This window comes from Enterococcus pallens ATCC BAA-351, assembly GCF_000407485.1.
Classification (GTDB): domain Bacteria; phylum Bacillota; class Bacilli; order Lactobacillales; family Enterococcaceae; genus Enterococcus_A; species Enterococcus_A pallens.
In genome coordinates this window covers 57672-519044 of record NZ_ASWD01000003.1, presented here as the reverse complement: position 1 = coordinate 519044, position 461373 = coordinate 57672, and the positions used below count along the sequence as shown (strand labels likewise).

Sequence of the window (461373 nt, the reverse complement as noted above, 5' to 3'; positions counted from 1 at the left end):
GGTTGGAATGTTTTTCTTGCCAACTGAAGAAAAACAAAAGCTTGGTTTGATGCAAGCTATTATTAACGATATTGAAACAGCTGGTTATCCAGTAATCTGGCATCGTGACGTACCCTTCCAGTTTGAAAACTGTGGACCTGGCGCTCAACGTGTAATGCCAAGTTTCGTACAGTTATTTGTCAAAAAGCCGATGGATGTTAAAGCAGGTCGTATGTTTGAAGACCATTTGTATCGATTACGACGAAAATTAGAAAAAACGTATCATTCTAATGAGATGTCTCTTTGTAGTCTTTCAGCAAAAACAATTGTCTACAAAGGAATGCTTCATGCATATCAAGTGGGGATTTTTTATGAAGATTTGCAAGATGCTGAATTTGAGGCAAGTATTGCCGTTGTCCATTCTCGTTTTTCTACAAATACTTTCCCTAGTTGGGATCGGGCACAACCCTTCCGCTTCTTGGCACATAATGGTGAAATTAACACCTTGCGTGGTGCTGAAAATTGGATGAAGAGCCATGGTGTAGAAGTCTACAATGAAGAAGATTCTGATTCAGCTAAATTAGAAAATTGTATGGAGTATTTGTATAGAAATGGCCGGGATATTCCACAAGCTTTAATGATGATGGTTCCTGAGGCATGGTCTAAAGAAGCTGGCTTAGGTGATGAACTGACAGCTTTTAGCGAGTACAATGCTAGCTTTATGGCACCTTGGGACGGACCAGCAGCCTTATGTTTTACTGATGGGGATATGGTAGGCGCAGCATTAGACCGAAATGGTTTACGTCCTTCTCGATATTCAATCACTAAAGATGGTCTAGTTCAAGTTGCTTCTGAGTCTGGAGTAGTGGACTTTGAATCTTCTAACATCATTGAAAAAGGGGTACTGGGACCTGCCAATATGATTTTAGTAGATACAACAAGTGGTCGTTTTTACCGGAATGAAGAGATTAAGGAAAAGTATGCAAAGAGTCATCCGTACCAAAAATGGTTGGATGAACATCGTATAGAAATTAGTCAATTAAACGTCGAAGACACGAGTGAAACTAAGATGTCTGAAGCAGAGTTGAAACAAATGTGGCGTTTAAATGGGTATACGGATGAAATTATTCGTGGTGCCATCTTGCCAATGGCGGAAAATGGAGAAGAACCTGTTATCTCAATGGGATTTGATGCACCTCTAGCTGTTTTAAGTGAAAAACCGCAGTCGCTATTTACGTATTTTAAACAGCAGTTTGCTCAAGTTACTAACCCGCCAATTGATGCAATTCGTGAACAATTAGTGATTGGTACAGAAATGTTTTTAGGTCGTGATGGAGACGTTCGTAAGGATGTCGCTGTCAATTGTCAAAAACTAAAAATTGAAAGCCCAGTATTAAATACTGAAGATTTTCAGAAAATCATTTCATTGGATGAAAAACATCAAAAAACAGTGATTATTTCGACTCTTTACAAATTGGGGGAAACAACAAGTCGCTTAGAAGATGCTTTAGAGCAAATGTTCAAGTTGGCAGAACAAGCAGTTGATGATGGAGCAACAATTATTGTTCTTAGTGATCGTAATCCAGAGACAGAGAAGCTGGCAATGCCAGTCCTTTTAGCCGTTTCTGGCTTGCATAATTATTTAGTACGTAAAGGGAAAGCCTCTTTAGCGAGTATTGTTGTAGATTCAGCAGAAGTTTGTGAGGTACATCATTTTGCGACATTAATTGGCTATGGAGCAAGTGGTATCCATCCTTATGGAGCGTATGCGACTTTACAAGACTTTTCTGTTGAGAATGGTCTTGAAAAGTATCGGAAAGCGGCTGAAAAAGGAATTGTTAAGGTGATGTCTCGCATGGGGATCTCAACAATTGCTGGTTATCATGGTGCTCAGCTATTTGAAGTTGTTGGTATCAGCCAAAAAGTTACCGATCAGTATTTTACTGGGACAGTTAGTCGTATTGGTGGTTTATCATTGGCCCAAATTGAAGAAGAATATTTGCATCGTTATCGGTTAGCTTATGGCTCTAGAGGAAATGATTTCTTAGCTTCAGGTGGAAGCTTCCAATTTAAAGCTGAAGGTGAACATCATCTTTATAATCCAAAAACAATTTATAATTTCCAACAGGCTGTGCGGTCTGGTGATTATGAATTATATAAACGTTACGCTACCGAAATGAACGAAGAAGCGGATAAGCAACCAACCACACTACGCTCTATGTGGGAATTTGCCAGTAAGCGTCCGCCAGTGAAAATTTCTGAAGTTGAACCTGCTGCAAGTATCGTGAAGCGATTCAAGGTAGGTGCTATGTCTTATGGTTCGCTAAGTGAGGAAGCACACCAATGTATTGCCGAAGCAATGAATGCTATCGGAGCAAAGTCTAACAGTGGTGAAGGCGGAGAAAATCGCAATCGATTTAAGCCGCGCCAAGATGGGAAGAACTACAATAGTAAAATTAAGCAGGTAGCATCAGGACGTTTTGGAGTGAATGCGGAATACTTGATGAGTGCAGAAGAACTACAAATTAAAATGGCTCAGGGTGCCAAACCAGGTGAGGGTGGACAACTTCCTGGAAATAAAGTATTTCCTTGGGTAGCTGAAATCCGCGGTTCCACACCAGGTGTGCGTTTAATTTCACCACCACCGCATCACGATATCTATTCAATTGAAGATTTAGCTCAATTGATTTTCGATTTAAAAACGATTAATCCTTATGCGAAAATCAATGTTAAACTAGTATCTAGTACAGGTGTGGGAACGATTGCGACCGGCGTAGTAAAAGCTGGTGCAGATGTTGTTGTTATATCCGGCTATGATGGCGGTACTGGTGCTTCTCCTAGAAATTCAGTTCGGGATGCTGGTTTGCCTTGGGAGATGGGGCTAGCAGAAGCACATCAAACCTTGGCAATGAATAACTTGCGTCAACGAATGATTTTAGAGACTGACGGTAAATTAATGACCGGCCGAGATGTGGCTATGGCAACACTTTTAGGCGCGGAAGAGTATAGTTTTGCTTCATTAGCTTTAGTAGCTATTGGCTGTGTGATGATGCGAGTCTGTAGCTTAAATACTTGTCCAGTAGGGGTAGCAACTCAGAATCCTGCATTGCGCAAGTTCTTTGTAGGTAAGCCTGAACACATTATAAATACTATGATGTTCATTGCAGAAGATTTAAGAGAAATTATGGCCGAGTTAGGCTTTAGAAGTATTGACGAGATGGTTGGGCATACTGAAGTATTACAGCCACGCTTTGTGGCAAAAGGAAAAGCAAAATCATTAGATTTTAGCCGGATTTTGTCAACAAGCGTTGGAATTGAACGAAAAGTAGAAGATCCATTTATTGATAAACGACAATGGAAAGAATTGGATCACTTTGCTGAAAATGCAATTGAAAATGGGGAAGTTGTTCGAATTGAACAGCCAATTAACAATGTTAATCGCTCAGTAGGGGCTCGTATGGGAGGCTGGATCGCAGAACGATTTGGCAATTATGAATTAACTCCGGGACAGTTGAAATATACCTATCGTGGAATTGCTGGTCAAAGTTTTGGTGCCTTTACTACCCAAGGAATGGAACTAAAACTAATCGGTGAAGCAAATGACTATGTCGCTAAAGGATTGAGTGGTGGACGACTGATTATTGTTCCGCCAGAAGATGCAGCTTATGATGTTGAGCATTCACCGATTGTCGGCAATGTAGCTTGTTTTGGAGCCAATCGAGGCGAAGCCTTTTTCCGTGGCCGGGCCGGGGAACGTTTCTGCGTTCGTAACAGTGGTGCGAATGTTGTGGTGGAAGGTGTCGGCGATCATGGTTGTGAATATATGACTGGTGGTATTGCTGTGATTCTTGGTTCTACAGGTCGCAACTTTGCAGCAGGTATGTCTGGTGGAGTGGCTTACGTATATGATCCAGAGAATAAATTAGCTGGAAATTGTAACATGGAAATGGTTGAGCTTTTCAAAGTTGATGAAACTGGTGATGATTCTGCATTGAAAGAATTACTTGAAAAACATTTGGTTTTCACAGATTCACAAAAGGCGGAAAAATTACTGGCAAACTGGGAAGAAGAAAAACAACATTTTGTCAAAGTTTACCCGAGCGAGTACCATGAAATGATTCGTGTGACTGAAGAGTTAGCTAAAACAGGTTTGTCTGGAGATGAATTAGTAGAGGAAGCCTTTAATAAAGTTATCGGTATTCAAACTGTACCTGTTGGAAAGGAGCGTGGCTAATTATGGCAGATCCATTTGGTTTCTTAAAATATACCCGCAAAGATAATCCATATCGTCCAGTAGAAGAACGAGTCCAAGATTGGAACGAATTGCAAGTACCATTAGACGTAGAAGAGCGTCAGGAACAAGCAGCACGCTGTATGAGCTGCGGAATTCCTTTCTGTCATACCGGGCTTTTTTATGGTGGTAAACGAGCAGTTTCAGGTTGTCCTAACGATAACTTAATCCCTGAGTGGAATGATTTGGTTTATCGTGGAGAATTTAAAAAGGCTTTTGATCGTTTAGCCAAGACAAATCCATTACCAGAAATGACGGGCCGTGTTTGCCCAGCACCTTGTGAGAAGGCTTGTACCGAAGGCTTGAACGGCTCAGGAGTAACCATTCATGATAATGAGCGTTTTATTATTGACAATGCTTTTGAAAATGATTGGGTGAAGGAGACAGGATTACCGGTTGAGCGTACGAATTTCAAAGTTGCGATTGTTGGATCAGGCCCTGCAGGTCTTTCTGCTGCTTGGCGTCTAAATCAGCTGGGGCACAATGTGACTGTTTATGAACGGAGTGATCGCGCTGGAGGACTTCTGATGTATGGAATTCCTAATATGAAATTAGACAAAGAGGTAGTCGATCGTCGTATTAAGGTAATGGAAGATGTTGGTATCCAGTTTGTTTTAAGCACAGAGATTGGAGTGGATATCACAGCTGAAGAATTACAGAGTCAATATGATCGTGTAATTATTACCAGTGGTGCCAGCGTTCCCCGTGATTTAAAAGTACCAGGTCGTGAGTTGCATGGTGTTCAATTTGCAGTAGATTATTTAACAGAATGTACTAAAAATGTTTTGAAATATGGAAAAGAAGCTACTAGTAAAAAACTAGCAGGTAAACACGTTGTAGTAATTGGAGGCGGAGATACAGGAAACGATTGTATTGGCTCGGCTATTCGACAAGGAGCAGCATCAGTTAAACAATTGGAGATCACTCCTCAACTACCGCAAACACGTACAGCTGTTAATCCATGGCCAGAATATCCAATGATTAATCGAACAGGATATGGACAAGAAGAGGGATTGGCTACAAATGAAGAAAAGCTAACTTATTACAGTACTTCAACAACTTCTTTCATTGGTGCAGAGCGTGGTCAAGTCATCGCAATTGAAACAACCCAGGTTGATGAACGTTTCCAGCCTGTAGCTGGAACAGAGCAAGTATTGAAAGCTGATTTAGTATTATTGGCTATGGGCTTCACAGGAGCAGAACAGCGTCTTTTAGATAGTTTTTCTGTTCATGAAGTTTATGATGATTATACAACGGATAACGAAAGAGTCTATGTCGCTGGAGATGCGAAACGAGGACCAAGCTTAGTAATTTGGGCAATTCGTGAAGGTCGAAAGGCTGCAGAAACGGTAGATCAAATGTTACGAGCATTAGTATATCAATAACAAAAAAGGTCTGTTGCACATCATGTTGTGCAGCAGACTTTTTTAATTGACTGGAGATATTGGCAGTGAAGCATCATCTGCTTCATCATACAGAGTAGTAGGCACACCCTTCTCGGTTTTTATAACTAAATGATAACCAAATTGATCTTGAATAGTTAGTTTGTTTTTAGTCAGTTCGATTAATTGATAGACAATCTCTTTGCCATCAATCATAATAGACAAATCGGGGTAAATAGTGAGTATATGGTTTTTGGCTTCTTTGGGATGAAAGAAAGACCATGAACCAACATAAAGCAGACTGGGATCTTCTGAAGCAGCCTCCTCTTTACGCAAGAATAATCCGAGAGCGCCAGCTATCACAGATGCGCCTAGAAAAACATGCCATTTTCTTTTCATCAAAAAGCTCCTTCCCTATAATCTTTCATTTTACTATATAATAAAGAATGTCCGATGACTATCGGGCTTAAGTACTATTTAATAATTTTAAAGGATTTTGATAAAGATGCAGTATACAAATATTAAGCTTGCCTATTTTTTAGAACGGCCGAATCGGTTTATCGCACACTGTCGATTAGTAACTACAGATGAAACAGTAATTGCTCATGTAAAAAATACCGGTAGATGCAAAGAGATTTTACTACCGGAAGCACTTGTTGCCTTAAATTATCAGCCCTCAGCCAAAAGAAAAACAGATTATGATTTAATAGCTGTCAAAAAGGGGGAGATGTGGATTAATATTGATTCACAGATACCTAATATTTTAGCGGCAAATGGTTTATTACAAGGAACAATTACTTTACCACATTTAAAAGGTAAAATATCCTTTCTAAAAAGAGAGTACATGTATGGTCATTCCAAATTTGATATTTATTTTGAGACTAATCAAGGAGAGAAAGGATTTGTAGAAGTAAAAGGGATGACTTTGGAAAATCATGGAATTGGCGCTTTTCCAGATGCTCCGACTATTAGAGGAAAGAAGCATGTATTAGGTTTGGCAGAAGCGGCTGTCTCAGGATATAAAAGTTATCTATTGTTTATTGTACAATTTCCTAAAATAAAAGCGGCTACGATACACCAAGTCATGCAGCCAGATTTTTTTCAAGCTGTTGCACAGGCTGAGCAAGACGGCGTGACTATTTTAGCGTATAATTGTGAAGTAGATGAATCGACGATTGACTTAGTAGGACAGGTTCCTTTTAATCTGACTCAATCGTTTATCGATCCGAATCTGTGAAAGGTGGAAATAAACATGATTAATTTAGGAATTATTGGAACAAATTGGATTACTCATCAATTTGTAGAGGCAGCTTTAGCTACTGGGAAATATCAATTAGCAGCGGTTTACTCTCGACGGTTGGAAACGGCACAAGAATTCGGTGAACGGTATGGAGATGTTGAATACGCAGTAGATCTTCCAACTTTTTTCGGGATTGCACATTTAGATACAGTATACATTGCTTCACCCAACAGCTTGCACTTCGAACAAGCTAAAGCAGCAATTTTAGCGGGTAAAAATGTCATTGTTGAAAAACCAGCCTTTTCAACGCCAAAAGAAATGGATGAAATTATTAAGTTAGCCAATGAAAAAAGAGTATTTTTCTTTGAAGCTGCTCGAAATATTCATGAGAAAGCATTTAAGACAGTAGCGGATTTTTTACCTTTGAAAGACCGTATTTTAGGAGCGGATTTCAGCTTTTCTAAATACTCTTCTCGTTACGATCTCGTGTTAGATGGGGAAGAGCCCAATATTTTTTCACCACATTTTTCTGGAGGAGCGTTAGTTGATTTAGGTGTATACCCAATTTATGCGGCTTTAGCCTGGTTTGGGATGCCCAAAGAGAGTCACTATTTCGGGAACCTGATTTCGACAGGAGTAGATGGTTTAGGTATTGGCGTTTTACGCTATGATAATTTTGACGTGTCTATTCGTACAGGGAAAATTAATGACAGTTATCAAAAAGCTGAAATTTATTTGGATAATGGTACCCTTGAAATGAATGCAATCAATTCAATCGATGACGCTGTTTTTCACGATCGAAATCACAAGCGTAAGGAAAAACTATCGGTACACCAATTAGAAAATCCAATGGTTGAGGAAGCAGAAGTATTTGCGCAAGTTTTATTAAATCCAGAAGATCGTGATTTAGGCTTCTTATACGAGGAATGGGTAGAGTTAGCTCGCAATGTAAACCAAGTATTATATGATATGAGAAAAAGTGCAGGTATCGTTTTTGATGCCGATGAAAAGTAGAGGAATTTATGAATAATCAACAATTAGTATCATTTTTGCAGCAAAACTGGGACGAAGCAGGATTTTCAACGCCTTCTTTAATTCAGACTGAAGTGTTTGAACCTATTTCTGAAGGAAAAAATCTGGTTGGGATTGCTCCAACTGGAAGTGGAAAAACCTTAGCGTATCTATTGCCCTTGCTGAATCAACTAAAGCCTAAAGAAGCGAATCAGCTTTTAATTCTAACCTCCTCTCAAGAGCTAGCAATGCAAGTGGTAGAGGTAACTCGGGTTTGGCTAAAAGGCTCTGAAATGCGTGTTCTGCCTCTAATTGGTGGAGCCAATATTAAACGACAACAAGACGGACTAAAGAAAAAACCTGAAGTAATAATTGGTACCCCTGGAAGAATCATGGAGCTGATAGCTAGTAAGAAACTGAAGAGCCATCAATTTAAATCAGTTGTATTTGATGAAGTGGACCAGCTAATCCAAGGACAAAATTTACAGCTTATTCAACGAATCGTGAAAAGCTTGCCTCAAACTGTTCAACGGTTATATTTTTCAGCAACAGCGGATAAAGTTTTATCAGAAATTCAACAAATTGATAATGATTTAACCGTTGTGGACGTTAGTGAAACGGATAAGAGTCAAGGAGACGTTGCACATTTTTATTTAGAAGTCAGTGAACGAAAAAAGGTAGACACCTTACGTCGACTATTAAATCTTCCTGCATTCTGGGGTTTATTGTTCTTTAATCAGCTAAATGACTTAGGTGCAGCTGAACAAAAACTGCTATTTCACAAACTTCCAGTAGCTAGCTTAGCTTCTGATCAGAATAAGCAACTGCGTAAACAAGCAATCGATAAACTGAAAAAACATCAACTAGCAGGCTTGCTTACAACAGATATAGCTAGCCGGGGATTAGATATTGAATCTATGCCTTTTGTTGTCAACGTAGATTTTCCGAAGACGGAAGAGAGCTACCTTCACAGAGCAGGGCGCGTTGGCCGAATGGGAAAAGAAGGAGTAGTTATTTCAGTTGTTACACCTCAAGAAGTAGTTGGAGCAAAGAAAACAGCTAAGAAATTGGGAATTATCTTGGAGCCAGTGTATCTTTATGGTGGTGTATTAACTACGGAAAAACCAGAAAAAACAATAGAAAGCAGTAAAAAGAAAAAAAGCAAAGTGAAAAGGCGCAAATAGTGCCTTTTTTCCTTGCGAAATGAACATTAAATCGCTAAAATATAGAAGTATGTCCTTGTAGCTCAGTAGGATAGAGCAATCGCCTCCTAAGCGATAGGTCGCTGGTTCGATTCCAGTCAAGGACGTTTAAAACCCCTTTGGAGCTTTCTCCAAAGGGGTTTTAATAGACTAAACTGTTATCGAGCCCAATCGCCATTTCTAAATACGGGAACGCGACTTCCGTCTTCTCGAATACCATCGATAGACATCTTATTTGAGCCCACCATAAAGTCTACGTGTGTTTGACTGCTGTTTAAGCCTGCTTCCGCCAGCTCTTCTTCAGACATTTCCGTTCCACCTTCTACGCTAAAAGGATAGGCTGCACCTAAGGCTAAGTGGTTTGAAGCATTTTCGTCAAACAGAGTATTGTAGAAGGTAATTCCAGATTGAGAAATTGGTGATGGATCAGGCACTAAAGCCACTTCACCTAAATGTTTGGCACCTTCATCGATGTCAAGCAGTGATGCCAACACATTTTGGCCTTCCTTAGCAGAAAAATCAATAACTTTTCCATCTTTGAAGGTAAATTTCATGTCTAATAAAGTAGTTCCTGCATAACTTAAAGGTTTTGTACTTGTGATATATCCGTCAACACGATTCCTATCAGGAGCAGTAAAAACTTCTTCTGTAGGCATATTTGCCATAAACTCGTTGCCGTCAGCTGCAAAACTGCCCGCCCCTTCCCAAATATGATTTTTTGGCAAGCCAATTATCAAATCTGTTCCTGGTGCCGTGTAATGGAGAGCAGAAAATTGTTCTTTATTTAGCCTTTCTGCTTGAGCACGCATGTTTTGATCATGTTCGCGCCAAGCTTTGATGGGATCATTGTTGTAAATACGTGTAGTTTTGAAAATTTCATCCCATAAAGCATCCAGTTGTTCTTCAGAAGTCTCTAGCTCTGGAAAAACTTTTTTAGCCCAAGCGGGACTTGCAGCGGCTACAACTGTCCAACGTAACTTATTTGATTGAGTCGCCTGCATAACTGATTTTAGTGCTTTTCCTCGAGCTTGTTGATAAGCAGCAACGCGATTCGTATCGACACCAAGCAATGCATCTGGATCGGAAGAGACAATACTAATTCGACTAACGCGTTTCTTTGCAAAGTCATCTGCTTCAGCTTTCTTATATTCTGGAACGGTTGAAATATATTCTTCTGCGGCATTCATTAAAAATTCACGCTGAATTAAATCGTCATTCCACTGAACAATCACTTGATTTGCTCCCAATTTATAAGCATGAGAAGTTACAAGCCGTGCTAAAGGTGCTTGGTCAACGCTAGCATAAACAACGACCGTATCACCTTTCTGTGTATTGATACCTACCTCGGTGATTAAGCGAGCATATTTCTCTAAGTTATCTAAAAAGTTTGGTAATACCATTTTTATCCCTCCGTTTCTTTAAACTTATGATAGCATTTCTTTTTCATACAAAAAAGGAATCTTCCTTATTGAAAGATTCCTTATAGATTATGAAGCAGCTTCAACTAACTTTTTAGCAAATGCTTCTAAGTTTTCAATGTCCTCTTCTTCAGCGGCCATTTCAACTTTTACATTTTCAGCACCTTTTGAAGCACCGGTCTTAGTAAACGCGCTATCAAAATCATCTACGGATTTACAATACTGCTCATAGAAGGTATCTCCTGAGCCGCAAACGCCGTAAACTTTACCAGATAAATCCAACTCTTGCAATTCTTCATAAAAATCGACAATTTCATCAGGTAAGTCGCCTTCACCATATGTGTAAGTGGCAACAACACAAATATCAGCAGCTTCAAAATCCTCTGCATCAACCTGAGTACATTCGTCAATTTCCACTTCAATATTTAAGTTCTCAAAAGCTTCAGAAACGATATCGGCTATTTCTTCCGTATTTCCTGTCATACTTGCGTAAACAATTTTTGCTAGTGTCAAAAACAATTCCTCCTTGAGACTGTATGTGGGCTGATTATACCAAAAGTTTGAGAAAAAAGGAATGTTTCTTTTGTTGATTTGTTAAGCATTTGTTCGCTTAATAGGGTTATGTTAAAATAGAACAGATGAAAAAGGAGACGAGAACATGATTACATTAAAATCACCGAGAGAAATTGAAATGATGAACGAATCAGGCGAATTGTTGGCTGATGTTCATCGTCATTTACGTACATTTATTAAACCAGGAATTTCTAGCTGGGATATTGAAGTTTTTGTTCGAAAGTTTATTGAGAGCCATGGAGGAAAGGCTGCTCAAATTGGTTTTGAAGGCTATAAATATGCGACCTGCTGCAGTATTAATGATGAAATATGCCATGGTTTTCCTCGGAAAAAACCTTTGAAAAACGGTGACTTAGTCAAGGTTGACATGTGTGTAGAATATAAGGGGGCAATGTCTGATTCTTGTTGGGCATATGTTGTCGGTGAAGCCTCTCCAGAAATTCAACGGTTGATGGAGGTTACTAAAAAAGCTTTATATATCGGAATTGACCAAGCTCAGGTTGGTAATCGTATTGGCGATATTGGTCATGCTATTCAAACATATGCTGAAGGCGAAGGATTTTCAGTTGTCCGTGATTTTGTTGGTCACGGCATTGGACCAACTATTCATGAAGAACCAGCAATTCCTCATTATGGTGAAGCGGGTAAGGGACTACGCTTAAGAGAGGGCATGGTTATTACAATTGAACCAATGATTAATACTGGCGATTGGCAAATGAAAATGGACCCGAATGGCTGGACAGCGTATACTCGCGATGGTGGTTGGAGCTGTCAGTATGAACATACATTGGCCATTACCAAAGAAGGACCTAAATTATTGACTTCTCAAGGCGAAGAAGGAACCTACTAGAAAAGGAAACATTATGCTAGAAAAAATAAAAAGCAATAAAAAATTGATGCGTTTGATAGACTCTGTCCAAACCCATGTAAAAGAAACTGAAATAGGCGACCGTTCTGTAGTAGTCGCCTATTATTTGTTGCTGTCTTTTTTTCCTTTGCTTATTGTTATCGGAAATTTACTTCCTTATCTAAGTGTTACGCCTGAAACTGTTTTGCCTTATGTTCGCGAAATTATTCCTAAAGAAATTTATGAATTTCTTAAGCCTGCAATTGAAAGTTTGCTCTCAAATAACTCTGGTGGATTATTATCGATTTCCGTCTTAGCAGCAATTTGGTCTTCAAGCAAGGGAGTAAACGCGCTACAAACAGCTCTGAATCGTGCCTATGGCGTGGAAGATCGAGGGAATTTCGTTATTAGCCGAATCGTTTCTGTAGGAATGGTTGGTGTTCTTTTAATGGCAGTTATCGCAATTGCCTTATTTTTTAGTGTAGGTCAGTTAATAATGGACAGTTTACAACCGTTGTTAGGCTTTTCTACTACTTATATTGATATTTTTACTAAGTTACGATGGCCAGTTACGTTGTTGGGATTATTAATCATTCTAAGTGCAATTTACTTGGTGATTCCCAATGCACGAATTCGCCTAAAGTACACACTTCCAGGAACAGTTTTTGCGACGTTAGGTTGGATGGTGTTAGCACAAGGGTTTGGATTATATGCTAGTACTTTTGCTAGAAGTATTTCTGGCTATCAAATTATCGGAAGTTTTATTGTTTTAATGTTATGGTTGAACTTTGCGGCGACAATTGTAATTTTTGGTGGAATAATTAATGTAACCTTGGAAGAATTTCACACTGGACGTGAAGTTCGTGAAGGCAGCAATCGAATTAACAAGCTTTTAAAATTTTTCAAAAGAAAGTCATCAAAAAGTGATAAATCTGACCAATAATTTGGATAAGCTTGGTTTAGATGGTTGTAAAGCGGAATAAATTCGATATAATATTTTTTGAGAAAAGGTAGGTAGCAAAATGATAGTCTCGTTTGGATTAATTATCAAATATTTCCTTACATTTCTGATGGCAGTTGTCTTAACACCTATTTTTAAAATCATTTCTGTTCAGACAGGAATGGTAGATAAGCCAAATGCGCGACGAATCAATCAAGTACCCATGCCAAGCGCAGGTGGATTACCCATTTTTATTACCTTTGCTTTTTCGACACTTTTCTTCTTTCGTCACGTTATTCCACATACATATCTATTACCTATTTTAATTGGCGGAACAGTGATTGTTATCACGGGTGTGTTAGATGATAAGTTTGAATTAAATCCCAAACAAAAGAGTTTAGGTATTTTAATTGCAGCGTTGGTTATTTATTTTGGTTCAGATATTCATTTTAGCTTTTTAACAATTCCAATAATCGGTCATGTGGATCTTGGCTGGCTCAGTTTGCCAGCAACTATATTTTGGATTTTTGGTATCACAAATGCGGTAAATTTGATTGATGGTCTAGATGGTTTGGCAGCTGGAGTTTCGATCATTGGTTTAACAACAATTGGCGTAATTGGATATTTTTTCTTACATGCTTCTACTACTTATATCTCTTTGACTATTTTTTGTTTGGTGGCCAGCATTATGGGCTTTTTTCCATATAATTTCAATCCAGCAAAGATATATTTAGGAGATACAGGAGCCTTGTTTTTAGGCTTTATGATAGCCGTCCTTTCTTTACAGGGTCTAAAGAATGTTACGTTTATTACTTTAGTTACGCCTTTAATTATCTTAGGGGTACCCGTGACTGATACGTTCTTTGCCATGGTACGTCGTAAAGCAAAAAAAATGCCAATCTCTGCTGCAGATAAACAGCATTTGCATCACCGATTAATGGATTTAGGTTTTGGTCATCGAGGAGCCGTGCTGACTATTTATGCCATTGCGACACTTTTTTCATTTACTGCTTTGCTGATTAATTACACTAGTCGTATTGGAACAATTGTATTAATTATAGCTATGGGCTTTGCTTTGACTTTTCTTTTAGAGCTTATAGGGTTAATTAGTGAAAAGTACAGCTTTATTACTAAAACTTTCCGCTTTTTTGGCAACAAAGAATACCGTTCGCAGGTCCTAAAGAAATATTTCAAGAAATGAGCCAGTTAATGATGAATACACAAACAGAGATTGTCACTATTAGTATCGTTACTCATAATAGTGACAAAATTTTTTTAAGCTTAGATACTTTAATTGACAAATTAGGCCAAAATCCGGCGGTTCGTATTATGATTTTTGATAATCATTCTGCCTCAGAGTATCAGCGAAGGTTAATGGATTATAAAAAATTTCCCTTTATTCAGGTGACGCTTAATGAAGAAAATAGAGGATTTGGTTTTGGGCATAATTTCAATTTGCTCTCCAATCCTTCTGAATATGCGGTGATTTTCAACCCAGACATAATTTTAGGAGAAGAGGTTCTTTCTGGCTTAGTTTCATTATTGAGTGAACATCCAGAAGTTGCCCTGTTAGCGCCTAAGATTTTGAACGAAGACGGTTCTACTCAATTTTTAATTCGTGAGAAATTAGATGTTTTTGATTACATGCTGCGTTTTATCCCATTCTCATTTGTTAAAAAAATATTCAATCAACGTTTGGCCGCTTTCGAATGTCGAGATCTTCCCGATAATAAAGACAGTTATGTTCGGATGATTTCAGGCAGCTTTATGGTCGTAGATGTCGCCAAATTCATCGCTGTAGAGGGATTTGATGAGCGCTATTTTATGTACTTTGAAGACAACGACCTTTGCCGAAAAATGGAGACTGCTGGATATAAAGTTCTATACACTCCTAGATTCCAAGTCACTCATTTGTATGAACGAGGAGCTGTGAAGAGTCGAAAACTATTTTTTATTTTTTTACAATCCATGAGAAAATACTTCAGTAAATGGGGTTGGCAATTTTTTTAAGGAGGATTACATGCACGAAGGACATGCGTTATCTGTTTCAGTTTGTATGGCAACCTACAACGGGAGAGCATTTATTGAAGAACAGCTAGATAGTATTTTGCCACAGTTAAGTGAATATGATGAGCTAGTTGTTTCCGATAATTCTTCGTCAGATGGTACATGGGAATTATTGCTAGCTTATCAGAAAAAAGATCCTAGAATACAACTTTTCAAAAATGAAAAACCAGGAGTCATCGGCAATTTCGAACAAGCTATCAAAATGGGTCAAAAGGATTTAATTTTCTTATGTGATCAAGATGATGTTTGGCAGATGAATAAAATAGAAGTGATGAGAAGCTATTTTCAAAAGAATCCAGAAAAAACAGTGGTTGTCTCAGACTTAATCATTGTTGATAATGACTTTCAAACCTTAGTTCCTTCTTATCAAGCAATGCGGCATACTAAATCAGGTTTCTGGCATAATTTATTCCGAAGCAGTTATATTGGAGCCGGAATGGCCTTTCGAAAAGAACTAAAATCCTTAGTTTTGCCGATTCCTGCAGAGGTCCCAATGCATGATATGTGGATCGGCTTGCTTGCTGACCATACAAAGGGTGTGGCCTTTATTCCAGATAAATTAGTCTATTACAGAAGACATGGATTAAATACCACTGAAATCAAAACAACGGCTTCGAAATGGCAGCAATTTCGTTGGCGCTGGAAAGCTTGGCATTTAGTAAGGAAAAGACTAAGAGAAAATAAAAAAAATACGTAAAGTACTTTCTCCTTTAGGAAGACATCATGTATAATGAACAACGTATGTATAGATAAAGTTAGGAGCGTAAACATGAAAGGAATTATTTTAGCAGGCGGAAGCGGCACGCGTCTGTATCCATTAACTAAAGCAACATCTAAACAATTAATGCCAGTTTATGATAAGCCAATGATTTATTATCCTATGTCCACACTTATGCTGGCAGGTATTAAAGAAATCTTAATCATTTCGACACCTCAAGATACTCCTCGTTTTGAGAATCTCTTTGGATCAGGTGAAGAATTAGGGATCCATATAGAATATGCTGTTCAGGAGAGTCCTGACGGTTTAGCACAAGCATTTATTATTGGTGAAGAATTTATTGGTGAAGATAGTGTTTGCTTAGTCTTGGGGGATAATATCTATTATGGTGATGGTTTATCTCGTATGTTGCAGCGTACAGCAGCGAAGGAAGAGGGAGCAACGGTATTCGGTTATCATGTAAACGACCCTGAACGTTTTGGTGTAGTGGAGTTTGATGATCATATGCAAGCTATTTCTATTGAAGAAAAACCAGAACAGCCAAAATCTAATTATGCTGTGACAGGACTTTATTTCTATGATAACGATGTAGTGGAGATTGCTAAAAATATCCAACCATCTGATCGTGGTGAATTAGAAATTACTGATGTAAATAAAGAATATTTGAAACGCAATAAACTTTCTGTAGAAGTAATGAGCCGTGGTTTTGCTTGGTTGGATACAGGCACACACGAATCTTTACTGGAAGCTTCAACTTTTATTTCAACTATTGAAAAGCGTCAAAACTTAAAAGTTGCTTGTTTGGAAGAGATTGCATTCCGTATGGGATATATCACGAAAGATCAATTGGTTAAGCTTGCACAGCCATTGAAAAAAAATCAGTATGGACAATACTTATTACGTTTAGCAAAAGAGGAAGCATAATGGGAAAATTAGTTGTTACAGAAACTAAATTAACAGATGTAAAAATTGTAGAACCAGCCGTTTTTGGTGACCATCGCGGATTTTTCACTGAAAGTTACTCAGAGAAAGATTTTAAAGAAGCTGGGATTGAAGCGAACTTTATTCAAGATAATCATTCATTGTCTGCGCAACCAGGAGTGTTGAGAGGACTACATTTCCAAAAAGGGGCTTCTGCACAAACAAAGTTGATTCGAGTAGTTACAGGTGCTGTATTAGATGTTATTGTAGATATTCGTAAGGGGAGCCCGACCTATGGAAAATGGGAAGGTTATATTCTGTCTGAATACAACCATCGTCAATTGTTAGTTCCTAAAGGATATGCTCATGGCTTTATGACACTGACACCAAATGTAAACTTCTTATATAAATGTGATAATTACTATGATGCTGAAGCTGATGGAGGGATTGCTTTCAATGATCCAGATTTGAATATTCAATGGCCTATGGCGATAGATAAAGCAATTACTTCAGAAAAAGATCAAAAGCACCCAACATTAAAAGAATTTGAAGCTGAAAATCCGTTCATTTACGGTGAAATCTAAGGAGACAATCAAATGAAAAAGATAATTGTGACTGGCGGAGCTGGTTTTATTGGTTCTAACTTTGTTCATTACGTTGTAAAACATCACCCTGAGGTTCACGTGACTGTTTTAGACAAGCTAACTTATGCAGGAAATAAGGAAAACCTGAATGGGTTACCAGAAGATCGAGTGAAACTAGTTGTAGGAGACATTGCAGACGCTGAATTAGTAAATAAATTAGTTCAAGAGACTGATGCTGTTGTTCATTATGCAGCTGAATCACATAATGATAATTCATTAAAGGATCCTTTTCCTTTCGTGCAAACCAACATCATTGGAACCTATACTTTGATTGAAGCTTGCCGCAAGTATAAGGTTCGTTATCACCATGTATCAACAGACGAAGTTTATGGTGATTTGCCATTACGGGAAGATTTACCTGGACATGGTGAAGGTGAAGGAGAAAAATTTACGGATCAAACTCCGTACAATCCTTCAAGCCCTTATTCATCAACAAAAGCAGGATCAGATTTGTTAGTCAAGGCATGGGTTCGCTCATTCAACTTACAAGCAACTATTTCTAATTGTTCTAATAACTATGGTCCTTATCAGCATATTGAAAAATTCATTCCTCGTCAGATTACAAACGTTTTAAGCGGCATTCGTCCTAAACTTTACGGAGACGGAAAGAACGTAAGAGATTGGATTCATACTAATGATCATTCTTCTGCTGTCTGGGCTATTTTGACTAAAGGCAAGATTGGTGAAACTTATCTGATCGGTGCCGACGGGGAAGAAGACAATAAATCTGTAATGGAACTGATTTTAGAGTTAATGGACCAACCTAAAGATGCTTACGATCATGTAAATGATCGTCCAGGACATGATTTGCGCTACGCAATCGATTCGACAAAATTACGACAAGGATTAGGCTGGACTCCAGAGTTCACTAATTTCCGCGACGGATTAGCTGATACGATTAACTGGTACAAAGACAATCGCGATTGGTGGGAGGCAGAAAAACAAGCTGTTGAAGCCAATTATGCAAAAAACGGTCAATAATTCTAAAGGCAGGGAGACCTGCCTTTTTTGGAGAAAAGGAGAGATACTCAATGATCTTGTTAACAGGCGGTAACGGACAGTTAGGAACTGAGTTAAGAAAGCTTTTAGATGAAAAAGGTTGGGAATATGTTTCCACAGATGCTGATGTTTTAGATATTACGGATGCTGAGAAAACCATGGCATATATAAATGATTTGAAACCGGAATTGATTTATCATTGTGCAGCTTATACAGCTGTTGATAAGGCTGAAGATGAAGGTAAAGAATTAGATGAGAAAATCAATGTAGGTGGTACAAGAAACGTTGCCAAAGCAGCTAAAGCTGCAGGTTCTAAATTAGTGTACATCAGCACTGATTATGTTTTTGATGGCACCAGAAAAAACGGCATGTATCAAGTAGATGATATTACGAATCCACAAAGTGAATATGGTCGAACTAAACTTTTAGGGGAACAAGCAGTACAAGAAATAATGGATGATTATTATATTATTCGTACTTCTTGGGTGTTTGGGATCTATGGTCATAATTTTGTTTATACGATGCAGCGTTTGGCTGAAACACACAAGCAGTTGACAGTAGTAAATGATCAATATGGTCGCCCAACATGGACACGTACATTGGCAGAGTTTATGACTTTTGTAATTGAAAATGAAGCGCCAGTTGGCATATACCATTTGTCCAATGAAAATAGTTGTTCATGGTTTGAATTTGCCAAAGAAATTCTAAAAGATACTGATGTAGAAGTATTGCCGGTTACTTCTGAAGAATATCCTCAGAAGGCAAAACGCCCACAATACTCAGTTATGGATTTAAGCAAAGCCAAAGATTTAGGTTTTATCATTCCAACTTGGGAAGAAGCTTTAGAACAATTTCTTAAGTTAGAAAAGTAATGAAGAAAAGAGGAAAAGGATTTGTTTGATATTGTGATTGTATTGTACCAATTAAAAGCAGCGGATTCTTTAACAATACAAACCTTACAGCAAATCCTTACCTTTAATAATTTACCTGAATTGCGACAAATTTTTGTTTTTGACAATAGTTCGATGGAAGATACACCAGTTTTTACAGATGAGCGGTTCACTTATCGATTTGCTGAAGGTAATCAAGGGTTGGCAAAAGCTTACAATTATGTATGGCCTAAAAGTCTTATGGCAGGCTGTCGTTGGCTAATTACTCTGGATCAAGATACTCAATTGACCAACGAGTATTTTATAGCGGTAATTAACGAAATAAAAAAAGCAAATGAACATGTCGCTGTTATTGCACCAATTATTTACGATAAGACACAACAAATTTCACCAGTAAGAAATGACACGTTGCGTCCTTTACATACCTCTCTGCCTATGGGAGGAGAAACATATCGCAATCAAGTGATGGTAATTAATTCCGCCGCTGTGGTTTCATTAAGATTTTTACAACAAATTGTTGGTTACAACGAAGTTTTTTCATTAGATTATTTAGATCACTGGCTTTGCTGGAAAGTTTATCAAGAAAAAGAGCAAATAAAAATCTTGCAAGAAGCTTTACACCATCAATTATCTGTTCTTGACTATAAGGGTAGTATGAATGTAGCCAGATATGAGCAAATACTAACAGCTGAAAGTCGATTCTATACAGAGTACGAGGATGGGATGGTTTCGGAATACAAGAGGCAACTATTATTACGAAGTGCTAAACAAATTTTTAAGGGGCTTTTCTCCTATGCTGGAAAAACCTTATTACAGTATAAAATGATTTTGGGGGAAAAAAATGGAGACCAGACTGCAACAAAGAAGTAGAGAAAGAGTGAGAGAAAAAAGAGAAGGAATTTTGACGAAAATAGTGAATTTTATTGTACGATTTCGCTATTTAATCGGATTAGTTTTTCTTATTCTCATTGTTGCTTTCAATTTAAACGGTAGTTCAATTGGTGAATGGGACAATACTGTTTCTCAAAGAGATGATGGTAAAAAAACAGATGTAATTTTTGGTCAAAGTCGGGCAATTCGCTCAGACGAATGGATGGTTCAAACGCCTTTTTATCTATCTCAAGCAGAGTCTGATTTTTCAGTGGTGAATCCAAACTACGGATTATCAGGTCAGAATATGATTATCGCTTATAATTCGCCAGTAAAAGATATTACTCAAATTGGAAAACCTTTCAACTGGGGGTTCTTTTTCTTAGATAAGGATCGTGCACTATCCTTTTATTGGGGTTTTAAGATAATTTTTATGATACTTTTAGGTTTCGAATTGTCAATGATTTTAACCAAAAAGAATAAATATCTTTCATTGTTAGGCTCACTGATGATAGCATTCTCACCAGCAGTTCAATGGTGGTTTATGCAGCATGTTGGAGATTTAATATTCTTTACTTTAGGTTTAATGGTAGCTTTTTATCATTATTTTGAAAATCATCATAAGAAGATTTTACGAAGTTTAATGATGCTTCTAATTGTAATTTTTGGAATTGGCTTCGTGTTAGTATTGTATCCAGCCCATCAAGTAATTTTGGCTTACTTAGTTTTGTTTTGGTTTATTGGACTGTTGATACATTATCGTAAAAAAATTAATTGGGACAGACTGGATTTGCTTCTAATCGCAGGAGCATTGTTGTTCATTGGTTATGTTTTATTCCACTTTTACCAAGAGTCAAAAGACGCACTTGATGCTACAATGAATACACTTTATCCTGGTCGGCGTGTATCAACTGGTGGAGGATTAAAGCTATGGCAAATGCTGCTATTTTTAACCAATTGGAAAACACCTTTTTCAAATGGTATTGATATTGCAAACGAAGCTGAGGTAGCGGGATTCTTTAATTTGTATGTATTGATAGTTCCTTTCATGCTTATTGTTTTATTTAAAAAAGAACTCAGGAAAGAAAACTATTTAGGCTTGAATCTTCTGAGCTTTTCCTTGGCTTTGTTAGCCTTTATGGTTTTTGGATTGTCAGAAAATTTAGCAAAAGCAACTTTATTATCATATGTGCCAACCACACGTGCCATATTCACCTTCAATTTCGTTGCTTTGTTGTTAACTATTTGGTTTATTGGTTTTATTTTTGATCAGAAACGTTTGCCTCGATGGCTTAGAGGAGTAATTGTACTTGTCTCAGGTATTTCTATTTACGCAGGATTAGTCAATTCACCTGTGATGAAATATTTCAACTTCTTTGACCTGATTGCAACTACTGCAGTTGTCGCTTTAATTATATGGTTCATCTTAGCTCGAAAGAAGAAGATAGCCAGCCTGTTAATGCTAATTTGTACGATAGCTTGTGGCTTCTTCGTAAATCCAGTCGTTCATGGAACCGGAGCAATTTATGAAAAGACCCTAGCAAAAGCAATTATGAAACAGAATCAAGAAGACCCAGGACAACTTTGGATAGCTGAAAATCGTTTATACAATTTTCTACCTGCACTAGGAGTAAAGACTTATAATACTGTTCGTTTTTATCCCGATATGAAGATGTGGAAAGACGTTGATCCGGAAAAGACAAATGAAAAAGTTTATAATCGATACGCTCATATTGATGCATATGTTACTGATAGAGACACTGTTTTTAAACTAACAAATCCGGATGCTTTTGTTGTAGAAATAAATTTTAATCCTCTTAAGGAACTCGGTGTAAAATATGTGGTTAGTAAAAGACCTTTGGAAGGATACAATGCTGGTAATTATGCCCATTTTAATCGGATTTATGGTCCTGAAAAGGGTAAATGGCAAATTTTTGAAGTGAGTTTTCCTGAAGATTCATCAGCTTCTAATACAGATACTCCATCAACTATTGCTGATTCAGGCTCCAGTTTACCTAATCCGACTGAAAATAATTTGCCGGTAAATCCATACAATTATTATCAATAAGAGAATTAAAAGGAGAGAAAAATGCGAGATAGAGATACAAATGTTTTAAATACGATTAGCCTTTTCATTCTTTTTGTAATGATTAGTGCCTGCTATTTTCTCTGGACACGCGGTATTGGCACTCAGCCAATGCTTGACTTGTACACTGGCATGGTCCGTTATGTAACATACGGTGCAATTGCTGTACTACTATTGAATATTTATCGATTAAGTATTGCTGACTGGGTTTGGGTGATATTAGCAGTTGTCAGTGTTCCATTTTATTCTCAGTTTTCTGATTTACGTGGAGCAGGTTTCTTTCAGAATGTGATACCTGCATTAATCATAATCGTAGTTATTGATTTTAAAATTGTCTATTTTACTAAGTGGATCCGGGCATTACTGGGAGGAATTATATTAGTTATCCTATTGATTACCATGTATCGCATTTTTACAGAGATGCCACCACCATCTGAGGGGAATTCTATTTGGGCACCAACGAACAAATTAAAAGAGATTTGGATTAATACGAACACAATTGGGGCGTCTGTCATGACAGCAAGTTTTCTATCTGTTTGTTTATTCAAATCTTTAAGAATGGGTTGGAGTGATTGGATTGTATATCCTATTTACTTGTTAGGACTGGTTGGTACTTGGGTAGTACAATCTAAAGCTTCATTTGCCGCAACAGTGTGTTTTGTCATTTTAGATGTGTTCCCCGAAAATGCTAAAGAAAAATTAAAATACTTTTACGGAGGTATTTATACAGTCTTTCTAACAACTATTTTTCCGATTTCTTATTTTGTTGCTTTTTCTGACGAGGTGAATATTTTTACTGGTAGAGAAGAAATATGGCGAGAATTTTATGAGAAATTATTTGAAACAAGTCAACAAGTTTTAGTTGGCATGTATCCTTTTACTTTTCATAGAGGTAATGAAGTATTAGGCTATCATAATAGCTATAACTCGATTCTAGGTCAGTATGGGATTATTGGTTTAATTTTGGTTAGCTTATTCATTTTATATATTGTATGGTCCGTTATTTTCAAAAGAGATTTTGAAGTCGTTCGTTATAGTTTTTTAATTGCTTTTTTTGGTATTTTACTTCAATCTACTATGGAGGATACACTTAACGCCGGTTTTTGGATTCCATTGACTTTTAGTTTGTTGGGTTTAGCTGGGCAACAATCATTTGAGGATGAAGAATATGAGTATGATTATTACTATGATTATCAAGAATTCTACGATACAAATAGTGAGCAAATCAGAAGTCGTAGTTCACGCCATAAATAATCTTAAGAATAAGCTTAGATATTCCTAATATCTAAGCTTATTCTTTTAGGTAAACTTGCTTTTAAACTTTGAATTCTGTAGAATAAGACCGTTAATCAACTTAGAAACTTGTACGAGTTGAATATTGAGACAATAAGAAAATTTAGTGTAATGAAGGGAAATACGATGATTAAAGATTTAATTAGCTTTTTTAAAGAGATCTATAGTAACCGAGTGCTTTTAAAACAATTTTCAGTTAATGATTTCAAAGCGAGATATGCTGGATCAGCATTTGGTATTTTTTGGGCCTTTGCCAATCCAATTGTAATGGTATTAACTTATTGGTTTGTATTCGGTGTGGGCTTCAAAGCGGCTATGACTGATGGCAAATACCCATTTATAGTTTTTCTATTAACTGGTTTAGTTCCTTGGCTTTACTTTTCTGAAGTACTGGGAGCTGCGACAAATGTTTTTCGTGAATATAGTTATCTAGTGAAAAAAGTTGTGTTTAACATTCGCATACTTCCTAGTGTGAAATTATTTTCGAATCTATATATGCATGCTTTTTTTATTGTAATTGCTTTTATAGTGGCAATTTTTAACCATGCGATGCCTAGTTTATATACTATCCAAATTTTTTACTATTTGTTTTGTATGATGATGTTCTTAACCGGGCTCACTTGGATTACTTCATCTATTCAGCCATTTTTCCCAGATATTAATCAATTTATTGGTGTAATTATGCAAGCATTGATGTGGGGAACACCGGTACTATGGAGTATTAACCAATTTCAGGCTCATCCAACGATTCAATTTATCTTGAAATTAAATCCTATGTTTTATGTTGTTCAAGGATATAGAGATGCTTTTTTCAGTGAACAATGGTTTTGGGAAAAACCGTTGTTATCCATTTATTTTTGGGTGATTACATTGATTTTACTAGTTATCGGCAGTGTGGTATTTAAGCGCCTGAAACCACATTTTTCTGACGTATTATAAGGAGACAAAACCTATGACAGAAACAGTTATCCAAATCAAGCATTTAACAAAGAAATATGATATGTATCAAAAACCGTCAGATCGGTTAAAAGAGGCTCTGAGTCCAACTAGAAAGACTTATCATGACGTTTTTTATGCGTTAAATGATGTCAACGTAGAAGTGAAAAAAGGGGAAATGATTGGGTTTATAGGAGAAAACGGTTCGGGAAAATCTACTATTTTAAAAATAATTACAGGAGTACTATCCCCTTCAGCTGGTGAAATTAATATTACGGGAAATATATCGGCGTTATTGGAGCTTGGTTCAGGGTTTAATCCGGAATATAGCGGTTATGAGAATATTTTTCTTAATGGTATGGTATTAGGTTTTTCGCGTGAAGAAATGGAGACGAAAGTAGATGATATCATTAATTTTGCTGATATCGGAGACCATTTGTATCAGCCTGTAAAAACTTATTCGAGTGGGATGTTTGTCAGATTGGCTTTTGCAGTAGCTATAAATGTAGATCCTGACATTTTAATTGTTGACGAAGCGCTGGCTGTTGGAGATTTGGAATTCCAGCTCAAATGCATGGAAAAATTCACCGAGTTTAGGAATGCTGGGAAAACTGTTCTATTTGTCTCTCATGACGTAAATGCGGTACGACGATTCTGTGATCGGGTATATTGGTTGAAAGATGGCGTGGTGCGCGCAGAAGGCGACACAATGGAAATTACAGAAGAGTACGAAAACTTTTTGAAGAAGAAATCGTTGAAAAGTATTGACCGTGAGGCTTCTTCATCCGAAGAGTTTTCCGCTTACGATATTGTAGAGGTTATGTCTGCTGAGTTATTAGATGAAAATTTGAATCCTCTGGAAATTATTGAGCAAGATAGTAAAGTGGTTGTAAAAGTAATCTATAATGTAAAAGATGATTCTATTAAACGTCCAGTTTTAGGTGTAGCTATTCGTACAGTAGACAATCAATATGTTTGTGGTTTGAATACATTGTTAGATAAAGAAAGTATTCCTTGGGAAAAAGGAGAGAATGTTTACTATCTGGAATATGAGAAAATGGCTTTGCTAGGTGGAGAATACTATTTTGACGTGGCTATTTTTGAAGAAAATGCAACGGTCCCATTGGTTTATAAAACACGATACCTAACCATGTTTATTACAGGGAAATACGTTGGTGAAGGTATTGTTGTCTTAGATCACACATGGAAGGAAAGTATATAACCATGAAATATGATTTTGATCTAACTCTTGATGAACAGACAAGTGTAGGAAAAATAATCAGTCAAATAAGTGAAAACAGTCGTGTTTTAGAATTTGGTCCAGGCAATGGTCGGATGACAGATTATTTGATCAATGAAAAAAAATGTGAAGTATCAATTATAGAATTTGATACGGTTCTCTATGACCATGTAATGGGTTTTGCTCAAAATGGTTTTTTAGGCAATATTGAGGAATATAAATGGGTAGACTATTTTGCAGGTCAAAAATTTGATTACATTATTTTTGCAGATGTCTTAGAACATCTGACGAATTCTGAAGAAGCATTACGTCAAGCACGGCACTTTTTAGCTAAAGATGGCGAAATCTTAATCACTTTTCCTAATATTGCTCATAATTCTGTTCTTATTGAGTTGTTTAACAACAAATTGGATTGGAAGCAATATGGCCTGTTAGACAGAACTCACAACAGCTTTTACACTCAAAGTGGTTTTTATGATCTGTTTGACCGATTAGATCTTCATGTTAGAAAAGAAGATTATACGTATGCTCAAGTGGGTCAAAATGAAATAGAAGCATCTTACGATCAGTTGCCAGCATCAGTTCGTTATTCATTTAGAAATCGTCCATTTGGTGAAGTGTATCAGTATTTTTTTGCATTGAGAAAAGAAGCTGTAGATGCTATAACGTGTGAAGCTCCTATTAATTCAAATTACAATAAACAAATTCAGTTGGCGTATTTAGTTGATAACTCTTTTGAAATGGAACCCTTTATATTAAACAATAACGATGGAGAAAACAAAGTGACTGTTCATAAGGCACCTTCTGCTACAGAAAGTCTTAGAATTGTTATTGGTAAACTTCCAGCAATAGTAAGGCTGTCAGTCGTTTGTGAAAATAAATTATTAACCATTCAAGAAACGAATGCTAATTGGTTTAAAGATGATGTCTTTATGTTTAATCTGATTGAAGAAGAACCATATATTATTATTTCTGGTAAAGATATTGCGAATAAAGAATACACTTTATCTATAGAAATTCTTGATGAAGAACAAGGATCAATAGTAGATCAAGAATTATTCAATGATCTATATGAAACAAAAAAAATGCAACGATTACTTAAGCGAAAACTTGTTTACTATAATGAATATAATTATCAATTGTCAAAAATTCCTTACAAAAAACCAGAGGAATATCAAGAAGATATTCGCATAAATATAGAAACTGTAGAAAATAATGAAACCGATAAACAAGTTGTCGTCAAAGGATGGGGATTTTCTTTAAGCGATCAAAAGCAGTTAGAATTTTTGCTGGCTGAAAAAACGAACAGTTATCAAATAACTCGCCTATTGAGACCAGATGTAAATGAGGCTTTTGATCTTTGTCCAAATGAAAAGTACGGTTTCATATTAACAGTTGAGAATCTCCAGTTAGAGGATACAATTAAATTATTATTAGTGTCAGCTACAGATAATGTTTATCCAGTGATTGTAAGTATGCCTAAAGAAAATACTACACCTTTTATTAAAAAGGTTCGTCGCATTTTAGGATCAGTAAAGCGTGAAGGCATCTCCAAAGCCTATAAAAATTATCAGCATCGGAAATCTATTAGTATAAATTATGATGCTTGGATTGAGAAAGAAGAAGTAGCTTTCAAAGAAAGTTTGTTACAGGAAACTCAACACCTGAATTTTGAACCTAAAATTTCACTAGTTGTTCCAGTCTATAATGTAGATGAAAAATGGTTGCGGGCATGTGTAGGGTCGTTAACTAATCAAGTTTATAAAAATTGGGAGCTTTGCTTAGCAGACGATGCCTCCCCTAAAGCACATATCAAACCATTGCTACAAGAATTAAGTGCTGCAGATGAAAGAGTTAAGGTTGTTTTTCGTGAACAAAACGGACATATTTCTGAAGCAACTAACTCAGCCATCGAAGTAGCAACTGGAGAATATATCGGATTTTTAGATAATGATGATATTTTGTCTGAAACGGCTCTTTTAGAGGTAGTTAAGGCAATTAATGAGGACTCCAACATTGACTTCATTTATACAGATGAAGACAAATTATCAATGAGCGGTAAACGTTTTGATCCATTCTTTAAATCTAATTGGAATGAAACCTTACTTCTTGGGCACAATTACATTACTCATTTTGTAGTGGTTAAACGATCAATCATTGAAAAGGTTGGTGGGTTACGCACAGAATTTAACGGAAGCCAAGACTATGATTTTGTTCTCAGAGCCACAGAAGCCGCACAGAAGATTCATCATATTCCTAGAATTTTGTATCATTGGAGAACGATTGAGACATCCGTAGCTATGGATCCTCAGAGTAAAGAATACGCTTATGTGGCTGGTCAGAAAGCAATTGAAGCGGCGCTAGAGCGGCGAGACTTGTTTGGTAAAGTATCTATGACAAAAAACTATGGGGCTTATAAAATTGATTTTACCTATAAAAAAGATGATAAAGTCTCTATCGTATACACCAAGCCTCTGAAAGAAAAGCAAGTACTTATGAATTTATTGGAAACGACAGATTGGCAGGACTACGAAATACTACTATTTAAAGGAAATGGCCTTGCTATAGAGGATGAGCATATCCGATATGTAGATGCAAAAAACTTAAATGAACTTGCGGAAGCTGCATTAGGCGAATATATAGTATTTATGTCACCAGATGAATACCCGTCTTCCAAAAATTGGTTGAATGAAGCTATGAATTTTGTTCGTTTACCTGAGGTAGGACTTGTTTCTGGAAAAGTTATTAGTACTCAAGATGCAATATTAAATTGTGGTGTACTCATTAAGCCAGATGATCATACAATTTACTATGAGCAGCAAGGATTATCTAATAAAACAATTGGAACATATTTCCGTCCGGCATTGCCTAGAGAAATCTATACGGCTACTGAAGATTGTTTAATCATTGCAAAAAGTGATTTTCAGGAACTTAATGGTTTCGATCTATCTTTAAGTGACCAAATCCGCGGTGTGGATTTAAGTATCCGAACATATCAGGACTTAAATAGAAAACATATTTTTGATCCTTATTTTGAAGTTATCTGTGAACAGACTAAACGCTTTTCATTACCTAGCGGTGTTTTTGCTGAATTAGAGTCAAAATATTCTATGGAATCTCTAAAGGATCCTTATCTTAATAGTAACCAATTTAGTATAGGAGGATAGATGATATGTCAGGAGAAAAAATTCTTGTTTGTATAGACAGCAGCGAATATCTTCCAAAACAAAAGAAAACAATTATTAAGGGTTGGACACTTGGAGAAAATAGTAAAACTGTTCCAAACATTCATATTGATTCAGATAATGTTATTGATTATTCTTTGAGTTTTCATAATCGTTCTGATGTTGCTGCAGTTCACAAAACAAGTGCGACTTTGCAAATGGGTTTTTTGTTGGAGATAATGATGGAGAATTCAAATCAACAGATTCCCATTACGTTTTCGATAAATGACAATAGCGTAATCGAAATGATTGATCCTAAGAAAAACTTAAATGGTGATACTGCCAAAATAAATCAGTTTGAATTGTTTTATAGAAAAGTCCGAAAAGGATTAGGTTACTTAAAACGTAATGGTTTAAAAAGTACTCTGCGAAGAGTGAAACTTGAACAGAGTAAGCAGAATGATGAGAGTTACCAGCAATGGATTGATGAAAATGAGCAATGGAGTTCATCCTTAATTGAAAAGGAAATCGCAGCATATGATTATAAGCCGCTTATTTCTATTCTAATGCCTGTTTACAATGTAGAAGAAAAATGGTTGGTTAAGTGTATTGAATCCGTTCAAAATCAATTTTATTCAAACTGGGAATTATGTATTGCAGATGATTGTTCAACCGATGCTGCTGTTCGTCCATTACTTGAAAAATTTCGAGAGTCAGATAAAAGAATTAAAGTAGTTTATCGCAAAGAAAATGGACATATTTCTCGGGCAACAAATTCAGCGCTAGAAATTGCTACAGGTGAGTTTGTTGCTTTGCTTGATAATGATGACGAGTTGGCGCCTATTGCGTTATACGAAGTAGTCAAATGTCTCAATATAAATCCAGATTTGGATTTGATCTATAGTGATGAAGATAAAATTGATATGTCAGGTAAACGATTCGATCCAGCTTTTAAACCTGACTGGTCTCCTGATTTATTACTAGGAACTAACTACATCTCTCATTTAGGTGTATATCGACGCTCCATCATGGATGAGATTGAAGGATTTCGTGTAGGATATGAAGGCTCCCAAGACTATGACTTAGTTCTTCGATTTACTGAAAAAACTACTTCAAAGAGAATTGCACATATTCCACGGATACTATATTATTGGCGTATATTACCAAGTTCTACAGCAGCCGATCAATCAACTAAAGGTTATGCTTTTGATGCAGGATTAAAAGCCGTCCAAGATGCAATAAACCGCAGAGGAATCAAAGCAAAGGTAACCCACGCTGCAGGTAATGGATTATACGATGTAAACTATTCAATTTTAAATGAAGAAATGGTCAGTGTGATTATACCCACTAGAAATGGCTATGATGATGTTAAAAGATGTGTAGATTCTATCGTTGCTAAAACAACATATCCGAACTATGAGATAATCATCGCCGATAATGGAAGCGATCAACCGCAAATGCAAGATCTTTATAGCAATTACAAAAGACAATTAAACGATCGTTTTATTGTAGAGTCAATAGACATTCCATTTAACTATTCTCGCATTAATAACTTGGCAGCGAAGAAAGCTAAAGGGAAATACTTACTTTTCTTGAATAATGATACAGAAGTTATCACACCAGAATGGATGACTAGAATGGTTTCCTTTGCACAGTTTGAACGAATTGGATGTGTGGGTGCAAAGCTTTATTATCCTAATAATACAATTCAGCATGCAGGAGTAATTTTGGGAATGGGTGGAGCTGCTGGACATGGTCATCATACTTTTCCAAGAGGTGATTTCGGCTATTTTGGTAAGCTTGAGATTAACGTGGATTACTTGGCTGTAACAGCTGCATGTATGATGATTAGAGCTAAAGATTTCTCAGAGTTGGGAGGTTTCAATGAAGAGCTCACAGTTGCTTTTAACGATGTAGACTTATGTTTACGCGAATATGAAAAAGGGCATAATAATGTTTGGCTGCATGGTGCTGAATTGTATCATTTTGAATCTCAATCAAGAGGCTATGAAAACACACCTGAAAAACTTGAACGCTTCGAAAAAGAAACTGCTTATATGGAGCAAACTTGGTCTAAATACATTGAGAATGATCCCTACTATAATCCCAATTTAACGAGGGTTGGCGGAGATTTTTCAGTGAGGATAAACAATGAAAAAGCAGTCGGATAGGCTGCTTTTTCAAATTTCGTTTCTTTCATTTTTATTACTTTTCTAGAGTTTTCTATTTTTTTAGCTACGACTGTGGTAAGATTGAAAATGGATTATTCTGGGAGATTAGGAGTGTAATTTATATATGAATAAAAGTGGCGAATGGGGTACAGCGCGTCGTATGTTCATAATCATGTTGGACGTTTTAATGTACAATTTATCTATCTATGCTAGCTTTTGGTTCAAGTTTGGCGGAGAAATACCGTTGAGAAATTTTCAAACGTTTGAAAGTTCTGCTGTGTTTATCTCCATTTTTTTTATTCTGTTAAACATGTTATTGGGAACGTACATATTTTATAATCGTATTAGCAGCGATATTATCTTCGTTACGGTTATCGGACAGATTTTAATGTCTCTGGGCATAATGATTATTACCTTTGCAGGAAGGTGGTTTGCTTTTCCAAGATCTGTCATTTTTTATTCCTTTTTAATAGGAGTACTTCTATTAAGTATTTATCGAATAACTGTCTATAAACTTTATATGAAATTGGGTTCAGATAAAAAGGTTGTTATTATAGGTTATGAAAAAGATGTAGCTCCAGCTGTGCAAAATTTTAGTACACATAAAAATAATAAACACAAAGTGAGTGCTGTAATTATCGGAAATTGCTATGAAAATCTAGTTAAGTTGATCGATGATACTGATATAGTTTACCTAGCTTCAAAATTGGAAGAAGCAGAAAAAATAAAAATCTATCAGTTAGTTACTCAAAAAGATAAGAAACTTTTTCTGAACACAACTTTCGAAAACTTGATCACTATCAATGCGAACATCATGAATTTTGAGGATGAGAGTATCATTGAATCTACTGGTTTTAATATTCAACCAGAGGATGCACTATTCAAGAGAATTTTTGATATTGTAGTTTCTTTAGTTTTACTGGTAGTTGCTTCACCGTTCATGTTGTTAACTGCAATTTTAGTCAAGATGACTTCGCCTGGACCAATTATCTATAAACAGATTCGAATTACTAAAGATCAAAAAGAATTTCCTATCTACAAGTTCCGTTCAATGTCTGTGACAGCGGAAGCAAAGTCTGGTCCAGTGTTAGCGAAAAGCAATGATGCTAGGGTCACTCCAGTAGGTAAGTTTATACGTGCTGTTCGTTTTGATGAGTTACCACAATTGGTCAATGTCTTAAAAGGGGATATGTCAATCATTGGACCACGTCCAGAACGACCTTACTTTGTAGATCAATTTAATGAAGAGAACCCTTATTATTATCTAAGACATAATGTCCGTGCGGGGATTACCGGGTATGCTCAGGTTTATGGGAAGTATGTTTCAGATTATAATAGTAAGTTGAAGTTTGATTTGCTTTATATCAAAAAGTATTCTTTGATGCTGGACATGAAAATTTTACTTCAAACGATTAAGATATTATTTGATAAGGTATCTTCGCAGGGAGTAGAAGAAGAAAATGCTGTTAATTTAAAATCTATAAACTTTCCCACCGAAAAGATATTAGGATAGCTGAGGTGTATCATGTCTGCTGTAGGATTTAGTATAATTATTCCAGTATATAATGCTGAATTAATCATTGACAAAACAATTGAATCTTTAAAAAAGCTAGATTATCAAAATTATGAGGTGATATTAGTTAATGATGGATCCACTGACAAAACAGAAGATATAATCAAGCAGTCTATTAATGGATATCATAAATTTCATTTAGTATCTACAACTAATAATGGCCCAGGTCCTGCTAGAAATATTGGTATAGCGAATGCTATTAATGAATATTTGCTATTCTTTGATGTAGATGATGTACCTAAAAAAACAATTTTAAAGGATTACAATGAGATCCATTCCAAACATACAGATATTGACTTGATCGTTAGTTCATTCACATATGTTACAAAAAAAAATAATGTAGTGGTTTCTAGTAAAGATTATATAGCGGATGAGCGCATTTATAGATCTAAGAACGAGTTTTTAGATGATCTGTATAGTTTGATGAATAAGCAGTTGATGTACGTTGTATGGAACAAATGCTACAAAAGTAAAATAGTCAAAGAGAACAGTATTTGTTTCAAAAATTATCGAAGTTGTGAAGATCGAATATTCAATCTAGAATATTTTAAAAAGTGTAACAAGAGTTTTATTAGTTCTAAAATAGAATATGTTTATGAGTTCGAAAGTGGCAAAGGGATAACAAATGATTATTCTATAAACAAATACCAAACTTTTAAAGAGTTTTATGAGTTAACAAATGAATTGACAAATGGAAGAAATAAATCAGGAACGGCCTCTCTATTTCTAAAAGGTGTCACCTCAGTAATTTTTTCAATTCTAAATAATAATGATCTGAGCAATGCTGAAAAAAAGGAAGAAATAAGTTCTTTGCTAAATGATTCTGCTACTGTTGAAGCAAAAAAAATAGCGATCACTGATACTAAATCAAAGTGGATGTTAAAGAAAATATATAATTTACCTACGTTTCTTTTTATTAAACTGATTAGTAGTGGGAACTTTATTGAACTAAAATTGCCTAGAATAATGTCTGCGTTAAAAAAAGTATATTGATTGGAAGTTGAATATGTTCAGTAAGGATATGACTTTGCAAAAGATACAAAAAGTGAGTTTAGAGAATGCTATATATTTCACTGAATTTTGTAAAAGAAATAATTTGCTATGCTATTTGTGTGGTGGTGGGGCTATCGGGGCTATAAGACACAAAGGATTTGTGCCTTGGGATGACGATCTTGATTTTTTTATGCCAAGAAAAGATTACGAAAAATTATTCAAATTATGGAAAGCGAATGAAAATGAGCAAAGGTATTTTTTATCAAAAACTAGCAAAGAGTACAATGATAAAAATTCCTTCATGACCCTAAGAGATAAAGAAACAACGTTTATTAAAACATATCAATCTAATTTAGATATAGTTCATGGAATACAAATAGACATATTTCCCTTGGATAATGCTCCTGAGAGTAAAATTCAAAGAAAATTCCAAAAAATGTGGGCACTAGTTTATGCACTATTTTGTAGTCAACAAATCCCTAAGAATCATGGAAAGCTTTTAGAAATAATAAGCAGTGTTCTTCTTAATATAGCTAAAGGTCCTAAAAGGAAATATTATATTTGGAGATATGCTGAAGGTAGAATGACAAAATATTCTCAGTCAAAGACTCAATACGTTACAGAACTTTGTGTGGGTCCCAAATATATGGGGAATATTTATCCCAAAATTGAGTTCTCAGAAGCAATATGGATGCCTTTTGAAGATACTAAATTACCTATTCCAATAGGGTATGATAAGTATCTTTCTAGAGTTTTTGGCGATTATATGACTATGCCTCCTGTAAACCAAAGAAAGTCACATCATGAAGCTGTATTTATTGATCCAGATAATTCATATCTTAAATATAAAGGAATCTATTATCTTAAAGAAGAGGGGGAAACAAAATGATTACGGGTTTAATTATTGCTGGTGGTGTGGGTAAAAGAATGGGACAGGACATTCCAAAACAGTTTATCACTGTCGAAGGAAAACCAATCATCATTTATACTTTGGAGTCATTTGAACATCATCCCTTAGTTGACCAGATATTAGTAGTTTGCAAATCTGGATGGGAAGAAACTTTATGGGGTTATATTCGAGAGTTTGATTTAAAAAAAATTCGTTGGATTATTGAAGGTGGATCAAAAGGGCAAGAATCTATAAATAATGGTGTTCAGTTCTTGAAGCAGCATGCTGATGAAGATGATACAATTATTATTCATGATGGAATCAGACCGCTAGTTGATGAAATAGTTCTATCTGATGTTATTGTCAAAAGTAAAAAATTTGGTAATGCTGTTACATCTCTTCCCTATAATGAGCAAATATTTGTAAAGGATACAGAAGAAACTACTAAACAATATATCGACAGAAACACGCTAAGACGAGTATCTACTCCTCAAGCATATCAATTTGGGAAACTTGCGTGGGCCTATGATAAAGCAGTAAGCGAAAATATAGGCATGTCAGATTCTTCTTACACAAATACTATGATGGTTGAACTTGGAGAAACGCTATATTTTGCTGCCGGGTCTGATAAAAATATAAAATTGACTACGACAGATGACTTAGAATTATTTAAAGCTTATTTGAAGATGAAAGATTAGGAGAGAGCTTTTGCTGATAAAAAATGATTTGTATCTTTCAGAATTGGATCTTATTAATAATGCTAGGAACGATTGGGAAAAGATTGATGGGCACTCTTTTCTCATTATAGGTGCTACTGGCATGATCGGATCGTATATGATTGATGTTCTAATGCAGCGTAACAGTACTATGCGTAGTAATATTCAAATTTATGCGATGAGTCGTAGCTTAGATAAAATGAAAAAAAGATTTGCTTCATATTTATCGACGCCGTTTTTCAATTTAGTCGAAGGAGACATCAAAGAACCTATCAATTTAAGTGAAAATGTAGATTATGTTTTACACGGGGCAAGCAATACTCATCCTAGAGCTTACTCTACAGATCCAATAGGAACTATCATGACAAATTTGAAGGGTACAGAAAATGTTTTGAATTACGCCGTGAAAAATAAGAACACTAGAGTTATGTTCCTATCGACAGTAGAAATATACGGCGAGAATCGTGGAGATGTTGAAAAGTTTGATGAAAATTATTGTGGTTACATTGATTGTAATACCTTAAGAGCTGGATACCCAGAGGGAAAAAGGGTAAGTGAAAGTTTATGTCAGGCATATATTGAAAAATATAATGTAGATGTTGTTATTCCTAGACTATGCCGTACTTTCGGACCAACAATGCTTTTAAATGATTCTAAAGCGTCTTCTCAGTTCATTATGAATGGTGTACGGAAAGAAAACATAGTTTTGAAAAGTAAAGGAGATCAATATTTCTCATATGCGTATGTTGGTGACGTGGTTTATGCACTACTTTTTCTTTTAAGCAGTGGAAAAACTGGAGAGGCATATAACATTGCTGTTAAAGAATTTGATTTACGATTAAATGAATTAGCAAAGATAATTGCTGATCAAAGTAAAACCCGAGTAGTTTTTGAACTTCCAGATGAAGAAGAACAAAAAGGGTACTCTAAAGCAAGTGTGGCAATACTCGAACCTAGCAAGATAAATAAAATTGGATGGAAAAGTTTATTTGGCTTAGAAGAAGCGATGAGTCATACAGTAGAAATTATGAAGGATGTAATGTCGTAATGTGCGAGATAAGTATAATAGTTCCAGTTTACAATGTCGAAAAATATTTACACAAGTGCGTAGATTCGATCTTAATACAAACTTTTACTGATTTTGAAGTAATTTTGGTAGATGATGGATCACTAGACAATTCTGGCCAAATCTGTGATGAATATGCTAAAAAAGACGATCGAGTTAAAGTTATTCATAAAAAAAACGGTGGTCTAAGTGATGCTAGAAATGCTGGAATTGATGTAGCTAAAGGTAAGTATCTAGGATTTGTTGACAGTGATGACTATATCGAAAGAGACATGTATGAGCTACTATATGAAAATATAGTAAAGGAAAAGGCTGATTTGTCGATTTGTGGTATCTATCATGTTTATGAAGGAAAAAATCCTGAAAAAAAGCAGGAAAAATATATGTTGCTTGATCGAAACGAAGCTATGTTGTTAATTTTTCATGGAAATCAGATATCTGATCACGCTGTAAATAAGCTTTATGCTAGATCAATTTTTGATACTTTGAGATATCCTATAGGAAAGTATCATGAAGATTCTTTTGCAATTGTTAGTATATTGGATAATTGTGAGAAAATAGTAGTTGATACAAAGCAAAAATATTATTATTATCATAGAAACGATAGCATAACAAGCCAAAAATTTTCCAAGAAACATTTAGAGTATATAATTGCTTGGGAAGAAAACGAAAAGAAAGTCAAAGGACGATCTCATGAATTAGACGAAGCTGCACATCAAAGAGTTTGTTTTGCGCATTTTTTAGTTTTGGATAAAATTTTGAGTAGCAATGTCGAAAATAAAGTTTCTGAAACCACAGAAATAGTGAGATATATTCGGAAAAATTATCTGTTCATCATGAACAACAAAATATTTACTAAATCGAGAAAAATAGCCTTGAATCTATTGATGATTCATTTGAAATTGTATAAGATTTTATCAATTGCAAAAAGTAACAAAGTAGATAGAAAATTTAGTTAGTTCTAGCGTGATTTAACCTTTAAAGTTTTATTTTGAAAGAAAATGGAGTTTTGCTCAATTATGAAGAAAAGCCGATTGGAATATTCTATTATAAATTCCTCAGTATCTATGTTAGTATATATTTTCCGACTAATAATACAATTCGTTAGCAGAAGTTTTTTTATCCACTTTTTAGGTGCTAAATATCTTGGATTGAATGGCCTTTTTACAAATATCTTAAGTTTTTTGTCGTTAGCGGAGTTAGGAATAGGAACCTCTATAATATATTCTTTGTACAAACCACTATCCCAAAGCGATCAACCTAAAATAAGTGCTTTAATGAATCTTTACAAAAAAGCTTATGAACGTATCGGTTTATTTGTAGGCCTTTTGGGCTTGATTTTAATCCCATTTTTGCACTTTTTAATTAACGATAATATTGAGATAAGTAAAGTATATACATACTATATACTTTTTTTATTAAATTCATCTATCAGTTATTTCTTTACCTATAAACGTTCTTTAATAATTGCAGATCAAAAAAACTACATAAATTCAATAAATGATTTGTTTTTTTTGCTTGTTATGAATGTATTGCAAGTGGTTTCACTATATTTTTATTCAAGTTTTACATTGTTTCTAATTATTCAAATTTTTGCAACTTTTATTTCTAATCTTAGTATTTCTCGTATAGTTGATAAAAGATATCCTTATCTAAAAAACACCCAGACTAGTAAGCTAGATTCTGAAACGCGGGAGGAAATTAAGAAAAATATTATCGGAAATGTATCCTCAAAAATTGGTGGAGTTATTGTTATGGGGACCGATAATATACTAATTTCAAGTTTTGTTAGTCTAACTGCAGTGGGAATTTATTCAAATTATTCTTTAATTACGGTGAGTATTCAAAATCTTTGCAAGCAGGTAACCAATTCTGTTACTGCGAGTATTGGAAATTTTGCAACTTCTGCTAATAAGGATAAAGCATATGGATTATTTAAGAAACATTTTTTTATTAATCATTCTCTAGTATATTTCACTACAATTGTTTTAGTATCGACCATTAATCCGTTTATAGATTTATGGGTTGGTAGTGATTACATTCTCAGCGGGTTTACAACCTCCCTAATCTGTTTAAATTATTCTATTCAAGTTTATAGAAATACTGGATTTGTTTTTATAGAATCTTTTGGGTTGTATTGGTTTCAAAGAAAAAAACCTATACTTGAGGCGGGGCTAAATTTATTTATTTCACTTCTCTTATTGATTGTATTTGACTTAGGGATAAATGGTGTATTAATTGGCACAATAGTGTCTTCGCTCGGTTTTGTAATCTGGTATGAAGCTTATGTTATATACAAGCATGTTTTTGAAAAAAATTTTCTTGATTTTGTAGTTCTATTCTTAAGGTATTTTTTCGAATTAATTTTTTCAGTTATTATTACTGTAACTGTTGGAAGGGGGATTGCACAAAATTTTTCTGGATTAATAGGACTATTTTTTAATGGGACTATAGGCTTCACAATTTCTTTGTTAATTTATTTTATATTGTATAGAAACAGAGAAGAGTTTCGCTTTATAATCTCAATTTATTCTAGAATAAAAAAAAGGATGTGATTTCTTTGAATATTGGAATAGTAAGTCCTTCTTTTAATTATGGAGGAGCGAATATGGTAGCTGCAACAATAGGAAAAGAGTTAGAAAAGGACTATAATGTGCTTTTTATACCATATCAAGATGATACTAATTACTTTGATGTTGCAGAAGAAAGTTTGATATCGATTCTCGAAAAAAAAGGGACAATTAGTAGCAATATAGTGAAAATTAAAAAGGGTATCGAGCTAGTGCTAAATAATAGAAACTTTACTCCTAAAAAGTATGTAAAAAAAGAGATTGCTAATCTCAAAAAGATCATTGCTGATAAAAATTTAGAAATTTTAATATTTAACTCGGCTATTACTACCGTATTATTTTGTGAGGAAGTAAAATTAGCGTTTCCTGAATTAAAGGTGATATCTTGGATGCATGAAGATACTGACTATAGTTTTAATGAAATAACTAAAAACTATCAAGTACCTTTCTTTAGAAGTTTAAAGGCTACTGATCAGATAATTTGTTTAACAGAGAAAGCAGCAGAAGTATATTCTAAAATAAATAAGAATACTACTATTATCCATAACCCTATGATTCTAAAGGAAAAAGGTGTATCAAACTTATCCACAAGAGTAATTTCATTTACTTCAAGATTAGATGTACATGTGAAGGGGTTAGACTATCTTTTAGACGTAGCTAAAGATCTACCTGATGGGTGGAAAGTCAGAATAGCTGGACAGGGTACCCAAAAAGAAGAAAAAGATTTTTTAGAATTGATTAGAAAAAATAATGTTAACAGTAAGATTGACTATGTGGGGCCATTAGCGGGAAAAAACTTGGCAAACCACTATATAGAAAGCTCTATTTTCCTTTCAACTTCCAGAACAGAAGCCTTACCATTAGTTATGATCGAAGCAATGTCTTTTGGATTGCCAATAGTTAGTTTTGATCATGGAGGGGCTCAAGAGCTATTAAAGAGTGACATGATTGGTGTATTAGTTCCAAGTTTTGATACTAAAGAAATGTCTCGACAAATAAATACATTAATTACAGACAAAAATCTAAGTATTAATTTTCAAAAAAGAGCTTTATTGAAGGCAAAAGAATTTGACCTAGATTCGATAATAATCAAATGGAGAGAAATATTAGATGGAAAGAAGTGTGGCAATTGATAAGTAACGAAAAGTTTATTAGGGTCAAAGAAATATATTTACAATGTTTACTAATGGGTCTTGTTTTAAGAGCAATTAATTTTGTAAGCCTGTTACCCTCTAAGTACGATGGAGCTGTTTTCACTGTATTAGCTGCAGCTGGCAGCATCATCTTGTTTATAGACTTAATAAAGAATTTATTAAATAGGAAATTTCCTTACGATAAAATGTTAGTCTTTTTCGTACTTGTAATCATTTTGTCTACTGTGATGAATAGGCGGTATGGAATGATTCCAAATCTAAAACTAGTTGTCTGGAGTGCAATTTATTACTTTTTAGCCTATCAGTTTGGCAAAGATTTTTATAAGAATGCTTCTTTTTTTAAGAAAATAAGCTTAACTTTGATTTGTTCATGGTTTTTACTAGTTATTTCGTCTTTAGTTATGTTTTTTTTGAATTTCGGATATGAAAAGTTTTATTCTCCTAGAGATCGCATAAGAATTGGTTTTTTAGAATCAAGACTTTTTGGTGTATTTGGAGACCCTAATTACGCAGCTACTGCTTCGGTAGTCATTATAATCCTCAGCGTATACTATTTTATTCAAAGTGATAATAAATTATCTAAATTATTTTTAAGTAGTAATATCTTTCTACAATACTTGTACATTGTACTTAGTGGTTCAAGAACTGCTGAGGTTATTGCTTATGTTTCAATAGCTATAACGATAAGTCTACTCATTTTTAACTTAAAGCGCTTCGAGAGCTGGTCATTTCTTTATAAGTTAGTTTTATCTGTGATTTCAATTGTATTAACAGTCTTTATAGTTCATGTTTTTATAGATTTAACTAAATTTTTTTTCACAGAACTTTTAGAATTGTTGAAATCTCGGATCAGCGATAACAATTTGGCAAGAAATTCACAAGCTAACTCCAGTCTAATTAGAAAAGATGTGGCTGAGAGTAATGATGTTTCGAATCTGAGATTTTCCATTTGGAGAAGTGCATTAGAAATTTTTAGTACTAGTTGGATTTATGGGGTCTCTCCTAAAAACTTAATTCCATATGCAAGAGAATATCTTCCTAACGGTTTCATAGCTCAAAATGGTTTTATAGCTCACAACTCCTATATCAATGTATTAGTGTCTACTGGTGTTTTAGGAGCAGTTTCTTTTTTTGGATTTTGCTTTAAAAATCTTTTTCAAATAGTTAAAAATATTAATTGGCTGAAATTAAAGATTGACGATTTTAATTTTCCATATTTTTTAGTTGTACTATCCTATGCAGTTTTTGGATTATTTAATAGTGAATTTGTTTTAGAACATACTTTAGGCAGTTTAGTATTTTGGTTATTCTTAGGAAGATTAATGGGGAGAGTGAAAAATGACTAATTCTAATTTTTTAATAACAGGTGGAGCAGGTTTTATTGGTTCAACGCTTACTAATCAAGCTTGTCAGTCTAATAATGTTGTAGTAGTTGATGACTTATCCATGGGAAAAAAAGAAAATATTAATTTTAATAAGAATATCACTTTTATTGAAGGAAGTGTTACAGATCAAGGGTTGATGGAGAAGATTTTATCTGAAAATAAATTTGACTACATCGTTCACTTAGCTGCTATAGCAAGTGTAGCGGATTCTGTAGAACGCCCGGTCGAAACTCATCAAGTGAATTTCGAGAGTGTATTAATGTTGCTCGAATTAATTCGCAAGCATCAAAAGAATCTAAAACGTTTAGTGTTTAGTTCATCTGCAGCAGTCTATGGTGATGAGCCAACTCTTCCTAAAAGAGAAGAATCTGTTATTCGTCCTTTAACTCCTTATGCGGTTGATAAATTTGCTGCAGAGCAATATGTATTAAATTACAATCACTTGTACGGTATTCCAACAAGTGCGGTTCGTTTTTTTAATGTTTACGGACCAAATCAAAATCCTGAATCTCCATATAGTGGTGTGATTTCTATTTTAGTAAATTGTTATAAAAAGCTATTAAGGGGTGAATCAGTAGAATTTTCTCTTTTTGGCGATGGATCTCAATCCAGAGATTTTGTGTATGTAGATGATGTAATTCAGGCATTATTGCTGATCGCAGAAAAAGAAGAAACTTTAGGAAAACAATACAATGTTGGTACGGGAAGATCGATTACTTTAAATGAATTAATTCAGGTTATTGATAAATCGTTAGGAGTGAAGTTACCCGTTGCTTATAAACCGGAAAGATCTGGAGATATCAAAGATTCTGTAGCCGATATTTCAAGACTCCTATCAATTGGTTTTGAACGTAATTATAGTATTCAATCTGGAATGAAAAATTATCTCAAATCTGAAAATTTGATTTAAGGCCTGTTTTGTTTCAGGCTTTTTTCTATTCTTATGGATAATTTTAAGATTTTCCTGTATCCTTAGTACAATGTGAAATGTTTTAAAGGAGAAAAGTAAATGACTGAAAAAATAGCAGTACTAATTCCTTGCTATAACGAAGCTCTAACCATAAAAAAAGTAATCAACGATTTCCAAAAAGAACTTCCCAATGCAGACATCTATGTCTATGACAATAACTCTACTGATGACACTTACCAGATTGCTTTAAACGAAGGTGTAATCGTCCGTAAAGAACCTCGTCAAGGGAAAGGCAACGTGATTCGCCAGATGTTTTTTGATATTGATGCAGATTACTATTTAATGGTGGATGGTGATGATACATATCCAGCTGAGTCTGCTCATGAGCTTTTAAAGGCGCTGAGAGAAGGTAGGGCAGATATGGTGATTGGTGACCGATTATCTAATGGCACCTACTTTGAGGAGAATAAGCGTGCTTTTCATGATGTGGGCAATAATCTAGTAAAAAATACTATCAACCAATTATATAAAGCAAATATCAAAGATGTTATGACTGGCTATCGTGGATTTAACAAATTGTTTGTTAAAAGTTTTCCTGTAATGAGTTCAGGTTTCCAAATTGAAACTGAGTTTACTATTCATGCATTAGACAAGCGTTTTAAACTTGTTGAGATTCCTATCGATTATCGTGATCGTCCTGAAGGCAGTGAATCAAAACTGAATACTGTTTCTGATGGGATTAAGGTATTGCTTACGATTGTTAAGATGTGTAAAGATTACAAGCCGATGTTATTCTTTTCGATTTTTACTGTATTTTTCTTTTTACTAGGCTTAATCACTGGTATTCCAGTGATTTCTGAGTTTATTAAAACAGGCTTCATCACCAAATTACCATCTTCAGTTCTAGCTACTGGTTTGATGACGCTCGCCCTTTTGTTGCTGATTACTGGTTTGATACTTGATACAGTGGTTACAAACGCTAAAAAGGATTACGAATTGAATCTTTACCATGTATACAATGAAATTTCTTACAAGAGAGATACTACAAAAGTGTAAAATTTATTACGAAACATCGAATACCATTTCACTCCTCCAAACTTTCATGTATAATATACAAAGTTATGACATGAAGTAAGGGGGAGTTGTTTTGTCTGACGTGCAGAACACACACTCAGAAGAAGGTTCTTTTAAAGAACAGATTATGCGTGCGTTAGAAGAAAATCGGCAAAAACGTGAGACTGAACAGGGCGAAGAGTCTATCCAAAAGATTGAACGACCGTATGCTCCTAAACAAGAACCGATTATTAAAGAAAAAAAGCAACCTTCTACAAAAAAGGAAGCTTCGACTAATTCTAAAAAGATAGAAGAGCAAGCAGCAGTTCCAGCTATTATCGAAGAGGTTGATGAACCGACTATTTTTGAAAAGCTAAGTGATAAAATCGAAGAGATTCGTCAAATAGATTATGACGAATACGAAGAAGAGTTAAGCGAGGAGAGCAATTTGAAGCGAGCAGAACGTAGAAAAGAAGATCGAGTCGTTCGAAAGATCGTCTATGTTTTGACTGTTGCGATATTGATTATTGCTGGAATTTTGGCTATTTCCGGATATAATTATGTCAGTGCAGGTTTAAAACCGTTAGATACTAATGATAAAAAATTGGTGCAAGTAGAAATCCCTAGTGGATCATCAAATCGACAGATTGGTGAAATTTTAGAAAAAGATGACGTTATTCGTGATGGGTTAGTTTTTAATTTCTATACTAAATTTAAAAACTTGACGAACTTTCAGGCTGGTTATTATCAGTTCTCGCCTAATATGACATTAGATCAAATCGGCAAGGAGCTGCAGCAAGGTGGAAGTGATGTGCCTTTAGATGATGCGTCTAAACTGACAATCCCTGAAGGTTATGATGTTGACCAGATTGGAACCCTAGTTGCTAAGAAAACCGACTTTAGTAAAGAAGACTTCTTGAAATTGATGAATGATGATGCATTCTTCAACCAATTAAAGGAACAATATCCAGATTTATTAACTGACGCAGGAAGTGCTGAAGGAGTTAAGTATCGTTTAGAAGGATATTTATTCCCTGCTACGTATAATGTTTTGAAAACTAATAATTTGCAAGAATTGGTTACTCAAATGGTTGATGCGACTAATCAAGTAATGGCACCTTACTACAGTCGGATTAAAGAAAAGGGAATGACTGTACAAGAAGTTATGACATTGGCTTCCTTGGTTGAGAAGGAAGGAGTAACAACAGAGGATCGTAAAAAAATTGCTCAAGTGTTCTTCAATCGTATTGATGAAGGCATGCCGTTGCAATCGGATATCTCAATCCTTTATGCATTGGGAGAGCATAAAGAAGTTGTTTCTTATAAGGACACAGAAATTGATTCTCCGTATAATTTATATGTAAATACAGGTTATGGTCCAGGGCCTTTTGATAGCCCAAGTCAAGACGCAATCTTGGCTGTACTGGAACCAACCGCCAATGATTATTACTATTTTGTAGCAGACATTTCAACCGGAAAAGTGTATTATGCTAAAACGTATGATGAGCACATGGAATTAGTTGAAAAATATGTTAATAAAGATTAGCTAGACTAATTTACAAATAAGCAATTACGTGGTAATCTTTTGTGGATCAACTCTACAAAGGATTACCTTTCGTAATTTATTTAGAATGAAGGAGCAATAGAATTATGGTAGAAAAAGTTTATCCTATGACTCATGAGGGAAAAGAAAAATTAGAGCAAGAATTGGAAGAATTGAAAACGGTAAAACGTGGTGAGATTATCGAGCGCATTAAAATTGCTCGCAGCTTTGGTGATTTGTCTGAAAACTCGGAGTACGAATCAGCTAAAGATGAGCAAGCATTTGTAGAAGGGCGTATCAGCACACTTGAAAATATGATTCGTTTTGCACAAATCATTGATAATGATAATGTGGCTTCTGATGAAATTTCTATTGGCAAAACTGTTACGTTCGTAGAACAACCTGATGGAGATGAAGAAGAGTATACAATTGTCGGTAAAGCAGAAGCTGATCCATTTTCAGGAAAAATTTCTAATGATTCACCAATCGCTCAAGCAGTAATTGGGAAGAAAGTTGGAGATGTTGTTTCCATCACTACTCCTGGCGGCGATATGAAAGTGAAAATTACAAAAGTAGTATAACTCGTTATTCATGTTTGAATGACTGAATAGTAAGCTTCGCGAACTAATTTCGTGAAGCTTTTCTTATGTCCTACTAAAGTCCGATAGTATTAGAAATGAAAAACAAGTAAAATGAGGTATAAACAATTCAGGGGGAAATATTGTGAGAAGTCCGTGGCGTTTTTTTATCATTATTGAAGCATTGCTTGCAGTTTTTCTACTGTGGCAGGTTTCATCAAATCCACCGGTATTGATTATGGTGGTATTTGGGATTTTAAATATCTACTGGGGATTGCGCAAAAATCGTCGACGGAAGTTTCAGCTTATTTTGGGTTCGTTGATTTTAGTAATATGCTTGGTGAATAGTCCTGCAACTTGGTTAATGCTGATTTTTGCGATTTTATTTCTTGGCTTAAAGGGAGTAGAAATTGCAGGAGTTTCTTTTCCAAGCTATTCCTTTAAAAATAAAAAGCAGATGATTATTGTCTCAACAGAAAACCCAACTGAACATCAAGGTGAAAAAAAGAAGCAGTCTTGGTTTGGCAATGAGCGGATTGGTAGTCAGGTCTTTGAATGGGATGACATCAATGTGGATCTTATTGCGGGGGATACGATAGTAGATTTAGGGAATACCTTGCTTCCTAAAGAGGATAGTGTAGTAATTATCCGGAAGGTTTTTGGTCGAACGCGTATACTGGTCCCTTATGGGGTAGGAATTTTATTTGAACACGCTACTTTTTATGGAAAAGTCCATTTTGAAGATGAAGAAATTACTTTGAAAAATGAATCGTTAAAACTGTATAGTGATGATTACGACGATAGCCCGAGAAGAATAAAACTAATCACCAATTCTTTATTAGGCGATGTTGAGGTGATTCGGGTATGATAAATAAGCTTTCACGAGGTCACTTGGCATTTTATTCAGGGCTGACAACTTTTTTGTTGTTAATTACGACGTTGTACATGTATATGTATGCGATTGGCAAGAAAAATTTGATTGGGCAGCTGATAACTGCTAGAATTTTTTATATTCCGATGATTATTCATCTGTTTATGATTGCTTTTACGCTTGGAATTGTTGTCTATTTTTTAATTACGTTTTTGCAAAAACAGCAGTTTAATAAGATTGAGGAGAAACTGCAATATTTATCTTCAGGGAATTATGATCATCCTATTTTAGATGCTGCAATGTCTCAGACGAAGGATTTATTATTAATCAATGATGATATTAAAAAGATTCAGCAGAAATTGGTTAGTATGTCGCGAGAGCTGCAGCAGTTAAGCAGTCAACCACAGTTAGTAGATGGTACGACTAAGGAAAAAATCTTAGAAGAAGAACGGCACCGCTTAGCTAGAGAACTGCATGATTCGGTGTCTCAGCAGTTGTTTGCGGCTATGATGATGATGTCTGCGTTAAATGAACAGTCCCAGCATTCTGAGGAACTAGAACCTTATAAAAAGCAATTAGCAATGGTAGCAGATATAATCAATGCCGCGCAGTCTGAAATGCGTGCCTTGTTGTTGCATTTGAGACCGGTTAGTTTGGAAGGTAAGAGTTTACGTCAAGGAATTGAGCAATTATTAAAGGAGTTACAGACGAAAATCCAAATTCGTTTGAAGTGGGATGTCCAGGATATTCAAGTATCCTCTTCAATTGAAGATCAATTATTTCGTGTAGTTCAGGAGTTGCTTTCTAATACGCTGCGACATGCTAAGGCGAATGAGTTGGAAGTATACTTAAAAATTATTGGACAGAATATCAGCTTACGTGTAATTGATGACGGAGTAGGATTTGAAACAGATGACGAGCATGCGGGAAGTTATGGTTTAAGAAATATTCGTGAGCGGATCGCGGGTGTTGGTGGTACAACAAAAATTATTAGTTTTAAAGGACAAGGAACAAGTATTGAGATTAAAGTTCCTTTAGTGAAGGAGGCAAAACATGATACGAGTGTTGTTGGTGGATGATCATGAAATGGTTCGCTTAGGTGTTTCTTCTTATTTATCTATTCAAAGCGATATTGAAGTAGTTGGTGAAGCTGAAAATGGCGAAGAAGGTTACGATAAGGCGCTAGAATTAAGACCAGATGTCATTTTAATGGATTTGGTGATGGAAGTAATGGATGGCATTGAATCGACCAAAAAGATCTTAAATGATTGGCCAGAGGCTAAGATTTTGATTGTAACAAGCTTTATTGACGATGAGAAGGTTTATCCAGCAATTGAAGCTGGGGCTTCTGGATACTTGCTTAAAACATCAACTGCCCACGAAATCGCGGATGCTATTAGAGCAACATACAAGGGTGAGCGGGTTTTAGAGCCAGAAGTAACTACTAAAATGATGGAGCAGCTGTCTAATCGGAATCGACACGTTCTTCATGAAGAATTGACCAATCGGGAGCAGGAAATCTTATTATTAATTGCCCAAGGTATGAGTAATCAAGAAATTGCTGACGAACTATTTATTACATTGAAAACAGTCAAAACGCATGTATCAAATATTTTGGCGAAATTAGAAGTAGAAGATCGTACGCAGGCAGCAATCTATGCCTTCAAACACGGGTTAATAAAATAGAGGAGTTCCTCTGTTTTATTAACCCTCTCTTTGTTATACTGGGAAAAGTGAAGAGATGACTCTTGAATTATAAAATACAGAAATTTGAAATTTAAGGAGATAGAACATGAAACAAAGTTTTGTAATTGTCGGTCTTGGTCGTTTTGGTGGCAGTATTTGCCGGACTTTAGTAGAATCAGGTCAAGAGGTATTGGCAATTGACAGCAATGAAGACCGCGTCAATGAGTACATGAACATTGCTACTCATGCAGTAGTTGCCAATGCTCAAGATGAAATGACGCTGCGTTCGTTAGGAATTCGCAATTTTGACCACGTGATAGTAGCAATCGGTGAGGATATTCAGGCGAGTATATTAGTTACTTTGATGTGTAAAGAGATGGGTGTACCTAATATATTGGCAAAAGCTCAAAATGAATACCATGCAAGAGTTTTAGAGAAAATCGGAGCAGATAGAGTAGTCCATCCTGAAAGAGATATGGGCTATCGGATTGCTCACAATTTAGTTTCTAAAAATATTTTGGATTATTTGGAGCTTTCTGCAGAGTATTCTTTAGCAGAAGTGGTAGTAACTAACAGGAAGTTTTATGGAAAAACTCTTCAAGAACTAGATTTTCGTCAAAAATTTGGTTTAAACGTAGTTGCTATTCGCCGGAATAATGATGAGCCGATTGTATCTCCACCTGCTGAAGAAATCGTACAGCAAAATGATCACTTGGTTGTAATCGGACTAAACGAAGACGTCGATTATCTTGACGAGAAAATGAATGGATAGGAGTCTGACATGATGAAATTAACAGTTACACCAGCTGCACAAAAATGGTTCAAAGAGGAAATTGTGGTAAGTGAGGGACAAGGAATCAAATTTTATGGGAAAGTCTATGGGAAAACGCAAGTACATGATGGATTTTCTGTTGGAATGTCGGTGGATACACCTGAAAAACCATTGATTACTGAAAAGGTAGATGGTATGCTATTCTTTGTGGAAGAAGCGGATGAATGGTTCTTCAAGAGATATAACTTAATCGTGGATTATGATAGTGATCTGGACGAACCGAAATATGAGTTTAGTGAAGTTTAGAGGTGAATAAAATGTTATCAATTATTGTTCCTTGCTTTAATGAAGAGGAAGCGATTCCTCTTTTTTTTGCGGAGATGGAAAAAATTCAGTCACTGACTGGGAAAAAGTTTGAATATATTTTTGTGGATGACGGCTCAAAGGATAATAGCTTAAAAGCTATAAAAAAATTGGCATCAATAAAAGACTCCAAAGTGAGATACATTTCATTTTCTCGTAACTTTGGAAAAGAAGCCGCATTATACGCTGGGTTGCAAGCAGCTAATGGTGATTTAGTAACTGTTATGGATGTTGACTTACAGGATCCTCCTGAATTGTTACCGCAAATGATTCAAATGATTGAATCCTCTGATATAGATTGTGTTGGGACCAGACGTGCTGATCGCAAGGGGGAGCCACCTATTAGAAGCTTCTTTGCAAAAAGATTCTATCATTTGATAAATAAGATTAGCGACACCTATATGGTTGATGGTGCTCGAGATTATCGATTAATGACCAGACAGATGGTTGATGCAGTTTTGGAGGTAACAGAATACAATCGGTTCTCTAAAGGGATATTTAGTTGGGTTGGTTTTAAAACCGAATATATATCATTCGATAATCGTGAACGTGCTGCCGGAGAGACATCCTGGTCATTTTGGAAATTGTTTAATTATTCTATTGATGGTATTATCAATTTCTCAGACGCGCCTTTGAATATTGCTTCATTTGTAGGAGCTTTGTCGTGTGTAGGGTCTGGAATTGCATTATTTTTCATTATTTTCCGAGCACTTATATTTGGTGATCCGACATCGGGATGGCCATCAATGGTATCGATTTTGCTTTTTATTGGTGGATTGCAGCTTTTATCATTGGGGATTATTGGGAAATATATTGGAAAGATTTTTTTGGAGACGAAGAAGAGACCAATTTATATTGTAAAAGAAACTGAACAAAGCGAATAATTTAATTAGCTATTGTTTTTATCTATATTGTAATGTCAGCTTTTTCGGAGAGTATTTTTTATAGTGCGAAAGAACGTTATAAGGCTTAAAATCTAGTTTTTTTAAATATTTAAAAGAATAATTTTTAAGTTTTTACTCTTACAACCAAATGAACAAACAGATGAGGTTGTATCATGTTTTTTTATAAAGGTATTGGTAAATACGATTTAAATATCTATAACCATTTTTTTGTAACACGTTTTAATGCTTTCAGATTAATAGTATAAATGATTATTAATCTATGAAATATTTTTTTAGTATGCTTTTTATTTTGGAGGATAAACTATTTGGAGAACAAAAGAAACAAAAAAATATTAGTGATTTTATTGTTGCTGGTGATAAGCAGTTGTTATTCCCTAGTCTTTTTTCGTAATTTTGAAACAATTTATTCAACGGGAGATTTATCATTTCATTTATCTAGAATAAAAGGACTATCCTCTATTTTTTCAAGCCCTATAAATTACACTACATTTAATAACTCAGGATATGGAGTCAATTTTTTTTACCCCTATGTTACTTTCTTTCCTGCTGTAATAATTTTTTGGATTACTCAAAATCTCATATTAAGTTATGTACTTTATGTTTGGCTTTTAAATGTAGTGACAATTTTTGTGTCTTTTTATTACAGTAAAAAAATTTTAAACAAAGTAAATACCGCTTTTCTCTTTAGCTGTATTTATACTTTTAGTGCATATAGGACGGTAGATATATATCATAGATCCGCAATTGCGGAAGCTATCGCTATTACTGCAATTCTTCCTGTTTTATATTATGCTTATCAAATCATTTTTTATAAAAAAAATCAACAAAAAGAGTTAGCAATCAGTATGAGCTTTCTAATATATTCACATGTTCTTTCAACTTTAATATGTTGTTCAATAATCTTTGTTTTTATAATTATACATATTGTAATTGATCAATTAAGTGTGAATGATTTATTTAATTTAGTCAAGAGAATGATAAAATCAATACTTATAACATTGGTGCTTACCATGTATTTATGGCTTCCGATGATTGAACAAATGGTTTATCAGAAAATTAATAGACCTAGTGAAACTAATTTGCACACTAGATCGTTAAGCATCTCTGATAGCTTCATTGGAGCACTAAATAATGACTTAACAACTTATACTATCGGGTTTGTTGGGATCATCGCCCTTGTTTTACCTCTAACTACACTAAAATATCTGAATAAAAAAGAAAGGATAATTTACTATAGCTCTATTCTAACTTGGTTAATTACAACATCATTTTTCCCATGGAGTTTACTTCAAAATACACCTATTAACTTAATTCAATTCCCATGGAGGTTGTTAGTAATACAAACTATTTTTGGATCATTAATCTTGGCAATTGTTTTTGCGAAAAAGTTTAATGATAAAAAGAATAGAGCTTCTTATTTTTTAGGAGCTATAATTCTATTGCTGATTTTATCAATAGCCACAAAATCAAATTATTCGCAAAAAATTCTTTCTTTTCCTGGTCATATTCTTGTAGATGAAGAAACGATAGAATCGTATACGACTGTTGGCATGGATTACTTTTTGTACGACTACGCGCCTAAAGATTCTTTACCGCTTAATGAACATATTAGCAAACATGAAGTAAAGATTGGTGAGACATGGGAAGAAGGACATTATAAGGCAAAAAGTTCTAGCATAATATTCGATGTTTTTAGCAATGATAATCAGAAGGTTACACTACCTATATATTCTTACTTAGGAACAGAAGCAACTGTAAATGGTAAATTAATTGATTCGTCTATAAATGCTAATGGATTGGTAACAGTCCCCGTAGTTTTTGGGGAAAATAGAATAGTAATTACAACAAAAAATACACTATTATCCGTCATAGCAGCTTTTTTTAGTATATCCGGCTATATTTTAGTTATTATAAAATATAAAAATAATAGATTGAGGACTGATATATTGTACAGTGGTAGAAAATGAAAATCTGTAGTTAAGCTCAAGCTTGTTTTTACGTTTTATTTAAATTAAGAAAAACATTTATAAAAAAAGGATGATCAATCATGTTAACTAAAAATGGAAGATTTATTGATTTTTTCATCATGCTCATATTGAGTGCAGTTTATATTCTGCCTTTATTTTTACCAGGGGATATACTTCATACTGTTGACCAGGATACTTATTTTCATTTATCAAGGATAATCGGGTTAGATAATGTTTGGGAGAGCCCAGTAAATTTTAATAACTTTGGACATCATGGAACAATGATTAATGTATTTTATCCTTGGTTGACCACTTATCCTGCTTATCTATTTTGGAAATTAACGGGTAGTTTGGTTTGGGGATATAATCTTTACTATCTAGTAGTCACTTTTTTAACTATGATCATTTCGTATTTGGTCATGAATAATATAAAGAATAAAGGGATTATTTCTTTACTGTTTGCCATCGTTTATACATTTTCTGCATATAGAGCCATTGATATATTTCAACGAGCTTCATTAGGTGAAGCAGTATCACTTACATTTTTGCCGATAGTTTTATTAGGTTGTTATGAAATATATATTAGGAATTTCACAAAATGGTATTGGCTTGCTTTAGGAATGTCATTAATTGTTTATACTCACCTTCTCTCAGTAGCAATGGTTACAATGATAATAGCCATTACTATAATAGTATCTTTTTATTTTTGGGATAATAAACTTGAAAGGATAATCAGTCTTTTAAAAGCTGTGCTACTCACTTTATTTTTAACTGCAGGCTTTTTAGTCCCTTTTATTCAACAATATTTGGCACAGGAGCTTAAAGTTCCTAGTGGAAGAGTGCTTGTAGGAATGCAACCAGCAGATATGTTAATACAAATGGTTAACAATAATTTAAGTGCATATACATCTGGTTTATTGATTTTAATATGTATCGTTAGTACCATCCCCCAGTTAAAAAGGCTATCATTAGTTGATCAATTTATCTTTTTCTTGGGTGTTACTATTCTCTTTTGCTCTACTGCTCTTTTTCCATGGAGTCTATTTACAAATACAGTGTTTGCCAAAATTCAATTTGTTTGGCGATTGAATGCATTTACCACTCTATTTGTTTCTTACGCTGCAAGTATTGGAATATATAAAGGCTTTTTGAAAAAAAATAAAAGAAAAATTGTTTTAGTTTTTTTATCAATCATTTTTATACATGGATCTGGGATAATTAATTTATATACTTTGAATAAGGAAAATATTTCTAGAATTTCTTCTCAAAATATTATTACAAAGGTAGGGAATTATGAACATACAGACTACGCAAATAGAGAATCTATAAAGCATCAAGAGTTCGTTGTGAAAAATAAGTATATGTTAGGTGGACGAGAGGTAGTGCCTAAAGTCTCCTATAATAGTAATACCTTTACAATCGAAGTCCAAAATGCGAGTAATGTTAGTAAAGATCTTATAACTCCCTTGTATAAATATCATGGTCAAAAAGTAAAAATTAATAAAAAAGAGGCAAGTAGTAAACTATCTGCTATGGGAACTACAGAATTAATAATTCCTCCCGGAGATAGCACAATAACTATTTCATATAAATATACTAATGTGGCTATTATCTCAACATTCATTTCGCTGTCAACGCTGTTTTTGCTGTCTATATTTGGTCTAATAAAACGGTGGAGGAATCATACCTGAAAAAAACAGAGTGAATCGAACATTAGCTGTGGCGCATATTGAGGAACTACTACATCAAAAAAAAGAGACAGCTAAACAGATTAAAGCTGAATAAGTCATTTTAGTTAAGAAGAAATGGTTAAATTATAAGTGTACAGTGATGATACGTTTTAAAACACCTAATCCATTCTATAGAATTAGATTGGACTAGGTGTACTTTGTTTATTGTCTTGTATTTTTAGTAATGGAGTTAGAAAATTTTGGATAAACAATATTTTTAAAGGTTCGTTATGAGATGTGTGACCTCCTATTATAGTAAAACAATAGCATCTCATTTGCCCAGATGAAGAAGCTAAGTGTTTATTTATTGAAAAGAACGATAAAAAAGGTTTTTAAGCACTGCGTTCAATACTACTCTAGCTAATATCCACGGTTTATACCAACTGGGTTTATAAAAAGTTCTCCATTTTCCACATAACTCTTCAAATTCTTCAAAAAGATAGTCATAAACTTCCGTTGAAAATCTACAGTCATTCCAGAGATGTGTGGAGTGATTAATAGATTCTCTAATTCCCATAGTTCACTATCTGCAGGTAGGGGTTCTTCTTCAAATACATCAAGCGCAGCAAAGGCAAGCTGTTTTTCTTGAAGTGCAGTTGTGAGTTCTTTCGTGTGTACACTGTCCCCACGACCTACATTTACGAACACAGCGTTCGGCTTCATTCGATTGAAAACATCACTATTGAAAATATGATAAGTAGCTTCTGTTCCGGGAAGAATTCCAACAACTACATCCATTCCCTCAGCAATTTTTGCCAGGTTTTTAATAGAATAAGTTTCGATAAATCCATTTACCGGGTGTCCAGTAGTATTTATGCCATAAACATTCACACCCAAGCCTCGAAGTGAAGCAGATAATTGTTTGCCGATATGTCCTGTACCGACGATCAATAGATTTTTACCAGAAAGCTGATCGTAATGAATTCCTTCTTGATCCCATTTTTTTTCTGCCTGATTTTTAATTGATTGACCAATTCCTCGATAATAAGTGAGTAAAGTACCGACTACATGCTCACTGATCGATAAAGCATGAATTCCACTTCCGTTAGATAGCAGGATATTCTTTTTTTCAAACTCAGATAAGGGCATATAGTCAACCCCGGCCGAAATGGCTTGAACCCATTTTAAATTGGAGTCATTCAATAGTGGCAGTTCCATTTCTCGTCTCCAGCCAACAGAAATTTCAACATTGTCTAGGTCTCCCTTAGATAGTTCTGTACTAACTTGGTAGTCAGGAGCCAGTTCTTGTATTTTGGCTATGAATTCTTCACGAAATGTGCGTTGTAAATAAATAATTGGTTTTTGCATCTTATTCACCTCGACATCTATTTTAACAAATTCTCAACAAAAAAACTGTTTACGGCATCGTAAACAGTTAAACGTTGGGTAATTTCATTTGTGGATAATTATTGCTGACCTGAAAGTAAATAAAAACGCTGATGCAAGTAATTAGTAGGCTTGAATCAAAGGTAGCATCAAACAACATAATGATCATTGATAAAATTGTAGGAATTGTCGCACAAAAGATAATGGTTTTGAATGTTTCAAAAAAAGTAACTTGGCGAAGTCTAAACTTGGCAAACAAGTGACCGGCTATTGCAGTAAATAGTAAGGTCACAATTAGATTAATGATTGTTGGATAAAGTGCAGCTAACAACATAACCACCGGTACCCAAACAGGTAATTGCAGATTTTCCAACTCTGATCGCAAGTTTTTACCAGTAAGTCCACTTAAGGGTTCCTTCTCATAAGAAAAGCGTAAGACATTATCCCCGAATAGAGAAGTGCTGACACCGCCCATATCAGGTAAAGCTAAAACCGCTTCGTTTTTTAATAATCCAACACTAAAATAGTTTCCGACTAGGTCATTTGCTACATCTTTTTCTGTACGTTTGCCTTCAGGGTCAAAGGTTAAAATGATTGAGTTTGTCTGATAGATAAAGCCACTATTTGAACCTTCTGCTTGAATTTCGCCGTTTTCTATTTGAAAATCAGGTACTTTTTGAGCAATTTTTGTGCTGTCACTTTTAATTTCCTTCAGCACTTGCATCCCTTCAAAAACTATCGGCAAGGATAAAAAGATACTTAGGACAATAAGATAAACAATTGCTTTCCAAAAAGGAATATTTTTTGCATCTTTTAGGGTGGAAAAGCGGAAGGTTGCTCCCTTGATTAATTGACTAAATGTCATATGATCGCTCCAATCTATCAATCATTGTAGCGAAGTACCAAGGGAATAACAAGACAATGAGAAAAAAAGATAAAAGAATTTATTGTGTGAATTGACTATCTTGAGGGACTACTGTAAGGTACAAAGTGGAATTATGAGAAGGGTGAAAAGTAAATGGAGTATTATCGTAAATTTGAGAATTATTTGAAAGAGAAAAAGTTATGGGAACTATTTATCTACTTGTTTTTTGGTGGATTAGCAACAGTGGTTAATATTGTGACCTTTGCCGCTGCTTATCAGTTTCTTCATTTAAGCTGGCCGATTTCCAACACGATCTCGTGGATTTGTTCAGTTCTATTTGCTTTTGTAACGAATAAGTTGTGGGTTTTTCAGTCTAAAACAGAGACATTTGGAGCGTTAGCCTGGGAGTTCAGCAAATTTTTGTTTGCTCGAATTATTTCATTTGGTATGGATATGGCATGCATGTATTTGTTTATAGACCTATTGAGTACGGGTAATTTAGTGGCAAAAATTATTACTCAAATTGTAGTAGTGGTAGCGAATTATGTATTTAGTAAAGTATTTATCTTCAAGAAAGTAGAAATTATTGAAGAAACCTCCCCAGAATCGAAAGAAAAGTAAGCATATACTTTGAAAAGCCCATGATAATCTGATAAGATTTTAATGTAACTATTTCTAAGGAGGAAATAAAAAATGGCTTATACTTTACCAGAACTACCTTACGCATACGACGCATTGGAACCCTACATTGATGAAGAAACAATGCATTTACACCACGAAAAGCATCACAACACGTATGTGACTAATTTGAATGCAGCAATTGAAAAATATCCTGAGTTAGGCGAACTATCAATTGAAGAATTGATGATTAATTTAAATGAAGTTCCAGATGATATCAAAACAGCAGTCCGTAACAATGGTGGTGGACATGCTAACCACAGCTTTTTCTGGAAAATCATGGCACCAAATGCTGGCGGAAAACCAACTGGAGCAATTAAGGATGCAATTGATGAAGCATTCGGCGACTTTGAAAAAATGAAAGAAGAATTTAAAACGGCTGCAACTGGACGTTTTGGTTCTGGTTGGGCTTGGGTAGTTGTCAATAATGGCAAACTTGAAATTACTTCTACACCAAATCAAGATACTCCTCTTTCTGAAGGAAAAACACCAGTTTTAGGTTTAGATGTTTGGGAACATGCTTATTACTTGAAGTATAAAAATGTTCGTCCTGACTACATTGCAGCTTTCTGGGATGTTATAAATTGGGATCAAGTAAACAAAAACTTTGAAGCAGCAAAATAATCTTTGAGCAATTAGGGCACTCAGTTTTCTGGGTGTCTTTTTTTGCTTACTTGTGAATAATCAAGGAGTTAAACTTAAATTTTTTTATAGAGAATTTTGCTCTTTTTTGAAAAACATTGAAAACTGATCGGGTATGTGAGAAAATGAACTGTAAAAATCGTAAATAGAGGTGTGCCATGAGTCGTTGGAAAAAAATCATCGTGGGGACATTAGTTTTGGTAAATTGCCTAGTTGGGGGCGCAACCATTTATGCGGTACAGGTGACCAAAGATGCCAGTCAAATGGTGGATAATATACGTCAAACCGTTAAACGTAACAGTTCGAGGGGGGATGCAAATAAACCCAATATTGATAATGCAGAACCCTTCTCCATTCTTTTACTAGGAGTAGATACTGGCGATTTAGGTCGGGATGAGCAAGGGCGCTCCGATAGTATGATGGTAGTAACTGTTAACCCTCAACAAAAGAAATCTACTATTGTTAGTTTAGGGCGAGATACATTAACAAAAATTGTTGGTTATGGCACCAATGATAAATTAAACCATGCCTACGCTTTTGGTGGCGAAGGAATGGCGATGGATACTATAGAAAATTTGTTGGATATTCCGATTGATCATTACGTAACGATCAATATGCGTGGCCTAAAAGATTTGATTGATGCGGTTGGTGGTATTGAAGTTGATAATCAATACGATTTTGAGCTTGATGGTATTGAAGTTGCAAAAGGTAAACAAACCTTGGATGGCGAAACTGGGTTGGCCTATGCCCGCATGCGTTATCAGGATCCAGAAGGCGATGTTGGTCGACAAAAACGTCAGCGAGAAGTTGTTACGAAGATCTTGAACAAAGCGATGTCAATCAATGGTGTCAGCAATTATCGGAAAATTTTAAAAGCAGTTGAGAAGAATATGAAGACCGATTTATCTTGGGATGACATGTTAGATATAGGGACCGATTATTTACCAGCTTTTAAAAAGATTGATCAAAAGCAATTGGACGGCGAAAGCCAGCTAATTGACGAAATTTATTATCAAATTCTGGGAACCAATGAACTGCTTAAAATTCAAAATACCTTGAAGAAACAGTTGAACCTGCCAACAGCTGATACACTGCCTAATTTATCGGATGCTGATTCATACAATTTATTCTATGATGATTCGGATGGTACTTCGACGAGCGACAGCCAAGCTTCAACAGGGTATGATGATACGAATACTTATGATCAACAGGGCACCTATGATCCAGGCACGGCCAATGACTATGGGAATGCCTATAATACAGAAGACACTACTGCTTATGATCCGAATCAGCAACAGTATGATAATGGTTATAATCAGCAACCACCCGCAGAGGACTATTTGCAGCCTGCGACAGGATATGGGTACTAAACCGAATATACTATGGACTAGACAGAAATTCTGCCTAGTCTTTTTCTTGTAATATAAAAAGGGTTCGCCTTAACAAAAAGACAAACCTAATTTGAAACTTATTTTTTCGTCAGCTTCACAACAACTTCGCAGCGAGCAGTTTGTGGGAACATATCGACTGATTGCAGGTAATCAACAGTGTAAATTTTTGCCAATGCTTTAAGATCTCTCGCTAAAGTAGAAACATTGCAGGAAACATAAATCAATTGTTGACTTGGCTGCTTCACAATAGCATCCAGTAATTTCTCATCTAACCCAGTTCTTGGGGGATCAACAATAATAGCGTCAGGTTTAAAGCCTTCTCTTAACCATTTAGGTAGTAAAACTTCAGCAGAGCCGACTTCATAATGAGTATTTGTTAGTCCCATTTTCGCAGCATTCTTTTGAGCATCTTCAATAGCTTGAGGAACAATGTCCATTCCTCTAACTTCTTTGGCTTGATCGGCTAACGATAATCCAATTGTCCCAACACCACAATAAGCATCTACAATTGTCTTATCTTGTTTTAAATCCAAAGCTTTCAGCGCTTCATGATATAAAACTTTGGTTTGTACCGGATTCAATTGGAAAAAAGCTCGAGCGGAAAGCTCAAAGGAGACTTGATTAATTTTTTCGTTAATGGCTTCTTTGCCCCATAAATGAATCGTTTCATCTCCCATAATCAGCGAAGTCTTTTTGTCCTGTATATTTTGCATGATTGAAACAACTTCGGGACAACGCTGATTCAGCTCGCGAACTAAGGCATTTACTTGCGGAATCTTTTTTGTTTTTGAAATAAGCACCAACTGGACTTCGCCTGTTTCAATCCCTACACGAACCATCAGGGTACGCAAAATGCCAGAATTTCTTCGTTCATCATAAATAGGAATCGAATATTTTGTCAGCAGCTGTACGGCTGTATTCATGACCTTCTGAGTCGCTGGTTGCTGAACGAGACAATCGGTAATCGGTACTAAATGGTGTGAATCGCTTTGATAAAGTCCAGCCTCTACTTGATTGATTTTATCATTTTTCCGCAATTGAAATTGTGCCTTGTTACGGTAACGCCAAGGGTCTTCCATTCCTAGAGTATTGCGAAGCTCATATTTTTGAAAGCCTTCTGGTTTATATTTTTCTAAAGCTTGCTTTAATAAATCTTTTTTGAAAATTAGTTGTTGTTTATAGGCTAAATGCTGCAGTTGGCAGCCACCGCACTCTTCATAAACAGGGCAGGGTGGAATGATTCGGTCAGGACTAGCTTCTTTGACACGAATCAGTGCTGCCTCGGCATAACGGGGAGTGGCTTTAGTGATCTTTGCAATGACCGTTTCTTTGGGCAGAGCCCCCTTAACAAAGACGATGAGCCGCTTGTAATAAGCAATGCCTTCACCGTTAATACCTAGTCGTTTAATTTTTAAAGTTAGAGATTGATTGGTTTTCAATTGAACAGCCATAATCTGCTCCTTTCTGGCTATATTTTAGCATAATTTTACCAAAGAAGCTGTTTTCTATGATAGAATTAATGTTCGCAAAGGAGGTCTATTCATGATGATTACCATCAGCAAAGTAAATAAGGGCCGGAATGCTTTTTATGAAGTAGAATTGTCTAACGGAGAAGTATTGCGAGTTTCTGAGGACACATTAATTGCTTATCGGTTATTAAAAGATCGAGAAATTACCGAAGCAGAAATTGCTGAGATTAAAAAAGCTAGTAATGAAGATGCGGGTTTTCAATTGGCTTTAAATTACCTGAGCTATCAGATGCGAACAGAAAAGGAAATTTACAGCTACCTGAAAGAAAAAGAAATCGAGCTGTCTGATCGAAAAAAAATTGTCGCACGTTTGAGAGAAATGAACTTATTGGATGATACAACGTTTGGTGAGAGTTTTGTACGAACTCAAATGCGTTTAGGAGACAAAGGGCCTCGCGTTATAAAGCAGAAACTTAAAGAAAAGGGCTTAAGCGATCAGGATATCGAAAAAAGCCTTGTCTTATATGAAGAAGAAAGTCAATACAAAATCGCTCTACAAACCGCTGAGAAGGCGATGCGGAAATTTCACAATAAAAGCGTACGAGAAACTCAGCAAAAGCTGCAGCAAACGTTGATGACGAAGGGATTCTCTTCAGACATTATCAAGCTAGTAATTGATACGCTGGATTTTCAAGAGGTACAAGAGCAAGAAGATAATGCGCTGGAAATACAAGGAGATAAGCTTTGGCAAAGAAATCAACGGTTTGATACAGCTAAAAGAAAGCAAAAGATAAAGCAAAGCTTGTATCAAAAGGGTTTTAGTCTTGATGCGATTGATGTATTTCTTGCCAAAAAAGAGGAAGAAGACGATGAATAAGAAGCTTTGGGAAGCCTGGTCACCAGAAAAAGTACAGCAATTTCAAATGGACTTTTTAGACTGGTATCAAAAGGAAAAGCGCAACTTACCTTGGCGCTATAATCAGGATCCATATCGTGTTTGGATTTCAGAAATTATGCTGCAACAAACAAGGGTAGACACCGTAATTGATTATTATTACCGATTTATGGAGGCTTTTCCAACAATTGCTGACCTAGCTAAAGCACCTGAAGATAAGCTGTTGAAAATCTGGGAAGGATTAGGCTATTACTCAAGAGCTAGAAACTTACAAGCTGCTGCTAAACAAATCTTAGATGAATTTGGTGGTCAATTTCCTGACACAATTGATGATATTCGTTCATTAAAGGGGATTGGACCTTATACAGCAGGAGCAATCGGCAGTATCTCCTTCAAACTGTCTGAACCGGCGATAGACGGTAATGTAATGCGTGTAGTCAGCCGTTTGTTTTGTATTGAAGCGGATATTGCGAAAGCCAATAGCCGGAAAGTTTTTGATGAAGCGATGCGAAAAATCATCAGTCACGAGGAACCAGGGGATTTCAATCAAGCCATGATGGATTTAGGGTCGTCTATTTGTACTCCGAAAGCACCAAAGTGTGAAGTATGTCCGATCCAAGCGTTTTGTTTGGCATTCAAGGAACAGCGTCAAACAGAATTTCCCGTTAAGAGTAAAAAGCTGAAGCCAAAAGATGTCTATTATGTTGCTGGAGTGATTGAAAATAATCAGCAAGAATTTTTGTTGCAGCAACGACCTGAGTCAGGATTATTAGCTAGCATGTGGCTGTTTCCATTAGAAGAAATTTCAATGGAAAAATTTACGGAATTGAAAAGCAGCTACACCGAAGAGCTAAATCTTTTTTCAAGTGAGTTAGTAGCAGAGGACAGCCCAATCATTTTTTCAAACGACCCAGTGGTTTGGCAGAAAAAAATCTTGGGTGAGGTTACCCATGTTTTTAGTCACTTACGCTGGCATATTTTGGTTTTTTATGGCAGAACGAATGATACGCTTACAGATCGCGGCACATGGGTGAAAAGAGCAGATTTTGACAGCTTTGTTTTCCCGAAACCGCAGCAAAAAATGCTTGAAGTGTGGGAAAAGAATTAAACATCTGACAATCATTGGTAGGCAAGCGCCCGATTTATTGCTATAATAATTTTGATGTCGGTGTGATAACACCCAAACAAATGCGAAAAAATGATTTTCGCTGAGGGAAGGGTAGCTATGGGAGTTCCAAAAGAAGGAGAGTTTATAACCATTAAAAGTTATAAACACGACGGCAGCTTGCATCGAACGTGGCGGGATACCATGGTATTAAAAACAAGCGAGTGCTCGATTATCGGACTAAATGACCACACTTTGGTTACTGAGTCAGATGGTCGCAGATGGGTTACTCGTGAACCAGCAATTGTTTATTTCCACACGAAATACTGGTTCAATGTAATAGCAATGATCAGAGAGAAAGGAGTTTCCTACTATTGTAATCTAGCATCACCTTATGTATTGGATGATGAAGCTTTGAAGTATATCGACTATGATTTAGATGTCAAAGTCTTTCCAGATGGAGAGAAACGGCTGTTAGACGTTGATGAATATGAAGCCCACAGCAAACAAATGCATTACTCAAAGGAAATTGATTTCATTTTGAAAGAAAATGTCAAGATTCTCGTTGATTGGATTAACAATGGCAAAGGTCCTTTTTCCCCAGGCTATATTGATATTTGGTATAACCGCTACAAGCAATTGTCGCGGAAATAAGAAAAAACTGCTGATTACGGTCAGCAGTTTTTTATAGGTCTTTTTTCATGTGAATATGATCGATATTTGCATCTTGAAAGACCTCACCATAAGCAAGATAGCCGTGAGATTCATAAAACGTTTGAGCACTCAATTGAGCATCTAATCGAATTTGATGGAATTCTTGCTGTTTAGCAAAAAGCTCAGCTTCTTGCAGAAGGGCATCGCCCATTTTTTGACCACGGAATTCTTTTAAAACAGCCATTCGTTGAAGCTTCAGCTCTTGCTTATTCAAAGGAAGTAAGCGAACAGTTGCTGCAGCTCTATGATCTTCTGTGTACAAGACAAAGTGAATGCTGTAAGCTTCGTCTTTGTCAATTTCTCGTTCTAAAGGAACACCTTGTTCTTGGACAAAAACTTTGTGACGGATTTTAACAGCGTCTAAGTAGATCTCGCTCATAGTGTCTTTAGTGATTAAGATTTTCATTTTTTTCACCTTCCTAGTTCAAAAAAACTGTTTCGTTTGACTCACTGTTGTATACTATATAACAAATCAGGTAAAAGAGGTATCTAAATGTTTGAAAAACTCAAAAATTCAAAATTGATGTTCTGGTCTTTAGAGCTGTTGATTTTGGCAACCTTGATCTGGGTTTCGTCGCGAATTGATTTTATCTTTCAGCCAATTGGCACATTCTTCACGACGCTATTTGCTCCAGTCTTGATTGCCGGTTTTTTGTATTATTTATTAAATCCTTTAGTTCGATTACTGACTCGGTTAGGGATGAAGCGGATTTTGGCAATAGCGCTCATTTTTCTTTTGTTAATTGTGATGATTGTCTTAATGGTCATAAGTATTATTCCGAATCTGGTTCAGCAGCTGGCATCATTAGCGGCAAGTATTCCAAGTTTTATTTTAGATATGCAATCATGGCTGAAGGAAATCAGTGATCAAGCGACTCATTTTCCACTATTTCAGCAGTTGGATGTTGATAAATACATCAACAACCTGGATGTATCAGCAGGAGCGATAATACAGCAATTTTTAGGTGGAGTAACTACTAGTTTAAGTTCGTTAATTGGGAAGATTGCGACAGTTGCTGTTTTGCTGGTGACCGTGCCATTTATTCTGTTTTATATGTTGAAAGATGGTGAGAAACTAGTTCCGAATATCGAACGAGTTTTCCCAACTAAGCAACGGGAAAATATTAAAGAATTATTAGGCCAAATGAATAAGACGTTGTCGGACTATATTAGCGGCCAGGCAATTGAGTGTTTATTTGTAGGCACATTTACTTTTTTAGGCTATTTGTTAATCGGTGTTGATTATGCTTTCTTATTTGGTGTTATTGCAGGCTTAACCAATTTGATTCCTTATCTGGGACCTTATTTAGGTTTAGCACCAGCTTTAATTTACAGCTTTTTCGATAGCCCGGTGAAAGCACTTTTGTGTATTGTGATAGTTGTAATTGTTCAGCAAATTGATGGAAACGTCATTTATCCTAATGTAATAGGCAAGTCACTTAATATCCATCCTTTAACGATTATCTTAATTTTATTGGTTGCTGGAAATCTAGCCGGTATTTTAGGGGTCTTTCTAGGCGTTCCGGTATATGCAATTTTAAGAACGTTGGTCGTTTTTATTGTAAAAATTGTCCGGGAAAGTAAAAAAGAGGAACGCGAACAAGAGATTTTAAGTTAAATAGCAACAAAGATTGCATAAAAACATCTGTTGTGATACGATTTTATTGTGGCCGAGTGCCACTTTTTTCAGTTTATGATAAGGAGCGAATGCAATTATGAATGCTGACCCCGATAGTCAGTCGTTAGTCTTCCAACTTTTACTATTAGTTGTGTTGACTTTGATCAACGGATTTCTTGCTGCGGCGGAAATTGCAGTTGTATCAGTTAATAAAAACCGTGTAGAACAAAAAGCTGAAGAGGGAAATCTTAAGTCTAAGAAGCTTTTGGAAATCATAAGGGACCCAAACAACTTTTTATCAACAATACAAGTTGGGATTACTTTAGTTAATATTTTGTCAGGGGCTTCCTTGGCAGATAGTTTGTCTGCTCGTTTAGCACCGGTTCTTGGTGGAACAGCAGTAGCTAAAACCCTCGCAAATGTATTAATCATGCTTTTGTTAACTTATGTTTCAATTGTATTTGGTGAATTATATCCTAAGCGAATTGCCATGACCCATACAGAGAGTGTGGCCCAAGTAACTTCAAGTGTGGTCCGAAAATTGGGCGTCATTGCTAAGCCTTTCGTGTGGCTGTTGACAGCGTCAACGAATCTGCTGGCTAAGATAACACCAATGAAGTTTGATGATGAAGATACGAAAATGACCCGCGATGAAATGCGGTACATGCTGGAAAACGAAGGTGTTCTTGATACTGAAGAGCTCGAAATGCTGCAGGGTGTTTTCTCTTTGGATACTAAGGTTGCCCGTGAAGTAATGGTTCCACGTACCGATTCATTTATGATTGATATTAATGATCCGGTAACGGAAATTGTCGATGAAATTTTAAGCGAAAGCTATTCACGTATCCCTGTATATGATGAAGACAAAGATAAGATCATTGGAATCGTCCATACGAAAAACTTGTTAAAAGCGGCCAGAGAATGCGGCTTTGAAAACATTGATCTTCACAAAATTATCCAGGAACCATTGTTTGTACCAGAAACAATCTTTATTGATGACCTGCTGTATGAATTGAAAAAAACGCAAAATCAAATGTCTATTTTGCTAGATGAATATGGTGGTATGGTAGGTTTGGTTACTTTAGAAGACTTGCTGGAAGAAATTGTCGGTGAGATTGATGATGAATCAGATGAAATTGAAAAGCTTTATGAGAAAATATCGGATACAGAATACTTGATTAACGGGAAAATGTTGATTGATGAATTCAATGAAGAATTCGATACTAGTCTTCATATGAGTGATGTAGACACAATGGCCGGCTACTTGATCACTGCCTTAGGAACAATTCCTGATGAAGGGGAAAAGCTTTCCTTTGATGTTGACAATCTAACCTTGATTTCCGAAGAAATGGAAGGATCACGAGTGTTAACTGTTCGGGTAATTTTCCATCCAGCTGAAGATGAAGGTGTAGAGCCAGAAGAAGAGCGCCGTTTATTTACTAAAGATTTTGAAGATGATGAACCAAGAAGATAATAAGCAAGGACTAGTCGTGAAGGCTAGTCCTTTTTCATACCTAAATTTTTTCTCCATAATCAACTGGCTTGTCATACTCTCCTGGTGCTTCATCATAAGTATGTCCATAGATAAAAACAGGCATACCAATATAACTAAATTTGTAGATTTTGGCAACTTTTTCTAAGGGAGTATTGATACAACCGTAGCTGCCCAGATCAGTCTTAAATGCCTCCTTATCGCCGAAAGCTTCTTTTTTGTGCTCAGTATCGTGAATGCCAATTTCAGTGATGGTTTGACCATAGCTTAAAAAAGGCATCCAATAATTGACGGGAACACGGTAGCTTCCGTCGCCAGTGATGAGTGCTCCACTCAGGTAAGTGTTTTGCTGCTTATCCATAATCGTATGAAAGCCTGGGACAGTGGCCGTTCCTTTTGTAAACTGACCAGTAATTATATCAGTAGTAACTACTTTTTTACCCTTATGAAAACAGTACATTTTTTGGTTATCTAAATCTACCTCAATATAATTCTTTTTGACATGCAAGGGTTGTTTTACTGGATCGCCTGTTAAAGGTAGCCTAATCTCGTTAATATCCTTATCAGGCAATTGCTTTATCACTTTGTTGACGGCTAGCTCCGTATCAATGTACCAGCCGTAATTTCCAACATTTCTGAACCGCAAATTTTCCCCATGAACATTAATAAAATCAACTGGTCGATTGACGGTAGCATATTTTCGATTTAACTGTTGAATCAATTGAGTGATTAGCAAAGGGTCTAACTCTCCAGATTCATTGACAGTAGCAAAGATCATTTGCTTAGACACAGGAATTTCTTTTTTAGCAATCATAAATGATTTATCCAGCGCCAATAGTTGATTTAATTCTTTCACCGTCGATTCCAAACTTTTGCTAGTTTGTTTAGGTTTAGTATAAAAGTCTTTTAAGCGGTAGCTATAATTTGAGTTCTTAGAGGCCAAATCTTGATAAATAGTAGTGCTTAATTGCTCACGATTTACAAGAGAGCCCTGAGTTTCTGGCTGAATTACAAATTTTTGCTTAGTATGGCTTACGATAGCTTCTTGATTCTCACGCTCAATACCAAAATCAGCAGCTTCTATTTTAGTAGATAGCTGTTCTTTTACTTTATTTGAAAGTGGTAAATGGATTGAGGAATGATGCAGATTATTCTCAAGAAAGTTCATCGAGATATCATAGGGCTGTTCTAGTATTAAAGGAATAGTAGTATCATTCTGTTTTAGCAAAATAGTAATCGTTTGATATTCTTTCGTCAATTTCTTATGAGCCTGCTGAACATTTAGACCACCTACTGAAATCGTAGTTACCTTTGCCCAAGGAAGAAAATGACTTCTAAAATAGATGAAAAGAAAGGTAAAGCTTAAAAGCATTAAAATAAAAAAATTTTTGACAAACCTTCTGGATAAGTGCATGAGGTCCTCCTTAATGACTACGATAAATAAGTACAGCATCAGCTGAACTCTAACGAAATATTTGTAATGTAATTGTAACATTAGAATTCTTTTTGTAAAGATGTTTTGCGAAACTTTTTTGAAAATATTTTCGACTAGTTTTTAAACGTCAGGTATGAAGATTCTTTGTAAAATTTGTTTTCAACTTTCCTATTCCATAGTATCCGTGCTATACTAATTGGGTTGAAATTTGTTAAAGGGAGTAAATGAATGAACAATCCAAAATTAAAAGAACAAGTCGACAGTCGTCGTACTTTTGCGATTATTTCCCATCCGGATGCTGGGAAAACAACAATCACCGAGCAGCTGTTGCTGTTTGGTGGTGCAATCCGTCAAGCAGGAACGGTAAAAGGTAAAAAGACCGGTAATTTTGCAAAATCTGACTGGATGGATATTGAAAAGCAACGCGGAATTTCAGTTACTAGTTCAGTTATGCAATTTGACTATGAAGGCAAACGCGTGAATATTTTAGATACCCCAGGGCACGAAGATTTTTCTGAAGATACTTATCGTACCTTGATGGCGGTGGATAGTGCTGTGATGGTAATTGACAGTGCCAAAGGGATCGAAGCTCAGACAAAGAAACTGTTCCAAGTAGTTAAACGACGTGGAATTCCTATTTTTACCTTCATTAATAAATTGGACCGTGATGGTCGAGAACCTCTAGACTTATTAGAGGAATTAGAAGAATTATTAAATATTGAATCCTATCCCATGAACTGGCCAATTGGTATGGGGAAAGGACTTGAAGGACTTTACGATATCCATAACAAAAGAATTGAACTGTACCGTCCAGAGCAATACGAAGGTGAACGTTTTATTGAACTAACCAATGGTGAAATTGCTGGTGATCATCCGTTGAAAGAACAATCAATTTATCAGGATGTTTTAGGTGAGGTTGAATTAGTTCAAGAGGCCGGTGACGCCTTTGATCCAGAGAAAATTGCTAAAGGGGAACAAACACCAGTCTTTTTCGGTTCAGCTTTAACTAACTTTGGTGTTCAAACATTCTTAGAAACTTTTGTAAACCTGGCACCTAAGCCATATGCACATAAAACAGAAGAGGGGACAGAAGTTTCTCCTTATGAAGATGAGTTTTCTGGTTTTGTTTTCAAGATCCAAGCGAATATGAATCCTAACCATCGAGATCGAATTGCCTTTGTTCGAATTTGCTCAGGTACCTTTGAGCGTGGAATGGATGTAACCTTAAATCGCACAGACAAAAAAATGAAGTTAAGTAATGTTACTCAGTTTATGGCAGATGCACGAGAAAATATTGAGGAAGCTGTGGCTGGTGATATTATTGGAGTTTATGATACTGGTAATTATCAAATCGGGGACACTCTTTATGAAGGAAAACTGAAGGTCGCCTATGAAGAATTGCCATCCTTTACGCCGGAACTATTCATGAAAGTTACTGCGAAGAATGTCATGAAACAAAAATCGTTTCATAAAGGTATTAATCAGTTAGTTCAAGAAGGTGCCATTCAATTATACAAAACCTATCTTACTGACGATTACATCATCGGAGCAGTAGGACAGCTGCAGTTTGAAGTTTTTCAATATCGGATGCAAAATGAATACAATGCAGAAGTAGTTATGACACCGATGGGACACAAGATCGCCCGTTGGATTAAACCAGAAGATTTAGATGAGCGGATGAGCTCTAGCCGGAATATTTTGGCTAAAGACCGTTTTGACCAACCATTATTCTTGTTTGAGAACCAGTTCGCAATGCGCTGGTTTGCGGATAAATATCCTAACGTGGAATTGAAGAGTTTGATGTAGAATTAAAAGAAATACATTTTTAAAGGAGATGCTCAATGCTAAAGCAACTTAGTAAGTACAACCATTTACTGATTTTATTCATCTTGAGCATTTTTTACATGATGCCGATGTTTTTGTATTCCGGAATCATTCATTTTAGTATGCAGGACACTTATTTTCATTTGTCTAGAATCACCGGAATGAGTAATGTATGGACTAGTCCAGTAAACTATGCCTCTTTCCACCATAATGGGTCGATGATCAACCAGTTTTATCCCTGGTTGACCATTTATCCAGCCTATTTATTTTTCAAAATAACTGGAAGTATGGTTTGGGGCTATAAAATTTACTGTTGGTTCATTACTTTAGCTACTTTATTAATTTCTTACTATTCAATGTTCAAAATGAAGAAAAGTACCAATATTGCTTTGATCTTTTCAGCTGTTTATACATTTTCAGCCTATCGTGCTACAGACATGTTCTACAGAGGTTCTCTAGGGGAAGCTGTCGCAATGACTTTCTTTCCGCTGGTTTTAGCAGGAGCGTATGAAATTTTTATTGGGAATGATAAAAATTGGCGAATATTAACCTTTGGGATGACTTTAATAGTTTATACTCATTTGTTGTCAGTCGCGATGCTCGCAGTGATGATTGCCTTATTCCTAATTATATCTTTCCCATTTTGGCAGGATAAAGTGAAACGTTTAAAATCTTTAGCAAAAGCTACTATTATGACTGTTTTGCTATCTTTGGCATTTATTATTCCTTTTTTAGAACAAATGACTCAATTGGATCTGTACACGCCCAAGGGAGTATCGTTAGAAGGCTTTGACTATCGACGCCTTTTAGGTAATTTAATTTTTAATCGTGTTAATGGTTTTTCAATTGGCTTATTTCTATTTCTAGCTATTTTCATGACAGTGGTTGGCTGGAAGAAATTAAAGAAACCAGACATTGTCATTTTCGTTGTGGGAGTCCTGATGTTTATCTCTACAACAAGGTTATTGCCTTGGGATAAACTTAGTTCAACACCTTTGCTAACTATTCAATTTGTTTGGCGACTGAACGCTATCATAACCTTATTGTTGGCCTATAGCTTTAGTGTTTCCTTTGATTCGAAAAAGGCGGTTGTAAGAATCAATCGGCAAATACTTCTGCTGCCGATTATTGCAATTTTGCATATTGTTTCTATTTTTAATCTTTATAATTCGGAAAAAGTGTACAATTTAGTAGCAAGAAATGATGATATGAGAACAGTGATTCAGGATAGGGATATTACAGCGATAGATAATTCGCTGCACAACATTGATTACGCCAATCAGCGTGTAGTGGAAAATATGGATGTGGTTGCCAATTACAAGTTTGTGTTAGATGGAAAAGAAATCAAACCAGAATTTAATTTAACAGATAATGAAATTACGATCGTTTTGAAGGATGTAAAGAAGTCCAGCGATTTTGTAACTCCCGTTTATAGATATATAGGGCAAAAAGTTACCATCAATGATAAAAAAGTGAACAGTAAACTTTCTGATTCAGGTACAACGGAATTGCAGGTTCCTAAGGGGAATTCTAAAATTACCATTTTTTATCAATATACTTGGTTAGCAAGGGTAGCTAGAATTGTTAGTGTAGTTGCTCTAATATTCACAGTAGTACCTAAGAATCTTATTTTAAAACTAAGAAAAAAGGCGAACCTTCGAAGCAGTGAATAAATCCACTACTTCGTCGGTTCTGCCTCTTTTTTTGTGATAGAAATTTCAACCAATCCTGGCGCCTCGATCGTCGTCAAATTTTCAAAATCATAACGATCGTCTTTTAGCTTTCGCCTAAAGTATTTATGTATAAAATCGATCTCTTTTTGTTGTATGTTTCGTTTATCATTTTTAATCACGATTTCAGCATGTTTATACGCGTCAGTGAAAATAACTGTTGTATTGCCAATGGTATAGACCTTGATCATGTTCGCATCTGTGTTCTCAAGCTGATTGAACACTAAACGCGAGTGGCTGTTAGTAACATTCACTAGTTTCATGGACAGGCTCCTTCCCTGAAAATTACATTCCTATGATAATTATATAAAAAAAATCCAAAAAAATGAAGAGTAAAGCTCAAAAAAGCTGAGATAGATTCCTATCTCAGCCATTTAGCTTACTCTTTGCCGTCTTCTTTGACTAAACGCTCCGGTTTAGAAGTAATAACAATGTTATCTTCCTTATCCAATTTTGCTTTCAGTTCATGAATAGTTGGATGGTCTAGATAAAATTCAGCAATTCCATCTTCAATAGTTTCTTGGATAGTTCGACGAAGTGGACGAGCTCCCATAGATGGATCGTAGCCTAGATCTACTAATTTTTCTTTTACATTAGCAGGAACATCAATATGAAGCTTTTGATCAGCAAGCATATTGTTGACATCGTCAATCATCAAGGAAACAATTTCCATTAGACCTTCTTTGGTTAATGGGCTGAACTCAATGATTCCATCGAAACGATTCAGAAATTCTGGAGCAAAGTAATCTTTTAATTGTCCCAAGACAGAACGAGTTGTTCCTTCTCGAGCTGCTCCAAAACCAACATTGGCTTCAACCTTGCCAGTTCCAGCGTTACTAGTCATGATAATCAAAGTATCCTTAAAGCTGACAGTACGTCCTTGAGCATCGGTTAAACGACCATCATCAAGGATTTGCAAGAACATGTGTAAAACATCTGGATGAGCCTTTTCAATTTCATCTAGCAAAATTAAGCTGTAAGGATTACGACGAACACGTTCAGTCAATTGACCAGCTTCTTCATATCCTACGTAGCCAGGAGGTGAACCGATTAATTTAGAGACACTGTGTTTTTCCATGTATTCAGACATATCGAAACGGATCATTGAATCTTGTGAACCAAACATTTCATAGGCTAATTGTTTAGCCAATTCGGTTTTACCAACACCGGTAGGTCCCACAAACAGGAAAGAACCAATTGGACGGTTTTTCTTGTTTAAACCTACACGATTACGACGAATAGCTTTAGCTACTTTCTCTACAGCTTCATCTTGACCAATAACATGTTTCTTTAAGTCATCTGCCAAATTTTTCAACTGAGTTTGTTCTTTTTCTTTCAGATCGCCAACAGGAATACCTGTGCGTTTTTCTACGATAGATTCCATGTCTTTTTCAGTGATCACTGGTGTTTCTTCATCACTTATTTGACGATCCTTCATCCGTTGCAGCTTGTTAATTTGATCTCGATAATAAGCTGCCTTTTCAAAATCTTCTTCTTGTGAAGCTAAACGTTTTTGTTCTTCTGCTTCAGCAAGTTTTTTGTCAATCACTTTTGGATCAACGATTTGAATTGTTAAGTTCTTTTTCGAACCTGATTCATCTAATAAGTCGATAGCCTTATCAGGTAAGAAACGATCTTGAATGTAACGGTTGGAAAGCTCTGCCGCTGCTTTGATCGCATCATCAGTATATTTTACATGATGATAATCTTCATAGCGTGGTTGCAAACCTTTCAAAATTTCAATCGTTTCTTCTACACTAGGTTCATCTACCCGTACTGGTTGCATACGACGTTCTAAAGCCGCATCTTTTTCAATAATACGGTATTCATTTAAGGTAGTAGCTCCTACCATTTGCATTTCACCACGGGCAAGAGCCGGTTTCAACAGGTTGCCTGCATCCATGTTGCCATCACCAGCAGATCCGGCACCAACGATTTCATGCACTTCATCAATAAATAGGATAATGTTTTCTGCTTGGCGAATTTCTTCAATTAGTTTTTGCATTCTTTCCTCAAATTGACCACGAATACCAGTTCCCTGAACTAAAGAAGCTACGTCTAGACGTATTACTTCTTTATCCATTAGTTTTTGAGGCACATCACCATTAACAATTTTTTGAGCCAATCCTTCAACGACTGCTGTTTTACCAACACCAGGCTCCCCAATTAATACAGGATTATTTTTCGTCCGGCGATTTAAAATTTCAATAACACGTTGTATCTCATCATCTCGTCCTACGACAGGATCGATATTTCCTTCGCGTGCTGATTGTGTAATATTAATTCCAAATTCATCAAGGAGTCCACCGCCGCCGTTTCCACGAGGGGGTTGTTGTCCATTAAAACCATTTCCGCCGCCGAATTGGGTAGGTGGAGTTTGGTCCATGGCACCTTGTTGCTGCATTTGTTGAGACATAGATCGGAATAAGTCATCGAGACTTCCGAATCCAAATGGATCGTTTGCTGCCATTTGCGGAGCACCTCCAGTTGCTTGATTTTTTAGTTTTTGGTAGCAACTTTGACAATAGTCTAATTGCTTTCGTTGACCATTGACATTTGCATACAAATGAATTGTTGCTTCATTCTTATGGCAATTTTGGCAAAGCATTCTATTCACCCTTTCACCTTTTCTTCCATTGTACATCTAGGAAGGGATTCTCGTAAAAAGATACGCTGGTCAAAAGTCTGACTTTCTTTGACCTTAATCAATATTATACTGACTTTTGTGAGGAAATCAAGAGGAAAGCTCAAAGTTTTTAGCACTCTTTGTCAGAGAGTGCTAATCCTAAATTTTTCTTATGAAAATTCCGTCTCAAGAAAGTAAGTGTTATGAAAAAAAGAATGAAAACAGAAAATTTCAGCGATTATTTCATGAAAAAACGCTATTTTAAGAAAGGGCATACATTTCGTTGAAAGAAATCGTATAAAATTGTTGTATCGATAACCAAAAAATGGTAATCTTTAGAAATGAAGGGCTTGAAGAAACAAGGTATGTTGCGAAAGCCCTAACATAAAACAAAATTTTCTTGTACAAAGGAGAACGGTCAATATGGAAAAAAAAGATTTTCACGTAGTAGCAGAAACAGGGATTCATGCACGTCCAGCAACATTATTAGTGCAAACTGCAAGCAAATTTAACTCTGATATCAATTTGGAGTATAAAGGAAAATCAGTTAACCTTAAATCAATCATGGGCGTTATGTCTCTAGGTGTTGGCCAAGGTTCTGACGTTACTATTTCTGCTGAAGGTGCTGACGAAAAAGAAGCAATGGAAGCAATCGTAGAAACTATGAAGAAAGAGGGACTATCTGAATAATGGTTGAAATGCTAAAAGGTATTGCCGCTAGTGACGGAGTTGCCGTTGCGAAAGCTTACTTGCTAGTTCAACCGGATTTGTCTTTCCAAAAGAAAAGTATTGAAGATACAGCTGCTGAAGAAAGTCGTCTTGATGACGCTTTAGCAGCTTCTTCTTCAGAACTTCAAAAAATTCGGGATAAAGCTGCAACAAGCTTAGGTGAAGAAGAAGCACAAGTGTTCGATGCTCATTTAATGGTTCTGTCAGATCCAGAAATGATTGGTCAAATCAAAACACATGTTCAAGATAATAAAGTAAATGCTGAATCAGCATTAAAAGAAGTTACTGATATGTATATTGGTATGTTTGAAGCGATGGACGATAATGCGTACATGCAAGAACGTGCTGCAGATATTCGTGACGTAACTAAACGGGTAATGGCCCATCTATTAGGAGTAAAATTACCAAACCCATCAATGATTGATGAAGAAGTGATTGTTGTTGCTCATGACTTGACACCAAGTGATACAGCTCAACTAGATAAGAACTTTGTTAAAGCCTTTGTTACTGATATTGGCGGACGTACTTCTCATTCTGCTATTATGGCACGTTCATTGGAAATTCCAGCAATTGTTGGAACCATGGAAATTACTTCAAAAGTAAAAGAAGGCGACATTTTAGCTGTAAACGGTATCGCGGGTGAGACAATCATCAACCCTACTGAAGAACAAGCAGCTGAATTTGTAAAAGCTGGTGAAGACTACGCAGCGCAAAAGGCTGAGTGGGAAAAACTAAAAGATGCTGAAACAGTAACTGCCGATGGCAAACACTTTGAATTAGCAGCTAACATTGGAACGCCAAAAGATTTAACAGGTGTACACAACAACGGTGCTGAAGCAATTGGTTTGTACCGTACAGAATTCCTATACATGGATTCTCCGGACTTTCCAACGGAAGAAGATCAATTTGAAGCATACAAAGCAGTTCTTGAAGGTATGGGTGAAAAACCTGTAGTTGTTCGTACAATGGATATCGGTGGGGATAAAGAACTTCCTTACTTGAAGCTTCCTCACGAAATGAACCCATTCTTAGGTTATCGTGCTTTGCGTATCAGCTTGTCTGAATTAGGGGAAGATATGTTCCGTACACAACTACGTGCGTTATTGCGTGCTTCTGCTTACGGCAACCTACGTATTATGTTTCCAATGGTAGCAACTCTTAAAGAGTTCCGTGCTGCCAAGAAAATGTATGAAGAAGAACGTGAAAAGCTTGTAAATGAAGGCGTTAAAGTATCTGATACAATTCAAGTTGGTATCATGATCGAAATTCCGGCAGCTGCAGTATTAGCTGACAAGTTTGCAAAAGAAGTGGACTTCTTCAGTGTTGGAACAAATGACTTAATCCAATACACAATGGCTGCTGACCGCATGAACGAGCGCGTTTCTTACCTGTACCAACCATACAATCCTTCAATCTTACGTTTGATTAAAAACGTTATTGATGCAGCGCATGCTGAAGGAAAATGGGCAGGTATGTGTGGAGAAATGGCTGGCGATCAAACTGCTGTGCCATTATTAATGGGTATGGGGTTAGATGAGTTCTCTATGAGCGCTACATCTATTCTTAAAACTCGCAGCTTAATGAAACGTCTAACAACTTCAGACATGGCTGAATTGGCTGATAAAGCATTAAACGACTGTGATACAATGGAAGAAGTTGTAGAATTAGTTGAGTCTTACGTAAAATAATCTATACTGAAAGTCACTGTCTTTTCAGACGGTGACTTTTTTTATTGTCTTAATTAGGACTTTCGATTGATAGAAATAGATTCGCCCTATGGTATAATGGATTTGCTGTTGAAGAGGAGTGAAGTGATTGAAAGTCTTATTATATTTTGAAGGACAATCAGTTATAGGCAAATCTGGGATCGGGCGAGCGTTAGCTCATCAAAAACGTGCGTTATCATCAGTAGGGATTCAATACACGTTAGATCCATCAAGTACTGATTACGATATACTACATGTGAACACTTATGGTCCCAAAAGTGCCCGATTAGTTGCTAAGGCAAAAAGAATGGGGAAAAAGGTGATTTACCATGCGCATTCTACTGAAGAGGATTTTCGCAATTCATTTGTTGGATCAAACAAATTAGCTCCTTTTGTCAAAAAATGGTTGGTGCATCTATATAGTCAGGCTGATATTTTGATTACGCCTACCCCTTATTCAAGAAAACTTTTGAAAAGCTATGGATTGACTCAACCAATTGCAGCAATTTCCAATGGGATAGATTTACAGCGGTATTATCCTAGCAAGGAAAAAGAGGAAGCCTTTCGTAAGTATTTTTCTTTGACTAAAAATCAAAAGGTTATCATTAGTGTGGGTCTCTTTTTTGAACGAAAGGGCCTGATTGATTTTGTTAAGATTGCTAGAGAAATGCCAGAGTATACATTTATTTGGTTTGGGGATGTTCCCATGTATTCCATCCCTCGGAACATTCGTCACATTGTTAAAACGGATCATCCTAAAAATGTGCTTTTTCCGGGGTATATTAAAGGGGAAGTTATTGAGGGAGCTTATTCAGCTGCTGATCTATTTTTCTTTCCTTCTTATGAAGAAACCGAGGGAATAGTAGTACTTGAAGCATTAGCTAGTCGGCAAAAGGTGTTGCTGCGTGACATTCCTGTTTATCAGGGATGGATGGTTGACCATTTTAATTGCTATATGGGAAATTCAAATCAAGAATTTATTGCTTTAATTGAACAAATTACTAAGCAGCAGTTGCCTGATGTGACAGAATCAGGTTTTAAAACGGCTCAAAGCAAAAGTATTACGGAAATTGGTCGAGAGCTGAAAGTAGTTTATCAAGCGGTATTAAACGAATCATACAATCAAACGATGTATCAACAAATCGTTGAATAGTTTGGAGGAATAATTGTGCGTATTGGTTTTTTTACAGATACCTACTTCCCGCAGGTTAGCGGAGTAGCGACATCAATCAAAACGCTGAAGGATGAGTTGGAGAACAAAGGACATGAAGTCTATATATTTACCACGACCGACCCGGATGCTGAAGATTTTGAAAAAGACATTGTTCGAATGCCAAGTGTCCCATTTGTCTCGTTCAAGGATCGCCGAATTGTAGTTCGCGGTATGTGGTTTGCTTATCAAATTGCTAAAGAGCTAGAATTGGAATTGATTCACACCCATACTGAATTCGGTGCTGGGTTGTTAGGAAAAATGGTTGGCAACCGGTTGAGAGTTCCAGTAATCCATACTTATCACACAATGTATGAAGATTATCTCCATTATATTGCCAATGGAAAAGTTGTGCGTCCAACCCATGTAAAACATTTTATTCGTATGTTTGTTAATCGCTCGACAGGTGTGGTTTGCCCGAGTCAACGCGTAGTAAACACGTTGAAGCGTTATGAAGTTGAAATCCCTATGCGAATTATTCCTACAGGGATCGAAATCGAGGGATTTATTCGTTCCGATATCACAAGCCAAATGCTGAAAGATTTGCGTCGTGAATTAGGAATTACTGATGACCAACTGATGATATTATCTTTAAGTCGAATTTCTTATGAAAAAAATATTCAAGTCATTGTTCAACAATTTCCTAAAGTGTTGGAAAGCTGCCCTGGTGCCCGTCTAGTAATTGTAGGCAAGGGCCCTCATAGAGAAAATTTAGAAGAATTAGTAGGGGAGTTAAAACTTCAAGAATACGTGCAATTCACTGGAGAAATCCCTCATGATCAAGTGCCTGTCTATTATCGGGCAGCCGACTATTTTGTTAGTGCCTCAACCTCAGAAACACAAGGTTTGACTTACGCCGAAGCAATTGCTTCAGGTACCCAATGCATAGTAGAGGGCAATGACTATTTGGAAGCTTTATTGGATGATGAACGCTTGGGAGTAACCTTTGAAAAGGACGAAGATTTTTCTGAAGCGTTAATTGATTACATTAATAGAGGACTTATTCTGGATGATAGTTTGAAGCAGAGAAAGTTAACTGAAATATCCGCTCAAAAATTTGGTGATGAAATAATTGATTTTTATCAGCAAATGATGGAGTATTATCAGAAAAATCATCAAAGAATACCGCTTAGTCAAAAACGTCCAGTCGAAAAGGTTCGTGTAAAAATAGCTTCTCTCAAAAATTCAGTAGATAAATAAGGCTTAAATCCATCTCTTCAGGTATACTAGAGATGGATTTATTTTTTAGGAGGGATTAAGCTTATGGAATTAGGTTTTATCGGTACAGGTGTTATGGGAAAGGCCATCGTTGGACATTTGCTGAATGCAGGGCACAATGTTCACGTATATAATCGAACCAAAAGCAAAACAGACGAATTAGTCGAAAATGGTGCTACTTGGCAAGATACTCCAGCAAAAGTAACTGAAGCGGCAGAAATAATTTTTACTATGGTGGGTTATCCTAGCGATGTAGAACAAATCTATTATAAAGAAAATGGAATATTCACGGTTCCAGTTAAAAACAAAATTTTTGTAGACTTAACAACCTCAACACCAACTTTAGCCAAAAAAATCCAGGAAACTGCAGTTGAAAAAGGCTCTGATGCATTGGATGCGCCTGTTTCGGGAGGAGACCTTGGCGCAAAGAATGCCACATTGACAATTATGGTTGGTGGTAATCCTTCTACTTATGAAAAAGTTGTTCCGCTATTTGAAATCATGGGGAAAGCGTATGCGCTTCATGGAGAAGCTGGCAGTGGTCAACATACTAAAATGGCGAACCAGATCATGATTGCTGGTACCATGACAGGAATGACTGAAATGTTTGTTTACGCTCAAAAAGCTGGTTTAGACGTACCTCAGGTGTTAGAAACACTTGGTGGAGGTGCTGCCGAAAATTGGTCTATGGTGAACTATGGACCAAGAATTTTGAAGGAAGATTATTCACCTGGATTTTTCGTAAAGCATTTTATTAAGGATCTAAAAATAGCACTCGATGAAGCAGAAAAATTGTCTTTGGAACTTCCAGGAACTAAGCTGGCTGTCGAATTGTATGAGCAATTGGCTGCAAATGGATATGAGAACGACGGCACCCAGGCTCTGATCAAATTATGGTGGACTGAAGGCAAACCTGCCTTTGACAAAAATTAAGAATTATTTTAGTAAAAACAATGCAAGATAGAGTCTGATTTGATACAATAATACAGAATGATTGGAAGGGAGGCACCTAGATGAAGCACTCGCAATTAGTTGCCATTATTAAACGTTTGGAAGCTATGACAGAATCTACAGATAATGAAGTTCAAGTTCGCCGTTTTGAAAAAGATGGAGTCGAAAAATGTACGGTAACTTACGATAGTACAACTGAAACATTCGAATTAACTGAAAGTGACAGTAAACAAACTTATCAATTTGATAATATTGATATTGTTGCAATGGAAATTTACGACTTGATTCAATAAAACGGGGAAACCCGTTTTTTTGATTATATAAAAAATTAAGCTTTGCAGAAGAACTTAGTTCAAGGATTCTGCAAAGCTTTTTGCTTTCACTAAATTGCATATTATTTGAACTTATTTTGCTTTTGGATAATGATAGATTATGTAATTAGAAGTGGAGGAATTAGAATGTTAGATAAGGAAGTTTACAATCAATTATTTAAGCCGTCTTTTTCCAAAAAGACAGAAGTCGTTTTTTGGGATGGAAGCGTAAAGGAATATGGTGAAACTTCAGGTGAGACAGCATTTAAAATTATTTTTCATGAAAAAATTCCAGTTAAAGATTTAATGAATAATGCTTCGTTAGCTCTAGGTGAAGCATACATGGAAAAACGAATTGAGGTTGAAGGGAATCTGCAAGAACTTATTTATGATGTTTACAATCAAGCAGAAGGTTTCTTCCATAATAAGAACTTCAAAAAATGGTTGCCGAAAGAAAAGCATACTAAGAAGCAATCACAAACCGATATTCACAGTCATTACGACTTAGGAAATGATTTTTATGAGCTTTGGCTAGATCCAACTCTAACCTATTCTTGTGCCTACTTTGCTACACCAGAGGATACTTTGGAGCAAGCACAAATCAATAAGGTCCATCATATTTTGGATAAATTGTTTATTCAGCCAGGAGAAACCTTACTGGATATTGGATGCGGTTGGGGAACGTTGATTCTAACTGCTGCCAAAGAATACGGAGTAAAATCAACGGGTATCACTTTGAGTGAGGAACAATATCACCACATTCAAGAAATCATTGAAAAGGAACATCTCGAGGACAACGTCTCTGTTCGTCTAATGGATTATCGAGATTTAAAGAATGAGACGTATGATCATATCACGAGTGTAGGAATGTTTGAACACGTTGGAGCAGAAAATTTAGCGGAGTATTTTAAGGTCGTAGAAAAAAATTTATCTGCGAAAGGAACTGCTTTAATTCATGGTATTAGTCGCCAACAAGGTGGCGCTAAGAACGCTTGGATTAATAAGTATATTTTTCCAGGAGGCTATATCCCAGGGGTTACGGAACTCGTTGAACATATGACAGAAAACAATTTACAATTACTTGATCTGGAAAGTCTGCGGAGAGATTATCAGCTTACTTTAGAGCACTGGACTAAAAACTTCCAGGAGGTTAAAGATCAAGTGCTGAAACAAAAGGATGAAACATTTTACCGAATGTGGGATTTGTATTTGCAAGCCTGTTCAGCGTCTTTTCAAGCAAGCAATATCGATGTTATTCAGTATTTACTGGTACATCCAAATAATAATGATATTCCGATGCATCGTAAATAAGTAAACTAAGAGTGATCTTTTTAGAGGATCACTCTTTTTGTTGTTCTTGTTAAGAAAATTTTATAAAATGGATAACAGATATTTTGCAAGTCGAAAAATAGTAGCTGTTTCAATAAAAGCTTTGATACCCAAAGTTTTTTGGTGCTAGTATAATTATTTTTTCACAGTATGGTGGGACTATTTTTCTGTAAAATACAGAAATCGGCTTGCATTGAAAATAAAAATAGGATATAGTTTGATCATCAAATGATTTGAATGTCAAACTAATTGGGTGAGGGAAATGGAACACAATTGGGAAGAAATGAATAGCTATTTAGTGACTATCTTTAATGACGTTCTGTCAATTGAAGAAAACGAGCTGAAAAAGTCTAGGTTTGGAGATTTAACAATCACTGAAATGCATACGATCGATGCGATTGGTATGTATAAAAAGAAAACCACGACGGAAGTAGCAAGAGAGCTCTTGGTTACAGTAGGAACCTTAACAACTTCTATTAATCGTTTAGTGAAAAAAGGCTATGTCGAACGTATTCGAAGTGAAGATGACCGAAGAGTGGTCAAACTTTCCTTGACTAAAAAGGGAAAATTGGTTTTTCGTGTCCATCAGCACTTTCATCGCGAAATGGTACGTCATGCGACAGAAGGTTTGAACACTGAGGAGCAGGAAGTTTTCTTGCGAGCATTGAAAAATCTATATGAATACTTAGAGGAAATCAAATGAGCATCAATCAATATGGAAAGATTACAGCAACCGCTCGTTATCTTCCCAAAAACATTGTCACAAACGATGAGTTAGCTCAATGGATGGATACATCAGATGAGTGGATTCAATCACGAACAGGAATCAAACAACGGCATATCGCTGAAGAAGAGAATACGTCGGATCTTTGCACCGAAGTAGCTAGGAAATTGTTGGCTAAGGCCCAAATTGATGCGGCTTCATTAGATTTTATTATCGTGGCAACAATGTCGCCAGATTATTCATCACCTTCTGTGGCTTGTCAGGTACAAGGGCGAATTGGTGCGAACCAAGCAATGGCTTTTGACTTAGCAGCAGCTTGTGCTGGTTTTGTCTATGCTTTGGCAACGGGAGAAAACTTCATTCGCACAGGACTGAAGCGAGGCTTAGTCATTGGTGGCGAAAAGACCTCCAAACTAATTAACTGGGAAGATCGCTCAACAGCTGTACTTTTCGGAGATGGTGCTGCAGGCGTCTTACTGGAGGCTGATAATAAACCTTCTATTACTCGTCAGATGCTGCGAGCAGACGGCGAACGTTCTAATTCATTGGTTGCTGGTTTTCGACCAACAAAAACCAAGTTTCATCAAGAAGACGATCAAGCAGGTCTAACGATGGATGGCCGTGGAATTTGGAATTTTGCATTAAACGATGTTGTTAAGGATCTTCAAGCCTTTGTTAAAGAAGAGCCGATCGATCTTTATCTTTTTCATCAGGCAAATCGTCGGATTATTGAAAAGATGGCTAAGAAGCTAAAGGAACCCATTGAAAAATTCCCAATGAATTTGGCTAACTATGGCAATACTTCAGCAGCAAGCATCCCAATTCTATTGGACGAGCTGATAGAAGCAGGTAGTATTCATCTAAATGGTACACAAAAAGTGGTATTAACAGGTTATGGTGGCGGACTTGCCTGGGGCAATCTTTTGCTGGAACTATAACTGTTTACAAATAATTTAAGAAGATTAAATGGAGGAAACAACTCATGACTTTTGAAAAAATCCAAGAAATTATCGTAGAAGAACTAGGTGTAGAGAAAGAAAAAGTTGAATTAACAACAAATATTCAAGAAGACTTGGAAGCAGATAGTTTAGACTTATTCCAAATCATCAACGAAATTGAAGACGAGTTTGACGTGAAAATCGAAACAGAAGATGGTATTACTACTGTTAAAGATTTAGTTGAATACGTAGAAAAACAACAAAACGCATAAAGGACTAAGGGCGAGGCGAAAGCCTGGCCTTTCCTTATATTAGGAGAAAATTTATGAAAACAGCATTTTTATTTAGCGGTCAAGGAGCTCAATATGTCGGTATGGGGAAAGAGCTTTATCAGCAGGAAGCGATTGTTCGTGAAACCTTTGAAGAAGCCAGCGACTTATTAGGCTATTCTATGAGCCAACTTTGTTTTGAAGAAAATCAGAATATTCATGAAACAGAATACACTCAACCAGCAATTCTAACTGTCAGTACTGCTTTTTTACGAGTAATTGAAAAAATGGGTATCTCAAAGGATGCAGTTGCTGGATTGAGCTTAGGCGAATATACAGCACTGGTTGCTGCAGGAGCCTTAGACTTTGGTGATGCAGTTCAATTAGTTCAAAAACGAGGTCAATACATGAGTACAGCTGCTCCCAGTGGCAGTGGGAAAATGGTGGCAGTATTGAACACTTCAGCAGAAGTAATTGAAGAATGTTGTCAACAGGCCTCTTCAGTGGGAATTGTTTCACCAGCCAACTACAATACACCGCAACAAATTGTTATTGGTGGAGAGATTGCGGCAGTTGAAAAAGCGGAAGAACTTTTGTCTGCAGCGGGGGTTAAACGCATGATTCCTTTAAATGTAAGTGGACCTTTCCATACCGCGTTATTAGAACCAGCTAGTCGCCAGTTAAATCTAGAACTGCAAAAGATCGTATTTCATGATTTGCAATGTCCGGTTATTTCAAATACAACTGCAAAGGAAATGCCAGCTTCGGAAATTGTCTCCTTATTAACAGCACAAGTGATGTCACCAGTGCGTTTTAGCGACAGTATTCTTAGATTAAAAGAAATGGGTATTGAACGAATGATCGAGATTGGGCCTGGTAAAACACTAACTGGTTTTATCAAAAAAATTGATCGTTCGATTCAAACAAGTCGAGTGGAAGATAGCCAAACTTTGCAGGATACAATCCAATTAATGGGAGGAACCGATGGAATTAGCAAATAAAAATATTTTTATTACTGGCAGCAGCCGCGGAATCGGTTGGGGACTTGCTCAGGCTTTTGCTCAGCAAGGTGCCAACATTGTTTTGAATGGACGTAAAGAAATTGCAGCCGATAAAGTAGCAGAGATTGAAGCTCTAGGTGTCAAATGTATTTGTATTTGCGGTGACATCAGCTCATTTGAAGATGCAGGCAGAATGATTGCTGAAGCAAATGAAACATTGGGTTCGATTGATATCTTGATAAATAATGCCGGAATCACTCAAGACAAATTGTTGTTGCGAATGAAGCCGGAAGAATTTGATGCTTGTTTGGATATTAACTTAAAAGGTACTTTCAATATGACGCAACAAGTATTAAAACAGATGATGAAGCAACGAAGTGGTGCTATCATCAATATGGCAAGTGTTATTGGTCAAATTGGTAACGTTGGTCAAAGCAATTATGCTGCCAGCAAAGCAGGTGTGATTGGTTTTACTAAATCAGTTGCTAGAGAAGTTGCACCCAGAGGTATTACTTGTAATGCGTTAGCCCCAGGTTTTATTGCCACAGAAATGACGGATCAGTTAAGCGATAAAATTAAATTGCAAATCGAAGGCCAGATTCCTTTAAAACGATATGGCAGTGTCGAAGATGTAGCAAAAGCAGCAGTATTTTTAGCAGAAAGTCCGTATTTAACAGGTCAAGTGATTAATGTCGATGGCGGCATGGTCATGTAAAGAAAGGATGAAAAAAATGAATCGTGTCGTAATTACCGGATATGGTGTTGTATCACCGATAGGAAATGACAAAGAAACATTTTTAACTAACTTAAAACAAGGAAAGCACGGCATTGGCCCTATCCAGCAATTTGATGCTTCTGAAACGGGCATTACTATGGCTGCGGAAGTTAAAGACTTTCCTTTAGAAAAATATTTCGTTAAAAAAGATACAAAACGTATGGAACGTTATTCTTTATATGCTATTTATGCAGCTTTGGAAGCACTAGAAATGAGTGGGATTAATACCGAAGAAGAAGATATGGAACGTGTAGGAGTTATGATCGGTTCAGGAATTGGTGGCTTAGGAACGATTCAGGATCAAGTTTTACGTATGGATGCCAAAGGTCCAGGACGAGTTTCGCCAATGTTTGTTCCTTTAGCTATCGTAAACATGGCTGCCGGAAACGTTGCTTTGCGTATTGGTGCAAAAGGAATTTGTACTAGTACGGTTACAGCTTGTGCAAGTGGTACTCATTCAATTGGCGAAGCTTTCCGCAATATCAAACATGGCTACTCTGATGTTATGATAGCGGGTGGAGCTGAATCTTGTATTAATAAGATTGGTATTTCTGGATTTGCTGCTTTGACAGCATTGAGTGATTCGACGGATGCTTCCCGTGCATCTATTCCTTTTGACAAAGATCGTAATGGCTTTGTAATGGGTGAAGGTGCGGGTGTATTAGTATTGGAATCATTAGAGCATGCTCAAAAACGCGGTGCAACTATCTTAGGTGAGATCGTTGGTTATGGCGCGACTTGCGATGCTTACCATATGACAGCTCCAGATCCTGAAGGTGAAGGCGCAGCTCGTGCAATTACACAAGCTGTCCAAGAAGCACAAATTGATCCTGCAGAGGTAAATTATGTAAATGCTCACGGAACAAGTACGCAAGCAAATGATAAAGCAGAAAGTAAGGCCATTGCTCATGCCTTGACTGACAATGCTTATGTAAGTAGTACTAAATCTTTAACTGGTCATTTGTTAGGGGGAGCTGGTGGTGTAGAAGCTGTAGCTACTTTGTTAGCGATCCAAGAACAATTTATTCCACCAACAGCCAATATTAATGAAGTTGATCCTGAAATTAAAGCAAATGTTGTCGTAAATGAAGCAAAAGAAACACCTGTGAATTATGCGGTAAGTAACTCACTAGGCTTCGGTGGACATAACGCGGTGATTTGCTTGAAGCGCTGGGAGGCCTAGTGAAAAATGGACATCAAAGAAGTCAAAGAGTTGATGGAGCAGTTTGACCGTTCATCTTTAACTGAGTTCAACCTTCATGAAGGCAGTTTTGAGTTGTACATGAACAAAAATAAAACCGGCCGACAAGCATTACCGGCTATTGAAGTTGAAAAAGTCGCTGTAGATCAGCCGAAAGAAACTGCAGCAGCTGATGTTAAGGTTAAAGCGCCGTCAAGTTCCGTGCAACAGGAAGGTGGAAACATTATCTCTTCACCAATTGTTGGTGTAGTGTATCTACAGCCGTCACCAGATCAACCTGCATTCAAAGAAACTGGCGATTCTGTGAAAAAAGGCGAGACTGTTTGTATCATCGAAGCCATGAAACTGTTAAATGAAGTTGTTAGTGATTTTGATGGAACAATTGCTGAAGTTTTAGTAGAGAATGAAGACGTTGTGGAATATGGACAACCTTTGTTTCGTATCAACTAATCTGATAGCAACGAGAGAATTTATAATATGATATAGGAGTGAAAACGTATGATGACCATTGAAGAAATCAAAGAAATCATTCCTCACCGTTACCCTATGCTGTTAATTGATCGCGTAGAGAGTGTGGAACCAGGAAAATCGATTGTAGCCAAGAAAAATGTTTCAATTAACGAACCCTTCTTTCAAGGACATTTCCCTCATGAACCAGTTATGCCAGGTGTATTAATCGTTGAAGCAATGGCTCAAGCTGGAGCAGTAGCTTTATTGTCGATGGATGAGTTTAAAGGAAAAACCGCTTATTTTGGCGGTATTGACAAAGCAAAATTCCGTAAAAAAGTGGTTCCAGGAGATACCTTGGAAATAGAAATAGAATTGACAAAAGTTCGTTCGTCTGCTGGCTGTGGTAAGGGAATTGCCCGGGTTGATGGTAAAAAGGTAGCCGAAGCAGAACTTACCTTTATGATTGGATAGATGTCTATGTTTTCAAAAATATTGATTGCCAATCGTGGTGAGATTGCAGTTCGAATTATTCGCGCTTGCCGCGAATTGGGAATCCAAACAGTTGCTGTTTATTCCGAAGCAGATAAGGAAGCCTTGCACACTGAAATGGCCGACGAAGCAATTTGTATCGGACCGGCTCGTTCAACAGATTCCTATTTAAATATGCAAGCAATTTTAAGTGCAGCAATTGTTACAAATGCTGAAGCGATTCATCCAGGCTTTGGCTTTTTATCTGAAAATAGTTTATTTGCTACCATGTGTCGAGAATGCAGCATTAAGTTTATTGGTCCTAGTGAAAAAACAATTGACGAAATGGGTAATAAAATTCATGCTCGTCAATTAATGAAGAACGCAGGGGTTCCAGTTATTCCTGGAAGTGATGGCGCAATTCATTCTTTAGAAGAGGCTGAAAAGATTGCTGATGAGGTAGGATATCCTGTAATGCTAAAAGCTGCTGCCGGCGGTGGAGGAAAAGGAATCCGTAAAGTCTTGAAAAAGGCTGAACTGGAAAAGAACTTTAATTCGGCTAAAGCTGAAGCCAAAGCAGCCTTTGGTGATGATTCAATGTATTTAGAGAAAATTATTTATCCAGCTCGTCATATAGAGGTTCAAATCTTAGGAGATCAAGCTGGAAATGTAATCCATCTAGGAGAACGCGATTGTTCTCTTCAAAGAAACAATCAAAAAGTTTTAGAAGAAGCCCCATCCATTGTAATTGATCAGGAACACAGGGATATGCTAGGTGCAATTGCCGTTAAAGCAGGAAAAGCAGTTAATTATGAGAGTGCTGGAACCATTGAATTTTTAAGAGACGAAGCTGGCAACTTCTATTTCATGGAAATGAATACTCGTATTCAAGTGGAACACCCGATTACTGAAATGGTTACAGGGATTGACATTGTTAAAAAACAGATTAAAATTGCATCAGGAGAACCAATTGGTTTGAAACAAGAGGATGTCACCTTTAAAGGCCATTCTATTGAATGCCGTATTAATGCTGAAAATCCTGCATTTAATTTTGCACCATCTCCAGGCAAGATTCGAACTCTGCTTTTACCAAGTGGAGGATTAGGGTTACGTGTGGATAGTGCCATGTACAGTGGAGTAACGATTCCACCTTATTATGATTCGATGATTGCTAAAATTATTGTTCACGGTGAAGACCGTTTGGACGCACTAATGAAAATGCAGCGTGCCTTAGGAGAATTTGTTTCCGAAGGCGTCATTACTAACGTAGAATTTCAAATGGATCTGATCAGCCATCCCAATGTACTTTTTGGCGATTATGATACCAGCTTTTTACAGACTACTTTCTTACCTGAATGGCAAGAAAGTGAGTAGGAGGAAGATAGATGGGACTTTTCAATAAAAAAAAGAACTATATTCGTATTAATCCCAATCGTGACCAGACTCCCACCAGTAAACCTTCTGTTCCAGACAACATGTGGGCCAAATGTCCTAGTTGCAAGCGAACTTTATATAAGAAGGAGATGGGGGAAGAAAAAGTTTGCCCCCATTGCGGATATAGCTTCCGGATTAGCGCTTGGGAAAGACTAGCGATTACCATTGATGAAAAGAGCTTGGAAGAGTGGGACAATCAGCTTCCAGCAAAGAATCCCATCAACTTTCCTGATTACGAAGACAAATTAGCGAAAACAAAAGAAAAAACCGGTTTGGATGAGGCTGTTCTGACCGGTAAAGCTTTGATCGAAGGTCGTCCTATTGCAATAGGAGTGATGGATACGAACTTTATTATGGGCAGTATGGGGACAATTGTTGGTGAGAAAATCACTCGCCTATTTGAACGGGCAACCAAAGAAAAACTACCAGTTATTTTGTTTACCGCATCAGGTGGTGCCCGAATGCAAGAAGGAATTTTTTCTTTGATGCAGATGGCTAAAATTTCTGCCGCTGTGAAACGTCATAGTAACGCAGGGCTTTTGTACATTACTGTATTAACGGATCCCACTACTGGCGGAGTAACTGCCAGCTTTGCAATGGAGGGAGATATTATTTTGGCGGAGCCGCAAAGCTTAGTTGGTTTTGCCGGACGTCGAGTGATTGAACAAACGATCCGTCAAAAATTGCCGGATGATTTTCAAAAGGCTGAATTTTTATTAAGCCATGGATTTATTGATCAAATTGTTCCTCGCACTACTTTGCGAACCCGATTGGCAGAATTGCTGGATTTTCATCAAGTTAAAGGATGGTGTCGTGAATGAGTCTGTCAGCAGGAGAAGTTGTAAAGCTAGCGCGTTCAGCTGAGCGTTTGACTAGCTTAGACTTTTTTGATCAATTATTTGAAGGATTTCAGGAATTGCATGGCGATCGTTTGTATGGTGATGATCCTGCTATTGTTGGCGGAGTTGCTTATTTAGATAACAAACCTGTCACGGTCATTGGCGTTCAAAAAGGTGCTAACTTAAAAGAAAACATGGAACGTAATTTTGGACAACCAAATCCTGAAGGTTATCGTAAAGCTTTGCGACTAATGAAGCAAGCTGAAAAATTTGGACGTCCAGTTATCTGTTTTGTTAATACTCCTGGGGCTTTTTGCGGGGTTGAAGCAGAAGAACGTGGAGAAGGCGAAGCTATCGCCCGAAATCTATTAGAGATGTCTGATTTGAAGGTGCCAATCCTTTCTATTATCACTGGAGAAGGTGGCAGTGGAGGCGCATTGGCTTTAGCGGTAGCTGACGAAGTTTGGATGATGGAACATAGTATTTATGCAATACTATCACCAGAGGGATTTGCTTCAATATTGTGGAAAGACGGCAAACGCTCAGAGGAAGCAGCTGAATTAATGAAAATTACGGCGGCTGAATTATTAGAATTAGCAGTTATAGACAAGATTATTCCTGAAACTTTCCGAGGTGAAAGCTTGTCGCAGAGTAAAATCTTGCGTATGTTTAAGAAGTCATTAATTGAAACCTTAGAAAAGTTATGCAAATATTCCACAGAAGAATTGATTGAGCTACGCTATCAACGCTTTCGGAAATTTTAACAGCAGAGAACCTGCTGTTTTTTTATGCTCTTTTATACGCGTTTATAAATAAATATGCATTAAAAGCTCGACTTTTTGAAAAAATATGCTATACTAATTTCAATTAAGAAATGAAATTAGGAGGAAACAAAATGAAAAAGGGATTTTTATGGGGTGTTATAGGGTTAAGTGCAATCTTTTTATCTGGCTGTGGAGGTTCCAATGAAACAGAAGATAAATACGATACTATTAAAGAAGCAGGGGTTATAAAAGTAGCTACTTCTCCAGATTATGCACCATTTGGCTTTCACACAACTATCGATGGTAAAGACCAAATTGTAGGCGCAGATATTGACTTAGTTGAAGCCATAGGAGAAAAAATGGGTGTAGAAGTTGAATGGTTAGATATGAGCTTTAATAACGTTTTAGCAGCTACGAAAGAGGGCAAAGCGGATATCGCTGTTTCCGCCATTTCAGTTACTGATGAACGAGAGGAAAGCTTTGATTTCACGACGGATTATTATACATCTCCACAAGTAATCGTTATTAACAAGAATAATCAAGAGGTACTAAATTCGATTGAAAGCTTATCTGACAAAAAGGTAGGGGCTCAAAAAGGAACGATTCAGGAAAACATTGTCAAAAATCAATTAGAAGGGGCTCAGCTTGTTTCAATTGAGAAACTACCAAATATTTTTATCGAGGTGAATAGTGGTTCATTAGATGCTTTGGTAGTTGAAAAAATGGTAGCTGAATCTTATGTCGAACAAAATCCTAATTTGATGATTGCAGAAATTCCTTTAGAAAGTATGAAGGAAGATTCATTTTCAATTGCTGTTCCAAAGGGCAATCCAAAATTGGTAGAGGAATTGGATAAGCTGATCAGTGAAATGAAAGAAAATGGCGAAGTTGAAGAAATGGTTAACAAAAACAGTGAACTAATGGATACAGCCAGCGAGTAAATCTTTATACAGAATAGCAGTATAAAAGGTGACTTACAAACAAAAAATGCACGATTTTTCTATAAATATGCACCTTTATTCTGGATTTTTCGAAATTTCATGCTATAATGAGGTCATTCGTCAAATAGAAAATTTAGGGGGAATAGGGATGAAAAAAATTACCGGCTTAGCAGTAGCAGTTTTAGCATTAGTAACATTAGCAGCATGTGGAGGAGGCAATAACAATACTAGCAGCTCCAGTGACTCTAATGATGCAGCAGAAAACCAGCTAGCAGCAATTAAAGAGGCAGGAGTCTTAAAGGTAGCAACCTCAGCTGACTTTGCACCATTTGAATTCCATACTATGGTTGACGGCAAGGATCAGATTGTGGGAGCAGATATTGATTTAGTTAATGAGATTGCTAAAGAACTTGGTGTAAAGCTTGAAGTTTCTGATATGAATTATAATACAGTTCTAGCTTCTTTGAAGGAAGGTAAATCCGACATCGCTATTGCAGGACTTTCAGCTACTGAGGAACGTAGAGAGCAATTTGACTTTTCTGATGATTACTATAATCCACCACAAGTAATGGTTATCAATAAAAAGAATGAAGGGACCTTAAATAGCATTAAGGCTTTTGATGGCAAACAAGTCGGCGGACAAAAAGGTTCGATTCAAGAAGATGTGATCAAAGAGCAATTACCAGATGCTCGCCTAGTTTCAATCGACAAAGTGCCTAATATGATTGTAGAAGTAAACGAGGGGTCATTGGACGGAGTTGTCTTAGAAGAAACAACTGCTGAATCTTATGTACAACAAAACCCTGATTTGATGATTGCCAAAGTCGAACTGAAAACAAATGATGATGAAGCTTACGCAATTGCTTTGAAAAAAGAAGGCAGCAGTGAATTGAAGGAAGAAATCAACAAAGTAATCAAAAAATTGAATGATGAAGGTAAGATCGAAGAATTCGTTAAGAAAAATAATGAACTTGCTAATTCATCAGCATCTGAAGAATAGAGGGCGTTAACGTGGACTTTTCGTTTTTAGATAAATACTTTCCTTATTTTGTTTCGGGAACTGGTGTAACAATTATCATTTCATTGGTCACCGTCTTATTAGGAACCCTAATCGGTCTAATAATGGCTTTAATGAAATTATCTAAGAACAAACCATTAAATTGGTTGGCTAATATTTATATTGAAGTTTTGCGTGGCACGCCAATGCTGCTTCAAATTATGATTGGCTTTCTCGTGCTGCAAGGTCTTTTTCCTTCTAAGGATTTAGAAGTAGGTGTACTTACTGTTGACCTTGGTCGTCTCTTTCCAGGTATGGTAGTATTGTCGCTAAATTCAGGAGCATATGTTGCTGAAATCATTCGTGGAGGAATTACTGCGATTAACTACGGTCAAAGTGAAGCAGCCTTCTCTTTAGGTCTTCGTCCGGCTCAAACAATGCGTTATGTTGTACTGCCGCAGGCTTTGCGTAATATTTTGCCTCCTTTAGGAAATGAATTTATCACTTTGATTAAAGATTCCTCTTTGTTAACTGCAATTGGAATCAATGAATTAATGGGCTCAGCTCAAATTGTAATTTCAAGTTCGTATATTCCATTGGAACCATACTTTGTTGCTGCTGCTCTTTATTTTGTGATGACGTTTGCCACCTCCCGATTGTTGAACCTATGGGAGAAAAAGCTTGGCAAAGGTTATCAACGATAGGAGGAGACAGCGATGAAGGAAGCTTTAATTCAAATTGAACATTTAAATAAGAAGTTTGGCGATAATGAGGTATTGAAGGATATTTCTGCTGAAATTCAGCCAGGCGAAGTGGTAGTAATCATTGGGCCATCAGGTTCAGGGAAAAGTACACTTTTACGTTGCATCAATCTATTAGAAGTGCCTACTTCAGGAATAATCAAGTTTGAAGGTACTGATATTACGGATAAGAAGAATGATATCTTCAAGACCAGAGAAAAAATGGGAATGGTATTTCAACAGTTTAATTTGTTTCCTAATATGACTGTGGTAGAAAATATTACTCTTTCACCAATTAAGGTAAAAAAGATGACGAAGGAAGCAGCTGAAGCTGTCGCTCATGAATTATTGATAAAAGTTGGGCTCTCTGATAAAGCGGATGCTTATCCACAATCGCTATCTGGGGGACAACAGCAACGAATTGCAATCGCTCGTGCATTAGCAATGCAGCCAGATGTGATGTTATTTGACGAGCCAACCTCAGCTCTTGATCCAGAAATGGTTGGTGATGTATTGGCAGTTATGCAGCAATTGGCCAAAGAAGGTATGACGATGGTCATTGTTACTCACGAAATGGGATTTGCTAAGGAAGTTGGCGATCGTATTTTATTTATGGATGGCGGCGTAATTGTTGAAGAAGGAACCCCAACTGAGGTTTTTGAAGAAACAAAAAATACTCGAACCATCGATTTCTTATCAAAAGTATTGTAAACGATTGGGTGATTTCACCCAATCGTTTTCTTTTGGCGACAAAAGTGGAGTTTTCAAGGGTTTTGCGTTATAATCAAGTTTTGTAGAAGTAGAATTTGGAAAAATTTAGGAGTGGCCATGTTAAATAAATATAAACCGACCTGGATGGTGGATGCCATCTATCAAATTACCCCTGAACAGTTGAAGCAGCAAGGGATTAAAGCCGTCTTAACCGACTTGGATAATACACTGATAGCTTGGGACAATCCAGATGGTACCAAGGAATTATTGGATTGGTTAAAAGTCATGGATGAAGCCGGAATTCCTGTTGTTGTTGTGTCGAACAATAAGGCGAGCCGGGTAGCTCGAGCAGTACAGCAATTTCGTTTAGATTTTGTTTCGCGGGCAATGAAGCCTTTTTCAGCTGGAATTAAGAGTGCACAGCGTAAGCTAGGCCTTTCTAGTAATGAAATTATTATGATTGGTGATCAGATCATGACGGATGTTCGTGGAGCTAATGCTGCGGGAATTAGAAGTGTCTTGGTGCGTCCAATTGTTGACACTGACAATTGGAATACTCAAATTAATCGCTTTTTTGAACGGAAAATTATGCGGTATTTGCTAAATAAACATCCTGAAATGAAATGGAAGAGTGGATTATAATGGAAGAAGAAATTTATTGTATTGGTTGTGGCGCAAAAATCCAAACGGACAAACCCAAAGAATTGGGGTATACACCACAATCTGCTTTGGAAAAAGGTTTGGAGAGTGGAGAAGTCTATTGTCAGCGTTGTTTCCGCTTGCGCCATTATAATGAAATTCAAGATGTTGCACTGACAGATGATGATTTTTTACGTCTGTTAAATGAATTAGGTAAAACAGATGCTTTGATTGTTAATGTAGTGGACATTTTTGACTTCAATGGTTCAATTATTCCAGGGTTACATCGGTTTATTGGCGACAATCCAGTGTTAATGGTAGGCAATAAAGTAGATATCTTACCAAAATCTCTGAAAAAAGGGCGCCTAACTCAGTGGATGAGAGAACGTGCTCATGAAGAAGGCTTGCGTCCAGTGGATGTGCTTTTGACTAGTGCTCGTAAACCAAATGAAATGCAGGAGTTACTTGCCAAAATAGAAGAGTATCGCGATGGACGTGATGTTTATGTTGTTGGCGTAACGAATGTTGGCAAATCTACCTTAATTAATCAAATTATTAAGCAAACTGCAGGTGTACAGGATTTAATTACGACTTCTCAATTTCCAGGGACAACTTTGGATAAGATTGAGATTCCTTTGGACGATGGTCATTACTTGATCGATACACCAGGAATTATCCACCGCCATCAAATGGCTCATTATTTAGGTGCAAAAGACTTAAAAATTATTGCGCCTCACAAAGAGATCAAACCGAAAGTGTATCAACTAAATGCGGGCCAGACTTTATTTCTGGGTGGGTTAGCACGATTTGATTTTATTCAGGGAGACCGTAGTTCCTTCATCGCTTATGTGTCCAATGATTTATCGATTCACCGGACTAAGCTTGAAAAGGCTGATGAATTTTACCAAAAACATGTTGGTGGTTTGTTGCAGCCGCCACGTCCTGATGAAGTGGACGAGTTTCCAGAATTGGTTCGTTTTGAATTTTCTATTAAAGAAAAAACCGATATTGTTTTTGCTGGTTTAGGCTGGGTAACGGTATCTAAACCGGCTGTGATCGCTGGTTGGGCACCAAAAGGCGTAGATGTATTAACACGCAAATCGCTAATCTAAAGGAGAATAATATGACATTACGAGGAAAACAAAAACGCTATTTACGCAGTCAAGCACACCATCTTCAACCGATTTTTCAAATTGGAAAAAATGGCGTTAACTCAGCCATGGTTACGCAGATCAATGAAGCCTTGGAAAAGCGTGAATTAATTAAAGTAAATTTGCTGCAAAACACGGATGAAGTAGCTGAAGAGGTAGCCCATGTACTTGAACAAGAAATTCACTGTGAGATTGTCCAAATCATTGGTCGTGTCTTAGTTTTATACAAGCCATCAACGAAAGAAAAATTTCAAAAAATTTCACGTGAAGTATCAGCAATCTGATTGGAGGAGCAAACGTTGTATCAGCAAAGTGTAGTAACGATTCCAAAAGTCGAAGCAATGGTAGATGTGACTGAACCAAGAAAACAGGTTGGACTATTAGGTGGGAACTTTAATCCGATTCATCTAGCACATTTGATGATTGGGGAACAAGTAGGACAAAAGTTGGGATTTGACCATGTAGAACTTTTACCCTCCTATCTGCCGCCTCATGTTGATGAGAAAAAGACCATTGATAGTCAGCATCGTTTAAATATGGTAGAGTTAGCCGTTGAGGATAATCCTCATCTAACTGTGAACACAGTCGAACTAGCCCGCAAAGGAAAAAGTTATACTTATGATACAATTAAACAATTGACGTCAGAACATCCTGATACGGAGTACTATTTTATCATCGGTGGCGATCAGGTGGAATATTTGCCTAATTGGTATAAGATTGACGATTTGGTTCAAATGGTGCAATTTGTTGGTGTTAAGCGCCCTGGTTATGATGTAGAAAGTCCATACCCCATTATCTGGGTGGATGTGCCGCAAATTCAGCTATCTTCCAGTTATATACGTCAGCAAGTTAGACAAGGTTGTTCGATTCGCTACTTAGTACCAGAAAAGGTTCGTGAGTACATCGAAGAAGAGGGGCTGTATCTAGATGAATTATAGCAGACATTATTCACAATTGGATCGTGAAGCCTTGATGCAGGCTGTTCAAATGAGGATGAGTGAAAGGCGTTTTAAACATGTCTTAGGTGTGGAGGAAACAGCGATTGCATTGGCGGATCGCTATGGGGCTTCAACTGAAAAAGCTAGCATTGCCGCATTAACGCATGATTATGCTAAAGAAAGATCTGATGAAGAATTTCAACTGGCCATTGAACAAGGCGATTATAGGAATAAAAAGGAATTACTGAAATTCGGTAATGCCATTTGGCACGGATTGGTAGGTGCCGATTTTGTGAAACGTGAATTAAATATTGATGATGAAGAAATATTGCAGGCAATTCGTTTACATACGACAGGTGCTGCTGATATGACTATGTTAGATAAAATTATCTATGTTGCGGATTATATCGAGCCAGGCCGTAATTTTCCCGGAGTAAATGATGCTCGAACAATTGCCTTACGGGATTTAGATGAAGCTGTTGCCTTTGAAACAAAACATACATTAAGTCATTTAATAGAAGAAGAACAATTGGTTTACCCAAAAACAATAGAAACTTATAATCGTTGGGTAGCTGGAGTACGTTAAGGAGGAGAATTACCATAGATAGTAAACAAATGTTGGAGATTGCTGTAAAAGCTGCTGATTCGAAACGGGCAGTTGATATTGTTGCTTTAGATGTTTCTGAGGTATCATTGCTAGCTGACTATTTTCTTATTTGTTCAGCGAATTCTGACCGTCAGATTAATGCGGTTGTTGAAGCAATAATGGAAAAAGAAGAAGAAAATCAGGTAGAAGTAAAACGTGTTGAAGGAAAAGATGGTGGGAAATGGGTGCTGATTGATCTGGGTGACTTGATCGTTCATGTTTTCAGTAACTCTGAACGTGAATTCTATAATTTAGAAAAGCTATGGTCTGATGCACCATTAGTAAATATTGAGGCTTGGTTAGATTAATGGCCTATGAAACGTTTGCATTGGTTTATGATGAGGTAATGGATGACAGCCTATATCAAAAATGGCTGGATTTTTCTTTACGTCATTTACCATCAGCTAGTTGCAATTTGCTAGAGCTAGCCTGTGGTACTGGAGCACTGGCGGTGGCATTTGCCAATGCTGGTTGTACAGTGACTGGGTTGGATCTATCAGAAGATATGTTAATGCTGGCTCAAGATCGGGCATTATCTGAAGGTGTAGAGATTCAGTTGATTGCTGGTGATATGTTAGATCTAACTGACATCGGCACATATCAAGCAGTCACTTGTTTTTCTGATTCATTATGCTACATGGAAAACCAAGAACAGGTATTAAAGGTTTTCCAAGGAGTCTATAGTTTATTGGAAGAAAATGGTGTTTTTATTTTCGATGTTCATTCACTTTATCAAATGGACACTGTTTTTCCTGGTTATAGTTTTCATGATCAAACGGAAGACTTTGCTTTCTTATGGGATAGTTATGTTGGAAAGGCTCCTCACAGTATTGAGCATTTCCTAACTTTCTTTGTGAAAGAAGGCGAATACTTCGAGCGAATCGATGAGCTGCATCAAGAGCGAACATACTCGCTGGAAACGTATCAGGAATTGCTGAAAAAGGCTGGATTTCAAAGTAAGGTTTATGCTGATTTTGAAGATGAAGCACCCAATGAAACAAGTAAGCGTTGGTTTTTTGTTTGTTATAAGTAAGATGAGACAGTTATTGTCTCATCTTTTTTTGAAAAGGAGGCAGTTTATGCGGAGTTGTGGAATTATCGTGGAGTATAATCCATTTCACAATGGACATCGTTATCATGCTGAGATGGCTAAAAAGCTTACTGGGGCTGAGGTAGTAATCGCAGTAATGAGTGGGAATTTTTTACAGCGTGGCGAACCTGCTTTTATGGATAAATGGATGCGAACAGAGGCTGCTTTAAGCAATGGAGTCGACTTAGTGGTGGAGCTGCCTTTTTCTTGGGCGGTTCAATCGGCAGATTATTTTGCTAAAGGTGGGATAAAATTGCTGCAGGCATTAAACTGTGATGCACTTTGTTTTGGAACAGATAGTCAAGAAACAATCGACTATCAACAATATGGTCAACTCTTTGTTGAAAAGCAAGCGGCTGTGGACCTTTTATTTCATCAATTGCCCATTGGGATGAGCTATCCAGAAAAAATGGCAGAGGTTGTACGTCAGCTATTTCCTGCGATTCAAGAATTTCCACCTAATCATATCCTAGGACTAAGTTATGCTAAGGAAAATGCTACATACGCTCATCCGATGGCTATCTATCCATTGCCTCGCAAAGATCAAGGCTACCATGATGTTGAAATGTTAAGTGAACAGTTTGCCAGTGCTACTGGTATTCGCCAGGCCTTTATTAAAGGTGAAGATATAACATCTTTTGTTCCAAAAGAAACAATGAAACATTTGAACCGGGCAATTTCATGGGAGAATTTTTGGCCGTTCCTTAACTATCAAGTAACAGTCAGTACAGCTGCTCAAATGACGAATATCTACCAGATGAATGAAGGAATTGAACATCGTCTGAAAAAGATTCAAGCAAATAGTTTTTCTGATTTTCTGCAACAAGTTAAGACGAAACGATACACAACGACTCGTCTACAAAGGCTATTGACTTATTTTTTATTGCAGGTTCGATCAGAAGAAATTAGGAATGAACAGGAGCAAAGCATGCTGCACATTTTGGGTTTCACCAAACAAGGGCAAGAATACTTAAGAGAGCATAAGAAAAATTTTACTTTGCCGTTAGCCGCTAAAATTGGTCAAGCAGAAAAACAAAACCTCTTTTTAACTTATCGAGCAGATCAGTTATATCAACTGATTCATCCAGTAGAACAAAATTTAGGACGTACTCCTATTCGATTGTAAAAAAAACTTTCAAAACCACACAGTTATGGGTATAATGAAAAAGTATGAAATCAACGAAAGTGAAGTGAAATTATGGGTCGTAAATGGGCAAACATCGTTGCGAAGAAAACTGCAAAAGATGCAAACAACAGCCGAGTTTATGCAAAATTTGGGATTGAGATTTATGCAGCAGCTAAATCAGGTGATCCAGATCCACACGCGAATCAAAAGCTACGTTTTGTTATTGAACGGGCAAAAACTTATAATGTACCAAAGCATATTATTGATCGAGCAATCGAAAAAGCGAAGGGTTCTGGAGATGAAAACTATCAAGAACTTCGTTATGAAGGCTTTGGACCAAACGGCTCAATGGTAATTGTTGATGCATTAACCAATAATGTAAACCGTACAGCCGCTGATGTGCGAGCTGCTTTTGGTAAAAACGGCGGAAACATGGGTGTATCCGGTGCAGTTTCTTATATGTTTGATAACACTGCTCTATTTGGTTTCTCCGATGAAGACGCAGATGAGATTCTTGAATATTTAATGGAACAGGATATTGACGTAAGAGATGTTGTGGAAGAAGAAGACCAAGTGATTGTTTACGGTGAACCAGAAGATTTTAACAGCATCCAAGAGGCACTAAAGGCAAAAGGAATTACTGAGTTTTCTGTGGCAGAAATGCAAATGATTCCACAAAATGAGGTTTCCTTAAGTGGCGATGATTTAGAAAAATTTGAAAAGATGATAGATGTACTGGAAGAGTTAGAAGATGTTCAGCAAGTCTTTCACAATGTAGAATTTGAAGATTAAAAAAGCGCGTTGTGCTCATGAGGCACAGCGCGTATTTTTTATATTTTCACGTTTACATCAGACTCAGAAAGATTTCCACCACAAGCAAAGCACCCGAAACTAATGCTCGCCAAAAGCGATTGTTGATTTCAAGTTCGCGGTAATGAATAGTAGAAGTTCCACAAATGTATAAGCTTATAACAATGACAAGCAATACTATTCCCGCAATCATCCAACCATTCATAAAAAATCCCTCCTTGCTACTATTATACTCTATTCCTTCCAAAAAAACTTTCAGACCAAAGTCCGATTTTAATTTGCCATAAAAGTATTTAACCAATGATAAAAAACACAGCCTAAGGAGACTGTGTTAGATATGCTCTATTTGATAAAGTTCTTCAGGGATATGTTCCAACAGAGGACTTTTTTGTTCTATTGTTAAAAGCTTCAATTCGTGCATGGCACGAGTGCATAGTGTATACAAAATTAATTTATCTTGTTCAGTGTAATAATTTTTAGGTGAGATATTCCAACCATAGACACGGTCAAATTCCAATCCTTTGGCCAAGTAGGTTGGAATGATAATGAGAGATTTGCGCATAAAATCCTCTTCATCAGTTAACAGCTGTACTTGTGCCTGCTGATCTGGAGATAATTGATTAAAAAGTTCCTTACAGTCTTCGACAGTTTTACCGATAATAGCTGTGCGCCAATATTTTGCTTTTTCTGCTGTTTCAGCTATCTCATTCATTAAATGCTTCAGCATTGCCTGCTGATCTACAGCATAATAAATTGTTGGTCGATCTCCTTTGCGGGCAGTTAACTGTACACGATTTTCCTGTGTTAGAAATTGATTAGCAAAATGAGTAATTTCCTCCGTCGACCGATAGCTGGTTGTTAACTGATGATGCGTAATTGTTTGTTCAGGAAAGATTGCTTCTAATGCTTCAACCATACTCTCATTGCCAAATACTTTTTGATTCAAATCCCCAGAAAACGTATACGTCGCTTTGGGATAAAGCTGTTTTAGTAAAGCTACTTGAGCTGGTGAAAAATCTTGCATTTCATCGATAAAAATAAAACGAGCTTTTTGTTTAACATGCAGTGGGTACATAGATTTCATTAATAAAAACATCAACGTACCATCTTCAAGACTAAGATCTCGACGCTGAAAATCTTTACGTAAGGTTTGCAGCATTTCTTGCCAGTCCTGTTTTGATAGCTGATAACGAGTAAGTAGAGCAGCAGGAACCGTTTGAAGAAAATGTAAATACTGCTTGCCATAATTAATGAAGGTAAAACGCATAATTTTCCGTTTAATCGGACGCATCTTTTTACGAACAACTTTTTGCCGGAATTGTCGCTGCATACGTCGTTCATTTTTTTCGGAATCTTCTAAATCAGGATTGTCGATATAGGCTTGCTGCAGTAGTTCATCGGCAGCATGCTTAACCCAGTCCTTTTTCATTTCATCTTTTTCTAATCCACCGAGTTTTTTCAACAGTTTTGTCTGCAAAAGCTGCATGCGTTGGTACATTGGTAAATTAGGATTTGCTTCTTGATACCAAGCTCTAATCTGTTCCTTTTTAATTAAAGGCTGGCCTTCTAGGGTTAAGTCTCTGAATAAAGGTCCAATAGATGTTATTTTATTGCAATAATCTGCTAAGGCTTCGACAATTAGCCAGCTGCTTTTTGCCCGCAGAACGCGATCATCTTGTCCTGATAAAAAGACTTCTTCATGACTATCTTCTGTATGAATTTGATAGAGAGGCAGCAGCTTTCCTAAAAAGCTTTTGAAGGTTTCAGTCGGAATACCACTTTCTCCTAATGAAGGCAACACAGTCGAGATATAGTCTGAAAAAATATGATTAGGTGAAAATAAAAGCACTTGCTCATTGTCTAACCATTTACGATTATGATATAAAAGATAGGCAACTCGTTGTAAAAGAGCAGAAGTTTTCCCGCTGCCGGCAATACCTTCTACTACTAATAATTTACTATGGGTATCACGAATAATTTGATTTTGCGCCTTTTGAATTGTTGAGACGATATTTTTCATGTGGTTAGACGACGCTTCATCTAGAATTTCTAGTAGGAAATCATCATTGATTGCTTCAGAAGTATCCACCATTGAAAGGATTTGTCCATCACGAATTTTAAATTGACGCTTCAAAAGTAATTCCACATCTACGGTAGTATCGTAGGTTTCATAATTAGTGGCTCCAAGCTCACCTTCATAGTAAAGGTTAGCGATAGGTGCTCGCCAGTCAATAATAACGGTTTCTTCTGTCGAATCGCGTAAAGAAGCAATTCCTAGATATAAAGTCTCAGCTTCTAAGTCTTCTTTAAAATCAATTCGGGCAAAGTAAGGATTTCCCTTCATTAGACGGAGAACTTTTTGTCTTTTCTCTTGAGCCGCCAAGGTTTGATAGCGAACCAATAATTCTTGTTCGTGCTGACGTGTATCTGCCATGGTTTCAGCTAAGGCTTCAAAAGAACCAGATTGGATTCTTTGTCCCGCACTTTCTTGTAGATTTTCTTGGAATTGCGTTCTATTTTTAGTTCTTTGTTTTTCTAATAATTGGTTCTCATGATCGATTAAAGCAACAGTCTGTTTCAAGTGTTGCTGCTCTTCTTGTCTAGGGTTCATTAATTGGTCCTCCTTGCTGATAACAGCATACTAGTATAGCACAAAATTTAATAAATGTAATCTTTGCTAGTCAGAATGAATTGAGAAAACCAGAGGTGATTGTCGGAAAAATCATTGCGGTAACGTAGAACAATAGTATAATGAAAAGGTAATAATCATTTAAGAGGAGGAAAAAACATGCCATTTGTTCATATTGAATTAGTTGAGGGAAGAAGTCAGGAACAATTAACTAAAATGATGGAAGAGGTAACTGAAGTCATTTCTAAAAACACAGGAGCTCCGAAAGAAAACATCCATGTTATTTTAAGCGAATTAAAAAAAGGAACCTATGCTGTAAATGGCAAGTGGAAATAAATAATTATGTTTATGGGTTGCTTTTTTAGAATCTTAGTGTTTTAATGTGAGTATAAATTGATTGTTGATGAAAGACACCTGAACTTGAATGCTGTTTATCAGAGAGGAAAAGCTAGGCTGAAACTTTTCTAAATGTAGCGCAAGGGATGACCACTTTCACAGACCTCTGTAAAAATGCAGAGGCGGAAAATGCGCCGTTATCGCATACGAGGAGCAGTTAGCTCAAAGATTAGGTGGAACCACGTTGATTCGTCCTAGTACCGATTATGGTACTAGGACTTTTTTTTATTTTCAATCAAACGAAGGAGGAATTTATCCATGGCAGTAAATATTTCATTTCCAGATGGATCAGTCAAAGAATTTCATGATGGTGTAACTGGACGAGAGATTGCAGAAAGTATTTCAAAATCATTAGCCAAAAAAGCATTGGCTGTAGTTGTAAATGGTGATTTGGAGGATTTGAGCCGTCCCATTGAGCAAGATGCAGAGTTAAAAATTGTTACCGATAAAGATGAGGAAGCATTGTTCTTAATGCGTCACTCGACAGCACATTTAATGGCTCAAGCAATGCGTCGTTTGTTTCCGAATATTCATTTCGGAGTAGGACCTGCAATTGATTCAGGCTTTTACTACGATACTGACAATGAAGATGGTCAAGTTTCTGAAGAGGATTTTCCAGCCATTGAAAAAGAAATGAAGAAAATTGTGAAGGAAAATCTGCCAATCGAACGTAAGGTAATGAGTCGGGCAGAAGCTTTAGAGTTCTTTAGTTATGACCCATACAAAGTGGAATTAATTCAAGATTTGCCAGAGGATGAAGTGATCACGGCTTATACGCAAGGGGAATTCACTGATTTATGTCGGGGACCACATGTTCCGTCAACTGGAAAAATCAAAGTCTTCAAATTGTTATCAGTAGCTGGTGCTTACTGGCGCGGCAATTCAGACAATAAAATGATGCAGCGGGTTTATGGAACAGCCTTCTTTAATCAAGCTGATTTAGATGAGTTCCTTCGTTTGCGCGAAGAAGCAAAAGAACGCGATCATCGTAAATTGGGCCGGGAACTAGACTTATTTATGATTTCGCCTGAAGTTGGCTCCGGACTACCATTTTGGTTGCCAAAAGGCGCAACTATTCGCCGCGAAATCGAACGCTACATTGTTGATAAAGAATTATCTATGGGTTATGAGCATGTATATACGCCAGTTTTAGCTAATACTAGCCTATACAAAACTTCAGGCCACTGGGATCATTATCAAGAAGATATGTTCCCAATTATGGATATGGGCGATGGCGATGATTTAGTTTTGCGTCCAATGAACTGCCCGCACCACATGATGGTCTACAAAGATCGGATTCACTCTTACCGTGAGTTGCCAATTCGTTTAGCAGAATTAGGAATGGATCACCGTTATGAAAAATCAGGGGCATTATCTGGCTTACAACGAGTTCGTGAAATGACAATGAATGACGCGCATATTTTTGTTCGTCCTGATCAAATTAAAGAAGAATTTCGTCGTACATTAGATCTAATTTTGGAAGTTTACAAGGATTTTGGATTTGAAGATTATCGCTTCCGTTTAAGCTACCGGGACCCAGATAACACTGAAAAATACTTTGATGATGATGAAATGTGGGAAACTTCTCAAGGCTTGCTGAAGGAAGTTATGGATGAATCTGGTTTTGATTATTTTGAGGCGGACGGCGAGGCGGCCTTTTATGGTCCTAAACTAGATGTTCAGGTTCAAACAGCTTTAGGTACAGAAGAAACATTGTCTACGATTCAATTTGACTTTTTGCTGCCTGAGCGTTTTGATTTAACTTATATTGGTGAAGATGGAAAAGAACATCGTCCAGTTGTTGTTCACCGTAGTGTTGTTTCTACAATGGAACGTTTCACTGCATACTTGATTGAACAATATAAAGGAGCCTTCCCAACTTGGCTGGCGCCAGAACAAGTTGTCGTAATCCCTGTTTCAGTTGAGCATCATGGCGATTACGCTTATGAAGTGAAGAACCGTCTTAAAGTAGAAGGTGTTCGAGTGGAAGTCGATGAACGCAATGAAAAAATGGGCTACAAAATTCGTCAGGCACAAACGCAAAAAATCCCATATATTTTAGTTGTAGGGGATAAAGAAGCTGAGAGTGCCAGTGTGAATGTTCGCCGTTACGGTAGTGAAGAGCAAGAAGTTCAAGAATTAAACATCTTTGTTGAAGCAATCAAGGATGAAATCCAAAACTTCAGCCGAAATCGCTAAACTCTTGCATGACAAAAACAATTCTCTTAAGCAGAGCCTAAGTCGGTTTTGCTTAAGAGAATTTTTTAGTTAATAGAGGGATAGCATATCTGGTTGTGGATAACTTCTTTCCATCAGCCTTGAGGACATCCAGTTTTTGACAGTTTTGTCTGCCTTAAAGTTTTCCACATTTTTTTGTAGAGAAAAATGTTTCACGTTTGGAAAATAGAAATTCGATTTTTTTAGCGTAATTTAAAGGTTTCTTGCAATATGATTGGGAGGACGAATTCTTCCTGTGAAACAGAACAGTCAACTACTAAAAAAAGATTAAACTAAGGAATAATTTAATGAATTCTTCTTTTTAAAAAAAATATTATCGGATACAATAGAAAAAGCAGACAAAACGAAAGGAATTTCTCATGAAACAATCCAATCCATTAAAAAGGTGGTTCGAAAAACTAAAGGCCGCAGATGAGGCTGGCAGAAACCACAATAAAAGCCATGTACCGTTTCGACTGAATTTCTTATTTTTTGTTATTTTTACTTTATTCGTTTTATTAGTGGGACGGTTGGGCTATTTACAAATTGTTAACGGAGATAAAATGGAGGAGCAGTTAAAGGCTTCTACTACTATTAAAGTCACTGGAAGCACTCCCCGCGGTTCAATTTATGATGCAAACGGGGTTGCTTTAGTAGATAATCAATCCAATAAGGCTATTACCTTCACACGCGGAAATACGATGGAAGGCAAAGACATTTATGAGCTAGCCAATAAACTAAATGCTTTAATTGATGTTCCAGCAGATGAAAATCTGACGGAGCGTGATAAAAAGGATTATTGGTTAGGAGATCCTGCACATCTAAAGGAAGCAGAGGATCGTTTATCTTTTAAAGAGAAAAATTTAGATTCTTCTAATGAATACCAAAAGCTTGTAGACAAGGTAACAGACAGTGATATCCAATTTGATGAAAATCAACTAAAAGCAGCAACTATATTTAAACGTATGAGTAGTGCCTCTGCTCTAAGTACGGTTTTTGTCAAAAATGAAGGTGTCACCGATGAAGAGCTAGCGGTTGTGGCCGAGCGAACAGCGGAATTGCCCGGAGTATCAACAGGCGTCGATTGGCAACGCAAATATAACAATGATTTAGATGACTCTTTGCGCAGTATTTTGGGAACTGTTTCTTCTGTGCCTGCTGAAGATTTAAAGGAATATTTGAAAAAAGGATATGCTCGAAATGACCGTGTAGGAACAAGCTATCTGGAAAGACAATATGAAGATGAGCTTCAAGGGAAAAAGAGCGAGTACGAGGTTTCTCTTAACCAAGAAGGAAATGTCACTAATCAGAAAGAAATTAGCGAAGGAGAAAAAGGCTCTAATTTGATGCTGACGATTGATACCAATTTCCAAAAAAGGGTGGAAGAAATTGTCAAAAGCCATTATCAAACCTTGATTGACAATGGTCAAGCGCAATATTCACCAGGTGTTTATGCAGTAGCTTTAGATCCTAATAATGGACAGGTAATGGCTATGACCGGGTTTTCTCATAAGCCTGGAAGCCGACAGGTGGAAGAATTTGCTTTAGGTACTATTTTAAATAACTTCGAACCTGGATCTGTTGTTAAGGGTGGAACAGTAACGGCCGGCTACGAAACTGGTGCTATTACTGGAAATGATACGCTGATTGATGAGCCAATAAAATTAGCAGGTACTGCTTTAAAAGGTTCAATTTACAATAAAGTATTAGGATACAAAATACCCTTAAACACTGTACAAGCACTGGAAATTTCTTCTAATGCTTACATGATGCAAATTGTTTTACGGATGTTAGGTGTTAATTACAGCTATGACATGAATCTGCCAGAAAGTGCCAGCTCTGAAGAAATGTATAACAAGTTGCGAAATGCTTTTGCGGAATATGGTATGGGAGTCAAGACCGGTATTGATTTGCCGGGTGAATCCTCTGGTTTAGTGAATACTAAATTTGGTGAATCCGGTGGACCTGGTGGCGGTAATTTGTTGGACCTTTCCTTTGGTCAGTATGATACTTACACTGCGATGCAATTGGCCCAATATGCGGCTACAGTAGCCAACGGTGGAACAAGAATCGCTCCTCATGTTGTTAAAGGAGTTTATGGCAATAATGGCAGCGGTGGTTTAGGTGATTTGCAAAAAGAGATTACTGGTCAAGAGTTAGGAAAAGTAAATATTACACCGGAACAGATGGGGATTATTAAACAAGGCTTTTACCAAGCTGTACACGGAAGCAATGGTTATACAACAGCCAAAGATTTACAGACAGCGGCTTTAGATACTTCAGCTAAAACTGGGACAGCGGAAACTTCAGTAACAATCAATGGACAGGTGATTCAAACAATCAATAGTAATTTGGTTGCTTATGCACCTTCAGATGCGCCGAAGATTGCAATTAGTGTCATGCTGCCAAACTTATCTGTGGATCATGATGATACTAATAAGGCTATTGCAAAAGATATTATTAATGCCTATGCAGAAATGTATGGCAATAATTAGAGAGAAGATCAATTGGTCTTTTCTCTTTTTTTATCCGTTCTGCTTTTCGCAGCATGCAAATGGATAGTAACTACATAAAAATTTCAAAAAATCAGAAAAGTAAACAGTATTGTAGAATGATATGCGCGAGAGAATGAGAGTCGTTTTTCGGTTTTAGAAAAATGCTTTCCTATTTTACGAATTAGTTGTCGTTAATTATTAAGAGAATGAATAAATTTGACTCTTTTTAAGACAGAATGATAGGTAAATAGCTAATTGACCGAGTATACTTTTAAAAGATACAAAAGCTGGGAGGAATTAGATATGTCAATTTACGACTTTGTGATTAAACAGACCAATGGAACTGAAAAAAAGATGACAGATTATCAGGATAAAGTTTTGCTGATTGTAAATACAGCAACGGGCTGCGGGTTTACTCCGCAATATGAAGGACTGCAAAAGCTTTATAACGACTATCAAGCAAAAGGATTTGAGGTACTAGATTTTCCTTGTAATCAGTTTGGAAATCAAGCACCTGGCAGTAATGAAGAGGTAGCAGCTTTTTGTCAAATGAATTATCAGACAACTTTTCAAACTTTTAGCAAAGTAAATGTTAATGGAGAAAATGAGTCTCCAGTTTATACTTACTTGAAAGCTGCGCAAGGTGGTTTACTTAACAAAGACATCAAATGGAATTTCACTAAATTTTTGGTGGATCGCCAAGGGAAAGTTGTAAAACGCTATGCACCGCAGACTAAACCGGAAGAAATTGCTGAGGATATAGAAGCATTATTGAGTTAACGTCAAGTAGAACTACTTAACAAAATTGATAAAAATACTAGTCAAACCCCTTAAAACATGGTATGATGTTCAAGTCTGAGAGTTATCTTGGAAAGATTGCTATGTATGGGAGGGAAAGACATGCGCGTAAACATTACTTTAGAATGTACTTCTTGCAAAGAACGTAACTACCTAACGAATAAAAACAAACGTAACAATCCTGATCGTTTGGAAAAGAAAAAATATTGCCCACGTGAACGCAAAGTTACTTTGCACCGTGAAGTAAAATAATAGTAACAAGGCCGAAATCATTCATTGCGAAGATTTCGGTTTTTTTTGATTAAGAAAAACCGGAATCTCAAAGGATTCCGGCAAGGGGTTAACTGATTTTCTTTCGTTCTCTTCTAGCCCACATCGGTAGGATCATTCCTAATAAAATCAATACAAATGGTGTCAAAATATTTGAAATCAATTGGAAGATCCAAGATGATGGATCCGCTGCATAATCTGCCTTAGGAATCATACCAAGGATACAAGCAAAGGCCGTAAAAGCAAAACACCACAATCCAACAATAAAGCCTAATTTGGGATTTTTAATGAATTTGTATTCCGATTGGAACTTTTTAATTTGCCGATTCAGCATCATGTAGGCAAAGAATACCCAAATATAACGCATTGGCATCACTACCGAATTCAGATTGGTCAGCCATTTTACTAATTCACTCATGTTTTTGATACCAAATACCGGCAAAATAATGATGATACTAACTAATACACCTGTTAACAGATAACCATTAATCAATGTTCCTTTACTGTTACGTTTACGCAGCCAGCTAGGAACAAATTCAGGATCAGCCTCAGAAAGTAAAATTTTCAATGGTGCGTCAATTGAGAAAGCCAAGGCAGATGCTTGAACCGCAGTTTGAGCAAATCCGTAAACGATCATGAAAAAGTCGCCCACACCAAAGTGATTCCCTAAGATTTGGAAAGCACTATACGCACCATTAGCCATTAAATCTTCTGGTATACGATTACTATTAAACAGCAGCCCCATAGCAACGGACCCTAAAACAGCGCTTAAGCCAATCATCACAGCCATAAAAATCATTGCTTTAGGGAAGTTCTTTGTCGGACGATCAATAGAGTTTACATAAGGAGATATTTTTTCTGCTCCCCCAACAGCAAAGACCAGCATGGATATGGTGGCAAAATAACTTAAATTAAAATCTGGAATATAAGTGCTTAGTTGATTCATTTGCGGCGTAGCTGCTGTAAACGAGGTATCCATAAAAGGAATTGCTACAGCCAGGATAATAAATAAGATTGACATAACTAACATTGCGGATCCAGCAACACTTCCGATTACTTTTAAGGTGGTTAAGCCTTTTGTAGATAAGAAAAGGAAGAATAGAAAAATGAGCAAAGATATAATCGCAACTGTTTGAACACTCATACTAGTTGCTACATCACCGTTTCGTTTAAAGACCCAACCCAACGCGATAAGAACAGATTGGGGTTTTTGTGCCAAATAAGTAATGTGTACGACCCAATAAGTCCAAGCAGCATAGTAAGCCAAGCGGTGACTATTTGTAGTCTCCTTAATCCATGAGCTGACACCACCAGCATTACTTTTAAAGGTAGAACCTAATTGACCAACAATTAGTGCATAAGGGATAAAATACAATGCCATAATTAGAATCCAAGAAGTAACTACCGAAATTCCTTGTTGCGCATAGTTATTTACGACATTACCAAACCCCCACACCATACTAAAGGCTATTATTGATACCGTAAACCAACGAATCTTTTTCTCGTCCATTATTTTTCTCCAATCTTTTTTTTGAGAGAGTCCATCTAAAATACATTTGCAATTAACAAGATCACTCTTTCACAATAAGTATAAAGCGTTTTCTCGTGATTGAATGAAAAGGTTAGGGAATTTTCATTTGTCATAAAAAACAATTCACTTTTTTGGTAAAAATCGTCGGTTTTATAGCATTTCTAAAATAATTTTTCTCTAATGTATCTCACGATAACCTAATGTAAGTAAGGACATCCGTTTTTGTAATCGCATTCCGAATAATCTGCTTTGCAATTGAAAAGAAAAGTTGAAAAATATTCATAGTTTTATAAGGAAAAACTAAACTTCACGTGTTAAAACAGTGGGTAACGTATTTTGTCTTTTTTCAAAAAGCAGTACCAACTAAAGATTTTGTAAATTTAAGACAAAAGCGATACTTTTCGGCAAAAAGAATTCGAAGGGGAGTGAGTGATTTGCGGAAAGTACCACCTATTTTAAAACCGATTGCTTTATTAACTATTTCCATTTTAATAGCTACAGCGACGGGGGTAGCGAATGGTGCAAGTTATCGTCAACCAAGTACTGGCAGTTCGAGTACAATTGAACCAAGTACTAGTGAAGTAACGACGACCTCTACGACCTCAGCTGAGAATCAAATGACGCCAGAGTCAAGTTCGGTTTATGAAAATAATCAATCAAGTGCTCCTAGTTCAACACAAAGGGATCAACAAACTATTCGTGAGAGCTCTGTTTCGGACTCTTCAAACGAAAACCAAACTGTTCCTTCTTCTGGTCAAGCTGAACAAACTGTGCCCTCACAAGAGCAGAATAATGTTCCAGCACAGCAGCAAAAACAACCAGCAAGTACACCTGAAACGAGGGAAGCACAATGACTTTTTTATTAGATATTATTAATGAATTGAATAAGTTTTTGGGTTATTTGGATATTAGTCCAAAGTATTTGAATCGTGGTTATACGATTTTAAGTATTTTTCCAACGGTCTATATTTTACGAATTGTTTATGGGTTGTGGCTAAATCAAAATTACGTTCAGTTTTTCTTGTACAGTGTTGTCTTTCTAGTCCTTGTTTACTTTTTGATTTTGAATGTTTTTTACTATTTTTTAGATAAAAATAGTAAACTGGATGTTACCCAATTGTTTGTTAAATATTTGCCAGATGATGCATTTAATATCCAAGGGGAAAGAAAACAGGCTAAGTCAATTCCTACTGAGGATGCGAAAGAAATTAGGGTCGATTATCTCGAAGATTATCAATTGAGATTAGCTAGCAACATCCAATCTTTAATTGATTCAAATGATTTAAGGGTCAGAGATATTGAGAAGGAAGAAGGCTTTTTGATCAGTGAGAATACCTTGTATCCTTATTACTATTTAAAACAAGAAAACGAGAAAACCTATTCTCTCCAAATCGGAACAAGTTATCGCGATTTAGAAAAAGTAGGAGAAATTCATCAAACAACAGAATTACATCCTCTAGGGCTGTTTATTGTTGGTGGGGATTTTATTAAGAATGGCATTCGTTACCATGAGCCCTATCGCTTAAAACTGTTAGCTCGACCTGAACCTCCTATGAATAGTGGAGCTAGAAGCCGCAGACACAAAAATAGCAAAAGCTCCTCGTAATTTTTAAATCAGCGAGGAGCGTTTGCTTCTATTTCAGAACTTCTTTAATATTTTCTACCATTTTCGTATAGGCAATTGGCCCATTGTACAACCAGCTTGTTTCAGGTCCAAATTCATACAGCTGCTTATGTTTAACAGCTGGAATATTTTGCCAAAGGGGATCTTCAAACATAGCTGCCCCTTGATCGCTGTTAACGAGAAATAGATAGTCAGCATCCAATTGAGACAAACTTTCTAAAGATACAGGGGACCAGTCAGAGGAGGCCTTTTCACTGACTTCTTTAGTCAGGGCAGGAACTTCAAATCCAAGATCATCGTAGAGCAGCCTTCCACTAGAACGATTTTCGGCTACCATAAATGCGGAGTTATTAGTAACCCAAAGTACAGCCGCCGATTTCCCCTCAATTTTGCCACCTAATTCTTTTTTTGTTTCAGCGATTAACGTTTCGTAATTTTCTTCCACTTTTTTGGCTTGTTCTTCTTTGTCAAAGACTTTACCAATCTCATTTAGTTGTTCTTTCCAAGTTACCCCATCTCCATTTTTTACTACATAGGTGGGAGCAATTTTTGCATATTCATCATATTTACCACCTTCAACAGTCGCATTGGAGCCAATCAGTAAAAGATCAGGTTCATATTTTAATACTTCTTCGTAAGGCAAATCATAGTTAATTGTTGGAATATCTTTTAAATCATCCTGCAGGTAATCTTGAATACTACCCTTTCCGACGGTCCATTGTGCAACTGGCTTTTCGTCCAATGCAACTAAATAGTCCTCTAAATAGGAAGCGATAACTCGCTTTGGTTTCTCTGGTATTTCAACTTTATGATCTTGCGCGTCAGTGAGCTGACGGGTGATAGAATCGCTGGAGCTGGATTCTGATGAATTAGATTGACCACAGGCGCTTAACCCTACCAAAGCAAACAGTACCGCTGCCGCTAAAACAAATTTTTTATTTTTTATCATGAAAGAACTCCTTTGTTTTTTTTAATTGAGAATGCTTCTCAATAGCCATTATTACTGAAAGTTTCGGCAGTGTCAACAACGAATTTATCTTAAGAATAGTTGACGTATAGAAAGATTAAAGCGATAATTGAGAATGGTTATCAAAGGAACGGAGAATACATATGACGAAATTAACGACAACGGATCTGTCTGTTGGTTATGATAAAAAAATAATTTTAAATGATGTGACGATTGACATTCCAGAAGGAAAAATCACTAGTTTAATTGGCCCAAATGGGAGCGGAAAATCGACATTGTTAAAGGCTATGGCACGGATTTTATTGCCTAAAAAAGGACAAGTGCTGATTGACGGGAATGATATACACCAAATGGATACAAAAGCAGTGGCCAAAAAAATTGCTTCCTTGTCTCAAACGAGTGATCAAATTAGTGGCTTAAGTGTTGAGGAGCTAATTGCGTATGGAAGGTTTCCTTATCAAAGTGGTTTTTCTGGATTAAAGAAAGAGGATCGTCAATGGATAGAGTGGGCACTGGAGGTTACGGATTTAATTAATCTTAAAGCTCGACCGTTGAATACTCTTTCTGGAGGACAGCAGCAACGGGTATGGATTGCAATGGCATTGGCACAAAATACGGACATTCTTATTTTAGATGAGCCGATTACCTTTCTAGACCCGGCACATCAACTGGAAATTTTAGAATTGTTGCAGGCTATCAATCAAAAAGGAAAAACGATTTTGATGACTATTCATGATTTAAACCATGCCTCGCGTTTTTCTGACCATATTTTGGGAATGAAGGCAGGACAACTACTTTTCCAAGGAACACCTTATCAAGTATTTACCACTGAAAACATGGCAGAATTATTTGAGATTGAAGCAATATTTTATTCTTCGGTCACCCAGCAAAAACCAATGATACTATCTTATGAGTTGCTAAAGCGGGGGAAGACGTATGAAGCGTAGTGCCTTTTTTATAGTAGCTACTGTATTGTTAATACTTTCAATGGTGGCCTCACTTAAATATGGTGCAGTACCAATTAGTTGGCAGGAAATCTGCAATTCCTTTACGTCATTTGATGTATCTGATCAAGGACAGCAATTAGTTCGTACGTTGCGCTTGCCACGTATGTTTGGATCAGTATTAGTAGGTGCGGGATTTGCAACGGCAGGGGCTTTAATGCAGGGAATTACTAATAATCCAATTGCGGATTCAGGTTTGTTAGGAATTAATGCTGGTGCAGGCTTGGGCTTGGCGCTAGTATTTGCGGTAACTGCGAGTCCATCTCCCTTGACAGCGATTATTGCTTCTTTTTTTGGAGCATTTGTAGCGTTGATCGTCATTTATATTGCTTCATCAAAACTTTCTATCGGCTTTAATCCGATCCGCATTGTTTTATTAGGAGCAGCCTTAAGTGCTTTTTTTTCAGCGATTAGTCAAAGTATCAGTTTGGTTTTTCAGTTGAATCAAGATATGACTTTTTGGTATGTAGGAGGCAGTGCCAATATTTCGTGGCAGCAGCTGCGTTGGGCTTTCCCTTTAATACTCTTTGGTTTAATAGGAACGATTTTCTTGGCTCCCCAAGTGACTTTATTGAGCATGGGAGATGAGACAGCAATTACTTTAGGTAAGAAGCCGGCAATTATTCGGAAGTGGAGCATGGGGTTTGTTTTGCTGTTGGCAGGTACTTCTGTTTCTTTGGTGGGATCAGTTAGTTTTATTGGTTTAATTGTTCCTCATGTAGTTCGTTACTTTATCGGACAGGATTATCGGCTGGTGTTGCCTGCTTCTGCCCTAATTGGTGCGTTATTCTTTGTGGTTGCCGATATTGCTTCCCGTTTGATTGCACCTCCATTAGAAACTCCGGTTGGTGTGTTAGTGACAATTATTGGGGTTCCCTTGCTGCTTTTGCAGATACGAAGGGGGAGTATCACTTGAGGAAAAGAATGAAATGGCTGGTATTAGCAATCTTACTCATAGCAGGCTGTATACTGAGCTTAACTTTAGGAACATTACCATTGTCTATAGGAGAACTTTTCAATGTTTTTTCAGGGCAAGCAACTGCTGCTCAAAAATTGATTGTCGTTGATTTTCGCTTGCCTCGTTTGCTCATTTCTATTCTGGCTGGGATGGGACTGGCTTTGTCCGGTTATCTTTTTCAAACAATTACTCATAATGATTTAGCTGACCCAGGAATTTTAGGAATCAATGCTGGAGCAGGGTTTACAGTTTTGGTCTATTTAGGTTTCTTTGCTAATAATCAAGCGAGCTGGATGCTGCCTCTTGTCGCTTGTTTTGGAAGCATCGGAGCAGCCTTCTTAGTGTATTATTGTGGAAGGCAGTCCGAAAAGATTGTTCCCAATCGTTTACTTTTGTCTGGTGTCGCGGTGAACGCAGGAATTTCGGCATTGACCTTGATTGGTACTATTCGAGCTTCGGAGGATAGTTATACATTTGTAACTAGCTGGTTAGCTGGAACAATTTGGGGAACCACCTGGCAGCATGTTTTCTTATTATTACCTTGGTTGATTATCCTTTTTCCAGTACTTTTATTGCGGGGGAGAACCTTAAGAGTGATGAGTTTGGGGGACGAGATTGCAATTGGATTAGGAGTACGTTTAAAAGTATCTCAACTATTTTTCTTATTGTGCGCGCTTTGTTTAGCCGCTGTGAGTGTGTCCGTGGCAGGAAGTATCAGCTTTATTGGACTAATTGCTCCGCATATTGCAAATAATCTTGTAGGAAGAAAGAGCATTGCTAGTTTAGTGATGACTGGTATTATCGGCAGTCTGTTATTGCTGTATAGTGATATTGTTGGTCGGTTAATTTTAAACAGTGGCGAGATAGCCGCTGGGATTATTGTGTCAGTTATTGGTGCACCATATTTTGTCTATCAACTTCTCAAAAGTAAGCATTAGGAGGGATTGTAATGGCGTGGACGACTGTGTGGAGTCATGCTCATCGAGGATTTGCTTCTTATGGAACAACCAGAGGAGACGTTTCTTTGCGTTTTCGTCGTTTTCCTCTATTAAAAAGAATTCGTTTCGTATTTTATAATGAATATGGAACCGAACCGCTAATGGTACGTGATGTAACCTTTCAAAATAAGTTAGTCGCTTCAGAATTTCGGATTCTACCAGGGGAGATTTACCGAACAGATAGTTTTTTACTAGATGAAAATAACTCAAATTGGATATTAGATTTTTCGGTGGAACAAGCTGTTAGCGGATTTGCCTTTGCGGATAGTGATTTTATAGGGCGGAATGATAAACGCAGTACGATGAATTTTTGTCCAGGGTTGTTTGCAATCGAAGCTGATCTGGTAGGAAGTCAATGTATTATTGCTTTAGGGGACTCTTTGACTGAGGGTGCAACTTGGATAGCTCCTTTGCAGCAAAAACTGCGACCTGAGGGTGTATTTCTAGTGAATCAGGGAATAAATGGTAGTCAGTTGCTGCAGGCTAGTAGTGACCGTAAAACTCAAGATCAACGGGAATATTTTTATGGATTTGACGGAGTAACTCGGCTGCAGCATTGCTTAGCTACCCATCAAGAAGTTAAAAAGGTCATTTTTTCATTGGGCGTTAATGATTTGTTAAGTGAAACAGTTAAACTAGCAGCAATGCAGCAGCAAATCGAACAAATAGCTGCTTTATGTAAAAAAAAGCAGGTTCAGCTTTTCGTTTGTGGAATTACTCCTTTTGCTGGCAATGCGAAAGCTTCGCAACAAAATTTGATGTTACGCAAGGAATTTAATCTTTGGCTGCAGCAAAGATTCCAGGATAGTTTTTGGGACTTTTCATCAATTGTCGGTGAGGATGATCAGCTGCTTTCGGTCTTTGACAGCGGCGATCATTTACATTTTAATGCAGCGGGAGGACTCGCCATTTCTAGAAGTATTGATTTAGAATTGTTAAAGGGGAACTAACCCCCTTTTTATTTGTGCTTTTTTTTGGTAGTATCGTTGGATAGGAGAAAGATAAATGAAAAAAAACAAAATGCGCCAATTGATGATTGAAAAATTAAATAAACTGGCTGTTGATGGAAGGCGTCAAGAACAGGTAGAATCAATTTACCGCAAGTTTTTTCAAAGCGATCTTTGGCTTTCGGCAACCAGCATTGGTGTTACTATTGCTACCGATTTTGAATTTCCTACGGCGCCCTTGATTCAGCGGGCACTTTTAGAGGGGAAAAAAGTAGCCGTTCCTAAGTCATTGCCTAAGCGGCAGCTGATTTTTTATTGGATAGACAAAACCACCACCTTTGAGCTGTCAAAATTTGGGGTGGAAGAACCAATTAGTGATGAGCAAGCGAATCCGGATGAATTGGACCTAGTTGTTGTTCCGGGATTGATTTTCAAAGAAAATGGCTATCGAATCGGTTTTGGTGGAGGATTTTATGATCGCTTTTTGGCAAATTATTCTGGGAGAACGGCAAGCTTTGTTTTTGTCGAACAACTGATGGAAAGCTGGGAGGAAGAACCTTTTGACCTGCCAGTCCAACAATTATTTATTGGAGAAATGGAGGAACAATGAGAAGAAGTCAACCTTATGTAACGTATACTTTTTTAGGAATTAACACAGTATTTTTTCTACTGGAATATTTAATTCCTTCTTTGCGAGTTAACGAACGACTAGGAATGTTTATTCCTTCAGTCATCTTAGGTCATGAATATTGGCGCTTTTTAACGCCGATGGTCATTCACTTTGGCTTAATGCATTTTGTACTTAATTCAGTAGTCTTGTACTATATGGGACAGCAGTGTGAAGCAATTTTTGGTCATTGGCGGTTCGGTTTAGTCTATATTTTAAGCGGATTGATGGGCAATATGGGCAGCTTTGCTTTTAATGACTTAGGTGTTTTATCTGGCGGAGCTAGTACAGCGATTTTTGGTTTATTTGGCGCTTTCTTGGTAGTAGGATACCACTACCAGGATAATCCGGCAGTGCAAGGATTGACCAGACAGTTCGGTCTGTTCATTTTACTAAATTTAGTCTTTGGTTTATTTGATTCCTCGATTGATCTTTGGGGACATTTAGGTGGTTTGCTAGGTGGTGCACTATCTGGCTTGATGTTGGGAGTTCCCCACGGTGAAGACCGTTTTTCCATTCGTGGACGCATCACTGGTGGACTATTCTTTGCCTTTTTTGTAGTTGTCGCAGTATTATTAGCTTTTCGTAAGATCGGATTGCCTATTATATAAATCGGGAAATTTTTTCCCGATTTTTTGTCGGAATTTCGAAAAAATGTACATAGGAATTTGAAGGACTGAAATAAATCAATTTTTCAGCTTACGAAAAAACGGATCAATTTTCTCTGTAAAAAAAGGACATTTACCTGTATAATGTTTGGGGATGTGGATTGAATGGAAAGTTTATATGATGTGCAGCAATTGCTTAAGCAATTTGGTATTTTTGTTTATGTAGGAAAGCGTATTTATGATATTGAACTGATGCAAATTGAACTGAAAAATTTGTATGAGGGACGGTTGATTGATCGTGATACTTATTTAAACGGATGGCGCATTTTAAAAAGAGAGCATCACATTGAAGAAAGTCGGGAAGGTGAGCAATGATGGATAAAAAATTATTGGGAATTGATTTAGGCGGAACAACCGTAAAATTTGCGATTCTAACTCAAAATGGAGAGATACAACAAAAGTGGAGTATTGATACCAATATTTTGGATGAGGGAACACATATTGTACCGGATATTGTTGAATCAATTAACCATCATTTGGCATTATATGAGATGAAGCCTGAGCAATTCATAGGTATTGGAATGGGAACGCCTGGAAGTGTCGATATTACAGAAGGAACAGTTATTGGAGCCTACAATTTAAATTGGAAAACCTTACAGCCAGTTAAGGAATTAATTGAAAAAGGAACAGGCATTCCGTTCTTCATTGATAACGATGCAAATGTTGCAGCATTAGGTGAACGCTGGAAGGGCGCCGGTGAAAATGATCCAGATGTTGTCTTCGTTACACTGGGGACGGGTGTTGGCGGCGGGATTGTCATGAATGGACAGTTGCTTCATGGCGTCGCTGGATGTGCGGGGGAAATTGGTCACATTACCGTTGATCCAGATGGCTTTGAATGTACCTGCGGAAAACGCGGGTGTTTAGAGACGGTAGCTAGTGCAACGGGAGTTGTTCGTGTAGCACGTCAGTTAGCAGAAGAATATGCTGGCGGATCTGAATTAAAAGCTCGTTTAGATAATGGTGAAGACATTACTAGTAAGGATGTATTTGAATTAGCAGCTAAAAATGATGATCTTGCATTGCGAGTTGTAGACAAGGTTACTTTCTACTTAGGTTTAGCCTGTGGGAATATCGGCAATACATTGAATCCTTCAGCGATCATTATCGGTGGCGGTGTTTCGGCTGCTGGAGAATTTTTACGCAGTCGAGTTGAGGCTTATTTTGAACAATTTACGTTCCCTCAAGTTAGAAATAGTACAAAAATTAAATTAGCTGAATTAGGTAATGAAGCTGGAGTGATTGGTGCTGCTTCGTTAGCACGTTAATTTTAAAACAAGAAGGGAAGTTTCGTATGTCATTTTGGTGGACATTAAATATTATTTTATTAGCGGTAATTCTTCTATTCGTAGGGTACGAAGTATTTGTTCGAATTATGGTGAAACGCTCAGCGAAAATGCTGACACAAGAGGAGTTTCAGGCAGGAATGCGCAAAGCGCAAGTTATCGATGTGAGAGAACGGGATGAATTTAATGCTAAGCATATTCTGGGCGCTCGTAGTTTTCCTTATTCTATGCTGAAAGAAACAAAGAGCTCTTTGCGAAAGGATCAACCAATTTATATCTACGATTACAATAAATCAGTAAGTGCGCGAGCAGCTAATTTGTTACGTAAAAGTGGATATACTGATCTGTACATTTTAAAAGGCGGAATTGAAGAATGGCAGGGCAAAGTCAAAAAGAAAAAAATCGACTAATTAATTAAAGCGTGTTGCTAAGAGCAGCATGCTTTTTTGATGTAATTGCTTAACAAAGAGATTGTTTTAAGTTGCACTTTCGGTATTTTTTCTTTACTCTTGAATTGAGGTGAAGGAAATGATCAAAATCAAGCGGGCATACGAAGCGGTCGCCGATGACGACGGTTATCGAGTACTAGTAGATCGTATTTGGCCGAGAGGCATCTCGAAAGAAAAAGCAGCAATCAATGAATGGTTAAAAGAAGTAGCTCCTAGCAATGAATTAAGAAAATGGTTTAATCATGAACCAGAAAAATATACTGAATTTTCTGAGCGATACTTAAGGGAGCTGACAGATGATAAACATCAGGCAGCTTTTAAGCATCTGAAACAAATAACTAGCGAAAATAGTTCGGTTACTTTGATTTATGGAGCAAAGGACAAGGAACACAATCAGGCAATAGTATTAAAAGAAAGGTTGGAGCGGGAAAATGGGTAAAATAGCAGTGGTTGGAGCGGGACCGTACGGATTGATTATGCTAGACCGACTGGTTCAAAATTATCGAGAAAAAGAAAATTTGGAGATTCTGTCATTTGATCCGGACGGGCCAGGTGGAAAAGTCTGGGATCCTCAACAAACGGATACCGTACTAATGAACAGTGTAACGGAGCATGTCACACTTTTTACAGATGATACATTAAATTCTGGAGGAGTAATTGCACCTGGACCGAATTTATATGAATGGAGCAAAAATGAAGCACCAAAATTTATTAAGCAGCAGGTAGAAAAGAACCAGAAAGATTTTCTATCTCAAGCAGCTTCGCTAGGCAGAAATGATTGTTCTCAGCGCCGGTTTTACGGATTGTATCAGCAATGGTTTTTTTCCAATTTACAAGCTCATTTACCTGAGAACATCACGTTAACTTTTTATCAAGAAGCGGTTAAGGATCTGATTATTGAGGATCAAATTACATTAGTTGCTAATGAAAAGCATGTGGTAGATCAAGTCATCTTGGCAACTGGTCATTCTGACAATGATCTATCTGATGAAGAACAACAGTTTTCAATTTTTGCTGAAGAGCAGGGTTTGACCTATCAACCACCGAAAAACCCTGCTAGGGTATCTTTAGAAAATATTCAACCTAATGAAGATGTGATTTTACGTGGCGTAGGGCTTAGCTTTTTTGATTATATCGGGTTACTGCCTAAACACTGGGGAGGAGCTTTTGTAGAAAAGGATCAAAAGGTATACTATCAGCCCTCGGGCAATGAGGGGAAAATGATTATTGGTTCAGGTAGAGGGTTGCCTTACCATGCTCGGCCAGCTAATCAAAAAAAAGCTGGGGAGGATGCCCAACCTCAGCTGTTAACTGACGAGCGACTTGAACAAATTCAGCCAGGTGAAGGCGCTGAATTTTTTGACCTGTTAAGAAAAGAAGCCGAACTTGTCTATTACGAAAAAAAATTAGCAAATACCTCTATTAATGTAGCAGAATTTTTAGAAGCCTATCGCAAGGAAGAGCGAGAGAAAGCCTTAGCGCATTTCAACATTCCTAAAGAATTGCAGCTGGATTGGGATAGCTTAGTGGATCCGGGAAAAGACGTTGCTCCCCAAGATTTCCCAGAGTTTGTTAGAGAATATATGGCAAAAGATATTAAAGAAGCTGAAAAAGGAAATATGACTGGCGCAATTGCTTCAGCGCTGGATACTTTAAAAGAGCTGCAATTGCCGGTGCACAAAATGATTGATCATGAGGCTTTTACCGCAAAGGAATATTGGGAAGAGCTTTGGAAGAAATACAATCCGGAGTATGGATTTTTGACGGTGGGGCCACCAGTTATTCGGATGAAACAATTGGCTGCTTTAGAAAAAGCAGGAATTGCGATTTTCTTAGCACCTGATATGACAGTTGAACGAACTGAAAGTCAGTTTGTCGCCTTTAGTAAACAAAATGAAGCAGTGAAATATAGTGCGAATCATTTAATAGAGGCACGAATTCCATCAACAAACTTTCGTCGAACCTTGAATCCCCTTATCCAAGCGCTAAAGAAACGAGGATACTTAGCACCTCATACAGTAAAAGTAGAAAACGAGGTTCATGAGAGTGGCGCCATACTTGTAAGCCGCAGCACTCATCAGGTCATCGATCAAAAAAATAAAATCTTAGAAAAGCTTTATTGTTACGGAGTGCCAGTAGAAGGTTTAGATTGGTTGAATGCTTCTACACCAAGACCCAAAACAAGTGATCGTATTTTTGAAATGGCAGATCAGATTGTTCTATCGATTTATCAATAATAGCGCAAAAAAAGAAAGCAGATTGCTTTCTTTTTTAACGAGCAATCCGCTTTCTACGGGCTTTTTTTCGATTTTCATCCACTTTTGATTCTTGTTCTTCTAGTGGCTCAATAACTTTTTTCTTAACACCTACTAAAAAGCCGGCAACGATTGCTGCTGTTGCTAAAGTTCCTGTGAAAAATCCTGATGTAAATTTACGCATAACATTAGCCTCCCTTTTATTACTACTTTTATTATGAAACAAAATGAGCAAAATGAAAAGCTAAAAGATTACTTGATCATAATTGTTTAACAAAGCTTGGCTTGTTGTTTGGGAATTAGGTATAATAGTAGTTAGTAAAGCATAAAAAGGGAGAGAAAAAAATGCAGCGTTTAAATTCTGATCAGGCACCAAAAGCTTTAGGACCATATTCTCAAGGAATGGTTACTGGCAATACAGTCTTTTTATCAGGACAGCTAGGGATCGACCCTGCGACAAACCAATTAAAAGATGGCGTTGAAGAACAAGCAAAACAATCGTTAGCAAATATTCAAAACGTCTTATCGACAATTGATCTATCATTAAAGAATGTTGTGAAGGTCACGGTCTTTTTAAAGGACTTAGATCATTTCGCCGCAGTTAACGAAATATATGCGAATCATTTTGAAGAACCTTACCCAGCTAGAAGCTGCGTTCAAGTGGCGAAGCTTCCGGCAGATGCATTAGTTGAAATCGAAGTTATTGCTGAAAAAGCTTAAAAAAAGCAGGTAAATCCTTTAGGGCTTAGGGTTTACCTGTTTTTACGTTTTCTTAGTTAAATGAGCAATTAACTAAGATTTTTTAGGGTCAATCAATGGTTAAATGATAGAAATAGTTGATTCATTAAATTTTACTATCAGTCAAAAGAGTCTAATTCATTGGCAAAATCTCTTGCGTTTGTTTAGTAAATATTTTATAATTTATTTAGTAAATATTTTGAAGGAGTGGAGATATGTCAATCTTAGTTTTAGGTGGGGCAGGATATATTGGGTCGCACACGGTTGATCGGTTAATTAATCAAAGATATTCAGTAGTAGTAGTAGATAATTTGTTGACGGGTCACCGTGATGCGGTTCATCCAGAAGCAGTTTTTTATGAAGGAGACTGTCGCGATCAAGCCTTTATGCGAGAAGTCTTTGAAAAAGAAACAATTGAAGGTGTAGTCCATTTTGCGGCCAGTTCATTGGTTGGTGAATCGGTAGAAAAACCGTTGAAGTATTTTAATAATAATGTTGTCGGGATGGAAATGCTGCTGGAGGTTATGGAAGAATTCAAAGTGAAAAACATTGTTTTTTCTTCTACTGCGGCAACCTATGGTGAACCAGAAGTTTCACCTATCAGTGAAGATACTCCGACAAATCCGAAAAATCCTTATGGCGAAAGTAAACTAATGATGGAAAAAATGATGCACTGGTGTGACAATGCTTATGGCATGCGCTATGTAGCATTGCGCTATTTTAACGTAGCTGGTGCTAAAAGTGACGCTTCGATTGGAGAAGATCATGATCCTGAAACCCATTTAGTTCCAATTATTTTGCAGGTTGCGCTTGGTCAAAGAGAACAGTTGACTATCTTTGGTGACGATTATAATACACCAGATGGCACATGTATCCGTGATTATGTTCAAGTAGAAGATTTAGCCATGGCTCATATTTTAGCGCTAGAGTATTTAAAGGCAGGAAATGATAGTAATGTTTTCAATTTGGGTTCCAATAACGGCTATTCGGTTAAAGAAATGCTGGATGCTGCTCGTGAAGTGACCCAAAAAGACATCCCAGCAAAAATTGGTCCTCGTCGTGCTGGAGACCCTAGTACTTTAGTAGCTTCAAGTGAGAAGGCTAAAAATGTTCTTGGCTGGCAACCGGAATATACAGATATTAAGGAGATCATTCAAACTGCCTGGAATTGGCATGTTAGTCATCCAAGTGGATATGAAGACTAGGGGGGAAGAACAATGGGGATCAGTCAGATAGTTAGAGACTTTGTCAGTCTAGCGATTCATTCAGGAGGCTGGATGGATATGGATCGCGTTTACTTGGAAAATCAAGTAATTGGTTTAATTGGTGAAGATGGTCTAGAGGCAGCTGAGGTTCATCCAGTTGAGATTACTGCAGCTGATTTAGTCCAGCTATTGGTAGAACAGGCAGTAAAAAACCAAGTGATTGGTGATCTTTCTGGTGAAAAAGATATGTTGGAAGCACAGCTTATGGATTTACTGACTCCACCGCCTTCAGTAGTAAATGCCTATTTCGCACAATATTATGCGAAAAAACCTGAGGAAGCTACCGACTACTTCTTCCAATTAAGTCAAACAAATAATTATATCAAGACAAAGGATATTGCAAAAAATATCGTCTTTCCAGCGGAAACTGAGTATGGAACATTAGAAATAACTATAAATCTTTCCAAACCAGAAAAGGATCCCAAACAAATTGCTGCCGAACGCGAAGCGGTTCAAGTAGACTATCCGAAATGTCTTTTATGCATGGAGAATGAAGGGTATAAAGGCAGATTGAACTATCCAGCAAGAACCAATCATCGAATTATTCGAATGAATTTAGATGGCGAAAGCTGGGGGCTGCAGTATTCACCCTATGCTTATTATAATGAACATTGTATTGTTTTATCTGAAGAGCATCGTCCAATGAAGATTACACGGGAAACCTTTGCTCGTTTGTTGAAGATTACAGAAGTATTGCCACACTATTTTGTTGGTTCTAATGCTGACCTACCGATTGTAGGAGGCTCTATATTATCTCATGACCATTATCAAGGCGGACGTCACACCTTTCCGATGGCAGTTGCCCCGGTAGAAAAAGAAATTGAACTGAAATTATTTCCTTCTGTTTCTGCAGGAATTGTAAAATGGCCGATGTCAGTGATTCGTTTACAAAGTACGCAATCGAAGGATTTAGTCGATGCTGCTGAATATATTTTTGAATCTTGGAAACAATATACGGATAAAAGTGTAGATGTTGTAGCATTTTCTGCAGATGGGACACCTCATCATACTATTACACCAATTGCTCGACGTAAGGGAGACTTTTTTGAGTTAGACTTAGTTTTGAGAGATAACAATGTCTCTGAAGCATTTCCTGATGGGATTTTCCATCCTCATCCTGATGTTCAGCATATTAAGAAAGAGAATATTGGTTTAATTGAAGTAATGGGACTGGCAGTTTTACCTCCACGCTTGAAAGAGGAAATGCAAGAGGTTGAAAAATATTTGCTGGATCAACCAAATGAGATGCAGGCATATCATAAAGAATGGGCGGATGCGATTAAGGCTGATTATGCAGTTACTGCTGCAAATGCAGAAGAAATTTTGCAGCAGTCGATTGGGAAAGTATTTGCGCGTGTTTTGGAAGATGCAGGGGTGTTTAAACGAGATAAGGCAGGACAAGCAGCTTTTGCTCGTTTTACTGCTGGATTATAATCAGGAGGAGATGTGATGGCAACCATTCGCGACATAGCGGAATTAGCCGGCGTTTCTCCAGCGACGGTTTCTCGAGTGCTTAATTATGATCCGCAAATATCTGTTGGTTTGGAGACTAAGCACAAAATTTTTCAAGCTGCCGAAGAATTGAATTATACGAAACACAAAAAAAATAGTAAGACTGAAACAACAATTTTACGTTTAGTGCAATGGTACGATGCTGAGGAAGAGCTGGCAGATTTATACTATTTAGCAATCCGTTTAGGTATTGAAAAACGAGCCGAAGAATTGAATATTCAAGTGAAGCGTGAATCATTAACAGAATTGACAGCATTGAAAACGGCAGGTACGATTGCTTTAGGAAAGTTTGATACGGAACAGATAAAGCAAATTCGTGAGGTAGATGAAAACCTATTGTTTGTTGATTTCGATGCTACCTCTGAAGGTTTTGATTCTTTGGTAGTCGATTTCAGTCAAAGTGTGGATTCAGTTATCGATCATTTTGTGGCAAAAGGTCATGAGAATATCGGAATTTTAGCTGGAATTGAGCATACGAAGCAAAACCATCAACCAATTCCTGATCCGCGTTTAGCAGCTTTTGAACAAAAAATGCGGCAGTTAAAGCTTTACAAAAAGGAATACGTATTGCAGGCTGAGTTTAGTGTTGAAGCTGGAAAAGCAGCTGTAACAACTTTTTTGCAACAAGAATCCAAGTTGCCTACAGCTCTGTTTGCCTCTAGTGATGCTTTGGCTATAGGTGCTATGCAGGCAATTCAAGCAGCCGGAATGAATATTCCAGAAGAGATTTCGATTATTGGCTTTAACGATATCAGTGTAGCGAAATATGTTTCACCGAAGCTGTCGACAGTGAAAGTAGAAACTGAGTGGATGGGTGAGTTAGCTGTATCCACCCTTTTGGAATTAGCCAAAGAATGTGCACCAGTACCAAGAAAAATTATGCTGGGAACGAAGCTGGTTCTGCGAGAGTCAACTCAATAGAAAAGGAAGCCTGAGAATTTTGCTAAGAAAAGCAATTCTTGGGTTTCTTTTTACTATTGAAAATACGAGAAGATATAAGATGTTTATTTTCTAAAAAGTATTCTGTTTATGTGAATAGAAAATTGTTCTTATTAGTACTATTTTCAAATAAAGAGATTATGCAAATTGATTTACTGAATTAAAAGGTTAAAACAAGCAATTTTAAACGAATTAGTTTCCGAAGAAGAAAAATGGTTAGAAAACAAGCGATTCTTTAAATAAATAAGGTACAGCTATATTGAAAAAAGTTTTTATGGTAAAATGTGGCTATCTGAAAGCGGGGAATCAATTAATATGAAAATCTTAGCATTCGATACGTCGAATCAAACTTTAGCTGTGGCAGTTTTAGAAAATCAGCAAACAATTGCAGAATTTCAGCTGAACCGCAAGATGAATCACAGCTTAACTTTGATGCCAGCCATTGAACACGTGATGAAAGTGAGTGGTTTGACACCAAAGGATTTGGATCGTATTGTCGTAGCTCAAGGACCAGGTTCTTATACAGGAATTCGGATTGCGGTGACAACTGCTAAAACATTAGCTAATACTTTAGACATAGAACTAGTTGGTGTTTCCAGCTTAAAATCATTGGCTGCTAATACAAACGATTCTCGTTTGATTGTTCCAATTATGGATGCTCGCAGGAATAATGTATATACTGGCGTTTACCAATGGGAAAACGGGCAACTAAATACGATTATCAGTGATCAACATATAGCATTAGAAAGTTTATTGAGTGAAATCAAGGAGACTGCAATTTTTGTTGGTGAAACTGAAAAGTTTGCAGAACAGATTCGAGCAGCACTTCCTACTGCTGAAATTAAAGTAGATGACCGAATAAATCTTCCCAACGGTGTTACGTTAGGACAACTGGGCAGCTATGCTGAACCGATAGCAGATGTTCAAGGTTTTGTCCCAGCGTATTTGAAGCGGGTAGAAGCGGAGGAGAAGTGGCTGCAAACGCATCAGCCAGGGGACGAGAATTATGTTGAAAAAATTTAGCGGCCTGATCCGCACGGTGGTGAAACGTAAGCAGCAGCCTTTTGTGGCTCGTACGGTCAACATAAAGGAGCAAGAGTATCTGCTGCGAAGTATTGCTGATTATGACATTAAAGAATTGATTGCATTGGAAAAGGACGTTTATTTAGGTGAAGTGCCTTGGACTAAGAGTGCTTTTTTGGCAGAAATACATTCGCCGATTCCTCATTTATATGTTTGTTTAACCTATCAGGAAGAACTAGTGTCTTTTATCGGGGCTCGTTTAGTTGGGAACGATGCCCATATTACCAATGTGGCTACCAAGCGAGTATTTCAAGGCAAGGGTTTAGGAACCTTTTTGATTGACGAAGTGGAACAGTTCGCTATAATAAAAGGCTGTATCACGATGTCTTTGGAAGTACGCATTAGTAATAAAGATGCTCAGCGTTTGTATCGTCGCTTAGGTTTTGAAGGACATAAGATCCGAAGAAATTACTATATCGAAAATAATGAAGACGCATTAGAAATGGTCAAGCATTTAAAGGAAGAAAAATGAGCAATAACCTTGATTTAAACCAATTATCACAGCAGTTGTGGCAAATTAATGCTGCTGCGTATGGTGGCAGTTCTCCTTGGACCGTCACGGAGTTTCTAACGGATCTGCAGCAAACGCATAGTCATTATTTGTTGGAGGGAAACTCTACACCTATTGCTTTTTTAGGATTTCATCAGGTACTAGATGAAATCGAAATTACCAATATCGCAACGTTGCCTGATTACAAACGGCAGGGACTAGCTGAAAAATTGTTTAATCAGCTTTTTGAGCATGCGGATATCGAAAAGATTCAACAGATATTTTTAGAGGTGCGGGCTTCCAATTTGGCTGCACGTTGTCTTTATGAAAAAATGCATTTCCAAGTAATCGGTGAAAGGAAAAATTATTATCATTCACCAGAAGAAAATGCACTTATTATGAAATGGAAGGCAGGGAACACCTACGGATAAGAATGAATATATATTAGCTATTGAAAGCAGCTGTGATGAAACAAGTGTGGCTGTGATCCAAAATGGTGAAATTGTACTATCAAATATTGTTGCTTCACAAATTAACAGCCATCGCCGCTTTGGCGGAGTGGTTCCAGAGGTGGCTAGCCGCCATCATGTTGAACAAATTACTCTTTGCTTAGATGAAGCACTTGAGGAGGCGGGAATTTCCCCGGATCGGTTGCAGGCTGTAGCAGTAACTTATGGCCCAGGCCTGGTTGGTGCACTTCTAATTGGCTTAAGTGCAGCAAAAGCTTTTGCATGGGCTCATGGGTTACCGCTAATTCCAGTAAACCATATGGCAGGACATATTTACGCTGCTCGGTTAGTTCAACCATTGGAATTTCCTTTGATGGCTTTATTGGTCAGTGGCGGGCATACTGAATTAGTCTATATGGTTGAAGACGGTTCGTACGAAATTATTGGTGAGACCCGGGATGATGCAGCAGGCGAAGCTTATGATAAAGTCGGTCGGGTCTTGGGACTTTCCTATCCTAGCGGCAAAGAACTGGATCAGTTGGCTCATCAAGGTGAAGATACTTATAAATTTCCCCGAGCGATGCTGAAAGAAGATAATTTTGATTTTAGCTTTAGTGGATTGAAAAGTGCGTTTATCAACCTGGTACATAATGCTGAACAGCGTGGCGAAGTTTTAGATATTGCTAATTTAGCAGCCAGCTTCCAAGCTAGTGTAGTGGAAGTGCTGGTAGCCAAAACCATCCGTGCTTGTCAAACCTATCCAGTCAAACAATTGGTGATTGCTGGCGGAGTAGCTGCTAATCAAGGCTTGCGTGAAGGGATGACTCAAGCTTTGGCTGAGGAATTACCAGGGATTGATTTGGTTATCCCAGCATTGAAATTATGTGGAGATAATGCAGCAATGATTGGAGCTGCAGCACATGTAGAATTGAAAAAACAGCACGTGGCCGAAATGGACTTAAATGCTGTTCCAAGTTTAGCTTTTCAACACATTTAATAAAAAAACTGGTACCTTTATCTAAAATGGATGAAGGTACCAGCTTTTTATTTAAGAAACAATTTTCCGGTAACGTGGCAGAGCTTTTACTGCACTAATCACTAAGCTAACTGCTAATAATTTGTCCAAATAATCCGTACCGATTTGAACCAAAAAAACACTCAAGGTTTGATTAACTCCTAGTCCATGAATCACTTGAACCAGTAAACTAGAGCCTGAAGAGGTAATTCCGCCAAAAAGAAGGACAGTAATCAAAGCAGCTATCAATGTTCCGGGCAGTGTAATTAACAAAGCCTTCAATGGCAATGACCAGCTGGTTCTTTTATTATGAAGCAAAATCCCAGACATCAAACCAATACATAGTTGAACAGGAGAAAAATACAGAGAAAACAAATCAGAAGTTATGCCAGTGAATAAGGCACTGCACAGACCGGTAATAATGCCAGCCACGGGTCCTAAGATGGTTGCGGCCAAAATAGTACCCACTGTATCTAGATAAATTGGTAAGCGTAGGAAAAGTGCTAAATTTCCTAATACGATATTTAAAGCGATTGCTAAAGCGATAATTGTTAAACGCGGAGCTTGCTTTTTCATTCGTCTCATCCTAACTTTAATAGGTTTAGATCAGAAGCAATTATTGCTTCTGGTGCATCTAAAAGGACGGTTAAAAACTGAGTGAAAAATTTTTTAGTATCAACAGTTTCTAAAACTTTAGAATTTGGTTTGTTTTTCCAAAAGTTGTAACGATCTACTAGAGTCTGACCCACACTGATGCCTTCAGTATCCACAGTTGTATAGCTTTCAAAGCCATCGCAAATTTCTGGAGAAATATAATAAGCGACTGCCAACGGATCGTTGATGACACAACCTAACAAGTGCTCATATTGCCAATGAAAATCAAAATAGAACTTAGTAATCTTTCGTAAATAGTCATAGGTATCTGGATTGATGCGGCGACAATATTCTAAGATTGTGGGATTAAAAACGATCTCCCGTGTTACATCTAATCCAACCATTTCAATTATTTTGCCTAGGCTTTCATAGACTAACTTGGCTGAATCGGGATCACACCAGTAATTATATTCTGCAACTGGTGAACAATTTCCGTGGCTTTTGTAAGTGCCGCCCATGGTAACAAAGCGCTGAATATTTTGACCTAGCTTAGGATTAAGCTGTATAGCGTAAGCAATGTTAGTTAAGGGTCCCAAAGCTAAAACACCGACTGTACGTTTTTTAGCAAAAAAATCGGCTAAGAATGTTTCAGCAGTTTTTTCTTGTGGTTGAACCGTGGATTGTCGGTTAATACCACTTTCGCCTAATCCATCCATGCCATGGGTATCTTGTGCAGACACGTAAGACCTTTTAAGGGGTGCCTCAGAGCCACGATAAACCGGAATATCTAAACGGTCACAACGCTCTAGTACTTTGAAAGCATTGTCTACGCCAATATCCACTGGAGCATTTCCGGCAACAACAGTGATAGCTAAGACATCTAATTCTGTTGACTTGATTGCATATTCTAAAGCTAGGGCGTCATCGATCCCTGGGTCGCAATCAATAATTACTTGTTGCATTTTTTCCTACCTCCTTTGTTGAGATTCTTAGTTTTTTATTCTGGGAAGTTTCCGAACCAGTCCGAGCAAAAGCCCGATTTTAAATGCACCCTCTTATAATAGAGGAAAATCAGAAGATTGAAAAGAGGCATTGCTATTTTTAGAATTATCCGGTATTATGTATAAAAATAAGTATATTTCACATATAACGTTTAAATATGCAAAAGGAGGAACAGGATGAATTCAGTATTTCAAGGGAAGAGCTTTTTAAAAGAAAAGGATTTTACAAAAGAGGAATTACTATACTTGATTGATTTTGCGGCGCATTTAAAGTCAATGAAAAAGCAAAACATAAGCCATCGTTATTTGGAAGGGAAAAATATCGCGTTACTATTTGAGAAGACTTCTACTAGAACACGAGCTGCTTTTACGACAGCAGCAATTGATCTAGGTGCACATCCTGAATATTTAGGCAAAAACGATATTCAATTAGGTAAAAAAGAATCGGTAGAAGATACAGCTAAGGTATTGGGTAGTATGTTTGATGGAATCGAATATCGTGGCTTTTCACAAGAAGCGGTAGAGGCATTGGCCGAATTTTCAGGTGTCCCAGTTTGGAATGGCCTGACTGATCAATGGCATCCCACCCAAATGCTGGCTGATTTCTTAACTGTGAAAGAACAATTTGGTAAATTAGAAGGTCTTACACTAGCCTATGTTGGTGATGGACGGAACAACGTGGCGAATTCCTTGTTGATTACTGGAGCAATCTTAGGTGTTAACACGCACATAGTAACTCCGGAAGAGCTTTTTCCTGAATCTAAATTAGTTGACCTAGCACAAAGTTATGCGACGGAGTCAGGGGCCAAAATTTTAATTACTGCTGATATTGATGCAGGTGTAAAAGGAGCAGATGTTCTTTATACTGATGTTTGGGTATCGATGGGGGAAGAAGCAGAATTTAAAAAACGTATCGAGCTGCTGCTGCCTTATCAAGTTAATCAAGCGATGGTAGACAAAACGGGTAAGGATGAAACGATCTTTTTACATTGTCTGCCCGCCTTCCATGATATAGAAACAGAAGTTGCTCAGGAAATTAAGGAAAATTATGGCCTTGCAGAAATGGAAGTGACTGATGAAGTTTTCCGAGCAGCTTATGCTCATCAATTTGAGCAGGCGGAAAATCGTATGCATACAATCAAAGCGGTAATGGCTGCAACTTTAGGAAATCTTTTCATCCCTGCAGTTTAGTCTTGACTTCTTGCTGCTATCTGGTACTATGAAAGCCAGATAAATGATTTCATCGATGAAAAAGAGAAGTCTATTAGGCAGTTTTTTAGCGAGTCTGGGCAGGTGTGAGCCAGGTAAACTACGATAGATGGCGCACTTTGGAGATGAAACGGCAGCTACCGTTATAGTAAAGCAGGTCGTAAAGACAAAAAGAGTGGTACCGCGGGAAAATCTCGTCTCTGATGAAGGAAGCTTCATCAGGGACTTTTTTTATGCTTAAGGAGGAAATAGGATGAACAACAAAGAGATCGTAGCACAGGCAGTTTACGAAGTAGTCAAAGAGGATTTAACACAAGAAGATGTGGCACGTTTATTAGAAAATCCTAAATCGGCAGATCATGGGGATGTAGCTTTTCCAGCTTTTTCTTTGGCTAAAATCTATCGCAAAGCACCACAGCAGATTGCTGCGGATTTGGCTGAAAAAATTAGTCCAGAACATTTTGAAAAGGTTGAGGTAGTCGGACCTTATTTAAATTTCTTTATGAAGAAAGAGGCCGTTTCAGGTGATGTACTAAAAGAAATTATTGAAGCGGGCAGTCAATTTGGATCTAGTACTATTGGCAATAATGGAAATGTAACTATTGACATGTCATCACCAAATATTGCAAAGCCTATTTCAATGGGCCATTTAAGATCAACGGTCATTGGAAATTCTATCAGTTTAATTTTAAGTAAGGTTGGTTATCAACCAATAAAAATTAACCATTTAGGCGATTGGGGTACTCAGTTTGGTAAATTGATTGTAGCTTATAAAAAATGGGGATCAGAAGAAAAGGTAAAGGCTGAACCAATCAGTGAATTGTTACGTTTGTATGTTCAATTCCACGAAGAAGCAGAAAATGATGCAACATTAGAAGACGAAGCGCGAGCTTGGTTCAAAAAATTAGAAGAAAATGACGAGGAAGCAGTCGAGTTGTGGAAATGGTTCCGCAGCGAGTCTTTAAAAGAATTTAACAAGATCTACGACATGTTGGAAGTTCGCTTCGATTCTTACAATGGTGAAGCCTTCTACAATGATAAAATGGATGAAGTGGTCACTATGCTGGAAGAAAAGCATTTACTAAAAGAAGATCAGGGTGCCGAAATTGTTGATCTGACTAACTACGACTTAAATCCAGCTTTGATTAAAAAATCAGATGGTGCAACCTTATATATTACGCGGGATTTAGCAGCAGCAATTTATCGTAAACGAACTTACAATTTTGTGAAATCATTATATGTTGTAGGAAATGAACAAAGCATTCACTTTAAACAGTTGAAGGCTGTCTTAAAGGAAATGGGCTTTGACTGGTCTGATGACATGAAGCATATTCCATTTGGATTGATTACACAAGGCGGTAAAAAGCTTTCTACTCGTAAAGGTAAAATCATTTTACTAGAGGAAGTATTGAATGAGGCAACGGAATCAGCGTTGGCACAAATTGTTGAGAAAAATCCAGATTTGCCAAACAAAGAGGAAGTCGCTCGCCAAGTAGGTGTAGGAGCCGTTATTTTCCATGATTTGAAAAATGACCGCTTAAACAATTTTGATTTTGAATTGGATGAAGTGGTTCGTTTTGAAGGAGAAACTGGGCCGTATGTTCAATACACTCATGCAAGAGCAATGACGATTTTGGACAAAGCTGAATTTACTCCAAGTACAACGGTGTCGTATAGCTTAAATGATGCAGATAGCTGGGAGATTATCAAACTATTACAAGCTTTCCCTGATATAGTATCTCAAGCAGCGGAGCAATATGAACCTTCTGTTATTGCTAAGCATTCATTGAGATTGGCGCAAGCATTCAATAAGTATTATGCTCATACTAAAATTTTAGTAGAGGATGAACAAAAAGAAGCTCGTTTAGCGTTGGTTTATGCAGTGACAACTATACTAAAAGAAGATTTGCGTTTGTTAGGTGTTCATGCGCCAAACAAGATGTAAAATTTACGACCATCTCATTCAATTAAGAGATGGTCTTTTTAAACGATGAGGGGGAACCAGCTTGAAATTAATTTTAGATTTAGATACGGGAATCGATGATGCTTTAGCATTAACTTATGCATTAGGACATCCAGAAGCAGAAGTAATTGGAGTAACTACAACCTTTGGAAATGTAACAATAGAACAAGCTACATCGAATACTTTAAATTTATTGTCATTGTTAAATAGCCAACATATACCAGTTTTTGAAGGAGCTGCTTTTCCTTGGGGAGCAACCGAATACCAAACAACAGATGATCTACATCGGGTGCATGGCTTCAATGGTGTTGGAAATGTTAAGCTTCCTGAAAGCAAGGAGACAAGAAACACAGAATCAGCGGTTGACTTCTTTTTGCGAGCTGCCAAAACTTATGGCAACGATTTGACGATTGTCACAGCTGGTCCTCTTACTAATCTAGCTGAAGCAATCAAAAAGGATACTGAGGCCATAAGCAAAGTTGGTCATATTGTTATGATGGCTGGGGCTCTAACTGTTCCGGGCAACTTGACTCCATTTGCTGAAGCGAATATTTTAAACGATCCCTTAGCAGCAAAATTTGTTTTCAACAGTGGTGTGCCCTTCACGATGGTGGGGCTGGATGTAACCCTTCAGACTATGATTACACAAAGAGATATCGAACAATGGTCAAATATTCCGACGAAAGCGGCGCAGGCTATTGCTGAAATGACCTCTTACTATTATACAAATGAATACAGTGAAAAAGAATTTGGTGGTGCCTTGCACGACCCTCTAGCAGTAGAAGTTGCTTTAAATCCTGCTATATTGACGCAGGTCTTGCCAATTAACTTGACTGTTGAAACAGCAGGCCCCTCTGTCGGCAGAACGATTGGAGAACTGACTGCTTTAAACAATCCGGTAAAAATGGCAACCGTTGGATTATCAGTGGACAGTCTTGCCTTTTTAGAACGGTTCTTAGCTGTTACCAGTCAGGTTTTATCAAATAATTAACAAAATATAAGTGGAAATAAATGCAGTCGAGAAACGCAAAAACTCGCGAAAAGATTGAACTTTTTGTGAGTAGGACAGTTTCTTGATTGCTTTTTTTCTATAATTTTTCAAAAAATAAATAAAATGAACTTCCCATTTCGTTAGTGCAAGTAGTAAATTAGGTGAGGACAACTTAGTGAAATTAATCATTTGTTGATAGTTGTTTTAATAGGGTTTTCGTCAATCTATTTCATTAAAAACGATACTTTTGGTCAGTTTTTTTTAATTAAAAGGAAGGTCATTGCACTTACCAAAGTGCAATAGGTTTGTATTGCACGACTTTCTATATGAACTTATAGTTACACATGTAAGGAGCTAAAGCAGGATGCAATTATCAAAAAGAGAAATTAAAGTTTTACTACGGCTGCTGGAAAATGAAGATAGTTTAACTACGAAGGAACTAGCCGAATATTTTCAAGTAAGCGTGCGCACAATTAAATATGATTTGGACAATATTCGTCTCTGGTTGAATGATCGAGAGATTATACTTCATGCTCAACGAAGTAAAGGCCTATGGTTTGAATTAACCAAAACTCAACGGCTAACTTTAAAAAACGAGTTATTGGAAGAGGAACGTTTTGAGATTTTTCCTGATCAGAAATTGCGGGTAGAACAAATCGCATTAATGCTGTTGTTTACCGAAGAGGCTACGACAACTAACCAATTAGCCGACTGGTTAGGTGTTTCAAAAAATACTGTCGTTACTGATTTAGAAAAGGTAGAGCTGTTTATTGCTTCCTATCAGCTAGAGCTGAAACGACAAAGCGGACAAGGGATTTGGTTAACTGGTTCGGAAGAGAATTGTCGTTCATTGATGGATTATCTTTTGCATCACAACCTTACAGAATACGATATCTATCAAATCATGAACAGATTAACTAACCATGATCAGCCTAAACAGCCAATTCACATTGGAAAAGGATTACCTTTTTACGAAGTGTACCAAGTAGTTGTCCAACAAACCGCGCAGTTGTTAGACCCAATAGTTACCAACGAGTTTGATTATGCTGAATTGTTAGCGATTACCTTTAGAGTGGCGATTTCCGTTTGCCGCCTACAGCTAAACCATTCAATCGGTACATTTACTATGATGAGCAATGCACAAGAATTGTTAAAAAAGCAGGATATACCCATGATGTTGATGCACGCAGTTTTCAGTGTTTATGACTTGCCGCTGTTCAAAGATGAGTATGAGTATATTTGCAGCGATCGTGCCAAAGAAAATGATCAAGAAGATATTTTGAAGCTGACAATTCAACTGGTTCACAGTATCTCAGAAGAATTGAAGGTATCCTTTAGCGATGATGCGCAATTAGTAACCAATTTATTTGCCCATTTATCTCTACGACTAGGCAAACGGCATCTTTATCCTAATGAGTATAATCCCTTTGTTGAAGATATTAAGTCTTTGCATCCACAGTTATTTACGGCTATTGAAAAGGCCTGTGCTCAGATGCCGGCCACAAAACAACTGATTAATGACTCTTTCATTGCTTATATTGCGCTGCACTTCTTAGTTTATTTTGAAAAGGAAAAATTTGAGCAAGGAGTTGCTCGAGTTGTGTATGTCTGTTCCACAGGATTAGGAGTAACTAATCTGATTCAGCAAAAGATGGAAGAGGAGATCCCTAATGTCGAGATTGTATGTTTTGCTTCGGTACTAAATGCAGCTAGCGTCATCAAAAAATACAAGCCAGATTTAGTTATCAGTATTTTTCCAATGGAGGATTTGAATTGCCCAACGATTAAGGTAAATGCAATTCCTTCAAAAGAGGATATTCAAAACATCAAACGGTTTACACGACAAACACTGGGAGAAAAACGAACACTTTCCAATCCGGTCTCACGGATTCCTGAGTTAAGTTCGGAAGAGTTATCCAGAGAAGTAATTTTAAAAGGGTACGTCATTTATGAGGGATTGAAAAAAATCTTTGGCAAACTGTTGAAGCGCGAAACTGAAGAGGCCTTCTTATTGCATGTCTTTTTAATGGTTCATCGAATCATGTTTAAACATCAATACCAACTGGAAGGCAATGTAAATCCTGATATTCTTTTATTGAATCAAACGCTATTCAAGCAAGCAGAACAATTATTTTCTGAAAATGATTTAGCTGTTAATGAGGCAGAATTAACTGCACTGTTTAATTATGTCGACAACAGATAGAAAGGAGGACCGAAATGCAATTAACTGAAGAAAGCCAAAAAATTCTGCAAAGTAATCCTTATAAAAAGGAGCTGCAGGAGGTTGTTGACTATACAGCACACTTGCTGGAAGACAAGCAAATTTATCCAACAGATCTTCAATGGACCATTTTGATTAATCATTTAAGTGAAATGGTTATTCGAGAAAAAGAAAAACGGGCAATTTTAGAAGTTGATCCAGCGATGTTTTCAGAAGTTTCAGAGGAAGCAATGCTGATTTCTCAGCTAGTAGTTAAAAAAGTTGGCGAATTACCAAAAGACGAAATCTATGTATTATCTATTCACTTTGAAAGTGCAAAACAAAACGAGGAGGAAGCAAAATGATTACAGTAGTGATTGCAGATCGATTAGGTAAAGGACAAAACGTGGCAAAAGGAGTAGAAGCAGCTGGAGGTAGAGCAGTTGTTGTTCCAGGTATGGGTGCGGATATGCGTTTAGGTGATGTAATGCAGCAGGAAAATGCTGATTTGGGTATTTCATTTTGTGGAAGCGGTGGAGCAGGGGCATTAACAGCGGCTACTAAGTATGGTTACACTGAACGTCACGGTATGCGTTCAATCGAAGAAGGCGTAACTGCTATTGAAGATGGCAACACTGTTTTAGGCTTTGGTTTTATGGACCAAGAAGAATTAGGCAAACGGTTAACAGAAGCCTACATTAAAAAATACGGAGAATAAAAAAGGAGCAAGTACAGTGAACACGACAGAGAAAAAGCAACAAATGATTACCGTTAACGGACGAGGAGAAACAAAAGCAGCAGCCTTTTCAGATGCCTTAAATCAAGTACAAAAGCAAGTGCTCAAAGGAACCTCAGACGTGATTTTGAGAATTGAGCCTAAGTCGGTCACTGTACTTGCTGCTGAAGAGCAACAATATACGGAGCGCTTCTTGTTTTTCTTCTTTCCCAGAGAACGAGTAAATTATAGTGTTAAATTGAACGTTGAAGTGGAGCTGTTGATGATTGACATGGCTTCGGTTCCCTTTGAAACGGTCAAACAAGCAGCGCCAGATGCAGTGAATGTACCATTTTTATCAAAAAAAGTGTAAGAGGGTGAGACGAAGTGGAATTTGTAATTATTTTATTGAAATCATTAGTTATCGGTGGTTTGTTAGGCTTTGCTGCTGGTGCAGGAGCAGCAAGAATGTTTCATGCGCCAAGTACTCAAGGATTAGGTGCCTTTCGAACGTTAGGGGAAATGAATGCCTGTGAAGGCGATCCGGCTTCACACTTTTCTTTTGGGCTAGGATTTTTCTTCAATGCCTGGGCATCAGCAGTAGGAGCAGGAGCCTTCACACAGGATGTTACTCATCGAGTTATTCCTAACTGGGCAACCGCCGCATTACTAGTTAAAAACAAAAATGTAGAAGAAACCATGCACAACCCTAAAAAGATGGGAATTTCTGGTGCAATTATCGGAATGCTGTTAGTTGCTTTCTTAAACACAACCGCGGCAGCAATTCCAGAAGCATTGCAGGTAACAGCTGTAGCAGTATTAGTACCGGCAGCAACTACTTTGATTAACATCGTAATGCCAGTGTTATTCTGGTTGGCTGCGATTGATGCAGGCAAACGTTCTGGATTTTGGGGAACATTATTTGGAGCTATTGCACAGATGATTATGGGGAATGCGGTACCAGGTGTTGTTTTGGGGATCTTAGTTGGTAAAGGTGTGGACGAACAAGGCTGGACTAGAATCACTAAGGTTATCTTAACAGCAGCAATTTTGCTCTTTGTATTCAGCGGCTTCTTCCGCGGTTTCGACTTGCAAATGCTGGAAAGCTTCCGTTTGGATGCGCCAAACTGGTTAAACAACTTACATGATGTCTTTACAGTAGAATAGGGGGCTTTTAAAAAATGGAATTTACAGGACTAACAGAAGAACAGAAAAAGAAAAGTTTTTGGTTTGGTGATTGGGCCTTTCCAATTTTAGTAGGGCTAATGTCTTCCGCTGTATTTACAGGGACGCATATGTATGTTGAGTATGGTGTGGGGGCATTTAATGAAGTGTCAATCGTTGCAATGCTAAAAGCCGGATTAGATGGTGGTTCTTATGGAGCGGCAGCCGCATTCGGTGCTAGTTTCCTATTTGCCAGAATTCTGGAAGGTTCACTAGTCGGAATCTTGGACTTGGGTGGTTCGATTTTAACGGGACTAGGTATTGGTATTCCAGCCATCTTCCTGTCGATGGGAATTGATGCACCGATTAAGAGCTTCCCGCTGGCACTTTTAACCGGTGCAGCACTGGGATTAATAGTAGGCGGAATCATTATTTTGATTCGTAAGTTTACGATTAATCAATCTAATTCAACCTTTGGGGCAGATATTATGATGGGGGCTGGTAATCAGTCTGGTCGTTTCTTGGGACCGCTAATCATTTTGAGTGCTGCTTCTGCTTCTATTCCAATTGGGATTGGTTCAACGATTGGCGCGATTATCTTCTACAAATGGAAAAAACCGATTGCTGGTGGCGCGATTCTAGGTGCGATGATTCTAGGTGCTTTATTCCCAGTAACCTTGGAACAATAGGAAAAGAGGAAAATCAATGTCGGAAGTAGTATTGAAAAATGGGCGTTTGATTACAGGAGAATCCTGCGAAGTTGTTTTTGCAGAGGGTAAAATAATCGAAGTAGCGGAAACTATTCAGGCCGATGGGCGAGAGGTAATTGATTTAAATGGAAATTACTTCTCGGCAGGCTGGATTGACAGTCATGTTCATTGTTATCAAGAAATGAATTTGTATTACGATTATCCAGACCAGATTGGCGTTGAAAAAGGAGTGACAACGGTCGTTGATGCTGGAACAACTGGAGCAGAAAACATCGCTCGTTTTTACGAACTAGCCAAAGAAGCCAAAACCAATGTTTATGCTTTGTTGAATATTTCTAAGTTTGGCATTGTGGAGCAAGATGAACTGGCTGACTTAACGAAGGTTCAAGCGGATTTAGTGAAGCAAGTAATCGCTGAGCTTCCAGATTTCATTATCGGTATCAAAGCCCGCATGAGTAAAACAGTTATCGGTGATAATGGAATAACGCCATTGAAACTGGCTAAAGAAATTCAAGCCGAGAATCAACAGCTTCCTTTAATGGTGCATATAGGGTCTGCACCGCCTGAATTAGATGAAATCTTGGATGTTATGAGCAAAGGTGATATTCTTACTCATTGTTTCAATGGCAAGCCTAACGGTATAATGGATGCAACAACTGGAAAAATTAAAGAATTTGTTTGGCAAGCTTACCGTGATGGCGTCTTGTTTGATATTGGTCATGGCACCGACAGCTTTAATTTCACTGTTGCTGAGACGGCTTTTAAAGCAAACATGCTGGCTAATACAATCAGTACTGATATTTATATTCGCAATCGTACGAACGGTCCTGTTTTTGACTTAGCAACTACTTTAGAAAAACTGCATACCGTGGGTTATTCATGGCCAATGATTATTGAGAAAATCACTAAAGCAGCAGCTGATCAGTATCATTTGTTGCAAAAAGGTCGGATTGAACCAGGAGCTGATGCGGATTTTACTATCTTTAAGCTGGTGGATGAAGAAAAAGAATTAGTGGATTCTAATGGTAATCTTCGTCAGGCGAAGCAGCAAATTATTCCAGTGCAGACAATTATTGGAGGCGTAAGCTATGACAATCAGCTATGATAAATTCAACCTGAAGCAAGTAATTAATGCTTCTGGTCGAATGACAATTCTTGGTGTATCAAAGGTTTCAGAATCGGTAATGGCAGCACAGCGTTTTGGAGGAGAACATTTTTTCGAAATGAGCGAGCTGGCCGTTCAAACCGGGAAATATTTAGCTAGTTTACTTAAGGTAGAGGACACTCAGATTGTTTCTTCCGCTTCAGCAGGAATTGCTCAGTCAGTAGCAGCAGTTATTGGAAAAGGGGATATGTACCATGTGTATCACCCCTACACTGATCGTGTGCTGAAACGAGAAATCATTTTACCAAAAGGGCACAATGTTGATTATGGAACACCAGTAGAAACAATGGTTGATTTAGGTGGCGGTCAGTTGGTTGAAGCTGGCTATGCCAATATGTGTACACCAGAACACATCGAAATGATGATTACCGAAAGAACAGCAGCAATTCTTTACATCAAGAGTCATCATACTGTTCAAAAAAGCATGCTGACAGTAAAAGAGGCAGCCGAGACGGCTCATCGTCATCAGCTCCCTTTGATCGTAGATGCAGCAGCTGAAGAGGATCTGTTTCAATACATCGAAGCAGGTGCTGATTTAGTCATTTACTCTGGCGCTAAGGCGATTGAAGGACCGAGTGCAGGGCTAGTTATTGGGAAAAGTCAGTATGTAGAATGGGTTCGGCTGCAAAGCAAAGGAATCGGCCGAGCAATGAAAATCGGTAAAGATAATATTCTAGGATTTACTCAGGCTGTAGAGGACTACCTAAGTAACGGCAGCGAATCCGGCAGCAGCATGAAAGAACGTTTAGCGCCATTCATTGAGGCGGTTAATCAGTTATCTGGGTTGCAGGCTGCGGTTGTTCAGGATGGCGCTGGACGTGATATCTATCGAGCTAGCTTGAAGGTCGAAGGTAAGAAGACAGCTAAACAGGTTATTAATGAGCTTAAAATGTCTGATCCGGCGATCTATACTCGAGAATATCAAGCCAATAATGGCATCATCGAATTTGATATTCGTTCAGTCAATCAGCTAGAAATGGATGCTATCGTTCAACGATTAAAAGAAATTATGGAAGAGGAATAAAACATGTCATTGATCCCAAACTATTTAGAAGAACGAATTTGCTTAAATGTTTTAGCAAATTCAGTAGAAAATGCAAAAGAGTGTTATGAAGCGGCTGAAGGACACGTGATCTTAGGAGTGCTTTCTAAGAATTATGCTACCGATGAAGCAGCGATCGAGGATATGAAAAAATATCAGGATGCAACAGATAACGCGTTGTCTGTTGGCTTAGGCGCTGGTGATCCTAACCAAAGTCAAATGGTTTCTCGTATCTCAGCGGTGTTGCAACCACAGCACGTCAACCAAGTGTTTACTGGAGTAGGAACTTCTCGGGCACTTTTGGGACAAAAAGATACGGTAATCAATGGATTGGTTTCACCAACTGGTAAGGTTGGTTATGTCAATATTGCAACAGGCCCTTTAAGTTCACAGGCGCCAAGTGGTGAGGTACCGATTGAGACCGCTATTCAGCTGTTAAAAGATATGGGAGGCAGTTCAATTAAGTACTTCCCAATGAAGGGCTTGGCTCACAAGGAAGAATATCAAGCGGTTGCTAAAGCCTGTGCGGAATATGATTTTTACTTAGAACCAACGGGTGGGATTGATTTAACCAACTTTGAAGAAATCGTGCAAATTGCTGTAGACGCAGGAGTAAAGAAAATTATCCCTCATGTGTACAGTTCTATTATTGATCCGGCTACTGGTGACACTAAACCAGAAGATGTTCAAACCTTATTAACGATGATGAAGAATACATTGAAATAGAAAATAGCCCGCACATTTTAACGGATGTGCGGGTTTTATTTATTAAACGGATACACTCCCTTTTCCCAATAACTCTTTATCATGGATAAAATAATCTAAAAGCTCCGTCAAGTTAAGAATGCAAAGGTCAGCGCCAGCTTGATAAAAACGATCCATTACCTTTTGTATTAACTGCTCTTTGTCTGACACTGACAAACTAGTATATTCTTCTAAGGATAAGCCCATTTCTGAACTGCCCTCTACAACGGCAATCGTGAACACACCTGCATTCTTTCCTTCCTGAATATCGGTGATAGTATCACCGACCTTTACAACTTCTGTTACAGACTGATTTTTAAAGTATTGCATGTTTTGATAGATCATGTAGGGATAAGGTCTCCCTAAATTGCCCACTGCATCAGGAGTGATCATAAAATCTGGCTGGTAGCCAGATTTTTTGGCAGCCTCGGTGACAACTTTCATCATTTCGCTTGTATAACCGGTGGTTGATCCAATATTAAATCCATTTGCTTGTAGTTGCTGAATAACCTCAGCTGTTTCTGGCTTCAATGTTGAATATTCAGCTAAATCCTCAAAAAGGAAAGCTTCAAATCGTTTATAAAGAGCTTCGGCATCAACAGCTTGGGGTAACTGTTGATAAGTATTCAGCCATTGTTCCTGAACAGAAGGGAGATCCAGTAAGATTTTAATATGTTCCCGTTTTAATTTACCCATGGGTTCACGAATTTCGTCAAGGGATAGGGTAATACCTTTTTCGGCAAAAGCCTTTTTAAAGGCAATTACTGGGGCCATACAACCGAAATCAACGGTTGTTCCAGCCCAATCAAAAATAATTGTTTTAACTGACATAAGCTACCTCCGAATATTTTTCAATGATCTCTGCTAAGCGATGAATATCTTCCGGATATATTTCGCCGATATTCCCAATGCGGAAGCAGTCGTGGTCGCTGATTTTTCCTGGATAAATCACAAACCCGTTATGCTTCAGATGATGATAAAAGTTATTGAAATTAAATGGTCGATTTTTAGGATAAAGAAATGAGGTAATAAACGGTCCCTGATGTTTCTGAATAAACGTCTCATAACCTAATTCACTCATTTTTTGTCGCAATAGATGATTATTGGTTAAATAGCGTAAATAACGCTGCTCGATCCCACCTTCCAATTCTAATTCCTTTAGAGCTTGCAAGAAAGCTAGTACGGTATGAGTAGGGGAGGTGAATCGCCATTTCCCGTCTTTTTCCATCACCTGATATTGATCATATAAGTCTAGTGAAAGCGTCCGAGCGTGACCTTTTCGTTTTTCCAGTTCATGTTTTTTACAAATGATAAAGGAAAAACCGGGAACACCTTGAATACATTTATTTGAGCTGGAAATTAGAAAATCAATGTCCAGCTCTGAAACATTCAAAGGAATCCCACCGAAGCTGGACATTGCATCGACAATAAACAAAAGATCGTTTACCTTGGCAATGGCAGCAATCTCATCTAACTCATTAAGAATCCCTGAGGTCGTTTCACTGTGAACCATTGCGATGGCTGAAATGCTTGGGTAGTCATTTAATAGTTTTTGGACAGCTTCCGCCTTAGGAACGTCATTTTCTGGTACTTGGTAAATGGTATGAGTAATATTGTGCCGCTGACACATGGTTGCCATACGCTGGCCGTAAGCACCATTTGTGCAAATAAGCAGATGATCCTCGGAAGTAATCATCGAGCTCAAGACCGCTTCTACACCAAATGATCCACTACCTTGCATCAAAACGGTAGTATATTCTTTTGCCGAAACTTCAGCTAGTTCTAGTAAACGCCGACGGATTTCTTGGGTGATTTCTTTATAGTCCTGATCCCAAGTGCACTGATCAGTCAGCATTGCCTTTTTCACTGTCATGGTGGTGGTCAAAGGACCTGGAGTTAATAGTTTATAATGCATGATAAGCCTCTCAATCTACTAATTTTTGGTGCTGCTCTAACAATTCAGCTGTTAAGTCTTCAGGAAATACTTTTTGGTTGTCTGCTACTTGAATACTATCAGCTTCTTCACCGTCATAGATAGGACTAGGATAAATAGCCAGTAAATCGCTTCGTCCTTTTTCCATAATTGTATTCAACATTTTTTCAGCTTCAGGATTGGTGTCGTCACCTTTGTTAATTATTGCTAATGATTCGGTTAAGGTATAGGTTCCTTCCTCAGGTTCCACATATTCGATCGGCAGTCCTTCGTTTTTGTCCTTTACCGCTTGGTGGCGCAAACCAAATCCAAGAGCAACTTCTCCTAAACGAACTTTCTTAATAGGCCCAGAACCAGAGCTTTCTAGATGGTCCCCAGCATTGGCATATATATCCTTTAAAATAGTTTTAGCTTCATCTTCGCCATAAGTATCAATGAGCGCTTGAAATAGCAGCCAAGCCGTTGAAGACTGTTTGATGTCAGAAATGGCCAAGACACCTTCATATTGAGGATCAGCCAAATCTTTTAAGCTTTTTGGAACAGGCAGATGTAGCTCTTTCATGATGTCAGTGTTGTAGAAAATTGTTCCCTCCTGTACAGTAAAAGGTGCTGCATAGGCGGGGATTTCGTTTAACGGATCAACCGTCAGTTTCAAATCCTTGAACATTTCTTCTTTCTTTTGGGCACTGGTTAAGTAAAAGGTACTCATCGTTACTAAATCTGCTTCAATATTGGACCCCTCTGCCAATAATTTGCCGCCCAGTTCAGAAGTTCCAAAGGATTGAAGCGTGTATTTGTCTTCAAAACCATTCTTGTCTAAAACATCTTTGATTACTTCGACAGGTTCTTCATCTGCATTGGTGTAGATGATGACTTTTTCGTTTGCAGCATTACCGTTGCTGCAGGCGCTTAATAATAGGGCTAAGGCGGTACAACCAAGGAAAGCAAGAATTCTTTTTCTGTTCATTTGTTAATCTCCTTTTGATAAGTTGAGTAAGCAGCTGCATGATCAAATTAATCAGCAGCAAAAATAAAGAAAGCATGAAAATATCGTTAAACCGGCCAAAGTGCTGTAATTCTTTCAGCTTGGCGGTAATAATCATTGTATTGGCGCTGGTTAAAAAGACCACCGCACTAATTGTTACCATGGCATTAAAGAAATAATAGGAAAACATATCGACAATTGTCAGTTTAGAATTAGGAATTAAAATTCGCCAAACGGTGGTAATCCATCGATCCCCCATCAATTTTGCGGTGTTTTCCCAGTTAAGGTTCATCTTTTGCAAAGCTTCTTTAGCCATTTGATAAGGAGTAGCAAAGTAGTGAACTACTGTTACAATTACTAAGATCATTAACGTGTTATGAAGGCTGCTGCTGGAAAAAATCAGCAGATAGGCTACCCCTAAAACCATTCCGGGAATTGAATTGGTGATAGTTGACACACTGTCAATGAGTTGATTAATCTTATAGATTTTCTTTTCTCTAGAAGTCATTAAGGCTGCGAAATAAGCGAAAATTGTACCAATAGCAGCAGTCAGCAAAGCCATTAGTAAAGAATTCTTCAAGGTAGTCAATAAACTATCATCCTGCAGAAAGGCTGCAAAGTTCTGTAAAGTTGGCTGCAGATCAAAAGGCCAATTAGTTAAAAACGGAATAACCAGCAGAATCAGAAAGACTCCTAAAATAAAGGTAGACGTCAGAATAAAGAGACTGCGAAAAGCCCAATCTCTAAATCGATTCTTCTTTAAGACCAAGGCTTGAGGTTTCTCATAACGAACAACTTTCTTCTGAAGATGATTCAAAATTAGAATACTTATAATAGAAGGAAAGAGCATCGTTAATGCAACCAATGAGCCATATTGAAAATCAGGAATGGTTCCCATAAAGCCGTCGTAGAGCAGTGTTGTGATAAAGGGTGTTTGGCCACCAACTGCACTAGGAATTCCAAAATCAGTAAAGGACATAAAAAAGCCTTGAAGAAAAGCGACAGCTAAAACGCGATAGAGGGGACTAAGTACGGTCCGATGCAAAGACTGCCACCAAGAATCCCCCATCAATCGTGAAACGATAAATAGTCGGTTGTCCAAATACGCCATAGAGTTATTTATTAAAAGAAAAATAGGCGGCAGCGTATAGATTATGAATCCTAATAAAATTCCAATTGAACCATAAATATTGAACCATTCATGCTGCAGCAATTTAGTCCAGAGACCTTGCTTGCCAAAAGCATAAATTAAAACGAAACCGTAAGTGATAGTTGGCAGCAGCATAGGAAACTGTAAAATGCTAGTATTAACCTTCAAAAAGCGTTTGCCGGCATTTGTAAAATTATTTCCGTAGGCAAGAAAGAAACCTAAAAGTGTAGAACAGCTGGCTGCAATCAAGGAAAATTTCAAACTGTTTAAAAAAGATAACTGCCACTTTTGATCAAAAAACTGCTTTAGACTTTCTACTAGGGTGCCATTCTCCACTGACAAAGCCGTCATGACTACTTTTCCTAACGGTAAAACTAAAAAGATGAGAAAGAAAACCAGAATAAAACCACTGGTTATTCTTTTTAATGACCAAACCTTTTTCATGTTTCCGCCCGCTTCAAAGCCTGTTGGAAAATTTGCTGAATGTTTTGTTGTTTAACCACTAATTGATTAATGATAAATTCCTGTACAAAATGACAGGAAGCTTGGGTCATAATCTCTACTGGTGAACTGCACTGGGCGATTTTTCCATTGTCAAGGACGACAATTTTGTCCGACATAGTTAAAGCTTCTTCCGGATCATGGGTTACGATGATAATTGTTAAAGCAAGCTTTCGAGCAATTTCCTGAATTTTCTCCTTAATGGATTCTTTGATCACACCATCGAGTGCACTTAATGGTTCGTCTAACAGCAATAGATCAGGCTTCATGACTAAGGTCCGCCCTAAAGCAACCCGCTGTTTTTGTCCTCCAGATAATTGCTGAATCGGTTTATCTAGATGCTTTTCCAAATTTAATAACTGGATTAATTCTTGAACCTCTTCATCTGAAGAACAATTTTTCTTATTCTTTAAGCCGTAAGTCAGATTTTGATAAGCAGTCAAATTTGGAAATAGGGCATAGTCTTGGAATACGATGTTAAACGGTCGTTTCTCCATGGGTGTATGGGTAATATCTTCTTCGCGAAAGAATAATTGCCCGCTGCTAGGCTCCTCTAAACCTAAAATGATATTTAGCAATGTTGTTTTGCCTGATCCCGACTGCCCTAAAATAGACACAATTTCTCCAGTATTGATTTCTAAGTTGATCTCTTCTAAAACTGCAGTTTGATGAAAGCTTTTAGAGATATTTTCCAGCCTCAACATAATAATCAGCTCCTTAATGTATTTTTTGTTACTCTTTCAATAGAATTTCAATGGAAGTTCTTTCCTTTGATTGAAGTATAGCGAAGCTTTGTAAAGGTATAATCAAGGTTGTGAAAAGATAAAATAAAGTTTGTTATGTTTGTGTAAACAATGTTAAGGGTCTTTTTAATAATAAAGGTGTCAAGACACAATGGCTATGGTATACTTATCGACAGTTACAAGTGTCAAGACATATAGTAGGAGAAAGAGGGACCTGTTGATGAAGTTTTTACGTTTAAGTTTATTACTTGGTATGGTTTTATTATTAGCTAGCTGTGGACAAAAAGAAGCGCAAACTATAGAAGAAAAAGATGCGCCAAAAATTGCACTAATTTTAGGTTTTGGTGGAGTAGACGACCGTTCCTTCAATCAAGCAGGATGGGAAGGATTAAAGGACTGGGGCAAGGAAAAGGGATTAAAAGAGAAAAAAGACTTCCTATATATAGAAACGAATGAGCCTCAGGACAATAGTACAAATGTGAATCAGGCGGTAGAGAATGGCTTCAACACGATTATCAGTTTGAGTTATCTACAAGCCGATGCAATAAAGGAAGCAGCTGAAGCTAATCCTAATTTAGATTTTGCTTTAGTGGATGGAGAAATTGAAAACCAGAAAAATGTCGTTTCTGCTACCTTCAAGGATCAAGAAAGTGCTTATTTAGCCGGGATTGCCGCGGCCTACACAACTGAAACCAATCGAGTGGGATTTATTGGTGGTATGGAAGGGCCGGTGATTCAACGTTTTGAAACAGGATTTGAAAAGGGCGTAAAAGATGGGGCTAAGGCTTTGCAAAAGGAAATAGCTGTTGACAGCCGATATGCGGCCTCTTATGATGCACCGGATCGTGGAAAGGCAATGGCTTCTTCAATGTACGAGGAAGGCTCGGATATTATTTATCAGGCCGCTGGCAGTACTGGAGCGGGCGTTTTTCAGGAGGCTAAAGCCCGCAATGAACGGGAGAATACTCAAAAGGTCTGGGTGATTGGCGTGGATCGTGATCAAAATGATGAAGGTGAGTACCAGACATCAGAAGGACAATCGGATAATTTTACCTTAACCTCTACCTTAAAAAATGTTGGTGCCGCAGTATCAGAAATAGCTGAGGCTAGATACAATCAGAAATTTCCTGGTGGAGATCATTTAGTTTTTGGTCTTAAGGAAGCTGGAGTGGATTTAACGAATGGACAATTAACCGACGAAGCTGCTAAAGCAGTTGCAAAAGCAAAAGAAAGGATTATTGCTGGGGAGCTTATTATTCCAGAAAATTAATAAAGAAAAGACGCCGTTTTTGGCGTCTTTTGTCTCAATTAATGGTTGTAGAATGAGGATCTTTCAAGAAAGCTGCAACTTGTTGCGCATCCTCATCTGTTCTTGAAATGATAATGATTGTGTCGAAGCTGGCCATCGTTGCTACAATTGATTGGAAGGATAAATCGTCCAAGACTGCTGCTAAAAGATTGGCGTTGTCAGGAAGGGTTTGAATCACTGTCATGAATTGGACACGTTCGACTTTTATAATCACTTCGTCAATCATTCTAACTAAACGTTTGGTGTCTTCATCATCCGAAGTTTGATTAGGCTCTTGGAACAGTTCGAAACGTGGATTGCCATCTTCATCAATGGTCTTTACAATTTTTAAATCACGGATGTCGCGAGAAATCGTGGCTTGGGTAGCAACAACCCCTTGCTCCTCCAAATAGGTCATCAGTTCGCTTTGATTGCGAATAGAATGAGTGGCTATGATTTGCTTGATTAATTCATGGCGATCTTTTTTACGCATAAAAATTCTCCTAATCGATTTTTATGCAACAATTATAACAGAAAAGCCTGGCATTGACAGATTAATTCGATAAATATTAATCAGATTCTTTTAGTTGCTAAATTAGCGGAAAATGATTGATTTCTATCTAGACCTACTGTATAATTACTAATTGTGTGTGGGCGACCACAGACAAATCCACATCTTAATTTTATTAGCAGCAGGGTGCTTCGTTGGAAGTCTGTCGCTGAGTTTGACGATTAAGAGAGGGAACAAAAAACCAAATTGGAGGAAACAAAACATGTCAGTATTGTCTATGAAACAATTACTAGAAGCCGGCGTACATTTTGGTCACCAAACTCGTCGCTGGAACCCAAAAATGAAGAAATACATCTTCACAGAAAGAAACGGAATCTACATCATTGATTTGCAAAAAACAGTGAAATTAGTAGATGCAGCTTACGACTACATGAAAAATGTTGCTGAAGACGGCGGCGTTGCATTGTTCGTAGGTACTAAAAAACAAGCACAAGAAGCAATTAAAGAAGAAGCAACTCGCGCTGGTCAATTTTACGTTAACCACCGTTGGTTAGGCGGAACTTTGACTAACTGGGATACTATTCAAAAACGTATTGCTCGTTTGAAAAACATCAACGCTATGGAAGCAGACGGTACTTTCGAAGTATTGCCTAAAAAAGAAGTTGTTGGTTTAAATAAAGAACGTGAACGTTTAGAAAAATTCTTAGGCGGTATCGCTGATATGCCTAGAATTCCAGATGTAATGTATATCGTTGACCCTCGTAAAGAGCGTATTGCTGTTCAAGAAGCACATAAATTGAACATTCCAATCGTAGCAATGGTTGATACAAACTGCGATCCAGATGAAATCGACGTAGTAATCCCTTCAAATGACGATGCTATTCGTGCCGTGAAATTAATCACTGCTAAAATGGCTGATGCATTTATCGAAGGCAACCAAGGTGAAGATCAAGTAGCTGAAGCAGACTTCGTTACAGAAGATGGCGGACAAGCAACTTCAATCGAAGAAATCGTTGATGTTGTAGAAGGCGACAACGCTTCTACTGAATCAGCAGAATAATTTCGTAGCTCAAGCTGCTTCAAAGAAAATAACAACCTTTGAAGCAGCTTTTTTAAAAAATTAGAGGAGGCCCATGAAGATGGCACAGGTAACAGCTAAGTTAGTAAAAGAACTACGCGACATGACTGGCGTAGGTATGATGGATGCTAAAAAAGCATTAGTAGAAGTAGAAGGCGACATTGAAAAAGCTGTCGATCTTTTGCGTGAAAAAGGTATGGCTAAAGCTGCTAAGAAAAATGACCGCATTGCTGCTGAAGGTTTAGCTTCAGTTGCTGTTCATGGTAATGCTGCAGCAATCGTTGAAGTAAACTCAGAAACTGACTTTGTTTCTAAAAATGAAATGTTCCAAAACTTAGTAAAAGAAATTGCTGAATTAGTGGCTGAACACAAACCAGCTGACATGGATGCAGCAATGGAATTAAAAACTTCAAAAGGCACAATTGCTGAAGAATTAATCGAAGCTACTCAAGTTATCGGTGAAAAAATCAGCTTCCGTCGTTTCAAAGTATTGGAAAAAGGCGACAATGCTGCTTTTGGCGGATACTTGCACATGGGCGGACGTATCGCTGTATTGACCGTTTTAGATGGAACTACTGACGAAGAAGTTGCTAAAGATGTAGCAATGCACGTTGCAGCAATCAACCCTCGTTATGTAAATGAATCTCAAATTCCTCAAGAAGAATTGGATCATGAAAAAGCTATCTTAACCGAACAAGCTTTAAACGAAGGCAAGCCTGAAAAAATCGTTGAAAAAATGGTTGTGGGCCGTCTAAATAAATTTAAAGCAGAAATTTCTTTAGTTGACCAACCATTCGTTAAAGATCCTGACATGACTGTCGAAAAATACGTTGCTTCAAAAGGCGCTTCTGTTGAAGGCTTCGTACGTTTTGAAGTTGGCGAAGGTATCGAAAAACGTGAAGATAACTTTGTTGAAGAAGTTATGAGCCAAGTGAAAAAATAATTCTGTTTTTTAACAGTCGGGAACGCATGTGAAATTGCGCTCCCTTTTTTTAAGCGAAATCAGATAAAAATGGCTTCAATCAAAGCAGAATATGCTAAAATGGCTATAAGTGACAGTGGGGGAATCGAAATGAAAGAACCGAAATACAAACGAGTAGTACTTAAACTTAGTGGTGAGGCATTAGCTGGCGAGGAAAAATTTGGCATTAATCCGCCAATTATTCAAGACATCGTTCAAGAAATCAAAGAGGTTCATGAGCTAGGAATCGAAATGGCCATTATTGTCGGCGGCGGCAACATTTGGCGGGGACAAATCGGTGCTCAAATGGGTATGGAACGTGCTCAGGCTGATTATATGGGTATGCTGGCAACAGTGATGAATGCACTAGCTTTACAAGATGCATTAGAAAACATCGATGTGCCAACACGTGTACAAACCTCAATTGAAATGCGTCAAATTGCTGAACCATATATTCGTCGTAAAGCAGAGCGTCATTTGGAAAAGGGACGGATTGTGATCTTTGCTGGCGGTACCGGCAACCCTTATTTCTCAACAGATACAACTGCTGCGTTACGTGCAGCTGAAATCAATGCGGATGTAATTTTAATGGCGAAAAACAATGTAGATGGTGTCTACTCTGCAGATCCAAAACTGGATCAAAATGCAATTAAATTTGACGAATTGACACACTTGGATGTCATTTCTAAAGGATTGCAAGTAATGGATTCAACCGCAAGTTCACTAAGTATGGACAATGATATTCCACTTGTTGTCTTCAATTTAAACGAACCAGGAAATATTAAACGAGTTGTTCAGGGCGAAAATATCGGAACAACTGTAAGGGGGAAATAACATGGCAGATGCAGTAATGAACGAAGCAAAACAAAAAATGAAAAAAGCAGAAGAATCTTTGCAACGTCAACTAGGACAAATTCGTGCTGGTCGTGCGAATGCTAGCTTGTTGGATCGTATCACTGTGAATTATTACGGTGCACCGACACCTGTAAATCAATTGGCATCAATTTCTGTGCCAGAAGCACGTGTCTTGATGATTACACCATTTGACAAAAGCACGATTGAAGACGTTGAAAAAGCTATTTTAGCTAGTGATATCGGCTTAAATCCTGCGAACGACGGCAACGTTATTCGTTTAGTGATCCCTCAATTGACCGAGGAACGCCGCAAGGAATTGGCTAAAGAAGTGAAAAAAGAAGCTGAAAATGCGAAGGTTGCGGTCCGTAACGTACGTCGTGATGCGATGGATGATTACAAAAAGCAACAGAAAAACGGTGATATCACAGAAGACGATTTGCGCAACATGGAAAAAGACATCCAAAAATTAACGGATGACAGTGTCAAAGAAATCGACAGAATCGTTAGTGAAAAAGAAAAAGAACTATTAGAAGTTTAATTAGAAGTTTAGGCAACTGTTCAGCACCCTGGACAGTTGCTTTTTTATTGGAATAAACTTCATTTGTTGCAGTAAAGCACACACGTTAGTGATAAATAATTTATCGATTCTCTTGATGCAAATGTTTGAAAAAAACTAAATACCTGCGGTTATACGTATGCAAGCCTTAGGTTTATTGCTATAATGGCAAATGAGTTGCCAGTCCGGCTGTTTGTGTAAGCTAAAACAGTGATCGGATGGTATTTGTCTTGAATAAAAATGAATTGAGGAGGAAAATTAATGGTATTACGTTTTTTTCCACAAAAAGAGAAGTATACACCAGAGGAAAGTGAACTGACATTTAATCCAGAAGGTGCGATTCCTAAACATGTGGCTATTATTATGGACGGAAATGGACGTTGGGCACAAAACAGACGTCTTCCTCGTGTGGCAGGGCACAAAGAGGGGATGGAAACAGTTAAGCGCATTACTAAGTATGCGAATAAATTAGGGATAAAAGTGCTGACCCTCTATGCTTTTTCGACGGAAAATTGGAAACGTCCTGAAGATGAAGTGAAATTTTTGATGCAATTACCAGTGGATTTTTTTGATACATTTGTTCCAGAATTGATTGCCGAAAATGTCCAAGTGAAGGTGATGGGGTATGAGGAATATCTTCCTGCTCATACACAGGATGCGGTTAAACGAGCGATTGATCAAACAGCTTCCAATGATGGTTTAGTGTTAAATTTTGCTTTAAACTACGGCAGTCGAGCTGAAATTGTCAGCGCAGTTCAAGCGATTGCGAAAGAAGTTGAACAGGATCAATTGAAACCTGAAGAGATTAATGAAGAAACGATTGCTAGTCATTTAATGACCGGATTTTTGCCTGAGGATCTGCGGGATCCTGAATTGGTGATTCGCACCAGCGGCGAGGAGCGCATCAGTAATTTTCTATTGTGGCAATTGGCGTATAGTGAGTTATTCTTCACCAAAGCCTTGTGGCCTGATTTCGACGGGGCTCATTTAGAGACTGCGATCGCTTCATTTCAAAACCGCAATCGTCGTTTTGGCGGGTTAAACAAGGAGGATACTAAATGAGACAACGAGTAATAACGGCTGTAGTAGCCTTAGCAATTTTTTTGCCAATTTTGTATGTGGGAGGAATTGCAATCGAACTGGCAGCAGCAGCTTTAGCTGGTGTAGGAGTATATGAACTATTCCGTATGAAGGGTTTAGCAATTTTAAGCTTTGAAGGGGTGCTTTCTATTTTAGGGGCGGTATTTTTAGTACTGCCGGCAGAGCGTTGGTTTCCCTTTTTAAATGATACATCTGGAAATTTCTTATTATTTTATTTAACAGTAATGATTATTTTAGGATTTTCAGTCGTATCTAAAAATACCTATACCATTGACGAAGCTGGTTTTCCGGTGATTGCCAGCTTGTATGCAGGAGTAGGATTCCAAAATTTAGTGATTGCTCGTTCAGAAGGCTTAGCAATGATTATCTTTGCGTTCTTTATTGTTTGGGCAACTGATATTGGAGCTTATATGGTTGGACGCAAATTTGGACAACGGAAGCTTTGGCCGGAGATTTCTCCTAACAAAACGATCGAGGGTGCTTTAGGCGGTATCGCCAGTGCTTTAGCTGTAGCAGTCATTTTTCTGATTTTGCAGCCGAACTTAACACAACATAATTTAGCAACTATGCTAGTGTTTACCATTGTCTTTTCCGTAGTTGGTCAATTTGGCGACCTAGTGGAATCGGCGATTAAACGACATTTTGATGTAAAGGATTCTGGCAATATTTTACCTGGACATGGCGGTATTTTGGATCGCTTTGACAGTATGCTTTTTGTCTTTCCTATGATGCATTTGTTAGGTGTTTTTTAAAAAGCTCGCTTTTGGAGCTTTTTTTTTATGATTTTATGATACACTAACTCTAATAAAAAGCTAAAGGCAGGTAAGCTTATGCGTACAGTAATTACATTTTTAATTGTTTTTGGAGTATTAGTTATCGTTCACGAATTTGGCCATTTTTTCTTTGCCAAACGTGCCGGTATTTTAGTTAGAGAATTTGCGATCGGAATGGGACCTAAAATTTATGCGCACATGGGCAAAGATGGTACCACTTATACCTTGCGCTTGTTGCCAATCGGCGGGTATGTGCGGATGGCTGGCTTGGAAGATGAAGAAACGGAATTGAGTCCTGGGATGCCGATGTCTTTAGAACTGGATGCGCAGGGTCAGGTTCAGCGAATCAATGTAAGCAAAAAGGTTCAGCTGCCTAATAGTATTCCTTTAGAGTTGATTGCGGCTGATTTAGTGGACGACTTAACCATTAAGGGCTATGAGAATGGTGATGAGAGCCAGGAAGTTGAGTATACTGTTAATCACAATGCAACAGTTATTGAAGAAAATGGCACCGAGGTTCGGATTGCACCAAGAGATGTGCAATTCCAGTCAGCAAAAGTTGGCGCACGTATTTTAACCAACTTTGCGGGTCCCATGAATAATTTCATTTTGACAGTTATTTTGTTTATTGCCTTGGCTTTCATGACTGGCGGTGTGCCAGTTTATAATACGAATCAGATAGGTCCGGTTGAAGCAGGCAGTCCGGCAGCTGAAGCTGGTTTAAAGGAAAATGACCGTATTGTTCAAATCAACGACAAGAAGGTTTCTTCTTGGGAGGATTTGACGACTGAAATTCAGAAGAATCCTGGTAAAGAAGTAACGGTAATTGCTAGTGAAAATGGGCAAGAGAAGACTCTTTCTTTAACGCCGGAAACTTCAAAAGTCAATGGTGAAAAAATCGGGAAAATCGGTATTAGTGCTTATATGAAGACTGGGTTTATGGACAAGATAATTGGCGGAGTGACTCAAAGCTGGAATGTAGTGACTCAAATCTTTAAAGCTTTGGGTTCATTATTCACTGGTTTCAGCCTTAATAAATTAGGTGGTCCAGTAATGATGTATCAGTTGTCTTCTCAGGCAGCTAGCCAAGGTGTTCGAACAGTGATTTCCTTAATGGCCTTTTTGTCAGTCAATTTGGGGATTGTCAATCTGTTGCCAATTCCAGCTTTTGACGGCGGAAAGATTTTGTTAAACATTATTGAAGCATTACGTGGGAAACCAATGGATCCAGAAAAAGAGGGCATGATTACAATGGCTGGTTTTGTCTTTATTATGGTACTAATGATTCTAGTTACTTGGAATGACATTTCTCGTTTCTTCTTTTAGATCATCGAGGAGCTCGCTGCGGCGGGTTCTTTTTTTGATTGGATTAGCACGTAGATTATTAAGTTTAAGCTTGTGGCTTGATGGGATAATTTTAATGCAAAGCACTAAAAAAACAGTTATACTAAATAGTACTTGAAAAAAGTGAAGGAGATGTTCTTTTGTCTCAAAATCGGGAATTATTCGAAAATTTATTGCGTCAAATTGAGCTGAGCGATGAGGACCAGCAGCATCCGCTAATTCAAGCAGGAGAAATTAGAGAAGTCGTGGTCCATGAAAAATCACGAGTGTGGGAATTTTTTATTCAAACACCGCAAATTTTGCCAGCGAAGCTATACTATGCCTTTCACCAGAAATTGGTATTGGCCTTTCAGTCAATTGCCCAAGTCAAATTACATATCGAAGCAGCCGACTCCCAATTCGATGAAGAATTGCTGCAGCATTACTGGCGTTTGGCATTGAGTGAACAGGATTGCGACACGCCGTTAGTGAAACAAGTTTTAAGTAAGCCGCTGCCGGTTGTACAAGACAAACGGATTGTGCTTTTGATTGATAATCAAACGGTTATTCCTTTCTTGAAGCAGCAGTATTTGCCATTAATTGAAGAAAATCTGGTTTCTTATGGTTTTCCTAAACTGCGGATTGATCCTGAGGTAGACGAGGTACAGCAGGAACGGGTCTTGAAGCTGTTTGAAGAACGCAAGCAGGAACAAGATGCGGCTTTCCAAGAGAAAGCAGCCGAGACAATGGCGCAGCATGAAGCCAAGAAGAAGGAAAAATCTGAAGCAGCCTTTGACGGGCCGATTCAAATGGGGCGCAACATTCCAGCGGATGAAGCGATCATGCCTATGGGGAATATCATCGAAGAAGAGCGACGAGTAACTATCGAAGGCTTTATTTTTGATAAAGAGGTTCGTGAATTGCGTTCAAAACGTAAAATCTTGATTTTAAAAATGACGGATTACACCTCTTCCTTTGTCGTGAAGAAATTTTCTAATGGCGAAAAAGATGAAAAGATTTTTGATGCAATTAGCGAAAAAAGCTGGATTCGGGTGCGGGGAAGTGTACAAGAAGATACCTTCATGCGGGATTTAGTTATGAACGCCCAAGATATTCAAGAAGTGAAGCACCCTGACCGTAAGGATTATGGAAAAGAAAAAAGAGTGGAACTGCATTTGCACTCCAACATGAGTACCATGGATGCTACTAATCATATTGGTGATCTTGTGGCACAGGCGGGCAAGTGGGGACATAAAGCAATTGCCATTACGGATCATGCTGGTGCTCAGGCCTTTCCCGATGCCCATGCGGCAGGGAAAAAGGCTGGTGTTAAGATTCTCTATGGAGTTGAAGCCAACGTTGTTGATGACGGCGTATCAATCGCCTACAATGACCAGCATATTGCTTTAACGGATGCTACTTATGTTGTATTTGACGTGGAAACCACTGGATTATCGGCTGTTTACGATACGATTATCGAATTGGCAGCTGTTAAAATGCACAAAGGAAACGTGATTGATACCTTTGAAGAATTTATTGATCCTGGGCATCCTTTGTCCGAAACAACAATTAATTTAACCGGGATTACTGATGAAATGGTTCGCGGATCTAAATCAGAAAAAGAAGTGCTGCAGCTGTTTGAGCAATTCAGTGAAGGCACAATTTTGGTGGCCCACAACGCGGCGTTCGATATCGGCTTTTTGAATACGAGCTATGTTCGTCACGGTATTTCAGAAACACCTAATCCGGTAATTGATACGTTGGAGTTGGCCCGTTACCTATATCCAGAATTCAAACGTTTTGGTTTAGGTGTGTTAACGAAAAAATTCGGCGTCAATTTGGAACAGCATCACCGAGCGGTTTACGATGCGGAGGCCACCGGTCATTTAGGTTGGATATTTGTCAAGGAAGCCATGGAAAAACACGGAATGCTTTACCACGATCAATTGAATGATCATGTTGGCGAAGGCGATTCTTATAAACGAGCACGTCCATTCCATGCGACTCTGCTGGCTAAAAATCAGGACGGGTTAAAAGATCTGTTTAAACTGATTTCTATGTCGAATGTTGATTATTATGAGCGAGTGCCGCGGATTCCCCGTTCTCAGTTGAAAAAACTGCGGGAAAATATTTTGGTGGGTTCGGCCTGTGCGCAGGGTGAAATTTTTGAAGCCATGATGCAAAAAGGGGTCGAGGAAGCGAAGAATCGAGCTGCTTTTTACGATTATATCGAAGTGATGCCAAAAGCTGTCTATGCCCCATTGCTGGAACAGGAATTGGTAAAAAATGAGTCTGATTTAGAGGATATTATTCGCAATCTAGTTCAAATTGGTAAGGAACTTGAAAAGCCGGTAGTTGCTACTGGGGATGTGCATTACTTAAATAAAGAGGATGCTATTTACCGCAAGATTTTGATTAGCTCTATGGGTGGGGCCAATCCATTGAATCGTCACAGCTTGCCGGATGTTCATTTCCGGACAACTGATGAAATGCTGCAAGCTTTTGCTTTTCTAGGTGAAGAGCTGGCACAGGAAATCGTAGTTACAAATACGAACTTGATAGCCGACACCTGCGAAGAAATTGTTCCCGTTAAGGATGAGCTTTACACGCCTAAGATTCCGGGTTCAGAAGAAGAAATTAAGCAATTGAGTTACAACCGGGCAAAAGAGCTTTACGGCGACCCATTGCCAGAGGTGATTGAAAAACGGTTGAAGAAGGAACTAGATTCGATCATCGGCAACGGCTTCTCGGTAATCTATCTGATCTCGCAAAAGCTGGTGCATAAGAGTAATCAGGATGGTTATTTAGTAGGGTCACGGGGATCAGTTGGTTCTAGTTTTGTGGCTACTATGACTGGGATTACTGAGGTTAATCCATTGCCGCCGCATTATTATTGTCCAGAGTGTCAATATTCGGAGTTTTTTGAAGATGGTTCGTATGGTTCAGGCTTTGATATGCCTGAGAAAGCCTGCCCTAAATGTGGTGCACGTTTGCATAAGGATGGTCATGATATCCCATTCGAAACTTTCCTAGGCTTCCACGGGGATAAAGTTCCCGATATCGATTTGAACTTCTCAGGGGATTACCAAGCAGAAGCTCATAACTATACTAAAGTATTGTTTGGTGAAGATTATGTATTTAGAGCGGGAACGATCGGTACAGTTGCTGATAAAACAGCATATGGCTTTGTGAAGGGCTACGAACGGGATCACAACCTGCATTTTCGCGGAGCGGAAATCGATCGGTTAGCTAAAGGAGCTACCGGGGTTAAACGAACGACTGGTCAGCACCCAGGCGGGATTATTGTTATTCCAGATTATATGGATGTTTATGACTTCACACCGATTCAATATCCAGCGGATGATCAAAATTCAGAATGGAAAACCACCCACTTTGACTTCCACTCGATTCATGATAATGTCTTGAAGCTGGATATACTTGGACACGATGATCCGACGGTGATTCGGATGCTGCAGGAGTTGTCAGGAATTGATCCTAAAACCATTCCAACCGATGATCCTGAAGTAATGAAGATTTTTGCTGGTCCGCAAGTTTTAGGAGTAGAGCCAGATCAGATTTATTCTAAAACCGGTACTTTAGGGATTCCAGAGTTTGGTACTCGTTTTGTGCGAGGCATGCTGGAGGAGACGCATCCTTCAACCTTTGCTGAGCTGCTGCAGATTTCAGGACTGTCCCACGGTACCGACGTTTGGCTAGGTAATGCCGAGGAATTAATTCGTCGCGGAGATGCAACATTAGCCAACGTTATCGGCTGTCGGGATGACATCATGGTTTATCTGATGCATGCTGGCTTAGATAGCGGAATGGCCTTCAAAATCATGGAAACCGTACGTAAAGGACAATGGAATAAAATCCCTGATGAGCTGCGGGAAACTTATTTGACAGCCATGCGGGAAAACAACGTGCCGGAATGGTACATTGATTCTTGTTCAAAAATTAAGTACATGTTTCCGAAAGCCCATGCCGCAGCTTATGTACTGATGGCGTTGCGGGTAGCGTACTTTAAAGTGTATTATCCAATTCTTTATTATTGTGCTTATTTTTCTGTTCGGGCGGACGACTTCGATTTGGTTGCCATGGCTAAAGGCAAAGATGCAGTAAAAGCTTCAATGAAGGCTATTACTGATAAAGGCATGGATGCAAGCACAAAAGAGAAAAATCAGCTGACCGTTTTGGAATTGTGTAATGAAATGCTGGAACGAGGCTTTAACTTTGGCATGATTGATTTGTACAAATCTGATGCTACTGACTTTGTTATTGATGGTGATACATTGATTGCACCATTTAGAGCAGTACCAGGTTTAGGAATGAACGTGGCTAAGCAAATTTGTGAAGCACGCAAGGATGGGATTTTCTTATCCAAGGAAGATCTAGCTAGTCGCGGGAAGGTTTCTAAAACCTTGATTGAGTACATGGATGCGCAAGGTGTACTAAAGGATTTACCAGATGAAAATCAACTTTCATTATTCGATATGTAAAGAAATCGATAAATACCATAGGAAAACTGAAAGCAATCTCTTCTTATGAAAATGGGTTGGTTGAATTTTCATTGCAACTGTGGTATTATTACAATGTAATCAGACACTGAAGGTGAGTGAGCGGAATTTTCGCTCACTCTTTTTAATGGATTGAAAGCAAGAAGGAGGCTGACAGCTTGAGCAGCGTAGTCGAAACCATCACTGATTTAGTGATGCCGATTTTAGAGGAACAACACTTTGAATTGGTAGAGGTTGAATTTGTTAAAGAAGGAAAAAATTGGTTTTTGAGAGTGTTCATTGACAAAGAAGGTGGCATTGACATTGAAGAATGTGCATTTGTCAGCGAAAAATTGAGTGAAAAACTGGATCAAGCAGATCCCGATCCAATCCCTCAAGCGTATTTTCTTGAAGTATCCTCTCCAGGAGCAGAACGTCCATTGAAAAAAGAGGAAGACTACCAGAATGCACTAGGACAGTACATTCATGTCTCTCTTTACCAAAACGTGGATGGCCAGAAGCAATATGATGGTTACTTGAAGGAATTAGACAAGGAACAACTAACATTGACAGTCAAAATCAAGACGCGCACCAAAGACATCACTTTTGACAGAAGCAATATTGCAAAAGCACGTCTTGCAATCGAGTTTTAGGAGGAAGAAAAATGAGTAAAGAAATGCTGAATGCATTGAATACTTTAGAAGCAGAGAAGGGCATTTCTAAAGAAATCGTCATTGATGCCTTAGAAGCAGCTTTGGTTTCTGCATACAAACGTCATTACGGACAGTCACAAAACGTGGAAGTTCAATTTGATGAGAAAAAAGGCGACATTCATGTATATGCAGTAAAAGAAGTCACTGAGGAAGTAATGGATTCACAATTGGAAGTTTCTTTAAAGGAAGCAATGACCATTAATCCAGCTTACGAAATCGGTGATATGATCCGCTTTGAAGTTACACCAAAGGATTTCGGCCGTATAGCTGCTCAAACTGCTAAGCAAGTAATCCTGCAGCGTGTCCGTGAGGCGGAACGCAACATTATTTACAATGAATACAGTGCCTATGAAAAAGACATTATGCAAGGGGTTGTTGAACGTCAAGACAACCGCTACATCTATGTAAACTTAGGAAAAATCGAAGCTGTTCTTTCTAAACAAGATCAAATGCCTAATGAATTCTATCAACCTCATGATCGCATTAAAGTGTATGTTTCTCGAGTAGAAAATACGTCAAAGGGCCCACAGGTTTTTGTAAGTCGCAGTCATCCAGACTTGCTGCGCCGACTATTTGAACAAGAGGTTCCAGAAGTATACGACGGAATTGTTGAAATTGTCAGCATTGCCAGAGAAGCCGGCGACCGTGCGAAAGTTGCGGTTCGTTCCAATGATCCTAACATTGATCCAGTAGGAACGTGTGTAGGTCCTAAAGGGCAACGGGTTCAAGCAATCGTTAATGAATTAAAGGGTGAAAACATGGATATTGTTGAGTGGAATGAAGATCCAGCAGTATTTATTGCTAACTCTTTAAATCCGGCTCAGGTTGAGGATGTAATTTTTGATACTGAAAATCCTAAGGTGTGTACCGTTGTGGTACCTGATTACCAATTGTCATTAGCAATCGGCAAACGAGGACAGAACGCACGTCTAGCAGCGAAGTTAACGAGTCACAAGATTGATATCAAATCAGAATCAGACATGGAAGAATTCTATGCGAATTATGACGATGGCGATTTTGATGAAAGTCCAGAAGCTCTTCAAAGCGTGTTCCCTGAAGGATTTGCAGAAAGATTGGAAAATCCAGAGGGGTATGCAGAAGAACACACTGAAGAACAGACAGAAGAACCAACTGAAATTACTCCTGATATGACAGAAGACGACATTGAAAATGTTGCTTTTGATCAGGAAGAAGAGTAGTCACGTAGGAGGTTTTTTATGAAAAAGAGAAAAGTTCCTTTACGTAAATCCGTCGTATCTGGCGAAATGAAACCGAAAAAAGAGTTGATTCGGATTGCAAAATCAAAAGAAGGCGAAGTTTCCATTGATCCTACTGGGAAGAAACCTGGCAGAGGCGCGTATGTTGCTATCGAGCCGGAGGAAGTGGAACAAGCTTGGAAGAAGAAAGTGTTGGATCGAGTTCTAGAAATTGAGCTTTCCGATGACTTTTACCAAGAGCTTTTAGATTATGTAACCCATCAAAAAGCCAGAAGAGAGCTCTTCGGCAATGAATAGACAAAAGGCCTTAAACTTATTGGGCCTGGCAATGCGTGCAGGCAAACTGATCACTGGGGAAGAACTGACCATTAACGAAATTCGCAGACAAAAAGCTGCGTTGGTTTTAGTTGCTTCTGACGCCAGTGAAAATACGAAAAAAAAAGTAACAGATAAAAGCAATTTTTATCAAACGACCTGTCTGATTGAATTCACAGAAAGTGAGTTAGCAGCCGCTATTGGCAAACCTCGTAAAGTAATTGGGGTGATGGACCAAGGCTTTGCTAAAAAGATGGTGTCGTTAATACAAGGTTAGGAAGGTGATTGCATGGGAAAAAAACGAGTATATGAATTTGCCAAAGAAATCAATCGATCAAGTAAGGATGTTGTAGACAAGGCTAACACATTAGGAATTAATGTTGTTAACCACATGGGAGCTCTCTCAAGTGATGACGAGTCAAAATTGAAGCAGGCTTTTACTGGAAATGCACAACAACCAAAACCAGCAAATACTCAAGCAAAACCGTCAGCTAACCAGCACGAAAAACCTAAATTTAAGAGCTCTAAAAATAACCCAAATTTCCAAAATAGAAAAGGAAATCAAGACAGCGTGAGAAATTCAAACAATAACCAACAAAATCGTCCGAATCGGGACAATCGTCAAGGACAAAATAATCAAAGCCAAGGCGGCCAACGCCCAGCTGGCAACCAAGGTCAACGACCAAACAACCAAGGCCAAGGCGGTCAACGTCCGGCTGGTAACCAAGGTCAACGACCAAACAACCAAGGTCAAGGTGGACAACGTCCAGCTGGCAACCAAGGTCAACGACCAAACAACCAAAGCCAAGGCGGTCAACGTCCAGCCGGCAACCAAGGTCAACGACCAAACAACCAAAGCCAAGGCGGTCAACGTCCAGCTAGCAACCAAGGCCAACGACCAAGTAATCAAGTTCAAGGTGGCCAACGTCCAGCCGGCAACCAAGGTCAACGACCAAACAACCAAGGCCAAGGTGGCCAACGTCCAGCTAGCAACCAAGGCCAACGACCAAGTAATCAAGTTCAAGGTGGACAACGTCCAGCTAGCCAAGGTCAATCAAACAACCAAAGCCAGGGCGCTCAACGTTCAAATACACAAGGCGGCGGTACTAACCAAAATCGTAACCGCAATAATAGTTACGGAAACAATAGCTATGGTAACCAAAACCGTAACAATTATGGCGGCAACCGCAACAAGAATAAATTTAATAAAAAGGGTAAAAAAGGCAAACAGCAGCAAAGCCAAAAACCTGCAGTGCCACCACGTAAATTCCGTGAATTGCCAGAAGTATTGGAATACACTGAAGGCATGAACGTAGCGGATATCGCTAAAAAAATCTATCGTGAGCCTGCTGAGATTATTAAAAAATTATTCTTGATGGGTGTAATGGTTAACCAAAACCAACCATTAGATAAGGAAACAATCGAATTATTAGCAACCGATTATGGTATTGAACCACAAGAAAAAGTTCAAGTGGATATTGCTGATATTGACCGCTTCTTTGAAACGGAAGAAGTAGACGAAGAAAATCTAGTGCCACGCCCACCAGTTGTTACGATCATGGGGCACGTCGATCATGGTAAAACAACCTTATTGGATACCTTGCGTCATTCACGGGTAACTAGTGGTGAAGCCGGCGGGATTACTCAGCATATTGGTGCTTACCAAATTGATATCAACGGCAAACCAATTACGTTCTTAGATACCCCTGGACACGCGGCCTTCACCAGCATGCGTGCTCGAGGAGCAAGTATCACAGATATCACTATTTTGGTTGTTGCAGCTGATGATGGGGTTATGCCTCAAACAGTTGAAGCTATCAACCACGCCAAGGCAGCGAAAGTGCCGATTATTGTAGCAGTGAACAAAATTGATAAGCCAGGGGCAAACCCTGAACGTGTCATGCAGGAATTAAGTGAATATGAATTAGTTTCAGAAGCATGGGGCGGCGATACCATCTTTGTTGAAATTTCCGCGAAGTTCAATCAAAATATTGAAGAATTGCTGGAAATGATTCTATTAGTAGCAGAAGTGGAAGATTTGAAGGCTGACCCTACTCAAAATGCAATCGGTACAGTTATCGAAGCGCGTTTGGATAAAGGAAAAGGTCCTGTAGCTACGCTGTTAGTTCAACAAGGTACTTTAAACGTTGGTGATCCAATTGTTGTAGGGGATACCTATGGTCGTGTTCGCGTGATGACCAATGATATTGGTCGTCGTGATAAAACTGCTGGACCAGCTACACCAGTCGAAATTACTGGATTGAATGATGTTCCTCAAGCCGGAGACCGCTTTGCTGTCTTTGCAGATGAGAAAACAGCACGAGCAGCCGGTGAAGAACGGGCAAAACGTGCCTTGCTGGAACACCGCAGTTCAAACGCGCGGGTAACCTTAGACAACTTATTTGAATCACTAAAAGAAGGCGAATTGAAGGACGTTAACGTAATCATCAAAGCTGACGTTCAAGGTTCCGCTGAAGCATTAGCAGCGTCATTGAAGAAAATCGATGTTGAAGGAGTACGAGTAAATATCGTCCATTCAGCAGTAGGTGCCATCAATGAAAGTGACGTAACACTAGCTGCGGCAAGTAATGCGATCATTATCGGCTTTAACGTAAGACCGACTCCGCAAGCGAAACAACAAGCGGATGGCGAAGAAGTTGATATTCGTTTACACCGAATTATTTATCAAGCAATTGATGAAATTGAAACAGCGATGAAGGGTATGCTTGATCCAGAGTATGAAGAAAAGATTACTGGTCAAATGACTGTTCGTGAAACATACAAGGTTTCTAAAGTCGGAACCATTGCCGGCTGCTATGTGAACGAAGGAAGCATTTCTCGCGATAGCGGTGTGCGGGTTATTCGGGATAGTATCGTCATTTTCGAAGGCAAGCTTGCCAGCCTGAAACGCTTCAAGGATGATGTTAAAGAAGTGAAGATGGGCTACGAATGTGGTGCCATGGTTGAAAACTTCAATGATCTTAAGGTGGATGATGTAATTGAAGCCTTCATTATGCAAGAAATTAAGAAAGCCTAACAAAGGAGGCAGTTTTTATGCCTAACTATCGAGATCGTCGAGTTGCTCAAGAGATTTTGAAGGAAGTTAATGATATCTTGCGCAAACGTGTCCGGGACCCACGTGTTCAAAACGTGAATATTACGGATGTACGTGTGACAGGAGATTTGCAGCAGGCGACTATTTTTTACAGTCTGTTGTCAGATAAGGCTTCTGATAAACAAAAAGCTCAGGATGGATTGGACAAGGCAAAGGGCTTGATTCGTCGAGAACTTGGTCAAGCACTATCTATTTACAAAACACCTGAATTATTGTTTGAGTTAGATGAGTCTGTTGAGTATGGCTCAAAAATTGATCAAATGATTCGCGATCTAAATAAAGAGTAAAGAAAAGATCTGAGTGAAAATCCTTCACTCAGATTTTTTTGCAAAATTTGCCAATTCCTGTTAAAGTGTAAAGGGTTTTAAGCAATAGAGCTCAAGGAGGCTGTGGAGATGAGTACAGAATTTGATGAACGTATGCGTCAGCTGCATGACAAATACCTCAATTGTTCTCCAGAAGAAAGAAAATTAATTAAACAACATATGAAGAAGAATAATGTGCTATTGTATCGTAAAACAGAACGAATGAAGCATGATTTGTTAAGGCTGGAAGCCAAGCGGGCCCAGCTGTCTTTGGATGAGGATTCAAAGGAATTGAGTGAACTGGAAAAACGGATTATTGACAAGAAAACAGAATTTCTTAAAATTTTAGCTAAAGTAAGAGAAAAGCAAGCTAGAGGTACTAAATGATCCTGATTGAGATCGTTATCTTTCTTGCTTTAACTATCACTTTGTCCAATGTGCTGGCCAAGGTGTTTCCGTCTATTCCGATGTTTATGATCCAAATTGTACTAGGGATTTTGCTGGGGCTGACTGAAATTGGCCGCTCTATCAATTTTGAGCCCGAGGTTTTTTTGGTAATGATTATTGCACCGCTGCTTTTTCGGGAAGGAGAAACAGCGGATATTCCGGCTATTTTAAAGCACAGCGGAACGATCTTGTTCCTAGCCTTTGGAGGCGTAATCTTGACTTTAACCGGCGTAGGCTTTGCCTTGCATTGGTTACTGCCGACAGTTCCGCTGGCAGCCTGTCTGGCTTTTGGTGCGGCATTAGGACCAACTGATGCGGTGGCAGTCAACTCGTTGGCAAAGCGTTTGAAAATGCCAGATTCGGTGATGCATATTTTAGAGGGTGAAGGTCTTTTAAATGATGCCTCGGGCGTTACGGCCTTTCAGTTCGCGGTAGCAGCCTTAATGACGGGGCAGTTTTCCGCAGCGGACGCTTCTTTGACATTGCTCTTATCTACTTTAGGAGGAGTGTTAGCAGGAATCGTTGTTGTCTACATTAAACGGCAATCGATTCAGCTGATTGAGCGAATTTCTGCTCGAGACATCACCGGGTATTTGCTAATTGAGTTAACCTTGCCCTTTTTAGCTTATTTGGCTGCAGAACTGTTTCATTCATCCGGGATCATTGCTGCGGTAGTTTGTGGAGTGCTGGAGTCCCGTCGATTTAGTAAAATAAGTCTATTCGATGCGGAACTATCCAATGTCACCGAGACAAGTTGGCAGACGATCAGCTTTACCTTGAATGCCTTAGTTTTTCTATTCTTGGGAATTGAGCTGTCGCAAGTTTTTTCCCCGATTTGGAATAGTGAAACCTACTCCAACGTGCATTTGTTCTTTATTGTTGGGGTGATTACCGCCCTGCTCTTTTTGATTCGTTTTCTATTTATTACCTTGTTCTATTCCTTTACGCGAGGATTTAGAAAAACCCATCATTATTTGCATGAGCGGCTGCTTTTGACGGTTGGTGGCGTTAAAGGAACTGTCAGTATCGCAACGATCTTTATCTTACCGGCTACGATTGGCGGTATTGATTTTCCGGAACGTTCCTTGCTATTATTTATTACTGCTTGTGTGACCTTTTTAAGCTTAGTTATGGGCATGATTTTACTGCCCATTTTATCTGATGGTGAAGTAACGCCGGTTTCTAATCCGCGTCAGTCGGGAATTTATCGAGAGGTAATTGCCTGTTTAGAGGAGGATATTGAGAATCCTGAACTGAGTGAGCAGGAGGTTTTTGCCATTCAGGCGGTGATTACTAATTATCAGGATCACATACAGGAGCTTTTTACTGAAACGATGTCAGAAAGCAGTCAGCAGGAATTTCAAGAAGTACAGGCTTTGATGCTTTCGATTGAGCGGGATGGCTTAGATGAGAGCTATCGGCGGCGGAAAATCAATACTGAGTCCTATCGTTTGTATTCGATGTTTATTTCGCGTTTTCAAAATTCGATTCCCCATCAGGTGCTTTCCTTCTTAGGCTTTTGGCTGATTGTGGTACAGCGAATTATTCGGGTGATTCTGCATCCAAAGCTGTTTTTGCAGCGTCGCAGAGCACGAGGCCAACGAAGTGTGATTGACCGACGAGATGTTTCGGCAGTTCGAGAAGTTTTTTTACAGAACAGTCAGGCGATTTTAAACAGCTTGGAAAATTTGCGAGATGTTTACGATGAGGAATTAATTGATTTCTTCGTAGAGGAACGCAAAAATTTAATGGATCAGGTCAATAAAAAGGGCCTTTTTGGTACAATTTTGATTCAGCAGGACCCTTTGTATACAAAGGAATTGCTGCGGGGCTATTATTTGGAACGAAAAATTATTGACGAGCATGAGGTTAGCGGGGATATTTCCACTTTTGAAGCCAATAGTTACCGTCATCGGGTTAATTTGTTGGAGTCTTATGCAATGCGTCAGCCGGCAGATCCGCCGTTTCGTTTTATTCTTCGTAAGAAAAAAGCCAAAAAATCTTAGTTTACCCTCGTTTATTTGTTAAAAATGAACGAGGATTTTTTTGTAGAATTTTTTCTTTATCTTTTCTGTATTTAGCTATGGTATAATGGCAACGTTGAAATTTAAGGAAAATGGAGCGATATAATGGACGGTATCTTGCCTTTGTGGAAAGAACGGGGAATGACAAGTCACGATTGTGTCTTTAAACTACGGAAAATTTTAAAAATGAAAAAAATCGGTCACGGTGGGACCCTTGATCCTGACGTGGACGGTGTTTTACCGATTTGTGTAGGGAAAGGGACTAAGGTAATTGAATATTTGCAGGACAGCGGTAAAATTTATGCTGGTGAGATTATGTTAGGCTATTCTACTACAACAGAAGATGCCAGCGGGGAAGTAATTGACCGAAAACCAGTGGAAATGCCTTTGTCAGCTGAAGAAATCGATGCTGCTATGAAGACTTTTGAAGGGACGATCACGCAAATTCCCCCCATGTATTCAGCTGTAAAAGTTAACGGCAAACGATTGTATGAGTATGCCCGAGCAGGTGAAGAAGTGGAAAGACCTCAGCGTCAGGCAGAAATTCATGCCTTCAAACGAGTGAGTGAGCCGATTTTTGATGAAGCTGCTGGAACGCAAACGTGGCGGTTTGAAGTTTCTTGCGGAAAAGGAACGTACGTTCGTACCCTGGCGGTTGATCTAGGTGATGCTTTAGGTTATCCAGCTCATATGTCTGATTTAACCCGCTTAGCCAGTGGCGGCTTCACAGCTGGTCAGGCAGCTACCTTGGCTCAGGTTCAGCAGTTGATGGAGGAAGAGCGAATGAGTGATATTTTACAGCCAATTGAGACAGCTGTAAGGGATTTTCCACGAATTGATTTATCAGATGAGTTATGGCAAAAGGTAAAAAACGGACAGCTTTTGCCGGCAAATGTACTAGGATTAGCAACAATTCCAGCGCAGTTGATTGCTCTCTTTTACCAAGGAAAATTAGTTAGTTTGTATGCCGAACACCCACAGCGTGCTGGCTGGCTGAAACCAAGTAAGGTGATTCGTAACGAATAGAATTCGTTGCTTTAGATTGAATTAAGAACGAAGGAGAAAATGATGGAAATAATTAAATTGCGCCATCCGTATCAGCCAGCGGAAATTCCGGCTGATGATGTGGTACTGGTTTTGGGTTTCTTCGACGGTGTGCATCGCGGACATCAGGAAGTGATCGAAACTGGGCGAAAAATTGCAAAAGAAAAAAATTTGAAGCTGGCAGTAATGACCTTTAATCAGCATCCAGCGGTAGTATTTCAAAAAGTCGACCGCAATCCGGTAAATTATTTGTCTAATTTAACCCAAAAGGAAGAATTAATGGCAAAATTACAGGTGGATATTTTGTATGAGGTAGCTTTTACTTCCGCTTTTGCGGCTCAGCCTCCGCAAGACTTTGTTGACCAATATATCGTGGGACTGCATGCCAAGGTAGCGGTATCTGGCTTTGATTATACCTATGGCAAGGGTGCAGAAGCAGATGTTGCTCACCTGCCTGAATATGCCAAGGGGCGTTTTGAAGTGGTTACTGTCCCTAAACAGGTGGATCATGATGAAAAAATCAGCTCTTCTCGGATTCGCAATTTATTGACTGAAGGGAATTTAGAGGAAGCCAACCGTTTATTAGGTTACGTTTATGAAACTAGCGGAACAGTTATTCATGGTGATGCACGCGGGCGTGAACTGGGCTACCCAACTGCCAATATTCAATCGGACGAGCAAATGGTTTTGCCGAAGGTTGGCGTGTATGTCAACGAAATTTTGGTAGGCGGTCATTGGTATCCAGCGATGGGGTCGATCGGCCATAATGACACCTTTGGCCCTCATCGTAAGAAGACAGTGGAGCTGAATATTTTGGATTTCAATCAAGACATTTATGGAGAAGAAGTCAGGGTACGCTGGCTGCATTTTATTCGAGGGCAAGTGAAGTTTAATTCCGCCGAAGAGCTGATTGCTCAGCTGGATCAGGATGAAGCGGCAACTAGAAACTATTTTGCATAGAAGATAAGATCATCAGGCCAAATTGGTCAGATGGTCTTATTTGTTTTTATTTTGCGCGGAGAAAATAGTAAAAAATATTCTTTATAGAAAGGCTTATAAGCTGCGGTTTTTGGTTAATATAAGAAAAAATATAAATTTTACCTATTGACAAATTAATTGAAATATTTTAGCCTAAAAACGTCGACAGAAAAAAATATTTGAAAAGAGGAGGGTCGCAAATATGACCTCAAATACACTGAATTATCATCAGCTGTTTCAATTACAGCGCACGACGCTAGAAAAACGCATAAGCAATTATTACGATGAAACGCGAGATTCCAAGACCACAATCAGCTATTTGATAGCGCTTCAGATTAGAGATGAACTAAGCAGTGCTGATTTCAGCTACATGTTGGGCGGATTGGTTCGCCACATTTTCTTGGAAACGAAATCAACTCGTGCATTACGTCGCTATTATTATCTGTTTAAAGAGTATTTTGCTTCTGATGAGTGGAAGCTCTTAACCTCTCGCTTGTTTGCCTTCACGATGTTTGTAGCAGAAAAGATCGAAAAGCTGGGAAGTCAACTAGCTAAGCTTCGGCCAAAAGCTTTTTCAGTACCTTGAAGACTATAGTAAAACCGTAACCAATTAATCATAGATATCTACCAAAAGAAAGGAATGAAAGAATGTTAAGTTTATCCGCAACCTTTGAAAACAGTGAAGGCGGTTTACACCGTTTTAGCATGAAAGATCCTGACCGAAATAAATCCGCAGAAGAAATTCGAGCTGGATTAGAAAAATTAGTAAGCTTGAATTTATTTGAAAAAGGCGAAGTAGGGCTATTTAAAAAACTAGTCAGTGCTAAATTCGTCGAAACCATCGAAACACCCATCTTTGACCTACGCAAAGAGGACCTTGCGACAGCTGCACCAGAAGTAGATAGGTCATCTGAATCTATCCAAGTGCAAACAGCGCCTGTCCAAGCGTCTCCAGTTGAACATGCTCTTTTACAGAATGCTTTCCAGCATCCTGCTCAAGTGAGTCAACTGGCACCAGTAAAACCAACAAACCCTTTGTTAGCAACACAAGAAGCACAACAATTAGAAATTATCGTGCCACAAGATTTCGATTCTTCAGCCTTATCTGAAGAGGAATTAATTGCTTTTCTGACGGCACAATTGCCAGCAGGAGCGACTTTAGAGAGCTTTCAAACCGCCGATATTGTGTTTACGATGGAGGGCTCAGAGGAGAACATATCAAAATCAGCATTGACAGAGACGATCAATGAAGAACCCAAGTCTACAGTGCCTGAAAACTCTATGGAGGGTGTATCTAAGCCTAAAGCGAAATTCAATTTGCTAGCTGGTCTTTCTTTAGACAAGCGCCGAAGTAAGAAGGCGCTGAAGCGATTGGCTAAGTACTGGAAAAAAGAATAGCTGATTGGAAAATTGAGAACTGAAGTTTAAGAGAATACGATCGGTCTCTTAGGCTGAAAAGCAGGAAGGTCTAACTCAATTTTTAGTTCGCCGCAAACTTTTTCTAGAGTTGGCAGCTTTTAAGAAAATAAAGTTGAAAGCGTTCTAACATTAGGCGGACAAGGAATGCTAACAAATGATGGTTTATTTGCTCTTTGACAATTTAATTAGAAAAAGGATCTTTACAGCTGATAATCGGTTTTTATAATAGCTCCGAAGTTGACAATTGTTTGAAAAACATTGACTTGGATCAGATGGAAATAGTTGGGAAGGTGCATAAAGACAATCGTTAAAGGGTTTTACATTTGTTGCTTTTCTTGTTGGAAAAAGTCCAGCCAGTCAAATTTTACATTGGTGATGATCAGTCTTGTGATGGAGAAAGCTGAAAATAATGGTTTTTACTGTAATCATTTTTTGATGGACTGCCTTGACTCTCCCCTTACGTCAGACTTTAGACTAAGGAGGAAAGGGAGGATGTTCATGAAACCATTAATTCTAAAAGAGGTCTCACATAATAATTTGAAGGATGTCAGCCTAGACATTAACAAAAATCAGCTGGTAGTTTTTACCGGTGTATCCGGTTCGGGAAAATCCAGTTTAGTCTTTGATACAATTGCTGCAGAGGCTCAGCGCCAAATGAATGCTAATTATCCGGCATTCGTTCGCAATCGCATGCCTAAATATCGCAAGCCTAAGGTCTCGCGAATTGAGAATTTGAATCCGGCAATTGTCATTGATCAAACACCTTTAGGGGGCAACCAGCGTTCAACCGTTGGGACTATCACGGAAATCTATTCGTTGCTGCGGCTGCTGTTTTCGCGAGTCGGCAAGCCGCAAGTTCCGTCTGCCGGACACTTTTCCTTCAATAATCCGCAGGGGATGTGCCTAACTTGTTCTGGTTTAGGATTTGTCAATCAGATCAATTTTGACAAATTAATTGATCCGACGAAGGCTTGGATTGAAGGAGCTGTGCTGGATACCAAGTATGCGATCAACAGCTGGTATTGGAAGCAATATAACAAAGCAGATTTTTTTGACAGTGTTGTTCCTTTGCAGGATTTGCCGGAAAAACAGTGGAACCAGCTGATGTATGGACATCCTGATGGGAAATCGGAGCCGTTAAATCCTAAATTAGAAGGGATTAAGCGGAATTACGAGCGGATTTTACTAAAACGGGATCTGTCGGCTTACGGGAAGCACTATGAAAAGAAACAACAGGATCTTTTGCAGCAGGGCTTGTGTCCTGATTGTCAGGGGAAGCGATTAAACCCGGTTTCGTTATCCGTTACGATTAACAATCGCTCAATTGCCGATTGCGTTCAGATGGACATGCATCAGCTGTCGAAGTATTTGAAAGGACTGAATTATCCAGCAGTTTCTGATGTGATTGACGAGCTGCGGCGACAGGTTCAGCGCTTGATTGATATCGGCTTGGATTACCTGCATTTGGATCGCCAGACACCAACGCTTTCTGGTGGCGAGGCGCAGCGAGTGAAGCTGGTGAAACATATGGGCAGTGCTTTGAATGGGATGTTTTATATTTTTGATGAGCCGAGTACTGGGATGCATGCTAGAGATGTTTCAAGGATTAATCAGCTGCTGCAGGATTTGCGGGATAAAGAAAATACGGTTTTTGTGGTGGAGCATGATCCAGACGTGATTGCGGTGGCTGATGAGATTATTGACATTGGTCCGCTGGCTGGAAAAAATGGAGGAGAAATAACCTTCAGAGGAAGCTACCAGGGCTTGTTGGACTCTGACAGCTTAACCGGAAAAGAGATTTTGCAGACTTTACCATTGAACACTCAGCCGCGACCTTGGCAGGAAAAATTGACGATTAAGCAGGCAAATCTGCACAATTTGAAAAATGTCACAGTGGCTATTCCCAAACATATTTTGACGGTGGTTACTGGAGTGGCCGGTTCGGGAAAGTCAACGTTAATCACCAAGGTGCTGCCTCAGCAGTTTCCCGAAGAACTGTCAATTATTGATCAGTCTCCGATTAATGCAACCCCAAGAGCAACTCCGGCAACCTTCATGGGAATCTACGATGAAATTCGTCGGCTATTTGCCAGAGAAAACCAAGTGGATATTGGAATGTTCAGTTTCAATTCTAAAGGGGCCTGTCCTAACTGTCAGGGCAAAGGAGAAACGACTGTAGAGCTGGTTTTTATGGATCCAGTGGTCAATGAATGCGAAATGTGCCAAGGAAAGCGATTTTCGGCTGAAGCAGCCAGCTATTCCTATCATGGAAAGACAATTTTAGATGTGCTGGAAATGACACCCAATGAAGCGCAAAGCTTTTTCCAAGAGTTAGGCAGCAAACGGATGCGGGAAAAATTGCAAGCGTTAGTTGATGTGGGGTTAATTTACTTGCCGATTGGTCGGGCATTAACTACCTTATCTGGTGGTGAACGACAGCGGCTGAAGCTAGCCAAGGCAATTAATCAGAAGGAATCAATTTTTGTATTGGATGAGCCTACAACAGGTCTGCATCTGTCGGATATCCGCAAGCTGAATGCATTGTTCCAACAGATTGTCGAAAAAGGAAACACACTGATTATTATTGAACACCACAGTGAGATTATAAAGCAGGCGGATTGGATCATTGATATTGGTCCAGACGGTGGTGTGAAGGGTGGTCAGGTGGTTTTTTGCGGAACACCCGAGAATTTATTAACTAGCGGCACAATTACTGGTGAATATTTGCAAAAAAGCATGAAGAACTAAGATAAACCTCCTGTAGTTTGCAGGAGGTTTTATAGTCTCTAAAAGTGATTGGTTATTATTAAGTTGATCATTAGAACCTGCTTAGCTGTCCTGAATGAGCGTTTGAAAAGAGATATCCTTATCTTCAGGAATACTTTTAATGAAAATGTTTGACCCTCTTTCAGAAATAGTCCGTAAGGTTTCGATTTCTTGCTTAGAAAGAGAAATGTTTCGGTAAAATTTTTTCCTGCTTTCGTGGGCGCCAACGCCTCCTAAATTTATTTCAGGAATTTCAACTCCTGAATTGATCAATTTCAAAACAGTCTCAGGATACTTGAATAAAAGCATAAAGCTGTCATTTGTTTTGTTGGAGTGAATGAACTCTATCGCTTCTGAAATTGTTTTGATAAAAATGTTAATCTTAGGAGGTATAGATAAGGTAATGACCTGCTTCAAAAAAGCGTTATTTGGAACTTCATCATCAATAATCAGTACATTTTTTGCCCGTGAGTATTGTATCCAACGTGTAACCACTTGGCCATGGATTAAACGATCATCAATTCTTGCTAAAACAATTTTCATAGATAGTCACCCTTTTCTTATATTCCGTACAAATCTTTAAATATTTCGCAGACAAAAGCATATTCGTTCGAAGGTATCATGATATCAAAAATATTGTTTAATCTTGATAACTGTATTTCGACCGAATGAAAAAGACTGCTGTTTGTATTGATAAACTCTCTTAGTTTAGGAAAATTCATCGTTTCGCGTTTTATTACCCGCTCCAGCAGGAAGGAACAATGAACGACGAAACGTACAGTAATTTCTTCGCTATTTTCGAGATTAAGCTGAGTTAATAAATCTCCAAGAATGTTAAAAAGTATGTTCGCCGTTTTATTTGGATCAAGAAAAACTAAAGAGTCAGCTAGTAAAGAATGTGCTAGCTTCTCGATCAACTCATTATCAGATGAGTGGCTCATAACCTGCAATTCTTTTTTGTTATCTTCGCGCTTAAAATCTGCTATTGAATAATTTTGTAGCTGGATCTTTTTGATTATTTCTAATAACAATGGTAATGAAACAGGGGAGAAGGTTTGACATTGTATATTTAGTTCGCTTTCAATCAACGAATGAATACTAGTCAATGGCTCGATATCACTAGCGATGATTACGCCATTTCCGTTATTGATTGATTTTATCATTGTTTTGAATTCCTTGATAAAGGTACCAAATTCTCGGTCATTTTCTGATACATAGTCAATCGCATGAAGTTCTATTGGAGGCAAGCTAAGGGTATTGATGTATTTTATATACGTCATTCCAATATTTTCACCGTGACATAAGATAACAATGGGAAGCTGCTCCTTTTTGGAAAGCTGACTTAAATACATAAAATAGCAAGAGACTAAATCAAATTCCTCATTGGTAAGAATAATGCCTAACTCCTTTTTTAAATGCTTCTTTATTTCAGTTGCCTTAGTAAAAAAGCGATTTGCCTCAATCGGAATTTTTACAAATTTTTTAGGCTTGTATACCTTCTTTTTTTCTTCAAAATAAGTCTCTAGATAGTAGGCAAAAGCGACTAAACCTTTCTTTTCTTTTTCACTAATTTTTTTGCTGTATTGCTGCGTAAGAATTTGCCAGAAGGGACCTTCTTTTATTTCTGCGATCTCTGATTCAGAAAGACCAAAAAATTGATTATAAATGGTCATGCATTCATCCATAATTATTTGAGAATTTCCTATTATGCTAGTCGTTCGTTGTTCTTCCACCATTCGTTTTTTGATAAGTTCGGTATTGTCCTGGGTTTGAGGCACAAAATACAGCGAATCCGTCTCCCAGCAATTCAAGTAGCTGTTTAATTCTGCAACGAGTGGATTTGTAATCGTGATTCGTTCTAAGACAGTATCTGAAAGCTCATCGAAAGTTATTTCGGCAATCATTTGATGATCAGATTTTGCAGCGAATCTAGCTCTGCTTACAGCAGAAAGAATTTCTTGTTCCAATTGCGCTAAATTATTTTGGTAATCAGAAGTAACGAGACAGCTCAAAATATCTTTATGAACCTTAATGGATTGATTGCTTATATTGGCAGCCTTCTCCAAAAAATGGAGACAAAATTGTATTTTTTCCGCCAGTGGTTTTTCGCACAAATTTGGCAATACTACAGATTGGGTCATCGGACTGGCTGTTTCTTCCTCCACGAGAAAGATAATCGATGTTTTGAGTATTCTTTCCTTAGAGGGCTGATTAAATTCATAAAAACACCCGCTCTCACCAATTTGCCTTAACAGCTGATAAATCGTTGGCGGTAGACGCTCTGCCTTATCAATAACTAATAGTCCGTGCTCAAGTTTAGTCAGCAATCCCTTCCTTTTTGAGTTTTCATGAATACAGCCTAGCAGTAAATCAGCATATTCTTCTTCAGATAAAATCAATTTTTCAACGTCGAGAAAAAATGGTTTCTCGTGTTTGGTAAAAACACCGGCTTTTGTTCCTTCGTCAAATAAATAATTCACTAACGTTCTTTTTCCCGTACTTGCTGCTCCATATATGGTGAACTGCTTGATCAGCGGCTTAGGTAAAAAATGACTAATTAGTTGCTTTGCCTGATGATACAGACTGCCATTAGGGGAAAAGAACCCATAATAGTTTTGTGATAAGCTTACTTCACTGTTTTTTTCTTCATTGGCATGCTCAGAAAGAAATTTTTTTAAATCAATTCCTGCTTCTAAGGTAGAAGGAACAAAGACCGTAGGAAAAAATTGTTCTACTACATGTTTAGAGAAGTAATAAGTTGGTTTGCCTTGGATTTTGGCGAGGGAACCATTATTCCACAAGCTGTTTAATATTCGCGAGACATTTGAGCGATCAATGGCTAAATCAACACTCAAACTCAAGGCATCCCGTCCGAATTCTTCATACCTATCCTTCAAAATTGCCTCTTTAGTAGAACGATCTACTTCAAGCAAAATTTCTTCTTCTCGACTTAATCTCAAAAAATCACCTCACAAAATTGTGCAAATATCTGTCCTCTAATGATTTTTATATTAACATGAAAGCGCTAAACGTGTATATATTTATTTTGTTTTTCCTTTCTTGATACACGGTTTTTACACAGTAGGATATATTGGTGTTTTTGATGTGGAGTATTTTACCGCTAAAACAAGATCCTATTACATTACACTGATTTCACAAGTGTATAAAAAGACACAAATTTTGTAGTAAAAAATATCCATGATATATTCTCACTATCAAATGGAAACGCTTTAGGAGGGTTCGCATGAAAGTTTTAGTTACTTCCAATAGTTTTGGGAGATTCAGTAATCAGGCAAAAGAATTATTGGAGGAAAATGGTTTTGAAGTCGTTTTAAATAAGTACAAAAGAATTATGAATCGGGAGGAATTTATTGGGGAAATTGCAGATGCAGATGCCGTAATTTTAGGAACGGAAATTTTAGATGAAGCAGTTTTAGAAAAAGCCCAAAAATTAAAATTGGTTTCACGTTATGGTGTCGGCATTGATAATATCGATACTTCATATTTAGAAAAAAACGACATTGGCTTAACTGTTACGAAAAATAGCAATAACGAAGCTGTAGCAGATTATACAGTCGCCTTAATGTTAGATGTCTGTCGTGGCATCAGTTACGCCGATCGCATGCTAAGAACGGAAGGGTGGAAAAAGAAGGAAGGCATTGATCTATGTAATAAAAAAGTTGGGATTATTGGACTCGGTGCAATTGGAAAAGAAGTGGCGAAACGAGTGAAGGGATTTAATTGTGAAATTCTTGCTTTTGATCTTTTCTATGATGAAGACTTTTGCACTCAATACGATATCAAAAAAGCTTCAATCGAAGAAATTTTGAAAGAAGCTGAAGTGATCACCCTGCACATTCCGGCCGATCCGTCTTCTCAGCCTTTAATCAACCAGGAGAGTATTAAACAGATGAAAAATAATGCTGTGTTAATCAATACAGCTCGTTTACAATTAGTTGATGATAAGGCCATCAAAGAAGCTTTAAATGCCGGAAAACTTTTCGGCTATGGAGTAGATGCTCAGTTGTCAGTTGAGGATATAGATGCCGATTATTATACGATGGATAACGTCACAGTGACCCCTCATAATGCGGCTGTAACAGTAGAAGCTAGTAACAAGATGTCTTATATTTCGGCAAAAAACGTTGTTAACTATTTGAAAAATCAAGGAGGATAATTATGAAAGAGATTGTATTTACTAGAATTGATGACCGACTAATCCATGGACAGGTTATGACAGCTTGGCTGCAGCTGTCTAAAGCTTCAGAGGTGGTAATCTCTGATGACAAAACAGCAAAGGATTCATTTATGACGATGATTATGAAGGGGTCGATGCCAGCTAAAATCGGCTTGAAAGTTTTATCTACTGACGAAGCTGCTGATTATTTGAATTCAGAAGGTGCTAACGGAAAAGTTTTTCTTTTAGTCAAGACACCGATGGAATTAGAAAAGCTTACTAATAAAGGCGTGAAGATTCCAAGTGTTTGTGTTGGCGGCATGGGAGCAAAGGCTGGTCGAGAAGTTCTTTATCGTAATATCTCAGCTAACGAGGAAGAAAGGCAATCGTTAAAAGCATTGGCCCAAAATGGAATGGATGTCTTTATTCAGGTGTTATCTGAAGATACACCGATGAAGTTGCAAGAAGTGCTTAAATAGGGGGAATAAACATGCAAATCAGTATCTTTCAGGCGATTCTATTAGGAATTCTTTATTACTTAACAGTTGCCTCGCCGCCATGGTTGGCTGGACTAGGTTCAGTTTCCCTGAGACAACCTATTGTCTCAGGGACGGTTGTGGGGATCATACTTGGAGATCCGGTTCAGGGATTGATCGTTGGAGCGACTATCAACACATTGTTTTTAGGTTTTATTGTGACTGGTGGAGCCATTGCCAGTGAGCCTGGAATCGCTGGGGTAGTTGGAACTGCTTTAACATTGATTACTGCTTCAGATCCTGGAGTGGCCTTGACCTTGGCAGTACCTTTTGGTCTTGTAGGAACCTTAATCTGGAATTTCAGAATGACTATTAATTCCTTTTTCGTTCATTGGTTGGATAAAGAGGCTGAAGAAGGAAATCTGAAAAAGATGTGGTTTATTCAGCTAGTTCCTGGCCAATTATTAACCCTCGCTCTATCAGCTATTCCGGTTTTTGTTATTGTTTATTTTGGAGGAGATGCTGTTAAATCAATTCTGGATATACTTGCTGGAACGCCATTGGAAATATTGACGACTATTGGTGGGATTTTACCAGCATTAGGAATTGCGTTAACGGTACGGATTATCAGTAATCGCAAGGGAATTATCCCCTTTTTCTTATTAGGATTTTTTACCATTAGTTATTCGGGAATCCCCATTATTTTACTAGCAATTTTAGCTGCAATATTAGCATATTTTTATACAGATCTTAAATTCCCAGAAAGTCAGGAGGGCTAAAGGATGGAAGAAGCATTGACTAAAAACGAAACGACTAAAACCTTAACGAAGGCGGATTTGAATAGAACCTATTGGACTTGGTGTTCAATGTGTCAGGCGATTTATAGTTTTGAACGGCTGCAAGCACCGGGCTTCTTATCTGCTATGTCCGGTCCTATCCAGAAATTTTATGGAGATAATGAGGAAGAGAAACGAGAAGCGATTAAGCGCCATATGGAATTTTTTAATTGTGAAGCCTGGCTGATTGGTCCGATTATTGTTGGGATTACTCTATCAATGGAAGAAGAACGGGCGAACGGCTTACCGATATCTAATGAAGATATCAGTGGAGTGAAAACGGGGTTGATGGGACCGTTAGCTGGAATTGGAGATACGTTAAGACAAGGAACATTGATTCCGATAATTGGTTCAATTGCGATTGCGATGGGTGTCACTGGTAACTTTTTAGGACCTGTCTTTTATATGGTAGCCACTTTGGGTATTAATCATGGAATTTCTTATGGTTTGTTCCGGGGGGCGTATAAAAAAGGGAAAGAAGGAATTAATGATATCTTTGCCAGTGGGAAATTAGAAAAATTAATGACCGCTGCAACGGCAGTAGGAGCTATCACCATTGGCGGTTTAGCTGCCAATACAGTCAAATTGACTACCGCGTTAAAATTCACTTTTGGCGAAAATGATCTGGTTATCCAAGAAATCTTGGACAAAATTGTTTTGAATATTTTGCCTTTGGGATTAATTTTCCTAACGTTACACTTGCTTAACAAAAAAGTCAGCTCAAGTAAGGTGTTAGTTATTTTAATTCTAATTGCTATTGTTGGTGTATTGATTGGATTGTTTTAGGAGGAAATAAGATGATAGGTGTTTTAGTAGCGACTCATGGAAATTTAGGGAAAGAGTTAATTGCCACATCCAACCTGATTTTTGGTGAAGTAGACCAGATTGAATCGGTTGGGTTAAATCACGGAGATAGTGTTGAGGGCTTGAAAGAGCGGATTATTGAGGCGGTTAAACGATTAGATCAAGGAGAAGGGATATTAATTCTCACTGATTTGTATGGGGGAAGCCCGACGAATATGGCAGCCATGGCAATGAATGAGCTTGGAGGGACTCATACGATCGAATGTATAGTAGGGACAAATCTACCTATTTTATTGGAAGTTTTAAGTATGAGAAAAACGATGGAATTGAATCACCTGGTGGATCATTGCATGGAGCTTGCTGAAAATAGTGTCATTAATCTAAGAGAAAAAATAAATTTTTAGAATGGAAGGCGAAAATATGTGTAAAGAAACGATTCAGTTTATCGAAGAGAACAAAATTGTAGCAATCTGCCGGGGTACCTACGGGAATGAATTGATTAATTTAGTTACGGCCTTAGAAAGAGGAGGCGTTCGTCTAGTAGAAGTTACCTTCGATCAAAATGATGAAGAGTGTCTAACAAAAACACCTGAAGCAATCAATGCATTGTCCCAAGCATTTGAAGGGAAGGTCAGTGTTGGAGCAGGCACAGTAGTTACTGTAGAGCAGGTTGAGGCTGCATACAAAGCAGGGGCCAAATATATTATCTCACCTAATACAAACGCAGAAGTAATCAAGCATACTAAAAAATTAGGACTAGTTTCTATTCCTGGTGCGTTAACACCAACTGAAATATTAGCGGCTCATGATGCCGGAGCAGATTTTGTTAAGGTATTCCCAGTCGGTTCATTAGGATTAGGCTACGTCAAGGACATCAGAGGTCCGATCAATCATGTTAAACTACTTGCTACGGCCGGGGTGACTCCTGATAATTTAGCTGATTATTTAAACGCAGGCTTCTCGGGTGCTGGAATCAGCAATTATCTAACCAATAAAAAGCATATTGCTGCGGGCGATTACGATGTATTGACTGAGCATGCGCGGGAATTAGTGCAAATTGTTTCTGCTGGTTAGTCAGTAAAAATTGGTGGGAATCTTATCAGGAATTGAATAGGAGTAAATAAAAATGAAGTTTTTCTTAGATACAGCAAACATTGAGGAAATTAAGCGCATCAATGCACTTGGATTGGTAGATGGTGTCACCACAAACCCAACGATTATTGCACGAGAAGGTAGGGATTTTGAGAAGGTCATTAAAGAAATTTGTGGGCTGGTGGAAGGACCTGTAAGTGCAGAAGTCACTGCTGCCGACGCAGAGGGAATGATCAAAGAGGCGAGAGAATTAAATCAGTGGGCAGAAAATATCGTGGTTAAAATTCCTATGACAGAAGCGGGCTTAAAGGCGGTAAATACCATTTCTAAAGAAGGAATTAAAACAAATGTGACATTAGTCTTTTCTGTTGCGCAGGGTTTGATGGCTGCTAAAGCAGGTGCGACCTATATTAGTCCCTTCTTAGGACGGTTAGAGGATATAGGAACGGACAGCTATGAATTGATTAAAAATTTACGAACTGTTCTGGACAACTATAAGTTTAAAACAGAAATTATTTCAGCAAGTATTCGCGGTTTAGGTCATGTGGAAAAAGTAGCAGAGCTAGGCGCAGATATTGCAACTATTCCTGGAACGATCTTCCCGAAATTATGGAGTCATCCGTTGACGGACAGTGGTATTGAACAATTCGAAAAGGATTGGGCAGCTTACCAGAAGTAGAAAAGAGTATCAGTATTTGTATAACTGTTAGGGCAATAAGCTCTTATCGATTCAACTTGATGTAGAATGGAGTTGATTAAAAATGAACAAAAGGAAACCTATTGTTATAATGAATTGGTCTATGAGACAAAACCTTGCTGCCGAAGCCAAAGAATATGCAGATGAAATTCGCGAGCGTGAATCAGACAACCAAGTAGTTGAAATTGTCCTGCTGCCTTCAATGGGAACAATTCAACAAGTTGCTGAAGTTCTTTCAGGAAGTCTGATTCACTTCGGCGCTCAAAATATGGCAGTGATTGATCAAGGTGAGCTTAGTGGTGAATTTTCGATCCAATCTTTGGTTGAAATGCAGGGGAAGTTTGTCGAATTGGGACACTGGGAGCGGAGAAAGCTATACAACGAAACGGACGAAACAATTAATAAAAAAGTAAAATTGGCTCTCCAATACGATGTTTCTCCCATTGTTTGTATCGGTGAAATGGAAGAAAACGAAGCAAATAATGTCCTCGATGAAATAAAAAATCCCAATTATGAAAAAGATTTGAAGAGTGAACTTTTTTTACGAGTGTTTAATTCTTTATACGGGATTGACCGTGATAAGCTAGATAAAATCGTTATTGCCTACACACCTGCGTGGGCCGTCGGGAAAACAAAGGCTGCAAGTGCTCCCCACATCAAGCGAGCCGTTTCAATCATAAGGGATTCTTTGAAGGAAATGTTTGGAGAAAAAGCGAAGGATATTCGAGTCGTTTATGGCGGTACCGTCAGTCCGGAAAATACGAAAATCATGTTAAATTTAGCTGATCTGGACGGCGTTCTTTTAGGACGCTTTGGAAGTAAGCCAGAAAGACTGCACGAAACAGTCGAAGTCGTCAGACAGGTTAGGTGCGAATAAGTTATTTGAATTTATAAAAAGGAGAAATGTTTCTCCTTTTTTTGTTTTGCTCCTGTTTTCCAGCAGCAAGGAAAAGGGAGTGATAGCTAAAAGGTTGAGAAAGGATAAGCGAGTGAGAAGATAGGGGAATAAAAAAAGAGAGTGTGTTAAAATCACTTAGAGCATGAGAAAGGCTTCTTTTATCAAATTACCTATCTTATGTTTCTATTATCTATCAATAGACACTTCTGAAGAGCTTCACTAACCATGGATTAACCGAAAAGAGGATGTTTAGGATTTGAATGATAGGATACAAGGTTTAAAATTGATATAGCTTTTTTGAGAGGGAAATTGAAAAATGACACATATACATAGAACCAACAATGACGATATTTCTGCCTACATTCACATTCCATTTTGTGAGCATATCTGTTATTACTGTGATTTTAATAAAGTATTTATTGAAGGACAACCAGTGGATGAGTACATTGAAGCGTTGCTAAAAGAGGCGCAGCTGCTGCAGGAACAATATCCAGCTGCTAATAGTAAAACTCTTTATGTAGGGGGCGGCACACCGACTTCCTTAAGTGCTTCCCAGCTGGACCGGCTGTTAAGTGGTTTGCGGGAAATCATGCCATTTACTGAAGGAGAATTTACAGTTGAGGCGAACCCTGGTGATTTGACGGCCGATAAATTGGATGTCATGAAAAACTACGGTGTTAATCGTTTGTCGATGGGGGTGCAAACCTTCGATAATCGGCTGTTAAAGAAAATTGGCCGCAAGCACACGGCTGAGGATGTGTATCAAACAATTGCTTTATTGGAAGAAAAAGCTTTTTCCAATGTTTCGATTGATTTGATCTATGCGTTGCCAGGACAAAGTCTAGAAAGCTTCCGAGATACAGTGAAACGCGCCTTGGAATTGGACTTGCCTCATTATTCGTTGTATTCACTGATTCTGGAAAATAAAACGATGTTTATGAATTGGGTACGGCGGGGCAAGCTTCAGCTGCCAGATCAGGAGCTGGAGGCCCAGATGTTTCTCGAAACGATTGAAGCCATGACGAAAGCTGGCCGTCAGCAATACGAAGTCAGCAATTTTGCAGCACCAGGTTTTGAAAGTCAGCACAACCTCGTTTACTGGAACAATGAAAATTATTATGGAATCGGAGCAGGTGCCAGTGGCTACTTAGGAAATTTACGCTACAAAAACCATGGACCGATTCAGCATTATTTAAAGCCCTTAAAAGAGCAGCAGCTGCCGGTGATTGAAGAAGAAATACTCACGCGCAAAGCGCAAATTGAAGAGGAAATGTTTTTAGGTCTGCGGAAGCTTTCAGGAGTAGAAAAACAAAAATTTTACCAAAAATTTAATTGTTCGCTAGGGGATATTTATCAAGAAAAAATCGATCAATTAGTTGCTGAAGAGTTAGTAGTAGAAACGCCAGAAGCCTTGGTATTAACGCAAAAAGGACTATTTCGCGGAAATGATGTTTTTGAACAATTTTTAATTGAAGAAATGAGTTAGCACTCTCGACATGAGAGTGCTAATTTTTGTGTATTATCACTTGACTTCTAGTGCCAGTGTGATATATTAGTAATCGAGTTAGCACTTATCAAGAAAGAGTGCTAACCAGAGGGTGAAGAAAATGTTAACAGAACGACAAAATTTAATTCTTAGTTTGATCATCCAGCATTTTACCACCAACGGACAACCGGTTGGTTCTAAAAAATTGATGGAAGAAGGCGTCAATGCCAGTTCAGCGACCATTCGCAACGACATGAAGGCATTGGAAGAATATGGTTTGTTGGAAAAAACGCATTCTTCTTCGGGTCGTATCCCATCGATGAAAGGCTACCGCTATTACGTGGACTACTTATTGACTCCAGCGAAGGTCACGAAGCAAGAGGTGGATCAAATCCGTGCTTCTTTAAAGAAGGATATTTACGAGATTGATGATATTATTCAGCAGTCGGCAGATATTCTTTCACAGGTGACCAGCTATACGGCCTTTTCATTAGGACCAGAAATGAAGGACCGCAAGTTGACGGGCTTTCGGATTGTTCCCTTAAACGATAAGCAGATTTTGGCCATTATTGTAACGGATCGCGGCAATGTGGAAAGCCAAGTGTTTCGCATTCCTGACAATGTTGCCAGCAGCGATTTGGAAAAAATGGTGGCGATTATCAATGATCGTTTAGTTGGGGAGCCGCTTTTGACGGTGTATCAGAAGCTGCGCACGGAAATTCCTATGATCCTGCATCGGTATTTTCAAACCACCGACGGCATCTCTCATTTGTTTGATGTCATTTTGAACGAAGCCTTTGAAGAAAAGGTCTTTGTCAGCGGCGGAATGAATATTTTAAATTACAATCATAACCCGGATGTTCATCAATTTAAGATGATGTATTCCTTTATGCAGGACCCTAGCGAGCTGACACAGCTGCTGCTGCCTTTTACCTCGCCGATTCATATCCAGATCGGCTCAGAGCTTGGCAATGAGCTTTTTGAAAACATGAGTTTGATCCAAGCAAGTTACGAGATCGAAGGACATGGAAAGGGTATAATCGGATTGTTGGGACCAGCAAGCATGCCTTATTCCCGGATGTTCAGTTTGATCGATGTATTTCGCAGGGAGTTGGGAGACAAGCTGGCGGATTATTACCGTTCACTTGATCTGGACCAATAAAGGAGATGCGGATCGTGAAAGAAATCGATAAAGAAGCAGTAGACATGTCTGGTGTATCAGAGGAAGAAGCCGAAGCAACCGCTAAGGCTTTTGAAAATAAAAAAACGAAATACAACGAATTTTCTGAAGACGCAGTCGATGATTCCGGAATGACAGAAGAACAAACTGAAGCATTTGCCGAAGCATTCGAAGAAAGCAAAGAAGAAAAGAAGTAAATTTGACTCCCTTTTGAATCATCTGAATCAAAATTGAGGGAAGAAAGGTGGGCCCCAACTTGAGTGAAAAAGAAAAAAATGAACAGCAAGAAACCGAAGTCGAAGCAGCTGCAGAAGAAACAACTGTAGAAGAAGCGACAGAAGAAGTGGTGGAAGCAACACAAGAAGAACTGTTACAAGCCAAAGTAGAGGAGCTTGAAGACCAATACTTGCGAGCAAGAGCCGAAATTGCCAATATTACCAACCGCAATCGCAATGAAAGAGAACAGCTGCAAAAATACCGTTCTCAAGATTTGGCGAAAAAATTATTTCCAGCGATGGATAATTTGGAACGGGCAATGGCAACTGAAGTGTCTAATGAACAAGGAGCCAGCCTGAAGAAGGGCGTAGAAATGGTTCTGGAAAGCATGCGTCATGCGTTAAAAGAAGAAGGCATTGAAGAAATTAAAGCCGCAGGTGAAACCTTTGATCCGAATCTTCATCAGGCGGTTCAAACGATTCCTGCCGGAGATGATGTTGCGGCAGATACAATTGTGGAAGTCCTGCAAAAGGGCTACAAATTACACGACCGTGTGTTGCGGCCAGCAATGGTTATCGTAGCACAATAATATAGATAAAAACGAAAAGGAGCGCATTCAACTATGAGTAAAATTATCGGTATTGACTTAGGTACAACTAACTCTGCAGTTGCAGTTTTAGAAGGCGGCGAAGCAAAAATTATCGCCAACCCAGAAGGAAATCGTACAACACCATCTGTTGTTTCTTTCAAAAACGGAGAAATCCAAGTAGGGGAAGTTGCTAAGCGTCAAGCAGTAACTAATCCAAACACTATTTCTTCAATCAAACGTCATATTGGCGAAGCAGGCTACAAAACTGAGGTTGAAGGAAAATCATACACACCTCAAGAAGTTTCTGCTATGATTCTGCAATACATCAAAGGGTTTGCAGAAGACTACTTAGGAGAAAAAGTTGAAAAAGCAGTTATCACAGTTCCTGCTTACTTTAACGATTCACAACGTCAAGCGACTAAAGACGCTGGTAAAATCGCTGGTTTGGAAGTTGAACGTATTGTCAACGAACCAACAGCAGCAGCTTTAGCTTACGGTTTAGATAAAACGGACAAAGACCAAAAAATCTTAGTATTTGACCTTGGTGGCGGTACTTTTGACGTATCTATCCTTGAATTAGGTGATGGCGTATTCGACGTACTATCAACTGCTGGAGACAACAAGCTAGGTGGGGATGACTTTGATAACAAGATCATCGATCATTTAGTTGCTGAATTCAAAAAAGAAAACGGCGTAGACCTTTCATTAGATAAAATGGCAATGCAACGTTTGAAAGACGCTGCTGAAAAAGCGAAAAAAGATTTGTCAGGCGTAAGCTCAACTCAAATCAGCTTACCATTTATCACAGCTGGCGATGCTGGTCCATTGCACTTGGAAACAACGCTATCTCGTGCGAAATTTGATGAAATTACAGCTGACTTAGTTGAACGTACCAAAATTCCAGTACGTCAAGCGTTGAAAGATGCTGGCTTGTCACAATCTGAAATTGACGAAGTTATCTTAGTGGGTGGTTCAACCCGTATTCCTGCAGTTGTTGAAGCCGTTCGTAAAGAAACTGGTAAAGAACCAAATAAATCTGTAAACCCAGACGAAGTAGTAGCAATGGGTGCTGCGATCCAAGGTGGCGTAATCACTGGTGATGTGAAGGACGTTGTTTTACTAGACGTAACGCCTCTATCATTAGGTATCGAAACAATGGGTAGTGTATTTACTAAATTGATCGACCGCAACACAACGATCCCAACAAGTAAATCACAAGTCTTCTCAACAGCAGCAGACAATCAACCAGCCGTTGATATTCACGTTCTTCAAGGAGAACGCCCAATGGCCAGCGACAACAAAACATTAGGACGTTTCCAATTAACGGATATTCCACCAGCACCACGTGGTATTCCTCAAATTGAAGTAACCTTTGATATCGACAAAAACGGTATCGTAAATGTTTCTGCTAAAGACTTAGGAACACAAAAAGAACAAAAAATTACAATTAAATCTTCTTCAGGCTTGTCTGACGAGGAAATCGAACGTATGGTGAAAGACGCTGAAGCAAATGCGGAAGCCGACAAAGCTCGTAAAGAAGAAGTTGACCTACGTAATGACATCGACGCTTTACTATTCTCTGTTGACAAAACATTGAAGGAATTAGAAGGCAAAGTAGATGCTGATGAAGTGAAGAAAGCTGAAGACGCACGCGAAGAGTTGAAGGCAGCAGTTGAAGCCAACGACTTGGAACAAATGAAAGAAAAACGCGATGCATTGAACGAAATCGTTCAAAACTTAACAGTAAAACTTTACGAACAAGCAGCACAACAACAAGCGCAAGAAAATCCAGAAGCAGCGCAAGGCGGCGCGGATGATGTCGTAGATGCTGATTTCGAAGAAGTAGACGGCGATGATAAGTAATTAGCCTGTTGATAAAAAGCCAAAGTCATCGCTTTGGCTTTTTATTTTCCTTTAAAAAATTGGCTTTTAGATCAAAAAATTCCGGGAAAATATTCGTATCAATTTTGAATTGTGATACAATACATAAGATGTTAAAAAGATGGAGGGAAGCCAATGGCTAACAAACGCGATTATTACGAAGTCCTGGGTGTCCAAAAAGGGGCTTCGGATGATGAAATAAAAAAAGCATACCGCAAGCTTTCCAAGCAGTATCACCCAGATATTAATAAAGAGGCTGATGCTGAAGATAAATTCAAGGAGATTTCTGAAGCCTATGAAGTATTGAGTGATCCTCAAAAACGGGCAGCTTATGATCAATACGGGCACGCTGGAACCGATCCGAACTTTGGTGGCGGTGCAGGCGGCTTTGGTGGCTTCGGCGGTGCAGGTGGCGGCTTTGGCAATGCTGGCTTTGGCTTTGAAGATATTTTTGAGTCATTTTTCGGCGGCGGTGGCCGACAAGGTGATCCCAATGCCCCACGTCAAGGTGCGGATCTTCAGTATTCAATCAACTTGGATTTTGAAGAAGCTATTTTTGGTGTGGAAAAAGAAATTAAATACAACCGAGAAGAAGTCTGTCATACTTGCCACGGAAACGGGGCAAAACCAGGGACTGAACCAGTTGTTTGTCACAAGTGCCATGGCTCAGGAACCATTAATGTCGAGCATCAAACACCACTTGGTCGGGTAATGAGCCGTCAAACCTGTGATGTTTGTCATGGTACCGGAAAAGAAATCAAAGACCCATGTCCAACTTGTCATGGCTCAGGTCATGAAAAACGTCCTCACACTGTGAAGGTTAATGTACCTGCTGGGGTGGAAGACGGACAACAAATGCGCTTAGCTGATCAAGGGGAAGCTGGAGTTAATAACGGGCCTTATGGTGACTTATACGTAGTCTTCAAGGTAGCTCAAAGTGATATCTTTGATCGAGAAGGTTCAGAGATTTACTATACCTTACCATTAAGCTTTGTTCAGGCAGCCTTGGGAGACGAAGTAGCTGTACCAACTGTTCACGGTGACGTGAAGTTGAAGATTCCAGCTGGCACTCAAACCGGCACTAAGTTCCGTTTGCGGGGCAAGGGAGCACCGAAATTACGGGGCAACTCTACCGGCGATCAACAGGTAACGGTACAAATTATCACACCGAAGAACCTAAACGATCAGCAGCGGGAAGCATTGCGCGCATTCGCTAAAGCGGGTGGTCAAACAGTGACTGAACAAAAAGATGAAGGTTTCTTTGGCAAGGTGAAAGATGCATTCGGCGGTAAAAAATAAACGAGTGATCTGAGCTTCAATCGGATCAATTGAAGGCTGCAAGCAACGTTCTTAAAGAGCGGGGGTTTGCAGCCTTTTTGTATCCTGATTAGGAAAAATGTTTTTGATTCGAACAAAAACAAACTTTTTGTTTTTTGAAGTGATCGGTTCAAACGCTTGAAATAATAGCAATCATGCGGATAAAAGGTGAAATGGAATTAACAGCAAGCAACATTTTTTGTTTTTTATTGTTTGTTTGTTCAAAAAAGCGTTTACTTTTTTGGGGATTCATGCTATGATTGTCTTGTAAAAAATATTTAGTGGATCGTTACTAACTTGATTAGGCGAGACTGCGAATAGTAGATCAAAATTCCTCAGGGAACGTATCTGCTGTTTGCAGTCTCTTTTTGTTTGAAAGGGGGATAGATATGTACCGAATAATCAAAATTCTAAATAATAACGTAGCCATTGTAAGAGATGCCTCCGATAAGCAAGCAGTAATTATGGGAGCAGGAATAACGTTTCAAAAGAAAAAAGGCGATTTGGTTAGTGAAAGTTCTGTAGAAAGAACCTTTACTTTAAGAAACGAAGAATCACAAAACAACTTTTCTACTTTATTAAAAGATATACCGTTAGATTTCATTACCACCTCATACGAGATCATTGAACGGGCGATCAGTCATTATCAGTACCCGGTCCAAGAGTATATTTATGTCACGTTAACTGATCACATCTACTTAAGCTATCAAAATTTAAATAAAGGGACGTATGAAAAGGCAGGCTTGCCAGATATGAAATCCGATTATCCTTTGGAATATCAAATTGGCCAAGATGCTTTGACCCTGATAAAAGAGAAGCTAGGTGTTGATTTTCCGCAGGATGAGATTGGTCGAGTGGCTTTGCATTTTATTAATGCGAAGGGGTCGTCTGTTAGTAAGCAATCCAATGATCGGGTTGAAAAGGAATTAATCTCGCTGGTTCAAGGGGAACTATCAGCCTCAGGTATTCGCCGAACGGATAAAAACAAGAACTATTATGATCGATTAATGATCCATTTAAACTATTTTTTAGAGCGAATGATGAGCGATTTAAATGAGACGGAACCTTTTTCGCTGAATTTCGAGGAGACGTTAAAAAACGATTATCCGCAGGCTTATCAAATCGGTAATCGGATTTATGAGCTGATCGAAAATCATTTAGGCAAGACGTTGAATCAAAATGAACGGATTTATTTTACTATTCACATCCAACGACTTTTATAAATGCAGAATAGCTATGAATGCTTAAGGAACAAGGATACTAATCCTGTTTACTATTGAGTTAAAACAAGAAAAGAAGGAGTAGAGACAATGACAGAATTAAGAAAGCTTCCAGAGGATTTTTTGATGGGAGGGGCAACAGCCGCCTATCAAGTAGAAGGGGCAATTGATAAAGACGGAAAAGGACCGGTGGCTTGGGATACGTTTTTAGTTGAAAAAGGACGTTATACCGCTGAACCAGCCAGTGATTTTTATCATCAGTATCCGGTGGATATTGAGTTATGCAAAAAATTTAAAATTGACAGTTTACGCATGTCGATTGCTTGGAGCCGGATTTTTCCTAACGGGTATGGGGAGATCAATCAAAAGGGTGTCGACTATTATCATCAGGTGTTCGCAGAATGTAAAAAGCAGGGAATCACGCCTTTTGTGACGATTCATCATTTCGATACACCGAAAGCATTGTTTGATGAGGGCGACTTTTTAAATCGTGAAAACATCGAGCACTTTGTGAACTATGCAAAGTTTTGCTTTGATGAATTCAAGGAAGTTTACTATTGGAGCACGTTTAATGAGATTTATCCAGCGGCAACCAATCAGTATTTAACCGGGGCTTTTCCACCAGAAATTCAATTTGATCTGCAAAAAACCATTACAGCACTGCACAACATGATGTATGCTCATGCGCGAGCAGTGAATATTTTTAAAGAGGGAGATTATGAAGGTGAGATTGGGGTGGTTCATTCCTTAGAACCCAAATATCCGGCTTCGGATAGTCCAGAAGATGTTCATGCTGCAGAGTTAGATGATGCGCTATCTGTAAAATTCTTGATGGATGCGACTTATTTAGGCTATTACTCGGAGCATACAATGACTTGTATCAACGAAATATTGGAAGCCAACGACACCAGTATTTCGATTGATGAAAACGATTTTATTGAAATGAAGAAGGCAGCTAACCGCAATGATTACCTGGGAATTAACAATTACGTGAGTCATTGGGTTAAAGCGTACAACGATGAGAGCCAAATGTTTTATAATACCACTGGCGAAAAAGGGACACAGGTCTATCGGATTAAAGGAATTGGTGAACGGATTCAGCGAACTGACTTGCCGCGGACGGACTGGGATTGGTTAATTTACCCCGAAGGTATTTACGATCTTTTGGTCCGCATCAAGCAAGATTATCCAAACTATCAGAAAATTTATATCACTGAAAACGGACTAGGGTATAAGGACAAGTTCGAAGATGGCATTATTCTCGATGACGATCGCATTGATTACTTGCGCGGTTATTTCAATTATATCGCCAAAGCGATTGAGGATGGGGTAAACGTAAAGGGCTACTTCATTTGGTCATTGATGGATGTTTTCTCTTGGGTGAATGGCTACAACAAGCGATACGGCTTGTTCTACGTCGACTTTGAAACACAAAAACGCTATCCAAAGGAATCCGCCTACTGGTATAAATTTGTTAGCGAAACGAAAACGATTATTTAGGAGAGGGTTTTGAGATGAATAAAAATGAGTTGCAAATGCTTGGTTTTGAAATTGTCGCCTATTCGGGAGATGCTCGCAGTTCACTGTTGAGCTTGCTGAAAGAAATCCGTGCTGGCAATTTTTCCAACGTAGAGAATAAAGTGCAAGAAGCAGATGAAAACCTTAAATTGGCTCACAATGCACAGACGCAGGTGCTTTCAAATGAGGCGAATGGGGAAGACTTAGAATTAGGGTTTATATTTATCCATGGACAAGATCATTTAATGACGACATTGCTACTAAGAGATTTAGTACAAGACTTTATCGAGCTATACCAAGAAAAATATCGTTAAAGCGATTTGCAGGAGGGGAAACAAATGAATGTGATCATTCAACAAATTGAGAAGCGACAGGCGTTTTTTCAAAAGATTTCCAAAAATATTTATCTAATGGCAATCAAAGATGGCTTTTTAGCAGCCATGCCCGTCATTTTATTCTCAAGTATATTTATCTTATGTGCAGCCATTCCGCCTATCTTTGGCTTAACATTGCCCAGCGGCATTGAAGAATGGCTTTGGAAAATCTATGATTTTACGATGGGAATTGTGGGAATGCTGGTAGCAGGAACGACGGCTCGTTGCTTAGCTGGCAGTATGAATCGTAAAATGCCTGAAGGAAAAGTAATCAATGAAACCTCGGTTATGCTGGCAGCGACCTGTGGGTTTCTATTGCTGGCAATCACTAAGGCAGATGGTGCTTTTGCAGCCGATTATATGGGAACAAAAGGGATTTTATCGGCATTCATCTCGGCATTTATCACAGTCAATATGTATAAATTTTGTGTCATTCGCGACATTACCATCAAAATGCCCAAGGAAGTTCCAGGAACAATAGCACAGAATTTTAGAGATGTTTTTCCTTTTTCATTTTCTGTGCTAGCCTGTGCCATTATTGATATTGCTGCTAGAACAGCGATCAATGCACCCTTTGGAGAAGTATTTTCAAAGTTGCTTTCCCCCTTGTTTGCGGGAGCAGAAAGTTATTTTGGCTTAGCCTTTATTTGGTTCTTAATTCCTTTGTTCTGGTTTGTCGGGGTACATGGACCATCTGTTGTCAAACCAGGATTATCAGCTGCTTTATATGGAAACACTGAAGCAAACCTGCGTATTTTTACAGAGGGTGGTCATCCAACACATGCCTTGACGGAAAATTTTGGTAATTTTATTGGTGAATTAGGTGGAACCGGGGCGACCTTTATTGTCCCAATCATTTTCATTCTATTTATGCGATCCAAACAATTGAAAACAGTCGGAAAAGCTTCTATTATTCCAGTGATGTTTGCGGTCAATGAACCCTTATTGTTTGCCGCGCCGATTATTTTGAATCCGTATTTCTTAATCCCGTTTTGTATCGCACCAGTAGCCAATGTATTGATTGGAAAATTCTTTATCAGTGTTTTAGGAATGAATGGATTTATGTATGTTCTGCCGTGGGCCACGCCAGGACCCATTGGCACAGTCATGAACACCGGGTTTCAACCTATCTCGATCGTCCTATCTATTGTCCTGTTACTGGTGGATTTTGCCATCTATTTCCCTTTCTGCAAAGCTTACGATAAGGTACTCGTTGCACAGGAAGCCGAACGTGTGGAGGAAATAGACGAGTTAGAGGAGGCTGTGCCAACGTTATCTACTGCGAACGCCACGGCCCTAGTTGACAGTGAAGAGTCGGTTGTTATTGAAGAAAGAGTGGAGAATTCTGGCGATATCGCTGAGAAAGATTTGAAAGTACTGGTTTTATGTGCAGGAGCAGGAACAAGTGCAATGTTGGCCAACGCTTTGGAGGAAGGTGCGAAAGAAACAGGCGCCCATGTCATTGCTAAAGCAGGAGCTTATGGCTCGCATTATGATATCATGCCGAGCTTTGATCTGGTGGTCTTAGCGCCTCAAGTCAATTCTTATTATGAGGATATTAAAAAAGATACAGATAAATTAGGAATAAAACTGATTGCGACAAAAGGTGCGGAATACATTAAATTGACGCGAAATCCCGCAGGAGCAATTAAATTTGTGATGGAGCAAATCGGTTAGAAAAGCGATTGATCAATTGAAAAGAGATTGTGACATTAGTAAAAACAGACCTGAATTTCACGAACGATATCTAGCATGAAACACTAAATATTGTAGATTTGCGACGAGGACCTACTGGACCGTAGTCGCAAATACAATATAGTTCGGAATTCCATCTGTTAAAAAGACTAATGTCACAGCCTCTTATTCTTGTTTTTTCTGAGCAACTAAAAGGGCTAGAAGCCCAAAAGTAACTGTCAGCAAAATTGTTTGTGATTGAAAAATAAAGCAAAGGTTAATTCTTGCAACTTCATTTTTTAAGTACCGATTAGCCCGAGCTTTTTACCTGTTTATCGAATTGTGTTCGTTTTTGGTTGCTGTTCCTTTTTTACATGCAGCTGCCGATACTGACGCAGAAAGAAAAAGGACATGCCAACGGTGATTAGTTCTGTCAACGGCAAGCTAATCCATACCCCCAACAAATTAAATCCGTAGGCCAGTACAATTACTAAGGGGATCAATAGAAAATACCCGCGAGCCAAGGCCAGCACGAAGGCTTGCTTTGCCTGACCAACAGCTGAAAAGAAAATACTAAAGACCACATTGAAGCTGGAGGCAAACAGCGATAGAAAGAAGATCGGAATGCCGAACGCCGCAATCTCGGTTAATAGTTGATTGCTGTCTCGATTGAAAACCTGAATAATCGGATACTTGAAAAAGAAAAGCACGATATATAAAAGGACGGCTAGGCTGAAGCTGATTTTCAAGCCGTAGCGCAAAATTTGTTGAATTGTTTTATCGTCCTTAATACTGGCTGCTCTGCTGACTAGCGGCTGAATCCCTTGAGCCACTCCAGTAAAAAGGGATAAACCGACAATCAATACGTTTGCCAAAACACCATAAGCTGCCACTGCAATATCTCCGCTTAGAGACAATAGCACCTGGTTAAAGACTAAAATACTGACGCCCGTACTCATCTCAGCCAAGAAAGATGACAAACCTAGCTGCGTACTTTTCCAAACTGTTCCAAGCTGAGGGATGGCCCAGCTGAGAGCAAGTTTCCTTTTGGGGAACTTCCGATGCGTACTTAGAATCAACAAGCTGACCACTGGGGATAAAACAGTCGCTAAAGCTGCGCCAGCCATTCCCATATGAAAAATGAATACAAACACATAGTCGAAAACAATATTGAATACACTAGAGCTGATCATAGCCTTCATGGCCAGCTGCGGATTTTGATCATTGCGAACGAAGGCTAAGCATAGGTTATTGAGAATGAAAAATGGTCCCATAACCATAATAAACCGCATATAAGTGGTTGTATAAGCAATCGTATCGTTGCTGGCACCCAACAAACCGGCAATCGGCTGGGCAAAAAAGATTCCAAGTACTGTAAAGAATAAGCCAATTACAGCTCCGGCTACCATCAGCTGAGAGAAATAATTGTTTTTTCCTTTATTCAAGGAAAATAAGGTGGCGCCGCCCATTCCTAAAAGCAGACCCAAACCGCTTAACAGATTAAACAAGGGCAAGGCAATATTTAAAGCAGCCAAGCCTAATACCCCGACCCCATTTGCGATAAAAAACGTATCCGCTAAAATGTACAAAGACAATCCTAACGTACTAAAAACACTCCGTGTAACATACCCTCTAAGTTCTTTCATCCTCATAACCTCCAAAAAAAAGAGTAGCTGCTATCCTCCATTGGCCTATGGGATAGTCAACTACTCCAAGCAAAACCCGGCGATTTTTGCTTAAGTGTCCGTTTAATTTCCTTCATTCTAGCAAGTCTTGCTTTAAAAGGCAACGTTTATTTTTAAAATTTATAATACATAATCCGTTCTCCGTTGGCAGAATCATGTTTTTTAGAGTCAATAAATCCCAGCTTTTCATAATAAGCAAAGATCTTTTCGTTTTCTTCATGAGCACTTAAATAGACCCGTTCGACGTCGTAAGTTTTTTGCATGTAATCCAGCAGCAAAGGGATAAACTGCCTACCATAGCCATGTCCTTGAAACTGCTGATCGATCATTACTCGATCCAGCCACATGCTTTTTTCCTGCAATGCACCAATCATTGCAAAGCCTACTAAAGAGTCTGCATCGTATAGAGCCAAAGGATGCCAGTGCAAAGAGTAATCGTAAGCAGCTTCCAATAACGACTGAGCATTGCTTTCAATAAAGTCCTGTTGAGTCGGCTGAACTTGCAGCTGAACCACTTGCCGCCAGTTTTTCTCGTTTACTGGTTGAATCACTAAATCCATCTTTCCACCTCGCTTACTCTCGTAGCATCAGTCGCTTAAGTCCCCGATAGCGAGCTTGAGCCTGTACTGGTGCATTGTCAGTGATCAGCAGAGCAATCATCACATAACCAATCCAGCTGTCCCGAGAGTAAAGCACATACTCAGGTATCCATTCAGTGGCGTATTTGTCCTTGTATTCCTTTAAGCCGCCGAAGGAATAAAAACGAGAGCCAAAGTTATAAACAAGGTAAGCAATTCGTTCCTGGATAAAGCTCTTACGGGAGGTGCCGACATTAGCTAAAGGCGCCATACCCAAATCGAAATACTGAACCCCTTGATCGCGCATGTATTCAAATAGGTTGATAAACAAGAAGTCCATTGTGCCTCCTGGTGCCTGGGAAGGACTATGGCGCATCAAGTCAATCGTGCCGATTTCTTGGGTATAGGTAGGCATGAAATTAGCAAAAGCCACAATCTGCTCCTCGGCATCTTTGACAACAGCAATCGGTGCTCGCTGCAGGTAATCCTCCGAAAAGAATCCCAGGGAGAAGCCTTTTTCCTTGCGGCCATTCAACCATTCATCAGAAATCTTTTTCAGCTGCTCCATGGTGATGGCATCAAAGGGCGGCTGCAATACTTCAAAATGATAGCCTTGTTTGATGTTTTTATTGAAGCTGGCCCGCTGCCCCTTCATTTTCTTGCCGCTTAAAGTAAATTCAGGTAAATGCACATGAGCCTTTTCACCGAACTTGATAAAATCATAGCCGAATTCATGCAGAGTCATCACCATTTCTTCACTGGTTTCGTAAAAGACCGGCAAATAATTGTATAGGTCAGCTTCTTGAATCAAGGCCTCGGTGGCTGCTTCGAAGTCTTCCTTTTTACCAGAAGGATCACCCATCACCAGCAGCTTATTGTTAAAGGTTGCCAGCTGGAAATAGACCGTATCTTCCTCACCGTCATTGTAAATAAACACTTCTTTATCCTTTAAGAAAACCAGTTGACTGTCAGGATTGCCGCCATAGGTAGTTAAAATTGCTTGTACACGCTCTTCATCCAAGGCTTCACCAATTTTCACGTGTTTGCCTTTCAGGAAGCGAACGAATAACAATACGATCATTGAAACAATCAAAATCGCAATAAAACCAGTCATCCAAATGCGTTCACTAGGGAATAAGAAAAATTCCGGCAAGTGATGCCGATGATGAATGGTTGGACTATTGTACACCCCAATAACGATATACAAAAGAGTTAAACTGCCACCGATAATCCCGTCAATTGTCAGCCATTCCGCTGAATAAACTAGCTGTTCGCGATAAAGCTCGCCTTTGGAGAAAATAACGAACAGCAGCAATAAAACTAAGAAAATAGCGCTGGAAATATGGAGCCCAGCCAGCATAGAATACAGTCCTGTCAAAATGATTAAAAGAATGGTGGGATAATAGGCCCGTTTAACGCGAGCTGAAACTGCTCGTCCAGCAATAATCAACAAAAAGCCTAATAAAATTGCCGGAAACACCACAATGACCCGCGAGCGAAGCGGATTCAACTGCTGCAGGAAGCGGAAGCGAATAAAGGCCTCTGGAATAGTTGCAGACAGAACCAGCATAATCCCTGTGAAATACAGGAAGAAGGTTTCTAGTTTATGTGAGAGCTCCTTCAAAAGATCCAGCGGAATATTATTGTACCGTCCATTTAAAGTAGTACCGACATTTTTGATAAACAATACGATCCCGATTAAGAAAGGAATAATGTAGTAAAACAGCCGATAAAGCAAAATCCAGGCTACCACAGTTTCTCGATTAATACCTAGGGCCGACAGACCAATAATCATCATTAAGTCAAAGCTGCCCAGCTCTCCTGGAATCATGGAGACAATCCCAATAACGGTAGCGGCTATGAATAACGGAATGACTTGCAGAATATTCATGTGAATCCCCATAAGCAAGCCGGTTGAGATAAAGGCAGTTAAAACCCCGGTCCATTCTAGGAAGGAGGTCCCCACTAATTGCAGCCGCTCCTTGTTTTTCAAGTCGCCCAAATATTCACCTTTACCAAAGACACTCAGACCAAAAACGATCGGAAAATACAAGCCGCCGCCAATTAACCAAATCCAGTACTGCTTAAGGTACGGATTGGTTTGATCAAAAATCACTAAGAAAAAGGAAATCAAGGCAAAAATAGACAGTCCAGACATGGTAAAAACCAAAATCTTAGATAAGGCCTGGACCACTTTTTTGCCAGAAGAATCCTTCCCGTAAAATTCTGAGCGCAGTCCGGCGCTGATAAATCCACCAAAGCCGGCGATATTATTTAAGGTATTAATCAACCAGCTAGTTTCCAATAAATAACTCAGCTTCGGTTTTTGATCCAATAATTTGTTCAGCACAATATCGTAGCCAAACATCGGGGTAATGGTTATTAAGGAAATCAAAGCCATTAGGACAATGTTTCCTTTATTGATATCACTAAATATGGTTCCTAATTGATCAAAAGAGATCGTTTTTCCAATGTTACCTAATTCAACGCCTACAATCACAATGACTGAAAGCAGGAAAATTGTTTTCAGCTTTTTGGCATGGGCTTGAAACCAGTTTATCATTGTTTTCACTTAATCACTCCGCTCTTCCAATAAAAATTCTAGCACCTCTTGATTGAAACGCTTAGGGTTCCTGCGGGCAAACATATGTCCCTGACCAGATACAATTGCAAAGCTGGCATTGGGAAGCGAGCGGGCGATGTACATGGAATGCTGCGTTTTCACCACATCATGCTTGCCAACAATTACTAAGGTGGGTGCGTCTATTTGTTCTAAATCTTGGGTGGACAGACCAATGTCACGAAACAGCAGTCGTAAAATCGGCAAAAAATCCCGCATGCCTTTATCTACGAAAGCCCCCAGCCAAACAATGGCGTATTGTACATAGCTTGCCAGATGCGGCAGGAGTCGAATCCCACTAGGTACTGTATTTCCAGCATTGAGAATCAAATGATCTACTCGTTTAGGAAACATTGCGGCAAATACCATTGCCAAGTTTGCACCATCGCTAAAGCCCAGCAGGTCCGCCTGAGCAATTTGCTCGTCCTCCATAATATGCAGCAAATCCTCAGCCATTAGCTGAAAACTAGTCTCCGCTTGGGTATTAGTGGATCGGCCGTGCCCGCGGCTGTCAACCACAAACACCTTGAAGTGCTTGCAAAAGCTGTTAATTTGTTTAGAGAAATACCTGCCGCTTCCGCCATTGCCGTGAAGCAGGAAGAGAGCAGGGCCATTTCCATAAATTTCATAATAAATTTGCGAGCCGTCTGTCATACTCGCTGTTTTCTTTTCACTCTTCAAAACATCACCTACTCCTATCAGTATACCGATTTTTGGTAAAGTTGAACAACAATTAGGATATCGCTGAAAATTAACGCTTTTTTACGAATGATTAAAGAAATATAAAATGCTTGTGATTCACTTTCAAAAGTCGATTTACATCTTGTACTATAAAGGAAATGAAGAAATAGTCTGGATGAAATCAAATGAAATTTTTTAGAAAATTTTTGAAATATACAATAAGCATACTCCTACTGGCAGTTATTTTGCTAGGTCTTTTTATTGGTTACCGAACGTATCAGTTTACTAAAAATGTTAACGAACACCGAGAAGAGGTGGAAACTGTTGCCCAGGAGCATGGGGTACAGGAATTCACTAATACTATTTTAGGCATCATGTATACCGAATCAAAGGGGATTGGCACTGATCTAATGCAAAGCTCCGAAAGTGCGTATGGCAGCCGGGGCCAAATCACCTCGCAACAAGAAAGTATCGAATATGGGGTGGAGCATTTTGCCGAAAGCTACCAGCTGGCTCAGCAGGCCGGCTGTGACTTATCAACGGCGATTCAAGCCTACAATTATGGATTCCAATATATTGAATACGTGAAAAATAACGGTGGCAAAAATACTGTTGAGCTGGCTGAAAAGTACTCCCGAGACGTCTTATCACCGGGACTTGGAAACAGTACTCAAAATCAATACCGCTATGTAAAATTGCAGTCCCTTTTATACAACGGCGGCTACCTTTACAGTGACGGCGGCAACATGTTTTACGCCGATATTGTCGCTATGAATGAAAAGCTGGTAGATTGGTTTCACATGATCCAAAAATGATCGGGAAAACTTGAAAAATACTGGAAATATGCTATACTGATATTTGTATAACTTTGCCTTAAAAATCGCTCTGATTAGGAAATAAATTGGGGCGATTTTTGTAGCTGTTATCGTATTTTTTGAAGAGCTCAGGTGATGTGAATTGGCACAAAGGATTCCACAGGAAGTAATTGATGAGGTTCGTGAGCGCACGAACATTGTTGAAGTCGTTGGACAGTATGTTCAGTTGAAGAAGTCAGGCAAGAATTATGTGGGACTTTGTCCGTTTCATGAAGAGAAAACACCATCCTTTTCTGTGGTAGAAGACAAACAAATTTTCCATTGCTTCGGCTGTGGCAAAGGCGGCAATGTCTTTACTTTTTTACAGGAGCTGGAGGGCCTTAGTTTTCCTGAATCAGTTAAGAAAGTTGCTGACATGGAACAGATCTCACTGGGAGTTGAAATTTCCACTGAACCAACAGGGGAAAGCTCGAATCGGCTGCAGCCGCTGATTTCACTCCATGAAAAAATTCGCGACCTGTATCATCACATTTTGGTAAATACGAAAGCAGGTGAAGAAGCCTTAGCCTATCTTCATAAGCGCGGATTGAGCGATCAGCTGATTGATGAATTTAAGATCGGCTTTGCGCCTAATCAGCGGGATTTTCTGGTCCAGATTTGTCGCAAGGATCGGGTACCAGAAGATGTTATGGCACGCAGCGGACTATTTATCCAGCGAGACGATGGAAGCTTTAGCGATCGTTTTTATCAGCGGGTCATGTTTCCACTAAACGACGCCCGTGGCAAAACGATTGGTTTTTCCGGACGTTTGCTGCAAACCAAAGATTTTCCTGGAGATGAGCAGCCTAAATACTTGAATTCGCCAGAAACCGAATTATTCAACAAACGGGAAGTATTATTTAACTTCGATAAAGCCCGTAACGAGATTCGTAAACAAGGCGAAGCTATTTTATTTGAAGGATTCATGGATGTGCTGGCCGCTTGGCAGGCAGATATCAAAATCGGTTTGGCCTCTATGGGAACCAGCTTGACTGAGCAGCAGATTATGGCAATTGAACGTATTACAAATCATGTAATTGTCGCCTATGACGGTGACCAGGCAGGATTGGCCGCTACGGATCGCGCCTTAGCGATTTTAGGAGCCCACAGCCGGTTGTCTCTCTCAGCGGTAACTATTCCTGAAAAAATGGACCCTGATGAATACCTGCGCAAGTACGGAGCAGAGGAGCTGCGGAATTTATTGCAGCATGGTCGTCAGACGCCTTTTGTTTTTCAGATGCATTACCGCAAGAAGGATATCAATTTAGACAATGAAAATGACCGATTAACTTATTTGAATGGGTTAGTTGACGAATTGGTAAAGGTTCAATCACCAGTGGAGCAGGATTTGTATCTTGGTCAGCTGGCGGATGACTTTAATTTGACCAGAGAAAGCTTAAAGCAGCAATTGCGCCAGGCCCGCCAGGCTTCACGAATGGAGCGTCGGCAGCAAGCGCCGCAAAGAACCGTAACTGCCGCACCCAAAACAGTACTTTCCCAGCAGGAAAAGGCTGAACGGATGCTGATTTATCGGGCGATGAATGAGACCAATGTTCGAGAACAGCTGGTGCAGCAGGAATTTCAATTTATCCATGATCGCTATCAAGAGTTGCTACTGTACTTAGATAGTTATATGATGGTTCATGGACAGTTCGTTTTGGCGGACTTTTTGAACTATCTAAAGGAAGACTCGATGAAGCAGTTAGTTATCGATATTTCCGTTTTGCAAATGTCAGAAGATAGCAATGAACGTGAAATCTATGACTTAATGCAGGTGATTGCCCAATCTAGCATCGCTGATGAAATTAAACAACGGCAAAAAGAGCAGCTGGAAGCTAGAAAAACGGGAAACCAGCAGCGGGAATTAGAATTAACGATTCAAATTATCGAATTGACGAAGCGCTTGAAACAAGCCTAAATGTGAAAGGGGCATTTATTTAATGGCAGACGTAAAAAACAACACAGAGTACCAAAAAGCTTTAGCAGCACTTCTTAAAGAGAAAAAACCTCTTGGACAAGTTGTATATGATGAATTAACCAATCGATTGGCTACACCTTTTTCCTTAAATGCAGAAGCAATGGACCAATTAATCCAAAAGGTTGAAGATGCCGGAATCAGTGTAGTGGACGAAAATGGTGAACCTTCTAAAGCCAGCTTAAAGCAAAATGAAAAAACAGCTAAAGCTGCAGAAGTGGAAGATTTATCTGCCCCTACTGGTGTAAAAATCAATGACCCTGTACGTATGTATTTAAAAGAAATCGGCCGTGTGCCATTGCTGACCGCTGAAGAAGAAGTTCAATTGGCTCTATTAATTGAGCAAGGAGATCAAGAAGCGAAGCAGCGTTTGGCTGAAGCCAACCTGCGTTTAGTAGTAAGTATTGCGAAACGCTATGTTGGTCGCGGCATGCAGTTCTTAGATTTAATCCAAGAAGGTAACATGGGCTTAATGAAGGCTGTTGAAAAGTTTGATTACCGTAAAGGATTCAAGTTCTCAACTTATGCGACTTGGTGGATTCGTCAGGCAATCACCCGGGCGATCGCCGACCAAGCTAGAACCATCCGTATTCCGGTTCACATGGTTGAAACAATTAATAAATTAATTCGGGTGCAACGTCAATTGCTGCAAGATTTAGGTCGGGAACCATCACCAGAAGAAATCGGTGCAGAAATGGATCTGCCAACTGAAAAGGTTCGTGAAATCCTGAAGATTGCTCAAGAGCCTGTGTCTTTAGAAACGCCAATCGGTGAAGAAGACGATTCTCATTTAGGTGATTTCATCGAAGACCAGGAAGCAACCAGCCCAGCAGAACATGCGGCTTCTGAAATGTTGAAGGAACAGCTTGAAGATGTTCTAGACACCTTGACTGACCGTGAAGAAAATGTCCTGCGTCTGCGTTTCGGTTTAGATGATGGACGTACTCGTACTTTGGAGGAAGTGGGTAAGGTATTTGGCGTAACACGGGAACGTATTCGTCAGATCGAAGCCAAAGCACTACGCAAGCTTCGCCACCCATCTCGTTCAAAACAATTAAAAGATTTCTTAGAATAAGCATTTTACCAGACCTTTGTCGTTTTGACAGAGGTCTTTTTTTTGTAACTTCTGCTTTTCGCAGTATGCAATTAGAGAATAACGACATTAAAAATTTAGCAAAACAAAGAACCAAGCAGTTTAGCAGAATGATACGCGCAAGAGAATAAGAGTCATTTTTCGTATTTTGAAAAATGCTTCCCACTATACGAAATAGCAGTCACTTCTGCTTTTCACAGTACGCAATTAGAGAATAACGATATTAAAAATTTAGCAAAACAAAGAACCAAGCAGTTTAGCAGAATGATATGCGCAAGAGAATAAGGACATTTTTCGTATTTTGAAAAATACTTCCCACTATACGAAATAGCAGTCAAGACCATGCTTTTGCAATTAGTGATCCGTTAATGACGTTATTTAGGTTATCCAGCACCTTGAAATTCCTTTGAAAACAACAAGTTAAGGAATTAACCAGCCTTTTTTTGTTTTTTTAGTTAAAATAGCCGGGAAGTTATTGGAACTAGGGGAAAGTTGTGGTAGATTAAGGCGTAAGATTGAGAAAAGGAGCCGATTTCAATTGCATAAATGTCCTAACTGCCGATTTGAACCTGTCGACGGATTAGAAACTTGTCCCAATTGTGGTTTTTCCTTAGTGTCAACAGATGACACTTTGTCCAAAGATAAAAACGATGAGATTGAATGGTCTGAGCTGTCTCAGATGTCAGTTGAATCTGTCCAGGAAATGTTTGCTGAAGATGAAGCAGGCGAGACGGAAGATAACGAGAAAACCCAAACCGAAGATAATGCGGACGATACAAATCCAATTTTGGCACAATATATTCGTGAACATCGCGGGGAATACATTCCTAGAAGAGATGTTCAACCAGTAAAAGAAGAAGCCTTAGAAGCAAAAGATTCAGAAGAAAAAGCTAAGGCTGAAGAACCAGAAGCAGTTGTTCCAGAAGGTGAACCAGCAACAGAGAAGACACCAATCCTTGACAAAGCGCTTCCGATTGAGCCAGAGCCTGTAGTGTCGCCTGCAGCAGAAGCTTCACAAACCTCTGAATCAGATGCGGAACCTCAAGCAGCCAATGGCGATAATGGAAACACCAGCTCAGGCGATAACCAGCCACCTAAAAAGAGTCGCAAGAAGTGGTACATCACTTTAGCGGCCGTGGTGGTACTGGGAATTGGCGGAGGCTACTATTATCACACAGAGAAAGAAGCCGAAGCACAACGAATTGCCGCTGTTAAAAAGGAAAACAAAGAGATTGATGCTCTAGAAGAAACTATCCAAGAGTTTTACACCGACGATAAGCATGTCTTTGTCAAAGCAGATAAGGTTGGTCAAAACACCAGCAAGCTGGCTGAAGAGATTGCCAAGCACAAGGATAGTTCACGTTACGATGATCTGAATACATCCTATCAACGTTTGTTAGATAAGATGAACAGCATCCAAAAAGTGAACCTGCTGTTTACTGCCCCAGCAATTAATGGCGATAAATTAGCTGACAACCTGCAGTTAAAAGCGGACCAGCCAGTGGATGTAACGATTAATACTAGTGACCAAAGCTTTAATGAGCTGCTGAATCAGGCGGTTACACAAGCCAAGGACCAATATGGAAAGATTGAAGCAGCCAAGAAGGCGCTCAGCCAAGTGATTCAAGACGGCAATGTTTTAGAGGGGATTACCAGAGACCAATATAATTCAGCCAACGATGCTATTAATGCAGTAGCGAACCAAGCATTGGTAGAAACGCAAAAGGCGGATTTGAAAAAGGTTGATGATGCCCTTACTGAAAAAGAGAAAAAAGCGGAAGAAGAACGTCTGGCAGCTGAAAAAGCCGCTCAAGAAAAAGCTGAGCAGGAAAAAGCCGCTCAAGAACGTCAAAATACCACAACGAATTCCGGCGGTGCAAATCAGCCAATCATGGGCACTGATGAAAGTCAGACTGCCGATTTAAGCAATGCTGCTTGGGGCTGGAATCCTGGCGTGAAGGAAAAGGTTATTCAAACCTGTCTGAGCCGTGGATATATTACCGAAGGCGGATATTATGTTGAGCCGGCCCGGATTGAGAATGGCGAAGGGTATTACAACCTATATGCTACTTCAAATCAGGCGCCGTTAACCAAAAATTTGAGTCCATCCGATTTACCAATGTATGTCGTTACAATCAACTGTAAAACTGGTTGGTTTAGAGGAAATGGCGGAAACTAGACGAGCAAGCCGGGGAAGAATTTCCCTGGCTTTATCTATGAACCTAATTGGGTTCTAAACTGGAGCCCATAAGAAAAAGGAGAACAAACATGAATGAATTAATTGGACGGGTCTTTACAGCTCTGATCATGGACGAAAACGAAGCAACCTATTTTGTTCAAAAAAATGGCGTAACCTTCCGTTTAGTCAGCGATCAGGAGCACAAAATTGGTGATGCAGTGGAAGGCTTCGGCTACATCAATCAGAAAAAGGAAGCCATTTTTACTACAAACCTGCCTAAAATCCGTATGGGCAATTATGCCTTTGGTGAAGTGACCAATGTACGTAGAGATTTAGGTGCCTTTGTTGATATTGGCTTGCCTGACAAGGACGTTGTCGTTTCTTTAGATGAGTTGCCATCGATGAAAGAGCTTTGGCCTAAAAAAGGCGACTATTTAATGATTACCCTACGAGTAGATGAAAAGGAACGCATGTGGGGAACCTTGGCTGATGAGACGATTTTCCATTCTCTGAGCCGTAAAGGAACCGCTGAAATGCAAAACGAGAACAAAAAAGGCATCGTTTACCGTTTGAAGGTGGCAGGTTCTTACTTGCTGACAGAAGACTTTTATATTGGCTTTATCCATCCTTCAGAGCGGTATCAAGAACCGCGTCTTGGCGAAGCTGTCGAAGCTCGTGTTATCGGCGTTCGTCCAGATGGAGCGTTAAACATGTCCTTAAAGCCGCGGGCCCACGAAGTAATTAATGATGATGCTGCCATGATTTTGACAATGCTGCAAAGAAAAGACGATCATCGTTTGTCAGTCTGGGACAAATCTGACCCAGAGGAAATCAAGCAAATGTTTGGTATCAGCAAGGGGCAGTTTAAGCGTGCAATTGGCCATCTATTAAAAGAAAAATTGATCATTCAAGAACCCGGCGAAATTCGTTTGAAAAACTAATTGAGAATCACTTGCGAAACTTGTAGCGATAAATTATAATGATTCTTATCAGAATAAGAAAAACTGATCTCCTAGTTTATAATAATTACAAATAAGTGAGGTATTCCTATGAATGCAGCGTTAGCGCTACAAAAAACAAAAAAACAATTGCATGATTCTGGTTTTAAGTTGACGCCACAGCGGGAAGCCACCTTGCTGGTACTGCTGGAGAATGAAAAGGATCATTTATCTGCTGAAGAAATTTACTTTTTAGTGAAACGTAAAAGTCCCGAAATTGGGTTAGCAACGGTCTATCGCACCTTGGAAATTCTGACCGATTTGCATATCGTAGACAAGGTCAGCTTTGATGATGGCTTAGCTCGCTACGATTTGCGCAAGGAAGGTGCTGAGCATTTCCATCACCACTTGTTGTGTTTAGAATGTGGAAATATTGAAGAAATTGAAGAAGACCTATTAGGTGACGTGGAACAAATCGTGGAAGCACGTTTTCGTTTTCAAGTGAAGGATCATCGCTTAACCTTCCATGGAATCTGCCAAGCCTGCCAAGAGAAAAATGAACAGAATGCGTAAAAAAATTGTCTGATAGATATTCAGCCTTGACAGGTCCCTTGAAAAGATAGTGAGACAAGACTATCCAATCAAGGGACTTTTTGGTATGATAAAGCGAAAGTGGTGAGGAAATGGACGAACAAATCAAAGAGTATTTACATTATTTGACGATTGAACGGGGCTTGTCATTAAATACTCGTGCCAGCTATGAACGAGATTTGAAGCAATACCTGCTATTCCTGGAAGAAAAGGGCGTTAAGAACTGGCAGGATGTCGATCGTTATACTGTCGTGGACTTTTTAGCACTGCTCTCAAACGAAGGCAAAGCATCCACCACGATCACCCGGATGATTTCTAGTTTGCGCCGATTCCATCAGTTTCTGCGTCAGGAGCGCTATACCGATCATGACCCGATGCAGCATATTGAAAGTCCTAAAAAGGCTCAAAAGCTGCCGCAAACATTATCCTTAGCTGAGGTGGAGCGCTTAATTGCCACACCGGATACCAGCACAACCCTAGGCATCCGCGACCGGGCTATTTTGGAAGTGATGTATGCTACTGGCTTGCGGGTTAGCGAACTGATTGGCTTGAAGCTTGGGGATATCCATTTGGAAATGGGACTTTTGCAGACGGTCGGTAAAGGAGACAAGGAACGAATTGTTCCGCTAGGGGACTATGCCATTCATTGGCTGGAGCGTTACCTAAATGAAGCTCGGCCCTTATTAACCAAGAAGAATCAAAACGAAACCCATTTATTTGTGAATAATCACGGAAAAGGGCTTTCCCGCCAAGGAATCTGGAAGAATTTGAAGCAAATTGTACTTAAAGCAGGAATTACCAAGGATGTGACGCCACATACGCTGCGCCACAGTTTTGCCACGCATCTGCTGGAAAATGGCGCCGATTTGCGAACGGTGCAAGAATTGCTGGGCCATGCCGACATCTCGACAACTCAAATTTATACGCACATTACCAAACGCCGTATGACCGAAGTATACAAAGAGTTTTTCCCACGAGCGTGATTGGAGGAAGAAAATGATTACTCATTATCGAAAAAACCAGCGAAAGATTGCAATGGGCTTATTGAGCTTTCATAAGCATCTAAAAGAAGAATACCCGAAGTTAAAGGAAATTGATCATTACGAAGAAAGCGAACGTTATCAGCTGTATTGTTACTACTATGATGAAGCAGCCAATAACGTCCAAGGCGTATTAGGCATTGAAACGCTGAACGATCGGGAGATCATTTTACATGATATTAGCCTTAACCCTTCCTATCGGGGAGAAGGTCTAGGCTTTGTAATGCTTGATCAATTGCAGGAGCGTTATCCTGATTATCACATTATTGGAACAACGGCCACTGCGGCCTACTTGGCTAAGTGGAAAAGAAGGACAGGAAACTAGATGGAACAAATTAATTTAAAGCTGGATGTTTTTGAAGGTCCACTGGATCTTTTGCTGCATTTAATTAAGCAGCTGGAGCTGGACATTTACGATATTCCGATTGCTGAAGTAACGGAGCAATATATGGATTTTATCCATGCCATGAAAACTCTGGAGCTAGAAGTAGCTGGGGAGTATTTGGTGATGGCTGCAACGTTGATGTCGATTAAGAGTCAGATGCTGCTGCCCAAGCCTGAGCTGGAGTATGATTACGAAGAAGAGGTTGGAGAAGACCCGCGTGATGCGTTGGTTCAGCAGCTGTTGGAATACCGTAAGTATAAATATGCGGCTACTGTACTTTCAGAGAAAGAAGCTGAGCGCAGTCTCTTTTACACCAAAGCACCGATGGATTTATCCGATTATGAAGAAGAGCTGCCGCCGTTGCCAGCCAATCAGTTAAACACGATTGATTTATTTTTGGCCTTGCACGATGTTTTGCAGCGAAAAAAGAATAATCAACCGATTGAAACCACTGTCAGCAGTGATTCAATCACAATTGAAGATAAGGTTAAACAAATTCGTGCCCGTATTGATGCTATGAGCACGCAAGAAAGTCTATCGCTGGATAGCCTTTTTTCACGTTATACGAAGGATGAAATGATTACTACCTTCATGGCTTTATTGGAGCTGATGAAAACAGGTATTGCTGTAGCCAGTCAATCCGACACCTATGGCCCAATAGTTATTACAAAAGGAGCAGCAAAATGAACCAACTAAGTCAAATTGAAGCCCTGCTGTTTGTAGTAGGAGAAGAGGGAATCGAACTGGAAGAAATGGCCTATACCCTGGAAAGGGCTACCGCTGAGATTTACCAATCCCTTACTACCTTGCGGGAAAAATACGAAAATGATGCTTCCTCAGCGTTTACTATTTTAGAGGTGGGTAATCGATTTGTTTTAACGACTAAGAAACATTTCGCCCCATTGTTAAAAGAATTTGCCCGCTCTCCTTTAGCGAATCGCTTAAGCCAGGCCGCCTTAGAAACCTTATCCATTATTGCCTATAAACAGCCGATAACCCGGGGAGAGATCGATGAGCTGCGGGGAGTTCAATCCAGTGGCGCCGTTCAAACACTGGCCGCTCGTCAGTTAATAGAGGAAAAGGGTCGAGTGGAAGGACCAGGACGAGCAATCCTTTATGGGACGACCGCGTATTTTATGGATTATTTTGGGTTGAAAGATTTAACCGAATTACCTGATGTTCAACAAATGGAAACCGATCTGACAGATGATGAAGAAACCTTGGATTTATTTTATGATCGTTTTAAAGAAAAGGATGAAAGCTAAATGGAAAGATTGCAAAAAGTTATTGCCCACGCTGGAATTGCCTCACGCCGCAAAGCAGAGAGCTTAATTACTGAAGGTCGTGTGAAGGTAAATGGTGAAGTGGTAACTGAATTAGGCACAAAGGTTTCCAAGAAAGAGCGGATTGAAGTAGACGGTGTTCCGATCTACCAAGAAGAGCCTGTATACTATTTATTCTATAAACCACGGGGCGTTATCTCTGCGGTATCCGATGACAAAAATCGGAAAGTTGTTACCGATTATTTCATGGGAATTCCTGAACGCATTTATCCAGTAGGACGCTTGGATTATGATACATCCGGTATCTTATTGTTAACCAATGATGGAGATTTCTCTCAGCGCTTGTCCCACCCCAAGCATCAGGTTGACAAAGTATATGTTGCTAAAGTTAAAGGCTTTGCTGATAATAAAACCTTGTATCCGTTAGCCAAAGGTGTCATGATTGAAGGGCGCAAAACAGCGCCTGCTCGCTTTGAGATTTTATCCACAGATCGTAAGGCCGGAACCAGTATTGTAGAATTAACCATCCACGAAGGACGTAATCATCAGGTGAAAAACATGCTGGCAGCAGTCGGTTTACCCGTACAAAAGCTGAAACGAGAGCGTTATGGCGACCTGACATTGAAGGGGCTTCGCCCAGGAGAATTTCGCCGATTGAATGCCAAGGAAATTAATGGCCTGCGCAATAGTTCACAATAAAAGCAAGTTACTTGTTTTTTGTTAGTAAACTTGCTATAGTATAGATACAAAATAAATAATAATTTTAGGTTCGTCTTCAGGGGCAGGGTGAAAATCCCGACCGGTGGTGATAGTCCACGAACTGCGCAAGCAGCCGACTCGGTGAAAATCCGAGACCGACAGTACAGTCTGGATAAAGAAGATAGGCTTATTTGGGTATGAATGTATTCAAGTAACTCTATGCTTTTTTCTGAAGCATAGAGTTTTTTTACGTACAGACAGCCTGGAAAAGCTTCGATGAAGATGATTCCAACAGGAGGAATTCTTAATGAAGAACGTAAGGTTACAAAAAATGACAGCCGTAGCAGTGGCCGCAGCCATGGGATTGATTTTGCAATTTATCGCTTTGCCGATTATCCCCATCTTTCCCTTTTTAAAACTGGACTTTAGTGATATTCCAGTCTTAATCAACATGTTTATTTTCGGTCCGCTGGCGGGTGTTGCAACAGCATTTGTTCGTTCATTGCTTCATCTAGTAACGACAGGCTTTTCGATTGATAATTTAATTGGTGATATAGCCAGCTTTTTGGCCTCTAGTATGTTTACTCTGCCGATTTTCTATTTGTTTAGACAACAAACGGCTCGCAAAAAAGCCATTGGCATTGGCTTAGGAATTTTCGCCATGACTATTTTTATGAGTATTGCCAACTATTTCGTAATCACACCGCTTTACTTGAAAGCATTCGGGTTAACTGCGGGTCAGATGCTAGGAATGAGCTTAGGAAAATATGTACTAGTGGGAATTGTTCCTTTCAACTTGATTAAAGGAATGATTGTCAGTGGTGCCTTCTTGATCCTGCATGCCAAGCTCTTACCATGGCTAAGCAAGAAAACGATAACGACTCACCATCACAGCTCAATCTAACTATGAAAAGGCCATCCAGTTGTTGGACGGCCTTTTTTGCTGCAATTAAATACAAATTGACTCATTAAATGGAGTAGACAAAAAATTGCCAAATTGATTCGTCAATTCTTTTTTCTTTTGCGTATGTTATAGTGGATTATGCAGAAGAATTGCATGGGCCGGACAGCGTTTGGCTGACTGAATGACCCCAGGCTGTTCTTCTTCAGGAACAAATTCCTGCAGTGCATGAGGCTCGCCGATAAAGGTCACGATGCCCTCATCTGTATAATCAAAAAAGTGCGGCGCCAACGCTTGGCACAGGCCACAGGCAATGCAGCGCTCAGGCACAATCTCGCATTTCATAACTTTCACCTTCTAGGAGTTTTTTTATGACAGACTTTATTTTAGCGTTATTTCATACAGGACACAAGCTGCGGATATCCACCTTGTATCATTTATTGATTGGCAAACGTACCAGCTCCGTTTTGCTCCACGGTTTTTTTTATCGTAACCTGCCCATGTTCGACAGCTTTTCGCAGCTGGAGGAAAAGCAGTTTAATCGCTGGATTAATCAGCTGATCCAGAAAAAGCTGATTGAAGAGGTGGATGGCTTTGGTCAATTGACTGAAGCAGGGCGAGCTCGGCTCCAAGATAAGCAGCGACCTCAGCTGAATGATCTAAATGGGCTGCGTTATGGGCGTGAGCGGCAGCGAATGTGGCAGCTGAGTTTATTAGCTGTTCAAGTAATCAGCCATTTGACTCACCACAAGAAAGATTACGTGCCTATCGATTCGCGGCCCTTTTTCCTATACCAGACCAAAAAATGGCTAAGCCAAGCCGAGGAAGGGCTTTTAACTGAATTTCCAAGGGAGCTGGAGCAAATGTTTACAGCTTTGGCTAAAGATCAGGCCAATTTCCTAGCGAATCAGTTTAGCGGATATGAGCAATATGGTCGGGTAGCGTTTCAGCTTTTACCAGCCGAATGGCAGGAGGCTCCCTGGGATCGTCTATATTACCAAAATGCCATTGATGCCTTCCTTCATCAGGCGTTGCAACAGCCCAATTTTCGTCGATTGCTGCGGCAATTGGATCAATTAAACTACAACCAAAGCATGCTGAAGACGAGGAAGCTGTATCTTTCAGGACTTTCCATTGAAGAAATTGGTCAGCGGCGGCGGTTAAAGCTAGGTACCTTGAATGATCATTTTATCGAGTGGGCCTTATTGGCGGAAGATTTCCCTTTTTCTGATTTCCAATTAATCACACCGGATTCAGAAAGTGAGATGCTGACGTGGCGGTACCAGGAATTTTCGGAAATGCCATATTTGAATTTCCGTTTGTCTCAGATTTTATTTTTGAAGGAGCAGAATTATGAACGCGAAACAGCTGCTGACTGAGCGCTTTGGTTATTCTTCGTTTCGACCAGGTCAAAAAGAAATTATTGATACCTTATTGAGTAAAGAGTCGGTTTTAGGTATGCTGCCAACCGGCACAGGAAAATCGCTTTGCTACCAGCTTCCTGGTTATTTATTGGAAGGAACTGTGATTGTGATTTCTCCGTTGATTTCATTAATGGAGGATCAGGTAACGCAGCTGCAGCAGCTGGGAGAAGGAAGGACAGTTGCTTTAAACAGCCTGCTTTCAATGTCAGAAAAGCAATTTGTCTTGAATCATCTTGCAACGTATAAATTCATCTTTATGAGTCCAGAAATGTTCTTAGCAAATCAGACTCAGCAGGCTTTAAGTCGATTAAAAATAGCTTTCATTGTGGTAGATGAGGCCCATTGTGTTTCCCAATGGGGGGTTGATTTTCGACCAGAATATTTGAAGCTGAGTGAAGGCATTCAGTTTTTGAAGCAGCCGCTGATTTTAGCGTTGACGGCAACTGCCACGCCAGAAGTGCGGCAAGATATTCAACGGTTGCTGTTTTCTCAGCCGGTTAAGGAAGTGGTTTATTCAGTAGATCGTCCCAACGTAAGTCTGTTTGTAGAAACTGGTGAAAAGCAAGAACGCTTGTTGGCGCTGCTGCCAGAGCTTTCAGGTGCAGGAATTATTTATTGTGCTACTCGCAAGCATGTAGAGGAGCTTTACGAACTGCTGAAGCATCAGGAAAGTATCGCTTACTATCATGGTGGCCTAACCGGTCAGGAACGGCGTATGCTGCAGCAGCAATTTATTGCTGGGGAGCTGAGACTATTAATTGCAACCAATGCTTTTGGAATGGGGGTAAATAAAAACGATATTCGTTTTGTGGTTCATTATGATTTGCCCTCTTCGCCAGAGGATTACTTGCAGGAAATCGGTCGGGCTGGTCGAGATGGTCAACCTAGCCAAGCAATTTTGCTGTATAATGAGGGAGACGAGTACATTCATCAGTTCCTTCATCAGCAGAGTGTCGACAGTCGGCGATTATTCGAGATAAAGAAGCAGCAGGAAGATTTAGTGTTGGATGATCCGTTGATTCAAAAATGGGAGGAGCTGTTTCCTCAGCAATCGCAAGAATTGATTGGACTTTTGGAACAACGCGAAAAAATTAGAAAGACACAGCTGCAGGAAATGCTGACCTATATTTACCTAAGCAGCTGCCGCCGAAAATATTTGGTCAATTATTTTGGTCAGGAGCTGGAAAGTCAGCCTAAAGACTGCTGTGACAACGATGGAGCTGTTTTGAAACGAGTTGAAAAAATCACAAACTCGCCAGCTTTCTCAGAGGAATGGCCAGATATATTACTAAAATTATTTAAAAAAACGATGAAAGATTGAATTTGTCAGCCACTTTTTTTCGAGCTATGGTATAATACTTGGCGACAGCAATTAGGAGGTAATACAAAGTGAGTAGAAGAGATCGCAACAGAGAAACAAATAACGAGCCTTGGGATCAGCATATTTATGAAACAGAAGAGGAAGAGTACGCATCACGTCAGTCTCGTCAACAGCAAAACAAAGGCGGGAATACTCGTTTCCTAACAATTCTAGTGATTTTGCTATTATTGTTGATTTCAATTCCAGCAGGTGCCTATTTCTGGATCACTCGTGACACGGGTAAACCAGCGGCCTCTCCTGAAAGTACGACTCAAGTGACTTCTTCTTCAACAGTAGAATCATCAGAGTCAAGCACTGAAGAATCTTCAAGCACGTCAGAAAGCTCTGAAGACCCAGCTGCCCGCCAGCAACAACAGCAGGCCGCTCAGCAAGAAGCACAACGTCAACAAGAGCAGCAGGCTGCTTTAGAAGCGCAGCAGCAACAACAAGCGCAGCAACAGCAACAGGCTCAACAACAACAAAATCAGCAGCAACAGCAACAGCAAGCACCTAGCGGATCAACCGCTACTGTTCAAGCAGGCGAAGGCTTGCAGCAAATTGCTAACCGGACAGGTGTACCAGTTGAAACACTTGCGGAATTAAACGGCATCACGATTACTGGTGATACCTTCTATCCAGCAATTAATCCTGGTCAACAACTGCGCATTCAATAAGAATGACTATTCAGCCGTGATCACTTGATTGCGGCTGATTTTTTGGAAAGGAAGAATCGTGTGGAAAAAATCGCGATTGCAATTGACGGTCCAGCCTCTTCAGGCAAGAGTACCGTAGCGAAGCTTTTAGCAAAAGAATTTCATTTTATTTATGTAGATACCGGAGCAATGTACCGGGCAGTTACTTACTTGGCTATTCAGCACAAGGTTCCTTTTGATCAGGAGGATTGCCTTGTTCAGCTGATCAAAAAATATCCAATATCCTTTGAACAAACTGGCAATGGTCAGCTGGTGTTTGTGAACAGTCAGGATGTCACCGAAGCAATTCGCCAAGCCGATGTCACATCAGCAGTTTCTGAGGTATCTGCTCATGGAAAGGTTCGTGAGCAGCTGGTTCGTATTCAGCAGGAATTGGCACAATCAGGCGGTGTAGTGATGGATGGTCGAGACATTGGGACGACTGTTTTACCAGATGCTGAAGTAAAGATTTTCTTAGTTGCCAGTGTTGAAGAACGGGCGCAGCGCCGTTACAAGGAAAATCTTTCCAAAGGTATGAAGGCTGACTTTGATTCGATAAAGGAAGCCATAGCGCAGCGAGATTATCTTGATTCTCATCGCACGGTTTCTCCATTGGTTCAGGCAGAGGATGCAGTAAAAATTGACACCACTGGTCTGACAATTGATCAGGTAGTTGCGAAGATTCAAGCAGTCATTTTGGCAAAAGGTTTTGAAATTACCTAAAAATTTCGGGAATAAAGCGATTTTTGTACTCTTTTTGCGAAAAAGAGAAGAAATCGCTTTATTTTTTATGTGTAATATTCTAAAATAGAGACTGTAGTCTATTTACGTATGAATTGTTGGTTAGGAGGACAAACGTCATGACAGAATTAGAACAGAATCAAATGGATAACGAGAATGTTTCCATGGAAGCAGCAATGGAAAGCGTCCAAGAAGTAAAAGTCGGTGATATCGTCAAAGGTGAGGTTCTTGCCTTAGAAGATAAACAAGTCATCGTCGGTATTGAAGGCGCAGGAGTTGAAGGGGTTGTTCCCGCTAAAGAACTTTCCACGCTACCTGTCGAGGATATTAGTGAAGAAGTGAAGGTCGGCGATGTCCTTGATTTAGTTGTCATTTCCTCTATTGGAAAAGACAAAGAAAACGGCAGCTATCTACTTTCTAAACGTCGTTTGGATGCGAAGAAGGTTTGGGAAGATATTGAGAAGGATTATGAAGCCGGCAAAATTATTGAAGCACCTGTTACCAGCAGTGTTAAAGGTGGTTTGGTAGTAGATGTTGGTGTACGCGGCTTTGTCCCTGCATCAATGATCGATGATCATTTTGTGGATGATTTTTCTGAATATGTCGACAAAACATTGGCTTTCAAAATCATTGAAATTGAACCTTCTGAAAATCGTTTGATCCTTTCACATAAAGCGGTTGTAGAAGCAGAAAAAGCTGAGAAGAAAAAAGAAGTGCTTGCTGGGTTACATGAAGGTGACGTAATTACTGGAAAAGTTGCACGCTTAACCGATTTTGGAGCATTTATTGATCTTGGTGGTATTGATGGTTTAGTGCACGTTTCCGAAATTTCTCACAGCCATGTTGGCAAACCTGCCGACGTATTATCCGTTGGTGAAGAAGTAGACGTACAAGTATTATCAGTTGATCCTGATAAAGAACGTATTTCACTGTCAATTAAAGCTAACTTGCCTGGACCTTGGAGCGGTATTGAAGAAAAAGCTGCTGCAGGTACAGTTTTAGAGGGTACTGTGAAACGCTTGACCAGCTTTGGTGCATTTGTGGAAATCTTCCCAGGTGTTGAAGGCTTGGTTCACATTTCTCAAATTTCTCACAAACACATTGCTACTCCTCATGAAGTGTTACATGAAGGAGACAAAGTGCAAGTGAAGGTTTTAGAGGTTCATCCAGAGGATCATCGAGTAGCTTTATCAATTAAAGCACTGGAAGAAAAACCCGAAGAAGAAAAAGCCGAAGCAGAAGATACTTCTTATGATATGCCGGAAGAAAGCACCGGATTTACCATGGGAGATATTTTAGGCGATGCCTTGAACGAAAGTTCAGATGAAGATTCTAACGAATAATCAAAACAGACGTACACTTGTGCGTCTTTTTGTTTGAAAAAAACCTAAATTCATCATTTTTTAAACTCCCTTCTCTTGCAAGAGGGGAGTTCTTTCGTTAAACTAAGGAGAATTGCCAGTTCTGCTTGACTGAATTAGTAGGCAGAATGGGTATACGCACAAGAGAAAAGTAAATTTGATAGAATTTATTCCATTTAGACAAGTGAGTATCGCAACTAAGCAACATGGCATTCAAGTGAAAATTTTTCACAATAAACTATAAATAAGGAGCACAATCATGTCAAACCCAACTATTGCTATTGTTGGTCGTCCTAATGTCGGTAAATCAACGATATTTAACCGAATCGCCGGAGAGCGGATTTCGATTGTTGAAGATACACCGGGAGTTACCCGTGATCGGATTTACGCGAAGGGTGAATGGTTAAGCCAAGAATTTTCCATCATTGATACTGGTGGGATCGATATTATTGATGAACCATTCATGGAACAGATCAAACAACAAGCACAAATTGCAATTGATGAAGCAGATGTCATCATCTTTATTACTAGCGGCCGCGAAGGCGTGACTGACGCTGATGAAGCCGTTGCAAAAATTCTTTACCGCAGCAAAAAACCGATTATTCTGGCTGTTAACAAGGTTGATAACCCAGAAATGCGTAGTGAAATTTATGAATTTTACTCTCTAGGATTAGGTGAACCCTTTCCAGTTTCAGGAAGCCACGGTTTAGGTTTAGGCGATGTCCTAGATGAGGCTGTTAAGCACTTCCCTGAGGATGCGGAGGAAGAGGACGATGAAAGCATTAAATTCAGCTTAATTGGCCGTCCAAACGTAGGAAAATCCTCGTTAATCAACGCGATATTAGGTGAAGACCGTGTCATCGTGTCTGATATCGAAGGAACCACCCGTGATGCGATCGATACTCATTTTGTTGGGGACTCAGGCCAGGAATTCACCATGATCGATACAGCCGGCATGCGTAAGCGGGGCAAAGTATACGAAAATACTGAGAAATACAGTGTGATGCGTGCCATGCGTGCGATCGATCGTTCAGACGTCGTGCTAGTCGTCTTAAATGGAGAAGAAGGCATTCGTGAGCAGGACAAGCGAATCGCCGGCTATGCCCATGAAGCAGGCCGCGGAATTATCATTGTAGTGAATAAATGGGATCTTGTTGAAAAAGACACCCATACGATGAAGAAATTCGAAGAAGACATTCGTGAAGAATTTGCTTATTTAGATTACGCGCCGATTATCTTTGTTTCAGCAGCTACTAAACAACGATTAAACAAGCTGCCAGAAATGATCGAAGATGTCAGCATGAATCAAAATCTGCGGGTCCCTTCAGCAGTCTTAAATGATGTCATTATGGATGCGGTAGCGATTAACCCAACTCCAACTGATAAGGGCAAACGTTTGAAGATTTTTTATGCAACACAGGTGGCGGTCAAACCACCAACCTTCGTGGTCTTTGTTAACGAAGAAGAGCTGATGCATTTCTCTTATGCCCGCTTTTTAGAAAACCAGGTTCGTAAGGCATTCGGCTTTGAAGGAACACCAATCAAAATCTTGCCGCGCCGCCGAAAATAGGACATTTTACCATACTTTTTTTAGCCTGACAATTATTTTTCTTTTTCGACTATAAAAGAATGAATTTTGTGTCATAAATTGCTAAAAACCTTGCTATCACAAGGTTCATGTGCTATCGTTATAAAAGAATATTGACCAAATCAATATTTCAACACTAGCGGCTGGACCACTCAGCTGTTAGATAAATGATGTACAAACATCAGACTCATTTCTCAGGAGGTGAATTCATTCATGGCAAACAAAGCGGAATTGATCGAAAAAGTTGCAACTGCTACTGATTTAACTAAAAAAGACGCAACCGCAGCTGTTGACGCAGTCTTTGCAACAATCCAAGACGCATTAGCAGAAGGCGAAAAAGTTCAATTGATCGGTTTTGGTAACTTTGAAGTTCGTGAACGTGCGGCTCGTAAAGGACGTAACCCACAAACTGGAGAAGAAATCGAAATCCCAGCAAGCAAAGTACCTGCATTCAAACCAGGTAAAGCATTAAAAGACGCTGTCAAATAATGACAGTTGAAAAACCGTTAGGGCTCTAGGGCTCTAACGGTTTTTGTTTGCAAAAAAATATGAATAAAGATATACGGCAGACAGTATCGGGAAATTCCCCTTGCTCAAACTATCCCTTCTTTTGAAGATAATACCAAACAAGGCACAACACTAGTGTTGAAACCACAAAGCCGATAAAATAGTAAATCAGCCATTCATCAGGCTCCCAATGATGGTAATTGAATATTTTAATAGTAAAAAAGAGCACCGGCATACAAAGCAACGTAACAATGATTTTGCTTTTCGTTAGTTGTACCGATTGGTTTGAAAAGGATAGAATCACTAAACAAAAGAAGAGAAACGGGACCCAAAAAAGTATTCTGCTTAACCATATCATGCTTAACTAATTCCTTTCAGTATGTAACAATAAAATTATACCAAACTCTGTAAAAGCGACCATGAGAACTTAAAAATAAAATGCAGATAATCCCATTAAATAAATTTATTCTGAAATTATTCAATATAATCATTATAAAGAGATCGTTTACATTTCTTTAATGAATAACCCGTGTTTCGACAGTGATTTAGCAAAATAAGCTGTTTAATTTGCTGATTATCGTAAAAAAGTTTTCTTATTGCTACTTTCTAGGAGTGTTTATATTATAATAATAGTAAGACCATGAAAAGGCGGTGAGAAGGCAGATGGACTATCTTTACCAGCAGGAAAATTTGGCAACGCAAGTAACCTATGGTGAAACTGTAGCTTCGATGATGCGGGAGAAGAACCTGAATAATTATCAATTAGTAATTTGCGGCAACCAGCGCTATTATGATCTATACGCTGATAAGCTGGCGCAGTTTATACCAGACTCCAGCAGCCATGACTGGTTTATAACTACCAATCAGCGCTATTGCAATGACATGAATCATTTTGAAGAGTTTGTCCTTTTTCTTAAACGATTTTCCCAACAGGAGAATTTTCTGTTCATTGGAATTGGCAATGAAGGAGTAATGGATCTTACTGCATTTTTGCATCATGTATCTAATATAGAAGCGGATTTGTGGCTTTTGCCAGTATCGATTCGAGCCTTCGCTCAAAGCTTAACCTTCCAGCATGAAATTGTTTTAGCAGAAACGATACAGCCAGTGATGGAAATTAATGAGGCGCCAGACAGTATCTTATTTGATCACACAATGGCAGATCAGCAGTCTGATGGAAAAATGGTGGATCTGCTTAGCTTAATTCGCTGTGGAATTGTCAGCGACCATGCCTTTTTGCAACGGCTGTACAGCGCTTATCCAAGTCGGCAGCTGTTAATGCAGCGTTCCTTTTCAGCTTTTATCGAAGCAATTTTACGCTACTATCAAGAGAATGGAAAAGAAATTAAACGCTTTGGCAAAGCCTTTGAATTGGCTTTTTTCCGAATTGAGAATGGTCATTTACTGTCTAACAGTATGAAAAATATGTTTGGCCTGTTAATGGAGCTTTGCTGGAATGTCTGTACAAGAGGTTTGCATTTCAATTTTAAAAATTTTGTGATATGGTTGGGGCAATTAGGCTACCCAGTCTCCTTGCCAGAGCCGATATCCTTAGGAGAATATGGCGAGCAGGTGATTGCTTTGGCAAAAGAGCATCCCCTGGTGGAATTGGAAGCTATTGGGGAAATTGGGAAGCAGCAGGTTCCGACACAACAGGAACTCGTTGATACCTTTGATCATTATCAAAAACTAATAGAAGAAATTAGAGGGAATTAAATGGCAAGTTATAGTGAGAAAATGTTAGCAGCTTTAGAAGCTGAGGATTTAGCTGAGGCAACGCTTCTTTTTGAACAAGCCTTGAAACAGGATGAACCAGAAATACTGGCTAGTTTAGCCGTAGAGCTGCAAGCTTTAGGCTTTTTAGAAGAAGCCAAGCGAATTTATAAAAAATTAAGTGCAGAATTTCCAGAAGAAGATAGTTTCTATTTATACTTAGCGGAAATGGCCATTGAGGACGACGAAATTGATCAGGCTTTTGAATATTTAGAAAAGATACAGCCAGAAAGTGACAACTACGTAGAAAGTTTGTTGATTACGGCTGATTTGTATCAGGTACTAGGTATCCCAGAGGTGAGTGAAGCGAAGCTGCTGCAGGCTAAAAATGCAGCGCCAGAAGAACCGTTAATTATTTTTGCTTTAGCGGAGCTGCATTTCTCTAATAACCAGCTGGGAGAAGCAGTGGATGAATATGGTCAGTTGCAAAATCAAGGCTATGATCAAATTGCTAATGTATCGATTAATGAACGTTTAGGCACTGCTTATAGCCTTTTAGGAGCTTTTGAGGAAGCATTACCATTTTTGGAACAAGCGTTAGAAGAGGATCGAACAGCCGATCGCTTATTCCAAATTGGCTTTACTTACTATCAGCTGCATGATTACCAACGAGCAATGATTTATTTGCAGGAAGTGATCGCTTTGGAACCGACTTATCAAAGTGCTTATTACTATTTAGCAGATTCCATGAAAGAAGAAGAGTTACTGGAGGAAGCTTTTGAAACTGCTGAGGAAGGAATTAAGGAAAATCCTTTCCAAGTGGAGCTGCTGCATTTAGCCTCTGAGGTAGCTTATCGTTTGAAGGATAGTAAAAAGGCTGAAGAGCTTTTACTGAAGGCCTTGGAGCTAGGCGAAAAAACGGATGAAACCTTATTAACCTTAAGTAATTTATACTTGAATGAGGATCAGCCTGAACAAGCAATTGAAATGGTTGAAAGAATGGATGAGCAGGACAATCCATATGCAGAATGGAATTTGGCACAGGCCTACAATGAAATTGAAGAATTTGCTCAGGCGAAACAGCATTACCAGCAAGCCTACGAACAGCTTTCTCATGAGCCGGAATTTTTAAAGGAATATGGCATTTTCTTGAGAGAGGAAGGCTTAATCGACCAAGCCAAACAAGTACTAACAATGTATTTAGAAATAGAGCCGGGAGATTTAGAAGTCGTGTCGCTTTTGGAGGATTTACTATAAAGGGGTGATTAGATGATTGATGTAACTGAAAAAAGAGAGTTCCTCGTTTGGTTAATCAACAACGTTTCTTTCCGTAGACGGGAAGTAATCTGGATCTTGAACTATTTGATTAATCATGAAACTATTTTAAAAAATGTTCATATTGTCGAAAATGCCAATTACACAAAACGTGGTTTAGTCATTCGAGATATTACACAAGAAGATGAACCAATGAGCTTGCATGTTCATGGTCAAGCCTTCACGAATAGCGACCAAGTTTTTCACGAAATCCGTCTTCATTGGGCCCAGCCTTTATATTTGGAATGTATTTTTCCCAATTCCTGGCAAAATGTCCAATATCTATCTGTACTGGAGGATAACCCAGAGGCTTCCTGGAATGATTCTGTTAGCGAAGAAATTATTCGCGAGGTAGAGGAGCACATTGCTCGGGAAGAAAAGGAAGCGAAGCTGAGGCTGTTAATCAGTCAAATTAATCAAGCTTTAGAAAATGGCGATAAAGAAGCCTTTCTTGAGCTTTCTGATGAAATTAATCGCCTGAAAATGTCAATTTGCGAAGATGAAGTAACTAAATAAAAAGAATGGCAGGGAGCTATCATGAGCCCTGCCATTCTTTTTACGGTTTTTTCAAGAAAAATTTTCGGCGCTGAGGTTTTAAGTAAGTGAAGCCTTCTCCAGCCACATCATGTACATTTATAATGGAGATAAAGGCGTGTTCATCGACTGAATGGATAATTTTTTTCACTTCGTTTAATTCTTGCTGAGAAACAATAATGTAGACGATTTTTTTCATTTCAGAAGAAAAACCGCCTTCTCCATGCAAGTAAGTAACTCCTCGTTCTAAATGATCCATTAGTAAAGCAGCGATGGCTTCGCTCTGATTGGAGATAATCATTACCCCCTTGGCTGCATAGCCTCCAGAAGACAAGACGTCCACTACTCGGCTGAACACGAAGGATACGATCAAGGTATACATCATCCGTTTCAGATCCAAATAACTCAAAGATAAAAGCAAAACGATGGCATCAAAAATAAGCAATGATTTTCCCATTGTAAAACCATTTTTCTGTTCCAATATGCGGGCGATTACATCGGCTCCACCAGTTGTACCACCGTAACGATAAACAAGTCCGCTGCCGAATCCAGCAAATAGACCTGCCAATAAGGAAACGATAAACAAATCGTGATCAAGATTAATAGCAAAGGGGACTCTTTGCCAAATCCACAAGAATACCGATAAGCTGACGGTTCCCAAAATAGTGTAATAAAATGAGCGTTTTCCTAGAATCCGACCACCAATTAAAATCAGGGGAATATTAATAAGCAATGTCGTATAAGCAGGATCAATTCCAAATAGTGCTCGGATAATCAAGGTGATCCCGGTGACGCCGCCTTCTGCCAAATGATTGGCAATGTTTAAATAAACCAATCCAAAAGCATAGATAGCTGTCCCAAAAACGATGAAAAAGACTTCTTTAGCGCGTGTTGCAGTTGTTGTTTTCATAAGCCCCTCCTTTAGCGATTTTCCTCATCCAACATATCATGAAAGACAAATACTTACAACAACTTGATAGGAAACAAAGCTTATTTTTGTTAAGATATAGTGGAGGTGGTTTGATGGAAGAAAAAACATTAGCAGCGATGCAAAAAGAAGTCGACACATACATTCAACAGTTCAAGACAGGTTATTTTTCACCCTTGGCTCAAATGGCCCGACTAACTGAGGAAGTTGGCGAGCTGGCCCGCGAGGTGAATCACTATTACGGAGAAAAGCCGAAAAAACCTGAGGAAGAACCAAAAACAGTGGCTGAAGAGCTAGGAGATGTTTTATTCGTTACCTTGATCATGGCCAACTCAATGGATATAGATTTAACTGAGGTTTTTAACCAAAATATGGAAAAATTTAATCAACGGGATCGCTTTCGCTTTGAGCGTAAGGACGGCAAAGGGGCAGAGGAATGAAATTAGACGCATTACCAATTGAATTTCAAGGTGCAATGCCGATCCTGCGGGAGCTTCAAGGAGCCGGCTATGAAGCTTATTATGTAGGCGGCAGCGTTCGGGATATTTTGCTGAATAAACCGATCCACGATGTAGATATTGCCACTAGTGCCTTCCCGGCTGAAATTAAACAGTTGTTTCGACGAACGATAGATGTAGGGATTCAGCACGGGACAGTTATGGTAGTTACTAAGGACGCGACTTATGAAGTGACAACCTTTCGAACCGAGTCTACGTATCAGGATTTTCGTCGACCAGATCATGTAGAATTTGTTCGTTCTCTGAAGGAAGATTTAAAACGCAGAGATTTTACCATTAATGCCTTAGCTGTTGGAATTGATGGTGAAGTGATTGATTTATTTGATGGCTTGAGTGATTTACGTTCTAGAAAGCTGCGAGCAGTCGGAAATCCTTACGAACGTTTCCATGAGGACGCTCTGCGGATGATGCGAGGTCTACGTTTTATTAGTCAATTAGGCTTTACTTTAGAACCTGAAACCTTCGAGGCGATTCGCGAATACCATTCGCTGCTGGCTAAAATTTCAGTTGAGCGAATCAATGTCGAATTTGTAAAATTATTGATGGGCTCCTCTCGTCAAGCGGGGGTTAAAACCTTTGTAGAATCTGAATGTTACATTTATTGCCCAGGCTTAAGCAATTACGGTGAGGCGCTGTTGAGGTTTGCAGATTTAATCGGTCCAGCCATTCCTACCGAAAAACAGGCCTGGACGTTGTTAATTTCCATGCTAGGGTTAAAGCAAGATCAGATCAAGTCGTTTATGAAGGAATGGAAATGTTCCAATCAGTTAATCAAGGATGTCAGTCAAATGGTTCCGGCTTTAGCCTTTCGCTTGAGTCATGAATGGGACAATTGGAACTTGTATCAGGTAGGACGTGAACTAGCTGTTTCTGTTGAATACCTGCTGATTTACTTTGGTAAAAAACCGAACCAAGCCAAAATCCGTTTAATGTATCAAAATCTGCCGATTCATAATTTGAAGGATTTGGCTATTAAAGGCAATGATTTGATTCAGCAATTTGATTATCCTAAGGGGCCTTGGATCAATCAAGTTTTACGTGGGATGGAACGAGAAGTCATTGAAAAAAATCTGCCAAATGAACAAGAGGCCTTACTAAATTTTGCTCAAAATTTTATGGAGGAGGAACCTCATGGATAAACAAATACTTTCTTACGATGTGGCGGAAAACACTACAGCTAAAAATGTTGGATCAGGTGATTTATCAGTCCTCTCAACCCCAGCCTTACTGGCAATGATGGAAAATTGTGCCAAAGAGCTGCTTAGCCAGCAATTATCAGAACAAGAAACCAGTGTCGGTTTTGCGGTGGAATTGAAGCATTTAGCTCCTTCGCCAGTAGGAGCTGTAATCGAGGTGCAAGCAGTGATAACTGAGCAAAACGGCAAGAAAGCAACCTTTGAAATTGAGGCCTATGATAATCAAAGAATGATTGGACAGGCGCATCACACCCGCGTAATCGTCGATAATGAACAATTCATGAGAAAAATGAAGGAAAATCACAATATGTGACCGTTTGCCAAGATATGTGATAGAATTAAATTATACTAATTATTGTTAGGAGAATGACTATGGCTAGAGAAATGACTGCACTAAAATTTTACTTCCGCAATGTAGAAACTTGGACGATTGAGCGTCGATATATCGGTGATTTGTGGATTAAGCAAATTACAACAAGTTTTGGTCGCATCAACGGCAGCGAGTTTGTTGAGATTCATCCTTGTGCTGGTTTCAAAATTGAAATTTATCAAGAAGGCGACCATGTTCAAACCTCTGATATTAACTTAGGCGGCTTGGAAATGGGCATGTTTGACCGTGCGAAGAAATTTGAAGATATTGAACGTATGGAAATCATTTACCGCAATGGCCATCCAGATTCAGTTTATTTCCCTTACAAGGATAAAGACAATGAAGGATTAGACAACATTTACCAATCAACTAAAGAATCAGAAAAAACTAAAAGCCTGTACATCGTAATTGACCCTGAAAAAACAGTCGATGACGTATACGGCGATCGCTTCTAAGAAATTTGCAGCTAAACGGAAAAATCCGTTTAGCTGCTTTTTTTGTCAGTTCTGCTTTTCGCAGTAAGCAATTAGATAATAGCCACATTAAAAAATTTAGCAAAACAAAGAACCAAGCAGTTTAGCAGAATGATATGCGCAAGAGAATAAGAGCCATTTTTCGTATTTTGAAAAATGCGTCCCACTAAACGAACTAGCAGTCAGTTCTGCTTTTCGCAGTAAGCAAATAGATAATAGCCACATTAAAAATTTAGCAAAACAAAGAACCAAGCAGTTTAGCAGAATGATATGCGCAAGAGAATAAGAGTCATTTTTCGTATTTAGAAAAACTTAAAAAAGAAAGGTACCTGAAGACTTGCAATATTGATCAGGTACCTGTATAATAAAAATATAAAGTAAGGTACCTTACTAAAAAAGGAGAGAGTATAATGGAAAATATTAGTGAACAATTAATGAAAATGCAGCATGAGTTACGTCGTTATCACCATAGACAAATGGCCAAGAATCAAACACTAGGTCCCCACCGAGGACAAGGTCGAGTATTGGCTTTATTGAAAATGACACCAGAAATATCCCAAAAAGATTTGACTTTCGTATTAGGTATGCGTCCACAATCTGTGGGTGAGCTTTTACAAAAAATGGAAGACAAAGAATGGATTACTCGTGAGACGTCTGAGGAAGATCGGAGAGTTATGATTGTTCGTTTAACAGAAACTGGTCAGGAAGCAGCCGACAAGCTGGATGAAAAACCAGCCTTAGACGAAGAACTATTTGCTCAATTCAGCGAAGAAGAAAAAGCAGAGTTTGCCCGCTTAATTAATAAATTGTTGGAAGAGCTGAATACTAAAATGGAAGAAGATCCGGAAACCTTTGGTGGTGGTCACGGATTCGAAGGTGAAGGACATCATCACCATGGACCTCATTGTGGACATGGCCCTGGAAAAGGTCCGGGACATCATCACTTTCATCCAGAACACTTCACTGATTTTTGGCAATAAAAAAATGAAAAGCTGTAAAGGGATCAGAAGCATTCCTTTGCAGCTCTTTTTTTGTTACAATAGCCAAAGAGAAAAATTGAGGATGATTCTAATGAAAGAATTACGTGTTACCGATTTATACAAGACCTTTGGAGATAAAACCTTATTTGATCGCATCTCATTTTTGATCCATGAAAAGGATCGGATTGGGCTGATCGGAGTCAATGGCACGGGTAAAAGCAGCCTATTAAACATTTTAGCTGGCTTAGACAGTGGAGATGGCGATGTTTCAGCAGTCGAGAAAAGCAGCGACTATCGCATTGGCTATTTAGCTCAGGAACAAGATTTTGATCCGGAAATGACTGTTTTAGATGCAGTTTTTCAAGGAGATAATTCGTTAATGCAGACTGTTCGAGCTTATGAAAAGGCATTAATGAATTTAAACGAGGATACAATGAATTCTACTTTGCAGGAGCGGTTTGCTAAGGCAGAGGAAGCCATGAATGAGCAGAATGCGTGGAACGCCGACAGTGAAGCAAAAGCCATTTTAAACAAATTAGGTATTGTGACACTGGATAAACAGATCAAAGAATTATCTGGTGGACAAATCAAACGTGTGGGCTTAGCCCAAGTGTTGATTGATGCCCCTGATCTCCTACTTTTAGATGAGCCAACAAACCACCTGGATTATGAAGCGATTCAATGGCTGGAAAATTATTTAAAGAATTATCAAGGCTCTTTATTGATGGTTACTCATGATCGCTACTTTTTAGATCGAGTAGCTAATCGGATTTTTGAACTTTCTTTTGGTAAGCTATATGAATATCAAGGGAACTATGAAGCTTATGTAATGGAAAAGGCGGAAAGAGATCGGGTTGCGCAAGAGCAGGAAGGTAAGCGAGTCCAGCTTTACAAACAGGAACTGGCCTGGATGCGAGCTGGTGCTAAGGCTCGAACCACTAAGCAGCAGGCGCGAATTCACCGCTTTGAAGATTTGAAAGAAAACCTGCATCAAGTAAAAACCGATGGTCAGGTGGAAATGAATATTGCTACGACTCGCTTAGGGAAAAAGGTACTGGAGCTTCAAGATGCCTCGTATCAAATTGAGGGGAAACAGCTGCTGAATCATTTCGATCTATTAATCCAAGCTCGAGAACGTTTGGGAATTACAGGGAAAAATGGGGCTGGAAAATCTACCTTGTTAAATATTTTGGCCGGTCGCATTGCAATAGACAGCGGGATTTTAGAAGTAGGCGAAACGGTTCGTTTAGCCTATTATACACAGCGCAATGAAGAAATGAATCCCGACCAGCGGATGATTGCCTATCTGCAGGAAGCTGCAGAAGAAGTGAAGCAACGAGATGGCAGCCAAATTGGTGTTGCAGAATTATTGGAACGATTCCTGTTTCCACGATTTATGCATGGCACAATCATCGGGAAATTGTCCGGTGGTGAAAAACGGCGATTGTACTTGCTGAAATTACTGATCCAGCAGCCGAATGTTTTATTGCTGGATGAACCAACCAATGATTTGGATATCGCTACATTAACCGTTTTAGAAGATTATTTATTGGACTTTCCGGGAGCTGTAATCACCGTCTCCCATGACCGTTACTTCTTAGATAAGGTAGCAGAAAAGCTGTTGATTTTTAAAGGCAATGCTCACATTGACAGTTATTTTGGTTCAATCATTGACTACTTGGCAAAACAAACTCAGCAGGATAAAGCAGAAAAAAGTACGAAAGCACCAGTAGTAGTTAAGGAAAAAACGCAGAAAAAGAAATTGTCTTATCATGAGAAAAAAGAATGGGAAACCATTGAAGATACAATTGCTGAGCTGGAGCAGCGAATTGATGAGTTAACGGAAGAGATGAATCATCAAGGAGATGATTTCACAAAGCTGCAGGAACTCCAGCAGGAAATAACAGATACTGAGCAAGAATTGGAAAACAAAATGACCCGTTGGGAATATTTAAGTGAACTTATGGAGGGGCAATAAAATGGAGCAAGCATATTTAGATCTTGGAAAAAAATTGTTAACAGAAGGTCATCAAAAAGGTGATCGGACTGGCACTGGCACAAAGAGTCTTTTCGGTTATCAAATGCGTTTTGATTTAAGTGAAGGGTTTCCTTTGCTAACTACGAAGCGAGTACCTTTTGGTTTAATTAAGAGTGAATTGCTCTGGTTTATCAAAGGAGATACCAACATTCGTTATCTTTTGCAGCACAATAATCATATTTGGGATGAGTGGGCCTTTGAACGTTATGTCCAATCTGAGGATTACCAAGGTCCCGATATGACTGATTTTGGTCATCGTGCTTTGCAGGATGAAGATTTTAACCAGCAATATCAAGCAGAAATGAAAGCTTTCTGTGAGAAAATCTTGGCAGACGAAGCCTTCGCTGAAAAATATGGAGATCTGGGAAATATTTATGGTTCTCAATGGCGGCACTGGCAAACGAAAGAGGGCGGCTTCATTGATCAATTGGGTGATGTGATTGAAATGATTAAAACCAATCCAGATTCACGTCGTCTAATTGTTTCAGCCTGGAACCCGGAAGATGTTCCATCAATGGCCTTGCCACCTTGCCACACCATGTTCCAGTTTTATGTAAATGATGGCAAGTTAAGCTGTCAGTTGTACCAACGCAGTGCGGATGTTTTCCTAGGTGTTCCTTTTAATATTGCTAGTTATGCCTTATTAACTCATTTAATTGCTCATGAGACGAATTTGGAAGTAGGCGAATTTGTTCATACTTTAGGGGATGCTCATTTATATTCTAATCATGAAGAGCAAATGAAGCAGCAGCTAAGCCGGACACCAAAGGCTTTTCCAACCTTGCGTTTGAATCAGGAAAAGCAATCGGTTTTTGATTTTGAGATGGAAGACATTCAAATTGAAGGCTATGACCCAGCGCCAACAATTAAAGCACCGATTGCAGTTTAGGAGGGAAATTATGCTAATCGCAATTTGGGCACAGGATAAGAATGGGTTAATCGGTAAAAACGACCGTTTGCCTTGGCATTTGCCGAATGACCTGCGCTTTTTTAAGGAAAAAACCGTAAACAATACGATTGTTATGGGGCGAAAAACCTTCGAAGGAATGGGCGGTCGTCCGCTGCCTAACCGGCAAACGATTGTTTTAACTCGCAATACCGATTATCAAAATGATCAGGTACTTGTAATGCATTCGTTGGAGGAAGTTTTAGATTACAGTCAGCAGACAGAAATGATTACTTATATCGCGGGTGGTTCATCCGTTTATCAGGAATTTTTGCCTTACTGCGATTGCTTGTATCGAACAAAGATTGATCATGTCTTTGAAGGAGATGCCTATTTTCCTTCAATTGATTGGTCTGATTGGCAATTGATCGATCAAGCTCAAGGAACTGTCGATGAGAAAAACCTGTATCCTCACGTATTTGAAACCTATAAGAATAACAAAAACCGAACCAATTAAGGGTTCGGTTTTTTTCAAGATTCTTTAAAATGTGTGCTTTATCATGATTTATTTTAAGCTCTCTGCTATACTGAGATTAATTTCAAAACGATCTGGAAAGAAGGATAGGAATGTCTAAAGTTAAAATTGTTACAGACTCCTCTTGTACATTTGAGAAAAAATATCAGGAAGAATTAGATATTACAGTCATCCCGTTGTCAGTGATGATTGACGATGTGGTATATCCCGATGACGATAAATTGACGGGAGAGAAATTTATGGATATGATGGCTGGGGCGAAAGCCTTACCCAAAACCAGCCAACCGCCAATTGGTTATTTTGCGGAATTATATGATGAATTGGGGAAAGATGGCAGCCAAATCGTTTCGATCCATATGACCCAAAGCTTAAGCGGTACAGTTGAAGCAGCCCGTCAAGCAACCTTTTTGACCAGCAGTGATGTTACTGTAATTGACAGCGGATTTATTGATCAATCCTTGTCCTTTCAAGTTATTCGAGCAGCTGAGCTGGCTCAAGCTGGAGCAAGTCTAGAAGAAGTCTTGGAAGCTGTTGAGAAGGTAAAGGAAACCAGCCGATTGTTCATTGGTATTTCTTCTTTGGACAATTTAGTAAAAGGCGGACGTGTAAGCCGAGCGACAGGTGTTTTGTCTAACGTATTAAATATTCGTGTTGTCATGGAGCTGGAAGACGGGGCGTTGGTTCCGGTAATTAAAGGCCGTGGCAAAAAAACCTTCAGCAAATGGCTGGACACCTTCAAAGAAGAGCTAAGTAAATTTGCTCACGTGAAGCGTATTGGTATTTCACATACAGGAAGAACTGAATTTATTGAAGAAGCGAAAAATACCCTGCAAGAAATGTTTCCTGATTTAGAAATTCCGGTATTACACACTAACCCAATTGTTGCTACTCATACTGGTAAAGATGCATTTGCGATTATGTACTATACCGAATAGTAAAGTGCCTCTAAGCTTAGAGGCCTTTTTTAAACTTGTAAGAAGATATTTGTTTTTCGTAATTTATAGCATTGTTGCATGAATGTAATGCTGTTTGGCTTCCTGAACTGGGTAAGTTTGAGAAGCTTTTCTTAATTTAAAAAGGAGGCGAACCATTGAAAAAATATGTCACACCGCTGATTCCAGTAGTGACCGCTCTATTAACCTTCGTCTGCTTATCCCTTTTACTACCTAAAGCGGGATCGATCATTAAAGCTGAAACAAGCAGCGAAAGTGATAACTACAAACAAACTGTTCATTTCGTTGCTTTGGGAGACTCATTGACTCAAGGTGTGGGAGATGAAACCAATCGTGGCGGATTTGTTCCCTTAGTTGCAGACGGCTTGAAAAATGAATATAAGCTTTCCACTGTTCAAACAGAAAACTTCGGCGTCTCTGGCGAACGAAGCGATCAAATTTTGAAACGGCTCAACAAAGATGAGGAGTTGCAGCGCAGTCTAGAAAGTGCTGACATGATTACGTTAACTGTTGGCGGAAATGACCTTTTGCAAGCTTTTCAAAAAAATATCACTGCTAAATCAGCCAAGAAATTTAATCAACCAATCAAAAAATACCAAAAAAATGTCGAGAAAATTTTAACTGAGACTCGAAAGTTGAATAAAGACGCGCCGATCTATATCCTAGGAATATACAATCCCTATTATTTAAATTTTCCTGATATTAAGGAGATGCAGACAGTAGTGGACAACTGGAATGATGCTACCAAGGAGCTGACTGAGGATACTAGAAACAGTTTCTTTGTCCCAGTGAATGACCTGCTTTACAAAGGATTGCCTGAAAAAAGCACTAAAGACAGTGAGACTGCAGACTCTTCTAAAGAATCAACAGAAACTTCTGCAGAGCAATCGACTGAGGGCACGACGGTTAAAAACAACGTATTATACGATGGAGACAATTTCCATCCCAACAATCTTGGTTATCAGCTAATGGCCAACGCGGTAAAAACAGAAATGATGAAGTCAAATGATTTATGGCTGTTGAAGGAGCGGAAGTAAATGAAGAAAAAAATAAATGGTTGGAAAATTGCTTTTTTAGTCTTAGTCGGTATTTTAATCGGCAGCGGCATCTTTTTGACAACCCGGGTCTTTTCTACCCGTGAAACCAACTTGCCCCCCAGCAGCGAAACAACTGTACCAGAAGGGTCACCTGTATTGACTATGAATATGGATAAAAAGAAGCTGAACACAGTGATGGATTACTTTTTAACCGATTATCAGAAGGATTCAGATATTAAATATGAATTTTATTTAGAAAATCAGGCTTTGCTGAATGGACAGTTCAATTTCTTAGGGGCTAAAATAAATTTCTATCTTTATTTTGATCCTTATGTGATGGATAATGGCAATGTTCAATTGAAGGCCAGAGATCTTTCGATTGGGACATTGAACTTACCAATCAGTGAAGTGATGTCAATGATTACTCGCAGTTACAAATTCCCTGACTGGGTTGAAGTTTCGGCGAAGGATCAAACGATTGAATTGAAGCTGGATCAATTCAAGCTGCAAAATGGCATGTTTATCAAAGCAGATCATATTGATCTAGTAGGCGATGATATTCAGTTCAGCTTGTATTTACCAAAAGAAAAGTAAAAATGACAAACGTAGCGTATGCCTAAAAAATGATGGAGTGACTCATGAGAAGAAGTTTTTATCATTATATTTTGACTGAACGAGGAAATAACCTTAAAGATCCAACCCAGGCCTTTGCGGCAGCTGTCAGCAAAGACATTATGTTTCCTAAGCAATCTGAGGACTACCATGAGATTGCAGATTATTTGGAATTAAACACCAATTATATTCCATCAATGGATTTGTTTGACCGTTTGTGGGAATATTATCTCGAAAATAATCAATAAAAATGACAGGAAAGGTCTGAGAGGGCTTTTCCTTTTTTTTTACTCGTGCTATGATGAAAATAAGTGAAAGGGTGTTGCGTTTTGCAGAAAAAAACAGTCACATTATCCTTCTATTTAATTTCCATCTTTTGTACAATTGTCCTTACTGCGGCGTTTGTTTTTTTTCTGGAAAAAACGCAGTTTACTCATCAAGAATCGGTTATTAAGGTAACTCGCAGTGAGCTGGATGAGGTTCAGGATCTTTATGATTTAATCAGTACGAACTATGTGGGGGAAATAGATAAAGATGAGTTGATCAAGGGAGCACTATCAGGCATGACTGACTCCTTAAATGATCCTTATTCGCAATTCCTGTCGGCTAAAGAAACAAAAGAGTTGGACGAGGCTGTATCAGGCAGCTTTGAAGGGATCGGAGCCAATTTAGAGCTGAAGGAACAGCTGCCAACGGTTGATCAAGCTCCTATTAAGGATTCACCAGCAGAAAAGGCAGGACTTAAATCAGGCGATGTCATCTTGGAGATTGACGGTGTATCAACACAAGGTCAGTCATTAGATGAGGTAGCCAGTTCTATTCGTGGGGAAAAAGGGACTGAGGTTCATTTAATGATTCAACGAGAAAACGAAAAGTTTAGTGTCAGTATAAAAAGAGATATTATTCCCAATGAAACGGTACAAGGGAAACTAGATCAAGAGCATCCAACCATTGGCGCAGTTCAATTGACCAATTTTCGTGAGACTACGGCATTGGAATTCAGAAACACGATAGAAAAGCTGCGAGATGAGGGGGCGACCTCATTTGTTGTAGATATTAGACAAAATTCTGGTAGTCTTTTGGACGAAGCGGAGAGAGTAGCCAGCTATTTTCTTGAAGACGACGATACCATTGTGCAATTCGCGGATGAAAAGAAAACAGTTGCTGTAGAAAAGGCTAGCAAGAAGATTGATGATGGTTTTAAGCTCAAAGAGCCGGTAGTTTTCTTAGTTGACCAAGAAACAGCCGCTGGGGGTGAATTACTGGCAGCTGCTGTCAAAAGTAAGGATATTCCACTTATCGGTACTCGTACTTTTGGTAAAGGAACCGTGCAAAATGTACAGCCTATCGGTGAAGAGAGCTATGTACAGCTAACTATTTTAAAGTGGCTGACACCAGAGGGAGAATGGATTGATGAGAAGGGGATTGAACCTACGATTGAAGTGGGGCAACCAGGCTATGCCAACCTGCCGCCATTATCCCGTCAATCTAATTGGCGTATAGGTGATCAGGGAGAGGTTGTAACTAATTTGAATGCAATGCTGAAAGCGTTGGGTTTTGATACCGAGGGAGATCAATTTAATGAAAAAACGCGTCAGGCAGTGATTCAGATTCAAACAGAAAATAATCTGCCTGCCACTGGTGCAGTAGATGTTCAAACCTCTGAAGTCATTCAAGAAAAGCTGTTTGAATTAGTCAAGGCCAATGATGCGACTTACAAACGCGCAATAGAAGTCCTATCTTAACAGCAGAGGGTTCTCTCTGTTGTTTTTTATTGGTAATGTCTGGGGGTAATCCCCTATAATAGAGCAAAGGGAGGAAGAGCAAAATGAAAAAATGGCAAGACCAGCTCTGGCTAATGATAAAATATTTTTTAATTGCGCTCTTTCTTGGCGTGATCATCCGCGGTTTTCTGCTGATTCCCGTACCAGTAACGGGAAACTCCATGAATCAAACGTTGAAGCAAGGAGACATGATTGTGATGGAGAAATTTACTAAGGTCCAGCGCTTTGATGTAATTGTTTTTCGCAAGGAAGACGGGACTACCTATATCAAACGGGTAATTGGTCTTCCAGGTGATGCTGTCCGCTATGAACAAGATCAGCTGTTCATAAATGACAAACAAGTTCCAGAAACTTTTTTAACGAATAATCAAACCCACGATCATGAGAATACGCCCTATACAACAAATTTCAATTTGCACGATTTAATTGGTTTAGACCAACTTCCACAGAATGAATATTTTGTTTTGGGAGATAATCGACGGATTTCAAAAGACAGTCGGTCATTTGGAACAGTAGACAGTCGAGAAATTATGGGAAAAGCTCGTTTTGTTTATTATCCACTAGCTGATATGCAATTTATTCATTAGATATTTTATTGGAAAAACAATAATGGTTTTTAAGTAGAGAAAACAGTTAAAGGGAAATGAACTTTTCTTAATTTTTTCCGCGTCTAAAAAATCAAATCTTTTCAGCAGCCCACTTTTTTTTTAGTTTTTTTGCTTCGCTTTCAGTGCTGTTTTCAAGCGATATAGGTAGTTATATATTGTTATTCAAAAGACCTTTTCAAGAAAGGTCTTTTTTTATTTATTAAAATAGCTTATCTTTGCAAAAATTTAATGTCTGAATTAATGGACAAAAAAACATTTTTTTAGTAAAAATATTGAATAGATATTTTATTAACAAATATCGTTAGCAGCTAGATTCAATTGTTAGTTTCATCTCTATGATTATGTGGTAACGGGTGGCAAAATCATTAGGTGAAACAAGAGTCCTGATACAGTAAGCAGATTAATATAGAAAGTAGTGAATAATATGCAACAAATCCTATTGTTAACAAAAAATGTTTTATCCGAAGAGAAACTTCAAAAAAACTTGCAAGTATTGAATTATGAGGTTTTTAGCACCTCAAGCTTTTTAGAAATGAATAAATACAGTCAAATCAATGAACAATTTTTGGAGTACTTCCAATTTGTCATTTTAAGCAAAACGATTTCTAACGATGAAATTTACGAAATCTTGCCAACTTTAAAACGTCACAGCTTGACCATTATCCGAGTATTTGAAGCAGAACCAACTGAAAAGGGCAAAGCTTTTCTTGAAGATACTGGAATCAAGCATTGGATAATGGAATCAAGCCCATCTGAATTTTTGAGAGAAAAAATGCAGCAAGCATTACTTTCTGATGCTTATCCTGTAAGTCAAGAGAACGCCTCTGGAACGGATAATGTTTCGCCATTCCAACGTCAAAAGATTGAGATCAAATTGGCGAATGTAATCAAACATCTGTCTAAGCAAGAAACCGAATTTTTCCGAATTATCTTTACCACTCCGTCTCAACCGGTCACTAGGGAAGAGTTATGCGAACGTCTTTGGGGAGATAAAACGACCAACTCTCACTTGAGTACCCTATCAAGCTTATCTAAGCGGATCGAACTTAAATTTAATAAAAATGGTTTTCCTGGTTCGATTATTAAGACTCAATGGGGCGATGGCTACACATTATCCAATGAGTTTGCTGATCAAGTAATGGCAATTCGCCGCTCTCCAGAAATTGTTACTCATCTGTTTAATGCAGCGTAAGAACAACTATCTTTATGTAAAAAGAAGGCTCTCAGCTCGAGGCCTTCTTTTTTTAGGCATGAACTAGAAAAACAAGATTAAGAAAAAAATACATATTTGTCGTAAGTTTAACCTTAAAAACTTTATCTGGTATGGTAGAATATCTGAGGAAGAATTTACTGATTGCTTAATCCATAGTTTAAAGGAGGAAATAGATTCAATGACAATTCAATGGTTTCCTGGTCATATGGCAAAGGCTAGAAGAGAAGTATCTGAGAAGATGAAATTTGTCGATATTGTTTTTGAATTGGTGGATGCTCGACTGCCGCGGTCTTCTCGCAATCCGATGCTGGATCAGATCGTGCAGCAGAAGCCGCGATTGATTTTGTTAAATAAGGCGGATCTGGCGGATCCTAACCAAACAGCTCGCTGGATGGACTGGTTCAAAGAACAAGGCTATGAGGCGTTGTCCCTAAATGCTAAAAACGATAAAAGTGTTAAGCAAATTGTACCAGCTGCGAAAAAGGTTTTGGCTGATAAATTAGCGCGAGATAAAGAACGAGGAATTAAACCGAGGGCTATTCGTGCCATGGTTTTGGGAATTCCTAACGTCGGAAAGTCCACCTTGCTGAATCATTTAGCAGGCAAGAAAATCGCTAGTACTGGTAATAAGCCTGGAGTTACTAAAGGACAGCAATGGCTGCGTTTTGGTTCTCAATTAGAGCTTTTAGACACTCCAGGGATTTTATGGCCGAAATTTGAAGACCCAGAAGTGGGCAAACGCTTGGCGTTAACAGGAGCAATTAAGGATGACCTGCTTCATTTAGATGACTTAGCGATCGACGAGTTGGGCTTTTTGCGCCGCTTTTATCCTGAACAATTGAAGGAACGTTACAAGCTGACGGATGAAGAAATGTTCCAAGAACTTCCGGAGTTGTTGATGCTGATCGCTCACAAACGCGGCTTTAAAGATGATTACGAGCGGGCGAGTGAAATGCTGATTATTGAACTGCGTCAAGGAAGATTGGGACGTTATACTTTAGATCGTTTCGAGGAGTACACAGAATAATGGATAAAATGTCAATTCAGGCAGTTAAAGAGCTGCTAAAAGAAATTACTGATGAACAAGATCCGCGCTTTAGCAAACTCGCAGCAGATGAACGCAAGGGTGTTAAATTAGCATTGCAGCAATGGCAAAAACGTCAAGAAAAAGCAGCGGCTTTGATTGCCCGTTATCAGGAAATGTCGATTTTTGAGAACGAAAAGCAAGTATTAGGCTTTCAAGCAATCGCTGGTATTGACGAAGTGGGCCGGGGGCCTCTAGCTGGTCCAGTAGTGGCAGCAGCAGTTATCTTAAATGATGATCATCAAATTATTGGTTTAAATGATTCTAAGCAGCTTTCTGCTAGTAAACGCGAAGAACTAGTAACGGAAATTAAAAAGCATGCTCGAGCTATCGGAATTGGTGAAGCGAGTGCAGAAGAGATTGATCAATTGAATATCTATCAAGCTACTAAGGTTGCTATGCAGCGCGCATTGGATCAGCTGCCGATTCAACCAGATTGTTTATTGATTGATGCGATGGTCTTAGACAATGGTCTGCCTCAAGAAAAGATTATTAAGGGAGATGCTCGATCAGTGTCGATTGCGGCGGCCAGCATTATTGCTAAAGTCTATCGTGATCAGCTTATGTCAGAGTATGGACGCAAATACCCAGCTTATGGTTTTGAGCAAAACGCTGGCTATGGTACTAAGCAGCATTTGACTGCCATCGATGAATTTGGGGTTTTGCCGATCCATCGAAAAACTTTTGCCCCAATTCGTAAAAAATAAAATTAAAATCTCTCTTTTTTGCTTATCTTATAGTAAGCAGTTAGAAAAGAGGGATTTTTTTGGAGAAAACAATATTTTTGTTGCATTTAAGCGTTACAAGAGGTATCGGTCCAGTTACTAAGCAAAAAATTTATCAGTATGCGAAGAAACTGGATTACTGGCAGTTGTCGCCTGTTGAATTGTATCCTTTTACAAGAGGCAAAGGAGTAGGAGATTGGGAGTCATGGAGTAACGAACGTCTGATTGAGTTGAAGGAAAAACATCAGCTCATCACTATAGAAGATCAGGAGTATCCTGAACAGTTGCGTTTGTTGCCTGTACCGCCTTTAGTATTGTTTTATAAGGGAAATTTGCAATTGTTGAAAAGAGAGTGTCTATCGGTTGTTGGTGCTAGGACGGCTTCTGATTATGGCTATGGTGTGCTGCGTCGATTCATGCCGGAGCTGGTGAAGCGGCAGTTTGTGATTGTTAGCGGTCTGGCAAAAGGAATCGACTCTTTTTCCCATCAATTTGCCATTTCAAATCAAGGAAAAACGATTGGAGTGATTGGCACCGGATTAGATATCTGCTATCCTAAAGAAAGTGGTAATTTACAAATAGAGATGGCTAGAAATCATTTAGTGCTGAGCGAATACCCCGACGGAACCCGTCCTGCAAAATTTCACTTCCCCATGCGGAATCGAATTATTGCTGGTTTAGGGCAAGGTGTGCTGGTAATCGAAGCCAAACAAAAGAGCGGCTCGCTAATTACCGCTCAACAGGCTTTGGACTATGGGAAAGAGGTATTTGCGGTACCAGGAAATGTTTTGGACGGACGTTCTGCCGGATGTCATCAGTTGATTCAAGACGGTGCAGTGTGTGTAGAAAAAGTCCAAGATATTCTTGATTCTTTACAATTATTGAAAAAAATATATTAGTCGCTACTTGACAAATAAAAATCGAATCGCTATTATAGGCTACGATTTGTCAGTAAATTTCCTGTATATAATAGTAGAAAAAATTAGGGAGGCAAAAACGTTTGGCCTATAAATATTTAGTGATTGTGGAATCACCAGCAAAAGCAAAAACAATTGAAAAGTACCTTGGAAGAAATTACAAAGTAGTAGCAAGTGTCGGACACGTACGTGATCTGCCAAAAAGTAAGATGGGAATTGATATTGAGAACAATTATGAACCGCATTACATTTCAATTCGCGGAAAAGGCGACGTTATCAAAAGCTTGAAGCAGGCTGCCAAAAAAGCCCAAAAAGTCTATCTCGCAAGTGACCCGGATAGAGAAGGGGAAGCAATCGCCTGGCATTTAGCTTACTTATTAGGCTTAGATTTGAAGGATAAAAATCGCGTGGTTTTCAACGAAATCACCAAGGATGCAGTAAAGGCAGCCTTTAAGGAACCACGTTCGATTGATGTTTCATTAGTCGATGCGCAACAAGCACGCCGAGCATTAGATCGTTTAGTAGGGTATTCGATTTCTCCAATTCTTTGGCGCAAGGTTAAAAAAGGACTAAGTGCTGGTCGTGTACAATCCATTGCTTTGAAAATTATTATCGATCGTGAAAAAGAAATCCGTGAATTTATTCCCGAAGAATACTGGAGTATCGACGGAAACTTCAAAAAAGAAAAGAAAAAATTCAAAGCCAATTTCTGGGGTGTAGACGGCAAGAAGAAAAAACTGCCAAACGCAGAATCGGTTAAAGAAATCACCCAGCGAATTGATGGCAAAGACTATCAAGTTACTAAAGTAGAGAAGAAAGAACGCAGACGTAATCCAGCGCAATCCTTTACTACCAGTAACATGCAACAGGAAGCAGCTCGTAAGCTGAATTTCCGGACGCGTAAAACAATGATGGTTGCACAACAACTGTATGAAGGAATTTCTTTAGGTAAGCAAGGAACTGTCGGATTAATTACTTATATGCGTACGGATTCAACTCGTATTTCTGATACAGCCAAGGCTGAGGCAGCTGAATTCATCGAAAACAAATATGGCAAAGAATACTCGCAGCATACTGCTCGCAAGACGAAAAATCCGCAAGGCGCACAGGATGCCCATGAAGCGATTCGTCCAACCAGTGTGAACCGTACACCAGATGAAATGAAGCAATATTTAGATAAAGACCAGTTGAAATTGTATACCTTGATTTGGTCACGTTTTGTTGCCAGCCAAATGACGGCAGCTGTTTTAGATACTATGAAAGTGACCTTGGAACAAAATGGGGTAATTTTTATTGCGAATGGTTCTAAGATTAAATTCAAAGGATTTATGCAGGTTTATGTTGAGGGACGCGATGATGGCAAGGAAGACAAAGAAAACATTTTGCCAGAGCTTGTCGAAGGAGACGTTGTTCAGTCGGTTAATATCGAACCTAAACAACATTTCACTCAACCACCAGCACGATTCAGTGAAGCAACTTTAATTAAAACTCTGGAAGAAAATGGCGTAGGTCGTCCTTCAACTTATGCACCAACTTTAGATACCATCCAACGTCGTTATTATGTGAAGTTGACTCAACGCCGTTTTGAGCCGACTGAATTAGGGGAAATTGTTAATTCACTGATTGTGGATTTCTTCCCACAAATTGTGGATGTGAATTTCACGGCTGAAATGGAAAACGGTTTGGATAAAATCGAAGAGGGGAAAGAGGAATGGGTTAATGTTGTTGACCGTTTCTACAAACCTTTCGCTGTTGAGTTGGAAAAAGCAGAAGAAGGTATTGAGAAAATTCAAATCAAGGATGAACCAGCTGGCTTTGATTGTGATGTTTGCGGACACCCAATGGTAATTAAGCTTGGTCGTTATGGTAAATTCTATGCCTGCAGCAATTTTCCAGACTGTCGCAATACAAAACCAATCATTAAAGAGATTGGTGTAGAATGTCCAGTTTGCCATAAAGGACAGGTAGTCGAAAGAAAATCGAAGAAAAATCGATTGTTCTATGGCTGTTCTCGTTACCCAGATTGTGATTTCACTTCTTGGGACAAGCCAGTCGGCCGTAGTTGTCCGAAATGTGATAATTACTTGGTTGAGAAAAAAGTCAAAGGCGGCAAACAAGTAGTCTGTATCAATGGGGATTACGAAGAAGCCGTTCAAAAATAGCGTAAGCGAGGAATAAAATGGTAAAAACGGTCAATGTTATCGGTGCAGGTCTTGCCGGGAGCGAAGCTGCTTGGCAGCTGGCTCAGGCAGGAGTACCGGTTGATTTATACGAAATGCGTCCAGTTCAGTCAACACCAGCCCATCAAACGGATAAATTTGCTGAGCTAGTTTGCAGTAATTCTTTGCGGGGCAATAGTTTAACGAATGCAGTTGGCGTATTGAAGGAAGAGATGCGTCGGTTGAATTCAGTTATTATTCACTCGGCAGATGAAACAGCTGTTCCAGCAGGTGGGGCGTTGGCAGTGGATCGTGAAGGCTTTTCGGCATTGATTACTGAAAAGGTGAAGGGACATCCTTTAGTAACAGTGCATAATGAAGAGATTACTAAATTGCCGGAAGGAATTACGATCGTAGCGACAGGTCCCTTAACCTCCGAAGCGCTAGCAGAAGAGATTGCCTCTTTCAACGGCTCACATGGATTCTATTTCTATGATGCAGCTGCACCGATTATCGATGGAACAACCATTGATCGGGAAAAGGTCTACTTAAAGTCGCGTTACGACAAAGGTGAAGCTGCATATCTGAATTGTGCAATGAATGAGGAAGAATTCATGGCTTTTTACGAAGCTTTGATTTCGGCAGAAGTAGCAGAATTAAAAACCTTTGAAAAAGAAAAATTCTTTGAAGGCTGTATGCCAATTGAAGTAATGGCTAAACGTGGGATTAAAACAATGCTTTTCGGTCCTATGAAGCCGGTAGGTCTAGAGGACCCTAAGACTGGCAAACGCCCTTACGCGGTTATTCAGCTGCGTCAGGATAACGCTGCTGCTTCCATGTACAATATGGTTGGCTTTCAGACTCATTTAAAATGGGGTGAGCAAAAGCGGGTGTTTCGCCTGATTCCTGGTCTGGAAAATGCGGAGTTCTTGCGATATGGTGTGATGCACCGCAATAGCTTCATGAATTCTCCTGAGCTGTTGCGTCCAACGTATCAAAGCCGCAACCGTGAAGATCTATTTTTTGCCGGTCAAATGACTGGCGTAGAAGGCTACGTGGAAAGTGCCGGAAGTGGACTAGTTGCCGGAATGAATGCAGCACTTTTGGCTAAAGGAGAACCTTTGTTGGAGTTTCCGCAAGAGACAGCTTTAGGTGCAATGGCTTATTACATTACCCACGCGGAAGGAAAGCATTTCCAGCCGATGAATGCTAATTTTGGCTTATTCCCAAGCTTGCCAGAGCGAATTAGAGACAAAAAGCTGCGCTATGAAACTCTAGCCCAGCGAGCGCTAGATGCACTGAGTCAAATGGAACTGTAATACGATACCTGTCGCAGAATACTGCGGCGGGTTTTTCTTTTAGGATTCTAAGGAATTGTAAACAAATTCGTGAAAAATCAATAAATTCTGACAATTTAATTGTATTTAAAAACCGGTTGTGCTAAATTTGGATTATGTTTGTGAGGTGAGCTTATGACAAACGAGGAATGGATTCAAGATTTTATGCGTTATTTGATAACTGAACGTGGTTATTCTGTTAAAACAAAAGAGGCCTATTTGAGGGATTTAACAGACTTTTGGGAGTTCTTGGAGGACTCCGGCAGTCCTGAATTGCTGGCGATTGATCATTTAGATGTACGCATTTACTTGGCTTTTTTGAATGACCGAGAGTATAGTCGGAATACGATTAGCCGTAAAATTGCTAGTTTGCGTTCCTTTTATCAGTATTTGCTTAAACAAGAACAAATTCAAGAAAATCCTTTTTCCTATGTCCACCTGAAGAAAAAGAAAAATCGACTGCCTCGCTTTTTTTACGAGAAGGAGATGGAGCTTCTTTTCCAAAGTGTGGAGGGTGAGCAGCCTCTGGATCAACGGAATCACGCGTTATTAGAAGTGTTATACGGTGCAGGGCTGCGGGTCAGTGAATGTGCCAATTTGACGTTCTCTGTAATTGATTTTGATAACAGTGTCATGTTGATTCATGGCAAGGGAAACAAGGATCGCTATGTTCCGCTAGGTTCTTATGCAGCGGATGCTTTGCAGGAATATCGCAGTGCTGGACGTAAGCAGATCATGGAAAAATATCAGAAAAGCCATGACTATGTGTTTATTAATCATCGGGGAGAACAAATTACCCCGACTGGGATTGAATATGTGTTGAATCAGCTGATTAAAAAGAGCAGTCTGTCTTCAAGCATTCATCCTCATATGCTGCGGCATACATTTGCTACACATTTGTTAAACAATGGGGCAGACCTAAGAACGGTTCAAGAGCTTCTAGGCCATGCCAATTTATCTACTACGCAAATTTATACCCACGTAACCAAAGAGAGTTTACAAAAAAGTTATCGCTCGTTTCATCCACGGGCTTAAATTTAGGAGGAATACCAATGGCTGAATCTCAATTTCATTCTACAACGATTTGTGCTGTAGAAAAGGACGGAAAATTAGCGATGGCCGGCGATGGTCAAGTAACAATGGGTCAACAGGTTGTCATGAAGGGCAGTGCTCGCAAGGTGCGTCGTATTTATAATGACCAAGTTGTTGTAGGCTTTGCCGGAAGTGTGGCGGATGCTTTTACTCTGGAAGAGAAATTCGAAGGTAAACTAAACGAATATAACGGCAATCTGCAACGGGCTGCAGTAGAGTTGGCCCAGGAATGGCGCACTCAACAGGCCATGAAGAATCTGGAAGCCTTGCTGATTGTCATGAACAAAGACGAAATGCTGCTAGTCTCCGGTAACGGTGAGGTAATCGCGCCGGATGACGGCATTTTAGCAATCGGTTCAGGCGGCAATTACGCTTTAGCCGCTGCTAGGGCTTTAAAGCAGCACAACCCAGAAATGTCTGCGAAAGAGATTGCTGAAAGTGCACTGAATATTGCCGCAGATATTTGTGTCTTTACCAACCATAATATTATCGTTGAAGAGATGTAAAGGAGAATGTTGAATGTCTGAAATTAATAAAACACCTAGAGAGATCGTCAGCGAACTGGATCAATACATTATTGGCCAAAACGACGCGAAACGTTCTGTTGCGGTGGCTTTACGCAATCGCTATCGTCGAATGCAATTAGAAGAAACTATGCAGCAGGAAGTAACCCCCAAAAATATTTTAATGATTGGACCAACTGGTGTCGGTAAAACTGAAATTGCCCGCCGTTTGGCTCGGATTGTTAAAGCCCCTTTTGTCAAAGTAGAGGCAACTAAATTTACTGAAGTGGGTTATGTTGGCCGCGATGTAGAATCGATGGTCAGAGACTTGGTAGAAAATGCGATTACGATTGTTGAGAAAGAGCAATATTCCCAAGTCTACAGTAAAGCCTTAAAACGGGCAAACAAACGCTTGGTGAAGGTTTTAGTACCAGGTATTAAACGAGAACAGAAGAAATCAAGCAATCCTTATGAACAAATGATGAATATGTTTAACCAAACACAACAGGCTGAGCCTCAGGAAGAATTGACAGAAGAAATTAAAGTCAATCGTAAGAGCATTTTAGAACAGCTGGAAAAAGGTATGCTGGACAGTCGTGAAGTCACAATTGAAATCGACGAACCGAAAAAATCAGTACCGATGATGAACAATGGTTTGGAGCAGATGGGGATTGACCTGAATGATACCTTGGGAGCTTTGACTCCTACTAAAAAGATTCAGCGAACAGTAACCGTTAAGGAAGCTCAGGAGCTGCTGGTTAAGGAAGAACAGGCGAAGTTAGTCAATGATGCAGATATTCATACGGCTGCGATTAAGCTGGCAGAGAGTTCAGGGATCATTTTCATTGATGAAATTGATAAAATTACTTCAAAATCGCAACAAAATTCTGGTGAAGTATCGCGGGAAGGCGTGCAACGTGACATTTTGCCAATCGTTGAAGGATCTCAGGTTAATACTAAGTATGGAGCTATTCAAACAGACCACGTCTTATTTATTGCCAGTGGAGCCTTTAGCTTTTCCAAGCCAAGCGATCTAATTCCAGAGCTGCAAGGACGCTTCCCAATTCGGGTAGAATTAGATGACCTGACTGCTGAAGACTTTGTTCGGATCTTAACTGAACCAAACAATGCCTTGATTCAGCAATATATTGATTTAATCGGCACAGAAAACGTAAAGGTGATCTTTACTCAAGAAGCCATTGAAAAATTGGCGAAGATAGCCTTTGATGTAAATCGTGAAACGGACAATATCGGTGCTAGACGTTTGCACACGATTTTAGAAAAACTGCTGGAAGATTTACTCTTCGAAGCACCAGATATGCAAATGGGTGAAATTACGATAACCGAAGCTTATGTAGATGAAAAGCTAGCTTCGATTGCGCAAAACAAAGATTTGAGCCGCTATATTCTATAATTTGGAGGGGAAATGATGGAAACCTTATTAGAAAAAACACGCCAGATTAACAAGCTGATGCAACAAAAGAATGCCTTTGAACCGGCTGCAGAGTTGCCTTACAACAACATGGCCCGCATCCTTGGCGATGTGTTGGATTCTCTGTCATACATCATTGATTCGAAAGGAAAGCTTTTAGGATACAATGAAAAAATTGATATCAATAATGATCGCGTCAAGTCATTTCTTGTTGATCGGCAATTTCCTGATAGCTATGTAGGTGAATTAAAGCAGATGATTAAGACTGAAGCTAATATTCCCAGCGGCAGTTCAGGCACTGCCTTTCCTACAGAACGCTCCCAGTATTATCCTAATGGGGTAACCACCATCGTTCCGATCTTTGGCTCGGGTGAACGCTTAGGTACTATCGTTCTTGCACGAACTGAAGAATCCTTCACTGAAGATGATTTAGTGTTAGCGGAATATGGGGCCACTGTTATTGGTATGGAAATTTTATATCAGCAGTTTCTGCATGTGGAAGAGAACGTTCGCAGTCAAACCGCTGTTCAAATGGCAATTAGTACACTTTCTTATAGTGAATTGAAGGCTGTGAAAGCTATCTTTGAAGCACTGGAAGGTGATGAAGGACGTTTAACTGCTTCTAATATTGCTGATAAAATTGGCATTACTCGTTCTGTTATTGTAAATGCTTTGCGTAAATTGGAATCAGCAGGTATTATAGAATCACGCTCGCTTGGAATGAAGGGAACGTACTTGAAGGTATTAAATCCTTTGTTCAAAAAAGAATTGGTTAAACATCAATAGGGAGGCGGAAGCTTATGACAGTTAGGATTCAAAATGACTATTTGCAGGCAGCAATCAGTGAAAAAGGGGCTGAATTAACCAGTCTAAAGGCCAACGGTATTGAGTACATGTGGCAGGCTGATCCAGCCTACTGGGGACGTCATGCACCAATTCTTTTCCCGTTTGTTGGTCGATTAAAAGATGATCAGTATAGTTATAAAGGGAAGACTTATCCAATGTCACAGCATGGTTTTGCCCGGGATGAAATGTTTGAGGTAACAGAGCAAACCGATGAGAAGGTTGTCTTAACCTTGAAGAGCAATGAAAAGACCAAAGAGATTTATCCATTCGATTTTCTTTTATCAGTGAGCTATGAAGTTTGGGGAGAGGGCTTGCGGATTCGTTTTAAAGTGAATAATGCGGGAGATGACGAGATGCTGTTTGCCTTAGGCGGACACCCAGCCTTTAATGTGCCTTTAGAGGAGAATTTAAGCTTTGAAGACTATTTCTTCTCCTTCTCACCGCAAAAATCAAGAGTGAAGATTCCGCTGGACGGACCATTTGCCAATTTGGATCAAAAAACTATTGGTCAAACCAATACAAATATTCGCATTAGTCACGATTTGTTCCAAAATGATGCCTTGATTTTTGAAACGAAAGGGCTGAATACCTTCACTATTAGCGCGGAAGATTCGCCTCATAGTGTGACACTATCCTATAATCACATTCCATATGTCGGCTTTTGGTCACCGTACCCTAAAGAAGCGCCCTTTGTTTGTATCGAACCTTGGTGGGGCTTTGCTGATCCGGTAGACGGCAACGGTAAGCTGGAGGATAAACCAGGAATGAATCATCTCGCGCCTGGTGAGCAGTTTAAGACCCAGTTTTCAATTAATGTAAGATAGAACGAAAAAAGACGTTGGGTCAACCAGCGTCTTTTTTGAGTGCTTTAATTAGATTAATCAAACTTAACTTGCCAAGCAGGATCAGCATTTGCTTTGAAACACAGAGCAATCTGTTCCTTGGTAGTTTTCTCTTCAGCCAGCTCTGGCAGTTCCTCTAAAGCAAACCAGTCGCTTTGCAGTGTTTCAATATTTTGTTCAAAGTGTCCGCTTAATTTCTTACACAATATAAACACTTTACAGACACCGTAAGCGTAGCGAGGAGGATTGTGACGATTTCGGTCCTGCAGAGCAATCACTCTGAGAGCCTCAGCGTCAAAGCCGGTTTCTTCCTTTACCTCTTTTAGTGTATTGTCTCTCAAAGACTGATCGATATCTACCCAACCGCCTGGCAGTGACCATTTACCATTGTTTTCTTGAACCAGCAAAATTTTGTCTTCTTCGATAATGGCAGCCCGGGTATCCAGTTTGGGAGTAGGATAGCCAGTTTCGTCAGCAAACAGCTTGCGAATCTCCAATTCAGGCAGGGGGGATTGAACAGCCAGCATTTCGACAGCTAACGAACGAATACGTTCAAATCGTTCGGCATCGAAGGGGTCCTTGGTATAGGTAAGGCCAGCTTGAGCTAAAGCCTGCAGTTCTACGGCCCAGTTAGTTAATTGATTGTTAATGTCCATCAGATGGCTCCTTTTTGTTTAGGCCAAAGGAGACCCGGTTTTCCGTTCCGTTTTTAATGCGCTGAATGTTTTCACGGTGACGGTAAATAATGTATGTAGTTAAAATCAAGCAAACGAGGGTTAATAACCAGTTGTGTTCTGGTAAAATGGCTGGCCAAATAATTGGTAAAAGAATAGTCGACAAAGTAACGAAAATAGCTGATAAGATGCTGGTTGCACTAACCATACTGGTAATGTATAAAACGATTAGAAAAAAGACCAAAGAATAAAAGAAGAACAAAGGACTGTAACCCAGCAGCATTCCAGCACTGGTAGCAACTGCTTTTCCTCCTTTAAAACCAGCAAATATCGGTAATGTGTGGCCGATTACCGCCACTAAACCAAACCATAAGGGATTAATATCTAAGTGAAAGATCATTGGCAAGCAAGTAGCCAAGGTTCCTTTTAAAAGATCAATGGCAAACACAACAAAGCCAGCTGGTTTTCCTAAAATGCGAAAGGTATTGGTGGTGCCGGTGCCGCCGCTGCCATAATCGCGAATATCTTTTTTAAAGAAAATTTTTCCGATCCATACACCTGATGGAATCGATCCTAAAAAATAAGCTAGCAGCAAAAGCATAGCTGTTTTCATTGTTTTTCCCCATTTCATTGTTGTTAGGGTTATTTTAACAGATTTGAAATAGGTGAACAATCATCAAAGCAATGATATACTAAATACTAAGAAAGGTGGTCGTTTTATGCAATTTGAAAACCCTAGTCAAGAGAAAATTTTTGAGTATTTAGATACAGCTAAAGTGATTGCAGTGGTAGGCTACAGTGAAAACCCAGATAAAACCAGCCATCAGATCGCACAGCTGTTAAAAGATGAAGGCTATACTGTTTATGGCGTGAACCCTAAGCTGGGTGGTCAGACAGTTGCGGGAATCGAAGTTTTTGGCGCTTTATCAGAGGTTCCGGAGGCCATCGATATTGTGGATATTTTCCGTCGCAGTGAATTTTTACCGCAGGTGGCAGAAGAATTTTTAAAAACTGATGCAAAAGTTTTTTGGGCGCAGCTTGGTTTAAGCAGTCAAGCAGCAGCTGAAATGCTGCAACAGCAAGGCCGCATGGACATTGTAATGGATCGTTGTATTAAGATTGAATTGGCAAAAAGAGCCTGACAACTAGTTGATTTTCTGCTAAAAAATTGATAAAATGCCTTCTCGGGTCATCAGAAGGCTTTTTTTTTGGGCTTTTTTAGCGTATCATAGCAATGATGTATTTTTAGAATAAGGAGCTGTTAGCTTGGCTAAGAAAAGTAACAATGAATACAATGACGCTTCGATTCAGGTCTTAGAAGGATTAGAAGCAGTAAGAAAAAGACCTGGTATGTATATTGGATCCACCGACGGGCGCGGTCTACACCATTTGGTTTATGAAATCGTTGACAACGCAGTCGATGAAGCGCTGTCTGGCTTCGGTAATGAAATAGGGGTGACACTATACCCTGACAATAGTGTGAAAGTAAGCGACAAAGGCCGGGGAATGCCGGTGGGGATGCATGCTTCCGGAATTCCTACGGTAGAGGTTATCTTCACGATTCTGCATGCCGGCGGGAAATTTGGCCAAGGCGGCTATAAAACATCAGGCGGTCTGCATGGTGTGGGTGCCAGTGTAGTAAATGCCTTGTCAAAATGGCTGACGGTTACCATCGTGCGTGATGGAATCGAATATGTACAAAAGTTTAAAGATGGGGGCAAACCGCAAGGCAGCCTGAAAAAAATCGGCAAAACTCGGGAACCAAATGGAACGAGTGTCCATTTTCTGCCTGATGATAGTATTTTTTCTACGGTTCGCTTCTCTTATGACACACTTTCAGAACGGTTACGGGAATCTGCCTTCTTGCTAAGAGGGGTAAAGATCAGCATTACTGATTTACGGGAAGAAGAACCCAAAGAAGAAGTGTTTCATTTTGAAGAAGGAATTAAAGAATTCGTTGATTATTTAAACGAAGACAAGGACACCTTGACGCCAGTAACTTATTTCTCTGGTGCCAAGGACGGCATTGAAGTGGAGTTTGCCTATCAATACAATGATGGCTATTCCGAAAATGTCTTGTCCTTTGTAAATAACGTGCGTACTAAAGATGGCGGAACTCATGAGGCTGGAATGAAAACCTCAATGACCAAAGCTTTTAATGAGTATGCTCGTAAAGCAGGATTATTAAAGGAAAAGGATAAAAACCTAGAAGGCTCAGACTTCCGTGAAGGATTATCCGCGGTTCTATCCATCCGGGTGCCTGAAAATCTGCTGCAATTTGAAGGACAAACCAAGGAAAAACTGGGAACTCCAGCAGCCCGCGGTGTGGTTGACAATGTTATCGGGGAGCAAATGGGCTTCTATTTGCAGGAGAACAGTGAAACCAGTCAAATGCTGGTTCGTAAAGCGATCAAGGCGCGAGAAGCTCGAGAAGCCGCTCGTAAGGCCCGGGAAGAAAGCCGAAATGGCAAAAAACGGAAAAAAGGCGAGTCCCTTTTATCTGGTAAACTAACCCCAGCGCAATCTCGAAATGCACAGCGCAATGAGCTATTCCTTGTCGAAGGAGATTCTGCCGGCGGTTCTGCCAAGCAAGGCCGTGATCGGAAGTTTCAAGCGATCCTGCCGTTGCGAGGCAAGGTTATCAATACTGAAAAGGCTAAGCTGCAGGATATCCTGAAAAACGAAGAGATCAATACTATGATCTATACTATTGGTGCCGGCGTTGGTCCGGAATTCTCAATTGAAGATTGTAATTATGACAAAGTCATCATCATGACCGATGCGGATACTGATGGTGCTCATATCCAAGTCTTGCTGCTGACCTTCTTCTACCGTTACATGAAGCCTTTGATAGAGGCTGGCAAGGTTTATATTGCCTTACCGCCTTTGTATAAGGTATCCAAGGGTTCCGGAAAGAAACAGGTGATTGAGTATGCCTGGACCGATGATGAGCTTGAAGATGTAATAAAGAAGGTTGGTAAAGGTTATATGCTGCAGCGTTACAAAGGGCTTGGTGAAATGAACGCTGAGCAGCTGTGGGAAACGACAATGGACCCTGAACATCGGACGCTGGTTCGAGTAAGAATCGATGATGCCGCTCAGGCTGAACGTCGCGTTACAACCTTGATGGGGGATAAAGTAGAGCCTCGTCGTAAATGGATTGAAAGCCATGTCCAATTTACTTTAGAAGAAGACGGCAGCTTGCTGGAAAACAAAGATGAGATTCAACCATCTGTTTCCAATGAATTGCTGGATGAAGAAAATTTTGAAAACATAGAATTGTTTAGTGAGTAGGTGGTGGTCAACAGATGGAAAATAAACAATCAATTCAAGAACTAACGTTAGAGGAAGTCATGGGTGACCGCTTTGGTCGTTATTCAAAATATATTATCCAAGAACGGGCGTTACCAGACGTCCGTGATGGACTAAAACCAGTACAACGTCGTATTCTGTATGCGATGAATAAAGATGGCAATACCTACGACAAGGGCTTCCGCAAGTCTGCAAAGTCTGTCGGAAACATCATGGGGAATTATCATCCCCATGGTGACAGCTCGATCTACGAAGCTATGGTTCGGATGAGTCAGGACTGGAAGCTGCGAGAAGTGCTGATTGAGATGCACGGAAACAACGGATCAATGGATGGTGATCCACCAGCGGCGATGCGTTACACAGAAGCACGACTTTCTCAGTTGAGTGGAGAAATGCTAAAGGATATTGAAAAGGATACGGTTGATTTAGTTTGGAACTTCGATGATACCGAAAAAGAACCGACTGTTTTACCAGCTGCATATCCGAATCTGTTAATTAATGGGTCTACCGGGATCTCTGCAGGATATGCAACTGAAATTCCTACTCATAATTTAAGTGAAGTAATTGATGGAACCATCTATTTGATTGATCATCCCAATGCTAGCTTAGAGAAAATCATGGAATTTATTCCAGGACCAGATTTTCCAACCGGAGGGATTTTGCAAGGGAAGGATGAAATCAAAAAAGCCTACGAAACTGGAAAAGGCAAAGTAATCCTGCGTTCAAAAACTTCGATTGAGCCGTTAAAAGGCGGTAAGCAGCAAATTGTGATCCACGAGGTTCCTTACGAAGTGAACAAGGCGATCCTGGTCAAGAAAATGGATGAAATCCGTTTGAACAAAAAAATCGACGGTATTGCTGAAGTTCGTGATGAAACTGACCGAACTGGTTTGCAAATCGTAGTTGAGTTGAAAAAGGATGCAAATGCAGAAGGTATTCTAAATTATTTGTTTAAAAATACAGACCTGCAAATCAATTACAACTTCAACATGGTGGCTATTGATAATATGACGCCTCAACAGGTGGGTTTAAAGCATATTTTAGCCAGCTACATTCAACACCGCCAGTCAGTAATTACAAAGCGCAGTCAATACGAGCTGAAGAAAGCTCAAAAACGTCAGCACATTGTCGAAGGTTTGATGAAAGCATTGTCGATTTTAGACGAAGTTATCGCGGCCATTCGTGAAAGTAAAGACAAGCGGGATGCAAAAAACAATTTAGTTAAAAAATTCGATTTTACTGAAGAACAAGCAGAAGCAATTGTGAACCTGCAATTGTATCGTTTAACCAACACCGATATTACGCAGCTGAAAAAAGAAGCTGAGGAACTGGCTGCTGAAGTGAAGGAATTGCAGTTGATTTTGTCCAGCGAGCGTGAATTGAACAAAGTGATGAAGCAAGAGCTGCGCCAAATCAAGAAGCAATACGGTAACGATCGTTTAACCAAGATTGAAGATCAAATTACTGAAATCAAGATTGAGACTGAAGTATTGATTGCGCAAGAGGATGTCGTAGTAACAGTTACGCAAGAGGGTTACATGAAACGCAGCAGTTTGCGTTCTTACAACGCTTCCCGACCAGAAGAGCTGGGGATGAAGGATGGCGACCGGGTCCTATTTGCTCAAAAAATGAATACTTTGGATCATGTGCTAATTTTAACTAATCGCGGTAATATGATCTATCGGCCAGTTCATGAAGTAGCTGATTTGAAATGGAAGGATGTTGGTGAACACATTTCACAAACAATTTCCAGTCTGAAAGTAGATGAAGAAATTATGGCGGTCTTCCCATATAAAGAGATTGACGCCAATCAGTTATTTGTCCTGATGACCAAAGAAGGTATGATTAAGCAAACTCGTATGACCGAATTTTCGCCATGGCGTACGTATAGGAGTCGTCCAACTGCAGCGATCAAGCTGAAGAGCGATACTGATCGAGTAGTCGCTGTACGTCTAATCAAAAATGTTAAGAATCTTGATGTATTTGTGGGAACCTATCGCGGCTTTGGTTTGCGCTATCCTTTAGACGAAGTACCTGTGGTAGGAGCGAAAGCAGCAGGGGTTAAGGCCGTGAATCTGAAAGACGGCGATTATGTTGTTGGTGGAGCACTTGTATTGTCTGAAGGAGATTCACCAATTACTTTAATCAGTCAGCGTGGCGCAGCAAAACGCATGCTGGCACAAGAGCTGCCACAGCTAGGCAGAGCAAAACGTGGTTTGATGATCTTTAGAGAATTGAAGAAGAATGCTCACCGACTAGTATATTTGACAGATACAATAGATGGCGAGATCGAATTGCTGAGCCAAAAGGGAACAACACAAACCTTAGAAATTGCTAAAATACCTGTCAGCGACCGCTTGGCTAACGGTTCATTTGCCATTGATGAGAAGAAGGACGGCGAAGTATTTGCGGTCTATGAAACGAAACAGTGGGATGAACAACCAGGCTAACTGTATTATATAATTCGGATGAAAACGGTATTCTGTATTAGTACAGACGCCGTTTTTTTGCTCACATAAAGACTGATATAGCCTTTTTTATAAGAATTATTAATAAAGATTATAGGCGTCAAATCGTTGCTATATAAGGGTTGTTACCGATAACAGCGGAAGAAAAGCGAACTTGTTAAAGTTTTTACATGAAACTATTGCAATAGCTTTAAAATGTGTTATACTGTGTCTGTAAAGCTGTAGCAATCAAAAACAAATGGTCATAATTTCTAAGGAGGTCTCTCTTAAATGGGAACTGCAACAAAAGAGCTTGAAAAGTTGAATGTAACAGAAAAAGAAGCATGGAATGGCTTTAAAGGTACAACTTGGAAGACAGAAGTAAACACACGTGATTTTATCCAAGCCAACTACACACCGTACGAAGGAAATGCTGATTTCTTGGCAGAAGCAACAGATGCAACCAACAAATTGTGGGGCAAATTGCAAGAACTGCAAAAACAAGAACGTGAAAACGGCGGCGTATTGGACATGGAAACTGACGTTGTTTCCTCAGTAAATGCATACGGTGCAGGTTATATTGATGAAGACTTGAAAGATGAAGAAAAAGTTGTTGGTATCCAAACTGACAAACCATTAAAACGCGCTTTCATGCCTTATGGTGGTATTCGTATGGCAGAAGAAGCTTTGGAAAGCTATGGATATACTCCAAATCCTAAATTCACTGAAATCTTTAACGAATATCACAAAACACATAACCAAGGTGTTTTCGATGTTTACACTCCAGAAATTCGGGCAGCCCGTCGTAATAAAATTATTACTGGACTTCCAGATACTTATGGTCGTGGACGTATCGTTGGTGACTACCGTCGTGTAGCATTATACGGAATCGACTACTTGATGCAAGAAAAATTAAAAGACCATGCAAATGTTGGAAATGGCCAATTCACTGACGAAGATATTCGTTTACGTGAAGAAGTTAGCGATCAATACAAAGCGTTAAAACGCATGAAAGAAATGGCAGCAGCATACGGCTACGATATTTCTCGTCCAGCTGAAAATGCTAAAGAAGCTGTTCAATGGTTATACTTCGGTTACCTAGCTGCTATCAAAGAACAAAATGGTGCGGCAATGTCTATCGGACGAGTATCAACTTTCTTAGATATCTACATCCAACGCGACATCAATAACGGTACTTTGACTGAAGTTGAAGCACAAGAATTGATCGACCATTTAGTTATGAAATTACGTATGGTTAAATTCGCTCGTATTCCTTCATACAATGAATTGTTCTCAGGAGACCCTGTTTGGGCAACTCTTTCAATCGCTGGTATGGGTATGGACGGACGTACTTTGGTTACTAAGAATGACTTCCGTTTCTTGCGCACCTTGCAAAACATGGGTCCTTCTCCAGAACCAAACTTGACTGTATTGTACTCTTCTCGTTTGCCAGAAGGCTTTAAAGAATATGCAGCGAAGATTTCAATTGAAACTTCTTCTATCCAATACGAAAACGACGATGTTATGCGTCCAGTATGGTTAGACGATTATGCAATTTGCTGCTGTGTATCGGCAACTGAAACAGGGAAAGAAATGCAATTCTTTGGTGCTCGTGCCAACCTTGCAAAAGCATTAACTTATGCAATCAACGGTGGGGTAGATGAAAAATCTAAAACCCAAGTGGGACCTAAATACCGTCCAATCACTTCTGACGATGCATTAAACTTCGATGAAGTAATGGAAAAATATGATGACATGCTTGAATGGTTAGCTGGTATGTACGTAAATACATTGAACTGCATCCACTTCATGCATGACAAATATTACTACGAAGCAGCTGAACTTGCTTTAATGGATACAAACTTGAAACGTACTTTTGCAACTGGTATCGCTGGATTCTCTCACGTAGTGGATTCATTATCAGCAATCAAATACGCTAAAGTTTACCCTGTTCGTGATGAAGACGGCTTAGTAATTGATTACAAGACTGAAGGCGAATTTCCTAAATACGGAAATGACGATAACCGTGCCGATGATATCGCTGTTTGGTTATTGAAAACTTTCTTGGAAAAATTAGAACATTACAAAACATACCGTGATTCTGAACCAACAACTTCTATCCTGACAATCACTTCTAACGTGGTTTACGGAAAAGCAACTGGTAGCTTGCCAGACGGACGTCCTGCTGGTGCGCCATTATCACCAGGTGCTAACCCATCTTATGGTGCAGAACAAAACGGTTTGTTAGCTTCATTAAACTCATTGACTAAATTACCTTACGAATACGCATTAGATGGTATTTCAAATACACAAAGTATCAACCCAGATGCTTTAGGTCATGATGAAGAAGAACAAATTGAAAACTTAACAAACGTATTAAACGGCTACTTTGACCAAGGTGCACATCACTTAAACGTGAACGTATTTGGTAAAGAAAAATTAGTTGATGCTATGGAACACCCAGAAAAAGAAGAGTATGCAAACTTCACTATCCGGGTTTCTGGTTACGCAGTTAAATTTATCGACTTAACTCGTGAGCAACAATTGGATGTTATCAGCCGTACATTCCACGAAAAAATGTAAGAACGTAAATACAAAGTAACGCAAGTAAGGGCGGATGGACGGAGGTCTATTCGCCTTTACCCATGTTTATAAGGAGGAAATGTTTATGTCGACAACGACTGAACAACCCATTATAGGAAATGTCCACTCAATTGAAAGCTTTGGCTCCGTTGATGGACCTGGCGTTCGATTTATCGTCTTTATGCAAGGCTGCCGCATGCGCTGTCAGTTTTGTCATAATCCCGATACTTGGCAGATTAATGATCCTAAGGCGAAGAAACGTACCGCTGATGATTTGTTAGAAGAAGCCTTGCATTATAAGAGTTATTGGGGCAAAAAAGGCGGGATTACCGTCAGTGGCGGCGAACCATTGCTGCAAATTGATTTTCTGATTGATTTATTTAAAAAAGCCAAAGCTCAAGGAATCCACACAACGCTAGATTCTTGCGGCAAACCATTTACTTTTGAAGAACCATTTTTCTCTAAATTTGAAGAATTGATGCAATATACTGACCTGATTTTATTTGACATTAAGCAAATTGATGATCAAAAGCACAAGGAATTGACTGGACACGGCAATGCCAATATCTTGGAAATGGCGAAGTATTTATCCGACATTAATAAACCTGTTTGGATTCGCCACGTATTAGTACCATTTAGAAGCGACTACGACGAATTTTTAATTCGATTAGATACATTTATTAAAACCTTGAAAAACGTGGACAAAGTAGAAATACTGCCTTACCACACGATGGGGAAATACAAATGGGAAGAAATGGGCTTGAAATATCCATTAGATGGGATTGAGCCGCCGACGGATGATCGGGTGGCTAATGCCAAAAAGCTTCTCCATACTGAAGATTATAAAGGGTATCTGAAACGATAAACTTTCGAGAAAAGAGCGACTGTTGGTTGCTCTTTTCGTTTTTTTTGATATCATTAAGAAGAACTTATTTAAAGGAGCGAATTGATTATGACAAAAGTTTTAGTTTTTGGTCACCAGAATCCTGATACAGATGCGATTGGAGCAGCGATTGCCTTTGCCAACCTGCAAAAAGAATTAGGTGTAGATGCTGAAGCAGTAGCTTTGGGCGAACCTAATGAAGAAACACAATACGCGTTGGATCATTTTGGCTTAACCGCCCCTCGTGTAGTAGAAAGTGTTGAAACAGAAGCAGCAGATGTGATGCTAGTGGATCACAATGAATTCCAACAGTCAATTTCAGACATTGAAGCGGCTAATATTTTAGCTGTAGTGGATCATCACCGGATTGCAAATTTCCAAACAGCGGATCCATTGTACTATCGCGCTGAACCAGTTGGTTGTACTTCAACCATCGTATTGAAATTATACAAAGAAAAAAATGTAGCAGTTCCTAAAGAAATTGCCGGCATCATGCTGTCAGCGATTGTTTCTGACACCTTATTATTCAAATCGCCTACTTGTACCGAAGAAGACGTAGCAGCAGCTAGAGAGCTTGCTGAAGCAGCTGATGTTGATTTGGACAGCTATGGCTTAGCTATGTTGAAGGCAGGAACGAACTTAGCCGATAAATCTGAAGCGGAGTTGTTGGATTTAGATGCGAAAAGCTTCCCAATGGCTGACAAAACAGTTCGTGTTGCTCAAGTTAACACAGTAGATTTAGATGAAGTATTTGCACGTCAAGAAGCATTGAAAGCAGCAATGGTTGCTGAAAATGCTGAGAAGGGCTATGACTTGTTCTTATTATTAGTGACCAACATCTTGAATTCAGACTCTGAACTATTAGTAGCTGGCGAACCTCGCGAGAAAGTGATTGAAGCCTTCAATGTTCAATTAGTGGATGATCGTGCGTTCTTGCCAGGAGTTGTATCACGTAAGAAACAGGTTGTTCCTCAATTAACAGCCGCTTTTGAAGGGTAAGAGTAAAAAAGAGGATGGATGAATCCTCTTTTTTTGTATATTTTTTTAATTGGGACTATACTTTGAAATGGAGTTATTATGGATATTTTGACAACCAATCAACAATTGAAAAAGAGTCTTTCTGATCCAGTGACAAACAGGTTGATCAGGTATTTTCATCAGCTGGAGCAGCCGGTGATTTTAAGAGAAGTCCGAACCGCTTTTTCAGAAGATCAGCAGCTGGATAAGCGTTTGGACCTGTTGATTCAGACTGGAGTAGTAGAGCGCAAGGATCGACGGTATCGTTTGCTGCTGCCGATTTGCCAAGCGTTTCCCGATAATGTGTTGTACCATCAGTTAAAAGAGCTGATTGGGCCAAATCAGCTAGTCAGCTTTGCGGAGCAGTTTTATCCCAATGAGCTAACTGGACCAGTGGCGGTGACTTTTGATTTAGCTAGTCGAACAATTCTAGAAAATGATTCGTTCGCCTTGGTTACGTTGAACGCTGGAGGGATTACTGCCTTGACATTGCCTAATTATTTCCATTATCAGCAGAGGAAGCGGCCTGCTTCATTTGTACCTTTGGAAAAGCTGTTGGGAGATGTTCACTCAGGGTTCTTTTTCAATCAGGTGGAGCTGTTTTTGTCTGCGCTGTTAAATGGAAAACAACCGAAAAGAAAGTCAATCTTTTTAGAAAGTCTGCTCATGACCAAGGTTGCTGTCGCTGAACCAAACTGGCAGCTGGAAGTACCAGTTGTTAATGGGATGGACCAGTTAAAAGAGGTTGCAAATTTATGGGAACAGTTCGGTGAAACGGAACGATATTTTGCCTTTCATCACTTGTTGCTGGATTTGCTGGGTTCAGAAAGCTCTTATACCTACATTATTCAAAAGAAGGCGTAACAAATGAAAAAACTAGCTAAACTCTTTGCTTTGCTTATTGCATTTTTATCAGTCATTGGGCTGGTCTATTATGCTCAAATTCGCTATTTTAGTTCGGGATCATTGACTAAGCAAAAAGGTGTACGCTATTCTAATACTCCAACTGTGTTTATTCACGGCTATCAAGGAAGCTCTCTTTCCTTTGGTCCTTTGTTAAAGCAGCTGGAGTCAGAAAATATCGCTAAACGTGAGATGACAATCGTCGTTAAGCCTGATGGCAAGCTGTCGGTAGAAGGTAAGCTAACGCATACACATGCCAATCCGACGATTATGGTATTGTTTAGTGAGGATGTGACCGATGAAATTCAGCAAAGTCAGTGGATTGAAAAAGTCATGGCGTATTTGTATCAGCAGCATGTAACAACCGTAAATTTAGTCGCACATTCTATGGGCGGCGTCTCCGCTTTAAGATATTTACTGGAATATGCTGGCAGCAAAGTGCCGAGAGTAGCAAAGCTAGTAACGATTGCAGCTCCCTTTAATGATTTGGAGATTGCTGAGGATACGGAGGAGATTTTTGCCTATGAACTAACGGAGGGCGGACCGGTTGGCCGAACGCCGATTTATGACTACTTTGATCGCGCCATGAATCAATTACCAAATAACTTAGATATTTTAAATGTTGCGGGTGATTTGCAGGATGGCTCGGAAAGTGACGGATCGGTTTCGACCCATAGTGCGTTTTCTTTACGCTTTTTATTACAAAAGCATACTAAAAATTATCAAGAAGTGTTGATTAAAGGTAGAAATGGGGGTCACTCAGCAATTACCCGCAGTAGGCAGCTTCGTAACGATTTGACGACTTTTTTATGGAAATAAAGCAATAAGTAAAACCGGTGAGGGCACGACCTCATCGGTTTTTTGTTTGGACTATTAAGGTGTATTTTGCCGTTTACGCAGTTTTTTCGTCCAGAAGCCGCCAGAAATGTACTTAGGTTCGTAGGAGATGATGAACGCGCGGCTTTCAATCTCTTTAATTAAGCGATAGAGGGTTTGTTCGGTCTTTCTTGGGGATAAGATTTCCAGTACCATTCGTTCGCCTTCTAGGCCTTCAGCATAGGACTGGGTAACACCGTAACCATTTTCCCGCAAAATACGAGGCAAGCTCTTCTCTTTTTCAGTATTTGTCGGCAAAATGACTGTCACCATCATATAGCCTAAAGCTAGTTTGTCTTCAATTTTAATTCCAACACTGATTCCGATGGCATATCCTAAGGCATAAGCAAATAGATTAATCGGATTATCCAGGCGATCCAATACCATGGAAAGTCCTAAGATATAGATGGTAATTTCGATCATACTCAGCAAGGGTGCAAGGATCCGATAGCCTTTCATAGTCAACATAAAGCGAATCGTATTCAAAGCGACATAGGCGAAGTTAATTCCAAACGTCATCAGCAGCAGTAATGGATCAAACATTATTTTTACCCCCTCTCTTCCCTAGAGTATCGGTTCTAGAATCAAAAGGCAAACAGAACCGTTTATTTGAAAAAAATTATCACAAATAAATAACGTATGTAATTATTACTTATGTTATTTATCCGATTAAACAAATGATTTTATAAAAAATGAAACTTTTGTCATAAAATAACCGATATGATCTGGTGTTTCAATTCTAGGTATATTATAATGAAATTAGAAAGGGATTAATACTTATTTTATTCCGTTATATCAAGGGTTCTGAATGTATTACTCAAGAAAGTATGTTATTATAAAATAGAAGGAGCGAATGTTAAATGAGGAACCGTTCATTTTTTTAAAGGTAAAATTTTATTCTTTTTGACAAAAAATAGTTAAGGTGATGAGTATGAAAGAAAAGATCAACGAACTATCAGCAGAAATTAGTCAAGCAAAAAATAACTTTTTGTCCGGTGAAAATTATTATGCTCAGCATTTGTTAGGCGCACACAGAATTTCTGACGGTACGTACTGTTTTCGCGTTTGGGCACCCAATGCAAAAGCTGTTTTTTTAGTGGGGGATTTCAACGATTGGCAGAACACATTGCCGATGGAGTTGGATTCAGAATCAGGTATTTGGGAAATTATCACGGATCAACCTAGAGAAGGAGATCTTTACAAGTTTAACGTTCGACAGGCCAATGGGCGAGAAATCATGAAAATTGATCCCTTTGCTATTCGTTTTGAAAAACGGCCGGGAGATGCAGCTGTGCTGTATACAATTCCTGCTAAAAAATGGCGCGACGGATTATGGCGTGGACGAAGCAAACGGACCAATGCGTTAAAAAGACCTATGAACATCTATGAAGTGCACGCCAGTTCTTGGAAGCATCATGAGGATGGAACACCCTACAGCTTTGGCGATTTAGCTAAAGAGCTGGTTCCGTATCTGTCAGAAATGGGCTATACCCATGTAGAGTTTTTACCTTTAATGGAACATCCTCTAGGACGCTCATGGGGGTATCAGCTGATCGGCTATTATGCACTAAGCTCATATTACGGCACACCCGAGGAATTTCAGAATTTTGTCGAAGCTTGTCACTTAAATAATATTGGTGTTTTAGTCGATTGGGTTCCGGGACATTTTTGTATTAATGATGATACGCTGCCTTACTATGATGGGACGGCACAATTTGAATACAGCGATCCCGATCGTGCCAAGAATGTTCGTTGGGGCTCGATCAATTTCGATCTAGGTAAGCCGCAGGTTCAAAGCTTCTTAATTTCAAGTGCTTTATTCTGGATAGAGTTTTACCACATCGATGGTATAAGAGTCGATGCCGTTTCCAGTATGCTGTATCGCGATTATGATGATGGTCCTTGGACACCGAATCACGAAGGGGGCAATCGGAACTTTGAAGGCTGCAATTTCTTACAGAAGCTGAACTCGGTAATTAAGCTGGCACACCCAAATGTTTTAATGATTGCAGAAGAAAGCTCCTCTGAAACTCAGATAACAGGACTGACTGAAACAGGGGCTTTAGGCTTCGATTACAAGTGGAATATGGGCTGGATGAACGACGTACTGCGTTTTTATGAGATGGATCCGATTTTCCGGAAAGATCATTTTAACCTGGTTACTTTTTCTTTCATGTATATGATGCAGGAGAATTACATTTTACCGTTGTCGCATGATGAAGTGGTTCATGGCAAGAAGAGCTTAATGCATAAAATGTGGGGTGATCGCTACAAACAATTTGCACAGCTTCGTAATTTATACACCTATTTTATGACTCATCCTGGGAAAAAATTATTGTTTATGGGAAGCGAATGGGGACAGTTTCTTGAATGGAAATTTGACGAAGGGCTAGAGTGGGTAGATCTAAAGGATTCGCTAAACAGCCACATGCAGCAATTCACCGCTGCGCTCAATGACTTTTACAAAAATCAGCCAGCCTTGTGGGAGCTGGAAAACACCTACGACACGATTGAAATCATTGATGCCGATAATACATCAGAATCGGTACTTTCTTATTTACGTCAAGGCAAACGCAAAAAGGATTTTTTGATTGTTGTATTGAATATGACCCCTGTGGAACGTAGAGATTTCCATATTGGTGTTCCTTATCCAGGAACTTACAAGGAAATATGGAATACCGAAATGGAAGAATTCGGCGGTACATGGACGAAACACAATGAAGATTGTGAAAGTGAACCGATCGCATTCAAAAATTATGAGCAGTTAATCAAAACCACGATTCCTGCTTTTGGCGCAGTCATTTTCAAGCCTGAGTCAATTGTTTTAAAGCGGAAAAACAAATAATAATTTGAGAGGAGGTTGATGAAGGACTACCTTCATCATCCAAAAATGAAAACAGAAATTTTAGCTATGATCTTAGCTGGAGGAAAAGGGTCACGTTTAGGTAAGCTAACACAAAATATTGCCAAACCAGCAGTACCTTTCGGCGGAAGATATCGAATCATTGATTTTACCTTGAGTAATTGCATCAATTCTGGCATCAACAATGTAGGAGTTGTCACTCAATATCAGCCGCTTGCCTTAAACAGTCACATCGGAAACGGTTCTAGCTGGGGCTTTGACAGCTTAAATGCCGGCGTTACCATATTACAACCTTATTCCAGCAACGATGGCAGCAAGTGGTTTGAAGGAACCGCCCATGCCATATACCAAAATATGGATTATATTGATCAGATGGATCCTCAATATGTATTAATCCTGTCAGGGGACCACATATACAAGATGGATTATGAAGCGATGCTGGAAAGTCATAAAGAAAACAATGCCGCACTCACAGTGGCAGTTATTGGTGTGCCTATCGAAGAAGCATCACGCTTTGGAATTATGAATACCGATGAAAATGACCGCATTATCGAATTTGAGGAAAAGCCAGAAGAGCCTAAGAGTGATTTAGCCTCCATGGGAATCTATATATTCAACTGGAGCCGTTTACGCAGCATGCTGTTAAACAGTTATCAAAAGGATGACCATATGCTGGACTTTGGTAAACATGTAATTCCGGCTTATTTGGAAGCTGGCGATAATGTCTTTGCCTATCGTTTTGAAGGGTACTGGAAGGATGTTGGAACGATTGATTCGTTATGGGAAACCAGCATGGAATTTATTGATCCAGAGCATAGCTTAAACATCCGGGACAAAGCGTGGCGGATTTCGGCTAAAAATACCATTTCTCCACCGCACTTCTTTACCGATACTGCGAATGTTAAGGATTCATTGGTAGTTGACGGCTGTTACGTTGCTGGCGAGGTAGATCACAGTATTTTATCCAGTGATGTTCAGATTAAAGAAGATGCTACGGTAAAAGACAGCGTAATTATGCCGGGTGCAACGATTGGCAGAAACGCAAAAATTAACAGAGCCATTGTAGGTGAACATGCGATCATAGGCGATAATGCTGTTGTAAATGGCGAAGAGGAGATCGCTGTTGTAGGTTATTCAGAAGTGATTGGAGTGTCGATTGATGAGAGCTAATAAAATGTGTGCCATTCTAGGAAATGCGCATGAATGTCGAGAGTTAATGCCTTTAACGGAGAAGCGTCCGCTGGCAACATTGCCTTTTGATTGCAAGTACCGCTTGATTGACTTTACTTTATCAAATGTAGTCAACGCGAACGTAAAATCTGTGTATATGATATTTAATCAAGGCCTAACACGTTCAGTGTTTGACCATATTGGTGGAGGACGTGAGTGGCATTTGGATAGTGTGGACAGCCGTTACTTTATCCACTTCTATCAAGACTTTTTACAAAAACGTGCAGAGGGTCTGCCTTATTATGAAGCTGCAATCGATTATTTGAAAAAATCGAAAAGTAAATATGCTGTTTTTATCGGTAACAAAATGCTTTGCAACATTGATCTTCGAGCAGTTTTAAAGATTCATCAGCAGCATGACAGCGAAATAACTGTAGTTTATAAAAAAATGCCGATCAATCAATCGCGTATCAAGATATTATTTTAGATATTGATGAGCACGGTGTTGTGGAAGGCCATCATGCGTATTTTGATGATCAGACAGAATCGGAAATCAAAAATCTGTGTATGAATATCTTCATTGTCAGCACCGAATGGCTGATTAACGCCTTGGAGGATGGTCAAAAGAAAGGAACGCCGGTTGCGATCCAGGACTTCTTGACCCTATCGATGGAAAAGCATAAAACGACAGCTTATGAGTATACTGGCTTTTTGAGCAATATTTTTAATGTGAAGGCTTATTATGATGCGAATATGGCGATGCTGGATTCTAAGAAATTTACATCATTGCTGTATTCAAACCAAAAAATCTATACGAAGCTGAAAAATGAAGTGGCAACGTATTATGCACCGACCTCCGATGTGCACAATAGTCAGTTTGCGACAGGCTGTATTGTGAAAGGGAAAGTCAGAAATTCGCTGTTCTCTCGCAGTTCAATCGTAGAAGAAGGTGCTGGAGTTAGTGACTCTATCATTATGGCAAGTGCCGTTATCAACAAAGGGGCACAAATTTCTTATGCAATATTAGATAAGCATGTAGAAGTTGATCCTGGTGTGAAAATCATCGGAACTCCTGAACAGCCGCTTGTGATTAAAAAGAATACCCATGTTACAAGCGACATTTATGGAGGAACGGTGTAATGAAGATATTATTTGCTGCAGCAGAATGTGCCCCCTTTTTCAAAACTGGGGGATTGGGCGATGTAGCAGGTGCTTTGCCGAAAGCATTAAAGGAAAAAGGGGCAGATATTCGTGTCGTACTGCCCTATTTTTCCAAAATGGGCGAGCAATACAAGACTAAGACAGAGGATTTGTTTAATTTTGAAGTTGAGGTCGGCTGGCGCAAGCAGTATTGCGGCGTTAAATATTTGAAACATCAAGGAATCGAGTACTACTTCATCGACAATATGTACTATTTTAATCGCCCTAATTTATATGGCGATTATGACGATGGCGAACGATTTGCCTTCTTCCAAATGGCAGTGATTGAAATGATGGAAAAGATTGATTTTATTCCAGATGTGGTTCACGTCAACGATTACCATACCGCAATGATTCCTTTCCTGCTAAAGGAAAAATATCGTTGGATTCAAGCCTATCAGCAGATTCGTTCAGTGCTTACGATTCATAATATTGAATTTCAAGGACAGTACGATGCTTCTATTATGGCAGATTTGTTTGGTATGGGCGCGGAGCGATATGAAGATGGAACGATTCGCTATAATGACTGTGTTAATTTCATGAAGGCGGGTATTTTGTATGCTGATCGTGTGACAACGGTAAGTCCTTCCTATGCCGAGGAAATCAAAACACCTGAATTTGGTTCGGGCTTAGATGTGATTTTACGTATGGAAAGTGGTAAATTAAGCGGCATTGTCAATGGGATTGATTACGAGATGTTTGATCCCATGACTGATCCGGCGATTTTCACTCACTATGACAGTCAAAAGCTAGATAAGAAATTAGAGAATAAAACGAAGCTTCAAGAATTGCTAGGCTTGCCAATCCGTAAAGATGTTCCGATGATTGGGATTGTCAGCCGCCTGACTTATCAAAAAGGCTTCCATTTGCTGCTGCAGGAAATGGAAAATCTGATGCAATTTGATGTGCAATTGGTACTGATTGGGACTGGTGATCCTGATTTTGAGAATGGGTTCCGCTATTTTGGCGAAAAATTCCCAGAAAAAACCAGTATCCAAATTGCTTTTGATGTACAATTAGCTCAGAAGGTCTATGCCGGTGTCGATATGTTCTTAATGCCGTCTGCCTTTGAACCTTGCGGACTTTCGCAGATGATTTCAATGCGCTATGGAACTTTACCAGTAGTTCACGAAATCGGGGGGCTAAAGGATACAGTTGAGCCATATAATCCATTGACACAGGAGGGAACAGGCTTTGGTTTTGTTGATTACCAGTCCTATTTCTTAATGCATGCCTTAAAGCAGGCGATTGAGCTTTATCAACAAGAGCCGAAGATTTGGCAAAAATTGATGCGCAGCGCAATGGCAAAGGATTTCAGCTGGGATGTATCCAGTCAGCGCTACCTTGAGCTATATCAGCAAATTAGTTAAGCGGTCAGAATCCCCGGCTGGATGAGTCGTGGATTCTGATTTTTTAAATTAGGTGAACAATCGGCGTATCAGAACAGGGGAGTGGACTGATACAGCAGGTGATTTTTCGAATGTTTCTTAGTCATAAAGGAGAAAAGTAAGTGGATAAAAAGGAATTCAAACAGCAGTTTAAAAAGAGGTTGGCTGAAAAGTTTGCGATGGAAGTAAAGGATGCTTCAGCTACCGAATTGTACCAAACTTTAGGGTCGATTATGACCGCTCATTACTCACAGGATTGGCGACAAACCTGGCAGGATTACCGAGATCAGCAGCAAAAACAGGCCTACTATTTTTCAATTGAATTTTTACCAGGGAAAATGCTGAAAAGCAATTTATTAAATATGGGCTGGCTGGAAATGATTGAGGAAGCGTTGCAGGAAATGGGAATTTCCTTGGATGAGCTGGCAGAGGTGGAACCCGATATGGCGTTAGGAAATGGCGGGTTAGGTCGTTTGGCCTCTTGCTTCATGGACTCGATTGCTTCTTGCGGATTACCCGGCAACGGCAATGGAATTCGTTATGAATATGGTTTGTTTAAGCAGCGTTTTGTTGATGGCTATCAAGTAGAATTACCAGATGAATGGCTGCAAAAAGGCAATATTTGGGAAATTCGAAAAGAAAGCAAGGCTGTTGATGTGCATTTTGGCGGCAATGTTTATTTACAAGAGGATGCCAATGGGCTATTGAAGCCCGTCTATGAAAATGGCTATACTGTGCGTGCTGTTCCTTATGATACGGGTATGGTGGGCTATCAAAACAATATTGTTAACACAATGCGTTTATGGAGTGTTGAAATTCCTGCTGAAGAAGAAGATCGTTACCGTAGTATTGAAGATCGCCGCATGATTGAGGACTTAACCTCGGTTCTGTATCCGGATGATTCCAATGAGGCCGGCAGAAAATTGCGCTTGTCACAGGAATATTTCTTCGTTTCGGCTGGAGTTCAAAGCATTTTACGCTATTATAAGCAATTAGGTTTTTCATATGATCAAATTAATCAGTACATTGCGATTCACATTAACGATACACATCCAGCTATGTGTGTCGCAGAATTTATGCGCTTGTTAGTGGATGAAGAAGGCTTGCCGTGGGAGAAGGCTTGGAATTTAACGGTTAAGGTAATGAGCTATACTAACCATACAATTATGGCCGAAGCCTTGGAAAAATGGTCGATTCCGATGATGAAAGAGGTTTGTCCGCGAATTTACCAAATCATTGAGGAAATTGATCGTCGATTTGTTAATGAAATGACTGGTGTACAGCCAGCAGACTTGGTTGAACGTACTCGCATTATTCAGCATGGCCAAATTCACATGGCTCATTTAGCTATTATCGGTTCTCATTCAACTAATGGGGTAGCTAAGTTGCATTCTGATTTGCTGAAAAGTGTCGTCCTGCATGATTTTTACGTGCTGTATCCGACACGCTTCAATAATAAAACTAACGGGATTGCTCAAAGACGCTGGTCACAATTAGCAAACCGCAGCATGACGAAGGTATTAAATGATACAATTGGGAATTCTTGGAACAGCGATCCTAAAGATATTCGTTTGTTGCTGAATTATGTGGAAGACGATCAGGTGTTGGATGCTTTAGCTGATGCCAAGCATGAAAATAAAGTGAAATTGGCTGAATACATTAAACGAGTAAAAGGCATTGAGGTTTCTCCAGAAGCGATTTTTGATGTTCAAATCAAGCGTCTGCATGCCTACAAACGTCAATTGCTGAACCTGCTGCACATTGTAAAGCTGTATTTTGATTTGAAGGAAAATCCTAATTTGCCGATCCATCCAAGAGTCTTTATCTTTGGAGCTAAAGCGGCACCAAGCTATCACTATGCCAAATCAGTTATTAAGGCGATCAATGAAGCAGCTAATTTAATTAACAATGACAAATCGATTAACGACAAGCTGAAAATAGTCTTTTTGGAGAATTACAATGTGACCTTAGCTGAACGAATTATTCCGGCTGCCGATGTGAGTGAACAAATCTCCCTAGCTTCAAAGGAAGCATCTGGTACTTCCAATATGAAGCTGATGCTGAACGGAGCCGTAACAGTGGCAACCTTAGACGGAGCCAATATTGAAATTCGCGATGCTGTTGGAGATGAAAACATTGCTATTTTTGGACTGACTGAAACGGAAGTTTATCGCTATTATCAAGAGCACAATTACAATTCGGCGGAGCTTTATCACAATGACCCGGTAATCCATAAGGTTTTAAATGCGTTCGTGGATGGAACCATTCCGAATATTGCCGTGGAAGGTCAAGAAATTCTCGACTCTTTGATTAAATACAATGATGAATTCTTTGTTCTACGTGATTTCGCTGCGTATTGTGATGCCCAAGAATCGATTAATGAAGCTTATCAAGATCGTCGCCGCTGGAAGCAAATTAGTTTGCTGAATATTGCTAATGCTGGGCGTTTCTCTTCGGATGAAACAGTGAAGCGTTATGCGGAAGATATTTGGCAAATTGAACCCGTTTTTGCTCATAACAGCGAAAGAGGAGCGAATCAACATGGCGCATATCTACTATAATTCATGGCTGGAACGCTATAAGTTTCCCTTTGGTGCAGTAAAGGAAGGAAAGCGAGTGGATTTTTGGATCTCGGTTCCTTCCGAGTTGGAAACCACTGTCTTTTTTGTGGTTCGTAAAGAGGGAAGCACTGTTGGCAAAATCAGTTTCCCTATGAACCAGGTAGAAGAAGACCGCTACCATTATCAATACAAGGTTGACCAGGGTAGCGGATTGTATTTCTACTATTTTAAAATTGTTCATTTTTGTCCAGACGGCAGTAAGCGAACCCTTTTTTATGGCTTTGATGGACAAGGAGGCGAGGGTAAGATTGCTCATCAGGAATCTGAGGTGGGCTCTTACCAGCTGACGTGCTTTGAGAAGGCGGAGATTGCTCCTAGCTGGTATCGTGAAGCCGTCTTTTATCAAATTTTTCCGGATCGTTTTGCGAATGGGAATCCTCATGGTGAAATTTCTTCGCCCAAGAAAAATTCCTTTATTTATGCCACGGAAGAAGACGAACCAATGTACATTCGCAATAAGGAACAAGAAGTAGTTCGTTGGGATTTCTTTGGTGGAAACTTAAAGGGGATTACTCAAAAAATTCCTTATCTTCAGGACTTAGGGATTACTGCCCTTTATTTGAATCCGATTTTTGAAGCCTGCAGCAACCATCGCTATGATACTAATGATTATTTTGCGATTGATCCGGTTTTAGGAAGTGAAGAGGATTTTGTAGAAATGCTGACGGCGTTGCATGAGGCGGGGATTTCAGTGATTTTAGATGGTGTCTTTTCTCATGTCGGTCGCAACAGCCGTTACTTTAATCAGGCAGGGCTGTATGGAGAGGATGTGGGCGCTGCCCGCAATCCGGAAAGTCCTTATTATCCTTGGTTTAAATTTAAAAAATATCCCAGTGATTACGAAGCCTGGTGGGGAGTCGCTGATCTTCCCGAGGTGAATAAGGATGATAAAAGCTTCCAGGAATTTATTTATGGCGATGTGGAAAGTGTCTTAGCTAAGTGGACCACTCTGGGCATCGATGGCTGGCGCCTAGATGTGGCAGACGAACTGACGGACGAATTTATTGGCGGTATCCGTAAGCATTTACTAGGTTATCAGGATAAAATCCTCATCGGTGAAGTCTGGGAGGATGCCTCCAATAAAATTGCTTATGATCAAAGGCGGAAGTATGTGTTTGGTGACCATTTGCAGAGTGTCATGAATTATCCGCTGCGCCAGCAAATCATGGATATTCTGAATCAGACCCGTTCCTTTGAAAAAATTTGCCAAGAAATGATTCGTTATCAGGAAAATTATCCAGAAGATTTCTATTACAATCAGCTGAATAATATTGGCACCCACGACACGGAGCGGATATTAACGATGCTGGAAGGCTCTGTTGATAAATTGGCTCATGCTTGGGGACTATTGTTTATGATGCCGGGAATTCCATGTGTTTACTATGGTGATGAAGCTGGGTTAACTGGTGGCAAGGATCCAGAGAATCGTAAGTTCTTTCCTTGGAATAAGATTAATCAAAGCATCTATACTTCCTGCCAGACCTGGACCTATCGTCGTAAAAAGCATGGTTCCATGAAATATGGCGAATTTTTTCCGGTGTATTCGCTGGAGAATGATGTCTTCGGTATTATTAGATATGATGCAGAAGAATATACGATTTATTTGCTGAATGTGTCTGATCAACCCCATAAGATTCGCATTGAAGAATTGGCTAGTCCTCGTCAGTATCGTGGTGATTATGCTATTTTAGAGGAGTTAATCGAAGGTATTGAACTGGTGCCGCAGCAGGAATATTTTACAACTAAATCTTTGATAGATTAAAAAATTCGGTAAAGTCTTTTGTCAATTGCTAAGCTTTTTTTCGCCGTTTGTGCTAAACTAATAAGAAATCAGAAAACGAGGATGGTTTTTATGGAAAATCGACCATTTGGTGGAAGACGCGCACGTTTTCCTGCTTATGACGATGAAACAGGTGTAAAATTAAATCAGGGCAACCAACGGGTATTGTTTGATGGACATGATGATTTTATCACGGACTATAAATTGGATGCAAAAGAGGTATTGGAACGGGCGAATCGCCACAATTCACGTACCCGCAGAGTACAAGTGGATGAAAAGCCGCGGGAGGAACTAGAACGACATCGGATTAATCTGCCAACGTATGAAACGCGGGCTCGCGAACAAAAGCGCGCACCTCGTTCATTATTTGCAGACTCTAAACCTGTTACCGATAGCAACAAGAAGGTCAGTTTTCGCGAGGAGACACGAAATGCCACGCCCTTCAAACCCAAACACGTACCCAAATCGCTGATTCCTGATGAACCAGAGGATGCGATCCCATTACAGGAACTCTATACCAGTATCCGTAATTCAAAGCAGTCCTACTTGTTGTTTGACACAGGTGAAAAGGCGCCGCAGCAGCCGTCTATTCAAACAAAAGACGCAAAGCAAAGACACTCGTCTCGTTTAGACCGCTCGCTACAGGGAATTATGACAGACGATACCCGAATTTTAGAAAACAGCAAATATTTCCATGAATAAGGAGGATACCTTGTATCTTCCTATTCTTTTGAGGTGAAGACGTTGAATAATCCATTTGAAGAAAAAATTGAACAATTACGTAATGGCGACATCGAAAAAATTGAAGTGACTAAAGAAGACTTTTTCATGTTTCGTGAGGCATGGATTAAGCAAGAGGACAAAAAATATTTTCGTGGGATTGCTGGCTTAAATGGCAGTATCACCTATGTCTACGACACAACGACCGTTTAGATATTGACATTTTTTACGATTATCGCTATGATGAATCAAGGTTTCGCGGAAGTGATGGAATGGCAGACATGCAAGATTGAGGGTCTTGTGAGCGCAAGGCTCGTGTGGGTTCAAATCCCATCTTCCGCATAATTAGAAAAGATCAACAAACATTGGTGTAACAGTGTTTGTTGATCTTTTTTTGTTATTCATACTATGAAAATCACTAGAAGTTTGTATTTATGTATTACTTAAAAATTTATTTAAGGTTTTTTTCGTTGATTCCATTTTTTCTTTTGGAAGTTCATGGATAACTGCTTTAGCAGCTAGCTAATTATATTCACTATTTCAATACAGTTTTTATAAGTAATTTTTCCTTTTTTCTATATTCGTTCATGGGTCAGTAGAATCTTTTGTATCACATTTTAAAGATGCAGCAAATATAAGAGGAGATGGGAACAAGATTACTATAGACTATATTTTCATTTAGCTTACTCCAATAATTGCTCAACATGCAAAATTATCATGCGATTTATCAAATGTTTTTACACGTAACCATCATTTTTTTGTAGTAAATTGGGAAAAATTTAATAGACGTTCCTTTGACTAAAACACTATTATACATTCAAATATGAATATAAATTTTTATGAACAAGTTTAAATTGATCTGTTTGAGAGATACTATCTTATTCCCCTTGATTTTTAGTAAGTGTCCATATGACGCTCATTTCTGCTAAATAAACTCAGTAGCCGCACCACAAGTATAGGAATTTTAGTAATAAAAATTCCATTTTGTACAATTAAGTCTAAGTTTGGTCTTTTTAGATCAACAATCTGGAATATACTTAATACACGGACATATGTTCCCCATGGACGCATGGGAAATTTAGAAAAGGGGTGATTTTATTGGGAAGTATAGATGCTTTAGTCAACTGGTTTAAGTTGAATGAGGGAAGAGTGACTTATGCTATGGTTCGACCATGGGGAGGTGGTAATCCTCCGCAATATGATTGTTCGGCTGCAGTAATTACTGCCTTACGTGCTGGAGGATTTATTGATAATTCAGGAGGTAATTATGGCAATACATCAACACTACAGCTTAATACTATGCCAAAAATTGCTAGACAAATTAGTCGTGGAGAGTGTAGACGAGGAGACATCTTCCTAGCAAATCCAACAGACCCTAATGGAGCATACTCACATACGGGGATTTTTTTGGATAATAACACTATAATACATTGTAATTATGGAGCGGGAACTATTAGTACAACCCCAGCCAACGGATATATGGGAAGTCAACCCCATTATTATTGGAGACTTAATAATGGAACTAGTGGCGGCGATGGATTTTATACTCTGGGTCCTATTGTAAATTCAGGACACAGTATTTCACAGGACAATATTCAAAAAGTCATTAATTATTCTCAACAATATAATTTGAAACCAAGTTTTTTGATTGCCCAGCTATTTATTGAAAGTCATTGGGGGAACTCGAATGTAGGAAGAAATGATAAAAACTGGTCTGGTATCTCTGAACCTTTTAAAGCGCCAGCTGATTTAGGAATCAACATGACAAGAGGGAGTGCAAGACTTGAAGGTGGGTATTATGTTCGATTTGCCACGTTAAATGATTTCTTTAGTGCCTATACATTTGTATTATCTAAACGAAATGGCTTATATAATGTCGAAGGAACTACTTCAATTGAGGATTATTGTCGAGGTTTATTCAAAGTTCATGGTGCGAAGGCAGATTTTGCAAGCATAGGATATCAGTCTTATCGCACTTTGCTTGTGTCAACCTATAACACTATAAATAGTCAAAACCCAGGAAAATTAGAAGCTATAGATTCAGCAAATTTTGATAATGGAAGCTATTCAACAGAAGGAGAGATTGAAATGAAATGTTTATACCAAGTTGATGGAAAAGATGCAGTTTTCTATTTTGATGGTAAAGAAGTACGAGCGTTAACTCATGGTGATGAAATGAAAGTCCTACAAGATATTTATTATGCTAATAACGGAAAAGCTTTACCGTTCTTCAACTGGACAAGTTCTTGTCCATGGCATTGGAGATTAAAGGGTATCTTGGAACGCAAAAAAGAGTATTAATAATCAAGCCCAGCCAATCTGGCTGGGTATTTTTACAGTACTTTTTTATTTCTGATTCACGGTAAATGTATTGTGACTTTTTAAATTTGGAGGAGGTTAATCTTTCCCAAGTGACAAAACTGTTAGCTGGAAATACAACTTGGGACTGACCTGCTCTGCTCTTCCTTTCGGTATGCTTAATTCTAGAAAAGAAAGGAAGATGTTCATTGAGTATCATTAGAAAAATTGTTTTACTAGTTTTGGCAGGAGGGATCGTTTTATTCGGCAGTACCTTTTTTACCAGAAATTCCTCCAGTGAAATTGCTGGAATCATGGATCAGCTGAATCCATTGGTGCAGGAAGGAACGCTGTATGTTAAAACGGAGAAACCCCAAAGTGTTAACGAGTATGGGACAGCAGCTTATCAACAGACTGCCTCAGATGAAAACGGCAAGACACGACCAGTCGCTTTCAATGGCTTGAGCGAATTGAAAGTAGATCGTTATTTGAAATTAACCAATAAGGGTGCCCATATCGAAAACTATGAAGAGGTCACTAGAGATCAGGTTCCTGAAAAAGCTCTTCAACAAATTGATAAATAGGTATTGGTGGACTTGTAAACTAAATTGTTTAAAAGCCTTGAGCACTTATTTAAAGTTATGAGCATTCCAAAGAAACCTTGATGCATAAGTTTTCTTTGATTAATAGACAGCGTCAGCTATATCCCTTTTGATGTGCATTTTCATCCAGAATGTGTGTCAAAGGGGATTTTTTGGCTTAATATAATTACTAAGTCATCTCAAAATCTTTTGTTAAGCAACTCAAAAAAGCTTAAGTATTATTTACTAGGATAGTCAATAACGGAACTCGCGAAAGACCTCTTACAGAGTTCAGCTACTTCCGCCTATTCCGCTTGCGATTCTTTTTCTTGCCGGAACCCTTTCGCAGGGCCTTTTCTATCTTCAAGTTCTTCTCATTTTTTTTCTTTTTACCGGAGGCAGTTAAGTTTTTCCAGCTGGGCATGTGATCAGTTGGTGTCTTGCCGGTCTTCTTCTTCGACTGGGACGTTTGCTTCGACTGATTGATAGGCGGCTGGACGGACGTAGTTGGTTGATCATCTATTGTCTTTTCTTCATCACGATCATTTGGCACAGACTTTTCAGCTGATTGTTTATTAGTCGAAGCTTTTTCTGGTTGGTTTTGAACTGCTTCTTTTGGTTTGTGGAAAGGGTCCTTCTCGTCGCGGGTGTCAAAATCACGAAAGCGTTCATCGATGGCAAAATACATCCAAACAACTTCCGTAAACTGGCGCAGACCGTCCTTTTGGAAAATAGTTAACTCGCCAAAGATATTTAACAGATCAATGCGCTCCTTAGTGGTTAAGCAAGTAACAACATTGCCTAGACTCCAGTTGTGCAGTTTATTGTTTCCATCTAAAAATGATGCCTTCAAGTTTAGTTTTCTTTCTCCCGTTTGCACACCAGAAGTAAGTGCAGGACGCAAAGGAGCAATATGTGAACGAGCTTCCTCGGTAAGTTGGCTGTATTCTTTTTCGTCTTTATATAAATGGCTGATAACGGTGCTCCACTCTTCTCGTGTAAAATAATCATCAAAGTAAATGCAGAGATGACGCACAGAAGCTGGAACTTCTCCATCCAAAAACAGCTTGCGAATCAAGTTCTTAGACAAATAAGAAAAATCACCCACGTAAAAAGCATTGCGAACCATAACCGCTACCGCTGCTTGAATTAGCTGTGCTACATTTTCTGAATGATGTGTGGCTTCTTTTTTTGAAGCTTGATAGGCTTGCTCAAATTTTAGTTCAAGATTCTCCCGTTTTCGAGTACTAAAGATTGTTCTTTTTTGAAGTTCAATTCCTGCCATGTTCCTAACCCCTTTTCATTTTTAGTATATGGATTCGTTTTTTTAACAATATTTTTGGTATATTCATTGTTCCGTTCCATTTTCGTAATACGCTTTCATTTATAGAATAAATAATTGTTGCACAAAAATCAAGAGGGTAATTTTCTTTTTCTTCAAAAAATTAGAAGAAACTAAAGGGAATCCTTTGTATATAACAAGATTTGAAGAGGTGGCTACTATTTCTTTTTTTTCTGACAAATAAAGTTACACAAAAAAGAAACTTTTCTTTGCGTATCGACAAAAAAATTTACTTCTCGTTCCAAAAGGGGGAAGATTCATCTTAAAAATCATTGTGTTGAGAGAGTAATTTTCCATTAGGAGCTGGATTTTCTAACTGTTTAATTGTCTAGCAATTGGTTGCTCTAGCTACTTCATTAGGCTACAATAGGATAGAAAATGTGAATATGCATATTTTGGAGGAAATCGGACATGGAATCCATTGGACAGGTCTTAAAAGACTTCCGTAAAGAACATGGAATGACACAAAAAGATTTATCACGGGACATTTGTTCACAAAGTGTGTTAAGTCGAATCGAGAACAATGAGGAAATTCCCAATATTCTGGTGATGCAACAGCTTTGCCAACGTTTAGGAATTACAATTGATCAGCTGATGGTGGATTTTTTACCAAAGGAGCTGCTGCTGCGGAAGTATTTTCAAAAGATGTATTTTCTGATGCGTCATCAGCGTTTTGCTGAAATTCAGGCAATTGTGAATTACTTGGAGGATAAGCGGCGGATTGTTTTAGATAAAGATCTGCAGCAGTTTTATTATTTCAAGGCGGTTTGTGCCTTTTATTTAGACAGCAATCCCAAACATGCGCTAGAAAATACTAAAAAAGGCTTGGACATCTTAGTCTCGAAGAAATACCAAGGGTACTTTGACAGTAAGATTTTATTAATGGCTTTTGCTGCTAAGATGAATAATCAACTGGACAAAGATGAGGAAGCACGCAGGCTTTACACTAAGAGTATTGAACTGTTTGAGACTACGATGTGTGATTACACTGAAAAGATTGAATTAAGTGAGTTATTCTTGGATTATGCGTTGTTTTTATTAGAGTATAATGAGTTTCAGCAGGCTGAAAGAATCATCGACTTGGGGCTGCGTTGGAACCAGCAGCAGTCCAGCTGTTATAAATTGAATGAGCTGTTCACCTTAAAAATGACGGTTTTAAAAATGATTGGTGAAGACAAGAAGGCTCAGCAGTATCGTGAGTGGTTAAATGCCACGACCAAATTACGAGATTTCTTTTAAATGGTCTACACCATTCTTGACAGATTGACTGATCAGGAGTACCTTTAAAGTATCAAGTAAGAAGGAGCGCTTAAGGATGAAAACATTTATTTATGCGGACAAATTCTTTTTGAAATCCGGCGTAAAAGAAGCAGGTTATTTAGAAATCACAGATGGAATTTTTGGTGATTATACGAAAGAATTGCCTGATTCAGAAGCAAACGTAATTGACCAAACTGGCAAATGGATTGCACCAGGACTTGTAGATACTCATATACACGGCTTTAAAAATCATGACGTAATGGACAATGATGCAGAAGGCTTGAAGGTAATGTCTGAAGGACTTCTTTCCTGTGGCGTAACTAGTTTCTTACCGACAACATTAACTTCTACTAAGGAACGTTTAAAGGATGTTGCAGAAACTATCGGAAAAACGTATCAGGAAGTACCCGGGGCAAAAATTCAAGGAATCTATTTTGAAGGACCTTTCTTTACTGAAGAACATAAAGGGGCGCAAAACCCAAGTTATTTTGGTGATCCAGATGTAGATACCTTTAACGAATGGCAAGAAGCATCTGGCGGTTTAATTAAAAAAATTGCCTTGGCACCTGAACGTAAAGGTGTAGAGGAGTTTGTCAAAACCGTGACAGATGAAGGTGTTGTGGTCGCTTTAGGACATTCAAATGCTACTTTGGAAGAAGCACAATCGGCAGTTGAAGCAGGCGCAAGTGTTTTCGTTCATGCTTATAACGGAATGCGCGGATTAAATCATCGTGAACCTGGAATGGTTGGTGCATTGCTGTCATTGCAGCATGTTTTCTCTGAGTTGATTTGTGATGGACACCATGTCCATCCCCAAGCAGCTGAAATTTTAATGGAAAAAGCTGGACATGATCATGTGGCATTAATCACTGACTGCATGATGGCAGGTGGTATGCCAGACGGTAATTATAATCTAGGGGAATTTCCAGTTGTTGTAAAAGAAGGCACAGCTCGTTTGGAATCCGGTAATTTGGCTGGAAGTATCTTGAAGCTGAAGGAAGCCATCAAAAATGTCGTTGACTGGAACATTGCGACACCTGAAGAAGCAATCATGATGGCAACTTATGTACCAGCTGTCAGCTGTAAGATTGACGACCGCTGCGGCATGATCGCAAAAGGCAGAGCTGCTGATTTCATCGTGTTGCAACCAAACATGGAATTAGAAGCAACTTATTTAGACGGTGTAGAACGCTACCATAGTTAAAAACAAATGCTCGATCTGAAAGGGTCGAGTTTTTTTATGACCTTGTAGAGCCTATTCGGGTTCGCGAGGTCTTTTTTGTTTCCTTATGGTAGACTAATAAGGAGGAGGCGACAGGACATGGGGTATATTGAAGTAATTAATGAAACCAAACGTTATAAGATGGGAGAAACGGTGATTCATGCCAATGACAAAATTACCTTCACTATCGAAAAGGGTGAGATTGCGGTGATTTTAGGGCCTAGTGGTGCTGGAAAATCAACCGTTTTGAATATTTTAGGGGGCATGGACAGCTGCGATGAAGGCCAAGTAATTGTGGATGGTACGGATATAGCGGCGTTTAACAATAAAGAATTAACTACGTATCGCCGCAATGACGTGGGCTTTGTTTTTCAGTTTTATAATTTGGTGCCGAATTTAACGGCTAAGGAAAACGTTGAGCTGGCCTCACAAATTGTTTCTGATGCTTTAGATCCAGCTGAAGTACTGCGTTCTGTAGGGCTAGAAGGTCGGATGGATAATTTCCCAGCACAGCTTTCTGGTGGCGAGCAGCAGCGGGTGACAATTGCTAGAGCCTTGGCAAAACGACCGAAGCTGTTATTGTGTGATGAACCAACTGGGGCGTTGGACTTTGAAACAGGCAAACAAATACTGAAGATTTTACAAGATACCGCTCGAAATTATGGTACAACGGTGGTAATTATTACGCACAATTCAGCAATTGCTCCGATGGCTAACCGTATTATTCGAATTAATGACGCCAAGGTCCGCAGCCAGGAGCTGAATGATAAACCTCTTTCGATCGATGAGATTCAGTGGTAAGGAGACGATAAGATGAATAAAGTTTTATGGCGGACCAGCCTGCGGGAAATTCTTGGTTCCAAAACGCGTTTTTTATCGATTTTAGGAATTGTTTTTCTAGGGGTAGCTTTTTTTGTTGGCTTAAGCGCTACCGGACCGGATATGGTTCAAACCGCCGATGATTATTATCAGAAGCAGCAATTGGCAGATGCTCAAATTTTCACACCATTAGGGATGAGTGAGGCGTCTCTTGAAGATGTGAGGGACATGGATCAGGTGGCTTATGCCGAGGGACGTTATTTTCAAGATATTTTTCTGGCGGACAAGGACCAGACAATCCGACTTTACAGCTATGATCAGGATCAGAAACTGAATCGTGTAAAAGTGGTCAAAGGACGGTTGCCAAAAAATGATCAGGAAATTGCTTTGGACGAAATTGCAGAGACCAATCATTCTTATCAAACAGGGGATAACTTTGTAATTGACGGTCACGAGGATTCTTTTGTTAACAAAGAATTGACTGTAGTCGGTTTTGTGGAGAGTCCCCAGTATATTGAAAATTTTTCGCGGGGCAATACGACTGTCGGCAAAGGAATGATTGATTTCTTTGCGATTATGTCGCCGAAAAACTTTAAGCAGTCGGTTTTTTCAGAGGTGCTGGTGCAGTATAAAAACCTAAAAGGTGTTACTGCTTATTCGGATACCTACAAGGATCGCTGGGAAAGCAATCAGGAAAAAACTGAAGATAGCTTAAAAGATGATGGTGCAAAACGGCTGCAGGAACTAAAGGAAAGCAACCAAAAGCAGATCGATGAAGCTAAAGCTCAGCTGGAGGCAGGGAAAACTGAAGCTGCGCAACAGACCCAGCAGCTAAGTGAAGCTCAAAAGCGTTTAGAAACCGGTAAAAAGGAATATGCTGCTAGTCAGCAGGAATTTGAGGCTAAAAGTCAAGAGGCGCAGGCCCAAATCGATGAGCGGGAAAATCTTTTAGCGCCGCAGCAGCAAGCGTTAACTGATCAAAAAGAAGAGCTCGGCAAGCTGAAAAATCTAGCAGAACGGAAAAAGCAAGCTACTGAACAAACGGATGCGTTAAAAGCACAACGAGATCAGGCTGCATCAGAAATGAATCAGCTGACGACTGCCAAAAGTCAGCTGGAGCAAATTCGTGATCGGGCAGCCCAAGGAACTATGGAACAGCTGCAGAGTATCGCTCAACAGTTGGACGCTCAAAAATTCGGCGACGTCCTTCAGGCAGTTCAGCAGCAAAATGCGCAGCAGGCTCAAACAACTGCTAACCAGCATTTAACAGACATCAACACTGAAATTCAGCAGCTGCAGCCCAAGGTAACCCAACTGGAAGCCCAATGGACAGAAAATCAACAAATTTTGGCTGCCGAACTTCCTACCCCTGAGGAACTGAGGGAACATCAAGCACAAATTGATGAGCTGGAACAGTGGCTGGCCACTGGTACCCAACAGCTAGAAGCAGCTAAAACAGAACTGGCAGCTAGTCAGAAACAGGGACAAGAACAGCTAGAACAGGCTAAGCAGCAGCTGGATCAGGCACAGAAAACCTATGATGAAGGTCAAAAGGCTTTGGAGACTGCCAATTCAGACACTTTAGCGAAGGCGCAAAAGGAAATCGCAGAAAAAGAAGCAGCGTTAGCTCAGCTTGACCAGTTGGAGTACACAGTGCAAGGACGCAATGATAATCCTGGCTATAAGGAATACCAAGACAATGCGGATCGAATTTCTTCTTTAGCGACGGTATTCCCGCTGATTTTCTTCCTAATCGCGGCCCTGGTTACTTTAACCACGATGACTCGAATGGTGGAGGAGAAGCGAGGCGAGCTGGGAACCTTCAAGGCCTTAGGATATTGGAATCGAGAAATTTCCTTGAAATTTATTTTGTATGCAGCTCTAGCTGGTGGCATCGGTGGATTAGCAGGTTTGTCAGTAGGTTTTTATTTGCTGCCGACGATTATTTTTAATGCCTACGGTCAGCTTTACAATTTAAACCAGGTGGTTACGCCTTGGTATCTTAGTTATGCAGTTGCTGCTATGCTGGTAGCTTTACTTTGTTCAGTTGGCACGGCATTGTTTGTTCTGCGCTATGATTTGAAGGCAACCCCGGCAACGCTAATGCAGCCGCGGGCACCGAAAAAGGGTAAACGAATTTGGCTGGAACGAGTAACTCCGCTGTGGTCGCGTTTAACTTTTATCCAAAAGGTCACGATGCGGAATTTATTCCGCTACAAGCAGCGGATGCTGATGACGATTTTAGGTATTGCTGGCTGTATGTCAATGCTGATTACTGGCTTTGGCTTGCGGGATTCCATTGGAGATATTGTACCGATTCAGTTTGACAATATTTTGCAGTATCAAGGAACGGTGGTCTTTAGTGATCCGTTGTCTCAGCGAGAAAAAACTGATTATCAGCAGGAGCTGGATAAGCTTTCAAGTTTTAAGGATCATCTAGGTATGTCTACTGAGATGTTTACTGCTGAAACTGGCGAAGTGAACCAGCAGGAAATTTCTCTGCATGTGCCAGAAGACAGCAAAAAGCTGGATTCCTTCATTTCCTTTAATGATCGCACCAGTCAGAAAACCTATCAGCTGACAGATCAGGGCGTCATCATTAATGAAAAACTGGCCGAGCTGTTTGAGCTGAAGCCAGGTGATAACTTAACGATTAAGGCTACAGATGGGGAAAAGTATAAGGTGAAAATTGCTCATATCGCAGAAAATTACGTGGGACATTTTATTTATATGACACCAAAGTATTACGATCAACTCTTTAACCGAGTACCAGATTACAATACCGATCTTCTGCTGTTTGACAAACAGCCAAGCAGCAGTCAGGAAAACACGATTGGCCAGCAGCTAATGGGACGTGACAAGGTAATCAGTGTGGCCTTCCTGTCAGAATCACGAAATGCCTTGAAGGATACAGTGGAAAGTCTGAACGTCATTATGTGGGTGCTGATCGTATCGGCAGGCTTATTGGCCTTTATCGTGCTGTATAACCTGACCAATATCAATATCTCTGAGCGAATCCGCGAACTGTCGACGATTAAAGTATTAGGTTTTTACAACAAAGAGGTTGTAGCTTATGTTTATCGGGAAAATGTTTTGCTGACGTTAATAGGAATCTTTGCCGGGATGTTCTTAGGAAAAATCGAACATCGCTACATTCTAAAAACCGTCGAGCTGGATGTCACGATGTTCTCACCAGATATACAGCCGGTGAGTTATCTTTATTCAGCATTGATTACGTTATTCTTTGCTTTAATTGTTGGAATTTTGATGTACTTCAAGTTGAAAAAAATCAATATGATTGAAGCCTTGAAGGCAAACGAATAGTATTTGAAAAACAAAAAAGGATCAGTCTTTTGACTGGTCCTCAATTTGTTTGCGAACCTTTTCCAGCATCTCGGAAAGTCCGGCTTCTTTTTTCTTTAATTCTGCAAGATCCTCTTTAATCTGCTGCTCCTTTTCGACCTTTGGCGGGGTTACGACGCCATTTAAAGAAATGGCAATAACTGTACCGATGAAGGTGTCTAATACCCGGTTTAAAGCATAAATTGTTGACTCGCCTTGAGGGATACTAAGGGAAATCAGCAGCATGGTAGCAATCGCCGAAACAATCCCAGAATTGTTTCCAATCCCATCTGAGATCACGATCACCAAAATCACTAAAAGCGGCAAAACTGTTAATTCCACATAAAAATCATTTTCAAAGAAAGCTTGTATGTAAAAATAAATCAGTGCCAGCAAACCGCCAATGGAATTGCCTAAAATCCGTGATCGGCCAAAAGAAAAGCTAGTGTTCAGATCCTGCCGCAAGGAAAAAACGGCCGCCAAAGCTGCAATCAGCGGACTGCCGCGATCCAACACATGAAAAAGAAGGATACAGATCATTACAGCCAGTGCTGTTTTGAATGTCCGCATCCCTAAACGGAAACGGCCAAAATGCATGAGGGGTTCCTCCTTTTATCTTCTTACTATTAGTTTAACGGAATCTCAGTCAAAAAACTATCAAAAAAAGACGTGAAAAAATCACGTCTTAAGAATTCCAGGCTTGTGTCATCTGATCCAGCAGATCAATCACGTCTTTGGTAAAGTATAACGATTGGTTTGGCAACTCATGGTTGATTACCTTGACCATGTTTTCAATTTCGTAATTCATTGCTTCAAAGGAAGAGCCGACTTCGATGAACTCTTTGGTGCCATCATTGAAGAAGAGTTCGGCTTTATCAGCTCGCGGATAATCATCCACTGTAATATAGCCATTTTCAAAAGCGACGATGCCTTTTTTCGGCATTTTTGCCTGGAAGGTCAAGCTGACAGAAGCCAGTTCATTTTTTTCGTTTTGTAAAATCGTCACGGATTGCTCATCAACACCCGTCGAGAAGGGAATCATAGTTGAAGCCACCACTTTTGGCTGAGCAGACATGAACCAGCGGGCAAAGGAAACCGCATAAGTACCAATATCTAGCAAAGCGCCGCCAGCTAATTCTGGGTTAAAGAAACGGTTAGTAGGATCTGGGTCCTTGTAGCTGCCAAAAGGTGCTTGGATCATTTTTAGTTTACCAAGCTTACCAGTGTCAATTAGAGAACGGAGCTCATGGAACAACGGCATGTTGAAAATGGTCATCGCTTCGGCTAGAATCAGTCCTTTTTGCTCAGCTAGAGCCATTGCCTCCTCAAGCTCTTGACGGTTCATGGTAATCGCTTTTTCACACAACACATGTTTTCCGGCATTTAAGGCTTGCAAAATGTGTTGAAGGTGTTGACGATTAGGTACAGCAACGTAGATAATAGAAATAGCTGGATCTGCCAGCATTTCTTCATAGCTGCCAAAGGCTTTTGGTAAATGGTAGGCTTGGGCGAATTTTTCCGCCTTCTCAAGGGTACGAGAAGCACAGGCAGTCAATCGGCTGGTGGTTTGATCAAAGCTTTTCGCAAATTCATGAGCAATTTGTCCTAACCCGACAATGCCCCATTCAAGTTGTTCCATAAAAAATCTCCTTTTCATATGCTTAATAAAAGTATAAGTACAATGTTATAATAGACTTGTTCAGACCGAATAACAAGCAAACCGCGTTCTTTTATCGCAGCTGAAGGGATGCAATAATTCTTAAATTATTTCAATCATTCGGGTAAAGCACTGTCTTTTTCAGCCGCGATCAGTAAAATAATATAGGAGGGATTTTCTGTGAATCCAATTTATTTAGACTTAGTATTGAACACCATTTTAGAGCAATTTCAATCGGAAGAGGACTTTTACCACAATTATCTAGGAATTGAAGAAGCTCAGTGGCAGCAATGGAAGCAGGGAAACAACAATCTTCCGCCAGAAATTAACCAAAAAATCAAAAATCTGTTTAGTGACTACGAATGGATGTTGAATCAAAAAGTCATCCGTCAAACCTTTTTATTCCCAGAAAAGCGCCCAACCGCGGTTGCGGAGTATCGGGAAATGAAGACGATCGTAGCTCAAAAATGGATTGCCTGCGGCTTGGGCCAAGTTGAGCTAATTCCTTATAAGAATAAAAACGACGAAGAGAAGCAGGACTACATTGATTTAAGAGTAACGATTGATTATGATAGCTGGGGCTACAATGATATCTTAAGCTTCCGTTTGCCAGCTCGGGTTCAAAACCAAATTGAAAGCTCTCAAACGCAAACTGCTTTGTTGGATTGGGTAAATGAGAACTTAACTGAAACCTATACTTCTTTAGAGGATTAATGAAAGGATTTTTCACTTGAAAAAAACAGTTGGACTGCTTTCCATGATTGCCATGTTTGGAATGACTGGCTATTCATTGTTTTACAGCGGCAAAGAGACGGACACAAATGCTGGGAAAGTTACTCCAGCATCCACATATACCTTTGAACAATCATCAGAGAAAAAAGCAACGCCTAGTGATTTGCCTAAAGCCGATCCGGATTCATGGGATTTAGTACTAGTAGGTCCTAAAAATAAAATTGATCAAGAAATTGATGAGAGTCAACTAACTACGCTATCTGACAATAGTCATCAGGTGGACAGTCGAATTGCTTCTGATTATGAAGCTTTTTCGGCCGCCGCTACTGAAGCGGGCTTTCCACTGGTCGTAATATCTGCGTATCGTTCGGTAGCAGCTCAGCAGGAGGTTTTCAGCACCAATGTAAACAGCTTAATGAGCAGTGAAGGTTTGTCTGAGGCGGATGCGATTGCTAAGACCAAGGAAACGATCACTGAGCCTGGTTATAGTGAACACCATACTGGCTTAGCTGTCGATATTGTCGATCAAGAGTGGTACAACAATTACTCAAGTCAAGTGCTGGATGCTTCTTACGGAAGTCAGGCAGGAGCCAAGTGGATTGCCGAAAATGCACCTAAGTATGGTTTTATTATTCGTTACCCAGACGGGAAGGAAGACATCACCGGAATCACTTACGAGCCTTGGCACATTCGTTATGTTGGCAAGGAAAATGCTGAATATATAACGAAGAATAACTTAACTTTAGAGGAATACTTGAAGTTGTTGTCGTCAAATTAAGGAGGCACTATGCCGACGAAAAAATATAAGAAACGAAAGCGCAAGCTGTCTATGCCCTTCATTTTTGCTGGGCTGCTGTTAATCGGCCTTGCTTTCGTTTTTTCTTTACATACGTTATCAGAACATGCTGTCGAACAGTCAGCCAATAATGAACAAATGACTCATGAGGAATTTATCCAGCGTTTAGCCCCCCATGCTAAGCAATTGCAGCAGGGCTATGGGATTTTGCCAAGTATTATTTTAGGGCAAGCGATATTAGAGTCGAATTGGGGGCAATCCTCATTAGCCAGTCAATACAATAATTTATTTGGGATAAAGGCCTATGGCAATCAGCCAAAGATCACGCTGGAAACACAGGAGTATGTCAATGAGGCTTGGGTAACTATTCAAGGAGATTTTCGAGTGTATGATTCTTGGGAGGCTTCCATGGATGACCACACCTTGCTTTTTGTGAATGGAACCACCTGGAATCCCGGTCTTTATGAGAAAGTTTTAACGGCGGCTAACTACCAGGAAGCTGCTCAAGCCTTGCAGGATGCGGGCTACGCCACCGATCCCACCTATGCGCAAAAAATTATAAGTGTGATAGAAACATATAATTTGTCGCAGTACGATCAACCATAGTAAACTGGTCGTACCAGGTGTTGAGAGAGGAGGAATTTTAGATGGAGAAACACAGTGTACCTGAGATTATGACTGAACTGCGAAGTGATATTGTTCGTGTACCAAAGGTGATTCAACAGGCCACTGGCTTGATGGTTTTTGGTAAGAGAATACGATCAATTATTTTCACTACGGATATTGCGATTATCCGCAATACGGATGCAGATGCGGTCATTGCTGTTTATCCTTTTACCCCGCATCCAGCCATTACTAAAAGTATTATTGAAGCAGCTGACATTCCGGTTTTTTCCGGTGTTGGTGGCGGTCTGACTCATGGTCAACGCTCAGCTTTTATGAGTATTTTTGCCGAAGCGCAAGGCAGCCTAGGTGTGGTAGTAAATGCCCCCACGCCTGTAGATACCATTCGAGCAGTCAATGATGTGATAGATATTCCAGTAGTCAGTACGGTAACGTCAATCCATTCTCAAATTGATGAAAAGCTTGAAGCAGGTGTCCGGATTATTAATATTAGTGCAGCCAAAGATACGGTTGACACGGTGAAATACTTTAGAGAACGTTATCCGGATTTGCCGATTATGGCAACTGGTGGTCCGGATGAAGAAACCATCGCCAAAACCATTAAAGCAGGTGCTAATGCAATTACCTATACGCCCCCTTCAAACGGTGCTTTATTCAGCAAGAAAATGGAGAAATACCGGAAGCAAGAAATGGAAAACGAATAAAAACCTTAGAGAAATGAAAGCCGACAAAATGGCTTGGGTTTCTCTAAGGTTTTTTTAGGCATTACAAAGGAATTCTTTCGTTTGAACCAGTCCTTTAATTGCTGGTAACAGCTCCTCAAAGGAAGTGATTTCAAGATCATGAATTGGCAAGGTTTCTTTAGCTAATTTACGCTGGCGATGATTGAACCATAGAGCCTTCCAACCGGCGCTTTTTGACCCAGCGACGTCATTGTCAAAATTATCGCCTACATACAGGGTTCGTTCTGGTATCAGCCCAAATTGCTTCTCTGCTAGTTTAAATATCTCTTTATCGGGTTTTTCGTAACCAGTCGCTTGAGAAATAATGACATGATCAGGATGGACCCAGTTTAATAAATCCAGCTGCATAATTTTCTTGTGTTGATGATCAGTCGGACCGTTAGTAATAATACCTAAAGAAATCTGTTGCTTCTGCAGGAAGTCGAGGGTTCTGCGTATTTCTTGGTGCATGACGATAGCATCCAATTCTTCCTCATAGACCTGTTGAAAAGCCAGCGCTTCTTGATCAGAAATAGCAGGATAGTCTAATTCCTCCAATGAACGGCAAATGCGGTAGTTGCGCATGTAGGTCAGTGTCCAGTCGCCGGTGATCACCTTGTTAAAATTCTCATCACTATGCACTCGAAAGCGGATATATAAGGAATGCATGTCGGAACATTGGACATGGGGGAAAACTTTTTGGACGGCATTGCGGAAGGGCTGTTGCTGGTCATAAAGGGTATCATCGACATCAAAAATAATTGCATCAAACAAAATAGAAACACGCCTTTCAGTTTGTTGGAATTTTCACGAATATTTACATGGCTATTCTAGCTTAAAAAACAACGAATGAAAAGGAAAAAAACCTTGATAAATAAAGGTTTTATCTACTATATTTTGTAATCCTTGATTTACCAATTTTCAGTTTTTTTAACTTAAAAAAAGTTTTCTTTTCAAATTCTAATCTTGTATAATGAGAAGCAACAAAGGAGGAATCGTATGCGTAGAAAAGAAAGACAGGTCACAGACCTTGAAAACATCAAAGCGTTAGTTGAAACTTGTCAGGTGGTACGAATTGCCTTTAATGGTTCAGAGTATCCCTATATTGTTCCTGTCAACTATGGGTATAAATGGGAAGAAGAGCAGCTAATTCTTTATGTACACGGTGCAACACAAGGAGAGAAAATCAGCCGTCTGCAGGCAGATGAAAAAGTCGCAATTGAAATGGATGACAAGCATGCACTGATTGAGGGCGGAAACAAAGCTGAACGTTTTTCGTATGCGTATGAGAGCATTATCGGTTTTGGTAAGGCTGAACTATTAAGCGATATAGAAGAAAAACGCTTGGCTCTTCATGCATTGATGGATCACGCAGCCAAAGGGGTTCCTTTCGATGAAATTCCAGAGCGGATGATTGAACGAACAGGCATTATCAAAATTACTGTCTCAGACTATACTATGAAGCAGCATAAACCGAAAACCAAGATGTAGATGTCAAGCCTAGTGAGAGCCACCAGCACTAGGTTTTTTCATGCAAAAAGCTCCTCACCAGATAAAAGGCTGATGAGGAGCACAACAATCTATTTTATTTTTCTTAAACGATATTCTTCAAAATGACTGGCATCGCCCCGGGCTTGCACCGCAGCGAATATGCCCATAATTAAAGCGCCGATTGTATTAGTTAATAAATCTCCCATAGTATCCATCAAAGCAGCCCGGCCAACCAGCAGCTCGCCGCTAGAGGTCGCGTACCGTTGCAGATTCATATCAGCCACCGTATCGCAGAGAAATTCCCAGAATTCCCAAAACACGCCGCACAGACCAGCAAACGCAAAGCCGAAAAGCAGAAACAGCCATACGGAGGTTTTGCTAATAGGCGCATCCTTCATGAAAAAGCCAATTAAGCCATAACCAACTGCCGTTAAAACCATCGGACTCACCGCGTGCAAGATCTTATCCCAAAAAGCAATTCGAGAAATCATATGCAAGGAAGTACCTAGGAAAACGGAAATAACTAAGAAAAACCAGTAAAAATAGACAATCTTTTCAGGCATTGCCAGCTTAAAAAACTTTTGAATCAGCTCTGGCAGAAAAATTAAGGCAATTCCCGCTAAACATTCTACTACAAAAATAATTCCTTGCTGAGTGGAGTATTTGCTGATGATTAATTCATAAATATTATAGGCTAAACAAATTAAGCCGAAGACAACCAAGCCCATTTGCATTTTACGGTAGGTCATCTAATCCCTTCCTTCTAGCAGCGTTTGTTGAATCGCTTCAAGCAAAGCAGCTTCAGTTGCAACTACCTGTCCGTTTAATTTTACCAAACCAACTGTGTACAGATTCAAATAATGAAACTGATTTTCAGCAGGAGTTAATAAGGCAGCTAACTTTTTCTGATTCTCAGCTCCTTGCTGCCGAGTATCGGAATATAATGCAATGATGGGAATTCCCTTGGCATACGCCACACCGATTTCAGAAGCTACACCGGCATCAATCGTAATGCCATCTAAAACAGCGACCATCAAATCACTTTTCAGTACTTCCTCAGTATCGGCTAAAGCAATCATTTTGCTGTCCGCATAAGCCGACTTGTCATTAATTGCTTCATTTTCTTGGGGTAAATAAACCGTGATCTCTGGTGACAGGTCACGAATTTGTTGAACCAAATGTTCATTGTAGCGTAAATCACTTTGAGCAAACATCGGTCCGGCAAAATAAATATGTTTAGAAATAGTCACTAAAATACGCCTCCATATCGGGTAATGTTTCTTCTAATAATTGAATCGTTTCTTTGTCAGCCTCCAGGCGTTCGATCCGTGCCAAATAAGAAGCGCGACGGTAATTCATTAATAAACAAGTTAAGGTCTGAATCGACAGCTTGATCTGACGACCAACCGGCTGATTGGTTACCTGCACCTGTCCCGTCTCATCCCAGCTCACAGCGAAAACGCCGTTGTTCCAGTCAGCCACTGGATCACTCACCTCAAAGTAGAAAGGCTCAACTTGCTTATAAAACGGATATTCCTGTAAAAATTCTTTCACATCCACAATGCGAGCCATAAAGTAAGGTGCGATCGTTTCTTTGATTTCACTGTCATCCAACAGGAAGGAGAGCGGTTCATTTTTATAAATATCGCCCTTCACCCAATAAATCATTGAGAAGTGGGCACTGATAAAGTTCCATAAGCCATTGCGCGCCGCTTGGTTTAGGTAGAACATTTCTTTGATATGGAAAACCTCATCGTAAATCCAATAAAACAGCACACCCATCGGCTGCCCCTCTTGATCATAATAAATAGCAGCAATGCGCTCCTCTTCATTCTCAAAGCGCCAATATTCTTCCCAGTTCAACTCTTTGCGAATCATCGCTCCATGATTTTTCAAGGCAAAAGCATCATAAACTTGATAAACATCAGGATCATCGACATCGCGACGTTCCACGATTCCCGGGACATCAACCTGCTTAGGCAGCTGCGTGTCCTTCACCTTGAAGCTCAGCTTATCAGACATGATTTCCCAGCCTTTACGACGATAATAAGGAATGTTGTAAGGATAAAGATACGAAATCCACTGCTTGTCCTTACGCATTTCCACTAAGGCCATCTGAATCAAGTCCTTCATCAAGCCGTGATTTGCATATTCCGGATAAGTTCCGACACCGGTGACTCCGCCCATTTGGAATATTTTCCCATGAATATTCACTTCGCAAGGGTAAATCGCAATTTGTGAAATCAGGTTGTCATGATGAAACCAGCCAAAAACCTTGGATTGCTCCAGCACTGGTTTTTTTGCCCGAACCATTTCCCGCTTGTTCTCATAGCCGCTGCTTTCGATGTCTTCTTCAGTTACCTGAAAAACATAGCTAAGCAGCTCATCATACTGATCCAGATGCTCCTCGCCGACACGCCGCAGCTCCAACTCATTTTTTAACTCATGGTCCATTCTTTCATCTCCAAGTTTAGTTTATAGAACAAGTATAGCAAATGCCCTCCGATTTTTCTCTTTCCAACGTTGAGAAATGGTAAAAAGCCTTTTTTTATCGTACAATCGTTGGTATAATGAGTGGTGCTGATTAAAAGAAATGAGGAATTTTCGTGAATATAAATGAAATGAAAAAAAGACAGGAAAAAATTCGAAACTTTTCGATTATTGCCCATATTGACCACGGCAAATCAACCCTAGCTGACCGTATTTTAGAACAAACCAATACTGTCAGCTCTCGGGAAATGCAAGACCAGCTGCTGGATTCCATGGATTTGGAACGGGAGCGGGGCATTACCATCAAATTGAATGCCATTGAATTACATTACGATGCCAAAGATGGTGAAACTTATACCTTTCACTTAATTGACACTCCAGGACACGTCGATTTTACTTACGAAGTTTCCCGTAGTTTGGCTGCCTGTGAGGGGGCTGTTTTAGTAGTTGACGCTGCCCAAGGAATTGAAGCCCAAACGTTAGCCAATGTTTATTTAGCGTTGGACAATGACTTGGAAATTTTACCAGTCATCAATAAAATCGATTTACCCGCTGCTGACCCAGAACGGGTTCGCAAGGAAATCGAGGATGTGATTGGCATTGATGCTGAGGATGCCGTATTAGCTAGTGCCAAAACCGGTATCGGGATTGAAGAAATTTTAGAGCAAATTGTGGAAATGGTTCCCGCACCAACCGGCGATCTTGAAGCGCCATTAAAGGCGTTGATCTTTGACTCCGTTTACGACAGCTACCGTGGCGTAGTGCTGAACGTCCGCATTATGGACGGTGTTGTTCGACCTGGCGACAAAATTCAATTAATGAACAACGGCAAAACCTTTGATGTAACGGAGGTGGGTGTCTTCTCTCCAAAGGCCATTCAAAGAGATTATCTGATGGTTGGTGATGTTGGTTATATCACTGCCAGCATCAAATCAGTCCAGGATACTCAAGTGGGGGATACAGTTACTTTAGCTAATAATCCAACCCCAGAAGCTTTGCCTGGGTATCGTAAAATGAATCCAATGGTTTATTGCGGCCTATATCCAATCGATACTTCTCGCTATAACGACCTGCGGGAAGCTTTGGAAAAGCTGCAGCTAAATGACGCAGCATTGCAGTTTGAACCAGAAACCTCTCAAGCATTAGGCTTTGGTTTCCGTTGCGGCTTCTTAGGCCTGCTGCACATGGACGTAGTGCAAGAACGTTTGGAACGTGAATTTAACTTAGAATTAATTACCACCGCACCATCGGTAATTTATCATGTGAATCTAACGGACGGGACCAAAATTGTGGTAGATAACCCAGCTGATTTTCCAGATCCATCGAAGATTCAAACCGTTGAAGAACCGTATGTCAAAGCTAATATCATGGTACCAAACGATTATGTGGGAGCCGTTATGGAGCTTTCCCAGCGTAAACGCGGCGAGTTCATCACGATGGATTACCTAGATGACTATCGGGTGAATGTCGTTTACTATATTCCATTATCAGAAATCGTGTTTGATTTCTTTGATAAATTAAAATCCAGCACGAAAGGCTATGCCTCACTGGACTACGAAATTGCCGACTATCGAGAAAGCAAACTAGTTAAGATGGACATCCTGCTAAATGGCGAAAAAGTCGATGCCTTGAGCTTCATTGTGCATAAACAATTCGCTCAAGAACGCGGCCGTGCGATCGTAGAGAAATTGAAAACCTTGATTCCGCGTCAACAATTTGAAGTACCAATCCAAGCAACAGTCGGTACTAAGATTCAAGCCCGTACCGACATCAAAGCCCTACGTAAAAACGTATTGGCAAAATGCTACGGCGGAGACGTATCCCGTAAACGTAAATTGCTGGAAAAACAAAAAGTTGGTAAGAAACGAATGAAACAAATAGGCTCTGTGGAAGTACCTCAAGAAGCGTTCATGGCCGTTTTGAAAATGGACGACCAAGATAATGCGAAATAGCTTTTTATAACCTGGAAAACCTATTAAATCAACCTTTTTGAGTGGTGGAAAATCCGTGATTTACCCGTTTAAAAAAGTTTAAACTGTCATACGGTTGTCACGGCAACAATAAAATTAACAAAAATGGAATATTTTCCTTGAAGGTTTTTAACCGTCAGCGTATGATAAAAGCATCTCATAGGGGGTGCTTTTTTCATGTCTGAAATTATAAGTGGTGATTTCCTTAAATCTCTAAGGAAAGAGAAAAAATTATCTCAAAAAGAGTTGGCTGAGTTAGCTGGAATTTCGCAGAGTGCTTTAGTCAAGTACGAAAAAGGGATAAGAAAGATTCCCAAAGACGTAGACGATACACTAAGTAAGATTCTGAATGTAGAAACGCTACTAAAAGATGAGGTAGATAAACTTAAGACTCTTATCGACCAACTAATTGAATACAGAGACATGAATAAGCTACTTAATAAAGAGTTGGCTACTAAAATAGGGACTAGTGAAGTATCACTCAGTTATGTATTAAACAGAAATAGAAAACCGTCAAAAGAAATGGAACAAAAAATTTCTCTGTTTCTTTCTAACGACGGAAAAGAAATTTTGATGGATATTAAGCAAGATGATGGATCTTTTAAATTACCTGTCGTTGATAAAATGGCAATGGGAAAACGAATCCAAGAGATTCGGAAGGCTAGAGGTGAGACATTAGAAAAATTTGGGAAGAAATTCACTCGACCTGCTGGAAAGAATGTTGTGACTAGGTGGGAAAAAGGGATAAACATTCCTGATATTGAAAGACTAATGAATGTTGCTTACTTGGGTAAAGTAACTGTTCCTTATATTTTGTACGGAGAGACTTTCAATAAGATGCTAAGAAAAGGAAATAAGGTTAGCAAGTTTGAAAAATTAGATCCGTTCCGAATGGGATTAAGATTTCGAAAAATTCGAAGGGATTATCGTTTGGAAAGAGAAGACTTTGGAAAATTTTTTTCACCGCCTATCACGAAATGGTCGATGGACCGATATGAGAATGGAAAAGATATTCCGAACACAGATCGCACTATTCAATATGCTTATATCGGGAAAGTCTCTTTGGAGTTTTTGATATATGGCATCTGATGATTATTGAAAAGAATAGTTTTTAAACACTTGAGGCATTCAAACGTGGATGTCTCTTTTTTATTATCCAAAAATGAAAGGAGATTTATTTTATGAAAAATCCAAGATTTAAGAATTGGCATTTGCTCGCAACACTAGGTCTTTTATGTCAAACAATTGGCGGATCTATTGGTCCTACGATTGCCTTTGCCGATGAGATTACTCATCCACAAACAGTGACTGTACACTGCGATTTGTCACATTTATATGCGGTCGAAGGCACGTTCAGTGATGGTCGAACATTATCTGAGGTAACGGTTCCTCACTATGCTATCTATAATGGGGAGAAACAAGATATTTTCTGTATTGAACCAGGAGTTCCAATTTATAATGAATTCACTCCAGGGTATGAGAAAAATCCATTGCCTGATATGTCGGAGAAAGCGAAATTGGTTTCCGTTTTATGGAAGAAAGCTGGCACAGATATTGATACACAAATGGTTGCTCAAAAGATGATCTGGCAAGAAGTTAATGGCTACACGCTTCACTCAATTAAACGCTCAGATGGTAGTGCAGTAAACATTGCGGCTATTGAGGCAAAAATTAATCAAGCTATTGCCGATTATCAGAAGAAACCAAGTTTTCATAATTCCCCAGCCAAAACAGTTTTAGGACAATCGACAACCTTAACGGATACGAATAATTTGAACTTGTCAGAGTTCGATGAAGTTGTGGAAAATACTGCAAATATTGATTATCGTGTCAACGGCAATCAATTGGTCATCACCCCAAATGCCAATTCTAAAGAAAATGGTGTGCTGACGCTTAAGAAATCTACTGGAACGGGGACACCGGTAGCTTACAAAATGGCTGGCCAACAAACCTTGATGGCCGGGGCAATTGATAAACCGAATACCTACACGATCAAAATTGATGTAGAAACGGAAGGTTCTTTAAAGATTAAAAAAGTTGATAAAGAATCTGGTGAAGTTGTACCAGGAACGGTTTTCCATTTAGACTTTGGGAAAACTTTACCCGCAAAAGACGTGACTACCGATAAAGAAGGCATTACGACCTTAGATGGGATTCCTCATGGTACAAAGGTAACCATTACCGAAAAATCGGTGCCGGCGCCTTATACGATTGATACTACACCTATGACTGCTACGATTAAAGCAGGTGAAACCATTTCTGTAACTTCAAAAAATACGCGAGAAAAAGGTCAAATCATTCTGGATAAAACCGGAGTTGAAACAGGAAATGATCTTTGGAACGACAATTATTCTTTAGCTGGCAATACGTTTGCCATTCGCAAAGATAGCCCAACCGGTGAAATCGTTCAAGAAATGACTACGGATGAAAAAGGTCATGCGGAAACACCAAAAGAGATTGCTGACGCGTTGGAATTGGGAACCTATTATGTGACCGAAACCAAAGCATCTAATGGTTTCGTGAATACTTTCAAACCCGTAAAAGTTGAATTGAAGTATGCCAATCAAACCGTGGCTCTTGTTACCAGTAACGTAAAAGGGCACAACCAAGAAATCACTGGGGAAACCACTTTGACAAAAGAAGACAAAGATACCGGTAATGAGACTCAAGGGAAAGCTGAGTTTAAAGGAGCTGAATATACTCTCTTTACTGCAAAAGATGGTCAAGCTGTTAAATGGAGTGAGGCTTTTAAACCAGAACTAGTGAAAGGAACGAAAGCTTCTGACGAAACGTTAACTTTGACTTTAGATGAAAAGAATCAAGCTGCCGTTAAACACCTGGCGATTAACGAGTATTACTGGCAAGAAACCAAAGCACCTGAAGGATATTCTTTGGATGAAACGAAGTATCCTGTTTTCATCAAAAAGGTGGATGATAGCGAAAAAAATGCTGTGATTACCCGAGATGTTACGGCAAAAGAACAAGTGATTCGCTTTGGCTTTGATTTTTTTAAATTTGCTGGATCAGCTGCGGGCACTGCCGAAACTGGCTTCAATGATCTGACCTTTAAAGTGTCGCCATTAGAAGGAACCAATGAAATCACAGGTGCTGAAGATGAAGCGACCACAGCTTATAACGAGCAACTAGGGTTTGATGGCTATGGCAAGTTTGAAAATCTTCCTTATGGGGATTATTTACTTGAAGAAGTAGAAGCCCCAGAAGGATTTCAAAAGATTACACCATTAGAAATCCGTTCTACCTTTAAGAAAAACAAAGACGACTACATGAAGAGTGAGTATGTCTTTACCATTACCGAACAAGGTCAAAAACAACCAATTAAAACAGTGACCGTTCCTTACGAGAAACTGACGAGCAATGAATTTTCTGTTAATTTGAACCGTTTGATGCTCTATGATTTGCCTGAGGAAGAAGATAGTTTGTCTTCCCTTGCGACTTGGAAAGACGGAGACAAAGAATTGACTACTCTTGATTCTACTGAGCTAGTTGATAAATTGAGCTACAATCTTCATGAAATTAAAGAAGACTGGTATGTGGTAGCTCAAGCCATTGATGTGGAAGCCACAAAAGTTGCCCAAGAAAAAGATGAAAAAGCCAAATCAGTGGTAATTGCCGAAACAACCGCCACCTTGGCGAACAAAGAAAAAACAGGAACTTGGGAATTTTTGCATAAATTAACGGCCGAACAAGTTTTGGATAAAACCATTGTTTTGTTCAACTATGTGTATGAAAACAAGAACGCCTTTGAAGCGGGCGATGAGCCAGTTGCGAAGGATGCTAGTTTGAATAACCAAGCCCAAACTGTTAATTGTACGGTGGAACGTCATGTTTCCATACAAACAAAAGCCCACCTAGAAGACGGTTCGCAAACTTTCACTCATGGTGACGTGGTGGATATGTTTGATGATGTGTCGATTACCCATGATGTACTGGATGGCTCAAAAGAATCTTTTGAAACAATTCTTTATGCATTACTTCCAGATGGTACAACCAAAGAGATTTGGAAATCTGGCAAAATTTATTACGAAGTGAATGATAAAGAATTTACCAAAACCGTGCTTGCAGAAAAAGTAGATACCGGAAAGTATCCAGAAGGAACCAAGTTTACTTTTGCGGAAATCAATTATGACAAAGATGGAAACATCAATGGGAAACACAATGAAGATTTGAAAGAAAAATCCCAAACCTTAACTCCCAAAAAAGTTCCGACCACACCAAGTACGCCAGAAAAACAAGAAACACCAACTGTTCCAAGTGGATCTCAAGAATCTAGTCCTACAGTGAAGGCATTCCCACAAACTGGGGAGAAAAGTTCCAATGTATTACTGTTCATTGGATTTACCTTAATTTTTGCGACGGCTGGGTATTATTTCTGGAATCGCCGAAACTAAGGTGATGTGATGAAACAACTAAATAGGAAAAACCAACGTGCGCGACCGCCTCCTAAAAAAGTGGTTGCGTTATTTTTGTATCCAAAACTAACAATGAAAAGAGGAAAAGAAGATGGAATTGAAATTTGTTGTGCCAGATATGGCCGAAACCTTTGGAAAGATAAGCTATGCCGGCGAAGGCGAAGTTTTAACGGAAGGATATGGTCGGAATACTACGGTGGTTGGCCGCAGTTATCATTTGTATTCCAGTAAACAACGAGCTGATGATATTGAAGTGGTAGTAGCTGCGGAAGCCGGCGAAAAGGATTTTGACCAAGACCAACCGTTAAAAGCTGTGAATCCCCACTTGGTTGCCAAAGGCTATGAGATTGAGAATCGTGGGTTTACTGATTACGTGTTGTATGTCGATGATTTAGTGAAAGCATAGGAGGAAATGAAGATGAGATTAACAGAAGGTATTGTCGTAGATTCAGGATTAACGTTTGGGAAGTTGCGGTTTTCCGCATTACGTCGAGAAGTGCGCAAGCAAAATGAGGACGGAACGGTTAGTAACGAGGTAAAAGAACGGACCTATAATTTGAAATCCTCTGCGCAAGGTCGAATGATCCAAGTTAGTATCCCAGCAAATGTACCCTTACGCGAGTTTGCTTATGATGCAGAGGTAGAGTTGGTCAATCCAATCGTGGATACGGTTGCCAATTATGTTTTCCGAGAAGGAACTACTGTCAATTGGTTCATTAAGGCAGATGATTTAGTCTTAAAACGACAACCGAATCAAGGAAATCCTACGAACCAAAATGAAGGAAAGAAATAGGTGAAGAATATGGAAATTAATGTGGAACATATTTTAGATTGTCTCGATCAATATGGCAAAGGCGAATTGACCGAAAAGCAACTCACGAAAGCATTAACCTATGATGAAAAAATGTTTTTGATTATGCATCAAGGATTACTGGAAGCAGGTAACGATGCCGAAGAAGACTTTGATGTACTGAATTGGTTAGGGGAAGAAGAGTCCTTCTTTATGGTTGTTGAAGTAAATGAAAACTTATGTCGACAGGCAGAATCTGTCTTGGAAGAAATCGGTGTAGAGATGCCGGATGCCATTGAAAGTTTTTTAACACAATTGGTTGAAACGAAACAACTTCCCGTGTCAGTAAATGACTAGCATAACTTTTTGAAATTGCCCAATAAAATCCTATTGGGCAATTTTTGATTGGAGGTGGAAACCATCAAAATGTACAAAGGGCATCGCATACGTGGAGGAGATCAGCACTTGATTTATCACTTTATTCTTGGCTGGATCATTGCTTTGTTCATTGGTTGGATGAGCGTCTTTTATTTTCATGAGCTTAGACAAGTTGAGATTTCTAAGCTATCACTTTCCACTAGTAAAATCGTTTGGTCTATAAAAGATTTAGTATGTCTGCTTGGGAGTTTTGTTTTGTCAGGAAGTATGATGTTGCTTTATATTCATTTTTTCCCTGATCATTGGCGAAGTTTATGGCATCGACAAAAGCTAGCCCGGATGATTCTAGAAAACCATTGGTATGAAGTGAAACAAACTCAAAGTGAAGGTTTTTTCAAAGATTTGAATAGTAGTCGGACCAAAGAGAGTATCAGTTACTTCCCCAAAATCTATTATCGAATGAAGGATGGGTTACTTTCTATTCGCGTACAAATTTCACTTGGAAAATATCAAGATCAGCTTTTAAAGTTGGAAAAGAAGTTAGAAAGCGGACTGTATTGTGAGTTAGTAGAAAAAGAGCTTAAAGACTCCTATGTGGAATACACCTTGTTATACGATATGATTGCCAATCGAATTGGGATAGCCGAAGTAGTGGCAGAAAATGGAGCGTTGCGATTGATGAAAAATCAAGTATGGGCTTATGATTCTTTACCTCATATGTTAATTGCTGGTGGGACAGGTGGTGGGAAGACTTATTTCTTACTCACCATTATCCAAGCTTTATTGAAGTCAGATGCCGAGCTTTTTGTTCTTGATCCAAAAAATGCGGACCTTGCCGATTTAGGTACGGTAATGCCCCATGTTTATTCCCAAAAAGAAGAGATTTCTGCATGTGTGGAAGATTTTTATGAACGTATGATGGCTCGTAGCAAGGCAATGAAAGAAATGCCTAACTACAAAACAGGAGAGAATTATGCCTATCTTGGACTTACGCCCAACTTTTTAATCTTTGATGAATACGTAGCGTATATGGAGATGTTAACAACGAAAGAAAGTGCGGTGATTTTGAATAAGCTCAAACAAATTGTCATGTTAGGTCGTCAGTCTGGTTTCTTTCTGATTTTGGCTTGTCAAAGACCGGATGCGAAATATTTAGGAGATGGGATTCGCGATCAATTCAACTTTCGCGTGGCTTTGGGTCGCATGAGTGAGCTCGGGTATTCCATGATGTTTGGCGAGGTTGAAAAAAACTTCTTTATGAAACGCATCAAAGGTCGAGGATATGTGGATACAGGGGGCAGTGTGATTAGTGAGTTTTATACGCCACTTGTACCAAAAGGGTATGATTTTTTAGGCTCAATTAATAAATTAAGAAAGTTGAATGATTGAGTGATCTTCAAATACTGACTTTATACTTTAAGTAACGTATAATACTTTTATGTAGTAGAAAAAAAGGGGGCGAATAATGTGGAAAGTAATGATTCTTATTTAGAGTACGCAAAAGCAAATAAGGATAGTTTTATTTCTTATATTATCAAAGGAAAATCCCCCGAAGTTGGACGAGACGCAGTTTTTATGGCAGGGAGTCCTGGCGCTGGAAAGTCAGAGGTTGCCATTGGATTGGCTGAGAATTATGATAATCACGTAATTATTGATGCGGATTACTTTCGTACTCTGTTTCCTGATTATAATGGAAAAAACTCTAGTCTCTTTCAAAAAGCATCTTCTTGGTTGGTGGAGCAGGCATTTAGATATGTCTTAGATCATGGCTATTCTTTTATCCTGGATGCAACTTTTGCTATATTAAGTGCTGAAAAAAATATTTCGCGGGCATTGAAAAATCATTTTCGAGTGACGATTTTCTATGTTTATCAAGACCCAAAAATCGCTTGGAATTTTACACAAGAACGTGAACTGGCAGAGGGACGCCATGTGCCGAAAAAGGTATTCATTAACGCCTTTTTCAAATCAAGAGAAAATATTGCGAAAGTAAAGAGTAAACATCCAGATGTGCTGCTTCATATTATTATAAAAGATTATATGAATAACATTTCTGAAGTTCATTATGCTGCGGATAATCTAGAATTATTTTTGCCATTAGGATATAGTAGGGAAGATTTGGAGGTTCAATTACATGACTGAGAAAGAACAAGTAACGAAAATTGTAAAGAAATACAATAAGAGTATTGCGGATTTATCGGAAAATGCTACTGCAAAAGAGTTCAAAACAGTGATTAAATATGTTGCCGATCAGGCCAATGAAAAACAGCGGAAATTAGTTGGGTTAGATAAAAAATAGTAAATGAAGTAATAATGTAGAAGCCAAGAGCAAAAATGTTCTTGGCTTTTTTCTTTGCAATGAATGAGGTGATGTATGACATTTTTAGATTTATTCGCCGGAATTGGTGGCTTTCGCTTAGGTATGGAACAAGCGGGCCACCAGTGTATCGGTTTTTGTGAAATTGATGAATTTGCTCGGCGGAGTTATAACGCAATCCATGATACAAGGAAGGAGGTGGAAATGCATGACATCACAAGTGTATCAGACGAGTTTGTTCAATCCCTCGAACCAGTGGACATCCTTTGCGGCGGATTTCCGTGCCAAGCTTTTTCAATTGCGGGAAAGCGGCAAGGATTTTCCGATACTCGAGGTACTTTATTCTTTGAAATCGCTCGGTTCGCCACTCTTCTCCAACCTAAGTTTTTATTCCTTGAGAACGTCCGGGGACTGCTCAATCACGAAGGAGGGGCTACGTTCGAGACGATCCTCCGAACGCTGGATGGATTGGGGTATGATGTGGAATGGCAAGTGCTTAACTCAAAGGCCTACGTTCCCCAAAGCCGCGAGCGGGTCTTCCTTATCGGACATTCTCGAGACGCATGTACCGAACAAGTATTTCCTATCATTGGAGCGTCTCCAACATCTGATCAAAACATCCGAAACCTGTTAAATATCAATCCTTCCAATCGAGGAATGGGTGGACAAGTCTATGGCTCAGATGGTGTGGCGCCAACCTTAACAGGCGATGAAGGAATAAAAATCGCACTACCGGTAAAGGATGGGATTTCTGTAGCGGGTATGTTACCGGGAAATTTTGAACAAGGCAATCGGGTTTATGAGGTAACTGGAACAGCTCCCACCTTGTCAACGAAACAAGGTGGAACGAAGATCATGATTCGGAAAAATAAAACAGAATATCAAGAGGTGAAGCCAGGGGACAGTGTGAACCTGGCTTTTCCTAACTCCACAAGTCGCCGAGGCCGTCTGGGAAAACAAAGTGTGCATACTTTACTAACAGGAGACCAACAAGCGGTTGTCACAGATCAGTATCAGATTCGGAAGCTAACACCTAGGGAGTGCTGGCGACTTCAAGGCTTTCCCGATTGGGCTTTTGACCGAGCCTCTCAAGTCAATTCAGATAGTCAGTTGTATAAACAGGCCGGAAACTCTGTAACAATTCCGGTCATTTTTGATATTGCTAGAAGGTTAAGGGAGGTGAAAGCACATGATTTATGATGAGTTGATTGGAGAAATCTACTGGGTGATTGGCAAGATTCAGTCAGATCCGGAACTGGAAGAAGAACTGTACCGGCTCAATTTTGATATTCGAAAAAATGGGGTGAAAGTCCCTGGTGATTCATATGTAATGGATGAGGAAACCGATGCTCGAATTGAGTTGAATCAGGTTATCAGTGAATTCGAACGGATTGCGGACCTTGCCAAAGAACCGGATATCCGTCAGTACTTGTTTGAGATAAAAGCAGAGTTGGAAATTGAGGGCATTACCGTGGAGTAACAACCAAATAAACCACTGATAGGCGCTGACCGCGGGGGATTTGCGAAGCAGAAATCCTCCGTGGTGCTGTGCCTGTTCATGGGCGGCGTCAGCCGGCCATGATGTCTCACCCCCCGTATCTAACAGGGGGGTACAAAAACACAAAAAATAAGCAAGCAACAATGAAGAATGCTTGTCATAGCAAGGATAATTAGGATCTTTAGAAAATGTGAACTCGAATTGGCTAGTTCACATTTTGAAATTTGGTGGTGGATCATCAATGAGAAGAAGCTTTACAAAAGAATTATTGAAGGAAAAAAGGAAGGAGTACAAGGTCACTCAAAACAAGTTGGCAATTGCTTGTGATTTATCGCGAGAGTATCTCAATAAAATTGAGTCAGGGAAGAAGGTACCTGCTAAAAGTGTCATGCGAAAGATTTTTCAACAGCTAGAAACGTTCAACCCTGATTTACCTTTAACTTTGCTATTTGATTATGTACGCATTCGATTTCCAACTACAAACGCACGAAAAATTATACAAGAGGTTTTGCATCTAAATTTTGATTATATGCTTCATGAGGATTATGCCTTTTATTCTTACCAAGAACAATATGTTATGGGAGATATTGTAGTGATGGTATCTCAGGAAGAAGACAAAGGTATTCTCATTGAAATGAAAGGACGTGGTTGTCGGCAATTCGAAACATTTTTACTTGCGCAAAAAAGAAGTTGGTATGATTTTTTTGAGACAAGTTTAAAGTTAGGCGGCGTGATGAAACGATTGGATTTGGCAATCAATGACCGTGCAGGATTACTGAATATTCCCTATTTAACCAAAAAATGCCAAAACGAAGAATGTATTTCCTTGTTCCGAACCTTTAAAAGTTATCGGTCGGGGGAGCTGTTGAAAGCTGATGAAAAGGATGGCATGGGGAATACCTTATATATAGGCAGTCTCAAAAGTGAGGTTTATTTTTGTCTCTATGAAAAAGACTATGAGCAATATATCAAACTAGGGATACCTCTCGACCAGACAGAAACGAAGAATCGGTTTGAAATTCGGTTGAAAAATGAACGTGCTTATCACGCAATTATGGATTTGATGAAAGGGAGAAGTATTGAGAGCACTACGTTTTCAATCATTACTCGCTACATGCGAATTGCAGACAAGGTACAAGGAAAAAGAAGAACCAACTGGCCTCTTAATGAAAAGTGGGGCCGATTTGTCGGTCGAAATCGTAAAGAAATTCAATTGACCTCAGAGCCAAAGCCGTACACGATAGAACGAACTTACAACTGGTTAGGAAGGCAAGTCGCCCCTACTTTAAAAATGACGATTGAATTGGATCGTATTAGAGGAACCTCTTTTATTAGTGACATGGTATTAAACGCCGAATTATCTGAACGGCACAAAAAGATTTTAGAACAACAAAGTATGGCAATTGAAAACTTGATTGTATGAAAAGAGGAATTTTGATGGAAATTGGAAAGATATGTTATTGGTTTTTGGTGGTAGTGGCGGGTCAAGCAATGGAAAAGAAAGGAAAGTGATGAAATGAATTTCGGACAAAATTTGTATCAATGGTTTTTGACCAACGCCCAATCTTTAGTCTTACTGGCGATTGTAGTCATTGGTTTATTTTTAGGATTTAAGCGAGAGTTTTCTAAACTGATTGGCTTTTTGGTGGTTGCCTTGATTGCGGTAGGTCTAGTCTTTAATGCTTCTGGTGTGAAAGATGTCTTACTGAATTTGTTTAATCGAATCGTCGGTGCATAAGGGGGAATCATGATGGAACAGATGCGTATTTATATCGCGAATCTTGGAAAATACAATGAAGGTGAGTTGGTGGGGGCGTGGTTTACCCCACCTATCGATTTTGATGAAGTGAAAGAACGGATTGGATTAAATGACGAATATGAAGAATATGCGATTCATGATTATGAACTGCCTTTTGAGATTGATGAATATACGCCAATTGAGGAAATTAATCGGTTGTGTGGCTTAGCGGAGGAACTTGAAGGAACACCAGTTGGTGAAGTTGCTTCAGAGATTCAACACGCTTTCTTTAATTCTTTTGAAGAAATGGTAGAGCATGTGGATGATATTGTCTATTATCCGGACTGTGATGATATGAGTGATGTAGCGTATTTCTTGATTGTTGAAAATGGTGATTTTGGCGAAGTACCAGAACACTTGAAGACGTATATTGATTTTGATGCGTGTGGTCGAGACTTGGAGATTGGGGGAAATTATTTGGTAACGAGTCGAGGTGTTTTTGAGTATCCATATTAACAAAATTATTGAAGGGTAGTTGATTTCTAAACTATCCTTCTTTTTAAAGGAATGATTTGATGAAGAAAATAAAAAGTTATACTAGTATCTGGGCAGTTGAAAAAGTCATATACGCGGTTAATGACTTTCAGCTGCCTTTTCCTGTGACCTTTAACCAGATGGCTTGGTTTGTTTTGTCCTTGCTGTTTGTCATCGTATTTGCCCATGTGCCTCCGCTGTCTATGATAGAGGGGGCTTTTTTAAAATACTTGGGCATACCGGCGGCGGTTATGTGGTTTATGTCGCAAAAGACCTTTGACGGCAAGAAGCCATTGGGATTTTTACGGTCCTTTATCAGTTATCACTTGCGGTTTAAGGTTACTTTTGCAGGAAAGAAAGTCAAAGAAAAGAAGAAACGATGGGATGAACCTGTCACTTTGGTAAGGAGTGTAAACTATGTACCCGATTAAGTATATCGAGAATAATCTTGTCTTTAACCAAGAAGGCGAGTGTTTTGCCTACTATGAATTAGTGCCTTATAACTATTCCTTCTTATCACCTGAACAGAAATATCAAGTACACGATAGCTTTCGTCAATTGATTGCCCAGAACAGAGAAGGCAAGATCCATGCCTTACAAATTGCCACAGAAAGTAGTATTCGGGCCACGCAAGAACGATCGAAGAAAGAGATTACCGGGCGACTCAAAGAAGTTGCATTACAACGAATTGATTTACAGACAGATGCATTAGTATCTATGATTGGCGATAGTCAGATTGATTATCGCTTTTTTATTGGCTTTAAACTGATTGCCACAGATGAGGAGGTCAATCTAAAGAGTCTCAAGAAATCTTTCCTTTCTGGGCTTCAAGAATTTGTCTATGGGGTGAATCATCATTTGATGGGGGATTTTGTTTCCTTATCTAATGAAGAAATTCGTCGATATACCAAGCTTGAAAAACTAATGGAAAGTAAATTGGCTCGAAGATTTAAAGTCAGACGAGTCACACCGAGCGATCTGACTTACTTGATTGAACATATCTATGGTGAAAAAGGGACACCGTTTGAAGAATATGAATTTCAGCTACCAAAGAAAAAGCTAAAATCAGAAACGCTGGTGAAACGTTATGACCTGCTACGTCCCAGTCGTTGTTTGGTTGAAGAAAAGCCTCGTTACTTACGGATGGAACATGAAAATCATGAATCGTATTTAACTTACTTAACAATCAATACGATTGTAGGAGAGATGGAGTTTCCTTCTTCGGAACTTTTCTATTACCAGCAACAACAATTCACTTTTCCCATTGATACTTCCATGAATGTGGAAATTGTGACGAACAAAAAGGCCTTAGCTACCGTTCGCAATAAGAAAAAGGAACTAAAAGATTTAGATAACCATGCTTATCAATCTGACAATGAAACGAATGCCAATGTCTTAGATGCTTTGGATTCCGTAGACGAATTGGAAACTACCTTGGATCAGTCAAAAGAATCCATGTACAAATTGAGTTATGTGGTTCGGGTGAGTGCGGAATCAGTGGATGAACTAAAACGCCGCTGTGATGAAGTGTTCGATTTCTATGATGATACCAATGTGAAACTAGTCCGATCCTATGGCGATATGATGGGATTACATGAAGAATTCTTACCATCTAATAAGCGATATATGAGTGACTATATCCAGTATGTTACTTCTGATTTTCTCGCCGGACTTGGTTTTGGGGCTACTCAGATGCTAGGCGAGTTAGAAGGAATTTACTTTGGTTACAACGTGGATACGGGGCGTAATGTTTACCTGAAACCGGCATTGGCCTCACAAGGGGTAAAAGGTTCAGTAACCAATGCACTAGCCGCCGCTTTCCTTGGTTCTCTTGGTGGTGGGAAATCTTTTAGTAACAATCTCTTAGTCTACTATGCCGTCCTTTTTGGTGGTCAAGCCGTGATTGTCGATCCAAAAGGGGAGCGTGGTGGCTGGAAAGAAACCTTGCCAGAAATTACGGAGGAGATTAATATTCTCAACTTGACTAGTAAGCCAGAAAATCAAGGCCTACTTGATCCCTATGTGATTATGAAGAAAAAGAAGGACTCGGAAAGTCTAGCAATTGATATTCTGACTTTCTTAACAGGAATTTCCAGTCGAGATGGGGAGAAGTTTCCGGTTTTACGCAAGGCCATTCGAACGGTTACCCAGAGCAATCAGCGAGGGTTATTACAAGTCATCACTGAATTGCGTAAAGACGAATCACCAGTCGCAGAAAATATCGCGGATCATATTGAGTCCTTTACTGATTATGATTTTGCCCATTTACTTTTCTCAGATGGTTCGATTACCCAATCGATTAGCTTAGACAAACAGCTGAATATCATCCAAGTGGCGGATCTGGTTTTACCCGATGCGGAAACGACTTTTGAAGAATACACCACCATGGAATTGCTTAGTGTCTCCATGCTAATTGTTATATCCACTTTTGCTTTGGACTTTATTCATAGTAATCGAGAAATCTTCAAAATTGTGGACCTGGATGAAGCATGGTCGTTTCTTCAAGTGGCTCAAGGAAAAACGTTATCGAATAAATTAGTGCGTGCTGGTCGGGCCATGAATGCCGGAGTTTACTTTGTCACGCAAAACAGTGATGATTTACTGGATGAGCGCTTGAAGAACAATATTGGGCTAAAGTTTGCTTTTCGCAGTACCGATATTCATGAAATCAAGAAGACCTTGGAATTCTTTGGATTGGATCAAGAGGATGAAAGCAACCAAAAACGCCTGCGAGATTTGGAAAACGGTCAATGCTTGATGCAAGACTTGTACGGTCGAGTAGGCGTAGTCCAAGTTCATCCAGTCTTTGAAGAACTCTTCCATGCTTTTGATACTCGTCCACCGGTTCAAGAGAGAATGGAGTGAAGGGATGAAGAAGAAACTTTTTCGAATTGTGGGAATTGTTTTAGTTTGCCTATTTTCTCTTATCATTCTTTTGAGCTTAGTCGGGACGGTGGCAGAAGCAACGGGATTAGTCGATGATACGGTGGAAGCGGGAAATCTCTACTCCCAATATTCCTTGAACAACTATCAACTTGATTTTTTTGTAGATAGTTCTTGGGATTGGCTGCCTTGGAATTGGGGTGATGGCTTAGGCAAGAGCGTGATGTATGGCCTTTATGCCATTACCAATTTTATTTGGACCGTTAGTTTGTATTTATCGAATGCCACTGGTTATGTGGTTCAAGAAGCCTATAAGTTAGATTTCATTTCAGATACGGCAGAAAGTATTGGGAAGAATATCCAGACGCTAGCTGGTATTACTGAAAATGGATTACAGACCTCGGGATTCTACTTTGGATTTCTGTTATTGATGATTTTGGCATTAGGAGTTTATGTGGCGTATACCGGCTTACTCAAGAGAGAAACTACAAAGGCAGTTCGAGGAGTAGTAAATTTTGTAGTAATCTTTCTACTTTCGGGCTCCTTTATTGCCTATGCGCCTACCTATATTACGAAAATCAATGACTTTAGCTCAGATGTTAGCGAGACGGCTCTTAGCCTCGGAACGGAGATTGTGGTACCCAATTCAGAAAGCCAAGGAAAAGATAGCGTGGATTTGATTCGTGATAGTTTGTTTTCCATCCAAGTCCAACAACCTTGGCTCTTGTTGCAATTTGATGATTCCAATATAGAGGAAATTGGCGAAGATCGGGTCAACAAGATTCTATCCGTGAGTCCGGATGAAAACAAGGGCAAGGATCGGGAAGAAGCGGTCAAAGCGGAGATTGAAGACAATGACAATGCGAATCTAAGTATAACCAAGACCATGAGCCGCTTAGGGACCGTGATTTTTTTGGTGCTGTTCAATATTGGGATTTCCTTCTTTGTCTTTCTTCTGACAGGAATTATGTTGTTTTCACAAATTCTCTTCATTATCTTTGCGATGTTTCTACCTATTAGCTTTTTATTGTCGATGTTGCCAACTTATGAAAGTTTGGGGAAAAAGGCGATTATTCGCTTATTCAATACGATTATGATGCGAGCGGGAGTGACCTTGGTTATCACCACGGCATTCAGTATTTCTACCATGTTTTTCAATATTTCAGCGACCTATCCCTTCTTTATGGTAGCATTTCTGCAAATTGTGACTTTTGCCGGGATTTATTTCAAATTGGGGGTCATTATGAGTATGTTCAACCTCCAAAGCAATGATAGCCAGTCAATGGGCAGACGTGTCATGCGGAAACCGCAAATGTTGATGAATCGTAAACTACGGCAACTTAATCGAAATGTTGGGCGAACATTGGCTTTTGGTGGTGGTGCAGCAGTTGGTGGGAAACTAGCAAAAGATCAATCAAAAACCAGATCGAAGTCTTCTGGTTGTTCTCCACGAAAGAATCCATCATTATCTAACAATAAAGAGGTAATATCTGACCCGAATAAGGAAAATCCAATCTCAAAAAATAAGAAACAATCTCGAATGAATTTGGCCGGAAGAAAAATCGGCAAGGGACTAGATACCCAATCAATGGTAAAAGCCAAAGCACAACAAGTAAAGGATCAAGTAAGGAATACACCAACTAATTTGAAATACAATCTGCATAAAGAAATCGAAAAGACGAAAAAAGCACCAGAAGAATTCAAGCGTGGACTTGTCCAAGAAAAAGCGAATCGAGCGGAGTTGCGAGAAAAACAACGACAACGTAGAGATGAAAAAATGGCTGAAAAGCGGAAAGTATTGGGAAATTCAGCAAATCGTCATAGAAAAGGTAGGAGCAATGTTCCGATAAAAGAGGAATCCAAATCTCAGAAAAGTAAGATACCAAAGAATGTACCAGCCAATCGAATTGTAAAAATGAATTCGAATCCTGAAATCAAAAGAAGACTCTCAAATCAAAAATTGAGTACGAAAGAAAATAATCAACCAGTAAGAAAAGTGACTCCTATCCAACAGGCGAAGAAGCGATCTATTCTTGCAAAAGCAGGCAATCGAAAAGTACAAAAAAGAGTGAGTCATCCTCCAAAACTAAGGCCGGGTGAGACTAAATGACCATAAGAAATTTGAGTACAATCTCGTTGGCAATCCTGACGATTTCTTTTATGGGCATCTTGATGTGTGTCGGCTTATTATTTGGTGAGGATAGTGAAGGAAGCAACAGTTCTGGTACCTCTCCCGGTGGCAGTAGTGTCTCAGAAGAAGTATTAAAACATCGGTCACTGGTAGAAAAGTATGCCAAAGAATCAGATATAGCAGACTATGTCCCGATTCTTTTGGCAATTATCCAAGTTGAATCTGGTGGCACAATGGAAGATGTCATGCAAAGTTCTGAGTCAGCTGGCTTGCCACCGAATTCATTAAGTACCGAGGCATCCATCAAACAAGGATGTCTCTATTTTTCGTCTTTGGTTAAGCGCTCCAAAGAATTGGGCTGTGACCAAGATAGTATCATTCAGGCTTATAACTACGGTGGCGGCTATTTGGATCATGTCGCCAAAAATGGGAAGAAGCACACTTTTACTTTAGCCGAATCTTTTTCAAAGGAAAAATCAGGCGGCCAAAAAGTGGATTATCCCAATCCAATTGCCATTAAGGAAAATGGTGGCTGGCGCTATAATTATGGGAATATGTTTTATTGTTTGTTGGTGAAACAATATCTCACCACCAGTAAATTTGATGATGAAACAGTACAAAAGATCTTTGATGAAGCGTTTAAATATGAAGGCACTGCCTATGCATTCGGTGGATCGAGTCCCACAACTGGTTTTGATTGTAGTGGCTTGACCCAGTGGTGTTACGCCAAAGTTGGTCTGAAACTTCCACGGGTGGCGCAGGATCAGTATGATGCCATGACTCATATTGACCTAAAAGATGCCAAGCCAGGCGATTTGATTTTCTTTCACTCAACTTATGATGCAGGAACTTATGTCACCCATGTCGGTATTTATGCAGGAGAGAACCGAATGTTTCATGCGGGGGATCCGGTGGGATGGACGAATCTTACAGATAACTATTGGCAGCAGCATCTTATCGGAGCTAGCAGATACAAATGAGAGAAAAGAGGAATGAACATGAAGATAAAAATTGAACGAAATAAAAAAGAGAAGACTGCTAAAAAGAAGAAGGAAAGAATAGTTTCAGTGGGTAAGCATCGGAAAATGGTGCTTGCCCTTTGGCTTTTACTGTTTTGTAGCCTCGCTTTTGGTATCTATAAAAACTTCACGGCGATTGATCAGCACACGACCCACGAGAAAGTAGTCGTGAAAGAAAAAATTGTGAACACTTCTGGTGTTGAGAACTTCACAATGGATTTTGCCAAAGAGTATTTTTCATGGAAAAATGATAAAGAAATCATTGAAAAGAGAATGATAAATCTTGATCAATATCTGACTGAGGAAGGGTTGAATTTAAGTCAAGATATGGTTCGAGTGGATATTCCCACTAGTTCCGAAGTTCAATCAGTAAAAATACTAGATGTTGAGAAGCACTCAGAAGAATTTATAGTCTCCATTTTAATCAATCAAAAGGTTACAGAAGGAAAAAAAGCGCAACAAATTTCTTCTGCGTATCGAGTGGCAATCCATGAGGATAAAAAAGGCAACCATATTGTGACAAGCTTGCCGACTATGATTGCAAAACCAGGTAAAGCCAATTACCAAGCAAAACAAGTTGAAACTGATTCAGATATTAATGCCAAAACCGCGGAAGAAATCACTGAGTTTTTAGGAACATTTTTCAAACTCTATCCAACAGCATCCAAAAAGGAATTAGAATATTATGTTGAAGATGGGACAATGCAACTAATCAATACGAACTTAAAATTTGTGGAATTAGTGAATCCAATTTATACACAAAATGAAAAAAATGTACAAGTGAAAGTTGATGTAGAGTATCTTGATGATTTATCAAAAACAACAAATTGCTTTCAGTATGAATTGGGATTACAAAAAGATGGGAACTGGAGAATTATTGACTCTGAGTAAGACATTCGAGTCGAGTTTCTATGTGTTGCTGAGAAAGACATCTCTATCTATCAAACAGAGTCACGAATAATCAATTGTGTTTTAAGTGTTAGCATTTCTATTGGTGGGTTCCCTTCAATGCTCGAGATAAGAGTCTTAGTAGCTAAGGCCCCCATTTCCTCAATTGGTTGCCGGATTGTAGTAATTTCTGGGTAAGTTAGACTAGCGATTGGTTGATCATCAAAACCCAAAACAGCTAGCCGATGAAAGTAACTTTGAAATGGCAAAAGAGCGAGTCAAGAGTAATAAAGGCGCACCAGGAATAGACAATATGACGGTGTATGAAATTGAAGCTTACTTTGCTAAATATGGACAAGTAATTCTGGAAGAAGTACGAAAAGGAACCTATCGTCCAAAACCAGTAAAACGAGTTCACATCCCAAAGTCTGGTGGTGGACAAAGACCGTTAGGTATCCCCACTGTCGTAGACCGAGTGGTTCAACAAGCGATTGCCCAACAACTAACCATTCTTCTTCAAATTGTAAAGATTTATCTGTTAATCCAAGTAATTTTCTAGTATGATTATCCATTGAGAGACTCCTTTGGTAGGGTATTGTTTTAGTCGACTAATTTTACCAAATGTGAGTCTCTTTTTGATTTGAATACGAGAAAAAAGTGTTGGCAGAAAATCGGCTTCGATTTTCCACCAACACGAAATATTATAGAACCGAAATTAACAGCCAAAAGACTGATTTACCGAAGCGCCGTGTACGGAACCGTACGCACGGTGCTGTGAGAGGTCGGTGAGGGAGCTAATCCCTCACCTCCTACTCGATTTCAGCCCTGCATGGGTAGGTAGTAAATTGGTGATGAGAGGCTACTAAAAATTCATCAATTCTACAACAATAAAATATGTAACATATAGCTGACAGTTTTGAATCGGCTTGCAAGTAATTAGCACCATGCAGTATTGCGGTCGAGGCTGGCTTTGGTATTTTAGCCGCTGTTTCTTGCTGTTACTGATTCCTTGTATTGGCAGTTTCTTCTTTAATGCTTGGATTGGCGGGGTATTGGCGCCAGGGATTGTGCTGATTCTGATTGGTTGCTGGCTAGACAGTCATTATCAAGGCTACCAGATTCAGAGCAGACATCGCCTGTGCATCCAGGGCTATCTGATGCTGACCCGGCAGTTGACCTATGTGGAGAAAAACAAGCTCCAGGCGTTTTCCGTCAACAGCAGTCTTTGGATGGCGAAAAAAGGTATCGGCAGTGTGGAGCTGGCGATTAAAAAAGCAGCGGTAGCGGTATGATGCACCTGCGTTACTTGGAGACAGCGGTGATTCGAGAGTTGCAGGAGTTCTTCCGGGGGAGGAGCGAGCAATAGAAGGGAGAAGACTCGGCTTGGTGTCGGGTCTTTTTTAGTGTTGTCATAATAGTGGATCGATATTATGCGAAATTAGGTAGCAAAAACGCTTGATTTCTTTTACTATAGAGGAGAACGATAATGTAAGAGACATAGTTAACTACCTTCTTTAAACGACAGGAGTGAAACACCGTGGAAATTCGAAAAGAATATCTCTTTGATAATATGAAAATCGCCTATGATCAGCTGTTGTACCGTATCGGTAGTTATCATTATAATTGGCATCCAGAGATTGAGCTGCTTTGGTTGATTACGGGGAAGATTGAGGTCAATGTGGATGGGCAAAGCTTTTCCTTAGACGAAAATGACTTGCTAGTGATTAACTCGAACTGTGGTCATGCGACATTCGCGACGGTGCCGAACAGCATCGCCATGAGACTACATATTTCTCCAGAATTTTTTTCTTCCCAAGGGATCGATATTTCGGAAGGACGATTTGAATTAAACTCCAGTGATGAACCCCGCAATCCGCTCTTTCAACTGTTGCGCAAAGACTTGTCCCAACTACAATTACTTAATAATGAAAAAAGGACTAGTAAGTTGAAAAACAATGCCTTGCTATTTAAGATTGCCGAGATTTTATTTGAATTTTTTACGTCAGACACTAAGCAGGGTGGTTACTCCGTGGGCCAGAAGCGGATATTCTTGGATCATGCCATTCAGTACATCGAAGAAAACTGTAGTGGGGAGCTGACCTTGGAACAATTGGCGAAGGAATGCAACTATTCCACGACCTATCTCTCTAAGATTTTTAAAATCGAGTTAGGCATCAATTTTTATGAATACCTGACCCGTTGTCGGCTGCAAAAAGGAATCCGAGAGTTGGCCATGACGACTAAAAAGGTGGCGACCATCTCCTTCGAAAATGGCTTTAGTGATGTGAAGTCATTTAACAAGGCCTTTCGAAAGCATTTCGGTACCACTCCCTCAGAATACCGGAAACAGATTGACTCTGATCTTCGAGAAATCGATCGCAACTTTAAGGCAAACTTGGACGAGGAGCAGGCAGCTATTAAAGAAAAATTGATTCGCTATCAACAATACGATGATTCTTTTCAAAATCCTTGCGTGAACTGTAGTAGTAAAGAATACGAAGAAAAATACTATGACTTGATGACCAATCTTCGTCGAATAGTGAAGTGAGTGCATCTTTTTAATGGGCGAATCACAAAAATGTGGTTAGCCCGTTTTTTGTTTCGTATAAAATGAAAACGAATACAAAGTTGTTAATAGCACTTGTTTTTCCCCCTATTTTTCTTATGCTGCTTTGCTTACTTAAGGTTCTTTTTTATGGAAGTCTGATTGTGTTTTTATCAGAGAAGTAAAGAAGAATTGGATAGTTTAGAAAGCTATTTCAAGCCATAATATAGAAAATGTTAGGAGGCAGAAACAATGAAATACACTTATGAAGAAAAAGTACTTTCTCCTGAAGCACAGAAGATGAGAGACATTCTTGTGGAATACATCACCGTCGTAGGGAGAAGACTTCCGGATGATGTGACCAAGAAGCTAGACGAACTGTCAAAAATCGAGGTAGATCCATTGCAACAGCTTGTCTATGACACAATGCGCGAAAACCAAATGTTGGCGGAAAAACTGAACCGACCTAGCTGCCAAGATACTGGGGCACTTCAGTTTTTCATCAAATGTGGTTCCAATTTTCCACTTTTAGGTGAATTAAAGGACATCTTAAAAGAAGCTGTGTATCTAGCGACGAAAAAAGCCCCTTTGCGTCACAATGCGGTGGAAACCTTTGACGAATACAATACCGGACTAAACATCGGTACTGGCTTGCCAAGTATCTTTACGGATATTGATGGCGACGGGGACGAGATGGAAATGTACGTCTACATGGCTGGGGGCGGTTGTAGCTTGCCTGGGGCCGCAAAAGTCTTGATGCCAGGGGAAGGATACGAAGGCGTCGTACGCTTTGTGATGGATCAGATGACTAGTTACGGAATCAACGCTTGCCCGCCACTGCTTGTGGGAATAGGGATTGGGACTTCCGTGGAAGCGGCGGCCATGAACTCAAAATTGGCTTTAATGCGGGAAGTTGACAGCGTGAGCGAAAACCCAAATGCCGCAAAGATGGAACGGTTATTGGAAGATGGCATCAACAACATTGGCTTGGGGCCTCAGGGCTTTGGTGGAAAGAAATCCGTTATGGGAGTGAACATCAATAACACTGCCCGCCATCCATCGGTAATCGGAGTAGCCGTGAACGTTGGCTGCTGGTCTCACCGACGAGGAAAGATTAACTTCGACAAAGACTTAAATTACACCTTACCATTGCAAAAAGACTATCAGCTCTTTAATTAACGTAATTTTTAGAAATGAGGAGAGTAAGCATGAAAGAATATCATTTGAAAACACCGGTATCTGCTGAGGACATCAAGGATATCCGGATTGGCGATATTGTTTATTTAGAAGGAACTTTAGTTACTTGCCGAGATGTGGCACACCGGCGGGTTGTAGAAGAGGGACTACCATTACCAGTGGATGTAAAGGACAAGGCCATTCTTCATGCAGGTCCCATCGTTAAGGACCACGGCAACAATGAGTATGAAATGATTTCGGTAGGACCAACCACCAGCATGCGGATGGAAAAATTTGAAGAAGCTTTCATCGAGGAAACCGGCGTTCGTTTGATTGTCGGTAAAGGTGGCATGGGACCAGGGACAGAAGCTGGCTGTAAGAAATACAAAGCCTTGCATTTGGTTTATCCAGCAGGCAATGCGGTGTATGCAGCAGAAAAAGTGGAACGAATCGTGGACGCTCAGTGGAAAGACTTGGGAATGCCGGAAACGCTTTGGGTCAATGAAGTGAAAAACTACGGTCCGCTGATTGTCTCCATCGATACAGAAGGCAGCAATCTTTTTGAACAAAACAAAGTTGAGTTCAATAGACGCAAAGAAGCTGAGATTGAACGCATCTGTAAGGAAGTGCGCTTCATCAAGTAACCATTAACAGAAATAAGAGGTGATTCGTTTGTTGTTAGTATTAGCATTGTTAATGATTGTAACCTTTATATTCTTGCTATCGAAAAATAAACTGTCGATTGTCGGCGCCTTGACCCTAGTGCCCCTGTTTTTCGGGGTGCTAGTGGTACTGCTGACGAACTCGACGTTTGCCGACCTGTTTCAATGGATTACCGATGCTCTGTTTTACAAAGTCGATCCAGAAACCGCCAAAGTCAGTATGGGGGTCATCTCTCCGGGGCTGTTGATATTATTTGCGGTAATGTACTTCGATTTGATGCTGAACGTGGGCTTGTTTGACCCCTTATGCGAGTTCTTCATTAAGAAGGCGAAAGGAGATCCGTTGAAAGTCACTATGGCCACTGTATTGACGGCCACCGTGGTGACGATGAATGGTGATACCACAACGACCATTATTATCTGTGTGGCTGCATTTGTAGAACTGTATCGGTCGATGCGGATGAAGCTTAGCTATTTGGCAATCTTGATTGTGACGCCTATTGGGATTTTCAATCAACTTCCTTGGGGTGGACCGACCATTGCGGCCAGTACAGCTATGGAAGTGCCGATTAATGAACTGTTCAGCGCTTTATTACCAGGTTTATTAGCTGCCGAAATCTTTGCAATTTTCTTGGCTTATCGTTTAGGGAAAAAGGAACGCAAGCGGTTAGGTTGGTGCAATGGAGCGGATGCGGACATTGATCACGTGATGATGGAAAAAATGCTGGATTGTATTCGGGCGAAAGATCCCGAGTTGAAACGGCCGAAACTATTTTGGTTCAATTTGCTTTTGACCCTCGGAATTTTGTATTTATTGATTCAAGGTTTCGCCCATGGTGCTGTGCTATTCATGATTGGTAGCGCTATTGTCTTGACGGTGAACTATCGGAAAGTCAGCATTATTAATGAACGCATAGATGCAATCGCTTCCGATGCGTTAGCGCCTGCATTGGCAACCTTTGCTGCTGGGGTTTTCTCCGGAGTCTTATCCGGCAGTGGCATGGCGACCGCATTGGCTTCCGGAATGACGATGATTATTCCAGATGGGCTAGGAGCACACATGGCACCAATCTATGCTGTTATTTCGGCACCGGCGATTACGTTCTTACCTCAGGATGCTTTCTACTTTGGGATTGCCAAAGTAGTGGGAGAAGTGATGGAGCAGTATGGCATTACACCACTCCAAGCTGCTGTGGCTTCTATGGTAGGTCAATCATTCCGGTTGATTTCACCGGTCATTCCGGCTTTGTTCATGCTGACGGATTCCACTGAAATGAACTTTGTTGATTTCCAGAAGAAATACGTGAAGTACTGCTGGCCAATTCTGATTATTTACTTAGTTGTGTATGCCTTAACCGGTGCTTTACCAATTTAGTTGTTGAGTTGGAAGTTATATTCGTTATGCCACGGGTATATCGTTTATGGCTTCCTTTCTTATTCAAAGGGAGAGAAAGAATGAACTTTTTACAGCGTTTTAAGAAAAAGCGCCTTGACGAGCAGGCCGTGGAGGAATCAATGCAACCAGCGGCTCCTTACGTTGCGTTACCGAAATATGTCGAATGCGAGCCAGATCAATTGTTGCTTTTAAGTCTTGTGGCCGGGGCGATAGGAGCTGGGGACAATCCTACTAGTCGCTTTGCCTTGAAGAAGGCTTGGCAAAGAAATCCCGAACTTCAGCGTGTTGCGGTACTTGCCACGGCAATCGCTGCCCAAGATGCCCCCACCAGCAGATTTATCGTTAAAAAAATCGAGAAGGAGAATCAAGATGTTACGAAAATTTAAGATTGCCATCGATGGCACAGAGTACTTAGTGGAGATGGAAGAAATCGGCGGTACTCCCGCCCAAGCCGCATCATTAGCTGCACCAGCTCAGTCAGTTCAGCCACCAGTTCAAGCGGCACCTGTACCAGTAGAAGCAAGTGCTCCAGTTACCAGTCAAGCTGTTGGGGAGATGAAAGCGGCCAGTGAGGTAATCACCGCGCCAATGCCAGGGACTGTTCTGAAAATTTTAGTCAATGTAGGGGATGAAATTGTGGCTAATCAGCCATTGTTGATTCTTGAAGCGATGAAGATGGAAAATGAAATTGTTGCGAATAAAGCAGGTGTCGTGGAAGCAATCGCAGTCGCACAAGGTGAGATGGTGAATCCAGGTGATTCATTAATCGGCATAGCTTAAAAAGGAGAGGTATACAGTGGAAACGTTAGTTCAAGGCCTACAAGGCATGGGCCAAGAGCCCGGACGAATTGTCATGATGATTATCGGTGGAATTTTGATGTATTTGGGCATCAAAAAAGAATACGAACCTACCTTGCTCGTACCCATGGGACTGGGGACTATTTTAGTGAATTTCCCAAATTCTGGGGTGTTAAGCGCTGGGGGAGAAGCAGGGCCGTTTCAAGTCCTATTTGATATAGGAATTAGTACCGAGTTATTCCCATTGCTTCTATTTATTGGGATTGGAGCGATGATTGATTTTGGCCCGTTGCTGCAAAATCCCTTTTTATTACTGTTTGGTGCGGCAGCTCAGTTTGGCATTTTCTTCACGATTATCATGGCCGTCCTATTAGGATTTGATTTAAATGATGCGGCTTCTATCGGAATTATCGGGGCAGCGGATGGGCCAACTTCCATCTTTGTGGCAAATACGCTGAATTCGAAATATATGGGGGCAATCATGGTAGCGGCGTATTCGTATATGGCACTAGTACCAATCATTCAACCTGTAGCTATCAAAGCCGTGACCACGAAAAAAGAGCGTAAGATTCGCATGCGCTATCAAGCTGGGGAAGTTTCCCAAACTGCGAAAATCCTTTTTCCAATCGTGATTTCGATTGTGGCGGGATTGATTGCGCCGGTTTCCTTACCCTTAGTTGGTTTCTTGATGTTTGGGAATCTATTACGAGAATGTGGTGTTTTGGATCGGCTATCAATCACTGCACAAAATGAATTGGTGAATATTATTAGTATTTTACTCGGTTTGTCGATTTCCGTAAAAATGCAGTACGAAGAATTTCTTCAAGTGGATACCTTAATGGTCATCGGGCTAGGACTCGTGGCTTTCGTGATGGATTCGGTAGGCGGTGTGCTCTTTGCCAAATTGCTTAACTTATTCCGCAAAGAAAAGATCAATCCGATGATTGGGGCGGCGGGTATTTCCGCATTCCCTATGTCCAGTCGAGTGATTCAAAAGATGGCAACGGAAGAAGATCCGCAAAATTTCATTTTAATGCATGCGGCAGGAGCCAATGTCTCTGGTCAGATTGCTTCGGTAATTGCCGGTGGTTTGCTGTTAGCACTGCTCGCTTAGGAGGAGAATAAAATGTCAGAAGCTTTACTAAAATCGCTTGAATTGCTTGTATTCGGATGGGGTGGCGTGTTTATCGTCATTTTCATTATTTACTTGGCTTCCATCTTATTAAGTAAAATGTTTCCAGTAAAGAAATAGGGGATGAAATCATTGGAAAAACGTATTCGCTTCACAGAAACTGTATTACGAGATGGGCAACAAAGCCAAATCGCCACGAGAATGACTACCGCTGAGATGACCCCAGTTCTCCAAACCTTAGACGAAGCAGGGTATCATGCTTTGGAAGTTTGGGGTGGCGCGACCTTTGATTCCTGCCTGCGTTTTCTAAATGAAGACCCGTGGGAACGTCTGCGCACCATCCGACAAGAAGTCAAAAACACCAAATTGCAAATGTTGCTCCGGGGACAAAATTTATTAGGCTATAAGAATTATCCCGATGATATCGTTCGAGCGTTTATCACGAAATCGATTGAAAACGGCATTGATATCATTCGCGTTTTTGATGCTTTGAACGATTTGCGTAATTTGGAAACAGCAATCGCTGCTACCAAGGAAGCAGGGGGCCATTGCCAAGTTGCGATTTCTTATACCACTAGTGATTTTCATACCATCGATTATTATCGTGGATTGTCCAAGAAAATCGCCAAAATAGGGGCGGACTCCCTGTGTATCAAAGACATGGCAGGAGTACTCACGCCACAGAAAGGGTACGAGTTGGTATCACAGATTAAAGATTCCACGGAATTGCTAGTCGATGTTCATACTCATGCGACCAGTGGAATTGCGGAAATGACCTATTTGAAAGTCGCTGAAGCGGGGGCAGATATTATCGATACAGCTATTTCTTCCTTTGCGGGAGGAACCAGTCAACCAGCCACGGAATCCTTAGCCTTGGCCTTTGAGGAGCTGGGCTATGATACAAGACTCGATTTAGGAAAAATCAATGAAGCTGCCGAATACTTTAATCCGCTTCGAGATCGTTTTCGGGCAGAGGGCCTACTGAATGCAAAGGTCAAAGATACCGAACCCAAAACACTGATTTATCAAGTTCCTGGGGGGATGTTGTCTAACTTATTGAGTCAGTTAAAAGAGTTAGGTCTGGAACAACGCTATGAGGAAGTATTGGCGGAGGTACCAAAAGTACGGGCTGATTTGGGCTTTCCCCCACTGGTCACACCTCTTTCGCAAATGGTAGGGACCCAGGCGGTGATGAATGTGCTTACTGGAGAGCGCTACAAAAATGTGCCTCTAGAAATCAAAGACTATGTGAGAGGCCTATATGGCAAATCACCGGTTGCGATTGCTTCAGAAATTCGTCAGCAAATCATTGGAGATGAGGCGGTTGTTACTCAACGGCCGGCGGATTTACTACAACCTGGATTAGAGCATTCGGAGACTGAAATATCTCAATATGCCAAGTCTGAAGAAGATATTTTAAGTTATGCTCTTTTTCCAGAACAAGCACGTGATTTTCTGGGACGTCGGGAAAATCCATTCTATGATGTTCCGCTTCAGAAAGTTTCGGTTACGTTGGACATTAACTGATTTTGAAAAATTTGAAATGACCTAACTGAATTGTTATTATGAAAGGTCCCTACTTTTGATAGATGTTCTAAGGGTGGGGACTTTTTTTGGTTTATTATGGATGGGTGTTATTAAATTTTGAATTACTAGACTACGAGAATAGAATATGAAACATTTTTGAAAGATGAGAAATTCTATCTTATCTTATTGGAAAAGTTTTAGAGATATAAGAACGCTTTGGATTGGATTTAGGAGGAATCACGATATGGCAAGTGTTGGTACATTTTCACATGAAGAAATCACGATAGAGAATAAGGCATTTTCTAGTTTTAAAACAATTATAGAAAGTGCTTTTTATGGCAATAATGTCGAGGTTATTAGCGATTTAGCTAGCGCTTATGATTTGGCAAGGAAGGCGCCCGGTGCTGTTGTTACGGACATGCCTGTAAGTCATGCAACTGATCTAGGCTTACCAGAGGATGCTAAAGTAATTGTTTTTAATGATGGAAAAGTCACTGGACGAACTGCATCGGCTCGTCGTGTCATTGGACAACCAGGAATCGACAAGACTTTATATGAAGGCGTATTGCGAGATGCTTTGGCCCAAGGAACTCATAAGAAGTTCTATGCAGGAGAAGTCGTGGTAGGGTTGGATAAGGATTTCATGGTAAAAGCACATCTTATATTACCAGAAAACTACGAGACGAATTTCTACTCCTATCTTTTGAATTTCCAAATTATGAATCAGGAATGGCGAGCGCTGTACCAAGACTCTAAGAATTATCCTGAGACGGATATTTATTTGTATGCAGATCCGGATTGGACACATCCAGCTTTTCCTCATGGTTTAGCACTATTTGATTCAGAACACAATGTAGCAGCTATATTAGGTTTAAAATATTTTGGAGAATTAAAAAAAGCCACTCTGACTTTGGCATGGTCTATCGCTCATCGAAATGGGTATGTAGCGTGTCACGGTGGGATGAAGGAATATCAATTCTCAGATAAAAAATTTACCATGGCGGCTTTTGGGCTCTCTGGTTCTGGAAAATCCACAATTACTTTGGCCGAGCATAATGATAAATACCAAATAAAGGTACTTCACGATGATGCATTTGTCATTAATCAATTAGATGGCTCTACCACAGCATTAGAGCCGTCCTATTTTGATAAGACACAAGATTATTCTTTGACGGATCCAGCGATCAATTTCTTTATGACTTGTCAAAATGTTGGCGTGACGTTAGATAATGATGGGAAGAAAGTCATTGTCACTCAAGATATACGAAATGGAAATGGGCGAACGGTGAAATCACGATATGTGACGCCAAATCGAGTAGACCATCTATGTTCATCTCTTGATGCGATTTTCTGGATTATGAAAGATGATACGTTGCCTCCAGTAGTGAAGATTGATGATTCGGTTTTGGCGGCAGTCTTTGGTTTAACTTTGGCTACAAAACGTTCTACAGCTGAAAATATTGTTGATAATAAAGATCGAGATAACTTGGTGATTGAACCTTTCGCTAATCCATTTCGAGTTTACCCACTAGGAGAAGATTTTGAAGATTTCAAAACGCTTTTTAATAAAAATCAGACAGCTTGTTATATCTTAAATACCGGATTTTATCAAGGTAAAAAAGTCACTCCACAAGATACTCTTTCTTCAATTGAAAAAATTGTGGAAAAACAAGCAAAGTTTGTCTCTTTCGGTCCAATTTCAGGAATGAATTATCTACCATTAGAAGGTTTTGAAGTAAATTTTGATGATGCGAAATATATGAAAGCTTTAAGAGAGCGGATGGAAAGCCGATTAACCTTTATTTTGAATCAAAATTCGGAAAGGGAAGGGTATAACGCATTACCAGAAGAAGCAATTACTACTATGAGAAGAGTGATTACAGAGTTATCTTGATTGTAGATGCTCCTTTAAATTATTTAAAATGGTTGCATTGTAATAATCTCAAAGGGGTAATCTGAAAGACTACCCTTTGAGATTATAGTATTTATTCTGAATAAATTGGAGAATAAAAATAATAAGGATTATTATCTGCATCCTTTGGAAACGGAGTTACGTTAGAGTATGTTCGCTACACGTTGCATTAACCAAGAAATGGAGGCCTGAGATGATTCAACGGTTGGCTCTATGGAACCATCTATTGTATGCATTAAAAATTGGTATTGGTAGTGGCGTATCAATCTATATAGCGGAAAGTTTGCAATTGGAATATGCTTCATCAGCGGGCATCATCACGTTGCTAACTATTGCTTCCACAAGATCCGAGACTCTGCGTATAGGATTGCATCGTATAATCACATTTATTGGAACCGTGGTATTATGCGGGCTAATGAACTCAGTGATTAGTGCGGAGTGGGTTGCTTATGGCATCGTTATGGTCGTTCTGACTTTTGCCTTGAGTTTACGTGATTTGCTCAAAACACTCTCGGGAAATGCAGTCGTGGTGAGTCATTTGTTGCGAGCGCCAGATCAAATAATTACAATCGAAAATCTAGTTAATGAGTTTTCATTATTGTTGATTGGGCTAGTGATTGCCATTGTCGTCAATAATTTTCAAAATTGTGAAAGTCAGAAGAAATACTTAGAAAAGGCAGTGGAGTCTACGGATCGAGAAATGCAGAAAATTTTTTATAAACTTTCTGCTTATTTGAAAGATCCCACACTTAACAATCAAGTTTGGGAAGACATCATTCAGCTGGAAAAAGACATCTTAGGATATACGGCGATTGCTTTTCAATACCAACAAAACCGTCTTCCACGAAAAGATCATTATTATGTGAATTATTTTGAAATGCGTCTGCAACAGAGCGGTGTGCTCCATAATCTCCATTATGAGATGAAAAATATACGAGTATTTCAAAGTGATTCACAAATTGTAGCTGAGTTTCTTGATTCGATGATTGACGATTTGTCTAAAATGAATTCTCCTCTAATCCAGCTGCGTAAAGTAGCTGATTTGATTCTATACATTCAACAAAACAACTTATCTACGACTCGTGAGGAGTTTATTAGTAAAGTACGTCTTTACCATATAGTGATGAACATCGAAGAATTTTTGAAGTTTAAAGAACGTTTTGTGGCAACTTTAGACAAGTAAATCTGAAATAAGCGTTTTTGATAACTCAGATTTCACCTTTCACTTGAGTAATTAGATTGTAAGTAACTCATAAGCTTCATGGCATGTTGATATTTTGAATAATAAAAAATAATTCTGATAATAAATTAATCCGTTTGTGAGGCGTATAGACAGTTCTTGTCTGTATGCCTTTTTATTTTAAAAAAATTTGTCTTTTTTCGAAAAATGCTCACTCCCAGATTGTAGTAATAATGGAAAGGGATAGATATGAAAACGAGTTGAATGATTTTTTTGAGGAGGAAAATGTTATGGGCGACTCTAAAGAAACCCACATTCAACACATGTTTGACAGTTTTTGTAAGAAAGTAGTCCGCAATGAAGCATTCAATATTCAAAAGAAAGATGCGAGATTTCGCCAGCGTCAAATTTCAATGGAGACGTTGGAACAAAAAAATCTAGGTACAGAATTCTATTATTCTGACACGAGGCTGAATGGTAATGGGAAGTTTCCTGTCTTAGGAATCGAAATTTTAATAGGCAATGAAGTATTGGCAAATGCAATTGAACAATTGGCTAGTGTTAGACAAGAGATCATCCTGATGTCGTTTTTCATCGGTCTCAATGATCGTGAAATTAGTGAAATAGTCGGAAAAAGTCTTGGAAGTGTTTGGTATCAACGTCAGGAAGCCTTAGAAGATCTGAACAGGATATTAGGTGAAAGTTATGAAGAAAACTAAACGATATATACCGTCCATACCAGTAGAAACGATCAAAGCTGCAAGCTCCGGCGATTCAATCGCAATGACCATTGTCCTGTCAAAATATCAAAACTATATTTCAAGAGTAGCCATGAAGTCCGTTTATGAAGAAGAAAAAGGCATGGTTATGTATATGGATGAATATATGCGTAGACAACTGGAAACGAAATTGATTGAAAAGATACTTGAATTTGATACAACTCGCTAACGTATTTTTTCCCTTTCCTTTTCATTCTATGAAAGTTTTTTATCAGTTTCGAATAGAAGACTTTCATAGGCTGAAAAAGCCGAATGCTCTTTGAAAAGTGAATAGTATATCTATCAGTACGTGTAGCTTACGAGTTTCTATTTAGTTTCGCCATGACAAGATATTCCTTTGAGCGATAGTTTCTGAAATGAACTCGTGATTACGATAATGATACTTCCGTAACCAAATTGGCCCGCCATTACTGGGGGGAGGTGAGATTCCTATGTGCTTTGGCAGAGCAGCTGATAGATGAAAAAAGTCCATCAAAAGTTGATAGCTATTTCTAGAAAAACATTGCTGAGGATAAGACAATTTTGAAGGAAGGCGGTATAATGAAGACAGCTACTAGAAAAGATATAATTGATTTGGGGTTTTCTCAGTACTATGCTGACAAAATTTTCAAGGAATGCAAGAGACTTCTCGTCAATAAAGGATATTCATTTTACCGAAACTCAAAGATAAAACGAATTCCTATTTCAATTGTAGAAGAGGTCTTGCATATTTCTTGGGAGGAATAGTGCAATGAGAAGAGTTTCAAATGTGTACAAAGACGAAAAACGAGGGACGTGGTATTTTTCGTTGTCTCTAGGGTACGATCGGTTTGGTAAGAGAATTCAGCCCACCAGACGGGGATTTAAAACCCAGACAGAGGCAAAACAAGCCATGGAAGAGTTGAAAAAGAATTATTCTGATTCTCAAAATATCTATTTACAAGGAATTACGTTTCGAGACTTTTATAAGAAGTACTTCTTTCCTTGGTATAAACTAGGTACAGTTGAGAAAACCTATGTAAAAACCGACAAGACGTTAAAACGTGCTCTGGCCTATTTCGGAAACATGCAGATGGAAAAGATCAGACCAATTCATATTCAAGAGTTTCAACAGTACCTCGTTGAAAAGTGTTCTGTTACGAACAAAGAGGGTACCACACGTCCGTTATCAAACAATTATATTAAACAGATTTTTAACAAGTTACGGATCATTTTTAAGCGTGCAGTGGTTTTAGAAGTGATTGAAGAAAACCCAGTCGATACGATTGGTAAGATTCGAACAGAACGTTCAGTAGTAGAGTTTTGGACTGTTGAAGAGTTTAAAAAGGTGTACGCTTGCCCATATCTCTGTGATTTTCAGGAGACTTTCTACAAAAGAATGATGCGTTTTTTGTTTGTTACAGGTCTCAGAAGTGAGGAGCTTTTTGCTCTGCAATGGCCGGATATTGACTTAAAAAAAAGTACTTGTAGTGTGAATAAATCTCTTTACATTCGGACAAGAACGGATTATGAGTTTTCTGATACGAAGAATGCTTCAAGTATCCGAACTATCACACTAGACCAACAAACTGTCGAAGATTTGAAAGAATGGCAAGAAACCCAAAAACTAATCGGCGAGGATTTAGGTTTTGTTTTCACCTTTGATGGATTGCCACCGTCACCAAAAACATTTTTGGGACGTATTAAAAAATTGGCCGAGGTTGCTGGTGTGAAATCAATTCATTTACATGGATTACGACATTCCCATGTTGCTTTTTTGATTGAGCATAATAAGAACATCTATGCTGTTTCAAAACGGCTGGGGCATTCGTCCATCAAGACAACTTTAGACAAATATGGGCACCTATATCCTGAAACAAACCAATCTCTAGCAGATGAATTTACCAAATTTGACGTGTAATTTTTTTACGATTTACTGCTGTCAAATTGCTGTCACGGGCTGTTTCTGAGATGCAAGGTGTTGATATACCGGGCTTTAGAGGCCACTTGTCGGAATCGAAAATGGATGAAGACGAGCCGAAGAAATAGAGTTTTATCGAATGGAAAGCCTATTAAATCAAGGTTTTTGCTTTGTTACTGAAAGACGTTTTTGTGTTTAAAACTAGTTTTTGCTGTCAGAAAAGCTGTCGGAAACTCAAAAAAGGACAAAAATGTCGCATTTTCTTGGAAATTTTACCGGCATAATATACGAAAAAGCATCTTCAATTTTTTGGAGGTGCTTTTTTGTGTTCAGATATATGTCAGTAAAGAAGTCCTCGATTATTTGGTATAAAAACTTTATTAGGCTTACAAATCGTAAAAAAGTATTTCTAAAAGTGATTTAAGGGAGATAGGCTTTCCTTTTTCTCCCTCAAAAATAATTTATTTGAAGTAAGAATCAATTTTAGACCTTCTAAATCCATTAATTAACTGCTAACAAGTAAAACTAGAATCTTCCTCTTGCCTTGTAGTTAACTCCATACTGTATGGTAACAATGAAAGGAGGTTTATATGAAAATACTTATTTTAGGTGCAGCCGGTCAAATTGCTCAATTAGTACGGAGTACGCTTCAAAAGGATTCAAGATACGAATTAGTTTTATATGCACGAGATATTGAAAGGCGATTGAAAAAGGTCAACGATAAAGAAACATTAGTATCTGGTGACTTTTTGGATGAAAAGAAACTCGCTGCTGCTATGTCAGGAGTTGATCTTATTTACTTAAATGATATGGGAAATCCTGAAGCAGTACAGCTTATTCTTGATCAGATGAAAGACAACCATGTTACTCGTTTCATTGGCACATCTATCTTAGGAATCTACGATGAAGTAGCTGGAGAATTCGGTGAGTGGAATCATCGAATGATTGGCTTAAGTGCTAGAACACAAGCACAAAAAGAATCTGCTCATAGTGTTGAAAATTCATCAGGAGTCTACACCCTTTTACGTTTAACGTGGCTTTACAATGATCCGATGAAAGTTCACTATCAACTGACGAAAAAGGGGAACCCTTTGTAGGAGCACAAGTGAGCAGACAAGCAGTTGCCAAATTGATAACAGATATTATTGAAAGCGATAGTGTCCTTTATCAAAACGAAAGTTTGGGTGTTAGTGAGCCAGGATCAGAGAAATTGAACAAACCTAGATTTTATTAATGGAAGAAAAAGGAGCATATACAAATGACAAAAAAAGTAATCGTAATCACAGGTGCATCAAGTGGGATTGGTGAAGCGAGTGCAAAGCTGCTAGCCAAGAATGGTGCGAAAGTAGTCTTGAGTGCTAGACGAGAAGAACGCCTTGCAAAAATCGTTGAAGAAATCACGGCAAACGGTGGTGAAGCAGTCTATCAAGTAACAGATGTAACGAAAAATGAAGAAGTAGAAGCATTAGTTAAATTTGCAGTAGACACCTTTGGAAGAATTGATGTATTGCTCAATAGTGCAGGGATTATGCCTCATTCTATGTTAAGTGATAAACGGATAAACGATTGGGATAACATGATTGATATCAATATCAAAGGGACACTTTATGGAATTGGTGCGGCCATTCCTTATATGAATGAACAGAAAAGTGGACACATTATTAACATTTCTTCTGTGGCCGGTCACTATGCTCATGCAGGAGGAGCAGTTTACTCTGCAACCAAATGGGCCGTTCGTGCAATCAGTGAATCTTTGAGAGAAGAAATGGCTCAAAATCAATCGAACGTTCGGGTAACCATTGTCTCACCAGGAGCTATTAATACAGAACTACTTGATTCCGTGACTGATGAGAAATTAAGAGCAAATTATGAAAAATTCTATGAGAACTTCGGGATTTCAGTTGAGCGAGTGGCAACAACAATCCAACAAGCCATCGATGTTCCAGAGGATGCTTCGTGGAATGAAGTGATTATCCGTCCGACTAAACAAGTGCAATAATGATTGAAAAATAGATAAAAACTTAGGAGGAAATAACAGTTGAAGAAGATTATCCCAATGGTCAGTTTTCTCTTTCTTTTAGCCAGGTGCGAACAGGATCAAACAAAAAAGATTGACAATGAAGAAGGCTCATTCACCCTCCAGCCAACGGAACAATATGGAAGAGGAGCGAAATCAGATGGACAAGATACAAATTCTGAGGAAGAACCTACACGAATCATTACCAATGACAGCCAAGAACTAATTGTTTACTTTTCTCGTAGTGGAAATACCGAAAATCTGGCCCATTTGGTTCATAGAGAAACCAATGCGGATAGTTTAGAATTGTCAATAAAAGACCCATATCCCGCTGATTATGAAGAGACGGTCGAACGTGCAGATCAAGAGCGCGAAACGGGGCAGTTTCCTGAACTTGATACGGACATTCCTGATTTGTCCCAATATAAAAGAATCTATTTGGGCTATCCAATTTGGTCCATGACACTAGTCAATCCTATGATCCGCTTTTTACAAGACCACGGTAATGAGATAGACGGAAAAGAAATCGTGGCATTTTCTACAAGTGCAGGGTATGGTGAAGGGCAATCGGTAGAAAGAATTCAAGAGCTCCTGCCAAATGCGAAAATCATTAGTCGCTTTTCTATTGAAGATTCAAAGGTAGTGGATAGTGAAGAGGAAATTTTAGACTGGTTGAGAGGCATTTAGACCAACAAAAAATGAAGAATATTATTTAGGAGGAACGTATGAAAAAAATCGCATCTATTTTTATGGGACTGTTTTTAGTAATGACGCTATCAGCATGTCAGGAACAAACGACTGAAACGCGTTCAAGTGGTTCAACGAATACAAATAGTTCAAACCAGTCCGGTTCAGCCGCTGAAGGAACACAGGAGTTAGGAAAAACCTTGGTGGTCTATTTTTCAGTACCAGAAACACAAGATCCGAATAACATGACGCAAGAAGAGGAAAATAGTGTCGTAGTGATTGACGGAAAGGTGTTAGGGAATACGGAGTATGTTGCGACAGTTATTCAACAAGAAACCAATGCAGACCTATTCCGTATTGAACCTAAAACTCCTTATCCAACGGATCACGAAGACTTGGTTGACCTTGCAAAAGAAGAGCTGGATGATAATGCTCGACCAGCGCTTGCAGAGCAGGTGTCTAATATTGAAGAGTACGACACTATTTTTCTAGGTTATCCCAATTGGTGGGGCGATCTACCGATGATCTTGTATACTTTTTTGGAAACCACGGATTTGTCTGGTAAGCAAGTCATTCCTTTCAACACTCATGGAGGTAGTGGTTTCTCAAGTACGATCCAAACGATAAAAGAACAGTCACCTGATGCAAATGTTGAAGAAAATGGATTAACGATTAGTCGAGATGATGTCCAGGACAGTGAAAATCAAATCAAAGACTGGGTAGCATCTTTTCAATAATTAAATTCTCTTGCTATGAAGTGGACTTCAAGGTGTACAATGATGTTGAGGTGAACGGGATGAAGAAAACACTATACTTGATGCGTCATGGAGAAACACTTTTTAATCAGCTACACAAAATACAAGGCTGGTGTGATGCACCGCTGACAGAAACTGGGATCAAACAAGCACAGATTGCTAAAAAATATTTTACAGATAACGGGATTGAATTCGATGAAGCTTATAGTTCAACCTCAGAACGCGCTTCTGATACTCTAGAACAAGTTACAAACTTATCTTATCAAAGAAGAAAAGGCTTGAAGGAGTGGAATTTTGGTCGTTTTGAAGGGGAGCCGGAGTTTCTTAATCCACCATTGCCTTACGGAGATTTTTTTGTTCCTTATGGTGGCGAATCAGAGCATTCATTCAGAGAAAGAATCGCTGATTCGCTAGCAGAAATCATGAAAAACTCAGAAGGTAAAACGATTTTAGCCGTCTCACACGGAGCAAGTTGTCGTCAATTTATGCGCTATTGGGAGCGTACTAGCATTGTCAGTCAAAAAGAGCGGTTACGAAATTGTTGTATTCTCAAATTTGATTACTTTGAAGACGAGACTTTCCAGCTTGTGGAAATAATCAATCACGATTTTTCAAAAATATAATTGTAAAAGGAAGGATCAATAATGAATATTGCTGCTGTAAGCAAAAAATTTGGAATTTCATCTGATACCTTACGTTATTATGAACGAGTAGGGATTATCCCACCGGTCACAAGAAACGAGAAAGGGTACCGCGACTTTTCAGAGTATGATTTGAATTGGGTTTATTTTTCAAAAGTGATGCGTAATGCAGGCGTTTCTATTGAAACCTTAATTGAATACGGTATCCTGTTTCGACAAGGAAGAGAACAAACGATGGATGCACGGAAAGATCTTCTAATTGAGCAACGTGACCTGTTGATTCAACGAATTGAAGAGATGCAAGAAACATTGGACTATTTAAACTATAAAATAGAAAAAAATCCAGATCATCTGAAAGAATTTGAAAAGAAACTGGAAAAGAAGAACAGTTAATCATGTTCAACTCGTAAACATTAATTATATTATCAGCGGCTAGGCAGTTTTTTGTCTAGTCGTTTTTTATTGTCCAAAACAAATCAGCTATTTTTAATACAATCCCAGAATTCAGCCCATTTATTGAATTGTTTAGGAAAGTTCAGGAATAATCTTGAAACGAGATGTGATAGGCAAAACTGAATTTGCATGATAAATTACATATACAAGGAAGCGCTTCCTGGGGAGGAGAAAAGCATGCATGAAATAAGTAAACGTCAGCATCAATTATTACGACTGCTGCTGGAGCAAAAAGATTTTTTACCGGTAAATCATTACTCCAAGATTTTATCTATCTCCGATCGAACGTTATACAAAGATATCGATGAATTGAATGTACAGCTGAAGGAAAAAGAAGTTCAGATTTTAAAAAAACCAAGAAAAGGCATCTGTATCAGTCATTCAGTAGTATCCAATGATGAAATACTGAAAAGCTTCGGGGAAGTATCCAAGCCAATTGACTTTAACCAGTTTCCGCTGGAACGTCAGATGAAAATTGCTGAATATTTGCTGCTGCAAAGTAAACGAGTGTCTTATCAACAGTTATCCGAGGAATTTTTAGTCAGCAAAAGTTCGATCTCCAATGATTTAGATCAAATCCAGACAGTTATTGAAGGAAGTTCTGCTGCTATTCATTCCGACAGCAATGGAACAACACTGGTTGGCAAGGAATCTGAAATACAAAAGGCGATTAAACAATATGCGTATTTTATCATGGACAAGTCAGACCTGACTAATAGCTTTAGAATTCAATTTCCAAGATTGCTGTTTCGCTTTTTACCAGAGGATATAGTCAAAAAAACCTCCAAGCTATTGCAAAAAAATGATCATTTTAATGTGGATAGATTATCAGATACGCATTTTCAATCCTTAGTACTATCCATCAGTATTTTCATTTATCGGCTGCATCGAGGGTTTCATATTGAAAGGCAAGACAATTTCCTATTTGAAAATATTGAGTCGTTAAAGACTTTCTTTTTAGCAAATGAATTGGTGGAACAGCTTGATTTTGACGAAAGCATCACACTTACTTCCAATGATTTTGAATTTTTAAATCGTCAATTGGTGGCTCACGGATTTGAACCTAGACTGAATGATCTGGCGATTCAAGATGAATACGACGCGCTAGTAAAGAAAATGATTCAGGAAATGAGTGATTCAACTCAAATTGATTTAACCAAAGACGATAAGCTTTATACAAATGTCCTGTACCATTTAGTATCAATGATTTATCGCCATAAACTGAATGTTCCAGTTACTAATCCGCTATTAGCGGAAATAAAGCGTGAATATTCGGTTTTATACAGCACAACTTGGTTAATACTAACAGGGATTGAAAAAGAGTTGGATATTCGCTTAACTGAGGATGAGGTGGCTTTCATGATGATTCATTTTCAAGGAGCGATTGATCGAGCCAGCTCTAATAAGAAAATATTGATTGTATGTCCGACTGGTATCGGAACCTCCGAGTTAATTGCCAATCGCTTGAAGAAAGTATTTTCTCACCAAGATATTGTTGAGGTCGTTTCATTACGCACCTTATATAAACGGGATCTGAGTAAGATCGACCTGATTATTTCTTCCGTTCAATTGGAAAAAATGAAGGTCCCAGTAACCTATGTTTCACCTTTAATGAGTAAACAGGATTTGATTAAGGTTTCAGAGAAATATTTGAATTTATTTTACGAAGAAGAAGAGCAACTGGATCAGCCTTTTGAGTACCTCGGCAAAATATTAGATGAAGAGGTCATTTTCTTAAATGAAACGATCACCTCAAAGGAACAATGTATACGAAAGATTACCAAGGCACTCTTACAAGCGGATTTAGTTACCGAGTCCTTTGAACAAGCGATTTGGGACCGTGAAAAACTAGGAGCAACCGATCTTCCTACTGGGGTAGCTATTCCTCACCCAGCTCCATCAACTGTCAAAGAAAGCAAGTTAGTAATTATGACAGTAGCTAAACCCATTCGCTGGAACCTTCGGATGATTAATACAGTGTTGATGATCTGTGTGGCGGAAAAAGATCTAAAAGATATTAAAGGAATTCTTTCAGAAATATATCGAATTGTTGAATCTAAGAGAAATGTGGACAAAACTATTTTAGGCAAAACAAAACAAGAATTAATGAGCATACTAGGAGGAGAAGCAATTGATTGATGAAGATTTGATTGTTTTAGATTCAACGTTAAACAATAAAAAATCGATTATTGATTATTTATCAGATCAGGCAAAGAAGCTTGGCTATTTAAGTAATCGCGACAGGTACATCGAAGCAGTGAATAAAAGAGAAGAAGAGTTTTCCACGGCAATTGGCTATGACGTAAGTATTCCTCATGGAAAATCAAAGGAAGTTCTTAACCCATTTATTTGCTTTCTTAGAACCCGTCAGCCAATTCAATGGGACAATACTGGAAAACCAGTGGAGTTAGTTTTTATGCTGGGTATTCCTGAAGACCAGCAGAGCACGTTCCATCTAAAGGTCCTAGCTGAAATCAGCAAAAAGCTTTTGGATGAAGGGTTTAGAAACAATTTGTTAACTGGAAATAAAACGTTGATTACAAATTTACTACGACAAGTAGAAGACAAAATAGAAATTATTTAGGAGGAAATTATTATGAAAATCGTTGGAGTATCCGCATGTCCTACAGGAGTTGCTCACACTTATATGGCACAGGAAGCATTGGAAAAAGAAGGAAAAAGAAGAGGACACGATATCAAAATTGAAACACAAGGTAGTATCGGAATCGAAAATGAAGTGACGGAAGATGAAGCGGAAGAGGCAGATGTGGTCATCTTAGCAGTATCAGTTTTTATTGAAAATGAAGAGCGTTTTGAAGATAAATTAGTCCTGAATGCAGACGTGAACGATGCTATTTCCTATCCTGGAAAAGTCTTGGACGCTGCCGAAGCATTATTGAACAGCTAGGAGCTAAAGGAGGATAAAAATGAACGTGAAGGCGACCTTAAAAGAAGTACAAAAATCATTTCTAAGTGGTGTTTCATTTATGATGCCAGCAGTAGTTGCTGGAGGAATTATGTTGGCGATCTCCCTTGCTACCGGCGAGAAAAGTGATACTGGAGTAGTTGTAACCAATGAATTAATGCAAAATATCAATTTATTAGGTAAATCGGCTTTTGCCATGATGATCCCGATTCTAGGCGGTTATATTGCGTATTCGATTGCCGGTAAACCCGGCTTAGCGCCAGGAATGATTTTAGGTTTTCTGGCAAATAATCCGGTAACTATTAATCAAGTAGAAGTAAAGTCAGGCTTTCTAGGAGCAATGTTGTTAGGGGTAGCCGCAGGTTATTTAGTGAAATGGATGAAAAAGTGGAAGGTTAGCCGCACCATAAAAACCATTTTACCAATCCTGATTATTCCAACCATTTCCGTTTTCGTTCTAGGACTAATCTATATTTATGTTGTAGCAACTCCACTGGCATTCTTAATGAACGGATTAACCAGCATCATGAGCAGCTTAAATGGAAGCAGTGCGATTTTATTAGCTGTATTTATCGGATTGTTTGGCGAAGTTGATATGGGTGGACCAATTACTAAGTCTGTTTCAATGTTCACTTTAGCATTGATGAATGAAGGAATCTACGAGCCAAATGGCATGTTTCGAATTGCGGTAGCGATTCCTCCAATTGGGATCTTCTTGGCTACACTATTCTTTAAAAAGAAATTCAGTGAAGGCGATCGCGATGCAGCAGTAGCTGCTGGAATTATGGGATGTATTGGTATTACAGAAGGAGCCATTCCATTTGTTGTCAGTGATATGAAAAGAATCTTGCCTTCGTCAATGATTGGTACAGCAGTAGGCTGTGTGATTGGTGCAATTGGAAATGTGAAATGTTATGTTCCTCACGGAGGATTTGTGGTTCTTCCGGTAGTAGAAAACAAACTCTGGTTTATTGCTGCAATTATAGTCGGTTCTTTAGTTACGGCAATAATTCTTGGCTTTTTAAAACCAGTGATAGAGGAAGCGCCAGTAAAAGTAAAAAAGGCGAAAATGACAGAGCTAACAAAGGAGAAGGTTTAATGAAGGAAGATATTTGTGAGTTTATTGAGAAGAATAAGGTAATAGCTATCTGTCGGGGAACTTATGGTGAAGACCTAATTAATTTGGTTTCCGCCCTAAAAGAAGGCGGCGTAAAACTAGTTGAAGTCACCTTTGATCAAGGTGATGCAGAATGCCTGACTAAAACCGCAGAGGCTATTAGCTTGTTGGTTAAGGAATTTGGCGAAGAGGTCAGAATTGGAGCTGGTACGGTACTTTCAATCCAACAAGTTCAAGCGGCTTATCAGGCAGGAGCAGAATACATTATTTCTCCTAATACGAATCCTGAGGTTATTAAGCAAACCAAAGAGTTAAACCTGATTTCGATTCCAGGAGCCTTTTCACCAAGTGAAATTATTTCGGCACATGAGGCGGGAGCTGACTTTGTTAAACTATTCCCTGTCCGAGCGTTGGGAATGGGGTATGTGAAGGATATTCTTGGACCTATTAACCATATTAAATTGATCGCTACAGCTGGTGTTACACCGGAAAACTTGCCAGATTATCTTGAGCTAGGATTCAGCGGAGCTGGCATTAGCGGATATTTGACAGATAAACATTTGATTAAAACAGGTGATTTCAACACGATCAAAGAACATGCGAGGGAAATGATGGCGATTGTCAATCAAGCCGACTAGTTTTGTATTGAAGTTGAAAAAGCAATCGCAGTAATGTTGGAGATGATACTATGACAAAGCAAAAAAGACCACTAGTCATCATGAATTGGTCCATGCGACAGAATCATATCAAAGCAGCTAAAGAGTTTGCCAAACAAATTAGCGAACAGCAAAACACTGAGACAGACATCGATATCGTTATTTTGCCTTCAATGGGCACGATTTATCCAGTACATGAGGTTTTAAAAAAGACAGCGATTCATCTCGGTTCTCAGAATATTGCCCCCATCGAAAAGGGCGAATTGAGTGGAGAGTTTTCCATTGAATCCTTGCTTGATATGGATGGAACTTTTGTAGAATTAGGGCACTGGGAACGAAGAAAGCTCTACAATGAAACGGATGATGTAATTAATCAGAAAATCCAATTGGCACTAAAAAAAGGAATTCACCCAATTTTGTGTGTTGGAGAGTTTGAGAAAAAAGATGCAGATAATGTAATTGATGAGCCAAAATATCCAAACTATGAACGAGAGTTAGAGCGCGAATTATTTTTGAGAATCTTCAATGGTTTATATAGTGTCGATGAAAGAGATCTGGATAAAGTAGTTATTGCTTATACACCCGCCTGGGCAGTCGGCAAAAGCAAAGCAGCAGGCACTCCTCATATTAAACTAGCTACGACGCTTATACGGAAAGCAATTGCGAAAATATATGGTGAGGATGCCAATTCAAAAATTAGGATCGTATATGGTGGATCTGTCAGTCCAGAAAATAGTGCCACTATGATAAAAGAAGCAAATTTAGATGGAGTCTTACTTGGTCGGTTTGGCAGCGACTCCAATCGACTGCAGCAGATTATTGAAACAGTAAAGCACTTGAAAGCATAATTGTCGAATATCAATGAACTCATTCTTAAAGTCTTATCTACTATCTTGTGATAAGACTTTAAGGATGAGTATTTTTTAGCTGTAAATGACAACTAAAAAGCACTGCATTATTTCTCGAGTTTTTCTCATATGTGAAAAAAGACGAAATTCATAGGTAATTCTGTTATGTATGATGATAGTAAAGAGCAGCTATTTTTAGTGGGGGATTTTCTCGTGGTTAAAGAATTGATGGATACACATTATCAGAAACGGTATCTACTATTGGAGTATCTATTCCATAATCGAAATACCCTAATAAATATTAAAGAGTTCGTGAAAATTTTAAATGTATCTTATCCCACAGTAAAAAAAATAATTGTTGAAGCTCGGCAGGATATTAAGGAAATGGCTATTGAGAAGCAAGTGCAGCTTTCCCAAATCACTAATCAAAATTACCTTTACATAAGTACGTCAGAAGATTTTACCATTGACCTTATTCGGCTATATTATTTAGAGAATTCCCTGCGCTTTAAACTATTCTCATTATTACTGTCATCAAGAAAATGGACCCTTGGGGAAATTACTAAGAAATTAGATATAGCATATTCTCCGCTGAAAAAGGAATTACTATTCCTGAAAACATACATAGCAGATTTTGCCAATAATATTTTTTTAAGAAGCAATCGGAAAATTTTCTTGGAGGGAGACGAGCTAACGATAAGAATGCTGTATACAGGAATCTTTCAGCAAGTTTATGGAGGATATAAATGGCCGTTTGGATTTATTCATTTACCTGAGATTTACGAGCTTTTAGATATTTTGTCACCTGTATTGTATAAGAAGTTTACGACTCGCTTTACTCTGATTAACTATGGGATCGCAATTACGCTGTATCGCTCACAAAAAAATACTATAGCAGAAAATAAGTATTTTTGGGAGCCTTCTTCTGATAGCGAACAGTTAATATTTAATCAATTTATTCATCAGTTGAGGCAAAAAGTACCAACTATTCCTGCCAATGAATTGACAATTGAAGCGCGTTTTTTGATTAGTTGTTTGTTAAGTAATAGCTTAGGTTATCAAGACGAAGAAATTCCGCAGTTTTTTAAAAGATCTAATGTACTAAAGGAAATAGATTTTCTCGGCCAAATAGAAGAAAAAGTACAAAATGTTGAGCACTATGCCCTGTCCTCATTTTCAGATCAGGAGCGAAACACTATTTTTTGTCGGTTAATTGCTGTTTTTTACCAAATCCTTATTTTTGCTGATTTTTTAAAACAAAAAGCACTAGACCTCTATGTTTATCATCCCTTCGAATTTTACGAAAATCATGAACGTGAACGCTCATTTTATAGCATTATCATGGAGAAATACAGCAAAAAGCAGAATGGTTTTGAAGTTGGCTTCGTCGAATATGTTTGCGCAGCCTATTATAAAATTCTATTTTTTGAATTAGATAAACGGTTCTTTCATCCAAAAATCAAAGTGTTGATTTTCAGTCATAAAGCTCCAGAGTTTTTGCTTAGTACAAGACTGCATGACATTTTTAGTCATTTTTATATTGAAATTGTTCAAGAGCTCAATGAAGAGGTAGATTTAATAATTTCAGACATGGCGATTTCGAAACGAAATCTTCTCAATTTGCCAAGACGGGTACCAATTGTAGTGATTCAATCTCAAGAATCAACACAAGGCTGTGAGCTTCTGTTAAAACAATTAACTAGAATTGCCGATGAAAAATATCGAACTAGTAAAGGGGTAGACAAGCAGGTGGGATGACTTCGGTCAATTCGATAAAACAATAGAATCGATTATGAAGAATACTTAAAATAGACTCAACGTACTGGTGAATATAGTATGTTGAGTCTATTTTATAATTATAGATAGATTCCCACTGATTTTTTGAAAAGTATAGTTCACTGGAAGGAAATTCCAATTTAGTTATCTAGTTTAACAAAATCGATTGCTTTTTTCTATTTAATTAGTGAAAAAAAGCGAGCAAACGCGAAGTTTGTTCGATCCAATAGTTAGTCACAGTTTATTTGTTTCGCTTGTTCAGCCATGCGGTTGAAAGATCCATCGCCGCTCTGGCAGCATTGCTTTGATCCATTGAATTGACCATAACAAAATCATGAATCATACCTTGAAAACGGACTTGTGACACATCAACACCAGCATCCCGCAAGTGACGAGCGTATTCTTCGCCTTCATCTCTTAAAACATCGGCTTCACCGTTGAGAATCATAGCAGCCGGCAATCCAGTTAGCTCTTCTTTTGTAGCTTGTAACGGAGAGATGGTTTTTATCGTGGTGTCTTGGCCCTCTGGCAAATAATTGTCCCAGAACCATTTCATCCCATCTTTTGCTAGAAAATAATCGGTAGCAAACTGATTATAGGAATCTGTATCAAAGCTGTGATTCGTTACAGGATAGTAGAGCAATTGCTGATTAATCTTGGGACCTTGACGATCTTTTGCCAACATAGTAATAACGGTAGCCATATTTCCGCCAACGCTATCACCGGCGACCGTAATTCTACCAATGTCATAATTATCCTCGACTTCTTCGACTAGTTTTAAAAGAGTTGCATAGCTTTGTTCAATGGCTACGGGATATTTTGCTTCGGGTGAGCGATCATATTCGGGAACAAACACAATAGAATTTGTTCTGACAGACAGCTCTCTAACTAATTTATCGTGGGTATGAGCGCTGCCTAGTACCCAGCCGGCTCCATGAATATATAAAATCACTGGCAATTTTTCTGTAGTATCCTTAGGTTTGATAATGCGGACATTGATTGAACCTTGTTCACCCAGGTCCCAAGTTTCATCTCGGCTATCGACATCAAATTTTTCGACAGGAGAATCTTGAACTTTTTCTAATAATGCACGTGCTTCCTCTACAGGGAGTTGATAAATGTAGGGTTCACTTTCATTGGCAATGCTAAACTCCAATGCAGATTGTTCTAAAGAAATTCGTTCTGACATATCCATTCCTTCTTTCCTGTTAGTTTGCTAATCATAGGCTCATCCTAGACTCAAGACAACTAATTAGCTTGTTGAAGCGTTAACAAAATCGAAAAAAGGTCAAAATTACGAGAATTAGATAGGATAAATGGTGATTTAAAGACATATTTGTTCTACTAATTTTTAAGTGGAGAGTGAACGGTTACAATCTTTGAATGAATCAACAGCTTAATCAGCCCAGAAAAAAGTTAAATAAAGTGATGTAGACTTAGCCTTAGTCTCTATGAAAAAAAGATTCTACAATTTTGGTCATTTGGCAGACGGTGTATTAGTTTTACCAGGTACCATGAAAGAGGACAATTTCTCTCAGCCGATGGGTTCGGCTTTTGAACAATTGGCTTTCTTGACCTTTGATGGAATTGTATTAAATTTAATGGATGAATTAGGTGAGACCTCTGAGCAAATGTTCAGGCGCCATGCTGATTTTGAATAAACTGATAAACGCAAGACGAATCCATGAAAATGGGTTGGTCTTGCGTTTGTTGGTGAACAAGTTATTAGCATTTAGTTGTTGTTTCTAATTAGGTGCACGATATCCAGCCCGCTCAGCCTCTTCAACGGTTTTAAACCAAGCAACGGGATTAGTAGTTCGATCATAATATTGGCTTCCGGGAATATGATAAATCCCATTTTTTGAACCTTTTATTAAGCCATTTCCATTAGCGTCCACATATTCCTGACCACCAGATGAGTTCGCAGCTGCTTGCTGTTGTTGAGCTTGAGCTGACTGCTGTGCTTCTTGTTTCGCTTTCTCTTGGGATTCTTGTTGCTGCGCAGCAATTTCCTTGTCCGTTTGACTAGTGCCATCCGCATAATTCAAGGTTACACCATCTTGAACATTAAAAATGTAAACATTAAAACTAATTGCATCACTGTCAATTGACTGAGCCATTAAATGAACACCTCGAGCTAGAAGCTCATCCCCTCTGAAAACGGGTGTTACCGAATAACGGACATAATTCTTTTTACTTTTCTCAAGATAAGCTTTGATGTCCATCTCATGACGCAGCATTTCAGGATTATTCAGCTGAGTAGTACCAGTAATCAAATTTTTCCAGTTATCATTCTCACCAGAAAGTGTATAGCCAATCAGATGAGAGCGGTTGTATAGATAACTTTTTCCCAGTTTTTTATTATGCCAGCCAGTCGGCTTAACCTTGGAAATGTCTCCTCGTTTTTTAGTAGGCATCAAGCTTTTATTCAGCATAGCCTCTGCATAAGTTGCACGATTCAGCTTATCTAAGCTTCCATAATCTTCCCATGCTTTGTTAGCCAAGGACAAATCCGCTTTGGAAAAAGTTGGAATGTTGTTGTTTACCTCAATAGTCTGAGTCCCAGTGTAATCAAGCGCAGCAAGATTGTTGTTTTCTTGCTTAATTCTTTCATGAATCGCCTCAAGTGCCTTTTTCTGTTCGTCTTTTTGCTTTGAACTCGTCCTTTTTTCAACTTTTTTTGACTGTGAACTTTTATCAGCAGCGTGAACTGATTCAGTTGGAGGTACCAATGCTGCTCCTGTTGTAATCACAACACTTGCTATGGCCAATAAAGTAATCTTGTCTTTTTTGGATGACTTCGTAAAAATAGCTGTTATAAAACCAAGAAAGCCTACTAAGATCAAAATAACATTCATAGTAATAACTCCTTTTAGATAAGCTTGGTGAAAATAGTATACTAATTCCAATCCTCGAAGATTATAACTTTAAATAACTAAAGATTCAAATGTTTAGTTGGTATAAAATAAATCAGTCATCCATCGCAAAACATTTGCTAGAATACGATAAAAATCAGCGAAAAGGGATCATAATCTGTTTGTATGGTAAAAAGGCATGCTAACTGGTAATTTCTAAAAAACGTATACCAAGTTCTTTATTCTTATCTTATTATGCCTTTTCTAACTCTTTAATGCTAGATATAATAGAATTGAAGAAAGTAAAGGAGTATATTTTAGTCACTAATAGATAGATTTTAAGGAGGGGGCAACATGATGGAACAAAAACCTGTGACAGAAGTGTTAGTAGATCGCGAAGAACGCCAGACATTAGTAGAATTTGCCACGACGCTTGAGACAATTGCGAGAAAATTGAAGGAAGAAGGAGCCTTTATCTTAACAGAAGGAGAACGGGAGATTTTAGTGAATCCATCCGATACTTTGAAGGTTGAATATTCTTACGAGAAAAAAGGCGATAAGCATTCCTTTGAAATTGAATTCGATTGGCGCACAGGAGATCAAGCTCCTGGAAAATTAGGTATTAAATAGTAATTTTAGATGAAAAGCTATGGGTTGGTCTTAGCCAAAGCATGGCTTTTTATTATGGAAAAATACTCCTTTTGCCCTATGAAAAAGTCAAATAAATCTTGCATAATAGAATCATGGAGAAAGACAGTCTAACAAGGAGGCAGTATAATGACGATACGCAAAGAAATACTTGAAGCAATCAAAGAAGGAACCATTACTCCTGAAGAGGGATTGAATTTGCTTGAAGAAATTGAACAAGCAGAAGCAATAGATAAAGAAAAAAAACAAGATTCAGTAGAGATAGCAGCAGAACCTAAAGCAGCATCCATTCAAGAACCAGAAGAAATCACTGAATCTGAAAAAGAAACGGTGGAACAAACTTCTGCCGAACCTTTACAAGAAGCAATAGTGGGATTTGAACCGGAGAACGAATCCGAAACTGACTATGAGCAGCAGGATACGAAAGTAGAACAGGAAACTGTTCAAGAGCCAAAACAAGAAAGCATTCAAGAAGCTAAGACTGTACAGGAACCCGAGACGCCTAGAGATCATGTTGCCAGCCTGATTGATGAATGGGAAACCACTGATCAACAATGGCATACTGCTCCCGTAGAAGAGACCAAGAGTACATCTGGCAATCAAACTGGAAACAAAGAGAATGCTTCTTTAACAAAGCTTAATCAGCTTGATCAACAAATTCAACCATTGACTGAAACACTGAAGGCCAAGCAAGAAGTCTTTAGAAATCTTAAGCTCGAAGCTGAATTGGAAATAATTTCGGAAGAAAATCTTATTTTGTATCAGCAAACAAAAAAAGAAATGTCAGACTTGGAAACAAAAATCAAACAGCTGAAGCGAGAAAAAGAAACGGTAGAAAAAGACTTTTATTCCATCCCGGTCTGGCAAACTGAAACGCCTAATTATGACGAATCGCCGGAAGAATTTTATGAAGATGAATTTGAGAAGACAACCGTTAGATCAGATAATTTTAACAGTCGGATTAACCAACTAGTTAATCGCACCTTGAAGACCGTTGCTGATACAGTGGATGGAAGATGGAATGAGCTTAAACTTCCTGCTGTCGGTAATTCTGGCAACACGCGTTTTGATCATCGGTTCAATTTTAAAGACGAAATCATTTCAGACTTAGATATCAAATTAGCCAATGGTTCGATTATTTTTAAAACTTGGCCAAGGTCCTACATGATGGTGGATGCGGAAATTAAGCTTCATGGAAAAATGTATGAGGCGGATCCAATGGAGTCTTTCATGGAAAGAAGTCAAATTACCGTTAATGATGAACGACTGCTGTTCCATATTCACAACAAACGAGTGAGTGCTGAATTGACCTTTCACCTACCGGAACAAACGTATAACCATATCAAGATTCGGATGCTGAACGGCAACTTAACCGTCAAAAATATTGAGGCTGACGATCTTTTTGTTAAGTCTACTCGTGGTGAACTAACTTTTAAAAATATTGGAGCTGCTGTGCTGGAAATTCAAGGAACAGATAATGAAATTAAGATTGATAAAGGTGCAATTGTGGATGCCATCATTGAAACAGTAAATGGCTCGATTGTTTCAACAGCGGATGTAGCCAACTTTGATGCTTCATTAGTAAATGGCGATATTAAATTATCCGTTGGTAATAGCGAGTTGAAAAAAATTCGGGCCAATTCAGTTAACGGTACTATTAAAGTTTCCCTGCCAACCTCTCTTGGTTTAGAAGGGGTAGCTAAAACTAGTTTAGGAGAAATCAATTATCGATTATCTGATTTCCAAACGGTTAGAGAAAGAAAAGACGCGAAGCAACGCCTGTTCCATTTCCGACGACCATTAGAAAATCCGGTACAGATTGATATTTCTTCCAAGACCGGCAACATTTTTCTAAAAGATTTTGATCGATAGAAGAACGGTTGATCAAAAAGACAAACGAGATATTTCTGAAAAAGCTGGTTCAATGATGAGCCAGCTTTTTCACGCTGTACAATCATAACAACTTAACAAATTTACCATTAAATTAAGGTTAATGTGGCGAAGCTTTAAAATCTTTCCCATTGCTTCATTTTCCTATTCCTAGTACAATGACTATGCTTTTGAAAATGTAATTGCGCTGTTATGAAAGGAAGAATAGATAGTGACAAATAGTTTTTGGAATGAATTGCCAAAACCATTTTTTATTTTGGCACCGATGGAAGATGTAACAGACGTTGTCTTTCGGCATGTCGTACAAAAAGCCGGAGCACCAGATGTCTTTTTTACTGAGTTTACAAATTCAGATAGTTTTTGTCATCCAGATGGAATTGAAAGTGTTCGTGGCCGTTTAACCTTTACAGAAGATGAGCAGCCGATGGTCGCACATATCTGGGGAGATAATCCTAAATTTTTTAGAGAAATGAGTATTCGCTTAGCAGAAATGGGTTTTAAGGGGATTGATCTAAACATGGGGTGTCCTGTACCTAATGTAGCAGAACGTGGGAAAGGCAGTGGGTTAATCTTACGTCCCGAGGTTGCAGCTGAGCTAATTGAAGCGGCTAAAGCAGGGGGAATACCTGTAAGTGTGAAGACTAGAATCGGATTTACTCAGCGTGAAGAACTGGAGGGATGGATTAGTCACCTGTTAAGGCAGGATATTGCGAATCTCTCAGTTCACATGCGAACTAGAAAAGAAATGAGTAAAGTGGAGGCGCATTGGGAGGATATTCCTAAAGTTGTTGAGTTGCGGGATAAGATAGCTCCACAAACCTTAATCACGATTAATGGAGATATTTTAGATCGTCCGATGGGCTTGGAATTAGCGGGAAAATATGGTGTAGATGGCATTATGATCGGTCGAGGTATCTTCAAAAATCCCTATGCCTTCGAAAAAGAGCCAAGAACTCACACACCAAAAGAATTAATAGACTTATTGCAGCTGCAGCTTGATTTGCAAGACAAATTTTCAGAACAAGTTCCTCGTTCGATTGTTGGTTTGCACCGCTTTTTCAAAATCTATGTCAAAGGCTTCCCGGGAGCAAACGACCTGCGGGTGAAACTGATGAATACGAAATCTACAGATGAGGTAAGAGCAATCTTAGCTGAGTTTCTTCAAATGAATTCGACAGTTCTGGTTTAATGGATATTAGGTTGGAATTTTATTAAGAGAAAAATCGCTAGCTACAATTTTCAGTAATGGATAAGCTAGCGATTTTTTATAAGCAATTTTAATCGTCCACTTCTGTCTCTAATACGTTTCCTGATTGAGCGTCAATTAACACACTTATTTCCTGATGCTCATTACGAACAGAAATTTCCCAATAAGTAGTCGACAATTCTTTTTCTAATGACCACTCTTCTATAATACCATCCGCCTCTTTAAGTGTGATAGAATTGATCTCAGATAAGGATAACAGGTTGTCGAGATCTAATTTTTCTTGCTTTCTTTCCACGCCATTCTTTTCATCGTGATCAAGGGCTTCTTCACGATCTAATCGGAACTCGCCAGTGGTCACATTTACGTCAACCTCGTACTCGGTGTTGTTATCTACACCGGTAATTTCATAGTAGTAATTGCCAAATTTATTGTTAATATCGATACCTGTAATGTCAGTGTCGGGATATTGTTTCTGATAGCTATTGATTGCCTCTGATAAGGAAATAGCAAATTCTTCAGAAGTGTTAGTATTTTTGATATCACTGCTATTTGCTGTATCTGTCGATTGACTGTTGACCGTAGACATACTGCTTTCAGAAGTAGAATGTGACTCCAAGTTGGTTCTGTTTGGTTTACACCCAGCCAGTAAAACACCTAAAGTACTCATAGCTGCTAAAGTAAGCATCATTTTTCTCATAATAAACATTCCTTATCTATATTGAACCCTTCTTACTTTTTTAGTAGTGATTGTAAAGAAGAGGATCAAGCTTTTTTGTAAAAAAGTTCTCCATAAAAGCTGGCAAACGGCCAAAAAGCGAACCCCTTGATTTTAAGGAGTTCGCTACATGTTAATAATATCGTCCATTCAATAGCATGGACATAATAGCTGCAAAGAAAATAAAATAAAGAACGATGACAATAATAGCGATAATAAATGCTACTAAACCTGCACGATTCCAGGTTTTTTGTACTGCTAAAAAGGTTTCGATATCTTCATAATCCCCTTTTTGCCAAGCCCATTCGTTGCCCTTAAAGCCGCAAACAAAAATCCATACGATATTAAACAACGGAATCAAACATAACAATGGCAAGTAACTTCTATTTCCGAAGCCCCAAGTAATGTTGAACATAAAGGCGCCCCAATTCCACCCTTTAATCTCATCTGGGATAATTCTCAACGATTGCTCATCCAAGAAAAACAACTCCTTCTCATTTATTGTTGGTCACAAACCAACAATAAAATTTTATCAGAGACTAAGTGTAAAGTAAAAGCAATTATCAAAAAAAAATCATCGGATGAACAATTTTTTTACAAGAATAGCGAGGCTAGGGTAACTAGATAAAAGATTAAGATAGCAGCTGAAACCAAACAGGACAGGCCAATAAATAGACCACCAGGGCGTTTCTTTTCGCGGCGGCTTCTGCGACGAGCCATATCAACCGCTTCAGCGGCAGGTAAAGGAACATATTTTGTACGCAGCAATAGGACAGCGATAAGGTCAATAAAGAACATCAGCTGAATGACCCCACTTATGATTAGGATAACCTGATTACTAGTAGTTATTCGAAAGATGAAAAGAATGACAGTTAGAAGATCAATAAGTAACGTTAGTAAAATAGCCATGTGTAGACTCCTTCATTGTGCGTTGTAAAAACAATATTCAACATTATATCATGTCGCAACCAAAAGATTAACCGTTCAAAAGAAAATTTGAGAACTAGTTAATCTTTTCGATGAAGCAGCGCGTATATGCTCCAATAAATCATACAGCTGATAATTGAAACAGCCAACAAAATACGTACCATTCTAGCACCTGCGGCTGGCTGGTAATAATGATAATTGATCAATAAGTAAATACAGATAAAAGTCGGGATTAGTGAAAAATACAAATGAATAAAAGTTTTATCTCTTTTAAAGAGATAGAAATAGATCAGTGACATGAAAATAAAAATTGTATAAATGATAGCTGCTGCTATAAGTCCCAAATCCATTATTAATCCTCCTTAATGTTCTAATTATATCAAAAAAAGGTAAAACGAGTTAATTAACACCTAAACCACATTTTAATTGAATCCTAATGAAATGAACCTTGTTTAAAATGATTAAGAATTAAATGGTCAAAACGAATTAAGAATTTAGTAAGAATTGATTTACTAAAGCATCATTTTTTGTTACATTAAATTTAGATTTTACTTTAAGGAGGAAACAATGAAATACAGATATCTTTTGTCAAGTGTAGCGGTGTTGAGTATGCTTACATCCATGGGAAGTCCAGGAACAGTATTAGCTGAGGAGATTGCATCAAGTATTACAAGTGAGTCAAACCAAGAAACCAGCTCGTTAAAAGAGCAAAATAATATATCGGAAAATACAGCTGAGAGTACGGAAAATTCAATCTCGACAACAACAGAATCAACCGATGCTATCATCGGAAATTCAGCGGATACTGCTGAGGAAGCAGAAGAAATTGTAATCGAAGAACCAGAAGATACATCTGGTCAATTAACTCATACGCATCCATTTCCTTTTGAGCAATTTTCTATGCGTGCAGCTCGAGCTCGTTCTACAAACACCCAACAAGTATTTATTAACCAAGTAGCGCCTTATGCTAAAACAATTGCTCAAGCGAATGATTTATATGCCTCTGTGATGATTGCACAAGCGATCGTAGAAAGTGGCTGGGGACAAAGTACCTTATCTATGGCCCCTAATTATAATCTATTTGGAATTAAAGGCAGCTACAATGGGCAATCAGTTACTATGAAAACGCAAGAATACATAGATGGAAAATGGGTTACAGTAAATGCTAAATTCCGTAAGTATCCATCCTTCAGCGAGTCTTTAACCGATAACGCCTACGTTCTAAAAAACACCTCCTTCCAGTCAGGGGTGTATTACTATTCAGGTGCTTGGAAGAGCAACACGAAATCCTATAAGGATGCAACTGCGTGGCTAACCGGTAGATATGCTACTGCACCAACCTATGGGGCAACTTTAAACAGTGTCATTGAAACATATAATTTGACTCAATATGACACTCCAAATAATAATAACGGGGGAAATAACAGTAACAATAATGGTGGTAATGCTGTAAAACCAATAGTTGAAAAGGTCGCTATGCATAGACTCTATAACCCTAACAGCTCTGAACATTTCTATACTGCAAATGCTGGTGAAAAGAATAATTTAGTCGCTGTGGGCTGGAAATACGAAGGGATTGCTTGGCAGGCACCAAAAACAGGGGAGCCAGTTTACCGAATGTATAACCCCAATGCCGGTGATCACCATTACACTCTTAATTTAGCGGAAAAGAATATGCTTGTGACTAAAGGCTGGAAATATGAAGGAATTAGCTGGTATTCTGGTGGGGAAGTAAAATTATTACGCTTGTACAATCCAAATGCTAAAGCAGGAGCCCATCATTACACAACCAACAATTACGAGAAAGAACAACTGGTTAAGGTTGGTTGGAAATACGAAGGCCATGCCTGGAACGGTCATTAAAGTAGAAAAAACCAAAGCCGAAAATGAACGGCTTTGGTTTTTTTAGGCTTTAGCCATTTTTTCAATAATGAAGAAACTATGCAGCTCCTCCAGTTGATGTTCATATTTGGTTGCAATTTCGGCTAAAACTAGCTGATTGCTTTCAACAACAGAATAACCTTTAGCGTAAAGCGAATCATGTGGAACAGCTACTTCGAAAAACTGCTCTTTTGAAAGATCAAAAGGGTGGGTGAAATAGACTCCGCTTATTTTTTTCATTGTCATCACGCTCCTGAATTTTAATAGTGATATTTGTTATAGGATACAACAAAAAGGTCTGAGAATCTAATGTTTTATTCGATAACAAATGTTATATAAAAGAGGAGTAAATGAGGAATGAATTTTCATTCCAAGAAAATTCATCCCTCATTAAGCTAATATTCGAAAAAAAAATTCTTTATTGTGAGTAAACAACTCAAACAAATTGTAAGTATCAGAACATTTGCTGTAAAGAAAATCCATTAAAAAAATAAGCGCAATAAGGCAACAGAAAGAACCCCTGTGATAACAATCTTCATTAAATCGTTTGTGCGAATGCCAACAATTAGTGCGGGAATACATGCAAAAATTTCAGGGAATTTTAACCCGGGCAGCTGACCTGATCTAAATACCAATAAACTCTGAAATAATAGAGCTGTCAATATTGTAAGCGGTATATAGCTTAAAAACTTTTCAAACAATGGCGGCAACACCATAGTGCGGGTCAGGACAAAAGGTAAAATTCGTGGAATCCAAGTAACGATACCGCAACCTAGAATAACTAACAAGAAATATTGATTACTCATCCTTTAATGTCACTCCAATCGCACAACCTAATAAGGTGGAAATAATAACAGCTAATTCAGCGGATACAATACTCATGAGCAAGTAAAGCGAAACAGCAGTAATAATCAAAATGATAATCGTTTTGTTCTTTTGGAACTTTAAAGGCAATTGAACCTGGAATAAAAATAACCCCAAAAACATCGCAGTCAATGCAAAATCTAGTCCTAAAATAGTAGGATCTGGAATGAAATTACCCAACAAAGCCCCAATTACTGTGGAAATAATCCAAGTCAAATAAGCTGTGATATTTAAACCGTGTGTCCAACGGCTGGACACCGCAGATCGTTGAGCGAGGGTAGCCATTAAAACACCGTAGGATTCATCAGTAAGCAAAGTACCGATCCCTATACCGTTCAACAATGAATCCTTTTTAAAATGGTTAGCAACTGAAAGGCTCATTAAAAAATGTCGTAAGTTAACTAAAAATACTGTGAAAATAATTGAAGGAATGGGTGCACTAATGGCTAACAATCCGCAAATAATAAATTGTGCACTACCAGCATAAACGATTAGCGACATAAGAAACACTTGCCAAACGGTTAAACCAATAGCTTTACCTACGATGCCCATAGCTATGCCAATTCCTAAATACCCCATAATAGTGGGAACACATGCCTTTACTCCTTCGTTAAAGGTTTGAACTCCCTGCAGCTCATCTTCCATAACCCCTCACCTGCTCTCATACATTTCTAATAATAGTAATAAAAAACGCTCAACTTTACAAGCTTTTTCCGAAGTACTCCAAAAGAAAAGAGGAAAAGAATCAGAAAAACTTTTTGTTTCTTGAATGGTTGTTTTATAATGGAGGAGAGGGGGATTTGACTATGAAAGAAGAATATAAAAATATTTTAGTAGCTGTTGATGGTTCTGAACAGGCAAAGAAAGCATTCGAAGAAGCGATAGAAGTGACTAAACGAAATGATGGAGCATTAACTATTTTATCTATAGTCGATTACAAATATTCTGTTGGTGATCCAGCCTTTATCAATGACGCGTTAAAGTTTCATTTGAATAATGCGGAAATTGAAATTGACACATTAATCAGCGGGACTGAGGAGCTGCCTGAAAACTATGAGACAGTCATTTTGTCCGGCAGTCCGAAGCGTAGAATAGTCGAGTACGCCAAAAAGCATGAAATAGATCTTATTATGATTGGGGCAACTGGAGTTGGTGCAATTGAGAAAGCAATTATCGGTTCAACAACTTCTTATGTAGTTAATCATGCTAGTTGTAATGTAATGGTAGTGAAATAGTATCAAAAAATACAAAAAGAAGATTGACCACGTCAATCTTCTTTTATAATTATCTCTAGCTTACTGCCATCATTAAGATGAGAAGTGAAAAAAACAGCCAGCTCCTCTAATGAACGATCAAAGCTCAGAACTGGTCCTCGACGCCCATTTCGGAAAAAATTCATTTTAATCGGTTGATTCTCTTCAACTAAAAGGACAACCTTTTCGATGCTTGAAAAGGGGATACCCCGATTATCCAAACTGTTTAATATAATATTGCTTTCAGTTAGTCCTTTTTTATCCAGCATAAAACTAAGTACAACCAGGACAGTCAAACTGGTTTGCAGCTTCCCATCGAGATTGGTGAAATTAGCAAAACCTGATACACCAATTATCAAAGCAATGACTGGATAAAACCAATAACGATTTTTGTTCACGTGAGTCGGGATGATCACCGACCGTCGAACCAATAACAAATAAATAAACAATACTAGGGTAAACAGGCCCAGTAATATAGTGAACACACTCAATAAAATCAGCCTTCTACTTAGCGGTAAAGCTAGAATATTTTGCCACTACCATGTTAGATTTATCTTCTCGCAGTTCATCATCGATTTGTTCGCAAGCATTTACTCGAATAACTGCACAGTTCGCCATTTTAGAAACGACCTCTCCTTCGACTGCTTTTTCAAATCCGATGGGATGACAACGATATACTTTTCCTAATTCAATCTCTTCTTCTTTCATACACAAGCCCTCCAGTATCGACAAAATTTTTGGGTCTAGCCTTTTGGATCAATGTTAAAGGCAATTATACCCAACTATGTAAAAGTTTACAATCATCTAATACTAGAATATTCGTAAAATTTGTTAATATTCGTTAAAATAATAGGTAAGGAGGAATTTATATGAGTACTTTCTTGGATTCAATGAAGCGGTACAGCTATTTCAGAGGGATTGTCTATTTGCTGCTAGGCATTGCTATCTTGCTTTCACCGCAAACAGTTTTTAATGGAATAGTGTACATTATCTTTTTCTATGTGGCTGTTTTAGGTATTTTGCAGCTGATTAGCGGATTTCGGAATCGCCAGCAAGTGGGCGGATATGGACCAAGTTTCTTAGGCGGAATCATCATGCTGATAGTTGCTTTTATTATCTTGTTCTTTGCTCGAGGAATTGTCAGCATTTTACCAATGTTTTTAGGATTTATCGTTCTAATATTTGGTTTCGGCAAGTTTATGCAAAATTGGGAGGCCCGTAAACGAGGTTTTTCTGTTAATGGCGGCCTGGTTTACAGTGGGTTAATGGTTTTAGCAGGCATATTGCTTCTCTTTAATCCTTTCAATAGTTTAATGCTATTGTTTCGTATCTTCGGTTTTCTACTGATTACTATGAGTATTGCTGAAATACGAGATGCTAGAAGACTGAGCAAATAAAGAAGTTGAACTTTAAAATTGGGAGCTAGAAAAAATGAATACTTCAATGGAGCTTTATCGTTTTAGCAAAAAGTACCAAATTAACTACAATGCAAATGAGAAAAAAGGGACCGAACTATTTGAACGCTTTTTGAGTGTATACCCTAAAGTAAATTTCAATTTTGCTTTCATTGGTTTTCACCAGTATCAAAGTTTTAAGAATCATGAAGGAATGACTGCTTATGGCATATCCGGCAATATGCTTTATGCAGTCAGTCGCAAAGACAGCTATGAATACAACCTTTATCGCTGCAAATCAATGACTGGTCAAAAGAAAATGAACGGAATTTATCTTACTTTGGAGTTTGAGAAAGAGACCGTTGTAATCAATTTGGGCTTTGCTAATGGGGATGTAGTGTTAGCGTCATTAAAGCAAAGTAGTGGCAAAAGTTAAAATACTTGAAGAATAAAAGGATCGGCGTTATAATTCTTTTGTTCTGAATGGGATATAGCCAAATTGGTAAGGCACTTGACTCTGAATCAAGCAATTACAGGTTCGAACCCTGTTATCCCAATAGAAAACGTACTGAGTGGTAGGCAAGAAAACTTGTAGTATGCAAAAATATACTATCGATTTTTTTTGTATAAATTAATGCTATATCAATTTAATAATAGCATATAAATGTTATATTATGAATCGAAAAAAGCACTGAAAACCTTTAGTTGAAAACAGGTTTTCAGTGCTTTTTCAAGTTTCTTAATGAATCACGCGGAAACGTATATCGTCAGCTAGATATTCTTTTTCGCCAGGATTGCCTTCTTTTGAACCAAAGACCAGTTGAGAACGTAATTCCCAGTTAGCTGGAATGTCCCATTCTCTAGCAACGGCTTCATCGATAACTGGATTGTAATGCTGCAAGTTTGCGCCTAATCCTACTTCTTCTAATGCGGTCCAAGTATTGGCAGTTGCAATCCCATTTGATTGTTCTGCCCAAACAGGGAAGTTTTCAGCATACAATTCAAATTCTTCTTGTAAATGCTTAACAGTGTCAGTTTCTTTGAAGAAAAGCACGGTACCATAGCCATTTTTAAAGCCGGCTAATTTATTTTGTGTATTCGGGAAAGCTTCTGGAGGTGTTAATGGCTTCAAAGCCTCTTCAACAATTTCCCAAAGTCTTTCATGCGCACTGCCAAATAAAATTACTGCTCTTGGGGATTGTGCATTGAAAGCAGTTGGACTTTGTTTCACAGCTTCTTTCACAACATCAGAAATTTCTTCTTCTGATAAATTTACGTTTCGTCCTAAAGCATAAAACGAACGACGGTTTTTCAACGATTCTAAAAATGTAGTCATCAATAATTCCACCTTTTCTATAGTTATCACAGTAAGAACTATACCATCTTACAAAAAGTAAGTGAAATGATTTGCTCACAGAATAAAAAGTAATTTTTCTTAAAAGCAGAGCGAAAAGATCGCAAATCTAAAAGACTATGGTAAACTTATTTTATGAAATAGTTGGAGGAACGCTATGAAAGCAAAAGAACTAATAAAAACCATTCTCTATTTTGTCATTTTGGCAGCAATCTTATTTGCCCTTCGTCAATTTGTATTTACTCCGGTTGTAGTAAAAGGAGATTCAATGGATCCGACATTGATTGACGGCGAACGAGTAATTGCTTTGAAAAATACGGATGTGAAGCGATTTGATATTATCACGTTTCCAGCACCTGATGACCCAGGGAAAAACTACATTAAACGAGTAATCGGTCTACCAGGAGATACAGTTGAATATCGTGATGACCAATTGTACATTAATGGTGATAAAGTTGATGAGCCTTATCTTGATCAATACAAGAGTGAATTGACTGACAGTCAGCCCTTAACTGCTGATTTTACCTTAAAACAGCTTTTTGGTACGGAAAAAGTACCTGAGGGTGAATTGTTTGTATTAGGAGATAATCGCCGAATATCTAAAGACAGTCGAATCATTGGAATGATCAATGAAGAAGACGTTATGGCTGATGTGAAATTTGTTTTTTGGCCAATTAATCGAATCGGAACTATAGACTAGCTGGCCAGCTAGTCTTTTTTTTATCTTTTTTGTTATAATAAGCGAAAGGCCATTCATTTACGAAATGAGGGAGAAAGATGTCTTTACAATTCTTATTAGGTACAGGACAAAATAATGCACAGAAAAAAATGGTGATTACCGCACAACAGTGGTTAGACAAAGATCCAGAAAACCGTGTTTTTTTCATTGTGCCTAACTACAATAAATTTGAGCAAGAAATCCAATTATTGGAAACAATGAAAGATCAGAAAGAGTATAGCTCTATTCGAGCGCAAGTGTTTAGTTTTGAACGCCTTGCTTGGTACTTTTTACAGAAGCAGGGAAAGATTCCGGGAAATGTTCTGTCAGATTCAGGCAACGCCATGATTTTGCGAAAGGTATTACAGGAACAGCGTGAAAAGCTGGTTATCTTTCGGGGAGAAGCCAACAAAACGGGCTTTATCCAGCAGTTGGTTCAATTTTATCGAGAAATGCAAATCGGGAATGTTTCAGTTGAAGATCTGAATCAACTAACTGGAAATCAAGATGAACAGCTGAAATTAGCAGATCTACGTTTAATCTATCAAGAGTATGAGACTGCTTTATTCAAACATCAGGTGAAAAATGAAGACCCCTTATTGCTGCTGTACAATTTACTGCAGGACCAGACAATCAAAAATAGTTTGTTCATTTTGACTGGTTTTAGCCGTTTTAATGCTCGTGAGCAGAATATTTTATCTACTTTAATGAAATGTGGTCATTTGCTGGTGTCTTTAGAGCTGGATCGTGGGTATCCCAATGAAGAGCCGCATCCATTGAACTTATTTGCTGATTCAGGTAAGACCTATTATCAGTTGAAGCAGTTAGCTGACCAGCAGCAGCTTCCAGTTCATCACGATCAAAAGGCAGAGGCTCAGAATACGCCACTAAATCAATTGAGTCTGTTTTGGCAAGGAAAAAAAGTGCCAAAACTTGAGGAGAATCAAACAATCAAAATTTGGCAGCAGTTAAGTGCCGCAGACGAGGTTCGTCATATTGGTAATGAAATCCGACGATTAGTCTCCGAAGAGAATTATCGCTATAAAGATATCCAAGTTTTAATTCGCAATTTTGATTGTTACAGCAGTGTTTTGCCATCCTTGTTTAACCAGTTGGCTATCCCTTTTTATTTAGATGAAACTCAAAAAATGATCAGCCATCCATTGGTGGAATTTTTACAGGCGCTCTTTTTAGTGGATTCCTATAATTATCGTATTAACGATGTTTTCCGTCTGTTGCGGACAGAGCTGTTTGTACCCTTCGATTGGCAGGAGGACCGTAGGACTAAGCTAATTGAACTGCGGGAGAAAATTGATCAGACTGAGAATGTTTGTTTAGCTTATAACTTTCGGGGTAGTTTTTGGACCAAAGACGAAGATTGGGTTTTCGTTGATTATGATTTTGAGGAAGAAAGCTTTAATGATGCTACTGATTTGCAAATAATTACGAATGAAGTACGGCAAATGGTACAAAAACAGTTGCCACCATTTTTCACTACGATTAAGAAAGCCGAAAATGGTCTAACCGCTGCTAAATGCTTTTATCAATTGTTGGAGGAAGTAGGGATCAAGCAACAGCTTTTATTCTGGCGAGATCAAGAGGTAGAGAAGGGAAATCTGGAAAAGGCTCGGAACCATGAACAAACTTGGCAAGCCTTGATGGATTTGTTGGATGAATATGTTTTGATCTACGGTGAAAGTGCCTTTAATTGGGCAGATTTTCAAGAAATATTTTTAGAAGGGTTAACCAATTTAACCTATGGAAAAATTCCAACGGCTATTGATCAAGTCAAGGTGAATAATCTGGAATTGGCTCGTGTTAATCAAGCAAAAGTAACCTTTGCAATCGGATTGAATGACCAAGAGTTTCCAGCACGCTTCGATGATCGAGGTCTTTTATCACCTGAAGAGCGGGAAGGAATCAATGCTGAACTGGCGGAAGGAAAATTCTTGCCAGAAAACAACAGCTCAAATGTCAATCGTGAACCCTTCTTAGCTTACCGTGTCTTTTTGTCAGGTAGTGAAAAGTTGTATCTCACAGTCGCAACTACGATTGATGGTGAAAAGCAGCTAGCGATCTCTCCTTTTTTACGAAGAATCAGTGAAGGCTTAGGAATTCCGGTCAGAATATTTAGTGGATTGAACTTAACTACTTTGCCAACAGAATATGTAGGTACGTTAAGAACCTTGTTGTCAGATTTGATTCATTTAAATCGGCTTTCCTTAGATCAGGCTGAACCGATGCGTTCTGGTTGGCGTCAACTGATGCATTTTATTGAAACAACTGAATTAGCAGATTTGACCAAACGTGTTTTTTCTAGTTTGGAAGCATTAAATATCCCGCAGTTTTTACAGCCGCAAACAGCCGAAAAGTTGTATGGAAAAAATCTTTACGTATCTGTTTCACGAATTGAAAATTTCTATAATTGTCAGTATAAATATTTTGCTCAATTTGGTTTAGGCCTCAAGGAAAGAACGATTTATGGATTGACTCCTGCAGCAGCGGGAGACTTTTATCATGAAGCCTTGGATCGTTTTTTCCGGATGATTCACCAACAGGGACTGGCTTTGGTAGACTTAACTGAGGCTCAGCGGACGGTTTTGGCGGACCAAGTACTGAAGGAAATATTTGGAGAAGTGAAGTTTGCAATCTTGTCCAGCTCGGCTCGAATGAATTACATTCGCTATCAATTAGCTCAAACGATCCAAAAAGTAAGCTGGGGATTGGTTCAGCAAAGTTTGAAGACCAACCTTCGACCACAGCGCACAGAAGTTCTATTTGGTTCTTTAGCTGGTGAAAAGGGGATACCTGGTATCCAGCTGCCGCTGAAAAACGGTGGCGAGTTGGCTGTTCGTGGGAAAATTGATCGTTTAGATCAGATTCAAGGTGATCACGCTAACTGGTTAAGTGTAGTAGATTACAAATCCAGTGACCGCAGCTTCAATGTCGTGGATGCTTATTACGGGATTGCAATGCAACTAATTACCTATTTAGATGTAGCGGTGAACGACTTTAATTTAACTAGCGATAAATTGATTAAGCCAGCTGGTGCTTATTATCTGCACGTACACAACCCAGTGCTGACTGATCCGAAAAAACTGGAGCAGGAAACTTTAAAGGCCTATAAATATGATGGACTGTTTGCCAAAGATGCTGAGCTGTTTGCAGAGATGGATCATAGTTTAGAGGAAAAGGAAAATTCCTTATTGTTCCCATTGCGTAAAGATGCTAAAGGACAAATTTTACCAGCAGGTCCTTCAAAGGATAAATTTTATGATCAGCCGGAAATCGATTTGTTACGGGAGTACAATCGCAAGAAAATTCAAGAGGCAGGCAATGAAATCTTATCAGGCGAGATCAAATTAAATCCGTCGTTTAAAGACAGTAAGCGAATCGCCTGTCAGTATTGTCCTTTCCGCAGTGTCTGCAAATTTGACGTAATGCTAAAAGAAAATAATTATCACCGCTTGGAAAAAATGCCTCGCGAAGAAGTCTTGAAACGAATGGAGGAAGAATTACATGATGAATAAACCAACAATCCCTCCGAAAGCACCGAATGAAATGTATACTGATGCTCAATGGCAGGCAATTTATGATCAAGGAGACAATCTTTTAGTCTCGGCTTCCGCAGGTTCAGGAAAAACCGCTGTATTGGTTCGGCGTGTTATTGAAAAAATTAAGCGGGAACGTTTATCCGTTGATCAGCTGCTGGTAGTTACCTTTACCGAAGCAGCTGCCAGTGAAATGAAAGAAAGAGTTCAAAGTGCTTTGCAGGAAGCGATCAATGAAGAAACCGATCAGGAGCTGAAGAATCATTTTACTCGACAATTGACGCTATTGCCAATGGCGAATATTTCGACCTTACACTCTTTTTGTTCCAAGGTCATTCAGCGGTTCTTCTATTTAATCGACTTGGATCCCAGCTACCGAATGCTGACAGATGCTACTGAGACTATTTTGTTGAAGGAAGATGTTTGGGATGAACTTCGAGAGGAATGTTACGAACAAAATGAGGAAATTTTCTATCGTTTAACTGAAAACTTTTCTAATGATCGTAGCGATCAGGGACTTGAGGATCTTATCCTGGCTATGTATGAGTTCGCTAGAGCTAATCCCGCACCTTTTGAATGGCTGGATTCATTACTGGAAAACTACAGTGTTTCTGACTTAATTGACAGCACACTTTATCAAGAAAGTCTGCGACCTCAGCTACTTCAAGCATTGGAAGATGCTAGTGAGCTTTATCAGGAAATGATGGAGCTAAGCGAAGCAAGTAAAGATTTGGAAAAAATATTTGCTCTGGCAGAGGCAGAAAAGCAAAATACCCTAATCTTACTTCAAACGGTTATGGAGGATCGTCTGGCTGATGCCTATCAATTAATGGAAGGCTTTAGTTTTCCAAGCTTTCCTACACCTCGTAAAAAAGAGGTGAAGGAACTGTACGGCGAAACCATTGAACGTCTGAAGGATAAACGTCAAACTGCTAAAGATTTATTGACACAAATGAAAACCAGCTTTTTTGCAGCAACCCCCGAGGAGCATGTGGAACGATTACAAGCCGCACGACCACTAATCGAAGAGCTGGTTAGAGTTGAGAAACAATTTATTGAACGCTACTCTGCTAAAAAAAGAGAAAAAGGTCTGCTTGATTTTAATGATTTAGAGCATTTTACCTTGCAGATTCTACGAACTAAGGTAGATGATTCTTTTCCAGCGCAAAGCTATTATCGTTCTCGCTTTAGCGAAGTTCTAGTGGATGAGTATCAAGATATTAATCAGCTTCAGGAAACGATTTTAAAAGCTTTAGCTTCGGAAGGTGAAGCAGACGGGAATTTATTTATGGTAGGGGATGTAAAACAGTCAATTTATGGCTTTCGTTTGGCTGATCCGACCTTATTTATTCAAAAATATCATGATTTTGCCGAAGAAAACGGTGGTCGAAGAATCATTTTAGCCGAGAATTTCCGCTCTCGTAAAGAAGTATTAGACTTCACTAACCTAGTTTTCAAGCAGTTGATGGATCAAGAGGTAGGACAAATTGCTTATGACCAGGAGGCAGAGCTGATTAATGGTTTCACCGCTTTTCCAGTTTCTGATAATTTTAAAACTGAGCTGCTGGTTTATGAAAAGGACGAAGAAACACCGGAATGGATCGAGGACAAAGCTACCGGTGAGACAGTTATGGTCGCTGCTAAAATCCGTCAGTTAATTCATGAAGGCTTTGAAATTTATGATAAAAAGCAAAAGGCTATGCGGCCTGTAGACTACCAAGATATTGTTTTACTCACGCCGACAAAAAGCAACAATTTAACTATCTTAGAAGTGTTTAAGCAGCTGGATATTCCTTTGTCCATTAATGATACTCAAAATTATTTTCAGTCAACAGAATTACGGATAATGATTTCACTGCTGCAGATTATTGACAATCCTTACCAAGATATTCCGCTGGCTGCTGTATTACGTTCGCCGATGGTGGGCTTGTCAGAAGAAGAGCTAGCACAAGTCCGTCTCCTTTTGCCAAAAAAAGAGTTTTACCGGGCGATGAAACAATATATGACAACTAAAGACGACGCTACCAGTGAAAAACTGAAGAATTTCTATCAGATGTTTATTGATTGGCGAGAATTTTCACGTCAAGAAGCGTTATCGGATTTAGTAACAAAAATCTATGACGAAACTGCTTACCTTGATTATGTTTTGGGGATGCCTGCTGGACAACAGCGTCATGCAAATCTTTTAGCTCTGGTCGAACGTGCAAAGGATTATGAGCGCAGCAGTTTTAGAGGACTGTATCAATTCATTCGCTTCATTGAAAAGATGCAGGAAAAGGATAAAGATTTGGCTGAACCGCAAAGTGAAGAAATCACCAATGCCGTACGGGTAATGACGATTCACGCCAGCAAAGGTCTTGAATTCCCGGTAGTATTTTTGTTGGATATGAGCAAGTCTTTCAATTTATCCGATACACGACGTAATTATGTCTTTGACGAGAAATTAGGATTAGGTGTTAAATATCTGACACCAGAAACCAGGGTGCGTTTCTCTACTTTGGCCTTCGACGCCGTTCAACAGGTGAATTTACGAAAACTGCTTTCAGAAGAAATGCGGAAGCTGTATGTTGCCTTGACTCGGGCGGAACAAAAACTATTCTTGGTGGGTTCCTATGGTAATCAAGAAGAAGCACTCAAGAAATGGTCTGTTACTGCTAATAATACCGAGTTGGTTTTACCGGTTTCATCGCGGACCAAAGGAACTTTTTTTGATTGGGTGGGCCAAACGTTGATCCGACATCCTGAAATGACAGAATATCAATTAGAAGGCAGTATTGCAGACCTGCCACAAGTAGCACAACAGCCCGTTGGATTTTCGGTTTCTTTTGTCCAACCAAATTCACTGGAAAAACAACTTGCTAAATTTATGCCAGAGAAAAAACAACGTGAGGTCGAAAAAGAGACTGACATAGACATTTCACAAATAAAGAATCGATTACTCTATCGATATTCTTATCAAGAAGCAACAAAAACAACTAGTTATCAATCGGTGTCAGAGTTAAAACGCATGTATGACGACCCAGATAATCGGGAGGCTCTCTCTCTTAATTTTAACGATGAGGGGACGCAACAATCGGTTTACCGCTTTACTGACGAAGGCTTAAGCCAACCGAAGTTCTTGGAAACTAGAAGCCAGCTTTCTGCTGCCGAAGTTGGAACAGCCACCCATTTAATTATGCAATTGATTTCACTGGATAAACAACCAACTGAGGAAAGTATTCAGAATTTAATTGATGAACTAGTTGCCGAGAGCACGTTAACTCCTGAATTGGCGGAAGCCATTTCTATTCAATCGCTGATGGGATTCTTTGCCAGTGATTTGGGGCAAGAAGTGTTAGCAAATTCCACTCAAGTATTTCGGGAAGAACCTTTTGCCATGCTGCTGCCAGCAAATGAGGTCTTTCAAGAATACCAAGCTCAAGACGATTTACTGATCCATGGGATTATTGATGGCTACATTGAATATACCGATTATTTAGTTTTATATGATTTTAAAACCGATTATTATACTCTAGAAAGAGAACAAGAATTAATAGACCGCTATCGTGGACAGCTGTTTCTTTATAAAGAGGCGCTGGAAAAAGCGAAAAATAAGCCGATTTCCTCATTAAATATTGTTTTTCTGCGGGGAGAAAAGGTGATAGACTTATTAGAAAATCACTAAATGCAAGCAAACTATACTTATCATTTGTAAGTAATGTGCTATACTTCCAATAACGAGGTGAGAAGAATGGAACAAATACAACAAACTAAATTTTCTCTATGTCCCAAATTTGAAAAAGGTTTTACGATTTTAGGGAAAAAATGGAACGGCTTGATTATCGATGTACTATTGGAAGAAGGCCCACAACGTTTTGTTGATTTGGCCGCCAAAATCCCTCATGTAAGCGACCGTGTTTTAGCAGAACGATTAAGGGAGCTGGAACAAGAAGGATTAGTCACACGCATTTCAGGTAATGAAGGCCAAAAGCGATTGGATTATTGTTTAACTGATAAAGGCAAAGCGTTGGACACTGTGATGAAAGAACTCCATGTTTGGGGAGAAAAATGGATTTCTGAGCAAGAATGTAGTTGATAAAATTGTCGTTTTCTTGTAGTATAAAATAGTCAATTAAATAGCAAAAAAGCGTTGATGGAAAAGAGTAATCTTTTAAGACCTTTACAGGGAATATCTGCCATAGACTGTAAGCAGATCAGGGGATAGAAGGTGAAGTTCACTTCCGGAGCTTGTCGTAACTGACCGGCTGCGGCCGTTAAAACTTGTAAGTGCGCCAAAAATTGGCGAATTAGGATGGTAACGCGAGACCTCGTTCCTTTATGGAACAGGGTCTCTTTTTTTGTGGAAAGGAAGTAGAAAGATGAGCTTACAAAATCAATTAGAAGAATTGAAAACCCAGACTTTGGCAAAAATTTCCGCTGCCGATGATCTGCAGATAGTTGAGCAGATTCGAGTGGAAACATTAGGTAAAAAGGGTCCAATTACTGAAGCTTTGCGGGGAATGCGCGATCTATCACCAGAAGAAAGACCAAAAGTAGGCGCTTTTGCCAACGAAATCCGCGATTTGCTGACAGAAGCAATCGAAGTTCGTAAGGCTGAGTTAACAGAAATTGCCTTAGAAAAAGCTTTGGAAGAAGAAACGATTGATGTAACTTTACCGGGCAAACAAATGACTCAAGGAACACGTCATGTAATCACTCAGGTAATGGAAGAAATTGAAGATGTATTTGTTGGTATGGGGTATCAAGTAGTAGAAGGATACGAAGTTGAGAGTGATCATTACAACTTTGAACGGATGAATTTGCCGAAAAACCATCCGGCACGAGATATGCAAGATACTTTTTATATTTCAGAGGATATTCTGATTCGGACACATACTTCTCCTGTACAAGCTCGTACGATGGAAAAGCATGACTTTTCTAAAGGTGCTTTGCGTATGATTTCTCCAGGAAAAGTATTCCGTCGTGATACGGATGATGCTACTCATAGTCACCAGTTCCATCAAATTGAAGGCTTGGTGGTTGATAAAGGAATTACGATGGCTGATTTAAAAGGCACCCTAGAAGTCTTCATTAAAGAAATTTTCGGCGCTGACCGCAGCATTCGCTTGCGTCCAAGTTATTTTCCGTTTACTGAGCCTTCTGTTGAAGTCGATGTCAGCTGCTTCAAATGCGGCGGAAAAGGCTGTAATGTCTGCAAATACACTGGCTGGATTGAAATTTTAGGTGCTGGTATGGTGCATCCTGACGTGTTGTCAATGTCTGGCATTGACCCTGAAGTATATTCCGGTTTTGCTTTTGGTATTGGACCTGACCGTGTATCAATGCTGCGTTATGGAGTTAACGATATTCGAAACTTCTATTTAAATGATGTTCGATTTTTAGAACAATTCAAGGGGGAATAACAGATCATGCTTGTTTCATATAAATGGCTGAATGAATATGTCGATTTAAAAGGAATCACACCAAAAGAATTATCTGACCGCCTTTCCTTAACTGGGATTGAAGTCGAAGGTGTTGAAGTACCAGAGACAGGACTGAAAAAAATCGTAGTGGGCGATGTGAAGGAATGTATTCCGCATCCAGACTCTGATCATCTATCAATTTGCCAGGTGGATGTTGGTGAAGAAGAATTATCACAAATCGTTTGTGGTGCACCGAATGTGAAAGCGGGTATTAAAGTGATCGTAGCCTTACCGGGTTCACGAATTGCTGGCAATGTTAAAATTAAAAAAGGGAAAATGCGTGGTCAAGTTTCTAATGGAATGATTTGTTCCTTGCAGGAGTTAGGCTACAGTGACTCTGTCATTCCTAAAGAATTTGCGGATGGAATTTACTACTTGCCGCAAGAGGCTGTGCCTGGTGAACTCGTCTTTTCTTATCTAGATATGGATGACGCTATTTTAGATTTATCAATTACTCCTAACCGTGCAGATGCGTTAAGTATGCGCGGAGTAGCTTACGAAACGGCTGCAATTTACGGTAAAAAAGTAGCCTTTCCTGAAATTGAGCTGAAGGAAATGGCTGAAAAAGCTGCTGATCGGATTAAAGTTGAAGTAGCTGATAAAAACGATGCGCCTCATTATGAAATCCGTATCATTGAAAATGTTAAGATTGGACCAAGCCCGCAATGGCTACAAAATCGTTTGATGAACGAAGGGATTCGTCCTATTAGCAATGTTGTAGATGTAACAAACTATATTTTACTGTTGTTTGGTCAACCATTGCATGCGTTCGATTACGATAAGCTAGGCAGTCAAGCAATTTTGGTTCGCCGTGCGAAAGAGCAAGAAGCTCTGACGACTTTAGATGGAGTAGAACGCAGCTTGAATCCGGAAAACATCGTAATTACCAATGGAGAAATTCCGGTCGCTTTAGCGGGTGTAATGGGAGGATTAGACTCTGAAATTACGGATACTACTACCACTGTTGCCTTAGAATCTGCAATGTTTGATAATGTTTCGATTCGTCGCACTTCTCAAGCGTACAACTTACGCAGTGAATCTTCTGCTCGTTTTGAAAAAGGAATTAACCAAGCAACAATCAGTTTAGCTGGAGATGTTGCTGCGGCAATGATTGCTGAATTAGCTGGCGGGTCTGTATTGGAGGGCGGCGTTTTAGGTAGCAAAGTTGAGCCGGAAAATGTAGCTGTTACTACTAACCTTGAAGATGTGAATCGTTTCTTAGGCACCTCATTAACAGTAGCTGAGATTAATACTATATTTGATGCTTTAGACTTTGCTTACGAAGAAAAAGGTGGCCATTATACTGTAAGTGTTCCACCACGTCGTTGGGACATTACAATTGAGGCAGATTTGATGGAAGAAATTGCTCGAATTTATGGTTATAATAATATCCCGTCTACACTTCCAAGTGGACAAACTGTTGCTGGCAGATTGACTGATGCTCAAAAAAATACCCGCAAAGTTCGCTCGTTGTTGGAAGGAAGTGGATTGCATGAAGCAATCAGCTATGCTTTGACGACAGAAGAAAAAGCCGGTAGATTCACTCTTCGAGACAGTAAGTTCACCCGTTTAGATTGGCCGATGAGTGAAGAACGTTCAGTATTGCGATTAAATCTAATCAGTGGATTATTGGAAGACCTGTCTTATAATAGCGCACGTAAAAATAACGATGTATCCTTGTATGAAATTGGTCGAGTATTTTACCAAGATAATGATCCGAAAAAGGATTTACCTTTAGAGGAAAAACATGTAGCAATTGCTTTAACAGGTAATTTGGGAGATAAAACTTGGGCTGAAAAAGCTGAACCAGTTGATTTTTACACTGCTAAAGGTATTGTCGAAGAGATGATTGATGGTTTAGGCTTAAAAGAGAAAATCAGCTATCAAGCTAACTCAGCAATGTCTGATATGCATCCTGGACAAACAGCAACTATCTATTTAGAAGATAAATTAATTGGCTTTGTAGGGCAGGTTCACCCTAAAATAACTAAGTCCTATGAATTAAAAACAGCCTTTGTAGCTGAACTGAACCTAGATGCGTTACTAACGGCAGAAAAAGAGCCTTTAGTTTATTCACCAGTTTCTAAATATCCAGCAGTTAGTCGAGATATTGCAATTCTTGTTGAAGAAACTCTTTCAAATGCGTCAATTATCGAAGTTATTCGTAAATCTGCGAGTCGTTTCTTATCCGATATTCAGGTTTTTGACGTATACCAAGGAGATTCAATTGAAAAAGGGATGAAGTCAATGGCGTACAGTCTAACCTTTGTAAACCCTGAAACGACTTTGACTGATGAAGAAATCAATCAATGGATGAGTAAAGTAACTAAAGCCTTAGAAAATGATTTATCAGCAGTCATTCGCTAGACATAAAAAATCGATCCGGAATTATTCCGAATCGATTTTTTCTTTGTTTTATGAGAAGTAGGCGATTCCCATCGCTTTTTTCACTTCAGCCATAGTTTGTGCGGCAACAGCTTGCGCTTTTTCACTGCCTTCTTTTAGCATCTGCATCACTTGTCCAGGATCTTGAGCAAATTCTTCTCGACGAGTACGAATAGGAAGTAATTCTTCTTCTAATACGTCGATTAAGTAACGTTTAATTTTCACATCGCCAAGTCCGCCACGGCGGTAATGAGCCTTTAGTTCTTCAATTTTTTCTTTGTCCTTGCCAAATACATCTAGATAAGTAAATACCATATTTCCTTCTACTTGACCGGGATCTTCCACGTGGATGTGGTTCGGATCAGTATACATACTCATGACCTTCTTAGCAACGGTTTCAGCTGAATCTGCTAAATAAATACCATTCCCAAGAGATTTGCTCATTTTGCCGTTCCCGTCAATGCCAGGCAGACGTCCCATTCCCTTATCAGGAAAAACCCCTTTAGGTTCAACTAAAACTTCACCGTAAGTATTGTTAAAGCTGTGAACAATTTCTTGTGTCTGTTCTAACATCGGCTTTTGGTCTTCGCCAACAGGTACGAGATTGGCTTTAAAAGCAGTTATATCTGAAGCCTGAGATACTGGATAAATAAAGAATCCGGTTGGTACGCTGTCACCAAAGCCTTTTTGTTCGATTTCAGATTTTACTGTGGGGTTGCGACGCACACGGCCGACACTTACTAAGTTCAAAAAGTACATGGTCAACTCTGATAATTCTGGAATTTGGGATTGGATAAACATGGTCGTACGCGCAGGATCCAAGCCAACTGCTAAATAGTCTAAGGCTACTTGTAAAATATTAGAAGAAACCTTTTCAGGATTTTTAGCGTTATCTGTTAAAGCCTGCATATCTGCAACCATAATGAATAATTCGTTTTCTGGGTCACTTTGCATTATTACGCGATTTTTCAGCGATCCTACGTAATGTCCTAAATGTAATTGACCTGTCGGACGATCGCCAGTCAGGATAGTGTTTGTCATTTGTTCCACCTTTTCATCGTATATTTAGTCTTCAACCTACCTTAAAATAGTACCTTTTTTTCACCATTTAAACAACTGCTAATTCTTTAAAGCTTTAATTAGGTAGAAATTCTAGTGTCAGGAAACTTAACATGGATTAGTAATGTTTTGGAATTGTTTTTCACTAACATCAGATTTTTTTCTTTACAAACGAAAAAAACTTAGCATATAATTAGAGTTAGGTCTGAAAAATTAGAATTAAATTAGGAAGAGTAGGGGTGTTCATACATGGCAATGGTCGAATTTAAAGAGGTTGAGAAGTATTATGGGAAGTTTCATGCCTTGAAAAATATCAATTTGGCTTTTGATAAAGGTGAGGTAGTTGTGGTGATTGGCCCTTCAGGATCCGGAAAAAGCACGATGCTTCGCTGTATCAATGGATTGGAACAGATTTCATCCGGACACTTATTAGTAAATGGAAAAGATTTACATAGCAAGGATGTCAAGCTGAAGGATATCCGGAAGAATATCGGAATGGTGTTCCAACATTTTAATCTATACCCAAATAAAACGGCGTTAGAAAATATTACTTTGGCACCTATTAAGGTTTTAAAGCAGCCAGAAGCTGAAGCCAATAAAACAGCTGAAAAATTATTGAATCGTGTAGATATGCTAGATAAGAAGGACTCTTATCCGTCTATGCTTTCTGGTGGACAGCAGCAGCGGATTGCAATCGCCCGCGGCTTGGCAATGAATCCTGATCTGCTGCTATTTGACGAGCCTACTTCTGCATTAGACCCGGAAATGATCGGGGATGTGCTGAATGTTATGAAGAAAATCGCCAAAGACGGCATGTCTATGATTGTCGTTACGCATGAAATGGGCTTCGCTCGGGAAGTAGCTGATCGAATCATTTTTATGGCAGAGGGCGAAGTGCTGGAAGATACTCGGGATGTTAAGGGATTCTTTGAAAAACCAAAAGAAATTCGAGCACAACAATTTGTAAGTAAAGTAATTAACCACTAGGAGGATGACTATGTCAAAAGTGAAAAAGCTTGTCTCCTTCTTTCTCTTAGGATTGGTAGTCATCGGATTATCAGCTTGTAAAGGGGACAGTGTGGCAAACGAAAATATAGCAAAACGAATCAAGGAAGATCCCGTAATAACCTGGGGAGTGAAATATGATACTCGTTTGTTTGGAATGATGAACGTAGAAACTCGAAAGGTCGAAGGTTTTGATATTGATATCGCTCGAGCGATTACCAAGGAGATTCTTGGCGAGGAAGGCAAAGCTGAATTTGTCGAAGTAACCTCTAAGACTCGTATTCCGTTGTTGAAAAATGGGAATATTGATGGCATTATTGCGACTATGACCATTACCGAAGAACGCTTAGGTCAGGTGGATTTTTCTGATATTTATTTTGATGCTGGGCAATCTTTGTTAGTTAAAAAAGGTAGTCATATTCAAAGTATCAACGATTTGACTGACCAAGATACGGTATTAGTAGTAAAAGGTTCTACCTCTGCAGTAAATATTCGTGAACATGCACCACAGGCTAATATTTTAGAGTTGGAAAACTATGCAGAAGCATTTACTGCTTTACAATCTGGTCAAGGCGATGCTATGACAACAGATAATGCGATTCTATTGGGGATGGCCTCAGAGAACAATAACTACGGATTAGTTGGCGGAACCTTCACGAAGGAGCCTTATGGAATTGCAATCAATAAAGGGCAAGAGGATTTTCTTAATGAAGTAGATGGTGCTTTAAGAGATATGCACGATAACGGCACTTACGATAAGATTTATGATAAGTGGTTCCCAAATGATCCAGAAGGAAAAGCAGCAAAGGGGGCTAAATTCAATGGCTAATTTATTTAGCAGTTATTCCGGCGAATTTTTCGAAGGATTTAAATTCACTTTGTATGCCAGTATCTTGGCATTGATTTTTAGTTTAATCATAGGTACCTTAATGGCAATTTTTCAATTATCACATAATAGTGTGATACGTAGTTTAGCCAAGGCTTATGTGGCTTTCTTTAGAAATATTCCATTGTTGATTATTGTTATGTTCTTCTACGTAGTGGCACCGATGTATTTTTACAGCTTTGACGGGTTTCAAGCAGGAACGATCGGGTTGACAATTTATACCTCAGCTTTTATTGCTGAAACGGTTCGTTCCGGAATTCAAACTGTACCAAAGGGACAAATGGAAGCAGGTTTATCTTCAGGGTTCTCTTACGCGGAAACCATGCGTTATATTGTGTTACCGCAGGCGTTTAAGATTGTAGTTCCACCATTAGGGAATCAATTTATCAACCTGATTAAAAATTCGTCTATTCTAGCGATGGTTGCTGGGCTAGATTTGATGTATCAGGGAGATTTAATTGCTAGTACCACCTTCAATACCTTTGATACGTATATTATTGTCGGATTATTCTATTTAGTATTAACCTTGCCGTTGTCTTATCTAATGAATTATTTGGATAAGCATTGGGCGAGCGTCTAGAAAGGGAGGAAAGTAATGGACTTTAGTGGTGCATTTTCTTGGATCAACATCCGATTCCTTTTAGACGGACTTTGGGTAACGATTCAAGTATCAATTGTTTCAATTATTTTCAGTATGATTTTAGGAGGAATTGCTGGAACAGTACGTTATAGCGGCATTCCATTCGTGTCAAAAATTGTTGGAGTAATAGTAGATATCATTCGCAATCTACCTTTGCTGCTGATTATTTTCTTTACCTATTTTGCCTTACCGCAAATTGGGATTAAATTGAATATCTTCTGGGCAGCTGTAGCAGCGTTAACAATTTTTGAATCAGCAATGTTGTCTGAAATATTCCGGGCAGGCTTAAACGCTGTCCCAAATGGGCAAACAGAAGCTGGTTTGTCATCGGGTTTGACATATATTCAGACGTTGATGATTATCATTATTCCGCAAGCGTTCAAATCAATGCTGCCGGCTATTTTAAGCCAATTAATTTCTTTGATCAAAGATACATCTTTAGCGGTAATTATTTCCTTGCCTGAGCTGATGCATAATGCACGAATTGTTTATGGACAAAATACTAATTATGTCATTCCAATGTTTGTTGCGATGACAGCGATGTATTTCGTGGTTTGTTATGCATTGTCCTTGGCTTCACGCTATTTGGAAAACAGCAAGTACAATTATTAATCGCAATCCAGAGAAAGCTTCGTTGCTTCTCTGGATTTTTTAGTGCAAAAGAAACGTGCCAATACCTAGGTATTGGCACGTTTAACCATTATTTATTTTCATCTATTTGCGCTTCAGTTTCTTCTTGGGTCTTTTCCATGGCAGGATCCTCATACACAGCACCAGCAACTGTTTTACCCAAACGCTCAGTAAAATTGAATTCTTTATTCGAAGTTTTCTTTTTGCTCTCTTGCTTCAACAATTTTTCGTTTTTCTTTGTAGCAGGATCTTCATTGATATCTCCAGCAGAAGCTTTACCAAGGTTTTCCGCTATTTCTTCTTTTTTCATTTGAATCACCTCTAGCTTTATTTTAGCATTGAGAGAACATTCTAACAAAGAAAGCGTCTTCGGCAGCATTCAATTGAAAAATCTAGGACTTGAAAAAAATGTCCAAAAAGTACAAAATAAGGTGAAACTTGTAAAAGGATAGGATGAGAAATATTGTCTAATGAATTACCCATCGGTTTTATTGATTCTGGTGTAGGCGGTTTGACTGTTGTAAAAGAAGCCATGCGGCAATTGCCTAATGAGCACATCCTTTATCTAGGGGATACAGCACGCTGTCCGTACGGGCCTCGTCCTGCTGAACAAGTGCTTGAGTTTACATGGCAAATGACTCAATTTTTGATTAAACAAGGAATAAAAATGCTAGTTATTGCTTGTAATACTGCAACGGCAGTGGCCTTAGAAGAGATTAGAGATAAAGTAGATATCCCAGTCATTGGTGTGATTCAGCCGGGCTCACGTTCTGCGCTGAAAGTAAGTCAAACAGGTTTAGTTGGTGTAATTGGTACTGAAGGGACAGTCAAAAGCGCAATGTATGAACGGGAATTGAAAGAAAAATCCCCAGAAGTCAAGGTGCATAGTCTGCCTTGTCCTAAATTTGTTGCTTTAGTAGAAAGTAATCAGTTCGCCAGTCCTGTTGCTAAAAAGGTTGTGGCTGAAACGCTAGCGCCGTTTTTATTTGATAAGCCAGATACATTAATTTTAGGCTGCACCCATTTTCCACTATTACGTCCAATCATTCAAAATGTTATGGGCGGTGATGTGACCTTGATTGATTCTGGTGCAGAAACAGTTAATGATTTAAGCACACTATTAGATTATTTTAGTTTGAACAATTATGATCGTAAAGAAGCAAAAACCTGTAAATTTTATACCACGGGTTCTCCTAAGATGTTTCGCGACATTGCCGGCGAATGGTTGGGACTTAAAACATTAGAGGTTGAACATATACATTTGGGAGGAAAATAAATGCGCCATGATGGTAGGAATCAGCAACAATTAAGAAACATAGCAATTGAAACAAATGTTTTTAAACATCCAGAAGGATCAGTAGTTATTTCTTTTGGTGATACTAAGGTGATTTGTTCGGCAACAGTAGAAGATTCTGTGCCGCCTTTTTTGAGAGGGGAAGGAACTGGCTGGGTAACTGCTGAGTATAGCATGCTGCCACGAGCAACGAATACCCGTAATCGCCGTGAGAGTGCTAAAGGCAAGCTTTCAGGCAGAACGATGGAGATTCAGCGATTAATCGGTCGTGCTTTGCGAGCAGTGATTGACTTAGCTAAATTGGGTGAACGCAGCATCGTCATTGATTGCGATGTTATTCAGGCAGACGGTGGAACACGTACGGCAAGTATTACAGGAGGTTTCGTTGCTTTGCGTTTGGCAATTAATAAATTGCTGGCTTCTGGTGAATTAACGGAAGACCCAATCAAAGAGCATCTAGCTGCAATTAGTGTAGGTATTCTACCGACAGGAGAGGTAGTGACTGATTTGGACTATGTTGAGGATTCTTCCGCTGCAGTCGACATGAACATTGTAATGACTGAATCTGGCCGCTTTGTTGAAATTCAAGGCACTGGTGAAGAGGCAACGTTTGACGATAATGAATTAAATGCATTGATCTTACATGGAAAAGCTGGTATTGAAGAATTAATCAGCTATCAAAAAGAAGCATTGCATACCAATAACTCGACAGAAGTGCCGGATAAAACAATTGTTATCGCTACTGGTAACCAAGGAAAAGCTAAGGAATTCTCAGCATTGTTTGCACGTGCCGGCTATCAAATTAAAACGTTAGCTGACTTTCCTGATTTACCAGATGTGGAAGAAACGGGCAAAACCTTTGAAGAAAATGCGCGTTTAAAGGCTGAAACGATTGCCCAGATCCTTCAGCAGCCTGTTTTAGCCGATGATTCTGGTCTAGCTGTTGATGCCTTAAATGGTATGCCAGGGGTCTATTCCGCCCGTTTTGCTGGCGATCATAAGAGTGATGCTGCTAATAATGCTAAGCTGCTTCACGAGCTGACAGAAGTACCAGACGAGAAACGTTCTGCTCACTTCCACTGTACATTAGTTTTTGCGGCTCCTCGTAAGGAAAGCTTAGTAGTAGAAGCAGATTGGCCAGGAAGAATTGCACGTATCCCACAAGGAGATAATGGTTTCGGCTACGATCCGTTGTTTTTTGTTCCAGAGTTTAATAAAACAGCAGCTGAAATGACAGCAGCTGAAAAAAATGAAGTAAGTCATCGAGCGAAAGCTGTGAAAAAGTTAGAAAAAGTATGGCAAAAATGGTTGGAGGAATAAGCAAATGAAGTATTTGGTAGTTAGTGACAATCATGGTGATCGTCAAATTTTAGTTGATCTGCTGGATCGATACGAAGGAAAAGTAGACGCTATGTTCCACTGTGGAGATTCGGAACTTAATGCTAATGATATTCTATGGGATTCCTTTATAGTGGTAGCTGGAAACTGTGACTATGATCCAGGTTATCGTCAAGAACAGGTTGTCACTATCGGACAAGACCGTATTTTTATCACCCATGGACATCGTTCAAATGTTCGTTTTGGTTTAACCATGCTTTCATTGCAAGCACAAGAGGAAAGTGCAACGATTGCACTGTTTGGCCATATTCATCAGGCGGTAGCTGAAATGGATAAAGGAATTCTTTTCGTTAATCCGGGAAGTATTTCTCAACCACGGGGCCCCATTCAAGTTCCTAGCTACGCGATTATTGACAGTACAGAATCAGCTTATAGTGTTCAATACTACAATCGAGCTCATCAACCAGTAGAAGAATTAACGGCAGAATTTGCGAAATAGTTTCTAATTTTTACTTAACATTGAGCAAAAAAGCCCTTACTTTTTAGATGTTTCAGTAAAATAAAAGGTGGAAAGTAGAAACGGAGGCTGTTGTATGATTAGTCGTGCAATCGAAGAATTAATGTCTGAAAAGAAAGACGCAATGATGATTCCGGCTGAAAACGTTGCGAATGTCATGGTTGGTAATCCATTGGAGCATGCATTATTGGTACTTTCAAAAGTGGGGTATTCAAAAATACCAGTATTGGATAAAGGTGATCGTTTCATTGGTTTGCTAAGCCTAAATGATGTTGTCAACAAAATGATGGATTTAAACGGGATAGATACAAAAAACTTGAGTAAGTACACTGTAGCAGATGTAATGGATACTGAAATTGATGTAGTAAAAGAAAATTGTGATTTAGAAGATATCATGCACTTGTTAGTGGATGCTGCCTTCATTCCTGTATTAGACGACGATGGAATTTTTAAAGGAATCGTAACACGGCGTGAAATTTTAAAAGCTGTTAACCATACCTTCCATGAACTGGACAAGAAACACCATGTTTCTGGAAAATTCGTGTTGCAGCCAACAGTACCAAAATAGACCAAAGCAAGAAGCAGCCAATCCAAGGCTGCTTCTTTTTTTACCAGTTCAACTTTCCATAGGAGGTATCGTTAGAGAGAGTATGCCGGTATCCCAATATGAACACCGTCACGTAATGCTTAGTTGAATGGTAAGCGCAAGAAAATAAGTCTCATTTTTCACGGGTTTAGAAAAATGAAATCCTTATTAGTGAGATAGCTGCCAGTTCAACTTTTCGCAGGAGGTATCGTTAGAGAGAGTATGCCGGTATCCCAATATGATCACCATTACGTAATGTTTAGTCGAATGGTAAGCGCAAGAAAATAAGCCTCATTTTTCATAGGTTTAGAAAAATGAAATCCTTACTAGTGAGATAGCCGCCAGTTCAACTTTTCGCAGGATTGGTATTAAGATAGAAAATTAGGAGCTTATTATAAACATCATTATGTAATGCTTAGTTGAATGGTAAGCGCAAGAAAATAAGCCTCATTTTTCATGGGTTTAGAAAAATGAAATCCTTAATAATGAGATAGCTGCCAGTTCAACTTTTTGCAGGATTGGTAGTAAGATAGAAGATTAGGAGCTTATTATAAACACCATTACGTAATGTTTAGTCGAATGGTATGCGCAAGAAAATAAGCCTCATTTTTCATAGGTTTAGAAAAATGAAATCCTTACTAGTGAGATAGCTGCCAGTTCAACTTTCTACAGAATTTGCAGCCGGTAAAGGTTCAGAAGACACAAGATACACAATCTTTGACATTTCCTTAATAAATTAGTATCTTAGTTAAGTTGTTAAAAGTAACTATTACGATTTAAATCATAGAGAAGCTAACGGAAGGGAAGTACAGAAGTGGCAAAGAAATCAAAGATTGTGAAGGCTGAAAAGCAACGTGCAATGATTGAAAAATATGCAGAACAACGTCAGGCTTTAAAAGCAGCTGGCGATTACCAAGGCTTAGCTAAGTTACCTAAAGAATCCAATCCTAATCGTTTAAAGGAGCGGGACATGATTGATGGTCGACCTAGAGGTTACATGCGCAAATTCGGCATGTCTCGAATCCATTTTCGTGAATTAGCTCATAAGGGACAAATACCTGGGGTTAAGAAAGCTAGCTGGTAAATTTAAGCAATAATTAATCAATAAAAAAAGGAGACTCAAAATCGTCATTTTTTGGGTCTCCTTCTTTTATCATACTTTAATTGGGTTGTTAGGAATGGTAAAGCCGTGTTCAGTAAGTTCCTTGACATAATTAGCTAAGAATTCTTCTTTTAAGGCTAGCTGCTTGCCATTAGTTACATACATGACGGTCCGAATGGCAAAATTACCATTACCTAGATCTACCATCCCAAAAAGATTAGGACCATCGAAAATATCCTTCTTGTAGTTTTCTCCTAAGCGGTCATTTACTGTTTGGATTAATTGGCTGATTTTCTCATAGCCTTCATTAGGCTGGATCCGTACATCGATTAAGACTTGCATATGAGCCCTAGACAAATTACTGATGGTGGTAATGTTACGATTTGGTATAAAATGAACCGTCCCATCAGCTGACTTTAGCTGAACCATGCGAATACCCACAGAGGTCACAGTACCTTCAACCTGCAAATTAACCAATTTGATATAATCTCCAACATCAATTTGCTGTTCTAAAATGATAAAGAAACCGGTAATAATATCGTTCATGAATCCTTGTGCTCCAAGACCGATAGCGATCCCAGCAATTCCAGCACCGGCTAGCAGCGAGCCAACAGGGATACCGATTGTATCTAATACAGAGTACAGAAAAAAGAAAAATAAAGTGTAAGAAAAGATATTCGCAGATAAAGTATGAATCGTTTCAATCCTCGTGGTACTACCAGCTATTTTGCGCTTTTGTCGTTCAAATGACTGAGTGATTAAAAAATTTCCGGCTTTTTTGATAATACCAAAGAGAATCAAAATAATAATTAGAGTGATTCCTTTTTGAATGAAGGTTGAGAAGACAGCATCCCAATCAATCGATTGCCAGTAGCGCTGCCAGGCTGATAGTTTTTCAGTGGCCTGATCGACGACATCAAGACTCGTAGAATCAGTTGTTTGTATTGTTAAAAAAAGCATAAAGAACTTCCTTTCTCCCGATGCTTTTCATTCTAACAAGTTTTAAAAAATATGTCGATAGCCATAGTTAGGGTGAATATACAGAAAATTCCAAAAAATATGAAAATATTCATGACAAGCTTCCAACAAAGTGGTAGACTAACTTTTATATAAGAAGGAGATGATAGGATGGTTAATATAAAATGGGAAGAGCTAGGGTTTGACTATATGAAAACTCCTTATCGCTATATCTCACATTGGAAAAATGGTGAATGGGATGAAGGCCATTTAACTGAAGATAATAAAATTACCATTAGTGAAGGGTCAACATGTCTGCATTATGGGCAAGAATGTTTTGAAGGACTAAAAGCCTATCGCCGCAAAGATGGTAAGATTAATCTTTTTCGTCCAGATGAAAATAGTAAACGTCTAAATCGCAGTGCCGAAAGAATGTGTATGCCAGAGGTTCCAGAAGAAAAGTTCATAGACGCTGTAAAGCAGGTTGTTTTAGCGAATGAAGAATACGTACCGCCTTATGGAACTGGAGCAACTTTGTATATTCGTCCTTATCTGATCGGAGTGGGAGACAATATCGGAGTTGTTGAAGCACCTGAATATCTATTCTCAGTCTTTTGCATGCCAGTAGGTCCATACTTTAAAGGTGGAATGGCACCAACTAACTTTATCGTGTCTGAATATGACCGTGCAGCCCCTCAGGGAACGGGTGCAGCCAAAGTTGGGGGCAACTATGCTGCGAGTCTCTTACCAGGCTACCAGGCCCATAAACGGAATTATTCTGACTGTATCTATTTAGATCCGGCAACTCACACGAAGATCGAAGAAGTTGGGTCGGCTAATTTCTTTGGGATTACCAAAGACAATAAATTCATTACGCCAATTTCTCCATCAATCTTGCCAAGTATTACGAAATACTCATTGCTTCATTTAGCAAAGGAACGCTTTGGTATGGAAACAATTGAAGGTGACGTGTATTTAAACGAATTAGACCAGTTTGCTGAAGCTGGCGCCTGCGGTACAGCAGCTGTCATTTCACCGATTGGCGGTATTCAAAACGGAGACGATTTCCATGTCTTTTATAGCGAGACAGAAGTTGGACCGGTGACTAAGAAGCTTTACGAAGAATTAGTCGGTATTCAATTTGGTGATGTTGAGGCTCCTGAAGGCTGGATTTACGAAGTGAATTAAATAAAACAATCCCAACAATCAAGCCTCGATAAAAAATCGATGAGATTGCTGGGAATTTTTTTATTGTTAGCTTAAGTGAACACCTTTATCTACATAAATGATGTCTCCAACGATTCCGCTGGCTAACGGGCTGATTAGGAAGGCACAAGATTGGCCAACTTCATCAATTGTAACACTGACTTTATCTGGTGTGCGTTCTTCTGAAAGAGAAAGCAGTGATTGGTAATCTTTAACACCAGTAACAGCTAATGTCTTAATTGCACCAGCTGAGATAGCATTAACCCGAACCCCTTTAGGAGCTAGCTCAGTAGCCAAATAACGAACTTCCGCTTCTAATGCAGCTTTAGCAATACCCATCATGTTGTAGTTAGGAATTGAACGCTCTGATCCCATGTAGGTCATGGTTACAATACTGCTGTTAGGATTCATGATTGGCAAAGCGTATTTAGTCAAAGCAAGTAAAGAATAAGCACTTACGTCTTGAGCTAAACTGAAGCCATCTCTAGAAATTTCTGAAACATTGCCGGATAATTCTTCTTTATTCGCATAAGCAATGGAATGGACGAAGCCATCAATGTTACCGACTAATTCTTTGATTGTATTCATAGCTTTTTCGATATTTTCATCTTTGGAAACGTCTAGTTCAACCATTGGTGCTTCTTCACCAACTAATTTCACTAACCCTTTTTTCATGCGTTCATTTTGATAAGTATAAATGACTTCTGCTCCTTGATCGGCAATAGCTTTCGCACAGCCCCAAGCGATACTTCTTTTATTAGCGACACCTGTCACCAGTATTTTCTTTCCAGTTAAAAATGACATGCGGTTGACACACTCCTACTTTAATTATCGTATGAACACATTATGTTGGAAAATTGTTTGATTGTCAAACTATTTTTTTATTAATCTAGTAGTGCTTGAAAAAAAAGAGATTCTGTGATAGTTTGATAATCAAACAAATAAGATGCCGAGGTGCAACTATGGAAAAATTAATGAACGTTGAAGAAATCATGGAAATCATTCCTAATCGTTTTCCAATTTACTATTTAGATGCTGTCGTAGAATTTGAAGATCAAAAGCACATTACTGCTGTGAAAAACTTGACTATGAACGAAGATTTTTTTCAAGGATACTTTCCTAACGATCCAATGATGCCAGGAACATTAATCGTTGAAGCCTTAGCTCAGGCTGGTTCATTGCTTATTTTGAAATCAGAAGCCTTCCAAGGGAAAACAGCTTACATTGGAGGAATTAACAAGGCAGTTTTTCATGAGAAAGTGAGACCAGGGGATGTTCTTTATTTGAATTTTGATATTGAAAAAATGAAGGGGCCAGTTGGTACAGCAAAAGCGTGGGCAACCGTAGAAGGAACCACTGTAACTGATTGTGAATTTACCTTTATCGTAGGTGACAAGGAACAAAAATAGTAAAAAAATAAGCCGAGGTCAGATGCATGTATCGACTTCGGCTTATTAAAAACTTAAGAATTATTCTTTTGGTTCTTGTAAAATTTTGATTTCGTTAATCTTCACTGGATCAACTGGAGTAGAATCTTCGCCTTGACTGTTGGCCTTAGTTTCAGCTCCCGCAATTTTATCAACGATGTCCATACCTTCAGTTACTTGGCCAAATACAGCATGTTTGCCGTCCAAGCTTGGGGTACCACCATTTTTGTAAGCTTCAATTATTTTTTCTGGAGTATACTGAATCGCCAAGCCATCGCTTTGATCGTCTTTATTTTGCACGATAAAGAATTGACTGCCATTAGTGTTTTCCCCAGCATTAGCCATGGAAAGAGCCCCACGAATATTGTACAAGCTTGGTGAAATTTCATCTTCAAATGGATCGCCCCAAATACTTTCACCACCGGTACCATCGCCTTTAGGATCGCCCCCTTGAATCATGAAATCATTTACCACACGATGGAAGGTCGTTCCGTTGTAATAGCCATCTTTGGCATGAGTAACAAAATTCTCCACGGTTTTTGGTGCTTCTTTTGGAAACAGTTTAATTTTGATGTTGCCTACTGTTGTATCCATTTCTACTAGGTACTCATCGTCAGTTACTTCATTAGAAAGCTGTGGAAGATCCACTTTGCTTAGATCGACACTTGATTCCTGTGTAGAGCTGGCTGTACTTTCTGAAGAACTATTGTTGGCATTACCGCCAGAGTTGCAAGCAGCAAAAACTCCAATCGATAAGATTAATGAGCTGCTTAGTAATATCTTTCTTAGTTGCATAAAAATCTCCCTTCAAATTCCTTCCTTTCTATCATAACAAAAAAAACTGTTGCTTCCTATGGAAAATAATCGAATTTTCCCATAAAGCTAATAAAAAAAGAGGAGATCGAAATCTCCTCTTACAAATAGTTGCTTATAGGTTAGCGAATTTTTCTAATAAACGAATCATTTGGCAAGTAAAACCGTATTCGTTATCGTACCAAGCAACAGTTTTAACTAATTGGTAGTCTCCAGCAGAAGTAACTTCTGTTTGAGTAGGGTCAAAGATTGAACCTTGAGTAGTACCAATCACATCGCTAGAAACGATTTCGCGGTCGTCGTAGCCGAAAGATGGGTTATCAACGGTATGTTTCTTAATAGCTTCGTTGACTTCATCAGCAGTAACTTTTGTTTTTAATACTGAAACCAATTCAGTTAATGAACCGTCAACAACAGGAACACGTTGTGCATGTCCTTGCAATTTGCCGTTCAATTCTGGGATAACTAAGCCGATTGCTTTAGCAGCACCAGTTGAATGTGGAATAGTGTTATCAGCAGCTGAACGAGCAGCACGCAAGTTTCCACCTTTTACAGGTCCGTCTAGCAACATTTGTGTTGAAGTATACGCATGAACAGTTGTCATGGTACCAACTTCAATACCAAATTCTTCATTTAAGAAGTAAGCCATAGGTGCTAAACAGTTAGTTGTACATGAGCCAGCTGAAATGATTTTGTCATCTGGAGTCAATGTGTCATCATTTACATTGTAAACAATAGTTTTCATTTGACCAGCTGGAGCTGAAATAACTACACGTTTTACGCCAGCGTCCAAGTGAGCTTGTGCTTTTTCTTGAGAAGTGTAAAAACCGGTACATTCTAAAACAATATCAACGCCGTTTTCTTTTGCCCAAGGGATCTTGCTTGCATCAGGTTCTGCGTATACGCGAGTTTCTTCACCGTCAACAACGATTGAATTTTCTGTTGCAGAAACAGTTCCTGGATATGTGCCATGAGTTGAGTCAAATTGTAATAATTGAGCCAACATTGTTGGGCTTGTTAAGTCGTTAATTGCTACAACTTCAATATCATCTGATACTTCTTTGATACGACGGAAGGCTAAGCGACCAATACGTCCAAAACCATTAATACCTACTTTTACTGTCATAACCAAAAGTTCCTCCTTTGTGTTAGAGAAATGAAGTACGAAACGCACTTATTCCTTACACGAACTATTTTGCAACGGATGTTTTTTTTTGTCAAAAGATTACACTCCGATTCGGCAATCGGTTCACTAGAAGTTGGCATCTGCTTAATAGGAAGCATAAAAATTTATTAGATTCACTGTGAGGAATGGACAATGGAGGAAAATACCGCTAAAATAAGGAGACTTTGTTTGTGTGGAGATTCAGTAGTCAGAAAATAAAAAGATACAAGGAGGACGAAAAATGTCTATGTTTTTAGATCAGGTAACAATTGACGTCAAAGCTGGCAAAGGCGGCGATGGCATGGTTGCTTTTCGTCGTGAAAAATATGTGCCGGATGGTGGACCTGCTGGTGGCGATGGCGGCCGTGGCGGCGATGTTATTCTAGTTGTAGAAGAAGGCTTGCGCACATTAATGGACTTCCGCTTCAATCGTCATTTTAGAGCAACTCCTGGTGAAAACGGGATGAGTAAGGGAATGCATGGTCGGGGAGCTGAGGATACCTATGTTAAAGTGCCGCCAGGAACAACTGTACGGGATGCTGAGACAGGCGTATTAATTGGTGATTTAATTGAAAATGGTCAAGAACTGCGAGTAGCCAAGGGCGGTCGTGGAGGACGCGGAAATATCCGTTTCGCTTCGCCGAGAAATCCTGCCCCCGAAATTGCTGAAAATGGTGAACCAGGTCAAGAACGTAAGATTGAGCTTGAGTTAAAAGTGTTAGCTGATGTTGGCCTAGTTGGATTCCCTTCAGTAGGTAAATCAACCATTTTATCGGTGATTTCTTCTGCTAGACCCAAAATCGGTGCGTATCATTTTACAACGTTAGTACCTAATTTAGGAATGGTGACGACTAATGATGGCCGCAGCTTTGTAGCTGCCGATTTGCCTGGATTAATCGAGGGAGCTTCTCAAGGTGTTGGTTTGGGAACACAATTCCTGCGACACATTGAACGTACGCGAGTTATCCTGCACGTCATTGATATGAGCGGTATGGAAGGTCGTGATCCTTATGAGGATTATGTGGCGATTAATAAGGAACTGGGTTCTCATAACTTACGCTTGTTAGAACGTCCGCAAATTATTGTAGCTAACAAAATGGATATGCCAGAATCAGAAGAAAATCTGGTGAAGTTCAAGGAACAATTAGCGAAGGACAAGGAAGATGAGTTTGCAGATGACCTGCCAATCTTTGCGATTTCAGCCATTACTAAGCAAGGGATGGATAATTTATTAAGTGCAACCGCTGATTTATTGGAAACTACCCCAGAATTTCCGTTGTACGAGGAAGAAATCGAAGAAGAAACTGTTCAGTATGGTTTCCAAAGTGAAGATCCTGGCTTTACAATTACTCGTGACCCGGATACTACTTGGGTATTGTCGGGCGAGAAGCTAGAAAAACTATTCAAGATGACGAACTTCGATCACGATGAAACGGTAATGCGTTTTGCCCGTCAATTACGTGCGATGGGTGTTGATGAAGCTTTACGTGCCCGTGGTGCTAAAGATGGCGACATTGTGCGGATTGATAAATACGAATTTGAATTCGTTGAATAAATAGGAATAAATAAGGAGCAGATTTTTCTGCTTCTTTTTTATTTAGTTAACATAAAACGTTTATTGTGTTTTTCAAAAGCGTGACTAGTTCACAAAATCCCTGTTTACTGATAAACTTGAATTAATCATAAAGGAGCTGATTTTTTTGGAAAAACGAGTGATAATCATGAATTTTGAGATTCCATCTCAAGCTTACGAAGCCTTTTCGAAGGTGAAAAAATTACAAGCAACACAAGCATTCAAGGGTGAACAAATGGCAGTAGTCCATCATTCTAACGATGGTGCGCATCAATTTCAAATTGAGGATTTTTTAGATTTTACTGGCAATAACAAGAGTGCTACCGGTGGTTTGATCGGTATGCTGGTAGGAATTCTAGGCGGACCAATTGGCGTTTTGCTAGGCTGGTTTACTGGCGGAATGATCGGTGCTTCGAGAGATGTTAAAGAAATCCGCGATGCTCAAGGCGTTTTTTCTTTTCTAATTGATAAAATTAAAGAGGATGACACTGGACTGCTTTTAATTGCAGAAGAAGACGATAATCGCGCATTGAATCAATTAGTAATGAATGAATTAGGCGGAGAAATTACTCGCTTGAGCTATGAAGAAGTCGAAGAAGATGTGAAGAAAGCACAAGAAATGGCTAAAAATAAAGACAATCAGCCAGATAATCACGTAAATGATGAACAATAAACCGATTTCTGTTTGCAGAAAGCCTGACTTTCTTCTAGAATGAAAGTAATTTGATAGAAAGTTAGGATGATTATGGAATTAGAATTTTTAGGAACCGGAGCAGGTGTTCCGGCTAAACATCGAAATGTTAGCAGTATTGCTTTAAAATTATTAGCAGAACGAAATGCCATTTGGCTATTTGACTGTGGCGAAGGTACGCAAATGCAAATCTTGCGTACCACTATTCGTCCGCGTAAAATTGAAAAGATTTTTATAACCCATTTACATGGGGATCATATCTTTGGTCTGCCGGGCTTATTAAGCAGCCGTTCCTTCCAAGGTGGAGATGAAGAGCTGGAACTGTATGGACCTCCCGGATTAAAAGCTTTTGTAAAAACAGCTCTAGAGGTTTCCAAAACGCGACTTTCTTACCCAATTAAATACATTGAGGCAAAGGAAGGAATCGTATTCAAGGACAAACAATTTTCTGTGGAATGTCGATTACTGGACCACGGGATAGACAGCTATGGCTATCGCGTGGTGGAGGCTGATCACGAAGGAACATTGCAGGTTGAGAAGCTGGAAGAGCTAGGAGTTCCTGCTGGACCGGTCTACGGACAAATTAAGCAGGGAAAAACTGTTACACTTAAAGACGGCCGAGTAATTGACGGCAAGGAATTCATTGGTAAGAAAAAACCTGGTCGAATTGTTACTATATTTGGAGATACTCGGTATACGCCAGTTTCTGTAGAATTGGCTAAAAATAGTGATGTGATGGTTCATGAAAGCACTTTTAGAAAAGACGAGGAAAAGATGGCTCGCTCTTATTATCATTCCACTACTAAGCAAGCCGCTAAAATCGCTAAGCAGGCCCATGCAAAGCAATTGATGCTGACACACATTTCGGCCCGCTATTTAGCCAAGGAGGCTCAAGAGCTGGAAAAAGAAGCACAAGATGTGTTTAGAGACACGACAATCGCGAAAGATTTCGATATTGTCGAAATACCGTTGAAGGAGTGAAGAAGATGGATTTAACTGATAAAGTCGTTGTAGTTACCGGCGGCTCGGCTGGTTTAGGCGAACAGATTTGTTATGAAGCTGCTAAACGTGGAGCAATCGTCGTTACCTGCGCTCGCCGGATTCAATTAATCGGACAAGTAAAGGAACGCTGCAAAGAGTTAAGCGGAAAAGAAGCCTATGCTTTCCAACTTGATATTTCAGATCCAGACAGTGTGGACAGTGTTTTAGAAAAAATCGAAGAAGAAGTTGGCAATGTAGATGTCTTAGTCAACAACGCCGGCTTTGGATTGTTCAAAGATTATTTTGAAATTGATTTTGAAACAACACGTAAAATGTTTGAAGTAAACGTCTTAGGAATGATTTATTTTACTCAAAGAATTGCCATGAGTATGGTCGAACGTAATCAAGGCCATATTTTCAATGTAGCATCAATGGCTGGAAAAATGGCTACTGCGAAATCTACCATTTATTCTGCTACTAAATTTGCGGTACTAGGATTTTCGAACGCACTTCGTTTAGAATTAAAACCAGCAAATGTATATGTAACTACAATTAATCCAGGTCCGATAGAAACCAATTTTTTCGATTTGGCTGATCCAAGCGGCAATTATTTAGCTAATCTAGGCAGTGTCGTTTTAGATCCGCAAAAGCTGGCAAAAGCGATCGTTAAACGGATGGGTGAACCAACCAGAGAAATCAACCGGCCACGAGTAATGGAGGCAGCAGCTCGATTGTACACGTTATTCCCTCATGTTGGAGATTTCTTAGCTGGCAGTATATTTAATAAGAAATAAGGGTGATCAGTTTGAAGACACAATGGAAGGTTATTTTAGGATTCTTGCTCGTCCTGATCATCGTAATATTTGCGGTGCTGAATAATCAAGAAGTACCTGTGAATTTTGGCTTTAGTAAACTATACGGTCCATTGATTTTAGTTATTATCGGATCTGCAATTATAGGGGCGTTGGTCGTTTTTCTCACCTCAAGTACAACGATGTTCCAGCAAAAACGGCAGGTGAAGCAACTTCAAAGTCAAATTGAAGAATTCGAAACGAATAATCAAGAGAAGCTGGCAGAAGACAAAGCACGCTATCAGCGGGAAAAAGAAAATGAAATTGCCGCATTGAAGGCGGAATATGAACGTCTGCTGAGTGAAAAAGACAATCGGATTCAACAGTTGACAGGTGAAGAAGCACCAAAGAATGATACGAACAATCCGCCACTAGATTACTATGATTAAATGAAAGAGAATGATTCTCTAAAAAATGAGGATCATTCTCTTTCATTTCTTTTTTTGTCTGGAAAATTTTGCTATACTGATACGGTTGGGAAGTGATCTTTTGAAAAAATCAAACTTTAAGTGGCAACTTAAAGAAAATACTTCTGTCTCACGTGAATTCTCAGAGGAAATCATGGGGATGGGACATAGCCAGACCTTCGCGAATCTTTTATGGCAGCGAGGCATTCAAACGAAAGAGCAATTTGAACGCATGATTTATGCCAGTGTCGATAATTTGCATGATCCTTTTCTGATGCATGACATGGATAAGGCGGTTGAACGGATTCAAGCGGCTATCATGGAAGGCGAAGCGATTCTAGTTTACGGTGATTATGATGCAGATGGTATCACCAGTACTTCAATCATGAAAGAAACTCTTGAGATGCTGGGGGCAGACGTGCATTATGTGCTGCCAAACCGTTTTATTCATGGGTATGGTCCGAACAAAGAGCTGTTTGAAGAAAAAATCAATGAAGGTATTCAATTAATCGTAACGGTCGATAACGGAGTTGCGGGGAATGAAGCAATTGCCTATGCAAATTCACAACAGGTAGATGTCATTGTGACGGATCACCATGAAATGCCGCCGGTGCTACCAGAAGCCTATTGTATTGTTCATCCGAGACATCCAGATGGAGAATACCCTTTTGGCGAACTGGCTGGAGCGGGCGTTGCCTTTAAACTGGCAACTGCCTTATTAGAAGAGCCACCTTTGGAGCTGTTGGATTTAGCTTGTATTGGGACTGTTGCAGATTTAGTATCAATGACAGGCGAAAACCGGACAATCGTTCAGCTAGGGCTGGAAATTATGAAGCAAAATCAGCGGATGGGTTTAAACCACCTGTTGAAGGTCAGTGGAGTGGATGTTCAAAAACTGGATGAAGTAAGTATTGGCTTTGGAATCGGGCCACGCTTAAATGCAATAGGACGCTTAGGTGATCCCAATCCAGCAGTAGAATTAATGACTACCTTTGATGATGCTTATGCCCGTGAATTAGCACAAAAACTAGATGAAATTAACAATGAGCGTAAAGCAATTGTACAAACGATTACTCAGGAAGCAGCCGATATGCTTTTAGAGGATGCACCTGTACATGTTTTAGCCAAAGAAGGCTGGAATCCCGGAGTATTAGGGATTGTAGCAGGGAATGTCTTAAAACAAACTGGCAAACCAGCAATTGTTTTATCCATTAATGAAGATGGATCTGCCAAGGGATCGGGCCGCAGCAATGAGTCCCTGGACTTATATGGCATGTTAACCACAATGCGAGAGAATTTCACACATTTTGGCGGTCATGAGGCGGCAATTGGTGTGACTTTGCCTAGTGAGAATTTACCCAAATTGCAGCAGCAAATCGCTGTTTATATCGCAGAGAACCAAATCGATGTGCAAGAGGGAGCTAGCCTGACAATTGATGAGGAGCTCTCCTTTAATGAAGTGAATCTAGCTTTTGTTGAAGAGCTAAAGCAGCTGGCGCCATTTGGAACTGATAATCCAGCCCCGCATTTCCTATTGGAGGAAGTAAAGGTTGGGCAATTGAAAACAATTGGAGCCGAACAGCAGCATGTAAAATTCATGTTGTCGAATGGTGATAAGCAGTTGGATGTGATCGGCTTCGGTTTTGGTTCTAAATCAGAAGAATTACAGCAAGAAAATACTCGTTTTGTTGGTGATTTAGAGATTAATGAATGGAATGGCCAAAAAAAGATTCAACTGAAGCTGCTTGATTTTGCAACTGAGGGCCTTCAAGTAATTGATCGCCGAGCAAAGCACAGCTGGAATCAACCTTTAGAATCAGCGAATACACTATATTTGGCTTTTCAAGAAAAGAGTCGGGAAATTCTATCCAATACGCTGCAGCATCAGGTTCAGGTCTATCAGGAAGCGCATCTTTCTGATTATGCCAACTATCGACAGCTTGTCATTGTAGACTGTCCAACTGATCAGGAAATAATTAAATCTTTAGTGAACTATGGCGATTTTGAACGAGTATATTTGTTCTTGTATAGCGCTGACGAAGCTTATCTTAACGGTATGCCTAATCGTGAGCAGTTTAAACAATTGTATCAGTTTTGCATCAAGCAAAAGCGAGTAGACATTCGCTACAAACTGAAAAACATTTCGAATTATTTAAGAATTTCAGAAAAATTATTAGTCTTTATGATTCGCGTGTTTTCTGAATTGAAATTTGTTACAATAGATGACGGTGTTTTAGAAATCGTTCCAAATCCTCAAAATCAAGTCATTGAGGAAAGCAGCAGCTATAAGGAACGCTTGAAACAAATTGAAAGTGAAGAGTTTTTATTAATGAGCGACATTCAAACCATAAGAAATTGGCTGAAAAGCTAGGAGGAAATGCAGAATGGATTTAAAAGATTATATTGCCAGTATTCCAGATTACCCGCAAAAAGGAATTGTTTTTCGTGACATCTCACCGTTAATGGCAGACGGAGATGCTTACCGTGAAGCAACCAGACAAATTGTTGAATATGCCAACAAAAAACAAATCGACATGGTGGTAGGACCTGAAGCACGAGGATTTATCGTGGGTTGTCCAGTAGCTTTCGAATTGGGAGTAGGCTTTGCGCCAGTTCGTAAGCCTAACAAATTGCCAAGAGCAACCATTGATGTTGAGTACGAAAAAGAATACGGGACAGATGTATTATCGATCCATAAAGATGCAATTCAGCCTGGTCAGCGCGTGTTGGTAACGGATGACCTATTAGCAACCGGCGGAACAGTTAAAGCAACCATTGAACTAGTTGAAAAACTTGGAGGTATTGTAGTAGGCTGTGCATTCTTGATTGAATTAGAGGAATTACACGGCAGAGATAAGATTCAAAACTATGATATCTTAACTTTGATGGATTACTAAGAGAAAAGCAAAAGGCTCGAAAATCGAATGATTTCCGAGCCTTTTTTTATGCGGATTTGTGATAGTGGTGATCGTAATAATCGTAAGAGTCTATATAATAAACCTCTTCAGGTTCGACAGCTTCGTAGTAGTCATCTTCCCAATAAGTTTCTTCCTGTTCGTATTGTTGGGCGTATTTCTTTTCATCCCACAGCATGAACCAAACGATGAACAATCCAGAGAAGACGACAATCGTAGCCAAGGAACCAAGTTTGCCGATCAATAATCCAACTAACAAAAAACCAATGATTAAGCCAAATCTTCTTACTGCTTTCATAAATAATTCACCCCTAATAAAATATGCGAACAAATGTTTGTATATGTATTATACGAATGTTTGTTCGATTTGTAAAGAAAAAAATTAACCGGATATTATCCGATTAATAAATGTGGTTTCGATACAAACCGACAACCTTGCCAAGAATGGAAACATTATCTAAAATAATTGGCTCCATCTGGTCATTTTCAGGCTGCAAACGAATATGGTCTACTTCACGATAGAATCTCTTACAGGTTGCTTCATTCTCATCAGTCATGGCGATAACAATTTCACCGTTAGTTGCCGTAGCCTGTTTTCTTACAATGACATGGTCTCCATCATAGATTCCTGCGTTTATCATACTTTCACCACGAATTGTCAGCATGAACAAGCTGCCTTCCTCACTGGACAGGTCTGGCGGTACCGGGAAAAAGTCAGAAGCTTCCTCGACTGCTAAGATCGGCTCACCAGCGGTAACAACTCCCAACATGGGAATTACTTGCGGTTGTGCACCAATTTTTTCTAAGCCAGTAATTGTTAATTCGATCGCACGAGGCTTAGTCGGATCTCGAAGAATTAAGCCTTTTTTCTCTAGACGAGCTAAATGTCCATGAACCGTGGAAGTAGATGAAAGATTCACCGCTTCACCGATTTCACGAACAGTTGGGGGATACCCTTTATTTTCAACGCGTTCATGAATAAAACGCAGAACTTCTAATTGTTTAGTCTCAGTTCGTTTTGCCATTGCGCTCACCTTCTTTTCTTTTTTTTTAGTTTAGCATATTTATTTTGATAAATCAAACAAGCGTTCGCTTTTCTGTCGCTTTTTTTTCTAGGGTATTTTAAGGTATAATAGGAAACGGAAGCGAGGTGCATAAAATGATTTCGGATGAAAAAATTGCTCGTATCAATGAATTGGCAAAAAAGAAAAAAGCTGAAGGTTTAACAGATGCTGAACAAAAAGAACAAAAACATTTACGAGAAGAATACTTGTCAACTTTCCGCAGCGGCATGCGCCACCATATTGAAGGAATGAAAATCGTTGATCCAGATGGAAAAGACGTTACCCCTGAAAAGTTAAAGAAAATCCAACAGCAAAAAGGGTTGCATAATCGAAAATAATTCGAATAATTGTCATTTCTGATTGAAAAGGATTACTAAATCGGTTACAATGAATGTGGAATAAAAGTATTTATCACCAAAAAGGAGGACGAATTATTTTGTTTGATAAAATTGATCAGTTAGGTGTTAACACGATCCGTACATTAAGTATTGAAGCAATTCAAAAAGCGAACTCTGGGCATCCAGGTTTGCCAATGGGGGCTGCTCCAATGGCGTATGCTCTTTGGACTAAGCATTTGAACGTGAATCCAGCTACGTCGTTGAATTGGCCTAACCGCGACCGCTTCATCTTATCTGCAGGTCATGGATCAGCAATGCTTTACAGCTTGCTGCACTTAGCAGGTTACCAAGTAACTATTGATGACTTGAAGAATTTCCGTCAATGGGAAAGTAAAACACCAGGACATCCAGAATTTGGACATACCGATGGGGTTGAAGCAACTACTGGACCATTAGGACAAGGAATCTCAATGGCTGTAGGTATGGCAATGGCTGAAGCTCATTTAGCTGCTACTTACAATCGTGACAACTTCAACGTGATGGATCATTACACTTACACAATCGTCGGTGATGGAGACTTGATGGAAGGTGTTTCTCAAGAAGCTAGCTCAATGGCTGGTCATATGAAGCTTGGCAAATTAGTCGTTTTATATGATTCAAATGACATCTCATTGGATGGACCAACTAACAAAGCCTTTACTGAAAACGTTGGTGCCCGTTATGAAGCTTATGGCTGGCAGCACATTCTTGTAAAAGACGGCAATGATTTAGAAGCAATCAGCAAAGCGATCGAAGAAGCAAAAGCAGAAACTGAAAAGCCAACCTTGATTGAAATCAAGACTGTAATTGGTTTTGGTGCACCAAAACAAGGTACTTCTGCTGTCCATGGCGCACCAATTGGTGATGATGGCATTACAGCGGCTAAAGCAATTTACGGCTGGGAATATCCTGATTTCACTGTGCCGGAAGAAGTTGCTGAACGTTTCAAAGCTGAGATGATGGACAAAGGTGCCAAAACAGAAGCACAATGGAATGAAATGTTTGAAGACTATGCAAAAGCTTATCCAGAATTAGCACAACAATTCAAAGACGCTTTTGCTGGCAAATTACCAGAAAACTGGGAAGAAAGCCTACCAGTTTATGAAGAAGGTTCAAGCCAAGCAAGCCGTGTATCAAGTAAAGAAGTTATTCAAGCAGTTGCAAAAGCTGTACCGACTGTTTGGGGCGGCTCAGCTGACTTGTCTGGCTCTAACAATACAACTATTGCCGACGAAGAAGAATTCCAGCCAGGCTCTTATCAAGGCCGCAATATTTGGTTTGGTGTTCGTGAGTTCGCAATGGCTGCTGCCATGAACGGTATTCAATTGCATGGTGGTACTCGCGTTTACGGTGGTACATTCTTTGTATTTACTGATTACCTTCGCCCAGCAATTCGGATGTCAGCTATCCAAAACTTGCCTGTGACTTACGTATTAACTCACGATTCAGTCGCTGTTGGAGAAGATGGACCTACTCACGAACCAATTGAACAATTAGCTAGCGTTCGCTGCATGCCAAATGTTCAAGTAATTCGTCCAGCAGACGGAAATGAAACTTCTGCAGCGTGGAAAGTAGCGTTAGAATCTACTGATAAACCAACCTTGCTTGTATTAAGCCGTCAAAATCTGCCAGTCTTACCAGGCAGCAAAGACATTGCGGCTGAAGGCGTAGCTAAGGGCGGATATGTTATTTCTAAAGCAGCTACTGATACACCAGATGGTATTTTGATTGCAACTGGTTCAGAAGTGAACTTAGCTGTTGAAGCACAAAAAGTCTTGAAAGAACAAGGAAAAGATGTTTCAGTGGTATCATTGCCAAGCTTCGATCTATTTGAAGCGCAAGATGAAGCATACAAAGAAACTGTCCTGCCAAAAGCTGTGACTAAGCGACTAGCAGTTGAGGCTGCTTCATCATTCGGTTGGGAACGTTACATTGGCGATGCTGGAAAAATGATCAGCATTGATCACTTTGGCGCATCAGCTCCTGGCGGATTTGTGTTAGAGCAATTTGGCTTCACAGTTGATAATGTAGTAGCTACTTACAACGAATTGTAAAAAATAATAAAATGACAAAGTGCAGAGATTTATTTCTGCACTTTGTTTTTGTGTTACGCATGTTACACCAGCTTAACAAATGAATGAAGAAGCTATGTTTAAATTGTTTAAGAAAATATTATAGCGTATACTTTTAATGTGAATGAATCTGAGGAACTGAAGCAATGGATATTTGGAGGTAAAAAATGAGCCAGTTTAAGACTCGTAGTGAACGTCATACATATGAGAAGCAACAACGTCAAAAGAAAATGAAAAAAATCATGCCTGTTTTGGGAACGGCTTTGGCTGTCACACCAGCAGTTATGGGGATGAATACTGTGAAGGCAGCAGCTGCTGAAACAGGACAAACACAAAATCAGGCAGCTTTCATTGAGCAGCTTGGTGCCTCAGCTATGCAAGTATCCGCATCAAACGATCTATATGCATCTATCATGGTAGCTCAAGCATTAGTTGAAACCGGATTTGGCTCTTCAACCTTGTCTGCCGCTCCATATTATAATCTTTTCGGTGTAAAGGAATACAATGGTGGACCAAGCGTATACATGAATACGCAAGAGTATTTGAACGGGCAATGGGTAACCATGTCGGAACCTTTCGCTGTTTACAGCAGCTATGAAGAATCATTTTTAGATCATGCGAATATTATGCGTAATTCTTATTACGCTGGAGCATGGAAGAGTCATACGTCAAGCTATCAAGATGCTGCGGTTTATCTAACCGGACGTTATGCAACTGATCCAAGCTACGCAGGAAAATTAATTTCCTTGATTCAAATGTATAATCTAACGCGCTTTGACACACCGGGGGCTGGAACCGCTGTTCAAACAGCAGCAGTAACTGAGCAACAGACAACTCAAGCGACAGCGCAGCCTGAAGCTCAAGCACAGGTGTCCACGCAAGCCAGCGGACAAACATATACTGTTCAAAACGGCGACTCTTTATGGGCAATTGCTCAGCATTTCGGAATCAGTGTCGATCAATTATTAGCCAATAATGGGTTAAGTATGGATTCCATGTTAATGCCAGGTCAACAATTAGCCGTATAAAATGATGATTGAATCCAAATATCCTAGCAGCTGTGAAGTTCAGCTGTTAGGATATTTTTTTGATTAGAAAAGAGAGAGTTTTCTAAAAATAGACAGGTTAATTTTTTAAATAGTGCTTGACAGGTTATTCAATCCATAGTACATTATAGATGAAATCGATATCACAAAAATATTTAGTGTCTTGGTAATCTAGATATGGAAAGAAAATTCGATAGAATAGAGCGAGAGTAGTCTTGCAATAAATTTTTAAAACAAACTGGTAACGATATCACAACGACGATGGAATAAATTAAGAAAAGAATCAATGCATGAAATCCGTTAATAACAACGGAGCTTGCTAATACTACTTATGGTATCGATATCATCAAGGTGGAGGAAAACAATGGAGACAGAAAAGAATTGGTGGCAGAAGGAAATTATTTATCAGATTTACCCTAAAAGCTTTAAGGATTCTAATCAGGATGGAATTGGTGATCTAAAAGGAATTATTGAAAAGCTGCCTTACTTAAAGAAGCTGGGTGTAACAACACTGTGGATTTGTCCTATTTTTTCTTCGCCGATGGTGGATAACGGATATGATATTGCAGATTTTGAAGGAATTAACCCTCAGTTTGGCACAATGGAGGATGTAGACCTGCTGCTAGCTGAAGCAAAGAAGCTTAATTTGAAAATCATGCTGGATTTGGTAATTAATCATACATCGGATGAACATGTTTGGTTTCAGAAAGCCTTGGCTGATAAAAACAGTCCGTATCGCGACTACTATATTTTTAAAGAGGGCAAAGAACCACCGAATAATTGGCGTTCAATCTTTGGCGGTTCGGTTTGGGAAAAGGTACCAAATGAAGATTGCTATTACCTGCATGTTTTTGACAAACGTCAGCCGGATTTAAATTGGGAAAACGCTGAAATGCGGCAGGAATTGTATGCTATGATTAATCGTTGGTTAGAAAAAGGAATTGCAGGTTTTCGAATTGATTCTATTACCTTCATCAAAAAGGATCAGGATTATGCTAGTTTGCCGGCTGATGGTGTGGACGGTCTGGTTTCCTGTAAAGAAAAAACGCGTAATCGCCCAGGAATTGACACATTCCTACACGAGTTGAGACGTGAAACCTTTGATAAGTATAATTGTGTAACTGTTGGAGAAGCGCCGGGAGTCAGCTACGAGGAGTTTCCTACCTATGTTGGAGACAACGGGTATTTTTCAATGATTTTTGATTTTCATTATGCGGACATTGATGTGGAGTCTGGCTCTGATTGGTTTAAGCGAACCAACTGGACAGCAGCAGAATTTAAAGCTTTATTGAAGCAGTCTCAGGATGCACTGCAGAAGGCTGGTTGGGGGGCTAACTTCATTGAAAATCATGATCAACCAAGAGCTCTATCAAAATTTGTTGCAGAAGACTTCCAGAATGCCCAGTCAGCTTTAGGGTTAGGAGCAATGTATTTCTTCCTTAGAGGAACGCCATTCATCTATCAGGGCCAGGAGCTGGGAATGGTCAATGCAGAAAGAACGGATATTTCGCAATTTGATGATATCTCAAGCATTGATAATTATGAACGGAGTATGAAGGAAGGTTTTTCGGCACAGGAAGCTCTGCGCTTTGTCAATCAGAGAAGTCGAGATAATTCTAGAACACCGATGCCTTGGGATGGCAGTCAATATGGCGGCTTTTCTCAGCAGAAACCATGGTTGGCAATGACTGAGGAGTATCCCAAAATAAATGCTGAGGATAACGCAGTGTTCAAAGGCTATCAAAAAATGATTTCTCTGCGTCAGCAATCAGAGATTTCTGATGTTTTGCAAAAGGGTGATATTGCTTTTATTGAAGATGTACCAGAATCTGTAATTGCATATCAACGTACAGCCGCTTCAGGAAGCTTAGTTTCGTATACGAATTTTAGTTCTGAAAAAGTTGCCTTCGTTCTAGAGGAGCCGATTAAAGAGGTCCACTTTGATTCACATAATCAAGATTTTTCTGGAATGAGTATTGAGTTATTGCCTTACCAAAGTATTTTGATCAGCAAATAAAAAGGAGTGTTCACAGATGGCAGTAGATTACAAAAAAATTGGGGATGAAATCGTTGAGATCGTGGGAAAGGACAATATTCTCTCAATGACTCATTGTGCAACACGTTTAAGGTTGGAAGTAAAAGACCGAGCAGCGATTGACGATAAAAAAACCGAAAATGTTGATCAGGTGAAAGGGGTATTCTTTAATGCTGGTCAATATCAGATCATTTTGGGAACTGGAACAGTCAATAAGGTATATGATGCGCTTATTCAGGACGATGATGAACTGAAAAACAAGGAAACAAGTTTAGAGTCGATCAAGCGAGAGGGGAATCCTATCAAACGTGGAATTCGTACCTTGGCTGATATTTTCATTCCAATTATTCCAGGTATTGTAGCAACCGGACTATTTTTAGGACTTAAAGGTGTAATCTTAAATGACAATGTCTTGGGGTTGTTTGGGACCTCAGCCGCTCAAATTCCTGAATACATGCTAACTTTAATGAATGTATTGACAGATACAGTCTTTGCCTTTTTACCCGCTTTAATTTGCTGGTCCGCTTTCAAAAAATTCGGCGGAACACCGATTATCGGCTTTGTAATTGGACTAATGCTGGTGTCGCCAATGCTGCCGAATGCTTATTCAGTAGCTGATATCAATAGTGGAGTTGAACCGCTAATTGCATTTGGTTTTATTCCGATTGTTGGCTATCAGGGAAGTGTTTTGACAGCCTTAGTTGTAGGGATTGTTGGAGCTAACTTAGAAAAACGTTTGCGGAGGATCATGCCGGACTCGCTAGATCTGATGTTTACACCCTTTGTCGTCATTTTAGGGATGCTTTTGATGGGATTATTGGTCTTAGGGCCATTGCTGCACTATGTAGAAGCAGGATTGGTTGTTGTGGTAAAAGCCTTGATTTATATTCCTATGGGGTTAGGCGGCTTAGTGATCGGTTTTATCTATCCGTTAGCGGTTATGACAGGGATGCATCATTTGTTTATTATGATTGAAACAAGTTTGTTGGCTCAAACAGGATTTAATCCGTTAATTACTTTATGTGCGATGTACGGTTTTGCTAATGCAGCGGTTTGTTTTGCTATCAGTATTAAGGCGAAAAACAAGAAGGTTAAAGTAATCGGTACTAGTGCCGGGATTACTCAGCTGTTAGGAGTCAGTGAACCAGCATTATTCGGGATTACGATTCGTTATGGAACCAAGCCGTTAATAGTTATGTTAGCTTGTTCTGCACTAGGTGGAGCGATTTTATCAGTCTTGGGTGTTCAAGCAAATTCTTATGGCTTAGCAGTTATTCTGTCGCCGTTAATGTATATTTACGAGCCATCTCAGATTATTACTTATGTCATTGTAGGAATACTAATTTTTGCTTTAGCATTTGTCATCACGTATTTATTTGCTGTACCAGAAGAGGTGATGATACCTGAAGAAGCTTAGGTAAGTGATGAATAATGAAATAGATAAGCTAAGAACATTGACGAATAAGGTATTTCATTTGGTAGAGATTTTTACTATCTAAGTATTGATTAAACTGAAAGCTGGGAAATGGACCTTGCCAGTCTGAGACGCATCTTTAATTCGTAAAATGAAGAATAAGGAATGTTGATCTTCTAATCAATTGGAGATCAATTTTTCTTTGTAACTTGTTAGCACTTTTATAAGAACTCGTGACATATTTCTAGCATATATTCGCATTTTCGTTTACTATACTTACATAAGGTAAGGGAGGACGTAACGATGACAAAAGTTTATGATTCCATTTTAGCAACAATTGGTCAGACACCCATTGTAAAATTAAAGCGCTTAGCTTCTGATGACATGGCACAGGTATATGTAAAAGTAGAGTCTTTTAATCCTGGAGGCAGTGTAAAGGATCGGATTGCGTTAAGTATGATTGAACGCGCTGAAAAAGAAGGAAAACTAACTGAAGGAGCAACAATCATCGAACCCACCTCTGGTAATACAGGAATCGGCTTGTCGATGGTTGGAGCAGCAAAGGGCTACAAAGTTATTTTGGTAATGCCGGAAACAATGAGTATCGAAAGAAGAAAGCTAATGCAGGCCTATGGCGCAGAACTAATTTTAACACCAGGTCCGGACGGCATGAAAGGTGCAATTGCAAAAGCTGATGAATTAGCAAAAGAGAATGGCTGGTTTGTTCCTTCACAATTCGAAAATCCAGCAAATCCTGACATTCATGAAAAAACCACAGCCAAGGAAATCTTAGATACCTTTGGCAGCAATGGCTTAGATGCCTTCGTAGCAGGTGTTGGAACAGGGGGAACCATTACAGGTGTAGGTAGAGAGCTAAAACGCATGTATCAGCAAATTAAGGTCGTTGCAGTTGAACCTAAGGAATCACCTGTACTAGAAGGTGGACAACCAGGACCTCACAAAATTCAAGGAATTGGTGCCGGGTTTATTCCAGATAATTTGGATACTTCAGTCTATGATGATGTATCAGCAGTCAGCGGAGCTGATGCAATGGAAACAGCTCGTGAAATTGCTAAGAAAGAAGGAATTTTGGTTGGGATTTCTTCAGGTGCTGCCTTAAAAGCAGGATTAGATTTGGCAAAAACGATGTCACCAGACAAAAAGGTATTAGTTTTACTGCCTGATAATGGAGAACGTTACCTGTCAACTGAATTGTTTAATTTTGATGACTAGTTTTTGAGTATTTGTGAAGATTTAATATTCTCTCTAGCTTTTATAATTGAATAGTAGTATTATTTAAGAAAGATTACAAGGGGGAGTGAGATATTATGGCTGAACAAACTGTAAAACATGCAATTGAAGAGCTGAAAGAATCAAACGTGCGAATCACACCACAGCGTTATGCGATCTTAGAGTTTTTAATTGAGCATCGCAGTCACCCTACGGCAGACGAAATCTTCCGAGCATTGGAAAGTCGTTTCCCAAATATGAGTGTGGCAACAATCTATAATAATTTGAGAAAATTTGTTGAAATCGGTATCGTGCAAGAAATGAGTTATGGAGACGCGGCAAGTCGTTTTGATTTTGGTGTTCAAAAGCACTATCATGCGATTTGTACAGATTGCGGCAAGATCGAAGACTTTTTCTATCCAGGTTTAGAAGACGTTGAAATGGCTTCTAGTGAACTAACTGGTTACGAAATCGGAGAACACCGATTAGAAGTATATGGATTATGTCCAAATTGCCAAACGAAAGGATAAATCGTCTCGACGATTTATCTTTTTTTTGTTAGTAAAGCTGATTTTAATGTAGAGCAAGAAGGCTGGATAACTGGAATTTTTTTGATTTTAGTAAGGATACTTTTTTGTTAAATATAATTAGTTAAATTCAATAAATATTAAAGACATCGTTTGTAGTTGAACGATGTCTTTTTGCGTTGAACAAAAATTCTGCTTAGTTTTAGAAAATTTCCTATAGTAGGTGAGAAATCCTTTGAGTTTTTAAAATAACTATACATACTGACTTATTCTGAAATTGATTTTTTCTTCTGCATGTATTCAGAACTTTTTTAATCAGTGGATAAAAAATCAATATTTTTAAATATCGTTATATTATTCAATTTTTTTCTATCTGGTTAAAGAAATGAATTTAGTTATCAAAATGCCTCGGATTGATACTTAATTTGCAATATTCAGCCTTTTTATGCAAAAAAAGTGGATAATTAAAATACATTTGTGATAATATAGAAGTATGGAATAATTCCTTTTTTCAGTGGTTTTAAAAGTGTAATTCGTTTTTTTTATAGTAAATTAATTATCGATTGTTTCATATGTTCGAAAATTGTATCGTATATAGAACTGCAATTTATCTTTTTCAAAATAACTAAAAAGCGAGGTGGTAAGCAGAGAGGAGATCAGTTGTGTTGCCCGTGACCTGTAGTTTTAAAGACAATCGGAGCGTTTAATAGAAGGTTTGTTGGTTTATCTTTTTTGATGATTTTGAACTGGTGATGTTGATATACAGTAAAGGAGAATAGAAAATGAAAAATGCCAAATTATCATATTGGGGGATGCTCGTTTTACTGATTTTATCTTGTTTTTCAACACTAACTATTTTTTTAGGTGATACAGCTGCTGCACAGTCGGATATTACTCATAAGGTCACTATCTCAGGATTTGAAATGCAATCCGGTGATGGTCAACCAGTTACGGAGGATAATCCTATTAAGCTGGGAGATATTATTCGAATAAAATATATATGGGGGGTCTCAAGGGAGAATATGGCAGGGATTAAAGCAGGGGACAGCTTTAGTGTCGCGCTGCCTGATCCCGAATATTTTGGCGGTTATAGTGATGCTGGACCTTACGCCTTGGAGAATCCTTCCGGAGGACCTTCTTTGGGAACTTATGAGCTTAAGGGCACCAATTTTATAGTAACCATCAATGAGGAAGGGGCTAAACAAACTGAGCTAGTCAATGGTTGGTTAAGTGCTCACGTGAAAGCATTAAAAGAAGGTAACGGAATTGATGGTGGTGGAAACGGCTCTGAAGCTGTTCCAAAGCTGGAGATTATTGATCCTGGCGGCGGCGGTGGGACTACTGAGGATGATGAAGAGTTTAAAGAGTACGATTTACCCTTTTATAAGACTGGGAATCAGATCAATAACACAAATAGCATCAACTGGGCTTTTCGTGTCAATTACGCTGGAATAAAGAATATGATCGATACTTATTCAGCAGGTGGACCTGGCGCCAAAATGAGTGCTCGTGAAAATGTTTTGTTAATAGATAGATTAGCACCGGGAACGAAATTTCAACCAGATTCTCTTTTTGTAACAGCTCCTATTTTCATTGTTAACAGTAATGGAAAGATGGGAACACGCGTTGTAAAAGGGACGAACAATCTGCAGATACAAGATAGCTTCCTGCGGATCGAACCTTTATCTGGAGAAGAGTTTGAAAGCTTTAAGGAGCGCGTCAGAAATGCTCCCTCACAAACAGGGAACAAAGCTTACGGGGTTTACTTGGACAAGGAAGGCAGAGAGACTGTACTAATTGCCTTTAACAGTCTTCCTAGTAATTATTCTTACAACGATATACATGAGGGAGAAATAGCTAGAGCTATTCAACAGGATGATTCTCTTTCTAAAGATCAGCGGAATAAAATGCTGGATATTTATTGTGATCCATTAAATAGCCCCAGTGATACTGGTGTGGTTGCCTACGATATATCCTTTAATGTAGATGTTCAGTTGCAGGAGGGGTATGGTGAAGGGAAATATCTAAATCAGGCGGAGTTGATTTGGAACGACAATGAATCCGAAACCTGGGAAACGGAGACCGACTTCTTCGATATAGGCGGACTAGTCCAGGGTGAAATGATTCAAGCAGATAAGCTGGTAGAGGGAAACGGGCAAATCGTACCACCAAGAACCTTCGAATTTGAAATTGTTGATGAGCTTGCTCCACAGCTACCAGTAGCTTATGGAATAACCAGCCAGCCAATAGTTGAAAAAGGGAAAACAGAAGAAGTAAAATTTTATCGCACGAAAGATACGGATGGAAAGTATCAGAATGAAATCATTGGCAATGATGCTGTAAATGGCTGGAAATCCGTGTTCATCAGTGGTCACAGTTATTATCTTCAGGAAGTATCCGGTTCAGGCTACAGCGTATCTTTTACCGGGGGCTTGGGAGAAGAAAAAAATCGCTTTGATTACAATGAAAAAATAAACAAGGTGACACATTTTATGATCACTAATACACCTTCAATCGGGCTTGACGCTTGGAAGAAGGTAACCGGAACCGCTGAACTGACTGAATCGCAGGACTTTACCTTTGAATTGCGGGACCAACAAAATCAAGCTGTGGCATATGGACGAACAGTAATCGACCAAAAGGAAAAAGAATTTCCAATTGAGTTTTATTCCTCACCTGATTTCGAGGCTGCTGCCAAAGTGAAAAATTGGCAAGCATTGCTAAAGAATGGCGAAAAATATACGCTGATAGAAATGAAGACAAATGATTATCAACCTGAGTACTTTCATTCGAACGAAGAAGGTGATTTAGTAAAGGGAGATACGATAACTGTCGACTTTGAATCAGAGAGGTCAATCAACTTTTTAGTTGAAAATCAGAAAGAGCAAGCTAAGTCGGTTGAAGTTGGTCTAAAAGTACAAAAGCATTTAGAGGGCCGCCAACTGACTGCAAAGGAATTTGAGTTTGAGTTATACGATGAAGCAGGGAATCTTCTGGAGACGCAAACAAATGATGAAATAGGAGAAATCAACTTTTTGAACCGAGAGTTTCAGGAGGTTGGGAGTTACCGCTATACGATTGTTGAAAAATCAGGATCAGAGCCAGGGATGACATATGATTCTAAGAAAGTAACTGCTGTTATTGATATAGGTGAAAAAGATGGACAGCTGGTAAGCTCAGTTTCCTATGAAGATGATGATCAAAAGGAGAATACGCCAGAACAGTTTACCAATCGTTATCAAGAGGATTCAGCACCATCGGGAGGCTTCTTACTCGAAAAAATAGATATTGATTCAAAGGAGCCTCTAGCAAATGCAGTTTTCCATTTGTATGACTCAAATAATCAGCGGGTTAAAGAAGACGAAGTTATTCAGACTGGACCAGATGGAACGGTAGAAGTAACGAACCTGCCGTACGGTGAATACCTCATCTATGAAATTGAGGCTCCAGAAGGCTATCAAATTGAAAAGGAGCCAGAAAAGGTCATAATTAATGAGGAAAATGCTGCACAGAACAATATGGTTATTAATCGTGATCCTAAAATTAGGCAGGGAATTACTTTGACTAAGATAGATAGTGTTACTAATGAGAAGCTTAAAGGGGCAGAATTTATTCTGCGGGATTGCAATGGGAAAGTGGTAGATGTTGATAGTGATTTGGTGACCGATGAGAATGGCATCATTCATATCCAGTATTTACCAGCAGGAACCTATTCATTGACTGAAATAAAGGCACCGGATAACTATCTTTTGGATAAAACTCCTCAAATATTCACGGTCACTGAAGAAAACAACCTTATTGATCTGACGAAAAAGAACAAGAAGATTCCTAAACAGATTCAAACCGATCAAAAGAACACTGCTGCTAAAGCAACATCTCAAGGTGTTTCAACTGCCGTACCTGCATCGAATGCAAAAAATAAGTCGTATCCAGCATCAGGATCTAAATCAGATTGGATTTGCAGCATCATAGGTTTTTGTTTAGTTGGTGGAATCTGGTTATGGACTAGAAAAAAATTAAAGAACCATTTAACTCCATAAATGAAGAGATAGGGCTTGTGATGCTTTTGATCACGGGCCCTTAAAAGTGCAATTTTACCCTTTTTTAACGACTATCACGTGTTAAAAAGTGGATTTAAGAATAAAACGAGTAATTGCTACAATAGAGAAAGCTTTTTCTTCATTGTTTAGATAGCTTTCAAAGGCTTCCAATACTTTAGAGAACATAAGTCTAGTTAAGATGATAACTGCTCGATTCGATTTTCCAATCTAAAAGCTTTTTGTGAATAGGTGAGGCAAAGATTTCGTTAAGAACTGTTTTTGAAGTAAAGCTTCTAAATCCCTTGATTTGATGCGTTTTTCAACCGATTGTCAAATAAAACGGTTGAATATTTTCGATAAATCGACAAAAAAAGCAAATTTGTGAGCAAAATAGATAGGGATTTTCGACGACTCTGCTATACTTATTGTGCAAATAATTGCAAACTAATACTGGTTACAAAGAAAGAGGGATAATAGATGAAAGTCGTAGTTGTCGGATGTACCCATGCTGGTACTGCAGCAGTAAAAAATATTTTAGCAGTTCATCCAGAAGCAGAGGTTACCGTTTTTGAACGTAACGATAATATTTCGTTCCTATCATGTGGAATCGCTTTGTATGTAGGTGGCGTTGTGAAGGATCCTGCGGGACTGTTTTACTCAAACCCTGAAGAATTAGCTTCTCTAGGTGCAAAGGTGAACATGGAGCATGATGTAACGAATGTCGATACAGAAGGCAAAAAAGTTACAGCAAAAGATTTGAAAACCGGCGAAGAAAAAGTCGTCGATTATGATAAATTAGTAATGACTACGGGTTCTTGGCCAATTATTCCGCCAATTCCAGGCATTGATTCAAAAAATGTTCTACTATGCAAAAACTACAACCAAGCCAACAAGATTATTGAAGAAGCAAAAAGTGCACAAAAGGTTGTCGTAGTTGGTGGCGGCTATATCGGAATCGAATTAGTTGAAGCTTTCGCGGAATCTGGCAAAGATGTTACTTTAATTGATGGCTTACCACGTATTTTAAACAAATACTTGGATCAACCATTCACAGATCTGTTGGAAAAAGAATTAGAAGATCACGGTGTTAAATTGGCTTTAGGTGAAAACGTTAGTGAATTTGTGGCAGACGAAAATGGTGCTGTGAAACAAGTAGTAACACCAAGTGCCCAATTCGATGCTGATATGGTTATCCTGTGTGTTGGATTCAGACCAAACACTGATTTATTGAAGGGTAAAGTGGATATGCTGCCAAGTGGAGCAATTAAAGTGAATGACTACATGCAATCAAGCAATCCAGACATTTTTGCAGCGGGTGATTCAACAGTTGTACACTATAACCCTACTCATCAAGACAGTTATATTCCTTTGGCAACCAATGCAGTTCGTCAAGGTATGCTGGTTGGACAAAACTTAACTGAACAAAAAATGAAATATCGTGGTACTCAAGGAACTTCTGGTTTGTACTTGTTCGGCTGGAACATCGGCTCAACTGGTTTAACTAGTGAAGGTGCTAAAATGCAAGGTATTGATGTAAATGTTACTTTAATTGAGGACAACTATCGTCCGGAATTCATGCCAACCACTGAAAAGATTCTAATGGAATTAGTTTCAGAAAAAGGCACAAACCGCATTGTTGGTGCTCAATTTATTTCTAAGTATGATATTACTCAATCGGCTAACACTATGTCAGTTGTTATTCAAAATGAAATGACTGTCGAAGATCTAGCTTTACAAGACTTCTTCTTCCAGCCTCATTTTGACCGTCCTTGGAATTACTTGAATATCTTGGCTCAAGCAGCTTTGGAAAAAATTAACCAATAAGCCTGCTGAATACGTGAAGCCTAGACCTAGGGGATTCTCTAGGTCTTTTTGTTGTTGTCAGACGAGAAAGAGGAGCGGTGATCTTCTATAAAGCTGTCTTGGATATCTGGATTATTTAGTGTACACTAGGAAAGAACGGAGGCAATAAAATGATTTCACTGGAAGAATATTTAGCAAGTGGACAGACGACAGTGTCCAATCTTTTTTTGACTAATTATGCTCGTTTAGGGCTTTCTACATTTGAATGTATGCTTTGGCTGCAGCTTTCAGCAGCTAGCCAAAAGGGAGATGATTTTCCTGATTTGGTGAAGGTGGCAGATTCGATGGGAATCGGCACGGAAAAGGCTTATGATCTGCTAGGGGATTTGATTAACAAGGGCTTTGTCGCATTAGAGACTGTTCCGGATGAAAATGGTCGTCAAAAGGACCGCTACAACTTGCTGCCTGCCTACGATCGTTTAGCTATTTTAAAAGAGCAGGAACGTTTCCAAGAGGAGCAGCTAACAGAAGAACAGGAAGTTAAGAAGATGTATCAATCCTTTGAACAAGAATTTGGCCGGCCACTCTCGGCCATCGAATATCAACGGATTGGCCAGTGGCTAGAAGAAGATCATTATGCACCTGATTTAATCGCTCTGGCTTTACGAGAGGCCGTTTTGAATCAAGCCTATAATCTAACTTATATTGATCGGGTACTTTTAAGCTGGGAGCGCAAGAATATCCGGACAAAGCAGCAGGTAGAAGAAGAGCAAAAGCGCCGCAAGCAAATCCTGCTGCAAAAAGAAGAAGTGAAGGGTGCTGAAGAATTGCCGAAGGTTTCATTGTACAATTGGTTGAAGGAGAATGATTCAGATGCTAAGTAAGGAAAAAACAATGGAGGCAATCTCCCGAATGTATGACATGTTTCCCGAAGCCCATGGGGAATTAGTTTCAGATAACCCGTTTCAATTGTTGATTGCAGTGATATTGAGTGCACAAGCGACCGATGTGTCTGTCAATAAAGCAACTCCCGCACTTTTTGCAGCTTACCCCACACCGGAGGCTTTAAGCCAAGCACCGATTGAAGCAATCATTGAGAAGATTAAAACAATTGGTTTATATCGCAATAAGGCTAAAAATATTAAGGCTTGTGCAGAAATGCTGTTAGTAGAATATGGCGGCGAAGTACCGAAAACGCGTGAGGAGCTGATTAAGCTGCCGGGGGTTGGCCGCAAAACCGCCAATGTTGTTCTAGGAGATGCTTTTGGAATCCCAGCAATCGCAGTAGATACCCATGTAGAACGCGTCAGCAAACGCCTAAGAATCTGCAAACTGAAGGCTAGTGTTACAGAAGTAGAAGATACACTAATGCGCAAGGTACCTAAAGAGCTTTGGGTTAAAACACACCATACTATGATCTTCTTTGGTCGTTATCATTGTCTTGCCCGAGCCCCTAAATGTACGATTTGCCCGTTGTTGGACATGTGTCAAGAAGGTAAGGAACGGCTAAAGCTTGCAAAATAGAAAAAACGCTCAAAAAGCAAAGACCTCAGAAACTTTTTAACGAGTTTCTGAGGTCTTTGCTAATTTATTGAGTAGCTGGAGGCGTTTGGTTTCCGCCTTGATTATTGTTTCCGCCGGTGCCGCCGCCACCATCACCGCCCGTACCCGGATCTGGTTGTTGTGGCGTGCTGCTTTCTGGCGTTTGACTCGGTTCAGTTGCCGGATTAGACGATGGTGTCGTTTCAGACGGAGTCACTGGCTCTTGTGAAGAAGAAGGTGCTGTTTCTTCTGTTGAAGAGCTTGATGGTGTCGTCGTACTTGGTACCGTATAACCCGGTGAATTATTGTAATAAGAAGAACTTGGAACTTGATAAGTAGCAGCATTTGAGCCTTTTACATAAAGCTCATTGCCAACTCTTACAAGATCATTAGGGAAATCCCAGTCAACATTTGGGACACTAGCTGACACATACTGCATTAATTCGCGATAAACATCCGAAGCAATCATATCAGACTGCGCAGTAATCGGCTGCTGTCGGTCATTGTAGCCAGTCCAAACGGAGATAGCGTAGTTAGTGGTATATCCAGTAAACATCACATCTGGTGAAATCGTGCCGTAATGTGGAATCTTAGCTAATTCATCCGTTGTATAATTAGATGTACCTGTTTTGCCCGCTTGAATTAATGAGGGAATTCTTGCATTTGTTCCCGTACCTTGTGTGATAACATCCTTCAATATATCAGTTATCATATAAGCGGTATAAGGTTCCATTGCTTTTTCGCCATCACTCTTAAATTCTTCTTCCGTACCATCCTGATAAACAATTTTATTGACATATTGTGGTTCAAAATACGTACCGCCATTGCCAAATGCAGCATAAGCTGCTGCCATTTTTTCAGTAGAAATTCCGTATTTGGTACCGTCCTGCGTTTCCGTGTTGCTGGAGATCGCATTAGACATCATAACATCTTTGTATTCAATGCCCAGTTTCTTCATGAATTCAGCTGATCGCTCTGTACCAACTTCATCAAGCAGCTTAACGGCTGGTACATTTCTTGACTCGTACAAAGCCTTACGAAGAGTAATCGTGCCATAATAACTGTTGTCCCAGTTCATAACAGGTGTTTTCGTACCAGGATAGTTATAAGGCGCATCATCAATATAGGTGCCGGTTGATTTTTGCAAATACTCAAAGGCTGGACCATAATCGGTAATCGGTTTGACTGTCGAACCGAAGTCGCGGCTAGTATTTACTGCCAAATTATTTCCTAATGTAACATCATCGGCGATCTTACGCCCGCCAATTTGCGCAGTAACTTGCCCAGTTTTAACATCTACAAGTGTTGCGGCTACTTGGAATTGATCATCAGGATACTGAATGTAATTATCAGTATTCACAATATCATATAGCTCTTTTTGTGTATCTAAATCTAAGTTAGTATAAATCTGCATGCCATCTGTATAAACATCGCGTCCAGTTTTACGTTGAACTTCATTAATTACTTCTTTTACATAATTGTCAGTAACCTTTAATTCTTCATTGTTAGGCTCTAACGTTTGCAAGCCAGCTTGAACATCTGAATTAACCGCTTCGTCGTACTCTTTTTGAGTTATTTTGTTGTTGTCCAGCATTGTGTAAAGTACAGTGTCCCGCCGTTTTTTAGCTGCTTCGGGATGCTGATAAGGGTCGTAGCTGTTTGGTGCTTGCGGCATTCCAGCCAGCAGAGCGATTTCAGCAATTGATAACTCATTCAGCGGTTTGCCATAGTAGGTTTTTGCAGCAGTTTCCATGCCATAAATCCCGTTAGACATGTAGACCTTATTAATATAGTAGGTCAAAATATCTTGTTTCGATTTATCTTTTTCTAATTTCAAAGCCAGCCAAGCTTCCTGCGCTTTACGACGCAAGGTTTGATCGGAGGACTTAGTTGAGAAGAAAGACAGCTTGATCAGCTGCTGAGTTAAGGTACTTCCTCCTTGAACACTGTCGCTGCTAACATTGTGCAGTGCTGAACCGATAATACGAATAGGGTCAATCCCGTTGTGATCGAAAAAGCGGCGATCTTCCACTGAAACAATTGCGTCATCGAGCTCCTGCGGAATTTCATCAGCTGAGGCAGTTTCTCTTTTTTCTGCACCTAGATCCAAGAACATGGTTCCGTCATTCGCGTAGAAATTAGAGGATGCCGAAGCTTCTAATTTTTTTTCATCTAAACTTGGGGCATCTCTGACATAAAAGAAAAAGAGTCCAACTCCTGCTATCATCATCAAGCACAACAGCCCTACGATTACAGTTAAAATCTTTATAGCCAGGCTTACTTTTTTTCCATTACGTTTAGTTCCCTTTTGCTTTGTAGCCTTTTTCGGTCGTTTCTCTGAACGAGAGGTCTTTGCCATAGTGAGTTACTCCTTTTTACAAATAAATTCATCAACAGCATCTAAATAAGGAATCCGTGGTGCTATTTTAGGAGAAATTTCGATTCCTTCTGTTTCGACTTGAGATAAAGTCATTGATTTCTTTCCGGATGCTTGCTGCTCCCAGAGAGTGATTAATACTTCACTGGGCAGAAAGAAACAGCGTTGGATGCTGGAAAACCATAATAAAATAAAACAAATACCGCCTTGCTTTAAACACTTCCGCATATGATCAATCTGGTGTTCATGGAAGTTCTTAAAAGGGAAGGACGTTTTGTTTTTGGTCTCTTTGGCTTCAAAGTCCAAATAATAGCCCTTATATACACCATTATAATCAGTTGTGGAAGGTTGTCTAAAATAAGCTTCCTTGATGACTGCTGCACTTCTTCGCGGATAGTCCACTTTAACGATTTGAAGCGGTGTTGGTTTTTTATGGATAACTGCGATATCATGGGTAAGGTAATAATCATTACTATGATTGATGGCTTCCTCAAAACGCATCCCACGATTGGCGAAATTTGTTCGTTTCGCTAGTTTCGAGTTGTCTTTTGGCGCACTATTCGATGAAAATAATTGACCGTTAGGGTAACGGAAGGCCATGCTTATCACGCTCCTGTCTGACATTATAACAAAAAATTCACTTTTTATCTGAAAGAGAGAAAAAAATATGGCAGAAATTATCAAAAGATTATACATTAGCGGCTATCAAAGCTTTGAAATGGGGGTTTTTAATCAAAAAGACCCACGAGTTACTATAATCAAAAAAGTTCTAAAACGCGAGCTTAAGAATTATTTAGAAAATGGTTTGGAATGGGTTATGACAGGTGGCAACCTGGGTTGTGAGATTTGGGCAGGGCAGGTAGCCTGGGAACTTAAAGAAGAATATCCTGAATTGAAGCTGGCAATCATTTTTCCTTTTGAAGAATTCGGTGGTAAATGGAACGAAGCTAACCAGCTTTTGCTGACAGAGCTGCAAGGAAAGGCGGATTTTGTAGATTCAGTCAGTCACCATCCTTATCAGAATCCGGTTCAATTTCGCAATTATACCCAATTCATGCTGCAGCATACCGATGCAGCCTTACTAGTTTACGATCCAGAATTTCCTGGAAAAACAAAATTTTTACTTTCATCCATTGAGAAGTTTCAGGAACAAAATGACTATTTACTGCAAACAATTTCAATGGACGATCTAGAAAATTCGTATGATTTGGATGATAGTGTTTGATTTCCGCAGCCTTATCCGCTATGATAGTTAAGTAAAGCTATAATTAGTCAAAGACGTTAATGAGGTGGAAAAATGGCGAACGTAATTTATACTCCTAATGATATCCTGGAACAAGAATTTAAAACGAAGATGCGTGGATACGATCCAATCGAAGTAGATGAATTCCTGGACAATATCATTAAAGACTACGAAGCATACAATAAGGATTTATTGGCATTAAGAGAAGAAAACGATCGTTTGAAAGCAAAAGTGGATCAATTATCTAAAGCTCAGCCGTCAGCAACTCGCGTAAAAGAAGCGGCTCCTAAGAGCTCAGCAGTGACAAACTTTGATATCTTGAAACGTTTGTCAAATCTTGAACGTGAAGTATTCGGCAAGAAGCTTGATCAACAAGCTTCAGCGACTCAAACTGCGGTAGATGACATTAAAAACAACTACACACAAGCAGAAGACGACAACGAAAAGACACGTCAGTTTTAATTGACTTTTGCAATTTTCGGGTAATCGCGGCTGCTTTGGCAGCTGAGGAAAGTCCATGCTCGCACAAGACTGAGATTGTCTGTAGTGTTCGTGCTTAGCGAAACCATAAGCTAAGGTACTCTTTACGGAGTAACGGCAGAAAAAAGGGCTAAGGAGCAATCTATGCCTGAGTATTCTTGAAAGTGCCACAGTGACGAAGCATTTTAGGAAACTAGAATGGTGGAACGCGGTAAACCCCTCGAGCGAGCAACCCAAACAACGGTAGGGGCACTTCTTCTAAGGAAATGAACGATGAAGGAGCCGACTTAGTCGGAGATAGATGGTTACCACGCAAGTCAACTTCCCTGAGCTGATTTGCGTACAGAACATGGCTTACAGAAAATTGCAGGATTTCAGGGTACCTTCCAACTATGTTGAGAAGGTTTTTTTGCCAGTCCAACTTTTCGCAGGATCAAATTGCGGGATAGCTATCTAAATGTTGATCCTTATCTATCGGATAAAGTTTAGTTGGATGGTATGCGAACGACGATCAGCTTCATTTTTCGGTTTTTGAAAAATGAATTCCTTACTTAGAGATAGCTGCCAGTCCAACTTTTCGCAGGATCAAATTGCGGGATAGCTATCTAAATGTTGATCCTTATCTATCGGATAAAATTTAGTTGGATGGTATGCGTAGCGATGATCAGTTTCATTTTTCGGTTTTTGAAAAATGAATTCCTTACTTAGAGATAGCTGCCAGTCCAACTTTTCGCAGGATCAAATTGCGGGATAGCTATCTAAATGTTGATCCTTATCTATCGGATAAAGTTTAGTTGGATGGTATGCGAACGACAATCAACTTCATTTTTCAGTTTTTGGAAAAAGATTCCTTATTTGGGATCCGCTGCCGTAAAATAGGATAGGATGTTGTTAACAAAAGAAGTATGGAGATGTTAGGCTTCACAAACTAGCTTTGTCGGCAATTGGCTGACCAGTTTGCGAAGCCTTTCTTACATATAGACAGAGACAAGGAGCAGAACATGAAAAAATATCAATTAATCGCAACAGCGGCTGCCGGTATTGAAGCACTGGTAGGAAAAGAATTACGGGATTTAGGGATCGAGTGCCAGGTGGAAAATGGCCGGGCTCGTTTCGAAGGCGATTTAGAGACTATCGCGACAGCGAACTTATGGCTGCGTACGGCGGATCGCATCAAAATTGTTGTTGGCGAATTTGATGCCTTCACCTTTGATGAGCTGTTTGAAAAGGTAAAAGCATTGCCTTGGGAAGATTTTTTACCAATGGATGCACAATTTCCAGTAGCCGGCCGTTCAATCAAGTCAAAGCTTTACAGTGTGCCGGATTGCCAAGCTATCACTAAAAAAGCAATTGTTGAACGTTTGCGTGAAGTTTACCATCGTCCAGCTCGAGTTCCATTGCCAGAAACGGGTGCCTTTTTCCAATTAGAAGTAGCTTTGTTGAAGGATCATGTGGTATTGACCATTGATACAACTGGCCCAAGTTTGTTCAAACGCGGCTATCGCTTAGAAAAAGGTGGTGCTCCATTAAAGGAAAACATGGCAGCAGCTTTAATTCTATTAACCAATTGGCGAAAAGACCGTCCATTTTACGATCCGGTTTGCGGTTCTGGAACTTTGTGTATTGAAGCAGCATTAATTGGACATAATATTGCTCCTGGTTTTAATCGTGAATTTGTCTGTGAAACGTGGGATTGGTTTGATCCAGCCGTTTTTGAAAAAGTGCGGACAGCGGCGGATGAAGCGGCGGATTACGATATTGAGCTGGATATTGCTGGTTCTGATATCAATGGACATATGATTGATATTGCGCAACGAAATGCTGAAGAAATCGGCTTAGGAGATTCAATCACCTTCAAGCAGCGGGCAATTAAGGATTTTAAAACAGATAAAGAATATGGTGTAATCGTAGCGAACCCTCCTTACGGCGAACGTTTAGGGGATGAAGAAAAAGTACATGAATTGTACCATGAAATGGGACAAGTCTTTGCACCGTTAAAAACTTGGAGCAAATACATTTTAACCAGTGATTTAGCCTTTGAAGAGTATTATGGATCAAAAGCAACGAAAAAACGCAAGCTATACAACGGAGCAATTCGGACGGACCTATTCCAATATTGGGGGCAGCGGCCACCGAGAAAAGAGAACAAATGAGCGAAAACCTAGAAGCAATTCGCCAATATAGCTACGAAAAACTTAATACTGATACTAGCGGGCACGATTTTTTCCATAGTGAACGGGTAGCTAAAATTGCTCAAGCATTGCGAGAAAAAGAGAAAGCAGGAGATCTGGCTGTCATTTGGGCAGCCAGCTACCTGCATGATGTGATTGATGACAAAGTGGTTAGCGATCCAGAGCAAGAGCGTCAAAATATTGTGGACTTCCTTGCTTCTTTAGAATGGTCAACTGAAAGGATCAATCATGTACTAGCTATTATTGATAACTTGTCATATTCCCGTGAATTGGAAATGGGGAAGGCAACCTTAACTTTAGAAGGCCAGATTGTTCAGGATGCGGATCGAATTGATGCTTTAGGAGCGATTGGTATTATGCGGACGGCTTACTACGGTGGACACAGCGAAAGCCCGTTATATCTGCCAGATGTAGCACCCAAAAACTTCAAAACCAAAGCCGAATATCGGGAAAAAAGTACCGTAATCAATCATTTTTATGAAAAACTTCTTTTATTGGAAAAAACCATGAATACATCTGCTGGGCAGGCTGAAGCCAAACAACGGACGATCTTCACGAAAAACTTTTTGTCAGAATTTTATGCTGAGTGGGATGGAAAGTTATTGACTTCCGATGAAAATGAAGAGAAAATGATAAAATAAAAAATTAATAAACTAATTGATGTCTTTATGAGCGACTTTTTCGTATAATAAGGTGCAAGGAAAGGGGATCGAAGGATGTTAAATCGACAGATGATACAGCCGGAGAAGATGTTAGCCCTTCTTTCGAATCCTGGGGAAGGTTTATTTGCAATTCGTGGGAGAATGGAAACAAAGACTTACCAAGTCCTGCTTTATAAATATGGAGAAGAGTTCTTGCTTTTAAAAAATCCTTATTTGCTTCACATCTTGATGGATAATCCCTATAAGTATTCATGGAGTGATCAGGACTTGTTGAATAATATTGAAGACACGCTGGAGAGTAACTATTATTATCCAGCTTCGAAAGAATGGGTAGATCTTGATCTGAAGATACTTAAACAGATCGAGCAGGTAGAAATCGAATGGTTTCAGATGGAAGAATAACAGGCAGCCCCTGTTATTCTTTTTTTCTGAATTGTTGAAATAAAAGGATGAAATTAAGAATAGTCAAAACAATTCCCAGCAGCAAAGGGATCATCAGTAGATTCTGACTATAGCCAAAAGACTGTTTGAAGTCTTTTGCAGAGTTAACTAAAAGAACTGTTTGGCTATAACGATAAACCTGATAACTAAAAGTCGTTAAGAAAACTGAAATCAACGCCAATACAAACCGGCGGTAATCTGAGTATTTTGTCTTTTTGATGAACCAGAAACCAAGATATAAAACAATAAGTCCAATCGGAACACCAAAAGCAAAGGTAGCATTTAGCATAAAACAAGCCTCCTTATTCAAAAAGTAAGGTACAGATAGCAAAAACTGATGCGCTATCTTTATCTACTAGTTTTCACAATTTAAGGAAATTAGTCAAGTAAATACTTAGTCTTTGTGAAAAAGAAAAAAATTCAGTAAAGTAATGACAGGAGGTTAAGCTATGTCTAGTTATGTGTTTCCCATTAAAACGGCACTGATCTTTTTTCCATTTTTGGCCTTTTTTATTACCGTTCCATTTTTAATTTACTACTATCGGAAATATGGCACTTTAGGTAAGAAACGCAGCCTAATACTATATTCATTTGTCTTTTATTTACTGTGTGCTTACTTTTTAATCATTCTGCCATTACCAAGCATTCAAGAGGTTGCAGCCATGACAAGCCCTAAGTATAATCTGCATTTATTTCAATCATGGGAAAATTTCATGAATCAAACAGTTTTGCGCATCAATGATCCCAGCACCTATTTGCCAGCTATGCGGCAAGGAGTGTTTCTGGAACCTGTATTTAATATTTTGCTCTTATTTCCTTTTGGTGTGTATTGTCGGTATTATTTCCGCTTTTCATGGAAGAAGACGATTATAGCCAGCTTTTGTTTGTCGCTCTTTTTTGAGTTAACGCAGTTAAGCGGCCTATATTTCATTTATCCTAGGCCTTATCGATTGTTTGATGTGAATGACCTGCTGCATAATACTTTAGGCGGTGCTTTCGGTTATCTTTGCGCCCCATTGTTCACGTTCTTTCTGCCAACTCGGAATGAATTGGACGAAGAATCATTGGAGAAAGGGCACAAGGTCTCATTATTGCGCCGTGGGATAGCCGCAATCATTGATTGGATAGTCATTGATTTAGTTACAGGTGTTTTACAAATTCTTTTAGCCTTGTTTCCTGATACTAGCTTTTTAGCAGACACAGCCAAGTTAAGCAATACTTTGGGTTGGTTTGTTTTAAAGGTGGTTTGCTATTTCATGATCTTAATGTATTTCTGGCAAGGGCAAACCGTTGGGAAGAAGGTTGTACGGATTAAAGTGGAAGAAGACGATCATTCCAGAGTTCGTTTTATTTCTTTAGTGAAACGCTACAGCTTTTTTTATGTGTTAATGTTTATCATAAGTCAAATTTTCCAATTTAGTATTACGCATTTAACCACCACGGATCATGTACTATTTATCGCGTATTCTATTTTAGCTTTGATAAGTTTTGGAATTTTGCTTTTATTTGTCTTCAACTTATTGTATGCTCTCATAAGAAGAAGTCCGCGCCTCTTCCATGAGAAGGCGAGCCGCACGTACACGAGAAGTACGCTAGAAAAGAAAGAGGTAGAAAATGGCAACATTTAAAAATTTCCAATTCCAGCCGTTTATTATGGAAGCAATCCAGGATAAAGGCTTCACAGAACCAACCCCTGTGCAAGAAAAACTCATTCCTTTGATTAAAAAAGGCAAGAACATTGTTGGGCAATCTCAAACAGGTTCAGGAAAGACCCATACGTTCCTATTGCCGTTGATGGACAAATTAGATGGGAACCAAGATGAAGTGCAGATAGTAATTACTGCACCTAGTCGTGAACTAGCTACACAGATTTATCAGGCGGCTATTCAGATCGCTAAGTTTTCACCGACTGAAATTCGAGTCACTAATTTTGTCGGAGGAACGGACAAACAACGTCAATTAGACAAATTAAAAGGACATCAGCCTCATGTCGTAATTGGTACGCCTGGTCGTATTCTGGACATGATGAATGAACAAGCCTTAAAAGTTCATACGGCAAAATACTTTGTCGTGGATGAAGCAGACATGACTTTGGACATGGGCTTCTTAAACGAAGTGGATCAAATTGCTGGGCGTTTGCCAAAACAGGTTCAAATGCTGGTTTTCTCAGCGACGATTCCAGAAAAATTGCGTCCATTCCTATTGAAATATATGGAAAATCCAATTATCGAAGAGATCAAGGCTCAAGCAGTTATCTCCGATACTATTGACAATTGGTTGATTTCAACTAAAGGAAAAGACCGCAATCAATTGATCTACAAGCTGTTGACATTGGGTCATCCTTACTTGGCCATCGTTTTTGCCAATACGAAGCAGCATGTGGATGAAATTACTGAATACTTGAAGTCTCAAGGCTTAAAGGTCGCAAAGATTCACGGCGATATCACGCCGCGAGAACGCAAACGAGTAATGCGCCAGGTTCAAAACCTGGATTATCAATATGTAGTGGCGACTGACCTTGCTGCTCGTGGGATTGATATTGAGGGCGTGTCTCACGTTATTAACGCCGAAGTTCCTCATGAACTGGATTTCTTTATCCACCGTGTCGGCCGAACGGGTCGAAACGGCTTGCCTGGAACAGCAATTACCTTATACAATCCTAGCGATGAGGATGCCATCAATCAAATTGAAAAGCTGGGCATTACTTTCCAGCCAAAAGAAATTAAAAACAATGAGATTGTGGATACCTATGATCGCAACCGTCGTCAAAAACGGGAGAAGAACAAAGACGAACTAGATCCAACTCTGATTGGATTGGTGAAGAAGAAAAAGAAAAAAATCAAACCGGGCTACAAACGCAAAATCGATCGAGCAATTTCTGAATCCAATAAACAAAAACGCCGCCAAAATCGTCGTCAAGCAGAGCGTTCGATTCGTAAAAACAAAAAAGATTCCAATAAGTAAGCACAACAAGCAGTGGGCAAGAGGGTCCATTGCTTGTTTTTTCATCAAAGGTACAAAACTCTCTCGCTTATTTTCCAAATAATTCCTTCATTTTCCTCACACATTCTTGAGATAATGGTATAATTTGGGGGATAGATAAACTGAAGGAGGCAACGTGAGCTATGAATCTCGTTGATCAACTGGACTGGTCCTACTGGAAACGACTAAGTGATAAGGAAAAAAGAACCTTATTTAGTCAGGTATTAATGTACTTTGTGAATCCTTTATTGAGAATCACTGATATAGAACTAAAAGAATACGAATTATACGGCATTAAATGCCAAACCTTTGAGCTTTTGATTGATGAGGAAGAATTTGTTTTCATTCCTGGAAACAAGGATGCAATTTTAGGCTGGAATTTAGGAACTAAAGGCTTGTCTCTCTTGGAGACCGCACCTAATTCACCACATGTGGACATTCCTGAAGAGCTGCAGAACAGCTACGATTTATTGGATGTTCATTCCTTGGCAGATTATATTAACGATCGAACCACCAGCCTGCGGAAGGTGAAGATTCCACCTATGTTTGTCCAACGATTCGCATTGCCGGCAGGAACGAATTTTCTAGGTGTTTATGATGCGATCACTGGCAGCTTTACTGGTCAGGCTGATCAGTTTTCGGCTTTTGAAGAAGAAATCCGCGAGGTCCTATGTCCCAATTTAACCCCATCAGAAAGTATCCGCTGGAGCTTTCCTAAAAGTGTTTTAAGAGAAAACAGCTGGTATATCGAGATAGTACCTAACAGCGATCTTTATCATGTTTACACCCATGAGACCCATACATATACTACCTTACGTAAAAAAGTTCGCAAACGGAATTTTGATTTGTTAACGGAAGATCAGTGGGAGTATGCAAATGGGGCCGGCAGCCGGCGCTTATTCCGCTGGGGCAATGATTTAAATACCCTTGATCCGTATCGCGGCAAAAAGATTCGCCAAATGATGACAGGACTGAACATGTTCGGTCTGTCCTTTGATACCTCCATGGAACGATATGAAATTACAGAAGATCCAGGTGTATTGAAGCTGACCACCAGTTCATTAAGTACAGGCTTGCCAATCGTTGATAAGCTGCCTTTGTCGACTTATTATGCACCTGATCGGACACTTTTACATGAAGAAGTCTTGAAGCCAAATGAATACTTGTATCGCAAGGCAATTATTGTGAAGATCTAGTTTGACATTTGGGCTGCTTTTTCTTATACTTACTGACAGGATAAGGTTTGTTAACGAACATCCACAGAAAGTGCGGCATAGCTGAGAGCCGCGTGATGAACCTAGCAAATTGCTCCCTGGCATACTTTTGGTTGAAAAACCAACGCTACTCGGCGTTAACGAGCTGAAGAGGTAATGATCTATCATTGCAACCAAGGTGGTACCGCGAGTTTTCGTCCTTGGATGCAGTGGTAGTTTTTTTTATTTTTAAGAAAAGAGGAGAAACGATGAAACAATTAACTAGTGCGCAGGTTCGTCAGATGTACCTAGACTTTTTCAAATCTAAAGGACATATGATCGAACCAAGTGCTTCTTTAGTACCAGTCAATGATCCATCCTTGTTATGGATTAACTCTGGTGTTGCTACAATGAAAAAATATTTTGATGGCTCTGTGACACCTGAAAATCCACGGATTGCCAATGCTCAAAAATCTATCCGAACCAATGATATCGAAAATGTCGGGAAAACAGCGCGTCATCATACAATGTTTGAAATGCTGGGAAACTTCTCAATTGGTGATTATTTCAAAAAAGAAGCCATTGAGTGGGCTTGGGAATTCTTAACCTCACCAGAATGGATCGGCTTTGATCCTGACAAATTATACGTGACTGTTTACCCAGAGGATGCTGAAGCAAAACGCATCTGGCTGGAAGAAATTGGCTTGCCAACAGATCACGTAGTAGAAGTAGCAGACAACTTCTGGGATCTAGGGGTTGGACCAAGTGGACCAGACTCAGAAATTTTCTATGATCGCGGCGAATCCTTTAATGATCTAGCTGAAGATGATCCAGAAAACTATCCTGGTGGCGAAAATGAGCGCTATCTGGAAATTTGGAACTTAGTATTCTCTGAATTTAACCACAAACCAGATAATACCTATGAACCACTGCCTCATCAAAACATTGATACCGGTATGGGCTTAGAACGTATGGTTTCGATTATTCAAGATGCACCAACCAATTTTGAAACAGATCTATTCCTACCGATTATTGCTAAAGTAGAAGAATTAAGCGGCAAGAAATACGGATCAGACAAACTAATGGATGTCTCCTTCAAAGTTATCGCCGACCATATTCGTTCATTGGCCTTTGCAATTGGTGATGGTGCGCTGCCGTCTAATGAAGGTCGCGGCTATGTACTTCGTCGTCTATTACGTCGTGCTGTTATGCATGGTAAAAAACTAGGAGTTAATGAAGCTTTCCTATACAAATTAGTACCAATCGTAGGTGAAGTAATGGTTAGCTACTATCCAGAAGTGCTTCAGCAAAAAGACTTCATTCAAAAAGTGGTTCGCAACGAGGAAGAACGATTCCACGAAACCATCAACGAAGGCTTAACAATGCTAAATGATGTGTTGGCAGACCTGAAAGCGAAAAACGAAACGACCTTAGACGGCAAAGTAATCTTCAAGCTGTACGATACCTTTGGCTTCCCAGTGGAATTAACCGAAGAAGTAGCTGAGGATGAAGGCTTGAAAGTCGACCACGAAGGCTTTGAAGTAGAAATGCAAGCCCAAAAAGAACGGGCACGTGCCGCTCGCTCAACAGAAACATCGATGGGCGTTCAAACAGCCTTATTAGGGGATATTAAGGTTCAAAGTGAATTCGTCGGCTATGACCATTTAGAAGTAGAAAGCCAATTGTTGACCATTTTACAAGACGATGCAGTCGTTGATGCAGTCAGCGGTGGCGCAGCGCAGCTGATTTTCGCCCAAACACCATTCTATGCTGAAATGGGTGGACAGGTTGCCGATCACGGAATCGTGGCGGACAAAGACGGTAATGTAGTGGCTAAGGTGGTTGATGTTCAAAAAGCACCAAATGGCCAGCCATTGCATAAAGTGGAACTGCTGCAGGCTGTTAAAAAAGGTGAAAGCTACTTCCTTCAGGTTAATGCAGCAATGCGCAACAAGATTTTGAAAAACCATACAGCCACTCACTTGCTGCATAAAGCGTTAAAAGAAGTGTTGGGCGAACATGCCAACCAAGCAGGTTCATTGGTTGCTCCAAAACATTTACGTTTTGACTTCAGCCACTTCGGACAAGTAACTGCGGCTGAGTTAAAAGAAATGGAAAAAATCGTCAACCGTAAAATTTGGGAAGCAATTCCAGTTGTAACGATTGAGACAGATATCGATACAGCGAAAAACATGGGCGCAATGGCTCTGTTTGGTGAAAAATACGGACATGATGTTCGTGTAGTAAATATCGGCGACTGGTCAATCGAATTATGTGGGGGAACCCATGTCAGCAACACCGAAGACATCGGCTTGTTCAAAATCGTTTCCGAATCAGGAATCGGTGCTGGCGTTCGCCGGATCGAAGCCTTAACTGGTCAAGAAGCCTATGAAGCCTTCCGTGAAGAAGAAGATCTGCTGGTGCAGGTTGCGCAAACAGTGAAGTCTCCACAAATGAAGGATGTTGTCAGCAAAACAGAACAGCTGCAGCAGCAATTACGTGAATTACAAAAAGAAAATGAACAATTAAGCACCAAATTAGCTAACCAGCAAGCTGGAGATGTCTTCAAAAATGTGAAGGAAATCAATGGTACAACTATGATTACCGCGCAGGTTAATGTGAAAGACATGAATCAACTCCGTCAGTTGGCTGACCAATGGAAACAAAAGAACTACTCAGACATTCTAGTTTTAGGAACTGCTCAAGGTGAAAAAGCAAACTTATTAGTAGCTATGACCCCAGCAGCTGTCGAAAAAGGCCTAAAAGCTGGCGATCTGATTAAAGCAATTGCACCGAAAGTTGGTGGCGGTGGTGGCGGTCGTCCAGACATGGCGCAAGCTGGCGGGAAAAATCCAGCTGGATTACCGGATGCCCTGAAAGCTGCAGAAGAGTGGTTGGCTTAATAAGTATTTTAGATAATTAGTTTTTAAGAATATCGATTTTTCAGAAGTCTGTTCTTTGGATGGACTTTTGAGGAATCGGTATTTTTTTGAATTTGAATTTAAATAGTCTGTAAGCAGAGCGGACAAAGAAAATAATATATAGTCCAGCTCAGGACAAAAAGGTAAAGACCGAAAATCTTAAAAACTAGGCTAAGTGTGGGATTTACTATTTTATGTTATAATCAAAGTTAATAAACACAGAAGGTTGGTGAGAAAAATGGATTACGAAAAAACTTTCAAAATTGAATCACTAAATGAATTTTCTCGCAATGTTTATAATCGTGTTTTGAGATACGTGGTTAATCATCAAATTGATAGACAAAATAAAAATGATTTATATGCTGAGTTGTTGGATCAACTAAAAGGAATGTTGCAAATGAATCTTTTTGAAATGTCTATGAGTGATTTAGCTAAAGTTGAGTCTTATTGGAATGCAATGGATGTTTATACTAAATCTATAACAGATCAGAAGGCAGTTGAACAGTATGTCTAATTTTAATTTAGGTTATAGTGAACAACAGTACTCTTCGGTCTTAGAGGATACCCTAGAAGCTTTGACACTCTCAAAAGATCCATCAGAGAGTCCAAAAGCTTTTTTACTTGGTGGACAACCTGGAGCTGGGAAGACAGCATTAAGATATGCGGTCATTAAGGAAATTGGTACAAATGTAATTGTAGTCGATAATGATTCATTCAAACAGGCTCATCCAAATTTTGATGGAATTGTGGAACAGTATGGTAAAGACTATGTAAAATATGTGACACCATTTTCTAATCGTCTCACAGAAGATATCGTGTCCTATTTGAGTAACGAGAGTTATCATTTGATAATAGAAGGAACTCTAAGAACAATAGAGGTGCCGACGATGACTGCTAGCTTGCTGAAAGAAAAAGGATATGAAATAAGCCTTTACGTAGTTGCTGTCTCAAAAGATTTGTCATATTTAGGGACACTTGCAAGATATGAGTATCAGTTTTCTAAAAATGCTATAACAGCTAGGGAAACAAAAAAAGAACATCATGATTTAGTTGTTAAAAATTTATCAGGGAATATTTCGGAATTGTATAAGAAAAATATTTTTAAAATAATTAAAATTTTTGATAGGGAACTGAATTTATTGTACAATTCTGAACGGACACCTTTAGAAAATCCAAAAGAGGTTTTAGAGCCAATATTAAATGGAGAAGCAGAGAAAAAAGACCTTCTTGATCAAATTCAAAGAATTATACAGTTGATGGAAATAAATAGGCATCAAAAAGCGAAAAGTTATAAACAGTTAGTGTCTAGATATCAATCCTTAAAGAAACTATTCTGAAGCATAAATAGTTTCTTTTTGTTTGTAATGTATTTCCATTTTATTACATGTTTTATATTAGATAGATAAAAAAGAAATCAATAATTATTTTGAACTTAGTGTAAAACAGAAAGGCGCTCAAATTCTTGTGTAGTTCCAAACAATAATATCAAGCTAGCTAAACGGTAGATAGAAAACATAAATTCAAAATCCCCCACAACCCTTGAGATAACAGGAATCCTACAGCGCTTTTCTTGTTATCTTTTTCTTTTATAGGTATAATCCTAAAGAGAAGAGCAAAATTCTGTGAAATTTAGCAGAATTACGAAGGAAGAATGGGGATTTATTTATGAGATTGATTGAAGAAATAATTTTAGGAATCATCGTTGTCAATACGATCATTGCAATTATAACAGTATTTCGTAAACAGCGAAGCATCACAACCATCTTAGCATGGCTGCTGACGCTAATTTTTTTACCGGTCTTAGGATTTATCCTGTATGCTTTTAGTGGTCGGGGAATCGATGGAGAAACGGTGTACCGCTTCGAACAGGAAGACCATCGCCGGATTAAAGAGATTGCGGATATTATTGCGATAGACAATCAAGATGTTCGTCACAATGAGCCCAGTAATCTGTATCCTACAGCCGAGGCACTGTCCCACTATTTTGATCGGCGGGATGAATCACCGATTGCGATTAGAAATGAAATTGAGTTCTTCTTAGATGGCAATGAGAAGTTTGAACGGTTGTTTGAAGATTTACGCAATGCTAAAAACAATATTCACGTAGAATATTACGCCTTCTTTAACGATCGAATCGGAAATCGTTTTTTGCGAATCCTTGAGGACAAAGCCGAACAAGGTGTAGAGGTTCGCCTGATTTATGATCCATGGGGCTCACCAAAAGCCAATAAGAAATTTTTTGCTACGTTAAGAGAAAAAGGCGGGAAAGTAACCCCCTTTATTACATCCAAGAATATTATAGCCAAAACCCGTTTGAATTATCACTTGCACCGCAAACTGGTCATCATCGATGGTCAAATCGGCTGGACTGGCGGCTTTAACGTGGGAGACCAATACTTAGGAGAGTCAGAACGCTTTGGAAACTGGCGAGATACTCATGGTCGAGTCTTAGGAACAGCCAGCTTTACTATGCAGGAAATTTTCTTAAGAGACTGGAATGCATCGGTTTCTAAGAAAGAAGATCGGATGGCCTATTTGCCGGAATATTTCGTGCTGCCGGAAAAAGAAATTAAGAAGGGGGTACCAATGCAGATTGTTGCCGATGGCCCTGAATCAGAGGAATTGATTATTCGAGACGGTTTTGTACGAATGATTTTAGCCGCTGAGGAAAGTGTCTGGATTCAATCACCGTATTTAGTACCAGATGAAACAATGCTGTCGGCACTGTTGATTGCAGCACGTTCAGGAATTGATGTCCGGATTATGGTACCAAATATGCCGGACCATCCCTTTATCTTCCGTGCTACCCAGTATTATGCTAATTTCCTACATGAGCGCGGCATCAAAATTTATCACTACAATAACGGCTTTATACACGCTAAGACAGTCGTAGTTGACCATGAATTAGCGAGCTTTGGATCCACCAATCAGGATATCCGCAGCTATGAATTGAACTTCGAGGTCAGTGCCTTCATTTATGATCCAGCGATTGCCCAAAAATTCCGGGACATTTTTGAAAAAGACATGGAAGATTCCATTCTGCTGACAGATAAAATGATTGCCGACCAGTCCTTCTGGTTGAACTTTAAGCAAAAATTCTCTCGTCTATTGTCACCTATTCTATAGCTTTAAGCTTTTTTGCAGACCTTGGCGAGCGAGATGGTCAGCCCCTTTATTTTTACTTTCCGGGATCCACTGCAGGACCAGCAAAGTAAATTGAGGGGCTAATTCGTTAAACTCCATTAAATATGGCAAAAAACGGTTGTTTTTTGTCTGGCCCTGGTCTAATATTTTTATAGCAGTCTTGCTATCTGAATACAAAAGAACATTTTGATCAGCTAGCTGCTGGTCAAGTAAATACCGCAAGGCGTAAAGAATTGCAGCAAGCTCAGCCGTGTGGTTATCTTCTTCTTTAAGGGGAATAGCCAGTTGCTTTTGCTGAGTATCATCTACGATCAAAATGCCGCCTCCGCTTTTTTTCTGTTGGGCATTCGTAGCGGCGTCTGTATATACTTTTATCATATCAATCATCCTTTTATTAGTTAGGAGTAATGCATGAAGAGCAAGCGCTATTTCTGGCAGCCAGAGCTGTCACTTGCCATCATTTATTGGTCAATTACCTTCATTATCCTGTTTTATGGGTTAATTGTGACGTTAGAAAACACGCGGCCTTTTCTGAAGGGCAACCTGATCATTGGGGTGTTTTTCATTTTTGCAATCATTGGGTTGCATCGTTACTTAACCATCAATGAAAAAGGACTTACTATTCACTATTCACTGTTTTGGCGCAAAAAGTTTTTGCCAACGTCCCATATTGAAGAGATTTGTAACCGAAAAGATGGCATTATTATTCAACAAAAAGGCCTGGGTGAGTATCGCTTGTCCATGTCAAAAAAACAGCGACAGCGTTTCTTTGAAAACCTGGCTGCCCATTTCCCTGAAATCAATGTAAAAGAAGAAAACGTAAAGATCAGCCATGACTAATCTTTACGTTTATTTTTTTAACTCTAATTTCCTGGATTTTCGATATTCTTTTTCACATGCGCTGCTTGTTCACCGCGAGCGCCTTCAACAATCACAAATTGTACTACTTCTCCTGACCTCAATGACTTGAAGCCATCCTCTTCGATAGCTGTAAAATGGACAAAAACTTCCTGATCTTCATCATAAGTGATAAAGCCATAACCTTTTGCTTCATCGAACCATTTAACAATCCCCGTTTGCATACAGCCACACTCCTTATCAGTAGTGATTCTATTATAATCGAAAGGGTGAAAAAAAGCGAATGTACAAGCAATTTTTCCTAATAAAAGTGAAGTCGTTACGAGTAAACAAAGGGGAATCTAGGAGAATCCGAACGCTTTTGCCTTCAGAAGAAATTTACTAATGGTATTTAGTGTTTTTCTCAAATAAATTCGTTATAATGTGGATGAACGAATAAAAAAGAGACCAGAATGATTATCGTTCGGGAAAGGAAGACATATGAAAACAGATATCGAAATTTCTCAAGCAACGGAATTAGCTCCGATAACGCAAATTGCGGAAAAATTAAACCTTACAGCGGAGGATCTTGAACTATATGGCAAATACAAAGCCAAAATTGATTTCTCAGCTTTGGATCGTATTCATCAGCAACCAGAGGGCAAACTGATTTTAGTTACCTCAATCAACCCAACTCCCGCAGGAGAAGGAAAATCTACCGTAACGATTGGCTTAGGCGATGCTTTAAACAAGATCGGCAAAAATACCGTGATTGCGCTTCGTGAGCCTTCTTTAGGACCTGTAATGGGTATCAAGGGTGGAGCGACTGGTGGCGGCTATGCACAAGTGTTGCCGATGGAAGATATCAACCTTCACTTTACCGGCGATATGCACGCCATTACAACTGCCAACAACGCCTTATCTGCCCTATTAGACAATCATCTTCATCAAGGAAATGAACTAGGAATCGATCCTCGCCGAGTGATTTGGAAACGGGTAGTCGATTTAAATGACCGCGAGCTGCGTCACATTACTGTAGGACTTGGCGGACCAATTAACGGCGTTCCTCGTGAAGATGGCTTTGATATTACGGTTGCCAGCGAGATTATGGCCGTTTTATGTTTATCGACAGATATTCAAGACTTGAAAAAACGCTTGAGCAATATCGTAGTAGCTTATACCTACGACCGTGAACCGATTACTGTTGGCGATTTGAAGGTGGAAGGTGCCCTTGCTTTGATTTTGAAGGATGCAATTAAGCCTAACCTAGTTCAAACGATCTACCAAACACCGGCCTTCGTACATGGCGGACCGTTTGCTAACATCGCTCACGGTTGTAACAGTATTCTTGCCACTAACACAGCGTTGCATTGCGGAGATTATACAGTTACTGAAGCTGGCTTTGGTGCCGATCTAGGAGGAGAAAAATTCCTAGATATTAAAGTACCAAGTTTAGGTAAAACACCAGATTTAGTTGTAATTGTGGCAACTATTCGTGCCTTGAAGATGCATGGCGGCGTAGCAAAATCTGATTTAAGTGCCGAAAACCTAGAAGCATTAAAAACGGGCTTTAGCAATTTAGCCAAACACATTGCGAACATGAAGAAATACGGTCTGCCGGTAGTCGTAGCAATCAATGAATTTATCAGCGATACCGACAAAGAAATTACTTTACTAAAAGAATTATGTGAAGCAGAGGATGTCAAGGTTGAACTAGCCAGCGTTTGGGAAAAAGGTCCTGAGGGTGGCGTTGACTTAGCCAATACAGTCGTACAAACGATTGAAGAAAGCGAAGCAAAATTCACCTCTATCTTCAGCCGTGAACACGACGACATAGAAGAAAAAGTAGAAACCATCGTCAAGGAAATCTATGGCGGTTCAGAAGTAAATTACAGCAAGAAAGCGAAACAGCAGCTGGCAACCTTCAAAAAATACGGCTGGGACCGACTGCCAGTCTGTATGGCGAAAACACAGTATTCACTGTCAGATGATCCAGCTAAGCTAGGAGCTCCAAGCGACTTCACGGTAACCATTCGTGAATTTGTCCCTAAAATCGGTGCCGGCTTCATCGTTGCCTTGACGGGTGACGTAATGACGATGCCAGGTCTGCCTAAGAAACCAGCAGCCTTGAATATGGATGTTGATGCAGAGGGTAATGCGATTGGATTGTTCTAAGTGATAGAATAAATTAAACTAGAACCAACAAAAGATGATGTATAGCTGTCCTAGTATTAGGCTTGGCTATACACCATCTTTTTTAGTAGTTTTTCTTTTCCACCAAGGTATTCACTTTGTCTAATATAGTTGTATATTTTTCATAGTCACTTAACAGAATACCCATATACAGCATATCTACTAGAGAAAGCAGGGACATTCTAGAAACCATCGTTTCACTGTAGAAGGTCGTTTCATGATCGCCAGTTAATAAATCGATATCTGAATACTTAGAGATATGCGAGGCTTTGTAGTTTGTTAAGGCAATCGTTGTTGCACCAGCTTCCTTGGCAATTTTTAAACTGTTCACCGCATCAATTGTGCTGCCGGAATGAGAAATTGCGATTGCAACATCTTCTTTTCCTAAAGAGACAAGGCTTAACTGTTCTAAATGGTTGTCCGCGAAATAACGAGCATTCAACCCAATACGAATCAAGCGGCTGACAAAGTCTAAAGCAATACTGCCAGAGGTTCCTACCCCAAAAACCTCAATTCGCTTGGCTTTAGAAATACGATGAACAGCTTTTTCGTACGCTTTATAGTCAAAAATTTTCATGGTATCTTCTAAGCCCTTCATAGAGGAGCTGACAATTTTTTGAGGGATACTTTCCAGCTTATCCTCTGGTGAAATATTCAGATCAACAAACTTGTCAGATTGAGGGAGAGAACTTTCTTTTCCCCAGTCTCGTAAAACGCGAGATTTGAAATCACTAAAGCCTTTGTACCCCAAAGCTTTAGTAAAGCGGACTACCGAAGGATCACTGACCCCAGTCGCTTTGGCCAGTTCAGCTAAAGCCATTTCAGATACTTTATATCCTGTTTCTAAAACATAATCTGCTATTTTCTTTTCAGACTTACTGAGAGAATGATAGTTTAATTTAATCGTTTCTGAGTATAATTGATTGTCATTCATAGATTTAACCAAGCCTTTTTAGTAGTTTTACTACATAGTAATGTATTTTTTTAGATACGTCAAATCCTATAAAAAAGTGCCGGTACAATCAGCAGAAAGAGCAGACTGATTTCTGCTAAAAATATTCTATTTAGTAGAAGTAAATATTTTATCTGAAATTATTGTCTTTGTAGATGTCCTCAAAAAAAGAGAAGAAAGTAATTTTGCTACAATTTCCTCTTTACAAAGTATTAGAAATGTTTTATACTCAAAATGTAGTAAAAATACAAAACGAAAAATATATTAGGAGGTTTACTACTATGAAAAAGGCAGCAGAAATGACAGTAGAAGAATTAGGAATGTATATTGATCAATCAGTATTGAAACCAGATTTTACAGAGGCAGAAATTCGTAAGTATATTCAAGAAGGGATTGATTACCATTGTGCAACAGTATGTATCAATCCTTCATCATTAGATATCGCAGCCGAGATGACGAAAGATACTAAGACAAAGATTTGTGTAGTTTGTGATTTTCCTTTCGGGACAAGTACAACTGCTTCAAAAGCAATGCAAGCTGAAGAGTATTGTAAACGCGGCGACATTTATGAATTGGATATTGTGGCTAATTTTGGCTGGATCAGAAGTGGAAAATATGACGATGTGACTGCTGATATTAAAGCGGTTGTGGATGTATGCCATAAGTATGGAACAGCCGTGAAAGTTATTTTTGAAACAGATACGTTGAATGAAGAACAGGTTCGTCAAGCCTGTGAATGTGCGATTACTGCAGGAGCAGATTTCGTAAAAACAAGTACTGGTTTTATTACTGGATACGAATCGAATGGCGCCACAAATGAAGTAATCAAGATCATGATGGACCAATGCAAAGGACGCATCAAAATTAAGGGCAGCGGAGGCATCCGTACTCGTGACCACTTCTTAGAATTGATCGATATGGGAATTGACCGCATGGGTGTAGGATACAAATCAACACCAACGGTTTTAGGCTTAGATAACAGTGTAAGTACTGACGCATATTAAAAAGAGGAGCGGGTAGTATAAGATGAAATTCTTTTTAGATACGGCCAATGTAGAAGAAATCAAACGGATTAATGAACTAGGATTGGTTGATGGCGTTACGACAAATCCAACCATCATTGCTAAAGAAGGCAGAGATTTTGAAGAAGTAATCAAAGAAATTTGTTCAATAGTTGACGGACCAGTGAGTGCAGAAGTTACGGGTTCTCAAGCCGAAGAAATGATCTCAGAAGCGGAAACCTTAGCAAATTGGGCGAATAATGTAGTCGTAAAAATTCCAATGACTGAACAAGGGCTAAAAGCAGTGAATCATCTATCTAAAAAAGGAATCAAGACAAACGTTACATTGGTATTTACCGTTGCTCAAGGCTTAATGGCCGCGAAAGCTGGGGCTACCTACATTAGTCCATTTTTGGGACGTTTAGATGATATTGGAACGGACAGTATGGCGTTAATTTTGAAACTAAGAAAAGTATTAGATAACTACGGGTACGAAGCAGAAATCATTTCTGCCAGTGTTCGAGGACTTGAGCACGTTGAAAAAGTAGCTGTACTAGGTGCGGATATTGCGACGATTCCTGGCAGCTTATTTCCTAAGTTATGGAGTCATCCATTAACGGATAAAGGGATCGAACAATTTGAGAAAGACTGGTCGGCATTTTCAAAGAAATAAAAATGCTAGATTCTGTTTGTTAAATTGCTTTTCTTAGGTCATCGTAATGAGAAAAACTACGGAGATGATTATAATGAATAACCAAAAAAAACCAATTATCATAATGAATTGGTCCATGAGACAAAATCATATGAAAGATGCAATTGAATTTGCTAAACAGATTAGTGATCGCAGAAACTCAGATGCTGGAATTGACGTTGTCATTTTACCTTCAATGGGAACAATTTATCCAGTACATGAGGTGATTAAAGATACGCCAGTTCATTTGGGTGCCCAAAATATTGGATCAATTGAGCATGGTGAGTTAAGTGGTGAGTTTTCAATTGAATCATTAATAGATATGGAAGGAACTTTTGTTGAACTGGGACATTGGGAAAGAAGAAAGCTCTTTAATGAAACAGATGACATTATCAACAAAAAAGTAAAATTAGCTCTTAATAATAATGTAAGTCCCATTCTATGTGTTGGTGAACTTGAAAAGAAGGATGCAGATAACGTTATCGACGACTTGAAAAATCCAAATTATGAACAAGAACTCGAACAAGAATTATTCTTACGTGTTTTCAATGGTTTGTATAGTGTAGATAAACAAGATTTAGATAAGATTGTTATTGCTTATACTCCTGCATGGGCGGTGGGCCAAAGTAAAGCAGCTGGAGCACCACATATTAAAATGGCAACATCATTTATTCGAAAAGCTCTGACCAGAATTTTTGGAGAAGAGGCAAATGAAAAGGTTCGTGTTGTATATGGCGGATCTGTTAGTCCGGAGAATAGTATCACTATGATTAAAATGGCTGACTTAGATGGTGTATTATTAGGCAGGTTCGGCAGTGATTCAAATCGGTTACAACAAATTGTAGATGTGATTAAAAATTTGAAGGCTGAATTAGATAAGTAGGAAAGCAGCTGGGACAACAGCGTTCAGCTCCAAAAAATAACCGGGATCATCCGAAAATTGCTGAGAGACACAGCGGATCTTGAAGTTGATGTCGAACAGTACCTACCTAGAGCTTTTTATAATCTTGTGATTATTCGGCTTATTTCCGAAAGAGTTGCTTTAGTCACACCGATTATTCGTTATGAAAGAGGCTGTGATGTTTTACGTCACAGCCTCTTTCCTACGATTAGTCAAGAGTAAATGGTAGTTATTTGAAATCTTAGGAGGAAGAAATGAATGTTTGATAACATTGATCAGTTAAGTGTTAACACTATACGCACACTAGGGATTGACGCAATTCAACAAGCCAATTCAGGCCATCCAGGTATTGTTATGGGGGCAGCTCCAATGGCTTACACGCTATGGACGAAGCATCTAAGTGTGAATCCCAAAACCTCGTTGAACTGGCCGAATCGAGACCGCTTTATTCTTTCGGCAGGACATGGCTCTGCTCTGTTATACAGTTTATTACATTTATCGGGTTACAAAGTAACGATTGACGATTTGAAAAACTTCCGACAATGGGAAAGTAAAACACCTGGACATCCTGAATATGGACAGACAGATGGTGTAGAAGCAACTTCTGGACCATTAGGACAAGGAATTGCTATGGCTGTAGGCATGGCTATGGCAGAAGCTCATTTATCGGCGGTTTATAATCGAGGAAAGTATAATATAATGGATCATTACACGTACACTATCTGTGGAGATGGCGATCTGATGGAAGGCATATCTCAGGAAGCTAGTTCAATGGCAGGGCATTTGAAATTAAACAAATTGATTGTATTGTATGATTCTAATGATATTTCTTTAGATGGACCAACATCTAAAGCCTTTACAGAAAACGTGGGCGCTCGTTATGAAGCCTATGGTTGGCAGCATATTCTGGTAGAAGACGGCAATGATTTAGAAGCAATCAACAGTGCGATTGATGAGGCGAAAGCTGAGACAGAAAAACCGACTTTGATTGAGATAAAAACAGTAATTGGCTATGGTGCTCCAAAAGAAGGAACTTCTGCCGTTCATGGTGCCCCAATCGGTGATGAAGGAATCAGAGCAGCTAAACAGGTTTATAATTGGGAGTATCCTGACTTTACTGTTCCAGATGAAGTAGCTGAACGTTTTAAAGCAGAAATGATTGATAAAGGTGGAGCGGCTGAAGGAGAATGGAATCAACTTTTTGAAGAGTATAAAACTGTTTATCCAGAGCTGGCTAAGCAATTTGAAGAAGCTTTTGATGGGAAACTTCCAGAAAAATGGGATGTTGATTTACCAGTTTATCCAGAAGGCTCCAGTCAAGCTAGCCGTGTGTCAAGTAAAGATATCATCCAAGAAATTTCTAAAGCTGTACCAAGTTTTTGGGGCGGATCAGCAGATTTGTCAGGATCGAATAACACAACAGTTGTAGCGGAAAAGGAATTTCAACCTGCTTCTTATGAAGGACGCAATATTTGGTTTGGAGTTCGTGAATTCGCAATGGCTGGAGCAATGAATGGTATTCAGTTACATGGTGGAACTCGAGTTTATGGCGGTACATTTTTTGTATTCGTTGATTATTTAAGACCCGCTATTCGTATGTCAGCTTTACAAGGATTGCCTGTGATCTATGTTTTGACTCATGATTCAGTTGCAGTTGGAGAAGATGGTCCAACCCATGAACCAGTCGAGCAATTAGCAAGTATACGCTGTATGCCTAATGTCCAAGTAATCCGGCCAGCTGACGGTAATGAAACCACCGCGGCTTGGAAGGTAGCACTAAAGACAAAAAACAAACCAACTTTGTTAGTGTTGAGCAGACAAAATCTACCTGTTTTACCAGACACACAAGAAAATGCCGGAATTGGTGTAGAAAAAGGTGGGTATATCGTGTCAAAAGCTCAATCGGCTATACCAGAAGGCATCATTATTGCCACTGGTTCTGAAGTTAGTTTAGCAATTGCAGCACAAACAGTTTTGAAAAAGAGAGGAAAAGATGTTTCTGTAGTATCATTACCTAGTTTTGATCTTTTCGAGGCGCAGGATGATGAATACAAAGAATCCGTCTTACCAAAAGCAGTAACTAAACGATTAGCTGTTGAAGCTGGTACTTCATTTGGTTGGGAGCGATACCTGGGAGACACTGGTAAAATGATCAGTATTGATCACTTTGGATTCTCTGCTCCAGGAGGTCTGGTTTTAGAACGGCTTGGTTTCACTATCGATAACGTAGTGAATACATTTGATTCATTGAACTAAAATATAAAAAGTATCTATTCAATCATCCACTGTAAAATGTTGATTAGATACTCTTTACTTAGTTAAAAATTCGAAATAGCTTAGGTGGACGATGACAAGGAGAAGTTTATGAAAATAGCAATTATCGGGACGGGGATGATTGCAGAAGAATTTTTAAAGGTTCAGCAATACATCCCTGAAATTGAAGTGACAGCCTTATGCACAACAGAAAGAAGTTATGAAAAAGGAGTAGCTTTACAAAAGAAGTACGGAGTTGACGAAGTATTTTCTGATTATAACCTTTGTTTAAAGCAAGGGATATTTGATACGGTTTATATTGCGACACCTAATCACTTACATTATGAACAAGCACTAAATGCTTTAATAAACAGGAAAAATGTAATCTGCGAGAAGCCGTTCGCTCTTCACTCTGAAGAGTTAACTATTTTATCCAATCTGGCTGATCAGTCAAAGTTGATTCTGGTAGAAGCAATTACAAATCAGTATTTAGAAAATTACAAGCTCATTAAAAACTATTTATCCAAGATTGGTGAAATCAGAGTCGTTGAATTCAATTATTCTCAGTATTCTTCACGGTATGATCAGTTTAGAGATGGAATAGTTTTACCTGCATTTGATTTCCAAAAAGGTGGAGGTGCATTAAGAGACCTGAATGTGTACAATATCCATCTTGCGGTAGGTTTATTTGGGAAACCAGTAGATGTAAAATATTTTGGAAATATGAAGCTGGATATCGATACCTCGGGAATACTAATTTTAGACTATTCAAGCTTTCATGTTGTCTGTGTGGCAGCAAAAGATTCTTTTGGTAATAATATATCAACGATCCAAGGAGAGGAAGGGACTATATTCATAAAAGGTCCTACGAACACACTTCCAAGCATTGCGATTGAAAAAAAGGGAGAAAAACGAAAAAAATTTGCTGAAAATTCTTCTTCTCATAGGATGTATCAGGAGTTTACAGAATTTGTAAAAATGGTTGAGTACAAAGATTTTTCCTACAGAGATGTAATGCTTCAGCAAAGCAAAGCAGTTTTAGAAATCATTGATAATGCGTTAAAAGCTTAATCCAAACTATCTGCAGAGATGCCAATTCAAATAAAGCACATATTGACTGAATTGTAGTAATCAGATATTATGAATGAAATTATGTAGTGAAAATAGAGTCTTCAAAACGTGGAGGAACCGAAATGAAGAGAAAAGAAAAAATTGAGAATTATATTGAAGAGTACTCATCCAAAGTGATCCACACCAGTGATCTCAACACTACACAAGGCGTTACTACAAAAGAAATTGGTGCTGAGCTAACATTGGATTTTAATAACGTCAACAGGGACTGTAATCAACTGCATAAAGAGGGCGTCCTAATTAAGGTAAAACAAAAGCCTGTAAGGTTTTTTTCAAGAAGACAAATGGAAGGGCTTTTAAGAAAGCCGCTATCAAAAGATCAACTCTTAGTATCTTCCCTTGCTGACTTTTTAGAAAATAGTGACCCTTTCAAAGAGCTCATTGGACATAAGCAAAGCTTGCGAAGAGCAATCAAAAAGGCAAAATCTGCGATGATATATCCTCCAAACGGACTGCATACTATTTTGCAAGGACCTAGTGGCGTAGGGAAAACTACGTTCGCGCAAAAAATGTTTGAGTATGCAAAACAAAGTGGAACGATCGATTGCAATGGTCAATTCATTTCATTTAATTGTTCCGAATATGCGGACAATGGAGATTTACTTTTTTCTCATTTATTTGGACATGTTGAAGGCGCTTTTACTGGAGCGAATAAAGAAAAGGAAGGTCTTGTCAGTCGGGCAAATAATGGTGTTCTATTTTTAGACGAGGTTCATAGGTTGTCTTTTCAATCCCAAGAAATGTTGTTCCAATTAATAGATAAGGGGCAGTATAGAAAACTCGGATCCTCCAATGATTTTGAAAAATCACAGGTATTAATTATTTGTGCTACGACGGAGAATTTAGAAGAAGTTATGCTAAAAACGCTGCTCAGAAGAATTCCTGTCACCATCTCTCTACCCAGTCTAGGCCAAAAGGACATTTCAGAAAAACTAGATATCGTTGATTACTTTTTAAAAATGGAAAGTAAAAACTTGAAGAGCTCCATTTCGATTACTCACGAGTGCTTAAAAGGATTAATTTTTTATAATCCGTCAGGAAACATTGGACAACTCAAAAGTGATATAAAGATGATCTGTGCCAGAGCCTATTTAGAAGGTCATCAAAATAATTCCGGTAAAATATCGATAAGAGAAGAGTATCTACCTGACAGTATTCAAAAAGAGATACTTAATTCACACAATATTCCTCTCTTTTCGAAGATGAATAACTATATAATTTTTGACTACTTGGATGACAAAAATATGGCCGTAGAGGATTTAGATGAAGAAGCTAAAAAGATGAAAACCTTTGAATTCGATGAATACATACGAACGATTATGGGAACAAACGCTGAAAAAAGGATGCTCCATAAATCAGAATTACTTAAATTCGTCGATCGTGGCATATACAATAACGTCCAGTTCGCTCTGAACTATTTTAATGAAAAAAGAGGATTTAAATCAACGCAACAGCTGCAGAATAATTTGTCTATTTATTTACAGTTTTTGTATGAAAGACTTAGAAGTGATCATTTTGCAGTGGAATTTCAAGAGAATGTGCTAGAAGACTTAGATGGATTAGAGATTTCAATCGCCAAGATGATAAGGGTTTGCTTTGAACAAGAGTTTTTCTTAAAAGTTCCAGATCAAGAGCTGCTGCCGATCATTGAAATTATTCAAAATACAATTGACGAAGAAAAAGTAAGTCAAAGAATTCCTTTGATTATTATTGCTCACGGAAATTCAACAGCTACAAGTATTGCATCCTTTGTGAACGAATTGCTGGGTATCAAGTGTTGTTATGGAATTGATATGCCGCTAAGCATGCCTTCATCTGAGATGTATGACAAAACAAAAGAATTGCTTAAGGAAGTTAATACTGAGAAGGGTGCATTATTACTAGTAGATATGGGGTCATTAGTTAACTTTTCAGCAATGTTGGCTGAGGAACTTCAAATCAATATTGTATCAATTGATCGTGTGACTACTGCTCTAGCACTTGAAGCAGGAATGAAATGCTCCTTAATTGGGATCACTCTCGAAAAACTGGAGAGCTATCTGGCCTCATACTCAAATTATATAAGCCGAAATTCCTTGTCATTGAATAAAGGAATTGACAGAAGCAGTGAGAAAGCCAAGCCTGTAATAATTGTCTCTTGTTCTTCAGGAACAGGGACGGCGCAAAAGATTTCTGACTATCTAAAAGAAAACTATTTTCAAAATGAGCTTATCAACCAGCTTGAAATCGTTCCATTAGGGGAACCTTTTATGTTCCACGAAATGGAACGAGTGATAGCGACGATTGGTACGGTGGACATTAAGGCTCCGAATATTCCTTTTATTTCAATGAATGATATGATGTTCGGCAATGGCTTTAACCGATTAGAAACTATCATTTTCAATGTTCTAAACATTAATTTAGCAGAGAAAAGTGAAAGAAGTCCCGTAAATTCTCTTGTCAGCCTGTTGAAAGAATCATTAGAAGTTATTGATGCCGAAATTGTGCTGGACAATTTGAGAAAAGCGTACAAAATTACTGTTGACGAATATCCATTCCTAGATAAAAATGCGAATTTCTATGTCAGATATATTCTTCACACTTCGTTTTTGGTGGAAAGAGTACAAAAGAACGAAATTCTCGAGAACGAATCATTATCAGAATTAAAAGAGAAATTTCCAAAACAGTTTCAATTAATTAAATCAAGTGTAAAACATATGGAAGACTATTATTCCATTGAGATTCCTGAAAGTGAAATTGCTTATATAGTTGAGATGATCTTAGAAAATCTATAGCATCTTTGCTGCTACAAATCCATGTTAATCCTTGTACGATTAACATGGATTTTTTTGTATTTGGCGGGAATTTCCAAAACTATGTTAAAAGAAGAACATAGAAGAACCTTTCTTAATTCTTCTATGTCTATTTTATAAAACCTTAACCGATAATGAGCTAGTTTAACCTATTTGAAGGAAGAAAACAGCAACATAAATCTTTTGGCACGGCACTTGCTTAATAGTTAAGTGAAAAGGAAGGAGGATTTTAATGGAAAAGGAACCTTGGATTATTGTTGTGACACATGGATTTTTTGGAAAAGAACTTTTGAACAGTGCAAAGATGATTCTTGGTGAAATTAAGAATGCTTATGGGTTTGCCTTAGAACATTCGATGTCACCAGAAGAATTATATGCCTCGATTGCAGAAGAGGTGAAAGATGCACCGGAAAAATCAGTGATCTTCGTTGATTTATTTGGTGGTACGCCATCTAATGTAGCACTCAAACTTTCAAAGGAAAGAAATTTTCAACTGATTTCAGGTGTAAGTTTACCAATGTTAATCGAATTTGAAATGTCGCGCCTTCAAAAAGATCATAGCTATGCCGTCGAAAAATGTATGGATGCTGCTAAGTCAGGTGTTCGAGATGTTGTTCAAGAATTTGAAAATAAGGAGAAATAGTTATGGATAGTCTAAAATTAGTAAGAATTGATTTTCGTCTTATTCACGGACAGGTAATTACAAAGTGGAACAAAAAAGCCCAAGCAAAACAAATTATGATTGTCGACGATCAATTATCTAAAGATCCATTTATGGCTGACATTTATGTAATGGCTGCACCGCCGGGCGTTTCCGTTGAAATCTGTACCGTCGACGATTTTTCAAAAAAATGCTTAGAAAATAACTTCGAATATAGTTCTATTTTAGTACTGCTTAAATCAATTGAAACAGCTAAACAACTTTTTGATAACGGTGTCAAATTAAAGGAATTACAAATTGGCGGAACTGGAAGTGGGGCTGGAAAGGTCAATATCAGTAAAGGAATTGCTTTAACGAAGGAAGAGTATCAAGACCTTTCTGATATGGCAGCTGCTGGAACAAAAGTGTATATACAAATGATTCCAGAGGATTCACCAGTTTCAATTGAAAAGGTAGGAAATAAATTTTAAAAATATGAGGGGGAATTGTTATGACTGGTGTTGCCATTTTTACAGGAATTTGGTACTTCATTGTAAAAGCTGACTGGGGTTACGGATTGAATCATGCTATTCGACAACCCATCTTCTCCGCAATGTTGATAGGGATTGTTATGGGTGATTTGAAACAAGCGATGATTATTGGAGCAGCAGTAGAGGTTCTATACATCGGCTTAGTACCAGCGGGATCCAATATGCCGGCTGATGACGCGCTGGCAGGTTTAATTGCTGTCCCAATTGCCTTACAAGCCAATCTTGAGCCTTCGATTGCAATTGCAATTGCCGTTCCAGTTGGAATTGTTGGTGTGTTTATTGATCAATTGAGAAAAACGTTGAATGCTACTTTTATTCATATGGCAGATAAATATGCAGAAGAAGGAGACACTAGAAAAATTACTTTAGCAGCTACTTTGTACCCACTTTTATTGAGCTTTGTCCTAAGATTTCCAATTCCATTTTTAGCAAATCTATATGGGGCAGACGCCGTTACTAAAGTAATGAATGCTATTCCAGAATGGCTGACACATGGATTTACTGTTGCAGGTGGCATGCTTCCGGCTTTAGGATTCGCCATTACTATTTTCGTCATTGGAAAAAAAGAACTACTTCCCTGGTTCTTCATAGGATACTTTTTAGTCCAATATGCTGGTCTACCAGTTATGGGAGCCGCTGTATTTGGAATTTGTGCAGTACTTCTAATTACAATAAATAAACGCCAATCACAAGAAGCCTAGCGAGGGGGATTACGATGGAAGAAAGAAAAACACTTACAAAAAAGGATGTTCGGAAACATTATTGGTATTATTTTTTAATTTCTGAAGTGGCGATTTCTTATGAGCGTTTGCAAAGCTTAGGGTACTGTACCGCACTCATCCCAGTACTTAAGAAGCTTTATCCTGATAAAGAAGATATGAAAAGCGCCTTGCGACGCCATTTGGTTTTCTTTAATACTGAAGCAGTTTGGGGCGGAGTAATCAATGGGGTAACCTTAGCACTTGAAGAACAAAAGGCTAATGGTGAGGATATTCCTGACGAAGCGATTACCGGCATGAAAACAGGATTGATGGGTCCCTTGGCTGGAATTGGTGATTCAATTGATTGGGCAACCTTGAAGCCGATTATTTTCGGTTTATCTGCAGCGTTATCAGCTCAAGGTAGTGTACTTGGAGCATTTGTAATTCTGCTATTTCCTTTACTGCAATTTATTATTGGTACCTTCTTATGCGACTATGGCTATAAGCTTGGCAAAGAATCTATTCGAAATATTTTATCATCTGGTTGGATTAACGAATTAATCGTTGGTGCTGGGACGTTGGGACTATTTATGATGGGCTGTCTATCTTCAACCTATGTAAATCTAACCACACCAATCAAATTTAGCTTAGGGGCTGACAATACATTTGTTTTACAAGAAATGTTAGATAGCATCTTACCCGGTTTATTACCTTTAGCAGTAACTTTTGGAATTTACTGGTGGTTAAGTAAGAAAAATCAAAACTTTACAGTTATTATGCTTTTGATTTTAGCTTTAGCTATCGGTGGTTCTATTATTGGTATTTTCTAAGGAGGATAAGTATAGATGTGCAAAATTGAAGCTGAAACAAAGGTTATTGATTATGGAGTCTTATTGAAAAAAGGAGAAGCGGTCGTTCAGCAGGTGGCCATGCCTGAAGAACTCGATAATGAAGAGGTTTTGATAAAACAGGATGCTTGTAACATTTGTACCACTGATTATGGACAATGGCTGGGACTTAGAGAACACCAGGGATATCCAATGGCTGGCGGACACGAAAGCTCTGGAACCATTGTTCAAGTAGGTAAGGATGTTAAAGAATTTAAAGTTGGAGATCGAGTGAGCTTCGCTTATAGCTACTGTGGAAGATGTAAGAACTGTAAGATCGGCAGAACGGATAATTGTACCGAGCGTAAAAATATTCAAGTGATGGAAGGTATTAAAGGATTTTTCGGATTCGCTACGTATGCAGTAAGAAAGACTGAATTTTTAGTAAAAACGAATAAAGACTTAGATCCCTCCTTTGCAGCATTTATTGAGCCTTTGGCTACAGTTGTCAGCGCACAATCAAATATTACAATTGAACTTGGTAAAACAGTTCTTGTTGTTGGTGCTGGAACAATGGGGATATTAAATGCTCTAGTAGCAAGGTTAAGTGGTGCTCGCGTGATTATTTCCGAACTAATGGAGAATAAAATCGAAAAAGCGAAAGCCTATGGATTCGAGGTAATTGATGCAGGGAAAGAAGATGTGAAGGAAAAACTGGGTGAACTGACCGATGGTGAAATGGCTGACATTGTAATCCTTGGTGTAGGAGCGAAACAAGCAGCAAAACAATCCTTTGAATTAGTTCGACAATTAGATGGAGAAATCTTATTCTTTTCTGCAGGATATCCAGCACCAGAAATTCCAATGAGCCCCAATGAGCTGCATTACAGAAGATTGAAATTGATCGGTGCTTTCGAGGCGTATATGGAGAATTTCTATACAGCAGCGGACATTTTAAGTCATAAGTTAATTGACGTTACACCACTGATTGAAAAGGTTTTTGATTTAAAGGATATTCAAGAAGCATTTGAATATGCTAGTCAACCTGGTCGATATCGTGTGAGTGTTAGATTATAAAGGAGGCTGAACTATGTTAGTAACATCAAAGGAATTGTTTAAACAAGCACGAGACAAGCATTGTGCGATTCCAGCACCAAATTTTATCGATATTGAATCAATGAAGTGTCATGTGGAGACGGCAGAAAAATTGGGTGTTCCAGTTATTATCGCCTTAGCTGAATCTCATATTGAACTGATATCTTTAGAAGAAGCTGCATTAAATGGTAAATATTTGGCTGAACAAGCATCCGTTCCAGTAGTTCTTCATTTGGATCATGGAATGACGCCTAGCATTATTAAAAGAGCGATTGACCTAGGTTTTTCTTCCGTCATGATTGATGCTTCCCAAGATGATTTTGAAACAAATGTTAAAAAGACAAAAGAAATTATCGCTTATGCTCATCCTAAAGGGGTGGTGGTGGAAGCAGAGATCGGTCACGTTGGTTCAGGGGTGAACTACGAAAATCACGCTCAGACAGATTCAAAATATACCACTGTTGAAGATGCAAAAAAATTCATTGAGGCAACGGAAGTAGATTCATTAGCTATATCAATTGGCACTGCTCATGGAATGTACAAAGGGGTACCAGAAATTAATTTTGAACGCTTGAAGGAGATTGCTGAAGCAGTAGCTACACCACTTGTTCTGCACGGGGGCTCCTCTTCAGGTGACGCTAACCTTAAGCGCTGTGGTCTTGAAGGGATTGCTAAAATTAATATTTTTTCAGATTTAGTTAATGCGGCAATGGAAAATATACGACAACAAAAACCAGACAATTATTTGGATGTTAAGCAAGCCGCGAATGCGGGAATGAAAGACTGCTTAACTCACTATTTTGAAGTTTTTGAAACCCAAAAGCTCAAAGGCTAATTTCTAATCTTTAGAACAAAAGCAACCAGGTATTTTTCTGGTTGCTTTTAAACAAATATTTTGTGAAATCTTTCCTAATAATTAGGTAGATAAATATCGTAGTCCAAGACATTAATAATAGTTATTCTATAACCAGAATGAAAAAGGAAATCAGATCGGAGAGAATAAAATGACTGTAAAAGATTTTTTAATGCCTAGCCTGAACTACTTCGGTGAAGGTTCTGTCGATGTTTTAGGTGATAAAGTTGAGATGTTCGAGGCTAAGAAGTCACTGATAGTAACCGATGCTTTCTTACGAACACTAAAGGATGGACCTGTTGCACAAGTAGTGAAGTCTTTAGAAGATAAAGGGCTTGAATATGCCATCTTTGATCAAGTTGAGCCAAATCCCAAAATCGCTAATTGTATTGCTGGACTAGATCTTTACAACAAAGAGAACTGTGATTCAGTTATCACAGTTGGTGGCGGATCTTCTCATGACTGCGGAAAAGGTATAGCAATCGCTGTTACCCACGGCAAAGATTTAAAAAAATATGCCGGAATTGAGCTGCTAACAGAAAAGCTCCCTCCGATTTTTGCCGTTAATACTACCGCTGGTACCGCAAGCGAAATTACAAAACATTGTGTCTTAACAGACGAAGAGACACATTTGAAATTTGTAATTGTTAGTTGGAGAAATGTTCCTCTGGTTTCAATTAATGATCCATATCTGATGTTAAGTGTTCCCAAAGGACTTACAGCAGCTACTGGAATGGATGCTTTGACTCATGCGGTTGAATGCTATGTATCAGCTAACGCAACGCCATTAACAGATGGATGTGCGATCCAGGCTATGAGGTTGATTGCTCAAAACCTGAGACAAGCAGTAGCCAATGGTCAAGATATCGCTGCAAGAGAAAAAATGGCTTATGCATCGGTATTAGCAGGTATGGCTTTCAATAATGGTGATTTAGGTTATGTCCATGCGATGGCACATCAATTGGGAGGACAATACGATATGGCTCACGGTGTAGCCAATTCGATACTGTTACCTGTAGTAGAACGGTACAACTTGATTTCAAATCCTGAGAAGTTCGCAAAAATTGCTGACTATCTTGGAGAGAATACTACAGGACTTTCTACTTTAGAGGCTGCCGATAAAGCAATCGAAGCAATTGAGCGTCTTTCTGCCGATGTTGGTATTCCAAAGAACCTTAAAGTTATGGGAGTAAAACGGGAAGACTTTGGATTAATGGCGGAAAATGCTTTGAGAGATGGAAATGCATTCAGTAATCCTCGTAAAGGGAATAAAGAAGAAATTATGGATCTTTTTGAACAAGCATTTGAATAGGAAAAAGAACGACTAGCGATGGAACTAGATGAGGAAAGGGTCAAACAGATTGTTTGTTTATGGCCCTTTCTTTTTTCAGGAGAAAGAAAAAATTAGAAAAGTTGAATAATAGTTTACATTTATAACTCTATGTATTCTAATTACAAACATCCAAATTATTATTAGTTTAGATACATTGATGTAATAAACAAATATTTCCTAACGGTGTGGTAGATAAACATATTAGTTAAGAGTGACCAAACCAATTATTAGAAAGCTTTAAAGGCTGTAATTTTTTTTAGAAGGAAAAATATTTAAGATTAATCGTTATGCTGCAAGAAGAACACAATGACTTAAAAGGAAGAGAGATTGCTAAAAGACTAGGTATTTCAGATCGTAGTGTCCGGAATTAAGTGAAAGATTTAAATGAAAACTATTTGATTGATTCTCAGCTTCTTACCAACAAGAATAAAGGATACATCCTTACGGGTGCTGTTGAAGATTTAAAGGTTAGTGAACACTTCGCGTTTGAAGAAAGAATATTTTTCATTGTGAAATTTTTGTTAGATGTGGAAGATTGGATTACCTATGAAGAAATTGTTGCAGCAATACAAACTCCCTTAGTATTACACGGCGGTTCTTCATCAGGTGATGAAAATCTTAAACGATGTGGATTAGAGGGAATCAGCAAAATGAATATTTTTTCCGACTTGATAAATGCTGCCCAAGAAGGAATTAGTAAAGAAAAACTAGTAAACTATCTTGAATTGAAAAAAGTAGTTTCCCATTCAATGAAGAGTTGCTTGAGACATTACTATAAAGTTTTTAGTACATAAAAAGTAGTAAACTAGTCAAAAGCCATGGAAATTTCTCCGTGGCTTTTTCTAGTAAATAAGCAGGAAATTTTTTTGTAAAAAAACTACAAAAAGCGTTTACAAAATGTTTTTTTTATACTATAGTAGGAATGTATTAAAAATACAAAACTAGTTTAGTATAGAAAAAACAATACAAAAGTGTTAGACATCAGTTAGCTTAGCGCAACTATCTGAAAAAAATTCTAGCAATGGGGAAGGGGATTTTTATGACAATTAGTTTTTTGAGGTGCGATGATAGGATTATTCATGGGCAAGTTGTAACAAGATGGGCGATGGAACGTCAATGCGATGGTCTAATTGCAGTTAACGATAAAGCGGCAAAAGATCCGTTAATTAAGCAAGCATTGAAGGCTTCTTCGGACAAAAAGACATTCGTTTGGACTATGGAACAGTTCCTATCAAAAATGCACGAGGCAGAAAAGAGTGCCAAAAACTATTTTGTAATTACTAAGGAACCCGAAACGATGTGTAAACTATTAGTCGATCATGACATGCAAACAAATGTAACTGTTCTTAACGTTGGTCCTCAAAGTGCCAAAGAAGATGCTTTTCAAGTTGGAAAAAACTGTGATGTAACAGCTTCTGATGTTGAAGCATATCAAAAGATTTTTGACAAAGGATATGAGATTGAGTATCAAATTGTTCCAGATGCTACTAAGGTAAAATTTTCTGCTGTAAAAGATGAGCTTTTAGCTTTCGCTAACAAATAGAAAAGGTAGGTAAAATTATGGATATAAATATCTTTCAGGCTTTTTTAATAGGTATTCTCGCGTATATAGGATCATTTATGTCACCTTGGTTACTAGGATGTATAGGTGGTTGGTATGTGGTTGGACGACCATTGGTATCTGGCTTATTAATTGGGGTAATTCTTGGTGATATTCAAACTGGAATTATTGTAGGGGCAGCGGTCCAGACTGTGTTTATTGCAATGGTTACACCGGGGGGCACCATGCCTACCGATCTCAATGCGGCTGCATTCATTGGGGTTGGATTAGGAATTGTAGCTGTTAGAAATGGTTCAAGTATTGAGGCTGCCGTTTCGATCGCCACCGCGATGGGAGCTGTCGGTATTATTTTGCATAATCTCGTGTGTATTTTAAACTCGGGGTTCAATGAACGTGTGATTACTGCTATCCAAAATGGAGATGAGAAGGTATTTTTAAGAAATCATTGGATTTTTCCTCAATTATTGCTACTTGCATCTCGTTTGATTCCTACTTTTATGGTGTTGTATTACGGACAAGATGTGGCAGCATGGATTATTAATACATTTCCTGCTGAGTCCTACGTTATGAGAGTATTAACTGTTTTAGGTGGTTTATTCCCAGCAATTGGAGTAGGGCTTTTAGTGAAAAACCTAGTAAAGGATTTAGGCGATCTTTTAACAATTGTTTTTGGATTTACATTAGTATCTGCTCTTGGTGTAAATATGGTTTCTTTAGCAATAATCGCTGGCTTCTTTGCTTTAATGTCTTATCAGAAAAGTGATGGTATGCCAAAAAACTTAGCGGCAGATGATGATGATTTAGAGGAGGTTTTGTAATGAAAAAGCTTAGTAAAAAAGCCTTGAAAGAAAGTTGGATTCGTTGGGAGGCAGGCTATTTAGTAGATATGACCTATCAATGGGAAATGGCTTTTGGCTTTTGCGATTCAATGATTCCCATATTAAAGGAGCTATATCCCAACAGACCTGAGGAAGTTCAAAAGGGATTGATGCGACATAGCGGATTCTATTGTACCGAGCCGCAAATTGGTAGTATTATTGGCGGCGTTGTGTGCGGACTAGAAGAAGAAAGAGCAAATGGTGTGGAAATTGATGATGAAACCATTAATAGCATTAAAGTTGGTTTAATGGGTCCATTAGCTGGTATCGGTGATGCGATGGTACCAGGTATGCTAATTCCATTATTACTTTCGATTGCAGTTGGAATGTCACAGGATGGCAGCATTATTGGTCCATTGTTTTATATCATTGCCTACTTAGGAGCCATGATTCCAATTTCGTATACTCTTTTCATGAAAGGCTATACATTAGGAACAAAATCGATTGATATTTTAATTGGGGAAACTGCACAAAAGGTCAGAAAAGCAATTAACGTTCTTGGCGCAATTGTCGTTGGCGGAGTGGGTGCTTCATATGTTTCATTGAAGTTGAATTTTACGATTGGTGCTACTGGCGGAAGCGAAGGTATTGTTGCGAATGATATGGTAAATACGATCTTTCCCAATCTGGTTCCCCTTTTGGTAATTTTACTTAGCTGGTGGCTGATGTCGAGGAAGAATGTATCCTCATTAAAAATGATTCTAGTATTTTTGATCATTGCTTTAGCTGGTGTTGCTGTTGGTATTTTTTAGGAGGGAAAAATAATGAGCAGAATAAAAATACCGGAAAATTTCTTAATAGGAACGTCTAGCAGTGCCTGGCAAATTGAAGGAATAGCAGGAAAGGATTCAGATCAAAAAAGCTGGGCAGAACTATTTTATGAAACGAATCCAGATATATGGTTTGACAAAGTAGGGCCGCAAAAAGCGAGTGACTTTTATACAAACTACAAAGAGGATATTAAAACGATAGCCTCTTTTGGGTTAAACACTTTTCGTTTTACCATTCAATGGGCAAGATTCATGAAAGACCCTCTAACTGGTAAAGTTGATAATAGAGCAGTTGACTACTATCGATCAGTTATTAAAGAAATTAAAAAGAACGGGATGGAACCAATGATTTCTTTAGAGCATTGGGATATTCCAGCTATTCTATTTGAAAAATATAATGGCTGGGTAGGAAGGGAAACTGTTGAGCTTTATCAATTATATGTTGAGAAGGTGTTAGAAAATTTCCACTCAGAGGTTAATTGGTGGTTTGCTTTTACTGAGCCAAATATTCCAATTGACAATGGGTATATGGATAGCATTTGGTATCCATTTAAACATGATCCCAAAGAAGCCTATCAAGCACATTTTCATAAAATCCTGGCAACTTCCAAGGCTGTGCAAATTGTTCATCAATATAAAGATTACGGCTGTAAAATTGGCGCGATGGTCCATATGACTCCAATTTATGCTCGGAGTACTGAAATTAGAGATGTTCAAGCAGCTTATTACGCCGATTTGTTTCATGTTCGGATGTATCTTGATCCTTATCTTAAAGGACAATTTCCAACTGAATTTATTGAAGAATTGAAAAAGCATGATTGCATGTTTAACTATCGTGATGGGGATCTAGAAGAAATCAAAAATCATAAAATTGATGTACTCGGTGTGGACTACTATTTTCCTATCCGTGTCAAAGCTAGAGAGTCAAGGTTTGATAAGACAGCTTTTCATCCAGAATACTATTATGAACCATGGGTAATGCCGGAGCGTAAATTTAATAGCGATAGAGGCTGGGAGATTTATGAAGAAGCGATTATTGACATTGGAATGAGAATCAAAAATGATTATGGGAACATTCCTTGGTTCGTCAGTGAGAACGGAATCGGAATTGAAGGTGAAAACCGCTTTAGAAATAAGAATGGACGAATTGATGACGATTATCGAATTGAATTTCTCAAAGGACACTTGAAAAACACTCTGAGAATTAAAGAACTGGGCTCAAATTGTTTTGGTTATTTGGTGTGGTCATTCGTTGATAATCTTTCAGCTCGGAATGCTTTCAAAAATCGTTATGGGCTACTGGAATTAGATTTGGAAACTTATAAAAGACAACCTAAAAAATCCCTATATTGGTTTAAAGAAATAATAGATGCGGGTGCAATTGAATAGGAGTGAAATGATGAAGTATGTTCTCTTAGTTAGTCATGGTAAATTCGCGGAAGGATTAAAAAATGCTGTAGAAATGATGACTTCTGAGCGTAAGGATTTTAAAGCAATCGGACTTGAAGAAGATATGCAGGTAGCTGATTTTAGAAGGAAATTTAGTCTAGTTCTACAGGAAATCAAAAAGGAAGATAAGATACTCTTGTTTTGCGATATTTTATCAGGTTCTCCATTTACAAACGCAATAGATCTAATCAATAAAAAAGATATGATCAATAACTCTTTAATTGTTAGTGGAATGAATATGCCCATTGTTTTGAATACACTTTTAACAAAAGACGGAAAGAATTTAGATGAAATTCATCAGGATATAGATGGATTAAAGTCTACTACTATTGAGTTTTTTAACCATGCTGAAAACGATGAAGAAGATGAAGCGCTTTAGTAATTGAAGCAGACGAGTCACTGTAAAAAGTGACTTGTCCGCTTTTTTATAATTATCCTCTGCTTTTGAAGGGTTGAGGATAATTGATGTTAGAAGTAAACAAAAAGGATAAAGTGACTGAGAAAGCCGAGGTGTTAATATGATCAAAAAAATGAACGGATTAGTTTTTTTTAATGTGGAAGGCGTGCTGTTAAATAAGAAGAATGAGATAGAGTTTTCCATGATTACTGCTATGAAAAACTTGAGATGGAATGGATACCTGCCAATTATCGTGACAGATAAATGTTTTGATAATTTGCAGGTTATTGTAAGAAGATTAGGGATAAACTCAATTATCAGTGACAAAGAAAGCCGTATCTTATTAAATGGAGCAGAGTTGAAAGACATTGAGAATACGGTTGAAGATGACCCTGAAACACTTAAAGAAAGAAGACTGAGAAAAGTTGTTCAGGAATTCGCTGATGATAAGTTAAAACTATACGCCTTTGGGAATACTGAAGCAGATTTAGCACTATTTAAAATTTGTACTACTAGAGTTGCCATGGGAAATGCCTGCTCAAAAATTAAGGAGCAAAGTGATTATATAACCAAAAGTAATTCAGAATTTGGAGTCGTTGAAGGACTAAGAATTTTTCATTTAATTTAGTAATCGTAATAAGTGTATTGGTATTTTACTGATACTTGGTACCGTGTTCAAGGATGGACAGATTGAATAATTCGTCTATTTACAAGAATTTGTAAATGAATTGAATATAGCTTAGAACAAAGGATCCTTTGCCTGCCATAAAGGATAATTATACCGCTGATTCAGCACTGTTCCTTTTTGCAGCTCAACCTGCCCAATTTCTCATAATTATGTAATCATTCGATTATTAAATTGATTCATGCGTTACGATAGTTAGTTTTGATTATACGATTAATGGAAATATTGGGAAATCTCTTCCTGCTATAGTAAAATAATAAGGCAAAATGATTCAAACGATTGGTTCGTTTATGGTTAGGGAGATGGTTGGATGCCGAAACAAGGAGATAATATTTATTTAAGAACAGATGGTCGTTGGGAGGGAAGATTCTCAATCGGCATAAGAAAAAGTGGCCGAACAAATTATTTTTCTGTCTATGGTGAAACCAAAGAAGAAGTCAAAGCAAAATTACCTGAAGTAAAGAAAGCATACGAAAAGAACTTTAGAAGAACTCATCGATTTGTAGGGGATTTGCCTAATCGAAAGTATGCAACGACAAAGGTTTTTACCTTTAGAAAATGGTGTACCTATTTTCTAAAGCTCGATAAGCAAAGGCCAGAAAGAAAAAAATCCACGCATCTAAGATATGAAGGGCTAATCAAGGAATATCTCGTTCCAGAATTTGGTGAGCTGCCGATCACAATGATTACACCTGAAAGAGTCAATCAATTTATCAAAAAACTGATTAATCAGTATGAAAAAGAAAAAGCCAAAGAAATTTTTTTGCTGTTTAATCATTTAATGTGGAAAGCCAAAAAAGCGAAATTTATACGGTATAATCCTTATTATTATGCTTGGCGGCCAAATAAAGAGGAATTCTTTACTCATTTCTCAATCGAGGACCTGCTGGAAGAGCCAGTAGAAAGTGATGGATTCCAGCTAAAAGCGGCTTTATGTGTCAACCAGGAAACAAAATTACAAATGAGCAAGCTGTTAACGCTAAGGTGGGAAGACGTGGATCTTGAAAAACGAGTGATTGATTTAAACGCTGCCTATCATATTGTGGCTAGTGAAGTCATTGATTCGCCTATAACTCGCAAGCTGCCAATACCGGATATCACTTATCAGGTTTTGCAGGAGTTGGAGAAATTTTCGAAGGATGAGTTTGTCTTTAGAAGAGATCGCACGCTGTGGACTGAACCAAGAATAAGTGATACATATGTTGAACTAGGTTTTAAAAAGGTGCTGCCTATGTGGCCTTTCTTAAATAATAAAAGAGGGAACACTCCGGATTCTTACTAATTATCACAATACCCCTGCAAGTATAGAAATATGTTATTGCAGGGGATTTTTACTGTTACGTAGGTTAAGAAATCCCAGATTTACTGTTGACATAGTGTGCACTCTATACCCTATACTTGCGGTAAAGAGGTGAACGAGATGTCCTATTCCATTAAAGAAGCTGCCGAAAAACTAAGCATTACCAAACACACCTTGTATTATTACGAAAAAGCAGAATTGCTGCCGCCAATCCAAAGAGATCAACGAGGCAATCGCGTGTATACTGACTCTGATATATCCTGGATATATCTAATCTGTTGCTTAAGAGATATTAATATGCCCATTCAGTTAATACGGTCCTATGTAAAGCTGTTGCTAGACGAAACGAGCACTTTAGAAAAGCGCAAAGAAATCCTATTACTGTTTCAGCAAAAAATAGAAGAGGACCTCCAGCACTATTTAACAGTTCAACAACTAATTAAGAAAAAGCTGGCGTTTTATGATCAAGCAGAAAGCCCCGCTAATGAGGCTGAAAACTGCTACGATTATAAAAAAGATTGGGAACATTTCAAGCTGATTTTGGAGGAGAGCCATGACTAAAACAGCCTTGATTACAGGAACTACCAGTGGTATCGGCTACGAATTGTGTCATCAATTTGCCAGCAATCAAACCAATCTTGTTCTAGTTTCCCGCTGTGAAGCCAAGCTTCTCAAACAAAAGCAGGACTTGGAGAAGCTTTACGGTATTCAAGTTGAAATAATCTCTTATGATTTAACTAAAACGGATGCTGCTGAGTCAATAATTCGACAGCTAAACGAAAAAAACCTTCCCATTGATTATTTAGTCAATAATGCTGGCTTCAATGAGGTAGGCAGCTTTTTACACACTGAGTTAGACAATGAACTAGATATGATTCAACTGCATATCACCTTCATAACCAAGCTCACCAAGTATTTATTACCTGGGATGATCCAACAGAATTATGGACGAATTCTGAACATTGCTTCAACAGGTTCTTATATTCCCTGTCCTCATAATGTTGTCTATACAGCAACCAAATCCTATCTGCTTTCTTTCACTAAGGGATTGGCAGCAGAGTTGGAAAATACTGGAGTAACTATCACTGCTGCTTGTCCTGGAGCAACAAGAACCAATTTTCCAAAGAAAGCTGGTCTCGATCAATCCTTATTGTTCAAATATTTCGTGATGGATTCAAAGGTAGTCGCTGCCAGAAGCTACAAAGCTCTGATGACTGGTAAAAAGGTGAGTATTATCGGCCTGCACAATAAGTTATTAGTCCTCTCTAGTAAATTATTGCCTAGTCGTTTAATTAATCAGGTTAGTTTGAAGGTAATGAGTTGATTGGCTGTATTGAATAGATGCTTACTGTTAAATGAAAGTCTCTGTGAAGTACCCAAAGTCTAAAGCTAGAAGCCATTTATCACGGTTTCTAGCTTTTTTTAATCGAATGTAATTATAAACCTATTTTGAACATTGCTTCAACAGGTACTTATATTTCCTGTCCTCATAATATTGTCAATACAGAAACGAAATCCTAGCTGCTTTCCTTCACTAAGGGATTAGCAGCAGTGTAACTATCAACTACTGCTTGTTATAGGGAGAAACACGACTTATATTTGATCATAGTCAGTTTATGGAAAAAAGGCTTGTAAAAATGACATCCAAATGAATGAATGTCATTTTTTTTACGTATATTTCTGTTAATCAGACTGAATAATGGATTTCAAATTATCCAGAAAAACACTCGCGGCTTTTGAGGGTAAAAAATCTTTTTTCCAAATAATATTCAAATTTGAGATTAAGACTGGTTCTAAAGGGACAAAAACTAATGTACTGGCAGCCGTATTAATAATCCCATTGATACAAAGGGCAGATGCTAATCCTTCTTTGACCATAAGAGACGCGTTGTACAACAAATTATAAGTTCCGACTACTTGAAAATTTTGTAGACTCACACCTGCCCATTCCGCAATGCGATTGTCAACCAGCGTTTGGTCAGCAATTAACAATGGAATACCGTGCAGGTCATCTACAGTTATCGTTTCATTTTTTGCTAAAGGGCTATCTTCTCTGACTAGGAGTCCCCATTGGTTGATTTCATTAAGTTTAAAATAGTTATATCGTTGTTTCTCAACTGGATCAATGACCAAACCAAAATCTAAAATCCCACTATCTAACATTTCACTGATATGGTCTCCATTGCCACTATACAATTGGATATATATGTCGGGATGCTGCTTTTTCATTTTTTTTACTGCTTTTGCAATGACTTGCATGGCTTCAGTTTCACCACCACCGATCGCCACAGAACCAGTAATGACTTCTTCAGAAGAGATATTAGCAGTTGTTTTCTCGACCAAATCTAGTATTTCTTTGCCTCTATTTGCAAGATACCTTCCTTCATCCGTTAATTCTATTTCACGATTTCCCCTTTGAAAAAGCGTGACACCAAGCTCATCTTCTAACTGCTTTAACTGCTTTGATAAGGCCGGTTGTGACAGATGCAAAAAGTTCGCGGCATTCGTGATATTTTTTTCTCTTACTACAGCCAAAAAATAATTCAATACACGCAGCTCCATGTCAATCACTCCTTATGTATTACTTTTTGTTATGGATGAGTATTCTATATAAGAATTAGACATTGTTAGTTTACCCGATTAAGATAGAGATATCAAGTTAAGCGAAATTGCTTTTCGGAAAAAAAGGGCCTTAAAGTAGTAAATTTGCGTAGCTGATGAACAACATATTTTGTTTTCAAGTAGTAGAGTTGAGTGCTGATTGGAAATTCTATAGGCACTAATAAAGGAGGTATGAAGGAAATGCGAATCAATATGTTTATTGGAGACCACCCTTACCCAGTTCTATTGAACGATTCTCAGGCAGCGAAGGATTTCTATCGATTGCTTCCATTGAATGTAACATTAAACGAATACAATGGGACCGAGAAAATTTGTCATCTGTCAGAAAGATTAGATGTTCGTGATTCTCCTAAAGGGATGACAGCAGAAAGCGGTCAACTGAATTATTATACTCCAATGGGAAATCTCTGTCTTTTCTACAAAGCTTTCCCTTATAGCCAAGGGTTGGTCAATTTGGGAAGTATGGAGGAAGTAATTCCATTCGAGAAATATAGCGAAAACATTTTCGTGTCTTTTAGACAGATGCACGAGTAAGTGAGGATGCCTATGAAAACTTTAATTTTAATCTTTCACCCTGACTTAGACCAAACTCAGATCAACGATTGCTTTGCGGACAACATTGAGCTTCAACCTAAAACGACGGTACGAAGGCTTTATGATATTTACACTCGAGGAACGATCGATGTTTTGAAGGAGCAAAAACTATTAGAGCAGGCGGATAGAATCGTTTTCCAATTTCCGCTGCAACGATATAGTTCTCCCTCTTTATTAGTTGAATGGGAAGAAGAAGTATTGACCTCAAATTGGGCCTTCAATGAAAAAGGAAAACAACTTGAAGGGAAAGAGCTGCTATTAATCGTAACAAAAGATCAAGAAACAAATCATTGCAGATGTGAAATAGACGAATTATTACGGCCATTTGAAGCATTGGCAAAAGATTTAGGCCTGATTTATTTGAAACCAATCGTCTTAAAGGAACAACTAATGGACAATCGACAGGACCTAGACCAGTTAGTTTCAACCTACATTCGAGAAGCACTAAAGGAAAAAACAGAGTTAAGAAGGAGCGTTTAAATGGATAAACAGAATAAATTATTGATTTTATTATTAACCATTGGAGTTTTTGGCATTCTAAATACTGAAATGGGGATTGTTGGGATATTGCCCCAGATTGCTGAACAGTTTAATGTTAGTGTACCAACAGCAGGCTGGCTGGTAAGTGGATTCGCATTAGTTGTGGCATTTGCTGGACCAACAATGCCATTGCTATTTTCTAAAGTGAATCGCAAGTCAGTGATGCTTCTAGCTTTAGGAATTTTTACAGTAAGCAATGTGATTTCAATGTTTGCGACTAATTTTACTGTTTTGCTTTTAGCACGAATTATTCCAGCAGCTTTTCATCCGATCTATGTTTCTATGGCGATGACTGTAGCTGGGACCTCCGTCCCTCCTGAACAATCTGCAAAAGCTGTTTCTCGAGTATTTATCGGTGTTTCAGCAGGAATGGTATTAGGTGTTCCTGTGACCAGCTTTATTGCTACGGAAACATCATTTATGATGGCAATGCTATTTTTCGCTGCGGTTAATGCGTTGGTATTTATTGCAACAATTTTTGTTGTTCCTTCGATGCCGGTAAAAGAAACCTTGTCCTATGGTAAGCAACTTGGTGTTTTGAAAAAACCGATAATGATTTTTTCTATTTTGATCGTCGTCTTTTTGAATGGTGCTATCTTTGGTTTTTATAGTTATCTTTCCGATTTTTTAGGGAACATTACAGAAATCTCAGTCAGAACGATCAGCTTGGTATTGTTGTTTTATGGATTGGCTAATATCGTTGGAAATGTGATTGCTGGAAGAATTTTAACGATTGATCCCCGCCGTTCAACAGTTGTTTTGCCATTTACTTTATTTGCTACTTATTTGTTGCTCTTTATTTTCGGACATTTGAGTCTTGTAACTACTGTTATCGTAGCGTTAATTGGTGTTTTAGCAGGTATAAATTCAAACGTGAATCAATATTTGATTAGTGAGGCAGGGTCAGAGGCGCCAGATTTTTCTAATGGTTTATATTTAACAGCTGCGAATTTAGGAACAACCTTTGGAACCTTCTTCTGTGGATTTTTCATTACCGAAATGGGCACACAATACTCATTATTCGGTACCTTGATCTTTGTTGTTTTAGGGTTAGTATCTATTGTTCTGCGAATGTATTTACAAAAAACAAATCTATCTAAGGTTGATTTGAAAGGGTAAACGAGGAGAGATTATTATGAATATTTCAGAAGCTGCAGGGAAAGTTCAATTGACGCCAGTAGCTTTACGCTACTATGAAAGAGTCGGGCTCATCCCACCAGTAAAAAGAAAAAATGGTGGTGTTCGTGAATTTCAAGAAAAGGATATTCGCTGGATTGAATTTATCAAGGAGATGCGGGAATCAGGTTTATGCATCGAAGCTTTGTCAGAGTTTGTTCAATTGTATCAGCAAGGTCCTGAAACTAAAGGAGAGCAGGAACAGCTGCTGAAAGATGAAAGGGACGGGTTACTGGCTCGTTACCGTGAGTTAGGTGAAACGATTGAACGTTTAAATAAAAAGATCGATCATTATACACACGAAGAAAAAAATTGTTTGCGATGTGTTGCTGTATAGATATCTACAATAAATGCTATTTCTTTTGGAGAGCTTGCTGCAGAGATTCTAAGGCTAAATTATTTTGTTTATCAATCAGGATCCAGTACATTGCCAGAAAGGAAAGCAAATTTTGCTAGAAGAAATAAATGAGGTGAAAAATACCGTCAGATCGTAAATATACTTGAACGATTAAAAAAAGATTGCAGCTTAAGAAAGTGTTTTTTAAGCTGCATAGAAGGATTACCTAAGCAAAATGATGCTCCGAAAAAATTACTGGTAAATCAGTGTGCAGCACTTGAATCCTCCGTTCTATTTTTCAAGTTTGACGTAACCAAGAATTAAAAAGAAAATGTGTGTTTGATTTACATCTAGAGTAAAGGGGATGAGCCACGTGGAGGTTATTAAAAGAATTAATAACAATGTCGCGTTTTGCCTTGATAACAATCAAAATGAACTAATCGCTTTTGGCAAAGGAATTGGTTTCCCTAAGTTGCCGTATACTTTGACGGATTTGAGTAAGATTGATCGCACCTATTATGGAATAGATTCACAATATGTCCAATTGCTTAATGAAATCCCTGCAGAAATTATTGACTTAACTGCAAAAATTATAGATATGGCTCAAAGTAGAATAATGGAAGAGATTCCTCCAAAAGTTCTTTTCGCATTAGCAGATCATATTAATTTTGCTGTTGAAAGATATGAAAAAAATATCGTTGTAAAAATACCGATTTATTACGATCTTCAGCAATTTTATCAGCAGGAGTTAGAGATTGGTCGTGATGCAGTTAAAATGATTAATAAAGAGATGAAGGTTTACCTCCCGAAAGAAGATGCCTTTGGAATTGCGCTTCATTTTATTGACACACTGAGCCATACAAAGAATGAGGGCAGTACTATTATCGATGATGAGGCGATTATTGATCAGCTGGCAACAATTGTTGATGATACTTTTGAGATGCGTGTGGACCGTGATGGTATTAATTTTGCTCGTTTTGTTTCTCACGTTCAGTATCTTTTAAAACGAAAGAAAGAAAACCAAGCTTTAATCACTGAAAATAGAAAAATGTATAGCATATTAAAAGGTGAATATCCAGCTACGTATGTTTGCGTTAAGAAAATGGCGATGTTTCTTGATGAGATGATTAACTGGAATATCTCTGACGAAGAACGATTCTATCTCATGCTGCACGTCAATCGACTTTGCGCAAGAGAAGATGTCCATTGATCACAGGAACCATCTAGGAGGGATCGCAGCAGATGAAAAAAAACATTGACTTAGAAGCTTTTGCGGATCATATTATTGCATCCCTGGGTGGAAAAGAAAATATTTCCTTTTTTACTCATTGCTTGACTCGTTTGAGATTCAACGTGAAAGATCGAAGCGCGGTAGATGAGCAGAGCATAGAAATGGAAGATAACGTCGTAGGATCAAAATGGGCTGGGGGACAATTTCAAGTAATTGTAGGCCAGAATGTCATAGAAGCATATGACTGTATCGCAAAAAAGATTGATCCGAATACCAGCAATGTGAATACAGTGTCTGGAACAAAAAAGAGCTTTTCATTTGCGGTCGTTTTTGATGCCTTTGCAGGTTGCTTTACACCACTTTTACCATTATTGATAGCAGCAGGAATGATCCGAACAATGGTATTAATAGCAATCCAATTGGGCATTCTCTCCACAACAGATGGAACATACCTGACTCTGAATACAATAAGTGATGCGGGATTTTACTTTCTACCAGTATTCGTAGGAGCCACCTCCGCTAGAAAATTTGGAGCGAATATGGGGCTAGGTATGTTAGTCGGTGCCATGTTGATTCATCCACAATTCGTTGAGAGTCTTAGCAGTGGTGAGCTCTCTTTATTTAATTTGCCTATTTATAATGCTACTTACTCTTATACAGTTTTCCCTACTATAATGACTGTTTTCATTATGAGTAAAGTTGAAAAAATAATTTCAACCAGGTCTCCACTATTGATTCGATCAGTTCTAGAACCGGTTGGAACGATGCTGATTATGATCCCACTGACACTTTTTTTAATCGGGCCATTCGGGACTTTTTTAGGAAACTATGTAACAGACGGTATAATTTTTCTTTATCAAACACTTAGCTTTTTTGGAGTGGCCATTTTAGCAGCAGTTTGGCCTTTATTAGTTTTAACGGGGATGCATTCTGCTATTGTTCCTTATCAAATGCAGTCTTTGGCAGTGCTTGGATACGAGCCAATCGCATTAACTGCCATTATTATTTCAAATTTCAACCAAGGTGCTGCAAGTATAGCTGTAGCAGTCAAAACAAAAAACCTTAATTTAAAGTCATCCGCTATATCTTGCGCAGCTACAGCCGTCGTGGCTGGGATAACTGAACCAGCAATGTTCGGTATTAATCTTCGTTATAAAAAACCGATGATTGCTGCTATGTCGGGAAGCTTTATCGCTGCCGGAATTGCAGGACTTTTCAAAGTCTACGCATTTTCATATGTTGGTAGTGCTGGGATATTTGGTCTTCCAGTTTTTCTAAGCGATAATGTGATGAATCTGATCTGCATGTTGATCAGCTGCCTATTAGGAATGTTGATTACTTTTCTGTTAACCTTGTTTTTATATAGAAATTCGACAATTGGATGAAGAGAGCTGCTTATTGTTAGAAAATTGAAAAAACAAATTGACGACGCTTTCTTTTTGTGTTAGACTCTGATCAATAAATAAAAAGGAATCAAATCTTAGATGGATAGTAACTGCTTAGATGCAGGCTTAACCTGATGATTTGTACGGATTTTGTCGTACACTCATTAGGTATTTTTTTGTTCAGCAATCTTTTTTTGAGTATCTGTACAAGTAGAAGCTTATCCAACTAAAGGAGGCCAGAATATATATTTACACTTTTTTTAATTCATTCTTCATCACGAATTATGATGGATAGTAACTGCTTTAATGCAGGCTTAACCTGATGATTTGTACGAGTTTTTGACGTACATTCATTGGGTTTTTTTATTGCTCTTTTGTAAATGAAAAATTTAGTATATGGAGGAAAAAGTAATGGGAAAGTATCGTGATTTAGCAGAAAAGATTGTAGCTAATGTTGGCGGAAAAGAAAATATCAACAGTCTGACACATTGTATTACACGTTTGAGATTCAAATTGAAAGATGAAGAAAAAGCAGATGAGAATGTTCTAAATAACATGGATGGTGTTGTGACAGTGATGAAAAGCGGCGGACAATTTCAAGTCGTTATTGGCAATCACGTTCCAAATGTTTATGAAGATGTTGTAGATGTTGCTGGACTAGGCACTTCCACAGCTAGTGATGATCAGGATGAGACAAAAGGATTCTTCAACAAACTGATTGATTTGTTAAGTGGATGTTTCCAACCGTTTTTAGGAGCAATGAGCGCCTGTGGAATGATGAAAGGGTTCAATGCATTATTTCTATACTTAGGTTGGTATGCGGCCGGCTCTGGTACAGACTTATTTATGACAGCAACTGGTGATAGCATTTATTATTTTATGCCAGTCGTTATTGGGCTAACTGCAGCACGCAAGTTCAAGGTTCGCGAATTCACTGGACTGGTTATCGGGGCAGCTTTAGTTTATCCCACGATCCAAGCAGCAGCTTTAGAGGCAGGCCAACCGATTATGACACTTTTTTCTAATACAATCCTGGAAAGTCCTGTCTATATTAGAATCTTTGGTTTACCAATTATTGCAAATAACTATACAAGTAGTGTTGTACCAGTCATTTTAGTTATTTGGTTCGCTAGCTATGTTCAAAAATTAGCACAAAGAGTCATTCCTGAGATTGTCCAAACATTTTTAGTTCCCTTCTTTACAATTTTGATTTCGGTATTCTTTGGGTTCTTCGTTATTGGACCAGTGATTACATTCCTAACGAATCTATTAGGCGCTGGGTTCACTTCATTGTACGAATTTTCTCCTACAGTGATGAGTGTTGTTGTTGGATTCTTCTGGCAGCCGCTGGTAATTTTCGGACTGCACTGGAGCCTAGTTCCATTAGCAATCATGAATCTATCTACAATTGGCAGCGATACGATTTTGGCAGCTTCATTTGCTGCAAGTTTTGCGCAAACTGCGGTTGTATTGGCAATGTTCTTCAAATTGAAAGATAAAAAACTAAAACAATTAGCAATTCCAGCTTTTATTTCAGGTATTTTCGGAGTAACTGAGCCAGCAATTTACGGATTAACACTTCCTAAGAAAAAACCATTCTTGATCTCAATGATCGGAGCGGCAGTCGGCAGCGTAGTAACAGCCTTCTTTGGAGCTAAATATTTCGTCTTGGGTGGATTAGGAATTTTCGGGTTCATCAATCATATTGATACAGCAACAAATGACATTAGCGGGATGATTGGTCAGTTTGTCGCAGCAGCTGTAGCAATGGTATTTAGTTTTGTTGTTACAATGCTCTTCTGGAAAGATGATTCCGTTGTCAAAGAAATAGATGATATACAAGAAGCTCCAAGTGAAAAGACACTACAAGAAGTAGTCACAGCACCGGTTGAAGGCCAAGTAATGCCTTTAAGTACAGCAACCGATAAAGCATTTGCTGAAGGTCTTTTAGGAAAAGGTGTGTTAATTCATCCCAGCAAAGGGGAAGTTGTCGCACCGTTTGACGGAACAGTCGTTACGTTGTTCCCAACAAAACACGCAATTGGCTTAGTTTCAGACAACGGGTTGGAGCTATTGATCCATATTGGATTAAATACGGTTGAATTAAACGGACAGTATTTTGAAGCTTTTGTTAAACAAGGCGACAAGATTAAAAAAGGAGATAAATTAGTCACCTTTGATAAAGATGCTATTGCTGCTGCTGGATATAAAGTCGAGACACCCGTAATTATTACCAATTCAAGTGATTACCAAGAAATTATTGAAAAGAGCGACAGCGATTCTGACGGTGAATTATTGATTGCCTTGCCATAAAAAAATAATCAGACTCTTTTTTTAAAGGGTCTGATCATTTTTGCTTAAAATCCAAAAGAAGGGAAAAGAGAGGACTTCTATTCAAAAGACGTTGTACCGTCATTTACAATGCCAAGAATTTTATCACACTTAGATAATTAAACTAAGAACTTAGTTATTTTCTTTGCTGTAGAAGGGTTTCCAAAAGAATTAGCATGGTTAAGATCTGTGGTATTTCCCGTAGCTTAACCAAAAGGAGTTTTAAGTACAGCAGGCTTGAATAAAAAAATAATAACTAGATTTACATGTTAACGATAGAACTTTATCTGAAGAATAAATGGAATATTCGAAAAAAATTACAAGGAGGGTGGACTTATGAAAATATTTTTAGCTTTTTTACTAATCGTATTGTTAGGAGGATGTGATTCAACTAGTAGTGATGAGACGGATACAACATCAGAAAATAGAGGCACATATACTACTAGGACCAATTCATCCGATAGTGTAGCAGAAAGCTATAGCATGAAGGAAACTAGTGAAATGAAAGTTACAATGTCGATCGATAATCAAAATTATCTGGTTACATTGAATGACAGCCAGGCAGCAAAAGATTTTTACAAGTTGCTTCCACTGACATTAAATTTAGAAGACTATAATCAAACTGAAAAAATTGCAGATCTTCCTAAGGAGCTTGACACCTCAGATGCTCCTGCAGG

General features: G+C 39.0%; 441 protein-coding genes, 3 tRNA genes, 1 other RNA gene, 3 pseudogenes, 2 riboswitches and 1 other annotated feature (3 of these 451 only partly in view). Of the genes and pseudogenes, 378 read left to right on the top strand and 70 right to left on the bottom strand.

Annotated features, from left to right (window positions below):
* A protein-coding gene (gltB, locus tag I588_RS15010; RefSeq protein ID WP_010759607.1) for a glutamate synthase large subunit crosses the window boundary here: on the top strand, nucleotides 1–4213 show its 3' portion. It extends 281 nt beyond the left edge of the window; only the last 4213 of its 4494 coding nucleotides appear in the window; its start codon lies off the left edge, out of view; its stop codon occupies nucleotides 4211–4213.
* A 2-nt stretch (nucleotides 4214–4215) separates the two neighbouring features.
* A complete protein-coding gene (locus I588_RS15005) occupies nucleotides 4216–5655 on the top strand; it encodes a glutamate synthase subunit beta (RefSeq protein WP_010759606.1) in 1440 nt (479 codons plus the stop codon).
* A gap of 42 nt (nucleotides 5656–5697) precedes the next feature.
* Here the strand turns inward: I588_RS15005 and I588_RS15000 are convergent, their stop codons facing one another.
* A complete protein-coding gene (locus I588_RS15000; RefSeq protein WP_010759605.1) occupies nucleotides 5698–6051 on the bottom strand; it encodes a DUF4828 domain-containing protein in 354 nt (117 codons plus the stop codon).
* Nucleotides 6052–6157: 106 nt separating this feature from the next.
* Here I588_RS15000 and sfsA point away from each other — a divergent pair, with 106 nt between their 5' ends.
* The 4 genes from sfsA (at nucleotide 6158) to I588_RS14980 (ending at nucleotide 9212) form a co-directional block, all read left to right on the top strand.
* Entirely contained in the window at nucleotides 6158–6889 is a 732-nt protein-coding gene (gene sfsA, locus I588_RS14995; protein ID WP_010759604.1) for a DNA/RNA nuclease SfsA, read from the top strand.
* A gap of 15 nt (nucleotides 6890–6904) precedes the next feature.
* Nucleotides 6905–7906, top strand: a complete 1002-nt coding sequence (locus I588_RS14990) for a Gfo/Idh/MocA family protein (protein WP_010759603.1) — start codon at nucleotides 6905–6907, stop codon at nucleotides 7904–7906.
* 8 nt (nucleotides 7907–7914) lie between these two features.
* On the top strand, nucleotides 7915–9087 hold the full coding sequence (locus I588_RS14985) for a DEAD/DEAH box helicase (protein WP_010759602.1): 1173 nt from the start codon (nucleotides 7915–7917) through the stop codon (nucleotides 9085–9087).
* Nucleotides 9088–9138: 51 nt separating this feature from the next.
* Nucleotides 9139–9212, top strand: a tRNA-Arg gene (locus I588_RS14980).
* A gap of 51 nt (nucleotides 9213–9263) precedes the next feature.
* Here the strand turns inward: I588_RS14980 and I588_RS14975 are convergent.
* Together I588_RS14975 and I588_RS14970 are read right to left on the bottom strand one after the other, a co-directional pair.
* Nucleotides 9264–10505 (bottom strand): aminopeptidase, encoded by a 1242-nt coding sequence (locus I588_RS14975; protein ID WP_010759601.1) that lies wholly within the window; start codon nucleotides 10503–10505, stop codon nucleotides 9264–9266.
* 87 nt (nucleotides 10506–10592) lie between these two features.
* Entirely contained in the window at nucleotides 10593–11036 is a 444-nt protein-coding gene (locus tag I588_RS14970; protein WP_010759600.1) for a flavodoxin, read from the bottom strand.
* Nucleotides 11037–11181: 145 nt separating this feature from the next.
* Between I588_RS14970 and map the strand changes: the two genes are divergently transcribed.
* From map to I588_RS14785, 37 genes are all read left to right on the top strand, one after another.
* Nucleotides 11182–11946 (top strand): type I methionyl aminopeptidase, encoded by a 765-nt coding sequence (map, locus tag I588_RS14965; RefSeq protein ID WP_010759599.1) that lies wholly within the window; start codon nucleotides 11182–11184, stop codon nucleotides 11944–11946.
* 13 nt (nucleotides 11947–11959) lie between these two features.
* The gene (locus I588_RS14960; RefSeq protein WP_010759598.1) at nucleotides 11960–12886 is read left to right on the top strand and encodes a YihY/virulence factor BrkB family protein; all 927 of its coding nucleotides are present in this window, start codon (nucleotides 11960–11962) and stop codon (nucleotides 12884–12886) included.
* Nucleotides 12887–12965: 79 nt separating this feature from the next.
* Complete coding sequence (locus I588_RS14955) at nucleotides 12966–14084, top strand: MraY family glycosyltransferase (protein ID WP_010759597.1); 1119 nt, start codon at nucleotides 12966–12968, stop codon at nucleotides 14082–14084.
* 8 nt (nucleotides 14085–14092) lie between these two features.
* The gene (locus I588_RS14950) at nucleotides 14093–14893 is read left to right on the top strand and encodes a glycosyltransferase (protein WP_034694414.1); all 801 of its coding nucleotides are present in this window, start codon (nucleotides 14093–14095) and stop codon (nucleotides 14891–14893) included.
* Nucleotides 14894–14903: 10 nt separating this feature from the next.
* Nucleotides 14904–15647 carry a glycosyltransferase family 2 protein gene (locus tag I588_RS14945; RefSeq protein WP_010759595.1) on the top strand — a complete coding sequence of 248 codons (744 nt, stop codon included), beginning with the start codon at nucleotides 14904–14906 and terminating at the stop codon, nucleotides 15645–15647.
* A 72-nt stretch (nucleotides 15648–15719) separates the two neighbouring features.
* Nucleotides 15720–16592 carry a glucose-1-phosphate thymidylyltransferase RfbA gene (gene rfbA / locus I588_RS14940; protein ID WP_010759594.1) on the top strand — a complete coding sequence of 291 codons (873 nt, stop codon included), beginning with the start codon at nucleotides 15720–15722 and terminating at the stop codon, nucleotides 16590–16592.
* Nucleotides 16592–17173, top strand: a complete 582-nt coding sequence (gene rfbC / locus I588_RS14935) for a dTDP-4-dehydrorhamnose 3,5-epimerase (RefSeq protein WP_010759593.1) — start codon at nucleotides 16592–16594, stop codon at nucleotides 17171–17173. Before rfbA ends, rfbC begins: the two co-directional genes overlap by 1 nt.
* Before the next feature lie 12 nt (nucleotides 17174–17185).
* Entirely contained in the window at nucleotides 17186–18214 is a 1029-nt protein-coding gene (gene rfbB, locus I588_RS14930) for a dTDP-glucose 4,6-dehydratase (protein ID WP_010759592.1), read from the top strand.
* 50 nt (nucleotides 18215–18264) lie between these two features.
* A complete protein-coding gene (gene rfbD, locus I588_RS14925; RefSeq protein WP_010759591.1) occupies nucleotides 18265–19104 on the top strand; it encodes a dTDP-4-dehydrorhamnose reductase in 840 nt (279 codons plus the stop codon).
* A 21-nt stretch (nucleotides 19105–19125) separates the two neighbouring features.
* Nucleotides 19126–19992 carry a glycosyltransferase gene (locus I588_RS14920; RefSeq protein WP_010759590.1) on the top strand — a complete coding sequence of 289 codons (867 nt, stop codon included), beginning with the start codon at nucleotides 19126–19128 and terminating at the stop codon, nucleotides 19990–19992.
* Nucleotides 19964–22060, top strand: coding sequence for a DUF7657 domain-containing protein (locus I588_RS14915; RefSeq protein WP_010759589.1), 2097 nt, complete (start codon nucleotides 19964–19966; stop codon nucleotides 22058–22060). Before I588_RS14920 ends, I588_RS14915 begins: the two co-directional genes overlap by 29 nt.
* Nucleotides 22061–22081: 21 nt before the next feature.
* Nucleotides 22082–23332: an EpaQ family protein gene (locus I588_RS14910; protein ID WP_010759588.1), complete on the top strand. Its 1251-nt coding sequence runs from the start codon at nucleotides 22082–22084 to the stop codon at nucleotides 23330–23332.
* Nucleotides 23333–23497: 165 nt separating this feature from the next.
* On the top strand, nucleotides 23498–24310 hold the full coding sequence (locus tag I588_RS14905; RefSeq protein ID WP_010759587.1) for an ABC transporter permease: 813 nt from the start codon (nucleotides 23498–23500) through the stop codon (nucleotides 24308–24310).
* Nucleotides 24311–24323: 13 nt separating this feature from the next.
* Complete coding sequence (locus tag I588_RS14900; RefSeq protein WP_010759586.1) at nucleotides 24324–25529, top strand: ABC transporter ATP-binding protein; 1206 nt, start codon at nucleotides 24324–24326, stop codon at nucleotides 25527–25529.
* Nucleotides 25530–25531: 2 nt separating this feature from the next.
* Nucleotides 25532–28714 carry a glycosyltransferase gene (locus I588_RS14895; protein ID WP_010759585.1) on the top strand — a complete coding sequence of 1061 codons (3183 nt, stop codon included), beginning with the start codon at nucleotides 25532–25534 and terminating at the stop codon, nucleotides 28712–28714.
* A 5-nt stretch (nucleotides 28715–28719) separates the two neighbouring features.
* Nucleotides 28720–30882 carry a glycosyltransferase family 2 protein gene (locus tag I588_RS14890; RefSeq protein ID WP_010759584.1) on the top strand — a complete coding sequence of 721 codons (2163 nt, stop codon included), beginning with the start codon at nucleotides 28720–28722 and terminating at the stop codon, nucleotides 30880–30882.
* A gap of 124 nt (nucleotides 30883–31006) precedes the next feature.
* Nucleotides 31007–32395 (top strand): sugar transferase, encoded by a 1389-nt coding sequence (locus tag I588_RS14885; RefSeq protein WP_010759583.1) that lies wholly within the window; start codon nucleotides 31007–31009, stop codon nucleotides 32393–32395.
* A gap of 12 nt (nucleotides 32396–32407) precedes the next feature.
* Nucleotides 32408–33448, top strand: coding sequence for a glycosyltransferase family A protein (locus I588_RS14880; protein ID WP_010759582.1), 1041 nt, complete (start codon nucleotides 32408–32410; stop codon nucleotides 33446–33448).
* A gap of 13 nt (nucleotides 33449–33461) precedes the next feature.
* Complete coding sequence (locus I588_RS14875; protein ID WP_010759581.1) at nucleotides 33462–34337, top strand: LicD family protein; 876 nt, start codon at nucleotides 33462–33464, stop codon at nucleotides 34335–34337.
* Nucleotides 34334–35035 (top strand): IspD/TarI family cytidylyltransferase, encoded by a 702-nt coding sequence (locus I588_RS14870; protein ID WP_010759580.1) that lies wholly within the window; start codon nucleotides 34334–34336, stop codon nucleotides 35033–35035. The genes I588_RS14875 and I588_RS14870 overlap by 4 nt, the downstream gene beginning before the upstream one ends.
* Before the next feature lie 10 nt (nucleotides 35036–35045).
* Nucleotides 35046–36101, top strand: a complete 1056-nt coding sequence (locus I588_RS14865) for an NAD-dependent epimerase/dehydratase family protein (RefSeq protein WP_010759579.1) — start codon at nucleotides 35046–35048, stop codon at nucleotides 36099–36101.
* A complete protein-coding gene (locus I588_RS14860) occupies nucleotides 36101–37078 on the top strand; it encodes a glycosyltransferase family 2 protein (RefSeq protein ID WP_010759578.1) in 978 nt (325 codons plus the stop codon). The genes I588_RS14865 and I588_RS14860 overlap by 1 nt, the downstream gene beginning before the upstream one ends.
* A gap of 60 nt (nucleotides 37079–37138) precedes the next feature.
* Entirely contained in the window at nucleotides 37139–38674 is a 1536-nt protein-coding gene (locus I588_RS14855; RefSeq protein WP_010759577.1) for a lipopolysaccharide biosynthesis protein, read from the top strand.
* A gap of 5 nt (nucleotides 38675–38679) precedes the next feature.
* Nucleotides 38680–39822 (top strand): glycosyltransferase, encoded by a 1143-nt coding sequence (locus tag I588_RS14850; RefSeq protein WP_034694409.1) that lies wholly within the window; start codon nucleotides 38680–38682, stop codon nucleotides 39820–39822.
* On the top strand, nucleotides 39819–41189 hold the full coding sequence (locus tag I588_RS14845; protein WP_034694407.1) for an O-antigen ligase family protein: 1371 nt from the start codon (nucleotides 39819–39821) through the stop codon (nucleotides 41187–41189). The genes I588_RS14850 and I588_RS14845 overlap by 4 nt, the downstream gene beginning before the upstream one ends.
* Complete coding sequence (locus tag I588_RS14840; protein ID WP_010759574.1) at nucleotides 41182–42138, top strand: NAD-dependent epimerase/dehydratase family protein; 957 nt, start codon at nucleotides 41182–41184, stop codon at nucleotides 42136–42138. The genes I588_RS14845 and I588_RS14840 overlap by 8 nt, the downstream gene beginning before the upstream one ends.
* Before the next feature lie 99 nt (nucleotides 42139–42237).
* Entirely contained in the window at nucleotides 42238–43194 is a 957-nt protein-coding gene (locus I588_RS14835; protein ID WP_010759573.1) for a glycosyltransferase family 2 protein, read from the top strand.
* 91 nt (nucleotides 43195–43285) lie between these two features.
* Nucleotides 43286–44737: an endolytic transglycosylase MltG gene (gene mltG / locus I588_RS14830; protein ID WP_010759572.1), complete on the top strand. Its 1452-nt coding sequence runs from the start codon at nucleotides 43286–43288 to the stop codon at nucleotides 44735–44737.
* A gap of 104 nt (nucleotides 44738–44841) precedes the next feature.
* Entirely contained in the window at nucleotides 44842–45315 is a 474-nt protein-coding gene (gene greA / locus I588_RS14825) for a transcription elongation factor GreA (protein ID WP_010759571.1), read from the top strand.
* Nucleotides 45316–45457: 142 nt separating this feature from the next.
* The gene (liaF, locus tag I588_RS14820; protein WP_010759570.1) at nucleotides 45458–46180 is read left to right on the top strand and encodes a cell wall-active antibiotics response protein LiaF; all 723 of its coding nucleotides are present in this window, start codon (nucleotides 45458–45460) and stop codon (nucleotides 46178–46180) included.
* Nucleotides 46177–47262 carry a sensor histidine kinase gene (locus I588_RS14815; protein WP_010759569.1) on the top strand — a complete coding sequence of 362 codons (1086 nt, stop codon included), beginning with the start codon at nucleotides 46177–46179 and terminating at the stop codon, nucleotides 47260–47262. The genes liaF and I588_RS14815 overlap by 4 nt, the downstream gene beginning before the upstream one ends.
* Nucleotides 47237–47869: a response regulator transcription factor gene (locus I588_RS14810; RefSeq protein ID WP_010759568.1), complete on the top strand. Its 633-nt coding sequence runs from the start codon at nucleotides 47237–47239 to the stop codon at nucleotides 47867–47869. The genes I588_RS14815 and I588_RS14810 overlap by 26 nt, the downstream gene beginning before the upstream one ends.
* Nucleotides 47870–47975: 106 nt before the next feature.
* Nucleotides 47976–48641 (top strand): potassium channel family protein, encoded by a 666-nt coding sequence (locus I588_RS14805; RefSeq protein ID WP_010759567.1) that lies wholly within the window; start codon nucleotides 47976–47978, stop codon nucleotides 48639–48641.
* Between the two features lie 12 nt (nucleotides 48642–48653).
* Nucleotides 48654–48947 carry a HesB/YadR/YfhF family protein gene (locus I588_RS14800; protein WP_034694404.1) on the top strand — a complete coding sequence of 98 codons (294 nt, stop codon included), beginning with the start codon at nucleotides 48654–48656 and terminating at the stop codon, nucleotides 48945–48947.
* A gap of 11 nt (nucleotides 48948–48958) precedes the next feature.
* Entirely contained in the window at nucleotides 48959–49888 is a 930-nt protein-coding gene (locus tag I588_RS14795) for a glycosyltransferase family 2 protein (protein WP_010759565.1), read from the top strand.
* Nucleotides 49889–50214: 326 nt separating this feature from the next.
* On the top strand, nucleotides 50215–51876 hold the full coding sequence (locus tag I588_RS14790) for a hypothetical protein (protein WP_010759564.1): 1662 nt from the start codon (nucleotides 50215–50217) through the stop codon (nucleotides 51874–51876).
* 80 nt (nucleotides 51877–51956) lie between these two features.
* The gene (locus I588_RS14785; RefSeq protein ID WP_010759563.1) at nucleotides 51957–53567 is read left to right on the top strand and encodes a hypothetical protein; all 1611 of its coding nucleotides are present in this window, start codon (nucleotides 51957–51959) and stop codon (nucleotides 53565–53567) included.
* Nucleotides 53568–53966: 399 nt separating this feature from the next.
* Here the strand turns inward: I588_RS14785 and I588_RS14780 are convergent, their stop codons facing one another.
* Both I588_RS14780 and I588_RS14775 read right to left on the bottom strand, forming a co-directional pair.
* The gene (locus I588_RS14780) at nucleotides 53967–54914 is read right to left on the bottom strand and encodes a phosphoglycerate dehydrogenase (RefSeq protein WP_010759562.1); all 948 of its coding nucleotides are present in this window, start codon (nucleotides 54912–54914) and stop codon (nucleotides 53967–53969) included.
* A 67-nt stretch (nucleotides 54915–54981) separates the two neighbouring features.
* Entirely contained in the window at nucleotides 54982–55797 is an 816-nt protein-coding gene (locus I588_RS14775; protein ID WP_010759561.1) for a DUF1189 domain-containing protein, read from the bottom strand.
* Nucleotides 55798–55950: 153 nt separating this feature from the next.
* On the opposite strand from I588_RS14775, the gene I588_RS14770 reads away from it, so the two are divergent.
* The 3 genes from I588_RS14770 to I588_RS14760 all read left to right on the top strand — a co-directional run bounded on the left by I588_RS14770 (nucleotide 55951) and on the right by I588_RS14760 (nucleotide 58487).
* A complete protein-coding gene (locus I588_RS14770) occupies nucleotides 55951–56418 on the top strand; it encodes a GtrA family protein (RefSeq protein ID WP_010759560.1) in 468 nt (155 codons plus the stop codon).
* A gap of 72 nt (nucleotides 56419–56490) precedes the next feature.
* A complete protein-coding gene (locus I588_RS14765) occupies nucleotides 56491–57099 on the top strand; it encodes a superoxide dismutase (RefSeq protein WP_010759559.1) in 609 nt (202 codons plus the stop codon).
* A gap of 176 nt (nucleotides 57100–57275) precedes the next feature.
* On the top strand, nucleotides 57276–58487 hold the full coding sequence (locus I588_RS14760; protein WP_010759558.1) for an LCP family glycopolymer transferase: 1212 nt from the start codon (nucleotides 57276–57278) through the stop codon (nucleotides 58485–58487).
* Between the two features lie 98 nt (nucleotides 58488–58585).
* Here I588_RS14760 and rlmD read toward each other — a convergent pair whose 3' ends face one another.
* Complete coding sequence (gene rlmD / locus I588_RS14755) at nucleotides 58586–59959, bottom strand: 23S rRNA (uracil(1939)-C(5))-methyltransferase RlmD (RefSeq protein WP_010759557.1); 1374 nt, start codon at nucleotides 59957–59959, stop codon at nucleotides 58586–58588.
* A gap of 94 nt (nucleotides 59960–60053) precedes the next feature.
* Here rlmD and recX point away from each other — a divergent pair, with 94 nt between their 5' ends.
* From recX to ntdP, 3 genes are all read left to right on the top strand, one after another.
* Entirely contained in the window at nucleotides 60054–60854 is an 801-nt protein-coding gene (gene recX / locus I588_RS14750) for a recombination regulator RecX (RefSeq protein WP_010759556.1), read from the top strand.
* On the top strand, nucleotides 60847–61980 hold the full coding sequence (gene mutY, locus I588_RS14745) for an A/G-specific adenine glycosylase (protein WP_010759555.1): 1134 nt from the start codon (nucleotides 60847–60849) through the stop codon (nucleotides 61978–61980). Before recX ends, mutY begins: the two co-directional genes overlap by 8 nt.
* 117 nt (nucleotides 61981–62097) lie before the next feature.
* Nucleotides 62098–62631 carry a nucleoside tri-diphosphate phosphatase gene (ntdP, locus tag I588_RS14740; RefSeq protein WP_010759554.1) on the top strand — a complete coding sequence of 178 codons (534 nt, stop codon included), beginning with the start codon at nucleotides 62098–62100 and terminating at the stop codon, nucleotides 62629–62631.
* A 31-nt stretch (nucleotides 62632–62662) separates the two neighbouring features.
* On the opposite strand, the gene I588_RS14735 is transcribed toward ntdP, so the two are convergent.
* The gene (locus I588_RS14735) at nucleotides 62663–63097 is read right to left on the bottom strand and encodes a GNAT family N-acetyltransferase (RefSeq protein ID WP_010759553.1); all 435 of its coding nucleotides are present in this window, start codon (nucleotides 63095–63097) and stop codon (nucleotides 62663–62665) included.
* An 87-nt stretch (nucleotides 63098–63184) separates the two neighbouring features.
* Between I588_RS14735 and I588_RS14730 the strand changes: the two genes are divergently transcribed.
* Both I588_RS14730 and I588_RS14725 read left to right on the top strand, forming a co-directional pair.
* Nucleotides 63185–64309 carry an AI-2E family transporter gene (locus I588_RS14730; RefSeq protein ID WP_010759552.1) on the top strand — a complete coding sequence of 375 codons (1125 nt, stop codon included), beginning with the start codon at nucleotides 63185–63187 and terminating at the stop codon, nucleotides 64307–64309.
* A 97-nt stretch (nucleotides 64310–64406) separates the two neighbouring features.
* A complete protein-coding gene (locus tag I588_RS14725) occupies nucleotides 64407–65783 on the top strand; it encodes a hemolysin family protein (protein ID WP_010759551.1) in 1377 nt (458 codons plus the stop codon).
* Nucleotides 65784–65823: 40 nt separating this feature from the next.
* Here the strand turns inward: I588_RS14725 and I588_RS14720 are convergent, their stop codons facing one another.
* On the bottom strand, nucleotides 65824–67215 hold the full coding sequence (locus I588_RS14720) for a L,D-transpeptidase (protein WP_010759550.1): 1392 nt from the start codon (nucleotides 67213–67215) through the stop codon (nucleotides 65824–65826).
* 249 nt (nucleotides 67216–67464) lie between these two features.
* Here I588_RS14720 and I588_RS14715 point away from each other — a divergent pair, with 249 nt between their 5' ends.
* Nucleotides 67465–69042, top strand: a complete 1578-nt coding sequence (locus I588_RS14715) for a peptide chain release factor 3 (RefSeq protein WP_010759549.1) — start codon at nucleotides 67465–67467, stop codon at nucleotides 69040–69042.
* A gap of 35 nt (nucleotides 69043–69077) precedes the next feature.
* Nucleotides 69078–70733 carry a glycosyltransferase family protein gene (locus I588_RS27315; protein WP_010759548.1) on the top strand — a complete coding sequence of 552 codons (1656 nt, stop codon included), beginning with the start codon at nucleotides 69078–69080 and terminating at the stop codon, nucleotides 70731–70733.
* Between the two features lie 5 nt (nucleotides 70734–70738).
* On the opposite strand, the gene I588_RS14705 is transcribed toward I588_RS27315, so the two are convergent.
* Nucleotides 70739–71053, bottom strand: a complete 315-nt coding sequence (locus I588_RS14705) for a DUF1827 family protein (protein WP_010759547.1) — start codon at nucleotides 71051–71053, stop codon at nucleotides 70739–70741.
* Nucleotides 71054–71169: 116 nt separating this feature from the next.
* Entirely contained in the window at nucleotides 71170–73398 is a 2229-nt protein-coding gene (locus I588_RS14700) for an ATP-dependent Clp protease ATP-binding subunit (protein ID WP_010759546.1), read from the bottom strand.
* Nucleotides 73399–73839: 441 nt separating this feature from the next.
* Here I588_RS14700 and I588_RS14695 point away from each other — a divergent pair, with 441 nt between their 5' ends.
* The 31 genes from I588_RS14695 (at nucleotide 73840) to I588_RS14545 (ending at nucleotide 99504) form a co-directional block, all read left to right on the top strand.
* The gene (locus I588_RS14695) at nucleotides 73840–74106 is read left to right on the top strand and encodes a phosphocarrier protein HPr (protein ID WP_010759545.1); all 267 of its coding nucleotides are present in this window, start codon (nucleotides 73840–73842) and stop codon (nucleotides 74104–74106) included.
* Complete coding sequence (gene ptsP, locus I588_RS14690; RefSeq protein WP_010759544.1) at nucleotides 74106–75833, top strand: phosphoenolpyruvate--protein phosphotransferase; 1728 nt, start codon at nucleotides 74106–74108, stop codon at nucleotides 75831–75833. Before I588_RS14695 ends, ptsP begins: the two co-directional genes overlap by 1 nt.
* A 127-nt stretch (nucleotides 75834–75960) precedes the next feature.
* Nucleotides 75961–77004, top strand: a complete 1044-nt coding sequence (locus tag I588_RS14685; RefSeq protein WP_010759543.1) for an LTA glycolipid anchor biosynthesis glycosyltransferase, IagA/BgsA family — start codon at nucleotides 75961–75963, stop codon at nucleotides 77002–77004.
* A 15-nt stretch (nucleotides 77005–77019) separates the two neighbouring features.
* On the top strand, nucleotides 77020–78261 hold the full coding sequence (locus I588_RS14680; RefSeq protein ID WP_010759542.1) for a glycosyltransferase family 4 protein: 1242 nt from the start codon (nucleotides 77020–77022) through the stop codon (nucleotides 78259–78261).
* Between the two features lie 63 nt (nucleotides 78262–78324).
* Nucleotides 78325–79212, top strand: a complete 888-nt coding sequence (locus I588_RS14675; RefSeq protein WP_010759541.1) for an NAD(P)-dependent oxidoreductase — start codon at nucleotides 78325–78327, stop codon at nucleotides 79210–79212.
* An 80-nt stretch (nucleotides 79213–79292) separates the two neighbouring features.
* Nucleotides 79293–79523, top strand: coding sequence for a YkuJ family protein (locus I588_RS14670; RefSeq protein ID WP_010759540.1), 231 nt, complete (start codon nucleotides 79293–79295; stop codon nucleotides 79521–79523).
* A 165-nt stretch (nucleotides 79524–79688) separates the two neighbouring features.
* On the top strand, nucleotides 79689–80852 hold the full coding sequence (locus I588_RS14665) for an SAM-dependent methyltransferase (protein ID WP_010759539.1): 1164 nt from the start codon (nucleotides 79689–79691) through the stop codon (nucleotides 80850–80852).
* A gap of 280 nt (nucleotides 80853–81132) precedes the next feature.
* Nucleotides 81133–81573 (top strand): fatty acid biosynthesis transcriptional regulator FabT, encoded by a 441-nt coding sequence (gene fabT / locus I588_RS14660; protein WP_010759538.1) that lies wholly within the window; start codon nucleotides 81133–81135, stop codon nucleotides 81571–81573.
* Nucleotides 81574–81575: 2 nt separating this feature from the next.
* Entirely contained in the window at nucleotides 81576–82532 is a 957-nt protein-coding gene (locus I588_RS14655; protein WP_169409226.1) for a beta-ketoacyl-ACP synthase III, read from the top strand.
* Nucleotides 82533–82576: 44 nt separating this feature from the next.
* Complete coding sequence (locus tag I588_RS14650; protein WP_010759536.1) at nucleotides 82577–82804, top strand: acyl carrier protein; 228 nt, start codon at nucleotides 82577–82579, stop codon at nucleotides 82802–82804.
* Between the two features lie 53 nt (nucleotides 82805–82857).
* Nucleotides 82858–83802, top strand: a complete 945-nt coding sequence (gene fabD / locus I588_RS14645; protein ID WP_010759535.1) for an ACP S-malonyltransferase — start codon at nucleotides 82858–82860, stop codon at nucleotides 83800–83802.
* Nucleotides 83786–84517, top strand: a complete 732-nt coding sequence (gene fabG / locus I588_RS14640) for a 3-oxoacyl-[acyl-carrier-protein] reductase (protein ID WP_010759534.1) — start codon at nucleotides 83786–83788, stop codon at nucleotides 84515–84517. Before fabD ends, fabG begins: the two co-directional genes overlap by 17 nt.
* 16 nt (nucleotides 84518–84533) lie before the next feature.
* Nucleotides 84534–85760 (top strand): beta-ketoacyl-ACP synthase II, encoded by a 1227-nt coding sequence (gene fabF, locus I588_RS14635; protein ID WP_010759533.1) that lies wholly within the window; start codon nucleotides 84534–84536, stop codon nucleotides 85758–85760.
* Nucleotides 85761–85766: 6 nt separating this feature from the next.
* A complete protein-coding gene (gene accB / locus I588_RS14630; RefSeq protein ID WP_010759532.1) occupies nucleotides 85767–86228 on the top strand; it encodes an acetyl-CoA carboxylase biotin carboxyl carrier protein in 462 nt (153 codons plus the stop codon).
* A 51-nt stretch (nucleotides 86229–86279) separates the two neighbouring features.
* Nucleotides 86280–86699, top strand: a complete 420-nt coding sequence (gene fabZ / locus I588_RS14625; protein ID WP_034694593.1) for a 3-hydroxyacyl-ACP dehydratase FabZ — start codon at nucleotides 86280–86282, stop codon at nucleotides 86697–86699.
* Nucleotides 86700–86705: 6 nt separating this feature from the next.
* On the top strand, nucleotides 86706–88070 hold the full coding sequence (locus I588_RS14620; protein WP_010759530.1) for an acetyl-CoA carboxylase biotin carboxylase subunit: 1365 nt from the start codon (nucleotides 86706–86708) through the stop codon (nucleotides 88068–88070).
* Nucleotides 88071–88081: 11 nt separating this feature from the next.
* A complete protein-coding gene (gene accD, locus I588_RS14615) occupies nucleotides 88082–88951 on the top strand; it encodes an acetyl-CoA carboxylase, carboxyltransferase subunit beta (RefSeq protein ID WP_010759529.1) in 870 nt (289 codons plus the stop codon).
* The gene (locus tag I588_RS14610; RefSeq protein ID WP_010759528.1) at nucleotides 88948–89733 is read left to right on the top strand and encodes an acetyl-CoA carboxylase carboxyl transferase subunit alpha; all 786 of its coding nucleotides are present in this window, start codon (nucleotides 88948–88950) and stop codon (nucleotides 89731–89733) included. Before accD ends, I588_RS14610 begins: the two co-directional genes overlap by 4 nt.
* Before the next feature lie 131 nt (nucleotides 89734–89864).
* Nucleotides 89865–90674, top strand: coding sequence for a transporter substrate-binding domain-containing protein (locus tag I588_RS14605; RefSeq protein ID WP_010759527.1), 810 nt, complete (start codon nucleotides 89865–89867; stop codon nucleotides 90672–90674).
* Nucleotides 90675–90822: 148 nt separating this feature from the next.
* Nucleotides 90823–91674: a transporter substrate-binding domain-containing protein gene (locus I588_RS14600; RefSeq protein WP_010759526.1), complete on the top strand. Its 852-nt coding sequence runs from the start codon at nucleotides 90823–90825 to the stop codon at nucleotides 91672–91674.
* 11 nt (nucleotides 91675–91685) lie between these two features.
* Nucleotides 91686–92375: an amino acid ABC transporter permease gene (locus tag I588_RS14595; RefSeq protein ID WP_010759525.1), complete on the top strand. Its 690-nt coding sequence runs from the start codon at nucleotides 91686–91688 to the stop codon at nucleotides 92373–92375.
* A gap of 12 nt (nucleotides 92376–92387) precedes the next feature.
* Nucleotides 92388–93122 carry an amino acid ABC transporter ATP-binding protein gene (locus I588_RS14590; protein WP_010759524.1) on the top strand — a complete coding sequence of 245 codons (735 nt, stop codon included), beginning with the start codon at nucleotides 92388–92390 and terminating at the stop codon, nucleotides 93120–93122.
* A gap of 117 nt (nucleotides 93123–93239) precedes the next feature.
* The gene (locus I588_RS14585; RefSeq protein ID WP_010759523.1) at nucleotides 93240–93764 is read left to right on the top strand and encodes a YqeG family HAD IIIA-type phosphatase; all 525 of its coding nucleotides are present in this window, start codon (nucleotides 93240–93242) and stop codon (nucleotides 93762–93764) included.
* Complete coding sequence (gene yqeH, locus I588_RS14580) at nucleotides 93764–94873, top strand: ribosome biogenesis GTPase YqeH (RefSeq protein WP_010759522.1); 1110 nt, start codon at nucleotides 93764–93766, stop codon at nucleotides 94871–94873. The genes I588_RS14585 and yqeH overlap by 1 nt, the downstream gene beginning before the upstream one ends.
* 11 nt (nucleotides 94874–94884) lie before the next feature.
* The gene (gene yhbY, locus I588_RS14575; protein ID WP_010759521.1) at nucleotides 94885–95196 is read left to right on the top strand and encodes a ribosome assembly RNA-binding protein YhbY; all 312 of its coding nucleotides are present in this window, start codon (nucleotides 94885–94887) and stop codon (nucleotides 95194–95196) included.
* Nucleotides 95197–95253: 57 nt separating this feature from the next.
* Nucleotides 95254–95850: a nicotinate-nucleotide adenylyltransferase gene (locus I588_RS14570; protein WP_051130128.1), complete on the top strand. Its 597-nt coding sequence runs from the start codon at nucleotides 95254–95256 to the stop codon at nucleotides 95848–95850.
* Complete coding sequence (gene yqeK, locus I588_RS14565) at nucleotides 95840–96436, top strand: bis(5'-nucleosyl)-tetraphosphatase (symmetrical) YqeK (protein ID WP_010759519.1); 597 nt, start codon at nucleotides 95840–95842, stop codon at nucleotides 96434–96436. The genes I588_RS14570 and yqeK overlap by 11 nt, the downstream gene beginning before the upstream one ends.
* Nucleotides 96437–96465: 29 nt before the next feature.
* Entirely contained in the window at nucleotides 96466–96804 is a 339-nt protein-coding gene (rsfS, locus tag I588_RS14560; RefSeq protein ID WP_010759518.1) for a ribosome silencing factor, read from the top strand.
* Entirely contained in the window at nucleotides 96804–97529 is a 726-nt protein-coding gene (locus I588_RS14555) for a class I SAM-dependent DNA methyltransferase (RefSeq protein WP_010759517.1), read from the top strand. Before rsfS ends, I588_RS14555 begins: the two co-directional genes overlap by 1 nt.
* A 46-nt stretch (nucleotides 97530–97575) precedes the next feature.
* Nucleotides 97576–98712: a nucleotidyltransferase gene (locus I588_RS14550; protein WP_010759516.1), complete on the top strand. Its 1137-nt coding sequence runs from the start codon at nucleotides 97576–97578 to the stop codon at nucleotides 98710–98712.
* Between the two features lie 72 nt (nucleotides 98713–98784).
* A complete protein-coding gene (locus tag I588_RS14545; protein WP_010759515.1) occupies nucleotides 98785–99504 on the top strand; it encodes a YebC/PmpR family DNA-binding transcriptional regulator in 720 nt (239 codons plus the stop codon).
* Between the two features lie 52 nt (nucleotides 99505–99556).
* Here I588_RS14545 and I588_RS27310 read toward each other — a convergent pair whose 3' ends face one another.
* Together I588_RS27310 and helD are read right to left on the bottom strand one after the other, a co-directional pair.
* A complete protein-coding gene (locus I588_RS27310; protein ID WP_010759514.1) occupies nucleotides 99557–99727 on the bottom strand; it encodes a hypothetical protein in 171 nt (56 codons plus the stop codon).
* A gap of 126 nt (nucleotides 99728–99853) precedes the next feature.
* Nucleotides 99854–102133, bottom strand: coding sequence for an RNA polymerase recycling motor HelD (gene helD, locus I588_RS14540; RefSeq protein ID WP_010759513.1), 2280 nt, complete (start codon nucleotides 102131–102133; stop codon nucleotides 99854–99856).
* 177 nt (nucleotides 102134–102310) lie between these two features.
* Here helD and I588_RS14535 point away from each other — a divergent pair, with 177 nt between their 5' ends.
* The 5 genes from I588_RS14535 to rpmG all read left to right on the top strand — a co-directional run bounded on the left by I588_RS14535 (nucleotide 102311) and on the right by rpmG (nucleotide 108309).
* Nucleotides 102311–102487, top strand: a complete 177-nt coding sequence (locus tag I588_RS14535) for a 2-hydroxymuconate tautomerase (RefSeq protein WP_010759512.1) — start codon at nucleotides 102311–102313, stop codon at nucleotides 102485–102487.
* Between the two features lie 318 nt (nucleotides 102488–102805).
* Nucleotides 102806–104746: a threonine--tRNA ligase gene (gene thrS / locus I588_RS14530; protein ID WP_010759511.1), complete on the top strand. Its 1941-nt coding sequence runs from the start codon at nucleotides 102806–102808 to the stop codon at nucleotides 104744–104746.
* 398 nt (nucleotides 104747–105144) lie between these two features.
* Complete coding sequence (locus I588_RS14525; RefSeq protein WP_010759510.1) at nucleotides 105145–107259, top strand: penicillin-binding transpeptidase domain-containing protein; 2115 nt, start codon at nucleotides 105145–105147, stop codon at nucleotides 107257–107259.
* A 303-nt stretch (nucleotides 107260–107562) separates the two neighbouring features.
* Nucleotides 107563–108039 (top strand): glutathione peroxidase, encoded by a 477-nt coding sequence (locus tag I588_RS14520; protein WP_010759509.1) that lies wholly within the window; start codon nucleotides 107563–107565, stop codon nucleotides 108037–108039.
* 105 nt (nucleotides 108040–108144) lie between these two features.
* On the top strand, nucleotides 108145–108309 hold the full coding sequence (gene rpmG, locus I588_RS14515; RefSeq protein ID WP_278253095.1) for a 50S ribosomal protein L33: 165 nt from the start codon (nucleotides 108145–108147) through the stop codon (nucleotides 108307–108309).
* 88 nt (nucleotides 108310–108397) lie between these two features.
* Here the strand turns inward: rpmG and I588_RS14510 are convergent, their stop codons facing one another.
* Nucleotides 108398–109837 carry an amino acid permease gene (locus I588_RS14510; protein WP_010759507.1) on the bottom strand — a complete coding sequence of 480 codons (1440 nt, stop codon included), beginning with the start codon at nucleotides 109835–109837 and terminating at the stop codon, nucleotides 108398–108400.
* A 455-nt stretch (nucleotides 109838–110292) separates the two neighbouring features.
* Here I588_RS14510 and I588_RS14505 point away from each other — a divergent pair, with 455 nt between their 5' ends.
* Together I588_RS14505 and I588_RS14500 are read left to right on the top strand one after the other, a co-directional pair.
* The gene (locus I588_RS14505) at nucleotides 110293–110712 is read left to right on the top strand and encodes a hypothetical protein (protein ID WP_034694586.1); all 420 of its coding nucleotides are present in this window, start codon (nucleotides 110293–110295) and stop codon (nucleotides 110710–110712) included.
* On the top strand, nucleotides 110709–111464 hold the full coding sequence (locus I588_RS14500; RefSeq protein ID WP_010759505.1) for a DUF6681 family protein: 756 nt from the start codon (nucleotides 110709–110711) through the stop codon (nucleotides 111462–111464). The genes I588_RS14505 and I588_RS14500 overlap by 4 nt, the downstream gene beginning before the upstream one ends.
* A gap of 28 nt (nucleotides 111465–111492) precedes the next feature.
* On the opposite strand, the gene I588_RS14495 is transcribed toward I588_RS14500, so the two are convergent.
* Nucleotides 111493–112431, bottom strand: a complete 939-nt coding sequence (locus I588_RS14495; RefSeq protein WP_010759504.1) for an ABC transporter substrate-binding protein — start codon at nucleotides 112429–112431, stop codon at nucleotides 111493–111495.
* Nucleotides 112432–112592: 161 nt separating this feature from the next.
* Here I588_RS14495 and I588_RS14490 point away from each other — a divergent pair, with 161 nt between their 5' ends.
* From I588_RS14490 to I588_RS14440, 11 genes are all read left to right on the top strand, one after another.
* Nucleotides 112593–113396 carry an ABC transporter ATP-binding protein gene (locus I588_RS14490; RefSeq protein WP_010759503.1) on the top strand — a complete coding sequence of 268 codons (804 nt, stop codon included), beginning with the start codon at nucleotides 112593–112595 and terminating at the stop codon, nucleotides 113394–113396.
* Nucleotides 113386–114369 (top strand): FecCD family ABC transporter permease, encoded by a 984-nt coding sequence (locus I588_RS14485; RefSeq protein ID WP_010759502.1) that lies wholly within the window; start codon nucleotides 113386–113388, stop codon nucleotides 114367–114369. Before I588_RS14490 ends, I588_RS14485 begins: the two co-directional genes overlap by 11 nt.
* A complete protein-coding gene (locus I588_RS14480; RefSeq protein WP_051130118.1) occupies nucleotides 114366–115349 on the top strand; it encodes a FecCD family ABC transporter permease in 984 nt (327 codons plus the stop codon). The genes I588_RS14485 and I588_RS14480 overlap by 4 nt, the downstream gene beginning before the upstream one ends.
* Nucleotides 115350–115360: 11 nt before the next feature.
* Nucleotides 115361–116359 carry a GDSL-type esterase/lipase family protein gene (locus tag I588_RS14475; protein WP_010759500.1) on the top strand — a complete coding sequence of 333 codons (999 nt, stop codon included), beginning with the start codon at nucleotides 115361–115363 and terminating at the stop codon, nucleotides 116357–116359.
* A 55-nt stretch (nucleotides 116360–116414) separates the two neighbouring features.
* The gene (locus I588_RS14470; protein WP_010759499.1) at nucleotides 116415–116966 is read left to right on the top strand and encodes a 5-formyltetrahydrofolate cyclo-ligase; all 552 of its coding nucleotides are present in this window, start codon (nucleotides 116415–116417) and stop codon (nucleotides 116964–116966) included.
* Nucleotides 116963–117634, top strand: a complete 672-nt coding sequence (locus tag I588_RS14465; RefSeq protein WP_010759498.1) for a rhomboid family intramembrane serine protease — start codon at nucleotides 116963–116965, stop codon at nucleotides 117632–117634. The genes I588_RS14470 and I588_RS14465 overlap by 4 nt, the downstream gene beginning before the upstream one ends.
* Nucleotides 117635–117796: 162 nt before the next feature.
* On the top strand, nucleotides 117797–118006 hold the full coding sequence (locus tag I588_RS14460; RefSeq protein ID WP_010759497.1) for a YqgQ family protein: 210 nt from the start codon (nucleotides 117797–117799) through the stop codon (nucleotides 118004–118006).
* Nucleotides 118006–118959: an ROK family glucokinase gene (locus I588_RS14455; protein WP_034694583.1), complete on the top strand. Its 954-nt coding sequence runs from the start codon at nucleotides 118006–118008 to the stop codon at nucleotides 118957–118959. Before I588_RS14460 ends, I588_RS14455 begins: the two co-directional genes overlap by 1 nt.
* A gap of 26 nt (nucleotides 118960–118985) precedes the next feature.
* Nucleotides 118986–119387 carry a rhodanese-like domain-containing protein gene (locus I588_RS14450; RefSeq protein ID WP_010759495.1) on the top strand — a complete coding sequence of 134 codons (402 nt, stop codon included), beginning with the start codon at nucleotides 118986–118988 and terminating at the stop codon, nucleotides 119385–119387.
* A 118-nt stretch (nucleotides 119388–119505) separates the two neighbouring features.
* The gene (locus tag I588_RS14445; protein WP_010759494.1) at nucleotides 119506–119865 is read left to right on the top strand and encodes a DUF488 domain-containing protein; all 360 of its coding nucleotides are present in this window, start codon (nucleotides 119506–119508) and stop codon (nucleotides 119863–119865) included.
* Entirely contained in the window at nucleotides 119858–121663 is a 1806-nt protein-coding gene (locus tag I588_RS14440) for an FAD/NAD(P)-binding protein (protein ID WP_010759493.1), read from the top strand. Before I588_RS14445 ends, I588_RS14440 begins: the two co-directional genes overlap by 8 nt.
* A 34-nt stretch (nucleotides 121664–121697) precedes the next feature.
* On the opposite strand, the gene I588_RS26910 is transcribed toward I588_RS14440, so the two are convergent.
* Entirely contained in the window at nucleotides 121698–121865 is a 168-nt protein-coding gene (locus I588_RS26910) for a DUF3042 family protein (protein ID WP_010759492.1), read from the bottom strand.
* Between the two features lie 161 nt (nucleotides 121866–122026).
* On the opposite strand from I588_RS26910, the gene I588_RS14435 reads away from it, so the two are divergent.
* The 8 genes from I588_RS14435 (at nucleotide 122027) to tsaD (ending at nucleotide 129154) form a co-directional block, all read left to right on the top strand.
* On the top strand, nucleotides 122027–122401 hold the full coding sequence (locus I588_RS14435) for a RidA family protein (RefSeq protein ID WP_010759491.1): 375 nt from the start codon (nucleotides 122027–122029) through the stop codon (nucleotides 122399–122401).
* Between the two features lie 233 nt (nucleotides 122402–122634).
* Nucleotides 122635–123624 carry a UDP-glucose 4-epimerase GalE gene (galE, locus tag I588_RS14430; protein ID WP_010759490.1) on the top strand — a complete coding sequence of 330 codons (990 nt, stop codon included), beginning with the start codon at nucleotides 122635–122637 and terminating at the stop codon, nucleotides 123622–123624.
* A gap of 12 nt (nucleotides 123625–123636) precedes the next feature.
* The gene (gene galT / locus I588_RS14425) at nucleotides 123637–125118 is read left to right on the top strand and encodes a UDP-glucose--hexose-1-phosphate uridylyltransferase (RefSeq protein ID WP_010759489.1); all 1482 of its coding nucleotides are present in this window, start codon (nucleotides 123637–123639) and stop codon (nucleotides 125116–125118) included.
* Between the two features lie 15 nt (nucleotides 125119–125133).
* Nucleotides 125134–126117 carry a substrate-binding domain-containing protein gene (locus I588_RS14420; RefSeq protein WP_010759488.1) on the top strand — a complete coding sequence of 328 codons (984 nt, stop codon included), beginning with the start codon at nucleotides 125134–125136 and terminating at the stop codon, nucleotides 126115–126117.
* Nucleotides 126118–126450: 333 nt separating this feature from the next.
* Entirely contained in the window at nucleotides 126451–127158 is a 708-nt protein-coding gene (gene tsaB / locus I588_RS14415; protein WP_010759487.1) for a tRNA (adenosine(37)-N6)-threonylcarbamoyltransferase complex dimerization subunit type 1 TsaB, read from the top strand.
* On the top strand, nucleotides 127142–127690 hold the full coding sequence (gene rimI / locus I588_RS14410) for a ribosomal protein S18-alanine N-acetyltransferase (protein WP_010759486.1): 549 nt from the start codon (nucleotides 127142–127144) through the stop codon (nucleotides 127688–127690). The genes tsaB and rimI (I588_RS14410) overlap by 17 nt, the downstream gene beginning before the upstream one ends.
* The gene (gene rimI / locus I588_RS14405) at nucleotides 127687–128139 is read left to right on the top strand and encodes a ribosomal protein S18-alanine N-acetyltransferase (RefSeq protein WP_010759485.1); all 453 of its coding nucleotides are present in this window, start codon (nucleotides 127687–127689) and stop codon (nucleotides 128137–128139) included. The genes rimI (I588_RS14410) and rimI (I588_RS14405) overlap by 4 nt, the downstream gene beginning before the upstream one ends.
* 10 nt (nucleotides 128140–128149) lie before the next feature.
* Nucleotides 128150–129154, top strand: coding sequence for a tRNA (adenosine(37)-N6)-threonylcarbamoyltransferase complex transferase subunit TsaD (tsaD, locus tag I588_RS14400; protein ID WP_034694395.1), 1005 nt, complete (start codon nucleotides 128150–128152; stop codon nucleotides 129152–129154).
* A gap of 51 nt (nucleotides 129155–129205) precedes the next feature.
* Here tsaD and I588_RS14395 read toward each other — a convergent pair whose 3' ends face one another.
* Nucleotides 129206–129748 (bottom strand): ECF transporter S component, encoded by a 543-nt coding sequence (locus tag I588_RS14395; RefSeq protein ID WP_010759483.1) that lies wholly within the window; start codon nucleotides 129746–129748, stop codon nucleotides 129206–129208.
* Nucleotides 129749–129753: 5 nt separating this feature from the next.
* On the bottom strand, nucleotides 129754–130728 hold the full coding sequence (locus I588_RS14390) for a nucleoside hydrolase (RefSeq protein ID WP_010759482.1): 975 nt from the start codon (nucleotides 130726–130728) through the stop codon (nucleotides 129754–129756).
* Nucleotides 130729–130749: 21 nt separating this feature from the next.
* Nucleotides 130750–130794, bottom strand: a riboswitch (PreQ1 riboswitch).
* A gap of 150 nt (nucleotides 130795–130944) precedes the next feature.
* Between I588_RS14390 and argF the strand changes: the two genes are divergently transcribed.
* The 12 genes from argF (at nucleotide 130945) to dagF (ending at nucleotide 142652) form a co-directional block, all read left to right on the top strand.
* The gene (gene argF, locus I588_RS14385) at nucleotides 130945–131958 is read left to right on the top strand and encodes an ornithine carbamoyltransferase (RefSeq protein WP_010759481.1); all 1014 of its coding nucleotides are present in this window, start codon (nucleotides 130945–130947) and stop codon (nucleotides 131956–131958) included.
* A gap of 271 nt (nucleotides 131959–132229) precedes the next feature.
* A complete protein-coding gene (argS, locus tag I588_RS14380) occupies nucleotides 132230–133921 on the top strand; it encodes an arginine--tRNA ligase (protein WP_010759480.1) in 1692 nt (563 codons plus the stop codon).
* A 61-nt stretch (nucleotides 133922–133982) separates the two neighbouring features.
* Nucleotides 133983–134930, top strand: a complete 948-nt coding sequence (locus tag I588_RS14375) for a nucleoside hydrolase (RefSeq protein WP_010759479.1) — start codon at nucleotides 133983–133985, stop codon at nucleotides 134928–134930.
* Between the two features lie 364 nt (nucleotides 134931–135294).
* Nucleotides 135295–137133 carry a BglG family transcription antiterminator gene (locus I588_RS14370; protein ID WP_010759478.1) on the top strand — a complete coding sequence of 613 codons (1839 nt, stop codon included), beginning with the start codon at nucleotides 135295–135297 and terminating at the stop codon, nucleotides 137131–137133.
* Nucleotides 137134–137147: 14 nt separating this feature from the next.
* Nucleotides 137148–137495: a PRD domain-containing protein gene (locus tag I588_RS14365; RefSeq protein WP_010759477.1), complete on the top strand. Its 348-nt coding sequence runs from the start codon at nucleotides 137148–137150 to the stop codon at nucleotides 137493–137495.
* Complete coding sequence (locus I588_RS14360) at nucleotides 137492–137848, top strand: glycine-rich SFCGS family protein (protein ID WP_010759476.1); 357 nt, start codon at nucleotides 137492–137494, stop codon at nucleotides 137846–137848. The genes I588_RS14365 and I588_RS14360 overlap by 4 nt, the downstream gene beginning before the upstream one ends.
* Nucleotides 137849–137864: 16 nt before the next feature.
* Complete coding sequence (locus I588_RS14355) at nucleotides 137865–138218, top strand: DUF4312 family protein (protein WP_010759475.1); 354 nt, start codon at nucleotides 137865–137867, stop codon at nucleotides 138216–138218.
* 14 nt (nucleotides 138219–138232) lie between these two features.
* Nucleotides 138233–139012 (top strand): DUF4311 domain-containing protein, encoded by a 780-nt coding sequence (locus I588_RS14350; RefSeq protein WP_010759474.1) that lies wholly within the window; start codon nucleotides 138233–138235, stop codon nucleotides 139010–139012.
* 14 nt (nucleotides 139013–139026) lie between these two features.
* A complete protein-coding gene (locus I588_RS14345; protein ID WP_010759473.1) occupies nucleotides 139027–139698 on the top strand; it encodes a DUF4310 family protein in 672 nt (223 codons plus the stop codon).
* Nucleotides 139699–139714: 16 nt separating this feature from the next.
* The gene (locus tag I588_RS14340; RefSeq protein WP_010759472.1) at nucleotides 139715–140824 is read left to right on the top strand and encodes an amidohydrolase/deacetylase family metallohydrolase; all 1110 of its coding nucleotides are present in this window, start codon (nucleotides 139715–139717) and stop codon (nucleotides 140822–140824) included.
* Nucleotides 140808–141908: a DgaE family pyridoxal phosphate-dependent ammonia lyase gene (locus I588_RS14335; RefSeq protein ID WP_010759471.1), complete on the top strand. Its 1101-nt coding sequence runs from the start codon at nucleotides 140808–140810 to the stop codon at nucleotides 141906–141908. Before I588_RS14340 ends, I588_RS14335 begins: the two co-directional genes overlap by 17 nt.
* Before the next feature lie 3 nt (nucleotides 141909–141911).
* Nucleotides 141912–142652 (top strand): 2-dehydro-3-deoxy-phosphogluconate aldolase, encoded by a 741-nt coding sequence (gene dagF / locus I588_RS14330; protein ID WP_010759470.1) that lies wholly within the window; start codon nucleotides 141912–141914, stop codon nucleotides 142650–142652.
* A 42-nt stretch (nucleotides 142653–142694) separates the two neighbouring features.
* On the opposite strand, the gene phnX is transcribed toward dagF, so the two are convergent.
* Genes phnX through I588_RS14305 form a run of 5 tightly spaced genes read right to left on the bottom strand, consistent with a single transcriptional unit; the run spans nucleotide 142695 to nucleotide 147943 of the window.
* Nucleotides 142695–143501 carry a phosphonoacetaldehyde hydrolase gene (gene phnX, locus I588_RS14325; RefSeq protein WP_010759469.1) on the bottom strand — a complete coding sequence of 269 codons (807 nt, stop codon included), beginning with the start codon at nucleotides 143499–143501 and terminating at the stop codon, nucleotides 142695–142697.
* Complete coding sequence (gene phnW / locus I588_RS14320) at nucleotides 143491–144585, bottom strand: 2-aminoethylphosphonate--pyruvate transaminase (RefSeq protein ID WP_010759468.1); 1095 nt, start codon at nucleotides 144583–144585, stop codon at nucleotides 143491–143493. Before phnW ends, phnX begins: the two co-directional genes overlap by 11 nt.
* 10 nt (nucleotides 144586–144595) lie before the next feature.
* The gene (locus I588_RS14315) at nucleotides 144596–145570 is read right to left on the bottom strand and encodes an extracellular solute-binding protein (protein WP_034694389.1); all 975 of its coding nucleotides are present in this window, start codon (nucleotides 145568–145570) and stop codon (nucleotides 144596–144598) included.
* A complete protein-coding gene (locus tag I588_RS14310; protein WP_010759466.1) occupies nucleotides 145494–147182 on the bottom strand; it encodes an ABC transporter permease subunit in 1689 nt (562 codons plus the stop codon). The genes I588_RS14315 and I588_RS14310 overlap by 77 nt, the downstream gene beginning before the upstream one ends.
* Nucleotides 147179–147943 carry an ABC transporter ATP-binding protein gene (locus tag I588_RS14305; RefSeq protein ID WP_010759465.1) on the bottom strand — a complete coding sequence of 255 codons (765 nt, stop codon included), beginning with the start codon at nucleotides 147941–147943 and terminating at the stop codon, nucleotides 147179–147181. The genes I588_RS14310 and I588_RS14305 overlap by 4 nt, the downstream gene beginning before the upstream one ends.
* 259 nt (nucleotides 147944–148202) lie before the next feature.
* Between I588_RS14305 and I588_RS14300 the strand changes: the two genes are divergently transcribed.
* Nucleotides 148203–149252, top strand: coding sequence for a BMP family lipoprotein (locus I588_RS14300; RefSeq protein ID WP_010759464.1), 1050 nt, complete (start codon nucleotides 148203–148205; stop codon nucleotides 149250–149252).
* A gap of 34 nt (nucleotides 149253–149286) precedes the next feature.
* On the opposite strand, the gene I588_RS14295 is transcribed toward I588_RS14300, so the two are convergent.
* Nucleotides 149287–149763 carry an arginine repressor gene (locus I588_RS14295; protein WP_010759463.1) on the bottom strand — a complete coding sequence of 159 codons (477 nt, stop codon included), beginning with the start codon at nucleotides 149761–149763 and terminating at the stop codon, nucleotides 149287–149289.
* Nucleotides 149764–150043: 280 nt separating this feature from the next.
* Here I588_RS14295 and rpsB point away from each other — a divergent pair, with 280 nt between their 5' ends.
* The 21 genes from rpsB to I588_RS14190 all read left to right on the top strand — a co-directional run bounded on the left by rpsB (nucleotide 150044) and on the right by I588_RS14190 (nucleotide 175249).
* Nucleotides 150044–150841: a 30S ribosomal protein S2 gene (gene rpsB / locus I588_RS14290; protein WP_010759462.1), complete on the top strand. Its 798-nt coding sequence runs from the start codon at nucleotides 150044–150046 to the stop codon at nucleotides 150839–150841.
* A 79-nt stretch (nucleotides 150842–150920) separates the two neighbouring features.
* Nucleotides 150921–151802 (top strand): translation elongation factor Ts, encoded by an 882-nt coding sequence (gene tsf, locus I588_RS14285; RefSeq protein ID WP_010759461.1) that lies wholly within the window; start codon nucleotides 150921–150923, stop codon nucleotides 151800–151802.
* Nucleotides 151803–151931: 129 nt separating this feature from the next.
* Nucleotides 151932–152654, top strand: coding sequence for a UMP kinase (gene pyrH, locus I588_RS14280; protein WP_010759460.1), 723 nt, complete (start codon nucleotides 151932–151934; stop codon nucleotides 152652–152654).
* A 1-nt stretch (nucleotide 152655) separates the two neighbouring features.
* A complete protein-coding gene (gene frr, locus I588_RS14275) occupies nucleotides 152656–153213 on the top strand; it encodes a ribosome recycling factor (RefSeq protein WP_010759459.1) in 558 nt (185 codons plus the stop codon).
* 279 nt (nucleotides 153214–153492) lie between these two features.
* Nucleotides 153493–154293 carry an undecaprenyl pyrophosphate synthase gene (uppS, locus tag I588_RS14270; protein ID WP_010759458.1) on the top strand — a complete coding sequence of 267 codons (801 nt, stop codon included), beginning with the start codon at nucleotides 153493–153495 and terminating at the stop codon, nucleotides 154291–154293.
* Nucleotides 154290–155084 carry a phosphatidate cytidylyltransferase gene (locus I588_RS14265; RefSeq protein WP_010759457.1) on the top strand — a complete coding sequence of 265 codons (795 nt, stop codon included), beginning with the start codon at nucleotides 154290–154292 and terminating at the stop codon, nucleotides 155082–155084. Before uppS ends, I588_RS14265 begins: the two co-directional genes overlap by 4 nt.
* Before the next feature lie 78 nt (nucleotides 155085–155162).
* Nucleotides 155163–156431 carry an RIP metalloprotease RseP gene (gene rseP / locus I588_RS14260; protein ID WP_010759456.1) on the top strand — a complete coding sequence of 423 codons (1269 nt, stop codon included), beginning with the start codon at nucleotides 155163–155165 and terminating at the stop codon, nucleotides 156429–156431.
* Nucleotides 156432–156589: 158 nt separating this feature from the next.
* A complete protein-coding gene (locus tag I588_RS14255; RefSeq protein ID WP_010759455.1) occupies nucleotides 156590–160927 on the top strand; it encodes a PolC-type DNA polymerase III in 4338 nt (1445 codons plus the stop codon).
* A gap of 176 nt (nucleotides 160928–161103) precedes the next feature.
* The gene (gene rimP / locus I588_RS14250) at nucleotides 161104–161577 is read left to right on the top strand and encodes a ribosome maturation factor RimP (RefSeq protein WP_010759454.1); all 474 of its coding nucleotides are present in this window, start codon (nucleotides 161104–161106) and stop codon (nucleotides 161575–161577) included.
* A gap of 11 nt (nucleotides 161578–161588) precedes the next feature.
* Complete coding sequence (gene nusA / locus I588_RS14245) at nucleotides 161589–162836, top strand: transcription termination factor NusA (RefSeq protein WP_010759453.1); 1248 nt, start codon at nucleotides 161589–161591, stop codon at nucleotides 162834–162836.
* An 18-nt stretch (nucleotides 162837–162854) separates the two neighbouring features.
* Complete coding sequence (rnpM, locus tag I588_RS14240) at nucleotides 162855–163151, top strand: RNase P modulator RnpM (protein WP_010759452.1); 297 nt, start codon at nucleotides 162855–162857, stop codon at nucleotides 163149–163151.
* Complete coding sequence (locus I588_RS14235; protein ID WP_010759451.1) at nucleotides 163144–163446, top strand: YlxQ-related RNA-binding protein; 303 nt, start codon at nucleotides 163144–163146, stop codon at nucleotides 163444–163446. The genes rnpM and I588_RS14235 overlap by 8 nt, the downstream gene beginning before the upstream one ends.
* Nucleotides 163447–163458: 12 nt before the next feature.
* Nucleotides 163459–166206 (top strand): translation initiation factor IF-2, encoded by a 2748-nt coding sequence (gene infB / locus I588_RS14230; RefSeq protein ID WP_016250064.1) that lies wholly within the window; start codon nucleotides 163459–163461, stop codon nucleotides 166204–166206.
* 17 nt (nucleotides 166207–166223) lie between these two features.
* Entirely contained in the window at nucleotides 166224–166571 is a 348-nt protein-coding gene (gene rbfA, locus I588_RS14225; RefSeq protein WP_010759448.1) for a 30S ribosome-binding factor RbfA, read from the top strand.
* Between the two features lie 108 nt (nucleotides 166572–166679).
* On the top strand, nucleotides 166680–166976 hold the full coding sequence (locus I588_RS14220; RefSeq protein ID WP_010759447.1) for a hypothetical protein: 297 nt from the start codon (nucleotides 166680–166682) through the stop codon (nucleotides 166974–166976).
* Nucleotides 166973–169042: a cation:proton antiporter gene (locus I588_RS14215; protein ID WP_010759446.1), complete on the top strand. Its 2070-nt coding sequence runs from the start codon at nucleotides 166973–166975 to the stop codon at nucleotides 169040–169042. Before I588_RS14220 ends, I588_RS14215 begins: the two co-directional genes overlap by 4 nt.
* Before the next feature lie 123 nt (nucleotides 169043–169165).
* On the top strand, nucleotides 169166–170086 hold the full coding sequence (gene truB / locus I588_RS14210) for a tRNA pseudouridine(55) synthase TruB (RefSeq protein WP_010759445.1): 921 nt from the start codon (nucleotides 169166–169168) through the stop codon (nucleotides 170084–170086).
* Between the two features lie 42 nt (nucleotides 170087–170128).
* Nucleotides 170129–171064 (top strand): riboflavin biosynthesis protein RibF, encoded by a 936-nt coding sequence (ribF, locus tag I588_RS14205; protein ID WP_010759444.1) that lies wholly within the window; start codon nucleotides 170129–170131, stop codon nucleotides 171062–171064.
* Nucleotides 171065–171284: 220 nt separating this feature from the next.
* Complete coding sequence (locus I588_RS14200; protein ID WP_010759443.1) at nucleotides 171285–171668, top strand: hypothetical protein; 384 nt, start codon at nucleotides 171285–171287, stop codon at nucleotides 171666–171668.
* Nucleotides 171669–171730: 62 nt separating this feature from the next.
* A complete protein-coding gene (locus tag I588_RS26465) occupies nucleotides 171731–172480 on the top strand; it encodes a DUF2922 domain-containing protein (protein ID WP_010759442.1) in 750 nt (249 codons plus the stop codon).
* Between the two features lie 519 nt (nucleotides 172481–172999).
* Nucleotides 173000–175249, top strand: a complete 2250-nt coding sequence (locus I588_RS14190) for an ATP-binding cassette domain-containing protein (protein ID WP_034694571.1) — start codon at nucleotides 173000–173002, stop codon at nucleotides 175247–175249.
* A gap of 81 nt (nucleotides 175250–175330) precedes the next feature.
* Here I588_RS14190 and I588_RS14185 read toward each other — a convergent pair whose 3' ends face one another.
* Both I588_RS14185 and I588_RS14180 read right to left on the bottom strand, forming a co-directional pair.
* Nucleotides 175331–175810: a PTS sugar transporter subunit IIB gene (locus I588_RS14185; RefSeq protein ID WP_010759440.1), complete on the bottom strand. Its 480-nt coding sequence runs from the start codon at nucleotides 175808–175810 to the stop codon at nucleotides 175331–175333.
* A 17-nt stretch (nucleotides 175811–175827) separates the two neighbouring features.
* A complete protein-coding gene (locus tag I588_RS14180; RefSeq protein WP_010759439.1) occupies nucleotides 175828–178227 on the bottom strand; it encodes a PRD domain-containing protein in 2400 nt (799 codons plus the stop codon).
* Between the two features lie 284 nt (nucleotides 178228–178511).
* Between I588_RS14180 and I588_RS14175 the strand changes: the two genes are divergently transcribed.
* The 18 genes from I588_RS14175 to I588_RS14090 all read left to right on the top strand — a co-directional run bounded on the left by I588_RS14175 (nucleotide 178512) and on the right by I588_RS14090 (nucleotide 195705).
* Nucleotides 178512–179444, top strand: coding sequence for a phosphoglycerate dehydrogenase (locus I588_RS14175; RefSeq protein ID WP_010759438.1), 933 nt, complete (start codon nucleotides 178512–178514; stop codon nucleotides 179442–179444).
* A 2-nt stretch (nucleotides 179445–179446) separates the two neighbouring features.
* Nucleotides 179447–179923, top strand: coding sequence for a PTS sugar transporter subunit IIB (locus I588_RS14170; protein ID WP_010759437.1), 477 nt, complete (start codon nucleotides 179447–179449; stop codon nucleotides 179921–179923).
* 11 nt (nucleotides 179924–179934) lie between these two features.
* Nucleotides 179935–180699, top strand: a complete 765-nt coding sequence (locus I588_RS14165; protein WP_010759436.1) for a PTS mannose/fructose/sorbose/N-acetylgalactosamine transporter subunit IIC — start codon at nucleotides 179935–179937, stop codon at nucleotides 180697–180699.
* 3 nt (nucleotides 180700–180702) lie between these two features.
* Entirely contained in the window at nucleotides 180703–181542 is an 840-nt protein-coding gene (locus I588_RS14160) for a PTS system mannose/fructose/sorbose family transporter subunit IID (protein WP_010759435.1), read from the top strand.
* Between the two features lie 11 nt (nucleotides 181543–181553).
* A complete protein-coding gene (locus I588_RS14155) occupies nucleotides 181554–181964 on the top strand; it encodes a PTS sugar transporter subunit IIA (RefSeq protein ID WP_010759434.1) in 411 nt (136 codons plus the stop codon).
* A gap of 16 nt (nucleotides 181965–181980) precedes the next feature.
* Complete coding sequence (locus tag I588_RS14150; protein ID WP_010759433.1) at nucleotides 181981–182634, top strand: bifunctional 4-hydroxy-2-oxoglutarate aldolase/2-dehydro-3-deoxy-phosphogluconate aldolase; 654 nt, start codon at nucleotides 181981–181983, stop codon at nucleotides 182632–182634.
* Nucleotides 182635–182686: 52 nt separating this feature from the next.
* Entirely contained in the window at nucleotides 182687–183331 is a 645-nt protein-coding gene (gene fsa / locus I588_RS14145) for a fructose-6-phosphate aldolase (protein WP_010759432.1), read from the top strand.
* 82 nt (nucleotides 183332–183413) lie between these two features.
* The gene (locus tag I588_RS14140; protein WP_010759431.1) at nucleotides 183414–184226 is read left to right on the top strand and encodes a triose-phosphate isomerase; all 813 of its coding nucleotides are present in this window, start codon (nucleotides 183414–183416) and stop codon (nucleotides 184224–184226) included.
* Nucleotides 184227–184563: 337 nt separating this feature from the next.
* Nucleotides 184564–185733 carry a radical SAM family heme chaperone HemW gene (gene hemW, locus I588_RS14135; RefSeq protein ID WP_010759430.1) on the top strand — a complete coding sequence of 390 codons (1170 nt, stop codon included), beginning with the start codon at nucleotides 184564–184566 and terminating at the stop codon, nucleotides 185731–185733.
* A 121-nt stretch (nucleotides 185734–185854) separates the two neighbouring features.
* Nucleotides 185855–186895 carry a heat-inducible transcriptional repressor HrcA gene (hrcA, locus tag I588_RS14130; protein WP_010759429.1) on the top strand — a complete coding sequence of 347 codons (1041 nt, stop codon included), beginning with the start codon at nucleotides 185855–185857 and terminating at the stop codon, nucleotides 186893–186895.
* A 14-nt stretch (nucleotides 186896–186909) separates the two neighbouring features.
* On the top strand, nucleotides 186910–187110 hold the full coding sequence (locus I588_RS14125) for a hypothetical protein (protein WP_010759428.1): 201 nt from the start codon (nucleotides 186910–186912) through the stop codon (nucleotides 187108–187110).
* A 59-nt stretch (nucleotides 187111–187169) separates the two neighbouring features.
* A complete protein-coding gene (gene grpE, locus I588_RS14120) occupies nucleotides 187170–187718 on the top strand; it encodes a nucleotide exchange factor GrpE (RefSeq protein ID WP_034694381.1) in 549 nt (182 codons plus the stop codon).
* Between the two features lie 33 nt (nucleotides 187719–187751).
* A complete protein-coding gene (dnaK, locus tag I588_RS14115; protein ID WP_010759426.1) occupies nucleotides 187752–189581 on the top strand; it encodes a molecular chaperone DnaK in 1830 nt (609 codons plus the stop codon).
* Between the two features lie 153 nt (nucleotides 189582–189734).
* Nucleotides 189735–190898, top strand: a complete 1164-nt coding sequence (dnaJ, locus tag I588_RS14110; RefSeq protein ID WP_010759425.1) for a molecular chaperone DnaJ — start codon at nucleotides 189735–189737, stop codon at nucleotides 190896–190898.
* Nucleotides 190899–191305: 407 nt separating this feature from the next.
* Entirely contained in the window at nucleotides 191306–192139 is an 834-nt protein-coding gene (locus I588_RS14105; protein ID WP_010759424.1) for a PRD domain-containing protein, read from the top strand.
* Between the two features lie 87 nt (nucleotides 192140–192226).
* A complete protein-coding gene (gene lacG, locus I588_RS14100; RefSeq protein ID WP_010759423.1) occupies nucleotides 192227–193636 on the top strand; it encodes a 6-phospho-beta-galactosidase in 1410 nt (469 codons plus the stop codon).
* Nucleotides 193637–193650: 14 nt separating this feature from the next.
* The gene (locus tag I588_RS14095) at nucleotides 193651–193968 is read left to right on the top strand and encodes a PTS sugar transporter subunit IIA (protein ID WP_010759422.1); all 318 of its coding nucleotides are present in this window, start codon (nucleotides 193651–193653) and stop codon (nucleotides 193966–193968) included.
* Between the two features lie 24 nt (nucleotides 193969–193992).
* Nucleotides 193993–195705: a PTS lactose transporter subunit IIBC gene (locus I588_RS14090; protein ID WP_010759421.1), complete on the top strand. Its 1713-nt coding sequence runs from the start codon at nucleotides 193993–193995 to the stop codon at nucleotides 195703–195705.
* A gap of 329 nt (nucleotides 195706–196034) precedes the next feature.
* Here I588_RS14090 and I588_RS14085 read toward each other — a convergent pair whose 3' ends face one another.
* From I588_RS14085 to I588_RS14070, 4 genes are all read right to left on the bottom strand, one after another.
* Entirely contained in the window at nucleotides 196035–197348 is a 1314-nt protein-coding gene (locus I588_RS14085) for an MATE family efflux transporter (RefSeq protein WP_010759420.1), read from the bottom strand.
* Nucleotides 197349–197500: 152 nt separating this feature from the next.
* Nucleotides 197501–197947 (bottom strand): GNAT family N-acetyltransferase, encoded by a 447-nt coding sequence (locus I588_RS14080; RefSeq protein ID WP_010759419.1) that lies wholly within the window; start codon nucleotides 197945–197947, stop codon nucleotides 197501–197503.
* A gap of 13 nt (nucleotides 197948–197960) precedes the next feature.
* Entirely contained in the window at nucleotides 197961–200528 is a 2568-nt protein-coding gene (gene mprF, locus I588_RS14075) for a bifunctional lysylphosphatidylglycerol flippase/synthetase MprF (protein WP_139243964.1), read from the bottom strand.
* Between the two features lie 9 nt (nucleotides 200529–200537).
* Nucleotides 200538–201266, bottom strand: a complete 729-nt coding sequence (locus tag I588_RS14070) for an alpha/beta fold hydrolase (RefSeq protein ID WP_010759417.1) — start codon at nucleotides 201264–201266, stop codon at nucleotides 200538–200540.
* A gap of 185 nt (nucleotides 201267–201451) precedes the next feature.
* Between I588_RS14070 and I588_RS14065 the strand changes: the two genes are divergently transcribed.
* The 12 genes from I588_RS14065 (at nucleotide 201452) to I588_RS14010 (ending at nucleotide 213207) form a co-directional block, all read left to right on the top strand.
* Nucleotides 201452–202081, top strand: a complete 630-nt coding sequence (locus tag I588_RS14065) for a lysozyme family protein (RefSeq protein WP_010759416.1) — start codon at nucleotides 201452–201454, stop codon at nucleotides 202079–202081.
* A gap of 142 nt (nucleotides 202082–202223) precedes the next feature.
* Nucleotides 202224–204038 (top strand): DNA primase, encoded by a 1815-nt coding sequence (gene dnaG, locus I588_RS14060; protein ID WP_010759415.1) that lies wholly within the window; start codon nucleotides 202224–202226, stop codon nucleotides 204036–204038.
* A 22-nt stretch (nucleotides 204039–204060) separates the two neighbouring features.
* Nucleotides 204061–205170 (top strand): RNA polymerase sigma factor RpoD, encoded by a 1110-nt coding sequence (rpoD, locus tag I588_RS14055; protein ID WP_010759414.1) that lies wholly within the window; start codon nucleotides 204061–204063, stop codon nucleotides 205168–205170.
* Between the two features lie 556 nt (nucleotides 205171–205726).
* A complete protein-coding gene (locus I588_RS14050) occupies nucleotides 205727–207367 on the top strand; it encodes a cell division site-positioning protein MapZ family protein (protein WP_010759413.1) in 1641 nt (546 codons plus the stop codon).
* An 89-nt stretch (nucleotides 207368–207456) separates the two neighbouring features.
* Nucleotides 207457–208308 (top strand): CvfB family protein, encoded by an 852-nt coding sequence (locus I588_RS14045; RefSeq protein WP_010759412.1) that lies wholly within the window; start codon nucleotides 207457–207459, stop codon nucleotides 208306–208308.
* A 108-nt stretch (nucleotides 208309–208416) separates the two neighbouring features.
* Nucleotides 208417–208878 carry a ferric iron uptake transcriptional regulator gene (fur, locus tag I588_RS14040; protein WP_010759411.1) on the top strand — a complete coding sequence of 154 codons (462 nt, stop codon included), beginning with the start codon at nucleotides 208417–208419 and terminating at the stop codon, nucleotides 208876–208878.
* A gap of 110 nt (nucleotides 208879–208988) precedes the next feature.
* The gene (gene xerD, locus I588_RS14035; protein ID WP_010759410.1) at nucleotides 208989–209879 is read left to right on the top strand and encodes a site-specific tyrosine recombinase XerD; all 891 of its coding nucleotides are present in this window, start codon (nucleotides 208989–208991) and stop codon (nucleotides 209877–209879) included.
* Between the two features lie 13 nt (nucleotides 209880–209892).
* Nucleotides 209893–210261, top strand: coding sequence for a GNAT family N-acetyltransferase (locus I588_RS14030; RefSeq protein ID WP_010759409.1), 369 nt, complete (start codon nucleotides 209893–209895; stop codon nucleotides 210259–210261).
* Nucleotides 210262–211008, top strand: a complete 747-nt coding sequence (locus I588_RS14025) for a segregation/condensation protein A (protein WP_010759408.1) — start codon at nucleotides 210262–210264, stop codon at nucleotides 211006–211008.
* A complete protein-coding gene (gene scpB / locus I588_RS14020; protein WP_010759407.1) occupies nucleotides 211005–211586 on the top strand; it encodes an SMC-Scp complex subunit ScpB in 582 nt (193 codons plus the stop codon). The genes I588_RS14025 and scpB overlap by 4 nt, the downstream gene beginning before the upstream one ends.
* Nucleotides 211587–212303: a pseudouridine synthase gene (locus tag I588_RS14015; protein ID WP_010759406.1), complete on the top strand. Its 717-nt coding sequence runs from the start codon at nucleotides 211587–211589 to the stop codon at nucleotides 212301–212303. It abuts the gene before it with no gap.
* 68 nt (nucleotides 212304–212371) lie between these two features.
* Nucleotides 212372–212490: riboswitch (FMN riboswitch) on the top strand.
* Between the two features lie 120 nt (nucleotides 212491–212610).
* Nucleotides 212611–213207, top strand: a complete 597-nt coding sequence (locus tag I588_RS14010) for an ECF transporter S component (protein ID WP_010759405.1) — start codon at nucleotides 212611–212613, stop codon at nucleotides 213205–213207.
* Nucleotides 213208–213333: 126 nt separating this feature from the next.
* Here the strand turns inward: I588_RS14010 and I588_RS14005 are convergent, their stop codons facing one another.
* Nucleotides 213334–213549, bottom strand: coding sequence for a ferredoxin (locus tag I588_RS14005; protein WP_010759404.1), 216 nt, complete (start codon nucleotides 213547–213549; stop codon nucleotides 213334–213336).
* Nucleotides 213550–213575: 26 nt separating this feature from the next.
* Between I588_RS14005 and I588_RS14000 the strand changes: the two genes are divergently transcribed.
* The 10 genes from I588_RS14000 to I588_RS13955 all read left to right on the top strand — a co-directional run bounded on the left by I588_RS14000 (nucleotide 213576) and on the right by I588_RS13955 (nucleotide 224420).
* On the top strand, nucleotides 213576–214583 hold the full coding sequence (locus I588_RS14000; RefSeq protein ID WP_010759403.1) for a helix-turn-helix domain-containing protein: 1008 nt from the start codon (nucleotides 213576–213578) through the stop codon (nucleotides 214581–214583).
* The gene (locus I588_RS13995; RefSeq protein ID WP_010759402.1) at nucleotides 214558–215949 is read left to right on the top strand and encodes a RecQ family ATP-dependent DNA helicase; all 1392 of its coding nucleotides are present in this window, start codon (nucleotides 214558–214560) and stop codon (nucleotides 215947–215949) included. Before I588_RS14000 ends, I588_RS13995 begins: the two co-directional genes overlap by 26 nt.
* Nucleotides 215950–216017: 68 nt before the next feature.
* Nucleotides 216018–216662 (top strand): SAG1386/EF1546 family surface-associated protein, encoded by a 645-nt coding sequence (locus I588_RS13990; RefSeq protein WP_010759401.1) that lies wholly within the window; start codon nucleotides 216018–216020, stop codon nucleotides 216660–216662.
* Between the two features lie 60 nt (nucleotides 216663–216722).
* Entirely contained in the window at nucleotides 216723–217403 is a 681-nt protein-coding gene (gene cmk, locus I588_RS13985; RefSeq protein ID WP_010759400.1) for a (d)CMP kinase, read from the top strand.
* A 137-nt stretch (nucleotides 217404–217540) separates the two neighbouring features.
* Nucleotides 217541–218764 (top strand): 30S ribosomal protein S1, encoded by a 1224-nt coding sequence (gene rpsA, locus I588_RS13980; protein WP_010759399.1) that lies wholly within the window; start codon nucleotides 217541–217543, stop codon nucleotides 218762–218764.
* Nucleotides 218765–219041: 277 nt separating this feature from the next.
* Nucleotides 219042–220352, top strand: a complete 1311-nt coding sequence (gene der, locus I588_RS13975) for a ribosome biogenesis GTPase Der (RefSeq protein WP_010759398.1) — start codon at nucleotides 219042–219044, stop codon at nucleotides 220350–220352.
* A gap of 231 nt (nucleotides 220353–220583) precedes the next feature.
* Nucleotides 220584–220859 (top strand): HU family DNA-binding protein, encoded by a 276-nt coding sequence (locus I588_RS13970; RefSeq protein WP_010759397.1) that lies wholly within the window; start codon nucleotides 220584–220586, stop codon nucleotides 220857–220859.
* A 681-nt stretch (nucleotides 220860–221540) separates the two neighbouring features.
* Entirely contained in the window at nucleotides 221541–222593 is a 1053-nt protein-coding gene (locus I588_RS13965; RefSeq protein ID WP_010759396.1) for a hypothetical protein, read from the top strand.
* Entirely contained in the window at nucleotides 222594–223847 is a 1254-nt protein-coding gene (locus tag I588_RS13960) for a tetratricopeptide repeat protein (RefSeq protein ID WP_010759395.1), read from the top strand.
* A gap of 12 nt (nucleotides 223848–223859) precedes the next feature.
* Nucleotides 223860–224420 (top strand): YpiB family protein, encoded by a 561-nt coding sequence (locus I588_RS13955; RefSeq protein WP_010759394.1) that lies wholly within the window; start codon nucleotides 223860–223862, stop codon nucleotides 224418–224420.
* Nucleotides 224421–224460: 40 nt separating this feature from the next.
* On the opposite strand, the gene I588_RS13950 is transcribed toward I588_RS13955, so the two are convergent.
* Nucleotides 224461–225348 carry a YitT family protein gene (locus I588_RS13950; protein ID WP_010759393.1) on the bottom strand — a complete coding sequence of 296 codons (888 nt, stop codon included), beginning with the start codon at nucleotides 225346–225348 and terminating at the stop codon, nucleotides 224461–224463.
* Between the two features lie 113 nt (nucleotides 225349–225461).
* Between I588_RS13950 and I588_RS13945 the strand changes: the two genes are divergently transcribed.
* From I588_RS13945 to I588_RS13825, 25 genes are all read left to right on the top strand, one after another.
* Complete coding sequence (locus I588_RS13945; RefSeq protein ID WP_010759392.1) at nucleotides 225462–225806, top strand: nucleotide pyrophosphohydrolase; 345 nt, start codon at nucleotides 225462–225464, stop codon at nucleotides 225804–225806.
* Nucleotides 225803–227023, top strand: coding sequence for a CCA tRNA nucleotidyltransferase (locus I588_RS13940; protein ID WP_010759391.1), 1221 nt, complete (start codon nucleotides 225803–225805; stop codon nucleotides 227021–227023). The genes I588_RS13945 and I588_RS13940 overlap by 4 nt, the downstream gene beginning before the upstream one ends.
* Entirely contained in the window at nucleotides 227016–227393 is a 378-nt protein-coding gene (locus I588_RS13935; RefSeq protein WP_010759390.1) for a thioesterase family protein, read from the top strand. Before I588_RS13940 ends, I588_RS13935 begins: the two co-directional genes overlap by 8 nt.
* 59 nt (nucleotides 227394–227452) lie before the next feature.
* Nucleotides 227453–227905, top strand: a complete 453-nt coding sequence (locus tag I588_RS13930; protein WP_010759389.1) for a hypothetical protein — start codon at nucleotides 227453–227455, stop codon at nucleotides 227903–227905.
* A 428-nt stretch (nucleotides 227906–228333) separates the two neighbouring features.
* Nucleotides 228334–228903, top strand: a complete 570-nt coding sequence (locus tag I588_RS13925; protein WP_010759388.1) for a MarR family winged helix-turn-helix transcriptional regulator — start codon at nucleotides 228334–228336, stop codon at nucleotides 228901–228903.
* A gap of 91 nt (nucleotides 228904–228994) precedes the next feature.
* Nucleotides 228995–230881 carry an ABC-F family ATP-binding cassette domain-containing protein gene (locus tag I588_RS13920; RefSeq protein ID WP_010759387.1) on the top strand — a complete coding sequence of 629 codons (1887 nt, stop codon included), beginning with the start codon at nucleotides 228995–228997 and terminating at the stop codon, nucleotides 230879–230881.
* Nucleotide 230882: 1 nt separating this feature from the next.
* Nucleotides 230883–231830 (top strand): thymidylate synthase, encoded by a 948-nt coding sequence (locus I588_RS13915; RefSeq protein ID WP_010759386.1) that lies wholly within the window; start codon nucleotides 230883–230885, stop codon nucleotides 231828–231830.
* Nucleotides 231831–231840: 10 nt separating this feature from the next.
* Nucleotides 231841–232344, top strand: coding sequence for a dihydrofolate reductase (locus tag I588_RS13910; RefSeq protein ID WP_010759385.1), 504 nt, complete (start codon nucleotides 231841–231843; stop codon nucleotides 232342–232344).
* A 110-nt stretch (nucleotides 232345–232454) separates the two neighbouring features.
* Nucleotides 232455–233297 carry a DegV family protein gene (locus I588_RS13905; protein WP_010759384.1) on the top strand — a complete coding sequence of 281 codons (843 nt, stop codon included), beginning with the start codon at nucleotides 232455–232457 and terminating at the stop codon, nucleotides 233295–233297.
* A gap of 155 nt (nucleotides 233298–233452) precedes the next feature.
* Nucleotides 233453–234352, top strand: a complete 900-nt coding sequence (locus I588_RS13900; protein WP_010759383.1) for an SGNH/GDSL hydrolase family protein — start codon at nucleotides 233453–233455, stop codon at nucleotides 234350–234352.
* Entirely contained in the window at nucleotides 234353–234946 is a 594-nt protein-coding gene (locus I588_RS13895; protein ID WP_010759382.1) for a YpmS family protein, read from the top strand.
* 44 nt (nucleotides 234947–234990) lie between these two features.
* On the top strand, nucleotides 234991–235212 hold the full coding sequence (locus I588_RS13890) for a YozE family protein (RefSeq protein ID WP_010759381.1): 222 nt from the start codon (nucleotides 234991–234993) through the stop codon (nucleotides 235210–235212).
* A gap of 81 nt (nucleotides 235213–235293) precedes the next feature.
* Nucleotides 235294–236709, top strand: a complete 1416-nt coding sequence (locus tag I588_RS13885) for a S41 family peptidase (RefSeq protein ID WP_010759380.1) — start codon at nucleotides 235294–235296, stop codon at nucleotides 236707–236709.
* 83 nt (nucleotides 236710–236792) lie between these two features.
* Nucleotides 236793–237335, top strand: coding sequence for a signal peptidase I (gene lepB, locus I588_RS13880; protein WP_010759379.1), 543 nt, complete (start codon nucleotides 236793–236795; stop codon nucleotides 237333–237335).
* Nucleotides 237336–237780: 445 nt separating this feature from the next.
* On the top strand, nucleotides 237781–238548 hold the full coding sequence (locus I588_RS13875) for a helix-turn-helix domain-containing protein (RefSeq protein ID WP_010759378.1): 768 nt from the start codon (nucleotides 237781–237783) through the stop codon (nucleotides 238546–238548).
* Between the two features lie 199 nt (nucleotides 238549–238747).
* On the top strand, nucleotides 238748–239596 hold the full coding sequence (gene ylqF / locus I588_RS13870; RefSeq protein ID WP_010759377.1) for a ribosome biogenesis GTPase YlqF: 849 nt from the start codon (nucleotides 238748–238750) through the stop codon (nucleotides 239594–239596).
* The gene (locus I588_RS13865) at nucleotides 239596–240360 is read left to right on the top strand and encodes a ribonuclease HII (protein WP_010759376.1); all 765 of its coding nucleotides are present in this window, start codon (nucleotides 239596–239598) and stop codon (nucleotides 240358–240360) included. Before ylqF ends, I588_RS13865 begins: the two co-directional genes overlap by 1 nt.
* 59 nt (nucleotides 240361–240419) lie before the next feature.
* Nucleotides 240420–241277 carry a DNA-processing protein DprA gene (dprA, locus tag I588_RS13860; protein WP_010759375.1) on the top strand — a complete coding sequence of 286 codons (858 nt, stop codon included), beginning with the start codon at nucleotides 240420–240422 and terminating at the stop codon, nucleotides 241275–241277.
* A gap of 101 nt (nucleotides 241278–241378) precedes the next feature.
* Entirely contained in the window at nucleotides 241379–243457 is a 2079-nt protein-coding gene (gene topA, locus I588_RS13855; RefSeq protein WP_010759374.1) for a type I DNA topoisomerase, read from the top strand.
* Between the two features lie 17 nt (nucleotides 243458–243474).
* On the top strand, nucleotides 243475–244773 hold the full coding sequence (gene trmFO, locus I588_RS13850; protein WP_010759373.1) for an FADH(2)-oxidizing methylenetetrahydrofolate--tRNA-(uracil(54)-C(5))-methyltransferase TrmFO: 1299 nt from the start codon (nucleotides 243475–243477) through the stop codon (nucleotides 244771–244773).
* Nucleotides 244774–244926: 153 nt separating this feature from the next.
* A complete protein-coding gene (gene xerC, locus I588_RS13845; RefSeq protein ID WP_010759372.1) occupies nucleotides 244927–245826 on the top strand; it encodes a tyrosine recombinase XerC in 900 nt (299 codons plus the stop codon).
* A gap of 17 nt (nucleotides 245827–245843) precedes the next feature.
* Nucleotides 245844–246389 carry an ATP-dependent protease subunit HslV gene (hslV, locus tag I588_RS13840; protein WP_010759371.1) on the top strand — a complete coding sequence of 182 codons (546 nt, stop codon included), beginning with the start codon at nucleotides 245844–245846 and terminating at the stop codon, nucleotides 246387–246389.
* Between the two features lie 13 nt (nucleotides 246390–246402).
* Nucleotides 246403–247800 carry an ATP-dependent protease ATPase subunit HslU gene (gene hslU, locus I588_RS13835; protein WP_010759370.1) on the top strand — a complete coding sequence of 466 codons (1398 nt, stop codon included), beginning with the start codon at nucleotides 246403–246405 and terminating at the stop codon, nucleotides 247798–247800.
* A 15-nt stretch (nucleotides 247801–247815) separates the two neighbouring features.
* Nucleotides 247816–248604, top strand: a complete 789-nt coding sequence (gene codY, locus I588_RS13830; protein ID WP_010759369.1) for a GTP-sensing pleiotropic transcriptional regulator CodY — start codon at nucleotides 247816–247818, stop codon at nucleotides 248602–248604.
* A gap of 14 nt (nucleotides 248605–248618) precedes the next feature.
* A complete protein-coding gene (locus I588_RS13825) occupies nucleotides 248619–249488 on the top strand; it encodes an aldose 1-epimerase family protein (protein ID WP_010759368.1) in 870 nt (289 codons plus the stop codon).
* Nucleotides 249489–249541: 53 nt separating this feature from the next.
* Here I588_RS13825 and I588_RS13820 read toward each other — a convergent pair whose 3' ends face one another.
* Together I588_RS13820 and plsY are read right to left on the bottom strand one after the other, a co-directional pair.
* Entirely contained in the window at nucleotides 249542–250162 is a 621-nt protein-coding gene (locus I588_RS13820) for an NUDIX hydrolase N-terminal domain-containing protein (RefSeq protein WP_010759367.1), read from the bottom strand.
* Nucleotides 250152–250793 (bottom strand): glycerol-3-phosphate 1-O-acyltransferase PlsY, encoded by a 642-nt coding sequence (plsY, locus tag I588_RS13815; protein ID WP_010759366.1) that lies wholly within the window; start codon nucleotides 250791–250793, stop codon nucleotides 250152–250154. The genes I588_RS13820 and plsY overlap by 11 nt, the downstream gene beginning before the upstream one ends.
* Nucleotides 250794–250899: 106 nt before the next feature.
* Here plsY and I588_RS13810 point away from each other — a divergent pair, with 106 nt between their 5' ends.
* The 8 genes from I588_RS13810 to I588_RS13775 all read left to right on the top strand — a co-directional run bounded on the left by I588_RS13810 (nucleotide 250900) and on the right by I588_RS13775 (nucleotide 262144).
* On the top strand, nucleotides 250900–251322 hold the full coding sequence (locus tag I588_RS13810) for a CoA-binding protein (protein ID WP_010759365.1): 423 nt from the start codon (nucleotides 250900–250902) through the stop codon (nucleotides 251320–251322).
* Nucleotides 251323–251446: 124 nt separating this feature from the next.
* Nucleotides 251447–253474: a DNA topoisomerase IV subunit B gene (gene parE / locus I588_RS13805; protein WP_010759364.1), complete on the top strand. Its 2028-nt coding sequence runs from the start codon at nucleotides 251447–251449 to the stop codon at nucleotides 253472–253474.
* Between the two features lie 14 nt (nucleotides 253475–253488).
* A complete protein-coding gene (parC, locus tag I588_RS13800) occupies nucleotides 253489–255942 on the top strand; it encodes a DNA topoisomerase IV subunit A (RefSeq protein ID WP_010759363.1) in 2454 nt (817 codons plus the stop codon).
* A 288-nt stretch (nucleotides 255943–256230) separates the two neighbouring features.
* Nucleotides 256231–258522: a formate C-acetyltransferase gene (gene pflB / locus I588_RS13795; protein ID WP_010759362.1), complete on the top strand. Its 2292-nt coding sequence runs from the start codon at nucleotides 256231–256233 to the stop codon at nucleotides 258520–258522.
* A gap of 85 nt (nucleotides 258523–258607) precedes the next feature.
* A complete protein-coding gene (gene pflA, locus I588_RS13790; RefSeq protein ID WP_010759361.1) occupies nucleotides 258608–259387 on the top strand; it encodes a pyruvate formate-lyase-activating protein in 780 nt (259 codons plus the stop codon).
* An 87-nt stretch (nucleotides 259388–259474) separates the two neighbouring features.
* On the top strand, nucleotides 259475–260404 hold the full coding sequence (locus I588_RS13785; RefSeq protein WP_010759360.1) for a manganese-dependent inorganic pyrophosphatase: 930 nt from the start codon (nucleotides 259475–259477) through the stop codon (nucleotides 260402–260404).
* Nucleotides 260405–260482: 78 nt separating this feature from the next.
* On the top strand, nucleotides 260483–261286 hold the full coding sequence (locus I588_RS13780; protein WP_010759359.1) for a DUF1803 domain-containing protein: 804 nt from the start codon (nucleotides 260483–260485) through the stop codon (nucleotides 261284–261286).
* 3 nt (nucleotides 261287–261289) lie between these two features.
* A complete protein-coding gene (locus I588_RS13775) occupies nucleotides 261290–262144 on the top strand; it encodes an alpha/beta hydrolase (RefSeq protein WP_010759358.1) in 855 nt (284 codons plus the stop codon).
* Between the two features lie 54 nt (nucleotides 262145–262198).
* Here the strand turns inward: I588_RS13775 and I588_RS13770 are convergent, their stop codons facing one another.
* Entirely contained in the window at nucleotides 262199–262744 is a 546-nt protein-coding gene (locus tag I588_RS13770; protein WP_010759357.1) for a DUF2179 domain-containing protein, read from the bottom strand.
* A 388-nt stretch (nucleotides 262745–263132) separates the two neighbouring features.
* Between I588_RS13770 and glgB the strand changes: the two genes are divergently transcribed.
* From glgB to I588_RS13710, 11 genes and pseudogenes are all read left to right on the top strand, one after another.
* Complete coding sequence (gene glgB / locus I588_RS13765; RefSeq protein ID WP_010759356.1) at nucleotides 263133–265046, top strand: 1,4-alpha-glucan branching protein GlgB; 1914 nt, start codon at nucleotides 263133–263135, stop codon at nucleotides 265044–265046.
* Nucleotides 265047–265091: 45 nt separating this feature from the next.
* Nucleotides 265092–266234 (top strand): glucose-1-phosphate adenylyltransferase, encoded by a 1143-nt coding sequence (locus I588_RS13760; RefSeq protein WP_034694565.1) that lies wholly within the window; start codon nucleotides 265092–265094, stop codon nucleotides 266232–266234.
* A pseudogene (glgD, locus tag I588_RS26905) lies at nucleotides 266224–267374 on the top strand (glucose-1-phosphate adenylyltransferase subunit GlgD). The gene I588_RS13760 and the pseudogene glgD overlap by 11 nt, the downstream one beginning before the upstream one ends.
* The gene (gene glgA, locus I588_RS13745; RefSeq protein WP_010759352.1) at nucleotides 267374–268804 is read left to right on the top strand and encodes a glycogen synthase GlgA; all 1431 of its coding nucleotides are present in this window, start codon (nucleotides 267374–267376) and stop codon (nucleotides 268802–268804) included. The pseudogene glgD and the gene glgA overlap by 1 nt, the downstream one beginning before the upstream one ends.
* Before the next feature lie 140 nt (nucleotides 268805–268944).
* The gene (locus I588_RS13740; protein ID WP_010759351.1) at nucleotides 268945–271383 is read left to right on the top strand and encodes a glycogen/starch/alpha-glucan phosphorylase; all 2439 of its coding nucleotides are present in this window, start codon (nucleotides 268945–268947) and stop codon (nucleotides 271381–271383) included.
* Nucleotides 271364–273205 carry a glycoside hydrolase family 13 protein gene (locus tag I588_RS13735; RefSeq protein ID WP_010759350.1) on the top strand — a complete coding sequence of 614 codons (1842 nt, stop codon included), beginning with the start codon at nucleotides 271364–271366 and terminating at the stop codon, nucleotides 273203–273205. The genes I588_RS13740 and I588_RS13735 overlap by 20 nt, the downstream gene beginning before the upstream one ends.
* Before the next feature lie 90 nt (nucleotides 273206–273295).
* Nucleotides 273296–273925, top strand: a complete 630-nt coding sequence (locus I588_RS13730) for a hypothetical protein (protein ID WP_010759349.1) — start codon at nucleotides 273296–273298, stop codon at nucleotides 273923–273925.
* A gap of 42 nt (nucleotides 273926–273967) precedes the next feature.
* On the top strand, nucleotides 273968–274156 hold the full coding sequence (locus I588_RS13725; protein ID WP_010759348.1) for a hypothetical protein: 189 nt from the start codon (nucleotides 273968–273970) through the stop codon (nucleotides 274154–274156).
* A gap of 45 nt (nucleotides 274157–274201) precedes the next feature.
* A tRNA-Leu gene (locus tag I588_RS13720) sits at nucleotides 274202–274285 on the top strand.
* A 756-nt stretch (nucleotides 274286–275041) separates the two neighbouring features.
* On the top strand, nucleotides 275042–276244 hold the full coding sequence (locus I588_RS27900; protein ID WP_051130117.1) for a peptidoglycan amidohydrolase family protein: 1203 nt from the start codon (nucleotides 275042–275044) through the stop codon (nucleotides 276242–276244).
* Between the two features lie 206 nt (nucleotides 276245–276450).
* Nucleotides 276451–276825 (top strand): YxeA family protein, encoded by a 375-nt coding sequence (locus I588_RS13710; protein ID WP_010759346.1) that lies wholly within the window; start codon nucleotides 276451–276453, stop codon nucleotides 276823–276825.
* Between the two features lie 292 nt (nucleotides 276826–277117).
* Here I588_RS13710 and I588_RS13705 read toward each other — a convergent pair whose 3' ends face one another.
* Nucleotides 277118–278107 carry a hypothetical protein gene (locus tag I588_RS13705; RefSeq protein WP_010759345.1) on the bottom strand — a complete coding sequence of 330 codons (990 nt, stop codon included), beginning with the start codon at nucleotides 278105–278107 and terminating at the stop codon, nucleotides 277118–277120.
* Nucleotides 278108–278575: 468 nt separating this feature from the next.
* Here I588_RS13705 and I588_RS13700 point away from each other — a divergent pair, with 468 nt between their 5' ends.
* The 4 genes from I588_RS13700 (at nucleotide 278576) to I588_RS13685 (ending at nucleotide 284789) form a co-directional block, all read left to right on the top strand.
* Complete coding sequence (locus I588_RS13700; protein ID WP_010759344.1) at nucleotides 278576–279403, top strand: helix-turn-helix domain-containing protein; 828 nt, start codon at nucleotides 278576–278578, stop codon at nucleotides 279401–279403.
* Between the two features lie 76 nt (nucleotides 279404–279479).
* On the top strand, nucleotides 279480–280628 hold the full coding sequence (nagA, locus tag I588_RS13695) for an N-acetylglucosamine-6-phosphate deacetylase (RefSeq protein ID WP_010759343.1): 1149 nt from the start codon (nucleotides 279480–279482) through the stop codon (nucleotides 280626–280628).
* 117 nt (nucleotides 280629–280745) lie between these two features.
* Entirely contained in the window at nucleotides 280746–281447 is a 702-nt protein-coding gene (locus I588_RS13690) for an ABC transporter ATP-binding protein (protein WP_010759342.1), read from the top strand.
* Between the two features lie 12 nt (nucleotides 281448–281459).
* Nucleotides 281460–284789 carry an ABC transporter permease gene (locus tag I588_RS13685; RefSeq protein ID WP_010759341.1) on the top strand — a complete coding sequence of 1110 codons (3330 nt, stop codon included), beginning with the start codon at nucleotides 281460–281462 and terminating at the stop codon, nucleotides 284787–284789.
* Between the two features lie 21 nt (nucleotides 284790–284810).
* Here the strand turns inward: I588_RS13685 and I588_RS13680 are convergent, their stop codons facing one another.
* Together I588_RS13680 and I588_RS13675 are read right to left on the bottom strand one after the other, a co-directional pair.
* Nucleotides 284811–285404: an FUSC family protein gene (locus tag I588_RS13680; RefSeq protein WP_010759340.1), complete on the bottom strand. Its 594-nt coding sequence runs from the start codon at nucleotides 285402–285404 to the stop codon at nucleotides 284811–284813.
* Between the two features lie 88 nt (nucleotides 285405–285492).
* Entirely contained in the window at nucleotides 285493–286464 is a 972-nt protein-coding gene (locus I588_RS13675) for a Gfo/Idh/MocA family protein (protein WP_174316938.1), read from the bottom strand.
* 180 nt (nucleotides 286465–286644) lie between these two features.
* Here I588_RS13675 and I588_RS13670 point away from each other — a divergent pair, with 180 nt between their 5' ends.
* From I588_RS13670 to I588_RS13655, 4 genes are read left to right on the top strand one after another with little or no spacing between them, the layout of a single operon-like run.
* Nucleotides 286645–287178, top strand: coding sequence for a hypothetical protein (locus I588_RS13670; protein ID WP_010759338.1), 534 nt, complete (start codon nucleotides 286645–286647; stop codon nucleotides 287176–287178).
* Between the two features lie 16 nt (nucleotides 287179–287194).
* Complete coding sequence (locus I588_RS13665; protein ID WP_034694365.1) at nucleotides 287195–287974, top strand: M15 family metallopeptidase; 780 nt, start codon at nucleotides 287195–287197, stop codon at nucleotides 287972–287974.
* 9 nt (nucleotides 287975–287983) lie between these two features.
* A complete protein-coding gene (locus I588_RS13660) occupies nucleotides 287984–288598 on the top strand; it encodes a glycoside hydrolase family 73 protein (RefSeq protein WP_010759336.1) in 615 nt (204 codons plus the stop codon).
* A 41-nt stretch (nucleotides 288599–288639) separates the two neighbouring features.
* A complete protein-coding gene (locus I588_RS13655; RefSeq protein ID WP_010759335.1) occupies nucleotides 288640–289320 on the top strand; it encodes a hypothetical protein in 681 nt (226 codons plus the stop codon).
* Nucleotides 289321–289374: 54 nt separating this feature from the next.
* On the opposite strand, the gene I588_RS13650 is transcribed toward I588_RS13655, so the two are convergent.
* A complete protein-coding gene (locus I588_RS13650) occupies nucleotides 289375–290112 on the bottom strand; it encodes an HAD family hydrolase (protein ID WP_010759334.1) in 738 nt (245 codons plus the stop codon).
* 225 nt (nucleotides 290113–290337) lie between these two features.
* On the opposite strand from I588_RS13650, the gene I588_RS13645 reads away from it, so the two are divergent.
* Complete coding sequence (locus I588_RS13645; RefSeq protein ID WP_010759333.1) at nucleotides 290338–290829, top strand: pyridoxamine 5'-phosphate oxidase family protein; 492 nt, start codon at nucleotides 290338–290340, stop codon at nucleotides 290827–290829.
* A gap of 89 nt (nucleotides 290830–290918) precedes the next feature.
* Here I588_RS13645 and I588_RS13640 read toward each other — a convergent pair whose 3' ends face one another.
* From I588_RS13640 to I588_RS13630, 3 genes are read right to left on the bottom strand one after another with little or no spacing between them, the layout of a single operon-like run.
* Nucleotides 290919–291578 carry a DUF2238 domain-containing protein gene (locus I588_RS13640; protein ID WP_010759332.1) on the bottom strand — a complete coding sequence of 220 codons (660 nt, stop codon included), beginning with the start codon at nucleotides 291576–291578 and terminating at the stop codon, nucleotides 290919–290921.
* Nucleotides 291579–292079: a nucleoside 2-deoxyribosyltransferase gene (locus tag I588_RS13635; RefSeq protein WP_010759331.1), complete on the bottom strand. Its 501-nt coding sequence runs from the start codon at nucleotides 292077–292079 to the stop codon at nucleotides 291579–291581.
* Nucleotides 292066–293283 carry a GNAT family N-acetyltransferase gene (locus I588_RS13630; protein ID WP_010759330.1) on the bottom strand — a complete coding sequence of 406 codons (1218 nt, stop codon included), beginning with the start codon at nucleotides 293281–293283 and terminating at the stop codon, nucleotides 292066–292068. The genes I588_RS13635 and I588_RS13630 overlap by 14 nt, the downstream gene beginning before the upstream one ends.
* Nucleotides 293284–293435: 152 nt before the next feature.
* Between I588_RS13630 and lepA the strand changes: the two genes are divergently transcribed.
* From lepA to I588_RS13540, 19 genes are all read left to right on the top strand, one after another.
* Nucleotides 293436–295271: a translation elongation factor 4 gene (gene lepA, locus I588_RS13625; protein WP_010759329.1), complete on the top strand. Its 1836-nt coding sequence runs from the start codon at nucleotides 293436–293438 to the stop codon at nucleotides 295269–295271.
* 195 nt (nucleotides 295272–295466) lie between these two features.
* Nucleotides 295467–296378: a helix-turn-helix domain-containing protein gene (locus I588_RS13620; protein WP_010759328.1), complete on the top strand. Its 912-nt coding sequence runs from the start codon at nucleotides 295467–295469 to the stop codon at nucleotides 296376–296378.
* Between the two features lie 92 nt (nucleotides 296379–296470).
* Nucleotides 296471–299698: a fibrinogen-binding MSCRAMM adhesin Fss3 gene (gene fss3 / locus I588_RS13615; RefSeq protein ID WP_010759327.1), complete on the top strand. Its 3228-nt coding sequence runs from the start codon at nucleotides 296471–296473 to the stop codon at nucleotides 299696–299698.
* A 112-nt stretch (nucleotides 299699–299810) separates the two neighbouring features.
* The gene (locus I588_RS13610; protein WP_010759326.1) at nucleotides 299811–300125 is read left to right on the top strand and encodes a YdcP family protein; all 315 of its coding nucleotides are present in this window, start codon (nucleotides 299811–299813) and stop codon (nucleotides 300123–300125) included.
* Nucleotides 300126–300137: 12 nt separating this feature from the next.
* Nucleotides 300138–300512: a YdcP family protein gene (locus tag I588_RS13605; protein WP_002335604.1), complete on the top strand. Its 375-nt coding sequence runs from the start codon at nucleotides 300138–300140 to the stop codon at nucleotides 300510–300512.
* The gene (locus I588_RS13600; protein WP_025479488.1) at nucleotides 300513–300866 is read left to right on the top strand and encodes a type II toxin-antitoxin system RelB/DinJ family antitoxin; all 354 of its coding nucleotides are present in this window, start codon (nucleotides 300513–300515) and stop codon (nucleotides 300864–300866) included.
* Between the two features lie 69 nt (nucleotides 300867–300935).
* A complete protein-coding gene (locus tag I588_RS13595; RefSeq protein ID WP_010759325.1) occupies nucleotides 300936–302276 on the top strand; it encodes an FtsK/SpoIIIE domain-containing protein in 1341 nt (446 codons plus the stop codon).
* A gap of 78 nt (nucleotides 302277–302354) precedes the next feature.
* Entirely contained in the window at nucleotides 302355–303029 is a 675-nt protein-coding gene (locus I588_RS13590; protein ID WP_002335607.1) for a zeta toxin family protein, read from the top strand.
* Nucleotides 303022–303186 (top strand): hypothetical protein, encoded by a 165-nt coding sequence (locus I588_RS27595; RefSeq protein WP_002335608.1) that lies wholly within the window; start codon nucleotides 303022–303024, stop codon nucleotides 303184–303186. The genes I588_RS13590 and I588_RS27595 overlap by 8 nt, the downstream gene beginning before the upstream one ends.
* A gap of 75 nt (nucleotides 303187–303261) precedes the next feature.
* Complete coding sequence (locus I588_RS13585; protein WP_010759324.1) at nucleotides 303262–304404, top strand: DNA cytosine methyltransferase; 1143 nt, start codon at nucleotides 303262–303264, stop codon at nucleotides 304402–304404.
* The gene (locus I588_RS13580; RefSeq protein WP_010759323.1) at nucleotides 304394–304684 is read left to right on the top strand and encodes a hypothetical protein; all 291 of its coding nucleotides are present in this window, start codon (nucleotides 304394–304396) and stop codon (nucleotides 304682–304684) included. Before I588_RS13585 ends, I588_RS13580 begins: the two co-directional genes overlap by 11 nt.
* Nucleotides 304685–304943: 259 nt before the next feature.
* Nucleotides 304944–306125: a MobT family relaxase gene (gene mobT / locus I588_RS13575; protein ID WP_010759322.1), complete on the top strand. Its 1182-nt coding sequence runs from the start codon at nucleotides 304944–304946 to the stop codon at nucleotides 306123–306125.
* A gap of 93 nt (nucleotides 306126–306218) precedes the next feature.
* A complete protein-coding gene (locus I588_RS13570; protein ID WP_010718211.1) occupies nucleotides 306219–306440 on the top strand; it encodes a hypothetical protein in 222 nt (73 codons plus the stop codon).
* Between the two features lie 12 nt (nucleotides 306441–306452).
* A complete protein-coding gene (locus tag I588_RS13565) occupies nucleotides 306453–306956 on the top strand; it encodes an antirestriction protein ArdA (RefSeq protein WP_010718210.1) in 504 nt (167 codons plus the stop codon).
* 59 nt (nucleotides 306957–307015) lie between these two features.
* The gene (locus tag I588_RS13560) at nucleotides 307016–307405 is read left to right on the top strand and encodes a conjugal transfer protein (protein WP_010759320.1); all 390 of its coding nucleotides are present in this window, start codon (nucleotides 307016–307018) and stop codon (nucleotides 307403–307405) included.
* Nucleotides 307392–309839, top strand: a complete 2448-nt coding sequence (gene tcpF / locus I588_RS13555; protein WP_010759319.1) for a conjugal transfer ATPase TcpF — start codon at nucleotides 307392–307394, stop codon at nucleotides 309837–309839. Before I588_RS13560 ends, tcpF begins: the two co-directional genes overlap by 14 nt.
* Before the next feature lie 4 nt (nucleotides 309840–309843).
* Nucleotides 309844–311967 carry a CD3337/EF1877 family mobilome membrane protein gene (locus I588_RS13550; RefSeq protein WP_010759318.1) on the top strand — a complete coding sequence of 708 codons (2124 nt, stop codon included), beginning with the start codon at nucleotides 309844–309846 and terminating at the stop codon, nucleotides 311965–311967.
* Between the two features lie 50 nt (nucleotides 311968–312017).
* Complete coding sequence (locus I588_RS13545) at nucleotides 312018–312968, top strand: bifunctional lytic transglycosylase/C40 family peptidase (protein ID WP_425387142.1); 951 nt, start codon at nucleotides 312018–312020, stop codon at nucleotides 312966–312968.
* Between the two features lie 18 nt (nucleotides 312969–312986).
* Nucleotides 312987–313898 (top strand): conjugal transfer protein, encoded by a 912-nt coding sequence (locus I588_RS13540; RefSeq protein WP_010759316.1) that lies wholly within the window; start codon nucleotides 312987–312989, stop codon nucleotides 313896–313898.
* A 50-nt stretch (nucleotides 313899–313948) separates the two neighbouring features.
* Here the strand turns inward: I588_RS13540 and I588_RS26900 are convergent, their stop codons facing one another.
* Both I588_RS26900 and I588_RS27305 read right to left on the bottom strand, forming a co-directional pair.
* Nucleotides 313949–314128, bottom strand: a complete 180-nt coding sequence (locus I588_RS26900; RefSeq protein WP_245569618.1) for a substrate-binding domain-containing protein — start codon at nucleotides 314126–314128, stop codon at nucleotides 313949–313951.
* 267 nt (nucleotides 314129–314395) lie between these two features.
* Nucleotides 314396–314467: pseudogene (locus I588_RS27305) on the bottom strand (transposase); the annotation flags it as partial.
* 372 nt (nucleotides 314468–314839) lie between these two features.
* Here I588_RS27305 and I588_RS13530 point away from each other — a divergent pair.
* From I588_RS13530 to I588_RS13395, 30 genes are all read left to right on the top strand, one after another.
* Nucleotides 314840–315187 (top strand): hypothetical protein, encoded by a 348-nt coding sequence (locus I588_RS13530; protein WP_034694358.1) that lies wholly within the window; start codon nucleotides 314840–314842, stop codon nucleotides 315185–315187.
* Nucleotides 315188–315432: 245 nt separating this feature from the next.
* Nucleotides 315433–316443 (top strand): AraC family transcriptional regulator, encoded by a 1011-nt coding sequence (locus I588_RS13525; protein ID WP_010759314.1) that lies wholly within the window; start codon nucleotides 315433–315435, stop codon nucleotides 316441–316443.
* 249 nt (nucleotides 316444–316692) lie between these two features.
* Nucleotides 316693–317619: a L(+)-tartrate dehydratase subunit alpha gene (ttdA, locus tag I588_RS13520; RefSeq protein ID WP_010759313.1), complete on the top strand. Its 927-nt coding sequence runs from the start codon at nucleotides 316693–316695 to the stop codon at nucleotides 317617–317619.
* Nucleotides 317620–317648: 29 nt separating this feature from the next.
* Complete coding sequence (gene ttdB / locus I588_RS13515; RefSeq protein ID WP_010759312.1) at nucleotides 317649–318260, top strand: L(+)-tartrate dehydratase subunit beta; 612 nt, start codon at nucleotides 317649–317651, stop codon at nucleotides 318258–318260.
* Between the two features lie 28 nt (nucleotides 318261–318288).
* Complete coding sequence (locus tag I588_RS13510) at nucleotides 318289–319653, top strand: citrate:proton symporter (protein WP_010759311.1); 1365 nt, start codon at nucleotides 318289–318291, stop codon at nucleotides 319651–319653.
* Nucleotides 319654–319733: 80 nt separating this feature from the next.
* A complete protein-coding gene (locus tag I588_RS13505; RefSeq protein WP_010759310.1) occupies nucleotides 319734–320060 on the top strand; it encodes a hypothetical protein in 327 nt (108 codons plus the stop codon).
* Nucleotides 320044–320454 carry an acetyl-CoA carboxylase biotin carboxyl carrier protein subunit gene (locus I588_RS13500; protein ID WP_010759309.1) on the top strand — a complete coding sequence of 137 codons (411 nt, stop codon included), beginning with the start codon at nucleotides 320044–320046 and terminating at the stop codon, nucleotides 320452–320454. Before I588_RS13505 ends, I588_RS13500 begins: the two co-directional genes overlap by 17 nt.
* 16 nt (nucleotides 320455–320470) lie before the next feature.
* Nucleotides 320471–321586 carry a sodium ion-translocating decarboxylase subunit beta gene (locus I588_RS13495; protein ID WP_010759308.1) on the top strand — a complete coding sequence of 372 codons (1116 nt, stop codon included), beginning with the start codon at nucleotides 320471–320473 and terminating at the stop codon, nucleotides 321584–321586.
* Between the two features lie 12 nt (nucleotides 321587–321598).
* The gene (locus tag I588_RS28065; protein WP_033787933.1) at nucleotides 321599–321724 is read left to right on the top strand and encodes an OadG-related small transporter subunit; all 126 of its coding nucleotides are present in this window, start codon (nucleotides 321599–321601) and stop codon (nucleotides 321722–321724) included.
* 12 nt (nucleotides 321725–321736) lie between these two features.
* Complete coding sequence (locus I588_RS13490) at nucleotides 321737–323131, top strand: oxaloacetate decarboxylase subunit alpha (protein ID WP_016250063.1); 1395 nt, start codon at nucleotides 321737–321739, stop codon at nucleotides 323129–323131.
* A gap of 244 nt (nucleotides 323132–323375) precedes the next feature.
* The gene (locus tag I588_RS13485; RefSeq protein ID WP_010759306.1) at nucleotides 323376–325025 is read left to right on the top strand and encodes a phosphoenolpyruvate carboxykinase (ATP); all 1650 of its coding nucleotides are present in this window, start codon (nucleotides 323376–323378) and stop codon (nucleotides 325023–325025) included.
* A 211-nt stretch (nucleotides 325026–325236) separates the two neighbouring features.
* A complete protein-coding gene (locus I588_RS13480) occupies nucleotides 325237–326226 on the top strand; it encodes an aromatic acid exporter family protein (RefSeq protein WP_010759305.1) in 990 nt (329 codons plus the stop codon).
* A gap of 287 nt (nucleotides 326227–326513) precedes the next feature.
* On the top strand, nucleotides 326514–326942 hold the full coding sequence (locus tag I588_RS13475; RefSeq protein WP_010759304.1) for an RNA polymerase sigma factor: 429 nt from the start codon (nucleotides 326514–326516) through the stop codon (nucleotides 326940–326942).
* Nucleotides 326929–327171: a helix-turn-helix domain-containing protein gene (locus tag I588_RS13470; protein WP_010759303.1), complete on the top strand. Its 243-nt coding sequence runs from the start codon at nucleotides 326929–326931 to the stop codon at nucleotides 327169–327171. Before I588_RS13475 ends, I588_RS13470 begins: the two co-directional genes overlap by 14 nt.
* Nucleotides 327172–327542: 371 nt before the next feature.
* A complete protein-coding gene (locus I588_RS13465; RefSeq protein ID WP_010759302.1) occupies nucleotides 327543–327728 on the top strand; it encodes a DUF3173 domain-containing protein in 186 nt (61 codons plus the stop codon).
* A 4-nt stretch (nucleotides 327729–327732) separates the two neighbouring features.
* Entirely contained in the window at nucleotides 327733–328881 is a 1149-nt protein-coding gene (locus I588_RS13460; RefSeq protein WP_010759301.1) for a site-specific integrase, read from the top strand.
* A gap of 590 nt (nucleotides 328882–329471) precedes the next feature.
* Nucleotides 329472–329978, top strand: a complete 507-nt coding sequence (locus tag I588_RS13455) for an NAD(P)H-binding protein (protein WP_010759300.1) — start codon at nucleotides 329472–329474, stop codon at nucleotides 329976–329978.
* An 8-nt stretch (nucleotides 329979–329986) separates the two neighbouring features.
* Nucleotides 329987–330115, top strand: a complete 129-nt coding sequence (locus I588_RS28060) for a saccharopine dehydrogenase (RefSeq protein WP_139243973.1) — start codon at nucleotides 329987–329989, stop codon at nucleotides 330113–330115.
* A 24-nt stretch (nucleotides 330116–330139) separates the two neighbouring features.
* Nucleotides 330140–330880, top strand: a complete 741-nt coding sequence (locus I588_RS13450) for an SDR family oxidoreductase (RefSeq protein WP_010759299.1) — start codon at nucleotides 330140–330142, stop codon at nucleotides 330878–330880.
* A gap of 39 nt (nucleotides 330881–330919) precedes the next feature.
* A complete protein-coding gene (locus I588_RS13445; protein WP_010759298.1) occupies nucleotides 330920–331585 on the top strand; it encodes a flavodoxin family protein in 666 nt (221 codons plus the stop codon).
* Between the two features lie 38 nt (nucleotides 331586–331623).
* Entirely contained in the window at nucleotides 331624–332322 is a 699-nt protein-coding gene (locus I588_RS13440) for a flavodoxin (RefSeq protein WP_010759297.1), read from the top strand.
* Between the two features lie 59 nt (nucleotides 332323–332381).
* On the top strand, nucleotides 332382–332963 hold the full coding sequence (locus I588_RS13435) for a histidine phosphatase family protein (RefSeq protein ID WP_010759296.1): 582 nt from the start codon (nucleotides 332382–332384) through the stop codon (nucleotides 332961–332963).
* Between the two features lie 21 nt (nucleotides 332964–332984).
* Entirely contained in the window at nucleotides 332985–333374 is a 390-nt protein-coding gene (locus I588_RS13430; protein ID WP_010759295.1) for a MerR family transcriptional regulator, read from the top strand.
* Between the two features lie 237 nt (nucleotides 333375–333611).
* Complete coding sequence (locus I588_RS13425; protein ID WP_010759294.1) at nucleotides 333612–335573, top strand: BglG family transcription antiterminator; 1962 nt, start codon at nucleotides 333612–333614, stop codon at nucleotides 335571–335573.
* Nucleotides 335566–336018 carry a PTS sugar transporter subunit IIA gene (locus tag I588_RS13420; RefSeq protein WP_010759293.1) on the top strand — a complete coding sequence of 151 codons (453 nt, stop codon included), beginning with the start codon at nucleotides 335566–335568 and terminating at the stop codon, nucleotides 336016–336018. Before I588_RS13425 ends, I588_RS13420 begins: the two co-directional genes overlap by 8 nt.
* Nucleotides 336019–336030: 12 nt before the next feature.
* Nucleotides 336031–336342 carry a PTS fructose transporter subunit IIB gene (locus I588_RS13415; protein WP_010759292.1) on the top strand — a complete coding sequence of 104 codons (312 nt, stop codon included), beginning with the start codon at nucleotides 336031–336033 and terminating at the stop codon, nucleotides 336340–336342.
* Nucleotides 336343–336361: 19 nt separating this feature from the next.
* Nucleotides 336362–337459, top strand: coding sequence for a PTS fructose transporter subunit IIC (locus I588_RS13410; RefSeq protein ID WP_010759291.1), 1098 nt, complete (start codon nucleotides 336362–336364; stop codon nucleotides 337457–337459).
* Nucleotides 337459–338115, top strand: a complete 657-nt coding sequence (locus I588_RS13405) for a bifunctional 4-hydroxy-2-oxoglutarate aldolase/2-dehydro-3-deoxy-phosphogluconate aldolase (RefSeq protein ID WP_010759290.1) — start codon at nucleotides 337459–337461, stop codon at nucleotides 338113–338115. Before I588_RS13410 ends, I588_RS13405 begins: the two co-directional genes overlap by 1 nt.
* 50 nt (nucleotides 338116–338165) lie before the next feature.
* A complete protein-coding gene (locus tag I588_RS13400) occupies nucleotides 338166–338981 on the top strand; it encodes a triose-phosphate isomerase family protein (protein ID WP_010759289.1) in 816 nt (271 codons plus the stop codon).
* A gap of 384 nt (nucleotides 338982–339365) precedes the next feature.
* Nucleotides 339366–340739 (top strand): helix-turn-helix domain-containing protein, encoded by a 1374-nt coding sequence (locus tag I588_RS13395; RefSeq protein ID WP_162141131.1) that lies wholly within the window; start codon nucleotides 339366–339368, stop codon nucleotides 340737–340739.
* A gap of 259 nt (nucleotides 340740–340998) precedes the next feature.
* Here I588_RS13395 and I588_RS13390 read toward each other — a convergent pair whose 3' ends face one another.
* Nucleotides 340999–341946, bottom strand: a complete 948-nt coding sequence (locus tag I588_RS13390) for an alpha/beta hydrolase (RefSeq protein WP_010759287.1) — start codon at nucleotides 341944–341946, stop codon at nucleotides 340999–341001.
* Nucleotides 341947–342181: 235 nt separating this feature from the next.
* Here I588_RS13390 and I588_RS27730 point away from each other — a divergent pair.
* Nucleotides 342182–342418 (top strand): annotated as a pseudogene (locus I588_RS27730) (6-phospho-3-hexuloisomerase); the annotation flags it as partial.
* Between the two features lie 84 nt (nucleotides 342419–342502).
* Here the strand turns inward: I588_RS27730 and I588_RS13380 are convergent.
* The gene (locus I588_RS13380) at nucleotides 342503–343615 is read right to left on the bottom strand and encodes a DNA/RNA non-specific endonuclease (RefSeq protein ID WP_010759285.1); all 1113 of its coding nucleotides are present in this window, start codon (nucleotides 343613–343615) and stop codon (nucleotides 342503–342505) included.
* A gap of 351 nt (nucleotides 343616–343966) precedes the next feature.
* Here I588_RS13380 and I588_RS13375 point away from each other — a divergent pair, with 351 nt between their 5' ends.
* From I588_RS13375 to I588_RS13365, 3 genes are all read left to right on the top strand, one after another.
* A complete protein-coding gene (locus I588_RS13375; protein ID WP_034694348.1) occupies nucleotides 343967–344242 on the top strand; it encodes an amphi-Trp domain-containing protein in 276 nt (91 codons plus the stop codon).
* 147 nt (nucleotides 344243–344389) lie between these two features.
* Nucleotides 344390–346132: a daptomycin-sensing surface protein LiaX gene (gene liaX, locus I588_RS13370; protein ID WP_010759283.1), complete on the top strand. Its 1743-nt coding sequence runs from the start codon at nucleotides 344390–344392 to the stop codon at nucleotides 346130–346132.
* 229 nt (nucleotides 346133–346361) lie between these two features.
* Nucleotides 346362–347339, top strand: coding sequence for a tRNA dihydrouridine synthase (locus I588_RS13365; RefSeq protein ID WP_010759282.1), 978 nt, complete (start codon nucleotides 346362–346364; stop codon nucleotides 347337–347339).
* An 88-nt stretch (nucleotides 347340–347427) separates the two neighbouring features.
* On the opposite strand, the gene I588_RS13360 is transcribed toward I588_RS13365, so the two are convergent.
* The 4 genes from I588_RS13360 to I588_RS13345 all read right to left on the bottom strand — a co-directional run bounded on the left by I588_RS13360 (nucleotide 347428) and on the right by I588_RS13345 (nucleotide 349349).
* On the bottom strand, nucleotides 347428–348054 hold the full coding sequence (locus I588_RS13360) for a PepSY domain-containing protein (protein ID WP_010759281.1): 627 nt from the start codon (nucleotides 348052–348054) through the stop codon (nucleotides 347428–347430).
* A 151-nt stretch (nucleotides 348055–348205) separates the two neighbouring features.
* Nucleotides 348206–348550, bottom strand: a complete 345-nt coding sequence (locus I588_RS13355; RefSeq protein WP_010759280.1) for a hypothetical protein — start codon at nucleotides 348548–348550, stop codon at nucleotides 348206–348208.
* Nucleotides 348551–348666: 116 nt separating this feature from the next.
* Nucleotides 348667–348981, bottom strand: a complete 315-nt coding sequence (locus tag I588_RS13350) for a hypothetical protein (RefSeq protein WP_010759279.1) — start codon at nucleotides 348979–348981, stop codon at nucleotides 348667–348669.
* Between the two features lie 98 nt (nucleotides 348982–349079).
* Nucleotides 349080–349349, bottom strand: coding sequence for a hypothetical protein (locus tag I588_RS13345; protein WP_010759278.1), 270 nt, complete (start codon nucleotides 349347–349349; stop codon nucleotides 349080–349082).
* Between the two features lie 217 nt (nucleotides 349350–349566).
* Between I588_RS13345 and I588_RS13340 the strand changes: the two genes are divergently transcribed.
* On the top strand, nucleotides 349567–350862 hold the full coding sequence (locus I588_RS13340) for a glycoside hydrolase family 73 protein (RefSeq protein WP_010759277.1): 1296 nt from the start codon (nucleotides 349567–349569) through the stop codon (nucleotides 350860–350862).
* 42 nt (nucleotides 350863–350904) lie between these two features.
* Here I588_RS13340 and I588_RS13335 read toward each other — a convergent pair whose 3' ends face one another.
* The 3 genes from I588_RS13335 to I588_RS13325 all read right to left on the bottom strand — a co-directional run bounded on the left by I588_RS13335 (nucleotide 350905) and on the right by I588_RS13325 (nucleotide 352389).
* The gene (locus tag I588_RS13335; protein WP_010759276.1) at nucleotides 350905–351120 is read right to left on the bottom strand and encodes a hypothetical protein; all 216 of its coding nucleotides are present in this window, start codon (nucleotides 351118–351120) and stop codon (nucleotides 350905–350907) included.
* Between the two features lie 242 nt (nucleotides 351121–351362).
* The gene (locus I588_RS13330) at nucleotides 351363–351686 is read right to left on the bottom strand and encodes an AzlD domain-containing protein (protein WP_010759275.1); all 324 of its coding nucleotides are present in this window, start codon (nucleotides 351684–351686) and stop codon (nucleotides 351363–351365) included.
* A complete protein-coding gene (locus tag I588_RS13325) occupies nucleotides 351679–352389 on the bottom strand; it encodes an AzlC family ABC transporter permease (RefSeq protein WP_010759274.1) in 711 nt (236 codons plus the stop codon). Before I588_RS13325 ends, I588_RS13330 begins: the two co-directional genes overlap by 8 nt.
* Before the next feature lie 161 nt (nucleotides 352390–352550).
* On the opposite strand from I588_RS13325, the gene I588_RS13320 reads away from it, so the two are divergent.
* Entirely contained in the window at nucleotides 352551–352979 is a 429-nt protein-coding gene (locus I588_RS13320; protein ID WP_010759273.1) for a universal stress protein, read from the top strand.
* A 32-nt stretch (nucleotides 352980–353011) separates the two neighbouring features.
* Here I588_RS13320 and I588_RS13315 read toward each other — a convergent pair whose 3' ends face one another.
* Together I588_RS13315 and I588_RS13310 are read right to left on the bottom strand one after the other, a co-directional pair.
* A complete protein-coding gene (locus I588_RS13315) occupies nucleotides 353012–353482 on the bottom strand; it encodes a hypothetical protein (RefSeq protein ID WP_245569617.1) in 471 nt (156 codons plus the stop codon).
* 19 nt (nucleotides 353483–353501) lie between these two features.
* Nucleotides 353502–353705 (bottom strand): hypothetical protein, encoded by a 204-nt coding sequence (locus I588_RS13310; protein WP_010759271.1) that lies wholly within the window; start codon nucleotides 353703–353705, stop codon nucleotides 353502–353504.
* Between the two features lie 161 nt (nucleotides 353706–353866).
* Between I588_RS13310 and I588_RS13305 the strand changes: the two genes are divergently transcribed.
* The 3 genes from I588_RS13305 (at nucleotide 353867) to I588_RS13295 (ending at nucleotide 354948) form a co-directional block, all read left to right on the top strand.
* A complete protein-coding gene (locus tag I588_RS13305; protein ID WP_010759270.1) occupies nucleotides 353867–354394 on the top strand; it encodes an HdeD family acid-resistance protein in 528 nt (175 codons plus the stop codon).
* A gap of 34 nt (nucleotides 354395–354428) precedes the next feature.
* Entirely contained in the window at nucleotides 354429–354827 is a 399-nt protein-coding gene (locus I588_RS13300; protein WP_010759269.1) for a hypothetical protein, read from the top strand.
* Between the two features lie 48 nt (nucleotides 354828–354875).
* A tRNA-Gln gene (locus I588_RS13295) sits at nucleotides 354876–354948 on the top strand.
* Between the two features lie 182 nt (nucleotides 354949–355130).
* On the opposite strand, the gene I588_RS13290 is transcribed toward I588_RS13295, so the two are convergent.
* Nucleotides 355131–355727, bottom strand: a complete 597-nt coding sequence (locus I588_RS13290; RefSeq protein ID WP_010759268.1) for a nitroreductase family protein — start codon at nucleotides 355725–355727, stop codon at nucleotides 355131–355133.
* 175 nt (nucleotides 355728–355902) lie between these two features.
* Between I588_RS13290 and lepB (I588_RS13285) the strand changes: the two genes are divergently transcribed.
* The 6 genes from lepB (I588_RS13285) to pheT all read left to right on the top strand — a co-directional run bounded on the left by lepB (I588_RS13285) (nucleotide 355903) and on the right by pheT (nucleotide 367843).
* Nucleotides 355903–356445 carry a signal peptidase I gene (gene lepB, locus I588_RS13285; protein ID WP_010759267.1) on the top strand — a complete coding sequence of 181 codons (543 nt, stop codon included), beginning with the start codon at nucleotides 355903–355905 and terminating at the stop codon, nucleotides 356443–356445.
* Nucleotides 356446–356522: 77 nt separating this feature from the next.
* Nucleotides 356523–359993: a PD-(D/E)XK nuclease family protein gene (locus I588_RS13280; protein WP_010759266.1), complete on the top strand. Its 3471-nt coding sequence runs from the start codon at nucleotides 356523–356525 to the stop codon at nucleotides 359991–359993.
* The gene (gene addA / locus I588_RS13275) at nucleotides 359986–363678 is read left to right on the top strand and encodes a helicase-exonuclease AddAB subunit AddA (protein WP_034694547.1); all 3693 of its coding nucleotides are present in this window, start codon (nucleotides 359986–359988) and stop codon (nucleotides 363676–363678) included. The genes I588_RS13280 and addA overlap by 8 nt, the downstream gene beginning before the upstream one ends.
* A gap of 66 nt (nucleotides 363679–363744) precedes the next feature.
* Complete coding sequence (locus I588_RS13270) at nucleotides 363745–364089, top strand: winged helix-turn-helix transcriptional regulator (RefSeq protein WP_010759264.1); 345 nt, start codon at nucleotides 363745–363747, stop codon at nucleotides 364087–364089.
* Nucleotides 364090–364134: 45 nt separating this feature from the next.
* Nucleotides 364135–364332 (top strand) — a binding site (T-box leader).
* 40 nt (nucleotides 364333–364372) lie between these two features.
* Entirely contained in the window at nucleotides 364373–365416 is a 1044-nt protein-coding gene (pheS, locus tag I588_RS13265; RefSeq protein ID WP_010759263.1) for a phenylalanine--tRNA ligase subunit alpha, read from the top strand.
* A gap of 6 nt (nucleotides 365417–365422) precedes the next feature.
* Nucleotides 365423–367843, top strand: coding sequence for a phenylalanine--tRNA ligase subunit beta (gene pheT / locus I588_RS13260; RefSeq protein ID WP_010759262.1), 2421 nt, complete (start codon nucleotides 365423–365425; stop codon nucleotides 367841–367843).
* 48 nt (nucleotides 367844–367891) lie between these two features.
* Here the strand turns inward: pheT and trpS are convergent, their stop codons facing one another.
* Complete coding sequence (trpS, locus tag I588_RS13255; protein ID WP_010759261.1) at nucleotides 367892–368902, bottom strand: tryptophan--tRNA ligase; 1011 nt, start codon at nucleotides 368900–368902, stop codon at nucleotides 367892–367894.
* 267 nt (nucleotides 368903–369169) lie between these two features.
* Between trpS and I588_RS13250 the strand changes: the two genes are divergently transcribed.
* Genes I588_RS13250 through I588_RS13235 form a run of 4 tightly spaced genes read left to right on the top strand, consistent with a single transcriptional unit; the run spans nucleotide 369170 to nucleotide 372063 of the window.
* A complete protein-coding gene (locus I588_RS13250) occupies nucleotides 369170–369907 on the top strand; it encodes an amino acid ABC transporter ATP-binding protein (protein WP_010759260.1) in 738 nt (245 codons plus the stop codon).
* Between the two features lie 10 nt (nucleotides 369908–369917).
* On the top strand, nucleotides 369918–370754 hold the full coding sequence (locus tag I588_RS13245; RefSeq protein ID WP_010759259.1) for a transporter substrate-binding domain-containing protein: 837 nt from the start codon (nucleotides 369918–369920) through the stop codon (nucleotides 370752–370754).
* Entirely contained in the window at nucleotides 370747–371391 is a 645-nt protein-coding gene (locus I588_RS13240) for an amino acid ABC transporter permease (protein WP_010759258.1), read from the top strand. The genes I588_RS13245 and I588_RS13240 overlap by 8 nt, the downstream gene beginning before the upstream one ends.
* A gap of 15 nt (nucleotides 371392–371406) precedes the next feature.
* Entirely contained in the window at nucleotides 371407–372063 is a 657-nt protein-coding gene (locus I588_RS13235; protein ID WP_010759257.1) for an amino acid ABC transporter permease, read from the top strand.
* An 88-nt stretch (nucleotides 372064–372151) separates the two neighbouring features.
* Here I588_RS13235 and I588_RS13230 read toward each other — a convergent pair whose 3' ends face one another.
* The gene (locus I588_RS13230; protein WP_010759256.1) at nucleotides 372152–372391 is read right to left on the bottom strand and encodes a hypothetical protein; all 240 of its coding nucleotides are present in this window, start codon (nucleotides 372389–372391) and stop codon (nucleotides 372152–372154) included.
* A gap of 153 nt (nucleotides 372392–372544) precedes the next feature.
* On the opposite strand from I588_RS13230, the gene racE reads away from it, so the two are divergent.
* From racE to rpsN, 5 genes are all read left to right on the top strand, one after another.
* Nucleotides 372545–373357, top strand: coding sequence for a glutamate racemase (gene racE, locus I588_RS13225; protein WP_010759255.1), 813 nt, complete (start codon nucleotides 372545–372547; stop codon nucleotides 373355–373357).
* On the top strand, nucleotides 373358–374695 hold the full coding sequence (rph, locus tag I588_RS13220) for a ribonuclease PH (RefSeq protein WP_010759254.1): 1338 nt from the start codon (nucleotides 373358–373360) through the stop codon (nucleotides 374693–374695). It abuts the gene before it with no gap.
* Between the two features lie 4 nt (nucleotides 374696–374699).
* A complete protein-coding gene (locus I588_RS13215) occupies nucleotides 374700–375212 on the top strand; it encodes a metallophosphoesterase (RefSeq protein WP_010759253.1) in 513 nt (170 codons plus the stop codon).
* 94 nt (nucleotides 375213–375306) lie between these two features.
* Nucleotides 375307–375798 (top strand): cyclic-di-AMP-binding protein CbpB, encoded by a 492-nt coding sequence (cbpB, locus tag I588_RS13210; protein ID WP_010759252.1) that lies wholly within the window; start codon nucleotides 375307–375309, stop codon nucleotides 375796–375798.
* An 832-nt stretch (nucleotides 375799–376630) separates the two neighbouring features.
* Nucleotides 376631–376900, top strand: coding sequence for a 30S ribosomal protein S14 (gene rpsN, locus I588_RS13205; RefSeq protein ID WP_010759251.1), 270 nt, complete (start codon nucleotides 376631–376633; stop codon nucleotides 376898–376900).
* A 69-nt stretch (nucleotides 376901–376969) separates the two neighbouring features.
* On the opposite strand, the gene I588_RS13200 is transcribed toward rpsN, so the two are convergent.
* A complete protein-coding gene (locus I588_RS13200; protein ID WP_010759250.1) occupies nucleotides 376970–377878 on the bottom strand; it encodes a mechanosensitive ion channel family protein in 909 nt (302 codons plus the stop codon).
* 168 nt (nucleotides 377879–378046) lie between these two features.
* On the opposite strand from I588_RS13200, the gene I588_RS13195 reads away from it, so the two are divergent.
* Entirely contained in the window at nucleotides 378047–379063 is a 1017-nt protein-coding gene (locus tag I588_RS13195) for a branched-chain amino acid aminotransferase (protein WP_010759249.1), read from the top strand.
* Nucleotides 379064–379129: 66 nt separating this feature from the next.
* Here I588_RS13195 and fabI read toward each other — a convergent pair whose 3' ends face one another.
* Entirely contained in the window at nucleotides 379130–379885 is a 756-nt protein-coding gene (gene fabI, locus I588_RS13190) for an enoyl-ACP reductase FabI (protein ID WP_010759248.1), read from the bottom strand.
* A 158-nt stretch (nucleotides 379886–380043) separates the two neighbouring features.
* On the opposite strand from fabI, the gene fabZ (I588_RS13185) reads away from it, so the two are divergent.
* On the top strand, nucleotides 380044–380490 hold the full coding sequence (gene fabZ / locus I588_RS13185; RefSeq protein ID WP_010759247.1) for a 3-hydroxyacyl-ACP dehydratase FabZ: 447 nt from the start codon (nucleotides 380044–380046) through the stop codon (nucleotides 380488–380490).
* A 60-nt stretch (nucleotides 380491–380550) separates the two neighbouring features.
* On the opposite strand, the gene I588_RS13180 is transcribed toward fabZ (I588_RS13185), so the two are convergent.
* Together I588_RS13180 and gap are read right to left on the bottom strand one after the other, a co-directional pair.
* The gene (locus tag I588_RS13180; protein ID WP_010759246.1) at nucleotides 380551–381303 is read right to left on the bottom strand and encodes a peptidylprolyl isomerase; all 753 of its coding nucleotides are present in this window, start codon (nucleotides 381301–381303) and stop codon (nucleotides 380551–380553) included.
* Nucleotides 381304–381436: 133 nt separating this feature from the next.
* Entirely contained in the window at nucleotides 381437–382447 is a 1011-nt protein-coding gene (gene gap, locus I588_RS13175; RefSeq protein ID WP_010759245.1) for a type I glyceraldehyde-3-phosphate dehydrogenase, read from the bottom strand.
* A gap of 280 nt (nucleotides 382448–382727) precedes the next feature.
* On the opposite strand from gap, the gene obgE reads away from it, so the two are divergent.
* The 7 genes from obgE (at nucleotide 382728) to I588_RS13140 (ending at nucleotide 389886) form a co-directional block, all read left to right on the top strand.
* Nucleotides 382728–384041, top strand: coding sequence for a GTPase ObgE (obgE, locus tag I588_RS13170; protein ID WP_010759244.1), 1314 nt, complete (start codon nucleotides 382728–382730; stop codon nucleotides 384039–384041).
* Nucleotides 384042–384168: 127 nt separating this feature from the next.
* Entirely contained in the window at nucleotides 384169–384732 is a 564-nt protein-coding gene (locus I588_RS13165) for a DUF1269 domain-containing protein (RefSeq protein ID WP_425387141.1), read from the top strand.
* Between the two features lie 72 nt (nucleotides 384733–384804).
* Nucleotides 384805–385731, top strand: coding sequence for a ribonuclease Z (rnz, locus tag I588_RS13160; protein WP_010759242.1), 927 nt, complete (start codon nucleotides 384805–384807; stop codon nucleotides 385729–385731).
* Nucleotides 385732–385736: 5 nt separating this feature from the next.
* On the top strand, nucleotides 385737–386525 hold the full coding sequence (locus tag I588_RS13155; RefSeq protein WP_010759241.1) for an SDR family NAD(P)-dependent oxidoreductase: 789 nt from the start codon (nucleotides 385737–385739) through the stop codon (nucleotides 386523–386525).
* Nucleotides 386526–386536: 11 nt separating this feature from the next.
* Entirely contained in the window at nucleotides 386537–386971 is a 435-nt protein-coding gene (locus I588_RS13150; RefSeq protein ID WP_010759240.1) for a LapA family protein, read from the top strand.
* A 100-nt stretch (nucleotides 386972–387071) separates the two neighbouring features.
* A complete protein-coding gene (recJ, locus tag I588_RS13145) occupies nucleotides 387072–389360 on the top strand; it encodes a single-stranded-DNA-specific exonuclease RecJ (RefSeq protein ID WP_034694341.1) in 2289 nt (762 codons plus the stop codon).
* 13 nt (nucleotides 389361–389373) lie between these two features.
* Nucleotides 389374–389886, top strand: a complete 513-nt coding sequence (locus tag I588_RS13140; RefSeq protein WP_010759238.1) for an adenine phosphoribosyltransferase — start codon at nucleotides 389374–389376, stop codon at nucleotides 389884–389886.
* Between the two features lie 46 nt (nucleotides 389887–389932).
* On the opposite strand, the gene I588_RS13135 is transcribed toward I588_RS13140, so the two are convergent.
* Both I588_RS13135 and lexA read right to left on the bottom strand, forming a co-directional pair.
* On the bottom strand, nucleotides 389933–390202 hold the full coding sequence (locus tag I588_RS13135) for a hypothetical protein (protein WP_010759237.1): 270 nt from the start codon (nucleotides 390200–390202) through the stop codon (nucleotides 389933–389935).
* 103 nt (nucleotides 390203–390305) lie between these two features.
* Nucleotides 390306–390929 (bottom strand): transcriptional repressor LexA, encoded by a 624-nt coding sequence (gene lexA / locus I588_RS13130; protein WP_010759236.1) that lies wholly within the window; start codon nucleotides 390927–390929, stop codon nucleotides 390306–390308.
* Between the two features lie 134 nt (nucleotides 390930–391063).
* On the opposite strand from lexA, the gene I588_RS13125 reads away from it, so the two are divergent.
* The 11 genes from I588_RS13125 to nth all read left to right on the top strand — a co-directional run bounded on the left by I588_RS13125 (nucleotide 391064) and on the right by nth (nucleotide 407036).
* Nucleotides 391064–391306, top strand: coding sequence for a DUF896 family protein (locus tag I588_RS13125; protein WP_010759235.1), 243 nt, complete (start codon nucleotides 391064–391066; stop codon nucleotides 391304–391306).
* Nucleotides 391307–391404: 98 nt separating this feature from the next.
* Nucleotides 391405–393399: a transketolase gene (gene tkt, locus I588_RS13120; protein WP_010759234.1), complete on the top strand. Its 1995-nt coding sequence runs from the start codon at nucleotides 391405–391407 to the stop codon at nucleotides 393397–393399.
* Between the two features lie 185 nt (nucleotides 393400–393584).
* A complete protein-coding gene (locus I588_RS13115; RefSeq protein ID WP_010759233.1) occupies nucleotides 393585–394445 on the top strand; it encodes a glucosaminidase domain-containing protein in 861 nt (286 codons plus the stop codon).
* Between the two features lie 382 nt (nucleotides 394446–394827).
* On the top strand, nucleotides 394828–396480 hold the full coding sequence (locus I588_RS13110; protein WP_010759232.1) for an alpha-glucosidase: 1653 nt from the start codon (nucleotides 394828–394830) through the stop codon (nucleotides 396478–396480).
* Nucleotides 396481–396496: 16 nt separating this feature from the next.
* Nucleotides 396497–397915 (top strand): PTS transporter subunit EIIC, encoded by a 1419-nt coding sequence (locus I588_RS13105; protein WP_010759231.1) that lies wholly within the window; start codon nucleotides 396497–396499, stop codon nucleotides 397913–397915.
* Nucleotides 397916–398215: 300 nt separating this feature from the next.
* On the top strand, nucleotides 398216–399145 hold the full coding sequence (gene cysK, locus I588_RS13100) for a cysteine synthase A (protein WP_010759230.1): 930 nt from the start codon (nucleotides 398216–398218) through the stop codon (nucleotides 399143–399145).
* 95 nt (nucleotides 399146–399240) lie between these two features.
* Nucleotides 399241–399672: a Fur family transcriptional regulator gene (locus I588_RS13095; protein ID WP_010759229.1), complete on the top strand. Its 432-nt coding sequence runs from the start codon at nucleotides 399241–399243 to the stop codon at nucleotides 399670–399672.
* A 779-nt stretch (nucleotides 399673–400451) separates the two neighbouring features.
* Entirely contained in the window at nucleotides 400452–403709 is a 3258-nt protein-coding gene (locus tag I588_RS13090; RefSeq protein ID WP_010759228.1) for an MSCRAMM family protein, read from the top strand.
* A 477-nt stretch (nucleotides 403710–404186) separates the two neighbouring features.
* Nucleotides 404187–405533 (top strand): FAD-dependent oxidoreductase, encoded by a 1347-nt coding sequence (locus I588_RS13085; RefSeq protein WP_010759227.1) that lies wholly within the window; start codon nucleotides 404187–404189, stop codon nucleotides 405531–405533.
* A gap of 149 nt (nucleotides 405534–405682) precedes the next feature.
* The gene (locus tag I588_RS13080) at nucleotides 405683–406396 is read left to right on the top strand and encodes a DnaD domain-containing protein (protein ID WP_010759226.1); all 714 of its coding nucleotides are present in this window, start codon (nucleotides 405683–405685) and stop codon (nucleotides 406394–406396) included.
* Complete coding sequence (gene nth, locus I588_RS13075) at nucleotides 406386–407036, top strand: endonuclease III (protein ID WP_010759225.1); 651 nt, start codon at nucleotides 406386–406388, stop codon at nucleotides 407034–407036. The genes I588_RS13080 and nth overlap by 11 nt, the downstream gene beginning before the upstream one ends.
* A 64-nt stretch (nucleotides 407037–407100) precedes the next feature.
* On the opposite strand, the gene I588_RS13070 is transcribed toward nth, so the two are convergent.
* Both I588_RS13070 and recU read right to left on the bottom strand, forming a co-directional pair.
* The gene (locus I588_RS13070; protein ID WP_010759224.1) at nucleotides 407101–409413 is read right to left on the bottom strand and encodes a PBP1A family penicillin-binding protein; all 2313 of its coding nucleotides are present in this window, start codon (nucleotides 409411–409413) and stop codon (nucleotides 407101–407103) included.
* A 6-nt stretch (nucleotides 409414–409419) separates the two neighbouring features.
* Nucleotides 409420–410031, bottom strand: coding sequence for a Holliday junction resolvase RecU (gene recU, locus I588_RS13065; protein WP_010759223.1), 612 nt, complete (start codon nucleotides 410029–410031; stop codon nucleotides 409420–409422).
* Nucleotides 410032–410098: 67 nt separating this feature from the next.
* On the opposite strand from recU, the gene I588_RS13060 reads away from it, so the two are divergent.
* The 6 genes from I588_RS13060 (at nucleotide 410099) to I588_RS13040 (ending at nucleotide 414410) form a co-directional block, all read left to right on the top strand.
* On the top strand, nucleotides 410099–410656 hold the full coding sequence (locus tag I588_RS13060) for an SLOG family protein (RefSeq protein ID WP_010759222.1): 558 nt from the start codon (nucleotides 410099–410101) through the stop codon (nucleotides 410654–410656).
* Between the two features lie 72 nt (nucleotides 410657–410728).
* Nucleotides 410729–411136, top strand: coding sequence for a cell division regulator GpsB (gene gpsB / locus I588_RS13055; protein ID WP_010759221.1), 408 nt, complete (start codon nucleotides 410729–410731; stop codon nucleotides 411134–411136).
* Nucleotides 411137–411148: 12 nt separating this feature from the next.
* Nucleotides 411149–411516: RNase P RNA component class B (gene rnpB / locus I588_RS26890), an RNA gene on the top strand.
* 639 nt (nucleotides 411517–412155) lie between these two features.
* Nucleotides 412156–413307 (top strand): THUMP domain-containing class I SAM-dependent RNA methyltransferase, encoded by a 1152-nt coding sequence (locus I588_RS13050; RefSeq protein ID WP_010759220.1) that lies wholly within the window; start codon nucleotides 412156–412158, stop codon nucleotides 413305–413307.
* Entirely contained in the window at nucleotides 413304–413987 is a 684-nt protein-coding gene (locus I588_RS13045; protein ID WP_010759219.1) for an HD domain-containing protein, read from the top strand. Before I588_RS13050 ends, I588_RS13045 begins: the two co-directional genes overlap by 4 nt.
* A gap of 75 nt (nucleotides 413988–414062) precedes the next feature.
* Nucleotides 414063–414410 carry a hypothetical protein gene (locus tag I588_RS13040; RefSeq protein WP_010759218.1) on the top strand — a complete coding sequence of 116 codons (348 nt, stop codon included), beginning with the start codon at nucleotides 414063–414065 and terminating at the stop codon, nucleotides 414408–414410.
* Between the two features lie 13 nt (nucleotides 414411–414423).
* Here the strand turns inward: I588_RS13040 and I588_RS13035 are convergent, their stop codons facing one another.
* On the bottom strand, nucleotides 414424–414738 hold the full coding sequence (locus I588_RS13035) for a hypothetical protein (protein WP_010759217.1): 315 nt from the start codon (nucleotides 414736–414738) through the stop codon (nucleotides 414424–414426).
* A gap of 160 nt (nucleotides 414739–414898) precedes the next feature.
* Here I588_RS13035 and I588_RS13030 point away from each other — a divergent pair, with 160 nt between their 5' ends.
* The 7 genes from I588_RS13030 (at nucleotide 414899) to cls (ending at nucleotide 424671) form a co-directional block, all read left to right on the top strand.
* The gene (locus I588_RS13030) at nucleotides 414899–416077 is read left to right on the top strand and encodes a VanZ family protein (protein ID WP_010759216.1); all 1179 of its coding nucleotides are present in this window, start codon (nucleotides 414899–414901) and stop codon (nucleotides 416075–416077) included.
* A complete protein-coding gene (locus I588_RS13025; RefSeq protein WP_010759215.1) occupies nucleotides 416064–417413 on the top strand; it encodes a DEAD/DEAH box helicase in 1350 nt (449 codons plus the stop codon). Before I588_RS13030 ends, I588_RS13025 begins: the two co-directional genes overlap by 14 nt.
* 161 nt (nucleotides 417414–417574) lie before the next feature.
* Nucleotides 417575–418627 carry a DUF7278 family profilin-like fold-containing protein gene (locus I588_RS13020; protein WP_010759214.1) on the top strand — a complete coding sequence of 351 codons (1053 nt, stop codon included), beginning with the start codon at nucleotides 417575–417577 and terminating at the stop codon, nucleotides 418625–418627.
* A 266-nt stretch (nucleotides 418628–418893) separates the two neighbouring features.
* A complete protein-coding gene (alaS, locus tag I588_RS13015; protein WP_010759213.1) occupies nucleotides 418894–421527 on the top strand; it encodes an alanine--tRNA ligase in 2634 nt (877 codons plus the stop codon).
* 256 nt (nucleotides 421528–421783) lie between these two features.
* Complete coding sequence (locus I588_RS13010; RefSeq protein WP_010759212.1) at nucleotides 421784–422059, top strand: hypothetical protein; 276 nt, start codon at nucleotides 421784–421786, stop codon at nucleotides 422057–422059.
* On the top strand, nucleotides 422052–422882 hold the full coding sequence (locus tag I588_RS13005) for a zeta toxin family protein (RefSeq protein ID WP_010759211.1): 831 nt from the start codon (nucleotides 422052–422054) through the stop codon (nucleotides 422880–422882). The genes I588_RS13010 and I588_RS13005 overlap by 8 nt, the downstream gene beginning before the upstream one ends.
* A gap of 328 nt (nucleotides 422883–423210) precedes the next feature.
* Nucleotides 423211–424671 carry a cardiolipin synthase gene (gene cls / locus I588_RS13000; protein WP_010759210.1) on the top strand — a complete coding sequence of 487 codons (1461 nt, stop codon included), beginning with the start codon at nucleotides 423211–423213 and terminating at the stop codon, nucleotides 424669–424671.
* Here cls and I588_RS12995 read toward each other — a convergent pair.
* Nucleotides 424666–425067, bottom strand: a complete 402-nt coding sequence (locus I588_RS12995) for a ribonuclease HI family protein (RefSeq protein ID WP_010759209.1) — start codon at nucleotides 425065–425067, stop codon at nucleotides 424666–424668. The genes cls and I588_RS12995 overlap by 6 nt on opposite strands.
* Before the next feature lie 33 nt (nucleotides 425068–425100).
* Between I588_RS12995 and I588_RS12990 the strand changes: the two genes are divergently transcribed.
* Nucleotides 425101–425529, top strand: coding sequence for an EbsA family protein (locus I588_RS12990; protein WP_010759208.1), 429 nt, complete (start codon nucleotides 425101–425103; stop codon nucleotides 425527–425529).
* Between the two features lie 23 nt (nucleotides 425530–425552).
* Here the strand turns inward: I588_RS12990 and I588_RS12985 are convergent, their stop codons facing one another.
* Nucleotides 425553–425771, bottom strand: coding sequence for a cold-shock protein (locus tag I588_RS12985; RefSeq protein ID WP_010759207.1), 219 nt, complete (start codon nucleotides 425769–425771; stop codon nucleotides 425553–425555).
* A gap of 256 nt (nucleotides 425772–426027) precedes the next feature.
* Here I588_RS12985 and I588_RS12980 point away from each other — a divergent pair, with 256 nt between their 5' ends.
* Nucleotides 426028–427701, top strand: coding sequence for a formate--tetrahydrofolate ligase (locus I588_RS12980; protein WP_010759206.1), 1674 nt, complete (start codon nucleotides 426028–426030; stop codon nucleotides 427699–427701).
* A gap of 82 nt (nucleotides 427702–427783) precedes the next feature.
* Here the strand turns inward: I588_RS12980 and I588_RS12975 are convergent, their stop codons facing one another.
* Nucleotides 427784–428665: a MurR/RpiR family transcriptional regulator gene (locus I588_RS12975; RefSeq protein ID WP_248628228.1), complete on the bottom strand. Its 882-nt coding sequence runs from the start codon at nucleotides 428663–428665 to the stop codon at nucleotides 427784–427786.
* 287 nt (nucleotides 428666–428952) lie between these two features.
* Here I588_RS12975 and deoC point away from each other — a divergent pair, with 287 nt between their 5' ends.
* The 24 genes from deoC to I588_RS12860 all read left to right on the top strand — a co-directional run bounded on the left by deoC (nucleotide 428953) and on the right by I588_RS12860 (nucleotide 451804).
* Entirely contained in the window at nucleotides 428953–429675 is a 723-nt protein-coding gene (gene deoC, locus I588_RS12970) for a deoxyribose-phosphate aldolase (RefSeq protein ID WP_010759204.1), read from the top strand.
* 22 nt (nucleotides 429676–429697) lie between these two features.
* Nucleotides 429698–430345 carry a fructose-6-phosphate aldolase gene (gene fsa / locus I588_RS12965; RefSeq protein ID WP_010759203.1) on the top strand — a complete coding sequence of 216 codons (648 nt, stop codon included), beginning with the start codon at nucleotides 429698–429700 and terminating at the stop codon, nucleotides 430343–430345.
* Nucleotides 430346–430418: 73 nt separating this feature from the next.
* On the top strand, nucleotides 430419–431246 hold the full coding sequence (locus I588_RS12960) for a triose-phosphate isomerase family protein (protein ID WP_010759202.1): 828 nt from the start codon (nucleotides 430419–430421) through the stop codon (nucleotides 431244–431246).
* Between the two features lie 276 nt (nucleotides 431247–431522).
* On the top strand, nucleotides 431523–433520 hold the full coding sequence (gene tkt / locus I588_RS12955) for a transketolase (protein ID WP_010759201.1): 1998 nt from the start codon (nucleotides 431523–431525) through the stop codon (nucleotides 433518–433520).
* A gap of 108 nt (nucleotides 433521–433628) precedes the next feature.
* A complete protein-coding gene (locus I588_RS12950; protein WP_010759200.1) occupies nucleotides 433629–434588 on the top strand; it encodes a Gfo/Idh/MocA family protein in 960 nt (319 codons plus the stop codon).
* A gap of 122 nt (nucleotides 434589–434710) precedes the next feature.
* Nucleotides 434711–437422, top strand: coding sequence for a sigma 54-interacting transcriptional regulator (locus I588_RS12945; protein WP_010759199.1), 2712 nt, complete (start codon nucleotides 434711–434713; stop codon nucleotides 437420–437422).
* A gap of 250 nt (nucleotides 437423–437672) precedes the next feature.
* The gene (locus tag I588_RS12940) at nucleotides 437673–438083 is read left to right on the top strand and encodes a PTS sugar transporter subunit IIA (RefSeq protein WP_010759198.1); all 411 of its coding nucleotides are present in this window, start codon (nucleotides 437673–437675) and stop codon (nucleotides 438081–438083) included.
* Between the two features lie 2 nt (nucleotides 438084–438085).
* The gene (locus tag I588_RS12935) at nucleotides 438086–438571 is read left to right on the top strand and encodes a PTS sugar transporter subunit IIB (RefSeq protein ID WP_010759197.1); all 486 of its coding nucleotides are present in this window, start codon (nucleotides 438086–438088) and stop codon (nucleotides 438569–438571) included.
* Nucleotides 438572–438591: 20 nt separating this feature from the next.
* On the top strand, nucleotides 438592–439332 hold the full coding sequence (locus I588_RS12930) for a PTS mannose/fructose/sorbose/N-acetylgalactosamine transporter subunit IIC (RefSeq protein WP_010759196.1): 741 nt from the start codon (nucleotides 438592–438594) through the stop codon (nucleotides 439330–439332).
* A 14-nt stretch (nucleotides 439333–439346) separates the two neighbouring features.
* Nucleotides 439347–440162: a PTS system mannose/fructose/sorbose family transporter subunit IID gene (locus tag I588_RS12925; RefSeq protein WP_010759195.1), complete on the top strand. Its 816-nt coding sequence runs from the start codon at nucleotides 439347–439349 to the stop codon at nucleotides 440160–440162.
* A 15-nt stretch (nucleotides 440163–440177) separates the two neighbouring features.
* Nucleotides 440178–441236, top strand: coding sequence for a zinc-dependent alcohol dehydrogenase (locus I588_RS12920; RefSeq protein ID WP_010759194.1), 1059 nt, complete (start codon nucleotides 440178–440180; stop codon nucleotides 441234–441236).
* 13 nt (nucleotides 441237–441249) lie between these two features.
* Entirely contained in the window at nucleotides 441250–442089 is an 840-nt protein-coding gene (locus I588_RS12915) for a class II fructose-bisphosphate aldolase (protein ID WP_010759193.1), read from the top strand.
* A gap of 169 nt (nucleotides 442090–442258) precedes the next feature.
* A complete protein-coding gene (locus I588_RS12910) occupies nucleotides 442259–443419 on the top strand; it encodes an iron-containing alcohol dehydrogenase (protein WP_010759192.1) in 1161 nt (386 codons plus the stop codon).
* A gap of 308 nt (nucleotides 443420–443727) precedes the next feature.
* Entirely contained in the window at nucleotides 443728–443811 is an 84-nt protein-coding gene (locus I588_RS28215) for an HTH domain-containing protein (RefSeq protein ID WP_071879613.1), read from the top strand.
* Nucleotides 443812–444234: a class II fructose-bisphosphate aldolase gene (locus tag I588_RS12905; RefSeq protein ID WP_010759191.1), complete on the top strand. Its 423-nt coding sequence runs from the start codon at nucleotides 443812–443814 to the stop codon at nucleotides 444232–444234. It abuts the gene before it with no gap.
* 245 nt (nucleotides 444235–444479) lie between these two features.
* A complete protein-coding gene (locus tag I588_RS12900; protein WP_010759190.1) occupies nucleotides 444480–444983 on the top strand; it encodes a PTS sugar transporter subunit IIB in 504 nt (167 codons plus the stop codon).
* Between the two features lie 17 nt (nucleotides 444984–445000).
* Nucleotides 445001–445819 carry a PTS mannose/fructose/sorbose/N-acetylgalactosamine transporter subunit IIC gene (locus I588_RS12895; protein WP_010759189.1) on the top strand — a complete coding sequence of 273 codons (819 nt, stop codon included), beginning with the start codon at nucleotides 445001–445003 and terminating at the stop codon, nucleotides 445817–445819.
* Nucleotides 445819–446631, top strand: coding sequence for a PTS system mannose/fructose/sorbose family transporter subunit IID (locus tag I588_RS12890; RefSeq protein ID WP_010759188.1), 813 nt, complete (start codon nucleotides 445819–445821; stop codon nucleotides 446629–446631). Before I588_RS12895 ends, I588_RS12890 begins: the two co-directional genes overlap by 1 nt.
* A gap of 12 nt (nucleotides 446632–446643) precedes the next feature.
* On the top strand, nucleotides 446644–448038 hold the full coding sequence (locus I588_RS12885; protein WP_010759187.1) for a glycoside hydrolase family 1 protein: 1395 nt from the start codon (nucleotides 446644–446646) through the stop codon (nucleotides 448036–448038).
* A gap of 10 nt (nucleotides 448039–448048) precedes the next feature.
* Entirely contained in the window at nucleotides 448049–448477 is a 429-nt protein-coding gene (locus I588_RS12880; protein WP_010759186.1) for a PTS sugar transporter subunit IIA, read from the top strand.
* Between the two features lie 139 nt (nucleotides 448478–448616).
* Entirely contained in the window at nucleotides 448617–449123 is a 507-nt protein-coding gene (locus I588_RS12875) for an HAD family hydrolase (protein ID WP_010759185.1), read from the top strand.
* 367 nt (nucleotides 449124–449490) lie between these two features.
* Nucleotides 449491–450462: a tyrosine-type recombinase/integrase gene (locus I588_RS12870; RefSeq protein ID WP_010759184.1), complete on the top strand. Its 972-nt coding sequence runs from the start codon at nucleotides 449491–449493 to the stop codon at nucleotides 450460–450462.
* A 138-nt stretch (nucleotides 450463–450600) separates the two neighbouring features.
* Complete coding sequence (locus I588_RS12865) at nucleotides 450601–451041, top strand: MerR family transcriptional regulator (RefSeq protein WP_010759183.1); 441 nt, start codon at nucleotides 450601–450603, stop codon at nucleotides 451039–451041.
* Nucleotides 451034–451804 carry an SDR family NAD(P)-dependent oxidoreductase gene (locus I588_RS12860; protein WP_010759182.1) on the top strand — a complete coding sequence of 257 codons (771 nt, stop codon included), beginning with the start codon at nucleotides 451034–451036 and terminating at the stop codon, nucleotides 451802–451804. Before I588_RS12865 ends, I588_RS12860 begins: the two co-directional genes overlap by 8 nt.
* Nucleotides 451805–452163: 359 nt before the next feature.
* On the opposite strand, the gene I588_RS12855 is transcribed toward I588_RS12860, so the two are convergent.
* Complete coding sequence (locus tag I588_RS12855) at nucleotides 452164–453042, bottom strand: LysR family transcriptional regulator (protein WP_010759181.1); 879 nt, start codon at nucleotides 453040–453042, stop codon at nucleotides 452164–452166.
* 240 nt (nucleotides 453043–453282) lie between these two features.
* Here I588_RS12855 and I588_RS12850 point away from each other — a divergent pair, with 240 nt between their 5' ends.
* Nucleotides 453283–453636, top strand: a complete 354-nt coding sequence (locus tag I588_RS12850; protein WP_010759180.1) for a cyclophilin-like fold protein — start codon at nucleotides 453283–453285, stop codon at nucleotides 453634–453636.
* A gap of 12 nt (nucleotides 453637–453648) precedes the next feature.
* Nucleotides 453649–454176, top strand: coding sequence for an NAD(P)H-dependent oxidoreductase (locus I588_RS12845; RefSeq protein WP_010759179.1), 528 nt, complete (start codon nucleotides 453649–453651; stop codon nucleotides 454174–454176).
* Entirely contained in the window at nucleotides 454177–455355 is a 1179-nt protein-coding gene (locus I588_RS12840; RefSeq protein WP_010759178.1) for an MFS transporter, read from the top strand.
* A gap of 16 nt (nucleotides 455356–455371) precedes the next feature.
* Nucleotides 455372–455749 (top strand): MerR family transcriptional regulator, encoded by a 378-nt coding sequence (locus I588_RS12835; protein WP_010759177.1) that lies wholly within the window; start codon nucleotides 455372–455374, stop codon nucleotides 455747–455749.
* A gap of 364 nt (nucleotides 455750–456113) precedes the next feature.
* On the top strand, nucleotides 456114–456959 hold the full coding sequence (locus tag I588_RS12830; RefSeq protein ID WP_010759176.1) for a PRD domain-containing protein: 846 nt from the start codon (nucleotides 456114–456116) through the stop codon (nucleotides 456957–456959).
* Nucleotides 456960–456991: 32 nt separating this feature from the next.
* Entirely contained in the window at nucleotides 456992–458365 is a 1374-nt protein-coding gene (locus tag I588_RS12825) for a PTS transporter subunit EIIC (RefSeq protein ID WP_010759175.1), read from the top strand.
* Between the two features lie 411 nt (nucleotides 458366–458776).
* The gene (locus I588_RS12820) at nucleotides 458777–460678 is read left to right on the top strand and encodes a beta-glucoside-specific PTS transporter subunit IIABC (protein ID WP_010759174.1); all 1902 of its coding nucleotides are present in this window, start codon (nucleotides 458777–458779) and stop codon (nucleotides 460676–460678) included.
* Between the two features lie 354 nt (nucleotides 460679–461032).
* A protein-coding gene (locus I588_RS27725; RefSeq protein WP_010759173.1) for a cyclophilin-like fold protein crosses the window boundary here: on the top strand, nucleotides 461033–461373 show its 5' portion. It continues 67 nt past the right edge of the window; only the first 341 of its 408 coding nucleotides appear in the window; the start codon lies at nucleotides 461033–461035; the stop codon falls past the right edge of the window.
* A protein-coding gene (locus I588_RS28210) for a cyclophilin-like fold protein (protein WP_211219408.1) crosses the window boundary here: on the top strand, nucleotides 461361–461373 show its 5' end (the start). It continues 173 nt past the right edge of the window; the window shows 13 of its 186 coding nt (coding positions 1–13); the start codon lies at nucleotides 461361–461363; the stop codon falls past the right edge of the window. Before I588_RS27725 ends, I588_RS28210 begins: the two co-directional genes overlap by 80 nt.

Excerpts from the sequence above, each read along its gene's own strand:
- I588_RS13240 (WP_010759258.1), top strand. The coding sequence starts at position 370,747 with ATGGCTAATTTATTTAGCAGTTATTCCGGCGAATTTTTCGAAGGATTT.
- I588_RS14730 (WP_010759552.1), top strand. The coding sequence starts at position 63,185 with ATGTTTGAAAAACTCAAAAATTCAAAATTGATGTTCTGGTCTTTAGAG.
- I588_RS13095 (WP_010759229.1), top strand. The coding sequence starts at position 399,241 with ATGGCTGAACAAACTGTAAAACATGCAATTGAAGAGCTGAAAGAATCA.
- rph (WP_010759254.1), top strand. The coding sequence starts at position 373,358 with ATGCGCCATGATGGTAGGAATCAGCAACAATTAAGAAACATAGCAATT.
- I588_RS14010 (WP_010759405.1), top strand. The coding sequence starts at position 212,611 with ATGAAGAACGTAAGGTTACAAAAAATGACAGCCGTAGCAGTGGCCGCA.
- fabZ (WP_034694593.1), top strand. The coding sequence starts at position 86,280 with ATGACCATTGAAGAAATCAAAGAAATCATTCCTCACCGTTACCCTATG.
- I588_RS12895 (WP_010759189.1), top strand. The coding sequence starts at position 445,001 with ATGGATATAAATATCTTTCAGGCTTTTTTAATAGGTATTCTCGCGTAT.
- I588_RS14800 (WP_034694404.1), top strand. The coding sequence starts at position 48,654 with ATGAAATTAACAGTTACACCAGCTGCACAAAAATGGTTCAAAGAGGAA.
- I588_RS12910 (WP_010759192.1), top strand. The coding sequence starts at position 442,259 with ATGACTGTAAAAGATTTTTTAATGCCTAGCCTGAACTACTTCGGTGAA.
- fur (WP_010759411.1), top strand. The coding sequence starts at position 208,417 with ATGAATGCAGCGTTAGCGCTACAAAAAACAAAAAAACAATTGCATGAT.
- fabD (WP_010759535.1), top strand. The coding sequence starts at position 82,858 with ATGAAAACAGCATTTTTATTTAGCGGTCAAGGAGCTCAATATGTCGGT.
- I588_RS14795 (WP_010759565.1), top strand. The coding sequence starts at position 48,959 with ATGTTATCAATTATTGTTCCTTGCTTTAATGAAGAGGAAGCGATTCCT.
- I588_RS14875 (WP_010759581.1), top strand. The coding sequence starts at position 33,462 with ATGTTCAGTAAGGATATGACTTTGCAAAAGATACAAAAAGTGAGTTTA.
- rbfA (WP_010759448.1), top strand. The coding sequence starts at position 166,224 with ATGCCTAACTATCGAGATCGTCGAGTTGCTCAAGAGATTTTGAAGGAA.
- I588_RS14215 (WP_010759446.1), top strand. The coding sequence starts at position 166,973 with ATGATCCTGATTGAGATCGTTATCTTTCTTGCTTTAACTATCACTTTG.
- I588_RS12835 (WP_010759177.1), top strand. The coding sequence starts at position 455,372 with ATGAATATTTCAGAAGCTGCAGGGAAAGTTCAATTGACGCCAGTAGCT.
- cbpB (WP_010759252.1), top strand. The coding sequence starts at position 375,307 with ATGATTAGTCGTGCAATCGAAGAATTAATGTCTGAAAAGAAAGACGCA.
- I588_RS13380 (WP_010759285.1), bottom strand. The coding sequence starts at position 343,615 with ATGAATGTTATTTTGATCTTAGTAGGCTTTCTTGGTTTTATAACAGCT.
- I588_RS14650 (WP_010759536.1), top strand. The coding sequence starts at position 82,577 with ATGACTTTTGAAAAAATCCAAGAAATTATCGTAGAAGAACTAGGTGTA.
- I588_RS14390 (WP_010759482.1), bottom strand. The coding sequence starts at position 130,728 with ATGCAACAAGTAATTATTGATTGCGACCCAGGGATCGATGACGCCCTA.
- I588_RS14610 (WP_010759528.1), top strand. The coding sequence starts at position 88,948 with ATGAGTCTGTCAGCAGGAGAAGTTGTAAAGCTAGCGCGTTCAGCTGAG.
- fabF (WP_010759533.1), top strand. The coding sequence starts at position 84,534 with ATGAATCGTGTCGTAATTACCGGATATGGTGTTGTATCACCGATAGGA.
- I588_RS14555 (WP_010759517.1), top strand. The coding sequence starts at position 96,804 with ATGGCCTATGAAACGTTTGCATTGGTTTATGATGAGGTAATGGATGAC.
- I588_RS12825 (WP_010759175.1), top strand. The coding sequence starts at position 456,992 with ATGAAAAAAAACATTGACTTAGAAGCTTTTGCGGATCATATTATTGCA.
- lexA (WP_010759236.1), bottom strand. The coding sequence starts at position 390,929 with ATGGCAAAACGAACTGAGACTAAACAATTAGAAGTTCTGCGTTTTATT.
- I588_RS13090 (WP_010759228.1), top strand. The coding sequence starts at position 400,452 with ATGAAAAATGCCAAATTATCATATTGGGGGATGCTCGTTTTACTGATT.
- rpoD (WP_010759414.1), top strand. The coding sequence starts at position 204,061 with ATGGCAGACGTAAAAAACAACACAGAGTACCAAAAAGCTTTAGCAGCA.
- I588_RS14170 (WP_010759437.1), top strand. The coding sequence starts at position 179,447 with ATGAAAGAGATTGTATTTACTAGAATTGATGACCGACTAATCCATGGA.
- lepB (WP_010759379.1), top strand. The coding sequence starts at position 236,793 with ATGAAAAAATGGCAAGACCAGCTCTGGCTAATGATAAAATATTTTTTA.
- I588_RS12900 (WP_010759190.1), top strand. The coding sequence starts at position 444,480 with ATGACAATTAGTTTTTTGAGGTGCGATGATAGGATTATTCATGGGCAA.
- I588_RS13040 (WP_010759218.1), top strand. The coding sequence starts at position 414,063 with ATGTTAAATCGACAGATGATACAGCCGGAGAAGATGTTAGCCCTTCTT.
- glgA (WP_010759352.1), top strand. The coding sequence starts at position 267,374 with ATGAAGATATTATTTGCTGCAGCAGAATGTGCCCCCTTTTTCAAAACT.
- uppS (WP_010759458.1), top strand. The coding sequence starts at position 153,493 with ATGGTATTACGTTTTTTTCCACAAAAAGAGAAGTATACACCAGAGGAA.
- I588_RS13310 (WP_010759271.1), bottom strand. The coding sequence starts at position 353,705 with ATGAAAGAAGAAGAGATTGAATTAGGAAAAGTATATCGTTGTCATCCC.
- I588_RS13080 (WP_010759226.1), top strand. The coding sequence starts at position 405,683 with ATGATTTCACTGGAAGAATATTTAGCAAGTGGACAGACGACAGTGTCC.
- hslU (WP_010759370.1), top strand. The coding sequence starts at position 246,403 with ATGTCTGAAATTAATAAAACACCTAGAGAGATCGTCAGCGAACTGGAT.
- I588_RS14700 (WP_010759546.1), bottom strand. The coding sequence starts at position 73,398 with ATGCTTTGCCAAAATTGCCATAAGAATGAAGCAACAATTCATTTGTAT.
- I588_RS12860 (WP_010759182.1), top strand. The coding sequence starts at position 451,034 with ATGACTAAAACAGCCTTGATTACAGGAACTACCAGTGGTATCGGCTAC.
- I588_RS14080 (WP_010759419.1), bottom strand. The coding sequence starts at position 197,947 with ATGGATTTAGTGATTCAACCAGTAAACGAGAAAAACTGGCGGCAAGTG.
- I588_RS13620 (WP_010759328.1), top strand. The coding sequence starts at position 295,467 with ATGTCTGAAATTATAAGTGGTGATTTCCTTAAATCTCTAAGGAAAGAG.
- I588_RS12870 (WP_010759184.1), top strand. The coding sequence starts at position 449,491 with ATGCCGAAACAAGGAGATAATATTTATTTAAGAACAGATGGTCGTTGG.
- I588_RS14025 (WP_010759408.1), top strand. The coding sequence starts at position 210,262 with ATGGAACAAATTAATTTAAAGCTGGATGTTTTTGAAGGTCCACTGGAT.
- I588_RS14455 (WP_034694583.1), top strand. The coding sequence starts at position 118,006 with ATGGATAAAAAATTATTGGGAATTGATTTAGGCGGAACAACCGTAAAA.
- codY (WP_010759369.1), top strand. The coding sequence starts at position 247,816 with ATGGAAACCTTATTAGAAAAAACACGCCAGATTAACAAGCTGATGCAA.
- I588_RS13215 (WP_010759253.1), top strand. The coding sequence starts at position 374,700 with ATGAAGTATTTGGTAGTTAGTGACAATCATGGTGATCGTCAAATTTTA.
- I588_RS13400 (WP_010759289.1), top strand. The coding sequence starts at position 338,166 with ATGACAAAGCAAAAAAGACCACTAGTCATCATGAATTGGTCCATGCGA.
- I588_RS14370 (WP_010759478.1), top strand. The coding sequence starts at position 135,295 with ATGCAATTATCAAAAAGAGAAATTAAAGTTTTACTACGGCTGCTGGAA.
- I588_RS13570 (WP_010718211.1), top strand. The coding sequence starts at position 306,219 with ATGAATTTCGGACAAAATTTGTATCAATGGTTTTTGACCAACGCCCAA.
- alaS (WP_010759213.1), top strand. The coding sequence starts at position 418,894 with ATGAAACAATTAACTAGTGCGCAGGTTCGTCAGATGTACCTAGACTTT.
- I588_RS13375 (WP_034694348.1), top strand. The coding sequence starts at position 343,967 with ATGATGGAACAAAAACCTGTGACAGAAGTGTTAGTAGATCGCGAAGAA.
- I588_RS13035 (WP_010759217.1), bottom strand. The coding sequence starts at position 414,738 with ATGCTAAATGCTACCTTTGCTTTTGGTGTTCCGATTGGACTTATTGTT.
- tkt (WP_010759201.1), top strand. The coding sequence starts at position 431,523 with ATGTTTGATAACATTGATCAGTTAAGTGTTAACACTATACGCACACTA.
- I588_RS14715 (WP_010759549.1), top strand. The coding sequence starts at position 67,465 with ATGAACAATCCAAAATTAAAAGAACAAGTCGACAGTCGTCGTACTTTT.
- I588_RS13865 (WP_010759376.1), top strand. The coding sequence starts at position 239,596 with ATGGATAAAATGTCAATTCAGGCAGTTAAAGAGCTGCTAAAAGAAATT.
- I588_RS13070 (WP_010759224.1), bottom strand. The coding sequence starts at position 409,413 with ATGGCAAAGACCTCTCGTTCAGAGAAACGACCGAAAAAGGCTACAAAG.
- I588_RS13050 (WP_010759220.1), top strand. The coding sequence starts at position 412,156 with ATGAAAAAATATCAATTAATCGCAACAGCGGCTGCCGGTATTGAAGCA.
- I588_RS14105 (WP_010759424.1), top strand. The coding sequence starts at position 191,306 with ATGTACCGAATAATCAAAATTCTAAATAATAACGTAGCCATTGTAAGA.
- cysK (WP_010759230.1), top strand. The coding sequence starts at position 398,216 with ATGACAAAAGTTTATGATTCCATTTTAGCAACAATTGGTCAGACACCC.
- I588_RS13460 (WP_010759301.1), top strand. The coding sequence starts at position 327,733 with ATGAGAAGAGTTTCAAATGTGTACAAAGACGAAAAACGAGGGACGTGG.
- I588_RS14140 (WP_010759431.1), top strand. The coding sequence starts at position 183,414 with ATGAACAAAAGGAAACCTATTGTTATAATGAATTGGTCTATGAGACAA.
- I588_RS13425 (WP_010759294.1), top strand. The coding sequence starts at position 333,612 with ATGCATGAAATAAGTAAACGTCAGCATCAATTATTACGACTGCTGCTG.
- I588_RS14500 (WP_010759505.1), top strand. The coding sequence starts at position 110,709 with ATGACTTTTTTATTAGATATTATTAATGAATTGAATAAGTTTTTGGGT.
- fss3 (WP_010759327.1), top strand. The coding sequence starts at position 296,471 with ATGAAAAATCCAAGATTTAAGAATTGGCATTTGCTCGCAACACTAGGT.
- I588_RS13110 (WP_010759232.1), top strand. The coding sequence starts at position 394,828 with ATGGAGACAGAAAAGAATTGGTGGCAGAAGGAAATTATTTATCAGATT.
- glgB (WP_010759356.1), top strand. The coding sequence starts at position 263,133 with ATGAAAGAAAAGATCAACGAACTATCAGCAGAAATTAGTCAAGCAAAA.
- nagA (WP_010759343.1), top strand. The coding sequence starts at position 279,480 with ATGAAAACATTTATTTATGCGGACAAATTCTTTTTGAAATCCGGCGTA.
- I588_RS13545 (WP_425387142.1), top strand. The coding sequence starts at position 312,018 with ATGGGCATCTTGATGTGTGTCGGCTTATTATTTGGTGAGGATAGTGAA.
- I588_RS14200 (WP_010759443.1), top strand. The coding sequence starts at position 171,285 with ATGACCTCAAATACACTGAATTATCATCAGCTGTTTCAATTACAGCGC.
- I588_RS14045 (WP_010759412.1), top strand. The coding sequence starts at position 207,457 with ATGAATGAATTAATTGGACGGGTCTTTACAGCTCTGATCATGGACGAA.
- I588_RS13770 (WP_010759357.1), bottom strand. The coding sequence starts at position 262,744 with ATGTTTGATCCATTACTGCTGCTGATGACGTTTGGAATTAACTTCGCC.
- I588_RS27595 (WP_002335608.1), top strand. The coding sequence starts at position 303,022 with ATGACTGAGAAAGAACAAGTAACGAAAATTGTAAAGAAATACAATAAG.
- I588_RS14160 (WP_010759435.1), top strand. The coding sequence starts at position 180,703 with ATGGAAGAAGCATTGACTAAAAACGAAACGACTAAAACCTTAACGAAG.
- dnaK (WP_010759426.1), top strand. The coding sequence starts at position 187,752 with ATGAGTAAAATTATCGGTATTGACTTAGGTACAACTAACTCTGCAGTT.
- I588_RS14095 (WP_010759422.1), top strand. The coding sequence starts at position 193,651 with ATGAATAAAAATGAGTTGCAAATGCTTGGTTTTGAAATTGTCGCCTAT.
- I588_RS14855 (WP_010759577.1), top strand. The coding sequence starts at position 37,139 with ATGAAGAAAAGCCGATTGGAATATTCTATTATAAATTCCTCAGTATCT.
- I588_RS14770 (WP_010759560.1), top strand. The coding sequence starts at position 55,951 with ATGGAGTATTATCGTAAATTTGAGAATTATTTGAAAGAGAAAAAGTTA.
- I588_RS13345 (WP_010759278.1), bottom strand. The coding sequence starts at position 349,349 with ATGGATTTGGGACTTATAGCAGCAGCTATCATTTATACAATTTTTATT.
- I588_RS12890 (WP_010759188.1), top strand. The coding sequence starts at position 445,819 with ATGAAAAAGCTTAGTAAAAAAGCCTTGAAAGAAAGTTGGATTCGTTGG.
- I588_RS14435 (WP_010759491.1), top strand. The coding sequence starts at position 122,027 with ATGCAGCGTTTAAATTCTGATCAGGCACCAAAAGCTTTAGGACCATAT.
- thrS (WP_010759511.1), top strand. The coding sequence starts at position 102,806 with ATGGCAGTAAATATTTCATTTCCAGATGGATCAGTCAAAGAATTTCAT.
- fabZ (WP_010759247.1), top strand. The coding sequence starts at position 380,044 with ATGGAAAAATTAATGAACGTTGAAGAAATCATGGAAATCATTCCTAAT.
- I588_RS14915 (WP_010759589.1), top strand. The coding sequence starts at position 19,964 with ATGGAGACCAGACTGCAACAAAGAAGTAGAGAAAGAGTGAGAGAAAAA.
- I588_RS13775 (WP_010759358.1), top strand. The coding sequence starts at position 261,290 with ATGAAAAAACTAGCTAAACTCTTTGCTTTGCTTATTGCATTTTTATCA.
- I588_RS12945 (WP_010759199.1), top strand. The coding sequence starts at position 434,711 with ATGAAGAGAAAAGAAAAAATTGAGAATTATATTGAAGAGTACTCATCC.
- I588_RS13655 (WP_010759335.1), top strand. The coding sequence starts at position 288,640 with ATGGAGAAACACAGTGTACCTGAGATTATGACTGAACTGCGAAGTGAT.
- I588_RS13940 (WP_010759391.1), top strand. The coding sequence starts at position 225,803 with ATGAAATTAGACGCATTACCAATTGAATTTCAAGGTGCAATGCCGATC.
- rimI (WP_010759485.1), top strand. The coding sequence starts at position 127,687 with ATGAGCAATAACCTTGATTTAAACCAATTATCACAGCAGTTGTGGCAA.
- yqeH (WP_010759522.1), top strand. The coding sequence starts at position 93,764 with ATGGAAGAAGAAATTTATTGTATTGGTTGTGGCGCAAAAATCCAAACG.
- I588_RS13955 (WP_010759394.1), top strand. The coding sequence starts at position 223,860 with ATGATTGATGTAACTGAAAAAAGAGAGTTCCTCGTTTGGTTAATCAAC.
- argS (WP_010759480.1), top strand. The coding sequence starts at position 132,230 with ATGAACAACAAAGAGATCGTAGCACAGGCAGTTTACGAAGTAGTCAAA.
- I588_RS13415 (WP_010759292.1), top strand. The coding sequence starts at position 336,031 with ATGAAAATCGTTGGAGTATCCGCATGTCCTACAGGAGTTGCTCACACT.
- I588_RS13825 (WP_010759368.1), top strand. The coding sequence starts at position 248,619 with ATGACAGTTAGGATTCAAAATGACTATTTGCAGGCAGCAATCAGTGAA.
- I588_RS14335 (WP_010759471.1), top strand. The coding sequence starts at position 140,808 with ATGACAATCAGCTATGATAAATTCAACCTGAAGCAAGTAATTAATGCT.
- pheT (WP_010759262.1), top strand. The coding sequence starts at position 365,423 with ATGCTTGTTTCATATAAATGGCTGAATGAATATGTCGATTTAAAAGGA.
- I588_RS13550 (WP_010759318.1), top strand. The coding sequence starts at position 309,844 with ATGAAGAAGAAACTTTTTCGAATTGTGGGAATTGTTTTAGTTTGCCTA.
- phnX (WP_010759469.1), bottom strand. The coding sequence starts at position 143,501 with ATGTCAGTTAAAACAATTATTTTTGATTGGGCTGGAACAACCGTTGAT.
- I588_RS14550 (WP_010759516.1), top strand. The coding sequence starts at position 97,576 with ATGCGGAGTTGTGGAATTATCGTGGAGTATAATCCATTTCACAATGGA.
- I588_RS13680 (WP_010759340.1), bottom strand. The coding sequence starts at position 285,404 with ATGCATTTTGGCCGTTTCCGTTTAGGGATGCGGACATTCAAAACAGCA.
- I588_RS14340 (WP_010759472.1), top strand. The coding sequence starts at position 139,715 with ATGTCGGAAGTAGTATTGAAAAATGGGCGTTTGATTACAGGAGAATCC.
- rimI (WP_010759486.1), top strand. The coding sequence starts at position 127,142 with ATGTTGAAAAAATTTAGCGGCCTGATCCGCACGGTGGTGAAACGTAAG.
- I588_RS14885 (WP_010759583.1), top strand. The coding sequence starts at position 31,007 with ATGAATAAAAGTGGCGAATGGGGTACAGCGCGTCGTATGTTCATAATC.
- I588_RS13025 (WP_010759215.1), top strand. The coding sequence starts at position 416,064 with ATGGCAACATTTAAAAATTTCCAATTCCAGCCGTTTATTATGGAAGCA.
- I588_RS14895 (WP_010759585.1), top strand. The coding sequence starts at position 25,532 with ATGAAATATGATTTTGATCTAACTCTTGATGAACAGACAAGTGTAGGA.
- I588_RS14880 (WP_010759582.1), top strand. The coding sequence starts at position 32,408 with ATGTCTGCTGTAGGATTTAGTATAATTATTCCAGTATATAATGCTGAA.
- frr (WP_010759459.1), top strand. The coding sequence starts at position 152,656 with ATGGCAGATGCAGTAATGAACGAAGCAAAACAAAAAATGAAAAAAGCA.
- I588_RS13735 (WP_010759350.1), top strand. The coding sequence starts at position 271,364 with ATGGCGCATATCTACTATAATTCATGGCTGGAACGCTATAAGTTTCCC.
- cls (WP_010759210.1), top strand. The coding sequence starts at position 423,211 with ATGAGATTGATTGAAGAAATAATTTTAGGAATCATCGTTGTCAATACG.
- mprF (WP_139243964.1), bottom strand. The coding sequence starts at position 200,528 with ATGATAAACTGGTTTCAAGCCCATGCCAAAAAGCTGAAAACAATTTTC.
- I588_RS14585 (WP_010759523.1), top strand. The coding sequence starts at position 93,240 with ATGTTAAATAAATATAAACCGACCTGGATGGTGGATGCCATCTATCAA.
- pflB (WP_010759362.1), top strand. The coding sequence starts at position 256,231 with ATGGGAACTGCAACAAAAGAGCTTGAAAAGTTGAATGTAACAGAAAAA.
- I588_RS13915 (WP_010759386.1), top strand. The coding sequence starts at position 230,883 with ATGGAGCAAGCATATTTAGATCTTGGAAAAAAATTGTTAACAGAAGGT.
- rfbB (WP_010759592.1), top strand. The coding sequence starts at position 17,186 with ATGAAAAAGATAATTGTGACTGGCGGAGCTGGTTTTATTGGTTCTAAC.
- obgE (WP_010759244.1), top strand. The coding sequence starts at position 382,728 with ATGTCTATGTTTTTAGATCAGGTAACAATTGACGTCAAAGCTGGCAAA.
- truB (WP_010759445.1), top strand. The coding sequence starts at position 169,166 with ATGGACGGTATCTTGCCTTTGTGGAAAGAACGGGGAATGACAAGTCAC.
- I588_RS12830 (WP_010759176.1), top strand. The coding sequence starts at position 456,114 with ATGAGCCACGTGGAGGTTATTAAAAGAATTAATAACAATGTCGCGTTT.
- I588_RS14510 (WP_010759507.1), bottom strand. The coding sequence starts at position 109,837 with ATGGACGAGAAAAAGATTCGTTGGTTTACGGTATCAATAATAGCCTTT.
- I588_RS14460 (WP_010759497.1), top strand. The coding sequence starts at position 117,797 with ATGGAAAGTTTATATGATGTGCAGCAATTGCTTAAGCAATTTGGTATT.
- I588_RS13630 (WP_010759330.1), bottom strand. The coding sequence starts at position 293,283 with ATGGACCATGAGTTAAAAAATGAGTTGGAGCTGCGGCGTGTCGGCGAG.
- recU (WP_010759223.1), bottom strand. The coding sequence starts at position 410,031 with ATGGCCTTCCGTTACCCTAACGGTCAATTATTTTCATCGAATAGTGCG.
- I588_RS13435 (WP_010759296.1), top strand. The coding sequence starts at position 332,382 with ATGAAGAAAACACTATACTTGATGCGTCATGGAGAAACACTTTTTAAT.
- ntdP (WP_010759554.1), top strand. The coding sequence starts at position 62,098 with ATGGGAGTTCCAAAAGAAGGAGAGTTTATAACCATTAAAAGTTATAAA.
- I588_RS14440 (WP_010759493.1), top strand. The coding sequence starts at position 119,858 with ATGGGTAAAATAGCAGTGGTTGGAGCGGGACCGTACGGATTGATTATG.
- I588_RS13930 (WP_010759389.1), top strand. The coding sequence starts at position 227,453 with ATGGCTAGAGAAATGACTGCACTAAAATTTTACTTCCGCAATGTAGAA.
- I588_RS12990 (WP_010759208.1), top strand. The coding sequence starts at position 425,101 with ATGAAGAGCAAGCGCTATTTCTGGCAGCCAGAGCTGTCACTTGCCATC.
- rpsB (WP_010759462.1), top strand. The coding sequence starts at position 150,044 with ATGTCAGTATTGTCTATGAAACAATTACTAGAAGCCGGCGTACATTTT.
- I588_RS14315 (WP_034694389.1), bottom strand. The coding sequence starts at position 145,570 with ATGAACAGAAAAAGAATTCTTGCTTTCCTTGGTTGTACCGCCTTAGCC.
- fabI (WP_010759248.1), bottom strand. The coding sequence starts at position 379,885 with ATGTCATTTTTAACTGGAAAGAAAATACTGGTGACAGGTGTCGCTAAT.
- I588_RS14360 (WP_010759476.1), top strand. The coding sequence starts at position 137,492 with ATGATTACAGTAGTGATTGCAGATCGATTAGGTAAAGGACAAAACGTG.
- I588_RS14365 (WP_010759477.1), top strand. The coding sequence starts at position 137,148 with ATGCAATTAACTGAAGAAAGCCAAAAAATTCTGCAAAGTAATCCTTAT.
- I588_RS13485 (WP_010759306.1), top strand. The coding sequence starts at position 323,376 with ATGGCAAGTGTTGGTACATTTTCACATGAAGAAATCACGATAGAGAAT.
- I588_RS12995 (WP_010759209.1), bottom strand. The coding sequence starts at position 425,067 with ATGATAAAAGTATATACAGACGCCGCTACGAATGCCCAACAGAAAAAA.
- I588_RS13610 (WP_010759326.1), top strand. The coding sequence starts at position 299,811 with ATGGAATTGAAATTTGTTGTGCCAGATATGGCCGAAACCTTTGGAAAG.
- I588_RS28215 (WP_071879613.1), top strand. The coding sequence starts at position 443,728 with ATGCTGCAAGAAGAACACAATGACTTAAAAGGAAGAGAGATTGCTAAA.
- I588_RS14570 (WP_051130128.1), top strand. The coding sequence starts at position 95,254 with ATGGTAGATGTGACTGAACCAAGAAAACAGGTTGGACTATTAGGTGGG.
- I588_RS14605 (WP_010759527.1), top strand. The coding sequence starts at position 89,865 with ATGAAAAAGGGATTTTTATGGGGTGTTATAGGGTTAAGTGCAATCTTT.
- I588_RS13410 (WP_010759291.1), top strand. The coding sequence starts at position 336,362 with ATGAACGTGAAGGCGACCTTAAAAGAAGTACAAAAATCATTTCTAAGT.
- I588_RS14890 (WP_010759584.1), top strand. The coding sequence starts at position 28,720 with ATGTCAGGAGAAAAAATTCTTGTTTGTATAGACAGCAGCGAATATCTT.
- rnz (WP_010759242.1), top strand. The coding sequence starts at position 384,805 with ATGGAATTAGAATTTTTAGGAACCGGAGCAGGTGTTCCGGCTAAACAT.
- I588_RS14495 (WP_010759504.1), bottom strand. The coding sequence starts at position 112,431 with ATGATAAAAAATAAAAAATTTGTTTTAGCGGCAGCGGTACTGTTTGCT.
- I588_RS13530 (WP_034694358.1), top strand. The coding sequence starts at position 314,840 with ATGCAGTATTGCGGTCGAGGCTGGCTTTGGTATTTTAGCCGCTGTTTC.
- rfbC (WP_010759593.1), top strand. The coding sequence starts at position 16,592 with ATGGGAAAATTAGTTGTTACAGAAACTAAATTAACAGATGTAAAAATT.
- I588_RS13995 (WP_010759402.1), top strand. The coding sequence starts at position 214,558 with ATGAACGCGAAACAGCTGCTGACTGAGCGCTTTGGTTATTCTTCGTTT.
- rpmG (WP_278253095.1), top strand. The coding sequence starts at position 108,145 with ATGGGAGGGAAAGACATGCGCGTAAACATTACTTTAGAATGTACTTCT.
- I588_RS12855 (WP_010759181.1), bottom strand. The coding sequence starts at position 453,042 with ATGGAGCTGCGTGTATTGAATTATTTTTTGGCTGTAGTAAGAGAAAAA.
- I588_RS14840 (WP_010759574.1), top strand. The coding sequence starts at position 41,182 with ATGACTAATTCTAATTTTTTAATAACAGGTGGAGCAGGTTTTATTGGT.
- I588_RS13780 (WP_010759359.1), top strand. The coding sequence starts at position 260,483 with ATGGATATTTTGACAACCAATCAACAATTGAAAAAGAGTCTTTCTGAT.
- fsa (WP_010759432.1), top strand. The coding sequence starts at position 182,687 with ATGAAGTTTTTCTTAGATACAGCAAACATTGAGGAAATTAAGCGCATC.
- recX (WP_010759556.1), top strand. The coding sequence starts at position 60,054 with ATGATTACCATCAGCAAAGTAAATAAGGGCCGGAATGCTTTTTATGAA.
- I588_RS14990 (WP_010759603.1), top strand. The coding sequence starts at position 6,905 with ATGATTAATTTAGGAATTATTGGAACAAATTGGATTACTCATCAATTT.
- pyrH (WP_010759460.1), top strand. The coding sequence starts at position 151,932 with ATGAAAGAACCGAAATACAAACGAGTAGTACTTAAACTTAGTGGTGAG.
- I588_RS14535 (WP_010759512.1), top strand. The coding sequence starts at position 102,311 with ATGCCATTTGTTCATATTGAATTAGTTGAGGGAAGAAGTCAGGAACAA.
- I588_RS13540 (WP_010759316.1), top strand. The coding sequence starts at position 312,987 with ATGAAGATAAAAATTGAACGAAATAAAAAAGAGAAGACTGCTAAAAAG.
- I588_RS13395 (WP_162141131.1), top strand. The coding sequence starts at position 339,366 with ATGGCTATTGAGAAGCAAGTGCAGCTTTCCCAAATCACTAATCAAAAT.
- I588_RS13200 (WP_010759250.1), bottom strand. The coding sequence starts at position 377,878 with ATGCTTTTTTTAACAATACAAACAACTGATTCTACGAGTCTTGATGTC.
- I588_RS13920 (WP_010759387.1), top strand. The coding sequence starts at position 228,995 with ATGAAAGAATTACGTGTTACCGATTTATACAAGACCTTTGGAGATAAA.
- I588_RS12885 (WP_010759187.1), top strand. The coding sequence starts at position 446,644 with ATGAGCAGAATAAAAATACCGGAAAATTTCTTAATAGGAACGTCTAGC.
- I588_RS14735 (WP_010759553.1), bottom strand. The coding sequence starts at position 63,097 with ATGAAAATCTTAATCACTAAAGACACTATGAGCGAGATCTACTTAGAC.
- I588_RS15005 (WP_010759606.1), top strand. The coding sequence starts at position 4,216 with ATGGCAGATCCATTTGGTTTCTTAAAATATACCCGCAAAGATAATCCA.
- accD (WP_010759529.1), top strand. The coding sequence starts at position 88,082 with ATGGGACTTTTCAATAAAAAAAAGAACTATATTCGTATTAATCCCAAT.
- I588_RS14015 (WP_010759406.1), top strand. The coding sequence starts at position 211,587 with ATGGAAAGATTGCAAAAAGTTATTGCCCACGCTGGAATTGCCTCACGC.
- I588_RS13760 (WP_034694565.1), top strand. The coding sequence starts at position 265,092 with ATGAAAACAGAAATTTTAGCTATGATCTTAGCTGGAGGAAAAGGGTCA.
- I588_RS13180 (WP_010759246.1), bottom strand. The coding sequence starts at position 381,303 with ATGCAACTAAGAAAGATATTACTAAGCAGCTCATTAATCTTATCGATT.
- I588_RS13905 (WP_010759384.1), top strand. The coding sequence starts at position 232,455 with ATGTCTAAAGTTAAAATTGTTACAGACTCCTCTTGTACATTTGAGAAA.
- I588_RS13950 (WP_010759393.1), bottom strand. The coding sequence starts at position 225,348 with ATGAAAACAACAACTGCAACACGCGCTAAAGAAGTCTTTTTCATCGTT.
- I588_RS13440 (WP_010759297.1), top strand. The coding sequence starts at position 331,624 with ATGAAAAAAATCGCATCTATTTTTATGGGACTGTTTTTAGTAATGACG.
- I588_RS14265 (WP_010759457.1), top strand. The coding sequence starts at position 154,290 with ATGAGACAACGAGTAATAACGGCTGTAGTAGCCTTAGCAATTTTTTTG.
- I588_RS14525 (WP_010759510.1), top strand. The coding sequence starts at position 105,145 with ATGAAACAATCCAATCCATTAAAAAGGTGGTTCGAAAAACTAAAGGCC.
- I588_RS14985 (WP_010759602.1), top strand. The coding sequence starts at position 7,915 with ATGAATAATCAACAATTAGTATCATTTTTGCAGCAAAACTGGGACGAA.
- xerC (WP_010759372.1), top strand. The coding sequence starts at position 244,927 with ATGACAAACGAGGAATGGATTCAAGATTTTATGCGTTATTTGATAACT.
- I588_RS13455 (WP_010759300.1), top strand. The coding sequence starts at position 329,472 with ATGAAAATACTTATTTTAGGTGCAGCCGGTCAAATTGCTCAATTAGTA.
- rpsA (WP_010759399.1), top strand. The coding sequence starts at position 217,541 with ATGACAGAATTAGAACAGAATCAAATGGATAACGAGAATGTTTCCATG.
- ptsP (WP_010759544.1), top strand. The coding sequence starts at position 74,106 with ATGGTTGAAATGCTAAAAGGTATTGCCGCTAGTGACGGAGTTGCCGTT.
- rsfS (WP_010759518.1), top strand. The coding sequence starts at position 96,466 with ATGTTGGAGATTGCTGTAAAAGCTGCTGATTCGAAACGGGCAGTTGAT.
- tsaB (WP_010759487.1), top strand. The coding sequence starts at position 126,451 with ATGAAAATCTTAGCATTCGATACGTCGAATCAAACTTTAGCTGTGGCA.
- I588_RS12850 (WP_010759180.1), top strand. The coding sequence starts at position 453,283 with ATGCGAATCAATATGTTTATTGGAGACCACCCTTACCCAGTTCTATTG.
- I588_RS14910 (WP_010759588.1), top strand. The coding sequence starts at position 22,082 with ATGCGAGATAGAGATACAAATGTTTTAAATACGATTAGCCTTTTCATT.
- I588_RS13820 (WP_010759367.1), bottom strand. The coding sequence starts at position 250,162 with ATGGACATTAACAATCAATTAACTAACTGGGCCGTAGAACTGCAGGCT.
- I588_RS14345 (WP_010759473.1), top strand. The coding sequence starts at position 139,027 with ATGGAATTTACAGGACTAACAGAAGAACAGAAAAAGAAAAGTTTTTGG.
- I588_RS14490 (WP_010759503.1), top strand. The coding sequence starts at position 112,593 with ATGACGAAATTAACGACAACGGATCTGTCTGTTGGTTATGATAAAAAA.
- der (WP_010759398.1), top strand. The coding sequence starts at position 219,042 with ATGTCAAACCCAACTATTGCTATTGTTGGTCGTCCTAATGTCGGTAAA.
- I588_RS14695 (WP_010759545.1), top strand. The coding sequence starts at position 73,840 with ATGGAAAAAAAAGATTTTCACGTAGTAGCAGAAACAGGGATTCATGCA.
- dnaJ (WP_010759425.1), top strand. The coding sequence starts at position 189,735 with ATGGCTAACAAACGCGATTATTACGAAGTCCTGGGTGTCCAAAAAGGG.
- I588_RS12915 (WP_010759193.1), top strand. The coding sequence starts at position 441,250 with ATGTTAGTAACATCAAAGGAATTGTTTAAACAAGCACGAGACAAGCAT.
- I588_RS13585 (WP_010759324.1), top strand. The coding sequence starts at position 303,262 with ATGACATTTTTAGATTTATTCGCCGGAATTGGTGGCTTTCGCTTAGGT.
- I588_RS13245 (WP_010759259.1), top strand. The coding sequence starts at position 369,918 with ATGTCAAAAGTGAAAAAGCTTGTCTCCTTCTTTCTCTTAGGATTGGTA.
- I588_RS13045 (WP_010759219.1), top strand. The coding sequence starts at position 413,304 with ATGAGCGAAAACCTAGAAGCAATTCGCCAATATAGCTACGAAAAACTT.
- I588_RS13270 (WP_010759264.1), top strand. The coding sequence starts at position 363,745 with ATGGAACAAATACAACAAACTAAATTTTCTCTATGTCCCAAATTTGAA.
- I588_RS14235 (WP_010759451.1), top strand. The coding sequence starts at position 163,144 with ATGAATAGACAAAAGGCCTTAAACTTATTGGGCCTGGCAATGCGTGCA.
- I588_RS13945 (WP_010759392.1), top strand. The coding sequence starts at position 225,462 with ATGGAAGAAAAAACATTAGCAGCGATGCAAAAAGAAGTCGACACATAC.
- I588_RS13810 (WP_010759365.1), top strand. The coding sequence starts at position 250,900 with ATGCAATTTGAAAACCCTAGTCAAGAGAAAATTTTTGAGTATTTAGAT.
- I588_RS13010 (WP_010759212.1), top strand. The coding sequence starts at position 421,784 with ATGGATTACGAAAAAACTTTCAAAATTGAATCACTAAATGAATTTTCT.
- pheS (WP_010759263.1), top strand. The coding sequence starts at position 364,373 with ATGAGCTTACAAAATCAATTAGAAGAATTGAAAACCCAGACTTTGGCA.
- I588_RS13390 (WP_010759287.1), bottom strand. The coding sequence starts at position 341,946 with ATGTCAGAACGAATTTCTTTAGAACAATCTGCATTGGAGTTTAGCATT.
- I588_RS12845 (WP_010759179.1), top strand. The coding sequence starts at position 453,649 with ATGAAAACTTTAATTTTAATCTTTCACCCTGACTTAGACCAAACTCAG.
- I588_RS13230 (WP_010759256.1), bottom strand. The coding sequence starts at position 372,391 with ATGAAAAAAGAAGAAATAGCGGAAAACCTTGGTAAAGCTTCTGCTGGA.
- sfsA (WP_010759604.1), top strand. The coding sequence starts at position 6,158 with ATGCAGTATACAAATATTAAGCTTGCCTATTTTTTAGAACGGCCGAAT.
- I588_RS13195 (WP_010759249.1), top strand. The coding sequence starts at position 378,047 with ATGGTTAATATAAAATGGGAAGAGCTAGGGTTTGACTATATGAAAACT.
- ttdB (WP_010759312.1), top strand. The coding sequence starts at position 317,649 with ATGAAAGAATATCATTTGAAAACACCGGTATCTGCTGAGGACATCAAG.
- I588_RS13595 (WP_010759325.1), top strand. The coding sequence starts at position 300,936 with ATGTACAAAGGGCATCGCATACGTGGAGGAGATCAGCACTTGATTTAT.
- I588_RS13685 (WP_010759341.1), top strand. The coding sequence starts at position 281,460 with ATGAATAAAGTTTTATGGCGGACCAGCCTGCGGGAAATTCTTGGTTCC.
- rnpM (WP_010759452.1), top strand. The coding sequence starts at position 162,855 with ATGAAAAAGAGAAAAGTTCCTTTACGTAAATCCGTCGTATCTGGCGAA.
- dagF (WP_010759470.1), top strand. The coding sequence starts at position 141,912 with ATGTCATTGATCCCAAACTATTTAGAAGAACGAATTTGCTTAAATGTT.
- I588_RS13280 (WP_010759266.1), top strand. The coding sequence starts at position 356,523 with ATGTCTTTACAATTCTTATTAGGTACAGGACAAAATAATGCACAGAAA.
- I588_RS12985 (WP_010759207.1), bottom strand. The coding sequence starts at position 425,771 with ATGCAAACGGGGATTGTTAAATGGTTCGATGAAGCAAAAGGTTATGGC.
- I588_RS14220 (WP_010759447.1), top strand. The coding sequence starts at position 166,680 with ATGAGTACAGAATTTGATGAACGTATGCGTCAGCTGCATGACAAATAC.
- I588_RS13475 (WP_010759304.1), top strand. The coding sequence starts at position 326,514 with ATGGGCGACTCTAAAGAAACCCACATTCAACACATGTTTGACAGTTTT.
- I588_RS14955 (WP_010759597.1), top strand. The coding sequence starts at position 12,966 with ATGATAGTCTCGTTTGGATTAATTATCAAATATTTCCTTACATTTCTG.
- I588_RS14420 (WP_010759488.1), top strand. The coding sequence starts at position 125,134 with ATGGCAACCATTCGCGACATAGCGGAATTAGCCGGCGTTTCTCCAGCG.
- fabG (WP_010759534.1), top strand. The coding sequence starts at position 83,786 with ATGGAATTAGCAAATAAAAATATTTTTATTACTGGCAGCAGCCGCGGA.
- trpS (WP_010759261.1), bottom strand. The coding sequence starts at position 368,902 with ATGACAAACACTATCCTGACTGGCGATCGTCCGACAGGTCAATTACAT.
- plsY (WP_010759366.1), bottom strand. The coding sequence starts at position 250,793 with ATGAAAACAGCTATGCTTTTGCTGCTAGCTTATTTTTTAGGATCGATT.
- accB (WP_010759532.1), top strand. The coding sequence starts at position 85,767 with ATGGACATCAAAGAAGTCAAAGAGTTGATGGAGCAGTTTGACCGTTCA.
- rlmD (WP_010759557.1), bottom strand. The coding sequence starts at position 59,959 with ATGGCTGTTCAATTGAAAACCAATCAATCTCTAACTTTAAAAATTAAA.
- I588_RS14545 (WP_010759515.1), top strand. The coding sequence starts at position 98,785 with ATGGGTCGTAAATGGGCAAACATCGTTGCGAAGAAAACTGCAAAAGAT.
- I588_RS12880 (WP_010759186.1), top strand. The coding sequence starts at position 448,049 with ATGAAGTATGTTCTCTTAGTTAGTCATGGTAAATTCGCGGAAGGATTA.
- I588_RS13450 (WP_010759299.1), top strand. The coding sequence starts at position 330,140 with ATGACAAAAAAAGTAATCGTAATCACAGGTGCATCAAGTGGGATTGGT.
- argF (WP_010759481.1), top strand. The coding sequence starts at position 130,945 with ATGAATTCAGTATTTCAAGGGAAGAGCTTTTTAAAAGAAAAGGATTTT.
- helD (WP_010759513.1), bottom strand. The coding sequence starts at position 102,133 with ATGAACCCTAGACAAGAAGAGCAGCAACACTTGAAACAGACTGTTGCT.
- I588_RS12980 (WP_010759206.1), top strand. The coding sequence starts at position 426,028 with ATGAAAACAGATATCGAAATTTCTCAAGCAACGGAATTAGCTCCGATA.
- I588_RS12920 (WP_010759194.1), top strand. The coding sequence starts at position 440,178 with ATGTGCAAAATTGAAGCTGAAACAAAGGTTATTGATTATGGAGTCTTA.
- I588_RS13250 (WP_010759260.1), top strand. The coding sequence starts at position 369,170 with ATGGCAATGGTCGAATTTAAAGAGGTTGAGAAGTATTATGGGAAGTTT.
- I588_RS13645 (WP_010759333.1), top strand. The coding sequence starts at position 290,338 with ATGCGTAGAAAAGAAAGACAGGTCACAGACCTTGAAAACATCAAAGCG.
- I588_RS13660 (WP_010759336.1), top strand. The coding sequence starts at position 287,984 with ATGCCGACGAAAAAATATAAGAAACGAAAGCGCAAGCTGTCTATGCCC.
- gap (WP_010759245.1), bottom strand. The coding sequence starts at position 382,447 with ATGACAGTAAAAGTAGGTATTAATGGTTTTGGACGTATTGGTCGCTTA.
- I588_RS14445 (WP_010759494.1), top strand. The coding sequence starts at position 119,506 with ATGATCAAAATCAAGCGGGCATACGAAGCGGTCGCCGATGACGACGGT.
- I588_RS13700 (WP_010759344.1), top strand. The coding sequence starts at position 278,576 with ATGGAATCCATTGGACAGGTCTTAAAAGACTTCCGTAAAGAACATGGA.
- I588_RS13060 (WP_010759222.1), top strand. The coding sequence starts at position 410,099 with ATGGCAGAAATTATCAAAAGATTATACATTAGCGGCTATCAAAGCTTT.
- I588_RS14835 (WP_010759573.1), top strand. The coding sequence starts at position 42,238 with ATGACTGAAAAAATAGCAGTACTAATTCCTTGCTATAACGAAGCTCTA.
- I588_RS12930 (WP_010759196.1), top strand. The coding sequence starts at position 438,592 with ATGACTGGTGTTGCCATTTTTACAGGAATTTGGTACTTCATTGTAAAA.
- I588_RS27315 (WP_010759548.1), top strand. The coding sequence starts at position 69,078 with ATGCTAAAGCAACTTAGTAAGTACAACCATTTACTGATTTTATTCATC.
- yhbY (WP_010759521.1), top strand. The coding sequence starts at position 94,885 with ATGACATTACGAGGAAAACAAAAACGCTATTTACGCAGTCAAGCACAC.
- rfbA (WP_010759594.1), top strand. The coding sequence starts at position 15,720 with ATGAAAGGAATTATTTTAGCAGGCGGAAGCGGCACGCGTCTGTATCCA.
- I588_RS14485 (WP_010759502.1), top strand. The coding sequence starts at position 113,386 with ATGAAGCGTAGTGCCTTTTTTATAGTAGCTACTGTATTGTTAATACTT.
- I588_RS14815 (WP_010759569.1), top strand. The coding sequence starts at position 46,177 with ATGATAAATAAGCTTTCACGAGGTCACTTGGCATTTTATTCAGGGCTG.
- I588_RS14620 (WP_010759530.1), top strand. The coding sequence starts at position 86,706 with ATGTTTTCAAAAATATTGATTGCCAATCGTGGTGAGATTGCAGTTCGA.
- I588_RS14000 (WP_010759403.1), top strand. The coding sequence starts at position 213,576 with ATGACAGACTTTATTTTAGCGTTATTTCATACAGGACACAAGCTGCGG.
- I588_RS26910 (WP_010759492.1), bottom strand. The coding sequence starts at position 121,865 with ATGCGTAAATTTACATCAGGATTTTTCACAGGAACTTTAGCAACAGCA.
- I588_RS12950 (WP_010759200.1), top strand. The coding sequence starts at position 433,629 with ATGAAAATAGCAATTATCGGGACGGGGATGATTGCAGAAGAATTTTTA.
- I588_RS12940 (WP_010759198.1), top strand. The coding sequence starts at position 437,673 with ATGGAAAAGGAACCTTGGATTATTGTTGTGACACATGGATTTTTTGGA.
- I588_RS13970 (WP_010759397.1), top strand. The coding sequence starts at position 220,584 with ATGGCAAACAAAGCGGAATTGATCGAAAAAGTTGCAACTGCTACTGAT.
- I588_RS14975 (WP_010759601.1), bottom strand. The coding sequence starts at position 10,505 with ATGGTATTACCAAACTTTTTAGATAACTTAGAGAAATATGCTCGCTTA.
- tsf (WP_010759461.1), top strand. The coding sequence starts at position 150,921 with ATGGCACAGGTAACAGCTAAGTTAGTAAAAGAACTACGCGACATGACT.
- I588_RS14900 (WP_010759586.1), top strand. The coding sequence starts at position 24,324 with ATGACAGAAACAGTTATCCAAATCAAGCATTTAACAAAGAAATATGAT.
- gpsB (WP_010759221.1), top strand. The coding sequence starts at position 410,729 with ATGGCGAACGTAATTTATACTCCTAATGATATCCTGGAACAAGAATTT.
- I588_RS13470 (WP_010759303.1), top strand. The coding sequence starts at position 326,929 with ATGAAGAAAACTAAACGATATATACCGTCCATACCAGTAGAAACGATC.
- I588_RS13690 (WP_010759342.1), top strand. The coding sequence starts at position 280,746 with ATGGGGTATATTGAAGTAATTAATGAAACCAAACGTTATAAGATGGGA.
- nusA (WP_010759453.1), top strand. The coding sequence starts at position 161,589 with ATGAGTAAAGAAATGCTGAATGCATTGAATACTTTAGAAGCAGAGAAG.
- I588_RS14720 (WP_010759550.1), bottom strand. The coding sequence starts at position 67,215 with ATGCACTTATCCAGAAGGTTTGTCAAAAATTTTTTTATTTTAATGCTT.
- I588_RS13875 (WP_010759378.1), top strand. The coding sequence starts at position 237,781 with ATGCAACAAATCCTATTGTTAACAAAAAATGTTTTATCCGAAGAGAAA.
- hemW (WP_010759430.1), top strand. The coding sequence starts at position 184,564 with ATGACACATATACATAGAACCAACAATGACGATATTTCTGCCTACATT.
- I588_RS14305 (WP_010759465.1), bottom strand. The coding sequence starts at position 147,943 with ATGTTGAGGCTGGAAAATATCTCTAAAAGCTTTCATCAAACTGCAGTT.
- I588_RS14950 (WP_034694414.1), top strand. The coding sequence starts at position 14,093 with ATGATGAATACACAAACAGAGATTGTCACTATTAGTATCGTTACTCAT.
- I588_RS13640 (WP_010759332.1), bottom strand. The coding sequence starts at position 291,578 with ATGACCTACCGTAAAATGCAAATGGGCTTGGTTGTCTTCGGCTTAATT.
- mutY (WP_010759555.1), top strand. The coding sequence starts at position 60,847 with ATGAATAAGAAGCTTTGGGAAGCCTGGTCACCAGAAAAAGTACAGCAA.
- I588_RS14295 (WP_010759463.1), bottom strand. The coding sequence starts at position 149,763 with ATGCGTAAAAAAGATCGCCATGAATTAATCAAGCAAATCATAGCCACT.
- addA (WP_034694547.1), top strand. The coding sequence starts at position 359,986 with ATGAATAAACCAACAATCCCTCCGAAAGCACCGAATGAAATGTATACT.
- I588_RS14780 (WP_010759562.1), bottom strand. The coding sequence starts at position 54,914 with ATGCAAAAACCAATTATTTATTTACAACGCACATTTCGTGAAGAATTC.
- I588_RS14705 (WP_010759547.1), bottom strand. The coding sequence starts at position 71,053 with ATGAAACTAGTGAATGTTACTAACAGCCACTCGCGTTTAGTGTTCAAT.
- I588_RS13675 (WP_174316938.1), bottom strand. The coding sequence starts at position 286,464 with ATGAAAAGGAGATTTTTTATGGAACAACTTGAATGGGGCATTGTCGGG.
- I588_RS14090 (WP_010759421.1), top strand. The coding sequence starts at position 193,993 with ATGAATGTGATCATTCAACAAATTGAGAAGCGACAGGCGTTTTTTCAA.
- I588_RS13895 (WP_010759382.1), top strand. The coding sequence starts at position 234,353 with ATGAAGAAAAAAATAAATGGTTGGAAAATTGCTTTTTTAGTCTTAGTC.
- mobT (WP_010759322.1), top strand. The coding sequence starts at position 304,944 with ATGAGAAGAAGCTTTACAAAAGAATTATTGAAGGAAAAAAGGAAGGAG.
- I588_RS13580 (WP_010759323.1), top strand. The coding sequence starts at position 304,394 with ATGATTTATGATGAGTTGATTGGAGAAATCTACTGGGTGATTGGCAAG.
- I588_RS12925 (WP_010759195.1), top strand. The coding sequence starts at position 439,347 with ATGGAAGAAAGAAAAACACTTACAAAAAAGGATGTTCGGAAACATTAT.
- I588_RS13105 (WP_010759231.1), top strand. The coding sequence starts at position 396,497 with ATGGCAGTAGATTACAAAAAAATTGGGGATGAAATCGTTGAGATCGTG.
- rfbD (WP_010759591.1), top strand. The coding sequence starts at position 18,265 with ATGATCTTGTTAACAGGCGGTAACGGACAGTTAGGAACTGAGTTAAGA.
- I588_RS14155 (WP_010759434.1), top strand. The coding sequence starts at position 181,554 with ATGATAGGTGTTTTAGTAGCGACTCATGGAAATTTAGGGAAAGAGTTA.
- I588_RS14805 (WP_010759567.1), top strand. The coding sequence starts at position 47,976 with ATGAAACAAAGTTTTGTAATTGTCGGTCTTGGTCGTTTTGGTGGCAGT.
- I588_RS14470 (WP_010759499.1), top strand. The coding sequence starts at position 116,415 with ATGAAAAAAAACAAAATGCGCCAATTGATGATTGAAAAATTAAATAAA.
- pflA (WP_010759361.1), top strand. The coding sequence starts at position 258,608 with ATGTCGACAACGACTGAACAACCCATTATAGGAAATGTCCACTCAATT.
- I588_RS13565 (WP_010718210.1), top strand. The coding sequence starts at position 306,453 with ATGGAACAGATGCGTATTTATATCGCGAATCTTGGAAAATACAATGAA.
- I588_RS12820 (WP_010759174.1), top strand. The coding sequence starts at position 458,777 with ATGGGAAAGTATCGTGATTTAGCAGAAAAGATTGTAGCTAATGTTGGC.
- I588_RS14810 (WP_010759568.1), top strand. The coding sequence starts at position 47,237 with ATGATACGAGTGTTGTTGGTGGATGATCATGAAATGGTTCGCTTAGGT.
- trmFO (WP_010759373.1), top strand. The coding sequence starts at position 243,475 with ATGGTAAAAACGGTCAATGTTATCGGTGCAGGTCTTGCCGGGAGCGAA.
- I588_RS13505 (WP_010759310.1), top strand. The coding sequence starts at position 319,734 with ATGAACTTTTTACAGCGTTTTAAGAAAAAGCGCCTTGACGAGCAGGCC.
- I588_RS14475 (WP_010759500.1), top strand. The coding sequence starts at position 115,361 with ATGGCGTGGACGACTGTGTGGAGTCATGCTCATCGAGGATTTGCTTCT.
- I588_RS13935 (WP_010759390.1), top strand. The coding sequence starts at position 227,016 with ATGGATAAACAAATACTTTCTTACGATGTGGCGGAAAACACTACAGCT.
- galE (WP_010759490.1), top strand. The coding sequence starts at position 122,635 with ATGTCAATCTTAGTTTTAGGTGGGGCAGGATATATTGGGTCGCACACG.
- I588_RS14590 (WP_010759524.1), top strand. The coding sequence starts at position 92,388 with ATGAAGGAAGCTTTAATTCAAATTGAACATTTAAATAAGAAGTTTGGC.
- greA (WP_010759571.1), top strand. The coding sequence starts at position 44,842 with ATGGTAGAAAAAGTTTATCCTATGACTCATGAGGGAAAAGAAAAATTA.
- I588_RS14005 (WP_010759404.1), bottom strand. The coding sequence starts at position 213,549 with ATGAAATGCGAGATTGTGCCTGAGCGCTGCATTGCCTGTGGCCTGTGC.
- I588_RS14085 (WP_010759420.1), bottom strand. The coding sequence starts at position 197,348 with ATGAAAGAACTTAGAGGGTATGTTACACGGAGTGTTTTTAGTACGTTA.
- I588_RS13325 (WP_010759274.1), bottom strand. The coding sequence starts at position 352,389 with ATGGAAGATGAGCTGCAGGGAGTTCAAACCTTTAACGAAGGAGTAAAG.
- I588_RS14450 (WP_010759495.1), top strand. The coding sequence starts at position 118,986 with ATGTCATTTTGGTGGACATTAAATATTATTTTATTAGCGGTAATTCTT.
- I588_RS13430 (WP_010759295.1), top strand. The coding sequence starts at position 332,985 with ATGAATATTGCTGCTGTAAGCAAAAAATTTGGAATTTCATCTGATACC.
- I588_RS14165 (WP_010759436.1), top strand. The coding sequence starts at position 179,935 with ATGCAAATCAGTATCTTTCAGGCGATTCTATTAGGAATTCTTTATTAC.
- lacG (WP_010759423.1), top strand. The coding sequence starts at position 192,227 with ATGACAGAATTAAGAAAGCTTCCAGAGGATTTTTTGATGGGAGGGGCA.
- I588_RS13960 (WP_010759395.1), top strand. The coding sequence starts at position 222,594 with ATGGCAAGTTATAGTGAGAAAATGTTAGCAGCTTTAGAAGCTGAGGAT.
- I588_RS14175 (WP_010759438.1), top strand. The coding sequence starts at position 178,512 with ATGAAAGTTTTAGTTACTTCCAATAGTTTTGGGAGATTCAGTAATCAG.
- I588_RS27310 (WP_010759514.1), bottom strand. The coding sequence starts at position 99,727 with ATGAATGGTTGGATGATTGCGGGAATAGTATTGCTTGTCATTGTTATA.
- I588_RS14600 (WP_010759526.1), top strand. The coding sequence starts at position 90,823 with ATGAAAAAAATTACCGGCTTAGCAGTAGCAGTTTTAGCATTAGTAACA.
- I588_RS14190 (WP_034694571.1), top strand. The coding sequence starts at position 173,000 with ATGAAACCATTAATTCTAAAAGAGGTCTCACATAATAATTTGAAGGAT.
- I588_RS13405 (WP_010759290.1), top strand. The coding sequence starts at position 337,459 with ATGAAGGAAGATATTTGTGAGTTTATTGAGAAGAATAAGGTAATAGCT.
- I588_RS13785 (WP_010759360.1), top strand. The coding sequence starts at position 259,475 with ATGACAAAAGTTTTAGTTTTTGGTCACCAGAATCCTGATACAGATGCG.
- I588_RS14150 (WP_010759433.1), top strand. The coding sequence starts at position 181,981 with ATGTGTAAAGAAACGATTCAGTTTATCGAAGAGAACAAAATTGTAGCA.
- hrcA (WP_010759429.1), top strand. The coding sequence starts at position 185,855 with ATGTTAACAGAACGACAAAATTTAATTCTTAGTTTGATCATCCAGCAT.
- I588_RS14310 (WP_010759466.1), bottom strand. The coding sequence starts at position 147,182 with ATGAAAAAGGTTTGGTCATTAAAAAGAATAACCAGTGGTTTTATTCTG.
- I588_RS13320 (WP_010759273.1), top strand. The coding sequence starts at position 352,551 with ATGAAAGAAGAATATAAAAATATTTTAGTAGCTGTTGATGGTTCTGAA.
- ttdA (WP_010759313.1), top strand. The coding sequence starts at position 316,693 with ATGAAATACACTTATGAAGAAAAAGTACTTTCTCCTGAAGCACAGAAG.
- I588_RS13500 (WP_010759309.1), top strand. The coding sequence starts at position 320,044 with ATGTTACGAAAATTTAAGATTGCCATCGATGGCACAGAGTACTTAGTG.
- tcpF (WP_010759319.1), top strand. The coding sequence starts at position 307,392 with ATGTACCCGATTAAGTATATCGAGAATAATCTTGTCTTTAACCAAGAA.
- xerD (WP_010759410.1), top strand. The coding sequence starts at position 208,989 with ATGGACGAACAAATCAAAGAGTATTTACATTATTTGACGATTGAACGG.
- I588_RS13125 (WP_010759235.1), top strand. The coding sequence starts at position 391,064 with ATGATTTCGGATGAAAAAATTGCTCGTATCAATGAATTGGCAAAAAAG.
- I588_RS14670 (WP_010759540.1), top strand. The coding sequence starts at position 79,293 with ATGAAGCACTCGCAATTAGTTGCCATTATTAAACGTTTGGAAGCTATG.
- I588_RS28065 (WP_033787933.1), top strand. The coding sequence starts at position 321,599 with ATGTCAGAAGCTTTACTAAAATCGCTTGAATTGCTTGTATTCGGATGG.
- I588_RS14870 (WP_010759580.1), top strand. The coding sequence starts at position 34,334 with ATGATTACGGGTTTAATTATTGCTGGTGGTGTGGGTAAAAGAATGGGA.
- I588_RS13115 (WP_010759233.1), top strand. The coding sequence starts at position 393,585 with ATGAGCCAGTTTAAGACTCGTAGTGAACGTCATACATATGAGAAGCAA.
- I588_RS13135 (WP_010759237.1), bottom strand. The coding sequence starts at position 390,202 with ATGAAAGCAGTAAGAAGATTTGGCTTAATCATTGGTTTTTTGTTAGTT.
- galT (WP_010759489.1), top strand. The coding sequence starts at position 123,637 with ATGGGGATCAGTCAGATAGTTAGAGACTTTGTCAGTCTAGCGATTCAT.
- I588_RS12875 (WP_010759185.1), top strand. The coding sequence starts at position 448,617 with ATGATCAAAAAAATGAACGGATTAGTTTTTTTTAATGTGGAAGGCGTG.
- I588_RS14185 (WP_010759440.1), bottom strand. The coding sequence starts at position 175,810 with ATGAAAATTGTTTTAGCAAGAATTGATGATCGTTTAATCCATGGCCAA.
- I588_RS13300 (WP_010759269.1), top strand. The coding sequence starts at position 354,429 with ATGAATACTTCAATGGAGCTTTATCGTTTTAGCAAAAAGTACCAAATT.
- I588_RS13140 (WP_010759238.1), top strand. The coding sequence starts at position 389,374 with ATGGATTTAAAAGATTATATTGCCAGTATTCCAGATTACCCGCAAAAA.
- I588_RS12935 (WP_010759197.1), top strand. The coding sequence starts at position 438,086 with ATGGATAGTCTAAAATTAGTAAGAATTGATTTTCGTCTTATTCACGGA.
- I588_RS13335 (WP_010759276.1), bottom strand. The coding sequence starts at position 351,120 with ATGAAAAAAATAAGCGGAGTCTATTTCACCCACCCTTTTGATCTTTCA.
- I588_RS13965 (WP_010759396.1), top strand. The coding sequence starts at position 221,541 with ATGGACTATCTTTACCAGCAGGAAAATTTGGCAACGCAAGTAACCTAT.
- I588_RS14945 (WP_010759595.1), top strand. The coding sequence starts at position 14,904 with ATGCACGAAGGACATGCGTTATCTGTTTCAGTTTGTATGGCAACCTAC.
- I588_RS14465 (WP_010759498.1), top strand. The coding sequence starts at position 116,963 with ATGAGAAGAAGTCAACCTTATGTAACGTATACTTTTTTAGGAATTAAC.
- I588_RS14760 (WP_010759558.1), top strand. The coding sequence starts at position 57,276 with ATGAGTCGTTGGAAAAAAATCATCGTGGGGACATTAGTTTTGGTAAAT.
- I588_RS13155 (WP_010759241.1), top strand. The coding sequence starts at position 385,737 with ATGGATTTAACTGATAAAGTCGTTGTAGTTACCGGCGGCTCGGCTGGT.
- I588_RS14065 (WP_010759416.1), top strand. The coding sequence starts at position 201,452 with ATGAAATTTTTTAGAAAATTTTTGAAATATACAATAAGCATACTCCTA.
- rseP (WP_010759456.1), top strand. The coding sequence starts at position 155,163 with ATGCGTACAGTAATTACATTTTTAATTGTTTTTGGAGTATTAGTTATC.
- I588_RS14030 (WP_010759409.1), top strand. The coding sequence starts at position 209,893 with ATGATTACTCATTATCGAAAAAACCAGCGAAAGATTGCAATGGGCTTA.
- scpB (WP_010759407.1), top strand. The coding sequence starts at position 211,005 with ATGAACCAACTAAGTCAAATTGAAGCCCTGCTGTTTGTAGTAGGAGAA.
- I588_RS13085 (WP_010759227.1), top strand. The coding sequence starts at position 404,187 with ATGAAAGTCGTAGTTGTCGGATGTACCCATGCTGGTACTGCAGCAGTA.
- I588_RS14905 (WP_010759587.1), top strand. The coding sequence starts at position 23,498 with ATGATTAAAGATTTAATTAGCTTTTTTAAAGAGATCTATAGTAACCGA.
- fabT (WP_010759538.1), top strand. The coding sequence starts at position 81,133 with ATGGAACACAATTGGGAAGAAATGAATAGCTATTTAGTGACTATCTTT.
- yqeK (WP_010759519.1), top strand. The coding sequence starts at position 95,840 with ATGAATTATAGCAGACATTATTCACAATTGGATCGTGAAGCCTTGATG.
- I588_RS14520 (WP_010759509.1), top strand. The coding sequence starts at position 107,563 with ATGTCAATTTACGACTTTGTGATTAAACAGACCAATGGAACTGAAAAA.
- I588_RS12840 (WP_010759178.1), top strand. The coding sequence starts at position 454,177 with ATGGATAAACAGAATAAATTATTGATTTTATTATTAACCATTGGAGTT.
- parC (WP_010759363.1), top strand. The coding sequence starts at position 253,489 with ATGGAAAATAAACAATCAATTCAAGAACTAACGTTAGAGGAAGTCATG.
- I588_RS13235 (WP_010759257.1), top strand. The coding sequence starts at position 371,407 with ATGGACTTTAGTGGTGCATTTTCTTGGATCAACATCCGATTCCTTTTA.
- I588_RS14725 (WP_010759551.1), top strand. The coding sequence starts at position 64,407 with ATGAATGCTGACCCCGATAGTCAGTCGTTAGTCTTCCAACTTTTACTA.
- I588_RS13890 (WP_010759381.1), top strand. The coding sequence starts at position 234,991 with ATGAGAAGAAGTTTTTATCATTATATTTTGACTGAACGAGGAAATAAC.
- I588_RS13605 (WP_002335604.1), top strand. The coding sequence starts at position 300,138 with ATGAGATTAACAGAAGGTATTGTCGTAGATTCAGGATTAACGTTTGGG.
- I588_RS13730 (WP_010759349.1), top strand. The coding sequence starts at position 273,296 with ATGGAAAATCGACCATTTGGTGGAAGACGCGCACGTTTTCCTGCTTAT.
- I588_RS14300 (WP_010759464.1), top strand. The coding sequence starts at position 148,203 with ATGAAGTTTTTACGTTTAAGTTTATTACTTGGTATGGTTTTATTATTA.
- I588_RS13350 (WP_010759279.1), bottom strand. The coding sequence starts at position 348,981 with ATGGCTATTTTACTAACGTTACTTATTGATCTTCTAACTGTCATTCTT.
- I588_RS13705 (WP_010759345.1), bottom strand. The coding sequence starts at position 278,107 with ATGGCAGGAATTGAACTTCAAAAAAGAACAATCTTTAGTACTCGAAAA.
- I588_RS12865 (WP_010759183.1), top strand. The coding sequence starts at position 450,601 with ATGTCCTATTCCATTAAAGAAGCTGCCGAAAAACTAAGCATTACCAAA.
- I588_RS13360 (WP_010759281.1), bottom strand. The coding sequence starts at position 348,054 with ATGAGAAAAATGATGCTTACTTTAGCAGCTATGAGTACTTTAGGTGTT.
- I588_RS13290 (WP_010759268.1), bottom strand. The coding sequence starts at position 355,727 with ATGACTACATTTTTAGAATCGTTGAAAAACCGTCGTTCGTTTTATGCT.
- deoC (WP_010759204.1), top strand. The coding sequence starts at position 428,953 with ATGAAAAAGGCAGCAGAAATGACAGTAGAAGAATTAGGAATGTATATT.
- phnW (WP_010759468.1), bottom strand. The coding sequence starts at position 144,585 with ATGCATTATAAACTATTAACTCCAGGTCCTTTGACCACCACCATGACA.
- map (WP_010759599.1), top strand. The coding sequence starts at position 11,182 with ATGATTACATTAAAATCACCGAGAGAAATTGAAATGATGAACGAATCA.
- I588_RS13020 (WP_010759214.1), top strand. The coding sequence starts at position 417,575 with ATGAATCTCGTTGATCAACTGGACTGGTCCTACTGGAAACGACTAAGT.
- I588_RS13330 (WP_010759275.1), bottom strand. The coding sequence starts at position 351,686 with ATGAGTAATCAATATTTCTTGTTAGTTATTCTAGGTTGCGGTATCGTT.
- ribF (WP_010759444.1), top strand. The coding sequence starts at position 170,129 with ATGGAAATAATTAAATTGCGCCATCCGTATCAGCCAGCGGAAATTCCG.
- hslV (WP_010759371.1), top strand. The coding sequence starts at position 245,844 with ATGGCTGAATCTCAATTTCATTCTACAACGATTTGTGCTGTAGAAAAG.
- I588_RS14785 (WP_010759563.1), top strand. The coding sequence starts at position 51,957 with ATGTTAACTAAAAATGGAAGATTTATTGATTTTTTCATCATGCTCATA.
- fsa (WP_010759203.1), top strand. The coding sequence starts at position 429,698 with ATGAAATTCTTTTTAGATACGGCCAATGTAGAAGAAATCAAACGGATT.
- I588_RS14665 (WP_010759539.1), top strand. The coding sequence starts at position 79,689 with ATGTTAGATAAGGAAGTTTACAATCAATTATTTAAGCCGTCTTTTTCC.
- I588_RS15000 (WP_010759605.1), bottom strand. The coding sequence starts at position 6,051 with ATGAAAAGAAAATGGCATGTTTTTCTAGGCGCATCTGTGATAGCTGGC.
- I588_RS13030 (WP_010759216.1), top strand. The coding sequence starts at position 414,899 with ATGTCTAGTTATGTGTTTCCCATTAAAACGGCACTGATCTTTTTTCCA.
- I588_RS14395 (WP_010759483.1), bottom strand. The coding sequence starts at position 129,748 with ATGAAAAAGCAAGCTCCGCGTTTAACAATTATCGCTTTAGCAATCGCT.
- I588_RS13925 (WP_010759388.1), top strand. The coding sequence starts at position 228,334 with ATGGAAAATATTAGTGAACAATTAATGAAAATGCAGCATGAGTTACGT.
- I588_RS13560 (WP_010759320.1), top strand. The coding sequence starts at position 307,016 with ATGAAGAAAATAAAAAGTTATACTAGTATCTGGGCAGTTGAAAAAGTC.
- infB (WP_016250064.1), top strand. The coding sequence starts at position 163,459 with ATGGGAAAAAAACGAGTATATGAATTTGCCAAAGAAATCAATCGATCA.
- I588_RS13305 (WP_010759270.1), top strand. The coding sequence starts at position 353,867 with ATGAGTACTTTCTTGGATTCAATGAAGCGGTACAGCTATTTCAGAGGG.
- I588_RS14960 (WP_010759598.1), top strand. The coding sequence starts at position 11,960 with ATGCTAGAAAAAATAAAAAGCAATAAAAAATTGATGCGTTTGATAGAC.
- I588_RS14775 (WP_010759561.1), bottom strand. The coding sequence starts at position 55,797 with ATGACATTTAGTCAATTAATCAAGGGAGCAACCTTCCGCTTTTCCACC.
- I588_RS13910 (WP_010759385.1), top strand. The coding sequence starts at position 231,841 with ATGCTAATCGCAATTTGGGCACAGGATAAGAATGGGTTAATCGGTAAA.
- I588_RS13340 (WP_010759277.1), top strand. The coding sequence starts at position 349,567 with ATGAAATACAGATATCTTTTGTCAAGTGTAGCGGTGTTGAGTATGCTT.
- I588_RS12960 (WP_010759202.1), top strand. The coding sequence starts at position 430,419 with ATGAATAACCAAAAAAAACCAATTATCATAATGAATTGGTCCATGAGA.
- I588_RS26465 (WP_010759442.1), top strand. The coding sequence starts at position 171,731 with ATGTTAAGTTTATCCGCAACCTTTGAAAACAGTGAAGGCGGTTTACAC.
- I588_RS13480 (WP_010759305.1), top strand. The coding sequence starts at position 325,237 with ATGATTCAACGGTTGGCTCTATGGAACCATCTATTGTATGCATTAAAA.
- lepB (WP_010759267.1), top strand. The coding sequence starts at position 355,903 with ATGAAAGCAAAAGAACTAATAAAAACCATTCTCTATTTTGTCATTTTG.
- I588_RS14860 (WP_010759578.1), top strand. The coding sequence starts at position 36,101 with ATGTGCGAGATAAGTATAATAGTTCCAGTTTACAATGTCGAAAAATAT.
- I588_RS13005 (WP_010759211.1), top strand. The coding sequence starts at position 422,052 with ATGTCTAATTTTAATTTAGGTTATAGTGAACAACAGTACTCTTCGGTC.
- I588_RS14765 (WP_010759559.1), top strand. The coding sequence starts at position 56,491 with ATGGCTTATACTTTACCAGAACTACCTTACGCATACGACGCATTGGAA.
- ylqF (WP_010759377.1), top strand. The coding sequence starts at position 238,748 with ATGACAATTCAATGGTTTCCTGGTCATATGGCAAAGGCTAGAAGAGAA.
- liaX (WP_010759283.1), top strand. The coding sequence starts at position 344,390 with ATGACGATACGCAAAGAAATACTTGAAGCAATCAAAGAAGGAACCATT.
- I588_RS14675 (WP_010759541.1), top strand. The coding sequence starts at position 78,325 with ATGGAATTAGGTTTTATCGGTACAGGTGTTATGGGAAAGGCCATCGTT.
- I588_RS13465 (WP_010759302.1), top strand. The coding sequence starts at position 327,543 with ATGAAGACAGCTACTAGAAAAGATATAATTGATTTGGGGTTTTCTCAG.
- nth (WP_010759225.1), top strand. The coding sequence starts at position 406,386 with ATGCTAAGTAAGGAAAAAACAATGGAGGCAATCTCCCGAATGTATGAC.